Source organism: Glaciimonas sp. OK215 (assembly GCF_057787885.1).
In genome coordinates, this window is the sequence record NZ_CM173544.1 from 5,687,588 (window position 1) to 6,148,960 (window position 461,373).

General features: G+C 57.5%; 419 protein-coding genes, 5 tRNA genes, 3 rRNA genes, 5 pseudogenes and 1 riboswitch (2 of these 433 only partly in view). Of the genes and pseudogenes, 219 read left to right on the plus strand and 213 right to left on the minus strand.

Going from position 1 to position 461,373, the window contains the following annotated elements; genetic code table 11:
* Positions 1 to 1,254 carry the 5' portion of an aspartate ammonia-lyase gene (gene aspA / locus AC3CHX_RS26280; RefSeq protein WP_488630886.1) on the minus strand. Its footprint begins 162 nt before the window's first position, so only the first 1,254 of its 1,416 coding nucleotides appear in the window; the start codon lies at positions 1,252 to 1,254; the stop codon falls past the left edge of the window.
* A 266-nt stretch (positions 1,255 to 1,520) separates the two neighbouring features.
* Here aspA and AC3CHX_RS26285 point away from each other — a divergent pair, with 266 nt between their 5' ends.
* Positions 1,521 to 2,462 carry a LysR family transcriptional regulator gene (locus AC3CHX_RS26285; RefSeq protein WP_488630887.1) on the plus strand — a complete coding sequence of 314 codons (942 nt, stop codon included), beginning with the start codon at positions 1,521 to 1,523 and terminating at the stop codon, positions 2,460 to 2,462.
* A gap of 34 nt (positions 2,463 to 2,496) precedes the next feature.
* Here AC3CHX_RS26285 and AC3CHX_RS26290 read toward each other — a convergent pair whose 3' ends face one another.
* The 3 genes from AC3CHX_RS26290 to AC3CHX_RS26300 form a co-directional block, all read right to left on the minus strand.
* Positions 2,497 to 4,230, minus strand: coding sequence for a tannase/feruloyl esterase family alpha/beta hydrolase (locus AC3CHX_RS26290; protein WP_488644940.1), 1,734 nt, complete (start codon positions 4,228 to 4,230; stop codon positions 2,497 to 2,499).
* A gap of 153 nt (positions 4,231 to 4,383) precedes the next feature.
* Positions 4,384 to 4,707 (minus strand): ElaB/YgaM/YqjD family protein, encoded by a 324-nt coding sequence (locus AC3CHX_RS26295; RefSeq protein ID WP_488630888.1) that lies wholly within the window; start codon positions 4,705 to 4,707, stop codon positions 4,384 to 4,386.
* Between the two features lie 130 nt (positions 4,708 to 4,837).
* On the minus strand, positions 4,838 to 6,073 hold the full coding sequence (locus tag AC3CHX_RS26300) for a polyhydroxyalkanoate depolymerase (protein ID WP_488630889.1): 1,236 nt from the start codon (positions 6,071 to 6,073) through the stop codon (positions 4,838 to 4,840).
* 373 nt (positions 6,074 to 6,446) lie between these two features.
* Here AC3CHX_RS26300 and AC3CHX_RS26305 point away from each other — a divergent pair, with 373 nt between their 5' ends.
* Positions 6,447 to 7,100 carry a phosphoribosyltransferase gene (locus AC3CHX_RS26305; protein WP_488630890.1) on the plus strand — a complete coding sequence of 218 codons (654 nt, stop codon included), beginning with the start codon at positions 6,447 to 6,449 and terminating at the stop codon, positions 7,098 to 7,100.
* 47 nt (positions 7,101 to 7,147) lie between these two features.
* Entirely contained in the window at positions 7,148 to 7,570 is a 423-nt protein-coding gene (locus AC3CHX_RS26310) for a VOC family protein (RefSeq protein WP_488630891.1), read from the plus strand.
* Between the two features lie 121 nt (positions 7,571 to 7,691).
* Here AC3CHX_RS26310 and AC3CHX_RS26315 read toward each other — a convergent pair whose 3' ends face one another.
* The 3 genes from AC3CHX_RS26315 to AC3CHX_RS26325 all read right to left on the minus strand — a co-directional run bounded on the left by AC3CHX_RS26315 (position 7,692) and on the right by AC3CHX_RS26325 (position 9,904).
* A complete protein-coding gene (locus AC3CHX_RS26315; RefSeq protein WP_488630892.1) occupies positions 7,692 to 7,952 on the minus strand; it encodes a hypothetical protein in 261 nt (86 codons plus the stop codon).
* A gap of 96 nt (positions 7,953 to 8,048) precedes the next feature.
* A complete protein-coding gene (locus AC3CHX_RS26320; protein WP_488630893.1) occupies positions 8,049 to 8,852 on the minus strand; it encodes a class II aldolase/adducin family protein in 804 nt (267 codons plus the stop codon).
* 140 nt (positions 8,853 to 8,992) lie between these two features.
* Entirely contained in the window at positions 8,993 to 9,904 is a 912-nt protein-coding gene (locus AC3CHX_RS26325) for a LysR family transcriptional regulator (protein ID WP_488630894.1), read from the minus strand.
* Between the two features lie 137 nt (positions 9,905 to 10,041).
* Here AC3CHX_RS26325 and AC3CHX_RS26330 point away from each other — a divergent pair, with 137 nt between their 5' ends.
* From AC3CHX_RS26330 to AC3CHX_RS26350, 5 genes are all read left to right on the plus strand, one after another.
* Positions 10,042 to 10,839, plus strand: a complete 798-nt coding sequence (locus AC3CHX_RS26330) for an ABC transporter substrate-binding protein (protein WP_488630895.1) — start codon at positions 10,042 to 10,044, stop codon at positions 10,837 to 10,839.
* 51 nt (positions 10,840 to 10,890) lie between these two features.
* Positions 10,891 to 11,643: a ferredoxin reductase gene (locus AC3CHX_RS26335; protein WP_488630896.1), complete on the plus strand. Its 753-nt coding sequence runs from the start codon at positions 10,891 to 10,893 to the stop codon at positions 11,641 to 11,643.
* 99 nt (positions 11,644 to 11,742) lie between these two features.
* A complete protein-coding gene (locus AC3CHX_RS26340) occupies positions 11,743 to 12,432 on the plus strand; it encodes an ABC transporter permease (RefSeq protein WP_488630897.1) in 690 nt (229 codons plus the stop codon).
* A complete protein-coding gene (locus AC3CHX_RS26345) occupies positions 12,429 to 13,142 on the plus strand; it encodes an ABC transporter permease (protein WP_488630898.1) in 714 nt (237 codons plus the stop codon). Before AC3CHX_RS26340 ends, AC3CHX_RS26345 begins: the two co-directional genes overlap by 4 nt.
* 77 nt (positions 13,143 to 13,219) lie before the next feature.
* Positions 13,220 to 13,987 carry an ABC transporter ATP-binding protein gene (locus AC3CHX_RS26350; protein ID WP_488630899.1) on the plus strand — a complete coding sequence of 256 codons (768 nt, stop codon included), beginning with the start codon at positions 13,220 to 13,222 and terminating at the stop codon, positions 13,985 to 13,987.
* 77 nt (positions 13,988 to 14,064) lie between these two features.
* Here AC3CHX_RS26350 and cynR read toward each other — a convergent pair whose 3' ends face one another.
* Positions 14,065 to 14,949, minus strand: coding sequence for a transcriptional regulator CynR (cynR, locus tag AC3CHX_RS26355; RefSeq protein ID WP_488630900.1), 885 nt, complete (start codon positions 14,947 to 14,949; stop codon positions 14,065 to 14,067).
* 165 nt (positions 14,950 to 15,114) lie between these two features.
* Between cynR and AC3CHX_RS26360 the strand changes: the two genes are divergently transcribed.
* From AC3CHX_RS26360 to AC3CHX_RS26370, 3 genes are all read left to right on the plus strand, one after another.
* Complete coding sequence (locus AC3CHX_RS26360) at positions 15,115 to 15,723, plus strand: carbonic anhydrase (RefSeq protein WP_488644941.1); 609 nt, start codon at positions 15,115 to 15,117, stop codon at positions 15,721 to 15,723.
* 32 nt (positions 15,724 to 15,755) lie between these two features.
* A complete protein-coding gene (cynS, locus tag AC3CHX_RS26365) occupies positions 15,756 to 16,226 on the plus strand; it encodes a cyanase (RefSeq protein WP_488630901.1) in 471 nt (156 codons plus the stop codon).
* 224 nt (positions 16,227 to 16,450) lie between these two features.
* Entirely contained in the window at positions 16,451 to 17,638 is a 1,188-nt protein-coding gene (locus AC3CHX_RS26370) for a DUF2252 family protein (protein WP_488630902.1), read from the plus strand.
* Positions 17,639 to 17,671: 33 nt separating this feature from the next.
* Here AC3CHX_RS26370 and AC3CHX_RS26375 read toward each other — a convergent pair whose 3' ends face one another.
* Together AC3CHX_RS26375 and AC3CHX_RS26380 are read right to left on the minus strand one after the other, a co-directional pair.
* The gene (locus tag AC3CHX_RS26375; protein ID WP_488630903.1) at positions 17,672 to 18,127 is read right to left on the minus strand and encodes a cupin domain-containing protein; all 456 of its coding nucleotides are present in this window, start codon (positions 18,125 to 18,127) and stop codon (positions 17,672 to 17,674) included.
* 206 nt (positions 18,128 to 18,333) lie between these two features.
* Positions 18,334 to 19,572 carry a DUF2252 domain-containing protein gene (locus AC3CHX_RS26380; RefSeq protein WP_488630904.1) on the minus strand — a complete coding sequence of 413 codons (1,239 nt, stop codon included), beginning with the start codon at positions 19,570 to 19,572 and terminating at the stop codon, positions 18,334 to 18,336.
* Between the two features lie 349 nt (positions 19,573 to 19,921).
* Here AC3CHX_RS26380 and AC3CHX_RS26385 point away from each other — a divergent pair, with 349 nt between their 5' ends.
* The 10 genes from AC3CHX_RS26385 (at position 19,922) to AC3CHX_RS26430 (ending at position 26,849) form a co-directional block, all read left to right on the plus strand.
* Entirely contained in the window at positions 19,922 to 20,389 is a 468-nt protein-coding gene (locus AC3CHX_RS26385; protein WP_488630905.1) for a VOC family protein, read from the plus strand.
* 71 nt (positions 20,390 to 20,460) lie between these two features.
* A complete protein-coding gene (locus tag AC3CHX_RS26390) occupies positions 20,461 to 20,892 on the plus strand; it encodes a YciI family protein (RefSeq protein ID WP_488630906.1) in 432 nt (143 codons plus the stop codon).
* Between the two features lie 26 nt (positions 20,893 to 20,918).
* Complete coding sequence (locus AC3CHX_RS26395) at positions 20,919 to 21,725, plus strand: YciI family protein (RefSeq protein WP_488630907.1); 807 nt, start codon at positions 20,919 to 20,921, stop codon at positions 21,723 to 21,725.
* Positions 21,726 to 21,734: 9 nt separating this feature from the next.
* Entirely contained in the window at positions 21,735 to 23,027 is a 1,293-nt protein-coding gene (locus tag AC3CHX_RS26400; protein WP_488644942.1) for an RNA polymerase sigma factor, read from the plus strand.
* A gap of 65 nt (positions 23,028 to 23,092) precedes the next feature.
* Positions 23,093 to 23,569, plus strand: a complete 477-nt coding sequence (locus AC3CHX_RS26405; protein ID WP_488630908.1) for a MarR family winged helix-turn-helix transcriptional regulator — start codon at positions 23,093 to 23,095, stop codon at positions 23,567 to 23,569.
* 174 nt (positions 23,570 to 23,743) lie between these two features.
* The gene (locus tag AC3CHX_RS26410) at positions 23,744 to 24,082 is read left to right on the plus strand and encodes a nucleotidyltransferase domain-containing protein (protein ID WP_488630909.1); all 339 of its coding nucleotides are present in this window, start codon (positions 23,744 to 23,746) and stop codon (positions 24,080 to 24,082) included.
* A 14-nt stretch (positions 24,083 to 24,096) separates the two neighbouring features.
* The gene (locus tag AC3CHX_RS26415; protein WP_488630910.1) at positions 24,097 to 24,279 is read left to right on the plus strand and encodes a HEPN domain-containing protein; all 183 of its coding nucleotides are present in this window, start codon (positions 24,097 to 24,099) and stop codon (positions 24,277 to 24,279) included.
* A gap of 21 nt (positions 24,280 to 24,300) precedes the next feature.
* Positions 24,301 to 24,480: a hypothetical protein gene (locus AC3CHX_RS26420; RefSeq protein ID WP_488630911.1), complete on the plus strand. Its 180-nt coding sequence runs from the start codon at positions 24,301 to 24,303 to the stop codon at positions 24,478 to 24,480.
* Between the two features lie 154 nt (positions 24,481 to 24,634).
* Entirely contained in the window at positions 24,635 to 25,441 is an 807-nt protein-coding gene (locus tag AC3CHX_RS26425; RefSeq protein WP_488630912.1) for an FRG domain-containing protein, read from the plus strand.
* Between the two features lie 139 nt (positions 25,442 to 25,580).
* On the plus strand, positions 25,581 to 26,849 hold the full coding sequence (locus AC3CHX_RS26430) for a DEAD/DEAH box helicase (protein WP_488630913.1): 1,269 nt from the start codon (positions 25,581 to 25,583) through the stop codon (positions 26,847 to 26,849).
* 56 nt (positions 26,850 to 26,905) lie between these two features.
* Here AC3CHX_RS26430 and AC3CHX_RS26435 read toward each other — a convergent pair whose 3' ends face one another.
* Positions 26,906 to 28,048 (minus strand): NAD(P)/FAD-dependent oxidoreductase, encoded by a 1,143-nt coding sequence (locus tag AC3CHX_RS26435; RefSeq protein ID WP_488630914.1) that lies wholly within the window; start codon positions 28,046 to 28,048, stop codon positions 26,906 to 26,908.
* Positions 28,049 to 28,222: 174 nt separating this feature from the next.
* Between AC3CHX_RS26435 and AC3CHX_RS26440 the strand changes: the two genes are divergently transcribed.
* The 6 genes from AC3CHX_RS26440 to AC3CHX_RS26465 all read left to right on the plus strand — a co-directional run bounded on the left by AC3CHX_RS26440 (position 28,223) and on the right by AC3CHX_RS26465 (position 37,897).
* Positions 28,223 to 29,137 (plus strand): polysaccharide deacetylase family protein, encoded by a 915-nt coding sequence (locus AC3CHX_RS26440; RefSeq protein ID WP_488630915.1) that lies wholly within the window; start codon positions 28,223 to 28,225, stop codon positions 29,135 to 29,137.
* Positions 29,138 to 29,398: 261 nt separating this feature from the next.
* Positions 29,399 to 32,788 (plus strand): pyruvate carboxylase, encoded by a 3,390-nt coding sequence (locus AC3CHX_RS26445; protein ID WP_488644943.1) that lies wholly within the window; start codon positions 29,399 to 29,401, stop codon positions 32,786 to 32,788.
* A gap of 342 nt (positions 32,789 to 33,130) precedes the next feature.
* The gene (gene ggt / locus AC3CHX_RS26450) at positions 33,131 to 34,795 is read left to right on the plus strand and encodes a gamma-glutamyltransferase (protein ID WP_488644944.1); all 1,665 of its coding nucleotides are present in this window, start codon (positions 33,131 to 33,133) and stop codon (positions 34,793 to 34,795) included.
* Between the two features lie 245 nt (positions 34,796 to 35,040).
* Positions 35,041 to 35,367 (plus strand): barstar family protein, encoded by a 327-nt coding sequence (locus AC3CHX_RS26455; RefSeq protein ID WP_488630916.1) that lies wholly within the window; start codon positions 35,041 to 35,043, stop codon positions 35,365 to 35,367.
* Positions 35,368 to 35,468: 101 nt separating this feature from the next.
* The gene (locus AC3CHX_RS26460) at positions 35,469 to 37,139 is read left to right on the plus strand and encodes a sensor histidine kinase (RefSeq protein WP_488630917.1); all 1,671 of its coding nucleotides are present in this window, start codon (positions 35,469 to 35,471) and stop codon (positions 37,137 to 37,139) included.
* A gap of 11 nt (positions 37,140 to 37,150) precedes the next feature.
* Positions 37,151 to 37,897 (plus strand): LuxR C-terminal-related transcriptional regulator, encoded by a 747-nt coding sequence (locus AC3CHX_RS26465; protein ID WP_488630918.1) that lies wholly within the window; start codon positions 37,151 to 37,153, stop codon positions 37,895 to 37,897.
* A gap of 37 nt (positions 37,898 to 37,934) precedes the next feature.
* On the opposite strand, the gene AC3CHX_RS26470 is transcribed toward AC3CHX_RS26465, so the two are convergent.
* The 20 genes from AC3CHX_RS26470 to AC3CHX_RS26565 form a co-directional block, all read right to left on the minus strand.
* Positions 37,935 to 39,119 (minus strand): LytR C-terminal domain-containing protein, encoded by a 1,185-nt coding sequence (locus tag AC3CHX_RS26470; RefSeq protein WP_488630919.1) that lies wholly within the window; start codon positions 39,117 to 39,119, stop codon positions 37,935 to 37,937.
* A gap of 14 nt (positions 39,120 to 39,133) precedes the next feature.
* Entirely contained in the window at positions 39,134 to 40,078 is a 945-nt protein-coding gene (locus AC3CHX_RS26475; RefSeq protein ID WP_488630920.1) for a type II secretion system F family protein, read from the minus strand.
* A 36-nt stretch (positions 40,079 to 40,114) separates the two neighbouring features.
* On the minus strand, positions 40,115 to 41,092 hold the full coding sequence (locus AC3CHX_RS26480; RefSeq protein ID WP_488630921.1) for a type II secretion system F family protein: 978 nt from the start codon (positions 41,090 to 41,092) through the stop codon (positions 40,115 to 40,117).
* A 5-nt stretch (positions 41,093 to 41,097) separates the two neighbouring features.
* Positions 41,098 to 42,486 carry a TadA family conjugal transfer-associated ATPase gene (locus tag AC3CHX_RS26485; RefSeq protein ID WP_488630922.1) on the minus strand — a complete coding sequence of 463 codons (1,389 nt, stop codon included), beginning with the start codon at positions 42,484 to 42,486 and terminating at the stop codon, positions 41,098 to 41,100.
* Between the two features lie 42 nt (positions 42,487 to 42,528).
* Positions 42,529 to 43,692, minus strand: a complete 1,164-nt coding sequence (locus tag AC3CHX_RS26490; protein WP_488630923.1) for a CpaE/TadZ family protein — start codon at positions 43,690 to 43,692, stop codon at positions 42,529 to 42,531.
* A 30-nt stretch (positions 43,693 to 43,722) separates the two neighbouring features.
* Positions 43,723 to 44,235 carry a TadE/TadG family type IV pilus assembly protein gene (locus tag AC3CHX_RS26495; protein WP_488630924.1) on the minus strand — a complete coding sequence of 171 codons (513 nt, stop codon included), beginning with the start codon at positions 44,233 to 44,235 and terminating at the stop codon, positions 43,723 to 43,725.
* 9 nt (positions 44,236 to 44,244) lie between these two features.
* A complete protein-coding gene (locus AC3CHX_RS26500) occupies positions 44,245 to 44,727 on the minus strand; it encodes a TadE/TadG family type IV pilus assembly protein (RefSeq protein WP_488630925.1) in 483 nt (160 codons plus the stop codon).
* Positions 44,728 to 44,732: 5 nt separating this feature from the next.
* A complete protein-coding gene (locus tag AC3CHX_RS26505; protein WP_488630926.1) occupies positions 44,733 to 46,193 on the minus strand; it encodes a pilus assembly protein TadG-related protein in 1,461 nt (486 codons plus the stop codon).
* Between the two features lie 33 nt (positions 46,194 to 46,226).
* Positions 46,227 to 46,505 carry a pilus assembly protein gene (locus AC3CHX_RS26510; RefSeq protein ID WP_488630927.1) on the minus strand — a complete coding sequence of 93 codons (279 nt, stop codon included), beginning with the start codon at positions 46,503 to 46,505 and terminating at the stop codon, positions 46,227 to 46,229.
* Positions 46,506 to 46,515: 10 nt separating this feature from the next.
* Positions 46,516 to 48,087 carry a type II and III secretion system protein family protein gene (locus tag AC3CHX_RS26515; protein ID WP_488630928.1) on the minus strand — a complete coding sequence of 524 codons (1,572 nt, stop codon included), beginning with the start codon at positions 48,085 to 48,087 and terminating at the stop codon, positions 46,516 to 46,518.
* Positions 48,088 to 48,119: 32 nt separating this feature from the next.
* Positions 48,120 to 48,980, minus strand: coding sequence for a Flp pilus assembly protein CpaB (cpaB, locus tag AC3CHX_RS26520; protein ID WP_488630929.1), 861 nt, complete (start codon positions 48,978 to 48,980; stop codon positions 48,120 to 48,122).
* A gap of 108 nt (positions 48,981 to 49,088) precedes the next feature.
* Entirely contained in the window at positions 49,089 to 50,408 is a 1,320-nt protein-coding gene (locus AC3CHX_RS26525; RefSeq protein ID WP_488630930.1) for a P-loop NTPase family protein, read from the minus strand.
* Positions 50,409 to 50,439: 31 nt separating this feature from the next.
* Entirely contained in the window at positions 50,440 to 51,060 is a 621-nt protein-coding gene (locus AC3CHX_RS26530; protein WP_488630931.1) for a methyltransferase family protein, read from the minus strand.
* A gap of 37 nt (positions 51,061 to 51,097) precedes the next feature.
* Positions 51,098 to 51,679: an A24 family peptidase gene (locus tag AC3CHX_RS26535; RefSeq protein WP_488630932.1), complete on the minus strand. Its 582-nt coding sequence runs from the start codon at positions 51,677 to 51,679 to the stop codon at positions 51,098 to 51,100.
* Between the two features lie 271 nt (positions 51,680 to 51,950).
* Positions 51,951 to 52,124 carry a Flp family type IVb pilin gene (locus AC3CHX_RS26540; RefSeq protein ID WP_488630933.1) on the minus strand — a complete coding sequence of 58 codons (174 nt, stop codon included), beginning with the start codon at positions 52,122 to 52,124 and terminating at the stop codon, positions 51,951 to 51,953.
* A 129-nt stretch (positions 52,125 to 52,253) separates the two neighbouring features.
* Positions 52,254 to 52,424: a Flp family type IVb pilin gene (locus AC3CHX_RS26545; protein WP_488630934.1), complete on the minus strand. Its 171-nt coding sequence runs from the start codon at positions 52,422 to 52,424 to the stop codon at positions 52,254 to 52,256.
* Positions 52,425 to 52,589: 165 nt separating this feature from the next.
* Positions 52,590 to 52,736 (minus strand): Flp family type IVb pilin, encoded by a 147-nt coding sequence (locus tag AC3CHX_RS26550; RefSeq protein WP_488630935.1) that lies wholly within the window; start codon positions 52,734 to 52,736, stop codon positions 52,590 to 52,592.
* 359 nt (positions 52,737 to 53,095) lie between these two features.
* The gene (locus AC3CHX_RS26555; protein ID WP_488630936.1) at positions 53,096 to 54,349 is read right to left on the minus strand and encodes a 6-phosphofructokinase; all 1,254 of its coding nucleotides are present in this window, start codon (positions 54,347 to 54,349) and stop codon (positions 53,096 to 53,098) included.
* Between the two features lie 140 nt (positions 54,350 to 54,489).
* Complete coding sequence (locus AC3CHX_RS26560) at positions 54,490 to 55,674, minus strand: glycerophosphodiester phosphodiesterase family protein (RefSeq protein ID WP_488630937.1); 1,185 nt, start codon at positions 55,672 to 55,674, stop codon at positions 54,490 to 54,492.
* A gap of 163 nt (positions 55,675 to 55,837) precedes the next feature.
* Positions 55,838 to 56,665 (minus strand): AraC family transcriptional regulator, encoded by an 828-nt coding sequence (locus AC3CHX_RS26565; RefSeq protein ID WP_488630938.1) that lies wholly within the window; start codon positions 56,663 to 56,665, stop codon positions 55,838 to 55,840.
* A gap of 117 nt (positions 56,666 to 56,782) precedes the next feature.
* Between AC3CHX_RS26565 and trxA the strand changes: the two genes are divergently transcribed.
* The 4 genes from trxA to gorA all read left to right on the plus strand — a co-directional run bounded on the left by trxA (position 56,783) and on the right by gorA (position 59,367).
* Entirely contained in the window at positions 56,783 to 57,130 is a 348-nt protein-coding gene (trxA, locus tag AC3CHX_RS26570) for a thioredoxin (RefSeq protein ID WP_488630939.1), read from the plus strand.
* A 68-nt stretch (positions 57,131 to 57,198) separates the two neighbouring features.
* Positions 57,199 to 57,510, plus strand: coding sequence for a DUF4148 domain-containing protein (locus tag AC3CHX_RS26575; protein ID WP_488630940.1), 312 nt, complete (start codon positions 57,199 to 57,201; stop codon positions 57,508 to 57,510).
* 77 nt (positions 57,511 to 57,587) lie between these two features.
* The gene (locus tag AC3CHX_RS26580) at positions 57,588 to 57,893 is read left to right on the plus strand and encodes a DUF4148 domain-containing protein (RefSeq protein ID WP_488630941.1); all 306 of its coding nucleotides are present in this window, start codon (positions 57,588 to 57,590) and stop codon (positions 57,891 to 57,893) included.
* Positions 57,894 to 58,008: 115 nt separating this feature from the next.
* Entirely contained in the window at positions 58,009 to 59,367 is a 1,359-nt protein-coding gene (gene gorA, locus AC3CHX_RS26585; RefSeq protein ID WP_488630942.1) for a glutathione-disulfide reductase, read from the plus strand.
* 82 nt (positions 59,368 to 59,449) lie between these two features.
* On the opposite strand, the gene AC3CHX_RS26590 is transcribed toward gorA, so the two are convergent.
* Positions 59,450 to 59,962, minus strand: coding sequence for a hypothetical protein (locus AC3CHX_RS26590; RefSeq protein ID WP_488630943.1), 513 nt, complete (start codon positions 59,960 to 59,962; stop codon positions 59,450 to 59,452).
* A gap of 207 nt (positions 59,963 to 60,169) precedes the next feature.
* Positions 60,170 to 61,252, minus strand: coding sequence for a calcium:cation antiporter (locus tag AC3CHX_RS26595; RefSeq protein ID WP_488630944.1), 1,083 nt, complete (start codon positions 61,250 to 61,252; stop codon positions 60,170 to 60,172).
* 395 nt (positions 61,253 to 61,647) lie between these two features.
* Between AC3CHX_RS26595 and AC3CHX_RS26600 the strand changes: the two genes are divergently transcribed.
* Both AC3CHX_RS26600 and AC3CHX_RS26605 read left to right on the plus strand, forming a co-directional pair.
* Positions 61,648 to 62,895 (plus strand): aminotransferase class I/II-fold pyridoxal phosphate-dependent enzyme, encoded by a 1,248-nt coding sequence (locus tag AC3CHX_RS26600; protein WP_488630945.1) that lies wholly within the window; start codon positions 61,648 to 61,650, stop codon positions 62,893 to 62,895.
* 84 nt (positions 62,896 to 62,979) lie between these two features.
* On the plus strand, positions 62,980 to 64,470 hold the full coding sequence (locus AC3CHX_RS26605; protein WP_488630946.1) for a DHA2 family efflux MFS transporter permease subunit: 1,491 nt from the start codon (positions 62,980 to 62,982) through the stop codon (positions 64,468 to 64,470).
* Between the two features lie 49 nt (positions 64,471 to 64,519).
* Here AC3CHX_RS26605 and AC3CHX_RS26610 read toward each other — a convergent pair whose 3' ends face one another.
* The 3 genes from AC3CHX_RS26610 to AC3CHX_RS26620 all read right to left on the minus strand — a co-directional run bounded on the left by AC3CHX_RS26610 (position 64,520) and on the right by AC3CHX_RS26620 (position 67,281).
* Positions 64,520 to 64,918: a glutaredoxin domain-containing protein gene (locus AC3CHX_RS26610; protein WP_488630947.1), complete on the minus strand. Its 399-nt coding sequence runs from the start codon at positions 64,916 to 64,918 to the stop codon at positions 64,520 to 64,522.
* Between the two features lie 133 nt (positions 64,919 to 65,051).
* Entirely contained in the window at positions 65,052 to 66,233 is a 1,182-nt protein-coding gene (locus tag AC3CHX_RS26615; RefSeq protein WP_488630948.1) for a patatin-like phospholipase family protein, read from the minus strand.
* A 145-nt stretch (positions 66,234 to 66,378) separates the two neighbouring features.
* Positions 66,379 to 67,281 carry a LysR substrate-binding domain-containing protein gene (locus AC3CHX_RS26620; protein WP_488630949.1) on the minus strand — a complete coding sequence of 301 codons (903 nt, stop codon included), beginning with the start codon at positions 67,279 to 67,281 and terminating at the stop codon, positions 66,379 to 66,381.
* Positions 67,282 to 67,383: 102 nt separating this feature from the next.
* On the opposite strand from AC3CHX_RS26620, the gene AC3CHX_RS26625 reads away from it, so the two are divergent.
* A complete protein-coding gene (locus AC3CHX_RS26625) occupies positions 67,384 to 68,298 on the plus strand; it encodes a DMT family transporter (RefSeq protein ID WP_488644945.1) in 915 nt (304 codons plus the stop codon).
* Between the two features lie 56 nt (positions 68,299 to 68,354).
* On the opposite strand, the gene mctP is transcribed toward AC3CHX_RS26625, so the two are convergent.
* Both mctP and AC3CHX_RS26635 read right to left on the minus strand, forming a co-directional pair.
* Complete coding sequence (mctP, locus tag AC3CHX_RS26630; protein WP_488630950.1) at positions 68,355 to 69,866, minus strand: monocarboxylate uptake permease MctP; 1,512 nt, start codon at positions 69,864 to 69,866, stop codon at positions 68,355 to 68,357.
* Positions 69,866 to 70,045, minus strand: coding sequence for a DUF3311 domain-containing protein (locus AC3CHX_RS26635; protein WP_488630951.1), 180 nt, complete (start codon positions 70,043 to 70,045; stop codon positions 69,866 to 69,868). Before AC3CHX_RS26635 ends, mctP begins: the two co-directional genes overlap by 1 nt.
* 107 nt (positions 70,046 to 70,152) lie before the next feature.
* Between AC3CHX_RS26635 and AC3CHX_RS26640 the strand changes: the two genes are divergently transcribed.
* Positions 70,153 to 71,295, plus strand: coding sequence for a CapA family protein (locus AC3CHX_RS26640; RefSeq protein ID WP_488630952.1), 1,143 nt, complete (start codon positions 70,153 to 70,155; stop codon positions 71,293 to 71,295).
* A gap of 164 nt (positions 71,296 to 71,459) precedes the next feature.
* Positions 71,460 to 72,308 carry an aldo/keto reductase gene (locus tag AC3CHX_RS26645; protein WP_488630953.1) on the plus strand — a complete coding sequence of 283 codons (849 nt, stop codon included), beginning with the start codon at positions 71,460 to 71,462 and terminating at the stop codon, positions 72,306 to 72,308.
* Between the two features lie 125 nt (positions 72,309 to 72,433).
* Here the strand turns inward: AC3CHX_RS26645 and AC3CHX_RS26650 are convergent, their stop codons facing one another.
* Positions 72,434 to 73,273, minus strand: a complete 840-nt coding sequence (locus AC3CHX_RS26650) for a DUF899 family protein (protein ID WP_488630954.1) — start codon at positions 73,271 to 73,273, stop codon at positions 72,434 to 72,436.
* A gap of 43 nt (positions 73,274 to 73,316) precedes the next feature.
* Here AC3CHX_RS26650 and AC3CHX_RS26655 point away from each other — a divergent pair, with 43 nt between their 5' ends.
* Both AC3CHX_RS26655 and AC3CHX_RS26660 read left to right on the plus strand, forming a co-directional pair.
* Complete coding sequence (locus AC3CHX_RS26655) at positions 73,317 to 74,699, plus strand: FAD-containing oxidoreductase (RefSeq protein ID WP_488630955.1); 1,383 nt, start codon at positions 73,317 to 73,319, stop codon at positions 74,697 to 74,699.
* Positions 74,700 to 74,851: 152 nt separating this feature from the next.
* A complete protein-coding gene (locus AC3CHX_RS26660) occupies positions 74,852 to 75,601 on the plus strand; it encodes a Mut7-C RNAse domain-containing protein (RefSeq protein WP_488630956.1) in 750 nt (249 codons plus the stop codon).
* Positions 75,602 to 75,672: 71 nt separating this feature from the next.
* Here the strand turns inward: AC3CHX_RS26660 and AC3CHX_RS26665 are convergent, their stop codons facing one another.
* The 3 genes from AC3CHX_RS26665 to AC3CHX_RS26675 form a co-directional block, all read right to left on the minus strand.
* Entirely contained in the window at positions 75,673 to 76,116 is a 444-nt protein-coding gene (locus AC3CHX_RS26665) for a hypothetical protein (protein ID WP_488630957.1), read from the minus strand.
* Positions 76,117 to 76,280: 164 nt separating this feature from the next.
* Positions 76,281 to 77,282, minus strand: coding sequence for an aldo/keto reductase (locus AC3CHX_RS26670; RefSeq protein WP_488630958.1), 1,002 nt, complete (start codon positions 77,280 to 77,282; stop codon positions 76,281 to 76,283).
* Positions 77,245 to 77,700 (minus strand): MerR family transcriptional regulator, encoded by a 456-nt coding sequence (locus AC3CHX_RS26675; protein WP_488630959.1) that lies wholly within the window; start codon positions 77,698 to 77,700, stop codon positions 77,245 to 77,247. Before AC3CHX_RS26675 ends, AC3CHX_RS26670 begins: the two co-directional genes overlap by 38 nt.
* 157 nt (positions 77,701 to 77,857) lie before the next feature.
* Here AC3CHX_RS26675 and AC3CHX_RS26680 point away from each other — a divergent pair, with 157 nt between their 5' ends.
* The 5 genes from AC3CHX_RS26680 (at position 77,858) to AC3CHX_RS26700 (ending at position 81,730) form a co-directional block, all read left to right on the plus strand.
* Positions 77,858 to 78,388, plus strand: a complete 531-nt coding sequence (locus tag AC3CHX_RS26680; RefSeq protein ID WP_488630960.1) for a hypothetical protein — start codon at positions 77,858 to 77,860, stop codon at positions 78,386 to 78,388.
* A 358-nt stretch (positions 78,389 to 78,746) separates the two neighbouring features.
* The gene (locus AC3CHX_RS26685) at positions 78,747 to 79,025 is read left to right on the plus strand and encodes a DnaJ domain-containing protein (RefSeq protein ID WP_488630961.1); all 279 of its coding nucleotides are present in this window, start codon (positions 78,747 to 78,749) and stop codon (positions 79,023 to 79,025) included.
* Positions 79,022 to 79,561, plus strand: coding sequence for a hypothetical protein (locus AC3CHX_RS26690; RefSeq protein WP_488630962.1), 540 nt, complete (start codon positions 79,022 to 79,024; stop codon positions 79,559 to 79,561). The genes AC3CHX_RS26685 and AC3CHX_RS26690 overlap by 4 nt, the downstream gene beginning before the upstream one ends.
* 89 nt (positions 79,562 to 79,650) lie before the next feature.
* Entirely contained in the window at positions 79,651 to 80,361 is a 711-nt protein-coding gene (locus AC3CHX_RS26695; RefSeq protein ID WP_488630963.1) for a hypothetical protein, read from the plus strand.
* A 130-nt stretch (positions 80,362 to 80,491) separates the two neighbouring features.
* Positions 80,492 to 81,730 (plus strand): hypothetical protein, encoded by a 1,239-nt coding sequence (locus tag AC3CHX_RS26700; RefSeq protein WP_488630964.1) that lies wholly within the window; start codon positions 80,492 to 80,494, stop codon positions 81,728 to 81,730.
* A gap of 3 nt (positions 81,731 to 81,733) precedes the next feature.
* On the opposite strand, the gene AC3CHX_RS26705 is transcribed toward AC3CHX_RS26700, so the two are convergent.
* The 3 genes from AC3CHX_RS26705 to AC3CHX_RS26715 all read right to left on the minus strand — a co-directional run bounded on the left by AC3CHX_RS26705 (position 81,734) and on the right by AC3CHX_RS26715 (position 83,164).
* On the minus strand, positions 81,734 to 82,024 hold the full coding sequence (locus tag AC3CHX_RS26705; protein ID WP_488630965.1) for a 2Fe-2S iron-sulfur cluster-binding protein: 291 nt from the start codon (positions 82,022 to 82,024) through the stop codon (positions 81,734 to 81,736).
* A 36-nt stretch (positions 82,025 to 82,060) separates the two neighbouring features.
* Positions 82,061 to 82,192 (minus strand): hypothetical protein, encoded by a 132-nt coding sequence (locus tag AC3CHX_RS26710; RefSeq protein WP_488630966.1) that lies wholly within the window; start codon positions 82,190 to 82,192, stop codon positions 82,061 to 82,063.
* Positions 82,193 to 82,267: 75 nt separating this feature from the next.
* On the minus strand, positions 82,268 to 83,164 hold the full coding sequence (locus AC3CHX_RS26715; protein WP_488630967.1) for a LysR family transcriptional regulator: 897 nt from the start codon (positions 83,162 to 83,164) through the stop codon (positions 82,268 to 82,270).
* A 109-nt stretch (positions 83,165 to 83,273) separates the two neighbouring features.
* Between AC3CHX_RS26715 and AC3CHX_RS26720 the strand changes: the two genes are divergently transcribed.
* The 6 genes from AC3CHX_RS26720 (at position 83,274) to AC3CHX_RS26745 (ending at position 87,813) form a co-directional block, all read left to right on the plus strand.
* Complete coding sequence (locus tag AC3CHX_RS26720) at positions 83,274 to 84,128, plus strand: transporter substrate-binding domain-containing protein (protein WP_488630968.1); 855 nt, start codon at positions 83,274 to 83,276, stop codon at positions 84,126 to 84,128.
* 14 nt (positions 84,129 to 84,142) lie between these two features.
* Entirely contained in the window at positions 84,143 to 84,823 is a 681-nt protein-coding gene (locus tag AC3CHX_RS26725; protein WP_488644946.1) for an amino acid ABC transporter permease, read from the plus strand.
* On the plus strand, positions 84,813 to 85,475 hold the full coding sequence (locus AC3CHX_RS26730; protein ID WP_488630969.1) for an amino acid ABC transporter permease: 663 nt from the start codon (positions 84,813 to 84,815) through the stop codon (positions 85,473 to 85,475). Before AC3CHX_RS26725 ends, AC3CHX_RS26730 begins: the two co-directional genes overlap by 11 nt.
* A gap of 45 nt (positions 85,476 to 85,520) precedes the next feature.
* Positions 85,521 to 86,480: an agmatinase gene (locus AC3CHX_RS26735; RefSeq protein ID WP_488630970.1), complete on the plus strand. Its 960-nt coding sequence runs from the start codon at positions 85,521 to 85,523 to the stop codon at positions 86,478 to 86,480.
* A 55-nt stretch (positions 86,481 to 86,535) separates the two neighbouring features.
* Entirely contained in the window at positions 86,536 to 87,270 is a 735-nt protein-coding gene (locus AC3CHX_RS26740) for an amino acid ABC transporter ATP-binding protein (RefSeq protein WP_488630971.1), read from the plus strand.
* Between the two features lie 138 nt (positions 87,271 to 87,408).
* Positions 87,409 to 87,813, plus strand: a complete 405-nt coding sequence (locus AC3CHX_RS26745; RefSeq protein WP_488630972.1) for a hypothetical protein — start codon at positions 87,409 to 87,411, stop codon at positions 87,811 to 87,813.
* Between the two features lie 12 nt (positions 87,814 to 87,825).
* Here AC3CHX_RS26745 and AC3CHX_RS26750 read toward each other — a convergent pair whose 3' ends face one another.
* The 3 genes from AC3CHX_RS26750 to AC3CHX_RS26760 form a co-directional block, all read right to left on the minus strand.
* Complete coding sequence (locus tag AC3CHX_RS26750) at positions 87,826 to 88,035, minus strand: SlyX family protein (RefSeq protein ID WP_488630973.1); 210 nt, start codon at positions 88,033 to 88,035, stop codon at positions 87,826 to 87,828.
* A gap of 45 nt (positions 88,036 to 88,080) precedes the next feature.
* Positions 88,081 to 88,281, minus strand: coding sequence for a hypothetical protein (locus AC3CHX_RS26755; RefSeq protein ID WP_488630974.1), 201 nt, complete (start codon positions 88,279 to 88,281; stop codon positions 88,081 to 88,083).
* Positions 88,282 to 88,413: 132 nt separating this feature from the next.
* Positions 88,414 to 89,334 (minus strand): LysR family transcriptional regulator, encoded by a 921-nt coding sequence (locus AC3CHX_RS26760; RefSeq protein ID WP_488630975.1) that lies wholly within the window; start codon positions 89,332 to 89,334, stop codon positions 88,414 to 88,416.
* A gap of 128 nt (positions 89,335 to 89,462) precedes the next feature.
* Between AC3CHX_RS26760 and AC3CHX_RS26765 the strand changes: the two genes are divergently transcribed.
* The 3 genes from AC3CHX_RS26765 (at position 89,463) to AC3CHX_RS26775 (ending at position 91,057) form a co-directional block, all read left to right on the plus strand.
* Positions 89,463 to 90,329, plus strand: coding sequence for a pirin family protein (locus AC3CHX_RS26765; RefSeq protein WP_488630976.1), 867 nt, complete (start codon positions 89,463 to 89,465; stop codon positions 90,327 to 90,329).
* Positions 90,330 to 90,455: 126 nt separating this feature from the next.
* Complete coding sequence (locus tag AC3CHX_RS26770) at positions 90,456 to 90,662, plus strand: oxidoreductase-like domain-containing protein (RefSeq protein ID WP_488630977.1); 207 nt, start codon at positions 90,456 to 90,458, stop codon at positions 90,660 to 90,662.
* A gap of 32 nt (positions 90,663 to 90,694) precedes the next feature.
* Positions 90,695 to 91,057, plus strand: coding sequence for an aminoacyl-tRNA synthetase (locus AC3CHX_RS26775; RefSeq protein ID WP_488630978.1), 363 nt, complete (start codon positions 90,695 to 90,697; stop codon positions 91,055 to 91,057).
* 6 nt (positions 91,058 to 91,063) lie between these two features.
* Here the strand turns inward: AC3CHX_RS26775 and AC3CHX_RS26780 are convergent, their stop codons facing one another.
* The gene (locus tag AC3CHX_RS26780) at positions 91,064 to 92,203 is read right to left on the minus strand and encodes a metallophosphoesterase (protein ID WP_488630979.1); all 1,140 of its coding nucleotides are present in this window, start codon (positions 92,201 to 92,203) and stop codon (positions 91,064 to 91,066) included.
* A gap of 289 nt (positions 92,204 to 92,492) precedes the next feature.
* Here AC3CHX_RS26780 and AC3CHX_RS26785 point away from each other — a divergent pair, with 289 nt between their 5' ends.
* Entirely contained in the window at positions 92,493 to 92,792 is a 300-nt protein-coding gene (locus AC3CHX_RS26785; RefSeq protein ID WP_488630980.1) for a hypothetical protein, read from the plus strand.
* A gap of 28 nt (positions 92,793 to 92,820) precedes the next feature.
* Here AC3CHX_RS26785 and AC3CHX_RS26790 read toward each other — a convergent pair whose 3' ends face one another.
* Together AC3CHX_RS26790 and corA are read right to left on the minus strand one after the other, a co-directional pair.
* Positions 92,821 to 94,995, minus strand: a complete 2,175-nt coding sequence (locus AC3CHX_RS26790; protein ID WP_488630981.1) for a phosphocholine-specific phospholipase C — start codon at positions 94,993 to 94,995, stop codon at positions 92,821 to 92,823.
* Positions 94,996 to 95,049: 54 nt separating this feature from the next.
* Positions 95,050 to 96,030, minus strand: a complete 981-nt coding sequence (gene corA, locus AC3CHX_RS26795) for a magnesium/cobalt transporter CorA (protein WP_488630982.1) — start codon at positions 96,028 to 96,030, stop codon at positions 95,050 to 95,052.
* Between the two features lie 254 nt (positions 96,031 to 96,284).
* On the opposite strand from corA, the gene folE reads away from it, so the two are divergent.
* Together folE and AC3CHX_RS26805 are read left to right on the plus strand one after the other, a co-directional pair.
* Complete coding sequence (gene folE / locus AC3CHX_RS26800; RefSeq protein ID WP_488630983.1) at positions 96,285 to 96,992, plus strand: GTP cyclohydrolase I; 708 nt, start codon at positions 96,285 to 96,287, stop codon at positions 96,990 to 96,992.
* A 1-nt stretch (position 96,993) separates the two neighbouring features.
* Positions 96,994 to 97,422, plus strand: coding sequence for a BLUF domain-containing protein (locus tag AC3CHX_RS26805; RefSeq protein ID WP_488630984.1), 429 nt, complete (start codon positions 96,994 to 96,996; stop codon positions 97,420 to 97,422).
* 77 nt (positions 97,423 to 97,499) lie between these two features.
* Here AC3CHX_RS26805 and AC3CHX_RS26810 read toward each other — a convergent pair whose 3' ends face one another.
* The 4 genes from AC3CHX_RS26810 to AC3CHX_RS26825 form a co-directional block, all read right to left on the minus strand.
* On the minus strand, positions 97,500 to 98,396 hold the full coding sequence (locus AC3CHX_RS26810; RefSeq protein ID WP_488630985.1) for a TIGR01777 family oxidoreductase: 897 nt from the start codon (positions 98,394 to 98,396) through the stop codon (positions 97,500 to 97,502).
* A gap of 132 nt (positions 98,397 to 98,528) precedes the next feature.
* Positions 98,529 to 99,413, minus strand: a complete 885-nt coding sequence (locus tag AC3CHX_RS26815) for a cysteine hydrolase family protein (protein ID WP_488630986.1) — start codon at positions 99,411 to 99,413, stop codon at positions 98,529 to 98,531.
* Between the two features lie 55 nt (positions 99,414 to 99,468).
* Positions 99,469 to 100,077, minus strand: coding sequence for a 2OG-Fe(II) oxygenase (locus AC3CHX_RS26820; RefSeq protein ID WP_488630987.1), 609 nt, complete (start codon positions 100,075 to 100,077; stop codon positions 99,469 to 99,471).
* A gap of 91 nt (positions 100,078 to 100,168) precedes the next feature.
* A complete protein-coding gene (locus AC3CHX_RS26825; RefSeq protein ID WP_488630988.1) occupies positions 100,169 to 101,020 on the minus strand; it encodes a PA4780 family RIO1-like protein kinase in 852 nt (283 codons plus the stop codon).
* Between the two features lie 283 nt (positions 101,021 to 101,303).
* Between AC3CHX_RS26825 and AC3CHX_RS26830 the strand changes: the two genes are divergently transcribed.
* A complete protein-coding gene (locus AC3CHX_RS26830; protein ID WP_488630989.1) occupies positions 101,304 to 102,554 on the plus strand; it encodes an Hsp70 family protein in 1,251 nt (416 codons plus the stop codon).
* 44 nt (positions 102,555 to 102,598) lie between these two features.
* Here the strand turns inward: AC3CHX_RS26830 and AC3CHX_RS26835 are convergent, their stop codons facing one another.
* The 3 genes from AC3CHX_RS26835 to AC3CHX_RS26845 all read right to left on the minus strand — a co-directional run bounded on the left by AC3CHX_RS26835 (position 102,599) and on the right by AC3CHX_RS26845 (position 106,493).
* Positions 102,599 to 103,930 (minus strand): voltage-gated chloride channel family protein, encoded by a 1,332-nt coding sequence (locus AC3CHX_RS26835; RefSeq protein WP_488630990.1) that lies wholly within the window; start codon positions 103,928 to 103,930, stop codon positions 102,599 to 102,601.
* Positions 103,931 to 104,318: 388 nt separating this feature from the next.
* Positions 104,319 to 105,479, minus strand: coding sequence for a porin (locus tag AC3CHX_RS26840; RefSeq protein ID WP_488630991.1), 1,161 nt, complete (start codon positions 105,477 to 105,479; stop codon positions 104,319 to 104,321).
* Positions 105,480 to 106,001: 522 nt separating this feature from the next.
* Positions 106,002 to 106,493 carry an Lrp/AsnC ligand binding domain-containing protein gene (locus AC3CHX_RS26845; protein ID WP_488630992.1) on the minus strand — a complete coding sequence of 164 codons (492 nt, stop codon included), beginning with the start codon at positions 106,491 to 106,493 and terminating at the stop codon, positions 106,002 to 106,004.
* Positions 106,494 to 106,776: 283 nt separating this feature from the next.
* On the opposite strand from AC3CHX_RS26845, the gene AC3CHX_RS26850 reads away from it, so the two are divergent.
* Both AC3CHX_RS26850 and AC3CHX_RS26855 read left to right on the plus strand, forming a co-directional pair.
* Positions 106,777 to 108,063 (plus strand): D-amino acid dehydrogenase, encoded by a 1,287-nt coding sequence (locus tag AC3CHX_RS26850; protein WP_488630993.1) that lies wholly within the window; start codon positions 106,777 to 106,779, stop codon positions 108,061 to 108,063.
* A 212-nt stretch (positions 108,064 to 108,275) separates the two neighbouring features.
* On the plus strand, positions 108,276 to 109,514 hold the full coding sequence (locus tag AC3CHX_RS26855) for a M20/M25/M40 family metallo-hydrolase (RefSeq protein ID WP_488630994.1): 1,239 nt from the start codon (positions 108,276 to 108,278) through the stop codon (positions 109,512 to 109,514).
* Positions 109,515 to 109,529: 15 nt separating this feature from the next.
* On the opposite strand, the gene AC3CHX_RS26860 is transcribed toward AC3CHX_RS26855, so the two are convergent.
* On the minus strand, positions 109,530 to 111,587 hold the full coding sequence (locus AC3CHX_RS26860; protein ID WP_488630995.1) for a putative bifunctional diguanylate cyclase/phosphodiesterase: 2,058 nt from the start codon (positions 111,585 to 111,587) through the stop codon (positions 109,530 to 109,532).
* A gap of 367 nt (positions 111,588 to 111,954) precedes the next feature.
* On the opposite strand from AC3CHX_RS26860, the gene AC3CHX_RS26865 reads away from it, so the two are divergent.
* From AC3CHX_RS26865 to ettA, 3 genes are all read left to right on the plus strand, one after another.
* Complete coding sequence (locus tag AC3CHX_RS26865) at positions 111,955 to 112,173, plus strand: hypothetical protein (RefSeq protein ID WP_488630996.1); 219 nt, start codon at positions 111,955 to 111,957, stop codon at positions 112,171 to 112,173.
* Positions 112,174 to 112,233: 60 nt separating this feature from the next.
* Positions 112,234 to 113,118 carry an EamA family transporter RarD gene (gene rarD, locus AC3CHX_RS26870; RefSeq protein ID WP_488630997.1) on the plus strand — a complete coding sequence of 295 codons (885 nt, stop codon included), beginning with the start codon at positions 112,234 to 112,236 and terminating at the stop codon, positions 113,116 to 113,118.
* Between the two features lie 113 nt (positions 113,119 to 113,231).
* Positions 113,232 to 114,899 carry an energy-dependent translational throttle protein EttA gene (ettA, locus tag AC3CHX_RS26875; protein WP_488630998.1) on the plus strand — a complete coding sequence of 556 codons (1,668 nt, stop codon included), beginning with the start codon at positions 113,232 to 113,234 and terminating at the stop codon, positions 114,897 to 114,899.
* Between the two features lie 60 nt (positions 114,900 to 114,959).
* Here the strand turns inward: ettA and AC3CHX_RS26880 are convergent, their stop codons facing one another.
* Positions 114,960 to 115,886: a DMT family transporter gene (locus AC3CHX_RS26880; protein ID WP_488630999.1), complete on the minus strand. Its 927-nt coding sequence runs from the start codon at positions 115,884 to 115,886 to the stop codon at positions 114,960 to 114,962.
* A 127-nt stretch (positions 115,887 to 116,013) separates the two neighbouring features.
* On the opposite strand from AC3CHX_RS26880, the gene AC3CHX_RS26885 reads away from it, so the two are divergent.
* Positions 116,014 to 116,934, plus strand: coding sequence for a LysR family transcriptional regulator (locus AC3CHX_RS26885; RefSeq protein ID WP_488631000.1), 921 nt, complete (start codon positions 116,014 to 116,016; stop codon positions 116,932 to 116,934).
* Here the strand turns inward: AC3CHX_RS26885 and AC3CHX_RS26890 are convergent.
* On the minus strand, positions 116,891 to 117,805 hold the full coding sequence (locus AC3CHX_RS26890) for a LysR family transcriptional regulator ArgP (protein ID WP_488631001.1): 915 nt from the start codon (positions 117,803 to 117,805) through the stop codon (positions 116,891 to 116,893). The two genes, AC3CHX_RS26885 and AC3CHX_RS26890, sit on opposite strands and share 44 nt — an antisense overlap.
* A 100-nt stretch (positions 117,806 to 117,905) precedes the next feature.
* Here AC3CHX_RS26890 and AC3CHX_RS26895 point away from each other — a divergent pair, with 100 nt between their 5' ends.
* Positions 117,906 to 118,514 (plus strand): LysE/ArgO family amino acid transporter, encoded by a 609-nt coding sequence (locus tag AC3CHX_RS26895; protein WP_488631002.1) that lies wholly within the window; start codon positions 117,906 to 117,908, stop codon positions 118,512 to 118,514.
* A 277-nt stretch (positions 118,515 to 118,791) separates the two neighbouring features.
* A complete protein-coding gene (locus tag AC3CHX_RS26900; protein ID WP_488644947.1) occupies positions 118,792 to 119,853 on the plus strand; it encodes a type II asparaginase in 1,062 nt (353 codons plus the stop codon).
* Between the two features lie 95 nt (positions 119,854 to 119,948).
* Here AC3CHX_RS26900 and AC3CHX_RS26905 read toward each other — a convergent pair whose 3' ends face one another.
* Entirely contained in the window at positions 119,949 to 120,797 is an 849-nt protein-coding gene (locus AC3CHX_RS26905) for a mechanosensitive ion channel family protein (protein ID WP_488631003.1), read from the minus strand.
* 279 nt (positions 120,798 to 121,076) lie between these two features.
* On the opposite strand from AC3CHX_RS26905, the gene hisC reads away from it, so the two are divergent.
* The 5 genes from hisC (at position 121,077) to AC3CHX_RS26930 (ending at position 126,788) form a co-directional block, all read left to right on the plus strand.
* Positions 121,077 to 122,153: a histidinol-phosphate transaminase gene (gene hisC / locus AC3CHX_RS26910; RefSeq protein ID WP_488631004.1), complete on the plus strand. Its 1,077-nt coding sequence runs from the start codon at positions 121,077 to 121,079 to the stop codon at positions 122,151 to 122,153.
* A gap of 274 nt (positions 122,154 to 122,427) precedes the next feature.
* A complete protein-coding gene (locus tag AC3CHX_RS26915) occupies positions 122,428 to 123,588 on the plus strand; it encodes an MFS transporter (RefSeq protein ID WP_488631005.1) in 1,161 nt (386 codons plus the stop codon).
* A 112-nt stretch (positions 123,589 to 123,700) separates the two neighbouring features.
* Positions 123,701 to 124,444: a DUF4377 domain-containing protein gene (locus AC3CHX_RS26920; RefSeq protein ID WP_488631006.1), complete on the plus strand. Its 744-nt coding sequence runs from the start codon at positions 123,701 to 123,703 to the stop codon at positions 124,442 to 124,444.
* A gap of 44 nt (positions 124,445 to 124,488) precedes the next feature.
* Positions 124,489 to 125,187 carry an alpha/beta fold hydrolase gene (locus AC3CHX_RS26925; RefSeq protein ID WP_488631007.1) on the plus strand — a complete coding sequence of 233 codons (699 nt, stop codon included), beginning with the start codon at positions 124,489 to 124,491 and terminating at the stop codon, positions 125,185 to 125,187.
* Positions 125,188 to 125,405: 218 nt separating this feature from the next.
* Complete coding sequence (locus AC3CHX_RS26930; RefSeq protein ID WP_488631008.1) at positions 125,406 to 126,788, plus strand: Fic family protein; 1,383 nt, start codon at positions 125,406 to 125,408, stop codon at positions 126,786 to 126,788.
* Between the two features lie 240 nt (positions 126,789 to 127,028).
* Here the strand turns inward: AC3CHX_RS26930 and AC3CHX_RS26935 are convergent, their stop codons facing one another.
* From AC3CHX_RS26935 to AC3CHX_RS27050, 24 genes are all read right to left on the minus strand, one after another.
* Positions 127,029 to 127,988, minus strand: coding sequence for an NAD(P)H-dependent flavin oxidoreductase (locus tag AC3CHX_RS26935; protein WP_488631009.1), 960 nt, complete (start codon positions 127,986 to 127,988; stop codon positions 127,029 to 127,031).
* Positions 127,989 to 128,148: 160 nt separating this feature from the next.
* Complete coding sequence (locus AC3CHX_RS26940) at positions 128,149 to 129,075, minus strand: MBL fold metallo-hydrolase (protein WP_488631010.1); 927 nt, start codon at positions 129,073 to 129,075, stop codon at positions 128,149 to 128,151.
* Positions 129,072 to 129,320: a DUF1289 domain-containing protein gene (locus tag AC3CHX_RS26945; RefSeq protein ID WP_488631011.1), complete on the minus strand. Its 249-nt coding sequence runs from the start codon at positions 129,318 to 129,320 to the stop codon at positions 129,072 to 129,074. The genes AC3CHX_RS26940 and AC3CHX_RS26945 overlap by 4 nt, the downstream gene beginning before the upstream one ends.
* Positions 129,301 to 129,789: a YbaK/EbsC family protein gene (locus AC3CHX_RS26950; RefSeq protein ID WP_488631012.1), complete on the minus strand. Its 489-nt coding sequence runs from the start codon at positions 129,787 to 129,789 to the stop codon at positions 129,301 to 129,303. Before AC3CHX_RS26950 ends, AC3CHX_RS26945 begins: the two co-directional genes overlap by 20 nt.
* Before the next feature lie 21 nt (positions 129,790 to 129,810).
* Complete coding sequence (locus AC3CHX_RS26955) at positions 129,811 to 130,083, minus strand: hypothetical protein (protein WP_488631013.1); 273 nt, start codon at positions 130,081 to 130,083, stop codon at positions 129,811 to 129,813.
* A 102-nt stretch (positions 130,084 to 130,185) separates the two neighbouring features.
* Complete coding sequence (locus AC3CHX_RS26960) at positions 130,186 to 131,097, minus strand: hydroxymethylglutaryl-CoA lyase (protein WP_488631014.1); 912 nt, start codon at positions 131,095 to 131,097, stop codon at positions 130,186 to 130,188.
* A gap of 12 nt (positions 131,098 to 131,109) precedes the next feature.
* Positions 131,110 to 132,051, minus strand: coding sequence for a 2-hydroxyacid dehydrogenase (locus AC3CHX_RS26965; RefSeq protein ID WP_488631015.1), 942 nt, complete (start codon positions 132,049 to 132,051; stop codon positions 131,110 to 131,112).
* A 10-nt stretch (positions 132,052 to 132,061) separates the two neighbouring features.
* Positions 132,062 to 134,086 (minus strand): acetyl/propionyl/methylcrotonyl-CoA carboxylase subunit alpha, encoded by a 2,025-nt coding sequence (locus tag AC3CHX_RS26970; RefSeq protein WP_488631016.1) that lies wholly within the window; start codon positions 134,084 to 134,086, stop codon positions 132,062 to 132,064.
* A 127-nt stretch (positions 134,087 to 134,213) separates the two neighbouring features.
* Entirely contained in the window at positions 134,214 to 135,263 is a 1,050-nt protein-coding gene (gene bioB / locus AC3CHX_RS26975; protein ID WP_488631017.1) for a biotin synthase BioB, read from the minus strand.
* Between the two features lie 2 nt (positions 135,264 to 135,265).
* Positions 135,266 to 136,006: a dethiobiotin synthase gene (gene bioD, locus AC3CHX_RS26980; protein ID WP_488631018.1), complete on the minus strand. Its 741-nt coding sequence runs from the start codon at positions 136,004 to 136,006 to the stop codon at positions 135,266 to 135,268.
* Positions 135,999 to 137,366, minus strand: coding sequence for an adenosylmethionine--8-amino-7-oxononanoate transaminase (gene bioA / locus AC3CHX_RS26985; RefSeq protein ID WP_488631019.1), 1,368 nt, complete (start codon positions 137,364 to 137,366; stop codon positions 135,999 to 136,001). The genes bioD and bioA overlap by 8 nt, the downstream gene beginning before the upstream one ends.
* The gene (gene bioF, locus AC3CHX_RS26990; protein ID WP_488631020.1) at positions 137,363 to 138,580 is read right to left on the minus strand and encodes an 8-amino-7-oxononanoate synthase; all 1,218 of its coding nucleotides are present in this window, start codon (positions 138,578 to 138,580) and stop codon (positions 137,363 to 137,365) included. Before bioF ends, bioA begins: the two co-directional genes overlap by 4 nt.
* Positions 138,568 to 139,827 (minus strand): cytochrome P450, encoded by a 1,260-nt coding sequence (locus tag AC3CHX_RS26995; RefSeq protein ID WP_488631021.1) that lies wholly within the window; start codon positions 139,825 to 139,827, stop codon positions 138,568 to 138,570. The genes bioF and AC3CHX_RS26995 overlap by 13 nt, the downstream gene beginning before the upstream one ends.
* 81 nt (positions 139,828 to 139,908) lie before the next feature.
* On the minus strand, positions 139,909 to 140,703 hold the full coding sequence (locus tag AC3CHX_RS27000; protein WP_488631022.1) for an enoyl-CoA hydratase/isomerase family protein: 795 nt from the start codon (positions 140,701 to 140,703) through the stop codon (positions 139,909 to 139,911).
* Positions 140,700 to 141,212, minus strand: coding sequence for a DinB family protein (locus AC3CHX_RS27005; RefSeq protein WP_488631023.1), 513 nt, complete (start codon positions 141,210 to 141,212; stop codon positions 140,700 to 140,702). The genes AC3CHX_RS27000 and AC3CHX_RS27005 overlap by 4 nt, the downstream gene beginning before the upstream one ends.
* 811 nt (positions 141,213 to 142,023) lie before the next feature.
* The gene (locus AC3CHX_RS27010; RefSeq protein WP_488631024.1) at positions 142,024 to 143,646 is read right to left on the minus strand and encodes a carboxyl transferase domain-containing protein; all 1,623 of its coding nucleotides are present in this window, start codon (positions 143,644 to 143,646) and stop codon (positions 142,024 to 142,026) included.
* 93 nt (positions 143,647 to 143,739) lie between these two features.
* The gene (locus tag AC3CHX_RS27015; RefSeq protein WP_488631025.1) at positions 143,740 to 145,443 is read right to left on the minus strand and encodes an AMP-binding protein; all 1,704 of its coding nucleotides are present in this window, start codon (positions 145,441 to 145,443) and stop codon (positions 143,740 to 143,742) included.
* A gap of 107 nt (positions 145,444 to 145,550) precedes the next feature.
* Positions 145,551 to 145,985, minus strand: coding sequence for a YchJ family protein (locus tag AC3CHX_RS27020; RefSeq protein WP_488631026.1), 435 nt, complete (start codon positions 145,983 to 145,985; stop codon positions 145,551 to 145,553).
* Between the two features lie 13 nt (positions 145,986 to 145,998).
* A complete protein-coding gene (locus AC3CHX_RS27025) occupies positions 145,999 to 146,604 on the minus strand; it encodes a DsbA family protein (protein WP_488631027.1) in 606 nt (201 codons plus the stop codon).
* A 160-nt stretch (positions 146,605 to 146,764) separates the two neighbouring features.
* Positions 146,765 to 147,961, minus strand: coding sequence for an acetyl-CoA C-acetyltransferase (locus tag AC3CHX_RS27030; protein ID WP_488631028.1), 1,197 nt, complete (start codon positions 147,959 to 147,961; stop codon positions 146,765 to 146,767).
* Between the two features lie 56 nt (positions 147,962 to 148,017).
* On the minus strand, positions 148,018 to 149,832 hold the full coding sequence (gene aceK / locus AC3CHX_RS27035; RefSeq protein ID WP_488644948.1) for a bifunctional isocitrate dehydrogenase kinase/phosphatase: 1,815 nt from the start codon (positions 149,830 to 149,832) through the stop codon (positions 148,018 to 148,020).
* 2 nt (positions 149,833 to 149,834) lie between these two features.
* Complete coding sequence (locus AC3CHX_RS27040) at positions 149,835 to 150,776, minus strand: pyridoxal-phosphate dependent enzyme (protein WP_488631029.1); 942 nt, start codon at positions 150,774 to 150,776, stop codon at positions 149,835 to 149,837.
* A 15-nt stretch (positions 150,777 to 150,791) separates the two neighbouring features.
* A complete protein-coding gene (locus AC3CHX_RS27045; RefSeq protein ID WP_488631030.1) occupies positions 150,792 to 151,976 on the minus strand; it encodes an isovaleryl-CoA dehydrogenase in 1,185 nt (394 codons plus the stop codon).
* A 49-nt stretch (positions 151,977 to 152,025) separates the two neighbouring features.
* Entirely contained in the window at positions 152,026 to 152,445 is a 420-nt protein-coding gene (locus tag AC3CHX_RS27050) for a MerR family transcriptional regulator (protein WP_488631031.1), read from the minus strand.
* Positions 152,446 to 152,862: 417 nt separating this feature from the next.
* Between AC3CHX_RS27050 and AC3CHX_RS27055 the strand changes: the two genes are divergently transcribed.
* The 6 genes from AC3CHX_RS27055 (at position 152,863) to AC3CHX_RS27080 (ending at position 160,625) form a co-directional block, all read left to right on the plus strand.
* Positions 152,863 to 154,533, plus strand: a complete 1,671-nt coding sequence (locus tag AC3CHX_RS27055) for an ATP-binding protein (protein ID WP_488631032.1) — start codon at positions 152,863 to 152,865, stop codon at positions 154,531 to 154,533.
* Between the two features lie 115 nt (positions 154,534 to 154,648).
* Positions 154,649 to 154,882, plus strand: coding sequence for a hypothetical protein (locus AC3CHX_RS27060; RefSeq protein ID WP_488631033.1), 234 nt, complete (start codon positions 154,649 to 154,651; stop codon positions 154,880 to 154,882).
* Positions 154,883 to 155,091: 209 nt separating this feature from the next.
* Complete coding sequence (locus AC3CHX_RS27065; protein WP_488631034.1) at positions 155,092 to 157,596, plus strand: hypothetical protein; 2,505 nt, start codon at positions 155,092 to 155,094, stop codon at positions 157,594 to 157,596.
* Complete coding sequence (locus AC3CHX_RS27070) at positions 157,566 to 158,600, plus strand: NAD(P)/FAD-dependent oxidoreductase (RefSeq protein ID WP_488631035.1); 1,035 nt, start codon at positions 157,566 to 157,568, stop codon at positions 158,598 to 158,600. The genes AC3CHX_RS27065 and AC3CHX_RS27070 overlap by 31 nt, the downstream gene beginning before the upstream one ends.
* A gap of 97 nt (positions 158,601 to 158,697) precedes the next feature.
* The gene (locus AC3CHX_RS27075; protein WP_488631036.1) at positions 158,698 to 159,762 is read left to right on the plus strand and encodes an MBL fold metallo-hydrolase; all 1,065 of its coding nucleotides are present in this window, start codon (positions 158,698 to 158,700) and stop codon (positions 159,760 to 159,762) included.
* Positions 159,763 to 159,893: 131 nt separating this feature from the next.
* The gene (locus AC3CHX_RS27080) at positions 159,894 to 160,625 is read left to right on the plus strand and encodes a hypothetical protein (protein WP_488631037.1); all 732 of its coding nucleotides are present in this window, start codon (positions 159,894 to 159,896) and stop codon (positions 160,623 to 160,625) included.
* A gap of 13 nt (positions 160,626 to 160,638) precedes the next feature.
* On the opposite strand, the gene AC3CHX_RS27085 is transcribed toward AC3CHX_RS27080, so the two are convergent.
* From AC3CHX_RS27085 to argS, 6 genes are all read right to left on the minus strand, one after another.
* The gene (locus tag AC3CHX_RS27085; RefSeq protein ID WP_488631038.1) at positions 160,639 to 163,005 is read right to left on the minus strand and encodes a bifunctional diguanylate cyclase/phosphodiesterase; all 2,367 of its coding nucleotides are present in this window, start codon (positions 163,003 to 163,005) and stop codon (positions 160,639 to 160,641) included.
* Between the two features lie 11 nt (positions 163,006 to 163,016).
* Complete coding sequence (locus tag AC3CHX_RS27090) at positions 163,017 to 163,670, minus strand: methylamine utilization protein (protein WP_488631039.1); 654 nt, start codon at positions 163,668 to 163,670, stop codon at positions 163,017 to 163,019.
* A 191-nt stretch (positions 163,671 to 163,861) separates the two neighbouring features.
* Positions 163,862 to 164,644: an SDR family oxidoreductase gene (locus AC3CHX_RS27095; protein WP_488631040.1), complete on the minus strand. Its 783-nt coding sequence runs from the start codon at positions 164,642 to 164,644 to the stop codon at positions 163,862 to 163,864.
* Between the two features lie 99 nt (positions 164,645 to 164,743).
* Positions 164,744 to 165,460, minus strand: a complete 717-nt coding sequence (locus AC3CHX_RS27100) for a thiol:disulfide interchange protein DsbA/DsbL (protein ID WP_488631041.1) — start codon at positions 165,458 to 165,460, stop codon at positions 164,744 to 164,746.
* 106 nt (positions 165,461 to 165,566) lie between these two features.
* Positions 165,567 to 166,277 (minus strand): SPOR domain-containing protein, encoded by a 711-nt coding sequence (locus tag AC3CHX_RS27105; RefSeq protein ID WP_488631042.1) that lies wholly within the window; start codon positions 166,275 to 166,277, stop codon positions 165,567 to 165,569.
* Between the two features lie 70 nt (positions 166,278 to 166,347).
* Positions 166,348 to 168,108 carry an arginine--tRNA ligase gene (gene argS, locus AC3CHX_RS27110; RefSeq protein WP_488631043.1) on the minus strand — a complete coding sequence of 587 codons (1,761 nt, stop codon included), beginning with the start codon at positions 168,106 to 168,108 and terminating at the stop codon, positions 166,348 to 166,350.
* A gap of 369 nt (positions 168,109 to 168,477) precedes the next feature.
* Between argS and AC3CHX_RS27115 the strand changes: the two genes are divergently transcribed.
* Both AC3CHX_RS27115 and AC3CHX_RS27120 read left to right on the plus strand, forming a co-directional pair.
* A complete protein-coding gene (locus AC3CHX_RS27115; protein WP_488631044.1) occupies positions 168,478 to 169,947 on the plus strand; it encodes an ammonium transporter in 1,470 nt (489 codons plus the stop codon).
* Complete coding sequence (locus AC3CHX_RS27120; protein ID WP_488631045.1) at positions 169,947 to 170,336, plus strand: hypothetical protein; 390 nt, start codon at positions 169,947 to 169,949, stop codon at positions 170,334 to 170,336. Before AC3CHX_RS27115 ends, AC3CHX_RS27120 begins: the two co-directional genes overlap by 1 nt.
* Positions 170,337 to 170,416: 80 nt before the next feature.
* Here the strand turns inward: AC3CHX_RS27120 and AC3CHX_RS27125 are convergent, their stop codons facing one another.
* Entirely contained in the window at positions 170,417 to 171,310 is an 894-nt protein-coding gene (locus tag AC3CHX_RS27125) for a DMT family transporter (RefSeq protein WP_488631046.1), read from the minus strand.
* A gap of 304 nt (positions 171,311 to 171,614) precedes the next feature.
* On the opposite strand from AC3CHX_RS27125, the gene AC3CHX_RS27130 reads away from it, so the two are divergent.
* On the plus strand, positions 171,615 to 172,748 hold the full coding sequence (locus tag AC3CHX_RS27130; RefSeq protein WP_488631047.1) for an MGDG synthase family glycosyltransferase: 1,134 nt from the start codon (positions 171,615 to 171,617) through the stop codon (positions 172,746 to 172,748).
* Between the two features lie 44 nt (positions 172,749 to 172,792).
* Positions 172,793 to 173,257: a hypothetical protein gene (locus AC3CHX_RS27135; RefSeq protein WP_488631048.1), complete on the plus strand. Its 465-nt coding sequence runs from the start codon at positions 172,793 to 172,795 to the stop codon at positions 173,255 to 173,257.
* 61 nt (positions 173,258 to 173,318) lie between these two features.
* On the opposite strand, the gene AC3CHX_RS27140 is transcribed toward AC3CHX_RS27135, so the two are convergent.
* On the minus strand, positions 173,319 to 173,513 hold the full coding sequence (locus AC3CHX_RS27140) for a YbdD/YjiX family protein (protein WP_488631049.1): 195 nt from the start codon (positions 173,511 to 173,513) through the stop codon (positions 173,319 to 173,321).
* A 268-nt stretch (positions 173,514 to 173,781) separates the two neighbouring features.
* Positions 173,782 to 175,857 (minus strand): carbon starvation CstA family protein, encoded by a 2,076-nt coding sequence (locus tag AC3CHX_RS27145; RefSeq protein ID WP_488631050.1) that lies wholly within the window; start codon positions 175,855 to 175,857, stop codon positions 173,782 to 173,784.
* A gap of 257 nt (positions 175,858 to 176,114) precedes the next feature.
* On the opposite strand from AC3CHX_RS27145, the gene AC3CHX_RS27150 reads away from it, so the two are divergent.
* Together AC3CHX_RS27150 and AC3CHX_RS27155 are read left to right on the plus strand one after the other, a co-directional pair.
* Complete coding sequence (locus tag AC3CHX_RS27150; RefSeq protein WP_488631051.1) at positions 176,115 to 177,506, plus strand: cache domain-containing protein; 1,392 nt, start codon at positions 176,115 to 176,117, stop codon at positions 177,504 to 177,506.
* Complete coding sequence (locus tag AC3CHX_RS27155) at positions 177,499 to 178,146, plus strand: response regulator transcription factor (protein ID WP_488631052.1); 648 nt, start codon at positions 177,499 to 177,501, stop codon at positions 178,144 to 178,146. The genes AC3CHX_RS27150 and AC3CHX_RS27155 overlap by 8 nt, the downstream gene beginning before the upstream one ends.
* A gap of 63 nt (positions 178,147 to 178,209) precedes the next feature.
* Here AC3CHX_RS27155 and AC3CHX_RS27160 read toward each other — a convergent pair whose 3' ends face one another.
* Positions 178,210 to 178,494, minus strand: a complete 285-nt coding sequence (locus tag AC3CHX_RS27160) for a chorismate mutase (protein ID WP_488631053.1) — start codon at positions 178,492 to 178,494, stop codon at positions 178,210 to 178,212.
* 69 nt (positions 178,495 to 178,563) lie between these two features.
* The gene (locus AC3CHX_RS27165) at positions 178,564 to 179,043 is read right to left on the minus strand and encodes an SRPBCC family protein (RefSeq protein ID WP_488631054.1); all 480 of its coding nucleotides are present in this window, start codon (positions 179,041 to 179,043) and stop codon (positions 178,564 to 178,566) included.
* A gap of 123 nt (positions 179,044 to 179,166) precedes the next feature.
* Here AC3CHX_RS27165 and AC3CHX_RS27170 point away from each other — a divergent pair, with 123 nt between their 5' ends.
* The 3 genes from AC3CHX_RS27170 (at position 179,167) to AC3CHX_RS27180 (ending at position 182,735) form a co-directional block, all read left to right on the plus strand.
* Positions 179,167 to 181,230, plus strand: coding sequence for a UvrD-helicase domain-containing protein (locus AC3CHX_RS27170; RefSeq protein ID WP_488631055.1), 2,064 nt, complete (start codon positions 179,167 to 179,169; stop codon positions 181,228 to 181,230).
* Positions 181,231 to 181,337: 107 nt separating this feature from the next.
* Positions 181,338 to 181,625 (plus strand): DUF4404 family protein, encoded by a 288-nt coding sequence (locus AC3CHX_RS27175; protein ID WP_488631056.1) that lies wholly within the window; start codon positions 181,338 to 181,340, stop codon positions 181,623 to 181,625.
* A gap of 210 nt (positions 181,626 to 181,835) precedes the next feature.
* Positions 181,836 to 182,735 (plus strand): recombination-associated protein RdgC, encoded by a 900-nt coding sequence (locus tag AC3CHX_RS27180; protein ID WP_488631057.1) that lies wholly within the window; start codon positions 181,836 to 181,838, stop codon positions 182,733 to 182,735.
* A gap of 12 nt (positions 182,736 to 182,747) precedes the next feature.
* Here AC3CHX_RS27180 and AC3CHX_RS27185 read toward each other — a convergent pair whose 3' ends face one another.
* The 3 genes from AC3CHX_RS27185 to AC3CHX_RS27195 all read right to left on the minus strand — a co-directional run bounded on the left by AC3CHX_RS27185 (position 182,748) and on the right by AC3CHX_RS27195 (position 184,393).
* Positions 182,748 to 183,884 (minus strand): GGDEF domain-containing protein, encoded by a 1,137-nt coding sequence (locus AC3CHX_RS27185; RefSeq protein ID WP_488631058.1) that lies wholly within the window; start codon positions 183,882 to 183,884, stop codon positions 182,748 to 182,750.
* Between the two features lie 321 nt (positions 183,885 to 184,205).
* A tRNA-Asp gene (locus tag AC3CHX_RS27190) sits at positions 184,206 to 184,282 on the minus strand.
* Positions 184,283 to 184,317: 35 nt separating this feature from the next.
* Positions 184,318 to 184,393, minus strand: a tRNA-Val gene (locus AC3CHX_RS27195).
* 443 nt (positions 184,394 to 184,836) lie between these two features.
* Here AC3CHX_RS27195 and AC3CHX_RS27200 point away from each other — a divergent pair.
* From AC3CHX_RS27200 to AC3CHX_RS27220, 5 genes are all read left to right on the plus strand, one after another.
* On the plus strand, positions 184,837 to 185,382 hold the full coding sequence (locus AC3CHX_RS27200) for a peroxiredoxin (RefSeq protein WP_488631059.1): 546 nt from the start codon (positions 184,837 to 184,839) through the stop codon (positions 185,380 to 185,382).
* 10 nt (positions 185,383 to 185,392) lie between these two features.
* Positions 185,393 to 185,938: a carboxymuconolactone decarboxylase family protein gene (locus tag AC3CHX_RS27205; protein ID WP_488631060.1), complete on the plus strand. Its 546-nt coding sequence runs from the start codon at positions 185,393 to 185,395 to the stop codon at positions 185,936 to 185,938.
* A 198-nt stretch (positions 185,939 to 186,136) separates the two neighbouring features.
* On the plus strand, positions 186,137 to 186,556 hold the full coding sequence (locus AC3CHX_RS27210; protein ID WP_488644949.1) for a PACE efflux transporter: 420 nt from the start codon (positions 186,137 to 186,139) through the stop codon (positions 186,554 to 186,556).
* 72 nt (positions 186,557 to 186,628) lie between these two features.
* The gene (locus AC3CHX_RS27215) at positions 186,629 to 187,114 is read left to right on the plus strand and encodes an energy transducer TonB family protein (RefSeq protein WP_488631061.1); all 486 of its coding nucleotides are present in this window, start codon (positions 186,629 to 186,631) and stop codon (positions 187,112 to 187,114) included.
* Between the two features lie 377 nt (positions 187,115 to 187,491).
* Entirely contained in the window at positions 187,492 to 187,992 is a 501-nt protein-coding gene (locus AC3CHX_RS27220) for a hypothetical protein (RefSeq protein WP_488631062.1), read from the plus strand.
* On the opposite strand, the gene AC3CHX_RS27225 is transcribed toward AC3CHX_RS27220, so the two are convergent.
* On the minus strand, positions 187,989 to 188,225 hold the full coding sequence (locus AC3CHX_RS27225; protein ID WP_488631063.1) for a hypothetical protein: 237 nt from the start codon (positions 188,223 to 188,225) through the stop codon (positions 187,989 to 187,991). The genes AC3CHX_RS27220 and AC3CHX_RS27225 overlap by 4 nt on opposite strands.
* Positions 188,226 to 188,329: 104 nt before the next feature.
* Between AC3CHX_RS27225 and AC3CHX_RS27230 the strand changes: the two genes are divergently transcribed.
* The 4 genes from AC3CHX_RS27230 to AC3CHX_RS27245 all read left to right on the plus strand — a co-directional run bounded on the left by AC3CHX_RS27230 (position 188,330) and on the right by AC3CHX_RS27245 (position 190,193).
* Positions 188,330 to 188,632, plus strand: a complete 303-nt coding sequence (locus AC3CHX_RS27230; protein ID WP_488644950.1) for an ElaB/YgaM/YqjD family protein — start codon at positions 188,330 to 188,332, stop codon at positions 188,630 to 188,632.
* A 24-nt stretch (positions 188,633 to 188,656) separates the two neighbouring features.
* Positions 188,657 to 189,067 (plus strand): phage holin family protein, encoded by a 411-nt coding sequence (locus AC3CHX_RS27235; RefSeq protein ID WP_488631064.1) that lies wholly within the window; start codon positions 188,657 to 188,659, stop codon positions 189,065 to 189,067.
* 14 nt (positions 189,068 to 189,081) lie between these two features.
* On the plus strand, positions 189,082 to 189,456 hold the full coding sequence (locus tag AC3CHX_RS27240; RefSeq protein WP_488631065.1) for a hypothetical protein: 375 nt from the start codon (positions 189,082 to 189,084) through the stop codon (positions 189,454 to 189,456).
* 71 nt (positions 189,457 to 189,527) lie between these two features.
* Positions 189,528 to 190,193, plus strand: a complete 666-nt coding sequence (locus AC3CHX_RS27245) for a YiaD family glycine zipper/OmpA-like lipoprotein (RefSeq protein WP_488631066.1) — start codon at positions 189,528 to 189,530, stop codon at positions 190,191 to 190,193.
* 104 nt (positions 190,194 to 190,297) lie between these two features.
* Here AC3CHX_RS27245 and AC3CHX_RS27250 read toward each other — a convergent pair whose 3' ends face one another.
* Positions 190,298 to 190,870, minus strand: coding sequence for a c-type cytochrome (locus AC3CHX_RS27250; RefSeq protein ID WP_488631067.1), 573 nt, complete (start codon positions 190,868 to 190,870; stop codon positions 190,298 to 190,300).
* A gap of 194 nt (positions 190,871 to 191,064) precedes the next feature.
* Here AC3CHX_RS27250 and AC3CHX_RS27255 point away from each other — a divergent pair.
* Positions 191,065 to 191,140 (plus strand) — tRNA-Arg (locus AC3CHX_RS27255).
* A 257-nt stretch (positions 191,141 to 191,397) separates the two neighbouring features.
* On the opposite strand, the gene AC3CHX_RS27260 is transcribed toward AC3CHX_RS27255, so the two are convergent.
* The gene (locus AC3CHX_RS27260) at positions 191,398 to 191,679 is read right to left on the minus strand and encodes a hypothetical protein (RefSeq protein ID WP_488631068.1); all 282 of its coding nucleotides are present in this window, start codon (positions 191,677 to 191,679) and stop codon (positions 191,398 to 191,400) included.
* A 452-nt stretch (positions 191,680 to 192,131) separates the two neighbouring features.
* On the opposite strand from AC3CHX_RS27260, the gene AC3CHX_RS27265 reads away from it, so the two are divergent.
* The 4 genes from AC3CHX_RS27265 to AC3CHX_RS27280 all read left to right on the plus strand — a co-directional run bounded on the left by AC3CHX_RS27265 (position 192,132) and on the right by AC3CHX_RS27280 (position 204,454).
* Positions 192,132 to 192,632, plus strand: a complete 501-nt coding sequence (locus tag AC3CHX_RS27265) for a hypothetical protein (protein ID WP_488631069.1) — start codon at positions 192,132 to 192,134, stop codon at positions 192,630 to 192,632.
* A gap of 70 nt (positions 192,633 to 192,702) precedes the next feature.
* A complete protein-coding gene (locus tag AC3CHX_RS27270; RefSeq protein ID WP_488631070.1) occupies positions 192,703 to 195,345 on the plus strand; it encodes a beta strand repeat-containing protein in 2,643 nt (880 codons plus the stop codon).
* 131 nt (positions 195,346 to 195,476) lie between these two features.
* Entirely contained in the window at positions 195,477 to 201,473 is a 5,997-nt protein-coding gene (locus AC3CHX_RS27275) for an SdrD B-like domain-containing protein (protein ID WP_488631071.1), read from the plus strand.
* A gap of 89 nt (positions 201,474 to 201,562) precedes the next feature.
* Positions 201,563 to 204,454 (plus strand): beta strand repeat-containing protein, encoded by a 2,892-nt coding sequence (locus AC3CHX_RS27280; RefSeq protein ID WP_488631072.1) that lies wholly within the window; start codon positions 201,563 to 201,565, stop codon positions 204,452 to 204,454.
* Between the two features lie 554 nt (positions 204,455 to 205,008).
* Here AC3CHX_RS27280 and AC3CHX_RS27285 read toward each other — a convergent pair.
* The 6 genes from AC3CHX_RS27285 to AC3CHX_RS27310 form a co-directional block, all read right to left on the minus strand.
* Complete coding sequence (locus AC3CHX_RS27285) at positions 205,009 to 205,368, minus strand: hypothetical protein (RefSeq protein ID WP_488631073.1); 360 nt, start codon at positions 205,366 to 205,368, stop codon at positions 205,009 to 205,011.
* A 165-nt stretch (positions 205,369 to 205,533) separates the two neighbouring features.
* Positions 205,534 to 206,409, minus strand: coding sequence for a class I SAM-dependent methyltransferase (locus AC3CHX_RS27290; protein ID WP_488631074.1), 876 nt, complete (start codon positions 206,407 to 206,409; stop codon positions 205,534 to 205,536).
* 98 nt (positions 206,410 to 206,507) lie between these two features.
* Complete coding sequence (locus tag AC3CHX_RS27295; RefSeq protein ID WP_488631075.1) at positions 206,508 to 207,155, minus strand: response regulator; 648 nt, start codon at positions 207,153 to 207,155, stop codon at positions 206,508 to 206,510.
* Positions 207,156 to 207,337: 182 nt separating this feature from the next.
* The gene (locus AC3CHX_RS27300) at positions 207,338 to 209,377 is read right to left on the minus strand and encodes a primosomal protein N' (RefSeq protein WP_488631076.1); all 2,040 of its coding nucleotides are present in this window, start codon (positions 209,375 to 209,377) and stop codon (positions 207,338 to 207,340) included.
* Between the two features lie 858 nt (positions 209,378 to 210,235).
* The gene (gene hemE / locus AC3CHX_RS27305; protein ID WP_488631077.1) at positions 210,236 to 211,321 is read right to left on the minus strand and encodes a uroporphyrinogen decarboxylase; all 1,086 of its coding nucleotides are present in this window, start codon (positions 211,319 to 211,321) and stop codon (positions 210,236 to 210,238) included.
* Positions 211,322 to 211,445: 124 nt separating this feature from the next.
* A complete protein-coding gene (locus tag AC3CHX_RS27310) occupies positions 211,446 to 212,357 on the minus strand; it encodes a LysR family transcriptional regulator (RefSeq protein WP_488631078.1) in 912 nt (303 codons plus the stop codon).
* Positions 212,358 to 212,506: 149 nt separating this feature from the next.
* On the opposite strand from AC3CHX_RS27310, the gene speB reads away from it, so the two are divergent.
* The 4 genes from speB to AC3CHX_RS27330 all read left to right on the plus strand — a co-directional run bounded on the left by speB (position 212,507) and on the right by AC3CHX_RS27330 (position 217,999).
* Positions 212,507 to 213,460, plus strand: a complete 954-nt coding sequence (gene speB / locus AC3CHX_RS27315; RefSeq protein WP_488631079.1) for an agmatinase — start codon at positions 212,507 to 212,509, stop codon at positions 213,458 to 213,460.
* Between the two features lie 554 nt (positions 213,461 to 214,014).
* On the plus strand, positions 214,015 to 215,154 hold the full coding sequence (locus AC3CHX_RS27320) for a SagB family peptide dehydrogenase (protein WP_488631080.1): 1,140 nt from the start codon (positions 214,015 to 214,017) through the stop codon (positions 215,152 to 215,154).
* Positions 215,154 to 216,737, plus strand: a complete 1,584-nt coding sequence (locus tag AC3CHX_RS27325) for a carbamoyltransferase C-terminal domain-containing protein (protein ID WP_488631081.1) — start codon at positions 215,154 to 215,156, stop codon at positions 216,735 to 216,737. Before AC3CHX_RS27320 ends, AC3CHX_RS27325 begins: the two co-directional genes overlap by 1 nt.
* Positions 216,737 to 217,999, plus strand: coding sequence for an MFS transporter (locus AC3CHX_RS27330; RefSeq protein WP_488631082.1), 1,263 nt, complete (start codon positions 216,737 to 216,739; stop codon positions 217,997 to 217,999). The genes AC3CHX_RS27325 and AC3CHX_RS27330 overlap by 1 nt, the downstream gene beginning before the upstream one ends.
* Here the strand turns inward: AC3CHX_RS27330 and AC3CHX_RS27335 are convergent.
* The 11 genes from AC3CHX_RS27335 to AC3CHX_RS27385 form a co-directional block, all read right to left on the minus strand.
* On the minus strand, positions 217,993 to 218,718 hold the full coding sequence (locus AC3CHX_RS27335) for an amino acid ABC transporter ATP-binding protein (RefSeq protein ID WP_488631083.1): 726 nt from the start codon (positions 218,716 to 218,718) through the stop codon (positions 217,993 to 217,995). The two genes, AC3CHX_RS27330 and AC3CHX_RS27335, sit on opposite strands and share 7 nt — an antisense overlap.
* A 188-nt stretch (positions 218,719 to 218,906) precedes the next feature.
* Entirely contained in the window at positions 218,907 to 220,079 is a 1,173-nt protein-coding gene (locus AC3CHX_RS27340; protein WP_488631084.1) for a porin, read from the minus strand.
* Between the two features lie 113 nt (positions 220,080 to 220,192).
* On the minus strand, positions 220,193 to 221,659 hold the full coding sequence (locus AC3CHX_RS27345; RefSeq protein ID WP_488631085.1) for an aldehyde dehydrogenase family protein: 1,467 nt from the start codon (positions 221,657 to 221,659) through the stop codon (positions 220,193 to 220,195).
* A 5-nt stretch (positions 221,660 to 221,664) separates the two neighbouring features.
* A complete protein-coding gene (locus tag AC3CHX_RS27350; protein WP_488631086.1) occupies positions 221,665 to 223,350 on the minus strand; it encodes a 5-guanidino-2-oxopentanoate decarboxylase in 1,686 nt (561 codons plus the stop codon).
* A 9-nt stretch (positions 223,351 to 223,359) separates the two neighbouring features.
* The gene (locus AC3CHX_RS27355) at positions 223,360 to 224,016 is read right to left on the minus strand and encodes an amino acid ABC transporter permease (RefSeq protein ID WP_488631087.1); all 657 of its coding nucleotides are present in this window, start codon (positions 224,014 to 224,016) and stop codon (positions 223,360 to 223,362) included.
* A complete protein-coding gene (locus tag AC3CHX_RS27360) occupies positions 224,013 to 224,681 on the minus strand; it encodes an amino acid ABC transporter permease (protein ID WP_488631088.1) in 669 nt (222 codons plus the stop codon). Before AC3CHX_RS27360 ends, AC3CHX_RS27355 begins: the two co-directional genes overlap by 4 nt.
* A 47-nt stretch (positions 224,682 to 224,728) precedes the next feature.
* Entirely contained in the window at positions 224,729 to 225,481 is a 753-nt protein-coding gene (locus tag AC3CHX_RS27365; RefSeq protein WP_488644951.1) for a transporter substrate-binding domain-containing protein, read from the minus strand.
* A 136-nt stretch (positions 225,482 to 225,617) separates the two neighbouring features.
* Positions 225,618 to 226,718, minus strand: a complete 1,101-nt coding sequence (locus AC3CHX_RS27370) for an ABC transporter ATP-binding protein (RefSeq protein WP_488631089.1) — start codon at positions 226,716 to 226,718, stop codon at positions 225,618 to 225,620.
* A gap of 67 nt (positions 226,719 to 226,785) precedes the next feature.
* Positions 226,786 to 227,622 (minus strand): ABC transporter permease, encoded by an 837-nt coding sequence (locus tag AC3CHX_RS27375; RefSeq protein WP_488644952.1) that lies wholly within the window; start codon positions 227,620 to 227,622, stop codon positions 226,786 to 226,788.
* A 5-nt stretch (positions 227,623 to 227,627) separates the two neighbouring features.
* Entirely contained in the window at positions 227,628 to 228,485 is an 858-nt protein-coding gene (locus tag AC3CHX_RS27380) for an ABC transporter permease (RefSeq protein WP_488631090.1), read from the minus strand.
* Positions 228,486 to 228,490: 5 nt separating this feature from the next.
* Complete coding sequence (locus tag AC3CHX_RS27385) at positions 228,491 to 229,594, minus strand: extracellular solute-binding protein (RefSeq protein WP_488631091.1); 1,104 nt, start codon at positions 229,592 to 229,594, stop codon at positions 228,491 to 228,493.
* Positions 229,595 to 230,040: 446 nt separating this feature from the next.
* Between AC3CHX_RS27385 and AC3CHX_RS27390 the strand changes: the two genes are divergently transcribed.
* The 6 genes from AC3CHX_RS27390 to AC3CHX_RS27415 all read left to right on the plus strand — a co-directional run bounded on the left by AC3CHX_RS27390 (position 230,041) and on the right by AC3CHX_RS27415 (position 235,889).
* Entirely contained in the window at positions 230,041 to 230,922 is an 882-nt protein-coding gene (locus AC3CHX_RS27390) for a LysR substrate-binding domain-containing protein (RefSeq protein ID WP_488631092.1), read from the plus strand.
* Positions 230,923 to 231,203: 281 nt separating this feature from the next.
* On the plus strand, positions 231,204 to 232,634 hold the full coding sequence (locus AC3CHX_RS27395) for an FAD-binding oxidoreductase (RefSeq protein ID WP_488631093.1): 1,431 nt from the start codon (positions 231,204 to 231,206) through the stop codon (positions 232,632 to 232,634).
* A gap of 197 nt (positions 232,635 to 232,831) precedes the next feature.
* Complete coding sequence (locus AC3CHX_RS27400) at positions 232,832 to 233,620, plus strand: ABC transporter substrate-binding protein (RefSeq protein WP_488631094.1); 789 nt, start codon at positions 232,832 to 232,834, stop codon at positions 233,618 to 233,620.
* 75 nt (positions 233,621 to 233,695) lie between these two features.
* The gene (locus tag AC3CHX_RS27405; protein ID WP_488631095.1) at positions 233,696 to 234,388 is read left to right on the plus strand and encodes an ABC transporter permease; all 693 of its coding nucleotides are present in this window, start codon (positions 233,696 to 233,698) and stop codon (positions 234,386 to 234,388) included.
* Positions 234,389 to 234,397: 9 nt separating this feature from the next.
* A complete protein-coding gene (locus AC3CHX_RS27410; RefSeq protein WP_488631096.1) occupies positions 234,398 to 235,090 on the plus strand; it encodes an ABC transporter permease in 693 nt (230 codons plus the stop codon).
* A gap of 34 nt (positions 235,091 to 235,124) precedes the next feature.
* Positions 235,125 to 235,889: an ABC transporter ATP-binding protein gene (locus AC3CHX_RS27415; RefSeq protein WP_488631097.1), complete on the plus strand. Its 765-nt coding sequence runs from the start codon at positions 235,125 to 235,127 to the stop codon at positions 235,887 to 235,889.
* Positions 235,890 to 235,939: 50 nt separating this feature from the next.
* Here the strand turns inward: AC3CHX_RS27415 and AC3CHX_RS27420 are convergent, their stop codons facing one another.
* The 8 genes from AC3CHX_RS27420 to AC3CHX_RS27455 all read right to left on the minus strand — a co-directional run bounded on the left by AC3CHX_RS27420 (position 235,940) and on the right by AC3CHX_RS27455 (position 246,802).
* Positions 235,940 to 237,526, minus strand: a complete 1,587-nt coding sequence (locus AC3CHX_RS27420) for a zinc-binding metallopeptidase family protein (RefSeq protein ID WP_488631098.1) — start codon at positions 237,524 to 237,526, stop codon at positions 235,940 to 235,942.
* 143 nt (positions 237,527 to 237,669) lie between these two features.
* Positions 237,670 to 238,839 (minus strand): MFS transporter, encoded by a 1,170-nt coding sequence (locus AC3CHX_RS27425; RefSeq protein ID WP_488644953.1) that lies wholly within the window; start codon positions 238,837 to 238,839, stop codon positions 237,670 to 237,672.
* Between the two features lie 195 nt (positions 238,840 to 239,034).
* Complete coding sequence (gabD, locus tag AC3CHX_RS27430; protein WP_488631099.1) at positions 239,035 to 240,489, minus strand: NADP-dependent succinate-semialdehyde dehydrogenase; 1,455 nt, start codon at positions 240,487 to 240,489, stop codon at positions 239,035 to 239,037.
* A 92-nt stretch (positions 240,490 to 240,581) separates the two neighbouring features.
* A complete protein-coding gene (locus tag AC3CHX_RS27435; RefSeq protein WP_488644954.1) occupies positions 240,582 to 241,415 on the minus strand; it encodes an ABC transporter permease in 834 nt (277 codons plus the stop codon).
* A gap of 12 nt (positions 241,416 to 241,427) precedes the next feature.
* The gene (locus AC3CHX_RS27440) at positions 241,428 to 242,690 is read right to left on the minus strand and encodes an ABC transporter permease (RefSeq protein ID WP_488644955.1); all 1,263 of its coding nucleotides are present in this window, start codon (positions 242,688 to 242,690) and stop codon (positions 241,428 to 241,430) included.
* Between the two features lie 271 nt (positions 242,691 to 242,961).
* On the minus strand, positions 242,962 to 244,002 hold the full coding sequence (locus AC3CHX_RS27445) for an ABC transporter substrate-binding protein (RefSeq protein ID WP_488631100.1): 1,041 nt from the start codon (positions 244,000 to 244,002) through the stop codon (positions 242,962 to 242,964).
* A gap of 209 nt (positions 244,003 to 244,211) precedes the next feature.
* Entirely contained in the window at positions 244,212 to 245,342 is a 1,131-nt protein-coding gene (locus AC3CHX_RS27450; protein ID WP_488631101.1) for an ABC transporter ATP-binding protein, read from the minus strand.
* Positions 245,343 to 245,488: 146 nt separating this feature from the next.
* A complete protein-coding gene (locus tag AC3CHX_RS27455) occupies positions 245,489 to 246,802 on the minus strand; it encodes a 4-aminobutyrate--2-oxoglutarate transaminase (RefSeq protein ID WP_488631102.1) in 1,314 nt (437 codons plus the stop codon).
* Positions 246,803 to 246,911: 109 nt separating this feature from the next.
* Here AC3CHX_RS27455 and pdxR (AC3CHX_RS27460) point away from each other — a divergent pair, with 109 nt between their 5' ends.
* Together pdxR (AC3CHX_RS27460) and AC3CHX_RS27465 are read left to right on the plus strand one after the other, a co-directional pair.
* A complete protein-coding gene (gene pdxR, locus AC3CHX_RS27460) occupies positions 246,912 to 248,447 on the plus strand; it encodes a MocR-like pyridoxine biosynthesis transcription factor PdxR (RefSeq protein WP_488631103.1) in 1,536 nt (511 codons plus the stop codon).
* A gap of 67 nt (positions 248,448 to 248,514) precedes the next feature.
* Positions 248,515 to 249,300 carry a transporter substrate-binding domain-containing protein gene (locus tag AC3CHX_RS27465; RefSeq protein ID WP_488631104.1) on the plus strand — a complete coding sequence of 262 codons (786 nt, stop codon included), beginning with the start codon at positions 248,515 to 248,517 and terminating at the stop codon, positions 249,298 to 249,300.
* An 18-nt stretch (positions 249,301 to 249,318) separates the two neighbouring features.
* Here AC3CHX_RS27465 and AC3CHX_RS27470 read toward each other — a convergent pair whose 3' ends face one another.
* The 27 genes from AC3CHX_RS27470 to putA all read right to left on the minus strand — a co-directional run bounded on the left by AC3CHX_RS27470 (position 249,319) and on the right by putA (position 280,621).
* Positions 249,319 to 250,143, minus strand: coding sequence for an SGNH/GDSL hydrolase family protein (locus tag AC3CHX_RS27470; protein WP_488631105.1), 825 nt, complete (start codon positions 250,141 to 250,143; stop codon positions 249,319 to 249,321).
* 19 nt (positions 250,144 to 250,162) lie between these two features.
* A complete protein-coding gene (locus AC3CHX_RS27475; protein WP_488631106.1) occupies positions 250,163 to 250,969 on the minus strand; it encodes a PPK2 family polyphosphate kinase in 807 nt (268 codons plus the stop codon).
* A 192-nt stretch (positions 250,970 to 251,161) separates the two neighbouring features.
* Positions 251,162 to 251,602: a CoA-binding protein gene (locus AC3CHX_RS27480; RefSeq protein WP_488631107.1), complete on the minus strand. Its 441-nt coding sequence runs from the start codon at positions 251,600 to 251,602 to the stop codon at positions 251,162 to 251,164.
* Between the two features lie 232 nt (positions 251,603 to 251,834).
* Positions 251,835 to 252,260: a F0F1 ATP synthase subunit epsilon gene (locus tag AC3CHX_RS27485; RefSeq protein ID WP_488631108.1), complete on the minus strand. Its 426-nt coding sequence runs from the start codon at positions 252,258 to 252,260 to the stop codon at positions 251,835 to 251,837.
* 124 nt (positions 252,261 to 252,384) lie between these two features.
* A complete protein-coding gene (gene atpD / locus AC3CHX_RS27490) occupies positions 252,385 to 253,785 on the minus strand; it encodes a F0F1 ATP synthase subunit beta (protein ID WP_488631109.1) in 1,401 nt (466 codons plus the stop codon).
* A gap of 78 nt (positions 253,786 to 253,863) precedes the next feature.
* Entirely contained in the window at positions 253,864 to 254,736 is an 873-nt protein-coding gene (gene atpG, locus AC3CHX_RS27495) for a F0F1 ATP synthase subunit gamma (RefSeq protein WP_488631110.1), read from the minus strand.
* A gap of 29 nt (positions 254,737 to 254,765) precedes the next feature.
* Positions 254,766 to 256,307: a F0F1 ATP synthase subunit alpha gene (atpA, locus tag AC3CHX_RS27500; RefSeq protein ID WP_488631111.1), complete on the minus strand. Its 1,542-nt coding sequence runs from the start codon at positions 256,305 to 256,307 to the stop codon at positions 254,766 to 254,768.
* Positions 256,308 to 256,375: 68 nt separating this feature from the next.
* Positions 256,376 to 256,909: a F0F1 ATP synthase subunit delta gene (locus AC3CHX_RS27505; RefSeq protein WP_488631112.1), complete on the minus strand. Its 534-nt coding sequence runs from the start codon at positions 256,907 to 256,909 to the stop codon at positions 256,376 to 256,378.
* Positions 256,910 to 256,911: 2 nt separating this feature from the next.
* Positions 256,912 to 257,382 carry a F0F1 ATP synthase subunit B gene (locus AC3CHX_RS27510; RefSeq protein ID WP_488631113.1) on the minus strand — a complete coding sequence of 157 codons (471 nt, stop codon included), beginning with the start codon at positions 257,380 to 257,382 and terminating at the stop codon, positions 256,912 to 256,914.
* 69 nt (positions 257,383 to 257,451) lie between these two features.
* Positions 257,452 to 257,697, minus strand: a complete 246-nt coding sequence (gene atpE / locus AC3CHX_RS27515) for a F0F1 ATP synthase subunit C (RefSeq protein WP_011872763.1) — start codon at positions 257,695 to 257,697, stop codon at positions 257,452 to 257,454.
* A 111-nt stretch (positions 257,698 to 257,808) separates the two neighbouring features.
* A complete protein-coding gene (gene atpB / locus AC3CHX_RS27520; RefSeq protein WP_488631114.1) occupies positions 257,809 to 258,636 on the minus strand; it encodes a F0F1 ATP synthase subunit A in 828 nt (275 codons plus the stop codon).
* Positions 258,633 to 258,977 carry an ATP synthase subunit I gene (locus AC3CHX_RS27525; protein WP_488631115.1) on the minus strand — a complete coding sequence of 115 codons (345 nt, stop codon included), beginning with the start codon at positions 258,975 to 258,977 and terminating at the stop codon, positions 258,633 to 258,635. The genes atpB and AC3CHX_RS27525 overlap by 4 nt, the downstream gene beginning before the upstream one ends.
* 131 nt (positions 258,978 to 259,108) lie before the next feature.
* Positions 259,109 to 259,351: an RBBP9/YdeN family alpha/beta hydrolase gene (locus AC3CHX_RS27530; RefSeq protein ID WP_488631116.1), complete on the minus strand. Its 243-nt coding sequence runs from the start codon at positions 259,349 to 259,351 to the stop codon at positions 259,109 to 259,111.
* Between the two features lie 57 nt (positions 259,352 to 259,408).
* Positions 259,409 to 260,308 (minus strand): ParB/RepB/Spo0J family partition protein, encoded by a 900-nt coding sequence (locus AC3CHX_RS27535; protein ID WP_488631117.1) that lies wholly within the window; start codon positions 260,306 to 260,308, stop codon positions 259,409 to 259,411.
* Between the two features lie 33 nt (positions 260,309 to 260,341).
* Positions 260,342 to 261,112, minus strand: coding sequence for a ParA family protein (locus AC3CHX_RS27540; RefSeq protein WP_488631118.1), 771 nt, complete (start codon positions 261,110 to 261,112; stop codon positions 260,342 to 260,344).
* A 24-nt stretch (positions 261,113 to 261,136) separates the two neighbouring features.
* A complete protein-coding gene (gene leuE, locus AC3CHX_RS27545; protein WP_488631119.1) occupies positions 261,137 to 261,769 on the minus strand; it encodes a leucine efflux protein LeuE in 633 nt (210 codons plus the stop codon).
* Between the two features lie 53 nt (positions 261,770 to 261,822).
* Complete coding sequence (rsmG, locus tag AC3CHX_RS27550) at positions 261,823 to 262,491, minus strand: 16S rRNA (guanine(527)-N(7))-methyltransferase RsmG (RefSeq protein WP_488631120.1); 669 nt, start codon at positions 262,489 to 262,491, stop codon at positions 261,823 to 261,825.
* 173 nt (positions 262,492 to 262,664) lie between these two features.
* A complete protein-coding gene (mnmG, locus tag AC3CHX_RS27555) occupies positions 262,665 to 264,602 on the minus strand; it encodes a tRNA uridine-5-carboxymethylaminomethyl(34) synthesis enzyme MnmG (RefSeq protein ID WP_488631121.1) in 1,938 nt (645 codons plus the stop codon).
* A 268-nt stretch (positions 264,603 to 264,870) separates the two neighbouring features.
* Positions 264,871 to 265,644 (minus strand): sulfite exporter TauE/SafE family protein, encoded by a 774-nt coding sequence (locus AC3CHX_RS27560; protein ID WP_488631122.1) that lies wholly within the window; start codon positions 265,642 to 265,644, stop codon positions 264,871 to 264,873.
* A 341-nt stretch (positions 265,645 to 265,985) separates the two neighbouring features.
* The gene (locus AC3CHX_RS27565) at positions 265,986 to 266,960 is read right to left on the minus strand and encodes a branched-chain amino acid ABC transporter permease (protein ID WP_488631123.1); all 975 of its coding nucleotides are present in this window, start codon (positions 266,958 to 266,960) and stop codon (positions 265,986 to 265,988) included.
* Positions 266,961 to 266,975: 15 nt separating this feature from the next.
* Positions 266,976 to 267,860, minus strand: coding sequence for a branched-chain amino acid ABC transporter permease (locus tag AC3CHX_RS27570; protein WP_488631124.1), 885 nt, complete (start codon positions 267,858 to 267,860; stop codon positions 266,976 to 266,978).
* Between the two features lie 225 nt (positions 267,861 to 268,085).
* Entirely contained in the window at positions 268,086 to 269,300 is a 1,215-nt protein-coding gene (locus tag AC3CHX_RS27575) for an ABC transporter substrate-binding protein (protein ID WP_488631125.1), read from the minus strand.
* Positions 269,301 to 269,386: 86 nt separating this feature from the next.
* The gene (locus AC3CHX_RS27580) at positions 269,387 to 270,148 is read right to left on the minus strand and encodes an ABC transporter ATP-binding protein (RefSeq protein WP_488631126.1); all 762 of its coding nucleotides are present in this window, start codon (positions 270,146 to 270,148) and stop codon (positions 269,387 to 269,389) included.
* A complete protein-coding gene (locus AC3CHX_RS27585) occupies positions 270,148 to 270,918 on the minus strand; it encodes an ABC transporter ATP-binding protein (protein WP_488631127.1) in 771 nt (256 codons plus the stop codon). The genes AC3CHX_RS27580 and AC3CHX_RS27585 overlap by 1 nt, the downstream gene beginning before the upstream one ends.
* Before the next feature lie 170 nt (positions 270,919 to 271,088).
* Positions 271,089 to 272,714 (minus strand): GMC family oxidoreductase, encoded by a 1,626-nt coding sequence (locus AC3CHX_RS27590; RefSeq protein WP_488631128.1) that lies wholly within the window; start codon positions 272,712 to 272,714, stop codon positions 271,089 to 271,091.
* A 1,874-nt stretch (positions 272,715 to 274,588) separates the two neighbouring features.
* Positions 274,589 to 276,631: an AsmA family protein gene (locus AC3CHX_RS27595; protein WP_488631129.1), complete on the minus strand. Its 2,043-nt coding sequence runs from the start codon at positions 276,629 to 276,631 to the stop codon at positions 274,589 to 274,591.
* Between the two features lie 348 nt (positions 276,632 to 276,979).
* On the minus strand, positions 276,980 to 280,621 hold the full coding sequence (gene putA, locus AC3CHX_RS27600) for a trifunctional transcriptional regulator/proline dehydrogenase/L-glutamate gamma-semialdehyde dehydrogenase (RefSeq protein WP_488644956.1): 3,642 nt from the start codon (positions 280,619 to 280,621) through the stop codon (positions 276,980 to 276,982).
* 258 nt (positions 280,622 to 280,879) lie between these two features.
* Here putA and AC3CHX_RS27605 point away from each other — a divergent pair, with 258 nt between their 5' ends.
* From AC3CHX_RS27605 to AC3CHX_RS27620, 4 genes are all read left to right on the plus strand, one after another.
* The gene (locus tag AC3CHX_RS27605) at positions 280,880 to 281,338 is read left to right on the plus strand and encodes an Lrp/AsnC ligand binding domain-containing protein (protein ID WP_488631130.1); all 459 of its coding nucleotides are present in this window, start codon (positions 280,880 to 280,882) and stop codon (positions 281,336 to 281,338) included.
* Between the two features lie 331 nt (positions 281,339 to 281,669).
* Complete coding sequence (locus AC3CHX_RS27610) at positions 281,670 to 284,879, plus strand: efflux RND transporter permease subunit (RefSeq protein ID WP_488631131.1); 3,210 nt, start codon at positions 281,670 to 281,672, stop codon at positions 284,877 to 284,879.
* A gap of 1 nt (position 284,880) precedes the next feature.
* The gene (locus AC3CHX_RS27615) at positions 284,881 to 286,140 is read left to right on the plus strand and encodes an efflux RND transporter periplasmic adaptor subunit (protein ID WP_488631132.1); all 1,260 of its coding nucleotides are present in this window, start codon (positions 284,881 to 284,883) and stop codon (positions 286,138 to 286,140) included.
* The gene (locus AC3CHX_RS27620; protein ID WP_488631133.1) at positions 286,137 to 287,573 is read left to right on the plus strand and encodes an efflux transporter outer membrane subunit; all 1,437 of its coding nucleotides are present in this window, start codon (positions 286,137 to 286,139) and stop codon (positions 287,571 to 287,573) included. Before AC3CHX_RS27615 ends, AC3CHX_RS27620 begins: the two co-directional genes overlap by 4 nt.
* A 4-nt stretch (positions 287,574 to 287,577) precedes the next feature.
* Here AC3CHX_RS27620 and gntR read toward each other — a convergent pair whose 3' ends face one another.
* Positions 287,578 to 288,648: an HTH-type transcriptional regulator GntR gene (gntR, locus tag AC3CHX_RS27625; protein ID WP_488631134.1), complete on the minus strand. Its 1,071-nt coding sequence runs from the start codon at positions 288,646 to 288,648 to the stop codon at positions 287,578 to 287,580.
* Between the two features lie 527 nt (positions 288,649 to 289,175).
* Here gntR and gntK point away from each other — a divergent pair.
* Positions 289,176 to 290,768 (plus strand): gluconokinase, encoded by a 1,593-nt coding sequence (gene gntK, locus AC3CHX_RS27630; RefSeq protein WP_488631135.1) that lies wholly within the window; start codon positions 289,176 to 289,178, stop codon positions 290,766 to 290,768.
* 45 nt (positions 290,769 to 290,813) lie between these two features.
* On the opposite strand, the gene AC3CHX_RS27635 is transcribed toward gntK, so the two are convergent.
* Positions 290,814 to 291,209 (minus strand): VOC family protein, encoded by a 396-nt coding sequence (locus AC3CHX_RS27635; protein WP_488631136.1) that lies wholly within the window; start codon positions 291,207 to 291,209, stop codon positions 290,814 to 290,816.
* Positions 291,210 to 291,271: 62 nt separating this feature from the next.
* Positions 291,272 to 292,231: a LysR family transcriptional regulator gene (locus tag AC3CHX_RS27640; protein WP_488631137.1), complete on the minus strand. Its 960-nt coding sequence runs from the start codon at positions 292,229 to 292,231 to the stop codon at positions 291,272 to 291,274.
* A gap of 480 nt (positions 292,232 to 292,711) precedes the next feature.
* Here AC3CHX_RS27640 and AC3CHX_RS27645 point away from each other — a divergent pair, with 480 nt between their 5' ends.
* Together AC3CHX_RS27645 and AC3CHX_RS27650 are read left to right on the plus strand one after the other, a co-directional pair.
* The gene (locus AC3CHX_RS27645) at positions 292,712 to 293,020 is read left to right on the plus strand and encodes a hypothetical protein (RefSeq protein ID WP_488631138.1); all 309 of its coding nucleotides are present in this window, start codon (positions 292,712 to 292,714) and stop codon (positions 293,018 to 293,020) included.
* 13 nt (positions 293,021 to 293,033) lie between these two features.
* Positions 293,034 to 293,333: a DUF2798 domain-containing protein gene (locus AC3CHX_RS27650; protein ID WP_488631139.1), complete on the plus strand. Its 300-nt coding sequence runs from the start codon at positions 293,034 to 293,036 to the stop codon at positions 293,331 to 293,333.
* Positions 293,334 to 293,535: 202 nt separating this feature from the next.
* Here the strand turns inward: AC3CHX_RS27650 and AC3CHX_RS27655 are convergent, their stop codons facing one another.
* Complete coding sequence (locus tag AC3CHX_RS27655; RefSeq protein ID WP_488631140.1) at positions 293,536 to 295,392, minus strand: phosphoenolpyruvate carboxykinase (GTP); 1,857 nt, start codon at positions 295,390 to 295,392, stop codon at positions 293,536 to 293,538.
* A 404-nt stretch (positions 295,393 to 295,796) separates the two neighbouring features.
* Here AC3CHX_RS27655 and AC3CHX_RS27660 point away from each other — a divergent pair, with 404 nt between their 5' ends.
* Positions 295,797 to 296,804: a D-2-hydroxyacid dehydrogenase family protein gene (locus AC3CHX_RS27660; RefSeq protein ID WP_488631141.1), complete on the plus strand. Its 1,008-nt coding sequence runs from the start codon at positions 295,797 to 295,799 to the stop codon at positions 296,802 to 296,804.
* On the opposite strand, the gene AC3CHX_RS27665 is transcribed toward AC3CHX_RS27660, so the two are convergent.
* A complete protein-coding gene (locus AC3CHX_RS27665) occupies positions 296,770 to 297,543 on the minus strand; it encodes an L-asparaginase (protein WP_488631142.1) in 774 nt (257 codons plus the stop codon). The genes AC3CHX_RS27660 and AC3CHX_RS27665 overlap by 35 nt on opposite strands.
* A gap of 124 nt (positions 297,544 to 297,667) precedes the next feature.
* On the opposite strand from AC3CHX_RS27665, the gene AC3CHX_RS27670 reads away from it, so the two are divergent.
* From AC3CHX_RS27670 to AC3CHX_RS27690, 5 genes are read left to right on the plus strand one after another with little or no spacing between them, the layout of a single operon-like run.
* Positions 297,668 to 298,312, plus strand: coding sequence for a sorbitol dehydrogenase family protein (locus tag AC3CHX_RS27670; protein WP_488631143.1), 645 nt, complete (start codon positions 297,668 to 297,670; stop codon positions 298,310 to 298,312).
* A gap of 2 nt (positions 298,313 to 298,314) precedes the next feature.
* The gene (locus AC3CHX_RS27675; RefSeq protein ID WP_488631144.1) at positions 298,315 to 299,916 is read left to right on the plus strand and encodes a GMC family oxidoreductase; all 1,602 of its coding nucleotides are present in this window, start codon (positions 298,315 to 298,317) and stop codon (positions 299,914 to 299,916) included.
* On the plus strand, positions 299,913 to 301,388 hold the full coding sequence (locus AC3CHX_RS27680; RefSeq protein WP_488631145.1) for a c-type cytochrome: 1,476 nt from the start codon (positions 299,913 to 299,915) through the stop codon (positions 301,386 to 301,388). Before AC3CHX_RS27675 ends, AC3CHX_RS27680 begins: the two co-directional genes overlap by 4 nt.
* A 5-nt stretch (positions 301,389 to 301,393) precedes the next feature.
* On the plus strand, positions 301,394 to 301,879 hold the full coding sequence (locus tag AC3CHX_RS27685; protein WP_488631146.1) for an asparaginase domain-containing protein: 486 nt from the start codon (positions 301,394 to 301,396) through the stop codon (positions 301,877 to 301,879).
* 54 nt (positions 301,880 to 301,933) lie between these two features.
* Positions 301,934 to 302,383 (plus strand): YkgJ family cysteine cluster protein, encoded by a 450-nt coding sequence (locus AC3CHX_RS27690; RefSeq protein WP_488631147.1) that lies wholly within the window; start codon positions 301,934 to 301,936, stop codon positions 302,381 to 302,383.
* Between the two features lie 19 nt (positions 302,384 to 302,402).
* On the opposite strand, the gene AC3CHX_RS27695 is transcribed toward AC3CHX_RS27690, so the two are convergent.
* From AC3CHX_RS27695 to AC3CHX_RS27710, 4 genes are all read right to left on the minus strand, one after another.
* A complete protein-coding gene (locus AC3CHX_RS27695) occupies positions 302,403 to 303,470 on the minus strand; it encodes a porin (RefSeq protein WP_488631148.1) in 1,068 nt (355 codons plus the stop codon).
* 89 nt (positions 303,471 to 303,559) lie between these two features.
* Positions 303,560 to 304,636 (minus strand): ABC transporter ATP-binding protein, encoded by a 1,077-nt coding sequence (locus AC3CHX_RS27700; RefSeq protein WP_488631149.1) that lies wholly within the window; start codon positions 304,634 to 304,636, stop codon positions 303,560 to 303,562.
* Between the two features lie 24 nt (positions 304,637 to 304,660).
* Complete coding sequence (locus tag AC3CHX_RS27705) at positions 304,661 to 306,466, minus strand: ABC transporter permease (protein WP_488631150.1); 1,806 nt, start codon at positions 306,464 to 306,466, stop codon at positions 304,661 to 304,663.
* A gap of 172 nt (positions 306,467 to 306,638) precedes the next feature.
* Positions 306,639 to 307,742 carry an ABC transporter substrate-binding protein gene (locus AC3CHX_RS27710; protein WP_488631151.1) on the minus strand — a complete coding sequence of 368 codons (1,104 nt, stop codon included), beginning with the start codon at positions 307,740 to 307,742 and terminating at the stop codon, positions 306,639 to 306,641.
* A gap of 587 nt (positions 307,743 to 308,329) precedes the next feature.
* Here AC3CHX_RS27710 and AC3CHX_RS27715 point away from each other — a divergent pair.
* The 10 genes from AC3CHX_RS27715 (at position 308,330) to AC3CHX_RS27760 (ending at position 322,807) form a co-directional block, all read left to right on the plus strand.
* Positions 308,330 to 314,932, plus strand: coding sequence for a hemagglutinin repeat-containing protein (locus AC3CHX_RS27715; RefSeq protein WP_488631152.1), 6,603 nt, complete (start codon positions 308,330 to 308,332; stop codon positions 314,930 to 314,932).
* A gap of 210 nt (positions 314,933 to 315,142) precedes the next feature.
* On the plus strand, positions 315,143 to 315,571 hold the full coding sequence (locus AC3CHX_RS27720) for a hypothetical protein (RefSeq protein ID WP_488631153.1): 429 nt from the start codon (positions 315,143 to 315,145) through the stop codon (positions 315,569 to 315,571).
* Between the two features lie 214 nt (positions 315,572 to 315,785).
* On the plus strand, positions 315,786 to 316,169 hold the full coding sequence (locus AC3CHX_RS27725) for a hypothetical protein (protein ID WP_488631154.1): 384 nt from the start codon (positions 315,786 to 315,788) through the stop codon (positions 316,167 to 316,169).
* 213 nt (positions 316,170 to 316,382) lie between these two features.
* The gene (locus AC3CHX_RS27730) at positions 316,383 to 317,063 is read left to right on the plus strand and encodes a response regulator (protein ID WP_488631155.1); all 681 of its coding nucleotides are present in this window, start codon (positions 316,383 to 316,385) and stop codon (positions 317,061 to 317,063) included.
* A complete protein-coding gene (locus AC3CHX_RS27735) occupies positions 317,063 to 318,568 on the plus strand; it encodes a sensor histidine kinase N-terminal domain-containing protein (RefSeq protein ID WP_488631156.1) in 1,506 nt (501 codons plus the stop codon). Before AC3CHX_RS27730 ends, AC3CHX_RS27735 begins: the two co-directional genes overlap by 1 nt.
* A 106-nt stretch (positions 318,569 to 318,674) precedes the next feature.
* Positions 318,675 to 318,986 carry a metal-sensitive transcriptional regulator gene (locus AC3CHX_RS27740; RefSeq protein ID WP_488631157.1) on the plus strand — a complete coding sequence of 104 codons (312 nt, stop codon included), beginning with the start codon at positions 318,675 to 318,677 and terminating at the stop codon, positions 318,984 to 318,986.
* A gap of 257 nt (positions 318,987 to 319,243) precedes the next feature.
* The gene (gene pilV, locus AC3CHX_RS27745) at positions 319,244 to 319,792 is read left to right on the plus strand and encodes a type IV pilus modification protein PilV (protein WP_488631158.1); all 549 of its coding nucleotides are present in this window, start codon (positions 319,244 to 319,246) and stop codon (positions 319,790 to 319,792) included.
* Positions 319,793 to 319,812: 20 nt separating this feature from the next.
* On the plus strand, positions 319,813 to 320,355 hold the full coding sequence (locus tag AC3CHX_RS27750) for a pilus assembly PilX family protein (RefSeq protein ID WP_488631159.1): 543 nt from the start codon (positions 319,813 to 319,815) through the stop codon (positions 320,353 to 320,355).
* Between the two features lie 39 nt (positions 320,356 to 320,394).
* A complete protein-coding gene (locus AC3CHX_RS27755; RefSeq protein ID WP_488631160.1) occupies positions 320,395 to 322,317 on the plus strand; it encodes a pilus assembly protein in 1,923 nt (640 codons plus the stop codon).
* Positions 322,318 to 322,372: 55 nt separating this feature from the next.
* Positions 322,373 to 322,807 carry a type IV pilin protein gene (locus AC3CHX_RS27760; protein ID WP_488631161.1) on the plus strand — a complete coding sequence of 145 codons (435 nt, stop codon included), beginning with the start codon at positions 322,373 to 322,375 and terminating at the stop codon, positions 322,805 to 322,807.
* Between the two features lie 130 nt (positions 322,808 to 322,937).
* On the opposite strand, the gene AC3CHX_RS27765 is transcribed toward AC3CHX_RS27760, so the two are convergent.
* On the minus strand, positions 322,938 to 323,180 hold the full coding sequence (locus AC3CHX_RS27765; RefSeq protein WP_488631162.1) for a hypothetical protein: 243 nt from the start codon (positions 323,178 to 323,180) through the stop codon (positions 322,938 to 322,940).
* Positions 323,181 to 323,722: 542 nt separating this feature from the next.
* Between AC3CHX_RS27765 and AC3CHX_RS27770 the strand changes: the two genes are divergently transcribed.
* Complete coding sequence (locus AC3CHX_RS27770) at positions 323,723 to 323,923, plus strand: DUF1059 domain-containing protein (RefSeq protein WP_488631163.1); 201 nt, start codon at positions 323,723 to 323,725, stop codon at positions 323,921 to 323,923.
* 344 nt (positions 323,924 to 324,267) lie between these two features.
* Here AC3CHX_RS27770 and AC3CHX_RS27775 read toward each other — a convergent pair whose 3' ends face one another.
* Positions 324,268 to 324,930 carry a hypothetical protein gene (locus AC3CHX_RS27775; protein WP_488631164.1) on the minus strand — a complete coding sequence of 221 codons (663 nt, stop codon included), beginning with the start codon at positions 324,928 to 324,930 and terminating at the stop codon, positions 324,268 to 324,270.
* A 574-nt stretch (positions 324,931 to 325,504) separates the two neighbouring features.
* Between AC3CHX_RS27775 and AC3CHX_RS27780 the strand changes: the two genes are divergently transcribed.
* On the plus strand, positions 325,505 to 327,934 hold the full coding sequence (locus AC3CHX_RS27780; RefSeq protein ID WP_488631165.1) for a fused MFS/spermidine synthase: 2,430 nt from the start codon (positions 325,505 to 325,507) through the stop codon (positions 327,932 to 327,934).
* A 126-nt stretch (positions 327,935 to 328,060) separates the two neighbouring features.
* Here AC3CHX_RS27780 and AC3CHX_RS27785 read toward each other — a convergent pair whose 3' ends face one another.
* On the minus strand, positions 328,061 to 328,840 hold the full coding sequence (locus tag AC3CHX_RS27785) for a hypothetical protein (protein ID WP_488631166.1): 780 nt from the start codon (positions 328,838 to 328,840) through the stop codon (positions 328,061 to 328,063).
* Positions 328,841 to 328,910: 70 nt separating this feature from the next.
* Between AC3CHX_RS27785 and AC3CHX_RS27790 the strand changes: the two genes are divergently transcribed.
* Positions 328,911 to 330,161, plus strand: coding sequence for an IS256 family transposase (locus AC3CHX_RS27790; RefSeq protein WP_488629134.1), 1,251 nt, complete (start codon positions 328,911 to 328,913; stop codon positions 330,159 to 330,161).
* Positions 330,162 to 330,201: 40 nt separating this feature from the next.
* On the opposite strand, the gene AC3CHX_RS27795 is transcribed toward AC3CHX_RS27790, so the two are convergent.
* The 6 genes from AC3CHX_RS27795 to rpmH all read right to left on the minus strand — a co-directional run bounded on the left by AC3CHX_RS27795 (position 330,202) and on the right by rpmH (position 334,586).
* Positions 330,202 to 330,378 (minus strand): hypothetical protein, encoded by a 177-nt coding sequence (locus AC3CHX_RS27795; protein WP_488631167.1) that lies wholly within the window; start codon positions 330,376 to 330,378, stop codon positions 330,202 to 330,204.
* A 76-nt stretch (positions 330,379 to 330,454) separates the two neighbouring features.
* Positions 330,455 to 331,852, minus strand: coding sequence for a tRNA uridine-5-carboxymethylaminomethyl(34) synthesis GTPase MnmE (gene mnmE / locus AC3CHX_RS27800; protein WP_488631168.1), 1,398 nt, complete (start codon positions 331,850 to 331,852; stop codon positions 330,455 to 330,457).
* Positions 331,853 to 331,962: 110 nt separating this feature from the next.
* Positions 331,963 to 333,630: a membrane protein insertase YidC gene (gene yidC, locus AC3CHX_RS27805; RefSeq protein ID WP_488631169.1), complete on the minus strand. Its 1,668-nt coding sequence runs from the start codon at positions 333,628 to 333,630 to the stop codon at positions 331,963 to 331,965.
* A gap of 19 nt (positions 333,631 to 333,649) precedes the next feature.
* Entirely contained in the window at positions 333,650 to 333,931 is a 282-nt protein-coding gene (yidD, locus tag AC3CHX_RS27810) for a membrane protein insertion efficiency factor YidD (RefSeq protein WP_488631170.1), read from the minus strand.
* 95 nt (positions 333,932 to 334,026) lie between these two features.
* A complete protein-coding gene (locus AC3CHX_RS27815; protein ID WP_488631171.1) occupies positions 334,027 to 334,428 on the minus strand; it encodes a ribonuclease P protein component in 402 nt (133 codons plus the stop codon).
* 23 nt (positions 334,429 to 334,451) lie between these two features.
* On the minus strand, positions 334,452 to 334,586 hold the full coding sequence (gene rpmH / locus AC3CHX_RS27820; protein ID WP_061535510.1) for a 50S ribosomal protein L34: 135 nt from the start codon (positions 334,584 to 334,586) through the stop codon (positions 334,452 to 334,454).
* Positions 334,587 to 334,976: 390 nt separating this feature from the next.
* On the opposite strand from rpmH, the gene dnaA reads away from it, so the two are divergent.
* The 4 genes from dnaA (at position 334,977) to AC3CHX_RS27840 (ending at position 341,922) form a co-directional block, all read left to right on the plus strand.
* Positions 334,977 to 336,398 carry a chromosomal replication initiator protein DnaA gene (gene dnaA, locus AC3CHX_RS27825; protein WP_488631172.1) on the plus strand — a complete coding sequence of 474 codons (1,422 nt, stop codon included), beginning with the start codon at positions 334,977 to 334,979 and terminating at the stop codon, positions 336,396 to 336,398.
* A 326-nt stretch (positions 336,399 to 336,724) separates the two neighbouring features.
* Positions 336,725 to 337,831 (plus strand): DNA polymerase III subunit beta, encoded by a 1,107-nt coding sequence (gene dnaN, locus AC3CHX_RS27830; RefSeq protein WP_488631173.1) that lies wholly within the window; start codon positions 336,725 to 336,727, stop codon positions 337,829 to 337,831.
* Positions 337,832 to 338,002: 171 nt separating this feature from the next.
* Entirely contained in the window at positions 338,003 to 340,486 is a 2,484-nt protein-coding gene (gene gyrB, locus AC3CHX_RS27835) for a DNA topoisomerase (ATP-hydrolyzing) subunit B (RefSeq protein WP_488631174.1), read from the plus strand.
* A gap of 476 nt (positions 340,487 to 340,962) precedes the next feature.
* On the plus strand, positions 340,963 to 341,922 hold the full coding sequence (locus tag AC3CHX_RS27840; protein ID WP_488631175.1) for a restriction endonuclease: 960 nt from the start codon (positions 340,963 to 340,965) through the stop codon (positions 341,920 to 341,922).
* A 224-nt stretch (positions 341,923 to 342,146) separates the two neighbouring features.
* Here AC3CHX_RS27840 and AC3CHX_RS27845 read toward each other — a convergent pair whose 3' ends face one another.
* Positions 342,147 to 342,392, minus strand: coding sequence for a helix-turn-helix domain-containing protein (locus AC3CHX_RS27845; protein WP_488631176.1), 246 nt, complete (start codon positions 342,390 to 342,392; stop codon positions 342,147 to 342,149).
* 161 nt (positions 342,393 to 342,553) lie between these two features.
* Between AC3CHX_RS27845 and AC3CHX_RS27850 the strand changes: the two genes are divergently transcribed.
* The 6 genes and pseudogenes from AC3CHX_RS27850 to AC3CHX_RS27875 form a co-directional block, all read left to right on the plus strand.
* Entirely contained in the window at positions 342,554 to 342,814 is a 261-nt protein-coding gene (locus tag AC3CHX_RS27850) for a hypothetical protein (protein WP_488631177.1), read from the plus strand.
* 219 nt (positions 342,815 to 343,033) lie between these two features.
* Positions 343,034 to 343,537, plus strand: a complete 504-nt coding sequence (locus AC3CHX_RS27855; protein ID WP_488631178.1) for a hypothetical protein — start codon at positions 343,034 to 343,036, stop codon at positions 343,535 to 343,537.
* Between the two features lie 146 nt (positions 343,538 to 343,683).
* Positions 343,684 to 344,910 carry a helix-turn-helix domain-containing protein gene (locus AC3CHX_RS27860; protein WP_488644957.1) on the plus strand — a complete coding sequence of 409 codons (1,227 nt, stop codon included), beginning with the start codon at positions 343,684 to 343,686 and terminating at the stop codon, positions 344,908 to 344,910.
* Positions 344,911 to 344,956: 46 nt separating this feature from the next.
* On the plus strand, positions 344,957 to 345,643 hold the full coding sequence (locus tag AC3CHX_RS27865) for a Vgb family protein (RefSeq protein ID WP_488631179.1): 687 nt from the start codon (positions 344,957 to 344,959) through the stop codon (positions 345,641 to 345,643).
* A gap of 112 nt (positions 345,644 to 345,755) precedes the next feature.
* Positions 345,756 to 346,367, plus strand: a complete 612-nt coding sequence (gene gstA, locus AC3CHX_RS27870; protein WP_488631180.1) for a glutathione transferase GstA — start codon at positions 345,756 to 345,758, stop codon at positions 346,365 to 346,367.
* A gap of 20 nt (positions 346,368 to 346,387) precedes the next feature.
* A pseudogene (locus AC3CHX_RS27875) lies at positions 346,388 to 347,041 on the plus strand (DUF899 domain-containing protein); the annotation flags it as partial.
* A gap of 22 nt (positions 347,042 to 347,063) precedes the next feature.
* Here AC3CHX_RS27875 and AC3CHX_RS27880 read toward each other — a convergent pair.
* The 3 genes and pseudogenes from AC3CHX_RS27880 to AC3CHX_RS27890 all read right to left on the minus strand — a co-directional run.
* Positions 347,064 to 347,207: pseudogene (locus AC3CHX_RS27880) on the minus strand (integrase); the annotation flags it as partial.
* A gap of 53 nt (positions 347,208 to 347,260) precedes the next feature.
* Positions 347,261 to 349,465, minus strand: a complete 2,205-nt coding sequence (locus tag AC3CHX_RS27885) for an OsmC domain/YcaO domain-containing protein (RefSeq protein WP_488631181.1) — start codon at positions 349,463 to 349,465, stop codon at positions 347,261 to 347,263.
* Positions 349,466 to 350,019: 554 nt separating this feature from the next.
* Entirely contained in the window at positions 350,020 to 350,292 is a 273-nt protein-coding gene (locus AC3CHX_RS27890; protein ID WP_488631182.1) for a helix-turn-helix domain-containing protein, read from the minus strand.
* Positions 350,293 to 350,589: 297 nt separating this feature from the next.
* On the opposite strand from AC3CHX_RS27890, the pseudogene gyrB (AC3CHX_RS27895) reads away from it, so the two are divergent.
* Positions 350,590 to 350,905: pseudogene (gyrB, locus tag AC3CHX_RS27895) on the plus strand (DNA gyrase subunit B); the annotation flags it as partial.
* Positions 350,906 to 350,944: 39 nt separating this feature from the next.
* Here gyrB (AC3CHX_RS27895) and AC3CHX_RS27900 read toward each other — a convergent pair.
* Positions 350,945 to 351,799: a helix-turn-helix domain-containing protein gene (locus AC3CHX_RS27900; protein ID WP_488631183.1), complete on the minus strand. Its 855-nt coding sequence runs from the start codon at positions 351,797 to 351,799 to the stop codon at positions 350,945 to 350,947.
* A 206-nt stretch (positions 351,800 to 352,005) separates the two neighbouring features.
* On the opposite strand from AC3CHX_RS27900, the gene AC3CHX_RS27905 reads away from it, so the two are divergent.
* The 5 genes from AC3CHX_RS27905 (at position 352,006) to AC3CHX_RS27925 (ending at position 356,680) form a co-directional block, all read left to right on the plus strand.
* The gene (locus AC3CHX_RS27905) at positions 352,006 to 352,878 is read left to right on the plus strand and encodes a fumarylacetoacetate hydrolase family protein (protein ID WP_488631184.1); all 873 of its coding nucleotides are present in this window, start codon (positions 352,006 to 352,008) and stop codon (positions 352,876 to 352,878) included.
* 10 nt (positions 352,879 to 352,888) lie between these two features.
* Entirely contained in the window at positions 352,889 to 353,674 is a 786-nt protein-coding gene (locus AC3CHX_RS27910) for an alpha/beta fold hydrolase (RefSeq protein ID WP_488631185.1), read from the plus strand.
* A gap of 24 nt (positions 353,675 to 353,698) precedes the next feature.
* Positions 353,699 to 355,042: a metal-dependent hydrolase family protein gene (locus tag AC3CHX_RS27915; protein WP_488631186.1), complete on the plus strand. Its 1,344-nt coding sequence runs from the start codon at positions 353,699 to 353,701 to the stop codon at positions 355,040 to 355,042.
* Between the two features lie 277 nt (positions 355,043 to 355,319).
* Complete coding sequence (locus AC3CHX_RS27920; protein ID WP_488631187.1) at positions 355,320 to 356,096, plus strand: hypothetical protein; 777 nt, start codon at positions 355,320 to 355,322, stop codon at positions 356,094 to 356,096.
* A 443-nt stretch (positions 356,097 to 356,539) separates the two neighbouring features.
* A complete protein-coding gene (locus AC3CHX_RS27925; protein WP_488631188.1) occupies positions 356,540 to 356,680 on the plus strand; it encodes a hypothetical protein in 141 nt (46 codons plus the stop codon).
* 9 nt (positions 356,681 to 356,689) lie between these two features.
* Here the strand turns inward: AC3CHX_RS27925 and AC3CHX_RS27930 are convergent, their stop codons facing one another.
* The 4 genes from AC3CHX_RS27930 to AC3CHX_RS27945 all read right to left on the minus strand — a co-directional run bounded on the left by AC3CHX_RS27930 (position 356,690) and on the right by AC3CHX_RS27945 (position 359,091).
* Entirely contained in the window at positions 356,690 to 357,301 is a 612-nt protein-coding gene (locus AC3CHX_RS27930) for an FMN-dependent NADH-azoreductase (protein WP_488631189.1), read from the minus strand.
* Positions 357,298 to 357,750, minus strand: coding sequence for a GNAT family N-acetyltransferase (locus AC3CHX_RS27935; RefSeq protein ID WP_488631190.1), 453 nt, complete (start codon positions 357,748 to 357,750; stop codon positions 357,298 to 357,300). Before AC3CHX_RS27935 ends, AC3CHX_RS27930 begins: the two co-directional genes overlap by 4 nt.
* Positions 357,751 to 357,826: 76 nt before the next feature.
* Positions 357,827 to 358,582, minus strand: coding sequence for an SDR family oxidoreductase (locus AC3CHX_RS27940; RefSeq protein WP_488631191.1), 756 nt, complete (start codon positions 358,580 to 358,582; stop codon positions 357,827 to 357,829).
* Between the two features lie 71 nt (positions 358,583 to 358,653).
* Positions 358,654 to 359,091 carry a carboxymuconolactone decarboxylase family protein gene (locus AC3CHX_RS27945; protein ID WP_488631192.1) on the minus strand — a complete coding sequence of 146 codons (438 nt, stop codon included), beginning with the start codon at positions 359,089 to 359,091 and terminating at the stop codon, positions 358,654 to 358,656.
* A gap of 115 nt (positions 359,092 to 359,206) precedes the next feature.
* Between AC3CHX_RS27945 and pdxR (AC3CHX_RS27950) the strand changes: the two genes are divergently transcribed.
* Both pdxR (AC3CHX_RS27950) and AC3CHX_RS27955 read left to right on the plus strand, forming a co-directional pair.
* Positions 359,207 to 360,634: a MocR-like pyridoxine biosynthesis transcription factor PdxR gene (pdxR, locus tag AC3CHX_RS27950; RefSeq protein WP_488631193.1), complete on the plus strand. Its 1,428-nt coding sequence runs from the start codon at positions 359,207 to 359,209 to the stop codon at positions 360,632 to 360,634.
* A gap of 711 nt (positions 360,635 to 361,345) precedes the next feature.
* A complete protein-coding gene (locus AC3CHX_RS27955; RefSeq protein ID WP_488631194.1) occupies positions 361,346 to 362,005 on the plus strand; it encodes a glutathione S-transferase family protein in 660 nt (219 codons plus the stop codon).
* A 360-nt stretch (positions 362,006 to 362,365) separates the two neighbouring features.
* Here the strand turns inward: AC3CHX_RS27955 and AC3CHX_RS27960 are convergent, their stop codons facing one another.
* Complete coding sequence (locus tag AC3CHX_RS27960; protein WP_488644958.1) at positions 362,366 to 363,724, minus strand: amidase; 1,359 nt, start codon at positions 363,722 to 363,724, stop codon at positions 362,366 to 362,368.
* 917 nt (positions 363,725 to 364,641) lie between these two features.
* Here AC3CHX_RS27960 and AC3CHX_RS27965 point away from each other — a divergent pair.
* The 5 genes from AC3CHX_RS27965 (at position 364,642) to rrf (ending at position 369,915) form a co-directional block, all read left to right on the plus strand.
* Positions 364,642 to 366,174: ribosomal RNA gene (locus AC3CHX_RS27965) — 16S ribosomal RNA — on the plus strand.
* A gap of 125 nt (positions 366,175 to 366,299) precedes the next feature.
* Positions 366,300 to 366,376, plus strand: a tRNA-Ile gene (locus AC3CHX_RS27970).
* 8 nt (positions 366,377 to 366,384) lie between these two features.
* Positions 366,385 to 366,460, plus strand: a tRNA-Ala gene (locus AC3CHX_RS27975).
* A 293-nt stretch (positions 366,461 to 366,753) separates the two neighbouring features.
* Positions 366,754 to 369,629, plus strand: a 23S ribosomal RNA gene (locus tag AC3CHX_RS27980).
* Positions 369,630 to 369,802: 173 nt separating this feature from the next.
* A 5S ribosomal RNA gene (rrf, locus tag AC3CHX_RS27985) occupies positions 369,803 to 369,915 on the plus strand.
* Together the 16S, 23S and 5S rRNA genes with 2 tRNA genes alongside form the textbook arrangement of a ribosomal RNA operon.
* Positions 369,916 to 370,019: 104 nt before the next feature.
* Here the strand turns inward: rrf and AC3CHX_RS27990 are convergent.
* Positions 370,020 to 370,730: a hypothetical protein gene (locus AC3CHX_RS27990; RefSeq protein WP_488631195.1), complete on the minus strand. Its 711-nt coding sequence runs from the start codon at positions 370,728 to 370,730 to the stop codon at positions 370,020 to 370,022.
* 333 nt (positions 370,731 to 371,063) lie between these two features.
* Positions 371,064 to 371,570 (minus strand): outer membrane lipoprotein, encoded by a 507-nt coding sequence (locus AC3CHX_RS27995; protein ID WP_488631196.1) that lies wholly within the window; start codon positions 371,568 to 371,570, stop codon positions 371,064 to 371,066.
* Between the two features lie 362 nt (positions 371,571 to 371,932).
* On the opposite strand from AC3CHX_RS27995, the gene AC3CHX_RS28000 reads away from it, so the two are divergent.
* The 3 genes from AC3CHX_RS28000 (at position 371,933) to AC3CHX_RS28010 (ending at position 375,788) form a co-directional block, all read left to right on the plus strand.
* Positions 371,933 to 372,298 carry a hypothetical protein gene (locus AC3CHX_RS28000; protein WP_488631197.1) on the plus strand — a complete coding sequence of 122 codons (366 nt, stop codon included), beginning with the start codon at positions 371,933 to 371,935 and terminating at the stop codon, positions 372,296 to 372,298.
* A 131-nt stretch (positions 372,299 to 372,429) separates the two neighbouring features.
* A complete protein-coding gene (locus AC3CHX_RS28005) occupies positions 372,430 to 374,811 on the plus strand; it encodes a DUF6600 domain-containing protein (protein ID WP_488631198.1) in 2,382 nt (793 codons plus the stop codon).
* Positions 374,812 to 375,188: 377 nt separating this feature from the next.
* Positions 375,189 to 375,788, plus strand: coding sequence for a glycine zipper 2TM domain-containing protein (locus AC3CHX_RS28010; RefSeq protein ID WP_488631199.1), 600 nt, complete (start codon positions 375,189 to 375,191; stop codon positions 375,786 to 375,788).
* Between the two features lie 172 nt (positions 375,789 to 375,960).
* Here the strand turns inward: AC3CHX_RS28010 and AC3CHX_RS28015 are convergent, their stop codons facing one another.
* Positions 375,961 to 376,332 carry a hypothetical protein gene (locus AC3CHX_RS28015; RefSeq protein WP_488631200.1) on the minus strand — a complete coding sequence of 124 codons (372 nt, stop codon included), beginning with the start codon at positions 376,330 to 376,332 and terminating at the stop codon, positions 375,961 to 375,963.
* A gap of 105 nt (positions 376,333 to 376,437) precedes the next feature.
* Positions 376,438 to 376,656: a hypothetical protein gene (locus AC3CHX_RS28020; RefSeq protein WP_488631201.1), complete on the minus strand. Its 219-nt coding sequence runs from the start codon at positions 376,654 to 376,656 to the stop codon at positions 376,438 to 376,440.
* Between the two features lie 25 nt (positions 376,657 to 376,681).
* Here AC3CHX_RS28020 and AC3CHX_RS28025 point away from each other — a divergent pair, with 25 nt between their 5' ends.
* A complete protein-coding gene (locus tag AC3CHX_RS28025; protein WP_488631202.1) occupies positions 376,682 to 376,951 on the plus strand; it encodes a hypothetical protein in 270 nt (89 codons plus the stop codon).
* Between the two features lie 6 nt (positions 376,952 to 376,957).
* Here AC3CHX_RS28025 and AC3CHX_RS28030 read toward each other — a convergent pair whose 3' ends face one another.
* On the minus strand, positions 376,958 to 377,707 hold the full coding sequence (locus tag AC3CHX_RS28030; protein WP_488631203.1) for an MBL fold metallo-hydrolase: 750 nt from the start codon (positions 377,705 to 377,707) through the stop codon (positions 376,958 to 376,960).
* A gap of 253 nt (positions 377,708 to 377,960) precedes the next feature.
* Here AC3CHX_RS28030 and AC3CHX_RS28035 point away from each other — a divergent pair, with 253 nt between their 5' ends.
* From AC3CHX_RS28035 to AC3CHX_RS28065, 7 genes are all read left to right on the plus strand, one after another.
* Positions 377,961 to 378,395 (plus strand): hypothetical protein, encoded by a 435-nt coding sequence (locus AC3CHX_RS28035; RefSeq protein ID WP_488631204.1) that lies wholly within the window; start codon positions 377,961 to 377,963, stop codon positions 378,393 to 378,395.
* A gap of 105 nt (positions 378,396 to 378,500) precedes the next feature.
* Entirely contained in the window at positions 378,501 to 378,659 is a 159-nt protein-coding gene (locus AC3CHX_RS28040; protein ID WP_488631205.1) for a hypothetical protein, read from the plus strand.
* Positions 378,649 to 380,064 (plus strand): TolC family protein, encoded by a 1,416-nt coding sequence (locus tag AC3CHX_RS28045; protein ID WP_488631206.1) that lies wholly within the window; start codon positions 378,649 to 378,651, stop codon positions 380,062 to 380,064. The genes AC3CHX_RS28040 and AC3CHX_RS28045 overlap by 11 nt, the downstream gene beginning before the upstream one ends.
* A 12-nt stretch (positions 380,065 to 380,076) precedes the next feature.
* Positions 380,077 to 381,471 carry a multicopper oxidase family protein gene (locus tag AC3CHX_RS28050; protein ID WP_488631207.1) on the plus strand — a complete coding sequence of 465 codons (1,395 nt, stop codon included), beginning with the start codon at positions 380,077 to 380,079 and terminating at the stop codon, positions 381,469 to 381,471.
* Between the two features lie 28 nt (positions 381,472 to 381,499).
* Positions 381,500 to 382,021: a cupredoxin domain-containing protein gene (locus AC3CHX_RS28055; protein ID WP_488631208.1), complete on the plus strand. Its 522-nt coding sequence runs from the start codon at positions 381,500 to 381,502 to the stop codon at positions 382,019 to 382,021.
* Positions 382,022 to 382,139: 118 nt separating this feature from the next.
* Complete coding sequence (locus tag AC3CHX_RS28060) at positions 382,140 to 382,508, plus strand: copper-binding protein (protein ID WP_488631209.1); 369 nt, start codon at positions 382,140 to 382,142, stop codon at positions 382,506 to 382,508.
* Positions 382,509 to 382,717: 209 nt separating this feature from the next.
* Positions 382,718 to 383,266, plus strand: a complete 549-nt coding sequence (locus AC3CHX_RS28065; protein WP_488631210.1) for a phasin family protein — start codon at positions 382,718 to 382,720, stop codon at positions 383,264 to 383,266.
* Between the two features lie 275 nt (positions 383,267 to 383,541).
* Here the strand turns inward: AC3CHX_RS28065 and AC3CHX_RS28070 are convergent, their stop codons facing one another.
* The 3 genes from AC3CHX_RS28070 to AC3CHX_RS28080 form a co-directional block, all read right to left on the minus strand.
* A complete protein-coding gene (locus tag AC3CHX_RS28070; RefSeq protein ID WP_488631211.1) occupies positions 383,542 to 384,672 on the minus strand; it encodes a heavy metal-binding domain-containing protein in 1,131 nt (376 codons plus the stop codon).
* Between the two features lie 161 nt (positions 384,673 to 384,833).
* Positions 384,834 to 385,901: an extracellular catalytic domain type 2 short-chain-length polyhydroxyalkanoate depolymerase gene (locus AC3CHX_RS28075; RefSeq protein ID WP_488631212.1), complete on the minus strand. Its 1,068-nt coding sequence runs from the start codon at positions 385,899 to 385,901 to the stop codon at positions 384,834 to 384,836.
* Between the two features lie 185 nt (positions 385,902 to 386,086).
* On the minus strand, positions 386,087 to 386,857 hold the full coding sequence (locus AC3CHX_RS28080) for a ParA family protein (protein WP_488631213.1): 771 nt from the start codon (positions 386,855 to 386,857) through the stop codon (positions 386,087 to 386,089).
* A gap of 168 nt (positions 386,858 to 387,025) precedes the next feature.
* Here AC3CHX_RS28080 and AC3CHX_RS28085 point away from each other — a divergent pair, with 168 nt between their 5' ends.
* The 6 genes from AC3CHX_RS28085 to fic all read left to right on the plus strand — a co-directional run bounded on the left by AC3CHX_RS28085 (position 387,026) and on the right by fic (position 395,037).
* Complete coding sequence (locus AC3CHX_RS28085; RefSeq protein ID WP_488631214.1) at positions 387,026 to 388,198, plus strand: PQQ-dependent sugar dehydrogenase; 1,173 nt, start codon at positions 387,026 to 387,028, stop codon at positions 388,196 to 388,198.
* A 356-nt stretch (positions 388,199 to 388,554) separates the two neighbouring features.
* Positions 388,555 to 389,430: a transporter substrate-binding domain-containing protein gene (locus AC3CHX_RS28090; RefSeq protein ID WP_488631215.1), complete on the plus strand. Its 876-nt coding sequence runs from the start codon at positions 388,555 to 388,557 to the stop codon at positions 389,428 to 389,430.
* 228 nt (positions 389,431 to 389,658) lie between these two features.
* A complete protein-coding gene (locus AC3CHX_RS28095; RefSeq protein ID WP_488631216.1) occupies positions 389,659 to 390,318 on the plus strand; it encodes a response regulator in 660 nt (219 codons plus the stop codon).
* A complete protein-coding gene (locus tag AC3CHX_RS28100) occupies positions 390,315 to 391,631 on the plus strand; it encodes a sensor histidine kinase (protein ID WP_488631217.1) in 1,317 nt (438 codons plus the stop codon). The genes AC3CHX_RS28095 and AC3CHX_RS28100 overlap by 4 nt, the downstream gene beginning before the upstream one ends.
* Positions 391,632 to 391,807: 176 nt before the next feature.
* A complete protein-coding gene (locus AC3CHX_RS28105) occupies positions 391,808 to 393,286 on the plus strand; it encodes a DegQ family serine endoprotease (RefSeq protein ID WP_488631218.1) in 1,479 nt (492 codons plus the stop codon).
* 608 nt (positions 393,287 to 393,894) lie between these two features.
* The gene (gene fic, locus AC3CHX_RS28110; RefSeq protein ID WP_488631219.1) at positions 393,895 to 395,037 is read left to right on the plus strand and encodes a protein adenylyltransferase Fic; all 1,143 of its coding nucleotides are present in this window, start codon (positions 393,895 to 393,897) and stop codon (positions 395,035 to 395,037) included.
* 314 nt (positions 395,038 to 395,351) lie between these two features.
* On the opposite strand, the gene AC3CHX_RS28115 is transcribed toward fic, so the two are convergent.
* Positions 395,352 to 395,774: a carboxypeptidase-like regulatory domain-containing protein gene (locus AC3CHX_RS28115; protein ID WP_488631220.1), complete on the minus strand. Its 423-nt coding sequence runs from the start codon at positions 395,772 to 395,774 to the stop codon at positions 395,352 to 395,354.
* A 299-nt stretch (positions 395,775 to 396,073) separates the two neighbouring features.
* Here AC3CHX_RS28115 and AC3CHX_RS28120 point away from each other — a divergent pair, with 299 nt between their 5' ends.
* The 24 genes from AC3CHX_RS28120 to AC3CHX_RS28235 all read left to right on the plus strand — a co-directional run bounded on the left by AC3CHX_RS28120 (position 396,074) and on the right by AC3CHX_RS28235 (position 424,417).
* Positions 396,074 to 396,895 carry an isocitrate lyase/PEP mutase family protein gene (locus AC3CHX_RS28120; protein WP_488631221.1) on the plus strand — a complete coding sequence of 274 codons (822 nt, stop codon included), beginning with the start codon at positions 396,074 to 396,076 and terminating at the stop codon, positions 396,893 to 396,895.
* Positions 396,896 to 397,001: 106 nt separating this feature from the next.
* A riboswitch (cobalamin riboswitch) is annotated at positions 397,002 to 397,226 on the plus strand.
* 174 nt (positions 397,227 to 397,400) lie between these two features.
* Positions 397,401 to 397,598: a CbtB domain-containing protein gene (locus AC3CHX_RS28125; RefSeq protein ID WP_488631222.1), complete on the plus strand. Its 198-nt coding sequence runs from the start codon at positions 397,401 to 397,403 to the stop codon at positions 397,596 to 397,598.
* 12 nt (positions 397,599 to 397,610) lie between these two features.
* Positions 397,611 to 398,345: a CbtA family protein gene (locus AC3CHX_RS28130; RefSeq protein ID WP_488631223.1), complete on the plus strand. Its 735-nt coding sequence runs from the start codon at positions 397,611 to 397,613 to the stop codon at positions 398,343 to 398,345.
* 135 nt (positions 398,346 to 398,480) lie between these two features.
* The gene (locus tag AC3CHX_RS28135; RefSeq protein ID WP_488631224.1) at positions 398,481 to 398,819 is read left to right on the plus strand and encodes a (2Fe-2S) ferredoxin domain-containing protein; all 339 of its coding nucleotides are present in this window, start codon (positions 398,481 to 398,483) and stop codon (positions 398,817 to 398,819) included.
* Positions 398,812 to 402,930: a cobaltochelatase subunit CobN gene (locus AC3CHX_RS28140; RefSeq protein ID WP_488631225.1), complete on the plus strand. Its 4,119-nt coding sequence runs from the start codon at positions 398,812 to 398,814 to the stop codon at positions 402,928 to 402,930. Before AC3CHX_RS28135 ends, AC3CHX_RS28140 begins: the two co-directional genes overlap by 8 nt.
* A 19-nt stretch (positions 402,931 to 402,949) precedes the next feature.
* Positions 402,950 to 404,857 carry a magnesium chelatase subunit D family protein gene (locus AC3CHX_RS28145; protein WP_488631226.1) on the plus strand — a complete coding sequence of 636 codons (1,908 nt, stop codon included), beginning with the start codon at positions 402,950 to 402,952 and terminating at the stop codon, positions 404,855 to 404,857.
* A 43-nt stretch (positions 404,858 to 404,900) separates the two neighbouring features.
* A complete protein-coding gene (locus AC3CHX_RS28150) occupies positions 404,901 to 405,632 on the plus strand; it encodes a cobalt-precorrin-7 (C(5))-methyltransferase (protein ID WP_488644959.1) in 732 nt (243 codons plus the stop codon).
* Positions 405,629 to 407,221 (plus strand): precorrin-8X methylmutase, encoded by a 1,593-nt coding sequence (locus AC3CHX_RS28155; RefSeq protein ID WP_488631227.1) that lies wholly within the window; start codon positions 405,629 to 405,631, stop codon positions 407,219 to 407,221. Before AC3CHX_RS28150 ends, AC3CHX_RS28155 begins: the two co-directional genes overlap by 4 nt.
* Positions 407,208 to 408,380, plus strand: a complete 1,173-nt coding sequence (cbiD, locus tag AC3CHX_RS28160; protein WP_488631228.1) for a cobalt-precorrin-5B (C(1))-methyltransferase CbiD — start codon at positions 407,208 to 407,210, stop codon at positions 408,378 to 408,380. Before AC3CHX_RS28155 ends, cbiD begins: the two co-directional genes overlap by 14 nt.
* Positions 408,377 to 409,135, plus strand: a complete 759-nt coding sequence (gene cobI, locus AC3CHX_RS28165; protein WP_488631229.1) for a precorrin-2 C(20)-methyltransferase — start codon at positions 408,377 to 408,379, stop codon at positions 409,133 to 409,135. Before cbiD ends, cobI begins: the two co-directional genes overlap by 4 nt.
* Before the next feature lie 2 nt (positions 409,136 to 409,137).
* Positions 409,138 to 409,926, plus strand: a complete 789-nt coding sequence (gene cobM, locus AC3CHX_RS28170) for a precorrin-4 C(11)-methyltransferase (protein ID WP_488631230.1) — start codon at positions 409,138 to 409,140, stop codon at positions 409,924 to 409,926.
* Complete coding sequence (locus AC3CHX_RS28175; protein ID WP_488631231.1) at positions 409,919 to 410,719, plus strand: cobalamin biosynthesis protein; 801 nt, start codon at positions 409,919 to 409,921, stop codon at positions 410,717 to 410,719. Before cobM ends, AC3CHX_RS28175 begins: the two co-directional genes overlap by 8 nt.
* Complete coding sequence (gene cobJ / locus AC3CHX_RS28180; protein WP_488631232.1) at positions 410,716 to 412,275, plus strand: precorrin-3B C(17)-methyltransferase; 1,560 nt, start codon at positions 410,716 to 410,718, stop codon at positions 412,273 to 412,275. The genes AC3CHX_RS28175 and cobJ overlap by 4 nt, the downstream gene beginning before the upstream one ends.
* The gene (locus tag AC3CHX_RS28185) at positions 412,272 to 413,393 is read left to right on the plus strand and encodes a CobW family GTP-binding protein (RefSeq protein WP_488631233.1); all 1,122 of its coding nucleotides are present in this window, start codon (positions 412,272 to 412,274) and stop codon (positions 413,391 to 413,393) included. The genes cobJ and AC3CHX_RS28185 overlap by 4 nt, the downstream gene beginning before the upstream one ends.
* 20 nt (positions 413,394 to 413,413) lie before the next feature.
* Positions 413,414 to 414,016 (plus strand): cob(I)yrinic acid a,c-diamide adenosyltransferase, encoded by a 603-nt coding sequence (cobO, locus tag AC3CHX_RS28190; RefSeq protein WP_488631234.1) that lies wholly within the window; start codon positions 413,414 to 413,416, stop codon positions 414,014 to 414,016.
* 34 nt (positions 414,017 to 414,050) lie between these two features.
* The gene (locus AC3CHX_RS28195; protein ID WP_488631235.1) at positions 414,051 to 415,367 is read left to right on the plus strand and encodes a cobyrinic acid a,c-diamide synthase CobB; all 1,317 of its coding nucleotides are present in this window, start codon (positions 414,051 to 414,053) and stop codon (positions 415,365 to 415,367) included.
* Positions 415,364 to 416,050, plus strand: a complete 687-nt coding sequence (bluB, locus tag AC3CHX_RS28200) for a 5,6-dimethylbenzimidazole synthase (RefSeq protein WP_488631236.1) — start codon at positions 415,364 to 415,366, stop codon at positions 416,048 to 416,050. The genes AC3CHX_RS28195 and bluB overlap by 4 nt, the downstream gene beginning before the upstream one ends.
* Entirely contained in the window at positions 416,043 to 416,624 is a 582-nt protein-coding gene (cobU, locus tag AC3CHX_RS28205; RefSeq protein ID WP_488631237.1) for a bifunctional adenosylcobinamide kinase/adenosylcobinamide-phosphate guanylyltransferase, read from the plus strand. Before bluB ends, cobU begins: the two co-directional genes overlap by 8 nt.
* Positions 416,618 to 417,565, plus strand: coding sequence for an adenosylcobinamide-phosphate synthase CbiB (gene cbiB, locus AC3CHX_RS28210; RefSeq protein WP_488631238.1), 948 nt, complete (start codon positions 416,618 to 416,620; stop codon positions 417,563 to 417,565). Before cobU ends, cbiB begins: the two co-directional genes overlap by 7 nt.
* Before the next feature lie 2 nt (positions 417,566 to 417,567).
* Positions 417,568 to 418,602 carry a threonine-phosphate decarboxylase CobD gene (gene cobD / locus AC3CHX_RS28215; RefSeq protein ID WP_488631239.1) on the plus strand — a complete coding sequence of 345 codons (1,035 nt, stop codon included), beginning with the start codon at positions 417,568 to 417,570 and terminating at the stop codon, positions 418,600 to 418,602.
* Positions 418,599 to 420,041 carry a cobyric acid synthase gene (locus AC3CHX_RS28220; RefSeq protein ID WP_488631240.1) on the plus strand — a complete coding sequence of 481 codons (1,443 nt, stop codon included), beginning with the start codon at positions 418,599 to 418,601 and terminating at the stop codon, positions 420,039 to 420,041. Before cobD ends, AC3CHX_RS28220 begins: the two co-directional genes overlap by 4 nt.
* A gap of 45 nt (positions 420,042 to 420,086) precedes the next feature.
* Complete coding sequence (locus tag AC3CHX_RS28225) at positions 420,087 to 421,145, plus strand: HoxN/HupN/NixA family nickel/cobalt transporter (RefSeq protein ID WP_488631241.1); 1,059 nt, start codon at positions 420,087 to 420,089, stop codon at positions 421,143 to 421,145.
* Positions 421,146 to 421,332: 187 nt separating this feature from the next.
* Positions 421,333 to 423,639: a catecholate siderophore receptor Fiu gene (locus tag AC3CHX_RS28230; RefSeq protein WP_488631242.1), complete on the plus strand. Its 2,307-nt coding sequence runs from the start codon at positions 421,333 to 421,335 to the stop codon at positions 423,637 to 423,639.
* Positions 423,640 to 423,736: 97 nt separating this feature from the next.
* Positions 423,737 to 424,417 carry a Fe2+-dependent dioxygenase gene (locus tag AC3CHX_RS28235; RefSeq protein ID WP_488631243.1) on the plus strand — a complete coding sequence of 227 codons (681 nt, stop codon included), beginning with the start codon at positions 423,737 to 423,739 and terminating at the stop codon, positions 424,415 to 424,417.
* Between the two features lie 20 nt (positions 424,418 to 424,437).
* Here AC3CHX_RS28235 and AC3CHX_RS28240 read toward each other — a convergent pair whose 3' ends face one another.
* Positions 424,438 to 425,622, minus strand: coding sequence for an HPP family protein (locus tag AC3CHX_RS28240; protein ID WP_488631244.1), 1,185 nt, complete (start codon positions 425,620 to 425,622; stop codon positions 424,438 to 424,440).
* Between the two features lie 191 nt (positions 425,623 to 425,813).
* Between AC3CHX_RS28240 and AC3CHX_RS28245 the strand changes: the two genes are divergently transcribed.
* Positions 425,814 to 426,500: a uracil-DNA glycosylase family protein gene (locus tag AC3CHX_RS28245; protein ID WP_488631245.1), complete on the plus strand. Its 687-nt coding sequence runs from the start codon at positions 425,814 to 425,816 to the stop codon at positions 426,498 to 426,500.
* A 30-nt stretch (positions 426,501 to 426,530) separates the two neighbouring features.
* Here AC3CHX_RS28245 and AC3CHX_RS28250 read toward each other — a convergent pair whose 3' ends face one another.
* The 3 genes from AC3CHX_RS28250 to AC3CHX_RS28260 form a co-directional block, all read right to left on the minus strand.
* Positions 426,531 to 427,088, minus strand: a complete 558-nt coding sequence (locus tag AC3CHX_RS28250) for a DUF488 domain-containing protein (RefSeq protein WP_488631246.1) — start codon at positions 427,086 to 427,088, stop codon at positions 426,531 to 426,533.
* A gap of 111 nt (positions 427,089 to 427,199) precedes the next feature.
* Complete coding sequence (locus AC3CHX_RS28255) at positions 427,200 to 428,342, minus strand: branched-chain amino acid ABC transporter substrate-binding protein (RefSeq protein ID WP_488631247.1); 1,143 nt, start codon at positions 428,340 to 428,342, stop codon at positions 427,200 to 427,202.
* 100 nt (positions 428,343 to 428,442) lie between these two features.
* The gene (locus tag AC3CHX_RS28260) at positions 428,443 to 429,675 is read right to left on the minus strand and encodes an NAD(P)/FAD-dependent oxidoreductase (RefSeq protein ID WP_488631248.1); all 1,233 of its coding nucleotides are present in this window, start codon (positions 429,673 to 429,675) and stop codon (positions 428,443 to 428,445) included.
* 336 nt (positions 429,676 to 430,011) lie between these two features.
* Between AC3CHX_RS28260 and AC3CHX_RS28265 the strand changes: the two genes are divergently transcribed.
* Positions 430,012 to 431,418, plus strand: coding sequence for an aminotransferase-like domain-containing protein (locus AC3CHX_RS28265; protein WP_488631249.1), 1,407 nt, complete (start codon positions 430,012 to 430,014; stop codon positions 431,416 to 431,418).
* A gap of 138 nt (positions 431,419 to 431,556) precedes the next feature.
* Here AC3CHX_RS28265 and AC3CHX_RS28270 read toward each other — a convergent pair whose 3' ends face one another.
* Positions 431,557 to 432,258 carry an LrgB family protein gene (locus tag AC3CHX_RS28270; protein WP_488631250.1) on the minus strand — a complete coding sequence of 234 codons (702 nt, stop codon included), beginning with the start codon at positions 432,256 to 432,258 and terminating at the stop codon, positions 431,557 to 431,559.
* Positions 432,259 to 432,290: 32 nt separating this feature from the next.
* Positions 432,291 to 432,455: a CidA/LrgA family protein gene (locus tag AC3CHX_RS28275; RefSeq protein WP_488631251.1), complete on the minus strand. Its 165-nt coding sequence runs from the start codon at positions 432,453 to 432,455 to the stop codon at positions 432,291 to 432,293.
* A gap of 181 nt (positions 432,456 to 432,636) precedes the next feature.
* Between AC3CHX_RS28275 and AC3CHX_RS28280 the strand changes: the two genes are divergently transcribed.
* Positions 432,637 to 433,020, plus strand: a complete 384-nt coding sequence (locus AC3CHX_RS28280; RefSeq protein WP_488631252.1) for a LysR substrate-binding domain-containing protein — start codon at positions 432,637 to 432,639, stop codon at positions 433,018 to 433,020.
* Positions 433,021 to 433,056: 36 nt separating this feature from the next.
* On the opposite strand, the gene AC3CHX_RS28285 is transcribed toward AC3CHX_RS28280, so the two are convergent.
* Positions 433,057 to 433,935 carry a pirin family protein gene (locus tag AC3CHX_RS28285; RefSeq protein WP_488631253.1) on the minus strand — a complete coding sequence of 293 codons (879 nt, stop codon included), beginning with the start codon at positions 433,933 to 433,935 and terminating at the stop codon, positions 433,057 to 433,059.
* A 122-nt stretch (positions 433,936 to 434,057) separates the two neighbouring features.
* Here AC3CHX_RS28285 and AC3CHX_RS28290 point away from each other — a divergent pair.
* Positions 434,058 to 434,192, plus strand: a pseudogene (locus tag AC3CHX_RS28290) (IS481 family transposase); the annotation flags it as partial.
* A 42-nt stretch (positions 434,193 to 434,234) separates the two neighbouring features.
* Here the strand turns inward: AC3CHX_RS28290 and AC3CHX_RS28295 are convergent.
* The 4 genes from AC3CHX_RS28295 to AC3CHX_RS28310 form a co-directional block, all read right to left on the minus strand.
* A complete protein-coding gene (locus tag AC3CHX_RS28295) occupies positions 434,235 to 435,155 on the minus strand; it encodes a class I SAM-dependent methyltransferase (RefSeq protein WP_488631254.1) in 921 nt (306 codons plus the stop codon).
* Positions 435,156 to 435,164: 9 nt separating this feature from the next.
* Positions 435,165 to 435,893, minus strand: a complete 729-nt coding sequence (locus tag AC3CHX_RS28300; protein WP_488631255.1) for a methyltransferase domain-containing protein — start codon at positions 435,891 to 435,893, stop codon at positions 435,165 to 435,167.
* A 19-nt stretch (positions 435,894 to 435,912) separates the two neighbouring features.
* Entirely contained in the window at positions 435,913 to 436,998 is a 1,086-nt protein-coding gene (locus AC3CHX_RS28305) for an iron-containing redox enzyme family protein (protein ID WP_488631256.1), read from the minus strand.
* Positions 436,999 to 437,376: 378 nt separating this feature from the next.
* Positions 437,377 to 437,586, minus strand: a complete 210-nt coding sequence (locus tag AC3CHX_RS28310; RefSeq protein WP_488631257.1) for a hypothetical protein — start codon at positions 437,584 to 437,586, stop codon at positions 437,377 to 437,379.
* A gap of 330 nt (positions 437,587 to 437,916) precedes the next feature.
* Between AC3CHX_RS28310 and AC3CHX_RS28315 the strand changes: the two genes are divergently transcribed.
* The 7 genes from AC3CHX_RS28315 to AC3CHX_RS28345 all read left to right on the plus strand — a co-directional run bounded on the left by AC3CHX_RS28315 (position 437,917) and on the right by AC3CHX_RS28345 (position 445,095).
* Positions 437,917 to 438,915 (plus strand): iron-containing redox enzyme family protein, encoded by a 999-nt coding sequence (locus tag AC3CHX_RS28315; protein WP_488631258.1) that lies wholly within the window; start codon positions 437,917 to 437,919, stop codon positions 438,913 to 438,915.
* Between the two features lie 15 nt (positions 438,916 to 438,930).
* Positions 438,931 to 440,109, plus strand: coding sequence for an aminotransferase class V-fold PLP-dependent enzyme (locus AC3CHX_RS28320; RefSeq protein WP_488631259.1), 1,179 nt, complete (start codon positions 438,931 to 438,933; stop codon positions 440,107 to 440,109).
* A gap of 293 nt (positions 440,110 to 440,402) precedes the next feature.
* Positions 440,403 to 441,362 (plus strand): fatty acid desaturase, encoded by a 960-nt coding sequence (locus AC3CHX_RS28325; protein ID WP_488631260.1) that lies wholly within the window; start codon positions 440,403 to 440,405, stop codon positions 441,360 to 441,362.
* Positions 441,363 to 441,490: 128 nt separating this feature from the next.
* Entirely contained in the window at positions 441,491 to 442,318 is an 828-nt protein-coding gene (locus AC3CHX_RS28330; protein WP_488631261.1) for a phosphate/phosphite/phosphonate ABC transporter substrate-binding protein, read from the plus strand.
* Positions 442,319 to 442,344: 26 nt separating this feature from the next.
* Positions 442,345 to 443,400 carry an ABC transporter substrate-binding protein gene (locus tag AC3CHX_RS28335; RefSeq protein ID WP_488631262.1) on the plus strand — a complete coding sequence of 352 codons (1,056 nt, stop codon included), beginning with the start codon at positions 442,345 to 442,347 and terminating at the stop codon, positions 443,398 to 443,400.
* 1 nt (position 443,401) lies between these two features.
* Positions 443,402 to 444,283, plus strand: coding sequence for an ABC transporter permease (locus AC3CHX_RS28340; protein WP_488631263.1), 882 nt, complete (start codon positions 443,402 to 443,404; stop codon positions 444,281 to 444,283).
* On the plus strand, positions 444,280 to 445,095 hold the full coding sequence (locus AC3CHX_RS28345; protein WP_488631264.1) for a quaternary amine ABC transporter ATP-binding protein: 816 nt from the start codon (positions 444,280 to 444,282) through the stop codon (positions 445,093 to 445,095). Before AC3CHX_RS28340 ends, AC3CHX_RS28345 begins: the two co-directional genes overlap by 4 nt.
* Positions 445,096 to 445,497: 402 nt before the next feature.
* Here the strand turns inward: AC3CHX_RS28345 and AC3CHX_RS28350 are convergent, their stop codons facing one another.
* Positions 445,498 to 446,049 carry an acyl-homoserine-lactone synthase gene (locus tag AC3CHX_RS28350; RefSeq protein ID WP_488631265.1) on the minus strand — a complete coding sequence of 184 codons (552 nt, stop codon included), beginning with the start codon at positions 446,047 to 446,049 and terminating at the stop codon, positions 445,498 to 445,500.
* A gap of 118 nt (positions 446,050 to 446,167) precedes the next feature.
* The gene (locus AC3CHX_RS28355; RefSeq protein ID WP_488631266.1) at positions 446,168 to 446,698 is read right to left on the minus strand and encodes a DUF4902 domain-containing protein; all 531 of its coding nucleotides are present in this window, start codon (positions 446,696 to 446,698) and stop codon (positions 446,168 to 446,170) included.
* Between the two features lie 22 nt (positions 446,699 to 446,720).
* On the opposite strand from AC3CHX_RS28355, the gene AC3CHX_RS28360 reads away from it, so the two are divergent.
* Positions 446,721 to 447,431, plus strand: a complete 711-nt coding sequence (locus AC3CHX_RS28360; protein WP_488631267.1) for an autoinducer binding domain-containing protein — start codon at positions 446,721 to 446,723, stop codon at positions 447,429 to 447,431.
* Positions 447,432 to 447,447: 16 nt separating this feature from the next.
* On the opposite strand, the gene AC3CHX_RS28365 is transcribed toward AC3CHX_RS28360, so the two are convergent.
* From AC3CHX_RS28365 to AC3CHX_RS28375, 3 genes are all read right to left on the minus strand, one after another.
* Positions 447,448 to 448,119 (minus strand): GntR family transcriptional regulator, encoded by a 672-nt coding sequence (locus AC3CHX_RS28365; protein WP_488631268.1) that lies wholly within the window; start codon positions 448,117 to 448,119, stop codon positions 447,448 to 447,450.
* Positions 448,120 to 448,284: 165 nt separating this feature from the next.
* Complete coding sequence (locus AC3CHX_RS28370; protein ID WP_488631269.1) at positions 448,285 to 449,418, minus strand: branched-chain amino acid ABC transporter substrate-binding protein; 1,134 nt, start codon at positions 449,416 to 449,418, stop codon at positions 448,285 to 448,287.
* A gap of 121 nt (positions 449,419 to 449,539) precedes the next feature.
* Positions 449,540 to 450,463, minus strand: coding sequence for a dihydrodipicolinate synthase family protein (locus AC3CHX_RS28375; RefSeq protein ID WP_488631270.1), 924 nt, complete (start codon positions 450,461 to 450,463; stop codon positions 449,540 to 449,542).
* A 190-nt stretch (positions 450,464 to 450,653) separates the two neighbouring features.
* Between AC3CHX_RS28375 and AC3CHX_RS28380 the strand changes: the two genes are divergently transcribed.
* Positions 450,654 to 451,448 (plus strand): PAS domain-containing protein, encoded by a 795-nt coding sequence (locus AC3CHX_RS28380; RefSeq protein ID WP_488631271.1) that lies wholly within the window; start codon positions 450,654 to 450,656, stop codon positions 451,446 to 451,448.
* Between the two features lie 298 nt (positions 451,449 to 451,746).
* Here the strand turns inward: AC3CHX_RS28380 and tnpA are convergent.
* Positions 451,747 to 451,979: pseudogene (gene tnpA / locus AC3CHX_RS28385) on the minus strand (IS200/IS605 family transposase); the annotation flags it as partial.
* Positions 451,980 to 452,000: 21 nt separating this feature from the next.
* On the opposite strand from tnpA, the gene AC3CHX_RS28390 reads away from it, so the two are divergent.
* Positions 452,001 to 453,218 (plus strand): RNA-guided endonuclease InsQ/TnpB family protein, encoded by a 1,218-nt coding sequence (locus tag AC3CHX_RS28390; protein WP_488631272.1) that lies wholly within the window; start codon positions 452,001 to 452,003, stop codon positions 453,216 to 453,218.
* Between the two features lie 71 nt (positions 453,219 to 453,289).
* Here AC3CHX_RS28390 and AC3CHX_RS28395 read toward each other — a convergent pair whose 3' ends face one another.
* On the minus strand, positions 453,290 to 454,225 hold the full coding sequence (locus AC3CHX_RS28395; protein ID WP_488631273.1) for a 4-hydroxyproline epimerase: 936 nt from the start codon (positions 454,223 to 454,225) through the stop codon (positions 453,290 to 453,292).
* Positions 454,226 to 454,309: 84 nt separating this feature from the next.
* Positions 454,310 to 455,242 carry a transcriptional regulator GcvA gene (gcvA, locus tag AC3CHX_RS28400; protein WP_488631274.1) on the minus strand — a complete coding sequence of 311 codons (933 nt, stop codon included), beginning with the start codon at positions 455,240 to 455,242 and terminating at the stop codon, positions 454,310 to 454,312.
* Positions 455,243 to 455,327: 85 nt separating this feature from the next.
* Here gcvA and AC3CHX_RS28405 point away from each other — a divergent pair, with 85 nt between their 5' ends.
* The 5 genes from AC3CHX_RS28405 to AC3CHX_RS28425 all read left to right on the plus strand — a co-directional run bounded on the left by AC3CHX_RS28405 (position 455,328) and on the right by AC3CHX_RS28425 (position 459,931).
* Complete coding sequence (locus tag AC3CHX_RS28405; protein ID WP_488631275.1) at positions 455,328 to 456,650, plus strand: aspartate aminotransferase family protein; 1,323 nt, start codon at positions 455,328 to 455,330, stop codon at positions 456,648 to 456,650.
* Positions 456,651 to 456,684: 34 nt separating this feature from the next.
* Positions 456,685 to 457,596 carry an amino acid ABC transporter substrate-binding protein gene (locus tag AC3CHX_RS28410; RefSeq protein ID WP_488631276.1) on the plus strand — a complete coding sequence of 304 codons (912 nt, stop codon included), beginning with the start codon at positions 456,685 to 456,687 and terminating at the stop codon, positions 457,594 to 457,596.
* 68 nt (positions 457,597 to 457,664) lie between these two features.
* Positions 457,665 to 458,393 (plus strand): amino acid ABC transporter permease, encoded by a 729-nt coding sequence (locus AC3CHX_RS28415; protein WP_488631277.1) that lies wholly within the window; start codon positions 457,665 to 457,667, stop codon positions 458,391 to 458,393.
* Between the two features lie 8 nt (positions 458,394 to 458,401).
* Positions 458,402 to 459,130 carry an amino acid ABC transporter permease gene (locus AC3CHX_RS28420; RefSeq protein WP_488631278.1) on the plus strand — a complete coding sequence of 243 codons (729 nt, stop codon included), beginning with the start codon at positions 458,402 to 458,404 and terminating at the stop codon, positions 459,128 to 459,130.
* Positions 459,131 to 459,172: 42 nt separating this feature from the next.
* Positions 459,173 to 459,931, plus strand: coding sequence for an amino acid ABC transporter ATP-binding protein (locus AC3CHX_RS28425; protein WP_488631279.1), 759 nt, complete (start codon positions 459,173 to 459,175; stop codon positions 459,929 to 459,931).
* Positions 459,932 to 459,957: 26 nt separating this feature from the next.
* On the opposite strand, the gene AC3CHX_RS28430 is transcribed toward AC3CHX_RS28425, so the two are convergent.
* Together AC3CHX_RS28430 and AC3CHX_RS28435 are read right to left on the minus strand one after the other, a co-directional pair.
* On the minus strand, positions 459,958 to 460,926 hold the full coding sequence (locus AC3CHX_RS28430) for a 2-hydroxyacid dehydrogenase (RefSeq protein WP_488631280.1): 969 nt from the start codon (positions 460,924 to 460,926) through the stop codon (positions 459,958 to 459,960).
* 20 nt (positions 460,927 to 460,946) lie between these two features.
* Positions 460,947 to 461,373, minus strand: partial view of an MFS transporter gene (locus AC3CHX_RS28435; RefSeq protein WP_488631281.1) — the 3' end only. Its footprint extends 857 nt past the window's final position; only the last 427 of its 1,284 coding nucleotides appear in the window; the start codon falls outside the window, past its right edge; its stop codon occupies positions 460,947 to 460,949.

Genomic DNA, 461,373 nt, shown 5'->3' on the forward strand with positions numbered 1-461,373 from the left:
GTACGGGTTGAGTGCGGTCACAATGCCGATCGAGTTTTCTACCGAGGCGCGCAGGTGCTCCTTGTTGGCGGTGATGCCCTTGACGCAGCGCTCGGCCAGGGTCAGGCAACCGTTGCGCAGATGGCTCACGCTCTTGAACAGGCTGTGCGCGATGATCGGCTCAAAGGCGTTGAGCTGCAGTTGCCCGGCCTCGGCCGCGAAGCTGACGGTGATGTCGTTGCCGATGACCTCGAACGCAATCTGGTTCACCACCTCCGGAATGACCGGGTTGACCTTGCCCGGCATGATGCTGGAGCCGGCCTGCATGGCGGGCAGGTTGATCTCGCCGAAGCCGGCACGCGGACCGCTGGACAGCAGCCGCAAATCGTTGCAGGTCTTCGAGAGTTTGATCGCGACCCGCTTGAGCACGCCGGACAGTTGTACGAAAGCGCCGCAATCCTGGGTCGCTTCGATCAGGTTGGGCGCGGTGACCAGCGGAATGCCGGTGATCTCCTTGAGGCGCTTCAGGATCAGCGGCGCGTAATCGGGATGCGCGGTAATCCCGGTGCCGATGGCGGTGGCGCCCATGTTGATCTCGCAGATCAGCAGGGCGGCCTCGCGCAGCCGTTCCTCGTCTTCGCCGAGCATCACCGCGTAGGTGCTGAATTCCTGGCCAAGCGTCATCGGCACCGCATCCTGCAACTGCGTGCGGCCCATCTTGAGCACGTCCTTGAACTCTTCCGCCTTGGCTTCGAATGCGCCCCGCAACACAGCCATCGCATCCACCAAACCCAGGATGCCGAACCAGGTGGCGATCTTCAGGGCGGAGGGATAGACGTCGTTCGTGCTCTGGCCGATGTTGACCTGCTCGTTCGGATGCAGGTGTTGATACAGGCCCTTCTTGTGTCCCAGCAGTTCCAGGGCGCGGTTGGCGATCACCTCGTTGGCGTTCATGTTGGTGGAGGTGCCGGCGCCGCCCTGGATCACGTCGACCACGAACTGGTCGTGCAGCTTGCCGTCGAGCAGCTCCGCACAGGCCATGACGATGGCGTCGCAACGCACCTCGTCGAGCAGTCCGAGCTCTTGATTGGCGCGCGCTGCGGCCTGCTTGATGCAAGCCAGCGCCTTGATCAGTTCGGGGTAGATCGAGATCGGCGTGCCGGTGATCGGGAAGTTCTCCAGGGCGCGCAAAGTGTGCACGCCGTAGTAGACATCGGCAGGGACTTCGCGATCGCCCAGAAGATCGTGTTCGGTTCTGAATAGTCCGGTAGTCATCGTCATTTTCCTTGTGCAAGGTAAGGGAGGGGATGAGTACGAGCGTATAGAACAACTTCTGGCAGCGCGAACGGGATGCGGTTTTGTCATAACGGCACACGGTTTGAGCATACCCATCGCGGTCGATAGATTGCATGTTGCGAATTCGGAATAACGCGCCCCGAATTTTGCATAACGCGACGGGGTTTCGAGACCTGTCGCAGCACCGGGCGGGTGTACTATGTGCCATACACCACGCGTACTTTTAATGCTGATCCGACCGTCCTATGGAAACCAAATGGCTTGAAGATTTTCTGTGTCTGGCGGAGACGCGCAGCTTTTCCCGCGCTGCGGCGGACCGTCACATCACCCAGTCGGCGTTCAGCCGCCGCATCATGGCGCTGGAGGAATGGCTGGGCATGAGCCTGGTGGATCGCAGCGTGCATCCGCTGACCCTGACGTCGGCCGGCTGGCTGTTCCGCAAACTCGCCGCCGATCTGCTGCGCGACGTGTATGCGGCGCGCACACTGCTCAACGGCCATCAGCCGCTGGCCGACGCTACCAAGGTGGTCCAGTTCGCGGTCGCCCACACGCTGGTGTTCACCTTCTTCCCGAACTGGCTGAAACGTTTGCAAGACGGCTTCGGTCCCCTGACCGCGCGCGTACTCGCCGTGAATGTGCCGGAAGGCGTCCAGCAACTGGTCGATGACGACTGCGACATCCTGCTGGCCTATCACCATCAACAATTGCCGATTCTCCTCGACACCAACCGCTTTCCTTTCCTGTTGCTGGGCGTCGAGCGCATCCTGCCGTTCTCGGCACCGGACAAGCAGGGTCTCCCGATCTTTCGCCTGCCCGGCACGCGCGCCGATCCCTTGCCGCTGATGGCCTATTCGTCCGGTGCATTCCTGGGCAATGTGGTCGAAATGATGCTGCTCAACTCGCCTGTACCCTACAACCTGCGGCGCAGCTTCGAGACCCACATGTCCGAAGCGCTGAAGGCGATGGTGGTGGCCGGCCACGGCGTCGGCTGGCTGCCCGAGAGCTGCGTCATCGACGAGGTGCGGGAAGGCCGGCTGGTGATGGCCGGCCCCGCCGAGTGGGCTACCAACCTCGAAGTGCGCCTGTACCGGTCGTCGGCCAACACCAAGCCGGTTGTCAAAGAGCTGTGTTCCTTTATTAGCCGCGAACTGTCGAACTCACCGATGAGCTTCGGCACCGCGGCTTGAGAGCGCTGGTTCGGCATACCTGCGTTCGACGGTGTTATCGCGAGGCGCAGGTATAACTTTGCGCCAGGTTGATGTTGCCTGAGCCTTTGTACTTGGGCCATCCTGGGTAATCGCATAAGGGACGTGTACGGCCCGGTACGCCAGCGGTATCGGCTACGACCTGCTGCGGTGGGACGATTCCCTTTTCCACCCAGTTTTCAAGGGTGGTGAGCGAATCCCAAGCAGCATTGAACACACTGCTTGCCACATGGCCGTAGCCCGGAATCTCATAGAAGCGCATGAAATTGGCAACCTTGGCCGCACCCATGGTATTGCGGACGCGATCGTAGTATTGCTCAGTAGCTCTGGTGCTTACCAGCGCATCATGCGATCCATGCGCCATCAGGATCTTACCGCCTTTGTTCTGGAATGCCGACAGGTCGGTTTGGTTAATATCCTGGATGCCGCTCAGTTCGACAATCCGCGATTGCAACGCGCCGGGGTTCTGCGGATCCAGTTCCAGGGAATTGAAATTGGGATTGCGCGTCACAAAATACTTTATCCATTGGTCCCAGAAGGTGCTGCCGTATGGAGGACTGGTAGTTGCAGTGATCGGCGGCATCGGGTTTGCCGGCTGCTGCGTGCCCAATGATAGGGTGAGAACAGTTGGCTGTAGCGGGCTAGTCCCTGGAATGCCGAAATCCGTACCCCAGGTATTGAAACCCGGATACGTGGTTTCGCCGCTAGCCAATGGGTAATTCAGCACAAGCGGAGTATCGATAACATTGAAAGATGCGATCTGCGCGTCAGAAAGACAGGTATCGCCAGTGTCGGTACCATCGACGCAGCGTATTGGCACGCCGTTCAGGGTTGCCGTTGCAGGATTGAAGCGCTCGTTGCAGGCTTTCGCGTTGCTAATCAGGCCGTCGCTTACGCCATCGAGCATGTCGCATGCAGCAAGGGCCGCATCGTATAGCACCTTGCGCTTGGCCCGGTTAGGATAAGCGCCTGGCTGGGCGAGTTGTCGCGTGATCCGTCCGAATTGCAGATCCAAAGTGGCGGCATTCCAGGCCGGATACAGAACGATTGCACCATCAAAGTCTTGTGGCCATTTCTGCACCACAATCAAGGCTTCGCGGCCTCCTGTAGATCCGCCAGCGAAATAGGTTCTTTGAACGGTGTTGGCATAGCGAGTCTTGATAATTGCAATCGCTGTGTCGCGGGTTTTCTTTAAGGCATCCCCCGAAAAGTTTTTAAGTGCCTCTTCATTCACTCCGAACGTACCATCGCGGCTACCGTTCGCATTGGCCTGATGTCCGGAATCGCTGCCAAAGGTCGCATAGCCGCGCCCGAGCGGCACCTGCTTGTCTGTGGGGCCCGCTGGAACGTTACCGATGCCTTGAGCAATCGTTCCGTTGTATCCACCGCCTCCAAACATCATTGCCTTGCCGTTCCAATTCGCAGGCAGGTTTATCTGGAATTGGATTTTCGGCGCCTTTGTGTCAACGGGATTGATATTGCCAAGCACTTTGCAATATTCGCCGATTGCTGAAGACTCTGTTCCGCTCGCGGGAATGACTTGTGTGCCGGTAACTGAGGCTCCAGTGGTCGGTAAGCCAATTGATGCGGCGGGAATCGCCATGCCGTTCAACTGGTCGCAGGTCATGGCTGTTTGAATTGGCGGGAGAGGATTGTCATTGCGGACTGTCCCGCATCCAGTGAGGCCCAGGCCTGCGACTACAGCTACCGTCAAGAATGGCGCGGAAAATTTACTGGCGTGCATTTTCATCGATGCTTTCCAATATTTTAATTCTTGCCATTGTCGCATTTTTATAACACGGTAAGCCAGGACCCGGTCGGACTCAGGAATGCGTAGGATGCCTCATCATAGAAGGCTGGGATGCAATCCCAGCCTACATTTTTTATGTTTTTCGTCGATAAACTATTTGCTGCGGCCAATCACTACGCCTACCAGCAAGCCGATAGCAGCCGCAACGCTGACTGCTTTCCATGGATTGTCACCGACGTATTCATCGGTCACCTGCGCTGCATACTTACTCTTTGCGACCGCTTTTTGGGTGACTTTCGGCAGTTCCGATCTGGCTGTCTGCAACGTCGATTTCAATTTCTCGCGCGCCAGCTTGTAGCGGCCTTCACGGTTATCCTCTGTGGTGTCCAGCAAATTTTCAGCATCCTGGATAACAGCATTCAGGCCACCGGCCAGATTGTTGCGCGCTTCTTTTACGGATTCATTATTGATAGCCATGATTTACTTCTTTCAGGTGGGTGAACAAGTGGGAAAAAATGATGTTGTATTGCTCGCATAATGCATAGTCCAGCACCGCGCGATTACTTCCACGCCCTTATTGAATACGAAATCAAACATCCGCCAAAAATCAGGAATTTGCCTGGATAAACTCGCCAATTTTCGGACAAATCACTTCGCGCCAGCGACGGCCGGAGAAAATGCCGAAATGGCCGCAATCCGGCGCCACGAAATCCTGTTTCATCGCGTCCGGAATGCCGCTGCACAGCGCGTGCGCCGCTTGCGTCTGGCCGGGGCCGGAGATGTCGTCCAGCTCGCCTTCGACGGTAAACAGCGCAACGCTGGTGATGTCCTGCGGACGCACCAGCTTGCCGCCCACTTCCCAGGTGCCGCTCGGCAGGCGGTATTCCTGGAACACGGTCTGGATGGTTTCCAGATAATATTCGGCCGGCATATCGAGAACGGCATTGTATTCGTCATAGAACTTGCGGTGCCCGGCGGCCGATTCGTTATCGCCTTGCACCAGGTGTTGATAAAATTCCCGGTGGCTTTGTGCATGCCGGTCCGGGTTCATCGCCACGAAACCGGCGTGCTGCAGGAAGCCGGGATAGACCTTGCGCCCCTGCCCCGGATAGTTGCCCGGCACGCCGTAGATCACGGTGTTCTCAAACCAGGCATACGGTTTTTTCGTCGCCAGGTCGTTCACCTTGGTCGGCGATTTGCGCGGGTCGATCGGGCCGCCCATCATGGTCATTGTCTTGGGGAGTTGCGGATCGCCGGCGCTGGCCATCAGGGAAATTGCCGCCAGCACCGGCACCGTCGGCTGGCAGACCGAGATCACATGCAGGTCGGGGCCGAGCAGGCGGATGAAATCCTGCACATAGTAAATATAGTCGTGCAAGTGGAACGCACCGTCGGACAAGGGCACCATCCGGGCGTCGGTCCAGTCGGTAATGTAGACATCGTGGTGTGGCAGCAAACCGCGCACGGTATCGCGCAAGAGCGTGGCGTGGTGCCCGGACAGCGGCGCCACCAGCAAGACTTTCGGCTGTTGCAATGCGGCAGGCGCGCTATCGCTCAAGACCTTTTTGAAGTGAACCAAGGTACAAAAAGGCTTTTTGAGAACCACCTCCTCGGCGATCGCTACGGATTGTCCGTTGACGACGGCGGCGTCAATCTCGAATCGCGGTTTTTCGTAATCCTTGCCAAGCCGGTACATCAACTCGTACCCGGCCGCAATGCGCTGCGCAAACGGTGCGTGCGCCAGTGGCGAGAGCGAATTGGTCAATAATCTGGTGGACATTTCTGCCGCTTGTATCCATGGTCTCAGAAAAGAACGACTCAGTTCGTGCAATTGATACAGCATGGTGTCTCCTGTCAGGTTGTTCCGAGAATATGACTTGCCTCCATCTTCTTAGTTTTCTAGCAAGAAACTAATCGACAATCCAGCGCGGTCGGAACAATTAACAGCAAGGGACATGCCCGCTGCAGGCAACAGGGCGCATTCTTTCTAAGTACTTGTGTCAGCGAATATTTTATGGGAGGAAAATTGCGCCAACGGTCTTCGCGCGTCCCGAAATCGGGACAGACACGCTGATTTCAGTATGACTTTTCAGACCTTTGCTTGCCTTGCGGCAATACTTTCGAATACCTTGTGCGCCACTGACGGAAGGCTGACAATATGATGATCGGAACCCCGCATTACCGTTGAGACAGATCCCATCAGCAGCAGCGTCCGGATGCCAAGCAAAATGAAATCGCCATGCAGTTTTACCGACCGCGCAACGGCGGCAGTTGCACTCGCTGCAGCATTGCAGCGCTACCGTGGCCGCAATCCCTTGATTCTCGCGATACCGCGGGGCGCGGTGCCGATGGGAAGAATCATCGCCGGGCAGTTGGGCGGAGAGCTCGATGTGGTTCTGGTGCATAAGCTGAGCGACCCGTTTAATCCGGAATTTGCAATCGGTGCCATCGATGAAACCGGCTGGGCCTACCTGGCGCCCTACGCGGCGGACATACCGGATGCGACCGGCAGTTATCTTGCGCAGGAAAAACGCCATCAACTGGAAGTTCTGCAGCGCAGGCGGGTCCAATACACGCACTTGAAACAGCCGATCGATCCGGGCGGCCGGATCACGATTGTGATCGATGACGGCCTGGCGACCGGCGCCACCATGATCGCCGCCTTGCATGCCACGCGCGCAAAAAATCCCGCCAAACTGATCTGCGCGATACCGGTCGCGCCACCGGAAACCCTGGCTGTCATCAAGCCGCTGGCCGACGTCGTGGTCTGCCTGTGCGCACCCGACAATTTCATGGCCGTCGGACAGTTCTACGGCACGTTTCCGCAAGTCGACGATAGGGAAGTGATGCAGGCACTGGCCGCGCCCTGACTTGATTAACGCTGCATCCTGCAGGCCCGCAGGCAAAAGGAGTCGCCATGCATCCACGCATCAAAATCATCACGCTGGGCGTCAGCGATCTGGAGAAGTCGCTGGCCTTTTACCGCGACGGTCTGGGTTTGCCGACGGAAGGAATCATCGGCACCGAGTTTGAGGACGGCGCCGTCGCCTTCTTCAACCTGAACGACGATCTGATACTGGCGCTGTATCCGAAGATTGCGCTGGCCAAGGATGCAAAAATCCCGGTGAGTCCGCCGAGCCCGGCGGAATTCAGTATCGGCCACATCGTCAAATCCAGACAGGAAGTCGATGCTGTCATGCAGCAAGCAGAAACAGCGGGCGCCCGCGTCACCGACCCTGCGCACGAGCGCTTCTGGGGCGGGTACTCCGGGTACTTCCAGGATGTAGACGGCCACCTGTGGGAAATCGCCTGGAATCCCGCGTGGGAAGTGAAGGAATAGATGTCATAGCGCATCGTCGTTGGCGTGATCCGGCGCCGTATGTTAGTGGTGTGCGGCCACTTGGAAACTGACCCGGATGCCGCTGTCGGGCCGAGTCAGCCCCTCTGACAAAAGCCTCGCGTCAAAACGACGAGCACTGGAAGAAACCGTGATTCCCGAAACAGGTCGTCGTCGGGTAGCGTTCGACGTTGTTTTTCGTGTCCAGACGCAGCACGCAATCGCGCCACTGGTTGGATTCGGTTTTATATCCCAGCCGGTCACAGGCCGGGCCATAAACACGCATCATTTGATCGACATCGCGTTGCGCCTGAGCGGAGCGTTCGGCCTCGGTCGCGCAGCCGGCAAGCATGGCGGCCAGGACCAGGAACATGAGTGTGCGCATAACAGTCTCCTTCTTTTTCCGGTAACCGTTAGAGCCGTTCAGTGACCGCCAAGTTTTGCGCAAGGTGTAAGAAAATGTGTGCGCGGACTGGCCGGCTCATGCACAGTAATGCTTGCGCTGAGCTTCGACTATTTTTAAAGCCCCCTCCCAGGTTAACTGCACAATTCCCAATTCCTCATCTTTTTCAAATTGCTGCGCGACATGCTCGCAGATCTCCGGGATTGGGGAAATCAACTCTTCGCCCGTACTAAGAATCTGCATCTGGGCTTGGCATGCCCGCTCAAGCATGTAGATATTTTGAAAAGCTTCTGCCAGGGACTTGCCGCCAACGATGATGCCGTGGTTACGCAGGATCATGGCGTTTAGCTGGCCCAAAGAGGACACTAGTCTGGCACTCTCGGCCGCGTCATCTATGAGGCCGGCATAATCATGGTAAGCCAGGCGCTTATAAAATTTTAGTGCATGCTGGCAAATAGGCTGCAGTCCTCTTTTCTGAGTTGAGACTGCTATGCCGGCCGCAGTATGGGTGTGAATCACACAGTGAAGATCTTCTCGTGCGGCATGAATGGCGGAGTGAATGACGACACCAGGCGCATTGATACGATGCCCGGGATAGTGCTCATCTATTAATTCTCCTTGATAATTTACCTTGACCAGGTCGCTGGCCCGCATGTGCTCGAACAAAGCCCCATAGCGATTGATCAGGAAGATGTCTGGCGCATTCGGCAAACGCAGGGATATGTGCGTGTCGATCAAATCTGTCATGCGAAAATAAGCGAGCAGCCGATATAGCGCGGCCAACTCGCAGCGTGCTTTCCACTCTTCCAATGTCATGCTTTCAGGTTTATTTATCAGGAAGTTTTCGTCTGCTTCTGCCGTTAGTGGACTGGCCTGGTTCATGCTGCAATTCATTTTTCCGCTCCCGTAAAATTTGTGGCTGAGAGAGGATTCTGTTGGAAAATGTCCAACAAAAGAATCGCTGAAGGCAAAAAATCACTTCATCGTTTTATGAACTATCTTTCCCGTCGCTTCCGCCCCGCTTATTTGAGGTGGTTCTGACCGGATTGCCCCATCTGAATTTGCAGCAAGTCGAGAAACGCCTGGATCAACAGGTCGCGGGAGCGCGCTCTGCGCTGAACGAAACAGAACGGCGCTTGATAGCTAAAGGTCTCGGGCCTCAATGCCTGCAAGCGCGGGCTATTGACCCAGCTCTGCGCGTAGTGTCCGGGCAGGTAACCGATATAGCTGCCAGACAGAATCAGAATCAATTCCGCCTCCATGCTTTCGGCCGTGGCGCCGGCGTGCTTGAAGCCGTGTCGCGCCAGTTCCGCCTGACTCCAGTAGCCACGCCCGATCATGCGTTGCTGCGTGATGAGTTCGACTGGCGCATCCTTCAGGTCAAACAAGGGGTGCAGGTCACTGCAATACAACCAGTGCTGCTCGCGGTATAGCGGTCGATAAACGAGGCCGTTCATGCGGTGCGGAAAGGCGCCAATCGCCACGTCGAGCCGGTTTTCCAGAACGCCCATCTGCAGCTCGTGCGGGCCGTGTACCTGCAAATGGACATGCACGGCGGGGTACTCGCGACTGAATGCGCCGATGATCGATGCCAAAGGCAGCGCCGGGTCGCTGACCGTTGAGTCGAGTACGCCCAGGTTGAGTTTCCCGCGCAATTCCCCCTTCAATGCGGCGGCATAGTCTTCAAAACCCGCAAACTCCCCCAGTAGTCTCAGCGTCTCCTGATGGAACAACTGGCCCTTGCTGGTCAGGCTGAAGCCGCCGCGTCCGCGGTTGCACAAAGTCAGCCCCAGTTGGGCTTCCAGCTGCGACATATAGGTACTGATGGCTGAGGTGGACAGGTTCAGATCCTGCTGGGCGGCAGCAAACCCCTGGTGGCGCACCACGCTGACGAAGATGTTCAGCAGTTTCAGGTCGGTGAAGGGCGCAGGCATGGAATGACCTTGAGGCAGAAACGATGGGATAGATAGTTCAGGAAACGATGAAGTGATTTTTTACATTCAACGATTCTTTCCCGAGGAATTTTCCCACAAAATCCTCTCACTTCCACAAATTTCACAGGAGCAAAAAAATGAGAGTCAAGCTGAAGGTTCTGGTGGCACTGTCGGTACTCGCCGGGGTGTTCGCCGGAGTAGTCGTGCCGGCCCAGGCCGGGGAATGGAAGACGATCCGCTTCGGCCTGGAGGCCACGTATCCGCCGTACGAGTTCAAGACGGCCAATGGTGAACTGCAGGGATTCGACGTCGACCTGGGCAACGCGCTCTGTGCCGCGCTCAAGGCGCGCTGCGTATGGGTAGAGAACGAGTTCGACGGCTTGATCCCGGCGCTGCAGGCCAAGAAGTTCGATGCCGTCAATTCAGCGCTCAGCATCACCGAGAAGCGCAAGACGCAGATGGACTTCACCGATCCGCTCTATCTTGTGCCGAACCGCCTGGTCGCCAAGACCGGCAGCGCACTGCTACCGACCGCGGCCGCGCTGAAAGGCCGGCGGATCGGGGTATTGGGCGGCTCGATCCATGAGGAATACGCCAAGCACGACTGGGCCGGGCACGGGGTGGAGGTGGTTTCCTACCAGGATCAGGAGCAGATCTACGCCGACCTGATTGCAGGCCGACTGGATGCGACATTCGTAGACGCTGTATCCGCCGACAACGCCTTTATCAGGCAGGCGCGGGGCAAGGGCTTTGCCTTCGCCGGGCCGGCGGTCAAAGATCCGCTACTCGGCATCGGGCGGGGAATTGGCGTGCGCAAGCAGGACAAGGACCTGACCGCGGCGCTCAATCTGGCGCTGAAGCGCCTGAAGGCGGACGGCACCTATGATCGGCTGACGAAGAAATATTTTGGCGACGTGGATGTTTCTATCCACTGAATGCATGGCGGACCCCGGGCGACGTGATCGAATTGGAATAAGACGATGGACATGAAAACTCTTATCAAGGTCCGGGTAGAGGCCATTGTGGCCGAAACCGACCGCATCAAGCGTTTTATCCTGCGACCGGCAGAACGCGCGGAATTTCCGGACTTCGCCCCGGGCGATCACATATTCGTGGTCTTGCCGAACGGGCTGCGCCGTCCTTATTCCCTGTGTTCCGATCCATTCGATACCAGCCTTTGGGAGTTCGCGGTTTTGCGCAAGGAAGCGGGGTTGGGCGGTTCCGTTTGCCTGCATGATCGGATTCTGGCCGGCGACAGTTTGCTCGTGACGTATCCGCAACGCGGCCTGGGACTTAGCCGTAACACGGATAAGCACATCTTTGTCGCAGGCGGCATCGGTATCACGCCCTTCATCCCGATGGTCCATGCACTGGGTCGCGAGGGCCGGGCTTTCGAGTTGAACTATTGCGCACGGGCGCCTGAAGCAGCGACCTTTGATCGCGTCCTGTCAACCCTCTCTGCACATGGCGTCCTGCACCGTTGGTATGGGTCTGGCCACGGCGGCCACCTGGATCTTGTCGCCCGGTTTGCGGTGCCTGAACCGAACACGCATCTCTACTGCTGCGGCCCCGCAGGCATGATCGACGCTTTCCTGGCGGCAACCCGGGCCTGGCCGCCAGAGGCCGTGCATGTCGAACGATTCATTGGCCCGGAAGCGGAACAGGCCCGGCATGGGGACGCCTTCGACATCAAGGTCGCCTGGACCGGTGATCTTGAAGAACTTCAAGATCAACCTTAGCAATAAGTTGACCGTAGCATCATCGCCGGTAACACAACGGCTGCCCTCCCTTGCGCGAGTAGTTAACACGTGTGCGGGCCGCTTCAATAGGAGGATTTTATGTTGTTCGAAGGATATGGCTCGCTCATCGTGGCGGGCACATGGGTGACTGTCAAGCTTGCCGTGGCATCGCTTGCCGTGGCGGTTTTGATCGGGCTATGCGGTGCGCTGGCAAAGCTGTCTGCGAACCGCTTCGCCCGCCATGCAGCGGCTCTCTATACAACGCTGATTCGCGGCGTGCCCGATCTCGTATTGATGCTGCTGCTGTTCTATAGCCTCCAGATCTGGCTGAACCGTCTGACCGACTATCTGAACTGGACCCAGATGAATATCGACCCGTTCATCGCTGGCGTCACCACGCTGGGTTTCATCTACGGCGCGTACTTTACCGAGACATTTCGTGGCGCGTTCCTGGCCGTGCCACGCGGCCAGCTCGAAGCCGGACGCGCATACGGGATGTCCGAGAGCACCGTGTTTCGCCGGATCCTGTTCGCGCAGATGATGCGCTTCGCGCTACCTGGCATCGGGAATAACTGGCAGGTACTTGTCAAGGCCACGGCAGTGGTATCGATCATCGGCCTGGCCGACGTCGTCAAGGCTGCGCAAGACGCGGGGAAAAGTTCGTTTCACATGTTCACCTTCGTGCTGCTGGTCGCGCTGATCTATCTCATGTTGACCACCGTATCGACTCTCTTGCTGATGTGGCTTGAACGTCGTTATTCGATGGGCGTGCGGAGTGCCGAATTATGATGGATATCGTCAGCGAATACTGGAGGCCTTACCTGTTTTCGGACGGCTTTCACTTAGCGGGGCTCGTTGTCACGCTGTGGCTGTTGGTGGCGTCGATTGCCATTGGCTTCGTGTTAGCCCTACCGCTCGCAGTGGCGCGCGTGTCGTCGAACCGCTGGGTATCATGGCCGGTGTGGCTGTTCTCTTACCTGATACGCGGCACGCCGCTATACGTTCAGTTACTGCTGGTCTATACCGGCATGTATAGCCTCGATTTCGTGCGGTCGCACGACATATTAAGCAGCTTTTTCCGCGATGGCATGCATTGCACGGTATTCGCGTTCGCGCTAAATACTTGTGCGTACACGACCGAAATATTCGCAGGCGCGATCCGGGCCACGGCATACGGCGAGATCGAGGCGGCCCGCGCGTTCGGCATGTCGAAATTCACGCAATATCGACGCATCATCCTGCCATCGGCGCTGCGGCGGGCGTTGCCGGGCTACAGCAATGAGGTGATCCTGATGCTGCACGCAACCACCATCGCCTTCACTGCCACCGTGCCCGACCTGCTGAAGGTCGCCCGCGACGTGAATTCCGCCACCTATCAGCCGTTCCAGGCGTTCGGGCTGGCGGCGCTCTTGTATCTCACCGTATCGTTCGCATTGGTGTGGGCGTTCCGGCGGGCTGAACGGCGCTGGCTGGTGTTTTTGCAACCGCAGGGAAATTGAGTGCGATGAAGTAAGGAGGCAGCGCACCCGCATTCGGCTGCGCGCCGGCGCTACATGAAAAATGAAAAGGAATCGAAATGAACATGTTATGCGTGCAGGATCTGCACAAACGCTACGGCGACCATGCGGTCCTGAAGGGCGTGTCGATCGCGGCAAAGGCCGGCGACGTCATCAGCATTATCGGCGCAAGCGGGTCCGGCAAGAGCACTTTTTTGCGTTGCATCAATTTTCTCGAACAGCCGAACGCCGGCAAGATCATCGTCGACGGTCACGAGGTGTGCACTGTCGCCGACAAACGCGGCAATCTGCGGGCGGCCGACCCGAAGCAGTTGCGGCATGTGCGCAGCAAACTGTCGATGGTGTTCCAGCATTTCAACCTGTGGTCGCACCTGACCGTGCTCGAAAACATCATCGAGGCGCCCGTTCACGTCCTGAAGCTGCCGCGCGCCGAAGCCATCGAGCGCGCGCGCAACTACCTGGAAAAAGTCGGCCTTGCGCCGCAGATCGAGGGCAAGTATCCGGCCCATCTGTCAGGCGGCCAGCAGCAGCGGGTCGCGATTGCGCGGGGCCTGGCGATGCATCCGGAAGTGATGCTGTTCGACGAACCGACATCCGCGCTCGACCCGGAACTCGTCGGCGAGGTGTTGAAGGTGATGCAAAAACTTGCTGAGGAGGGACGTACGATGATCGTCGTGACGCACGAAATGCGCTTCGCACGGAATGTATCGAGTCAGGTGCTGTTCTTGCATCAGGGACGCACCGAGGAATCCGGCTCACCAGACGAGGTGTTCGGCAAACCCAAAAGCGAGCGCCTTCGACAATTCCTGTCCGGCAGCCTCAAATAGGCTCGTCCATGCCATGGGAACATCGGCGGGGTGAGCGCGAACGACTGTGACGGCCAGCTACCGGACGCATGGCAGACTCACTCAGCGCCAGTCATGTTTTCAGCTAATGCGGCAAAGGCCACGCAAGCCGCACTTTGATAAGCGCCCTTCCGGCGTAGCAGCGCAACGGTGCGATGCGGTAAGGCGGGCCTTAGCCGGACCTCCTGAAGCGCAGCGTTTTCACGTGTGATGGCATCGGGAAGTATCGTCGCAAGACTGCCACGACGGACAATCTCGACAATCGCATTGATGGTATTCGCTTCAATGACGATTTTTGGGGAAATCCCCTGCTTCTGAAGATACGCATCGACATAGGTCCGCGTTGCAAAATCAGCGGTTAACAGCGCCAGCGGTTCCCGTTCCAGGTCGCTGGGGGTGATCGCTGCCGAACGCTGCGCCAACGGGTGATCGACGCCGACCACAACGCTGAGCTTTTCAACAAATAGGGGATGGCAATCTATCTCTGCAGAGCGCACGTTACTGAAGGCAATACCAAGATCGACCTGGTCCGCGGCCAGTGCCGATTCGATGGTATCCAGGGGCATTTCAACGATGTGGAGAGCGATACCGGGATAGCGGGCGTTGAAACGCGCGATCAGCGGTCCTACCAGGTAAGACGTAAAGGTCGGCGTCGTTGCCAAACGGAGCGTGCCGCGCGTCAGGTCGCGCACATCATGGATGGCGCGCTCGCCCGCTTCCAGCTCTCTCAAGGCCCTGCGCGCATAGTCGATGTAGGCCTCGCCGGCATCGGTAGCGCGCACCGCTCTGCCGGTGCGATCCAGTAACTGCACTCCAAGCCCCTCTTCCAGCTGTCTGATCTGCTGCGACAGGGTTGGCTGCGAAACATGGAGCGCTTCGGCGGCACGCGTGAAATTGCGATGTTCTGCCACGGCGAGAAGGTAGCGGATATGGCGTAATAGCATGCTTGATAACTATAGGTATTTATTATGGAGTTGATTGTATATCGGTCTTGGACCCAATACCTGAATCGCTTCATCATGGCGTCATTGCTTCATCACACAAGGAGAAACGCCGTGAATTCCATCGTCGAAGGGGTCTTGAAATTTCAGCAGAATGCTTTCCCGGGAATGTCTGCCCTGTTCAAACAACTTGCCACCACCCAGAGCCCGAGCGCGCTGTTCATTACCTGTTCGGACAGTCGGGTCGTCCCTGAATTGCTGACGCAGCAAGATCCGGGCGATATCTTTGTGATTCGCAATGCGGGCAACATCGTCCCATCCTATAGCGCCGCGCCGGGCGGCGTGACCGCCTCGGTCGAGTATGCGGTCGCCGCGTTAGGCGTCACCGATATCGTGGTCTGCGGACATTCGGATTGCGGCGCCATGACGGCCATCGCCAGCTGCAAGTGCCTGGATCACATGCCCGCTGTGGCCGGCTGGTTGCGCCACGCGGACTCGGCCAAGGCAGTCAATGCAGCGCGCACCCACATCTCTCCTGCGGCGCGCGTGAGTTCGATGGTGCGCGAAAACGTCATTGCGCAACTGGCGAATATCAAGACCCATCCGTCGGTGGCGCTGGCGTTGGAACAAGGCCGGCTGAATCTGCATGGCTGGGTCTACGACATTGAAACAGGCGCCATTGTGGCGCTGGATGGCGCGAGCAATCGCTTCGTCTCATTGGCGGAATTTCCACACACTATTGCTACGCGTAGCGCTTTGGCCGTTCTGGCTGCTTGATCGTCTCACCCTCACTGAAAAAGGAAAATACCATGCAACAATCCAACGCTTATCAAGATCCCCGCCTTGCGCTCAGCGCCCGCGTGATCGCCGCCAAGGCGCTGAAGGACCTGTCCTGGAAGGAGCTCTCCACAGGTACCGGCCTCAGTATTGCGTATGTCACGGCTGCGCTATTGGGACAGCACGCGTTGCCGAAGGAAGCCGCTGCCATCGTGTGCGCACGCCTCGGGCTTGATGCCGTAGACGCAGCGCAGCTGCAAGCGATTCCAATGCGCGGCAGTATCGCCGGCGGCATTCCAACCGATCCGACCATCTACCGATTCTACGAGATGATCCAGATCTACGGCACTACCTTGAAGGCGCTGGTGCACGAAGAATTCGGCGATGGCATCATTAGCGCGATTAACTTCAAGCTGGATCTGAAAAAAGAAGAAGACCCGGAAGGCGGTTCGCGCGCGGTAATCACGCTGAATGGCAAATTCTTGCCAAACAAACCGTTCTAAGGAAGGCTCCCCGGCCCACGCGATTTTTTCCGCGTGGGCCGATTTTCGGCCAATCAGCCAACAGGCCTGTTTCAACAGTCCGCTGTATCGCAGCTTGTAATATGGACACTGGCTGACGGAAGCCGTTGTCGATCTATTGAATACGCCCGCATAATGGCGTCAGCACTGTCAGGCAACTCGGCAGCCCCCATGTGCGGCTTGATTTTTCGATCGGACTGCCATTCATGAAAATTCCCGCTCCCCACGCGCGCCAGGCAATACTGCTCGCACGCCGCAACCAGAAAATGGCGCGTTCACCGCACGCCTATGTACGTGGCAACACCGCCCGGTATTACGACTGGCTGCACAGCCAGCGCGGTCATGCCCTGCCGCATGGGCCTGCGATCTGGATTTGCGGCGACTGCCACCTTGGCAACCTCGGCCCGCTGGCCGACGCCGATGGACATATCGATGTGCAGATACGCGACTTCGATCAGACGCTGGTCGGCAATCCTGCGCATGATCTGGTCCGGCTCGGCCTGTCGCTCGCCGCCGCCGCACGCAGCTCGAACCTGCCAGGTGTCGTCACCGCACAGATGCTCGAACACCTGATGGAGGGTTACGAACTGGCCCTCGGCACCAGCGCAAAGCGCATCGCCATGCAGCAACCCGATTTGGTCAAGGTCGTCATGCGCGGCGCGGACAAGCGCTCATGGAAACAACTCGCCAGGGAACGGATTGTCAATACGCAGCCGAAAATTCCGCTGGGAAAGAATTTCTGGCCGCTGTCAGGATCCGAGAAAACCGGCATCGCGGCATTGTGTGAAACGCGGGAAATGCTGGCGCTGGTCACTGCACTGAAATCCCGCGATGACGATGCCAAGGTCGAGGTATTGGATGCAGCCTACTGGGTCAAAGGTTGCAGTTCCCTGGGGCTGCTACGCTACGCTGTGTTGTTAAGCGTGGACGGCGACGAGAATTGCCTTATCGACATCAAACAAGCCGTACATGCAGCGGCTCCCCGTTATCCGCACGTCAGCATGCCACGCGACAACGCCAGGCGTGTGGTGGAAGGCGCGCGCCAGATGTCGCCGGCGTTGGGCGAGCGCATGATCGCGCAACGTTTTCTGGAGCATGGCGTATTCATTCGGGAGCTATTGCCGCAGGACCTCAAACTGGAGATCGGCCAGCTGAGCACGGAAGAGGCGATTCGTATGGCGCGTTATCTGGCCTACGTGGTTGGCTGCGCACACGCCAGGCAAATGGATAACGGGACCCGTAACAGCTGGCGCCATGAATTGAAGCTAAACCGCAGCAAGACGCTCGCCACACCCGGTTGGTTATGGAACAGCGTGGTGCCGCTGATGGCCAGCCACGAGGCCGGCTATCTGGAACACTGCCGCAAATATGCGTTAGGGGTGAATGGCAATTGATGTATCCAACTCCTCGGAGCCCAAGTGCTTGCGCTACTTCTTGGCCTGTGGATCGTCCGCCGGATTCAGATAGTTGATGTCGAACGGACCATCCCCGTTAATTTGTACGACCGTCGCGGTTTTCGTGAATGCATAGTGGTGAACGCTTCCCGGCATGTGATGGAATCCGCCGACCTTCAGCACATGCGCCGATTTCTTGTCCACGGTATCGCTCATCCCCAGATATAGCGCGCCTGACAGTACGGTCAAATTCTCGTCCTTCGTATGAAAGTGCGGCGGCACGACATACCCCGCAGGAAACTTGACGCGGAACGCATAGGGGCCTTCTTTGGAGGGGTCGCCATACAACACCGCAAGCGTCGCGCCCTTTGGGACCGATGGTGGCGCAGCGCCCCATTTCAGATCTTGCGGGTTCAGCAACGTCGGCTCCTCGGCAAACGCTGTCATTGCCATCAAGAGCAACGCTGGAACCAGAAATATGTGCTTCATCGCAACCACCTCTTGTCAGTGATGATTCTTGGCCGAGCTTCGCGCGCGCGGAAATATCTACGCGCACGCTGCCCATCGCTATTACCCGTCGGCTAAAGACCGGTGCAATCCTTCGATCCCGCGTTGTTTCATAATAGGCATCGCCCTGCGGGATTGCAATCTCGTTAAACTTCACGCGGTCCATGAGCCAGGCCGGCCTAGGGCGTTCAGTCGGCGGCCGCTGCATGGCTGCTGCGCCACTCCGTGAAGGTTTTCCATTGCTGCTGCGTCGTCACGGTCATTGCCGTCGCCGCATCCAGCATCTCCGGCACCCAGTCGTCACGTTGGGCGAAGTCAATCAGCGCGTCAGCGCTGGCCGACCCCGAGCGGCCGGACGCGCGGAGTTGATCCCAGGCCAGGTTGCGCCCCATGGTGGCCACGACCTCCTTGAGCCGGTCCAGTTTCTTGCCCCATTCGCCTATGGCCACCCGGTCTTCCGAGGGTTGCAGTCCTTTCAGGATGCAGGGCAGTCCGGCGAGTGTCACCGGCTGGAGAAATGCGTGGTCTACCGCTTGCATCCGTTTCTGAACGGTGACCACCCGGCTGGCCTCGTCCGGCCAAGCCGGCTGCCGGATCCCAAGGCGGGCCAGGTGGGGCGCCAGCGCCGACGGCCTGGCTTCCTTGATGTCAAGCAGATAGTTGCCGTCCGGGGAGCCCTTACCCTCAACCAGCACCACAAAGCGTTCCACGCCAAGGCTGCCGGTGCCTGCGATGCGGCGGCCGACGTCGAGTACCTGGAAAAACCTTGGGTTCTGCTGTGTGGCGGCAAAGCGATCCATGAATTCGGTGACCGTCTGTTTCTGGGAATCAGAGGCTGGCAGCGCCTTGTCGCCATCCAATATCAGCCTGCGCCGCTGGCCTTTGCGGATCGTCCGCTTGTCCAGGAAGGCGGCGCGTTCGCGGCCTTGCAAGGTCGTCAACAGCGCATTCACGAGTCCGCTGCAGGTTTCCCGCTCAACCCAGAGAGGCTTGCCGATGACGAGCGCGCTGCGGTAGGCATCCAGGCAGCTTTGACTGACGGCCAACGCTTCGGCGCGGGTCGCATGGAGGACGTCGGCCCCGCACTGGATGCTGGTCAGCAGGCGCACCATGTCCCAGCTGGCGGGTGCCAGGGCGGCCTCATCGTAGTCATTGATGTCGAAATACACCAGCCGATTGTCGCCCTTGTAGCTGCCGAAGTTCTCGAAATGCAGATCGCCGCAACACCAGGTCAGAGGCGCCGCGCGGAACAGCGCTGTGTCCGGCAGCGCGCCGTAGAATAAATGACAGCTGCCGCGCAGGAAGATGAAGGCGTTCTGCGCCATCTTGGCGTACTTCATCGCCAGACGCTCGGCATCGCGGCCCGCGTTATTGCTATTTATGGCATCGATGATGGCGGAGGAGCGCTGAGAGGGGTGCTTGGTCATTTTGGCGATCCGATCAATAGGTGTCCGCAGCCAATCCTATACAAGCCGACGTCCTTTGGCTAGCTTGCCGGCGAGCAAATTCACCGGTTCCGGAGCTCTGGACACACCTCGCGAAAACGCTCATTATCCTAGCAGCCTGTTGCCCTCAGTGACCGGCGTACCAGGAAATACAATTGATTGAAGCCTGATCGGATGCTTGCGGAAAAGCAATCGCTTGCCATGACAGGCATATCCAAAAAAAAGTTTACTGACATTGTCGATTTGGCCGACGCTCGTTCGTCGTGTAGATAGAGCGTGAATTTACCCGGGGCAAGCCCGGCTCTGCACCACCAACCAAAAGGAGAACACCATGATCAAGTCACAAGTAAAACCTGTTCCAGAAGGAATGCGCACAGTGACGCCGCACCTGGTTTGTGCCGGCGCGGCCGAGGCCATTGAGTTTTACAAAAAGGCATTCGGTGCGGTGGAATCGGGACGCATGCCGGGTCCGCCGGGAAAACTGATCCATGCGCAGATCCGCATCGGCGATTCGGCGCTCATGCTGGTTGATGAATTTCCCGACTGGGGGTGCTTGGGACCGAAAGCGCTGAAAGGTTCGCCGGTCACGATCCACCTGTATGTCGACGATGCCGACGCGACCTTCGAACGTGCGGTCGCTGCCGGCGCGAAGGTCACGATGCCGCTGGAGGATATGTTCTGGGGCGATCGTTACGGCAAACTCGAAGACCCGTTTGGTCACCAGTGGTCGGTCGCCACGCACGTGCGCGACGTGAGTCCGGAGGAAATGCAACAGGCGGCGCAGAAAGCATGCGGCTAAACAATGAGTGGACTGTCCGACAGCTATCTGCGGATACCTGTCGGACACCGCAACCTTAAGGAGTCATTACCATGCGATTCATGTTATTGGTCAAAGCCAGCCAGGATTCAGAGGCCGGCGTGATGCCGAGCGAGCAACTGCTTACCGACATGGGGAAGTACAACGAAGAACTGGTAAAGGCCGGCGTACTGCTCGCGGGCGAAGGCTTGCATCCCAGTTCCAAGGGCGCGCGCGTCACGTTCTCCGGCAGCCAGCGGAGCGTGGTTGACGGCCCGTTCGCCGAGACCAAGGAGCTGGTCGCCGGCTTCTGGCTGATCCAGGTAAAGTCGAAGGAAGAGGCGATCGAATGGGTCAAGCGCTGTCCCAACCCAATGGCAGGGGAGTCCGAAATTGAAATCCGCCAGGTGTTCGAAGCGGAGGATTTCGGGGCCGCGCTCACGCCAGAACTGAGGGAGCAGGAGGAGCATCTGCGCGCTCGGGCAGCACAGCAACAGCAGCAGTAAACCCGAAACCACAAGGAGAGATGGCAATGCGATTCATGATCCTGCGCCGGGCCGACGCAAGCACGGAGGCGGGTGTGCTCCCGAGTGCAGACCTGTTGAACGCGATGGCGCGCTACCACAAGGAACTGGCGCAAGCCGGGGTGCTGCGTGCGAGTGAGGAATTGCATCCCAGCGCCAGGGGGGCGCGCATCGCATTTCCCGGCGCTCAGCCTGGCGTGACCGACGGGCCGTTCAGCGCGCCGCAAGAGCTGGTCGCCGGTTTCTCGATCATCGAGGTGAAGTCAAAGCAGGAAGCGATCGAATGGGCCAAACGCTGGCCGCTGGTCGACGGCAACGGCGAGGTCGAGCTCGAAATTCGCGAGACCGGATGCTCCGGCGGCGTGGCCGGATTCGACGAGCCGGAAACGGCCGCCGGCGCAAGCCAGAATCCGGAGGGGATCCGGTTCATGGTCCTGCTGAAGGCCGACAGAAATTTCGAGGCGGACGTTATTCCCGACCGCCAGCTGCTGGCCGCGATGGACAAGTACAACCAGGAAGGCGCGCAAGCCGGGGTAATACTGGCAGGCGAAGGATTGCAACCGAGCGCCAAGGGAGCGCGGGTCAAGTTCTCGGGAGGCAAACCGACCGTCATCGACGGCCCGTTCACCGAGGTCAAGGAATTGATCGCCGGCTTCTGGCTGATTCGGGTGAAGTCGAAACAGGCGGCCATCGAATGGGCCAGGCACTATCCGTATCCGCTCGGCCCGGAGGCAGAGGTCGAAATCCGCCAGGTGCTTGAGGCGCAGGACTGCGGCGCCGCGTTCACGTCTGAACTCAGGCAAGCACATCGCTGATTGCTCGCCGTGACGACGTCCGCTACCCATCGCGTGATCGAGGCGGTCTGGCGGATCGAATCCGCCAGGATCATCGGCGCGCTGGCGCGTATGCTGCGCGATGTCGGTCTGGCCGAGGAGCTCGCGCAAGATGCGCTGGTCAGCGCTATCGAGCGCTGGCCGCAGTCCGGCATTCCGGACAACCCGGGCGCCTGGCTGATGACCGTGGCCAGGAATCGTGCGCTCGACTTGCTCCGCCAAAGCAAGCTGCACCGCTGCAAGGAAGCAGAACTCACGCGTGAGATCGAGGCGCAGCTGGAGGCCGCCGCCCCGGATCTCGATGCTGCATTCGCCAATGACATCGACGACGACATCGGCGACGACCTGCTGCGTCTGGTGTTCATCGCCTGTCATCCGGTGCTCTCGCCCGAGGCGCGGGTGGCGCTCACGCTACGCCTGCTCGGCGGCCTGACCACCGATGAGATCGCCCGCGCCTACCTGGTGCCGGAGCCCACCGTGGCCCAGCGCATCGTCCGGGCCAAGCGCACCCTGGCCGAGGCCCGCGTCCCGTTCGAAATCCCCGGCGCAGACCAGCGCGCCAGCCGTCTGGCGTCAGTGCTCCAGGTGCTCTACCTGATCTTCAACGAAGGCTATTCGGCCACCGCCGGTGGCGACTGGATGCGCCCTGCGCTGTGCGAAGAGGCGTTGCGCCTCGGCCGTATCCTGGCCGAGCTGACGCCGCAGGAGCCGGAAGTCCACGGCCTCGTCGCGCTGATGGAAATCCAGGCCTCGCGCACACGGGCGCGGATCGGCCCGGCGGGGCAGCCGATCCTGCTGCTGGATCAAAACCGGGCGCGCTGGGACCAGCTCCTGATCCGGCGCGGTCTGGCCGCGCTAGCGCGCGCCGAGCAGCTTGGCGGCGCCTTCGGCCCGTACGCGTTGCAGGCCGCGATCGCCGCCTGTCACGCGCGCGCGCGTGCCGCCGCTGACACCGACTGGGCCCGCATCGCGGCACTCTACGACGCGCTCGCCCAACTCGCGCCGTCACCCGTGGTGGAGTTGAATCGTGCGGTCGCCATCGCGATGGCGTTCGGCCCGGCCGCGGGTCTCGAACTGGTCGATGCGCTGAACGCGGAGCCGGCACTCCAGGCCTACCATCTGTTGCCGAGCGTGCGCGGCGACCTGCTGGCCAAGCTCGGCCGCTTCGACGAGGCCCGCGTCGAATTCGAACGCGCGGCGGCGCTCACGCGCAACACCCGCGAGCGCGAACTGCTGCTGACGCGCGCACTGGCATGCGCGGGCGGCGCCATGCCGCCCGCGTGACGCAATTTGTGCGGCAATCTCAAGCCACGTTATACTGCCGTGTTCAAGTCCAATCGGTTCATCTCGTGTCCAACGACCCTCTAAAAAAACCTGACGTGCCGACAGAGGAATACGATTTCTCGGAACAGGTCGGCCATCTGTTGCGGCGCGCATACCAGCGTCATGTGGCCATTTTTCAGCAGACCATCCCCGACTCTCAGCTGACCGCAGCGCAATTTGTCGTGTTGTGTGCAGTACGCGACCGCGAACCGTGTTCGTTAAGCGACATCATCAAACCGACGGCAATTGATCAAGCCACGATCCGGGGCATCGTCGAGCGCCTGAAATTACGCGAATTGATCGCCGTCGCGCACGATCCCCAGGACCGGCGCAAGGTGCTGGTCACGGTGACGCCGACCGGACACGCGTTAATCGAACAAACGATTCCGTTCGCCCACCTGATTTCGGAGCGTACTTACGGCGGACTCAATCCGGCGGAACGGGTTGCCATCATGTATCTGTTGCGAAAAATGAGTCATTTCGATGGGAACGAGGCGGATTGACGGCGTTATAGTGATTTTGTAAAGAAATCGTAACTTGAATGGGCATCCGGATTTGGCTGTGTTTTTCCCATCCGGAACAGGCAAATGTTCAACGAGCCTAAAACCGGATTTCCGTGTTGCTAATACGACTCTGTTCAACTATGATAAATCCGGATTTCATTGTGGGAATTGCCCGTGAATCACATTGACCATGACACCGAGGAAGCCGTCCGCCGCTTCCTCGCCTTGATCGCCGACCGTTACGAGTTGGCCGGCGCGATTGTCTATGGCAGCCGGGCGCGCGGCACACACCGCCCGGACAGCGACGCCGATGTCGCGGTGCTGCTGCGGGGCGAACATCAAAGGATTCTGAGAACAGCGCTGGCAATGGCCGATGCCGCCTTCGACGTGCTGCTGGAAACCGGCGTCAACATCTCGCCGCTGCCAGTGTGGCTCGACGAATGGGAGCACCCTGAGAACTACTCCAATCCAGCCTTGCTTCACAACATCGCCAAAGAAGGGGTTCGACTGTGAAGGCGGACGATTTAATGGCAAAGGCCGCGCAGGCAGCCGCCTCGGCCAGGGTGCTACTTGATACGGGCGACGCCGATGGCGCATGCAATCGCGCCTACTACGCCATGTTCGACGCGGCTCGTGCCGCACTGCTGATAGCAGGCCGAGACCTTCGTTGCCGCCATGCGTGCCGAATTCATGCCGAGCAACTCCAATAACGACAACCGTGGGGTGAGACCATGAACAACGATATCTTTCTTTTCCTCCTTGCTGCGCTCGTCGTGCTGCCGGGATGGCTCATCGTGAGACTCGAACAGCGGCATCAACGTCCATTGTCGACCTTCAGAAAATCCGATATGGATGCCGCTTCAAGTTTGCGCCGAGGCACCGGCCGTGAGGCGATCAAGAAGAAACCGTAATACGAATTGCCGGTGTTCGAGTGGTCACTCGCCCGCCCGCCGAAGAACTACGGGGCGGACATATCCACACTGATCGCATTGCTGGAGTTCAGCAAGCTATGATCACTCAAGTACAGCCAAATCCGGATACCCTTTTGAATCGGGAGAGCTCTCGATGAGTCCAATCGCAATTTCAAGCTGGAATGAATTCGTCTCCCTGACCTCGGAACTTGACGGTTGGGCGTTCCGCGGCCAGCAAGATGCCGAATGGCCGCTGCAAAGTTCGCTGTCGCGCTATCTCGATGCCTTCATTCCCAACAAGGCCACCTGGCGCATGCGCGAAGAGCGGGCGATTCGCATCTTTCGCCGCAAAGCCCACAATTACCTGGATAAATCCACGGTGCTGGACGACGACCTGCGCTGCCTGGGATTGATGCAGCACCACGGCGCCCCGACGCGCCTCCTCGATTTTACGAAATCACCATTTGTCGCTGCGTTTTTTGCACTGGAAAGAGCGGTCACGGACGCCGCCGTTTTTGCCTTGAATACACCGGTTTTATGGGATGGCAACGCCACCCCCAAGGGAAAACCTGAATTGACCAGGGAAGCCATCGATCCGCGCAGAAAAGGGAACTTCGAGCGCTACTTCCTGCAGGACGACAACGAAATAATCTGGATCGGCGAGCCGTCTGAAATGGACAAGCGGCTGGTCGCCCAATCCGGCACCTTCGTCATGCCCGGCGTGCTGGATAAACCGCTGGACGAAATACTGAGCCAATATCCGTTCGAAAGCACGCTGATCAAAAAAATAGTCTTGCCGCAATCGATTCGACAGGAAGCGATGCGAGCGCTGTATCGGATGAACATCACGAATGCGACATTGTTCCCGGATCTGGACGGCCTGGCCAAGTCGATAGGGCTGGAACTGGAAGTCATCTGGCCGGGATTGATGGATGAATCCCTGAAACGGAATGGCTTTTAACGGCCTGCCTCCTGCCGTATACTTTGGCACGCTGTACTCAAACGCTCAATTCAAGCGACAATCGCGCATCTAATGAGTGTCGAACCACGCTGCATCGCCATTTTTCAGTCTCACCACCATCGAATCATTAAGGCCCCTCATGCCATTTTCCTCACTGGGTCTAGCTCCCTCCCTCATGCGTGCCGTTGGCGAAAGGGGCTATCTGACGCCAACGCCGATTCAGGCAGCGGCCATTCCGGCGATTTTGCGCGGCAATGATGTGTTAGGTTCGGCACAAACCGGCTCTGGCAAGACGGCGGCATTTGCTTTGCCGATTTTGCAACTATTGCAGGATGGGCGCAGCGAACGGCCGCGCCGGGTACGCGCACTGATTCTGGTTCCGACGCGTGAACTTGCGGTGCAGGTAGGCGACGCGATACGCAACCTTGGGCAATTTATTCCAGGGCCGCTGAAGATTGCTGCTTTGTTTGGCGGCGTATCGATCAACCCGCAAATGATGGAATTGCGCGGCGGGGCCGATATCGTGGTTACCACGCCCGGCCGCTTGCTGGACTTGCTCGACCATAACGCACTCAACATTTCGACGCTATCGATACTGGTGCTGGACGAGGCAGATCGCTTGCTGGACCTGGGCTTCGCCGACGAGATCGGGCGAATTCTGGCGCTGCTGCCGACGCTGCGCCAGAATTTATTTTTCTCGGCAACTTTCCCGCCGGCAGTGCAGTCGCTTGCTAACAAAATGCTGCACATGCCGACCCGCATTGCAGTGCAGCCGGCGCCGCTGGAGCAGCCGGCCATTTTGCAGCGCGCGATCGCGGTCGATCCGAAACGCCGGACCCAACTGCTGGTGCATCTGCTCAAAGAAAATGGCTGGAGTCGGGTGCTGGCTTTTGTCGCTACCAAATACGCTGCCGAGCACGTGGCTGAAAAACTGCACCGGGCCGGCATCAAAGCCGCCGCGTTCCACGGCGAGATCAGCCAGGGCGCACGCAGCCAGGTATTGGCGGATTTCAAGGCCGGTCAGCTGCAAGTGCTGGTGGCCACCGATGTCGCCGCGCGCGGCATCGATATTGCGCAACTGCCTGTCGTGTTGAACTACGACCTGCCGCGCTCGGCGGTTGACTACACGCATCGCATCGGCCGCACCGGTCGTGCCGGCGCAACCGGTGTCGCCGTCAGTTTCATCAGCGCCGACACGGAAGCGCATTTCCGTCTCATAGAAAAACGTCATCAGCTGCAGTGCCCGCGCGAACGGATCGCAGGCTTTGAACCTGTCGAAACCGGCGCGTCAGGTGCCGCATCGGCAGCCATGACGTCGGCAGAACCATCCAACGGCGGCATCAAAGGTAAGCGCAAGAGCAAAAAAGACAAGCTGCGCGAAGCGGCTGCACGCGGACCAGTAGATTAGCGGCGGAGGGCAGGGTTCGCCGACAGCGCAGCGCGATGGCTGTACGGCGCGCCGCGTCAAGCAAAGCGGGCCGGGCTGAGCGCCGCCGCGTCGACGCCAAAACCCACGATGCGTGCCGGCAGCGGAATGCCGCGCAGCAGGGCCGCATAGGCCTGACCTGCTGCGGGTGCGGTCTGAATCCCATACCCGCCCTGAGCGGCGGCCCAGAACAAACCCGGCACACGCGGATCGAAGCCACCGACGAATTCACCGTCGGCAACGAACGAACTCAGTCCGGCCCAGGCATGGCTGGGGCGCCGCACGCTCAATGTGGTGATGCTCTCGATACGGTCAATCGCGATGGCGATGTCCAGTTCCTCGGCTTGCACGTCCTGCGGCTCGACCGGATCGGCATTCGCCGGCGAACCGAGCAGCATCCCGGCCTCCGGCTTGATGTAGAACGACTCGTCGACGCACATCAGCAGCGGCCAGCGCGACGTATCGATTGCCACCGGCGGCTGGAAGAGGAAGGCCGAGCGGCGTTTCGGCACCAGGCCGATAGGATCGGCACCCGCCATCTTGCCGATCACGTCGGCCCACGCACCGGCGGCATTGATCAGCACCGGCGCATGGCAACAGCCGCGCGTCGTGCCCACATCCCAGACGTCGCCCGGGCGCGTCAGCGTTTGCACTTCGGCGTCACAGATCACGGTTCCGCCGCCGGCACGCATGCCGCGCAGAAAACCCTGATGCAACGCATCGACGTCGATATCGGCGGCATCGGCTTCGTACACTGCGCCGAGCACCTCGGAACGGCGCAGCACCGGCACGCGGCGGCACGCTTCGTCGGCATCCAGGCGCTCAACGTTGGCGGACGCCGATCGTACAATCGCTTCGTGGGTATTGAGTTGGGCGGCCTGACCCGTCAGCGCGAATGTCATCGCGCCGCGCGGCGTCAGCAGCGGGTGCTCGGAAAATCCGGCAGGCGGATGATCGAAGAAGCAGCGGCTGGCAGCCGTCAGTGCGCGCACCTGAGGCGGTCCGTAGCTTTCCATATACAGCGCCGCGGAACGGCCGGTGCTGTGATATCCGGGCTGCGACTCACGCTCAAGCACGATCACGCTGCCGAACGGCGCCAGCCAATAGGCAATCGAAGCACCGGCAATGCCGCCGCCGATGATGATGTAATCCGCACGCATGTCATTCAGGATGTTACCCATATCCCAATCTTTCAATCGTTGATATGCCGTTTCTAGGGTTACTGTACGCGCAACTGTAGTTGTTTGTAACTTCAGCTGATGCTGCGGGCCGGGGGACGTATCATTAGCGCCGTCTCTGCCCACTTTTCTCCTGTCTGCCGCCCTATGCCCTCGCTACCCGTTTCATCAAACGCCATGTTTTCCGCATCACGCCATATCAAAAAGATCATCTCCAGTTTGATCGTGATTGTCGTTACGATCAGTGCAGCAGGTTGCGCTATCGAACCGGTGCCGATGTCGCCTCAAACTGCCGAGCGCTTGAAATCCCAGCCGCCCATCCGGTTTCTGCTGACCTTCGACGACGGCCCGGCCAGACCACACAGTGACAATTCGACACTGTCCATCCTGGACACGCTGGCGCACAATCCGCAAGAACCCGGCATCAAAGCCCTGTTTTTTGTGCAAACCCGTTCGTCCGGTGCTGGCGAGACCGCCTTTGGGCGCAGCATATTGCGGCGTGAAACCGATGAAGGGCATTTGCTTGGTTTTCATACTGCCACCCCACGCCATGCCAACCATCGTTTCCTCAGTCCCGACATCTTCGAGCAATCGCTAAGCGATGGCATCGCCGACATTACCGCCATTCAGGGCGGCGCGCCGAAACTGGTGCGGCCCCCGTTCTGGAACTACGACCAGCGCACTTTTGGCGCTTACCAGCAGCATGGCATGCACATTTTGCTGACCGATCTGAGCGCGAATGACGGCAAGATATATGGCTTCAAGGCCAGCTGGAGAAGACGTTCCAACATGCTGCATCTGTTGACTGACGTGCGCGAGCGGATCGCCGCGGGCGAGTTGCCGGTGGTCGCTGGAAATATCCCGGTGGTAGTGACTTTTCACGATGTCAATAGCTACACCGCCGATCACATGGCGGAATATCTGCAAATCCTGATGGATTGCGCGCGCGCGGTCCAGCTGCCGACGGCAGCCAAGCCGTTTTACGACGATAAAGTCGAGCTGGAGCGCGCCGCCCTGGCAAGAACCGTCCGTGACGGCGCGCAAGCGGTGCGCTTGCCCGGGTTCTGGAACTGGCTATGGGCGTGGATATAGGCAAGCATTGTTGCGCGGGGAGGCAGCAACGGTTTACGATGGTTTAGCACATGGCTGGCGGAACGTCCGATCTGGCCAGATTCTGGTCGGAATCAGCAAATTTCACATTGCCCGAACTGCTTATCCTGATGGACAGTTCGTCCCGATACCTCACCGATTGTTCAACATGCCATCGCCTCTATCATGATTATTCCATTGCCTAACCCACGTCCCATCCGCAAACTGCTGGTCGCCAACCGATCCGAGATCTGCATCCGCGTGATGCGCGCCGCTGCCGAACTAGGTATTCGCACCGTCGCCATCTATGCCGCCGAAGACCGTTTCGCCCTGCACCGTTTCAAGGCCGACGAGAGTTATCTGGTGGGAGAAGGCAAGAAGCCGATCGCGGCCTATCTGGATATAGCCGACATCATCCGCATCGCCAGGGAAGCCAAGGTCGATGCGATTCATCCCGGTTACGGATTTTTGTCCGAGAACCCCGAATTCGCCGAAGCCTGCGCCAACAACGGCATCGCCTTTATCGGTCCATCGCCGACCGTCATGCGTACCCTTGGCAACAAAGTCGCGGCGCGCAATGCCGCCGTCGCCGCCGGGGTGCCGGTGATGCCGGCCACGACCGCCTTGCCGCATGATATTGACGCCGCGCAAGAACTGGCGGCCGCCGTCGGTTATCCGCTGATGCTGAAAGCCAGCTGGGGCGGCGGCGGACGCGGCATGCGCGTGATCGAAAGCGCCGCCGAACTGCCCGGCCAGCTGGAAATGGCGCGGCGCGAGGCCCTGGCCGCGTTCGGCAACGATGAAATGTATCTGGAGAAGCTGGTGCGGCGCGCGCGCCACGTCGAAGTCCAGATTCTGGGCGATACCCACGGCAACCTGGTGCACCTGTTCGAGCGCGACTGCTCGGTGCAACGGCGCAACCAGAAGGTGGTGGAACGCGCTCCCGCGCCGTATCTTGACGAAACCACGCGCACTGCGCTGTGTGACGCCGCGTTGCGCCTGGGCCGAGCCGTCAACTACACGCATGCCGGGACCGTCGAATTCCTGATGGATGCCGACACCGGCCAGTTCTACTTCATCGAAGTCAATCCGCGCATCCAGGTCGAACATACCGTCACCGAACAGGTGACCGGGATCGACATCGTCAAGGCCCAGATCCGGATCACGCAAGGCGCCGTGATTGGCGACCAGACGGCAGGCGTGCCCGCTCAGGCCGATATACGCCTCAACGGCCACGCGCTGCAATGCCGCGTCACCACCGAAGATCCGGAAAACAATTTCACCCCCGATTACGGCCGCCTGACCGCGTATCGCAGCGCCTCGGGTTTCGGCATCCGGCTCGATGGCGGCACCGCCTACTCCGGCGCGGTCATCACCCCGTACTACGATTCGCTGCTGGTCAAAGTTACCGCGTGGGCACCGACGTCCGACGAGGCGATTTCCAGGATGGATCGCGCCTTGCGCGAATTCCGCATCCGCGGCGTCTCGACCAACCTGCAGTTCCTCGAGAATGTCATCAACCACCCGCAGTTCAAGTCGGGCGAATGCATTACCCGCTTCATCGATAGCACGCCGGAACTGTTCCAGTTCGCCAAACGGCGTGACCGTGCCACCCGCATCTTGCGCTTCATCGGCGAGGTGGCGGTCAACGGCAATCCGGAGATGAAGGGACGGGTCCGCCCCAGCGGCATTCTGCCGCCGCCGCTGATCCCGAAGACCGACCGGCTGGCCCCGCTCGTGCCCGGCAGCCGCGACAAGCTGATCGCACTGGGTCCGGACAAGTTTGCCCAATGGATGAAGGAGCAGCCGCAGGTATTGCTGACCGACACCACCATGCGCGACGCCCATCAGTCGCTGTTTGCCACCCGCATGCGCACGGCCGACATGCTGGCGATCGCGCCGGCCTATGCGCGCACCCTGCCGAACCTGTTCTCGCTGGAATGCTGGGGCGGCGCGACCTTCGACGTGGCGCTGCGCTTCCTCAAGGAAGATCCCTGGGAGCGTCTGGCGCAACTCCGTCAGCGCGTGCCCAACATCCTGTTCCAGATGCTGCTGCGCGGCTCCAACGCGGTCGGCTACACCAACTATGCCGACAACGTGGTCCAGCACTTCGTTGCACAGGCCGCCAAGGGCGGGATCGACCTGTTCCGCGTGTTCGACTCGCTCAACTGGGTCGAGAACATGCGCGTCGCCATTGACGCCGTGCGCAGCTCCGGGGCGTTGTGCGAAGGCGCGATCTGCTACAGCGGCGATCTGCTGGATCCGAGTCGTGCCAAGTACGACCTCAAGTATTACGTGACGATGGCGAAAGAACTGGAGCGCGCCGGCGTCAACCTCCTGGCAATCAAGGACATGGCCGGCATCTGCAAGCCGCAAGCGGCGCGGATGCTGGTCAAGGCGCTAAAAGAAGAAGTCGGCCTGCCGCTGCATTTCCATACGCATGACACCAGCGGCATCGGTGCCGCCAGCGTGCTGGCAGCCATCGAAGCCGGTTGCGACGTGGTGGATGGGGCGATGGATGCGATGAGCGGCCTGACCTCGCAACCGAACCTCGGGGCCATTGCGGCGGCCCTGCGCGGCAGCGAACGCGATCCGCAACTGGACCCGGGCGCCCTGTTTGGCATCTCCCAATACTGGGAAGGCGTACGCCGTGCGTATGCGCCATTCGAAGCCGACATCCGCTCCGGCACCTCGGACGTGTACCGGCACGAGATGCCGGGCGGCCAATACACCAACCTGCGCGAACAGGCGCGCGCAATGGGACTGGCGCATCGCTGGACCGAAGTCTCGCAAGCGTATGCCGACGTCAACCAGCTGTTCGGGGACATCGTCAAAGTCACGCCGACCTCCAAGGTGGTGGGCGACATGGCCTTGTTCATGGTGGCCAATGACCTGAGCCCGGCCGATGTCAGCAATCCGGAAAAGGAAGTGGCGTTTCCGGACTCGGTGATTTCATTGTTCAAGGGCGAACTCGGGTTTCCGGCCGACGGCTTTCCGAAAGCGCTGGAACAGAAAGTCCTGAAAGGCGGCCAGCCGCTGGTCGGCCGTCCCGGCGCGCATTTGCCGCCAGTCGATCTGGACCTGGCGCGCATCGAAGCCGAAAAAGCCGTGGAGCGCAGCATCAGCGAGCAGGAGCTGTCGTCCTACCTGATGTATCCGAAAGTCTTCAAGGACTATGCCGAACATCGGCGGCATTACGGCAACGTCAGCGTGCTGCCGACGCCGGTGTTCTTCTATGGCTTGCAGGATGGGCAGGAAGTCTCGATCGACATCGATCAGGGCAAGACGCTGGTGGTGCGCCTGCAAGGCCAGACGGAAGTGACCGACGAGGGCCAGAGCAAGCTGTTCTTCGAACTCAACGGCCAGCCGCGCCTGATCCGCATCGATCGCGCCGGCGCCGTCAAGCTCGTCACCCACCTGCGCGCCGAGGATGGTAATCCAAAACACGTCGGCGCACCGATGCCGGGCATGGTGGTCACCGTCGCGGTCAAGCCCGGGCAGAAGGTGGAAAAAGGCGATCCGCTGGTCTCCATCGAAGCGATGAAGATGGAAACCATGATCCGCGCCGAGCGCAACGGGACGGTCGGCCACATCCATGTCAAACCGGGGGCGGTGATCAGTGCCAAGGACTTGCTGGTTGAGTTCATGGCCTGATAGTTATTCCCAGCGGACACGGCAGCGTGTCGTGTTCCGCGCATACGGCGTAGCCATAGTGGCTTTCCAGCAACAATGCCGGCTATGCCTACGCACTCCCCTGCACTTCAGCATCTTGCATACACACAACACTGGCGCAGCTGGCTACAATGGCGTAGCTGCCGGCCTGCCGACCAGAGTCCCAGGCTCCCGTCATCTACAGCTCTTACAACAGTGAATAAAAAGGGGAAATGTATGCGTTTGAAAAATTGGTTAAAGCCGCTGGCCGCATCAGCGCTCGCGCTGGCCTTGATCGGCAATCTTCACGCAGCTGGTGTGCCTGCGGTCGAGGCCAAAAACGGCATGGTGGTGACCTCGCAGCATCTGGCATCGCAGGTCGGCGTGGACATCCTGAAAATGGGCGGCAATGCAGTCGATGCGGCAGTCGCGGTCGGCTATGCGCAAGCGGTCGTCAATCCGTGCTGCGGGAATATCGGCGGCGGCGGATTCATGACGATCCATCTGGCCGACGGACGCGATACCTTTATCAACTTCCGTGAAAAAGCACCGGCCGCAGCCAGCGCCAATATGTACCTCGACGCGTCCGGCAAGGTCATAGGCGATGCCAGCCTGTACGGCTATCTGGCAGTCGGCATACCCGGCACGGTGCTCGGACTCGACACCGCACAGCGCAAATACGGCAAGCTGACCCGCGCCCAGGTCATGCAACCGGCGATCAAGCTGGCGCGCGACGGCTTCATCCTCAATCGCGGCGACACCGACATTCTCGACACTACCATCGAGCGTTTCAAAAAAGATCCGGAAGCCACCAGAATCTTCTTGCGCCGCGACGGCTCGCCGCTGCAGCCGGGCGACCGGCTGGTACAAAAGGATCTGGCGAAAACGCTGGAAGCCATCTCGCGCCACGGCCCCGACGCCTTCTATAAAGGTGCGATTCCAGCGGCGGTCGAACGTGCCTCCAAGAGCGGCCACGGAATTATTACCGCAGCGGATTTCGCCGACTACAAGATTAGCGAAAGCGCCCCGGTGTCGTGCAATTACCGCGGTTACGTATTCGTGTCGGCACCGCCGCCAAGCTCGGGCGGCGCCACCATGTGCCAGATCCTCAATACGCTTGAAGGCTATGACATGAAGGCGCTGGGTTTTCATTCTGCCGCCTCGATCCACGTGATGACCGAAGCCATGCGTCATGCCTACATGGACCGCAACACGTTTCTGGGCGATCCGGAATTCGTGAAAAATCCGCTTGAGCGCCTGTTGAGCAAACCTTACGCAGCGTCGATCCGCGAAAAGATCAGTGCCGACAAGGCAACCCCTTCGGCGGAAGTCCAGCCGGGCATGGCGCCGCATGAAAAACCGGAAACCACGCACTATTCGATCGTCGACAAGAACGGGAATGCAGTGTCCACCACCTATACCGTCAACGGCCGCTTCGGCGCTGTGGTGATTGCGCCGGGTACCGGCTTCTTCCTGAATGATGAAATGGATGACTTCACCGTCAAGATTGGCGTGAAAAATCTGTATGGCCTGGTACAAGGCGCCACCAATTCCATCGCCCCGGGCAAGCGGCCGCTGTCGTCGATGTCGCCGACCCTGGTGACCAAGGATGGCAAGACTTTCATGGTGCTCGGATCCCCAGGCGGCTCACGCATCATCACCATTACACTGGAAACGGCGTTGAATGTGATCGACTATGGCATGGCGCCGCAAGAGGCGGTAGACGCCCCGCGCATCCATCACCAGTGGCTGCCGGACGAGGTGTACTACGAAACCCGCGGCCTGTCGCCGGACACCTTGAAGATCTTGCATGACATGGGTTACAAAATGACCGAGCAAACGCCTTGGGGCGCCGCCGAACTGATCATGATAGGTTTGCCCGGCGCGGCCGGCGTGACCAGCGCGGCCAGTTCCGGTAACGATGCGGGCGTGTCGGGCAAGGTGCTTCCCGGCTTTTATTACGGTGCCAACGATGGCCGTCGGCCTTCCGGCGCGGCCACGGGGTATTAAACCATCCGGCCAGGTCGCAACGCTGACCTGAAGGAGATTGAAAAAAGGAGGCGCATGCGCTTCCTTTTTTCTATTCTGTGGCAAATAATGTCTAGGAGACTGTCGGCAAGGCTGGAATAAAGTTGCCTGGCAGACACAAATCACCAAAGTTGATTTAGCGACGGCGCCAGGCACACGTGGGTAAAATCGGTTTTATCACCGAACCCCACACCGCACCTCTTCCATGAAAAAGCGAGAATGACACCATGCCAACAGTACGCTTAGACGGCGCCGTCCTTACCAATTGGGATGCCTTTCATACCGAATCTCAAAAAGCCTTCGGCTTCCCCGACTTTTATGGGCGCAACATGAGCGCCTGGATTGATTGCCTGAGCTATTTGCGCGACGAGGACGGCATGAGTAAATTTCGTCTGAAGCCGAATGAAACCCTGACCATCGATGTATCGCATAGCGAACAACTGCGCCAGCAGGCGCCGGAAATCATGGAAGAACTTGAGTTTTGTGTCGGCGCCATCAACGAACGCTATGACGACTACGGCGAAAAACCGGCGTTGATATTGAAATTGAGCTAGTAGTCAGTCGAATAACACATTGTTGCATATTGGACACTTGAATCCGCCCTTGATGCGTGATATACACAATTCAATAAACATAAAAAATGGCTGGATACGTTGTGAACTATGACAGCGAAATAAGCTCACGGCTTGCAAGGGATGCCGCCGACGCAACAATGGTCGGCAGGATGCGGCTTGTGCTCTCCGCTTCGGCCTTATTAACAGTCTTTATCGACCCTCAAGGCATCAACGAGCCCACCAGTTTCGCCCGGCTCGTTTTTTGCGGTTATATCCTTCACAGCGTTGTCCTTTACATCCTTTCGCAGCTTGAACGGCCGTTCCTGCAAAGCAAGCTGATCCATTGGCTGGATGTTGGCTGGTATGCGCTCATCGTTTTCTTCACCGGCGGCAGCAACAGCTTTTTTTTCCTCTTCTTCTTCTTCGCAATCCTCACTGCGTCTTTTCGCTGGGGTTTCGAAGAAGGCGCGCGCGTCACCCTTGCTTCATCAGCGCTGTTCGTCGTCACCGGCCTGGTATCCGTGACGGAAGCCGAAATCGCCCGGCTGTTGTTGCGCACCACCTTCATTCTTGCGCTCGGCTACATGATCGCGTACTGGGGCGAATCCGACGTGGCGCAAAAGCGCCGGCTGGCATTGCTGCGCGATGTCAGCCAGTTGTCGAATCCGCGCTTCGGAGTTGATCGCACCATCGCCTCTGTCCTGGAACAGACGCGGACGTTTTTCAAGGCCAGCAGCTGCATTCTGGTGAAGTGGGACACTGAGGCCGCGACGTGGTCGCTGCGTACTGCAATGGAAGACCATGCAGGAAGAGCGATCTTTGCCGAGCCGATCAGCGCAGAAGCCGCGGTGCCGCTCATGGCTTTTTCGCAGGAGCAGATCGCCGTCTACAACAGCCCGCTCTTGCCGGCGCTGCCCCGCACCGGAGGAACCCGGACGCTGGACCCTGCACAAGTCAGATGGATCAAGCGCGTGGGCGAACCAGGCGAGAGTCTGGCCGAGCTGCTCGAAGCACGTTCCTTTATCAGCGCGCCTTTGGCGCTGAGAAAAGGCGAGGGCCGCATGTATGTCGTCTCCTCGAAAATCGGGTTCAGCAAAGCCGATGCACTGTTTTTGAGTCATATCGGAGCGCAGGCGTTTCCGGTCATTGAGAGCATCGAGCTTCTGGACCGGCTGGCTTCGGAAGCTGCCTTGCGGGAGCGCCAAAAGATTGCGCGGGATCTGCATGACACCACCATCCAGCCCTACATAGGCTTGAAACTCGGGTTAAGCGCCGTGCGCAATAAAGCTGCCGCCGATAATCCGCTGATCGACGATCTCGACAAATTAACGGCCATGGCAACGCAGGTGGTAGGCGATCTGCGCCGCTATGCCGGGACGTTTAACAACGGACAGGGGCTAAGCGAACCGGTGTTTCTGGTGGCCCTGCGCCGGCAAGCGGCACAAGCCAGGGAATTCTACGGAATCGATATCGCGGTCAGCACGGAGGGCGGGCTGGACATGAGCGATCGCCTGGCTGCGGAGGTGTTTCAGATGGTCAACGAGGGGTTGAGCAATATCCGCAAACACACCAGCGCGCGGCGCGGCTTCATCAAACTCAGGTGCGCAGACGGCAGGCTCCATATCCAGATCGAAAATGAATGCCTGGACGCGCAGCCAACCCCGTTCATGCCATGGTCGATTGCGGAACGGGCTGCCGCGCTGGGAGGGACGGCGCACGTAGAGAAAGGGGAGAACGGCGGTACAGCCGTACACATCGAAATACCGGCTTGAAAAGGGGAAAAATGATGCTGGCCGAAAAAACGATACGCGTGATGCTGGTCGACGATCACAAGACGATGCTGTGGGGATTGGCAAGATTGATCGAGGGTGAAAGCGCAAGGATGGAGGTAGTCGGGACGGCGGGCAGTTGCGACGAAGCACTGGCGCTGGTCGGCCAGCTGGTCCCCGATGTCATTTTGCTGGATCTCGACCTTGGCGGAGAATGTTCGCTCGATATTCTTCCCGCTCTCCTGGCGAACGGCGTATCGCGCGCATTGATTTTAACCGGCGCGCGTGACCATGCGACCCTGGATCTGGCGGTTGTTCGCGGCGCGCGCGGTGTGTTGTGCAAGGACGCATCGGCGGACATAGTCCTGAAGGCGATCGAAAAAGTGCATCAAGGCGAAATATGGATCGGCCATGAAATGCTCGGCAGGGTGTTCGGCGGCGTCGTGCATCCCATAGCAGCAAGCAAGCCCGACCCCGAAGCGGAAAAAATAGCGACGCTTACCGCCAAGGAAAGAAAAATTCTCGACATGGTGGTCGCAGGAAACGGCGCGTTGAATAAAACGCTGGCGCAAAAACTGTTCATATCGGAGCACACCTTGCGCAACCATTTGACTTCGATGTACCACAAGCTGGATGTCAGCAATCGGCTTGAGCTGTACGTGTATGCCATCAAACACCGGCTTGGAAGCCACCTTCCGGATGACAATTCAACGAACGCCGCCGTGCATCCCGCAATGCCGAGAGTGCATAAGCAGGTTTAGAAAGCGTGCTGCATGCGCATGCAATGATGCGACCCGATCAGTTCGCGTTCAATGCCAGACGCGACTCGGCGCCGGTTCCTTCAATCAGGGCCATAGTCGCGCCGGCGTCTTTGCCCAGCACCAGTCGCACATCGGAACGGCCGGATAAATTACTGGCGAGTACCACCACCGCATGGCCCTGCAGTGCGTTCTTCAACGCCTCGGCTGCCTGCTCGTAGCCAACCCGATACTGTATTTTCGTGGTCTGCTGCGTGTATGGAAGTTCATTGGTCAGCCGACTCACTGCGATGCCCTGCTGACCGAGCAGATGCCCTATCCGCTTGGCCATGCCGGTGATGCCGTTGCCGTTGGCGACTTCCACTCTGGATACTTTGGCAGCGCTCGCGACAAGCACCGCGGGAGCCGCAGGCGTGAATGGCACCGGCGCAAGCTGCCGTTGCGCGATGAGCGGCGCAATGGCGCTCTTCGGTTGCAGTTGATAGACGTTGGGCATGACTTGCACCAGCTCCATGCGGGTTTGCGGCATCGTGCGCTCGTATACCGGCGGCGCAACGATGGCGAAAGCGGCAGCCGCTGTTCCCGGTTCGGGGCCGGTCTGTTTTTGTGGCGGCAACAGCGCGTTTTCCGTTACAGCATCGGCTTGCATTCGATGCACAGTTGTCGCGTCGGATAACCCATCTTTCGGCGCGCTCGCAGCCGCCGCAAGCGCCTGCGAAATTTTTGCAAGCTCGCCCTGGGTCGCCACTGCCGCCTGCGCCAGTTTCAGATTATTGCGTGCCTGCTCGCTGGCTGAATCCAGCACCAGTGCGCGTTGCAGGGTAGTGATTGCTGTCTCGAAATCGCCCTGTAAATAGTAGACATAGCCGAGGTTGTTGTACGGGCGGGCGACCGCCGGGTAGTCGGCAACGAGTTGCAGCAGCATGGACTTCGCTTCGTCAAGCCTGCCTTGCCGGGCGAGGATCGCAGCGAGAGCGTTGCGCGGCTCCAGCGACTGGTCGGCGAGCGCGATCGAATGGGTATAGGCGGCGACGGCAAGATCGAGGTGGCCGCGTTCCTGCTGATATTTGCCGAGCTGGTAGTAGGTTGCCGCGCTTTGGTCGGACGAGTGGCTGATCCGCAGCAGCGGCTGCATCGCCATTGCCTGTTTGGTGGGCGCGGTCCCGCAGGCCTGCAGCAGGCAGGCGCCCAGGACGGAAGCGACGATCGGACGGAGTTTGCACATGATGGTTTTCCTTCTCAATTGGCGCCGCTAAAGGTGGGCAACAGCACGCGGTAAATCTGAATGAATGCCGGCCCCATCAGCACGACCAGCAAGGATGGGAAGATGAAAAATATCAGCGGAAACAGCAGCTTCAGCGCTATTTTTGCCGCCTGTTCCTCGGCGCGCTGGCGACGCTTGGTGCGCAACAGGTCCGATTGCACGCGCAGCGAATCGGCGATGCTGGTGCCGAAACGCTCCGACTGGATCAACATCGCTACCAGCGCGTCGACGTCTTCCACGCCGGTGCGCAGCGCCAGGTTGCGCAAGGCCTTTTCCTTGGAGCTGCCGGCGCGCAGCTCCAGCGTGACCAGGAGCAGTTCATCGCTCAGGACCGCGCTCTTCAGGCCGATCTCCGCGGCGACGCGGGCCAGCGCCGCATCCATGGCAAGCCCGGCCTCTACGCACACGGTCATCAGATCGAGGGCATCGGGAAAGCTCTCGAAGACTTCGCGCTGACGACGTGAGATCAGGTTCTTCAATAAAAGGTTAGGCAGGTAGTAGCCAATCGCCGCAGCGCTCAGCAGCCAGAACAGGAGCGCGTTGGTGCCGTACTTTGCGCTCGAGGTGCTCAGGACCAAAAACACCAGCAGCGGCAGGCCAACGGCCAGGGCGGTTTTGGCGGTAAAGAATATGGCCGGAGCGGAAGGATGGCGGAACCCGGCATTCATGAAGCGGGTCCGTAACAATGAATTTTCCCAGCCGTCCTTGGGGACCGAGAGTTTTGCCAGCGGGCCGGTCAGCTTGATGATGTGCGCCACCCATGGACTGGGTTCGCCACCGGCCGCCGCGGCCGACCGGCCGACTACGGCATCCAGGCGGTCCTGTACCGGGTTGCTTGCGAACAGGCGCAGCCCCAGCATGACGGCAGCGAACACGAGCAGGAAAATCAGCACTAAAAACCCAAGTTGAAAGGTGTTCATGACGCTTTCACTCCTGAAAAGTCTGGCTGGTTGATGTCACACCCGGATGCGGATGATCTTGCGCATGACGAAGATCCCGAACAGCATCATGACGCCGGCAGCGGCGAGCATCTTGCGGCCGCCGGGATCGGTGTACAGCACCTCGAGAAACTTGGGGTTGGTCAACTGGATCATCAGCGCTGCGCCGAATGGCAGCATCGACAGTATCCAGGCAGACAGCTTGCCCTCGGCCGACAGCACGCGCACCTGGCCCAGCAGCTTGAGCCGGTCCCGTATGATCGCGCTGATGCTGGTCAGCAGTTCGGACAGATTGCCGCCGGTTTCGCGCTGGATCAGCACGGCAATCACAAAGTAGCGCAGATCGGTGCTGGGCACGCGCGTTGCCAGGTTCATCAAGGCATCTTGCATGGAGATGCCGAAGTTCACCTCGTCGAAAGCCGCGCGGAATTCGCCCGCCAAAGGGTCGCTCATCTCGTCGCCGACCATCTTCAGCGCGGTCGGAAAGGCGTGGCCGGCGCGCAGGGCGCGACCCATCAGGTCCAGCGCATCGGGCAATTGCAGCTCGATGCGAATCAGACGCTTTCCCTTCGCTCGCTTTACGTAAAAATACGGCAGCATTGCGGCAACCCCGGCCAGCGGCAGCCGCAGCAGCCAGGGCACGGCAAAGTAACTGCCCGCAAAGAATGGCACCAGAAACGCCAGCAGGCTCATCGCGAACAGGTCGGCCACGCTCCAGGAGAGCCCCGATTGCTGCAGCAAACGGTCCACGACGCCGATGCGCGGAACCTGCAGCAGGATGCGCTGCAGGGCGGGGGTCTTGCTCAGCAGCCGTTCCTTGATGATGGAAATTTCCTGCTCGCCGCCGTGCCCGCCCGCCGACATCACGCGCAGGCGACGCGCGATGCGCTCGGCTTCAGGCCCCTTGGATGAGTTCCATGTGAGGTAAGCACCCTCGATAACGAGCACCACCGCGATGAAGATCAGCGTGCCGAAGATATAGTAGAGGTAGTCCATGGCGTCTAGTGATACTGCCGTGTAGGGTCGAACAATGTTTCGGATACGGCAATGCCAAAAGTGCGCAGCCGTTCGATGAAGCGCGGACGTACTCCGGTTGAGCAGAAATGCCCCAGCACCGCGCCGTTCTCTCCCAGTCCGGTCTGTTTGAAGGTAAAGATCTCCTGCATGGTGATCATCTCGCCCTCCATGCCGGTGATCTCCTGGATGGAGAGCACCTTGCGCTTGCCGTCGGTCAGCCGCGCCACCTGCACGACGACACTGATGGCCGAACTGATCTGCTGGCGCGTCGCCTTGGTCGGCAGGGTCGCCGCGGCCATGCTGACCATGTTCTCCAGCCGGGTGAGCGCGTCGCGCGGGGTGTTGGCATGAATGGTGGCCATCGATCCTTCATGCCCGGTATTCATGGCTTGCAGCATGTCCAGCGCCTCGCCGCCGCGCACCTCGCCCAGTATGATGCGGTCCGGCCGCATGCGCAGCGCGTTGCGCACCAGTGCCCGCTGCGTCACTTCGCCGTTGCCCTCGATGTTCGGCGGACGCGTCTCCAGCCGGATCACATGCGGCTGCTGCAGCTGCAGCTCGGCGGCATCCTCGACCGTGACGATGCGCTCAGCAGTGCTGATGAAACCGGAAATGACATTCAGCATGGTGGTCTTGCCGCTGCCGGTGCCGCCGGAGATCAGGATGTTGACCTTGGCTTTGCCCAACCCTTGCAGGATTTCCGCCATTTCAGCGGTGAGGCTCTTGTACTCGACCAGATCGGCCAGGCGCAGCGGCTCGGCGGCAAAGCGGCGAATCGACATGATCGGACCATCGATCGCAAGCGGTGGAATGATCGCGTTGACGCGGGAGCCGTCGGGCAGGCGCGCGTCCACCATCGGGCTCGACTCGTCAATGCGGCGGCCGACGCGCGAGACGATCTTGTCGATGATCTTCATCAGGTGGGCATCGTCGCTGAAGGTGACGTCGGTCAGTTCCAGTTTGCCGTGCCGTTCGACATACACCTGCTTGTAAGTGTTGACCAGTATGTCGGACACCGTGGGATCGGCCAGCAGCGTTTCCAGCGGGCCGAAACCGAGCATCTCGTTCTGGATGTCGCGGGTCAGGTTTTTTCGCTCGATATCGTTGATGACAACGACTTCCTCTTCCAGCAGGCGCTCGACCAGCATCCTGAGCTCATTGCGGATCTGCTCCTGGGACAGGCGCTGCATGCCTTCCAGGTCGACCCGGTCAAGCAGGGTTTGATGGACCCGGTGCTTCAGGTCCTGGTAGGCGCGATTATCAATGCCGCCCGGGCGCTGCGCGGCGAATGGTGGCTTGCCGTTGGCGTTGGCGCTGGCATTGCCGTTGCCGTTGCCCAAACGGTCCCTGATCGATATGTTCTCTGCTTTCATGGCGACATCTCCTGTGGCTGACTACTCCCTACATACCGCATATCAAGCGCGTTGAAAAACCCGCGAGAACCAGCCTTGCGATGCCTGGCTTGTATCTCCCGCCAACGACTTGGCAAACTCCTGCAGCGATTTTGAAATCGGGCTGGTCTTCGCCAGCTTCAATATCGGCACTCCCTGATTTACCGAAGCCGCCGCTGCCTCGTAGTGATTCGGAATGGTCCTGAAGACGCTGGCGCCGTAAGCGGCCTCCAGATCCTTCAGGCGGATTTCGCCGCTTTTTTCGTGGCGATTCACAACTAAATGAATCTTGTCTCTCGGGTAATCCAGCGAACGGAACGCGCCCAGCAGCCGCTTGCCATCGCGGATATACGGCAGCGTGGTCTGCAGGATCGGAAAGATCATGTCGGCCTGATCCAGCGCGCGAATGCTGACGGCGTCCAGGCTGCGGCCGACGTCGAGCAGGACGAAGTCGTATTGGCGCCGGGCCAGCTTGAGAAGCATCTCGACATGCTCCGGCTTGACGTCGTTCGCATGCGCCGGGTCGTCCGGAGAAGCCAGCACGCCATAGTTCGGCGTCACATTGAGCATGCTCGATGCCAGAAATGAAGGATCCAGCCTGTGTATTTGCTGCGCCACGTCGGCGAGGGTCGCCAGCGGCTTTTGATCGGAGACAAACAGCGACGCATCGCCGAACTGCAGATTCAGGTCGATCAGCGCCACGCGTTTGTTTTCCAGCGTCGCCAGCGCATAACCGAGGTTGGTGGCGAGGAAGGTCGCGCCGCTGCCGCCCTTGCAGGAAATGAATGCCAGCACACGGCCGTTGGCCTGGGATCGGCTGTCGAGCTTTTCTTCGATGCGCAAAATGGCTGGAAACAGGCTGTCGGCGCTCGCCGGAGACGGCAATACCTCGCGCACGCCGGCGCGCATGGCCTGGATCAGGAACTCGGGCGACTGCTGCCGGCACAGAAGAATGAACGCCATGCGCGGATACAGGTGGCTCAGGCGCTCCAGCCGTTCCAGATCGCCGCCCTCCACGGACGGCTGGTCGAGCACCAGCACATCCGGCGATGCGAGATCGGCGATGCCGGCCAGTTTTTCCAGCGTGCCGGAAACGGCGTCCACCTGATCGGACGGATTGCGCTCGCGCAGCAGTCTGACTATCTCCGCGAGGTGTTTGTCGTCTTTTGATACGGCTGCGATTTTCAATTTAGGTCCCCGAGCGTGATGTGATGGTGCTTAGCTAAGTTGGTATCCCAGGCTCTCAGCATGCATGGTGACGACAGATGCCGGCAGACCGATGCGCAGAAAATTGAACATGCCGACCATCGGGCTATAAGTCACGCCATCGATTGAAACGCGTACGCTGAAGATGCAACTGGCCGTTCGGGTAGCATCGCCGCAAGCGGATAGGTTATCGCCCGGGTCGGTTGGAAATGCCGTGACCACACTGCCGTTTTTAGCCAGGTATTCAATGGTGATATTGCTGCTCGTCACTTCGGCCCCCGCCGGTATCGATGTGCCGCCGAACAGTGCAAGCGTTTTAATGGTGTCCGTCTGATCGATCCAACGCACGACGGCTTCGCGCGCGCCGCGCCGGGTCACTTCCTGCATCGTGTTGTAGACAAAAAGCATTCGCCCGAAGTCAAGGATGGCAAACAGTATGGTGAAAAAGAGCAGCGAGACGAGCGCAAACTCAACTGCGGCAGCGCCGCGTTGACGATTGGGGAGCAATCGATGGAAGGTTCGCATTTGTTCCTCCTACAGCATGTACCGCATCGTTGTGTGCGGAGAGAGAGTGGCCGAGTATGACGAACTTGCCCCGATCAGGAACGGAATGAACTGACCGATGGTCATGGTGTAACCGACGATCTGGACCCGCACGCCACCCGGCGCTGTGCCGTCGGCGCAAGATGCATCCGCAAACGTAGCGTCGAGGCAGGTTACATCGACATTGGCGGTCACGAAATCCGGCACGCCCGCGCTCGTTACCGCATCCACCACAATTTGTTTCGCGGCCGGAACGCCCTGCGAGGCGATGGTTGCTTTGGCTGCGACTGTCATCGCCCGCGCCGCATCTCGTGTACTTTTCGTGAGCGCGTCGTAATACCAGAAAGCACGGCCGAATTCGAAAATACCGGCCAGGATGCTGATCAGCAAGGTAATGACCAAGGCGAACTCGACAACGGCGCCGCCATGCTGGTTTGCCGGACGCCTTCTTGAGGTGAATAGGTAAAGGATCATGTCGCTCACCGATATAGCTTGATTTCGGACGTCGGAACCGGCTCGATGAGCCCGGCAAATTCACCGTAAATAGATTTGGTCCCTCCCGTCAGGTTTGCTGCCGTCTGGAGGAAAAACCGCCCCAGTCCCTTTACCGGCAATGTCGCGCAAGACAAGCCGCCACCGCCGAGGCCGCTGCAATCGACGATCACGACGTTCATCAGACGACGGTAGCGCGTGCCGGGCGGGTGTACCGGCGGCGCCTGGAAATAATTGCCGGATATCTGGTCGTACGGCGCTGCCGGTGTTCCCACCGGGAACGGCGGGACCGCCGCCGCAGCGGGATACCCTATTGCATCTGCGGTCAAGCCAGGGTTATACAGGGTTGCCCAATCAGCTGGAACGAAGGGCGCTCCGGCCGTAAAGTTCGGTGCTGAACCAGTCCCGTGAACTGCGCGAGTATAGGACCACAAGACGCCGAAACCGGCTGCGGTTGGCGGGTTTGCCGGCCAGTTGAGCGGTTTATTCGTGGCTGCGTTAATACTGATCGACTGCTGAACCGGATCAGGATTCATCCAGGCAGCCGGCCGACCTGCCGGCGGAGACGCGGCGATGCCGTAGTCTTTTACGTTGGTATCTGGCGGAGCCGTCACCGGGTCGCACGCTGTGCCACCCGGAAAAGAGTCCATGCGGCTGTTGATTGCTTTTTCAATCGGTCCATACGAACCGCCGGTATTTGCATAAACCGTAGAGCCGCCGCCCACCGCAGAATTGCCCTGGCAAACGAACGGCGCGGTAAAGTTGGCGCTGGAGTGGCTCGGGTTGCAAGCTGTGGGTGGACTGTCCACGGGATTTAGCAGAATCGGAACACCACTTGCGCCCAATGGACCCAGGGATGGAATGTTGTAGGTAATCCCGCGGCGAAATCCCAATTCCATCAATTCGTTGGTAACCGGCATGACCGCCGTTGTGTGCAGCGGGTCTATGGCGCATACGCCCAGGGGTGTCACGTCCACGACAAACCGGCCCGCGACGGCAACACCCGATGTACTTACCGTATTGACGCCTGCAACCCGCATCAGATAAGTGTTGAGCACTTTCGACCCGGTATCGACTCTGATGAACGTCAAGCCTTGCGGGGCGGCCGTTGCGGCCGCTACACTAGACCAGGGGCCGTCCGGGCTTGCAGAAAACTCAATGTTCGACTGCGCAAGGGAAACGTTGGTGGAGAAATTGTATTTATTTTTCAGCGCTATTTTTTGTGCATCGCTGACCGCGTTGGTGATGCCGGCAGCACTTTCGTTGAGGTCCTTCGCCCCCGCAAGCGCCGCGCCATCGGCCGCATTTTGCAATTCCGCCTTGGCGATGTAAAGGTGCCCGAGATCCAGTACGACGCCGCCCATTGCCAACAAGACGACAATGGTTAATCCGAGCACGATGGCAATAGCGCCGTGTTCTTTGGGCAGCGTACGGTACGGTGATCTCATCGCAGTCTCCTGTTGTTCGTCGCAAGCTGGAACTCAGCGGCCGCCCACGCCAACGGTAAAGGCTCCTGGCTGCGGCTCGGGCGCTTTGTATGATTTCTGGTACACGTCATAAGCGCTCATGGCCGCCTTGCCATCCATTCCTGTGACGGGATCGGTATTGCGCGACGCCTCCGGATGCAGCGTTTGCTGCGACTTGACCAGATTCACGGCGTCGCCAAAATGGCTGTCCAGGTTCGGCGTCTGTGCGCAGCCTGCGACTGCGAGCAACGCCGCGCATAGCACGCCTGCGGTACGAAAGTGAGTGCGGTTCATGATTGCTCTCCTATTTGACGTCAAAGCCAGACGGCGGGGCCACCGGTTTCTTTTCTTCCGGCGCGGCCGAACCTTCCATTTTGCCCCCCAGGAAGAATTCGGCGCGGTTCGGCAGGACCAGCTGATCGGTCGGCAGCGGATAATCCGCCGGCAATGGCTTTACCAGGCGCGGTGTGACGATGAACACCAGTTCGGTCTTGTCGGTCTGGAAGCTGCTGCTGCGGAACAATGCGCCGAGGATGGGAATTTCACCCAGCATCGGAAAGGCGCTGATGTTCTGCGTAACGTTGTTTTTAATCAGTCCGGCAATGGCGAAGCTCTGGCCGTCGCGTAACTGCACCGTGGTCGATGCGCGCCGCGTGGTGATCAGCGGCACAACGGCAGTCAAACTCGTTCCGGGAGCCGAAATCGACGCTCCGGTCGTTGACAGTTCGGACACTTCCGGCGCCACTTTCAGATTGATGCGCCCGCCGTCCAGCACGGTTGGGGTGAAACGCAGGCCTACACCGAACTCTTCCTCTTGCAGCGTGATGGAGGTGACCCCCCCGGCGCCAGAGCTGGATTGCGGTACCGGGATGAAAATTTTGCCGCCGGCCAGAAAGCTGCCTTCCTGGCCGCTGATGGCCATGATGGTCGGCTCGGCCAGGATTTTTACCAGGCCGTGCTGGTTCTGCGCGTCGACGCCAAAGGTGTTGCCGTTGCTTTTGGTGAAATTCAATGCCCCGGGACTGCCGGTGAGGAAATTCGTCACCAGGCTGGCGGCCCAGCTGCCGCGGTGCAAGGCGGCGGAAAAATCCGCGCCAAGCTTGTCGAGAATGGTTTTATCGATCTCGGCCACTTTGACTTCCAGCATCACCTGCTGCGGCGCGGCGATAGTCAGCATGTTGACGACTTTGGTCGCATTCGACGGCTGGCCGCCCGCTGCACCGCCGGCGGCCGGCGCAGCGCCTCCCGGCCCTCCGTGCGCACTGCGCTGCGCGTAGGCGTTGGCCAGCGCCAGAACCTGATCGGCCTTGACCACATCGGAAACCTGTCCGGACAGGATCACGGTGTCCCCGGCGGTCGTGATCTTGATATCCTTTTCGTCGGCCAGCAGTTGCTCGAGCCGCGAGTGCAGCGCCGCGGTATCGACGCCGACGGCGATGTCGATGATGGTGGCATTATTGGCCCGGTTCCAGAGGATGAGATTGGTGGACCCGACCGATTTGCCGAGCATATACACCTCGCTCGGATTAAGCAGAATCACGTCGGCGATCGACGCGTCGCCTACCGACAGCCGGGTTGCCGGAGAGGGCAGGCGCATCAGCGTGGATTTCCCTTGCGAGAGATTGATCTGCGGCGCCAGTTCGACGTTGCCGGTAATCGGCGCCCTGAGTGGTACAACCGCTGGCTTGGGCTTGGCGGCCGCGCTTTGTTTTGCCGGTTTGGATGCGGCATTCGGCGGATTTTGCGCGGCAGCGGCAAGTACGCCGGCTTCCACTGCTGCCTGGCCATGCGCCAGTGATGCCGCCGTTGCCACGCCTGCCACAGCCAACGCCATGCGCAGTACCGCCGGTCTTGCCCCGCTGCAGAATGTGCTCATTAAAATTCTCCCTGGTTTTTTCTTGATTTTTCTTAAAACTGTTGGGTACTGCGGTCCAGCCCTTTAATAACCTCGACTTGCTCTCCAACGGCAGGCGCGCGCAGCATGGCCATGTGCTTCACCGCTGGCCTTGGCCTGGGCTTGGCCGCGGCTGCGGTCTTGACTTCCGGCACGGGGGCTGCCTTGACATCGAGCAGTGTGGACTTGGTCGCGCCGCCTGTGTTCACCGGTTCCGGATCGATCTGGTTCCTCAGCACCAGCGAGAGAGTGCCGACGCTGCGCGCCAGATCCAGTTTTTCCGCCTGATCCGGCGTGAGTTCGAGGGTCACGGCATTGACGACCTTGGGCTTGGTTTCGTCGCGGCTCGATTCCTGCGCTACGGCCAGTACCAGAATGCGCTCGAGCACGATCTTCGAAATGCTCTGGTCCTTGTTCGCATCGTTTTTCGCGCCTTCCCCCTGGGTATTGACCAGGATGTCGACGAAATTACCGGGCAAGGCAAACCCGGCGACGCCGACCACGTCGTTGACGCGCACGGTCATGGCGCGCTTGCCATCCGCGACCACCGCAGAAAGTCCACCGGTGGTGCCGGGCGGCGCAAGCTTGCTTTCCATGACCGGTTCGCCGCGCTGCATGCTGGTGCGTGCGACGCGCGTGTCGACCAGCTTGGCGTCGGTGAATGCGCCAGGCGGCATGGCGCTCGTCGGCCAGTCGACCATGCGCACCATTTCCGGACTCAGCCTGGCGCCGAGACTGATATCGACCTGTGCGACCGCCACCTTGTTGGTCGCGCCCGAAGCTTGAGCACTGATCCAGCGCGCAGCCACAACGACTGCCCCGGATGCGAGGACGACCGCAACGGCCATCATCATCAAAGCACGTGTATTTCTCATGTCTGATTCCCCCTGGTTGGCCCGACATTTGTATTTCAGGTCGGCCCTGTTAGTAGCGATCTGCTGCTGACGACTCCGGCACAGCTTCCTTCTTCTATAGCATCGGCGTCAGGAGCCGATGAAGTAGTTGTTCCACGCCCAATCCAGTACCTTTTCATCGAGACTCGCCGTCCTTCCTTCGTACAGCGCAAGATCGCGCACCTGCGCCAGGATGTCGCGCGGATAGCAGGCCAGCAGCGGACGCCCTTCCTTGTAATGGTGCTGGTGCAGCAGGTATTGGAAGGCATCGCCAGAATAGACTACTCCATATTCCTCGCACACCTGAGAAAATATGCGTTGATATTGCGGCTCCGCCAGCGGTCCGACGTGGATCTTGTAGCCAAGCCGCCGCAGGAAGGAGCCGTCGGCCAGTTGTTCCGGCGGGAAGTTGGAAGAAAACACGACGATCACGTCGAACGGCACCAGAAACTTGTAGCCGGTGTGCAGCGACAGATAATCGATATGCCGGTCCATCGGAACAATCCAGCGGTTCATCAACTCGGTCACAGAACACCGCTGGCGTCCCAGGTCGTCGATGATGAAGATGCCGTTGTTGGCCTTGAGATGCGGCGGCGCCTGATAGAAGCGTGTGCCCGGATCGAACTGCAGGTCGAGCAGGTCGAGCGTCAGCTCGCCGCCCGTCAGCACGGCCGGGCGCATGGCCCGCACCCAGCGGCCATCGAGCGGCATGCGCTTGTCGAACGCATCCGTTGGTTCTGCCGCAGCGTCAACCGGGCGATGCACGGCGGGGTCATAGATTTGCACGACCTCGCCGTCAACCATGATCGCATACGGCACCAATATATCGCCCTTCAACAATTCCACCAGACGCTCGGCCAGATAGGTTTTGCCGCTGCCTGCCGGGCCGTGGACAAGAATGGCCCTGCGTGAATTCATTGCTGCGCCGAGTTGATCGAGCACGATCGGGCTGACCACGATCCCGGCGAATGCGTTTGCCATGTCCGCGCGCACGACGCGCATCTGCGCCACGCTCTGCGCTTCCGCTTGCGCACGGTAAGCGGCAAGCGTTACCGGCGCGGGGCCGGCATACGCGTTGCGGCCCATGAATTCGGTCGCCCTGGTGCGGCCGGCATCGGTGAGGTTGTAGGTGAGATCGGCGTCGGTGCCACTGCCGCCGCGGCGGGTGACCTCGCACAGCTTTTCGGTGCGCATGAAGGTGATCAGCGGATCGAGTACGCTGACGGTCAGCTTGAGCTGCGCTGAAAGCTCGGTCAGCCGCACCTGGCCGCGCAGGAACAGCAGCTTGGCGACCAATTCGACCAGGAACAAAAACGGCAAACCGGTTTCCTCGACTGTGCGCGGCGCGCGCGGGATGGCTGTATCAGGAACCCCGATCCCGGTGACGCCCTCGTAATTTTCAGCAAACATGGTGGTACTCCCCTGGCTACGCTATGGACAGCTAGAAAATTGCGGGAATCACGCGATATCGAACCTGCCGCATGTATTCACGATATTGCGCGTCCATTGCGAGATGTTTTTCTTCTCTCAGGATGCGGACATACAGAAACCCCATCGTCATGACGTAGATCACAAAGTTCATCCATGTAGTGTTTGACAGGACGTACCCGGTGAATATCAACAGATAACTCGCATACAACGGATGGCGCACGACGCGATACATTCCCCTGGTCTTGAGTTCCCGTTGCGCGGCGACCAGCGCAAAGCTGCGATTGAGCGATAGCAAACCGAAAATCTGCAGCACGGTGCCGAACACAACAAGATTCGTGGCGGCCGGCAGGAGTCCCCATGATGCAGGAGAAAGAAGCAGAGCCGTGAAGGTTCCCGCTACGGCAAACAGCCAATCGAACGGATCCGCCGATACGCTCGCCGGTGCGCTGCGCATTACAAAAAAAACTGCGGTGAGCGTTTCCGAAACACACACCAGCAGGTACGCCCATTCCCCGCTGTGATGAAACGCAAGCACGTGGCGATAGGCAAACCATCCCCATAAGCCCGACATAAGAAGTCCGGTGCAAACGTGGATCATCTCCGAGTGCAGAAACCGCGGTGATTGCTTCATGTTTGACTCCTACCTGTTGCCGGATGGCCTTCATGGCTCACGAAAAAATGGCGTGGCCGTTGTGCGCCAGTAAAATTTGCACGACCGTGCCTGCCGCGATAGCCAGGGCATATGGCAGTTTGCCCGTGGCTGAGGCCGGCGGCGACTCCATCTGCGCGCCCTGGCCTGTGTGAAACATCATGAAGCGAATGTTCGCCAGCGTGCTGCGCAAGACTCCCTTCCACAAGGCCACCGCAAGCGCGAGGATGCCGCCGGCAAGGAAGGTCATCAGCACCGCGCCCAGAATTGAAGCAGGGCCAAGGAAAGCGCCGACCATTGCCATCAGCTTGACGTCGCCCGCCCCCATCGCTCGTAGCAGATAAAGCGGCAGCAGCGTGCCAAGCCCCATGCTGAACCCACCAAGCGCTCTCAGGAAACCGAAGCCCCCCGGCATGCTGCTGAACAGTCCCGATCCTTCTGGCAGAAAAGCGTTGAGCGCGAGACCGGTTAGCGTGCCGGCAAGCACGAGCTTGTTCGAGATGCGGCGGGTGCGAGCGTCGGTCCAGGATGCGGCCGCGAGCAGAAAACCGAGCCACACGGCGCAAAGGACGCTGATAGTGCCAGTGCCGATCTGTTCCATCTAATCCTCGCTTAAGTAAATCTGATTGCGATCTTCTGCGCCCAATAAGAAAGCTGTGCGCTCCCGGTAATGCCGTTCAGTTAAGAAAAATTTCAACTATCCGTTCGGACTGAGTAGCTGCGCCGCAGCGTATCGAAGGAGTGCCGACGTCTGTGCGCTTGCTTCGATACGCCCTGCAGGCTACTCAGCACGAACGTTTGTTTATCTGCACTAACTAAACAGCATTAGTGCGCTCGCGGTTCCTTGCCGGATCAGCTGGGGAGCGGCATGCTCACGCAGCAGCCGCAACAGCAAGGCTCACATTTGCATATAAGGCGCCTAAATTAATTCCCAGGGCTGCCACACTCACGACAATCGCTACTGCGATAAGCGAGGCCAGCAGGGCATACTCAATCGATGTGACAGCGGATTCGTCGCGCATGGCGCATAAGGCAGAGGCACGCATTTTTTCCTCGACTTGTGATAGGTTGGGTTGACGTTATCCGCACCAAATTTGTCTTTGTTGCCAGCTGGGTAAGGAAGGCCCAAACTGCGTATCGGCCAGTTTGGGTACCTTTCTTGACAGTGCCCTCAGTCAGACGGCGGTGGCCAAAGCAGTGCTAACGGCGCCGAAAACAAGCTGGAGATCTGTTCCGACCAGTTGCACTGAGCCGATGATTACCACGGCAATCAGCGCAGCGATCAAACCGTATTCGATAGCCGTCACGCCGTCTTCTTCGCGGATGAAGTTTTTGAGGAAGTTCATGATGTGTTCCTTTTAAAGTTGAGATAAGGTTCGCCAGATTTTTGCTGCAAGCACTGCTCAGTGGAGTGTTGACCGGAGTTGTAATTTTTTGGGTTACAGTTCCGGAAACCTTCCGCTACTTCACACCACCTATCCCATCGCCGTAGCGTGGAATTGGAACAAGCCTCACGTCCCCTTGCCCAACGCAAGTAGCGCAATGACGCACACTACAGCGATGAGCGCAGCCACTAGAGCGTATTCGGTAAACGAGACACCGGCCTCTTCCCTCAGGAAATGCACGAGGGAAGGTGGCGGATACGCGTCTGATCGCATACTTTTCTCCGAATAATTTCTTCATGGCCTTGTCCGGCTTGTCTCAGTCGGCAACAACTCCCGCGCTGATGACTGCACTATAGGCACGCCGCCGTTGCCATACATCGGACGAATGTCCTTTTTGTTCTAGTACGAATCGACCATTGTTGGTGGTGGCGAGCAGGACTTTTGTACCAGGAGCGAGTCGGGCTGCGGCTGTCGCCGTGCGAACAGGGCAGGCGATGAGATGGGAGATGCCAATAGGATGATCCGGTTTTGGCAAATTCAGGCTTGAGGGGGAACACAGTATCTATTCAGGGCGATCGCCCTGAATAGCGCAGCGTATCGAAGGGTACGCTGCTCGACTATCACAGCCGCAACTAGACCTTGAAAGCTTCCAGCTTCTTCGGCACGGCAAGGTTCTTCAGCGTCACATACTGCGGCAAACCGTTCTCGTATTTGGGATAGTCCTCGCCCTGAATCAGCGGCAGCAGATAGCGTTTGCATTTCTCGGTGATCCCATACCCATCCCGGCTGATGAAGTCCTTGGGCATGAACTTCTCGACGTTCGCCACGTCCTTCAGATCGGCCACGCCGATCCGGTATTTGTACGGCACGTCGGATAGGCGCTGAATGGTCGGCATCACGGCATTCCGGCCTTTCAGCGCCAGTTCCACTGCCGCCTGGCCCAGCTGGTAAGCCTGCCTGACATCGGTTTTGGAGGCGATATGGCGCGCTGCGCGCTGCAGGTAATCGGCCACCGCCCAGTGGAATTTATAACCAAGCGCCTCTTTGATGAGGTTGGCGACCACCGGCGCCGCTCCGCCCAGCTGGGCGTGGCCGAACGCATCCATGGTGCCCTGCTCTGCCAGAAACCTGCCGTCGGGATAATGGCAGCCTTCAGACACCACAACGGTGCAATAGCCGAATTTCTTGACATGTGCGTCCACCCTGGCGAGAAATTTCTTCTGGTCGAACACCACTTCCGGAAACAGGATCAGCACCGGAATATGCTGGTCGACCAGCAGCCCGGCGGCCGCAGCGATCCATCCGGCATGGCGTCCCATCACCTCGATCACAAAAACCTTGGTGGAAGTCTTGGCCATCGATTTCACATCGAACGATGCTTCCAGGGTCGATACGGCCACATATTTGGCGACCGAACCGAACCCGGGACAGCAGTCGGTAATGGGAAGGTCGTTGTCGATGGTCTTCGGCACATGGATCGCCTGCACCGGGTACCCGAGTGCCTCGGACAGCTGTGAAACCTTGAAGCAGGTATCGGCCGAATCGCCGCCGCCGTTGTAGAAGAAGTAGCCGATGTTATGCGCCTTGAACACCGCGATCAGGCGCTCGTATTCACGCTGATTGGCTTCCAGGCCTTTGAGTTTGTAGCGGCAGGAGCCGAACGCACCGGACGGGGTAAAGCGCAGCGCCGCAATGTCGGCCGCCGATTCCTTGCTGGTGTCGATCAGGTCTTCGGTGAGCGCGCCGATAATGCCGTTGCGACCGGCGTAGACCTTGCCGATCTTGTCCTTGTGCTTGCGCGCCGTTTCTATCAGTCCGCAGGCGGAAGCGTTGATGACGGCGGTGACGCCGCCGGATTGCGCGTAAAAGGCGTTCTTCTTGGCCATGGTTTTACCGTCCTCAAGGTTGTCGATGACTGCACATGACTAGTATTCCCACTTGCCTGATACTTTGCAATCGTTTCCAACAAGCGCGACATAATCGACGCTGCGCTAGCCGTCGATACGGGTCAGCCAACCGACTGCTATTACCTGGTCTCGTTTGCCTTCAGCCACTCTGTCAACGCGACCCGGCCAGTCGTGGAAAAATCCGTGAAGACGCCATCGATACCCAAATCGAAATACGCCTTGTATTCCGCTTTCGGGTCGCCGTGATAGGTTTTCGTCAGACGTGCAGCTTCGTCACGAAACGTAAACGGATGCACGAACAGGCCGAGCTTGTGCGCATCGGCGACCAGCGACGTTGGCGCCATATTCGCGGCCTGGTCCAAGCTCTTCACTGCGTTGCCGGCGGCGTCCACGCCTTGCGGCGGCAATATATACAGCTTCCATGGGCCGATGCCGTCGGCGTAGGTCTTGATTTCCGCCAGGCCCGCCGGCGTTACCATGGCCGCGAAAGTCCGCGGATCGTTGGCTTGCAGCCAGGAGAACGGCTTGGCGGTATCGGGTGAGCCATAGGTCATGACACCGGTTTTGAAGTCGGTGCCGTCGCCGTCGATCAATTGCACGACCTTGGTTTTCAGGCCCAGCTTGCGCATGTGCTTCAGGCTGACCGGCTCAAACGACTGTACGAAAACCGGTGCATCCGGGGTATTCCAGCCTTCTGCGTTGAGCATCGCCAGCAGCTTTTCTTCCAGCGGCACACCTAGCTGACGCTGATAAATCGGATTCTTGGTTTCAGGGTAAATATAGATCCTGCGCTTGGGATCTGCAGCCATGGCGTGCTTGGCGAGATCGATGATTTCCTGAAACGTCGCCATCGGATACAAACCGTCATATTGCTTGCTGCGCACGGCGATCGGCTGTTTCACCCGCAGCGTCTTCAGTTCGGCGGCGCTGAAATCACTGATGTACCACTCCGGTCCGGTGGCGACCCCGTCCACCATGCGCGATTTCTTCCGTGCTGCGAATTCCGGATGGCTGGCAACGTCGGTGGTATCGCTCAAAAACACGTTATGACAGGCAAACAGCACGCCGTCGCTGGACGATTGCAGATCCAGTTCGAGCGCATCGGTGCCCGCCGCTATCGCTGCCTGATAGCCGGCGATGACTTCTTCCGGATACAGGCCCGGCAAACCGCGATGTCCGACAATCAGGGGCGGATTGCCATCGAGCGTCTTGAAGTGGCTCGTCTGCAAGTTGCCATTGGTGCCGGCACATCCTGCGATGAAGAGCGTGGCGGCGATGAGTGAAGCGGTCAGTTGTCGTTTCATAGGTCCTCTGATAGGCGGCGTTTTTGCGAGATTTGCTGGAACCGAATTCGAAAAAGAAAAGCACGAAAAATCGATAGCGAAGTAAACCCGATTTATATGACCGGCTGATGACGCATGCAACGGCTATGGCGGCGCGCGTTGCCACGCTGCCGCTTGCCCGGAATCAGGCCAACGCGTGCTGCGCCAGCCATTCCGTCGGCGACGCCCCGATCCGCTGGCTGAACACGCGGGTGAACGCAGTCGGACTCATGTAGCCGACTGCGGGGGCCACCAGTTTCAGGGATTTACCCGCCTTGAGCAGCGCCTGGGCTACGCCGATGCGCCAGTCGGTCAGGTAATCGAGCGGCGTCATGCCGACTGTTTCGCGAAAGTGGACCGCAAACCGGGCTCTCGACATACCCGCCGACTCCGCCAGTTGCTCCAGCGACCAACTCTGCTCGGGGCGCTCGTGCATGGCGGTGATGGCTTTTGCCAGGCGCGGATCTGCCAGCCCTGCCAGGATCCCGCTGGCCATCAACCTGGTGCTCATCGCATGGCGCAGCAACAGGATCAGGAAGTATTCGGTGAGACGGTCGATGGCGGCCTGCCGGCCGCAATTCTGCGAAAAAGCTTCTGCAAACAGCAGCGCCAGCATCGGCTTCAACTCCGGGACCGACTCCAGCGGCACCACCATCGCCTCCGGCAAGGCCTTCATCACCGGGTTTTCCATGCCGCCGCCGAACTGGATGCTGGCGCACACCATTTCGGTGTTATCGCGCTCGTCGGCGTGCAGCCGATGCGCACTGGGCCGGGGGAAAAACAGTACCGACGGTTGATCGATCGTGATCGGCGCCTGGTGCGGGCGCGAGACCACCAGGCGGCCGCTCTTGATCAGATGGATATACCCGCTTCCCTCCGCCAAATCGATATCCGTGTTGCTGCATAGCGCGCCGGAATGAAACACTCGCGCGGAAGGGGCAAAGCGCTCGAACAACGGTGACAATCTATCCATTTTTTCCTCAATTCGATACTAACTGCAATCATCACAATACTATTGACGATAAATAGTATCACGTCCGATGGCATGATTCTACTCATGCACTCCGCACCTATTTGAAAGGAAAACCTCATGTCCGCTTTACCCGATCTGAAGGCCGATGCAGTACCTGCTTTCACCCAACACACATCCGGTATTTCACTGATTGATTTCTCGGCACCCTGGTGCGGCCCCTGCAAGGCGCTGGCGCCGACGCTGGATGCGCTTTCCGCGGAATTCGAAGGCCAGGTGCGGATGGCCAAGGTCAACATCGATGACGCCCCGGAACTGGCGCAAGCGCACGGCATACGCGGTGTACCGACGCTGATTTTGTTTGAAAACGGCAAACCCGTGTCACAGAAAGTCGGCTTGCAGAGCAAGGCCTCCTTGCAGGAATGGCTCAGCGAAGCCGTGCTGCAGCATCGGCAGCGCGCATCCTGACGGCCTGTTTGAAGCACTGATTTTGATTCTCCCTACCCACTATTCTTGTTAATACTGAAAGATTAAAAATGAACATCCAAAAATTGATTGTTACTACCGCCCTCGTCGTTACTGCTGCGGCTGCTGCCGGTTCCGCTCTGGCTGATGCCGTTTATCCGGTTGACGCACCGTTTGTCTCCACCAAAACCCGCGCCGAAGTCGTCGCGGAGTTGACCCAGGCTGGCGACCAGGCCCGTGTCAACTACAGCAATTCAGCTTCGCTCTATCCGGTACTGCAAGCCGCCGCCTCGACCAAAACCCGCGCTGAAGTGCGGTTGGAATTGGCTGCTGCCGAGGCCAATCACGAACTGGATAGCATCCGTCACGACGGCGGACGCTAATTTTGAGCTCCCCCTGCCCGGTAATCCAGCCAGGCAGGCACTATCCCGACATTATTGTTAATACTGAAAGATTAAAAATGAACATCCAAAAATTGATCGTTACTACCGCCCTTGTTGTTACTGCTGCGGCTGCTGCCGGTTCCGCTCTGGCTGATGCCGTTTATCCGGTTGACGCACCGTTTGTCTCCACCAAAACCCGCGCCGAAGTCGTCGCGGAGTTGCAACAGGCTCGCGATCAGGGTCTCCTGAGCTACAACGATGCGACCTATCCGGTGCTGCAAGCCGCCGCCTCGACCAAGACCCGTGCTGAAGTGCGGGCGGAATTGGCTGCCGCCGAGGCCAATCACGAACTGGGTAGCATCCCTTACAACCATGGTAGCTAAGACCGAGCAACGGGGGCGCGCAGGCCGCCTCCTAGGCGGTAACTTTCAAACCGTTTAAGATAACCGTCCTGGAGTTCAGCATGCAACCGGTCGGTCACGACTATGGAGAACCACAATGCCGTTTGATGTTGATCTGTTCGTGATCGGTGCCGGTTCCGGCGGTGTGCGCGCCGCGCGCTTTGCCGCCGGCTTCGGTGCCCGGGTTGCGGTGGCCGAGAGCCGGTATCTGGGCGGGACCTGCGTCAACGTCGGTTGCGTACCGAAAAAACTGCTGGTGTATGGCGCGCACTTCAGCGAGGATTTCGAGCAGGCCGGCGGCTTTGGCTGGCGCGCCGGCAAGCCGGAGTTCGACTGGGCCACACTGATCGCCAACAAGGATCGCGAAATTCATCGCCTGGGCGAGGTCTACCGCAAGCTGCTGGCAGGCAGTGGCGTTACCCTGCTCGAAGGCCACGCCCGGCTGATCGACGCCCACACGGTCGACGTCAACGGCCGGCGCTTGCGTGCCGCCAACATCCTGATCGCCAGCGGCAGCTGGCCGTACGTGCCGGACATCCCCGGCAAGGAACTGGCGATCACCTCCAATGAAGCATTTTTCCTGAAACAGCTGCCGCGCCGTGTTCTGATTGTGGGCGGCGGTTACATCGCCGTCGAATTCGCCTCCATCTTCCACGGACTGGGTGCGCAGACCACCCTGATGTATCGCGGTGCACTGTTGCTGCGGGGCTTTGACGGCAGCGTGCGGCAACATCTGCATGAGGAACTGCTGAAGAAGGGCCTGGCGCTGGAATACAACGCCGACATCGCCCGCATCGACCAACTGGACGACGCCAGCCTTGCGGTGACGCTGAAGGATGGCCGCGTGCTGGCAACCGATTGCGTGTTTTTCGCCACCGGCCGCCGCCCGATGCTGGACAATCTGGGTCTGGAGAACACCGCAGTCGAACTGGATCAGAAAGGCTTTATCAAGGTCGACGACGCATACCGCAGCACCGAACCATCGATCCTGGCGCTCGGCGATGTCATCGGCCGCGTACAACTGACGCCGGTGGCGCTGGCGGAAGGCATGGCGGTGGCGCGGCGCTTGTTCCGTCCGGAAGAATACCGTCCGGTCGACTACAAAATGATTCCAACCGCCGTCTTCAGCCTGCCCAACATCGGCACGGTCGGACTGACCGAGGAGGAGGCGCGCAGCGCCGGGCATAACGTCACCATCTTCGAAAGCCGCTTCCGCCCGATGAAGCTGAGCCTGGGGGAGTTTCAGGAGAAAACCCTGATGAAGCTGGTGGTGGACGCCGCTACCGACAAGGTGCTCGGCTGCCATATGGTGGGCCCGGAGGCCGGCGAAATCATCCAGGGCATTGCGGTCGCGCTGAAGGCCGGCGCCACCAAGCGCGTGTTCGACGACACCATCGGGATCCACCCGACTGCGGCGGAGGAATTCGTCACTTTACGGACACCGTTGCCGGGCTGACAAGGGCTTCGATGTCGGCGGCGTGAAATGCAAAGAGGCTCCCACTTGAGGAGCCTCTTCGCTTATCTTGGATCGCATTGCATCAGAAATGCAGTTTTATCACCTCGTCAAAGGCCACTTCCGCCGACTTGCCCTGCTTCATCAATGCGGTGATTTCCGCAGAGTATTCGCCGATGCTGGGTGGAAGCAGGTCGCGATGGAGCTTGAAATACTCGTACTTCTGGGAATCGATGACATCCTGCACTTTGACCGTTGCCGCACGGGTGCCGCCAGTGCTTCTGGTGCGGGTGGCGGCCGCTGCGCGCGTACCGACCCCGGCGATAGCGGCCTTGATTTGATCCAGCGTATATACCATGCTGCCGTTGCTGCCAACGAATTCGTCGGCGACCGGATGCAACAAGTGATTGTTGCTGTCGAATGCCATTTTTTTATCGGAACTGTTAATCACCTGATAATACGGACGCTGTCCGCCAGCGGTCAGTCCGAATTGCACGCGATCGCCATACGAGGCCATTTGTCCTGCAACATCATTCAGGTAGTCAACTGACAGAGTGTTAATCGTGCCGTCCCAGCGTTTGCTTCTTGTCGTCTTCAAAATACAATATATCCAATAATGATGGCCAAATCACATCACCGCAGGTGTTGATGCTTGCCGCTTTGCAACAAACTGCGCGTGATCCGTGCCGTGTATAGGTCAGGTCAGACCGACATTATCCCCCGACACGATTTATTCCGAACGGACTAGCGCAAAATATATTCGTGTTGTGCGCATGCATCGTGTTTCCGGGCGTCAAGGAATGGGTTACGGAACGATGGTGGTGAAAAGGTAGACCGCAAAAATCACCAAATGGACCGTCCCTTGCATCACGGTGGTACGGCCGGTGCCGAGCGACAACGTGGCGACGATGAAGGACAGCAGCAACAGCACGGTGGATTTTATGTCCAGGCCAAGGGACAGCGTCCAGCCGGTGCTGAGCGAGACGATCGCTACCGCTGGAATGGTCAACCCTATGCTGGCCAGCGCCGAGCCGAGCGCCAGGTTGAGACTGGTCTGAAGCCGGTTGGCGCGCGCGGCGCGTACCGCAGCCAGTCCTTCCGGCAACAGCACGACGGCGGCAATGATAATGCCGACCAGCGTCTTCGGCGCACCGACGCTTGCCACGGCGGTTTCCAGGGCCGGTGCCAGCGACTTCGCCAGCAGAACCACCGCTCCCAGGCAAACCAGCAAGAGGCCGCCGCTGATCCAGGCGACTTTGACGGAGGGCGGCGCCGCATGCGCTTCCTCATCGCTGACGGCTTCATCCGGCAGGAAGTAGTCGCGGTGCCGCACCGTCTGCACCAGCACGAAGGTCCCGTAGAGAACCAATGAGATAACGGCAATAAAGGCCAGTTGGCTGGAACTGTAGAACGGCCCCACAGCGCTCGATGTGTAGTTGGGCAATACCAGCGTCAGGACCGCAATCGCCGCCAGGGTGGCGAGCGAGGCACTCACGCCCAGCAAGCCGAAGGTTTGCTCCTTGTGCCGGCTGGCGCCTGCCAGCAGACAGATGCCGACGATGCCGTTGAGGATAATCATGATCGCAGCAAACACGGTGTCGCGTGCCAGCCCCATCGTTTCCGCACCGCCAGCCAGCATCAGCGAGACGATCAGCGCCACCTCAATCAGCGTCACCGCCAGCGCCAGCACCAGTGTGCCGTAGGGTTCGCCGATCCGATGGGCGACCACCTCGGCGTGATACACGGCAGCCAGCACGCCGCCGAGCAGGCCGACCACCAGCAATATTGAATAAGCAGCGCCGAGATGAAGACTCGCACCGGCAAGGAACAGCCAGCCGGCAATCGGAGCGACGATGGACCAAATGGGGAGGGAGGGGAAATTTTTCATGGGTCGATTGGACACGAGTCAGGCATTTTTGGCAAGTCAGCGCTGACCAGCGCAAGCTGGAATTCCTTTTTTTGAAACGCGTCCAGCATGGAGCCGAACGTAAGCAATCTCTCCCAAGGCTTGTTTCGCGTTCCTGGTCTAACGCTTTAGGGCAGTCGGACGTTTATTTAATTAGAGCGTCCTTAAATCTTTTCAGATAAATCACCCTCCTTTTTACGGGCACCTCCTATATACATGCACAGCATGTGATGCTTAACATCTTGACCAGATTCTATTTTTAATAAAACAGCCAACTGCTGACGTCCTTCACGGTCGATCTCATAGGGCAACAACCATACTTTAACCAAAGTAACTTTAATTTAAAAACCTGTAATTAACTTAGGGAAGGCTTACTCATGATCCATAATTTTGAATCTGGCAACGTAGTTGGACAAAAGCTATTTCGTAATAATGCAAAGATGATTGCAGCTTCTGAGATTGGTTATAGCATTGCGCAGGAACATAACATGATCGGAATTCGTGTTGTTGCCAACGGTGGTCAGAACCGGTTACGTGATATTTCGACTGGAAAGGAATTCGTAAATTTATGCTCCTGCTCTTATCTTGGGTTAAATAGCCATCCTGACGTGTTGCAAGGTGGGATTGATGCTTTGCAAAGCCAAGGCATTACCGGCCTTTCGATGGCAGAGTATCGGATTCGGTTAAGTGTGATGGAAGATTTAGAACAGCAATTGAGGGATCTTTTTAACGGGCCAGTATTACCAGCCATTTCATGCAGTACATTGACCGCAGGAATATTGCCACTGCTTGCCTCCGGGCATTTAACGGATGGTCAGCCAATGGTCATGGTGTTCGATAAGTTTGCGCATTTTTCAATGGCATTCATTAAACCAATCATCGCTGATGAAACACTGGTACTTACTTGTCCTCACAATGACATGATGTATTTGGAAGAAATCTGCAAGAAGTATTCCAGGGTGGCATATATCTGTGATGGCGTGTATTCGGTTGGCGGAGTAGCCGATCTTTCCGCACTTTTGTCACTTCAAGAGCGCTATGGTTTATTCCTTTACTTTGATGACTCTCACTCTCTTTCTGCCGAGGGTAAGAGCGGGGAGGGCCACATCCGGTCGCGGCTTAAGGAATTGAACGATAGAACGATTATCGTTGCCTCTATTGCCAAAGCATTTGGCAGTACCGGCGGTATTGCCATGCTTGGTTCGGAAAAACATTTCGAGTTCTTATATCGATCTGGACCTTTGGGATGGTCGCAAAGCTTGCGTACGGCTGCCATCGGAACCACTCTCGGCAGTATAAAAGTACATAAAAGTGCAGAGCTGAATAAACTGCAACGACAACTAAAACAAAACATTGCATTATTTGATGAGCAGATTAATACATTTCAGCGCGGCAATGGACTTAATATCAAGGTCGTAGAAGTTGGCGATCAGGGAAACGCCGTGCATTTGTCAAAAACCCTTTATGAGAGAGGATTCTATTGTTCACCTGTATTCTTTCCAATCGTAAGCAAAGATAGGGCGGGTATTCGACTCATGTTGCGCGGTGATCTGCCATCGGAAACTGTGCAGTCTTTTATTGACCAGCTTAAAGACGTATTGGCAGAGATGAATGTGCAGCATTGACGGCTGTCTTACGTGTTTTTATTATATAAATTTTCTACATGCTTGCAGCGAAAAATATCGATGTATGTTTTTTGAAAAGTCAAAATGGAACCTTGCTCTAAAAATGGCGTAACAGAAGTTAGCGGCAACAAATCGACTATGGCATGGCTTAGTTTCTTCGGAAGCGTCATTGCCGTTTTGATGAGCATTATGGACATTCAGATTACGAATGCGGCTATTGGTACAATTCAGGCGGCCATTCCATTTCCTTTGGAAAAAGGTTCCTGGCTTTCTTCATCTTATTTGATTGCAGAAATTGTTACCTTGCCGCTTTCGGGCTTACTTCTGAAAGCATTGGGAACAAAACGTTATGCTTTTACTTTTTGCATGATGTTCATGACTAGTTCGGTACTCTGCGCACACGCCTGGAATTTTTCCAGCCTGATTATTTTTCGCATTTTCCAAGGTGCCGCAGGTGGTGCGTTGATGGCTTTGGCCTATAACATCATCATTATCAAACTACCAGCATCGGAACACTCAAAGGCGAACACATTATTTGGCGCCACCGTTGCATTAGCTCCCACGATTGGTCCTATGATTGCTGGCGTAATGACGGAATCTTTCGGATGGCAATCATTGTTCTATATCAATCTTCCTATCGGTATACTTGCATTGTGTTTGATGATGACCGGATTGCGCGACGATATTAGCCGCTTCCAAGGAAAACTACGGATTGATTTTCTTGGCCTGATTACGATTTCGATTGGCCTGGGTTGCCTGCAAATCGTTCTTGAGGAAGGCCATAGTCAGGGATGGTTCGCGTCCAAGGGGATTTTTATTTTTTTTGCGACGGCACTGGTAGCACTAACAATATTTGTGGTGAATGAATTGCGCATCCGCGATCCATTGGTTAATCTTTTTCTCTTGAAAAACCATCAGTTATTGATTAGCTGCATTGCAAATTTACTGGCTGGAGCTGCTTTATTCGGCTGTTATTTCTTGATTCCTTATTTCCTGATCACACTAAAATCTTATTCTCCAATTCAGATCAGTAATATTATTTTTTTTGGTGGATTAGCACAACTGGCGGCGCTAGCATGCATGCCAATGATACTGAAGAGAATAAATATTTATGTATTGATAGCGGCAGGTAGTTCTCTCTTCGCGCTGAGTTCTATCACATGGAGTTATATTGCAACCAGTTTTCATTATGAATGGGTTGTGATTGCACAAATATTACGTGGCCTCGGCGGAACACTGATGTTGACACCACTAGGTATATTGGCAACAACGTCAATAAAAAAGACCGATGCTGCTTCTGCATCGATTTTGTTTAATGTATCTCGTACTCTTGGTGGTGCATTAGGGGTAGCCACATTGACGACACTGGTGAATTATCGACAAGAACATTATTACGCCATTTTTATACGAACGTATCAACATGCTTTGCCTGTCACATTTGATTCCTTGGTACACCAAAGTTATCAACTGGCGTTTCGGGATACGTTCCAGTTGATGTGTGTGATGCTGTTGATGACGGCATGTGTATTTGTCATTTTGCGTAGCAACGGCCTCTTCAACCGCAGTCAAAAATAACCCTACATCAATCCCATGGAAAGCAGCGACGAAAAGAACGTCGCCACGCTTAAGTTGGGTGGATTGCCTCCACGGCGAACTCGCCGGAGAGCATCCGAGCGAATTCCCCGTCATCGATCAGTCGCTGCAACTCGCTGGCCCCGCCTACCAGAACACCTTTCACGAACACCATCGGAAACGTGCTCCACCCGGTCCACATCTTGAGCGCGGTGCGGGGGCGCCACCCTCCCAGATAGCTGCCGTACTCCAGATACTTGTACGGCGTGCCAAGGGCATCCAGCGCCTTGCGCGCCTTGCGCGGAAACGGGTTTTGCGCCATCCCGACCACCACCACCGGATGGGCGGCGATTGCCGCCTGCACTTCCCGCACAATGCCGGCATTGCCGTTGGCAATTCTGTCGCGGATAGCTGGATGGATATGGACTTCATCGAGAATGCTGCGGCTCATGTCGGATTCCTTGGCTGGATAATTGCAGAAACGCAAATGTTGTAGGGTACGCGCAGCGACGAGATTTTGGAAGCCGCTCGCATGCCAGATGATCGACGACCGACGCCAGGACGTTGCCGGCATCGCGCAGGGGCTATTTCGGCTGTCCCTCAGCCGTCGCGGCCAGCGGTGTTACCGCGCCCGCCAGGGCGTCATGGATAATGATGCCTTCTATCGGATCCACCGGCCGGGTCCACGGCGCCAGATCCAGCATGCGCTGCGTATCGGCATAACCTGCCTGCCAGCGCGTGTGGATGCCGGCCGGCGTGAAGTCGATGTCCTTCATCTGGTCCTCGCTGGCGATACCCGAGGCGACGATTCTGGCGACGTGCATCGTGGTTTTGCAACCCCACCCGGCAAGCTCCTTGATTTCGGGAGAATTGCGCAGCTTCTCCGGCATCGCCTTCAGCATTTCGAGGATGATGTGCCGCAGGTGGTGAATCTGCTTCTGGCGTGCGATGTGGCTATTCGCGCGGCTCGCGTATTGAATGTCCTTTTCCCTGCCGGCGACTTGCCACAGCGATTCGGGCAGCGGGCCTTCCGGGTTCCAGACGTCCACGGCAAAGATCAGGGAATCGCGGCGCGGACGATCTTCCAGCACAGCCTCGATCGGGGTGTTCGAGTAGAGCCCGCCATCCCAGTAGAAATCATCATCGACGCGGATTGCCGGAAACGCCGGCGGCAACGCGCCTGACGCCATGATATGGTCCAGCGCGATGGCTTCTTTGCTGCTGTCGAAGTAGCGCATTTCGCCGCTGCTTATCTTGACCGCGCCAAGTGAAATACGTGTGTGCCGACCATTGATGTAGTCGAGATCCACCAGACTGGCGAGTGTCTGGCGCAGCGGTGCCGTCGTGTAATACGCTGCATGCTCGATGCCAACCAGGGCGTGCTGGCCAAACCAGGCTATCGGATTCGGGGTAAAGAACGATGGAATGCCTGCCGCCATCGTCATCAGATTCACCATGGCATTCCCGACCGACGGGAAACAGAATTCCGGCACATTGGCAGCGGCGTTCTGCTCGACACTGTTCCAGAATGTGTGCAGGCGTTCGAGCCGCTGCGCCGGCGGATTGCCTGCGATGAGAGCGCCATTGATGGCGCCGATCGAGGTCCCGATCACCCAGTCCGGTTCAATCCCCGCCTCATGCAGCGCCTGGTAGACGCCGGCCTGGTAGGCCCCCAGCGCACCGCCGCCTTGCAGTACCAGTACTACCTGGCCCGGAAGCGTCGCAGCGCTGCCGCGACGTGCGGTTTTTGTTGGTGATTTAGCCATTTTTCAGTCATCCTGAATGTGCCTGTTTTGCATTGTGGGCCCGTTCCGCTGAGGTGTGCAAGCAAATCCAGGAGGCGGCTGCGCTGCCGGCAGCGGATGATCGTGCCATGCAACATCGTCTCCACGGTAGGCCCTTGCGCCCGCATTAACCGATAACCGAGGGCTGCGCGTCCGCTTGTTGAATCAACCAGGTTTTAAGCGCCTGCACTGGCGCGCGAAGGATTGCTGCGCGAGGATGGATCAGGTAATACCCCATGGGTAAGGGCAAACGCAAGCCGAACAGCTCGATAAGCGTCCCGCCGGCCAGTTCGTCTTCGGTCAGCACGGCGCTGCTCAGCACCACGCCCTGCTCCCTTACGGCCGCGTCGATGGCAATCAGCGATTGATCGAAATGGATGCCCGGAATGGCGTTGATGCCGGCCTGCTCCAGCCCGCTGAAGTGCTGTAGCCAGGCCTCCCAGTGGGGGTGCAGCGTGTTGTGAAGCAGTGTGGCCCGCATCAGATCCTCGGGACGATCGAGTCCAATGCGCCTGGCGTAGCCCGGACTGGAATACACGCGGGCTTCGTCGGCATACAGCAGCTGTGCCGCTAGATCCGGATCGTTACCGTCGAAATAGCGGATCGCCAGGTCAATCGCATCGACTTCAAAATCCATCAGTGCGGTGGACGAACTCAGGTGCAGCGCTACTTCGGGATGACATTTAAGGAAATCCGCCATCCTGCGCGCAAACCACTTTGCCGCCAGGCTCGGCGGCATCGACAACCAGACGTCGTTTTTCTGGCTGAGTCGCAGCGCCCGGCTCGCCTGCGCGATCTGAGCCAACGCCGGCTGGATGCGCGCGTAATAGGCCAATCCGGCCGGCGTGGGCTGCACCTGGCGAATATGTCGGGTGAACAGCGCGATGCCTAGCCATTCTTCGAGCTTGCGGACCTGTTGCCCGATCGCGCCGGGCGTGACGTTGAGCTCGGCGGCTGCAAGAGAAAAACTACTCAGACGCATGGCAGACTCAAGCGCGACAAGGGATTTCAAAGGTGGCATGTCGTTCATGGCGTATTTTTTCTATCTCATCGAGGATAATTAATGATTTGTAACACGCCTGCTGCGGAGGGACAATCGACTATCGCTCAATATTATTCAAGGCTGCCTCACATGAAGAACTTCGCCTATCCCGCATTTGCCCTGCTTGGTCTGGTCTGGGGCACGAATTTCCTGTTCATGAAATGGGCCAGCGTCTGGATATCGCCGTCCCAGATCGTGTTCCTGCGCATTCTGTTCGGGTTTCTGCCCGTTCTGGCGTTCGCGCTGATGCGCCGCTCGCTAAGGTGGAGCCACTTCCGGCACACACATCACTTTTTGGTCATGTCCCTGTTGGCCACGGTTTTCTATTACTACGCTTTCGCAAAAGGCTCCTCCCTGCTACCGTCAAGCGTGGCCGGGATGCTGAGCGGCGCCATTCCGTTGTTTTCGTTCATCAGCGCGTGGGCGGTTCTGCGGCAGGAACCTGTCACTGCCCGGATGGCGGCGGGCATATGCGCCGGCTTCGTCGGCGTTTTGCTGATCGCCCGCCCCTGGGCAAGTGCCGCGAGCGTCAATTTCGAGGGTGTGCTGTACATGGTCGCCGGTTCGCTCAGCGTCGGCTGTTCGTTCGTCTATGCGCGCCGGTTCCTGTCCGATCTGGATATTTCGCCGGTGGCGCTGTCGACCTACCAGATCGGCGGGGCCTTGCTGATGATAGCGAGCGTCACCGACCTGCACGGCATCGGGCGCATCACTGCGGATTCCAGGGCGCTGGCCGGACTGGTACTCGGTCTCGGTCTGATGGGGACCGGGGTCGCCTACATTCTTTACTACTTTATCGTGCAACGCCTTGGTGCGTTCGCCGCCTCTGGCGTGACCTATATTCCGCCAGTCGTCGCGCTGCTGATCGGCTGGCTCCTGGCGCACGAGCCCCTGCGCTCGCTGGATCTGCTCGCCATGGCTTGCATCCTGGGCGGCGTGTATTTCCTGCAAAGCGGGAGAACGAGTGCCGGATTCCAGCGCAGGGGCAAAGCGCAACGCGCATAGACGTGCAGGTACAAAATGGACCTGGCCAGGCACTATGCACCCGCGTCTTCCTGAAATCAGCCTGCCGACCGGCGCAATGCCGGCACCTCCTGTAATGCGCCGCGCTTGCCCAGCACCAGTTGCACCACGACCGCCACCAGAATGTTCAAGACCAGCGCCAACAGGCCTGTGTACGCGGTGTAGCTGACAGCTCCCAGCACCAGCGTATGCACCGGCTTGATGCCGTCCGCAAACGCCAGCCAGCTGCCGCTGACTATGCCGGCCGCCCATCCGGCCAGCAAGGCAGGAGCGCGGAACCAGCTGAAAAACAGACCAAACACGACCGCCGGGAAGGTCTGCAGGATCCATACTCCGCCCAGCAATTGCAGATCGAGCGCAAACTTGGTCGGTACGAACAGGACGAAAACCAGCGCGCCTAACTTGACGACAAGCGATGCGATCTTCGCCACCTTCGCTTCGCCGGCCGGCGTCACGTCCGGATTCGCATACGGCTTCCAGAAATTGCGCGTGAACAGATTGGCAGCGCCAATCGACATGACGGCGGCCGGCACCAATGCGCCGATCGCAATCGCGGCGAAGGCAAATCCGGTGAACCAGCTCGGGAACAGCGCATTGAATAGCGCCGGCACCACGTCGTTATTGTTCTTGACCGTGATCCTGGCCGCATACGCCATGAAGCCCAGCAGCGCGATCAGGCCAAGCAGCACCGTGTATGCCGGCAGGAATACCGCGTTCTTGCGGATCGTATCGGCGCTTTTCGCAGCGAAGATACCAGTCAGCGTATGCGGGTACATGAAGGCTGCCAGGGCAGAACCGAAAGCCAGCGTGGCGAACGGCAGGATCTGCTGGGATTTGAGGGTCAGGCCGGTCGCTCCGCCCTTGACGGCAAACGCTTCGCTGGCCGATGCGAATACCGCGCCGTAGCCGCCCAGCTTCATCGGCACCAGCACGACCGCAACCAGCACGACGATGTAAATCATCAGGTCTTTAACGAAAGCGATCAAGGCCGGCGCGCGCAGTCCCGCTGAATAGGTGTACAGCGCCAGGATGATGAAGGCGGCGGTCAGCGGCAACTCTCCCGTCAGCCCGAGCGCCTGGATGACGACTTCCATGCCGATCAACTGCAGCGCGATATACGGCATGGTGGCGACCACGCCGGTCAGCGCAATGGCAAACTCCAGCGTGCGCGAACCGTAGCGCCCGTACACGACGTCGCCGGCGGTGACGTGCCCGGCGCGGTGGGCGCTATGCCAGAGTCTTGGCATGATGATGAAGACGACCGGGTATACCAGGATCGTATAGGGCAGCGCAAAGAATCCGTAAGCGCCGACTGCATACACCAGCGCGGGCACCGCAATCACGGTGTATGCGGTATAGAAGTCGCCGCCAACGAGAAACCAGGTGATCCAGGTGCCGAAGTTGCGCCCGCCCAGGCCCCATTCATCCAGGTGAGCGCCCGTGCCGGCTTTGCCGCTTTGCCAGCGCGACGCGCCGAATCCCAGCACCGTCACGAGCACGAAGAAAAACACGAAGACGGCGAGCGCCGTCCAGTTGATATGGCTTTCCATTATTCGACTCCTTTGCGTACGCCATGCCGATACACGATCCAGATTAACAGCGCGGTGACAGGCACCCAGGCAAACTGGTACCAGTAAAAGAACGGAAAGCCAAATAGCGTCGGCAGTTCGTGGTTATAGAAAGGAATCCATAACAAGCCAATGAAGGGCAAGACCAGCAAAATCCACATGAGATATCTCCTGAGAGTACCGTCAACTTGCGTAGTGCCAGATAATAATAATACTGCTTGATCAAGGCACCGTCATTGCCAAATGATCATTAACCATGGCGAAAATAATGCTGCAACGCATTGAAGCGCCGCAAAGCGGCGTGCAACCCGTCACGTTGTTCCTGTGTGGCGATGTCATGACCGGCCGGGGTATCGACCAGATACTGCCGCACCCGGGCAAACCGCATCTGTATGAGTCCTACATGCGCTCGGCGCTCGGCTATGTCGCGTTGGCTGAAGGCGCGGCCGGAGCAATCGCAAGGCCGGCGAATTTCGCCTATGTCTGGGGCGATGCGTTGGCCGCGTTCGCGCGCGCGCGACCGGCTGCGCGCATCGTCAATCTGGAGACCGCTGTTACCGCAAGCGAAGAAGCCTGGCCCGGGAAAGGCATCCACTATCGCATGCATCCCGCCAATGCGCCCTGCCTCACCGCCGCCGGCCTCGATTGCTGCGTGCTCGCCAACAACCACATGCTCGACTGGGGACGCAGCGGGCTGGCCGAGACGCTGGCGACGCTGCGGCAGGCCGGACTGCGCACGGCGGGGGCCGGATGCGACCAGGTTGAAGCCGCTGCGCCCGCGTCCATCGCGCTGGGCGGCTCCGGGCGGGTGCTGGTATTCGCCTTTGGCATGGAGAGCAGCGGCGTGCCGCCGGAATGGGCCGCAACCAAGAAGCGCTCCGGCGTCAACCTGCTGCGGGATTTGTCGGCGCATAGCGTCGCGGCCGTCGCCAAACAGGTGAGCGCACACAAGCGCAGCGGCGATATTGTGGTGCTGTCGATTCACTGGGGCGGCAACTGGGGCTACGAGATCTGCGCCGACCAACGGCGGTTCGCGCAGCGCCTGATCGCCAGCGCGGGCGTCGATGTCGTGCATGGCCACTCCGCACATCACGTGAAAGGCATCGAGGTCTACCAGGACAAACCCATCCTGTATGGCTGCGGCGATTTCCTGAACGACTACGAAGGTATCGGCGGTTATGAAGCCTATCGTCCGGATCTCGCACTGATGTACTTCCCGACGCTGGACGCAGCCAGCGGCAGGTTGCTGCGTTTTGCCATGACGCCGACCCAAACCCGCCACTTCCGCGTCAATCGTGCCCCGCAAGACGGCGTACGCTGGCTATGCGAAAGGCTGAACCGGGAGGGGAAGAAACTCGGCACCCGGGTCGCGCTGCAGCCGGACAATACGCTGTTGCTGCGGTGGAATTAGTCAGACCGGTTCCGCTGCAATTAACGCTGTCGGGCGCATGTCCCGACGCGCGCGGTTGAGGCTCCGCAGCATGCTAAGCGGGCCTGAAATACTGACCTATAATTCATGTGCAACATTCAATCCGGAATGGCTCGCGTACAACAGAAAACAGGCCTTGGCTGACAATGAAAACTTTGCTTTTACCATCGGGAAGGCCGATTCCCGTATTGGGACAGGGAACCTGGTACATGGGGGAAGACCCTGCGCAGAAACAGCGGGAGATCGGCGCGCTGCGACTGGGCATGGATCTCGGAATCAGCCTGATCGACACGGCGGAGATGTACGCCGAAGGGGGCGCCGAAGAAGTCGTGGGCGAGGCAATCCTGGGACACCGTGCCGAAGTATTTCTGGTCAGCAAGGTGTACCCGCACAACGCCGACCGGCGCGGCACACAGGCGGCCTGCGAGCGCAGCTTGCGGCGGCTAGGCACCGATCATCTCGATCTCTACCTGCTTCACTGGCCCGGCGCCGTTCCGCTCGCGGAAACGCTTGAGGCGTTCGAGTCGCTCAAGAAGGCAGGGAAAATACGCGATTTCGGCATCAGCAATTTCGACCGGAGCGGTATCCAGGAAGCGAGCGAACTGCCCGGCGGTAAACGGATCGCGGTCAACCAGGTGCTATACAACCTGATGCGGCGCGGCATCGAATGGGATCTGCTGCCCTGGTGCCGCGAGCACGCCATGCCCGTGATGGCGTACTCCCCACTCGAGTCAGCGCCGAGCGAGCAACGGCGCATGCTGGACAACCCGCGCTTGCAGTCGATCGCCACACGGCATGGGGCCAGCCCGGCACAGATCGCGTTGGCATGGCTGCTGCTGCAGGAATACGTCATCGCCATTCCCAAGGCCGTCGATCCTGCGCATGTGCGCGAGAACCGTGCGTCACTGGATATCATGCTCACGCCGCAAGATCTGACGGAACTCGACCAGGCATTCCCGCCGCCTCGCCGGGATACTCCGCTTGAGATGAGATAAGCCGCGCCGGTTTCGGCGGGTACAGACAATCCGGAAACGATCATCCAGGACGCTTTGTAAAGACGACTTGATGACAAGCTTTGCAGATTGCCTCACTATTCAAGTCCGCGCGATGAGGTGCCAAACTACTCCTTATTCAGATAGTTCTTTTCCAGGAATTCGGACCTGAAATTTTGTGGCGGAGTGGGAATGTCTGGCCGCCCCTCTGGCGTAAAGTCCATGAGATTCCAATACGGCCACACCGTGTCGACATGATTCGCCGACACTTCAGTTCCCCAGAAATGAAAAATCTTTCCCTCCTGCCTCCTGAATACATGCATCACTGGCCATTGCATATCATCAGAGTCTCCCTGGCATTTGTAATCTGCTTGATAGGCAGAGTCCGATCCGGAAACCAGCGCAATCTGCGACCATCCACGTTGTTTGGCCCACGCATTGATTTTATCGGCCGGGGCTTTGGCAATTGCGACAAACGCGGCGTCTTGAGCGACCTGATACCAGGTGCGATCAAACCCGTCGACCAGCGACGTACAGGAAGGACAGGGATTGTCCCAGTTCGGACCGTACATAAATGAGTAAAGCAGCAGGGTGTTTTTGTCTGCAAACAGCTCGGAGAATTTCACACTCTTCCCTACTTTCCCATCGTTGGCCCATTGGAAGACGTAGTCTTCTTTCAACTGCCCGCCGGGAGGGAGATTGCGGCGTCTTTCTGCCACGGATTTTACTTTGTCGACAAGCTCTTGTTCGTCTTTAAGCAATAAGTCACGCGCATCGCGATACTCCCGGCTTTCGTTTGGATACCGTAGTTCACTCATGTCCGTCTCCTCTTTGAAACCAGGATTCGAGTGTACTCCAGACGGCTGCTCGAGGCCGGCTCCGGCATATTGGCCGCGAAGCCTGACCGGCTGCAGTTTGCGATTGTCGAGTTGCACCGGTACTTTCCATAAATAGCGCATTTCAATCATTTATACTGCACTGATCGACGCGCCGCACACGGACGGAGGAATCATGCACCAGCGATACGATGCAATCGTCATTGGCACCGGGCAATCCGGCCCTTCCCTGGCGGTGCGGCTCGCGCAAGCCGGCCGCAAGACCGCCATCATCGAACGCAAGCGTTTCGGCGGCACCTGTGTGAATACCGGCTGCATACCGACCAAGACCCTGATCGCAAGTGCGCGCGTGGCCCACCTGGCGCGCCGCGCCGCCGAATTCGGCGTCATGCTCGACAGTCCGGTCCAGGTCGACATGGCGCGGGTCAAGGCGCGCAAGGATCTGATCGTCCGGCAATCCAATGAAGGCGTCGCCAACTGGCTCAAGAACACAGCCAATCTGACGGTGATCGAAGGACATGCCCGTTTTGAGAGTCCGCACACCATACGGGTCAATGGCGACCTGCTGGAAGCGGATGAAATCTTTATCAATGTCGGCGGACGCGCCTTGGTGCCCGCGCTGCCCGGACTGCAAGAAATTGCCTTCCTGACCAACTCCGGCATGATGGAGGTCGACTTCCTGCCGCAACATCTCCTGATTCTGGGCGGCAGCTACATCGGCCTGGAGTTCGCGCAAATGTATCGCCGCTTCGGCAGCGAGGTCACGGTGCTGGAAGCCGGACCGCGCCTGATCGGACGGGAAGACGAACAAGTGTCGGCAACGATCCGGGGCATCCTTGAGGGGGAAGGCATTCAGGTCAGGCTCGATGCCCGCATCGCGCGGGTCGCAAAACGCGGCGATGCGGTAGTCCTTACCCTGAATGACCACGCTACATTGCACGAAATCTCCGGCTCGCATCTGCTGCTGGCGGTCGGACGCGTCCCGAACACCGACGATCTCGGCCTCGACCAGGCCGGCATCCGGACCGATGAGCGCGGTTATATCGTGGTGGATGAGCAGCTTTGCAGCAGCGTACCGGGAATCTGGGCGCTGGGCGACGCCAACGGCCGGGGCGCATTTACCCATACGTCCTACAACGACTATGAAATCGTCGCGGCCAATCTGCTCGACCATGCAGCGCGCAGCGTCGCCGACCGTATCCCGGCGTATGCGCTGTTCATCGATCCGCCGCTGGGCAGGATCGGCATGACCGAGCGCGAAGTCCGCGCCAGCGGTCGCAAGGCACTGGTCGGCACGCTGAAGATGAGCGGAGTGGGCCGTGCGCGCGAACGCAGCGAAACGCAGGGATACATGAGCGTGCTGGTGGATGCGGAAACAAAAAGAATTCTTGGTGCCATGCTGCTCGGCATTGAAGGCGACGAAGTGGTCCATTCGATTCTTGACGTCATGTATGCCGACGCGCCATACACGGTGATCCAGCGTGCCATGCACATTCACCCGACTGTCTCGGAGCTGATTCCAACGCTATTCGGTGATTTGAAACCGTTGCCGCCGTGACCTATGTAAGACTTACGCAAAATTGTCCCAGCAACGAGTTTGTCAAAACCTGCCGACGAAGACAGTACGATTAGGTGGCTAGGAGGCGTAACGCTGATGGGGCGGTTTTGCGTAAGTCCTATTATGATTGTGGGTACGAATGAAAGCATGCCATGGTTACCGCAACATTTCGTTTCTACGAGGAACTGAATATGTTCCTGCCACCCGAACGGCGCAAACGCGCTTTCGACGCCGGGTACGCGCGTGCCGCCACCACCAAGCACATGATCGAGGCGCTCGGCGTGCCGCACACCGAGGTCGAACTGGTGCTGGTCAATGGCGAGTCGGTCGGTTTCGACCGGCTGCTGCAGGACGGCGACCGGGTTTCCGTCTACCCCAGGTTCGAAGCGCTTGATATCACCCCGCTGCTGCGCGTGCGCGACCGTCCGTTGCGCACCAGCCGCTTTATCGCCGACGTGCATCTGGGCGGCCTCGCCCATTTGCTGCGCATGGCCGGCTTCGACACGCTCTACGAGAATAATTTTCACGACAGCGCGATCGCCGCCATCGCGGAACAGGAGGAGCGGATCGTCCTCACGCGCGACCGTGAACTCCTCAAGCGCCGCATCATCACGCATGGCTGCTATGTGCGCGCGCTGAGGTCGACCCAGCAATTGAAGGAAATCTTCGAGCGGCTGGACCTGGCCCGCAGCGCGCGCCCCTTCACGCTATGCCTGCACTGCAACGCGCCTCTGCGCAGCATCGACAAGACCCTGGTGGAAGACCGCTTGCCGCCGAAGGTGCGCGCGCATTTCCAGCGCTTCAGCACCTGCGACCTGTGCCAGCGGGTGTTCTGGGAAGGATCGCATTGGCGCAGCATGCAGGCGTTGTTGGCCGAACTTATGCCCGATGCTGAGCCTTGACTTCCCTGCGCCTGCAAATACCCGCCTGCCTTCTCTTTTGCAGGGCGAGGAATCCGCGTAATAATCACTTTTCAAATGCCGAGTGCTTTGCCCAGTGCCGCTATTGCCCCATCAACATCGCCTTCCTGGCAATCGTAAGCAGCCAGTTGTCCCGCTCTGATGAGTGCAATGCCTTCCGGCGTTTTCGCCATCCTGTCCAGGACACTGAAAGTCATTGCGCCGTCCTGATGCGGCAAACCTGTGATTTCGACAAAAAATACCTCAAATGCGTCGTTGCATTCATCATCGGAAAGTCCGACTGCCGAACCGCAAAACTTAACGAACCCCTTGAAAAAAATCATGACGTCGTTAACTTTCTCATGGTACAACTCTTGCGATATCGCGTGGACAGACATTCCGAAAATAGTGGCGGCATACTCGGCGACTCTGGCGTAGTCTTTATTCTTCTTCGGTGCTCCCTCCAAACCTCGTAACAAAGCGCCCGCCAAATCACTCAACTCAGACTTTTCATTCATCTCATTCTCCTAAGAAATACATGCGTGTAGCGCATATCTGGCCGCTTCGACTTGGACCAAAAAGAGTCGCTTTCTTTTCAGAGCGTTGAAACCATATCACCGCAATAACAGTAGAGCAGCACGGTTGAGGATCGTCAAGGATCGTCCAGTTGAATTTCGACCGGTTATCCATTCAGCATTTTCATGCTTCCCTCTACGTAACGCGCGCCGCTTGCAGCACCGAATGGAAAGATCGCGTCGAGCTCTGCCAGGTCATTCTTACCGAGTTGCAGGCCGATAGCCTGCACGTTTTCCTCCAGATAGCTGCGGCGCTTGGTGCCGGGGATCGGAACGATGTCATTGCCTTGCGCCAGTACCCAGGCAAGTGCCAGTTGACCGGGCGTGCATCCGTTGCGTGCCGCGAGTTCTTTTACCTTGTCTACCAATGCCAGATTCTTGCTGAAGTTCTCACCTTGAAAGCGTGGGCTATGGCGGCGGTAATCATCCTCTGCAAATTGCTCCGGCCTGGTAATCGCGCCGGTCAAAAATCCCCGTCCCAACGGGCTATACGGGACAAAGCCGATGCCAAGCTTGCGACAGGTCGCAAGTACGCCTTGTTCGGGGTCGCGTGTCCAGAGAGAATATTCGCTTTGCAGTGCAGTGATGGGATGCGTCTTGTGTGCACGCTCCAGCGTTGCAGGCGATGCTTCGGACAGGCCGATGTAACGGATTTTTCCTGCTGCCACCAATGCCGCGAGCGCGCCGACCGTGTCTTCGATAGGCGTTTGCGGGTCGATACGATGTTGATAATACAGATCAATCGTTTCCACGCCGAGGCGTTTCAGGCTGCCTTCAACCGCATGTCGGATGTATGCCGGACTGCCATCGACACCGCGCGCATTGGGGTTGCTGCTATCGCGCACGATACCGAATTTGGTGGCGATGAAAACCTGGTCGCGCTTGCCCTTGATCGCTTTGGCGATGAGTTCTTCATTGATATAAGGGCCGTACATATCGGCGGTATCGAGGAAGTTGATGCCTAATTCGAGGGCGCGATGAATGGTGGCGATGGATTCGGCATCATCACGATTTGCGTAGAAATCGCTCATACCCATGCAACCGAGGCCGATGGCGGACACTGTCGGGCCATTAACGCCCAGTTGGCGTGTGCTTATGCGTGTGTTCATGTAAAGGTTCCTTAGCAAAAGATTGAGTGGCGGCGCTCGCATTCAATGTCGCTTGAATGTCGGCATACATGGCAATTTTCCTGTACATGACGGCGAGATTGGCTTGCAATTCTGCGAGCGTCGCTTCCAGTGACAGCGTGTGCTGTTCCAGCATCGCTTTCCGTTCCGACACACTTTCCCGTTGATTGCCGAGCCTGCGCAATTCGGCATAACGCAGCATTTTCCGGATTGGCAATCCAGTCGAGCGCAGCTTCAGCAAAAACTCGATCCACAGAATATCTTCCTCACGGTAGAGTCTGCGTTGATTGTTCTGGCGAGGTATGGCATCGATCAAACCAATGCGTTCGTAATACCGCAGCGTATGGACAGTCAGTCCGGTTGCTGCTGCAGCCTTTTGAATCGTCAGGGAAGTAGTCATGGGAATAAGTGTATTTGTTAGAGTGCGCTCGAAGTCAAGTGCACTTGATTACATTAATACACGGTGGCTTACTGATCAACCTAGTGCATATTTACTGGATTCGAACGAATTTCGACTAAGATACGTTCCCCAACCTTTAGCCGTGAGCGCCACCGTAATGACTGATATGCCGATCCCATCCGCAAAGATGTTCGATGATCCCGACCACGATGTCTGCGATGCCCACGATGCCATCATGCAAGAACCACGACTCTGGCGCGACGACGGCTGGACTGCGCGGGTCATCAAGAACGAGGACGATGAGGGCTGGGCGGTGGCGATGATCAAGGATGGCGAACCCGAACCGGCGTTGGTTGGTCCGTGGACCATGGGGCGCGACAAGAAGAACCCCAAGCCGCTGGACAGCGCCGCGTTCAACACCCTGGTCAAGACTGCTTCGGAAGTCCTGCGCCGGCACGAGCAACAGTTGCATGCGATGTTGCACAAGGAAGTCACAGTCGCCACGGCATCGGCCACACTCAGCGTCACACTGGACATCGTTCCCGACGACGATTTTCCGTATGCGCTGCTGAGCGCGCAGGATGAGGACGGCACCCGGCTGGCGCAGGTGCAGGTGGCGTCCACCTTCAAGCTGAGCAAGGGCAGTGCCGCCGCATGGATCGAGGCCGACTTCCGCAAGCCGGCCTGATGCCGAATCGGCAAGCAAAGTGTCTCAAATTCGCAACATAAAAATAAACAAACAACAATGAAACGCAAAAAACTTTCATCCATTTGACAGACTGGCTGAAATACGTTGTTGTTTGCTGACGAGTCTGCATAATTAGCTTGCCTCTGAGTCAACCGTCACCATATACGTCAAAGAAGGTGGTTCCTACGACATCGACTTACCCCTGGCAGTGGTGTATCCTCCTGCATCCGTTTCTGTAGACGATGCTGCAAATTAGCAACATTTTCTGAGCAGGTCATCAGAAATAGCAACGATCTCCCGATCGCCGTCATCAACGCGCGGATTCACCAAGATTCATCCAAAACGGGCCTAAGGACGTATGAAAGACTATTACGCCATTCTCGGCATAGACAGCAATGCGTCGAACAGCGCGATTAAAAACGCCTATCGCAAGAAGGCGTCGGAGTTTCACCCCGATAGAAATACGTCACCCGACGCACCTGCGCAATTTCGGCAAGTGCAGGAAGCCTACGACCTGCTATCGGATGCCACCAAGCGCAATGAATACGACGAAAACCGGCGCCGCAGTTTGCTGGAAAACCCGCTGGAAACAGCGCAACAAATCTGGACCACTTATATAAACAAGGTTTTGCAATGATGCTTTCCGCCTACTTTGAAGACTTGACCAAAGCCTATCAGGCCGAACTGGAAGACTTGCGCAGCGACTCCGAGGGTAACGACATCCTGAATTCCCGGCTGAAAAGCAAGCGCTCCCAGTTTGCCTTGATGATGCCGATGATCGACAGCGCCCCGGAAATGGTCTCGGTGGCTTTTCATGGCGGCGTGAGTTTCCCGAATCCGCATGCGATGGTCATGCTGTCGTCCAACGAGCCGGAGGAGTTTCCGGCGTGGGACCAAATTGCCGACATCGTGCAGTTTTCGCCCTGGGCGGAGAAACTGGCCGGCATTGCGCTCAAGGAGAGCGGCGGCGAGAACTTCCTGATTACAACGGTTTGCCTCGAATATCTGTACGAGAAAAGCAACGGTAATTATCACGGTGAGTACGCCAATCAATCCGGGATTGATGAGTCGGACGATAGCGTGGACGAAGTCGAACGGGACGAAGAGCGCGATTCCGACCTGGAAACAGAAGGCGCCGATTGGCTGGCGGAGCAAGGTTTTGATCGTCATTGATGAATAACCTTGCGCTCCTGCGTCAGTCGGCCGGTTGAGAACCGCACCCTTTCCCTATTTCTAATAGCCAATTTTTGACAAAGCAAGCCATGACAAACGCGCTCATAGTAAAAGCAGCCAGCCTGATCCGCGACGGTGATATCGCCGGTGCCGAATTCGCGCTGGTCAGCCTGGCCGAAACCGAAGGTGATTATGCCCTGGTCGCCGTGCTGGAAGAGATGCCGCCGAAAGACTTGCTGGCCGTGATCCGCGAATACGATACCTCGAAGGAATCGGTCGTCAACTTGCTGGTAACGCCGGAGCAATTCGCGCGCGCGGTGGTCATCGAAAAACTGTACGGCGACAACACCCATGTGCGTCTGCGCGGCATGGTGAATGCCGTGCTGTTTCGCGACGACACCAAAACCGGCGCCTTCATCGAGGCCATCGCCGAGCTCGATGGCGGCTATGAAGCATTCATCAATTACCTGGCCGACCGCGATGAGGAAGTCACGCACTTCGCCGAATTCGACACCTTCAACGTCAACTTTACGGAAGAACGCGATGCCGTCGAAAAATCCGAAGTGGCTGATCGCGATTGGAAAGAACTGACCTGGTTGCTGAAGCACGAGCACGAAGACATCTTTGAGCAAGTCTGGCCGACGCTGAAAAAGCGCAGCATAGAGCGCAAACGGCGCGAAGCCGAGCTGGAACGACTGGAACAACTCGAAGCCGAGCAGGAATACGACGAGGACCAACCGACGCCAGTAAAAGCGCCGGTCAAACCCGCGATCGATCCGTCCGAGGAATCGGCGCTGTAACGCTTCCGCTGCCGTAAGTGGCATTGACCGACTTCTGCGAAGCGCCGGCACACCGGCGCACCGGCAGAAAGCACTGCGCTTTTCCGCCCTGCCACTGCGCGTTCCACACTCTAATCCTATACGTCCAGCCATGTCCGATAACAACCGCACTATCGCCACTGTCGATAAGCGCCCTTTTTTTGAAAAGGCGCTCAGCTATGGCGTCCGGAACGGCATCATCGATCACGCGAAATGCCAGGCGATGATCGGCGACGGTGCGAAAGGATCGGTGCAGATCGCGAATTTTTTCGGCACCAGTCATCTGCACACCGACCTGGAGAATGCGCGCAAACGGATGGTGAATCTTATCAGCCTGTTCCTTGAAGAAACCTACAACGGCAATCTGGATAAAGCGGCGGAATCACTGCGCGACAATACCTTTCTGTCGCATTCGCGCGGTGGCAACGAGATGCTGAAGGCACTGCATGCGCTGCCGGACTGTTCGGTGTTCGGCGATGTAAAAAGCCAGGATCTGAAGGATTTCCAGGATGAGCGGACACTGGTCAAACCGTATTCGTTGAGCGCCTATCGCAAAGAACGCCAAACCCGCGAGGAGGATGCCAACACGCTGGCTGCCGCCACCTGGTTTGCCAAAAGCATGGAACTGCCGCGCTCGGCGCTCGAATTCACCAGCGCGGAAACGGTGATCCGCAGCGCCATCCTGGTGCGTGCCGCCGGTGCCGACAGCTTCCCTAACCGGAACGCTTTCGCCACGCTGCTTGGCACCGTCCAGACCCAGGCAACCGCTGCCGGCAAGCTGAAAATAGCCAAAAGCCTGTTTGATGATGTCCCTGAAGAATATCGAAAAATCAGCGACAAAATTCGCCGCGAGATTGAAAAGCATGATGCGCCGCTGATCTTGAACAGCGCCGTTGCGCTCGACGAATTGCGCAATACGGTCGAGTTGCGTTACTTCGTGCGCGAGAGCGGATTGGACGACGTCGATGAATTCGATACCCTGATGTCGCAGGCATGGCTCCAGGTCACCAACGGCAACGAAGATCCCTACTCGCGCCTGACGGCGTTTCTGTGTATCGCCTCCGGTGTGAAAATAAAAACCACCATTTCAGAAACGGAAGCGAAAGCCATCATTCGCCAGGTGCGTCAGCATGGCTTCAATAGCGCAGCGGTGGCGACATTCATCGCCACCTCGGCGCCATTTGAAATGAAAGAGAACTTATTGTCGCTGTGGGAGGATGAATTCCTGCCGGAAGCAGAGGCCTATTTGCTCGACGAAGACGATATCAAGTACGACAGCGCGATGAAGTTTTTAAAAGAGAACTGCAACGTCAAACTGAAACCGGCGAGCGTGCAAAAGAAAAAAGCCTAGGCATCATTTCAACGCCGCCAGCGGCACATCAATCACCAGATTTGATTCTGCATGGGCGACGCAAGGAAGAATATAGCCGTCGGATTTTTCATCTGCGCTCAGCCCCGGCCATGCAATGTCATATCTGACACGCCCGCTGACCATGCGACAGATGCAGGTGCGGCAAGTCCCGTTCCTGCACGAGCTTGGCAAAACGATGCCGGCGTTTCTGGCGGCTTCCAGCAATGGCACAGCATTAGTCGATTCAAATGCGTAGGCTTTGGGTTCGACGACTACCAGAAACACATCATTCATAAGGCGTATTCAGTAACGGAAATAAGAGAAGGGAATTTATTCCGGCCCGCCGGACGGCATTTGATACCATTCGCAATCAAGATCATGCTTCTGATAGTTGTCGTACGATAAATAACTGGACCCAACTATCATGATGGTCATGACGAAGCCGATGAGCATGTTTTTCATAATGTACCGCCGTCTCTTTGTGAGATAGATCAAAGATACGATACACCGTTTTACGCTGAAGACGCTGCCAGCCGCCTACCCGCCTCCACCTGATGCAGGCGGGCCGACATGCAACTCATCAAGGATATCGAGGAACAACTCGACGCGACGCGTCAGCGGGCGCGATGCTTCAGTGATCGCGCAAATCGTGTTGTGAAACGCCGGGCCCTCCGGCAGAGCCTCGAGTGCATAGCGCTGCGGTACCAAGCTCGCGTAATGCTCCGGGAGCAGGCCAGCGTATTTCCCGGTTGCCGCCAGTATTCCAATCGCTTCCAGGCCACCAGCATCGGGACCGCGTTCGAAGCCGTGATCGGCGAGCGTTTGCTCGACGAAGGGATGAGGGCGGTAGACCAGCGGAAGCTGGCTGCGGGATGCGCGCGCGGCCTGCAACACGACATAAACGCGATGAACTTCAACAAACAGGGTGCGGTAGTTGAACACGCGGTCCCTCTTATACATCCCACTTATAGCCACATCAACCCGGCGCTCGCGCAAGGCCTGACTGAGGTTTGCGAAGGTCATCACGATAATCTCCGGCTGCACACCTGGCGCGCGCCGTTTCAGCTCGGCCAGCGCTTCCGGGATTCGGGACCCATGGTGCGTAATCAGATGCTCGACCATGCCGATTGAAAGCGTGCCTGACAACACTCCTCGCACCGAGTCGATCTCTGGCCGTATGCGCTCCAGGTATTTGAGCGCGTTCGACGCCAGATCCAGAGCGACGACACCCGCAGAAGTTAGCTTGAATCCCGCTGGCCCTCGCTCGCACAGGCGCACGCCCAGCCGCTCCTCAACCTCTCGGATGTGTCGGCTGATCGATGCTTTCGACATGTTAAGCCGGTGCTCTGCCGCGGCGAATCCACCCGCCTGGGCGACGGTGCAGAAGATGCGCAGCGAGCGCAGATCACGCTCATTGAAGTCAAGTTGGCTCATGATTTAAAAGGTATCGATTTTTGAAACCATACCACTAAAAGAATCATTTTTCATCTACTTCCACGTCTACTAAACTTCATCTCACACCTACCTACTACAAGGAGACGACATGAACATCAAACTGAGTCGGCGCAGCACGATCAAGGCCGTCATCGCGACTGCGATCATCGCTTGCATGCCCGTCCTGGCGCTGGCCGAAGGCGGTACCTTGGCAGACATCAAAGCGCGCGGCCAACTGACAGTCGGTACTGAGGCTGCCTACGAGCCCTACGAGTTCGTGGAGAACGGTGTGGTCGTTGGTTACGGGCACGACATTCTCGAGCACATGGCGAATAAGCTGGGCGTAAAGCTGGTGCAGCTGAATCTGCCGTTCCAGGGCCTGCTGCCTGGGCTGTTGTCGCACAAGTTCGACTTTGTCGCCACCAGCGTCGGCATCACAGAAGAGCGCGCCAAGCGCTTCGCTTTCAGCCGTCCGGTCGGCATCGTGCATTCGATGTTCGTTATCAATTCGACCAACAAAACGATTACTAAGCCCGAAGATGCAGCTGGCAAGACAGTTGGTACGCAGATGGGTTCGTCGGCCCAGCCGATGATTCAGGAGTTTGAGCGTCAGCTGAAAGCGAAGTCCGGCAAGGGCTTTGCCGAGCTCAAGCTGTTTCAGGCATATCCCGACGTGAGCGTGGCGCTGAGCAATGGCACGCTGGACATCGGCGTGATTCCGTCGAACGTGTTGTCGGTGCAAAGTCGCCGCCAACCTGGGGCGTTTAAGACCATTGGCGAGGTTGGTGAGCCCAAACTGTTAGCTTGGGTCGCCAACCCGCAGGATCCTGCGGTCCGCACTTTCATCAACCAGACGCTGGAGGAAATGCGCGCCAGCGGCAAGTTGGCCGAGCTTCAGAAGAAGTGGTTCGGCGAAACGCTGAATCTACCGACCTCGGGATACCTCCCCAAAGGCGCACTCTGAGCGAGGCAATCATGATGATCGAGTTGTTCACCGCGCACGGCGCCCTCAAGCCGTTCTTCGACGGCGTCGTGCAGGGAGCCGGCATCACCCTCTACACGAGCAGTTGCGCGTTCGTGATCGGACTCGTGTTCGGGGTGATGCTGATGGTGGCACGGGTGGCCGGTGGGACGATCACGCGGTCCTTGGTTATCGTCTACGTCAGCGCGATGCGCGGCACGCCGCTGTTGATCCAGTTGCTGATCGCCTACTACGTATTGCCGGCTCTGCTGGGCATCAACATCTCGCCGATTGCGGCTGGTGTTCTGGCGCTGGCGCTCAACACGACGGCGTATGTCAGCGAGATCATGCGCGGTGCGCTTTCGACCATTCCGCGTGGTCAGGCTGCCTCGGCGCGTGCGCTGGGCATGCGGCCTTGGCAGGTCTGGCGTTATGTCCTGCTGCCGCAGATATTCCACCGTGCCGTGCCGCCACTCACTAATGAATACACGGTGTTGCTCAAGGCGTCGTCGCTGCTCTCAATCATTGCGGTCACAGAACTGGCGACCGTGGCGCGCAATGCCTCGCTACAGAGCGACTTGCCGCTGCAAGTGTTTGCAGCGACCGCGGCGGTCTATTTCGTCATGCTGTGGTGTGCCTCGTCTATATCGCGACGCATTGAGCGTCATTTTTCTGGATTGCTTCCCAATGTTCATTGATCTCGACATCGTCGAACGCGTAACGCCAGTATTGCTGCAAGGTTTGAAGGTCACGGCGACTGTCAGCGCCATCGGTATCCCGCTGGGCATTCTGGCGGGCACGATTGCCGCCTACATGGCCGACGCTAGGCAGAGACTATTGCGCGCAGTGGCGCTTGGCTACGTCGAAGTGGTACGTAACATACCGTTCCTGATATTGGTATACCTGTCTTTCTTCGGGCTACCCAAACTGGGTCTGCACGCGTCGGCGTTCTCCATCGCGATCGGCTCTACGGCGTTCTATACGGGCGGTTACTTTTGCGAAATCCTGCGCGCGGCGTTTCGCAGCGTTTCGAAGGGACAGGTGCGCGCAGCACTGTCGCTGGGTATGTCCGGCTGGAAGATCCAGCGCTACGTGGTGGTGCCGCAGATTTTCGGTTTCCTGATCCCGCCGACCGTCAGTCTGACGATCATGATGTTCAAGGATACGGCGGTGTTCTCCGTAATGAGCCTGCCGGAATTGACCTACCAGAGCAATCTGATGACCGCCGACACCTTTGCCTATCTCGAGGTGCTCGGCACCACCGCGCTGATCTACTGGGGATCTAGCGTGGTTCTGGATGCCTTCGGGCAAGTCATGGAGAAGCGCGTGCGCCGCTGGAGCCACCACTGACCCCTTTTTTTTACGACTTTACAGCTTCACAAATTGGAGAATTCGATGGAAAAACTAACTGTCGCCCCACGTACCGGGCATGCAACGCTACTTTATTCCGAGCTGGTGACCGACCTGGAAAACCTCCAGGCCGATATCGCGGTGCTCGGCATGCCGTTCGGCTCGGCCTATGGCGCCAGGTCCTTCACCAACGACCAGACCAACGCACCGCAGGCGATCCGCGACGTGACCGACCGCATCGTGCGCGCACCTGATCACTATGACTTCGACATCGACGGCCCGTTGCTCCAGGGGCGCTCCGACATCCGATTCGTCGATTGCGGCGACGTCATCCCCGACCTGAATAAGCCTGGCGATCATTATCGACGCGTCGAACTGGCGGTACGCCAGATCCTCAAGGGCGGCGGGCTACCGATCGTGCTCGGCGGCGATCACGGCGTCACCACGCCGGTGTTGCGCGCGTACAGTGAGACGGGGCCGATCACGCTGGTACATGTCGATGCTCACCTCGACTGGCGCGACGAGGTCAATGGCGTCAAAGAAGGTTTGTCCAGCCCCATCCGTCGTGCATCGGAAATGACGCATGTGACGCGCATCGTGCAGATCGGCCTGCGTGCGCAGGGCAGCGCGCGGCCGGAAGATCTCGAAACAGCCCGCCGCTACGGCGCGGAACTCATCACTGCGTACGAATTGCACGACGTGGGCATGGATGCAGTGCTGGCGCGCATTCCCGATGGTGGCAACTACTATCTGTCGTTCGACGCCGACGGCCTGGATCCGACGATTATGCCGGCGGTCGATGGCCCCGCACCGGGCGGCATGAACTTCGTGCAAGCCCGCAAACTGATCCACGGACTGGTGAAGAAGGGGCGCGTGGTCGGGATGGATATCGTTGAAATCCAGCCGTCCAAGGACAATGCCAGCAAGCTGACCTGTGTGACTGCCGGGCGGCTGATCGTCAATCTGATCGGCTCGGCAATCAGGGCCGGCTACTTCGACAAATGATGTCGACGCCGCCTCACGCCAGTTCACTACCATCATCTTTTGACCGGGACTCGCCATGATCGATATAAAAAACGTCTCGAAGTGGTACGGCAACTTCCAGGTGCTAACCGACTGCACGACCACTATCAAGAAGGGCGAGGTGGTGGTGGTCTGCGGCCCGTCCGGCTCGGGCAAGAGCACGCTGATCAAGACGGTGAACGCGCTCGAGCCCTTCCAGAAGGGCGACATCCGCATCGACGGCGTCAGCATCGCCGCCCGCAAGACCAATTTGGCCAAGCTGCGCTCGGGTGTGGGCATGGTATTTCAGCACTTCGAGTTATTCCCGCACCTGTCGGTCACCGAGAATCTGACGCTGGCGCAGGTCAAGGTGCTTGGCCGCAGCAACGACGATGCCAAGGTCCGCGGCCTGCAGATGCTCGACCGCGTCGGCCTGATGGCGCACAAGGACAAGTTTCCTGGGCAGCTCTCGGGCGGGCAGCAGCAACGCGTGGCGATCGCGCGTGCGCTGAGCATGGACCCGATCGTGATGCTATTCGACGAACCGACATCGGCGCTCGACCCGGAAATGGTCGGCGAAGTGCTTGACGTCATGGTACAGCTCGCCAACGAGGGCATGACCATGATGTGTGTTACGCACGAGATGGGCTTCGCCAAGAAAGTCAGTCATCGAATAATCTTCATGGATCATGGAAAAATTGTCGAGGACTGCGGGAAAGACGCGTTTTTCGGCAGCCCCGGCGCCCGCTCGCCTCGGGCAGGAGAATTCCTGTCGAGGATTTTGCAGCATTGATTCGTAAGCTGAGGCCGATCCGATCGCGCCCTGCCCTGTTTTCCTGACCTGATTTCCGTTTATCCATTAAAGTGACGGTTCTCGAATGTAAGCCAATACTTAAAAATCTTGAATATCAATCAACCACAAGGCAGCACCATGCAAGACGCCGATGTCAACCCGAGCGATACGCATCCCGAACGGCCATGGATCGCGTTGAATACGACCTACGACATCGAAGCATGGATAGACAGTTACAACCGCGATCTGCAGTACGCGATGAAAAAGACCAATGCGACCGGCTACGGGATCTGCTTTTTTCTGGAATTGGGTGGAGAAATTTTCTTGCACACCACCCAGGAAGGCGATGTCATGCTCGACGTCACGCCCGAGGCCGCATGGGTGGCGCCGGTGATCACTGCCGCAACCCAGGTTCAGGCACCGGGTTCGCAGATCTGGGCATTGCCCGGCGACACATTGACACAACTGATCCTGGGCTTGAGCAACCTGATCTCGTCCACCAGGATCGTGCTGGATCATCCATTCAAAGTGTCGAAATACTAACTTAGCAATTCATCAGTAATGTGGCGGCCGCTCATGCGCAGTCTGACCTTGCGCACTGTGCTCCCGCGCATCCTTGATCATGCGTGCCAATGCCGAGCATAGCGTTTCAAGCTGATCGATCTTTTGCTGCTGGCGATAGACCAGCTTGTTCAGCTCATCCAGCAAGTCTTCCTGACGCGCGACTTTTATCTCAATTTCGATGATGCGATCTTCTGGATTCACTTCTGCTTCTCCTGAGCAATTTGGCAGGCCAGATAGTAGCGCACCTCAATCGTTCAATGCCGCTTTGGCCGCCTGTTCCGGTGTCAGGCCATCATAAAACTGGTCGGTGAACCACTCAACCTGTTCTTCAATATGCTCCTGCGCCTGCTCCAGCGTTGCACCGCCCGCAACCAGGAATCCTTCTACCTCGATACACCAGTCGATCAGGGCCAGTGTTTCAGGATCCAGTTCGTTCTTTTTTGCCATTATCATTCCCCTTAAGCAACTTCGCATTCTTTTCCGTTCAGCACAAAGCATAAGCTAAGAGCACATGCTTTGCGAAGACAGACGGATGCGCAGAGGTCCATTTTGTTGGGCGCCAACAACGATGCTAATCGGTCAATCCAAGCGCTTTTCCGTCAATTTCAGTGCTTCGAATTCAACTGCCAAAAAGTCAATTAGCTGGCGCACTGAGGGCAGCAATCCGCGCCGCGAAGGAAACACCGCATGCACAATCCCGTTGCGCGGATGCCAGCGCGGCAACACCTCCACCAACGCCCCCTGTTCCAGGTCTTTACGCACCATCATGGCCGGGAGCTGCACCACGCCAACACCTTCCAGCGCGGCCAGGCGCAGTGCCGTCATATCGTCGGTGACCAGACGCGGCGCATGCGGCACCATGGCCGAAGCGCCCTCGGGTCCTTCAAGCGACCAGATATGCTCGCCCTGGGCCGGCCCGAGATCCAGGCTCGGCAAGTCGTTCAGATCCGCCGGCACCAAGGTTCCGGCGTAGCCTTCAAGCAGGCGCGGATGCGCCACCAGACGCTGGCTGCTCTCCCCCAGTACCCGCATGACCAGGCCGGTATCTTCAAATGGCGGGAAGCGCACCCGGACCGCAATGTCTATGCCTTCACGGACCACGTCCACGCGCCGGTTGGTACTCTCTAGGTGCAGCTGAACCCGTGGACAGCGTGCCATGAACTTCGCCAGCATCGCGCCGACCTGATACGAGAGCAAAGCGGTCGGACAACTCAAGCGCACGATGCCCTGCGGCTCCGACAGCGTCCGGTCTATCGCCTCCTGCGCAGCGCCGGCCTCGACCAGCATCGCCACGCAGTGCCGGTAGTACTCCTGGCCGATTTCGGTCACCGTGAAACGCCGCGTCGAGCGTTGAATCAGGCGTACCCCCAGGCGCTCCTCCAACAGCGCGATGCGGCGGCTGAGTTTTGACTTGGGTGCGCGTAGCGCCCGCCCCGCCGGTGCGAATCCGCCATGGTCGACCACCTGGACGAAGAAAAAGAGATCGTTTAGGTCTTGCATGAGACTCCCTCATCGTTCATCAAATGGAACTGTGATGGCAAATTATCCCCTCTACTCGTATTACTGTCCCGCTTGTATTATTAATTCCTTGGCAGAACCCTGAAAAAGCAAGCAAAAGGAGAAATACGATGAAAAAGATTCTCGGTGTCTACAGTGCTCCCCGGCCGCACTGGGTGGGTGACGGCTTTCCGGCACGTTCGCTGTTTTCCTTCGACACGCTGGGCGGTCACCTGAGCCCGTTCCTGCTACTCGATTACGCCGGACCGGCGCAATTTACACCAACCGAGGGACGGCGCGGCGTCGGCCAGCATCCGCACCGCGGGTTCGAGACGGTGACGATCGTCTACGAAGGCGAAGTCGAACACCGCGACTCCACCGGCAACGGCGGCGTTATCGGTCCCGGCGACGTCCAGTGGATGACTGCGGCATCCGGCATCCTGCACGAGGAATTCCACTCTGCCGAATTCAGCCGTAAAGGCGGTGCGCTGGAAATGGTGCAACTGTGGGTCAACCTGCCGGCCAAGGACAAAATGACTGCGCCTGGTTATCAAGGGATACTCAGTCAGAACATTCCGGTCGTGAATTTGCCAGACGATGCCGGTACGTTGCGCGTCATTGCCGGCGGCTTTGGCGGAGTACAAGGCCCAGCCCGCACCTTCACGCCGATCGAGGTGTGGGATATCCGTCTGCACCAGGGCGCCAGTACTACCCTGCCAATTCCGCCCGGCCATGCGGCGGCCGTGGTGGTCCTGCGCGGGACGGTGCTGGTCAACGGCAGTGAGGTGGCGCGCGAGGCACAGGTGGTCTTGCTGGACCGTGACGGCGATTCAGTGGTGCTGGAAGCAAACAACGACGCCAAGCTGTTACTGCTGAGCGGCGAGCCTATCAACGAGCCGGTGGTCGCGCACGGTCCGTTCGTGATGAACACCCGCGAAGAAATCGCTCAGGCGATGCAGGATTTCAACAGCGGCCGTTTTGGCGAGATACGGCATTGAGGATTGGTTTCCGGCACGCATAGAACGCGTACGGAAACCTCTGCCCCGCCGCTGCACAAGGAATAATACAATGCACGGTATAGCGCAGGATATCTTGCGGAAACCACTTAACGATTCTTCCTTGCCATGCCGCAACGCCCGAGCGACGCCGCCCCGGCTCCTGTCCCGCCAGTCCGGCCAGAGATGGATGACTGCTGCCGCAGCGGTTGCGACCCGTGTATATTCGATCTCTATGAGGACGCGATGGAGCACTATCGGGTTCAGCTGCAGGCTTGGGAAGCAAGAAGAACCGGAATGCGCGTCAAAACGCCTAAAAGTAGTTTGAAAAAATAGCAATTCATCACTTCACACACAGGGGATCTGCCATGCGGATGAGCGACGAAGAGTATTTCCGGAGTTGCGTTGCCAAAGAGCGACGTTTGGCCCAGCTGCTGGGTTATCAGAATATCGAGGAATGCTACGAGCGGGCCGGTACCTTACTGGTCAACACCGAGCCGCTGCCGCAGTGGACCCGTGACTGGAAGGCCTGCGGGCCGTTGATGGCCGAGTACCGCATCCCTATTCACTACGGCAAAGATCCCGCACATGAGCATGGCGACGCTGTCATCAGCGGCACAGTGAATGTGCCGCTTTCAGACCACCCGACCAAAGATCGCGCCATCATGTACGCGGTCGTGAAAGCGGTGATTGTGTTGCTGGAACATGCCGCCCACCATCATGCCAAATGATGGGCGTTAACGGGCCGGCACCAGTCGCAGAAGGGTGATTTCGGATGGTGCCCAGAGCCGTTTGGGCGGCCCCCAGTAACCGGTGCCGCGGCTGGTATACACCCAGAGATTGCGCAGCTTGTTCAGGCCGGCGGTATACGGTTGCTGCAAAGGAACAAAGAAATTCCACGGAAAGAACTGGCCGCCGTGCGTATGGCCTGACAATTGCAGATCGAAGCCCGCATCGGCCGCAGCCGCTGCCGAGCGCGGCTGATGCGCCAGCAGCAACTTCACGCCGACATCGGGCGCTGCCCCGGCCAGTGCCAGATGCGGATCGCTGCGGTGCGCTGCATCGAAATGATGCGCACCAAAGTCTGTGACGCCAGCCAGCAACATCGACGCACCCTGATGACGCAGCACCACGTGTTCATTCATCAACACGGTCAAGCCAAGCCGCCGCACTTCTGCGATCCAGGCGTCCGCGTTTGAGTAATATTCATGATTGCCGGTCACAAAATAGGCGCCATGCCGCGCTTCCAGGTTGGCCAGCGGCGCGGTGTGGGGCGCCAGCCGGCTGACGCTACCGTCGACCAGGTCGCCGGTCACCGCGATGAGATCGGCGCGCAAGCCATTCACGCGCTCGACAATGGCATTCAGGTAACCACGCTTGATGGTCGGGCCGACATGAATATCGCTGATCTGGGCAATGGTAAAACCATGCAAACCAGCCGGTAGTTGTCTGATGGGCACATCGACTTCGACCACTCGCGCCAGCCGCCTGGCATTGATAAAACCGATCAGCGTACCGGCTGCAGCCAACAGCGGCACTGCCGCTGCGGTAAAGGAAGCAACATGGTCGACACTAAGGCCCAACCATGGCGCTGCCAGCAGAACGATCTCGCGCAGCAGTGTCAGCATCAGCAGCGAGGAAAACATTCCCATCGCCAGCATACCGGCCCAGGCCAGCCGATCCGCCAGCGGCTGGCGCTTGATCACCGATGCCAGCAAGCCGGCGGGAATCAGCAGGAACGACAGCACTAGCCACAAGCCTCCCAGCCACTGCAGCAACGCTGCTACCGGCAGCGCCGGCAATACTCGCCAACCGATTAATACATGCAGAGCGGCAAGTATGCAAAGAACAAATGCAACAACCTTACGCGATGGCATAAAGATTCCAATACAGAACAGAGGGTGCTCGTGAAAAGTCACGGCTGGTTATATATTGGTACTGGAACGAGAGTTTCAATGGAGCGGGCCGGTTCTCTGCGGCGTCGAAGCCGGATCAACTCTGTGCAATGATGTCTTCCAGACATCGCTGGTCCCGCGGCCCAACAGTGGGGATGTTTAAGTCCGCTTTCGATCGTATCAACCGTATACGCGTTGGCGCTACATTGGCTATTGATAAAAAACCGCATCAATAGTATGGTCCGCGCCACTACACCTTCTTTGGAGCGACATGATGAATGAACAACCGAATGACCAACCGGCAACAAACTTTTTTTGGGATGACTGGAAACAGGAAGCGTTGGCAGCCGGTGTTGCCGCGCCGCTGGCGGAGTTGGGGTGCGAAGTACTGCGCCTGCATCGTCAAAATCGCTGGGGCGGGGATTTTTTGGGCACCTTTGAGGACGCGCCGCATATGCTGGCCATGTGCCTGGAAGACCCGGTCGAGACCGAGTTGTTTTTTATTGAAAACCTGCATCCTTACGACACCGCGCTGATCGCGGCGACCAAGGTTCGTCTTGGCTTGAAATAACAGCGCTCCCGGCAGCATCTCATTGCAATTAAGCGCTCGCACCAATTGCCAACCCGCCCATGGCCGGATCGCTGATTGAATCCCGGCCTGTTTCAACCCGGCCGGCAAAGCGTCGGGAATAGTCCGGCAACTCCGTCACCTTGACGCTGAAGTCATACCATTGCCCGCTATCGTCAAGCGGCCAGGCCGGTTCGGCCTCGCTGTCCGGCGCCACCCGAACGGTCAATCCGGCGTTGCTCCGGTAAGCGTTGCTGCTGACCACAAAGGTACAGTCGCTGCTGCCGCTGTTGTGCAGCCTGACGGAGAGCTTGCCGTTGGCGGCGTCGTAACAGACCTGGATTTCCGGCATTGCCGCTGTTGCACTGGCGCTGACCTTACCGGCGAACAGGCGATGAAAGCCGTTCGGTCCCAACACCCACAAATCGTAGCAGCCGGCGTCGTTGCCGGTGAGCCAGCTACCTGTCAGTTGCTTGCCGGCTTCCACCGTGTAGCGCCTTGGCACCTGGTCCAAGTGCCGACGATCATAGACATGGAACACGGCAGCGGCCGTCCCGGTATTCGAAAACACCAGATCGATCGAGGCCGTATCCGGCTTGACTTGGGCGCTGACATGCAGCGCGTACGGCAACGCGCGCGAAGGACGGGTGCCGCGCGCCTGCGTCGGCAGTTCAGGCAATGCCGGCGTCGGTGGCGTTGCGGTCGATGGCAGCGCATGCGCTCTGGCCGCTGCCGCTACCGTGTCCGGCAAGGTATTCAGAAAGGCGGCGCTATCCGGTCTTACAAAATCGAAGGCACTCGTCAGGTCACCGCACACCGCCCGCCGCCACGGCGAAATATTCGGCTCCATGACGCCGAAGCGTTGCTCGACAAAGCGTATCACCGAGGTATGGTCGAACACCTGCGAATTCACCCAGCCGCCTTTGCTCCACGGCGAAATGACATACAGCGGCACGCGTGGTCCCAAGCCATACGGCCTGTGCAGAAACACGTCGGCATCCAATCCCTCGTTACTCTTGCGCTGATGATATTCGGCGGCGGTATCGACGGTGGAGGCACCGGCCAGCAGCGCCTGAGCCGGGTCGGCATCCCAGGTCAGGTAAGTTGGCGCAGCCGGTGGCGGCACATGGTCGAAAAAGCCGTCGTTTTCATCAAACATCAGGAACAATGCCGTCTTGCTCCACACCTCGGGATTGGCAGTCAGCGCATCCAGCAGCGTCGCGGTATATTGCGCCCCTTGTGCCGGACTGGACGGGCCCGGATGTTCCGAGCCTTCTGCGCTGGCCACGATGAAAGATACCTGCGGCAAAGCAGCGGCGATAACATCCAGCTTGAGCTGATTCAGATCGCAGGTACTCAGGCCGCGCGCTGCCAAGGCCGGGTCCGCGCCGGGCACACCCGCATTGGCGTTGCGAAACTGCCTGAAGCCCGCCAGCGGATTGTCGGTAAAGTTATCGTTCATATCCTGATACACCTGCCAGCTGATGCCTGCTGCCTGCAGTCGTTCCGGATAAGTGGTCCAGACATAACCGCCGCTTGGATCGAAATTCAGATTGTCGTAGGCATTCCCGAGCACCGGGCCGTTGCCCAGCTTGAACGGATCGTTGCTGCCGCTCCAGGCGAACACACGATTCGGATTGCTGCCGCCCTGAAACGAAGAATGGTAGGCGTCGCAGATGGTGAACGCATTCGCCAGCGCAAACTGAAACGGAATATCGGCTTGGGTGAAATAACCCATCGAATGATTATTCTTGTAGCGTGGCCAGCGGTTCATGTTGCCGTTCGACCATGCATTCTGCGCGTCTGGCCAGGTGTGAGGCGTACCGGTTACCCGCATCGTGTCAAACGCCTGCTCGGTATTCAGGCGGAACGGTGCAATCACGCGCGGCGCGCCGGCATTGCTGTCGTTTAGCTGGTACCAGACGGTTTTTTTGACTGCATGCGCGTGGTCCGGCAGCGGTATCGGGAAGCGGTCGGCAAAACCGCGCACGCCTTGCATCGTTCCAAAGTAATGATCGAAGGAGCGGTTTTCCTGCATGAAAATGACGATATGTTCAACGTCCCTGATTGAGCCGGTGGCGTTGTTCGCCGGTATCGCCAATGCCTTTCTGATCGATGGCGGAAAGACAGCCAAAGTCACTGCGGCGCCAGTGACGCCTGCCGCCTTGCGCAGAAAATTGCGTCTGCTGTTAGGGCCTGTTGACATATATTTGGCGCTTTCAGCTGACGGTGTGCAAAGAATGCCGGATGATATGGCGCCCTATAACCAGCCTACGCGTGTCAGGCGGCGGTACAACACAACGCAACCGACCACGATACCGATCAATACAGCCGGATAGCCCCATTCCCAGTTCAGTTCGGGCATGACCTTGAAATTCATCCCATACAGACTGAACACCATGGTCGGCACCGCCAGAATCGCCCCCCAGCCGGCCAGCCTTTTCACTACTTCATTCTGGCGTATTGTCACCTGCGCCAACTCGACTTGCATCGCGGCGTTGATCATTTCGCGCATGCGGTCACTGGTATCCGTGACCATCCCCACATGATCCAGAATATCGCGATAGTAAATCCGGTTTTCCTTCGGAATAATTTCGCCGTGAAAGCGCAACAGCTGATTACAAATATCATGCAGCGGGACTGCTGCCGCACGCAACTTCAGCAATTCACTTTTAAGGCTATAAAATTCCTGCAGGCTATCTTTCTGTACGTCCGGATTGAACATTTTCTGTTCAAAATCGTTAAAGCGCGCCTCCAGGCTATCCATGATCGGCCGGTAGTGATCGACGACAAAATCGATGATCGAGTACAGCACATAGCCCGGTCCTTTCGCCAGGCGTTCCGGCGTTCCTTCACATTTTTCACGCACCTTTTTATAGCTGCTGGAAGCACCATGCCGGACCGTGACAATGAAATGCTGGCCCAGAAATATATGGGTTTCGCCAAACAGGATTTGATCCTGCACGAACTCGGCGGTATGCAGCACCACAAACAAGGTGTCGCCATATTCTTCCAGTTTCGGCCGCTGGTGGGCGCTTTGCGCATCTTCCACCGCCAGATCATGCAAACAAAATTCCTTTTGAACCTTGCGCATCAGCTCATGATCCGGCTCCAACAGGCCGACCCAGACAAAAGTATCCGGCTCAAGTAAAACATTGCTGATGTCGTCAATCGTGAAATCGCGAAATTTTTTACCGTGACAATAAGCAGAACAATTCACAATGGCGCTTTGGGCATTCATCTTACGCTCCTTACCTTCTTATCGGCATGTGCGGCGGCCGGCACCGGTATCGATCCGGCTTCGACCAGCGCGGGAATTCTTGCATTTGAAGCGAAGGGTTTCAAGACGCTTACTTTACCCCGAACTTATCAATAGCGCATCTTCCTCGCCCTGACGGCTTAACCCCGCGCCTGCCGGGCAAATCCGCTCGATGGATTTGGTATAGACTGAGCACCTGCGCACCATTCAGCCAAGAAATCACCTATCAAAAAATAATGCCAACAGATCACTCCCCAGAAACAAGCGACGAGCAGGTATCGGCGCGCATCCGTGCGCGCATCGAGGCCGCCGGCGTCCGCTTTCACGCTAACGACAATATTGCCTCGTTCATCAAGGATGGCGAGCTGGAAGCGTTGCAGGCCGAAGTGCAAGGCAAGTTATCCGATGTTCTGCAAAGCCTGGTGATTGACGTCGAGAGCGACCATAACACCCAGGACACTGCGCGCCGCGTCGCGAAAATGTACATTCAGGAAGTGTTTCGCGGCCGCTATCAAACGCCGCCGCCGGTCACCGAGTTCCCGAATGCGGAACAGTTGAACGAGCTGATGATCGTCGGCCCGGTCACCGTGCGCAGCGCCTGTTCGCATCATCTGTGCCCAATCATGGGCAAAGTCTGGATCGGCGTGATGCCCAACGAACACTCCAACCTGATCGGGCTGTCGAAATATGCGCGGCTGATCGAATGGGTCATGAGCCGGCCACAGATTCAGGAAGAAGCCGTGTCGCAAGTCGCGGAATTGCTGATGGAAAAACTCAAGCCGGACGGTCTCGCGATCGTGATGGAAGCCGATCACTTCTGCATGAGCTGGCGCGGGGTCAGGGATACCGACGCAAAAATGATCAATAGCGTTATGCGTGGCTCGTTCTTGAGCGACGCGAATTTACGGCGCGAATTTCTAGCGCTGATAACCAAGCGAGGATGACATGCTAGTCCGTCTGATTTACGCCAGTACCGCCAGCGAAGTGATCAATCACGATTTGATTGAAGAAATTCTTGAGGCGTCCCGTAAAAACAATACCGCCCATGGCATTACCGGCGTGCTCTGCTACAGCGACAATGTGTTCGTGCAGGCGCTGGAAGGCGGACGCGAGCAGATCAACATCTTATACGGACGCTTGCAGCAGGACCCGCGCCATACCAAGCTGACCTTGCTGGATTACTCTGAAATAGAAACACGCCTGTATCCAGGCTGGACCATGAGCAAAATTCGTCTGGACCGCGTCAATCTGTCGCTCTTGCTGAAATATTCCACTACCGCATCACTCAATCCGTATGCGGTGTCCGGTAACACCACGATGGCATTGCTGGAAGAGCTGGCCGCCACCGGTTGCTTCTCTTCGCGCGAGTCGTAGCTTAATTAGTGCTGCCAATTTCCTTCGCCCCGCCAGGAACGGTAAAAACAAGGCGCCCGCTGCAGGCGGCCTTGACCTCAACCAAGCAGGTCATACAACGCATCCTCAAGTTTTACATGCAAAAAACGATAACCCAATGCGGTTATCTTGACCGGCATCACCTTTTGTCCGCCTAGCAGCAAGTACGCCCGCTCTGCGAGCGCCAGCCGCATCAGCCAGGCGGGTGCGACGAAGAACGAGGGACGGTGCAGGGCGGTGGCCAGTTTGGCGGTGAAGGCGCGGTTGGTGACCGGTTCCGGCGCCGTCATGTTGAAAGGGCCGGTTGCATTGGCGTTGTGCAACAGCACGAGTACCATCGCCACGTAGTCGTCTATGTGGACCCAGCTCATCCACTGACTGCCATCTCCCAGCCGCGCGCCCAGGCCCAGCTTGAAAGGCAACAGCATTTTTCCCAATATGCCGCCGGAGCGATCCAGTACCAGGCCGGTTCGCAGCAGGCACACCCTGACATTCTGTGCCATGGCTTGTTGTGCCGCCTGTTCCCAGGCATGGCATAATTTCGCGCCGAAATCGGCAGCGCTTGGCGCCGACTCATCCAGCGCCCGCTGACCGCAATCGCCGTAGTAACCAACCGCCGAGCCGCTCAGCAGTACGTTCGGCTTGTGACGACTGGCTTCGATCCGCTTGACCAGGGTTTCGGTCAACGTCACGCGGCTACGCCATAACAGTTCTTTGCGTTGTTCGCTCCAGCGCGCATCGACAATCGGCTCGCCCGCCAGATTGATGACGGCGTCGAACACCTCGTCAATTCCCCATTCATCCAGCGATCCGAAGGCGCGCACGGCGCTGCCGCATTTCCCTTTGACCGATGCCGGCCGGCGACTCAGTACGGTTAGGTCATGGCCGGCCTTGAGTAGCACCGGGCACAGGTGCCGGCCAATCAGGCCGGTGCCTCCGGTCATCAGAATACGCATGCTGAGATGCTCCTATCCGGGTTGACAATCGACTTCAGACAGATGAATTGCACAATGAAATGGTTAAAACGATGACATCAGAATACTCTCTAATCGGGCTTACGCAAAAGCTGGGTTTTGCGTAAATCCTATCTAATTTTTCTTGTCACTCGCATTCGCCTGGAACTCCAGCAAGACTTGTTCGGCCCGCATCGCCTGTGCGCCTTGCGCCACCAGACGCCGTACGAAATCCAGGTATTCCGACTCGAAGCCGGTCACCGGACTCATGCAGTCGGTAATCAATATCAGCCTGGCGATATTTGCCGGGCCGACATGTTCGGCAATGTGTTCGGTCGTGGCTCTGACGCAATGGCTGCCCGCTTCGCCGGCGATGTAAATGCGGTCGGCCGGCGCCAGGCTGGCGAGAAAGGATTGATTCGCCAGCGTCGACGCGTCCTCGGGATCCGGCACATCAGCCTGCACCGCCGAATAATGCTCGGTCCAGGGATTGCTACCCTTGCCGATCTTGTTGACGCTGCGCAGCGTGGTTTCTTCCCACTGGTTGTAGGCGCGTCGAATCTCGGCATGCACGTTGTGCCCCCACGATCCGATCTCGCAATGTACCGGCCAGACCATCAGCCGATAACGACCTGCGGCTTCCAGTTGGTCCAGATAGGCGAGCACCCGCGGCAACGCGTTGGCAAGCCGCGGAAGATATTTTCCCGCGCGGACTTGCGCTGCTGAAATTTGCGTAAATGGCGCCACCGCGCCGCCTGCGGCATCGCGCCAGAAAGTCGGATGAGCGACGTCCAGACGATGGTGGGAATCGAGTGTCACACTGATGTCGCTGATGCCCGCAGCGCCACGCTCGATCAATTGCGCCAGACGCAGCATGTCGGCGTGCGCGCCCGGCACCGGCAACGCAGGGGCCAGCCTGGCGCCCGCTGGCTGCGCTGGATCAGGCGGCAAGTAAGCGCTTGGTAAATCACAAAAGTCATTTTGCGGATCGATGATCAGCAAGTGCAGAATGGCGCGCATCCGAGCTCCTTGGTAAAGCGGTGATCGATCCCAACACTCTGCAGACGACGGCTGCCTAACGACGCCGAAACCAGCCGGTCAGCGACAAGCGCTCACGCGTTGCCGACAAAACTTCATGCGGCATGTCAGCGGAAAGAAACAGCGCCAGACTGCCGGCCAGCGGCAAAATATCCTGTTGACGCCGATCCTCCGGATGCAGGCGCAAAGCGCCGCCATGTTCCGGCAACCAGTCCTGATTCAGATATATTACGGCCGATACGGTACGGCGGTCGTCGTCGCGAAAACGGTCTATATGCTTCTGATAGAAAGCCCCGGGGGGATACATGGCAAAGTGCGTTTCATACTCTTCCAACCCGAGATAAAGTGCCTGATTCAATTCCTGCCGGAGCGTCTCCATGATCCGCAAATAGCGATCGCAGGCAGATGATTCACCGGCTTCCAGCCATTGAATATGATCGCCGCGCACCTGTTCGCGTACCGCCTGGCCAGCGCCGCGGCCGACCCCGGCAGGCGCCAGCGCACCTTGGGCTGCGCGTGCACGGCACTCGGCGGCAAGTGCAAGAACCAGATCCGCGGGTAAAAACTCGGCTTGCTGCGACCAGCCGCGTGCGACCAGGTCGTCGGCGATGTGGTGCGGCTGCTGGTGGAAGGTAGGCGTAGGCATAGACATGATGCGGGGATTTTATCAGTATCTCGATTGCCGAATACCACCATCACCGCAATTGCCGGGCGGCAAGCAGACCGGGCCAGCGGCGTTAGAGCTCCGCCTCGTATTGCGCGCGGCGACGCTCTTCCTCTTCCTTGCGGGCAAGCGCAATTTCACGCACCACCGCAGCAACGTCGACGATCTTGTGATCGACGGCGATGCGGCCAGTCAGTGGCACCTCCGGATGCAACAGGCCCGCCAGATACAAGGCCCAGATTTCCTTGCCGTATTGGGTGCTCAGCAGTTGTGGCGCGAAGCGGCCAAAATAGGTCGCCAGATTATCAACATCACGCTCCAGCATGTCGGCCGCGCCGGTATTCCCGGCGGCATCCACCGCTTGCGGCAAATCGATAATCACCGGGCCATGTGCATCCACCAGAATGTTGTACTCCGACAGATCGCCGTGGATCACCCCGGCGCATAGCATCAGTACGACCTGACGCAGCAACATTGCATGAAATTCCAGCGCCTGCGTTTCGCTCATCTCTATATCGTTCAGGCGGGCGGCGGCGTTGCCGTCCGCATCGGTCACCAGTTCCATCAGCAGCACGCCTTCAAAGCACACAAACGGCTGCGGCACGCGCACCCCGGCGGCGGCCAGCCGGTACAGGGCGTCGACTTCGGCGTTCTGCCACACTTCTTCCTGCATCTTGCGGCCATAGCGGGTACCCTTTTCCATGGCCCGTGCCTGACGGCTATTCTTGACCTTGCGGCCTTCCTGATACGACGCGTTCTGGCGGAAGCTGCGCTGCTGCGCATCCTTGTATACCTTGGCGCAACGAATTTCCTCGCCACAGCGCACCACGTAAACAGTTGCCTCTTTACCACTCATCAGTTGGCGTATCACCTCGTCTACCAGGCCCTCTTCTACCAGCGGTTCGATTCTTTTCGGGGTTTTCATAGATAAATTGGTGGGCGATTTGGACAACGCATACTAAGGCATAAAGCGGCAAGTATGACGTAATACTGCCAAACGACTGGCAAGAGACCCCATTCGCGCCGATGGCGGGCTCAAATGTCGTGGCGGATGGCGCTGCGCATGTAAATTACCGCCCGCCGAACCCGCCCTAAAAACAACAAGCGACTGCTCCAGGAGCCTGCTGATTAAAAAAGTAGCTGCGCCGATCACGTCCGACTACGCTTTGCGCTATGATTACGCCCGTTTTTATATTTAAGGAATACCCATGTCGAATGCTTGCGGCGTAGATTTCGGCACGTCTAATTCCACCGTCGGCTGGAGTCGGCCCGGTCAGTCCGCTTTGCTGCAACTGGAAGATGACAAGGTCACCTTGCCGTCAGTGGTGTTCTACAACGCCGAAGATGAGGTGTTCAGTTTTGGACGCGCGGCGCTGGCCGGCTATCTGGCTGGCTATGAAGGTCGCTTGATGCGCTCCCTGAAAAGCCTGCTGGGATCGGCCCTGATTGATGGCCAGACCGAGGTGGGCGGCCGGGCGCTGCCTTTCCGTGCCCTGTTGGGGCAGTTCATCAGCGAACTTAAAAGCCGCTCGCAGCGGGCCGCCGGCCGGGAATTCGACAGCGTGGTGCTGGGTCGTCCAGTGTTCTTCGTCGACGACAATCGGGCCGCGGATCAGCGTGCGCAAGCGACGCTGGAGGAAATAGCCCGCGCCGCCGGTTTCAAACATATCGCCTTTCAGTACGAGCCGATTGCCGCCGCGTTCGACTATGAATCGACCATCGAACGTGAAGAACTGGTATTGATCGCAGACATCGGCGGCGGGACTTCCGACTTCTCGCTGGTGCGTTTGTCGCCTGCTCTGGCCAAACACCAGGATCGTCGCAACGACATTCTGGCAACCGGCGGCATACATATTGGCGGTACCGATTTTGATAAATACCTGAGTCTGTCGAGTGTGATGCCAATGCTGGGTCTGGGCAGCCGGCTGACGAATAATAGCGAGGTCCCGTCCAGCTATTATTTCAACCTGGCGACCTGGCACACCATTAACCTGATCTACACCCGCAAGATGGCGGAGCAACTGAAAGACGTGGCACGCGATGTGCGCGAACGCGACAAGTTCGATCGGCTACTTGATCTGGTCGAGCAACGTGCCGGCCACTGGCTGGCGATGAAGGTTGAAGAAGGCAAGATCGCACTATCGGACGCCGAGATGGTGGAACTGACGCTGGAAAAATTATCGACTAGCGAATCGATTCGACTCAACCGCGGCGAATTTAACAGCAGCATCTCGCATCTGGTGTCATCTGTGGAAGAGACAGTCGGCAAGCTGTTGCGCGATGCCGGTGTCAAAGCAAATGCGATCGATACGGTATTTTTTACCGGTGGCTCGAGTGGCGTCGGTTTGTTGCGTCGGCAAATTGCCGCCGTGGTGCCGACCGCAAAGGCGGTGGAAGGCGATCTGTTCGGCAGCATTGGCGCCGGGCTGGCGCTGGATGCGGTGCGCAAGTTCTCTTGATCGTCCGTAGCGCTTGGTGTGGGGCTGCGCCAGGCGTCACGCTTTTAGCCGCCTCTTTCTTCGGCGGCCTTATCCTTCTTCTCCGGCGATTTCTCCGGCGCGCCCCTGCGCAAACCCGGGATCGCCGACAACCGTATCCCCTCAGGCATCCGCAAGCGTTTGCCCTCGCCCACCCGCTGTGCATGATAAATCCCGGTATGGCCCGAAAACAAATAACTCACAACACAGGCCAGCGCGGCCAGTGTCCCGATCTCCGGCCCAAACAGCTCGATGGCCATGATGGTGGAAGCAATCGGCGTATTCGCGGCCCCCGCGAACACCGCGACAAAGCCCAGTCCGGCCAGCACCGGCAACGGTAACGCCAGCACATAACTCAACGCATTCCCCAACGTCGCGCCGATATAGAACAGCGGCGTCACTTCGCCGCCTTTAAAACCTGACGCGAGCGTCACCACCGTAAACATGATCTTTCCGAAAAAATCATACGCGGGCAATGGTTGCGAAAACGCCTCGACAATGGTGGGGATTCCCAGCCCCAGATACTTATCGGTCGCCAGCAAGGTGGCGGCAAGCGCCACCACCACGCCGCCAGCGAACGGCCGCAAGGGCGCATACGCGATCCAGCGTTTCAGCGTGCGCGACAGCCCATGTGTGGCTTGCGCGAACAGCATCCCGGTCAGACCGAAAACGATGCCGGCGACGATCGTCGCGCCAAACACCAGCAGACTGAGATGCGGCACAAACGGAACCGCATAGTGGGTGTGATACACCCCCAGCAAACCGGGTAGCTGGTCGGCGACGATGGCGCCAATGAAACACGGCAGAATCGCGTCATAGCGCAAGCGCCCGATCGCCAGTACCTCCAGCCCAAACACCGCACCGGCGAGCGGCGTCCCGAATACCGAAGCAAACCCGGCACTGATACCGGCCATCAGCAGGATGCGCCGATCTTCCTTGTCCAGTTTGCAGATGCGCGTCACGAAATCCGCCAGCGCGCCGCCCATCTGTACCGCCGTCCCTTCGCGACCGGCCGAACCACCAAACAGATGCGTCACGACGGTACCGATCAGAATCATCGGCGCCATGCGCTTCGGCACGATGCGTTGCGGGTCGTGGATTTCATCGATCAGCAGGTTGTTGCCACCCTCGACCGATTTGCCGAAGTGGTGATAGACCAATCCGACCGTCAGGCCCGCAAACGGCAACAGCCATAACAGCCAGGGGTGCGCGCTACGCGTGCTGGTCGCCCAATCGAGTGCAGCCAGCAATGCGGACGAGGCGGCGCCGGCCAGCACGCCGACAACCGAGGACAGCAGCAGCCAGCGGCCCAGATACAGCAGCATCGCAAATTGCTCGGGAATTTTATGGTGTTTCATCGTTTCCAGATTTGAAGGAGACAAACCTGGACCGCAGGAGGCTGCACTTTCATAACACAGGCCTGCAACTTCCCGGTCCGGGAACATTCAGGCATCATCAGCGGCGTAGTGCCTCGGGAGCAATGCCATCTCCGATATGCCTTGCATTCTGCCGCAAAGCGCCTGCTGTCGCAACAAGCGCCTTGGAACAGGCCGCGTTCATAAAAGAAGCTGGCGAGGTCGTTATCGATGCCGACCGGTCACATGGTTGGAGCAGCAGGTAAGAATAAAATCTTAAAAGCGCGAAGCTACGCCCCAAACAAAACGGGGCCAGAGTAAACACTCTGACCCCGCTCAATTCAATCCGCCATACAGCGAATCAAGTTATTACATCATCCAGCAGCAACTCTTAGAACTTGTGACGGATTGCTACGCGCACGGCAACTTGCTTTTCATTGTTGGAAATGTCGGAGGCACCAGGGATGTAGGCTTGATCAAGTGTCGATCCAGTCTGATCGCCACCAACTTTTTCGTAAACGGTTTGCGCATATACGTCAGTCCGCTTGGAGAAGCTGTAGTCCGCCATCAGACCAAAGGTCGACCATTTCGGTTTGGCAGTGCCAACCGTTGTGTCGTACTTGGCTTTCGTGTAGGTGTACATCGCACCGGCGTAAAACGCTGGCGAGAAGTCATACTTGGCATTGATTTCGTAGTTCTGGAACCTGAGCGAATTCAATGTGCCGACGGCTGGTGCAAACGAGCCAACGTAAGCATTCACGCCAGTTGGACTGGTCAGATTAGTACCGGTATACACGAACCCAAGCGTCGCCGGACCAAACGCGTAGTTGATACCCGCGCCGAAGATCTTTTGCTTGGCAGCCAGGAAGTTGGCATCGGTTGGCGTGATGGAACCGCTCGCAGTAGTACCGACACGACTCAGATTCATGTATCCCAGGCCAGCCGACAAGGGGCCGTTCGCGTAGCTCGCACCCAGACTGTAGGTACGGTTTTTAGTACTGTCGCCGGCTGTTTCGCCGAAGCCATACAAGCCGCCGAACTGGAAGCCGGCGATAGTCGGGCTGGTGTACTTGACCGAGTTATTGATGCGGAACGAGTTATCGGTGTTGTCGTTATCCAGCGGATGCGAGAACAGGTAACCGGCCCAGTTGCCGTTCGCGGTCATTGGCGCGAGGAAATCGACCACGGAGTCGTATTGACGACCCAGTGTGACGGCACCGGCAGTTTTGCTCGACAAACCGACCAAGGCCTGGCGTCCGAACATCAAACCGCCTTGACCCAGCTTGCCGGTATCTGCGGCAAAACCGTTTTCAAGCTGGAACACCGCGCTCAGGCCACCACCCAGGTCTTCGTTACCTTTGAAACCCAGGCGGCTGCCTTGTGCGTAGCCACTGTCCATTGACACCACACTTTTACCACCGGTGCTGGTGTGCACATTGTTGGTATAGTCCAGACCCAAATCGATCAGACCATAAATTGTGACGTTGGTTTGCGCTTGCGCCATGCCAGCAATACCACCCAACAAACCTGCAACCAGAATAGCTTTTTTCATGCATTACTCCCAAGGGTTGGAAAAATCTGTTTTTTTACGAATGCCGGTAGTAACCGCACAGTGATGCGCGCCTTACTACGACTTGCTCTTCTCAGCAATTACCGATCAACACTACGCCGGATAATTGATAGCAGTGGCCAGAATGCCACAACACAACATGCATGACTAGTTGCCTGGACTTAACCTGTTGTAGATCTGTCGCAATAGCTTAAAATTTGTCGCAAAACAGCTGATTCGTGCGGCAAAAAAACAACAGAAAAGCGCCAGACCAACCCGATTAAGCTAATTTGGCGACCTCGTCTTTACTTAAAACGACACTCAGAAAATCTCGGTGCTCAGTTTCACCACTCGCCAAATTCCACACCGGAATCTGCGCGGGCGCTGCTACCACCGACAATTGAGATACGGGCATTCAGGTTGAATCCCAGCGCGCGAATTTCTGTCCGAAGTTACCGATGACTACGCAAGCGGAACCGCACTGGAGGCCGCTGCAAGGCTGGTGCCACAGCTGTTGCAGCAGTGTCAGACGACCTCCAGCGACAGCGCCAGGGTCTCCTTGATTTCTTCCATCACGACATAACTTTTGGACTGCACCGCACCCGGTAATTGCAGCAGCATATCGCCCAGCAAGGTACGGTATTGCGCCATTTCACGGATGCGGGCCTTGATCAGATAATCAAAATCGCCGGAGACCAGATGGCACTCGAGCACTTCGGGAATGCGCAAGACTTCGCGCCGGAACTGTTCAAAGGTACCGGCCGATTTATGGTTGAGCGTGATCTCGACGAACACCAGCAGTTTTGCGCCTACCGCAGCCGGATTGATGCGCGCGTAATAACCGTCGATGACGCCATCGCGCTCCATCCGTTTCACCCGCTCGATACAGGGGGTGATGGACAGACCGACCTGTTCGCCCAACTCTTTCATCGACATGCGGCCGTCTTGTTGTAACAGGCGCAGGATGTGGCGGTCCAGTTTGTCCAGGGACCGGGTGGATTCTTTTTGGGTTCTCATATCAGGGCCTGTTGGTATATAAATTGGGTGTGCAAATGGCCGGCCTCGCAAGCGCAACCCAAGCTACCGTCGGCAGTCCGGAACAGCGAAAATCGCGCAGTTCAGCTACGTGGATTTTTAGCATTATTTCCTGAATTTCTATATTTATACAGTAACAAAAACTGGCAAATATTAAATAGCATAGCGCTAATTAACATAAATCGACAATTATTCATGTAATTGGTCTGAACACTCCGCTGTTGCCCCTAACAAGAGTGTTTTTTCAAGTATTCAGGAGATAGACATGCGGGTGCTTATTTTGGGCAGTGGTGTGGTCGGCGTGACGACTGCGTATTATTTGGCAAAGGCCGGACATGAGGTGACCGTGGTCGATCGTTTGCCGGGGCCCGCCGAGGAGACCAGTTTCGCCAACGCCGGCCAGATTTCTCCGGGTTATGCATCGCCTTGGGCGGCACCGGGAATTCCGTTGAAAGCACTCAAGTGGATGGTGCAGAAGCACGCGCCGCTGTCGATTACGCCGGATGGCACGCTGTTCCAGCTACGCTGGATGTGGCAGATGTTACGCAACTGCAATGCTGCAAGTTATGCGGTAAACAAAGAGCGCATGGTGCGGCTGGCGGAATACAGCCGCGACTGTTTCAAGGCGCTGCGCGCCGACACCGGGATCGCCTATGAGGGTCGGCAACTCGGCACCACGCAGGTATTCCGTACCGAACAACAGATGGCGGACGCCGCCAAAGACACGCAAGTCTTGAAAGATAGCGGCGTGCCGTTTGAGCTGCTGACGGCGGAAGAAATGGCGCGCGCGGAGCCGGCACTGGCAGCGGTCAAGCACAAACTGCACGGCGGCCTGCGCCTGCCAAACGATGAAACCGGCGATTGCCAGTTATTCACGACACGTCTGGCACAGATGGCGGAACAACTCGGCGTGAAATTCCGCTACAACCTTCAAATCGACGCGCTGACATTCTCCAATGGCGAAATCGCCGGCGTTCAGTGCGGCCACGAACATCTGCAAGCCGACAGCTACGTGGTCGCGCTGGGAACCTACTCGACCAATTTTTTACGGTCTGTCGTCGAGATTCCGGTGTATCCGCTCAAGGGTTACTCGATTACCGTGCCAATCACGAATGCCGCCGCCGCACCGGTGTCGACCATCCTCGACGAAACCTACAAAATCGCCATCACCCGCTTCGACAATCGGATCCGCGTCGGCGGCATGGCGGAAGTCGTCGGCTACAACAAAACCCTGAACCCGAAACGCCGCGCCACGCTGGAAATGGTCGTCAACGATCTGTTCCCAGGCGCCGGCGACACCAGCCGGGCCAGCTTCTGGGCCGGCCTGCGCCCAATGACACCGGACGGCACTCCGATTGTTGGAAAAACGGCGATTCGCAACCTGTTCCTCAACACTGGCCACGGCACACTAGGCTGGACCATGTCCTGTGGGTCGGCGGCTCTGCTGTCCGACCTGATATCCGGCAAATGCCCTGCGATTGCCGCCGATGATTTGAGCGTCAGCCGCTATGGCAGGAACGGAAGCCAGGCAGCGGCACACGCTTATGCCTGATTGCGCGCAAGCAATGACAGCAACACCGGATCGGCGCAACGCTTGATCCGGCGCGCATGGTGCATCACTAGGAGCCTGTCGGACTTGGTGATGCGCCGTGTCGCTACCAAACCCTATCTAAATTTCAGTCCGCATCCCACAAATCAAACCCAAGCGGCCGCAAAGACGTAGAATAATTCGAACTCACTCCCCGACGATCGGCCCCGACAATCATGGTCACACCACAATTCCCCACTCAGCTCTCTGCCTGGATCGATGACCACTTCGACGAAGAAATCGCGTTCCTCCAGAAAATCATCCGCATCCCCACCGACACGCCGCCCGGCAACAATGCTCCGCACGCCGACGCCGTAGCCGAATTGATGAGCGCCATGGGCTGGCAAGTCGAGAAGCACCCGGTGCCCGCCGCGACGGTGAAAGACTACGGCATGGAAAGCATCACCAACCTGATCGTGCGCCGACAATACACAGCGCCGGGGCCAACCGTCGCGCTCAATGCCCACGGCGACGTGGTACCGCCCGGCGATGGCTGGAGCAAACCGCCGTACGGCGGCGCAATCGAAGACGGCCGGATATATGGCCGCGCGAGCGCGGTGTCGAAATGCGATTTCGCCACTTATATCTTTGCCGTGCGGGCACTTGAAGCACTCGGCGTGCCGCTCAAGGGCGCGCTGGAATTGCACTTTACCTACGACGAAGAGTTCGGCGGCTTGCTCGGCCCGGGCTGGCTGCTGGAAAATCAGCTGACCAAACCCGATTACGTGATCGCGCCCGGATTCAGCTACAACATCGTCACCGCACACAATGCCTGTCTGCAATTTGAAGTCACCGTACACGGCAAAGCCACCCACGGCTCGGCACCGGACACCGGTCACGATGCCTTGCAGGCCGCCAGCGCGATTCTGCAAGCGATCTACGCCAAGCTGCCGGAACTGAAAACGATCACGTCGGCGATTCCCGGAATCACCCATCCCACCATGATCGTCGGTCGCATAGACGGCGGTACCAACACCAACGTGGTGCCGGGCAAGGTCGTACTGAAAATGGACCGCCGCATGATCCCGGAAGAAGATCCGACCCAGGTCGAAGCCGATGTGCGTGCGCTGATCGAGGGCGCAGTCGCTGGCTTGCCTGGGATCCACGTAGAGATCAAACGCCTGTTGCTGGCGCGTGCGTTACGTCCGCTGCCAGGCCACGAGCAATTGCTGAACAGCCTGCAGAAAAATGCCGAAGCCGTATTCGGCGAGTCGATCACCAGCAACGGCTCGGCGCTCTATACCGATGCCAGACTATATGGCGAACAAGGCATTCCGGTGGTGTTATACGGTGCCGGTCCACGCACCTTGGGCGAATCGAACGCCAAGCAAGCCGATGAAAATCTCGTGCTCGAGGATTTGCGCCGTGCGACCAAAGTGGTGGCGATGACCTTGCTGGATTTCCTGCAGGCTTGACGAGATGATGGCGCGTTAGCGCGCCAACATCTCCGTCATCACATCAGCCGGCACCGGCGCACTAAACAAAAACCCCTGATACTGGTCGCATCCGATCTGCCGCAAAAACTGCAACTGCTCAACCTCGGCAACCCCTTCCGCCACCACATTCAACTGCAGACTATGTGCCAGCGTCACAATCGCCCGCACAATCGCCCGGTCTTCCTGATTGGTCTGCAGGCCCTGCACAAAAGAACGATCGATCTTGATCTCGCTTAACGGAAAGCGCCGCAAATAACTCAAGCTCGAATAACCCGTACCGAAATCGTCAATCGAGACCCGCACACCCAGTTCCGTCAACTCACGCAGCACATCGATGGCGTTCTCCGGATTGCTCATCAACGTGCCTTCGGTCAGTTCCAGCACCAGTCCGGCTGCCGGCATCCGATGCTGCTCCAGCATGGCAACAATGCTCTCTACCAGATCGCGTTGCAAAAACTGATGCGCGGAAAGATTCACCGAAATCGACGTCCGCATCAAACCCATGTCTTGCCACTGAAGACTTTGCCGACACGCCGCTTCCATCACCCAGTTGCCGATGGCCACGATCAAGCCGCTTTCTTCCGCCAGCGGGATAAATCTGGACGGCGACACCAGTCCATATTCCGGATGCTGCCAGCGCAACAGCCCCTCTACGCCGACAATTTTTCCAGTCGCGATATCGACCTTGGGCTGGTAATACATGCGGAATTCATTTTTGCCCAGAGCTGGTCGCAAACCACTTTCCAGATCGACCCGGTCGCGATTCCGGGCGTGCATTTCCGGCGTGAAGAACTGGTAGTTATTCCGGCCATGCTGCTTCACATGCGACATCGCTGTATCGGCGTTTGCCAGCAGCGCTTCCGCCGTATCGCCATCGTTCGGGTAGACGCTGATGCCAATCGATAACGTCACGTGTACCTCATGCGACGGCACATGCAACGGCCGTCCCAACAGTTCAATCAGATTTTCGGCGATACGCCCGGCATCCGCAGTCTGCTCCAGCTCAGCGAGCACCACAAAATTATCGCCGCTCAGCCTGGCCAGCATGTCGCGTGGACGCAGCGTCTGACGTATCCGCAGCACAAAAGCATTCAGCACCTGGTCGCCGGCAGTACGTCCGAGCGCCTCATTGACCGTTTTCAGGCGGTCGATATTAATGTGCAGCACGGCAAATAGCGTGGAGGCTTCCTCTGCTTCGGCTATCGCTGCGGCGATTCTGTCGTTGAGCAACGAGCGATTCGGCAAACTGGTCAATACATCGTGGGTACCGAGATATTCAAGTTTGGAATGCACTGATTTGAGCGACGCTCTCAGCGCATCGGCATGGCGGCGACTACGAATATCGATAAACGACAACAGCAATACAAATGCCGACGTAACCAGCGTGAAGCCGGCCACCGAGAGCGCCAGCCAGTTGTGGTCCAGACCGTCGTTAAAGCTGCACAGCGAATTCGAGGCAAAGCGCGCCGCCGCCATCCCTGTGTAGTGCATGCCGGTAATCGCCAGACCCATGATCACTGCGGCCGCGAGACGCGTCAGATTGGTGTGCCAGGAATCGCCGCCACGCAAATGAAACGCCAGCCACAATGCGACTATCGCGCCCACTATCGCGACCGCAACCGAAGCCATGAACAGGGCCGGATCGTAACTTACCGGCGGCGCGATTTCGATCGCTTCCATGCCCAGATAGTGCATCGCTGACAGGCCCAGGCCGATGATGATGCCGCCGAAAACCAGACGCTGATGGCCCAGCCTGCTGCCCTTCACCAGAAATAGCGCAAAGCACGACAGCGCTATCGCAATCAGCCAGGAGAGTACGGTTTCCTCGACATCGTAGCTGATCTTGATCGGCAGATAAAACGCCAGCATGCCGATGAAATGCATGGCCCAGATCCCGGTCCCCATCGCCATGCCGCCGCCGATCAGCCAGGCCCGGGCTTGTCCGCCACGCGCGCGACTGACCCGTCCAGCCAGCTTCAGTGCCACATAAGAAGCAAGCACTGCGACCGCGAAGGACAGCAGCGCAAGTGCGGAGTTATAGGTTCCGTTCATCAAATCCAATAGTTAAACAGATCAACAGGCGGTGCTGGCGGAATGTGGTCTCACGATCATAATGGGAATATTTTTTAGATGGTTAACTTTTGTTGATCTGATCGCCGCCGCTATCACCGGCAAACTTGCGCTGCGGAACCATGCATGCGTCTGACGGCGGAAAATCGGTGAATGCCAGAAACGTTTGCCGCACACTAAGTGTGCGGCAAGCATCAAAAATCTTCGTCAGTCTTCGTGCGTAATACTCCGCGACCCGGTGACTCGACACGACATCATTTTCTTTCTACGGATCAACTGCCAACGCAGACATCCGCACAATTCAAAGTACTTCATGACAAACAATAATGTAACGGCAACCCAGGAAAAAATGCTGCCGGGCTGGCGCATCTTGCTTGGCACGCCAAAAGCCGTCGGCCCACTTTCGATTGACATGTACCTGCCGAGTTTCACAACCATTGCAAAAAATTTTGCGGTCGGCAGCAATCCTTTATCAACCCGAATGCATCGGCAATTGCCTTGTCGCAACAGGGCCGGCAAGCCATCCGTTTCAGACCCGCGAAAAACGTCGGCAACTTTTTTTGCGTAAAATACGCCTGCTTCCAGGCAGCGCCCGCCCCGTCCACCCTCTCCCAGTCAGCTCACCACCATGCAAGCAGGTATCTTCTACGCATTCGCCTCCTACGTCCTGTGGGGACTGTTCCCGGTTTACTTCAAAGCGTTGCAGGACATCCCGCCGGTCGACATTGTCATGCACCGCATGCTGTGGTCGTTCCTGTTCCTGATGCTGGTACTGGCCTTCCGCAAACAATGGGCGTGGATTGGCCCGGTGCTGCGCCAGCCGCTTGTCATCGCCGGCTTTGCTGCCAGCGCAGTGCTGCTGGCGGCCAACTGGGTGACCTACGTTTGGGCCGTCAACAACAATCACATCGTCGAAGCCAGTCTGGGTTATTTCATTAACCCGCTGGTCAGCGTCGCGCTGGGCTTTGTGTTTTTGCGCGAGCGCCCAAGATTCGTTCAATGGCTGTCGATTGCCATCGCGGCGAGTGCCGTCCTCTGGCTGACCTGGCAAAGCGGTCATCCGCCGTGGATTGCGCTGACGCTGGCGCTCTCTTTCGGCGGCTATGGTTTGCTGCGCAAAACGGCCAGCCTTGGCGCGTTGCCCGGTCTGGCGCTGGAGACCACGCTGGTGCTGCCATTGACGCTGGCCTATCTGGCCTTCACCACAGTGCAAGGCCACAACAGTTTCATCGCGGCATCGGTCTCATCCAGGTGGCTGCTGGCCGCCGCCGGCCCGATCACCTCGATTCCACTATTGCTGTTCGCCGCCGGCGCGCGCCGCATTCCGCTGTCGCTGCTCGGCCTGTTGCAATACATCACGCCGTCGCTGCAATTGATGCTAGGCGTCTGGCTGTACCACGAACTGCTGGATGGCACCATGCTGACCGGCTATTCCATCATCTGGGCCGCGCTGCTGCTGTATTCGGCGGAGGGCTTGTGGCGCGCCTGGGCCGATCGTGCGGCGACCGCCTGACGCCGCAACGCACTTCGGTTATGCTTGTCGGTCTGCGCTTGTTATCCGCGTTATTCCCACTTTTTTACCCGCTTATTTAGCTCTTTCTCCAACTTCAACCAGAAGACTCCATCATGGCGCAATACGTATACACAATGAACAAGGTCGGCAAGATCGTGCCGCCCAAACGACAGATTCTGAAAGACATCTCGCTGTCGTTTTTCCCCGGCGCCAAGATCGGCGTGCTGGGTCTGAATGGCTCCGGCAAATCGACCCTGCTGAAAATCATGGCCGGGATCGACACCGAGATTCAGGGCGAAGCGACGCCGATGCCCGGTTTGAACATCGGTTACCTGCCGCAGGAACCGCAACTCGATCCGGAGCAAACCGTGCGTCAGGCCGTTGAAAGCGGCCTCGGTGAAGCCTTCGAAGCACGCGCCAAGCTGGACGCGGTGTATGCCGCATACGCTGAGCCGGACGCCGACTTCGACGCGCTGGCGGCCGAGCAGGGCCGTCTGGAGGCGATCATATCGACTTCGGCCGGTGGCAATCTGGAACTGCAACTGGAGATGGCCGCCGACGCGCTGCGCCTGCCGCCATGGGATGCCAGGATCGGCGTCCTGTCCGGCGGTGAAAAGCGGCGTGTCGCGCTGTGCCGCTTGCTGCTGTCGAAGCCGGACATGTTGCTGCTCGATGAACCGACCAACCATCTGGACGCCGAATCGGTCGAGTGGCTGGAACAATTCCTGCAACGCTTCCCCGGTACCGTGGTCGGCATTACCCATGATCGCTACTTCCTCGACAACGCCGCCGAGTGGATACTGGAACTGGATCGCGGCCACGGTATTCCGTGGAAGGGCAATTACAGCTCTTGGCTGGAACAAAAAGGCGACCGTCTGAAACAGGAAGAAGCCACCGAATCGTCGCGCCAGAAAACCATCGCCAAGGAATTGGAATGGGTGCGCCAGAATCCCAAAGGCCGCCAGGCCAAGAGCAAGGCCCGTCTGGCACGCTTCAATGAATTGAGCGAACACGAATACCAAAAGCGTAACGAGACCCAGGAAATTTTCATTCCGGTGGCCGAGCGTCTGGGCAACGAAGTCGTCGAATTCAACAACGTCTCCAAATCCTTCGGCGACCGCCTGCTGATCGACAACCTCAGCTTCCGCGTGCCGGCAGGCGCGATTGTCGGCATCATCGGCCCTAACGGCGCCGGTAAATCGACGCTGTTCAAAATGCTCACCGGCAAGGAACAACCGGACAGCGGCGAAGTCGTGATCGGCCAGACCGCCCGCATCTCCATCGTCGATCAGAATCGCGATGCCCTGTCCAACAGCAAAACCGTGTTCGAAGACGTTTCCGGCGGCGCCGACATCCTCACCGTCGGCCGCTTCGAAATGCCATCGCGCGCCTATCTGGGCCGCTTCAACTTCAAAGGCGGCGACCAGCAAAAAATCGTCGGCAACCTGTCGGGTGGTGAACGCGGTCGTCTGCATCTGGCGAAAACGCTGCTGCAAGGCGGCAACGTATTGCTGCTCGATGAACCCTCCAACGACCTCGACGTGGAAACCCTGCGCGCGCTGGAAGATGCATTGCTGGAGTTCGCCGGCAGCGTGATGGTGATTTCCCATGATCGCTGGTTCCTGGATCGGATTGCGACCCATATCCTGGCATTCGAAAGCAATTCGCAAGTCACGTTCTTTGACGGCAACTATCAGGAATATGAAGCGGATAAACGCAAGCGTCTGGGTGAGGAAGGTGCCAAGCCTAAGCGGATCCGGTATAAACCAGTCACGCGTTAAGTTGCCCGGCAGGGCGGATGCGCGCAGCGTTATCCGCCCTGCGACATCCGGCCGACTGCCCTAGCTTATTGTTTGACTTCCCGCCGGCGCGGCTTTCAGAATCCGCGGCAAGGTCGCCCACAGCGTCGCCGCCACAATCAAGGCGCCGCCGATCCAGGACAAGGTGCTGAGTTGCTCCCCCAGCCAGAGCGCCGCAAACAGCGCGCCGAACAGCGGCTCGCTTCCCATCAGCAACGACACCCGGGTCGGGCTGCTGCGACGTACGGCGTAGGTCTGCGCGAAGAAGGCAAAGATCGTACAAAACAACACCAGATAAGCGGTGCTGCCCCAAAATGCCGACGCCCTCGGCCAGGCCGGCAATCCGCCTGGCAGGAAACATGCCGCGACGATCAGACTGCCAAAACCGACCACGCCGGACTGCACCGCAGTCAGCGTCAGCGTCGCCATTTTCCTGCCTGCCGTCAGGCGCTTGGTCAGGCACATCATCAGCGCTCTCAAGACTGCCGCCGCCAACATCAAACCGTCGCCGAGATTGAAGTTCAGGTTCGCGCCGTAGGTCAGCAACCAGGTCCCGGTCAATGAGATAAACGCCACCACAACAGCACTCACGGACGGCCGCTGGCCCATCACCAGCCATTCGACAAATGGCGTGAAGACAATGCAAAGACTGATTAAAAAGGCGGCGTTGGACGCTTGCGTCAGGGCGATGCCGAAGGTTTCGCACATAAAAACCGACAACAAAATCAGCCCCAGCGGCAGTCCGGCCCAGAATGCGGCGCGGCCCTCGGGCTGGGTCAACTGACGCAGCGATGGTAATAGCAGCACGAATGTGAGGCAGAAACGCAGCGCCAGAAAGCCGAGTACCGGATAAAACGCCAGCGCCTGCTTGGCGACGCCGTAACTGGTTCCCCATACTATAGCGACCAGCAGCAGCATCAGGTCGGCGATCCAGAGGGCTCTTAAAGAATGGGTGCTTGAAATTGACACGCGTTTGGCTCCAGCAGCGACGGCAAAAGTAAAATCGACTGGAAGCGATTATGTTTTATTCCGATAACTGCGATAATCCATTCATTCGGAACAATACTTGTACCGGTAGGGAATAAATTGCGCACGCATGGGAAATAATCGCTTCATCAAACTGATGCCCGATATGGCGGTGTTTGTCCGGGTGGTGGAAACCGGCAGCTTCTCGGCCGCCGCGCTGGAATTCGGCATGACGCCATCGGCGGTGAGCCGCCAGGTATCCCGACTGGAACAGGCGTTATCGGTCCGTCTTCTGGAGCGAACTACGCGCAAATTGCGCCTCAGCGAAGCTGGCGCCGAAGCTTATCAGGATTGTCTGAAAATGGTGGCGGCGGCCAGAGCGGCGCTTGACGTGGCCAACAAATTCGTCGCGCTGCCGCAAGGCCTGCTGCGGGTCAGCATGCCGAAAGCCTTCGGCAAGACCGTAGTCAGCCCGCTGATGCCGGCATTTTTACGGCAATACCCGGAAGTTGACGTGCAATTGATCTTGACTGATCGTCGGCTCGATCTGATAAACGACGATGTCGATCTGGCTGTTTACATCACCGACCGGCCGCCGGATGGGGTGGTCGCGCGCGCCTTAATGCAGATCGACCAGGTGTTGTGCGCAACGCCGGAATATCTGGCCGAACACGGCACGCCAGCCCATCCGCAAGAGCTGAGCCGGCACAATTGCATCTATCTGGGCGAAACCGCGGACGATGCCGAATGGCGCTTTCGGCGCGGCGCTGAAACCAGCGCCATCACAGTACACGGACGGTATATCGCCAATCACAGCGAAGTGCGCCTGGAAGGCGTGCTGCAGCATCTCGGCATCGGCTGCCTGCCTTATTTCACCGCGCATACTGCACTGGCGCAAGGGCGAGTGGTGCCGGTACTGGCCGACTGGGACTTCCTCGCGGCCTATCAGGGCACGGCGTTCATTCAATATCTGCCGAATCGTTATCTGGCACGCAAGATGCGCGTCTTTATCGATTATCTGGTGCTGCATCTGCAAGGTAGTTCAAACTAAGCCGCGCTGTCTTGATAATCTGCTCTGACAGCGCCTGCGTCAACGGCGTCTGGATATTCCACGCATGCCAGACCAGCGGAACCTCTATCCCATCGTCCGGCGTCAGATCCACCAGGTCCCCGGCCGCCAGCGCATGATCGATCTGTAACGTCGGCAACATGCCGTAGCCGAGGCCGCCGCGCACAAACTTCTCAAACGCTTCCGACGAGGCGATCGAATGATGCGGAAAGCCGGACTGCCACCCTAAGCGCCGATCCAGATAACGTGCATGCAGCGCATCTTTCTGGTTGAACACCACTGCCGGCGCCTGCGCCACTGCCGCTGAGGTAAAGCCGGCGCTGAACCAGCGTGCCGCAAACTCCGGCGACGCCGCACAGACATAGCGCTCCACACCCAGCGGCGTTGCGGTCGTGCCCGCCACCGGTTCGGTCGAACTGGTTACGCAGGCGAAGACGCTGCCTTCGCGCAGCAATTGCAGCGTGTGATCCTGATCGTCTATCAGTACCGTCAACTGGCATTGCGGCGGATTCAGTACCGGCGCGAGCGCATCCAGCAGCCAGGTCGCCAGGGTATCCGCATTCACCGCGATAGCGATATCCGGCAGGCTGCCGGGTTCACCGACGTCGATCTCCAGTGCCGCCTCCATCAGCTTGACCTGACGATAGTGGGCAATCAGCCGTTGCCCCAGCACCGTCGCAAACGGCGGTTGTGCGCGCACGATCAATAACTGGCCGGTCATGTCTTCCATGGTCCGTATCCGCTGCGATACCGCCGACTGGCTGATATGCAGCGCCAGCGCCGCCTTGTCGAAACTGCCCAGCGCCACGACCGCGTCGAGTGCCGCCAGACCGCGATAGTCCAGATTCTTCATGCCACCCCCCAACATAAGAATTACTTATTTATCAGTAGATACATTCATTGTACTTATATATTACCTCCCGGTACGCTGGCATCATTAATTAAGGAGAGCTATGGAAAGCGCAGCATTTATCAAAGGAATGGGGCTCGGCGGCGGGTTGATTATCGCTATCGGCGCACAAAACGCTTTCGTTTTGCGTCAGGGCCTGCAACGTCAGTATGTACTCACGTCGGCATTGATCTGCAGCCTGTGCGACGCCATGCTGATCGCGCTCGGCGTGGCCGGGGCTGGCGCCCTGATCGCCGACAATCCGGGTTTGTTCGCCTTCTCGAAATGGGGCGGCGCCGCATTTTTGGTCTGGTACGGCATCCGTTCCGCCCTGGCCGCATGGAAACCGGCGGCCCTTTCAAGCGCCGCCAAGCCGCTCGCGCCTCCGCCCCATGCGGCGGTCATCGCCAGTGCCCTGGCATTTAGCCTGCTCAATCCACACGCCTATCTAGACACCGTCGTATTGCTGGGATCGGTCGGCGGGCAAGAGATAGGCGTGGGCCGCGTACTGTTTGCCGCCGGCGCCATGCTGGCGTCGTTGCTCTGGTTTTTCGGGCTGGGATTCGGCGCACGTTTTGCCGCACCGGTATTTGCCAAACCGATCTCGTGGCGCGTGCTGGATGGCGCGATCGCGCTGGTGATGTGGACGATTGCGGCGTCGCTGCTGCTTTAGGGACTGTTTTCAACGACGCTGTCTCCATACACAGTTCCGCCTGATAGTTGATACCGCTTATGCATAGGTTTATGCATATATTGCATTAGATTTCTGCGTTCAACCTCCCTAGAGTGCGAATCCGTGACAGCGCTTACTATCGGCATCGTCGGCATGCGTTAACAAGTCACGCGATCGGCTTATCGCAATGTAAGTCGACTCATAACAATCACTATCCATCAGGAGACGTACGACCATGCACAAATTTCACTCTCGTTTTCAGCCTTGTCTGCAGCTGATGTTCGGCGCGCTGCTGTTGTCGGGTTCGTTGGCAAGCTCTTTGGCGCAAGCGCAAGACGCTCAGGCCAAACTCCCGAATGTGATGATCCTGGCGACCGGCGGCACGATCGCCGGCAGCGGCGCCACCAGCACCACGACAGTCGGCTATACCTCCGCCACCGTCGGCGTGGAAAAACTGATCGCGGCGGTACCGGAGCTGAAAAAAGTCGCCAATGTCAAAGGCGAACAGGTATTCCAGATCGCCAGCGAAAGCATGACCAACGACCACTGGCTGAAGCTGGCCAAGCGCGTCAATACCTTGCTGGCGCAACCGGATGTCGACGGCATCGTCATCACCCACGGCACCGACACCATCGAAGAAACCGCGTACTTTCTCGACCTCACCGTCAAGAGCCGCAAGCCGGTCGTGATCGTCGGCGCGATGCGTCCTTCGACCGCGATCTCCGCCGACGGCCCGATCAATTTGTACAATGCCGTACTGCTGGCCGGCAGCAAGGAAGCGATGGGCAAAGGCGTATTGGTAACATTGAACGACCAGATCAATGCTGCGCGCGAAGTGACCAAGACCAATACTTCAACCACCGACACCTTCAAGTCGCCCGAACTCGGCATGCTGGGCTACATTCAGGGCAACAAGCCGTACTTCTACCGGCAGTCGACGCGCAAGAATACGGTCGACACTGAATTCGATATCAGCAAGCTCGATGTGCTGCCAAAGGTCGACATCGTCTACGGCTACGCCGATATGAATAGCGTCGCCTTGGATGCCGACGTCGCCGCCGGCGCCAAGGGCATTATCCAGGCCGGCGTGGGCGATGGCAGTATCGCGGCGCAAATGAAAGCACCGCTGGTGGCGGCACGCAAGCAGGGCGTGATCATCGTCCGCGCCAGCCGCGTCGGCCAGGGCATTGTGGCGCGAAACGGTGAAGCCAATGACGATGAGCTGGACTTCGTGGTATCGGACACGCTGAATGCACAGAAAGCACGTATTTTGTTGATGCTGGCGCTGACCAAGACCAACAATACCAAGGACATCCAGCGGATGTTCTACACGTATTGATTCTGACAATGTGATGTGAAAAATGGTGGATCAGGCAATGCCTGCTCCACCATTTTTTTTGCTGTCGCTTGTTTAGCTTATGAAAAGCGGCGCGCCTATGAAACCGCCTGACTCACACTCTGCTCGCGCAGCAACTGACGCACTGGAAACGGGATCGAAAAGCCAATCGCATCCAGCGTCGGTTTCAGTTGCTGGCAAATATCCCAGCGCACCGCCCAATAGTCGGACGTCTTGACCCAAAACCGTATCTTCAGCATCACTGCGCTGTCCGCGTGATCACTCACGACCACCAGCGCTGCCGGGGTCTTAAGTACCCGCGGGTCGGCATTGATCAACTCGGTCAACGCGTGAATCGCAATCGCCGGATCATTTTTATAATCGATCCCGATCGGCAGATCCATACGACGCCGCTCGTGACGGCTATAGTTGGTCACCGCGCTGTTCCACAGCTGGTTGTTGGGCACAAACAGACATAGGCCATCGGCCTTGGTCAGCTTGGTAGCGAACAGCCCGATTTCATCCACCGTGCCTTCCACGCTGCTGTTTTCAATGTATTCACCGACCTGAAACGGCCGCAGGAACAACAGCATCATGCCCGCCGCAATGTTTTGCAGCGTGCCCTGCAACGCCAGGCCTATCGCCAGACTGGCCGCGCCGAGCACCGCGATAATACTCGCGGTCTGCACCCCAAACTGGCCCAGCACCGCAATCACTGTGATCAGGCGCACCAGCCACAGCAACACGCTGCGCAATACCGGCCGCAAGGTGGCATCGACGTTGGAGCGGATCAGCAGACGCTCGAACGCATTCGATAACTTGGATGAAAACCACCAGCCCAGCAGCAATATGATGATCGCCAGCAAGGCATTCACAGCGTAATGCAGCGACGACGTTATCAGGAAAGTCCAGAGCGAGGTTAGATGGTCGATGGCAAAAGTATTCAAGGGCAGACTCCTGTTTCTGTTACACACAAGCGGTTTGATCGCCGTTTGGCGGCCGGTATGTGGCCGGGCAACGGTTATCCAAGCGCTTCTGAAGTTGGGCAATTTTTAAGATGAGCGTTAGGTGTGCATTCGCGCAATTAGTTGCAGCATGTTAGCAGCTGGGACGCCAGGGCAAGCCTTGCGCGCCGGACACACGATCCAAAATTCGACAACAGGCGTGCGAACCTTGGCGGGTTTGCTACTATATCGGGTTACGCACCACCCACTTGAGCGATCCCCATGAGCAAATACTGGAGTCCCATCGTCAGTCGCCTGACACCTTACACCCCAGGCGAGCAGCCGAAGATCAGCAAGCTGATCAAACTCAATACCAACGAAAACCCGTACGGCCCGTCGCCGCTGGCAATCGAAGCGATCAAGCGCGAAGCCGCCGACACTTTGCGGCTGTATCCGAACCCGGACGCCGAACCACTCAAGCTCGCGATTGCCGAACAACATGCGCAACATGGCATCACCCGTGCACACGTGTTCGTCGGCAACGGTTCCGATGAAGTCCTGGCGCATGCATTCCAGGGACTGCTGCAACACGATGATCCGATTCTGTATCCGGACATTACTTACAGCTTTTACCCAACCTATTCCAGCCTGTATCAGATCGCCTACAAGACGATCCCCCTGGCTGACGACTTCACGATTCAGGTCGATGATTATCTGAGCGCAGGCAAGAACGGCGGCATCATTTTTCCGAATCCAAACGCACCCACCGGCTGCCTGCTGCCGTTGGCGGAAGTCGAACGACTGGTCGCCGCACAGCCGGACAGCACGGTGATTGTCGATGAGGCTTACATCGACTTCGGCGGCGACAGTGCGATTCCGCTGGTAGCGCGTTATCCAAATCTGCTGGTGGTGCAAACCCTGTCAAAGTCGCGCTCGCTGGCTGGCCTGCGGGTCGGCTTTGCCATCGGCCATCCGGATCTGATCGTTGCACTGGAACGCATCAAAAACAGTTTCAACTCCTATCCGCTGGATCGCATGGCGATTGTCGGCGCCACCGCCGCGATCCGGGATCAAGCCCATTTCGACCACACCCGCCAAGCCGTCATCAGCAGCCGCAACCGGCTGGTTGCCGGTCTGAGCGCACTCGGCTTTGAAGTATTGCCCTCCGCCGCCAACTTCGTCTTCGCCCGCCATCCGCAGCACGATGCGGCGCAAGTCTCCGCCGGATTGCGCAGCGACGGCATCATCGTCCGTCACTTCAACAGTCCGCGGATTGCACAATTTTTGCGCATTACGGTAGGAACGGATGCCGATTGCCAGGCGTTGCTGGATGCATTGCCCAGGCATTTGCAGAATTAACGCAGGTCGGATGCACCGATCGTTATCCGCCGGAGCCTGTCGGACTTGGGGAATCGAAGCGAAAAAATAGCTGGGCGAGGACAGATTTTGCCGGATTCGAAGTGTCAATAGCGAGCTATTGACCGAGAAGGCGGTGAAATATGGACCGTCCAGATATTTTTGCAGCCGATTACTCCCAAGTCCGACAGGCTCCTAGGCATGGTTTGAACCCGGACCGAATCGGTCTGCGACACCGCATGGCGTTGTTACAGAGCGATTCGCACACGCAATTTATATGTCGACAAGCCCTGATCAACTCACCGCTCCCGCCCTCTCCATCAGCCGCATGCGTCAAGCTGCGCTACCGCTGCTGTTCATCTTGCTGGGCGTGGTCTACGCGACCTGGGCCGCACGGATTCCGGCGGTGCGCGATGCCTTGCAACTTGACCCGGCCGAATTGAGCCTGGTCTTGCTGTGCGCAGGGATCGGCGCGGTTGGCTCGTTTCCGCTGGCAGCGTGGCTGACCGGCCATTACGGCGCCCGTCACAGCGCCTGGTATGCCGGGCTGGCTTTATTGCTGACCATGCCGGCGCTGGCGCTGGCGCCGAATATGGCATTGCTGATGGTCGCGATGACCAGCCTCGGCATTTGTTCCGGCTGTTTCGATGTCGCCATCAACGCGCTCGGCGCCGCAGCGGAAAAGATCGCCGGCCGCTCGATCATGTCGCTATTGCACGCGTGGTTTTGCGTTGGCACCTTGTCTGGCGCGTTAATCGGAAGCGGGCTGGCGGGTATCGGTATTTCGACCCTCTGGCACTTCGGCTTGCTGGCGCTGGTATGCGCGCTGCCGTTACGACTTTGCTACAACGCACTGCCAAACGATCGGCCGGAACCGATTGCCGGGAAAAAACATTTTGCCTTACCGCACGGCCCGCTGATTGCGCTCGGCGTCATCGGATTTTGCGGCGCCATTGTCGAAGGCTCGATTGCCGACTGGAGCGGGGTCTACATGAAAGACTGGCTGCAGGCTAGCGACGGTATCGCGCCGCTGGCTTTTGCGGCCTTCGCCGCGATGATGCTGGTCACCAGGCTGATAGGCGATCGCCTGAAGGAGCGTTTCGGCGCGCGCAAAGTCGTCACCGCCGGCGCCTTGACTGCCGGCATCGGCATTCTTGTCGCGCTGATCGCCGCCAATATTCCACTCTCCATCGTCGGCTTTGCGCTCACCGGCGTCGGCGTGGCTACCGTGTTCCCGTTCATGTTTAGTGCAGCCGGCCGCCATGGTTCAACCGCGTTGGCGGGTGTCGCCACCCTGAGTTATGGCGGCGGCCTGATTGGCCCGCCGATGATCGGCTTTCTGGCGCACGGCTTTGGCTTGCACGCGGCGCTGGCGCTGGTTGGGGTGCTGTGTCTTGCGGTTGCGCTGGCAGCCAGTCAGGCCAAATGGCTGGAGTGAGCGGCTGGGCAGGCAAGCACCCGGGAGGGAGTCCCGGTTTGTCGTTAGAATCGTTGTTACTGCTATAAAATACGCCGCTGAAAAAATAACCTGACAATGCTTCGGAGCCCACATGACGCCTACCCTCTCTTCCGCTTGCCGTTTGACGCTCATCCTCGCAGCGGGTGCGATGCTGGCAGCCTGTGCCGGCCCGGCGCCGGAAAAACCGGTGGCCGACGACCCTCAGCTCCTGTCATCGCGCTGGGAGCTCACCAGCTGGCCCAACCATGTGATTCCACACGGCGACACCGGCGAGCCGGTGATTCTGACTTTCAGCCACGAAAAAGGCCAGGGACGCGTCAGCGGTCGCGCCTGGTGCAACCAGTTTTCGGCGCCGTTCTCGATGCGCGCTCCAGGCCGGCTGACGATTGTTGAAGCGGTGACGACGCGCATGGCGTGCCCGGAACCTGCAATGCGTTTCGAGGCGGACTTCCTCGAAAAGCTGCAGGCAGTGAATAACTACAACATCACCGGCTCGGTACTGGAGATGCAGACCGTCGACGGCAAGACCATGACCTTCCACGCACGTGAAAAAGCCGGCGCCACCGCCCAGATAAAATTCGTCTACGTTGCCGCCGGCAAAGCGCCATGCAATGCCGGTACGATGAAGACAACCTGCTACCAAATCCGCGAAGACAAAAAAGCCCCCTGGCAGCTCTGGCACGGCGACATAGTCGGCTTCAAACCTGAACCCGGCATTGAATATCGTTTGCGCATACTGGAAGAGCGCAACCCGAATCCGCCGACCGACGCCAGCGCACTCAAATGGACGCTGGATCTGGTGGTAGAACAGGAACTGGTCAAATACCGCAAGTAAATTCCAATGGCTCCAATGGCAATCACATCACCGGGAAAATCCGCATGAAGCCGGATCTGTTGCTCTTACCGGGCTTCATGCTGGACGCCACTTTGTGGGATGACATGCATGCTGGCCTGGCACAGCTGGGCCATTTGCATTTTGGCGATCTGGGGCAGGACGATGCCATCGCGAAGATGGCGCTACGGGTGCTGGAAACAGCGCCGGATCGCTTCATCCTGATCGGTTTTTCGATGGGCGGTTATGTGGCGCAAGCCATCGCTCTGCAGGCACCGCATCGCGTAGTCGCACTGGCGCTGCTGAATACCTCGGCACGCCAGAACAGCAGTGACGAAGTCGCACGCAACCGGGCCCAGGTTGAATTGGCCAAACGCATGCCGTTCAAGGGCCTCACCACGCGCGCGCTGGCATCCTCGGTGCATCCCGAACGTGCCGGCGACCGGGGTTTGCTGGAGCGCCTGCAAGCCATGGCGCTAGGCAACGGCAAAGACGTCTTCATTCGCCAGTTATCGGCTTTGCGCAGCGATGGTTATGGCGATCTGCACAACATCGCTTGCCCGACGCTGATCGTTGCCAGCCGCAACGATCAGTTGCGCAGCGTGGACGAGGCACAACAAATGGCGCAGCGGATTGCGTCGTCCACGCTGGTGGTGATGGAAGACAGCGGTCACATGACGCCGCTCGAACGTCCGACCGAATTGCTGCACATCCTGTCGGACTGGATCGGCCGGCTCGGGCTATAGCGCAAGACGCAACGTATTCGATATTATGAGCAGATTTACGGTTTTGAGCAGAGTTTAAAGTCAACGGCGATGATTATGAGTCGATTTGATGAGAATCAACTCATAATATTGAAATTATGAGCGGACTTCGGTAGTATCGACTCAAAATTCAAGTTATGAGTCGAAACGCAACGAATCGCCTCAAGAATGCGCATACCACTACCCGCGGATACCCTGCCATGGCAAGAAAGCAATCAATCACCGACGACGATGTACTTCAGGCCATGACGAGCCTCTGGAATGCCGGTACTTTATCGACCACATCTCGTTTGCTCGCAGAGTGGCTGAACTCCAGCACGCAGACCATTAATCGCGTAATCGAACGTCTGGTATCGGCAAGCAAAGTCGAACGCGAAGGGCGCGGACGAGCGACACGTCTGCGGCTCGCAAATCCACCTACACGCGAGGTCGCGACCACGCCCATTGCGGGACAGCCTACCCCTCAGCCAGCCACAGCTATCTCTGCTAGCTTTGCCGAGCAGGCCGCTGCGCTGCGGGAGGCCTTGCGTCAACCGCTTGGAACCCGCCAGCCAGTCACCTACCGTCGGGATTTTGTCGATGACTACGTGCCAAATTCTACCTTCTTGTTGCCGTCCGGGTTGGCCGACGAGTTGGCGAACCTGGGGCGGATGAAGGGCCAGCAGCCAGCGGGAACATATGCAAGGAAGGTCTTGGAACCTTTGCTTATCGACCTTTCCTGGTCTTCTTCTCACCTTGAAGGTAACAACTACACCCGATTAGATACGGAGGAACTCTTCAAGAGTGGGATTGCCGGTGAGGACCTCGACGCAGTCATGCTGTTGAACCACAAGAACGCCATCGAGTTTCTCGTAGATGCAGTTCCGGAACAGGGGCTCAATGGCAGTGTCATTCGCAACTTGCACGCGCTGTTGATGCGAGACCTTTTGCCAGATAGCGACCAGCTTGGCGCCATCCGGCAGCGCGTGGTAAATATCAGCGACACCGTGTACCTGCCCTCGCAGGTCCCCTTGCTCCTCGAGGAAATGCTTGGGCATATCGTCGCGAAAGCTTGCCTGATAAAGAATCCCGTCGAAGCTGCGTTCTTTCTTTGGGTGAACCTTGCCTACTTGCAGCCGTTCGAAGACGGGAACAAGCGGGTAAGCCGCGTCAGTTCCAACATCCCCCTGATGCTCTACAACTGCGCCCCATTGTCCTTTATGGACGTGGACCGCCAAGCATATGCAGAGGCAATGCTTGGTGTGTACGAGAAACGCGACGTAACGCTCGCCATCAAGCTTTTTGATGTCACATATCGTCGCTCGACTGAAAAATATGCCGTGATTCTCGAGGCAATGGGGAAGCCGGACCCTGGGCGCCTTCGCTACAGGGAATCGCTCAATGATGCCATTTGCCTTGTCGTCCGTGAGCGAAAATCGCGCTCGGATGCGCTTCAAGAATTGCACCTCACCGCGGATAAGGCGCCGGGCTTTGAAGAGCTTCTGACAAACGAGCTGCAGAAGTTAGAGGAGTTCAACTGCGCACGCTATCGGTTGACGATGAATGCTACCAAGGACTGGATTGCTGCTGGACGGCCGTCTTGATAAGGGTTGGCCTCGGTGCCGGTCCTGAGCGAGCAGTGTAGCGGGTGAGCTACAGAAACGTTTCCTTATGGAAAGTACCAACCTCTTATTTTGAGGTGGTTCGAGTTGCTGCGTCGCAGCACTTTGTCGTAAATCTTTGAATTCCCGCCAGATTTCGTCCTTTGGGCCAACTGCTTATTAACACCCGCAAGTGATGACGGCGGCAAAAAAAGCGCCACCGTCAAAAATTCAGGCAAGTAGTTACAGCGCCAATCGTCGCCGCGCAGCCTGGTATTCCGTCTGCAGGCGATCCACCATCGCCGCTACCGTCGGCACGTCGTCCATCAATCCGACGCCCTGACCCGCACCCCAGATATCGCGCCAGGCCTTGGCGCCGCTTCCGCCCGAGCCAAAATTCATCTTGGATTTATCCGCTTCCGGCAAATTGTCCGGATCGAGGCCCGCATTGAGGATGGATTTTTTCAGGTAATTGCCGTGGATACCGGTGAACAGGTTAGTGTACACAACGTCGGCCGCGGACGATTCGACGATGGCCTGACGATACGCCTCATCGACATTCGCTTCCTTGGTCGCCAGCCAGCGCGAACCGATGTAGGCCAGATCGGCCCCCATCGCCTGCGCCGCCAGAATCGCGTCGCCGGTGGCAATCGCACCGGACAGCGCAATCGGACCGGAAAAGAATTTGCGGACTTCGCCGACCAGCGCGAACGGCGACAGCGGACCGGCATGGCCGCCCGCGCCAGAGGCCACCAGGATCAGGCCGTCCACGCCGGCTTCCAGCGCTTTTTCGGCATGCCGAATCGAAATCACGTCATGCAGCACGATGCCGCCATAGCTGTGGATCGCATCCATCATCTCTTTCGGCGGCGCGCGCAGACTGGAGATGATGATAGGCACCTGATGCTTGACGCACATTTCGACGTCGTGGGCCAGACGGTCGTTGGACTGATGGACGATCTGATTGACCGCGATCGGACCAACTCTGGCGGCGGGATGGGCGGCCTGGTAAGCCGCCAGTTCAGTTTGCAATTGTGTCAGCCAGACGTCCAGCTGCTCGGCCGGACGCGCATTCAATGCCGGAAACGCACCGACGATACCGGCCTTGCATTGCGCCGCAACCAGGGCCGGACCACTGGCGATAAACATCGGCGAACCAATGACGGGAAGGCTCAGGTTTTGCAACACGGCGGGCAGTGCCATAACGACCTCTTGAAATGGGATCAAAGAATTGATTATAGGGCGAAACACCGCATAAAAAAGTACGATCGTGCTAGATTTTATCTTCTAAACTGAATTCGCCAACCGGGTTGTCCTGCGGTCCGTGTAGTTTGCCATCTGCAGCCAGATGAAGATTGTTATTTCAATCGCAATTCAGCAACATCTCGCCATCCAGCCTGGCCGCACCGGCACGCACCAGTTGCGCCACCAGCCAGGCGGCCAGTTCGGCGTCGGAGCGTTGCAAATAGCGTTGATTGGTGGAGACCATCAACGGAATCGTTGCGGTCATGCTTGTCACTTCCGCCAGACTCAGCTGTTGCCGTTCCAGCAGCAAAAATTTCAGCAGGACCTTGAGCGCATGTTGCGCATTCCGGACCGGCTCGGCCGCCAGGTAGTCAAGCCGTGAGAAAGCGTTGGCAAGCGCGCCGGCAACATCGGTAAATGGCCGGCCATGTCCGGGAATCACCAGCGCCACGTCCAGGCCGGCAATCATTTCCAGCGTCGCCCGCGCTTCGGCAAAACCCGACTCGCCATCGAGTTCCGGAAAAATCACCCCAAACCCGTTTTCCCACAGCGCATCGGCGGAAATCAAGATCCGCTGTTGCGGGGAATAGAACATCAGCGCATGCGGATCGTGACCGGGGGCCGCCAGAACTTGCCAGCCGATATCGCCAAGCGTTATCCGGTCGCCGCCTTGCAAGGTCGCATCGCAGTCAAAGCGCGCGCATTGCTGCCCGGTGGCGCGGTAACTCAGCGCATCCTGATCCCAGGCGCGCACTTTGGCCGCCTCGGCCGCCGGAACAAAGGTGCGGCAGCGATACGTTTGTTGCAACGCGGCGTTGCCGCCGCAATGGTCGGAGTGGGTATGGGTATTGAGCAACCAGTCGAGCGCACGCCCCTGCAAAATTTGCGCTACCAGCGCCACGGTTTGCGGCGCGTGCGTCAGATAGCCGCTGTCGATCAAGGCGGTTTGCTCGCGCCCGAGAAACAGAATGTTGTTCGACGATAACCAGCCGCGTTGCAGTATGTGCATGGCCGGCGGCAACAACGCGCGCAAGGAGCCGCTCATTGGCGACCTGCCCGCTGGCGCCGTTGCGCAATAGCGCGCCAGATTGCCCGTTTCCGATCGTCAGCGGCATCCGGCCAGGCAGAAATTTCATCCAGCGTGCGAGCGCAGCCTTCACATAAGCCGCTGTCATTGTTCATCCGACATACGCTAATGCAAGGTGAACGGGTGATATCCGGTTCGTCCGGTTCGTCAACATCCTGATGAAAAGAGAAAGCGTCAGCCAACTCAGGCCCGCAATGCCACATCAGCAACCGGTGCTGCCGTCATGGCAACCAGTTGCTGCGGCGTCAGGTTGAAAACGGCATGCGGATGGCCGGCCGCGGCCCAGACGCTGTCGAGTTCCAGTAAATCCTGATCGATCAGCATGACGGTCTTGCCGACATGCCCGATCGGACAGACCCCGCCGATGGCATAACCGATGCGTTCCCTGACGAAGCGTGCATCGGCCTTGCCAAGGGCGCCGACAATGGCCGCCACCTTGCGCTCATCGACCCGGTTGCTGCCACTGGCCACCACCATCACGGCAGCGTCATCGCTGAGTCGCCGGAAGACGATCGACTTGGCAATTTCGGCGACGCTGCAACCCAGACCGGCGGCGGCCTCGGCCGAGGTCTTGCCGGTCTCCGGCAACATCACTACCAGCTTGTCATGGCCCAGCGCTGCCAGCAGATCGGCGACGCGTTGGGCGGTATCGGGAAGTTTGGTGTTTTCCATCGGGATATTGTTCGCTGTGTGTTATTCCGTTGCCAATGCCTTGGTCAGCAATTCCGCGACCAGTTCATTTACGCCGCATGCGCGCTGCTGCGCCAGGGCCTGCACCTGTTGCACCAGATCGCTATTGAGTTTGACGGCAAACGGTACCAGCCCCAGCGCCTGATCCAGTTTACGCTGCTCGCGCCGATCCAGCGCCACCGGTGCGACCTGACCGAAGGGGGCGGCGCTACCCGGCTGCTGCATCTGGCCGGTAATTTTCATTGCTTGCTTCTTTGCCAGACCGGACTTTTTCATGATTTCACTTCCTGATTAAATTAAGTTGGTCATTCTACGCAGTCGCGGCGCCTGCAAGCGGTTGTATTCAAAGTAAAGAGACGTCCAACCCGGCTGAGGTGCTCAGGTCGATGCCCGCTTGGCAGCAATCGCATTCCCGGCACGGCTGGCCGCCTTGCGCCCAAGATGCTGCGAGATGAATTGCCCGGCCGTCACTACCGCATCAAGATCAATGCCGGTGTCGATGCCAAGTCCCTGCATCAGATACAACACATCCTCGGTCGCAACGTTGCCGGTCGCGCCTTTGGCATACGGACAGCCGCCCAGACCGGCGACGGACGCGTGATAAATGGAAATCCCGACCTCGAGGCTGGCGTAGATATTCGCCAGTGCCTGACCGTAGGTATCATGGAAATGGCCCGACAGGCGCTCGATCGGGAATTCCTGCACCAGCCGTTGCATGACCGCTTTTACCTGGTTGGGGGTGGCGACCCCGATGGTGTCGGCGATATCGATCTCGTCGCAGCCGAGGTCGCGCAGGCGCTGCAAAACATCCACCACCGAATCTACGCCGACCTCGCCCTGATACGGACAACCGAAAGAGCAGCTGATGCTGCCGCGCAGGCGCTTGCCGGCCTGTTTGGCCGCCAGCGCGACGTCACGGAAGCGTTCGATCGATTCGGCAATCGAGCAATTGATATTCTTTTGCGAGAAGGCTTCGGATGCCGAACCGAAAATCACCATTTCATCGGCATCTGCCGCCAATGCCGCCGCCAGGCCCTGCATGTTGGGTACCAGCGCCGAATAAATGACGCCCGGCTTGCGGGTGATGCCCGCCATCACCTCGGCCGAAGTGGCCATCTGCGGCACCCATTTGGGCGACACAAACGAGGCTGCTTCGATGTTGACGAAACCGGCCGCCGTCAGTTGATTTACCAGCGCGATCTTGATCTCTGCAGGAATGGTTTCCGCTTCGTTTTGCAAGCCGTCGCGCGGACCGACTTCAACGATTTTGACTTTGCCTGGGAATGTCATCTCAAACTCCTTTTAATATCCGGTATTCCGGTCCACTATCCCACTCACCGCAGCGCCACGTTGCAACGCGCGTATCTTGTCGCTGATCTGCCGGATGGTATCCTTGTACACGGATACCGCTGCCACATGCGGCGTCATGCTGATGCGCGGCTCCTGCCAGAACGGATGCGCGGGCGGCAGCGGTTCCTGCGCAAAGACATCCAGGGTTGCCGCGGCCACCTGTCCGCTATTGATCATGGCCAGCAAATCGTCTTCCACCAGATGACCGCCGCGGGCAACATTGATGACGTACGCGCCAGTGCTGCCCTTCTGCAGTTTCTGCAGATTTTCGCGGTTCAGGATGCCATGGGTATCAGGCGTCAGCGGCAGTATGCAGACCAGCACCCGGGATGCCCGCAGGAATGCATCGAGTCCTTCCGCACCGGCATAACAGCGCATGCCGGGCACTTCTTTCCGGCTTCGGCTCCAGCCATTCAGCGGAAATTCAAAATGCCGCAATGCCTCGGCAATCCGCGTCCCGAGGACGCCGAGGCCAAGAATGCCGACACTGAAGTCCTGCTTTTCATTGCACGCCAATGGTAGCCACTGGGCGCGCGCGGTCTGCTGCTGATAGATGTCGAAGCGCCGGAAATAGCCGAGTACGGCGTGCGTCACATATTCCGCCATCTGGATCGCCATGCCACCGTCATCCACCCGGATCAGCGGCACATCCGCGGGGAGCGCGGCACCCAGCTGCAGAATCGCATCGACGCCGGCACCGAGGTTGAAAATGCCTTGCAGATCGCGGCGCCCCTGGAGCATGGCTGCCGGCGGTCGCCAGACCACGGCGTAATCGGCGGGTGCCGTATCGCCCTCTTGCCAGAACCGGCATTCCGCCTCGGGTAAAGCCGTAGCGAGATCCGTCAGCCAGCCGTCCATGCCACTGTCCGGCGGCGCATAAAACATGACCTTCATTGCATCACCCTCATTCCATCAGCTTTTCAACTACATCGAGTTTGAATGCCAGCAATTGTGCCGCTTCCGCGACCTGATCGCCGACCGCATACAACAGTTCTTCCACCAGGCCATCGGCCGGTGCCGCAATCGTATGCTCCATTTTCATGGCTTCCATGATCAGCAGCGGTGCGCCTTTTTTGACCTGATCGCCCTGCGTTACCAGTACCGCGACGATCTTGCCCGGCATCGGCGCGGTCAGGCGGCCGCCTTCGGTTTCGCTCTCGCCGGCATGGGCCAGCGGGTCGAGGTAACCCAGCGTATGCTGGCGGCCGCCGGTAAACACCTGAAACAGCTCGCCCTCGCGCACCACGGTGCCACGCACGTCGCGATCGCCGAGGCTGATTTCGTAGTCGCTCCCAATCTGCCGCAACAGCGTCATCCGACTGAAATGTTGCGCATGCTCCAGCAACCAACTGCCCGACTGATACAACACGGCAATGACAGTGGTCTTGCCGTCGTCGACAAACGTCAGCTGGCGTTGCAGATTACCGTTCAAACGCCAGCCGCCGGTATGCGTCCACGGATTGCCGAGACTGGCGGTGGCGCTGCGTTCGGCGGCCAGCAGTGCCGCCGTCGCCAGTGCCAGCACCGCCACATCGACCGGCTGGGCCGGCGGGAACAAAGCGTCTTGATGACGCTCGATCAAACCGGTATCCAGATCCGCCGTGGAAAAAGGCTGGCTGGCGATCAGCCGTTGCAAGAAGTTGATATTGCTGGCCAGACCGACAATCTGATATTGCGCCAGCGCACTTGCCATACTCACCAGCGCCTGCTGGCGATCCGGGGCCCAGACAATCAGCTTGGCGATCATCGGATCGTAAAACGGCGAGATGGCATCGCCTTCGCGGACCCCGGAATCGATCCGCACCACCGCCCCGGCTGACTGCGTCACCTCGAATTCACGCGCCGGCGGCGTGCGCATATGACGCAGGGTGCCGATCGACGGCAAAAATCCCTTGTCCGGATTCTCGGCATAAATCCGCGCTTCAAGCGCATGGCCGTGCAATCTCAGGTGGCCCTGCTGCATCGGCAGCGGTTCACCGGCCGCGACCCGCAATTGCCATTCGACCAGATCGATGCCGGTGATCATTTCCGTCACCGGATGCTCGACTTGCAGACGGGTATTCATTTCCATGAAATAAAACGAACCGTCTTGATTGGCGATAAATTCGACGGTGCCGGCACCGACATAAGCGACCGCCTTGGCAGCCGCAACCGCCGCCTCGCCCATGGCACTGCGGCGTTCCGCCGTCATGCCCGGCGCCGGTGCTTCTTCCAGCACTTTTTGATGACGGCGCTGCACCGAGCAGTCGCGTTCGAACAGGTAAACGCAGTCGCCATGGCTGTCGGCGAATACCTGGATCTCGATGTGCCGCGGCCGCGTCAGATATTTTTCGACCAGCACCTTGTCATCGCCGAAGCTATTGATGGCTTCGCGTTTGCAGGATGCCAATGCCGACTTGAAATCGGCACTTTGCTCGACAATGCGCATGCCCTTGCCGCCGCCGCCGGCACTGGCCTTGAGCAGCACCGGATAGCCGATCTTGTCGGCCTCTTGCTGCAGCAGATCGGGATCCTGATCGTCGCCGTGATAGCCGGGCACCAGCGGCACCCGGGCTTTTTCCATCAAGGCCTTGGCGGCGGACTTCGAGCCCATGGCAAAAATCGCGCTGGCCGGCGGGCCGATGAACACCAGCCCGGCCGCCGCGCAAGCCTGCGCAAATTGCGCGTTTTCCGACAGGAAACCGTAGCCCGGATGGATCGCCTGGGCACCGGTGGCTAATGCGACTTCGATAATCTTGTCGGCGCGCAGATAGCTTTCCCTGGCTGGCGCCGGACCGATCAGGACCGCCTCGTCGCAGACCGCGACATGCTTGGCGCCGGCATCCGCGTCCGAATACACCGCGACCGTCTTGACCCCCATGCGGCGTGCCGTGGCGGCAACCCGGCAGGCGATTTCACCGCGATTGGCGATCAGGATTTTAGTGAACATGGCTCCTCCATTTGTATTTGTTTTGTTTTGCTTAAAAACAATGACATCAAACTGCTGCGTCCATCAGCTTATGGCGATGGACGCGCGAAGATTGATCCGCGTCGTTTGACCGCGCCGTTTGACCGATTCAGGCCTGCGTCACTTCGCAACGCGCATCGATGGCGGTTGAGCGTGTGTGCATGCCCAGCTTGGCCAGCAAGGCGCGATCTTCTTCGACTTCCGGATTACCGGTGGTCAGCAATTTATCGCCGTAGAAAATCGAGTTGGCACCGGCCAGGAAACACAGCGCCTGGATCGCCTCGCCCATCTGGCGGCGACCGGCGGACAAGCGCACCCGCGCCTTCGGCATGGTGATCCGCGCCACCGCGATGGTACGCACGAACTCCAGCAGATCGAGTGCTTCGATCCCGTACAGCGGCGTGCCTTCGACCTGCACCAGATTGTTCACCGGCACCGATTCGGGATACGGCGTCATGTTGGCCAGTTGCGCCACCAGACCGGCACGTTGCAGGCGCGATTCACCCATGCCGACGATGCCGCCGCAGCAGACTTTGATGCCGACGCTGCGCACGCTGTCGATGGTGTCCAGACGGTTTTGATAATCGCGGGTGGTGATGATGTCGCCGTACAATTCCGGTGCGGTATCGAGGTTGTGATTGTAGTAATCGAGACCGGCCTGCTTGAGGCGCTCGGCCTGACCTTCGCCCAGCATGCCCAGCGTGGCGCAGGTTTCCAGGCCGAGGGCCTTGACTTCACGGACCATTTCTTCGACATGTTCCAGATCCCGGTCTTTCGGCTCGCGCCATGCCGCGCCCATGCAGAAGCGGGTAGCGCCATGCGCCTTGGCTTGACGTGCCGCTTCCAGCACGGTGTCCAGCGGCAGGATTTTTTGCGCGACCACGCCGGTGTCATAGCGCGCGGCCTGCGGGCAATAACCGCAATCTTCCGGGCAGCCGCCGGTCTTGATCGACAACAGCGTGGCCAGCTCGACTTCGGTCGGATCAAAATTTTCTCTATGCACTTGCTGGGCGCGGAACAACAAATCGTTGAACGGCAAATTGAACAGTTCCAGCACTTCTTCGACGCGCCACGCCGCATCGGCTAACGGTGTGGCTATTTGCTGGGCGATGCCAGGCTGGAAGGTCATTGGTTGGGATGAAGTCGGTTGCGAAGACATGGTCAGATTTCCTTTGTATTGAGGGAATTTGTTACACCGGCAGGCCAGCCCGGCAAACTTGAAAATTGGAGATAAGCGGCGGCGGCGGCGGCCAATTCCGCAGCGGGTGCAGACAACCGCGGCACCCGGCCCAGCAAGGGCGCATCGATGCGCGCTGCCAGCGCATCGACCGTGGCATTGCTGTTGAGCATGTCGGGATCGACGGTATTGACGACCCAGCCAGCCAGTGGCAAGCCGCGCGCAGCAATCGCTTCCACCGTCAGCAGAGCATGGCTGATGCAGCCGAGGCGCAGGCCAACCACCAGCAGCACCGGCAATCCCAGCTGCTGCGCCAGATCGGCCGTGTCTGTGGTGTCATTCAGCGGCACCCGAAAGCCACCCACGCCTTCGACCACCACCGCATCCGCCAGCGCCGCTATCTGCCGATAGCAAGCCAGAATATGCGGCAGTTCTATGGTCCGGCCTTCCAGCGCTGCGGCGATATGCGGTGCGGTCGGCTGGCGGTACAGATACGGCGTTGCCAGCGCGCTCGGCAATGCCACACTGGCTCGCGCCGCCAATGCATCGGCATCGTCGTTGTGCCAGACACCGTCGCGCAATTCGGCACCGGCGGCGACCGGTTTCATGGCGGCCGTGCGGACGCCGGTTTTGGTCAGCGCATGCAACAGGCTGCTGGCAATCAGTGTCTTGCCGATTTCGGTATCGGTGCCGGCCACAAAATAGGCACACGTTAATTTATTCATCGGCGATCACGCTTTCGAATACCGCGGCGGTGCGGGCCGCCAGCGTGTCGCATTCGGCATCGTCGAGGATGTACGGCGGCATCAGATAGACGGTGCGGCCTATCGGCCGCAGCAGCAATTCATTTTCCAGCGCCTTGCTAAAGAAGCGCCGCGAAAAAGTCGCTGCGACTGCCGGATCGTCTATCGCCGCATCAAACGCCCAGATCATGCCGCGCTGGCGGAAGTTGCGTACGCGCGCGTGCTGCGCCAGCGGTTGCAATGCAGCCGTTATCCGTTCTGCTTTCAAGCGGTTGGCATTCAGCACATCGTCTTGCTCGAAAATTTCCAGCGTTGCCAGCGCAGCGCGGCAGGCCAGCGGATTGCCGGTGTAGGAATGCGAGTGCAGAAAGCCGCGCGTGACGTCGGCATCGTAAAAGGTCTGATAGATGGCATCCGTGGTCATCACCAGCGACAGCGGCAGATAACCGCCGCTGATGCCTTTCGACAGACAGACGAAATCGGGCCAGACCGGTCCGGCTTCGGTCCCAATGGCAGTCGCCTGCTCGGACGCAAAAAATGTCCCGGTGCGACCGCAGCCGACCGCGATTTCATCAAAGATCAGATGCACCTGATAACGATCGCAGAGTGCGCGCACTTCCGCCAGATAGACCGGATCGTGCATCGCCATGCCGCTCGCGCATTGCACCAACGGCTCGATAATCACGGCGGCGATATGGCTGCCGCGTTGCTGCAACAACAATTCCAGCGAGTGGGCGGCGCGGCGCGCGACGTCGGCCGCGCTCTCGCCCTCATGCGCGGCGCGGGCATCGGGCGACATGACGACATGCGCCTGGCGCAACAGCGGTCCATAGGCATCGCGGAACAAGGCCACGTCGGTGACCGCCAGCGCACCGATGGTTTCGCCGTGGTAGCTGCCCTTCAGGCAGACGAATTCCTGCTTGGCGCTGTGGCCGGCATTGCGCCAGGAGTGGAAGCTCATCTTCAGCGCGATTTCCACCGCCGAGGCGCCGTCCGATGCATAGAAGCAATGCCCCAGCACGTTGCCGGTGCGCGCCGCCAGCTGTTCGGACAAACGAATCACCGGCTCATGCGTAAACCCCGCCAGCATCGCGTGTTCCAGCTTGTCCAGCTGGTCTTTCAACGCCGCGTTGATGCGCGGATTGGCATGCCCGAACAAATTCACCCACCACGAGCTGATGGCATCCAGATAACGCTTGCCATCGGCGTCATACAGCCAGGCGCCGCGGCCGTGGCTGACCGGGATCAGCGGCACGGTTTCATGCTGCTGCATCTGGGTGCAGGGATGCCAGACGCTTTGCAGGCTGCGTTTTACCCAATCGGATTGTGTGTTTTCTTTCAAAATGCTTCCTTGGCAGGCAGGGTGGCGGAGTCGATGCCGCTGCCCGCCCCGTATTTTTTCGCCGCTGCATGTAACGCGGCGATCAATTGATCGACTTGTTCCGTGGTATGCGCCGCCGACAAGGTCATGCGCAAACGCGCAGTTCCCTTGGGGACCGTCGGCGGCCGGATCGCCGGGACCCAGATGTTGCGCTCCAGCAAGTCGGCCATCAGGTCCAGCGCGAGTTGATTGTCGGCCACGACCAAGGCCTGGATCGCGGTCTCGGAAGGCAATAAAGGCCATGGCAGATCCGCCAGTCCTTCCCGCAATTGCCGGACCAGCTGACGCAGATGCTGCTGGCGCCAGTCTTCGGTTTGCAGCAAGTTCAGCGTGGCCAGCAGTGCGCTGGCCAGCAGCGGCGGGCTGGCGGTGGTGAACACATACGTGCGCGCCCGCTGCAACAGCCATTCGATCAGCGTCGCATCGCCGGCGACAAAGGCGCCCGCCACACCGGCCGCCTTGCCCAGCGTGCCCATGTATAGCACGCGCGGCGAGGCCAGTCCGAAATGCGCCAGACTGCCGCGTCCCTGCGGACCGAGCACACCGAAGCCGTGGGCATCGTCGACCAGCAGCCATGCATCGTATTTTTCACATAACGCCAACAGTTCAGGCAGTGGCGCGATATCGCCATCCATGCTGAATACGCCGTCGGTCACGATCAGCTTGCGCGGGCTGCTGCTTTTGGCCAGCTGTTGCGCCAGGCGCACCACATCGTTATGCGGATACACCCGGAATTCGGCACCGGAAAGACGCGCACCGTCGATCAGGCAAGCGTGATTCAGGCGGTCGGAAAGCACCATGTCGCCGGGGCCGACCAGCGCCGGAATGATCCCCAGATTCGCCATGTAGCCATTCGAAAAATACAGCGCCCGCGGCATGCCGACAAAAGCCGCCAGCGCCACTTCCAGCTCCTCGCACACGCTGCTATGGCCGCTGATCAGCGCCGATGCAGCGGCACCGACGCCGAAACGTTCAAGTCCGTCGCGCGCGGCGGCGATCAGCGCCGGATGATTCGCCAGCCCGAGATAATCGTTGTTGCAAAATGCCAGTGTTTGCCGGCCGTCTATCGTCAGCAGCGGGCCTTGCGGGCCGTCCACGATGCGGCGTTGGCGGAATAGTTTCTGCTCCTGCAACTGGAATAACTGCGCGCTGATTTCATCCATTAGATCAGGCATGCTGAATCTCCTGCGACGGCGCTGTCGTTGGCGCAGGCAAAGCGCAATGGCAATGCGTTGAGGCTGCGATACACGGCGTTGCGCCCCCATGACTGGGTAGCGCCAGCCAATGCCAATGCCGGCAGACGGCGTATCACGCTGCGCAGCGCAATCTCCGCCTCCAGATAGGTCAGCGTCGCGCCGATACAGACATGCGGGCCGTAGCCGAACGACAGGTGCGCGCCCTGATTGCGGCGGATATCCAGCACATCCGGGGCGCTGAATTTGGCGGGATCGCGATTCGCCGCGCCGATCAAGGGAATCACCAGATCCCCTTTTTTCATCCGCCGGCCATGCATCTCGACATCGACTTTCAGGCGGCGGCCGGTGTATTGCACCGGGCTGTCGAATCGCAACAACTCCTTCAATGCCGATGGCAACAGCGCCGGATCCTGTTGCAAGGCCTGCCATTGTTGCGGATGTTGCAGCAGCGCCAGCATGCCATTGCCGAGCAGGTTGCGGGTAGTCTCGTGCCCGGCAAACAGCAGCGTGCAGCATTGCGCCAGCAATTCCTTGGTCGTGATAATGCCGCCGCTCGCCTCCGCCAGTATCAGTTGGCTGATCAAATCGTCGCCGGGCCGCAACCGCCGCTGTGGCAGCAGTGCGCGGAAATATTCGTTCATCGCCACCAGGCTGGTTTGCGCACGGCGGGCAATCTCGATGGTCGGTGTCGGGCTGCCGATGAAGTCGGCGATATCGTCCGACCAGGCCACAAATTCGGCCCGGTCGGCGCCGTCTATGCCCAACATCGCGGCAATCACCAGCGCCGGCAAGGGCCGGGCGAAATCACGCATGAAATCGAACGTCGCGAAAGTCGTCCCAGTGCCGGCCGCAGTCACCTTATCCAGCAGGCGATCGACAAGCGTTTGAATCTGCGGCGCCAGCGACTGCAACGCCGCCGGTTTGAAACCGGCATTCATGACCTGGCGCAAGCGTGTGTGCTGGGGCGCATCGACAAACAGCAGCGAACGCGAAAATATGCGCTTGAATTCGCGCAGCTCGGTCATCGCCTCAGGGCCGCTACTATTCGCCCAGCCGCCGGCACGCCGTACCGAAAAGCGCGGATCGCGCAGCACGCTGGCGACATCGGCGTATTCGGTCAGGAGCCAGGCACCGCCGCAAAACTCTTCGTTCCAGTGCAGCGGCCCGGCCTGACGCAGCGCATGATAGGTCGGATAGGGGTTGCTTAAAAATCCATTATTTATCATCTGTTAACTTTTAAAACTGACAGGCCTGCGCCCGCCATACTGCAGGAGAACCGGGATTGTATATGTATCGCTGCAGCGGCATCAAAGCAGCCACGACGGTGAGCGTTTTTCCAGAAACGCGCGGACGCCTTCGCGGCCCTGGACGGAGGCGCGACTTTGAGCGATACCTTCGACCGTGGCGGCAATCAGCGCCGCGCTCAACGGCTGACCGGCAACCTCACGCACCAGGCGCTTGGCGTCGGTCACGGCATCCGGACTGGCTGCCAGCAAGGCTTTCAGCAACGTGCCGACGGTCTCATCCAGATCCGCGTCCGCCACCACTTCGTGGACTAGGCCGATCCGCTGTGCCACCCTGGCCGCAAAGCGCTCGGCGGTGATGAAATAGCGGCGCGCCGCCGACTCGCCTATCGCCTTGATGACATAAGGTGAAATGGTGGCCGGAATCAAGCCGATGCGGACTTCCGACAAACAAAAATGCGCCGCCTCCACCGCCACCACGATATCGCAGGCGGCAATCAAGCCCAGGCCGCCGGCATAACAATCGCCCTGCACGCGCGCAATCACCGGCTTCGGGCAGTGATAAATCGTCTGCAGCATTGCCGCCAGCTGGCCGGCATCGGCGCGATTCTGCTCCGGCGTGTAATCGGCCATCGCTTTCATCCAGTTCAGATCGCCGCCGGCGCAAAACGCCGCGCCGTTGGCCGCCAGCACGATCGCCCGGATTTCCGGGTCTGCACCCAGTTCGGTAAAGGCCCGGGTGATTTCTGCGATCGCGGTCTGATTGAAGGCGTTCCGGACTTCGGGACGATTCAAGGCGATAGTCGCGACATGCGCATTCTCGGGTGCGCGCTCGACTACGAGGGTTTGATAGGTCATTGTTTAATCTCCAATGGCAGTTCTTCACGCACCATATACATGAGATCCAGCTCCGGGCAGGCATGGCGCATACCGGTCAAGGCCGCGCTGAGCTGGCCGCGATGATGGGTGCCGTGATTGAATACATGCGCCAGCGTCGCGATGAATGGTGTGATCGCCGGTGCGCCGGACACCGTGTTGTAATGCAGATGCGTGTCAAAACGTTGTGCCTGCAAGCCGCTGAGGAAGTCGCTCCAGCGTCCGACCGCCGTGCGCAATGCGACGTCGAGCGCCGACCGCTCATGCACGGCCTCGGCATCCAGTGCCAGTTTCAGCGGCGCGCCATCGGTGAAACGCGCGTACCAATGCAGGTCACCGACCAGCATATGATTCAGCGTGCCGTGGATCGAGTGGAAAAACAGGCCGCTGTCACGGCGATAATCTTCCTCGCTGATGGTAGCGATCTGATCGAGTATTTTCTCCGTGGCCCAGACATGGTAGCGCGCTAGCAATTCGAAATAACTTTGCATTTTCTTTCGATTCTCTTATAAGTCGGCTGGGATGCAATCCCAGGATTTCGGTCGTCGTTAATTGAAACGGTCACTACTCCGTGGATGCTAGTCGGGGGTGGCCCGACAGCCAGTCACTTTTCTTGCTTCGCCAAGAAAAGTAACCAAAAGAAGGCGACGCAAAGCCGTTGCCTTCCCTTCGGTCAGGTTCCCAAATGGGTCGTCTGCCAGTCGGGTGGGGAAACAAACTCGCTGCGCTCAGACAAGTTTCCCCACAATTCCCGACTGACAGCCGCCCCATTTGGCAACGTCTCAATGCGGAATTCAAAAGCAACGTCAAAAGCCACAGCCTCTGCAGTGAACCGGGAACTGTGTTTGCAGGCAGCGCAGCGTGCCGAATTGCTGCGCCCTGCTGAACCCACCACGGAGCGCCGAGGGGTTGCTGTTGCTGTTGCTGTTGACGTTGCTTTTGATCTTCCGCATTGAGACGTTGCCAAATGAGACGACTGGCATTCGGATAAAGAGGGGAAACTTGTCTGAGCGCAGCGAGTTTGTTTTCCCTCCCGAATGCCAGTCGGCTCATTTGGGGACCCGACCGAAGGGAGGGCAGTGGCTTTGCGGTCGCCTTTCTTTGCTTACTTTCTTTGGCGAAGCAAAGAAAGTGAGCGGCCGCCGGGCCGCCCCCGGCTTGCTTCCACGGAGTAGCAACCGTTTCAATTAACGACGACCGAACTGAACGCCACAAATCGCACCGAAAAAACATAAGTCGCCTATATCTAATATCGCAAAAAACCGTTAACAATCAGTTACTAGCCATATATTGCTTAATATCCTACATCCTGAAAACCCCAAACCTGGTATCGGCAATCGGCGCGTTCAACGCCGCGCTCAAGCCGAGTCCCAGCACCATCCGCGTATCCGCCGGATCGATGACGCCGTCGTCCCACAAGCGTGCCGAGGCGTAATACGGATGGCCCTGATGGTCGTACTGGTCGCGAATCGGCGCCTTGAAGGCCTCTTCCTCATCGGCACTCCAGCTGCCGCCTTTGGCTTCGATACCGTCGCGTCTGACCGTGGCCAGCACGCCGGCCGCCTGATCGCCGCCCATCACCGAGATCCGCGCATTCGGCCACATCCACAGGAAGCGCGGCGAGAAAGCGCGGCCGCACATGCCGTAATTGCCGGCACCGAAACTGCCGCCTATGATCACGGTCAGCTTCGGCACCGAGGTGGTCGCGACCGCGGTCACCATCTTGGCGCCATTGCGTGCGATGCCTTCATTTTCATACTTGCGGCCGACCATGAAACCGGTAATGTTTTGCAGGAACACAAGGGGAATCTTGCGTTGCGAACACAGCTCGATGAAGTGCGTGCCTTTTAACGCCGCTTCCGAAAACAGAATCCCGTTGTTCGCGATGATGCCGACCGGCATGCCGTAGATGTGGGCGAAGCCGCAAATCAGCGTAGTGCCGTAACGCGCCTTGAATTCATCGAACTCGCTGCCGTCGACCACGCGGGCGATCACTTCACGGACGTCGAACGGCTTGCGCGTATCGAGCGGGATGACGCCGTACAACTCATGGGCCGGATATTTCGGTTCGACCACTTTACGCAATACGGGGCCTTCGGGTTTTTTGCGGTTCAGGTTGGACACAATAGTGCGTGCCAGCGCCAGCGCGTGCATATCGTTCTGCGCCAGATGATCGGCGACGCCGGACAGCCGGGTGTGCACATCGCCGCCGCCCAGATCTTCCGCGCTGACCACTTCGCCGGTCGCCGCCTTGACCAGCGGCGGCCCCGCCAGAAAGATCGTGCCCTGATTCTTGACGATGATGGACTCGTCGCTCATGGCCGGGACATAGGCACCGCCAGCGGTACAGGAACCCATGACGACCGCGATTTGCGGAATGCCTTTGGAGGACAAATTGGCCTGGTTGAAGAAGATGCGGCCGAAGTGATCGCGGTCCGGAAAGACCTCATCCTGATTCGGCAAATTGGCGCCGCCGCTATCCACCAGGTAAATGCACGGCAGATTGTTTTGCTCGGCGATTTCCTGCGCCCGCAAATGTTTTTTGACGGTCAGCGGATAGTAAGTGCCGCCTTTGACGGTGGCATCGTTACAGACAATCACGCATTCCTGTCCGGCGACCCGGCCGATCCCGGTGATGACCCCGGCTGCGGGGGCGGCGTCGCTGCCGTCCTTGTCTTTATAGATGTGGTACGCCGCCAGTTGCGAAAACTCCATGAATGGCGTACCCGGATCGAGCAGCATCTGCACCCGGTCCCGCGGCAGCAGTTTTCCGCGCGCGACGTGCTTCTTGCGCGCGGCATCGCCGCCGCCTTCGGCAATCTGCGCCACCTTCTGGCGCAAGTCGTCGACCAGCAGATTGAGCGCGCTGGCATTTTGCTGAAAGTCTTCGCTGCGTGTATTAAGTTTGCTTTCCAACTGGGGCATTTCAACGTCCTTTTAGTTTTTTGAACCGGCTACTGCTGCCGCATGCGCGCCTGGTAAGGCGGCATGCGCTACGTTCTTTTCCCTTTCAGGTACTCAGGCGGTGTTGACTTCGCTAATGTGAAGCTCGTCTTTCATCGCTTCGCGGATTTTGAATTTCTGTATTTTCCCGGTCACCGTCATGGGGAACGCATCGACAAAACGGATATACCGCGGCACCTTGTAATGGGCGATCTGAGCGCGGCAAAATGACCGCAAGGTTTCTTCATCGACGCTCTGGCCGGGCCGCAGAATCACCCACGCACACAATTCTTCGCCATATTTGACGTCGGGTACGCCGACCACCTGCACGTCCTGGACTGCCGGATGGCGGTACAGGAATTCTTCAATCTCGCGCGGATAAATATTTTCGCCGCCGCGGATCACCATGTCCTTGATGCGGCCGACGATGTTGACATAGCCTTCGCTATCCATCGTCGCCAGATCGCCGGTATGCATCCAGCCGTCGGCATCGATTGCCTCGCGGGTTTTCGGCTCGTCGTCCCAGTAGCCCTGCATCACCGAATAGCCGCGGGTGCAGAGTTCACCGGTGCTGCCGATCGGCACGATCTCTCCGGATTCGGCATCGATCATTTTCACTTCCAGATTCGGATGGACCTGGCCGACCGTCGAGACGCGTTTTTCCAGCGGCGTATCGGTCTGGCTCTGGCAACTGACCGGACTGGTTTCGGTCATGCCATAGGCAATCGTCACTTGCGCCATGTGCATGTCGCGCACCACCCGCTTCATCACCTCGATCGGGCAGGGTGAACCCGCCATGATGCCGGTGCGCAAGGTCGACAGATCGAATTCGGCAAAGCGCGGGTGGTCGAGTTCGGCGATAAACATCGTCGGCACGCCGTGCAGGCCGGTGCAGCGTTCGTCCTGCACTGCCTGCAAGACGGATAGCGCATCGAAACCATCGTTCGGATAGACAATCGTTGCGCCATGCGTCAGACAAGCCAGATTTCCCAGCACCATGCCGAAACAGTGATACAACGGGACCGGAATGCACAGCCGGTCTTGCGCCGTCAGGCGCATGGCTGCGCCAATGAAGAAGCCGTTGTTGAGGATATTCCGATGGGTCAGCGTCGCGCCTTTGGGGAAGCCGGTGGTGCCGCTGGTGAATTGGATGTTGATCGCATCCGTGGCTTGCAGCGTCGCGCCGATTTCGGCAACCTGCGGATCGTTGCTGTCGCCGCCGGCGATCAGGTCGGCAAAGCGCAGCATGCCCGGCACCGCCTGCGAACCAAGGTGAATGACGGTTTTCAAGGTCGGCAGGCGCGCCGCCTGCAACGCGCCTGGCGCGCAATCCGCCAGTTCCGGCGCCACGCTCTGCAGCATTTCCAGATAGTCGCTGGTCTTGAAACGCGTCATCGTGACCAGCGCCTTGCAGCCGACCTTGTTGAGTGCGTATTCAAGCTCGCTGACACGGTATGCCGGATTGATGTTGACCAATACGATGCCGACACGCGCAGTCGCCAGCTGCATCAGCAGCCACTCGCTGTTGTTGTGCGACCAGATACCAACCCGATCGCCGCGCTGCACTCCCGCCCTCAGCAATGCACTGGCCAGCCGCTGCGATTCCTGCTGCAGCTGACGATAGGTCAGGCGGATGTTCTGATGGCAAGCCACCAGCGCTTCATTGTCGGGAACGCGTTCCACCATCGCATCGAAAAATGCGGCGATGGTCTGTTCGATCAGCGCCGTATCCTGGCTGCCGACCGCCATACTCATGGTTAAATCGCTACTCGTTTGCATGATGTTTCGTCTCCTGTTGTTTGCCGCCGGCGTCGCTTTTTTACGGCGCGCCAAACGGATTCCAGCGGGTCACTATGGTTTTCTTATTTTTTGATTCAACCAGTTCCTTACTTGGTCCCTGGCTGTTCCGGAAAACTGCCGTCCACGTAAAACCAGCGGCGCACCATTTGCTGGTCATCTTCCGCCTGCTCTCTTACAAAATGACTTATTTCATGCAAACGATGGGCGCGGCCGGCTACCTTGTAGCGCGCAACAAACTCCACTGTTGCCTGCTCGCCTGCGGCCTGATGGCTGCGGACTTCCAGGCCCATCCAGCGCATGCCTGCATCATCGGCCGTAATGCCGCCCGCCGCCGGCCTGGTGCTGCGGTGCCAGGTCGCATACAGATACGCATCGTCATGCAAGGTGTATGCGGTGTAACGCGAACGCATCAATTCCAGCGCCGTCTGCGGCACCGCCTGCTGTCCGATGAAGCGACCGCAGCAGGCCCGAAACAGGCCGCCACCGCAAGGGCACAACGCTGCGTCAGCTGCTTTGTTCATTGCTACTGTCCATTTAAATCTTGCCGTATTTCAGCATCGCCTCGACCTGCTCGAAACGGTCAAATCCCCAAAACGATTCGCCGTCAACGATCACAAACGGCGAACCGAATACGCCACGCGCCATCGCCAGATCCACTTCCGCTTTCAACTGATTCTTGATCCCCAGGCTGTTGATGCCTTCGGCCATACCGGTAGTGTCGAAACCGTGCGTCCGGGCGATATCGAGGACATGCAAGGGTTCGGCGATATTCACGCCGTCGACGAACATGGCCTGGTAAATCAGCTTGGCGAACTTGATCGACTGATCGGCGCCATACCTGCTCTGGATCCACAACATCGCACGCGCGGCAACCTGGGTTGGCAATGGAAATGCCGGTGGCCGGTTATACGAAATGCCATGAAAGCGCGCACTACGGTCGAAATCGTGTAACGCGTATTTTCCCTTCATGGGCAACTCAGTCAGCGGTGCCGAGCCGGTGGTCTTGAAGACGGCTCCCAGCAAAATCGGATGCCACTCGACATCGCGACCGTATTTGGCTGCCAGCTCGTCAATCCGGGCGGCGGCAAAATAACCGTATGGGGAAGAAAAATCAAAGTAAAAATCGATCGCAGCGCTCATCTACAGGCCTTTTACAGATTGGAAACAACGTTAATTTTGTATTCAGTTCTGTCGTCCAATTAAACCGGGGTCAGATTTTCTCGCGTTCTTCGATTACGAAAAAACATGACCCCGGTTTTGTTCATGCCTATGCTATTCCAGCGTCGTGGCTACAACACGGTTATAGCAACTCCAGCGCGAGTGCCGTCGCTTCGCCGCCGCCGATGCACAGCGACGCCACGCCACGCTTGCCGCCGGTCGCTTTCAAGGCCCCGAGCAGGGTGACGATGATGCGGGCGCCGGAGGCGCCGATAGGATGGCCCAGAGCACATGCGCCGCCGTGCACGTTGACCTTTTCATGCGGAATATTGTGCTCCTTCATTGCCGCCATCGGTACCACTGCAAACGCTTCGTTGATCTCGAACAGATCGACATCGGCGCTGGTCCAGCCGGTTTTTTTGTAAAGCTTTTCAATCGCGCCTACCGGCGCGGTGGTAAACCACTCCGGCGTTTGCGAATGGCTGGCGTGCGCGACGATTCTGGCAAGCGGCGTGCAGCCGAGTTTCTTGGCAGTCGATTCACGCATCAGCACCAGCGCGGCGGCGCCGTCGTTGATTGAGGATGACGCTGCGGCAGTGATGGTGCCGTCTTTCTTGAAGGCCGGGCGCAGCGATGGGATTTTGTCGACTTTGGCTTTGGTCGGGCCTTCATCCTTGTCGATCACGACCTCGCCGGCGCGGCTGGACACCGTTACCGGAGCGATTTCCCACTTGAACAGGCCATCGGCTGCGGCCGCCTGTGCGCGCTTGACCGAGCTGATCGCAAAGTGGTCCTGCTGTTCACGCGTGAAATTGTATTTGGCCGCGCATTCTTCGCCGAAAGTACCCATCGAACGGCCGCCGCCATTCTCTCCTTTGGAATACGCATCTTCCAGACCGTCCAGCATCATGTGATCCAGGATCGTGCCGTGGCCGATCCGATAACCGCCGCGTGCCTTCGGTACCAGATACGGGGCGTTGGTCATCGACTCCATGCCGCCCGCCACCACCACCTCATTGGTCCCGGCCAGCAATGCATCATGGGCAAATATGGTGGCCTGCATCGCCGACCCGCAGACTTTGGATATCGTCGCCGCGTTGGTCGAAACGGGCAAGCCGGCCTTGATGGTGGCCTGGCGTGCCGGTGCCTGGCCCTGACCCGCCTGCAGCACGTTGCCGAACAATACGCCGTCGACTTGCTCTGGCTTCAGGCCGGCGCGCTCGACTGCCGCTTTGATCGCTACCGCACCCAGATCGCTGGCGGTCAACGACGAAAAATCGCCTTGAAATGCGCCCATTGGGGTACGCGCTGCACCGACGATAACAATTGAGTCACTCATGTTGCTTCTCCAGATAAAGACGGCTGACGCCGCCGGGTTGTGATCACTTACGTTAACTACTTAGCTTGCATCTGTTCCAAATCTTGCGGCGTTGCGGCCGCGGATTTTGCTGCGTTTCTAAACCGACATTCTTGCGGATAAGGAAAGACGTCGTCGAAATGGCCTTCCAGTATGTGCTGTTTGCGTTGCTGCCAATACTGTTGCGTCAATAAATCTGCGTGGTGTTTCAGAAAATATTTCCTGACGCTCGGGTTGCCCAACAGGAAAACCCCGAACTGCTCCGGGAACACGTCATTTTTGGCGATCGCGTACCACGGCTCGGCGGCCATTTCCTCTTCTTCATTGTGCGGTTCCGGAATCTTGCGGAAGTTGCACTCGGTGATGTATTCGATCTCATCATAATCATAAAAGACGACGCGATTGTGACGCGTCACGCCGAAATTCTTGTACAACATGTCGCCGGGGAAAATATTCGCCGCCACTAGCTCCTTGATCGCGTTGCCGTATTCGACTATGCCATGCTCAAGCGCCGCCTGATCGTCACTTTTTTCCGCATTGGACAGATAAATATTCAGCGGCACCATGCGGCGCTCGATATACAGATGCTTGATGATGATCTGGTCGCCGTCTTCTTCGACTACCGAGGGCGCTACCTGTTTGAGTTCCGCCAATAACTCATCGGCAAAGCGCGCACGCGGAAACGCTACGCTGGAATATTCCAGCGTGTCGGCCATACGGCCCACCCGATCATGGCATTTTACTAATAGGTATTTTTCCTTGACCAGTGCCTTCGTGGTTTCCTTGGGTGCCGGGAAATAGTCCTTGATCACTTTGAACACGTACGGAAACGACGGCAGCGCGAACACCAGCATCACCATCCCGCGGATCCCCGGTGCAATTTCAAAGCGATCCGACGAATGCCGCAGATGGCGCAAGAAATCCCGGTAAAACAATGCCTTGCCGAGTTTTTGCAAACCCAGAATGGTGTAAATCTCGCTGCGAGGCTTTTCCGGCATCAGAGTGCGCAAGAACTGCACGTAGGCCGATGGGACTTCCATGTCGACCATGAAATACGCGCGGGTGAACGAGAACAGGATGGCCAGCACCTTGCGCTCGAACAGCACCGCGTCCAGTACCAGTTGGCCGTTGCGGTTATGCAAGATCGGGATCACGAACGGATATTCGTTGCTGCCGTTGATGATCTTGCCGATCATGTAGGCGCCCTTGTTGCGATAGAACAGCGTCGACAACACCTGAATCTGGTGATTCGGCTCAAGCGCTGCGGCGCTGAAGGTTTGTTTGATGCGTTGCTCTGCCAGCGTGACGTCGCGCTCCAGGTCGGCGAACGGCCGTTGCAGCTGAAAGTTCGTGATGATGCGCTTCAGCGTGGCATGCATGCCGTCCCGCATCGGGTAATACACCCGAAAGGTCGGCAGCACGTCGTCGGTATCCAGATATTCCGTCGAGACCGCCGGCCGCACAAAAATGAAATCGTTATGAAAGTAGGTCCGATGCAATATGTTGCAGCAGACCGAATTGAAGAACGTTTCTGCCAGTTCCGGTTGCTTGTGATCGATCAACAAGCCGATGTAATGCAGTTTGACCTCGCGCCAGACGTCATCGGTGAGGTCTTCCTCGTCGTATTCGTCTTCCAGCGTGCGCACGCATTCGCGTACCCGCTGGTCATAAAATGCAATCCGTTCGCGGGCCTCGTCCTGAGCGGTTTTCCAGTCAGCGCTTTCGAAATGGCATTGCGCCGCCTGGCTGGCCTGGCGAAACAATCGGTAATGCTTGTCGAAGCCATCCAGTATCGTGCGCGCGGTATCGAAGGCGATCTGCGACGAGAGCAATTTGGGGAAAGCCGGCGTCATGCTCACAATAAAAACTTCTCCTTCCAGCCGAGCAGCGCTTCCAGACTGACGCCGATGCCGCCGCAGACCACAATCAGCGGTCGCTTGAACGGCGCCAGCACCGGCAATTGCTGATAGGCCACCGCCAGTGCCGCACCGCAGGCAGGCTCGACCAGTGTCCGCATGTCGTTCGCAAACGACACGCAGGCAGCAATCGCCTGGGCATCGCTGACCGTGACGCTATGCACTGTATGCCGGCGGGTCCAGTCAAATGCCGCCGCGGCGACCCGGGTCGCACCAAGCGAGGTGGCGATCGAGGTAATCGCGGGCAGCGCCGCCGGTTCGCCGGCTTGTACCGCAGCCTGCAACGATGCGGCACCGTCGGTTTCGACAGCAATCAACGGCACCTCTTGCATGCCGTTGCGATGCATGCCCTGTAGCACGCCGGACATCAGGCCGCCGCCGCCGACGGAGCAAATCACCACATCGAAATCGGTGCCCAGCGCCTTGGCCTGCGCCGCGGCTTCGTCGATCAGGGTGGCGTTGCCATCCCAGATATCGGCGTGATCGAACGGCGGAATATAGATTGCGCCCGCTTCCTGGCAAAGTTGCAAGGCATGCTGGTTGGCCCGATCCCAGACATTCCCATGCACAATCACCTCGGCGCCGATATCGCGTATGCGCTGAATCACTGCGGCGGCCGTCGTTTCCGGCACGACGACGGTGGTTCTGACGCCCAATGCGGCACCGGCAAACGCCGCAGCAAAACCGGCGTTGCCGCCGGACGGACAGACCAGGCGCGTGGCGCCGCCGGCCACCGCGCGCTGGCATAGCAGGCCGATCCCACGCAACTTGAAAGAGCCCGACGGCTGGCTGCTTTCCATTTTCAGCCAGACCTGTTTGTCCAGGGCTGCGGAGAGTTGCGGATGCGCCAGCAAGGCGGTTTGAATATGCAGAGAAGTCATGGTTGGATGTCGCTATCAGCAAGTCTCGGCAAATAATTCCCGGCCGATCAGCATACGACGGATCTCGCTGGTGCCGGCGCCGATTTCATACAATTTTGCGTCGCGCCACAGACGGCCGACCGGATATTCGTTGATGTAGCCGTTGCCGCCCAGCGCCTGAATCGCTTCACCCGCCATCCAGGTCGCTTTTTCGGCGGAATACAGAATCGCCCCGGCAGCATCTTTGCGCACGGCGCGCACCGCTTCCGGCGTGTTGGCGCGGTCGCAGGCCTGGCCGACTGCGTAGACATAGGCTTTGCAGGCCATCATGGTCGAATACATATCGGCCAGCTTGCCCTGCATCAATTGAAATTCGCCGATCGCCTGGCCGAACTGCTTGCGGTCATGCACGTATGGCACGACCACATCCATGCACGCCTGCATGATGCCGAGCGGGCCGCCCGACAATACGGCACGTTCGAAATCCAGACCGGACATCAGCACATTGACGCCTTTGCCAACGCTGCCGAGGACGTTTTCGGCCGGGATTTCACAATCCTGGAACACTAGTTCACCGGTGTGCGAACCGCGCATGCCGAGCTTGTCGAGTTTTTGCGCGACGCTAAAACCTTTGCATGTCTTTTCGACCAGAAAAGCGGTCATGCCACGCGCACCGGCGTCGATATCCGTCTTGGCGTACACCACTAGCACGTCGGCATCGGGGCCGTTGGTGATCCACATTTTGGTGCCGTTCAGGATCCAGCGGTCACCCTTCAACTCGGCTCGCAGCTTCATGCTGACCACATCGGAACCCGCGTTCGGTTCGGACATGGCGAGCGCACCGACGTGGTCGCCGGAAATCAATTTCGGCAAGTACTTGGCTTTTTGCTCCGCAGTGCCGTTACGGCTGATCTGGTTGACGCATAGATTCGAGTGCGCGCCATAGGAAAGGCCGACCGAAGCCGAAGCGCGCGAAATTTCTTCCATCGCGATGATATGCGCCAGATAGCCCATCCCGATGCCGCCGTATGCCTCGTCCGCGGTAATCCCGAGCAGGCCCAGACCGCCCATTTTCTTCCACAAATCCATCGGAAACTGATCGGTACGATCGATTTCCGCTGCGCGCGGCGCAATTTCGGCGGTCGCAAATTGCTGAATCGTTTCCCGCAGGGCGGCGATATCTTCGCCATGATCGAAACTCAAACCGGGTAAATGGACCATCTTGTCTCCTCCGTTTAATGAAATATCAACCAGGATAAGTTTTTGCTTTTCACACTGCCTTATCCGGGCTGACCTTTTGCTGACTGAACTGATCGGTTTTTAACAACCGCGTGCATTCGACTTCCTGTACCTGAATCTCTGCCAGCGTCAGTTCGATGTCCTCACGCTGCCGTTCCAGCAATTCGCGATGGCGCGCCAATACCGCCAGAAAGCGCTCCAGTTGCCCAGCGGAATCTTTCGGCGAATCGTACATATCGACCAGACTCTTGATTTCCAGCAACGTCAGTCCCAGCCGTTTGCCACGCAGCGTCAGCTTCAGGCGGGTGCGCTCACGCGCCGCGTAAACCCGATTCCGCCCGCCGGCGCCATCGCGCTTGGGACTCAGCAGGCCTTGATCTTCATAAAAACGGATCGCCCGTGGCGTAATGTCGAATTCGCGTGCAAGTTCGGTGATGGTATAGGTCGGCATATGCGGTGCGGCTTAGTTGGCTGAGTTACAAAACGACGGAGAAAGCATTGGCAAATGAATTTAAGGGCCTAAGTTATCCGCAGTTAACGTTAACGTCAACCATATTCTGGGCTGACTGGTCTGTGTTGCAGAAATAAATTGGTGACCGCGCGTAAAGTGACACAGAAGATGAGATTAGCGCCACGGTATGTTCCGGCCCTCGTGATCGCTAACCGGGACCTGCCCGAAACAACAACGTGACTGGCGTTTGACAGTTGTGGTTACGTCTAGGATACTTGGCTCCCGCGGTTGATTTCCCATCCGTACACCCTCTAATGCCCATTACTCTTCCCCAATTCGAATGCCATCTCTCATGGACGACCTCCTCACCGGTCACGCCCGCGTCACGCCGCTGCTCGATCCGACAGGCACTCCTGTATGACCCCACCACCTTTACCCCCGCGTGAATCCCTCACGGTCGAGTTCAAGAGCGACCGCAAGCGCCTATCGGACAATGATCTGGTGGAGGCGGTGATCTGCCTGGCCAACGCCGAGGGCGGCCAGTTGTGGCTGGGCGTGGAGGACGACGCCACGCCCACCGGGCTGCATACCGAGCATCTGCAACTTGCCGGTCTTGCGGGACTGGTTGCGGCGCGCACATCGCCGTCGCTGGCGGTCACGGTATTGCCGGTGACTCTGGGTGGCCTGACCGTTGCGTGCATCGTGGTACCCAAGGCACAAGGCGAGGTGGCCACCACCGGCGGCGTGTACCTGCGCCGGCGACTGAAAGCCGATGGCCAGCCTGAATGCGTGGCGATGCTGCCGCATGATCGCGCCAGCCGCGCCACCAGCTTCGGCTTGATGGATGCCTCGGCCCAGGCCGTGGCCGGCGCCAAGCTGACCGATCTGGACCCGCTGGAGCGCGAGCGCTTGCGCCAGAGCGTGCAGCAATATGGCGGCGACCGCGTGCTGCTGGAGCTTGACGACGAGGCGCTGGATGGCGCGCTTGGCCTTACCGCACGCCAGGGCGACGGCACGCGCGTGCCCACGCTGACCGGTCTGCTGCTGGTGGGCAGGGAACCGGCGCTGCGTGAGCTGGTACCTACGCATGAGTTCGCGTTCCAGGTACTGGCGCGTGAAGCGGTGGGCTTCAACGAGTTCCGCCGCTTTCCGCTGCTGAAGGCGCTGGACTGGCTGGAGACGAATTTCCGCCCCTATAACCCTGAACGCGAGATCCAGGTGGGCCTGTTCCGCGTACCGGTGCCCAAGGTGGATATGGGCGCCTTCCGCGAGGCCGTGGCTAACGCGCTGGTGCACCGCGACTACCACCGGTTGGGCGCTGTGCATGTGCGGATGGACGATGATGGCCTGACGATCAGCAACCCCGGCGGTTTGGTGGATGGTGTGACGCTGACGAATCTGCTGACCACCGAGCCGCGCCCGCGTAACCGCGCGCTGGCCGACGCGATGAAACGCATCGGCGTGGTCGAGCGCTCGGGTCGCGGGGTGGATACCATCTACCGCGGTATGTTGCGCTACGGGCGGCCCGAGCCCGACTACCGGCGCACCGATACGCAGAACGTGGTGCTGAGACTGGCTACTGTGGACGCGGATGAATCCTTCCTGCGGCTGGTGGTAGAGGAAGAAGGCCGACGCGGTGGCGCGCTGCCGATCGACAGCTTGATCGCGCTGGCTGCGCTGCGCGAAGCCAAGCGACTGACGGCTGACGAACTGGCGCTGCACATCCAGCGCGACGCCATCCAATCCAAGCGCACACTCGAAGCCTTGGTTGAAGTGGGCCTGATTCAGGCGCATGGCAGCACGCCACGTACTCGTAGCTTCACACTCACTCCAGCTCTTTACGGCACGGCACGCACCGATAAGGCGGCATACACGCGGCAAGCCGGTCTATCAGCGCTGCAGCATGAGCAGATGGTTCTCAGCTTCGTCCGCCAACATCGGCGGATCAAGCGAGCCGACGTGATGGAGCTGTGCCGGTTGAACGACGAGCAGGCGAAAATGCTGCTGCAGAAGTTGAAGGCGGCAGGCCAACTCAAGCAACACGGTGCAAGGGGTGGAGCTTACTACACAGCAACCGACGTGGTCTAAGCTGGTTTTTGGGGTGTTTTTGGACTTCTTTGGCGCGAAGCCAAACTGCTGACTCCTTATAAATCAATGACTTGGCAGTGTTTTGGAGAATTTTGGTGGTTTTTTGGAGGTGTCGATGGGTTGGGAATTGGATGAAGTCGAACGCCCGTTTGTCGAGCAACTGGTTGCCATGGGCTGGCGTTACATCGAGGGCGACCTGGACCAGCCAACCCGGACCGACCGCACCAGCTTCACCGAAGTGATGCAGGAGGCCATGCTGCGGCGCCAGCTCCACGCGCTAATCGCGAAGGACTCGGCCTCGCTGCCGTCGGCACGCGTGATTCGCAGCCTCGATCAAATCATCGAATGACGCAGAGGCCTTCTGCGAGCGATTTCAGCAAAAATCCCATATAAATTCAGAGAGTACTCCTATAGCCATGACAGGCTGAATCCTATCAATGCTGATAGGTAGTGCGCTGTTTTCATACAAAGTATTGTGAACTACGCTGACAAAAAATGAAAACAGGCATTCAAGCAAGGCCTGATCGAGCGTCAACATCAATCTGAGGAGCGTTGCTAATGAGTACACGTCGCGAGTTTCTCAAGACCGGTGCCGCCGGTCTTGGTGTGGCCCTTGCCGGCAGCTATGCGAATTTGACGATCGCGGCGCCCTCCCCGCCGCTGATTAATGCGGTCGAAGCGTTGTGCCGGCGTCTGGGCCCGGCGGGGTGGCGCGACATGTTGCTGGACGTGACCGGAGGGGGATTCGATATCCAGGCCGCCAATTTGAAGGCGGAACTTGTCAAGCCGCTGGGAATCGACCGTCGTTATCCCGGGTTCGGCGACTTTGGCGTTGCGGGCAACAAGGCTATCGAACCGGGGCAGCCGGACTACAGCCTGCTGTATCACGCGCTGGCGGCGCCGTCGGTGCTGACCGGCCGCAATGGTGTGCCGTTGAGTGCTTTTCCGACGCTGGCCGAGATCGACACGATCGAGAACTACATCTACGCGACCAGACAGGTGTCGCTGAGCGCCTTGCGCGCCAATTTCACACTGCCGGTAGGTATCGTGATGTTTGCCACGCAATACCGCAATGCGCCCATGGCGGTGGGCGGCAAGCATGCCCAGTTGTGCTTCGCGCGCGCCGGGATCGGCCGGATCGGCAATCTGGGCCCGCGCTACGATCCGCGCCTGCGCAGTTTCGTTGGCACGGACGACGCCAGGGTGTTTGATTTTCATGTCGTGCCGCGCCGTTTCTCGCCTTATCTGGCGGTACAACTGCCGGTGCGCGCAGGCGCCCCGACCTTCTTCGGGCCTCAGGATCGGCAGCCAATCGACGACGGGCGCCAGTTCTGGGTGCCGCTTCACAAGCTGTTCAACGGTCCGGAATGCCTCGCCGGCATGGACTTGCAAATCGCATTGAGCCGGGGCATGTTGAATGACGAACTGGCCAGTTTCCATCGTTTCCTGGACGCCAAGAACTTGCAAAACAACTGGACCGGACAGCATCTGGAGCAGTACCCGTTCGCGATCAGGGATGAGAGAATCGCGTCGCTGTCGTCGGACGGGGAATTCGGCCCCGGTGTGCTGGTGCCGCGGGCCACGCCCATGGTGGAAGAAGCCCGCTACCAGGGGGCGCGGCTGACCTTCCCGGTGGATGCCAGCTATTCCGGCGACCACACCAAGATGCAAATGTCGTCTCTGTTCGTGCTGCCCGACGGCGCGCCGCCCACCATCCCGCAATATCTGGCGGATGCCGAGCAATCGACCGCGCGCCCGGCGCCCGAATATATCAACATCCGCCATCGCGTCGTCAACGGCGAGATCGACAACCTCAACAACCGGCCGGACTTGATGCAGATCCTGGCCGGCGGCAACTTCAATGCGCAGCATTACATCGATTTCAGCGGCGACGGCTGGGTTGCAGCGGCCTGCCCCGAGTTGGTGAAGGCTGGCATCAGCATCTCCAAGCCGGCGTTCTGCATGGTCGGCTTGCCCGATTTCCTGCCCAAGGTGGGGCAGCGCGAATTGATGCTTTGGTGGACCAACGAGGTTCCCAAGGGATTGCGCGAGGCGCTCTGGGCCACGCCGCCGTTCGCCTTGTCGCAAACGCGGATTGCCGCGAATATCGAGCTGCCGATCGGCTTCAGTATCGATGACGACACCGTCAGCGCCATCGTTTCACAGCCCCAGGTTTTTGATGGCGCGACGATCAGCAGCACCGCGCAGATACCGAACGGCTTGCTGCGTTTCGACAAGGTCGGCCTGCCGGACGGTTCGCCCGGCCTGTTCGATCCCGGCTGGGACAGCAGCATGGGCGTGCGGGCAGGAAAGGACGGGAAGCTGCAGCGCTTTCTGGTGAGTCACGGGCTAGGCTCGCCCTTCATCGAAGACGCCAAGCTGTGCGCTGCGCTCGGCAGCTACTGGCCCGGCGTCGCGCCGGACGCCACCCGGCAATATGAGCCCGACAAGCAACTCAGCGGGATCTCCTATCCCTGGCCCACGGCGGTGCCGTTCACGGACGAGGAAATCGGCATGGTGCCGGTGGCGGAGGGGCCGCTCAAGGGAAATTTCCTGCCGTGGGACGGTGTGCCCGGGCCGCGCCGCAGCACCTACCAGGGCCGGCCGGTGATCGAATACGAGGATGAGCGGCGGGTCGATTACATCGATCTGCTGGGCCGGATGACCGCGGCATTGACATCGCGCATCGATATCCAGGACTACCAGGCACGCACCCTGTCCATGGCGGCCGTGTATTGGAGCCTCGGCATTCGCGGCAACCAGGGCAATGTGAACCAGGTGCTGCGCGACAAGGCCTCGTGGGCGGTCCTGTCGTTCCGGGTGATTCCGGCGAACGATCCGGAACTCGTGAAAATCGCCGCGCAGACAGGCGCGAGACTCGATCCGCGGCGGCACCACTATCGCTTCGAAGTGTTTCGCTGGGGGCAGCACTATCCCAACCCGGCGCGGCTGAGAAGCGTATTGGTGGATATCCAGGAAGAGGCCATGGCCTACTCCGACGGCAGGCAGGTCATACTCAAGCGCGGCGGCTCGTGGAAACTCGACACTACGATACCGACCTAGCCGTCATCGGCGGCGGGCCTGCGGGCAGCGCGACAGCGATTGCATGCGCCGCGCGCGGCCTGCGCGTGCGGGTGTTCGAGCGCGAGATATTCAGCGGCGAGCGCCCCGGCGAGACATTGCATCCGGGCATCGAGCCGCTGCTCGCGCAACTCGGCATCGACGGCGAGCGTCTCGCCGCCGTCATCGGTGCGCGCCACGAAGGCGTCTGGATCGATTGGAACGGCACGCGCCGCTTTGAACCGTTCGGTGGCGACGCACAGGGTCCGTGGCGCGGCTTTCAGGTGCGCCGCACGGCGTTCGATGCGATGCTGCTGGAGCGTGCCCGCGAGGCCGGGGCCGAGCTGCGCCAGCCCTGTGCGGTGTCAAGCCTGCTGATGCAGGGCAATACCGTCGCCGGTGTCATGACAGCCGACGGGCCCGTCACGGCCCGTATGGTCGTGGATGCAAGCGGCCGGGCGCAATGGCTTTGCAAGCAGCTGGAGATCGAGAGGCCGGCGCGCTCGCCGCGTTTGATTGCGCGCTACGGTTATGCTGACGGCGCCTATCCGGAGCGCAATACCGCCCCGCAAATGCTCGGCGACAATGGCGGCTGGCTATGGACCGCCATGGTATGGCCCGGCACTTATCAATGGACGCGGGTTCTGCTGGATGGCGACAAGATACCCGCCGACTGGATGCCCGAGGAGTTGCGCCACCTCACGCCCAAGGGCCCCTCGCGCGGCGCCGACGTCACCTGGCGCATCGCCAGTGCGGCGGCCCGCCCCGGCTGGTTCATGGTCGGCGACGCCGCCGCCGTGCTGGACCCGACCTCATCGCACGGCGTACTCAAAGCGCTGCTCTCCGGTATCACGGCGGCACACCTGATCGCCGCCGTCCTTGCCGGCACCGCCTCCGCCGCCGGAGCGGCCGAGGCCTATCATGATTGGCTTGCCGGCTGGTTCGCCAACGATGCGGCGCAGCTGGCCCGGTTCTACGGCGAACTTGGGGTCAAGGGGTTCGGGTAAGAAATGTTGCTGCGCGTCATCTATCGACGAGAGCCGGCTGTTCATGCCGTGACGTAGTATTCTTCGTTCATCGAATCGACTATTAAGGACGCCTTGAATGAATGCCCTCGAAGCCCAGCTGGACTATGCATTTGCCGACATTTTGCCGGTGACAGGACACACGTTTGAAGTTGCGCCCGGCGTGCGCTGGCTGCGCATGGGCCTGCCGTTTGCGCTTGACCATATCAATTTATGGTTGCTGGAAGACAGCATGGAAACCGCAAATGGCACGCAAAAAGGCTGGACCGTGGTCGATTGCGGGATTGCCAACGACGCCACCCGCAGCGCCTGGGAAAAAATCTTTGCGACCGAATTGAATGGCTTGCCGGTGCTGCGTGTGCTGGTCACGCATTGCCATCCTGACCATGTCGGTCTGGCCGACTGGATTTGTCAGCATTGGCAGGCGCCGCTGTGGATGAGCAGCGGCGAATATTTTTCGGCGCGCATGATGTCAGCCGCGTTGCCCGGCGCCGATGGCAGCGCCATGCTGCCGCATTTCGAGATGCACGGCATGCGGGACCCGGAAGTGATTGCCAAAGTGTCGCAACGCAAGTCGTATTATCCGAGCATGGTGCCGGCGGTCCCGCACGCTTATCACCGCTTGCATGATCGGCAAAGCTTCCGCATCGGCGCGCATGCCTGGCAGGTCATCACCGGCTTCGGCCACGCGCCGGAGCATGTGGCGTTACATTGCGCCGATCTGAATCTGCTGATTTCAGGCGACATGGTATTGCCACGGATTTCCACCAATGTGTCGGTATTCGCGATCGAGCCGGAATCCAATCCGGTGCAGCAATACCTCGATTCACTCGAGAAATTCCGCGATCTGCCAGCCGACACGCTGGTGCTGCCTTCGCACGGCAAGCCGTTCCGTGGCCTGCAGACACGCATCGACCAACTGGATCAGCATCACCGCGACAGACTGGCGGAAGTGCTTGAGGCATGCGCTGCGCCACAGTCCGCCAGCGATATCGTGCCGATCATGTTCCGCCGCCCGCTGGACGCGCACCAGATGACGTTTGCACTCGGCGAGGCGTTGGCGCACTTGCATAAATTGTGGTTTGAAGGGGTTCTCACGCGGCGGCTGGATGCGGACGGGGTCTACCGCTTTCAGGCGCATTAAATTTCTAGCTGCATCGCTGCGTCGCATGGTTTAATTTCTTTGTGGAAACAAATTTAGCTGGTAGAGTTACTTTCTGTTTCCGGCCGGTTCAACGGCGCGGATGTTTGCATTCGACGCCGCCATCATCTCCAATGAAAATCCTGCACCGGGCCTGCGCACTCCTTCTGACGATCGTTGCCGGCGCATCTTTTGCCGGTCCGGCCGACTACGTGTACCACAGCTACGACAATGCCGGGCAGCGCACCGTCGCCCTGAATGCCGGCAGCACCGCCATCGAAGACGCGCCGCGAGCCAGCGGCGCTTCTCTGGCGTTTGGGTATGGCATCAGCGCATCCTGGTTTTCAAATCTGTATGTCGAGTACGAGCGCGAAGATGGCAGCGGCACCAGGTTGGAGGGCTTGGAATGGCAGAATATTTTCAGGCTGACGCACGGTCAATACCCAGTCGATGTCGCCTTGTTTACCGAGTTGGCACGTCCGCAGGAACGCGATGAGGGTTATGCGCTGACCTTCGGCCCGCTGCTCGAGACCGAAATCGGCCGGACCCAGCTTAATTTCAACCTGCTGTTGTCGCGCTCATACCGCGCCACCGGTGACAATCCGATGAAGATGGGTTACCAGTGGCAAGTCAGGTATCACTGGAAACGGCTGTTTGAGCCGGGCCTGCAAGGATTCGGCGACATGGGGCAATGGAATCATTGGGACCCTAAGCGCGACCAATCGCACCGATTCGGTCCCGCGCTGTTCGGCACCTATGTGCTCGATGACCGCCGCGCCATCGAATATAACCTGGCGTACCTGTTCGAAACCACCAATGCACGGCAGCAAAACACCATAAGACTGCAGACGGTGCTTGAGTTCTGAGGGGATTAGCGATTCAGACCGCAGTGGCCGGCTGCGGCGCCTGGCAGTGCCGGATCCAGTCGAGCAATTGATCTGAGGGCATCGGCCGGCTGATGAAGTAGCCTTGCCCCTGTTCGCAGCCCATCGCGACCAGCAGCTGCAAGACCTCGACGCTTTCGATGCCTTCGGCAACCACGCGCAGCCCCATGTTATGTCCGAGGTCGATGGTTGAACGTGCGATCTTGCAATCGTCGGCATCGCGCGCCATGTTCTGAACGAAGGATTTGTCGATCTTCAGCTCGTCGACCGGTAGCCGCTTCAGGTAGGCCAGCGACGAGTAGCCGGTGCCGAAATCGTCAATCGACAGTTCGAAGCACATCGCGTGCAGTCTTTCCAGGGTTTGCTGGGCGCGCACCGGATCGTCCATGATCGAGCTCTCGGTGATTTCCAGGCAGAACGACGATGGCTGGACCTGGTGCCGCATCAGAATGTCGGCAAATTTTGCCGGCAATTCCGCATCGACCAGGTCACGGGTTGACAGATTGACCGACACTTTCAGATAGTGTTGATGCGTATTGAGTTCACTGCACAGCGCAGCCGATTGCTCCAGCACCCAGCGCGTCAGGGTGCGGATGAAGCCCGTTTTTTCGGCGAACGGGATGAAGTCATCGGGGCCGATGAAGCCGCGATCCGGATGCACCCAGCGGATCAGTGCCTCGACACCGACGACCTTGCCGCTGTCGAGCGTGATTTTGGGCTGCACGTACAGCCGGAATTCACCGTGATCGATGGCACGGCGCAGCTCGCTTAGCAGCGACAGGCTTTGCTGGCTGCCGTGGTCGATCGCCGGATCGTACACGACCGCACCGTCTTTGCGCTGTTTCGCTGCGTACATCGCGACTTCGGCGCGGCTGAGGATGGTTTCAGCGTCCTGGCCATGCTGCGGGAATCGGGCGATGCCGACACCGGCGCCCAGATCGACGGTCTGATCGTCGAGCGAGATCGGCGTCTCCAACGAACGCAGCATCTGGGCCGCGATGTCCTGCGCTTCGTCGAGGCGGATGTCCTGCAGCAGCACCGCGAATTCATCACCGCCAAGCCGGGCGAAGCGGTCCTTGTGCCGCCCCAGTTGCACCTTGAGCCGGCTTGCCACCTGATGCAACAGCGCATCGCCAAAGCTGTGGCCCAGCAGGTCGTTGACATGCTTGAAACGATCCAGATCCATCATGAGGACGGTGCAACTGCCGTTGCTATCCTTGGCCAGCCTGATGGCATCGTGCAGCAGACCGCTGAACTGAGCCCGGTTCGGCAGATTGGTCAACGTATCCCAGTAGGCCAATCGCCGGATTTCGAGCTCGCGGCTGGAGATGCGGTCACGCATGGTTTCAAACGATTTTGCCAGCGCACCGATCTCGTCGTCGCCCCGGATCGGGATCGCTGCACGGTAATCGCCGTCGCCTAGCTGGCGCGCGATGCGCGTCAACTGGCGCAGCGGACCGGTAATACGCCTCGCCATGACGATGCTGCCGATCACCGCCAGCACGATCCCCGCCGCCGTCAGGATCAGCAAGGTAAGCTGCAGCCGGCGATAGGGCGCAATCGCCTCACTGACTGAACGCTGCAAGACCGCGATCGCGGTCTGGCCCGACTCCCGGGTCAGCTGCAGTACCCGGGCGCTATACTCGCTGTCGGCGATTTTCAGGTCCGGCAACAAGGTCGAGCCGGTCGGCATCCCATGCAATTGGGCCGCCAGACTGGCGCTGTCGGTGGCAGTCAGCGTCGAGATGCCGGGCCGCCAGCCGCCAGCCGCGCCGCTGGTCAGGATCGCGACCTGCAGCGAGGATAGTTCGCGCATGTCGGCGATCAGCCGCTGGTCGATCGGAAACGCCATGACGACCCAGCCGATCACCACCGGCGCCTTGACCGGCACCACCACGATCTGATACGGATGATTGTCGACGATCCGGATATCGGTCGCGCTGCCGCTTCGTTCTGCGGTCTGGACCAGCGCCAGGATTGCGCGCTGCAGGTTGCCGGCCGGATTTTGCGTGGTGCTGGCCCGGATCCGGTGATCGGTGCCGACCAGCATCGTTAGTGCGGCACCGATGCGCGCGCCGTGATTGGCTAGCGCCGACGAGATGGTGGCCTGGTCATTGCTGCCAACCGCCTGGAGGAGACCGTAGTCGGCCGCCAGCAAACGTGCACCCTGGGTCAATTTTTGTGCGTTCAGATCGAGCAAGCGGCGAAACACGTGTTCGCCGATCACCAGTTCTTCATTGATCGAGGCGCGTGCATTTTTTTCCATGCCGCTGCGGATCGCGAAAAAACCGGCCAGCTGCACCGCCAGTATCAGGAACAGGAAAAGAGCGACGATCCGGCTTTCGAGGCTATGCAAACGCATGGGGGCGGCTCCTACGGCTTGATGCCCGAGGTGAAATTCGTTTCAAGATTCAGCTTGAAGCCGGTATTCAGGTCGGCATCCTTGGCCAGCGTGATCGCCTGCTCGGGTATTTCGGCGCCTTGCGGCGACTGATAGTACCAGGCCTTCAGGGTGTATTTGCCGGGCGGAAGCCCTTCCAGCGTCAGTTTGCCGGAGGCGTCGGTCTTGCCGAAATAGGGCGTATCGACCACCTGGATGTAGGCCACCATCTGGTCATGGATATTGCAGCCGACCACCACGGTGCCAGGCTTGTCGAATACGATTGGCTGTCGCGGCACGCCGGCATACAGTTTCAGTTCAAACGGTTTGGCCGGGGAGAATGAATAAGCATGATGGCGCACGGTGTCGTTATTGGGAAAAGAGATCGCGCTGCCGGTCTGGACCACGGTCACCAGCGGCAGGAATTTGCGCTGCCTTTGCTCGATCCGGGCGCCTTGCGGTGTCTTGTGCAAACTCACCCCCTCAGCCGGCTCGGCGTAGATCGCGACGTCCGGCAGCGCAGTTCCGGCCGCATCGGTGACCGCTGCGGTGATGGTGGCGGCATTGACCGGCCCCACACCCAGGATCGCAACCAAGAGCACTGCGACGTTGCTCATCGTCATCGGTAGAGCTTCAAAATTCTGCATGGAATCGTCCCCCGCAGTGCGCTGCATCGGCTCATAGTATCGCATTTCAGAACATTGCCTGATAGAACTATTGTATGGGAGAAGCGAGAACGCGGAAAAAATCATGCGCCAAGGCAAAAACTGTCAGTTCGGGGTGATTGACGTTAGCATTGACGATTATCACCGGCCAGCGTCAACTGCCGTTTCCAGGTTTAAGCCGGCTTGCGCGCCTTGTGCGGCGCCCGGGCGAACGCCAGGTCGTACAACCAGTTCGGCAATGTCCGCAACAATTTGGCCACCACGCCCATCTGCCAGGGAATCACCTGATAACTGCTGCCTCTGTTGATTGCGGCGCTGGCTTTGGCGGCGAAATCGGCGGCCGACATCAGAAACGGCATCCGGTAATGATTGATCTGCGTCATCGGGGTGTCGATATAACCGGGCACCAGCGTGACGACCTTGATACCGCTGGCGCGCAACTCAACCCGCAACGATTCGCAATAACTCATGACGGCTGCTTTCGAACCGCTGTAAGCGCCCGCCCCCGGCAAGCCACGGATGCCGGCAACGCTGCCGACGCCGACCAGCCGCAAGCCGCGCCGACCGGCTTGCGCCTGTTGCTTCATCCCCGCTATGAACGGACTGAAGGTGGCAACGGTGGCCAGCATATTGGTGGCAAACACGCGCTCGAACACTTCCTGATCCTCGGCATATTCGGTCAGCGTCCCCTGTGAAATGCCGGCGCTGGCAATCACCACATCAACGCCGTCGCCGGCAGCGATAAAATCGGCGGCGGCGGCGCGTAACGCCGTGTGATCGTTCACGTCCAAGACGTACAAGCGATGGCGCTCAGGATGCGGCAAGCGCTCCAGCAATTGTTGCAACAGCTGCCGACGGCGGCCAACCAATCCCAGCGCGGCACCTTGTGCGGCGTATTCTTGTGCCAGTGCTGCCCCGATGCCGCTGGAGGCACCGGTAATGAATATACGTTGCATCTGCATCCCAAGAAAAAAGCCCGTCCTCTACCGGTATGGAGGAGGAACGGACTATCTGAACAGCTGTCCGGCAACCTTTGGCTGCCGCACGCAACGCTTTTATTTTTTGCTGGCTTGCGCCGGCGGTGCAACACTTTTACTTTTTTCTGCAGCGGCTTTGACAATCAGCGCATCCAGCACTTGCAGTGTCGCAGCAAACAATGCCGGCTCTGAAGCATTGCCCATTGCACTGGAGACAATCGATGGCGCCGTGATGAAGCGGCCGTCGACGGCAATCATCGGCACGCCGTCGATCTTGTAAGCATTTTGCAGTTGCGCCGCGCGGGTCGCCTTGGCTTGCACGCCAAACGAGTTGTACACATCGGCGAACTTGGCTTTATCCAGACCTTGCTTGACAGCAAAATCGAGAATCGTCGCATCCGTATCCACGCGCTGACGCTGTGCATGAATCGCGCTGAATACTTTCTTGTGCAACGCAGGCACCTGGCCCAGAATTTCTAGCGTGTAGTACAGTTTTTGCTGCGGCAGGAAGCGCGGATCGAAAGCCACGGGCACGCGTTTGAAAACGATCTTGTCGCCTTGCTTGGCGACCCAGTCTTCCAGCGCCGGTTCGAGTGCACTGCAATGCGGGCAGCTATACCAGAAGAATTCGGTGACTTCGACTTTCTTGCCGGAATCGGTGGATTGCGGCGTGTCCAGAACCTTGTAATCCGTGCCGGCAACCGGATTCGCGGGAGAGGCGCCGGCCGAAGCTGCCACGAGACCGAGGCTCAGGCTAAGACCGACGATGGCAAATGCACGTTGAAAAAAACGCATAAAATTTCCTTATTCGGGTTAAATAGTTTGCCGAATGCCTGTTGCCAGGTATTCGGCCAAAGGGTTGCTGCCAAACCGCCGCCAAGTTTCACTGGCAGCCACACCATTATTTTGCTGAGCGCACTACCGCTGCGTTGATGCCGTTATCTGACAACTTGCTGCGCATCCGGTTCATTGTTTCGAGGCTGCTAAATGAACCGATACGGACCCGATACAACGAACCGTTGTCGGATAGGCGCTCGCTGATCCGCGCTTCGAAACCCAGCAAGGCTAGTTTGGCACGGGCGTTTTCAGCGTCGGTCTGGTCGCGGAAGGCACCGACTTGCAGGTAGTAAATCCAATGATCGTCCGCATTTTCCGCCTTGGGATTGGCGGCTTCGGCGGCGGCTTTCCTGGCCTTGTCCGGGCTTGACTTATCCACGATCGGCGCTTTGGCTTCGCGCTGCTTCTCCTCGATCTTCTGGCCGATCAGGTCAGGTTTTTTCTGAGCACTGGCCGGGGGAGCGGCCGGCAACTCCGGGGCCGGCGCCGGTGTCGACGGAACGGCTGCGGCCGGTGCTGGCGCGGTCGGCACCGGCTCCTTGATCTGTGCGCGGTTGCCGTACAGCGCCTTGTTAGGATCGGTAAGCTGTTGCGGCGTGGTGATCGCCTCGGGGGCCTTTTCGGCCTTGGGCGCCTTGTTGGTGAACGGTGTCGGCGTTTTGGTGATCATGATCGCCACGACCACCGCAATCGCCAGACCGACGATGAGGCCGAGAATCAGGCCGAGTAAGGTACCGCCAACTTGCTTGTTTTTGTATTTACCTGGTTTGCTCATACTTCCCAATTCCCCTCGTTACACACGTATTGATGCTCCTGGGCCGAACCGCGCCTGAATGCATGCCGGATTACGCCTCAACCTCAACCGGATCGCGCCGCATGCGGTTAGGCGCCGAGACACCGATCAGCGCCATGCCATTGCGCAGCACCTGGCGCGTTGCCACCATCAGCGCCAGCCGCGCCATCTTGAGCGCAGTGTCGTCCACCAGCACGCGCTCAGCATTGTAGTAGCTATGCAGTTCGCCGGCCAAATCACGCAGATAAAATGCGACCTGATGCGGACCGAGCTCTTCCAATGCGTGTTCCAGCATGTCCGGATAAGCCGCCAGCTTGGCCATCAACAAGGCCTCGCGCGGCGCAGTCAGCGGGCTCAGATCAACCGCACTCAGGGTCGACTCGTCACCGTCCCATTGCGCCAGCACCGAGCAGATCCGCGCATGCGCCATTTGTACGTAATACACCGGATTTTCATCCGATTGCGCCAGCGCCAGATCGACATCGAAGACGAATTCAGTGTCGGCTTTGCGCGAAATCAGGAAGAAACGGACGGCATCGCGGCCGCGCGTCAAATCGCGGGTGCCGTCTGCCGCCACGACATCGCCAGCCGACCACTCGATCAGGTCGCGCACGGTGACGTAGGATCCGGCACGTTTGGAGATTTTCACTTCCTCGCCATTCTTCATGACGGTCACCATCTTGTGCAGCACGTAATCCGGGTAACCTTGCGGAATACCCATGTTGACAGCTTGCAAACCGGCGCGCACGCGCGCGATGGTGCCGTGGTGGTCGCTGCCCTGGATGTTGATGACTTTGCCGAAACCGCGCTGCCATTTGACGATGTGATAAGCGACATCGGGGACAAAATAGGTGTAAGTACCGTCGGTCTTTTTCATCACGCGGTCTTTGTCGTCACCGTAGTCGGTGGTGCGCAACCACAGTGCGCCGTCCTCTTCGTAGGTCTTGCCTGCAGCGATCAGCGCCTCGACCGCGCTGTTGACCTTGCCATCCTTGTACAGCGACGATTCGAGATAGTAGTTGTCGAACTTGACGCCGAACGCCAGCAAGTCCAGATCCTGCTCACGCCGCAAGTAAGTGACCGCAAACTTGCGGATCGATTCGAAATCGTCCGGATCGCCGCTGGCGGTGGCCGGCTCGCCGTCGCTGGCTTCGACGGTCTTTTTAGCCAGAAAGTCGAGTGCGATGTCGGCGATGTAATCGCCGTTGTAGGCTGCTTCCGGCCAACCGGCATCGCCCGGCTTCAGGCCTTTGGCGCGCGCCTGGACTGAAGTTGCCAGCGTCGCGATCTGGACGCCGGCATCGTTGTAATAAAACTCACGGGTGACGTCAAAGCCCTGCACCTGAAACAGTGCCGACATCGCATCGCCCAGCGCACCCTGACGACCGTGACCGACATGCAGCGGGCCGGTCGGATTGGCGGAGACAAACTCGACCAGTACCTTCTTGCCGGCGCCACGCGTGCTCTTGCCGAACTCGGCACCTTGTTGCAACACCACTTTGACCACTTCCTGCTTGGCAGCGGCAGTCAGACGCAGGTTGATGAACCCCGGACCGGCAATTTCGGCGGCGGCGATCAAATTGCCTTGTGAAGTATTCGCCAGCACCGCTGCGACCAGCGTCTGCGCCAGTTCACGCGGATTCTTTTTCAGCGGTTTTGCCAGTTGCATGGCGATGTTGCAGGCGATATCGCCATGCGCCGGGTCGCGTGGACGCTCCAGCGTGACTGTCGGTTGCAGGTCGGTACCGGCAATAATCGGCTGCAACGCAGCCTCGAAAAGGTCGATGATCTGTTGTTTTTGTTGCGCAAGCATGAGATTTCTGTCCAGTGGTACGGCTAGCCGTCCGAAATGATGTGGATTATTTATGTGAATTAAAAAACAATTAACTCAGAACCTAAGTCGTTCGATTATACCGGCTTAGCGCCGGAATCCACCTCTGCCCGTGATTGACATTAGCCGTTGGCATGACAAACCCGGCGCGCGCTGCAAGCATTGAAAACTGCTGCGCGCAAATGCCCGGATTGGTGCGACGCACCAAGTTTGAGCGATCCGGGATGGCGCATCTGGAGCGCCCGGTGTGCTGTCTGCAAGTAGAACGCCGTGGCATAAATAATGCTTATAGTTATCGATCAGCAATGATTTTCATCTCACGACGGTTAATTGTCTACAAGGGAAATTTTTATGCGCGCAAACGCTGTATTGGCCCGGCTAATATTTGTTGGTTGTTTTGTTGGCCTGATTGTTCCGGTCGCTGCCCAACAAGCCAGTGTCCTGGTGACTGCAACGAGCGACGCAGCCACGGCAACAGCAAATACCGGTAAGCTGGAAAGTTCGCAGCCTTTACCACCGCTATCCCAAAATGTGCCGGTGGCATCGCAAGCATTGACGCCTGCAGTTGCTGGCGAACCTGCCATCACGAGGCCAACGCTGATCGATGTCGCGAAAATCAGCGCTGGCGACACGGCATGGATGTTGAGCGCTACGGCCTTGGTGCTGCTGATGACCATCCCCGGCTTAGCGTTATTTTATGCTGGCATGGTGCGCAAGAAAAATGTGCTGGGCACAATGGCCCACAGTTTTGCCACCACCTGTATTGTGACGATTTTATGGGTAGCCGTCGGCTACAGCCTGGCTTTTATGCCCGGTTCGCCGTTCATAGGCAGCCTGGATCGAGTCATGCTGCACGGAATGGCGTTTCTGAAAGACGCCGGCAAGGTAACGGTGCACCATGTTGCGCCGTCGATACCGGAAAGCGTATTCATGATGTTTCAGATGACGTTCGCGATCATTACCCCGGCGTTGGTTACCGGAGCAATTGCCGAACGCATGAAATTTTCAGCCTTGCTGTTGTTCATTGCCCTATGGTCGCTTTTTGTCTATGCGCCGGTGGCCCACTGGGTATGGGAGCCCGCCGGTTGGCTTGCAGCACGTGGCGTGCTCGATTTTGCGGGCGGCACCGTGGTGCATATCAACGCTGGCGTATCCGGCCTGGTTGCGGCGCTCATTCTCAAACCGCGTTCCGGCTTCGGCAAGGAATCCATGGCGCCGCACAATCTGGTATTGACAGTGATTGGCGCGTCGTTGCTTTGGGTGGGGTGGTTCGGGTTTAATGCCGGCTCCGCCGGTGCCGCGGATGGGCGCGCCGGAATGGCGATGCTGGTGACCCAGTTTGCAACGGCAGTCTCGGCCCTTGCCTGGATGCTCGCCGAATGGATCAGACGCGGCAAGCCCTCTGTCTTGGGACTGGTATCGGGTGCGGTGTCTGGATTGGTTGCCATTACCCCGGCATCGGGGTTCGTCGACGTCACCGGTGCTCTGGTGATCGGCGCGGTGGCTGGCGTGACTTGTTATTGGGGAGCCACGGTATTGAAATCAACATTCGGCTATGACGATTCACTGGATGTATTCGGGGTGCATGCCATCGGCGGCATCGTCGGCGCACTGCTTACCGGTGTGTTTGCGCTGAAAGCGATTGGTGGCGTGGAGGGAAGTGTCGCGGTGCAGGCGTTGGGGGTGTTAGTGACAGTCATTTATTCAGGTGTCATGACCTCCATTATTTTGGGCATCGTGTCGATGCTGGTTGGATTGCGGATTAAGCCGGATGAAGAGCATGAAGGTCTCGATCTCGCACAACATGGGGAGCAAGCATAATGCAAGCGAATCAGCAACCTGCAACAGCCACGCTGAACAACCAGGCGTTTTCACTGATGACCAGGCTGCACGTCATCCTGCGGCGACAAAACCAACGCATTACGGATATTGAGTATATGCAGGTAAGTCCAGTCTACTGCCGCCATGTTTTGGCATTGGCGACGCAATCACCACTCCCCGATTTACAGGAAATCGGTGCGAAGCTGGAAGCGTTCTATTTTGGTCAGGATGGTCTCTTTGTCCGCCCTTCTGAAAGGCCTTCGCTATTGATAGAGGATGCCGGCATCAGCGATGCGACGTCGCCAACTTCGGTGCTTCCATCACTACCTATAAAAAAAGCCAGTTTCGTGGAGCCGCCCGATGCTGCATACGTTGGGAGGTTACGCTGACGCTGATTGCAGGCCGCCACCCTCGTTCGCCGCCAGTTCTGCCTTGGGCTATAACTGGGGCGGCAAGCGCACCTGTCAGGTCAGTGCCGATTCACCATCACGATCCCCGCCAGCACCAGCCCCGCCCCCGCTGCAAACGGCAAACCCACCGGATCGTTGAGCAGCAACACGCCAAAACCGACGCCAAACAACGGCGTCAAAAACGAAAACACCGTCAGGCGCGATGCCAGATAGCGACGCAGCATCCAGAACCACGTCAGAAAACTGGCAAAAGCGATCACCACCGACTGAAACAGTAAGCTAAGCCAGGCAACGTCCGTCATCGGCCCGATGCTCGCTCTTCCCGTGGCGATGGCAAACACCCATAACAACAGCGCCCCGATCCCGAGTTGATACAGCAATGTCTTGCTGGGTGCGGCGGTCGACAAGCGGGTGGTCTTGACGACCAGCGTCGTCGCCGCCCAGAAGACCGCGCCCATTAATCCAAGTGCATCGCCCAGCAGACTGGCGGCGCTCGCTTCGCCCTCCAGAAAACCACCGGCAAACGCCATCACAATCCCACAAAACGCCGCCAGCACGCCTAACCACTGCGTCGGCCGCAGACGTTCGCCTGGCACCAGCCAGTGCAAAGCCAGTACCGTGAAAATCGGCGAACTGTAAAGAAACACCGAAATATGCGACGCAGTGGTGTAATTCAAGCCGATCGACACACACAGAAAATCACCGGCAAACAGCGCGCCGGCAGCCATTCCCGGCCAAAAAGTACCATCCCGCACCGAAAAGCCGGTCCCCCGCCACAGCATGAACAAGCCGACCAACAGCGCCGCAACGCCTGAGCGCAGCGCGATCTGCAACGTCGACGGCATGCTCGGCAACGCCATCTTGACCGCCACCTGCTGCAAACCCCAGCAAACGCACAGCAACAGCATCAAACTCATCGCAACGCCGTCTAGCGGTTTGTGGGTAGTGGACATATTGGTCTTTCAGAAATCGGGGGGATAGTTGCCGTGCGGAATTTTACGCCGCCGAAATTCATCGCAGTTGTCTGACTCCGGCGCCTATTCGAGCTTTTTCGACCGATCGTCGACAACCCGATTCTCTGTTTTTTCACATTCCTGACATATACCGCAGGTAAGCTCAAAGTCTAACTGACGCAAGAAACTCCACCGAGTCTGCAGCATACAAACCGATAGCCCGGAGTTCACCATAAATAGCACCACGTACGCCACCAAACAACGCAAGATATTGTTATTAAGCGTCTCTGCCGGCGCCGGTCACATGCGCGCCGCCGAAGCATTAAAAGCCTATGCTGCAGAATTCCCCGGTATCGAAACCGTGCATCTGGACGCGATGGCTTACGTTTCCGCCGGTTTCCGTGCGGTGTATACCGACTTTTATCTACACCTGGTCAATCGTCATCCTGCGGTATGGGGTTACGTTTACCAAAAAAGCGACAGCGCGCTGCCCAACGCACCGATGCAGAAACTGCGGCGGGCGATGGAACGCCTCAGCACCCGGACCTTGCGTACCGCCATCAACGCCTATGCGCCGGACGCCATCATTTGCACCCATTTTTTGCCGGCCGAAATGCTGGCGCGTGAAATCGGCAATCAGCGCCTAGTCTGTCCGGTGTGGGTGCAGGTGACCGATTTTGATCTGCACAGCATGTGGCTGCAGCCGCAGATGCAAGGCTATTTTGCCGCCAGCGAAGAAATCGCGTTCCGCATGCGCAGCAGAGGCGTGGCCCCCGCGTCGGCTCACGTTACCGGCATCCCGGTGATGCCGGCGTTCGCGCACGCGCTGGATCGGGCGCACTGCGCGGCGACCTTCGGACTGGATCCGCACCGGCCGATCATTTTGCTGATGTCAGGCGGTGCCGGTATCGGTGGGCTCGATAAGACGGTGCAAAGTCTGCTGACGATAGAGGGCAATTTTCAACTGGTGGCGCTGGCGGGTAATAATCCGGAATTGCTTAACAAGCTGCAGCAACTGGCCGCCAGGCATCCGGGTCGCCTGAGGGCGTTCGGATTTTCCAATCAGGTTGCGCAATTAATGGCATGCGCCGACCTGGTGATTACCAAACCCGGCGGCCTGACGTCTTCTGAATGTCTGGCGATGGGGGTGCCGATGCTCATCCATTCGCCGATCCCGGGACAGGAAGAGCGGAATGCCGATTATCTGCTGGAGCAAGGCGCGGCGCTGAAGGCGATTGATCTGACGGCGCTCACCTATCGCCTGCAAATCCTGTTGCAACATCCGCATCTGCTCGCCCAGTTACGCGAGCGCAGCCATGCGCTTGGCCGCCCGCATGCCGGCCGGGCGGTATTGCAAATCGTGTTACAGCAACTTGCCAGCCGCGCCGAACACCCGCTCAATCCGTCCTGTTTTCAAGTTCAACAACCATGCAACTGACGCAATCCCGCCGTTTGATAGGCATGCTGCTGTGGGCAATGCTCATGGCTTATTTTTTTGCCAATGTGGAAATCCAGATCGAAGGCGGCGCCGGCTGGGCCGCCAACTTGCCGACCTGGCGCATCGAGCATCACCGGCTACTCGACATCTTCTGGGGCGGCCGCGCCATGACCGGTTATCACGCCTGGGTATTCCCCTTCATCGGCCTGGTGTTTCACTACCCGATCTGGTTCAACGGACGCTGGGACTGGCGCGCCGAAGCCCGGATTCTGGCCTCGATCATGGTGTTCTGGATCACCGAAGACTGGCTGTGGTTCCTGATTAATCCGGCCTTCGGTCTGGGCCGCTTCAATCCGCTCGACGTGCCATGGCACAAACACTGGCTGGGGCCGGTGCCGGTCGATTATTGGCTGTTTTCAGCTGTGGCGCTGGTGCTGCTGTGGCTGGCGGAACGCAAGGCAGGCAGGCAATCAAGCGGTTCTGGACCGCAGGCTACCGCAAATTCCTGAAAGCGCGGATAAAAACGAAAGAAGCCGGCACACAGGCCGGCTTCTTTTATTTGTTGGCTGTTTAGCAGCAACGTCCAGTCCCGCCGCCATAGCGCGCTTCTTGCCGCTCCCGGAAAAACTCTGCGTAAGTCATCACAGTTTGATCCGGGTGCGTCTTTTCCATATGCGTCACGTAGGTGCTGTACTCGGGCATGCCCACCATCAAGCGCATGGTCTGACCGAGATAACGGCCTGCTTTGGCGATTTCATCCAGCATGGGCATTCCCTCGAAAAGTTAGCGGCAACTTAGCCTAGAAACGGTAGTTGGACCGGCACGAGTGTGCGTTTTTCCGGCTTTCTGGCTAGGCGCGACGACGCGGCAGACTGCATTCTGCAAGGAGGAGCAACGACGCCAGGGAGCCGGAAAAATGTGCAATCGTGTCGGTAGCGTGGTCACCATACAGGTGACCGTATTGATTGATGAAACAGCCAATTTGTTCAATCTCTTATAGGTAACTTGAAGCGGTCAACTGCCGTTTCTAGGCTTAGTTTGCACCAGGCAATACACCGGCTGGAAATGCTTCAAACGGTGTTTCCCGGGTGCTCGGCTTGTGGTTGGCGCGTGCCAGCAGAATGGAGCGGATGCCGAATACCAGCACGCTCAACACTACCGCGATGAAGAAGCCCGCCAGCGCCGCATCGATGTAGTCATTGAAGATAATCTGGCGCATCTGGTCTATCGATTTAGCCGGGGCGAGTATGTTGCCATCTACTAGCGCGGCCTTGTACTTGGCGGCATGCGCCAGGAAACCGACGCGTGGATTGTCATCGAACATTTTTTGCCAGCCGGCGGTCAGCGTGCAGATCAAAATCCAGACGGTTGGCAAAATCGTGACCCAGGCGAAACGCTCGCGCTTCATCTTGAACAGCACGCATGTACCGAGAATCAACGCAATCCCGGCCAGCATCTGATTCGCAATCCCGAACAGCGGCCACAAGGTGTTGATGCCGCCGAGCGGATCCACCACGCCCTGATACAGGAAGTAACCCCAGCCGGCCACGCACAGGCCGGTAGCCACCAGGCTCGCCGGCAAGGAATCCATGCGCCGCATCGACGGTACAAAAGTCCCCAGCAAATCCTGCAGCATGAACCGGCCGGCGCGGGTACCGGCGTCCACCGCCGTCAGAATAAACAGCGCCTCGAACAGGATCGCGAAGTGGTACCAGAATGCCATCATGGCCTGACCGCCGCCGACACGCGACAGGATGTGCGCCATACCGACCGCCAGCGTCGGCGCGCCACCGGCGCGCGAAATAATGCTGTGCTCGCCGACATCCCTGGCGACCTGCGTCAGCATTTCCGGGGTCACATGGAAACCCCATTGCGAGACCGTTGCCGCGGCCGATTGCACCGTGGTGCCGATCAGCGCCGCCGGGCTATTCATCACAAAATACACGCCGGGCTCAATACAGGATGCAGCGATCAGCGCCATGATGGCGACGAAGGATTCCATCAGCATCGCGCCATACCCTATGAAGCGCGCGTGGCGTTCATTTTCCAGCAATTTCGGGGTGGTGCCGGAGGCTATCAGCGCGTGGAAGCCGGACACCGCGCCGCAAGCAATGGTGATGAACAGGAACGGGAACAGGCTGCCGGACCAGACCGGGCCGGAGCCGTCCATGAAGCGGGTGAAGGCGGGCATTTTCAGTTCCGGTGCGACAAAGATGATGCCGAGTGCCAGGCCGAGAATGGTGCCGATTTTGAGAAAAGTCGACAAATAGTCGCGCGGCGCCAACAATAGCCAGACCGGCAACACCGAAGCGATGAAACCGTAGCCGATCAGCATCCAGGTCAATTCCTTGCCGGTGAAGGTGAACAGCGCGCTCAATACCGGATGATCGTGGACCGCCTGGCCGCCGAGCAGCGCGCCCATCAGCAAGACAAAGCCGATGATGGAAACCTCGCCGATGCGGCCCGGGCGAATGTAACGCGTATACACGCCCATGAACAACGCGATGGGAATCGTCGCGGCGACCGTGAACGTGCCCCATGGCGACTCGGCCAGCGCCTTGACCACGATCAGTGCCAGCACCGCCAGGATGATCAGCATGATCATGAAGGTGCCCAGCAAAGCGATCACGCCGGGAATCGGACCGAGTTCGGATTTGACCAGGTCGCCCAGCGAGCGGCCATCGCGCCGGGTGGAAATAAACAGCACGATGAAATCCTGCACCGCACCGGCAAACACCACGCCGGCCAATATCCACAACATGCCGGGCAAATACCCCATTTGCGCCGCGAGTACCGGGCCAACCAGCGGGCCGGCGCCGGCAATCGCGGCGAAATGATGACCGAACAATACGTTCTTGTTGGTCGGCACGTAGTCCAGGCCATCGTTGTATTTATACGCAGGCGTCATCCTGGCCGGATCCAGGCCCAGGACTTTTTCGGCAATAAAGAGGCTGTAAAAACGGTAGGCGATCAGATACACGCAGACTGACGCAATCACGATCCAGATGGCGCTGATGGATTCTCCGCGCTTCAGGCCGATGTAAGCAAACGCGAAAGCACCGAGCAGGGCCAGCGCAAACCAGCCCAATTTAGCTATAAGGCGATTCATTGTTCTCCTCCCAGACGGGAATAAGGTTGTGAAATATTATTGTTATTAGATCGTCAACGCGCCCATGCATACCGGTTGGCGGATGGGCTGGTCGCAGTATTTGACATATGTGGTGCGCTCACAAGCGCGGAACTACGTAAAACCGTTGCGTAGTACTACGTAGCTGGTGCACAAACGGTGCGAATACCGGTCTTTTTGGTGCAAAGCCGGGGGCTACTTTCTAGGAAGTTCGGTCCGGCAAGAGTAAAGTAGCGTCCATGAAACTCCGGCAAAAAATCATTTTTCTCGCCATCGCGCCCCTCATCCTGGCGCTATGCGCGATCGCCATCGCGGTCCGCCATCAGGCCATCGCGCTCGGCCACCAGCAACGCGCCTCGATCGAGGCGGCCTATCTGGCCAGCAAAGAAGCCGAACTGAAACACTATGTGGGGCTGGCAACGCGCTCGATTGCCCATCTGTACGACTCGGGCCGCAGCGATGAAGCGACACTGGGCGAGGCCAAAAACATTCTGGCAAAACTGGACTACGGCAATGACGGCTATTTCTTTGTGTATGACCAGCAAGGCAAGAACCTGATGCATCCGCGCCAGCCGGAGCTGGTAGGACAAAATCTGTGGGAGTTGAAAGATGCCAACGGCAATCTGACCGTTCAGCATCTGATCAATCGCGCCAACAACGGCGGCGGCTTCGAGCGCTACCTCTGGCAGAAACCGTCCAGCCGCAACATTGCGCCCAAGCTAAGTTACGTCGTAGCGCTGCCCAAATGGGGCTGGATCGTCGGCACCGGCCTGTATCTGGACGACATCGATGACGCGCTCAATAAAATCGACACCCAGGTCTCCGGAAATATCCGCAATACCATGCTGTGGATTGCCGGTATCGCGATTCTGAGTTCGATCGTGGTGGCGTTGTCGGGATTGGTCCTGAACATTTCGGAACATCGGGTCGCCGACGCCAAGCTGAAAGTGCTGGCGCAACGCGTGGTGCGTTCGCAAGAGGACGAGCGCGCGCGCTTGTCGCGCGACCTGCATGACGGCATCAGTCAATGGCTGGTATCGATCAAACTGCAAATCGAAGCCGGCATCATCAAGCTCGGCGGTAACGCTGAACAGGTGGCCTCAGCACGCAGCGCTTTTGAGCGCACCGCCGGCCAGTTGAATGACGTGCTGGGCGAGGTGCGGCGGATTTCGCATGATCTGCGCCCGGCGATTCTGGACGATCTGGGACTGGCGGCGGCACTCGACCACCTGGCGCACGAGTGGGAAGAACATGCCGGCATACCGATCGCCTTCGATGCCGCCGGCAACACCGATGGCATGCCGGATGTCGCCAATACCGTATTGTTCCGCATTGCGCAGGAAGCCCTGACCAACATCGCGCGCCATGCCAAAGCCAGTCAGATCACATTGCAACTGGACGGCACATTGCACGGCAATAAACAGCAAGTCAGCCTTACCGTGCGTGACAACGGCGTCGGCTTCGATGTCGATAAAATCGATGGCAATCCGCAGCGCGGCATTGGCTTGCGGAATATGGTCGAACGGCTGGAAGCAGTCGGCGGCCAGCTGAAACTCAGCTCTTCGGCGGCCGGCACCACCGTGCTGGCGACGATTTCCCGCGACGACTCTCATCTCCCCGATCATGTCTGAATCTATCCCGGCACCTGCGCCAGCAGCTACCCACATCATGCTGGTCGACGATCACCCGCTGGTGCGCGACGGCCTGCGGGCCCGACTGGAAGCGGTCGCCGGTTTTCAGGTGGTGGCCGAAGCCGGCTGCGCCGACGAAGCACTGCAACATGCGCGCACACGGCACATCGACCTGATCCTGATGGACATCAATCTGCGCAGCGGTGCCAACGGCATCGACCTGACCGCCCAGTTCCATGCGGCGTTTCCCGAAATCGCGATATTGATACTCAGCATGCACGATAAGGCCGAATATGTGATGCAGTCGATCCAGGCAGGCGCGCGCGGCTACGTCCTGAAAGACGCACCCGGACAAGATATTGTGCATGCCATCGAAACCGTGATTTCAGGCGGGATCTATTACAGTGCGGCGCTGGCAAAAACCTTGTCGCGGCCGATGCTGCCAGGATTCCTGCTGACGTCACGGGAGCGCCAGGTGCTGCAGCACATCGCGCATGGCGAATCCAACAAACAAATTGCCCGCGCACTGGATTTAAGCGTGCGTACCATCGAAACGCATCGCCTGAACATCAAGCGCAAGCTGGGAATCGATGGTCAGGCTGAGCTGATCAAGTTTGCGGTTGAGAATCATGTTCAGTGACAAATAAGCGATGTTACGCAGAGACGGCTGGATGCAATAAGCGCTGTAATTGCCAGCGTCAGCTCAAATCTCGCGGTGATTCTGCACCACCGTTTTCAGCAATGACTGAAACAGATTCTCGACAAAATCCGGATCGAGCCCGGAATCGGTCGCCAGCTTTCGCACTTTTTCAATCTGCAAACGTTCCCGTTCAGGATCCCTGGCTTCCAGCCCGGTTTCTTTTTTCAAGACACCGACCTGGGCGGTCAGTCCGAAGCGTTGGCCGAGCAGGCTCACCAACTGCGCATCGACAACATCAATCTGAGCGCGTAACTGTAATAACTGCGGGTTGGTTGTGGTATTTGACATGGCGACTCTCAAATTTTTTCTACAAACTTGTTATTTCAAAAGTGGCGATTAACTTGCCGGGCCGACGGCTCAGCCGAGCGCGCCGGCTTCGGCCAACTCACGAATCACGCGTATCGTGTCGATATCGGATTGCAAGTAGGCGGAACGACGAAATTCGTCGTACATCTCCTGGTCGCTGTCGGCGTCGTCTTCTGCTCCAGCGGCCTCGTCCGCATAGGAAAACCGCACGAACAATAGTTCCGGCTGCGGTTGTTCAATGGTCATGGTCAGGCTCGATCCGACGATGTCCTGTTGCGGCGGCACTTGATAACGTACCTGCAATTGCGGCAAATAACTGACGATGTCGCGAATCACCACTTTGCCATAACGCAATTCACGCGTCACCGACTCCATGGATTTTTCCAATAGCCGACACTCGTCCAGATGCTCGACGAACAGCATCGGCTGTTCGGCGCGCATGACCAGCCCGCGCCATAGCTGTTCGGAGGTCAAGGAGTCGATCAACGGATTGAGGGGATCGTTGATTTCGATCAGATGGGTAAATTTCATAAATAACTCGGTGGAAGTGAAAGCCGAAAGGCGGTAAACGAATTCTCCCATATTAAGCGGACTGGCAGCAGTCCGGACCCGGACTGTTAAAATAGCCGGCTTCGCTTCTTCCTGGTCCGCCGCATGTCGTCCACTCCCAATTTCGGTCTCAACGTCCCGCAACGCGAAGCCGTCAAATACATGGACGGCCCGTGCCTGGTGCTGGCCGGTGCCGGCTCGGGCAAAACCCGCGTGATCACGCAGAAAATCGCCCATTTGATCGAGGATTGCGGCTATGACCCGCGCCATATTGCCGCGCTGACGTTTACCAACAAGGCGGCAACCGAGATGCAGGAACGGATTGCCAAACTGCTAAAAGAGCCGAAGCATGCCAAACACATCACGGTCAGCACCTTTCACTCGCTGGGCGTCAAGATTTTGCGACAGGAAGCACGCGAACTGGGGCTGAAAGACCGCTTTTCGATCATGGACAGCGACGATTGCTTTTCCATCGTGCAAGATTTGGCGATCACCACCGACAAGCAGTTGATACGCCGGATTCAAACCGCGATGTCATTGTGGAAAAATGGTCTGGTCGATCCGGATCAAGCCCTTAAACAGGCGGTCACCGAGGACGAGGCACAGGCCGCGCGTATTTATTTGAGCTATGTCGCGACGCTGAAAGCCTATCAGGCGGTCGATTTCGATGATTTGATCCGGTTGCCGGTGGAACTGTTCCGCAGCAACGAGGCGGTGCGCGACAAGTGGCAGCGCCGCCTGCGTTATTTGCTGGTGGATGAATATCAGGATACCAACACCTGTCAGTACGAACTTGTCAAACTACTGGTTACCGGGGTCGGCAAAAAGCCGATGTTCACGGCGGTGGGCGATGACGATCAGGCAATTTACGCCTGGCGCGGCGCCACCATTGAGAATCTGAAAACCCTGCAGGTCGACTTCCCCGATCTGAAAGTCATCAAGCTGGAGCAGAATTACCGGTCCTCGACCCGTATTCTGCAAGCTGCCAACGCGGTGATCGGGAATAACCCTAAACTGTTTGAAAAATCGCTGTGGTCGGAACATGGTTTGGGCGATCCGATCAAGGTCATGGGCATGGCCGACGATGAGCAGGAAGCCGAACAAGTGGCCATCATGCTGTCCGCGCATCGCTTTGAACGCCGCGCCAAATTTGCCGATTACGCAATTCTGTATCGCGGCAATCATCAGGCCCGGATTTTTGAAAAAGCGCTGCGCCGCGAACGTATTCCGTATGTCATGTCAGGCGGCCAGAGCTTTTTTGATCGCGCCGAAATCAAGGACATCATCAGTTATCTGCGCCTGATTGCCAACGAAGACGACGATCCGGCCTTCATCCGCGCCATCACCACGCCGAAACGCGGCGTTGGCCAGGCCACGCTGGAAGTGCTGGGCACCGTCGCCGGGCAATGGCAATGCTCGCTGTTTGAAGCGGTTTTCAAAGGCGGTATCGAAGCCAAACTGACCGATCGGCAGTTGTATCCGCTCCGTGAATTCGGCAACTTCATCAATCAGCTGGAAGCCCGTGCGAGCCGGGTCGGTCCGGCCGGCAGCGGCGAAAATGCGGCGGCGGTGCTCGATGACATGATGAAGGAAATCAATTACGAAGCGTATCTGTACGACAGCGTCGACGATCGCCAGGCCCAAAACAGGTGGCAAAACGTGCTCGACTTCACCAACTGGCTGAAGGAAAAAGGCAATGGCGGCAAAGATGGCGCGGGCGAAGAAAAGAATTTGCTGGAACTGACGCAGATGGTGGCATTGATGTCGATGCTGGACGGCCGCGACGAAGAGCCTGATGCGGTCCGCATGTCAACGCTGCACGCCTCCAAAGGGCTGGAATATCCGCATGTCTTCCTGATCGGCGTAGAAGAAGGCATACTGCCGCACAAGGGCGATCCGGACGCGCCGATTGAAACCGTGGCAGCGCGTATCGAGGAAGAGCGGCGCCTGATGTACGTCGGCATCACCCGCGCCCAGCGCAGCCTGCACGTCAGCTGGTGCAAAAAGCGCAAGCGTGCCGGCGAAAGCGTGCATTGCGACATGTCGCGCTTCATCAAGGAAATGAAGCTCGATGAAGGCGACGCCGTACCGACCGAGGAAGAACAGATTACACCGCAAAACCGGCTGGCAAATTTGAAAGCGTTATTGCAGAAGCCACGAGCGGCGTGAGATGATGACTCATAAGATTTCAAAAAATGCAGATGACGAGCACGCGGAACTGATACCGGCCACGCGTTTCTAACCCAGTAACATTTCAGCAAATAAGAGAAATCATCATGACCATCGACAACCTCAAAGAATCACTGCAGCAACTGCACGCCACGCTGGACAGCGGCGCATCTGTCGATCCGGAAATCAAAGCGCTGCTGCAAACGCTGGATAACGATATTCAAAAATTACTGGCCAAGGATGCCAGCCCAACAACTGACGTCCCCGACAACGACTCCAGCAGCGACCTGGTCAAGCAGGCACAGAAAATCTCCGCGCGCCTGGCGATCCGCCATCCGCATCTGGAACCGGTATTTCGCGAAATCGCCGATACGCTCACCAACATGGGGATTTGAATAGCACATCGCTATTCTCCAATTTTCAGCAAGCGGGGCGGATGCGCATGGCGTTATCCGCCCCATCCGGTTTTTGCGCAGGCTTGGTACCGATTGAAAAGCGCCTGACGCTTCCCCCACTAATTTTCCTTGCGCCACCAAACCCACGGCAACGGGTTCGCCCAACGTTGCCATGTAAAATGGCGCCTCACTTTTTTCTAACGGCATACCATGTGGTTTAAAAATCTACAGATTTATCGCATTCCCGCCCCTTGGGCTATCTCCTCCGAACAACTGGAAGGTTTTCTGGCGAAGCAGGCCTTTGCCGAATGCAGCAGCCTGGAAATGCAAAGCCAGGGCTGGATTTCACCGCGCGACAACGGCATGCTGGTGCATACCGTCAATCGCCAGATGATGCTCGCGCTGGGCACGGAAAAAAAACTGCTGCCGGCCACCGTCATCAATCAGGTGACCAAGGCACGCGCCACTGAAATTGAAGAGCAGCAAGGCTTTGCGCCGGGTCGCAAGCAGCTTAAGGATCTCAAGGAACAGGTCACCGATGAACTGTTGCCACGCGCCTTCAGCATCCGCCGCACCACCTGGGTCTGGATCGATCCGGTCAATGGCTGGCTGGTGGTCGATGCTTCAAGCCCGGCCAAAGCGGAAGAAGTATTGAAGCTGCTGCTCGCTTCGGTCGACAAATTGCAGGTAGCAGGCTTGCGTACCGTGCATTCGCCGCTCACCTCGATGACCGACTGGCTGGCCGCGGACGAAGCGCCCAGCGGCTTTACAGTCGATCAGGACACCGAATTGCGCGCCACCGGCGAAGGCAAGGCCACCGTGCGCTACGTCCGTCACACGCTGGAAGCCGACGATGTCCGTCGCCACATCGCGGCCGGCAAACAGTGCACGCGCCTGGCGCTGACCTGGGCTGACCGGGTTTCGTTTGTATTGACCGAAGGACTCGCCATCAAGCGCATCGCGCCACTTGACGTGATCAAGGAAGAAAACGACGTGACCAGCAAAAACGACGACGAACGTTTTGATTCCGACCTGGTGCTGATGACCGGCGAGCTGAACAAACTGCTGGGCGACCTGGTGTTTGCATTGGGCGGCGAGCCTGCCGCCTGATCGGCGTACCGTTTAGTCAGCAGCGCTGATGGAAGTGTCAGTGCTGCTAACGCTATCATCCCAGTCAGTGTTGGCCACGACCCGGTTACGACCAGCCGATTTAGCTGCGTACAAAGCGATATCAGAACGCTGAAAAGCCGACTCAACCGTTTCTCCGACACGAAAATCGGTGACGCCAACCGACGCCGTCACGGCAATCCCGAGCCCGAATTTGCGCCAGTCAAAGCGCGCTGTCTCGGCACAAATCCGCTCCAGCGCGACCACCCCATCGCTGACTGTCGTGCCGGTCAGCACCAGTACGAATTCGTCACCGCCATAACGGGCAAAATGGTCGCTCAGGCGCATTTCATTGCGGACGATCTGGACAAAGGTTTTCAGGACTTCATCGCCCACGGCATGGCCAAAGCTATCGTTGACGGCCTTAAACCCATCCAGATCGAGCATGGCAATGCAGAACGGCGTGCCGCCACGCTGAAAACGCTTTTGTTCAACCGCGAGAATTTCACTCAGCGAACGGCGATTTTCCGTGTTCGTCAATTCATCGCGCGTTGCCAGTTCCTGCACACGCTGCATCGCCAGCAACAATGCGCGGTTTTTTGCTGACATGCGGTGACGGCTGCGTCCCAGAAAATCGGCGATGTGAGCGCAGCGCCCCAAGGTCAGGATGAACGACAGATACACTAACAACTGCGTACCCTGACTACCAACCGGCAGGCCAAGCTGAGGCCCGACCAGATAGAAAGCGCCTCCCAATGCCGACGCACCGATCAACCAACTCATCAGATAGCGGAAAGTGGGGAGGGCGACGACACCAAACGCGTACACCGTAAAGAGGTTGATCAAAAACAGATAGCCGACCGCGGGCGCCAGAACCATAAAACCGATTTGTCCGAATGCCGCCACCACCACCTGCACGAATGTCATGCCGGGATCTTTTAATGTGCGGTTGAAGCCGCCCTTGATCAACAGGTAGTAGCTGCCATTCACGACAAGCGCCATCGCGCCGTACATCAGCACGATGCCAACAGCAAGTAAATCAAGATGCGCAAATGCCGCCAGCAGTATGACGTCCAGCGCATAGCTAAACATCACCCAGCCCAGCATGCGGCAGGTTAGCGCATTAATTTTCTTTAGTCGTTGCGGTTCCATGACCTGACGATTGGTTGTACGTCTTTGTTTTTCTGATCCGGTCAGTGCCACTCAAGTACAGCTGACATCAACGACTTATTGCGGACAAGTGAATAAAACAGACAACAAGATTTTCCAGCATAACGACAATAGCGCGATGTTGCGATCCTGGCAAGCAAGACAGGATTAAAATTCGGCTGGCAATAATCGGGCGCAATGACTTGCAGGGCATGGCAAAACATGGCGCAGACGATCGGATCGACTGGATACGGATTTGAAATCCGGGTGAACGGCTGACAGGCGAAAAAAAAGACGCACTTGCGTGCGTCTTTTTTATGTTCTTGGCGGAGTGGACGGGACTCGAACCCGCGACCCCCGGCGTGACAGGCCGGTATTCTAACCAACTGAACTACCACTCCTAATACTGCATCTCTTTTACGACTGTTCGACCAACTGGTGGGTGCTGAGAGGCTCGAACTCCCGACCTACGCCTTGTAAGGGCGCCGCTCTACCAACTGAGCTAAGCACCCAAATGCTTATTCAGCCGAACTTCCGTGGCATCTGTCACAACGCCTAAGAGAGGCCGAATTATACATGAGTTTTTTTGTGCGTCTAGCATTTCGTAAAAAATTCTTTAACATTTCGAAAAACACGTTTTTGGCAGGTACCGGACAAACTGTCAGCGGCCAATAATCATCCCGGCTTTTCGTTCAGTACGACAAGACTGACATCGACGCATTCGCAATGACTCTGCTATTCTTTCGCACTGAATCGGAATTTCATTGCGGCGTTCAAAAATGAGAACGCGATTCACGCTGACGCTATTTTTGGTCAATGTCTGATGCGGTTTGGTCTGGGCGGTACGCCGCAGGGCTGAATGCCTTGTGACCAACCTATCGTCCCCATAGGAATATACAATTAAAGCTATTGCTTACTTGTGTACAATTAAATTTTACTATCGAAAGGAATCACGATGAAAACAATCGGACAATCACTCGCCCCATTTAAAGTCGAAGGCGTCAAGCCTGGCTTCAATCTGCCTGAAGAAAACGGCGTATCGGCATTTGAAACAATTACCGAAACATCTTTCCCCGGCAAATGGAAAGTCCTGTATTTCTATCCAAAAGACTTCACTTTCGTCTGCCCAACAGAAATCGTCGCTTACAACAAGCTGGCACGTGATTTCGAAGACCGCGATGCAGTTTTGCTGGGCGGTTCGTCGGACAACGAATTCGTCAAGCTGGCATGGCGTCGCGAGCACTCGGACCTGAGCAAACTGGGACACTGGCAGTTCGCCGATACTACCGGCGCACTGATCGACCAACTCGGTATCCGTCACGAAGCCGGCGTTGCGCTACGTGCAACCTTCATCATCGATCCGAATAACGTGATTCAACACGTCACCGTCAACAACCTCGACGTTGGCCGCAACCCAGAAGAAACCCTGCGTGTTCTGGACGCGCTGCAAACCGGCGAACTGTGTGCTTGCAACCGCGCTCCTGGCGGCGAAACTCTGTAAGGAATAAACAATGGATATGCTTCAACTGCGGGATGCCTTCCCATCGTATGCCAAGGATGTCTGGATTACCCTCGATGGTGCTTTGAACAAATCCGGCCTGACGCCGGAAGTCGCTGCCGGTGCAGCAATTGCTGCGGCAATTTCGGCCGGTAGTCCGGAGCTGGTTGAAGCATTCCAGGGTTTGACCTCGGAAATGGAAGCGACCGGTGCCAAAACCGCCGCTGCCATCATGGGTATGACGAACATCTGGTACAGCTACCTGCACCTGGCGGATGACGCCGAACTGAAAACCCAGCCGCCGCAAATCCGGATGCAGGGCTACGCCACACATGGTGGCGTCGAAAAGAAACATTTCGAGATCTACGCCTTGGCGGCATCGATCGTCGGCAAATGCCAAGGTTGCGTCGTTGGCCACATTGCGGAATTGAAAAAACTCGGCATCACGGCGGCTGAGTTGCGTGACATCGGCAAACTGGCGGCGGCGGTTAACGCCACTAGCAAAATTCTGAAGCTGAAGAAGGAATACAAAGAAGTAGAAAGTGCCGCAATCGGCTGACACGGCGGTTGTCGCAATGAGAGCCACCTGCCTAGCGCCGGTGGCTTTTTTCTTTGAGGGCGCGTGTGCGCCAGCCTTGCCGGCCAGACGACGCCGATAGCCGCGCAAATACCCGGCATGACATCCTCATGACGTTGCCCAGGTTGCGCTCGCTATACTGGCGACCGGTCACCAAAAACCAATTCATGGGAATTTACTATCTCTACATTATTCCGCCGCATCCTCCATGCCATTCTGTTTGAAGTCGGCGCACTGGTCATTCTGGTGCCGCTAGTGTCGTACGGACTGCATATGGAAATGTTTCACTTTGGCGCGCTGGCGCTGATCCTGGCGCTTTGTGCCATGGCCTGCAATATGTTCTATAACCACGTTTTTGAATGGTTCGAAACACGCTACGGCTGGATCCGCACCATCCCGGTCCGGATTGTCCACACGCTTGGTTTCGAGCTATGCTTCATGGTCGTAGCGCTACCGCTCACTGCCTGGTGGCTGGACGTCAGCCTGGTCAAGGCACTCATGCTGGACCTGGTGTTTTCCGTGTTTTTCATGCTGTACGCGTTTTGCTTTAACTGGATCTACGACATCGCCCGCCAGCGCCTGAATATGCGTATCGAGTAAACCAAGGCAGCCGCCAAGTGCTAATATTTAGCTGTGATTTTTGCTCAACAATTTCGATCTCTGGGGTGGGCCATGAAAATCAAGGCATCGGCTTTTCCGATTTGTATGATGGCACTCCTGCTGACCGGCTTAGCTGGTTGCGTCGGCAACCTTGTCAACAAAGTCGGGAATAACGCCCCGATAACCACAACAATTACTGGCACTTCAAGCGCCAAGACGCTGGATAGCTACAAACGCGATCTGGCGCAACGCATAGTTGAGGTCAACTCAACCAACGTCTTTGTCGGTCGCCCGCAAGCCTTGTTGCGCGCGGTGATCGTGTTGAAGTATTACGTCGATGCCGACGGAAAATTGCTGCGCACCGAGATCCTCCGCTCCAACAAAGATCGTGCGGCGGAAGCAGTGGCCTTGTCGGCAGTCAAAAGCGCGGCTCCTTTTCCCAAGCCGGAAAGCCATTTATTGCGCAGAGGACAGGTCGAAATTTCAGAAAGCTGGTTATTCAACAATGATGGACGGTTTCAATTACGCTCTCTTGCCGAAGCACAACTGGGTGAGTAGCGATCCGTTGATGCAACAATAACAGCCATCTTTATCGCTAGCGGGCAACATCCCGGGGTGACTTGCTTCTGCTACGCTTCTCGCCTACCATCGGACCTCGTCGCGGAATGTCACTGACAATGCCGGTATCTCTGCAGCAACAGGTCGATGCGTTCCGGCTGCGCTTTTTTTATTCGCTTATTTTTACGAGAAACAACAATGGAAGTTAAACCGCCAATCACCCTGTCCAGCTTCGACCTCGATCAGCCGGAAGCCAGCGGCGAACTCCATCTTTAACATTTCAGCGCATTTTTAGTTAGCGCTTTCACCTTGCAGGCAAGGTCGCTCGCCACTTGATGTGCACTGAGCGTCCGTCTCAACAATAATATTAGGTCATCATGTCAACCGCAGATTATCAGCGCCCGCCCAAACTTTACCGTTACTCCGAACGACAATGGCTGGAGCGCGCATTAACGCTCGGAGAATTCCGTTTGCGCCCCCCGGTCGAAAGCCTGCAAATTAATCATCTGCATAATTCCTCACGCGCTGCTTCGCAGTTGCTCACCTTAAGCATGAGCAGCATTTGCGACGATGCACTATATGATGAATTTGCGCATAGCGATTGCTGTCTGGTGATCAATGATCCGGAAGAATTCGGCGAGCGCATCCATCGCGCAGCGCAACGCGTGCTGCCAAGCTGGACCGGTATCGACGGCGCCATTTCTTATGGCAAGCAAAGTGTGCTGGGCGCAGCGTTCACGAAAAATCAGCGCAATGCCTCACAAAGGGAATGGCTGTTTGCCTGGCGCCCGACACAGCCGACGATGGCCTTACGTCCAATTGTTATCCAGATTGGTAATATCGAAGCAATTGCCGAGCTACGTACCAAGAATCATTAGCAAGGACTTACGCTCCGTCTATTCGGTGGTGCGCAGAGCGTGAACGCTTCCTCGACCAGCAACGCTTGAATATTGACGATCATGCGATCGAGGCCACGGGGCGTTTGCGCGATATCCAATATCGGCTGAAAACTTCTCATATCCGACCAGTTATTGCGTTCGGCTTGGAAATTTACGTCGTTGCCAAATAAATATTGCAACCAAATGCCGTTGTGCAGATCATATTGAGCCATCTTTGGGAATCCACAACGACAATAACGCGGAGTCGATGCCACGGCAGGCAGATTTTCAGAAATCTATTCGTTATACTGGTATTTTATTAGCAAGGAGTCCAATGATGCGTAAGTCCAGCATTAGAACCACCCGTGGCGACATCGGAACATTGGTGAAAGACGCGCAAGACTTGTTCCACGAAGCAGCGTTGAGCACCGGTGAAAAAGCAGAAGAGTTGCGCGTTAAAGGTTTGGAATTACTCGATGCCGCCGTCGTCAAGGCACAAAATGTGCACACTGCGGCGATCGAAACCGGCAAGGAATTTGCCGCCACCACCGACGACTACGTGCACGAAAATCCCTGGGGTGCTGTCGCAGTGTCGGCCACCATAGGCCTGCTGCTCGGCCTGATCATCTCCCGTAAATAATCGCAACGCAACCTTCAGGCTAGCATGGACCAACAACAATCCAAGCATTCCACTACAAAACATACTGCACCTCCGCAACCGAGCCTGATAACCGGCCTGGTCGGCACCGCCAAAAACATGTTTGCACTCGTGATCAGTCGCATTGAACTCGCCGCACTGGAGTTCTCTGAAATCGGCACGCATGTCGTCAAGCTGCTCCTGGTGTTTTCTCTCGGCATCCTCGCATTATTATTTGCATTGGCGTTCTGGAGTGGACTGGTGGTCGCTCTCACCTGGGATGCATTGGGCTGGAAAATACTGCTGATTCTGGCTGCGCTATTCACTCTGGTAGCCATCGGCATGGGCCTATATGTGCGCGCCATTTTATGCCAGGGCCGGATCGGCCTGCCTGAAACCATGAACGAACTGCGCCGGGATCGAGATGCGTTACTTTGACTACAAGGCCTGACATGACCCATCAATCCAATTTCGATCGGAAGCGTTCCCTGGCCGAACGCAAACTGCGTCTGCTGCAGGAAGGCGCGACATTTCGCGCTGAAATGATCAGGTGTCGCGATATGGTCAGATCCAGCATGAATGGGGGCCTGACCAAAAACCTGTTTGGGCGCGTTGCCGGCATTGCCTACTCAATGATTACCAAACATCCTGGCCTGTTCAAGGCATCCCGCCTGCAATCGCTAACGCCCTTGTTGGTGACCGGGGTGTCGTTGTTATCAAAGCGTTCTTTACGCAAATCACTGGTCGTTGGTAGCGTCCTGATTGCCGCCGTCGGCGCCGCCACATACTTTAGCGGTAAAAATAATAAAGCTGTGGATGAGGAATAATCGCACACCGCAGCGAGGGAGATGGTGCTGTACCCTTTGAAGACGATGCCTTAACTTATTAGGAAAACAAAATGAATAAATTCAAGCTTGGTACCGTGGCATTGGCTGTAACTTTGGCGACCGCCGGTTGCGCTAACATGTCCGATACTCAACGCGGCACTGCAACCGGTGCCGGTATTGGCGCTGGTGTCGGTGCGCTGCTTGGCGCGGTGACTGGTCCAGGCGGTGGCGGTCGTGCGCTCGGCGGCGCAGCGATTGGTGGCGCTATCGGTGCAGTTGCCGGGAATATCTGGTCCAACAAGATGGAAAAACAAAAGCAGGCGATGGAACAAGCTACCCAGGGAACTGGCGTGCAAGTCAGCCAGACTGCGGATAATCGTCTGAAACTGGCGATTCCAAGCGATGTTTCGTTCGATACCGGCCGCGCCAATATCAAATCCAACTTCCGTCCGATCCTTGAACGATTTTCTTCGACCCTGGCAGAGAATCCGGCAACCACTGTCACCATCATTGGCCACACCGATAATACCGGCAGCGATGCAGTCAACGATCCATTGTCGTTGCAACGTGCCGCAAGCACCCGTAACTATCTGACCGCACGCGGAATTGCGCCAAATCGTTTTGGCATCGAAGGTCGCGGTTCGCACGAGCCAGTAGCGTCCAACGATACCGATTTCAATCGTGCAAAAAACCGCCGTGTTGAAATTTACGTCGCTGAGCAGCAGCACCCGCAATAATGTAGTGTTGCAGAGTGACCGCTGCCTCTGCGTTGATACCAACAAAAAAGCCGACTCAACGAGTCGGCTTTTTTGATCCAAATTTACTGCGCTTGTTTCCAGTCTTATTTGGCTGAAGCTGCCGGGGCGGCGGTTGCACTCGCTGAAGTATTGGCCGATGCAGCTGGCGCTGGAATTGCCGGTTCCTTGAACTTGCCGCCAGACGCGTTAACCATGAAGACCACTGCTCGGGCAACCTCTACATCGTCCAGATCAGGATTACCGCCTTTGGCAGGCATCGCGCGCAAACCGTTGAGTGCGTAGCCAATCACTTTGTCTTCGCCATCGCCAAGACGTGGGCTCCAGGCACCGGCATCACCAAATTTAGGTGCGCCAGCGGCGCCAGTAGCATGACAGGCCGAGCAAGTCGACTTGTAGACTTCTTCGCCGGTCAGAAATACGCGCGGTGCATTGACATCTTTAAAAGTAAAACCGTCATCGGCGACCGGCTTCAATCGCGCCGCAATCGCTTCCGGTGTCTGACCTTCTGAACCAGCGCCGGCTTTCTGGGCATTGGTTACATATTGAACCAGCAATACGATACAAATGATCGGGACTAAAAAGCCCGCCAGAATAGCGACGATCAGTTGCTTTGGCGTCTTGATTGCGGATTGTTCTTCGTTGTGTGCGTCGCTCATGATTCCCTCAATGCAATTTTCAAAACCGGTGGGCAGATACTGATGCGCTTAAAAAGCCCGAACAGCGCACGATCCCTCGCCAAACCCTTGATTATAGTCGTAATAATCCCTATTTGGAACGACAAAGCAATACATTACATAGACGTGCACGCAGAAAAACGGTATCCTTCATGCCTCTTCGTTGTTGTTCTTATGCGGCTGTAGCTCAGTGGATAGAGTATTGGCCTCCGAAGCCAAGGGTCGCTGGTTCGATTCCAGCCAGCCGCACCAGTAAAATCAAGGCTCTCCGCCGGATTTCGGTAATTCGTGTTGCCCAAAATTAAGTCATTGCAAAAATTTGTCAAAATGACGTTCAATTGACACAAAATAATATTGGTATCCTATCCAAACGTGGCGAACAGCAAGGTAAGCGCGTTGTTCGTCAGGGCTTTTCTGCCCAAGTAAAAACTTTTAATACAAAATTTGTATGGCGATCCCATCGCCATACAGCCACTCGCTATCGTAAAAGATAGATCAATCTACTTGGATCACGCAGAAAACTCGCCCAAAATTAACAGCGGATATGCACAAACCCGCATGAATATGTAGGCATATTTTCCCGCTTGGTTTTCCCTACAACAAAAGACGATCTTCATCAGGCCGGTCTTCTCCGTCGCCTCAAACTCCGCAACCAGTAGCACAAATCCCTCGTAGTGGTCATGCACGCTTGAACTGCTGCCAGGGCCAACTGCGACCCCGCGCACTGTCTGGGCAGTTCCTTCAGTGCTCAAAAATATCTTGTTATAAAAGAATCCAGAATTGCGAATCACGGCTGATCGCTTATTACCACTATGACAATTCATTATTGTTAAAAATGAACTAATTAAATGTCAATCCCACGTTGTCGACGCGCCATGTGTTGTACGAAGACAACTATTAACAAAAATTCACAAACAAACATCTAATTGTTATGCGTCTGCCATCTTTTTTTTCAGCAAGCTTATGGATAATCGGCTGCCATGTAAAAAAAGAAATCCCCTTAACTTTTACGACCTCTCCGTGGCTTCTCTTCATCTGTAGTTTCACACGACGTTGTTCCTGTCAAAGCCGAGGCGAGAAGCTGGAGGGCGATGAAGGGCGCTGAGTGAAACCGCTGCTGGCTGTACGCGTGACTGACCTGACAACTACTTTTATTGTTGTCTTTGAGCAAACACAGTACCGCGCACGGCGATGCACCAGGATGGGGGTTGGCTGTGCAGGTAAACTTTGATTGTGAATGCTCATGAAACAGCTTTTTGTTCTTTGTATCGTCGCAGCCAGCCTGACCTTGAGCCAGGCTGCGTTGGCCCAGACCCCCAGCGTCACCTCCAAACTGACAGTTAGCCGGGTGGAGCTGGTCGATGGCAAAGCGGTGCTCAAGCCCGCTGCGCAGGCCAAGCCGGGTGATGTGGTGGAATACAGCGCAACCTACTCGAATGCGGGTAAAAGTGCCGTCGATCACCTTCAGGCAACGCTCCCCATACCCGTGGGCACCACCTTGCTGGCTGACAGCGCCAAACCGGGCAATGCCCAGGCATCCACAGACAACGTGAACTTTGCCCCCATGCCACTCATGCACAGCATCAAGCTGGCGGACGGCACAACCCGAAAAGAGCCGGTTGCGCTGGCCGATTACCGTGCGCTGCGCTGGGAGGTCGGCACCATCGCCTCAGGCAAGGACGCCGTGATCAGCCTACGCGTGCGCGTCAATCCGCCACTCGGATCTGGCGCGACAAAGCCCTGAATATCGTTTTTCACCCAACCCGCCGATTGAAGCAAAACCTTTTTTGAAATCACGAGAGGATTACCCCACTATGCGCGCCACCTATCCGAGCCTCCAAGTCGCCTTGCGGCCGCCCGGCTCCATCATCCACTGGCTTGTCGGTCTGGCCCTCGCGTTCTTGCTGGCACTTGCCGGCAACGCGGCGTTCGCCACCCCTCCCGCTGCTGGCACTTCCATCGGTAACCAGGCCTCCGCCAGCTACACCGACGGCTCGGGCGCCAGCCGGACCGTTACATCCAATACGGTGCAGACGGTGGTGCAGCAAGTCGCCAGCCTGACCTTGACGGCCAATGGCACCAAAACCGCGTCGGTGGGCAGTACCGTGTACTACCCGCATATCCTGACCAACAGCGGCAATGGCGCGGACACATTTGCACTGACTGCTGTGAACGCAGGCGGCGGCGCCTTCAACATGACCGGTATCACGATCTACGCCGACAACGGCTCGGGTCAGCCCACCGGCCCGGCAATCACCTCCAGCGGTGCGCTGGCGGCTGGCGCGACGTTCAAGTTCATCGTCGCCGCCACAGTGCCGGCCACGGCCACCTCGGGGCAAAGCAACAGCCTGACCGTAACAGGAGCCAGTAGTTTCACCCCTGCTCAAAGCGCCAGCAACACCGACACCACCACGGTCACTGCCAATGCGGTGATCAGCCTCACCAAGTCGATGAGCGCGAGTTCGGGTGCCGCAGGCAGCGGTCCCTACACCTATACCCTGACGTATACCAACACGGGTAACAGCACCGCGACCAGTGTCAAGGTCACGGATGCGATCCCGGCGGGGTTGACCGAGGTAGCCAATTCGGGCCTGTGGAGTGTCACCGGGGCGACCGCCCTGACCGATGCCAATCATATATATGGCTCGGCACCGAATCAAATCACCTACGACTACGGTGTCACCACCGCGGGTACGGTGACGGCGATCATCAGCAACGTGGCGCCCGGCCAATCCGGCACCATTAGCTTCAAGGTCAATGTAGCCGCCGCAACGTCCCCCGGAACGATCAACAACACCGCTTTGGTATCGTACAACGACGGCTCCGGCAGCACGGCCAATGGCGCGTCGAATGCCGTTCCGTTCAGCGTGACCCAAACCGCCAACGTGACGATCACGGGCGCCACCGTGGCCAGTGCCAATCCTGGTAGCACGGTCACCTTCCCCAACGTAGTCACCAATACCGGTAACGGCACCGACACGTTCAACATGAGCTTGTCGGCTGGAAACTTCCCGTCCGGCACCAGCTTCGTGCTGTACAAGAGTGACGGCGTCACCCCGCTGGTCGATACCAATGGCGATGGCATCGCGGATACCGGGCCGTTGGCTGCGGGTGCAAGCTACACCGTCGTGGTCAAGGCTGTGCTGCCGGCGAGCGCCTCGGGCACCGGTCCTTTCACCGTGAACAAGACTGCCACGTCGACAGTCGATTCGACCAAAGCTGCGGCTGCGGTCGATACACTGACGGCCGTGACATCCGCCTCGGTCGACGTGACCAACACCGCGCCGCTTGGCGTCGGCCCCGGCCCCGAAGGCTCAGCGGTGGTGACCAACGCCACCAACCCGGCCACTACCACCACCTTCGTAGTGGTGACCAAAAACACCGGCCCGATTCCTGACACCTACAACCTGGGCGCCAGCACGTCATCCATCTTCGCCAGTCAAACCCTGCCGGTCGGCTGGACGGTGAATTTCAAGGCCGACGGCGGTTCGGGCAACTGCTCCACTACCGGCGCCAGCATCACCAATACCGGCACGGTCAACATCGGCAGCAGCGCCACCGTCTGTGCGGTGGTTTCTGTGCCGGCGGGCTTCGCTGCAGGCACCGCCGATCTGTATTTCCGCGCCTTGTCACCGGCCACCGGTGCGCAGGATACCGTCCACGACGCAGTGACCGTGAACGCCGTGCGCTCGCTCACCTACACGCCGAACAATACCGGGCAAGTGTTCCCGGGCGGCGCGGTGGTATTCAGCCATACCCTGACCAACACCGGCAATGTGCTGGAAGGCAACGGTACGGTGTCTACCATCACCTTGCCTGCGACCAACTCGCAAGCCGGCTGGACCTCGGTCCAGTATTACGATGCCAACGGCAACGGCGTACTCGATAGCACCGACCCGGTGATTCCCGCGACAGGTTTGCAGGGCGTGTTGCCTGGCGGTCTGGCGCTGGGGCAATCCATCACCATTTTTGACAAGGTGATCGCACCTTCAGGTGTGGCGGCAGGCGTGGTCAACACCACCACTGCGACCGCGACCACGGCCAACGGCACCTATAGCAACAGCGCGCCGACTGCTGTTCCGGCAACCGACAGCATTACGGTGATCGCCGGCAATGTCACTCTAGTCAAAACCCAAGGTCTGGATCCGACCTGCTCGGGCACTCCGACCGGCGGCGTCTACAGCACGGCCACTCTCACTGCAGGTGCGGTGCCGGGGGCGTGTATCGACTACCAGATCACGGTACAGAACGTGGGTTCAGCGGATGCCACTGGCGTGACGGTCTCTGACGCCACCCCGGCGTATACCGCGCTGAGTACCGCGCCGGCCACCTCGGTGGGCGTGATCACGCCGCCGACACCCGCAGTCGGCGCGGCCGGCACCGTCACCGCCACGATCGGCACGCTGGCTCCGAGTCAGAGCGCCGTAGTTACCTTCGGCGTCAAGATTCAGCAGTAATCCTCAGGGGCCAGGCCCCTGGTGCAGGGAGGGCGCAAGCCCTCCCTGATGGCTGCGCATTGCAATTCCACAGTGCGCAGCCATCAGTTACGCATCCCGATTTCTTGCGTTCACAACTATGGCATCCGCGCATGACCCGTCTGTTCGCCTCCATCGCCCGCAACCTGAGCGCCTTCCTGGCGCTCTTGCTGCTGGCTGGCTGGGTACAGGCGACGCCGCCACCGGCGGGCAGCGCAGTGACCAACACTGCAACGGGTTCCTTCGTCGACAGCGCCACGGGCCTGAACGTCCGTCTCACCTCCAACACGGTGGCCACCATCGTGCAGCCGCTGGGGGCCGTACTGCTCACGAGCAATCAAAACGTTAGCAGCGCTCCCGGCACGCGCTTTACGCTGTCCCACCAGATCACCAACACCGGTAATGTCGGTACCACTTATGTGCTCAGCCTGAGTAGCGCAGGAGGCAGTTTCGTCCCCACTGGCCTGACGATTGTTCAAGATGTGAACGGTAACGGTGTGGCCGACCCGGGCGAGCCGGTACTTGCCAGCGGCGGCACCGTCACGCTGGCGCCCGGGGCGATCTTGAATGTGCTGGTAGTGGGCACGGTGCCGGCATCGGCCAGCGTCGGACAGGCCGCCCGGATTCTCGTCACCGCCACCGCCAGCCAGATCCGGAGGGGCATCAGCCAGAACCAAGCAGCCTCCTCCGCCAGCAATACAGACACCATCAACATCGTTAGCGGTCCGGCAGTCAGTGTTACCAAAAGCGCTTCCACCTCCACACCGGTGCGCGGCGGTGCGCTGGCGTATACCCTGACAGCCAGCAACACTGGCAATGGCCCTGCCGGTCCGGTTCTGATCACCGTCGACGGCGCCCAGGCCAGCTGGTTTGTGCTGCACGACCCGATCCCCGCCAACACGACCTTTGCCAGCCTGAGTTCCAGTACGCCCGGGGTGCAGCTGCTGTATCACCGTTTGGGCGATCCCGCCGGCAGTTATGTGACGGCGCTGCCGCCCCCTCCGAGCCCGGATGCCGTTGCCTGGGCCATCCCTAGCCTGGCTGGGCTGGGCACCCCGGCGGTTTCTAACGTGCTGGTCGGCAGTTTCAGCGTGACCGTAAACAGCAATGCCTCCGGCACGCTCACCAACACCGGCTATGCCGACTTCAGCACGCAAGGAGCGAACTTCACGGCGGCGTCCAATCAGGTGCAATTGCCGCTGTCCGCGCTGCCGCCCGCTATCACCTTTTACAGCAGCAATACCTACAGCACGCCGACGCAGCAGGCTGCGCTGGACGCACCGCTGTTTGTGCAGATCAATGCTGCGCAGTGCAATACCGCTCCGTCGACCATCCTTACCCATCCAGTCACGCTCACCAGCCAGTTGACGGGCGACTCCGAAACCTTCACGGCCACCGAAACCGCAGCGAATACCGGCATCTTCCGCATCCAGCCGAATGTCCCGACGGCAAACGCGGCAATCCATGTCGTGGCCTCGGGAGACGGCATTCTGGAGTTGCTGCGCAACGACCGCGTGACCGCCAGCATGGCTGGATGCGGCAGCAGCACGGTCACCACTACCGTGTTGATCGACCCCTCCGGCGTGGTGTTCGACAGCAAGAGCAATGCCGCGATTGCGGGCGCCACGGTGCAACTGATCGACACTACCGGCGCGGGCAACGGCGGCAATCCCGGCGGTCCGGCCAAGGTATTTCAAGCCGACGGCGTGACGTCCGCACCTAGCACGACGGTCACGGGGAGCGACGGCAGCTACAACTTCCCCTTCGTTCCCGCCAGCACCTACCGGCTGCTGGTCACGCCACCCAATGGCTATGCTTTTCCATCCAAGCTGCCGGCTGGCCTGCTGCCGGCCGGGCGCAGCATCAGCGTCACCGGCTCGTATGGCGGAATGTTCAGCGTGACCGGCAGCAGTGGGCCGGTGACGGTGGACGTCCCGCTGGACATCGGTGCGGCAGGCGGCTTGTTCATCCAGAAAATAGCGTCCAAATCCGTCGCCGAGGTGGGCGATTTTGTGAACTACAGCATCAACATCAATGCCAGCAGCATTACCGGCAGCGGCCTGACGGCTGCTGTGGTCAACGATAACCTGCCGGCGGGCTTTGCCTATGTCAAGGGCAGCGCGCGTCTGAACGGCGCGCCGCTGGCCGACCCCGTCGGCGGCGCGGGCCCGGCGCTGGTGTTCGGTATCGGCACCATCGCGTCCAGCAGCCAGCCCGTGCTCACCTACCGCGTGCGTATCGGCCCGGGCGGGGAATCGGGGAATGGCATCAACACCGCGCAGGTGGTCAGCGGGGTCACGCGCTCCAACCAGGCGACCGCCAAGGTGCAGGTCAGCGGTGGCGTGTTCTCCAACAAGGCTTATGTGTTCGGCAAGGTGTTTGCCGATTGCAATGCCAGCCGCGTCCAGGACCCGGGCGAGCCCGGCATTCCGGGCGTGCGCATCTTCCTCGATAACGGTATGTACGCCGTGACCGATAGCGAAGGCAAGTACAGCCTGTATGGACTCACCCCGCGCACCTATGTGGCCAAGGTCGACAATACGACAATGCCCAAGGGCGCGACCCTGGAAATTCTGGACAACCGCAACGCCGAAGACCCGGCCAGTCAATTTGTCGATCTGCAAAACGGCGAACTGCACAAAGCCGACTTCGCCGTCCTCGAATGCTCCCAGCAGGTCCGCGCACAGATTGGCGCGCGCCGCAAGGCGATGCAAAACCAGCCCACCGAAATCACCCAAGCCGCGACTGCGCACATCAACCTCCAGCCTGCCGCCGTGATCGACGCCCGCACATTGTTGTCGAGTGGCGTCATCGGTCAGCAGGCTGCGCCACGGTCCGGCGCGGTGGCGACGGCAAGCGCAGCACTGACCGCTGATACGCCAGTCGCACCGGCCGCACCAACCCCACCGGCCACGCTCGAAAGCCTGCTGCCCACATTGACCCCGCAAGTCGGTTTCATCGATCTGCACGACGGCCAGGTCATGCCTACCGATCAGACCCGGGTGCGTGTCAAAGGTCCGTTGGGCGCGCAATTGCGGCTCACGGTCAACGGGCGGGAACTCAGCCTCAAGCAGGTCGGCGAGCAGAGCGGTCTTGAAAGCCGGGGCGTCACCGCCTGGGACTATATCGGCGTCGACCTCAAGCCGGGCGACAACATCCTTGCCGTGGCGACAGTGGACGCCTTCGGCAACACCCGCGGCGCGACCGCCATCCACATCATCGCTCCGGGCAAGCTGGCGCAAATCAAGATCGAGGCACCGCTGCAAGCCAGCGCCGACGGCCAGACGCCGGTTGAAGTCACCGTGCAGTTGCTGGACGCTCAGGGCGTACCCATCACCTCGCGCACAGCGCTGACGCTCGAATCCAGCCAGGGCGAATGGCAGACGCCCGACCTCGACCTCAAGGAGCCCGGCACCCAGGTATTTGTCGAAGGCGGGGTCGGCCACTTTTCCCTGCAGCCACCGTCCAGCCCCGGCAAGGCAACGCTGCGCATCAGCAGCGGCGCGGTGCGGGCCGAATCCGAGCTCACCTTCCTGCCCAATCTGCGCCCTATGGTCGCCGTCGGCATCGTGGAAGGCTTGCTCGGTTTGCGCAATATCAACGCCAACGCCCTGGCGCAGACACAAAGCGGTGACACTTTCGAGCGCGAAATTCAAAGCGCGTCGCGCAGCTTTGCCAACGGCAAGGACAGCGCCGCGGCGCGTTCCTCGCTGTACCTCAAGGGCAAAGTCCTGGGTTCCAGCCTGCTGACCCTGGCCTATGATTCCGACAAGCCGAGCGACACCGCGCTGTTCCGCGACATTCAGCCCGACCAGTTCTACCCGGTCTACGGCGACTCCTCCGTGAAAGGCTACGACGCGCAATCCACCGGCAAGCTGTATGTGCGCCTCGACCATGGCACTTCCTACGGCCTCTACGGCGACTACAGTACCCAGAGCGATAACCCGGCCCGCGTGCTTACCCAGTACAGCCGCGCCCTGAACGGCGCCAAGACGCACATCGAGGAGGGAAGCCTGACCGTGGACGGCTTCGCCAGCTATACCGACTCGACGCAGGCGATCGACGAAATTCCGGCCAACGGCACTTCCGGCCCTTACCGGTTGAGCAAACTCAACGGGGTGATCAACAGCCAACAGGTGAACATCATCACCCGCGACCGCAACCAGCCGTCCATCGTCCTGACCGCCGTGCCGCTGACCCAGTTCACCGACTACGCTATCGAGCCCGTCACCGGCCAGATCCTGTTCAAGGCGCCGGTTCCCAGCCTGGACGCCAACCTCAACCCGATCACTATCCGCGTTACCTACGAGATCAGCTCCGGCGGTCCGCGCTTCTGGGTCGGCGGCATCGACCTGCGCGAAAAACTCAATGACGGCTTCACCTTGGGCGGCACCTATATACGCGATGCCAACCCCACCAACCAGCAAAGCCTGCGCGGTAGCAACTTCTTGTGGAATCTCACCCCCGACACCACCCTGGTCGGCGAGTTGGCGCAGTCGCAATCCGATCTGCTGGGGACCGGTGACGCGCGTCGCATCGAATTGCGCCACACTGACCCGCGGCTGCAGACCCGGGTGTATGCAGTGCAGACCGACCCCACTTTTAGCAACCCCAGCTCCACTTACACGGCAGGCGCGGCGGAATACGGTGCCAAGATCGGCTACGCCATTGACGACAAAAACCGTCTGGTGGTCGAGGCCCTGAAAACCACCACGTCGGGCGGCGTGATTCAGACGCCATCGAGCATTCCGCTGGCGGGCGCACCGACCAGCGTTGCCGGCGGGGCCTCGCGTGAAGGCGAGTCGATCGGCATCGAGCATAGCCTGCCGCTGAACGTCAAGCTCACCACCAGCCTGCGCCATGTCGACGCCAATGCGCAGCCGACTCAGCCGTTGGCGGCCGGCGCAGTACCGAACGCCTACACCAGCGCGCGCGCGCGGCTGGACAGCCCGGTACCCGGCGTGCCCAAGGCCAACGCCTTTGCACAATACGAGCAGGCGCTGGACGACGGCAACCGCAAGGCCACCACCATCGGCGCGACCTATCAAGTCGCGCCCGAGACCAAGCTCTACGCCACCCACCAAACCAGCAACAGTCTGAGCGGCGACTACGGCCTCAGCCCCAGCCAGCAGAACTACGCCACCGTAGGCGGCATCGACACCACCTACATGAAAGACGGTCAGCTGTTCAACGAATACCGGGTCGGCAACGGCATCGATGGCCGCAGTGCCGAAGCCGCCGTCGGCCTGCGCAATCTCTGGCATCTGGCCCCCGGTCTGGGCCTGAGCACCAGCATTCAGCAGGTGCATCCGATCTCTGGCGTGGTAAGCGACAAAGCTACCGCCCTGACCGGCGCGCTGGAATACACTGCCAACCCCGACTGGAAAGGCTCTACCCGCCTGGAGTGGAGCAAATCGGCCACCTCGCAAACCTGGTTGTCCTCCGTGGGTGTGGCCGCCAAGCTCAACCCGGATGTCACCTTTCTGACCCGCGGCAGCTACAACCAACAGACCAACGCCGTCGCAGCCAGCGGTGCGATACGCCTCAGCCAGGCACAGTTCGGCCTGGCTTACCGTCCGGCCGACAGCGATGCCTGGAATGCCCTGGCACGGGTGGAGGTCAAGCGCAACCGGAACAGCACCCTGGGTGTGGGCCAGAATATCGACGAAGCGGCGAACATTTTTTCCATGCACGCCAACTACCAACCCAACGCCGACTGGTTGCTCAACGGCCGCTATGGCGTCAAGTTGGCGACCGACTATAGCGGCGGCATCACCAGCAGCTACACCGCGCAAATCCTCGGCGGCCGCTCCACCTGGGATCTGAACAGCAAATGGGACGCCGGAGTGCAGTACTACATCGAATGCGGCGGCAATGGCGGGTCCAGCCGCCAGCAGGCGGTCGGCGCCGAGGTTGGTTACCTGGTGATGAAGAATCTGTGGCTGTCGGTGGGCTACAACGTCAAGGGCTTCACCGACCGCGACCTCGCTGGTGAGGACTATACCCAGCGCGGCTTCTATCTGCGGCTGCGCTTCAAGTTCGATGAAAACCTTTTCAAGCCGCGCAACAACGCCCAGCCGCTGCAGGCCAGCCCCGTGACAATGCAATGATGAACACATCTTCCATGACCCGACTCCCGTCCCAAGCTGGCACGCCTGTTCGCGCTCGCCTCGATCAATCACGGATTCAGGATTCAGTAATGATCTATTTTTTTAAAATTAGCTATTTTTCATATTTTTATAACGTCATTTGTTTTTTGAAAAACATTAAGACGCATTTAAGCATTTCAAAAAATCATGACACCAGAAAAAGCAGCGAGCGAAGAGGAATAGTTCAGGCGCTTGGTTTGTTGGTTTTGTTGCTGGGTTCTTCTTCGGTTTTGGCATTCACTACCGCGGCAATAAAAGATCTCTCATGCGTGGGCTTTCGCTCGGGCAACACCACTTGCACAGCTGGTGAATTCACTGTGGCCCCTGTTTTCAGCGCTGCGCCGAGTACGCCGGCTTTTTGCGTTGCAGGTAGCGCTTTCAATTTTAAAGTGGAGTTGGGACTTTCCGGTACTAATGCTCAACGCATGAATATCGGTTTTTTTGTGGGTCAGCAAGGTAACGATCCACGGGCTACCACAGCGGGCAACATTTGTTCAGTGGCAACATTTCCGAAAACGCCATCGCCTTGGAATGACGTTGACGGTGATAGCTGTGGTGATTTTCAAGCTGGCGGTGTGGCAACAACAACTATTGATGAAATTAAGGTTCTCTGTGCTGGAGATACTGCAACAGGTGAATTGACAATGCCTTATGTGGTTACGTACTGGCAAAATCAAAGCAGTGTCTGTACAGGACCCGCCGATGTCTCAAATGGCGCTCCTTCCAAATGTAATGCTGGCACAGCACGGATCAGTGGAATAATTCCTGTTAAGGTCGGCGCTTATGTTGATGTGACCAAAGCAACCTTGCCTGCGGGTAATACCGCGCAGTCTTTTACCTACACGGCAACTGGACCCGTTGGTTCTAAAGTAGCTGCATTGGTTGGTACCACTTATACACCTGACAATAGTTCAGGAAATCAGCCAACCAATACGGTGACTGTCTCTATCACAGGAGGTCAAACCGTACGCTTTTTCATTAATGCAACCACGGCTGGTCAAACGCTAACGATTACCGAAGCAGCAACAACAGGTTGGGAGTCTACAGCCAATGCGATTAATTGCTCATCTGTCACGGGTTCCCCTTCGATCACAACCAGCCTGGCAAATCGCAGTATTGCTGCCAATTTAAGTCTTGCCAATAGTGCAGCAAGCTGCACATTGACCAACAAACAAAGCGCAAGAATTACGCTGAATAAAACTGTCGGCGGACGCGTGAGCAGTGGGGATCAATTTACCGTGAATGCAAGCGGTGGCGGTACTTTGCAAGGAGCTGCATCAGCCACGACTTCCGGCACAGGCACAAGTGCAAGCACAACTTTTTACAGTAGCCCTGGAGCAGTATTGACTTTGGCGGACGTAGCTGCCGGCACCACTGCATTGAGCAATTACGCCACTGTCCTGACATGTACCAATGCCCTGTCCGGCACGACGGGCTATACGCTCAATTCCAGCTTGCCCAATAACGCAAGCACCACCAGCTCCAGCATTACACCCGTTGCGGGCGATGATATTACCTGTACTTATACCAATACGCCAAAGCCCAGGGTCAGTTTGAGCAAAACCATCAGCGCTGCGGGCGGCGGACGTGTTAACAGCACGGATCAGTTCATCCTGGCGATAACAGGAACCACTTCGGTGACCACGACGGGCGCCGGAACATCGGTAACATCGACTCCCGTATCGCTGGTTGGGACAGCGGGCACTGCGATAACCCTGTCGGAAACAGCGGCATCCACCACACCGGCAACGAATTTAGGCAATTACACGACTACCTACGCCTGCACCAACAGCGGGACAGGCGGCACGACCATTACTTCAGGCACAGGCACGAGTGTTAGTTTTACGCCAGTCAATAATGACGTTATTGCGTGTACTTTCACCAATACCCGAAAAAGCGCCACTTTAATTTTGAGAAAAACCTGGGTTGACGCAGTCAGCGGGGACACTGCGACCATAACCAGTTCCGGCCTCACCAATAACGCTACTTCAGGTCTTTCCACGAGTAGCGGAAATAACACGGGTACGGGCAGTGCAACAACTGTTTATGCCGGTGAAACAGGAACCGTCATTGAAACCTTGGGGGCAGGTACGAGCAGTGCCAATTACACCTCCAGCTTGTCTTGTAGCGGTAACACCACGCCACTTTCAGGAGTCAATTTGACGATTAATCCTGCCGATACCGCGATCATTTGTACCTTTAGCAACTTTGGCGTGCCGCCACCCAACAGGCTAGCCCCCAATGGCGCGCAGACGGCGAAGCCCGGCACGGTCGTGTTCTACGCGCATACTTTTTATGCCGGCAAAGGCGGGCAGGCCGCCTTCGCACTGACCAACGCCGCCATGCCCACCGGCTGGCCCTGGAGTCAGGTGCTTTACCGCGACAGCGACTGCAATGGGGCGCTTGATGCTGCGGAGCCGATTATCACCGCAGCCCTCACGCTCACAGCCGGGCAGACGGTTTGCCTTGTCGTCAAGCAGTTCGTTCCGGCAGGAATTGCGCCGGGGGCGCAGAACACGACCACGCTCAGCGCTACTTACACCACTGCCAGCGCAACTGTGTTGCTCACCGTCATTGATGTCACTACAGTGGGTGAGTCCAGTGCGCTGGCGTTGACCAAGCGCGTGAGCAACATCACGCAGGGTGGACCAGCCGGCACAACAGTCAATGCCAACCCGAACGATACCCTGCAGTACACACTAACGGCCGTGAATAACGGCAGCGTGCCGCTGTCCACGCTGGTCATCAACGACGCTACGCCGGCCTTCACCACCTATCTTTCGGCGGCTTGTCCGGTTGCATTGCCAGACGTGATTACTGCCTGCAACGTGAGCGTGCAGCCCGCCGTGGGCGCGCCGGGTACTGTGGAGTGGACCTTCACCGGTGTGCTGTCCCCCAGCGGGCAGCTGCCCGTGACCTATCAGGTCAAGGTCAATAACTAGTCGGCCCTGCAGAACCCCCGTCAACTCGCATGAATGCAAGTTTTTTGGTGACAGCCTGGTGTCAGATTGGGACCGAATGTGTAGCTCACTGTGCGAGCGCTCATCCCCCTCCAGCCCATCAACGCCATCGTGGCCCCCAAATGCACCTGAAGGCTCGCGCGGGCGAAACCGCGCCGCGGGCACGCCTCTGATCGCCGCCCAAGACGATCACTCGGCAGTGCTGGCCTGGCCCGGCTCCCGCCTCGCTGCCGACCGGGCTGACAGCCTGCAGCGTAAATACGCAGCCCGCGGTGGGCGGGCAGGGTAGCTTACAGTGGACGTTAACGGGGACGCTGGCCCCGGGCAGTCAAACCGCGTTGACTTTCCAGGTGCAAGTTGCGCAATGAGCACGAGGCAAGACCGCCTCAAAACAAGGTAGTGGTTTGTTAATGGATGGTTGCTTATAACAGGGCTTACGCAAAACGGCCCAGCAGCGTTGCGCCGCCTGGTCGTACTAATCTGACAAAGCCCCATCGGGCTCCATAATATTATCGCTTGGAACTCAGAACGGGCGCCTAAGCGCCATTCAGGTCCCGCCATTGGCGCGGGCCACCGTCACCATAGCGATCGTCGAAACGCTTTAATAAGGCTTCACGCACAGAGTCGGAAAGACTTGGGTACTTATCGCCCTGCTCGATCGCTGCATAATCTTCCCCGGCTTTGGCAAGGTCATCGGAAATGTGGAAACCGGCAACGAAATCCTGCTCCCATTGCTCGGTGACTTTCTGGATCAATGCTACACGCCCGGGATGACTCAGCAGGCCGAATTCGTCGGCACCCGCCTGAATTCTCTGCACCGTCTCGGTCAAGCCTTCTTCGGTCAATGGGGCTTTAGTGAACTCTTTCACTGCATGTGAGCCGCTTGCCTTCGTCATTTCGCTCTCCTTGGTTAGGTTGTACGATGGTAGACGCCCGCTGCTACGAAAAAATGTGATGCGATTCTGCGAGCGGTTATTGGGTGACGCCATATGTGACGTCCCTCTCGAGACGTCCCATCCTGCTAATACCGGTTCAAACTCTTGCGACGTCGGCGACTACGCCTACGCGTCAGGCGCAGTAAAAAATCGCGCCTGCATTTCTTCGAGACCAAGAGTGTGCAGCACTTCCCGCAAGCGTTCGGTAGGCCGTTTGCGTGGTAAATCCTTGTAGGTAGCGATGATTAATTCGTTTTTCATCGAATGTTCCCAACCTACCAATTCCGTCACGCTGACCTGATATCCGTGCGCTTCCAATTGAAGACACCGTAACACGTTAGTGATCTGGCTGCCGAATTCACGCGTATGCAGCGGATGCCGCCAAATTTCTGTAAGCGCTTCTTTGGTCAGGGATTTTCCCTTGTTTTTCTTCAATACCGATGCTACTTCTGCCTGACAGCATGGCACCAACACCATGAAACGGGCCTGCTTTTTCAAGCCGAACTGTATCGCATCATCAGTGGCGGTATTACATGCATGTAATGCCGTCACAACGTCAATACGTGCGGGAAGCAAAGCGGACTCAGTCGAATCGGCGACCGACAAGTTGAGAAACGACATGCCAGGGAATTCCAGCTTATGCGCCAACTCCTGCGATTTTTTGACGAGCTCTTCGCGCGTTTCAATGCCAAAAATATGCGAGCCATCGGTCAGCGTCTTGAAAAACAAGTCGTACAAAATAAAACCCAGATAGGATTTTCCGGCACCGTGATCGACCAGCTGGACGCCGGCGTGCTCTTGCTGGATTTCCTGCAATAAGGGTTCGATGAACTGATAAAGGTGATACACCTGCTTGAGCTTGCGACGACTGTCCTGATTCAGCTTGCCGTCACGGGTCAGGATATGCAGCTCCTTTAACAGTTCAATCGATTGGCCGGGCCGAATTTCGTGCTTGGACTGTGGCAGGCTGTTGGACGCGGCGTCTTGCTTGATGCTGTTCATTTGATTCTAACTTCCTGGCTGCCTGATGCGGCGATTCCTCCAAGTATAGCGACTTCAGTCGGTTTTTAGAGGATTTTGCCGGCATCAGCAAGGCGAAATCAGCTGGGAGGTGCCAATAAATTAATCTCGAGAGGTTCGATGCCGCCACGTGAGTAACGCCCAAGTTCAATGTCATTCTTCAGACCCATCTTTTTCATCGCCGCAGATTTTTGCAAACCAACCGTTTTGACGCTTTTGTTCAGGCGGGTGGCGATTTCATGCATGCTGTGGCCGTCTGCATACATTCTCAATACTTCGGTTTCCCGTGGTGTCGGCATTTTTCCCAGCGGGCCGGAACGCAAAATCTCGCGCACTGACGTGCCGATGTAGCGTGAATTACTTGAGGCGCCTTCAATCGCATCCCTGATTTCGGCAATTTCATCATTCATGTGCAACAAGCCGTCTACGCCGCATTTGATGATCTGATACAGCACGGCGGGCATCCTGTTCATGGTGAGGACAATCAAACACACATCCGGGTAACGTCGTCTGACGTACGACAGCAGGGAAAAGCCGTCGCACATGCGCTGCATCGGCATCGAAAAATCAGTTATCAAAACATCACATCTGGTATCCGCCAATCGGGCCACTAACTGATCGGTGGAAGTTGCGATAGCCGCAACTGAAAGATTTGGAACCCGGTCGATATACGCGCGCACACCAGCAATAATAACGGGATGCTCGTCGGCTAAAATAATCTTTCGCATGCCCCTCCCTAAAATAAAGTGATGAGGATCAAGGATCAAACGATCACCTCAATTCATATCAAATGGATACGATTTCCAATCGGGCTTCGTTTCCGCCTTAACGATCTGTTGTCATGGAAATCAGGTTAGGCGAATCGTGCGGCTCATGGCTGTAGGAAAATTCTTAAACTAACGCTCCAATTTCAAATATCAACCGGATCGACTTCCAGCGACCACTTGGCACGGGTCTTGATCGTCCGCAATACCGCCATCCAGTCGGTTAAGAATGCCTGCAATGCCGGACGCGATGGGCACTCAATCAGCAGCTGCGCGCGATCCACGTTGGCGACCCGGGTCATGGTCATCGGAATTGGATCGTTCATCGTAATGCCACCATGTTCGAGGCAGGTTGCCGCCTGTTGCAGGAAGTCGATGGCGGTTTCCAGTTCTTTGGCTTCAGCGCGCAACAGCGCCTGATAGATATACGGCGGTAAGTGCGCTTGCTGCCGCTCTTCCAGCAGCGCGCTGGCAAAGTGATCGTAATCGTGCGCGATCACTGCCGAATACAAGGGATGCTGTGGATAACGCGTCTGAATCAGCACTTCGCTGGCGCTACCGCCCTCCTTTTGTGCAGCACGGCCGGCGCGCCCGGCGACCTGCATCAGCTGCGCAAACAGACGCTCGCTGGCGCGATAATCGTGCGAAAACAGCGCGGTGTCGGGATTCAGGATGCCAACCAGCGTCAGATTTTTGAAGTCATGGCCTTTGGCCACCATCTGCGTGCCGATCAGAATATCGACCTCGCCCCGATGGACGCTGTCGAACGCCGTCTGGGCGCTGCCCTTGCGGCGCGTCGAGTCTGCATCAATGCGCAACACCCGCGCCTCCGGAAACATCGCCTGCAACCCTTCTTCCAGACGCTGCGTACCACGGCCCAGCGGTTGCAAATCGACATTCCCGCAGGTTGGGCAGGATTTGGGAATGCGCAATTCCAGGCTGCAATGATGACAACGCAGACGGCTTTCCGGCTTGTGCAACACCATGAACGACGTGCAACGCGTGCAGTTGCTGACCCAGCCGCAGGCATCACAGGCGATCACCGGCGCGTAACCGCGACGGTTCAGGAATAACAGCGATTGTTCACCGCGCTGTAAGCGCAGCTTCAGTGCGCTGATTAGCGTTGAAGTCAGCCCTTCGGTCGGCTTGTCATGCTCCATATTCACCAGTCGTACCACTGGCAACACCGCATTCCTGACCGCACGTTCCCGTAATTCAAGTTTGCGATAACGACCGGACTGCGCGTGGTGCCAGGTTTCCAGCGACGGTGTGGCCGAACCCAGGACGATAGGAATACCTAACTGGTGCGCGCGCCATACGGCCAGATCACGTGCCGAATAGCGCAGGCCTTCTTGCTGTTTGTAAGATGGGTCATGCTCTTCATCGATGACGATCAGCCTTAGGTGCGGCAGCGATGCCAGCACCGCGAGCCGGGTCCCCAGTATGATGCGCGCCTGCCCCAGATGCGCAGCCAGCCAGTGCCGCATGCGCTCGCCCTCGGCCAGACCGCTGTGCAAAGTTGCCACCATGACACCGGGGAAACGCGCGCGGATGTTGCCCTCCAGTTGCGGGGTCAGGTTGATTTCCGGTACCAGGATCAGAATTTGCGCAGGGTTGATTTCGTCGCCGCTATGCGCCAGAATTTTTGCAGCCGCCTGTAAATAGACCTCCGTTTTGCCACTGCCAGTGACGCCATACAATAAAGTCGGCACAAATCCGGTAGCGCCGGCGATGGCATCGGCAGCTTGTTGTTGCGATGGATTGAGTGGCGGTACGTCGATTGGCGTTGCGTCATGCGCCTCGCCGACTTGTTGCAGTTTTTTCAAGCCGCGATCAAGTGCAACCGTGGTTAGCGCACGCAGATTTTTTGGCAAGCCCGGCAACGTCACCTCACCCAACGGGCGCTGGTAATAATCGGCGGCGAATCGGCACAAGGCCAGCCACTGCGGCGATAGCGGCAGCAACTGATGACGCACTGCCTGAACATCTTTTAACTTGGCGGCCGGCACATCGCTGTGCTGACTGCTGCCGACGATCATGGCCACCACCTCGCGCCGGCCGAACGAGAGTTGTACAAGCTGCCCCGTTTGAGGGATAGGCTCCGCCTCATCGGTTGTCTGCCAACGATAGTCAAAGCTGCTGTCAAGGGGGGTGTCGAGGACGACCTGGAAGATGCATTGTTTCACGAAGTTAAAGTGAATCCTGAGGAAAGAGGCTAACTGTCGGTTTCATAAGCGCTTTTAAAGCTATCCACAGCTTCTGTGGATAACTTTGTGGATAACATCGACTTGACAGGCGGAAACGCACTATTTACGCGGGGCTCGATGAAATGCACAAATGAACGGCAAAAAATATCTTATTTAAAATCAATGACTTACAAAACACTTTGGTCACAAAAAATATATTTTATTATTTTTCTCCGAGCGCCACCGTAAAGTTAAATTTGTGCACAAGTCAAATTCTGATGCCCCAAAAAGGATCAGGCTTGAAGAAAAATTGCAAGTAGAAATCCTGCATAGTGAAATTCGATTGCACAGGGAAAATTGGCCTGACTGAAATGTTAATAACAAGAAATGTTAAACAGCCGATAATTGACATCCAGACCACCTGCCCCTTTACTTAAAGTAAAACATTAGGAAATGCCATAAGTGCAGGTTTCATAAGTACTTTTCAAATTGCCCACAAAGCCTGTGGATAACTTTGTGGGTAACCCCCTCCGGATACACGTTAGCGCCATATCTGACGCCAGTTCCAACATCTTGCCCAAAGTAAATGCAAAAAATAAATCGTTATAATTCAATGGCTTATAAAATTCAAAATGCAACAAATAATAACTATGGATATGAATAATTTCTGCATTGCAATGGATTTATATTGTGCATAACTGAAGCAACAAGGCCGGATTAGTATGCTAAGGAAAAGGCTGTTGGCAGTTCGGAACTCACCAAAGCAGTGCAATCAAGCCAGATGCGGCTTAGCGCCGCACCACCGCCTCATGAGCAAAGCAACATCATCAGCTTGGTATGCGGGACACTTCCGGCCTGTCAATCAACGCTACGCATCTTGCGGCTAATGTCGTGTACCGCTTCCACCATCACCGCAACCGCTTCGGGCGGGGTGAACTGGGAAATGCCATGACCGAGGTTGAATACATGGCCGTTGTCAGCCGTCGGCGCACCATAGGCCGCTAAAAGCCGCCCCACTTCGGCGCGAATCTGTTCCGGATTCGAGAACAACACCACCGGATCGAGATTGCCCTGCAGTGCCACCTTATGACCGACGCGCGCACGGGCCTCGGCCAGGTTGACGGTCCAGTCGAGTCCGACCGCATCGGCGCCAATATTCGCAATTTGCTCCAGCCACAAGCCGCCGCCTTTGGTGAATACGATTGCCGGAATTGGCACGCCATCCTTCTCACGCTTCAGTTGCCCCATTACCTGACGCATGTAATCCAGCGAAAAGTCCTGATATGCGCCGTCAGCCAGAGCGCCGCCCCAGGTATCGAAAATCATGACAGCCTGCGCGCCGGCGTCGATTTGCGCATTCAAATACGTTGCCACTGCCGCCGCGTTGGTGCTGAGGATGTGGTGCATCAGGTCCGGACGGTTGTACAACATGGTTTTGACCGTGCGGAAATCATCCGAACCGCCGCCCTCGACCATGTAGCATGCCAGCGTCCACGGGCTGCCGGAAAACCCGATGAGCGGCACGCGGCCATTCAACTCGGTACGGATTTGGGTGACTGCGTTGAAAACGTAGTCGAGACTGCCCAGATCTGGTGCGCGCAACGCCATCACCGCCTTTTCGTCGCGCAGCGGGCGCTCGAATTTCGGCCCTTCGCCGTCTGCAAAGTACAGTCCCAGCCCCATCGCGTCCGGTACCGTCAAAATGTCCGAAAACAGAATCGCCGCATCCAGCGGGAAGCGCTCCAGCGGCTGCAATGTGACTTCGGTAGCGTAATCCGGATTCTTGGCCAACCCCAGGAAAGACCCGGCGCGGGCCCGCGTTGCACGGTACTCAGGCAGATAGCGACCGGCCTGGCGCATCAGCCACAACGGGGTGTAATCAGTCGGCTGGCGCAGCAATGCGCGCAGGAAAGTATCGTTCTTGAGAGGAGCAAATTGGGACATGGCAGGCGATCCGAAGCTTTGGTGAATGCCGTATTATCTCATTCAAATCAAAGCCTGAGCCACCCATGCGCAGCGATCAAACCAAAGCGGCGGGTCTTGCACGAATAGAAGTAGAGTCCCGAACTCAGCCATCCTGATGCGCTGCCACCAGATCCTCCAGAAATGCCTGTAGCACCTCGCTGCGACTGGCTTGACGACGGATCACCATATGCAATGTGACATGATATTGAAGCAATGCCGGATTCAGCGCTGCCAGCAAACCTTGCTGTACCAGCGGCGCGGCAAAATGCGCGGGTAAAAACCCCAGATGTTGTCCCGACAAAATCAATACCGCGACCGCCTCCATGTTGTCAGCCAGCGCCGTCACCTGGCCCGGCGCCAGCGAACCGTCGGGGCCGTCCGCTTCCGGTAACGGATAACTGCGCCAGACCCAGTCATAAGCAGCCAGTTGCGCCGGGACCAGCATCCCGGCCTTTGCAAACAATGGATGCTCGGCAGCGCAATAGGCAACCTGATGCTCGGTATATAGCGCGACGTATTCCAGGCTAGGCAGTCGATGCCAGAAATAGCCGATCCCGGCATCCAGCCGGCCATTGGTGACCTCTTCCTCCAACTGCCCTGGCGCCAGCACCGCCAGCGACAGCGTAACCGCTTCGTCGCGCTGTCGAAAACGCGCGATCGCCTGACTCAAGCGCGCATTGGCGCTGATCGCGGCATGTCCAATCAATCCCAGCTTCAACTGGCCGACCAGCTTATGCCCCATCTGGCGCGCATCCAGACAAAAATGATCGACAGTCTGCAGCAAACCCCGGCTAGCCTGGACGAACTGGACACCCTTCGGCGTCAGCCGGAAACCGCCGCGGCCACGCTCGCACAGGCGAAACCCGAGCCTGGTTTCCAGCGTCGACAGCTGAGTGCTGATCGTTGATTGATTGACATTTAATGCGGTCTGCGCGGCAGAAATACCACCGGCATCGACCACTGACAGAAAAACCCGGATCAGGCGCAGATCGAGATCGGATAAGGTATTTAGCATGCTAGTCGCAGCGGTTTATTGGGCAGAGTGAATAACAACGATCTTACATCGAAAAATATCAATGTGAGTATTCCATTACACGCATTTTTATTGAAGTGTTTAGCGGCTACATTACTCTGACAAACACCCATCCCTTCCTGGAGCCTGTCATGTCAGAAACCCCTCACTATCAACCGCTAGGCGGCAACGATATGCCACGCTTTGGCGGTATCGCCACCATGATGCGGCTGCCGCACGTCACCAGCAGCGCCGAACTGGATGCCTGTTTTGTCGGCGTGCCGTTCGACCTCGGCACCTCGAACCGCTCCGGCGCCCGCTTCGGCCCGCGCCAGATTCGTACCGAGTCGGTATTGCTGCGTCCCTACAACATGGCGACCCGCGCGGCACCGTTTGACGCGCTGCAAATTGCCGACATCGGCGACGTCGCAATCAACCCGTACAACCTGATGGACTCGATCCGCCTGATCGAGAACGCCTATGACGGCATCGTCGCATCCGGCTGCAAACCGATCACCCTGGGCGGCGATCACACGATTGCGCTACCGATCCTGCGCGCCTTGCATCGCAAATACGGCAAGATCGGCCTGATCCACGTAGACGCGCACGCCGACGTCAACGACACGATGTTCGGCGAGAAAATCGCCCACGGCACACCGTTCCGCCGCGCCGTCGACGAAGGTTTGCTGGATTGCGATCGCGTCGTCCAAATCGGCCTGCGCGGTACTGGCTACACGGCCGAAGATTTCGACTGGTGCCGCGATCAGGGCTTCAAAGTGGTGCAGGTCGAAGAATGCTGGGGCAAGTCAATGACGCCATTGATGGAAGAGATTCGCACCCGCCTGGCCGGTGGCCCGGTGTACCTGAGTTTTGACATCGACGGCATCGATCCCGCCTATGCACCGGGCACCGGCACACCGGAGATCGCCGGTCTGACGGTCCCGCAGGCACTGGAAATTATTCGTGGCGCCTGGGGCCTGGACATTGTCGGTGCCGATATCGTGGAAGTCGCGCCGCCGTACGATGCACACGGTACGACCGCGTTGCTGGCGGCCAATCTGGCGTTTGAGATGTTGTGCGTGCTGCCGGGCGTGCCGCGACGTTGATAACACTTATTCGCCGGTCGCCTTCCCTCTCAGGGGAGGCGGGTCAGTTTGAAGGTAATGGGCTAGCACGACGTGGCTGATTTACTTACGGTTGCTAACTGTCATGCCCTGCATTTGAAATAGGCCCAGCCAGCATTTGACGCGATTTTGAGCCAGGAATAGCTGCATCAATCCGCCCTGCAAAGTTGCATTTATCCGCGCCGACCAACATACCATCGCGTTCGACCAGGATTAACTCCAACTGACACCGAGTCCGGAACTCCTTCGATAAGTTAAGTTTCTGGAGTATTTCTAGCATCCAATTGTTGTACTAGACTAATTATCACTCTTATCTTTGAGAGTGATATTTATCATAGGAGCAATAAAATGAAAAAAATCATTATTGAACCAGTGTTGAAAAATCAATCAAACGATGCGTACCTGCGACCAATGTACTTTGACCCGATTACCGCCCTTCGTCCCTGACAACAATCGTTCCTCAGAAAAGTGAAATTAGTGAATTTTTGTGATCTTACGAAGCAGATTTAGCCCCACAGCAAGAGGGGGAGCGACAAATGATCGCCCCCCTCTTAATTTGGAGAAAAAATTTGATGCAAAGTAACTCAAACAACGTTCATTGGCTCGATCATTGTCATTTCCTTAAAATTCATGACGGAAAATTAATTTTCTGGAACTACAAGTCTCACAGCCAATTTGAACTCGAACAAGAACACCTCGCAAGGCTGATTGAGTTCTCGACTGGGTCAGTACTGACCGACGCACCGGTTGACCAGGAAATCCAGGAAGCTGGGGTACTAACTGAGGAAAAAATAGCTTCTCAATGGGGTTGGGACTGGCTTTCTCACATTTTTCACTTTGGTACATGTCATCCATCGCCCCCAACGACTGGGAGTAACGAAGCGTTATCTTTGGAATATTCGCGCAGCTATATAGAGTTCTGCGAATCCTTGGCATTCAACGAGCCGGAAATCGAGGTAGTGAACGGTGGTCGCATCATAGAACTGCCAACGCCGGACTTGAGAAAGTTCCAGTCAATCTCTCTTTGGGATGCGCTGGCACGACGTCGCACCTGTCGCGATTTTGACCGGTCAAGCGTAGATCTGTCGGAAGTATCGAATCTGCTGTTCGCTACATTCGGCGATCAGAAGTCGCCGGATACTACATTGGTAAAGGGAATGAGAAATTTTGGTTTCCGGCGCACATCGCCTGCAGCTGGCGGGCTTCAATGCACGGAACCGTACTTGTGGGCCATCAATGTAGATGGCCTTGCCCCCGGTATTTACCACTATTTATCTTGTCGGCATCAACTTGAAGTCGTGACGGATGACGCTCCAGAACACCGGATTGGCACCTATATGTGCAACCAAAACTGGTCCAATGACATGGCGTTCGCCGTGTTAATGACATGCCGGCTCGACAAAATGTGGTGGAAATACTCACACTCGAGAGCTTACCGTCCAATGCTGATGGAAGTTGGTCACCTGTCGCAAACATTGAACCTCTGCATCACGGCCGCAGGCCTGCATCCGTGGATAACCGGGTATTTTCATGACAATGAACTTGCCACTTTATTGAAATGCGCCCCTGAGATCGAGCATCCGATACTTGTAGTTGGCGCAGGAAAGGGAACTGGCAGCTCTCTATCGAGAGTAGATCGGGCAATTTTTACCGCAAAGAGTAAAAGCGCAGAGTAATGGTCAAAAAATCGAAAAACAATTTAGGGATATTGGGTATTAAACCTGGTCACGATGGGGCGATTGCATACATCTCAAACGGAGAATTGAAGTTCTCCTTCGAGAGTGAAAAAGATAACGGGAACCGGTACGCGGAAATCAACGCTGAGACGTTTATGAAGGCTTTGTCTGCCTGCGAAAAAATTCCTGATGTAGTCGCTTCTGGTGGCTGGAGTGCTGGCGCGCGCCCTGCTGGAGATCCTATTGGGGCCGGTTACTGTGGGCTTGAATCCGGATCAGAGCGTCCCATGGAATTTATGGGAAAAACGATTTCCTCGTTCACATCAAGCCACGAACGCTCTCATATTCTTTGCGCATATGGTTTGTCCCCATTTAAACAAGGCATACCTTGTTATGCCGTTGTATGGGAGGGCCAGATCGGCGCATTCTATTTTGTGGATGAGCAAGTTACGATCACGAAATTGGATGACATCCTTATTGATCCCGGTATGCGCTATGCATTTCTTTACGCTTTGGCAGATCCATTATTCAAGATGGGCCGTGGAGCGATACGACTTAGCGATGCGGGCAAGTTGATGGCAATTACCAGCTACGCAACCGGTAAAAAAATTTGCAAAGAGGATGTTGTACTCATTGATCGCCTTCTTGATCCGGACCTCAAAGCTCAGGATCTGTGGAAGGAAGACTTTATGGATAACAGGTTTTATAACTGTGGAGTCACTGACCCTGACTTCGCAGAAGTTGCCAAGCTGTTTTCTGACCGTCTATATGCGCTCTACGAGTCCGCGGCCCGTTCTCTGGTTAAGGATAAGTACCCGCTTCTTATCGCGGGTGGGTGTGGTTTGAATTGCGAGTGGAATTCGCGCTGGATCAATAGCGATCTTTTCAGTAATGTATTTATTCCTCCATGCGCTAACGATAGTGGATCGGCAATCGGGACTGCCATTGACGCCATGCTCTATTGGACGGGAACGGCAAAGGTAAGCTGGTCTGTATATGCCGGTGAACTACCTGTAGCGGATATAGACTCTTGCCCTGGCTTTGTTGAGAGCCCATATGATGAGGCGCAAGTGGCTATGGCCCTAAAAGACAGCAAAGTGCTGGGCTGGATGAAGGGACGTTATGAAATAGGGCCGCGGGCGCTTGGTGCCAGATCTATTTTGGCTTCTCCTGCATCTGCCGAAATGATAAATCGCCTGAACGACATTAAGCGCCGGGAAGAATTCCGCCCCATTGCCCCTGTCTGCCTGGAAGAAGACATGGGAATATATTTTTCTCCCGCCACACCAAGTCCTTACATGCTCGAGTTCAGAAAGGTGATCTCTGAAGGGATACCGGCAGTTACACACGTAGACCGATCCGCTCGACCGCAGTCGGTGTCAACCCGTCAGAACAAATATCTGCACCAATTGTTGATGCGATTCCGGGAAATATCAGGCCTCTCTGTCTTGTGCAACACATCCCTCAATTTCAACGGTGGAGGTTGTTTGAACCGCCTAAGTGATCTGTACAAGTTTGGCATGCAACACGGACTTGATGGATTTGTATTTGAAGATAGGTTGTTCTTAAGAGGGAAGCCGTAATGGCGCCGAAAAATAAATCTATCGATGATATTCGGACCATAAGACATTTACTTGCAACGCAGACATTATCAGGACTCGCGCAGTGGATAGACATATTTCTGCTTTTCACCGTGCCGTCCTTCCTGTGGAAATCAAGTCCCGCAGAAATAGCTTTCCTGGCGGCTTGCTTCGGTCTCCCCAGTCTTTTTCTTGGCCCGTTTATTGGCGTCCTGTTAGATAGAGCAGATCCCGGAAAAGCGATGATGATCGCAGCCCTTTCCAGAACTGTACTGACCGCGATGATCGCTTTTGCGCCGGGGTTCCAGATTTTTGCAGTCCTGACGCTATTTAAAGGGTTGGCTAATTTGCTGTATTGGCCTGCCAGCGCAATTTTGACCAATCGAGTTGTTTGCGCACCGGTACGTGTAAAGTACTTTAGTAGCTTGAGTGCATTGGATCAAATAACAAAAATTGGCACTCCCTTGGTGGCTGGCACCCTGGCATTGACCATGAATTCACAACTGGTTTTTATTGTTTCCGCAGCCTTAACGTTAAGTTGTGCGGCCATGTTGCCATTTTTTGGGCGCGTGGGAACACGCATGCATTCTGTACATAAGCGATCCGTTAATGGCCTGCTAAAAGATCTTTTCTTTGGATTTCGGTCTATTAAGACCTTACCGAAAAGTCTCCTGTTTAGCATCGTTCTTGGCATAGGCATGTCCTTGGGATTGGCAATTTATGACCCTCATTTGGCAGCATTTCTCTCTTCAAAGGGATTTAATGCCGGCGTTTTCTCGATGGTCATGTCTGCAACAGGGGGAGGTGCTGTCGTTGGTGCGGCACTGATCCGTCTTATCTTCAATAAATCCTCTTCGATCAAGCTAATTCGTATTGGCGTGACAATGTTCTCGATTGCTGTTTCAAGTGCGGCCGTAGTCATAAACTTCGCCCCTGAACTGCTCGGACGCAGTACCTTGATTGTTCTATGGTTCCTAAACGGCTTAGGGTACGAGGTGTTCGCTATCGGATCCAGTGTCAACACGCAAAATCTGTGTCCACAAGCGCTACTTGGCCGCATCAGCACATCGGTGCGTAGTCTCCAAATGCTGGCCGTAGTGTCGGGGCCAAGTATCGGGGCTTGGCTGATCACGACTTATTCACGGACAGCACCATTCATCGTCTCTGCCATGTTAACTTTGTTTCTGTCAGGAATCGCAGTCACCTTTGGCCGATCATTGAAACGCGCAGTACCAGGAGGCGTTTTAAAAAACGAAAATCAGTGAATGATTTTCGCCAGGAAGTCACGCGCACGCTCAGAGCGCGGAGCACCGAAGAAGTCCTCTTTCTTGCAATCTTCAACGATCAGGCCCTGATCCATAAAGATCACGCGGTTGGCGACTTTCTTGGCGAAACCCATTTCGTGGGTCACGACCATCATGGTCATGCCTTCTTGCGCCAGGCCAACCATGACGTCCAGCACTTCGTTAATCATTTCAGGATCGAGCGCCGACGTCGGCTCATCGAACAACATCGCAATCGGGTCCATCGACAATGCGCGGGCAATCGCGACGCGCTGTTGCTGCCCACCGGACAATTGGCCCGGGAATTTATCTTTTTGCGCAATCAGGCCCACGCGATCCAGATACTTCAAACCCTTTTCAGTCGCTTCGTCGACGCTGCGCCCAAGTACCTTGATCTGGCCGATCGTCAGATTTTCACGAATCGACAGATGGGGGAACAGTTCAAAGTTCTGGAACACCATGCCGATGCGCGCGCGCAATGTCGACAGGTTGGTTTTTGGATCGCCGACCGAAATGCCGTCAACGGTGATATCGCCCCTCTGGAACGGCTCAAGACCGTTGACGGTTTTGATCAGCGTCGACTTGCCGGAACCGGAAGGACCGCACACCACCACCACATCGCCCTTGGCAACGCTGGTGGCGCAATCGGTCAACACCTGAAATTGACCGTACCATTTGCTGACGTTATTAAGTTTAATCATGACGTTTTATTTCCCTCTTAAAAAAGAGGAGTGTTAACTAAAAGAGCATTGATAAAAAATGCCCATTCAAGTACGAATGGGCAAAACTGGGGGTCTCCCAGGGACGTCTCGCTACTGCCGCTAATCGGCAAAATGACAGGATATTGCAGGTTGGCGCGCCGCGACAACCTGCAATATCCGAATGCTACTTAGAACTTGTGACGGATTGCTACACGCACGGCAACTTGCTTTTCATTGTTGGAAATGTCGCCGGCACCAGGGATGTAGGCTTGATCAAGTGTCGATCCAGTTTTGTCGCCACCAACTTTTTCGTAAACGGTTTGCGCATAAACGTCAGTCCGCTTGGAGAAGCTGTAATCCGCCATCAGACCAAACATCGACCATTTCGGTTTGGCAGTGCCAACCGATGTGTCGTACTTGGCTTTCGTGTAGGTGTACATCGCACCGACGTAAAACGCTGGCGAGAAGTCATACTTGGCATTGATTTCGTAGTTCTGGAACTTGAGCGAATTCAATGTGCCGATGGCTGGTGCAAACGAGCCAACGTAAGCATTGCCACCATCGGGATTGGTCAGATTGGTGCCGGTATACACCAGCCCAAGCGTCGCCGGACCAAACGCGTAGTTGATGCCGGCACCGAAGATTTTTTGCTTGCTGTTAACGCCTGTGAAGTTAGCGTCAGATGGCGTGATGGAACCATTGCCGGCACCAGTCGAACCCGGAGCACTCAGATTCATGTACGCCAGGCCGGCCGACAATGGGCCGTTAGCGTAGCTCGCACCCAGACTGTAAGTACGGTTCTGGGAAGTAGCGCCGGCTTTTTCGCCGAAGCCATACAAGCCGCCGAACTGGAAGCCGGCGATAGTCGGGCTGGCGTACTTGACCGAGTTATTGATGCGGAACGAGTTATCGGTGTTGTCGTTATCCAGTGGATGCGAGAACAGGTAACCGGCCCAGTTGCCATTCGCTGTCATTGGCGCGAGGAAATCGACCACGGAGTCGTATTGACGACCCAGAGTGACGGCACCGGCAGTTTTGCTCGACAAACCGACCAATGCCTGGCGTCCGAACATCAAACCGCCTTGACCCAGCTTGCCGGTATCTGCGGCAAAACCGTTTTCAATCTGGAACAAGGCGCTCAGGCCACCACCCAGGTCTTCGTTACCTTTGAAACCCAGGCGGCTGCCTTGTGCGTAGCCACTGTCCATTGAAACCAGATTTTTACCACCGGTGCTGGTGTGCACATTGTTGGTATAGTCCAGGCCCAAATCGATCAGGCCATAAATTGTGACGTTGGTTTGCGCTTGCGCCATACCAGCGATACCACTCAACAAACCTGCAACCAGAACAACTTTCTTCATGCATTACTCCCAAGGGTTAAAAAAATCTGTTTTTTTTATGAATACCGGCAGTAATGCCCACAACAGCGTGCGCATTGCTGCGGCTTGCTCTCCAAACCACTACCTACGCAAACTCAGCTACGCACCGCAGAAATCACATGCTTGATTTCCTGAAACGCGTGCAATCCCCACGGCCCCAGCTCGCGGCCGATGCTGCTTTTTTTCATGCCGCCCCACGAGGTTTGCGGAAAAATCACTTGCCCGCTATTCACCCAGACCAGCCCGACCTGGAGTGCCGCCGACACCCTGGCTGCGCGTTGTTCGTCGCCGGTCAATAGCGTTGCGACCAGGCCGAACTCGCTGTGATTGGCGCTGCGGATCGCATCGTCTTCGCCATCGAAGGTATTGATGCACAACACCGGCCCGAAGATTTCCTCGCACCAGATGGCGCTATCCAACGGCACATCGGTGAACACGGTAGGCGTCAGGAAATAGCCTTTTTCAAGGCCTGCCGGTCTGCCGCCGCCGGTTAACAACTGCGCGCCGCTCGCCAGCCCTTGTTGGATATAGTGCTGCACACGCTGATATTGCTGGGCGCTGGTAATCGGCCCCATCTGGGTTGCCGGCGCCAACGGATCGCCGACGACGATGGTTTCTATGCGTTGTTTGAGGCGCGCGATGAAATTTTCAGCGATGCTTTTTTCGATCAGCAAGCGCGACGTTGCCGAACACATCTGGCCGCAGTTGAAGAAGATGCCGCCGCACACGATATCGACCGCCTGTTCGATATCCGCATCGGCAAACACCAGCGCGGCCGACTTGCCGCCCAATTCAAGACTGATGCCTTTCAAGTCGTTCGCCGCGGCTTTCATCACGGCGCTGCCGACGGCGGTGCTGCCGGTGAACGAGACTTTGGCTAGCGCCGGGTGTGCCACCAGCGCGGCACCAACTTCGGTGCCGCTGCCTGTCACCAGATTAAAGACGCCCGCCGGCAACTTGATCTGATCGATGATGGCGGCCAGCGCCAGCTCCGGCAACGGCGTGATTTCCGATGGCTTGAGTACCACGGTGCAACCGGCGGCCAATGCCGGCGCGACTTTCCAGGCGGTGGTGACCATCGGGAAATTCCACGGCACGATCAATCCGACCACCCCGCACGGCTCGCGTCGCAAGGTGGCGCGATAGTCGGCAGTCGGCAGCGTCACTGGCTGATTCTGCTGCGCGTCCAGTTCTGCCGCCAGATCGGCGTAATAGTTGAAGGTGGCGATCACATCTTCGACATCGATCATGGCCTCGCTCAATGGCTTGCCATTGTTCGCCGTTTGCAATTGCGCCAACTGCTCGCGTTGCGCAGAAACACCCTGCGCAATCGCCCGCAAATATCCGGCGCGGGTCTGGCCTGAGGTAGCGGCCCACGCGGCTTGGGCGGCAACGGCGGCGGCGACTGCCGCATTCACATCGGCCGCGTTGGCCATCGCCACCTCGCCTAGCAACTCTTCCGTTGCCGGATTGATGATACTGGCCCGTTGATCGGACTGCGCGTTGCACCATTTGCCGCCGATGTAGATGTGCGGCTGGACTTGCTGTGTAGGATTTGACATGAATATTAAGCGTCCTGTTGATGCCACTCGGATTCCAGAATTTCAATCACCGTCGGTACCCTGGATTGCGTTGCCAGCTGTAACGCTGCGGCCAGTTCGGCATGGGTCGCGACATGCTTGGCGTGGCAGCCGAAGCCGCCTGCAATTGTGAGGAAATCCGGCGTGTAGATATCGACGCCGACCGGCGTGATATCCCGATTTTCCATATATTTCTTGATCTCGCCATAGCCCAGATTATTCCAGAGCAAGACGATCACCGGCACCTTGGCCTCGACCGCGCTCGCCAGTTCCGGCATGGTAAATTGCAGGCCGCCGTCACCAATCAGACAAATCACCGGCGTTTCGGCAGAGCCCAATTTGGCACCGATCGCTGCCGGCAAGGCATAGCCCAGCGTGCCATAACCGGTCGATGAATTAAACCAGGTGCGTGGCGTATCGGCGTCAAATGTAATGTTCCCGGCATACACCGGCTGAGTCGAATCGCCGACATACACCGCATTCGGCAACGTCGCAGCCACGGTCTGCAGGAAGCGCTGCTGCATCCGGGTCGGACGATCCAGTTCGGCATCGATTTTTCGACGCAAGACCGCCACGCGCGCGCCGCCCCAGTCGTCCACTTGCTCCGCTGCGGTGGACGGCAATTGCTGCAATAGCGCCTTGAGCGCCGCACCGGCATCGGACACCATGGCGATCGACGCCGGATAATTACGCGCGATCTGTTGTGCATCGATGTCGACCCGGATCAGTTTGCCGGGAATCCGGAAACCGCCGTCGAATACGGTGTCGTAATCTGTTTCGCCCAGCTCGGTGCCGATCGCCAACACCACGTCGGCCTCGCTCACCAGCGCGCGCGTGACGGCCGTGGATTGGGTCGAACCAAGCAATAACGGATGCTGCGCCGGTAACAAACCCTTGGCATTGATCGTCAATGCCGTTGGCGCCTGCAGGCGTTCGGCCAGTTGCAATAATTCGGCACCGGCATCGACGGCGCCGCCACCGGCCAGAATCAACGGCCGGCGTGCCTGCTGCAACAATGCGGCAGCTTGCAATATGCTGTGCTGATCCGGCCCCGGACGGGATGAACGGGTCGGCATCGCGGTCGAAATATGGTCGGCTGGCGCGACGATCACATCCAGTGGAATTTCAATATGTACCGGCCGTGGACGCGCGCTGTCAAACACCGCAAACGCCCGCGCCAATACCTGCGGCAAATCTTCGGCGCACATCAGCGTATGCGAGAACGCAGTGAATCCGGCGAACACATTGCGTTGCGATGGCAGCTCATGCAAATTGCCGTTGCCGTTGCCCAGTTGATGACGCGCATTGACACTGGAAATCACCAGCATCGGGATCGAATCGGCATACGCCTGCGCCATCGCGGTGGCGATGTTGGTCATGCCCGGGCCGGTGATGATGAAACAAACGCCGGGCTTGCCGCTGACGCGCGCATACCCGTCGGCCATGAAACCGGCGCCTTGCTCATGCCGCGGCGTGACATGGCGCAGGGTCGAAGCGGCGAGACCGCGATACAGCTCAACCGTATGCACGCCGGGGATCCCGAATACCAGCTTGACGCCATAGTTTTCGAGTAATTTCACCAGTACTTCGCCGCAGGTGGCGGTCCTGGATGCCGGCGCCGACGCTGCGCATGCTTCGGGCATATCAATGCGGGGATTTTCGAGAAGATTCATTTTATGTTTTCAACGAGAAGAGTTATTCCGATGCCGCTGCTCCAGCGCGCGCGCATACCAGGTCAAAGGGAAACACATGGCGAAATACAACAGCGCCACCATGCCGTAGATCGGGAAAGGGCGGAAGCTTGAATTGGTCAGCATATTGCCGGTTTTGGTCAGCTCAATGAGGCCAATGATAGAAGTCAGTGCCGTGCTTTTCACAACCTGCACCAGAAAACCGACGGTCGGCGCGATCGCAATCCGCAATGCCTGCGGCAAGACGATGTAGCGTAGCTGCTGGATATAGGTCATGCCCAGGCTGGCACCTGCATTCCATTGACCGCGTGCAATGGCGCTAACGCAGCCGCCCCATATTTCGACCAGATAAGCACTGGTATACAGCGTCAGCGTCACGCTCGCCGCGAGCCACGGCGAAACCTCGATGCCCATCAAGGGCAATCCGAAAAACACCATGAATAGCTGCATCAGCAACGGTGTTCCCTGAAAGATTTCGATATACCAATCGATGCCTTTCTCCAGCCACTTGTTGCCGGAAATACGCAATACCAGCAGCGCCAGGCCAAGCACGCCGCCGCCAACAAACGCAATCAGCGACAGCAACACCGTCCAGCGTGCCGCCAGCATCAGATTGCTGCCCATGTCCCACAAGGTAAATTCGTTCATCGCACCCGTCCTGCAAAAAGCCCGCGCGCCATCCGGTTCATCAGGCGTCGCAAGACGATCGCCAAGACCAGATAGATTGCGGTGATGATCAAATAAATTTCAAAAGAGCGGAAATTGCGCGACTGAATATAGTTGGCCGCATAGGTCAGATCGGTGACCGAAATCTGCGATACCACCGCCGAACCGAGCATCACGATCAGCACCTGGCAAGCCAGCGCCGGGAACACGGTGGCGATGGCTTGCGGCAACACGATTGAGCGAAACGCCTGACGCCGGGTCAGCCCTATCGCCAGCGCCGCCTGATACTGCCCATGCGAGACCGCTTCGATCCCGGCGCGCACGATTTCAATCGTGTACGCGCCCAGATTGATCGTCATCGCCAGCACCGCTGCCTGCATTTCAGTGATCTGAATACCCATGCTCGGCAGACCGAAAAACACAAAGAACAACTGGACGATAAACGGCGTATTCCGGATCAGCTCGACGTAACCGGCAATCACCGCACGGCTCCACTTGCCGCCCATCCACTGCAGCGCAGCGCCGCCAATGCCGATCAGCGCGCCCAGCAAGGTTGAGATCGCGGTCAAGCCGAGCGTGATCGCAATTCCTTTTAGCAACATGCCGGAATACTGTTGTAAATCGCTGAAATCCAAGACATAACTCATGACGGCCTCTGTGCTGATGTTGTCAGTGCTTATTCAATACGACGCGATCACAAATCGGCCGGCAGCGAAACCCGCAGCCACTTCTTCGAAATCTTGTCGAGACTGCCGTCTTTTTTAGCCTGGACGATGGCGTCGTTGACTTTCTTCATCAAGCGCGGCTCGTTCTTGTTTTGGCCGACATGATCCGGAGAGCTGAACAGTTGGAACTTTTGCTCCAGGCTGGTGGACGGATTTTTTGCCATGATGGTGGCGCCGACATCATTGCCGACCACCATCAACTGGGCCTGGCCGGAGAGGAAAGCGGAGATCGCGCCATTCGGATCATCGAAGCGCTTGATGGTGGCCGACGGCGGCGCAACCTTGGTGATGCTCAAATCTTCTAACGTACCGCGAGCGACGGAAATGGTTTTTCCGGCCAGATCGGCATCGGCTTTAACCGCCAGTTTTTTCCCGCCAAACACCGCCAGGTAATACGGCGCATAGGCATTGGAAAAATCGATCACTTTGTCGCGCTCGGGTGTTTGTCCAACCGATAGCAGCAAATCCACTTTGCGGCCGGCCAGATAGGCCATGCGGTTATCACCGGTAACCTGCACCAGTTCGACTTTGGCATTCAATGCCTTGCCGATGATGGCCGCCATGTCGATGTCATAGCCGATTGGTTTCATATCGGGGCCGATCGAACCGAACGGCGGGTAATCCATGAATACGCCGATTTTCACGGTGCCGGATTTGGCGATATTGTCGACGACGTCGGCCTGGCTGGGCGCGGCATGCAGCAACCCGGCACACAGCAGCATGGCGCTGCTGGCTTTGAAGAAACGGCGGGCGGAGTGAGTTAAGGCAAACATGGCAAAGTCCTTTTGAGTGAATTTGAGAGCGAGTGTGAAACGATTAAATTCCGAACAAAACGGTGAAAATTAAATAAACAATTTATTACTGACGCGGGCTGGCGTCGATCAACTTGCAGGAATGCGGCGGCAGTCGCGCCACCACCGGCATGCCGAGCATCAGGCCAGGCACATCGCGCGGACTGGCGGCGATGGTCAGTTCAAAGCCGCGGCAATTGATCGTGGCTTCCAGCGATGAACCGACGTCACGGATAAATGTGACTTCGCCTGGAATGCAGTTTTCTGCGGCGTGGTTTTGCTGATCCATTTGCAGGCACACATCTTCCGGGCGTATCAACAGCCGGATTTCCTGGCCTGCAGCAAAGCTGCGAGCGGGCTTGCCCGATGACCGCACCTGAATCTGCTGACCTCCGGCCAGTTGCACGCTATCCGGCCCGGCCGCTTGTGCCGGCAGAATATTTCCCAGGCCGATGAAATCAGCGACGAATTCATTCACCGGATCGCGATATACCTCAAGCGGCGTGCCGATCTGGGCAATCCGGCCATGCTCCATCACCACGATGACATCGGCCATCGTCATGGCTTCGCGCTGATCGTGGGTGACCATGATGGCGGTGATGCCGAGCCGTTGTTGCAGCTGACGGATCTCGACTTGCATCGCTTCGCGCAATTTGGCATCCAGTGCCGACAGCGGTTCATCCAGCAGCAGCAGCTTTGGTGCCGATGCAAGCGCCCGCGCAATCGCCACCCGCTGGCGCTGACCGCCCGACAACTGTGCCACCGGACGATGGGTCATGTGCTGCAACTGAATCAACTGCAGCAACTCGCCGACACGTTTTGCCTGCGCTGTCTTGTCCATGCCGCGCAGTTTCAGCGGATAAGCGATATTCGCAGCAACGGTCATGTGCGGAAACAAGGCCAGCGATTGAAACACCATGCCGAAATCGCGCTCGCAGGCAGGGACTTCCGTCAGATCGCGACCCGCCATGCTCATCCGTCCGCTGCTCGGTATTTCGAGTCCGGCGATCATGCGCAGCAAGGTGGTTTTGCCGCAGCCCGATGGCCCCAGAAAGCACACCAGCTTGCCTTCGGGAATGGTCAGGTTGATATTCTTGACGACTTGCGCGACGCCGTGTCCGGTGCCGAATTGTTTGCAAATATTCTCGATGACTAAACTATTGCTCATGGTGTTTCTCCGTGCATTATTTAAAGGTGTTCCATAGCGCGCTATCGGTCCGCGCTGTCAGTCCGACTTAAATCGCCACACCGTCATCGCCAACCAGTTTTTCCAGCAGCCAGATCAGGACAAAGTCGATCAGGACAATAAACACCGCAAACGAAAACACAGTCGGATCCAATGACGATACCGTGCGGCTGTACAACCAGACCGGCAACGTCATGCTGTTGATGTCGTACAGAAAAAAGGTCACGGTGAATTCATTGAACGAGACGATAAAGGCGAACAACATGCCGGCCAGTATCCCCGGACGCATCAGCGGAAACACGACATCGAACATCGCCCGCAACGGGCTGGCGCCCATCAGGAAAGCCGCTTCTTCATATTCCGGGCCGATACCGACCAGCGATGCGGAACAGTTTTTGACGGCGAACGGCAACGCCAGAATCACGTGCGCAATCACCAGACGGAACAAGCCCAGTTCAACCGGTAAATAGTTAAACACCAGCAGCAGCGAAATCCCCAACATCACCAGCGGATACACCATCGGCAGCGCGATGAATTGCTCGACGATGCTCTTGCCGGGAAAATCGAAGCGATGCAGCGCGTACGCCGCAGGAATCGAAATCGCCGCTGCGATGAACATGGTGGCGACTGCCACCATCAGGCTGGTACCGAGCGCCTGCCCCATCGACAACACATCGCTGCTGTCCGGCGAAACAAAGGTCTGCCAGGCCGAGCGATACCATTGCAGACTGTAGCCGGACGGCGGAAACGCCAGTGTGTCCGAGGCGCTGAAGGACATGACGATCATGGTCATGATCGGCAGCGCGGCCAGCAGCAGCACGGTAGTCGCCAGCACGCCGGTCAGGCGGGTCAGCTGACCGGGCAGGAGACGATTGGTGAAGGACATGACTTTCATTGCGCGCTCCCTGTGATGCGCTGTGAACGCTGGACTAATTTTTGCGAGAAAGCCATCACGGCCAATGTCGCCACCATCAATGCCACACCGGTGGCCGAAGCGCCCGACCAGTTCAGCAAGGGTGCGATCTGATCGCGCACCAGCACTGCCAGCATGTTGACGCGGCGTCCACCGAGCAACAGCGGTACCGCAAAGGCACTGGCGTTGTAAGCGAATACCAGCAAGGCGCCTGACAGAATGCCTGGCATCGCCATCGGCAACAGAATGTGCCGCATAATTTGCCAGCGGCTGGCGCCCAGGGTCGCAGCAGCTTCTTCATAGGTACTCGACACCGCTTTCATGGCGCTCGCCATCGGCAGCACAGCTAATGGAAAGGCGGTCTGTATCAGGCCCAGCAACACCCCGTTTTCGCGATACAACCATTGCAGCGGCCGTTGCACGATGCCAAGGGACAGCAAGGTATTGTTAAGTACCCCGGCCGGACCGAGAATGATCAGCCAGCCGTAGCTTTGCAGTAACAGATTGACCAGCAACGGCAATAACACACCGGTCAACAGCAGGCGCCGGGCCAGTTTCGATTTGGCGCGTGCCATCGCGATCGCTACCGGAATCGCCAGCAGCACTGCCGCCAGCGTGCTCTGGAACGCCAGCCGCATGGTCAACATGGCTGACTTCACGTAATACGGCTTGATCAGGTCGGCATAGCTGGCCAGCGAAAAACTGCGCCATTCGTCGCCGTTGGTGCCGACGCTCATGCGCAGCACTGCCAGCGCCGCCGCCGCCAGCACTGCCAGGAATAGCAGCACTGGCAACAGCAGCAGCCATGCCCGGGTATGGGAGTTGCGTGCCAGCATCACGATTACGCCGAAAACATTTCGGTATACCGACGGACCCACTCGCTCTGCACCACGGACAGTGCTTTGTCGTCATGGACCAATGCCTTGTCGGCAATGTGACGCGCACTCGGGACAAAACGGGCGCCGTCAGCCGACACGATGGCTTTCGAATTCACCGGACCATTGAGCACGTCGGCAGCCATTTTTCCTTGCACCACCGGATCCAGCGAGTGGTTGATGAAGGCATGAATCAGGTCCAGATCGCCCGGATGCGTTTTCGGAATCACTGTGTACATCAGCTGCGCCGCAAAACCTTCCTTCATGTCATAGGTGACGCCCATGTTGTATTCAGGCTTTTTGATCGCGACAGGGAAGAACGCCGGCGAATAAATACCACCCAGATCCAATGCCCCGGTACGGAATAGCTCGGCAACCTGATTCGGATTTTCGCCGAGTAACATGATGCGGTCCTTGAGTTGCGCCAGCTTCTTGAAGCCTGGCTCAATATTCTTTTGCGAGCCGCCCGACATTTGCGCCGCAATGATCGCCAGATCGACGGCTTCGACCCAGCTCGGCGGCGGCAGGAAAATGCGGCCGGCATATTTAGGGTCCCATAGCGCATCGTGGGAGGTCGGTGCGGCCTTCATGGTCTTGGTGTTGTAAATCAGGCCGTCGGTCCATAACAGGTAACCGACACCGAAGCCATTCGCGCCGCTGCGGTACTGCTGCGGCACATCCTTCAGATTCGGCAAGCGCGCCAGATCCGGTTGCATTAACAATCCGGCATCGCCCAGCCCGGAAGCGCCAACGCCCGCCAGGGTGATCACGTCATATTGCGGCTTGCTGCCGGCAGCCTTCAGCTTGGCCACCATGCCGGAAGTACCGTCGGCACGGTCGGCGATGATTTTGGCGCCGGTTTTGGCGGAGAAGCTGGCCGCGATATTGCGCAATGCCGCCAGTCCGGTATCGTCCGACCAGGTAAGGAAACGTAGCGTTTTGCCACTGAAGTTCTTTTCCTGGGCACGCACGTTCACAAATGGTGCGGCGATGGTCGATGCGGCGATGGATGCGCCGATTGTTTTAATGACCTGACGGCGTTTGATATTTTTGATAGTCGTATCTTGCATGGCTGACTCCTGCTTATTTGAGTGGAATACTGAGTGAAAACAACTTGGCAATCTCTTGATAATGAATAAATGTGTGATGCAGGACGCTGCAAACACACGCAAAGGCATTAGCTTTCCTAATGGCTTTGATGCAACAAACGGATGCTTTGGTATTCAGCTGAAGGCGCCAGACAAGTTAGTCGTCACGCGGGTTTCCCCTCGCAGGAGCGTGCGCAGGGTATGGTGGGCGGGTGTTACCGGAGCGGCCTTGGCCCAAGGCCGGTTAGATGTGTCTCGCATCTTGTTTCTCTCTAATATGAGGAAATTCATTGGTTGTGTCGTCTGTCACCGGGGTGGCCATCGCACGCTTTTATGGATCGTATTCTTATCGTTTACCAGGTGGCTTACAATCGAAATATAATCATGTAACCCATGCATATTGCTGATGGGTCGACTTGGAGCCACTGATGCGCAGATTGCCACCGCTGAATGCATTGCAAGTATTCGAAACCGTCGCCCGTCATCAAAACATCACGCGCGCCGCCGACCACCTGTGTCTGACCCAGGGAGCCGTCAGCCGTCAGATATTGATGCTGGAGGAGTACTACGGATTTCCGCTGTTTGTGCGGCATGCGCGCGGCCTGACCTTGACCGCCGAAGGCGAGTCATTGCTGCCGACGGTACGCGAAAGCTTTTCTCGCCTGGAGGATATTTCGAACCGCCTGACACGTCAGCGCACCGATCTGGCACTCAAGGTGCCAACCTGCGTGATGCGCTGGATTTATCCAAAAATCATGTCGTTTCAAGCCGAATACCCGGATATCCAGCTGCAAGTGACGACCGCCTTGCAGCACAACGTGGATTTTCAGCGCGAGTCGTTTGATGCGGCGATTGTATATGGCGCGCCATCCGGTAAAGGAACCCATTCGCTGTTGCTGTTTACCGAGCAGTTAACGCCCATGTGCGCGCCATCCATGCTCAAGGATAAGCCGCAACTGCAGCCGGAGGATTTGGCGCATCAGACCTTGTTGCATCCCACCCGCGATCATCGGGATTGGGAAATGTGGTTGCAGCATGCCGGCGTCAAGAATGTCGATGCGAATAGCGGTCAGAGTTTTGACACGCTGGATCTGGCCGTCAACGCGGCGGCGCAGGGATTCGGCATGGCGATCGGCGATTGCATGCTGGCCAGCGATGATCTGGAAATGCAGCGCCTGGTCAAGCCGTTCGACTGCGTCATGCCCGGCGAGAGCTACTATTTCGTGTACCCGGAAAGCGTCGCCAATCAAGAAAAAGTAGCCATCTTCCGGGCCTGGATCAGTCAATATTGTGGCGCTGGAACAAGCTAGGCGGCGCCTTTACCCACACCCAGAGCCTTCACACTGCGCGCGCTGAATGCCAGATGCCGCGCACCCTGGCCTTGAACGCGAACGCCCCAACCCAAATCACCCTTACAATTCCGCTCCTCCCCTGCCCCGCATGCCGCAAAAAGAGCATGATATTTTCACATGGCTACCATCAGAAATTTTCGATTGTTGCCAACCGGCACCGGCCAATACCATGTGGCAAGGCCCGGATTGACCGCAGCTGCGGTTGATGCGCTAAGTTGCTAGCTACATGGAGTGAAAATATGTCGGAACTGATTTCGACGCTGCGCGAGTTGGTGGGCGCAGCCGGTGTGCTCACAGGCGATGCCCTGGCCCAGCGCACGCATGGTTTTTGGGATGGCCGCCCGATTCAGGCGCAGGCACTGGTCTTGCCCCGCAGCACTGACGAAGTTGCCGCCATCCTGCGCCTGTGCAACGAACAGGGGCAAGCGCTCATCCCGATTGGCGGACTGACCAACCTGGTTGGTGCAACTAGCGGTGAAGGGCATGAAATACTTTTGTCGCTGGCCCGCATGCAGGGAATTGAAGCGCTGGATGCTGCCGGCCGCACCCTGACTGTGCAGGCGGGAGCGACGCTCGAAGCGGCACAGCTGGCAGCAGCGGCAGCCGACCTGATGGTGCCGGTGGATTTTGGCGCGCGCGGCTCCTGCACGATCGGCGGCATGATTGCGACCAACGCCGGCGGCAACCGCGTCCTCAAGTACGGCATGACCCGCGACATGGTGCTGGGGCTGGAAGCGGTGCTGGCCGATGGCAGCGTGATCGGCCGGCTAAGCGGCTTGACCAAGGATAATACCGGCTATCCGTTGCACCAATGGATGGTCGGTAGCGAAGGAACACTAGGCATCGTGACGCGTGCGGTGCTGCGGCTCCACCCGCAGCCGCAACAACGCCACACCGCATTCCTGGCGCTGAACGATTTTTCCGACGTATTGCATGTCCTCGATTATTTGCAACGTGCCGGCGGCGGCATGTTGTCCGCCTTTGAGTTGATGTGGGATGCGTTTTATCGGCTCAATACCGATCCGGAGCTAGGCTGTCGGCCGGTATTGCCGCACGGCTACCGCTATTACGCATTGATCGAAGTGGAGTGTTTTGATGTGACAGGTGATGCGCGTTTCGAGGCATTGATTGCCCATATCTGGGAGCAAAACTGGGTCGCCGATGGCGCGATCGCCAGTTCCGAGCGCGAACGCAATGCTATGTGGGATATCCGTGAAGGCAGCGAGGCTGAGCGACGCCGGTATGCGGCGACGGAATGCTTTGATGTCAGTTTGGCGCTGACGGCGATGCCCGCGTATGTCGAACGCATCACGCAACGATTGGCCGCCCTGGATCAGGTTTTACATGTCTTCGGGCATGTCGGGGACGGCAATTTGCATCTGCTGGTCGGCTATCAGGGAGACACCTTGTCGCATCCGGCGGCACAGCTGCGGAGTGCGGAAATTATCTATGGCGAACTGGCGGCAGTACAGGGCTCGATTTCAGCCGAACATGGTATCGGCACGCATAAAAAAGCCTGGCTGCACTACTCGCGATCAAAGGCGGACGTAGACGCAATGCGCGCCGTGAAAAATGCGCTTGATCCGCACGGCATTCTGAATCCCAACAAGATTTTTGATCTCGCCACTGAAGCCGCGGCTCCGGCACGCCAGATCAACGTTGCACCCTGATCGTCGGCGTAGTACCGTGTATTGGCGAGACCCGTGACCGTCGCCAGGCCCGTCTATGCGGGGTTGCAGTGTGCGTCTTTTCGCCATGCATAAAACTGATGCCTTTTATGAGAAATGATCGCTATCACGGCCAGGGGTAATCTGGAAAAATCACACTGCGACTTAATCCGATTTATTCTAAAAAAGTAGGAGACAACATGAAAAAGATCATTTCTTTATTGGTTTTGGCTGGCATATTGATTGCGCCGATGGCGCAGGCAAAAGAGTGGAAGGAAATCACGATTGCAACGGATGCCACGTATCCGCCGTTTGAATCGGTCGCTCCCGATGGCAGCGTGGTGGGTTTCGACATTGACCTGGCCAACGCGCTATGCGCTGAAATGAAGACCAAGTGCAAGATCGTGAATGCCGGTTGGGATGGCTTGATCCCCGGTCTGGTCGCGAAAAAATACGATGTGTTGATGACGTCCATGAACATCACTGACGAACGCAAGAAAGTCATCGACTTCACCAATAGTTATTACCGCATGCAGAATCGTTTTGTGGCCAGGAAGGGCGCTAACATCAAGATCAGCAAAGACGGCCTGAAAGGCAAAACCATCGCGGTGCAAACCGGCACGCCACAAGACAACTTCGTGACCGAGCAATTCGGTGACGTGGCAACGATCAAGCGCTATGTCGGCGCCGGCGAGCCGTATCTTGAATTGCTCAACGGTCGCGCCGACCTGCATTTCGGCTTCATCGTACAGGTGAATAACGGCTTCCTGAGCAAGGACGGCAACGACAAGAATTTCGAATTTACCGGCCCGACTTTCACCGGCAAAGACAACAGGAAACTCGGCGAAGGCGTCGCGATTGCCGTGCGCAAGCAGGACACGGATCTGCGCGACATGTTCAACAAAGGGCTGGTCGCCGTGAAGCAGAACGGCACGCTCAAGAAAATCAACGACAAATATTTTCCATTTGATCTTTCTGCCGATAAATAAAGGCTGATTGTTCGGCCCATGAGGCGGCTTATTAGCCGTCTCATGGGCTGCCATTTATTTATCGCGGGAGATTTGATGATACTGGAATACGTCATGACCGTCGTTGCCGCAGGCTGGGTGACGCTGCAAGTGGCACTTTTATCGCTGCTGTTTGCCGTCCTGCTGGGATTGCTGGGTGCGATTTGCAAATTGTCTGCCAACCGCTTTTTGGCGCGTGCGGCAGAAATGTATACCACGGTGATTCGCGGCATTCCCGATCTGGTCATGATGCTGCTGATTTTTTATGGCGGCCCGGCGGTGGTCAATCATGTCATCGAGATGGCCGGCTTCGATGCCAACTTCGACTTGAACCCGTTCGTCGCCGGCACGATGACCTTGGGCATCATATTCGGCGCCTACCTGACCGAAACTTTTCGCGGCGCCATCATGGGGATTCCCAAGGGGCAGATTGAAGCCGGCCTGGCATTCGGCATGACGAACATGCGCGTGTATCTCCGCATCGTTTTTCCGCAGATGGTCCGCTTGGCGATTCCCGGCTTTACCAATAACTGGCTGGTCTTGGTAAAAACCACGGCGCTGGTATCCATTATCGGCCTGGAAGACATCATGTTCAAAGCACGCGGTGCGGCGGAAGCCACGCGTCAACCGTTCACTTTTTATCTGGTGACTGCGCTGGTGTATCTGGCCATCACTACGGTATCCATGTTGTTATTGCGCTGGCTCGAAAAGAAATATTCGGCGGGCGTGATAAGAGCAAAATTTTCGTAGGGGCGCAGGATGAATTGGGATGTGATTCTCGAAAACCTGCCCATGTACGGCAAGGGCATATTGATTTCCCTGTTCCTGACGGCGGTCTCCGTTTTGTTCGGGCTTTTCCTGTCGGTTCCGCTGGCGGTCATGCGTACTTCACACAAGCGCTGGGTATACGGGCCGGTAGCGGCCTTTACGTTTGTCGTGCGCGGCACGCCCGCAATGGTGCAGCTGTTCATGATTTACTACGGTTTGTCGCAGTTTGAGACGGTACGGGCAAGTTTGTTGTGGCCGTGGTTTTCAAGCGCGACCTTTTGCGCCATTTTTGCTTTCGTGCTGAATACGACGGCGTATACCACCGAGATTTTCGCCGGCAGCCTGCGCAATATTCCATCCGGAGAAGTGGAAGCGGCGCAGAGTGTCGGCATGAATCAGTTCACCCTGTATCGGCGCATTCTGCTACCTTCAATGCTGCGCCGCGCGCTGCCGCAATACAGTAACGAAGTGATCATGATGCTGCATATGACGTCGCTGGCCAGCCTGGTCACGGTGCTCGACATCACCGGCACCGCGCGCTTTATCAATGCGCAGTTTTATCTGGCCTTCGAGCCCTTCATCACGGCAGGCGCCATCTATCTGGTGCTGACCCTGGTCCTGGTCAAAGGCTTCAGGATGGCCGAAGGAAAGTGGCTGGCGTATATACAGCCGCGCCAGGTTTAAACGTAACGCCTACAAAGAATAGCGCAGGGACAAAATGAGTCAGTTAATCGTTGAAAATTTATTCAAACGCTACGGTCAGCACGAGGTGCTCAAGGGCGTCTCGCTCAAAGCCGATAAAGGCGATGTGATCAGCATCATCGGTTCGAGCGGTTCCGGAAAAAGCACTTTTTTACGCTGTATCAATCTGCTGGAAAAGCCCACCGAAGGCCGGATTCTCGTCGATGACGTGCCGCTGGAGTTAAAGCGCGGCAAAGACGGGAATCTGGAAAGCGCCAACGCCAAGCAATTGCAGCTGGTGCGCTCCAAATTGGCGATGGTGTTCCAGAGTTTCAACCTGTGGGCCCATATGACGGTGCTTGAGAATGTGATCGAAGCGCCGGTGCACGTATTGGGCGTGCCGAAAGCCGAGGCGCTGGAGCGGGCCAAGGCTTATCTGGAAAAGGTCGGCCTCTTCGAGCGGCGCGATTATTATCCCGCCCATTTGTCCGGCGGCCAGCAACAACGCGCAGCGATAGCGCGGGCGCTGGCGATGGAGCCCGAGGTGATGTTGTTCGATGAGCCGACGTCGGCCCTGGACCCGGAACTGGTGGGAGAAGTGCTGCGCGTGATGCAGAACCTGGCGTCCGAAGGCCGCACCATGATTGTGGTGACGCATGAAATGGGCTTTGCCAGGAGCGTGTCGAACCACGTGATGTTTTTGCATCAGGGCTGCGTGGAAGAACAGGGTAATCCGAAACAGGTATTGACCAACCCGACCAGCGAACGTCTGCAGCAATTCCTCTCCGGTTCCCTGAAATAGCCGGACGACTGACTGCTGCCTGCGGTCGTGTTGTTGCACCTCAGTGACGATTATTCGTCGTCACGCCAAGGAATAGTCCACTCCTCGCCGCGTACCGTCGTAATGTATTCCGGCCAGCGATATTGATGCGGCACCTTGAAATCCTTGGGGAGCAACGGCGCCTGCCATGCGCTGCCGCCGATGCCGCCACCGGTGCGCTGCTGGAACTCGGCAGTCGCGGCTTGCAGTAATTCCGGTTTGGTCAACAGGTCGATCAAGGTCGCGCCGATGGTCCTGGCGGCCGACAGAATCATCGGATCGATGGTGGCAGGAATCCCTCCCAGGGCGTTCGCTACCCAGGCCGGATACACAACCCCCGCTGGCGCATCCAACATCGGCCGCGCGACATACAGGCGCACCGTCGGGCAATGCCAGGTGTAATCGGTGTAATCGTCCGAAGTCAGATATTTTTGCCAGGCGGGCATTTGCTTGCGCAATTCGCGCTCGCAATCTTCCGGATCGATCAGTGCTTCGGTGACTGCCAGGAAGGGCTTTTCCAGCGGCACATGACCGAGGTTCTGCTGAATTTCCCGAGCGACGGCGATCGCGTCGCCGCCCCACTTCGGCGGGCCCGCAAGCTGCATATTCTCGTAGGTGGCGCGCGCCATGACATGGTTGGGCAAACCGCCGCGCGATTTGGTGACCCAGGTTTTTTTCCACTTGCAAAAAGTGGCCTGGGCGGCGGCGGCGGCGTTGTTGTCCATCACCTGGCTGATGATGTCGGCCTGCTCAATGGAATCGGTGCGCAGCATGAAATCGATTTGCGAAACATGCGGCGTCAGATTGTCGGCGGTCGCCTGGCCGGCACACAGGATGGCCTCGTTAAAACTCCACAGCCCGGTCGCCGGCAACATCGAGCGCCGCAAACTTTCATTCAGGTTATAAAACAGGATCAGCGCATCGCTTGCACCCGGCGCCCTGGCGGCCAGATGGTTTTGCGGAATCGGGCTGAACTTGTCGGCGCCGATCCAGTTTTCCGGATCGTCGCAGGTAAAGGTGTAAATGTAGTTGTAGCCGACGCCGCAATGGGCGTCCCAGACCGTCGTGTTGCACAGCGGAAGCATATAGGTCGGATGGAAACTGACCGCCGCGTCCAGTGTGTCGTAATAACCTTTGGCGGCATGGATGGCCTTCGATGCGCGCAGTTTTTCAGCCGGTTCGCCGAATATCTTGAGCGTGCCCTGGATACCGAATTTCAGCATCGCGCTCTGGGCCGCCAGCGCGCCGCCCAGCGCACTGATGCCCAACGCCGAATGCGGATCGGTGTGGCCCGGCGCGTATTTCGACAAGCCTGTGCGCGGCTCTTTTTTGGTCGAAGCGGCCTGGCAATTACCGGGCACCGCATCATATTCGGCATAGGTGGCGATCGTCGGGCCATCGCCATGCTTAAAGGTCGCGACGAACGCCGTTGGCATTCCGGCGCTGCCGACTTCGACCTCGAAGCCGTATTCACGCAACTTATCCACATACCAGGCACTGGATTTGTATTCGCGAAATGCCGGTTCTGCATAGTGCCAGATGACTTGATGCCAGTCGGACAATTGTTGGGCATGATCGCTGACCCATGCGAATACGTTTTGTTTTTGTGCGGTGTTCATTGCGTGGTCTCCGAAAGATGGTTCGATGCGGGCGCAATACTTTTTTCACGTAGTTTGGAACACATTATGCTCTGCAACGAATATTAGTCAGAAAAGCGTGGATCTGCTCCGCAGCAAACAAGATCCGCTTCTCGCAATGCAGACTACTCGCCGGCGTTCAGCGCCAAGCCGCCTGCGCGGCCCATGGATGCCGACCACAGCGTCAGGCCCAGCGCCAGCAAGACCATCAGCACGCCAAGGTAAGGCAATACGGTCAACTGAAACCCGGCACCGATGGCGATACCGCCGAACCAGGCGCCGGTCGCATTGCCAAGATTGAAAGCGCCCTGATTCAGGGTGGCCGCCAGATTCGGGGCTGCGCTGGCACGATCGACCACCAGCGTCTGCAATGGCGGCACGATGGCGAAGGCCAGCACACCCCAGATGAAAATCGTTATCACCGCCGCAATCGGCGTATGCATGGTGACGGAAAATACCGTCAGCACGATCGCCAGTGCAATCAGAAAGGCAATCAGCGATGGCAGCAAGCGCCAGTCCGCCAATTTGCCGCCTAGCGCGCTGCCCACCGTCAACCCCACGCCGAACACCAGCAACACCAGCGTCACCGCATGCGGCATCAAACCGGTGACGTCTTCCAGGATCGGCGTGATGTAGGTAAATACCGAAAACAGACTGGCCGAGGCCAATGCGCTGATCGCCAGCACCAGCAACACCTGACGGTCGGCCAGCACGCGAAACTCCTGCAGCAGGCTGGTCTTTTGCATCGCGATCTGTTGCGGCAGCCAGGCCGCCAGCGCGATTGCCGCCAGCACCCCGATCGCCGTCACCGCCCAGAACGTCGAACGCCAGCCCAGCAACTGGCCCAACGCGGTGCCGAAAGGCACCCCCAGCACATTCGCCAATGTCAGTCCGGCAAACATCAGGGCAATCGCCTGCGCCCGCCGGTTCGGCGCGACCAGGCCGGCGGCCACCACCGAACCGATGCCGAAGAACGCGCCGTGACAAAATGCCGTCACCACCCGCGCCATCATCAACACGGCGTAATTCGGCGACAGTGCGCATAGCACGTTGCCGACGATGAACAATCCCATCAGGCTTAGCAAAGCAGTACGGCGCGGCATGTTAGCGGTAATAATTGCGACGATAGGTGCGCCGATGGTGACGCCCAGCGCGTACCCCGTGACCAGCATCCCGGCGGCCGGAATCGACACGCCCAGATCATGCGCCACATTCGGCAACAAACCCATGATGACGAACTCGGTGGTACCGATACCAAAAGCGGCGACGGCAAGGGCAAATAAGGGCAAGGACAGCATGTGGGGATCGATCCGGAAATGGCCTCGCAACAGTGATTGCAAGCGCCGCAGACACAAAATGGTGCAAAGCAGCATTATAGCAATGCAAAATGATTTCCGTTGGCCGCAAAAACAACACTTATTGCCGTCCCGATAAAGCAAAAGCGGGACCAGATTTCGGTCCCGCTTTTACGCTTATCTATTCCGCCGGAATCAGATTCCGCCCATGCACAAATACTTGATCACCTGATAATCCTCGATCCCGTATTTCGATCCTTCGCGCCCGAGGCCGGATTGCTTGACGCCGCCGAATGGCGCGACTTCATTCGAGATGATGCCGGTGTTGATGCCGACCATGCCACTCTCCAGACCTTCCGCCACGCGCCAGATGCGACCGATATCGCGCGAGTAGAAATAGCTGGCGAGCCCGAATTCGGTATCGTTGGCCATTTCGATGACTTCGTCGTCGGTCTTGAAGCGGAACAATGGCGCCATCGGGCCAAAAGTTTCTTCACGGGCAACCATCATCTCGGCGGTTACATCGGCCAGAACCGTCGGCTCAAAAAAGCTGTGGCCCAGGGAATGGCGCTTACCGCCAGCCAGCACGCGCGCACCCTTGCCGACTGCATCGGCAATATGCTGCTCGACTTTTTCGACCGCCTTCTGATCGATCAGCGGCCCCTGGGTAACGCCTTCTTGCTGGCCGTCGCCAACCTTCAGCTTGGCGACCGCGGCCACCAGTTTCTGCGCGAACGCATCGTAGACGCCATCTTGCACGTACAAGCGGTTGGCGCAGACACAGGTCTGTCCGGCATTCCGGTATTTGGAAGCCATCGCGCCCTCCACTGCCGCATCCAGATCGGCATCGTCAAACACGATAAACGGTGCGTTGCCGCCCAGTTCCAATGACAGTTTCTTGATGGTCTTCGCGCATTGTTCCATCAACAAGCGACCGACACCGGTGGAGCCGGTAAACGTCAGTTTGCGGACGATCGGGTTGCTGGTCATCTCAGCGCCGATTTCGCGGGCCGCACCGGTGACCACACTGAACACGCCGGCCGGCACGCCGGCACGCTCTGCCAGTACTGCCAACGCCAGCGCCGAGAACGGTGTCGATTCCGCCGGCTTCAACACCATCGGACAACCTGCGGCGAGCGCCGGACCGGCTTTACGGGTGATCATCGCCGCCGGGAAATTCCATGGCGTGATCGCAGCGCACACCCCGATCGGCTCTTTGATGACGACAATCCGGTTGTTCGGCGATGGCGACGGAATGGTATCGCCACCGGCGCGCTTGCCCTCTTCTGCAAACCATTCAATGAACGAAGCGGCGTAGGTGATTTCACCCTTGGCTTCGGCCAGCGGTTTGCCTTGTTCCGTGGTCATGATCAGCGCCAGGTCATCGGCATTGGCCAGTATCAGGTCATTCCATTTGCGCAATACCACGCTACGTTCTTTGGCGGTCTTGCGACGCCATTGTTTCCAGGCGTCGTTGGCAGCCGCAATCGCGCGCCTGGTTTCTGCGGCGCCCATCAGCGGCACAGTACCGATAGTCTCTCCGTTGGCCGGATTGGTTACCGGGTGCGTAGCGCCGCTGTCGGCGTCGCACCATACGCCATTGATATAAGCTTGCTGGCGAAATAAAGATGCATCTTTCAATTGCAACATGAGGAACTCCTGTAAGAAAATTTGAGGGCACGCATATCAGCACAGCATATGGTGGTGTCAGTGCGGCAGCGGTACTAAAACTCCCGGCTGCGTTATATTTTGGCCAACGCCTTGCTACGGCCGCGTATCCATTCCAGCGTCAGCAACAGGCAGGTCGAAAACACAATCAGAATAGTTGCCAGTGCGGCGATCGTCGGGCTGATATTTTCCTTGATGCCGGTAAACATCTGGCGCGGCAAAGTGGCCTGCCCCGGACCGGCAACAAATAGCACCACCACGACATCGTCGAACGAAGTGGCAAAGGCGAACAACGCACCCGAAATCAAGCCCGGCGCAATAACCGGCAGCGTGATGCGAAAGAACGTCGTCAGCGGATTGGCGCCCAGGCTCAGGCTGGCGCGCACCAGATTGTGATTGAATCCCTGCAGCGTTGCCAATACCGTCGTCACGACAAACGGTGCGCCCAGTGCCGCATGCGCCAGGATCAGGCCGGTGTAACTATCGGACAAGCCGATCGTTGCGAAGAACAGATAAACCCCGACCCCGGTCACCACCACCGGCACCACCATCGGCGAGATCAGCACCGCCATCAACAAACCCTTGCCGCGAAAATCCGCCTTGTTCAAGCCGACTGCCGCCAGCGTGCCAAGCACTGTCGCCAGCACGGTGGCGCAAGGCGCCACGATAAAACTGTTCTTGGCAGCGCTGATCCACTCATCCGAATGCACCAGATTGTGATACCAGCGCAACGAGTAACTGGGAATCGGATACACCAGGAACGTGCTATCGCTGAACGACAATGGGATGATCACCAGGATCGGCAGCAACAGGAACACCAGCACCAGCACATTGAACCCGCGCGAAAAGAAAAACCAGACACGCTCGGTGAACGAGAGATAGGGAGGGAATTGCGGAAATATCTTCATGATCATCATGGCTTAGGCCATGCTCACATCAATTTTGGTAAAGCGGCGATACACCGTATACAGCACCAGCGTGGCGGCAAACAGCAACGCACCGAGTGCGCAAGCCATGCCCCAGTTGATGGTGACGTTGGTGAAATAGGCGATGTAATAACTTACCATCTGCTCGTTCGGTCCGCCCAGCAATGCCGGCGTAATGTAGTAACCGACCGACAAAATAAATACCAGCAATGCACCCGCGCCAATCCCGGGATAGGTTTGCGGCACATATACACGCCAGAACGCGGCAAACGGATGACTGCCGAGCGATACCGCGGCGCGCAAATAGGTTGGCGGAATGGCTTTCATCACGCTATACAGCGGCAGAATCATGAACGGCAACAGGATGTGGGTCATGGCGATATACACGCCGATACGGTTGAACAGCAGTTCCAGCGGCCCCTGCGTCAAGCCGATTGCCATCAGCGCCTTGTTGACCAGCCCCTCCGATTGCAGCAAGACAATCCAGGCTGCGACCCGCACCAGCACCGAAGTCCAGAACGGGATCAGGACCAGGATCATGAACAGATTGGCGCGTCGTTCCGACATGGTGGATAACCAGTAGGCCAGCGGATAGCCGATCGCCACGCAGGCCAGCGTCACCACCAGGCTCATCCAGAAAGTACGCCCAAAAATCTTTTGATATACCGATGCGCTAGCGTCGACTTGTTCGATATGGCCGTAGGCATCCTGCTTCAGGTCGAGCGCCGCCAACAAGTAATACGGCGAATACGGCGCGCCGTTCTTGGCGATCGCCTGCCAGTAATCCAGTTCGCCCCATTGCGGATCGAGCTCGATCAGGGCCGGCTTGATTTGCGTGGCCGGCAAAGGCTGACCGTTGGCATCCTGCAGCGGCAATGCCCGCGCCGTTTTCATGATGATGGAACGGGCGCCGGAGATTTCCGAATTCAGGCGACGTGCCAGCCCTCCGGTCGCGCTATCCTGTTGCGCTTTCTGCAAATCGACCGCCAGCGCGGCATAGGCGGCATCCGGCGGCGCGCTCTTGCGATCCCAGCTAGCCAGCGCTGCGACGGTATGCGGGAGCGTCGTGGCAATTTCCGGATTCTCCACCGCGCGCTTGAGCAGCATGGCAATCGGCACCAGAAAGGTCAGCAGCAAAAAAATCGCCAGCGGCGCGATCAGCGCCAGCGCGGCAGTACGCTTGCGAAACATGGCCTGGCGCAACTCCCGCTTGAGCTGTATATTCGGCTGCGGCGGAGTAGAAGGCTGCGTCGTCATGGGAGGGACGCCGGCGCCGGATGCAATAGAAGTCATAGTGATCTGGTGTTACCAAAAAAGATGCCGCCACGATTTAGGCAATGGCAAAAAGGCGACCGAAACCTGGCGCGCGGTGGTAACAGGATGCCAGTCGCTTCCTCTGAAAACCACTCCCCCGCCACCTTTCCTCGAAGCTTAAACAGCTGCGTCACGCGCATCCCTTGCAAGGGATGGCTCTTGCCCTACTGGGCAAGAGCCGATAACAAAGTACGCGTTTGATACAAAAATCGAATTACTTGGCAGCCCACGCAGTGAAGCGTTGTTCCAATTCTTCACCGTGGTCGGTCCAGAACGACAAACTGAGTTGCAGCGCATCCTTGGCATTCGCCGCAGACGTCGGCAGGTTCGCCAGCGTTTTGGCATCCAGCATCTTCAGCGCTTTGTTGTTCACCGGACCGTAGGCAATGTTGCTGGCGTAATTTTTTTGCGATTCCGGGGTGCTGGCAAACGCGATGAATTTCTCGGACTGGTCCTTGTTCGGCGTTCCCTTTGGAATGACCCAGAAATCGAGCGTGTAAATACTGCCGGTCCAGCTCACCTTCAGGTTTTTGCCTTCGCGCTGTGCGGCGTCGATCCGGCCGTTGAACGCGGTCGACATCACGACGTCGCCGGCCACCAGGAATTGCGGCGGTTGTGCGCCCGCTTCCCACCATTGAATGTTCGGCTTGAGTTCATCCAGTTTCTTGAATGCGCGATCGACACCGGCCTTGGTGCCGAGCACCTTGTAGACGTCCTTAGGCGCCACGCCATCGGCCATCAGCGCAAATTCCAGCGTGTACTCGGCGCCCTTCTTCATGGCGCGCTTGCCAGGAAATTTCTTGACGTTCCAGAAATCGGCCCAATCCTTCGGCGCCACTTTCAGCTTGTCGGCATCGTAGGCCAGCACAGTCGACCAGACAAACGCGCCGATCCCGCATTCGTGAATTGCCGACGGCAGGAGGTCGGCTTTGTTGACCAGTTTTTTGACGTCGATTTTTTCCAGCAAGCCTTCTTCGCAAGCGCGACCGATATCACCGGCATCCACTTCCACTACGTCCCAGCTGACTTTCTTGGCTTCGACCATGGCTTTGATTTTGGCCAGTTCGCCATTGAATTCCACCACCGTAATCTTGTCGCCGGTGGCCTTGGCAAACGGTTCGATGTAAGCGACTTTTTGCGCGGCGCCGTTGGCCCCGCCGAAATTGACAATCGTCAGGTTAGCGGCCTGGGCCATGCCGATTGCAGCCAAAGACAAAACGATGCCGGTCAGAACAGGTTTGTATAACAATTTCATCACGTCTCCTGGTGGGTGCAAGTGTGGAAGTGCTGGTATTGCCAAATTCAAGGTATCTCAAAAAACCGTAGCTTCAGCTAACGCTGACCTTGCCCAAGGTCGGAGTAAGAAGCGCTGCCACACCAATCGTACGGCCGCGCGCCATCCCGTCCTTGCAGCCCGGAGATTGGCGCATTTGCCAATGCCCGCAGGCGGCTTTTAGAGATGCCTCAAACGAAAATACGCAAATGGTCGGGATTTATATCCAGTACCACTTGCGTTCCTTCTTGTAAGCCGGCCAAAGCCGGGTCGTTCAATGTGAGTTTGACGAAACAGTCTGCCTGTTGCGGAATGGCACAGCGCACGCGCACGTGATCGCCGAAATAGATCAGGCTGGTGACATTCGCACGCAGCGCACTCGCTCCGGCACTGTCCAACGGCAGCAGGCGTATGCGTTCTGGCCGGATGCAGGCGACTACCGCCTGATTGGCGCTGGCCTGGTTGGCATTGACGCCGGTCAGTAGCGCGCCGTGCGGCAAGCGCACCGTGCCGAGTGGTCCATCGGTCGATGCGACGATGCCGTTGAAGCGATTGTTATCGCCGATGAAACCGGCGACGAATTGATTTTCAGGATATTCGTACAAGCGGTCGACCACCGCCAGCTGCTGGATGATGCCCTGATCGAACACCGCGACCCGGTCCGACATCGTCAGTGCTTCGCTTTGATCGTGCGTCACATACACGAAGGTCACCCCGAGCCGTTTATGCAGCGCTTTCAGTTCGAGTTGCATGTGCTCGCGCAACTGTTTATCGAGCGCGCCCAGCGGCTCATCCATCAGCACCAGTTTCGGATCGAAGACCAGCGCCCGGCCCAATGCAATACGCTGTTGCTGACCGCCGGACAACTGGCCCGGATAGCGGTCGCCGAACTTGCCCATCTGGACCATATCGAGCGCCTTCTTGACCTTGTCGGCGCGCTCGCTGCCGTTAATGTTGCGCACCCGTAGCGGATAGGCGACGTTTTGCGCCACCGTCATATGCGGAAACAGCGCGTAGTTCTGAAACACCATGCCGATATTGCGCTTGTGCGGCGGTACTTTGTTGAGCAACTGGCCATCCAGCCGAATCTCGCCACCGGTCGGAAACTCAAATCCGGCCAGCATCATCAAACAGGTTGTCTTGCCGGAACCGGATGGCCCCAACAACGTCAGGAATTCGCCACGCTGGACATCCAGGTTGAGATTCTTGACCACCAGGTTTTCGCCGTCATAGGTTTTCTTGACGCCCGTAAACTGCACCAGCGTATCCGCACCGTTACCTGCGAAACCGTCTAGATGAGGGGCAAAATCTTCTTGCTTCAACTTGTTCTCCTGCCTACAGATGGAATGCCAACGGTGCGCCGCATTATTGGTATGATCATTTTTATAATTTTTCCCCATGCGATCGGGCTTGAGAACCCGATCTACCACCCGCCGCGCTGCCGCCTTGGCGGCACGCGGGCGGCGGTTCAGCCTGCCACTGCGCTGCGCATTGCGGCGTCGAGAATATCCAATGCTTCATCCATCAAGGCATCCTGAATGGTCAATGGATACAGAAAACGGATAGCGTTACTGTAGACCCCGCAGGTCAACAACAGCAAGCCTTTTTTAAGGGCCTCGGCTTGTACCCGCTTGGCAAAATCGGCATCCGCATCGTTGGTTCCCGGCTTCATGAACTCGACCGCCACCATTGCCCCAAAGCCGCGAATATCGGCGATCTGCGGGACCTCGGTACGGATCGTTTCGAGCCGCTGCTTGAGCTTTGCGCCGAGAACATTGGCGCGCTCCACCAGTTGCTCTTCTTCAATCACATCCAGCACCGCCAGCGCCGACGCCACCGCCAATGGATTCCCGGCATACGTACCGCCGAGACCGCCGGGTGCTGCCGCGTCCATAATTTCGGCACGCCCGCAGACCGCCGACAACGGCATGCCGCCAGCCAGGCTCTTGGCCATCGTCATCAGGTCAGGAATCACATCGTAATGCTCGATGGCAAACAACTTGCCGGTACGGGCAAACCCTGTTTGCACCTCGTCCACGATCAGCAAAATACCCAACTCGTCGCATAACTTGCGCAATGCCTGCATGAACGCGAGCGGCGCCGCATAAAAGCCGCCTTCGCCTTGCACCGGCTCCAGGATGATGGCTGCGACGCGCTTCGGATCGACATCCGACTTGAACAAGGTTTGCAATGCCGCCAGCGAATCTTCAGTGCTGACGCCATGCAGTTCCACCGGGAACGGCACGTGATAGACTTCGGCCGGGAATGGTCCGAAACCGACTTTGTACGGCACCACTTTACCGGTCAGCGCCATGCCCATCATGGTGCGGCCGTGGAAAGCGCCGGAAAAGGCGATCACGGCGCTGCGGCCGGTGGCAACCCGCGCAATCTTGACGGCGTTTTCCACTGCTTCAGCGCCGGTCGAAAAAAACGTGGTTTTCTTGGCGTGCGTGCCCGGTGTAATCGCGTTGATGCGTTCGGCCAGTTCGACGTAGCTTGCGTACGGCACAATTTGATACGCGGTATGAGTGAATTTTCCCAGTTGTTCCTGGATTGCGGCCACCAGTTTCGGGTGACGATGGCCAGTGTTCAATACGGCGATACCGGCGGCGAAGTCGATAAACCGACGGTTTTCAACATCCCATATTTCCGAATTCAATGCATGTGAAGCATAGAAATCGCACATGACGCCGACGCCGCGTGGCGTTGCAGCATTCTTGCGTTGGTGAAGTTCGGCGTTGGTGACTGGCTTCGCGGTGGCGTTCTGACCATCGTTTTTCATAGGGGAGCTCCGTAGTATGTGTTTTTCGCATTTTCTAATGCATCTCACATACTACGACTGTCGTGGACCTATAATATAGTGCCACTCTCAGTTTTCTAATGGAGCCACTTTGCGCATCGCCTCCCTCTCCGAATTTCTGCTGATGCGGATTGAGCGTCGTCCGGACGGCAGCTTGCTGCGTCCGCTCACCACGGCGAAATCCGGGTCCTCGAGCGCTGCTGCGCCCCTGAACCGCCAGATTTATCAGGCTATTCGCGAAGCCATCCTGTCACAGCTGCTGCCATCCGGTTTGCAACTGCCGTCGACGCGCGATCTCGCGCACGAACTGGCAATATCCCGCAATACCGTGACTTACGCCTATGAACAATTGATCGCTGAAGGTTATCTGGAGACCCGGGCAGGCTCCGGTACCTTCATCGCCGATACCACGCCGGATCAAATTCCCGGGGCGCGCTTGAACAAAGCGCCGCTGACCGATCCCAGCGGTCAATCGGAACTCTCCGCGCACGGCGCGCAATTGATTCAACAAGCGGGCGTCAACGATTTGCAATGGGGCGCATTCATGCCCGGCGTGCCGGACGTGACGCTGTTCCCGCACAAGATATGGAGCCGCCTGCAAAACAAGCACTGGCGGCGCGCGAGTGCGCATTTGTTGACCTACGGCGAAGCGGGCGGCTATATGCCGCTGCGCGAAGCGATCGCCGAATACCTGCGCATGGCGCGCTCGGTCAACTGTCATGCCAACCAGGTCATCATTACCACCGGCATCCACCAGTCGCTGGATATCGTTGTCAAATTGCTGGGCGAACATGGCGATAGCGCCTGGGTCGAAGACCCTTGTTACTGGGGTACCCGCAGCGTGCTCAACTCGCTTGGGATCAAGCCGGTCGCCATCCCGGTGGATGCCCAGGGCATGCGCATGCGCCTGGCCAACCTGCGTCAGCCACCGCGTTTTATCTGCACCACACCATCGCATCAATATCCGCTCGGGATGGTGATGAGCCTGTCGCGGCGGCGGATGTTGCTGGAATATGCGGCAAGCCGCAAAGTCTGGATTATCGAGGATGATTACGACAGCGAATTCCGCTACGGCAGTCGCCCGCTGGCGGCCTTGCAAGGGATGGATACGCATGGCCGCGTACTCTATATGGGGACCTTTAGCAAAACCATGTTTCCCAGTATGCGGATCGGCTTCATGGTAGTGCCGGAGTCACTGGCGGCGGCATTTGCCACCGGCGTGTCCGAACTATATCGCGGCAGTCAGGTGTTTTTGCAGGCGATCATGGCAGACTTCATGACCGAGGGCCACTTTGCATCGCACATCCGACGCATGCGCATGCTATATGCGGAGCGCCTGCAACTGCTACAGGATGCGATCGCACGCCACTTCGGCGATCGCATCACGCTGACCGGCGGCGAAGCCGGTTTGCATCTGGCGCTGGGCTTGCCGCCGGAATGCGATGACCTGGCCATCAGCCGTGCAGCGCGTGAGGCCGGTATCGTCGCCCGGCCGTTATCGCGGTATTACATGGATCCGGCCTCTGCACACAACGGCTTGTTGCTCGGCTACGCTTGCGTACCGAGCGAACAGATTCAACCTGCTTTCGATAAGCTGGCCGCAATTATCAAGGCGCACTGGAAGTAACTCGCAGTCTGCCCTTGCCGGGGATTTTTCCGGAGATCCCCGGCGAATAACAACCATCGGAGAATCCATGAATAAGCTGTTTTTTTGCGCACTGGCTGGCTGCGCGGCCGTATCGCTGTCAGCATCCGCGCTGGCAGGTAGCGAGACCTCGGCCTCCCGTCTCGACCAGGTCATCCAGTCCGGCAAACTGCGCGTCTGCATGACCGGCGACTACAAGCCGTTTACGTTCTATAAAGCCGACCAGACATTTGAGGGAATCGATGTCGATCTGGCGCAGTCGTTAGCCAAGGCGATCGGCGTTCAGGCGCAATTCGTCAAAACAAGCTGGTCAACCCTGACCAATGACTTCCTGGAAAAATGCGATATCGCGATGGGCGGCGTTTCCGTTACGTTTGATAGGCAGAAAAAAGTCTCGTTTTCAGTACCGCACATGGTCGATGGAAAAGCAGCAATCGCACGCTGCACCGATGTGGCGAAATTCCAATCACTGGCAGCCATCGACCAGCCAGGCACCCGCGCCATCGTCAATCCGGGCGGCACGAATGAGCGCTTTGCCAAGACCCACTACAAACAGGCCCAATTGATTGCGCATCCGGACAACCTCACCATCTTCGATCAGATCGTCACCGGCAAGGCCGATATCATGGTGACCGACGCCAGCGAGACGCTATGGCAGTCGAAACTGCACCCCGAACTGTGTGCGATCAATCCGGACAAGCCACTCCAATTTGCGGAAAAGGCCTTCATGCTACCGCGCGCTGATGTGCCCTTCAAGGAATTCGTCGATACCTGGATGCATCAGCTAAAGGCGACCGGCGACTACGATCAAATCTCGAATCACTGGCTTAAATAGTTTCAGAGAATGATCCGATTAACGCGGTTCAGTCACCGCTGGCGGCGCCTTCTTCTTGCGATATTTTAATAAGGGCGCCACCGCGGTCGCCAGCTGGCGTCCCCACATCGCGGCCCCGGCAGCCGACGGATGATAGCCATCCGAAGCCATCAGCGCCGGCTCCGTAAGGTTCTTTAGCATGGGGACCCGCGTCACATGCATCTGATGTGACAAATCGGCAACTACCTGTTGCGCCACAGTATCCAGTTCCCGCGCTTTCAGGCCCAGCACATAGCGCAGGGGTTGCGGCAACACTGGAAATAAATCGAGCGGCGGCACGCCGGTAACCACGATCAGCCGCGGAGACAAATGCAGTTGCAATTGCTGCAATAGATATTTCAGTTCAGCGCGATAGCGGCGACGGGATCGGAATGCGGTACTGTCATTCACACCAAACGCAAGCAGCACCACGTCAACATGTTGCGGCGCTGGTTTATCCATGATTTGCGGGAGCATGGTCTTGATGGCGCTATGCAGCGTCGCGCCATTCTTGCCTATCGCCTGCCACGCTACCGGCCGTCCCAAACGCGCCGCCAACGCATTCGCAAACTGACCGGTAATCGCTTCGTAATGGGTGGCCACGCCAACGCCCGCCACCGGTGATTCGCCGATTGTCAGCAACTGCAAAGGCGGCTGTCCAGGTTGCTGCGCGCCGGCAATCGCCTGCGGTCGTGTCATGCCGCTATTCGGCCCCACCGCCTGCGGCAGGCGCGGTGTCATCCTGCGTACACGCCGGCCTTGGATAAGCAGCCAGGGCAGTAACGACAATGCGAGTAATTCGGGTAACCATCGACGCACCTGCATTCTCCTTGAGGCGAACCACTTAAACTATTTTTACACCAGCCAATTCCGGATTGGCCGCCGGAGGTGTCAGTTTCAAATCCTGCAGCGTTTCCAGTACGATACTGGCAATCGCTAAATTACGGTGCGTCTTGGAATTGGCAGGAATCACATACCATGGCGCGTGGTCGGCATCGGTGGCCTGAATCGCCCGGGAAAACAAATCCTGATAGACGTCCCAATATTTTCGCTCCACCAGATCCTGTGGATCGAATTTCCAGTTTTTTTCGGGATCGTCGATGCGTTCTTGCAGGCGACTGGCCTGCTCATCCTTCGAGATATGCAGCAGAAACTTGATGATGGTGGTGCCGGTTTCGGCCAGCATCCGCTCAAAATCACAAATCTGGGCATAGCGCCGCGCGCATTCGTCTTCATCGATCCAGTCATGCACCCGCGTCACCAGGACGTCCTCATAGTGACTGCGGTTGAAAACCGTCATTTCGCCGGATCGCGGCACCTGTTGATGGACCCGCCACAAGTAGTCATGGGCTTTTTCGATCGCCGTCGGCGCCTTGAAACCGGCGATGTTGATCCCCTGCGGATTGACGCCGCAAAATACGTCTTTCACCGTGCCGTCCTTGCCGCTGGTATCCATCCCCTGCAACACCACCAGCAATTTGTGCTGTTGGCCGGCGTACAACAGATCTTGTTGCACGCCGATTGCCGTCGCCAATACGACTACCTGCGCTTTATCCTTAAGCTTGTCGCCGCTCGACAGCGGCTTTTTGCTCGCATCGGCATCCTTGATTTTGGCTTTTTTTGTGGCCCGGAACTGGCTCTGCGCTGACATGAGGAACTCCATTTATTGCTGCAACAATTTATTCCAGATCGCTGCTGCGACACAATGCAAGTCGATACGTTGCCGACAACCACACATTTCGCCCTTGCAATAGTTGTCGATTTTAGCTCAGCGGTATGCATGGTGGGCTGACCGTTTGCAAGAATTTGCAGATATCCGAATGCGATGGATGACGCGAGAAAATTACAGCACGCCGTGCAGGTCCCCTCGCGCATGTTCAATCTTGATGCAGAGATCCATCACGACCGTCAATCCGGCTTTAACAGCCTTGTCTGCCGCATCCTGGTTGACGATCCCAAGTTGCATCCAGACGCAGCTGGCGCCGATCATGATCGCTTCACCGACTATGGGTGGAATGTCATTCGCCTTGCGAAAGCAATTGACGATCTCGATTTTCAGATTATCCACGGCCAACACTTCAGCGGCTTGATACAGATCTTTGTAGCAATGCTCTCCCAGGATGTGAGTACCTACATGCATGGGATTGACCGGAATAATCCGATAGCCATGCTCTTGCATATAACGCGCAACACCATAACTTGGCCGCTCAGGTCTATTTGATAAACCGACGACCGCAATGATAGGCTTGTCCGATTGATTTTGTGTGGCGGATGGTGTTGGCATGGAGAATTTTCCTATCCAGGTTAGCGCGCTTCTTTACAGGAACTGGGAGTGATGCTGGTATCTTACTTGACTCTGTCCGACATTATTTCAATCATTCCAGAGTGCAACAGCACAATTTGAGCGCAGCTATAAGCGACTAAAAATCACCATATTCGAAGATAACAAAAAAGCAGCCGAAGCTGCTTTTTTGTTATCTTCTTTTCAAGGCGAAGTCATCATCCAAACTGCTGGATTAACGGCCTTTTGAACGCAATTTATGGATCGCTGCCAACTGCGCAATTGCCGCAGACAATTCCGCCTGCGCTTTTGCGTAATCGATTTTCGATTCCTGATTGGTCAACGCTTCTTCTGCCAGACGCTTGGCTTCAGTCGCTTTCGCCTCATCCAGATCGGCGCCGCGGATCGCGGTGTCGGCCAGGACCGTAACGTTATCCGGCTGCACTTCCAGCAAGCCACCAGCGACGAACACAAATTCGTCCTGTGCCTGACCTGGCACCTTGATGCGTACCGCACCCGGCTTGATGCGCGTGATCAACGGCGTGTGGCGAGGAAAAATCCCCAACTCGCCCGACTCACCCGGCAACGCGACGAATTCGGCTTCGCCGGAGAAGATCAGTTCTTCTGCCGAAACCACGTCAACGTGAATAGTGTTTGCCATGTTAGACCCTTATTTATCCATTCAATCAATTCTGTATAACGGCTGCATTGTGCGTTGCGGCGGTGCGGACACTAACCATTGGCAGTGCGTCCGCGCCGCTGTGATCACCCTGCAGCGCTACGCATTAATTGATCTTCTTGGCTTTCTCGATTGCTTCTTCGATCGTACCGACCATGTAGAACGCTTGTTCCGGCAGGTGATCGAGTTCGCCGCTAGCGATCATCTTGAAGCCCTTGATCGTGTCTTTCAGCGAAACGTATTTACCAGGCGAGCCGGTAAACACTTCTGCAACGTGGAATGGCTGCGACAGGAAACGTTGCATCTTACGTGCACGCGCTACCAGCAGTTTGTCTTCCGGTGCCAACTCGTCCATACCCAGAATCGCGATAATGTCGCGCAATTCCTTGTAGCGCTGCAGAGTACCCTGAACAGCGCGTGCTGTTTCGTAGTGCTCTTGACCAACGACTAATGGATCCAGCTGACGCGAGGTTGAATCGAGCGGATCGACCGCTGGATAAATACCCAGCGAAGCGATGTCGCGTGACAACACAACGGTGGAGTCCAAGTGAGCAAACGTGGTTGCCGGCGACGGGTCGGTCAAGTCATCGGCTGGAACATAAACCGCTTGAATCGAGGTAATCGAACCAGTCTTGGTCGATGTAATACGCTCTTGCAGACGGCCCATTTCTTCAGCCAGTGTAGGTTGATAACCCACAGCGGAAGGCATACGACCCAGCAGCGCCGAAACTTCAGTACCGGCCAGTGTGTAACGGTAAATGTTATCGACGAAGAACAGCACGTCTTTACCTTCGTCACGGAAGCCTTCGGCGATCGTCAGACCGGTCAAGGCAACGCGCAGACGGTTACCCGGCGGTTCATTCATCTGACCGTAGACCATCGCAACTTTGGAGTTCTCCGGATTTTCCAGATCAACCACTTTTGCGTCAGCCATTTCGTGATAGAAGTCGTTACCTTCACGAGTACGTTCGCCAACACCGGCAAACACCGACAAACCACTGTGCGCTTTAGCGATGTTGTTGATCAGTTCCATCATGTTGACGGTCTTGCCGACACCCGCACCGCCGAACAGACCGACTTTACCACCCTTGGCAAACGGGCAAACCAGGTCAATAACCTTGATACCTGTTTCCAGCAACTCTTGCGATGGCGACAGTTCGTCGTACGCAGGTGCTTTACGGTGGATGGAAGCGGTTGTTGCGTGGCTTACCGGACCGCATTCGTCGATTGGGTTACCCAATACGTCCATGATGCGGCCAAGTGTTGCCTTACCGGTAGGCACCATGATTGGCTTACCGGTGTTCTTGATCATCATGCCGCGACGCAGACCGTCGGAAGTACCCAGCGCAATAGTACGAACGATACCGTCGCCCAGTTGCTGTTGTACTTCTAGCGTCAGTTCCGAACCTTCCATCTTCAAGGCGTCGTAAATCTTAGGCATCGCGTCACGTGGAAATTCAACGTCCACAACAGCGCCGATACACTGAACGATTTTGCCATCAGCCATTTTCGTTCCTTCAATATATAAAATTAATTTCAGTTGAACGCAATTACGCGTTATGGTCGTTGAGAGCGCTTAAGTGCGCTACACCGCAGCCGCACCGGAAACGATTTCCGACAATTCCTTGGTAATCGCCGCCTGACGAGTCTTGTTGTACACCAGCTTCAACTCACCAATCACGTTACCGGCGTTGTCGCTTGCCGACTTCATTGCGACCATCCGCGCCGATTGTTCGGACGCCATGTTTTCCGCAACCGCCTGATAAATCAGCGTTTCCACATAGCGCAGCAGCAGATCATCGATCACGCTTTGCACATCCGGTTCATAGATGTAATCCCACGCAGGGGCGCCATCTTTTTCAGCCTCGATATGCCCGTTCGACAGCGGCAGCAATTTCAGCAGCGTCGGTTCCTGTCTCATCGTGTTGATGAACTTGGTATACACCAGGTAAACCGCGTCCAGACGACCTTCTTCGTAGGCGTCCAGCAATACCTTCACCGGGCCGATCAACTTGTCCAGATGCGGTGTATCACCGAGGTGCGTGACGTGCGATACGACTTTAGCGCCGACCCGGTTCAGAAAACCCAGGCCCTTGTTACCGATTGCGACTGCTTGAACCTTGTTACCCGCTGATTCCAGCTCACGCATCTTGCCGGTCAGCAGACGCAAGGAGTTGGTATTCATCCCGCCGCACAAACCTTTGTCGGTTGTGACGACAATGAAACCAACCGTCTTGGCGCTGTCCTGCTCGGTCATGAACGGATGCGTGTATTCCGGATTCGCTTGCGACAAGTTGGAAGCCATATTACGAATCTTTTCACTATAGGGACGTGCCGCCAGCATCCGCTCTTGCGCTTTGCGCATTTTGGATGCCGCGACCATTTCCATCGCCTTGGTGATCTTCTTCGTATTTTCTACGCTCTTGATCTTGCCGCGTATCTCTTTGCCTGTAGCCATGAGTTGTTACTCCTTATAGCCCCAGAAAATTAATGCGCGTAGGATTTTTTGAAATCAGCAACTGCAGCAGACAATGCGGCTTCAGCATCTTTGTCGAGTTGCTTGGTTTCTTCGATCTTTTTCAACAGCGGTGCGTGGCTGGTTTTCATGAATTCATGCAGAGCCGCTTCGAATGGCAGCAATTTCTTCACTTCAACATCATCCATGAAACCCTTGTTGACCGCGAACAATGTCACTGCCATCAGCGAGATCGGCAATGGCGAGTATTGTGCTTGCTTCAACAGTTCGGTCACACGTGCACCGCGATCCAGCTGTTTACGGGTTGCCGCGTCCAGATCGGAAGCAAACTGCGCAAACGCGGCCAATTCACGATACTGTGCCAAATCGGTACGAATACCGCCGGACAGGTTCTTGATAACCTTGGTCTGGGCAGCACCACCAACGCGCGATACCGAAATACCAGCGTTAATCGCAGGACGGATACCAGCGTTGAACAGCGAAGTTTCCAGGAAGATCTGACCGTCCGTGATCGAAATCACGTTGGTTGGAACGAAAGCGGAAACGTCACCGGCCTGGGTTTCAATGATAGGCAAAGCCGTCAATGAACCAGTCTTGCCCTTGACTTCACCTTTGGTGAACGCTTCGACGTAAGCAGGATTGACCCGTGCTGCACGCTCCAGCAAACGGCTGTGCAGGTAGAACACGTCGCCAGGGTATGCTTCACGACCTGGTGGACGACGCAGCAGCAGCGAGACCTGACGGTACGCAACAGCTTGCTTGGACAAATCGTCATACACGATCAATGCATCTTCACCGCGGTCACGGAAATATTCACCCATGGCGCAACCGGAGTAAGGCGACACGAATTGCATCGCTGCCGACTCGGAAGCCGACGCTGCAACAACGATGGTGTATTCCATCGCGCCGTGTGTTTCCAGCGAACGCACGATGTTTTTGATCGACGATGCTTTTTGACCGATCGCGACATAGATACATGTCACGTTTTGGCCTTTTTGATTGATGATGGCATCAATCGCTACCGCGGTCTTGCCGGTTTGGCGGTCACCAATGATCAATTCGCGTTGACCGCGGCCGATCGGCACCATCGAGTCAATCGACTTGATACCGGTTTGCATCGGCTCGGAAACGGATTGACGCGCAATCACGCCCGGTGCGATTTTTTCGATCGGTGCTGTCAACTTGGCGTTGACCGGACCTTTACCGTCAATTGGCTGACCCAGCGCATTGACGACACGACCGCGCAGCTCAGGACCGATAGGCACTTCCAGAATACGACCAGTACATTTCACTGTATCGCCTTCGGAGATGTGCTCGAAGTCGCCCAAAATAACGGCGCCGACGGAATCGCGTTCCAGGTTCAGGGCCAGACCGAATGTATTGCCTGGGAATTCCAGCATCTCACCTTGCATCACGTCAGACAGACCATGGATACGGCAGATACCGTCGGACACGGAAATAACCGTGCCTTGATTACGAATCTCAGCGGTATCGCCAAGGCCTTGAATCCGGCTCTTGATCAGTTCGCTGATTTCAGACGCGTTGAGTTGCATACTAACTCCTAAAAATTTTCTCTTTGGCTTACGCTAAGGACTCGGGCCACTCAGTTCGACGCAGTTGTTTAAGCCGTCAAAGCGACATGTAACTGTTGCAGCTTGGCGCGTACCGATGTGTCCAGCACTTCGTCGCCAACCACCACGCGCACTCCACCAATCAGCGTACTGTCCACTTTGACAGTAGGGTTGAGCTTGCGGCCGAATTTCTTTTCCAACGTGACCAGCAGTTCTTGCACTTGTGCTGCAGACAGTTCAAAGGCGCTGGTGATTTCAACATCGGCGGCACCTTCCTCGGCATTTTTCAGCGCAAGGAATTGCTCGGCGATTTCCGGCAGCGCTGTCAAACGACCATTGGCAACCAGCGTGCTGACAAAGTTTTTGGCTTCGGCAGTCAGCGGTGATTTCAACAGCGCAAGAAAGGTGTCAGCAACCTGCTGATGTGTCAATACGGGATTTTGCGCCAGCGCCTGAACATCCGGATGGGCAGCCACCTGTGCCATCTCAATGACCAGCTCAGACCACGCAGCCAAGTCTTGCGACTTGGCCACACGGAACAGCGCGTCTGCATAAGGGCGGGCAATCGTTGCGATTTCAGCCATGATTACAGCTCTGTTTTCAGTTGATTCAACAAGTCGGCGTGTGCCGCTGCATTGACTTCGCGCTTCAGGATCTGTTCGGCGCCTTTAACCGCCAGGGCCGCAACTTCGCCGCGCAAACCGTCACGCGCTTTGGTTACTTGCTGGTCCGCATCGGCTTTGGCAATCGCAATGATACGTGCAGCTTCATGGGAAGCTGTTTTTTTGGCTTCGTCGATAATCAGCTGAGCGCGCTTTTCAGCCTCGCCAATGCGCTTCTGGCCTTCTTCGCGCGCGCTTGCCATTTCTGCCAGTACCCGCTTTTCAGAGGCTGCCAGATCTGCCTTGCCGCGATCAGCGGCTGCTAAGCCGTCCGCAATCTTCTTGGTGCGCTCATCAAGCGCTTTCATCAACGGCGGCCACACGAATTTCATCGTGAAGCCGGCGAGGATAAAGAAGACCACGAACTGCGCAAACAATGTTGCATTTAAGTTCACGGTAATTTCCTTCTCAGAATAACGTGTGCTGAAATAATTTCAGCAAAATGAGAATCTGTGCCGCCCGAATTACTTAGCGATGAACGGATTTGCGAAAGCGAACAACATGGCGATACCAACACCGATCAGGAACGCAGCGTCGATCAAACCAGCCAGCAAGAACATCTTAGTTTGCAAAGTGTTCATCAATTCTGGCTGGCGTGCGGATGCCTCAAGATATTTACCGCCCATGATAGCGATACCGATACAAGCACCGATAGCACCCAGACCGATAATCAAACCGCAAGCCAAAGCAACAAAAGACAGATCCGTCATGACAATTCCTTCAAAGTTAAAGTTAATACAAAAGGCAAATCAAAAAATAAAACCACCAAACCTACCATTACTGATGCGGGTGCCGCTTAGTGCCGGCTTACATCCCCAACCTTAGTGTTTCTCGTGCGCCTGACCGATGTAGACCAGGGTCAGCATCATGAAAATAAACGCTTGCAACAACACGATCAGGACATGGAAAATCGCCCAGACCGAACCGGCAATCACGTGTCCGACGAAACCGAATGTGGTCGCAGCGGAACCCAGCAATGCAATCAACAGGAACAACAATTCGCCGGCATACATGTTGCCGAACAGTCGCATCCCTAACGACACGGTTTTTGCAGCGAATTCGATAAGATTCAATAACAGATTGAAAGGCGCTAACCAGATACCGAACGGTGCAGTCAGCAATTCATGCACAAAACCGCCGGCGCCCTTGATCTTGATGCTATAAAACAGCATCAGTGCCAGCACACCCAGTGCGATCCCCATCGTGCCGTTCAAATCGGCAGTCGGTACCACGCGGTGATGCGAAATCACGCCATCCAGTCCGACCAGCTTGAAGAAGGTGGCAAACATATCAACCGGCAGGAAGTCGAGCGAGTTCATCAACGCGACCCAGACAAACACGGTCAGTGCCAGCGGTGCGATGAAACTGCGGTCACCGTGGACGATTTCCTTGGACTGGTTTTCAACCATTTCGACCACCATCTCGACGAAAGCCTGAAAACGCCCCGGTACGCCAGGTGTGGCTTTACGCGCTGCCAGATACATCAGCAGGCAGCCGAGCACGCCGGCAAACACCGACCAAAAAATGGTATCGATGTTGATGATCGAAAAATCAATAATCTTGGATTGGTGACCTGTCGAAAGATGCCCAAGGTGATGGACAATATATTCTGAGGGGGTAAGTGGTGCGTCGAGTACAGCTGCAGTCATGATTGGCGTCTAAACAGTAAGATAAAGTAACTTTTCAGCACCACGATGAAGCTGACGATAAAAGCCAGCCAATTGATACCGTGGTACAACCATACAACTGCGCCCAAGAGCGCAACCGTCGTAGCAATTTTGACAAATTCGCCGATAAAAAATGATATCGGATCAGCGCCGCCAGGTTTGCGAGCGCTGAAAAAAAGACGGAGTGCAAACAATCCGTTAGGAACTGCGCAACAGATGCCGCCGAGCAGCGCAGAAATAAATCCGGACATGCCGCCCAATAACCCTGCCACACCTGCAACAACGACCGTGACGATAAATTGCAGGAGCACAATACGTAACATACAGATCCCAAATTGGGCAGAACCGGGCGTCCAGAAGAGTGCGCTTGCGGCAGTTTTAGAAGCCCGAGGATTATACGGTCAGCGTGTTGTTTTCGTCAAACTTTTGCAAGCGAATCATCAGCTTATGCGCGCTATACAACAGTTACGACGCCGCCAAGTTGCGCCAGCCATTGCCTTCCCTGGCGCCAATCGCCAAGACCGCTGGCAGCATTCACATGGCCATGTGCACCAATGTTGTGAAACGCTGCCTGCCAGTTGGCGGCAAAGGGCTGTGCTTTTGATTGTTCACACCCTGGATCGTCGGCAGAAGCGGCGACCGTGCTGCCGAACGGCAAGAGCATGCGTCGCATCGGCGCAAAACCATTCACGTTCACAATGGCAGGAAAATCAGCGCGCTCGACATTCGCCGGAAAACCGCCGTGACATCTTGATTATTCCGGCCCCTTCAGGCGAGTAATCAAACCGTCCAGCGTATCCAGATCGGAAAAGTCGATAATCAGCTGACCGCGATTTTTTGCACCGGTCTTGATCGTCACCAATGTCGCCAGTAAATCCGACAACTCTTCTTCCAGCCGTGCGATGTCGCGCGACTTTGCCTTATTTTTGTCGGCTGGACGGGTGACTGCATTCTGTTCGGCAGTGGTGCGCGTCACCAGCTTTTCCGCATCGCGCACCGACATCCGCTTCGCCACCACCTGATTCGCCAGCGTGATCTGGGTTGCGCCATCAACTGCCAGTAGTGCGCGCGCATGACCCATGTCGATATCGCCGGCCATCAACATGGTTTGTACCGGCTTGGCCAGGTTCAGCAGACGCAACAAATTTGATACCGCGCTACGTGAGCGGCCAACCGACAGCGCCGCTTTTTCATGGGTGAAATCGAAATCGGTAATCAGGCGATGGATACCCTGCGCCTCTTCCAGCGGATTCAGATCTTCGCGCTGGATATTTTCGATCAGGGCCATTGCTGCGGTGGTCTGGTCATCGACGTCCTTGACCAGCACCGGCACTTCGGTCAGACCGGCAATTTGTGCCGCGCGAAAACGTCGTTCACCGGCAATGATTTCATAGTGCTGGGCGCCGTTGTGCAATGCAATTGGCCGCACCAGGATCGGCTGCAGCAACCCTTGCTCCCGGATCGATGCCGCCAACTCGCTCAGGGCCCCTTCGTCCATGCGGGTACGCGGCTGATATTTACCGGCTTGCAACACCGTTACCTGCAACACCGATGGTGCGCCGGCGATGGTGGGTACCGCTTCAGTAATATCGGTCGAACCGCCTAACAACGCATCCAGACCGCGACCCAACCCTTTTGATTTTTTCGTAGCCATATTTATCTTTACATTGCCAGTTACAGTGTCTTGTCACATTGTCTTAATGCGTTCGACCATCTCGGCGCCAAACGCGATGTAGGCCTGCGCACCTTTGGAGGCAGGGTCAAAACTGACGCCGGGCATGCCATACGATGGCGCTTCCGCCAACCGCACGTTACGCGGGATCACGGTCTTGAAAACCTTATCGCCAAAGTGTTGCTCAAGTTCCGTCGACACCTGCTGCGACAGCGTCATGCGCGGATCGAACATGACGCGTAGCAAGCCGATGATTTTCAAATCGGTATTCAAATTTGCATGGACTTTCTTGATGGTGTTTACCAAATCCGACAAACCTTCGAGCGCATAGTATTCGCATTGCATCGGGATGATCACGCCATGCGCCGCACACAGGCCGTTCAAGGTCAGCAGCGATAGCGCCGGCGGGCAATCGATCAAAATAAAATCGTACTCATCGGCTATGCCGGTAAATGCATCTTTGAGACGCTTTTCGCGATTTTCAAGCTCGACCATTTCGACTTCGGCACCGGCCAATTCGCGATTCGCCGGCAGCACATCGAACTTGCCGGTCTCGGAGACAATCCGGACACTCGGGATATCCGACATGCCGAGTAATACTTCGTAGATCGATGCAGTCAGCGTCCCTTTGTTGATGCCGGCGCCCATCGTCGCATTCCCTTGCGGATCGAGATCGGCCAGCAATACACGCTGATTGAGTTGAGCCAGGCCAGCGGCCAGATTAACGGCGGTAGTGGTCTTGCCGACTCCGCCTTTTTGATTGGCGACGCAGAATATTTTTGCCATATGTTGATATTTTTATAGTGTGTGTTAGTTCGTCGTCAGTTTAATGCCAAAACCGATCAGGAAAATTCCCGCGGCTTTAGAGGCGAAAGCAGCGATGAGGCGGTGGCGCGCCAGATGTTTAGCGGCAGCATTTCCAACCAGCACAAGCAGACTACCGTAAAACAAGGCGCAGCTGGAGATGATTCCGGCCATGGTCAGAAAAGTGATGCTGCCGCGTTGCGACACCGGATCGATAAACAACGGGAAAAAGGCCATGTAAAAAATGATCGCCTTCGGATTGATCAAGGTCACAAAAAATCCGCGGCGCCAATCGGCAATATTCGAAAAAGGCACCGCGGCGCCGGCCCCCTCACCTTTTGTGCGCAGCAGTTTGAAGCCCAGGTACGCCAGATAAACGGCACCAAGATATTGCACGCCTTTGAACACGATCGGATTCGCGTGCAACAAAGCGGCAACCCCGATCGCCGCCAGAAACATCAGCACAGCGTCGCCCATCATGATCCCCGTCAACGTGACAAATCCGCTACGCAAGCCTTTCTTGCTGGCACTGGTCAAGACGCAAAATGTGCCGGGTCCGGGCAACATCAAGAACACCATCGTCGCCGCAATCAATTGCCAGACGTCGGTGATGCCTAGGGTGTGAAAAAATGTGCTCATGACATGCTCGCTCTTGTGTTGTGTTAATTAGCTTGCTGATATCAAAACCTGGATTACCGGGCTCGCCTGATGTAAATCAAATGGCGTTCCGCATCCAGGCCGGGAACGGCAATCGGCCGCACTTCAGTGACTTCCCATCCCACCGGCAAACGCGCCATTTCAGCGTCCGGCTGCACGCCTTTGAGCGCAATAAACCGGCCATCCTCAGCCAGTAAATGTGCCGACCAGTTGATGAAGTCGGACAGCTCGGCAAATGCGCGCGAGGTAATCACATCGAATTTATGCGGCACTTGCAACTGTTCGACACGGGCAGTGTATACGCTGACATTCTTCAGGCCGATTTCCGCCTTGACCTGGGTGAGAAATGCTGTTTTTTTATGCACGGTATCAATCATCGAGACGCGCATTTGCGGCGCCGCTGAGAGTGCCCAGATCGCCAGTACCATCCCGGGCAAGCCACCGCCTGCGCCGACATCCAGGACGTTCTGCGCGCCGGAAAACGCCGGGACCACCGCCAGTGAATCGAGCAAGTGATGCGTCATCATCTGCGCCGGTTCACGAATCGAGGTCAGGTTATAGGTCCGATTCCATTTCGCCAGCAAAGTCAGATAAGCCAACAATTGGCTCTGTTGCACTTCGTTCAGATCAATTCCCAATACCTGGGCACCATCGCGCAAGGCGGCGGCCAGCGAACCGTCCGCGCTGGTGTGTACTTGACTCATGCTGCTATTCCTTTGCTATCCCGGCAATGACCTTTGAGGTCGTTAACCATTCTCCAAAACCGGCTGCGGCGTCTGACGTTTGCGTCCTTGCCCAGCAACGCCTGGCTCCCGCCCGCTACCTTACCATCATGTATTTCGGCCATGCGCCGGCCCGTAAAATTGTAGCAACTACCTTAAGCAGCCTGATCGTTGCTGTCAGCGAGTTTGTCCAACTTTTTCATGCCACCTTTTTTGAGGTGTACCAGCAGCAACGACAACGCAGCCGGCGTCACACCGGCAATCCGGGAAGCCTGACCGAAAGTTTCGGGACGATGCTGATTCAATTTTTGTCGCACTTCCATCGACAGCGCCTGCACATCCAGATAATCCAGGTCGGCTGGCAATTTCAGGTTTTCGCTATGTTCATGGCGCTCTACTTCGCGCGCCTGACGGTCGATGTAACCGGCGTATTTGACCTGGATTTCCACCTGCTCCTTGACGGTCTCGTCTGGTACGCCCGGACCGCCGAGGTCCTGCCCGTCAATTCCCTTGAGCGTCATCAACTCATCGTAGGTGACATTCGGACGGCGCAACAAATCGGCCAGCGCATACTCGCGCTCAATTGCCTTTCCAACAACTCTTTCAGCTTCAGCATCCGACAACATGCGCGGGTTGACCCAAGTCGAGCGCAGACGCTCCATTTCAAGCGCCACTGCTTCGCGCTTTTTCTCGAACTGCGCCCATTGCGCATCGCCGACACAGCCCAGCTGCCGACCGATTTCCGTCAAGCGCAAGTCGGCGTTATCTTCGCGCAAACTAAGGCGATATTCGGCACGGCTGGTGAACATCCGGTACGGTTCCTGCACGCCCTGGGTAATCAAATCGTCGACCAGCACGCCCAGATAAGCCTCGTCGCGACGCGGGGTCCAGGCGTCACGTTCCTGTGTCTGCAAAGCCGCATTCAAGCCGGCCAGCATGCCTTGCGCAGCCGCCTCTTCGTAACCGGTGGTGCCATTGATCTGACCGGCAAAGTACAGACCGCCGATCAACTTGGTTTCCAGCGATGCCTTCAGGCCGCGCGGATCGAAATAGTCGTATTCGATCGCATAACCAGGACGCAAAATATGCGCATTTTCCAGACCGGCCATCGACCGCACCAGCGCCAGTTGCACATCAAACGGCAAACTGGTGGAGATGCCGTTTGGATAATATTCGTTGGTAGTCAGTCCTTCTGGCTCCAGGAATATCTGGTGCGAATCCTTACTGGCAAAACGATGAATCTTGTCTTCAATCGATGGACAATAACGCGGACCGACACCTTCAATGACACCGGTGTACATCGGGCTCCGATCGAGGCCGGCGCGAATGATGTCATGGGTCTGCAGATTGGTGTGCGTAATCCAGCACGGCAATTGTGCCGGATGCATTGCAGCGTTACCCATCACCGAAAATACGGGAGCCGGATCGAGATCACCCGGTTGCGGCTGCATGCCTGAGAAATCGATGGTGCGGCCATCAATCCGTGGCGGCGTGCCGGTCTTCAAGCGGCCTTGCGGCAGCTTCAATTCTTTCAGTCGCGCCGACAGCGAGATCGCCGGGGGGTCACCCGCCCTGCCCGCCGAGTAATTATTCAAGCCAACGTGAATTTTGCCGTCGAGGAATGTTCCTGCGGTCAAGACCACTGCACGACTAAGGAAGCGAATACCGACCTGTGTCACTGCACCAACCACACGGTCCCCCTCGACGATCAAATCGTCGACGGCCTGCTGGAACAGCCACAAGTTAGGTTGATTTTCGAGACGCGAGCGTATCGCCTGCTTGTACAGGATACGATCGGCCTGCGCACGAGTTGCGCGGACCGCCGGTCCTTTGGAAGAATTCAGAATCCGGAACTGGATACCGGCCTCGTCGGTAGCTATCGCCATCGCCCCACCCATTGCATCCACCTCTTTTACGAGATGGCCCTTGCCAATCCCACCTATCGATGGATTGCATGACATCTGACCCAGGGTCTCGATATTGTGCGTTAGCAGCAGGGTTCTTTGGCCCATGCGCGCAGAGGCAAGAGCAGCTTCGGTTCCGGCATGGCCGCCACCGACAACGATTACATCAAAATTTGTAGGAAAGAGCATAGTGCGCCTCGATGAGACGGTGAACAGAGGCGTGATTATAAATCCAATTCAGATCGACCGCCCGCTTGTCCGGCGCACTTGTGGTATCAGTGCAGCATTCACGATTCAAGTTTTCGGAAGTAACAAACTTACTATCAAGATATTTCGGCAGAAAATAGTTTCACGTGAAACATTCAAACTATTTTCTCGCGCTGCAAAGATTCTGCGCAAAAAAATGCTGGTTGTTTCACGTGAAACAACCAGCTTCAAAACAATCCGCTCAATAACCTTATTTCAAGAATGCATCGTAACTAGTCTTCAATATCAGTGCCGATACCACGACCAGGAATAATTTACGGACAAATCCACTGCCATGTTTGATTGCCAGACGCGTACCGACTAATGATCCCGCCACGTTACAGATCGCCATCAGTAAAGCAAGCTGCCAAAGAATGTGCCCGCTATAACCGAACCATAACAGCGCTGCAAGATTTGTCGCCACATTGATTATCTTCGATATTGCAGATGCCGCCAGAAAATCGAAGCCAAAAAATCGCACAAACAGGAAAATCAGGAAGCTACCTGTACCAGGGCCAAAAAAGCCATCATAAAAACCAATTCCGCCGCCAATCAACACGGCAATCAGTTTTTCTGTCGAACCGGTATGCAGCGGCGCGTGGATACTGCCGAAATCCTTTTTCTTAAACGTGTAAACCGCTACCGCTAATAAAATGAACGGTAAGGTCTTGCGGATAGCTTCGGTTGGAATATGCGTGACGGTATAGGCACCTAGAAATGCAAATAAAAACGCCGCGCCTGCCGCCGGTACCGCCGCACTCCACGCCACTCGCACCCGTCGGCCATAATTAACCGCTGCCGCGCTGGTGCCGAATATGCTCGCCAGTTTATTGGTGCCGAAGATGGTCGCCGGCGCGGTATTCGGCAGCATGGAAAATAATGCCGGGATCTGGATCAACCCTCCCCCACCCACCACCGCGTCTATCAATCCGGCCACGAAACCGGCCGCAGCCAGGAACGCATAATTGAATAAAAGATCAGGCATGCTGCCGCCCCCGCTGCACTGGGGAAATATTGAGGTACTGAATAAGAAATATCATCAGGGAAATATGGGATCAGGTTGAATATTGCGGTAGCGATTAATACACAATGCAATCGGGCCTCAATTCTACCTATTGCCGACACGTAATGCCGTATTAATCGGGCAAAGGAAATGGCGGTGTATTGTGCCTTGGCGACAGGCAATTAAATTGCCTTTTAGGTATTATTATTTATCGATAACGATTAGCCGGTACTAACCCAATGCAGAATGGATAAGAAAAAAAGCCCGCACAGGCAAACTGTACGGGCTTCCATTCACGCAATTACCTATCGGCCGCTATCCCCTCAGCTATCAGCCGCACGCCTTTTAAACAGCGCGCCAATCTCCCCTACAATCCCGCGCCGGAACGCCAGCACACAAACGATGAAAATAAACCCGGTAACAATGGTCACCGATTCGCCCAGGCTGTTAAACCATTCGATATGCGTGACTGCAGCCAGCCAGCCGCCAATGTCGCCCAGCTTGTTTTCGAGCACGATAATAATCACCGCGCCAACAATCGGCCCCGTAAGGGTGCCAAGGCCACCCACAAGCGTCATCAATACAACCAGGCCAGACATGGTCCAATGGGCGTCTGTGAGCGTCTCAAAGCCCAGTACCAACGCCTTGGTGGCACCGGCAAGACCGGACAGCGCCGCCGACAAGACAAACGCCAGCAATTTGTATCGATCGACGTCGTAGCCGAGTGAAATGGCGCGCGGTTCATTTTCCTTGATGGCCTTCAGCACCTGACCGAACGGCGAATTGATGGTGCGGACGATCAACGCAAATCCAAGCGCCGCAATTGCCAGCACGACGTAATACAAGGTCAGGTCATTTTCAAGACCGATCAGCCCCAGCAGCTTCCCGCGCGGCACGCCTTGCAAGCCATCCTCGCCGCCGGTAAACGGTGCTTGCAGGCAGACGAAATACGCCATCTGCGCCAGCGCCAGCGTGATCATCGTGAAATAAATCCCCTGGCGGCGAATCGCCAGGCTGCCCATTACCAGTCCAATCAGCGCACCGGCCAGCATGCCGAGTATCAGTCCCAGCTCGGTTGGCAAACCAAGCTTCGTCAATGTAAAACCGGCGACATAACCGGCGCCGCCAAAGAACGCTGCATGACCGAACGACAACAGGCCGGTGAAACCGATCAGCAAATTGAAAGCGCAGGCAAACAGCGCAAAACACAACACTTTCATCAAAAACACCGGATAGATGCCAAACGGCGCCGCCAATGCCGCGATCAATATCAAGCCATAGAGAATTTTTTTATTCATGCCGCTCACCTTTTTCTATTTCTCTTTACCGAACAAACCGGCTGGACGAATCATCAACACGATCGCCATCACAATGAAGACCACGGTGGCCGATGCTTCCGGATAAAACACCCGCGTCAATCCTTCGATCACACCCAGGGCCAACCCGGTCACGATGGAACCCATGATCGAACCCATGCCGCCGATCACCACAACCGCGAAGACGACGATAATCAGGTTGGAGCCCATCAGTGGCGAGACCTGGATCACGGGCGCCGCCAGCACCCCTGCAAAGGCCGCCAAAGCGACGCCGAAGCCGTAGGTCAAGGTGACCATCAACGGCACGTTGATACCGAACGCTTCGACCAGCTTCGGATTCTCGGTGCCGGCGCGCAGATACGCGCCGAGTTTGGTCTTCTCGATCACGAACCAGGTCGCAAAGCACACGATCAATGAAGCAAATACCACCCAGGCACGATAGTTCGGCAACATCATGAAGCCGACATCGGTAGCGCCGCCCAACAACTCCGGCACTGAATACGGCTGGCCGGAAACGCCATAGAACGAGCGAAAGATGCCTTCCACCATCAGCGTAATGCCGAAGGTCAGCAGCAGACCGTATAAATGGTCCAGTTTGTATAGCCAGCGCAGCATGGTTTTTTCGATGACGATACCGAACATGCCGACGACGAGCGGCGCCAGGATCAGCATCACCCAATAATTCAGATTGAAATACGTCAATCCGATCCAGGCGAGAAATGCGCCCATCATGTACAACGCGCCGTGGGCGAAATTGATCACGTTGAGCAGGCCGAAGATCACCGCGAGGCCCAGCGACAACATGGCGTAAAACGAACCGTTGACCAGCCCCAGCAACAGCTGGCTCATCAGGGCTTGGAAGGAAATGCCGAATAGTTCCATGGCAATGTCATCATAAAATCACTCGGAAAACCGTTCAGCGTCTTTCGGCGTCAATACCGCATGCGCGACCGGCGATGCCGGCCCCGTGCAGAAAGATGTTGAGCAGCTATAAAGTGATGAACCATCAAACAGCACGACGGCGCGTTAATCGCAGAATAATCGACGCGCCGTCAGTACCAGACCCGGGTACTTACGTCAGTTGCAATTATTTATGGCAGCCACACATTATTTCCAGGCCGCACATTTGGAATCAGCCTTCGCCATAAATGCTTTCTCCGCCGGAATAGTCTGGATCTTGTTCAGATAATCCCATGGATATTTGGACTCGGCGGGGGTCTTGACCTGATACAACGTCATCTCATGCACTACCCGGCCATCAGGACGCAGATAAGCATTCTTGGTGAACATATCGTTGAATTTGGTCTTGCGCAGCTGCGCCATCACTTTCTCGCCATCGTCGGTGCCGATCGTTTTCACCACATTCAGATATTGCGTGGCAGCTGAATAATCCGCGGCCTGCAGACTCGACGGTTCTTTTTTCATTTTTGAGAAATAACGCTTGGCCCACGCACGCGACGCATCGTCCTGATCCCAGTACCAGCTATCCGTCAAATACATGCCCTGTGTTTGCTTCAGCGTCAGCGAGTGAATGTCGTTGATAAACACCAGCAAGCCAGCCAGCTTGGCGGTCTTGGTAATGCCGAATTCATTCGCTGCCTTGATCGCATTGATCGTGTCGCCGCCAGCATTTGCCAAACCGATGATTTGTGCTTTCGATGCTTGCGCCTGCAGCAGGAACGAAGAGAAATCGGATGCATTCAACGGGTGTTTTACCGCCCCGAGAACGGTACCGCCCGAAGCCTTCACCACCGTCGTCGTGTCTTTTTCCAGCGAGGCGCCAAAAGCATAATCCGCAGTCAGAAAATACCAGCTCTTGCCGCCCTGCTTGACCACCTCCGAACCGGTGCCGTTAGCCAGCGCATAAGTGTCATACGCGTAGTGCACGGTGTAAGGCGTGCATTCTTCGTTAGTCAAACGGGTGCTGCCCGCGCCAATTTCGAAAAAGGGTTTCTTCTTTTCGGCAGCAATCTTTGCCATCGCCAAAGCGGTGCCGGAGTTGGTGCCGCCGATCAGTACATCCAGCCCTTGCTGGTCGAACCATTCGCGCGCTTTGCTCGATGCAATGTCGGCCTTGTTCTGATGATCCGCTACCAGTAATTCAATTTTCTTGCCCTTGATATTTCCGCCCATATCCGCAATCGCCATCTTGATCGCTTCCGCGCCGCCGGGGCCGTCGATGTCGGAATACACACTCGACATGTCGGTGATGAAACCGATCTTGATGGTGTCGCCGGAGATTTGTGCCGCTGCAGGTCCGGCCAGGCCAAACGCCAGCGTGCTGGAAACTGCGAGTGTCAGTGCCTTGAATCTGATAGTCATTAGCTTCTCCATTTTTTAAACCACTTTTAAATCACCAACGGAAGGTGTGCCGCTCACGTTCTAAACCCTGTCCTAAACCCTGCTTCCTAAACACCCAATAATGTATTCAACACCGGCATTTTTTGCTGTAGTTCCGAGGCGCCGAAAGTCTCCACAATCTGGCCATGTTCCATCACATAGAAGCGGTCCGCCAATGGCGCCGCAAAACGGAAATTCTGCTCAACCATGACGATGGTGTAGCCCTTCGCCTTGAGCATCATGATCATGCGTCCCAATGCCTGCACGATCACCGGCGCCAGGCCTTCCGAAATTTCATCGAGCAACAATAAGCGCGCACCGGTACGCAGGATCCGCGCCACTGCCAACATCTGTTGTTCACCACCGGACAAGCGGGTGCCCTGACTGTTTTTTCGCTCTTCCAGATTCGGAAACATGTCGTAGATTTCAGCAATCGACATACCTTTATCCGTCTTCGATACTGACGGTGGCAAGAGCAGATTTTCTTCAGTCGAAAGCGAAGAAAAAATGCCGCGCTCCTCGGGACAATAACCAACGCCCAGGTGCGCAATTTTATGCGTCGGCAAAGCAATGGCTTCGGTGCCGGCAATCCTGATCGAGCCTTTGCGGGTCCCGGTCAATCCCATGATCGCGCGCATGGTGGTCGTGCGGCCGGCGCCATTGCGGCCCAGCAGCGTCACCACTTCCCCCGCGTTCACGGTCAGATTCACGTCGTGCAAAATATGCGATTCGCCGTACCAGGCTTGTAGATTGCTGATGCTGAGTGCGGGTGTCACAACGCCTGACCCGGAAGACGTTGGCGCAGCAAGCGGAGAAATAACGGACGACATCAATGCGCTCCTTCCAGTACTGCCGATTCGGTGCCCATATAAGCTTCCATCACCTGCGGATTCGTTGCTACTTCTTCGTAGCGCCCTTCCGCCAACACCGCACCGCGTTGCAACACACTGATCTTGTCGCAAATGCCGGAGACCACACCCATGTTGTGTTCGACCATCAGAATGGTGCGGCCGGCCGATACTTTCTTGATCAGCGCCGTGACGCGATCGACATCTTCATGGCCCATGCCCTGCGTCGGTTCGTCCAGCAACATCAGTTCCGGCTCCATGCCAAGCGTGGTCGCGATTTCCAATGCACGTTTGCGGCCATACGGCAAATCGACGGTCAACGTGTCGGCAAACTCCGTCAAATCGACTTCCGCCAGCAGCGCCATCGCACGATCCCTTAATTGCGACAATGTGTTGCCGCTTTTCCAGAAATGGAAAGAAGTCCCGAGCGAGCGCTGTAAACCTATGCGGACATTTTCCATCGCCGTCAGATGCGGAAACACCGCAGAAATCTGGAATGACCGAATGATCCCCTGCCGTGCAATCTGCGCCGGCGCAGCAGAAGTGATGTCGCGGTTATTGAATAAAATCTGGCCCGAAGTCGGGACCAGAAATTTGGTCAGCAGATTGAAACAGGTCGTTTTACCAGCACCGTTAGGGCCGATCAACGCATGGATATGACCACGCTCAACCTGCAAATTGACGTTATTTACCGCCGTAAAGCCTTTGAACTCTTTCGTCAGGCTTCTTGTTTCCAAGATAATGTCGCTCATCCGGTCTCCTCATATTTTTGCTCTGTGCCGGGATGCCCCGGGCGCTAAATACTATTGGTTCGGTGTTATCACTTTTATAGTTTTTTACGGATACTACAGTTCACCTCCAGGCTGAGCAATACGTAGAAATACTATAGCCCGGCCCTGCTCCAGTCAGCGCGATCAGCCTGTCAAAGCGCTTTATCCAAAATGAATTTCGCCGCCATTTCAGCAATCATGATGGTCGGTGAATTGGTGTTGCCCGAGGTGATCGTCGGCATCACGGAGGCATCTACAACCCGTAGCCCGTTTACGCCAATTACGCGCAATTTACTATCAACTACGGCTAACGTATCGCCTACGCGACCCATCTTGCAAGTCCCGACCGGGTGAAAAATGGTCGTGCCGACTTCTCCTGCAGCACGAATCAATTCTTCCTCGGTTTGAAATTGCAAGCCCGGCTTGAACTCCTGCGGCGCATATTTTTGCAATGCCGGTGCGGCGGCGATCTTTCGCGTTAACACCACGGAATCGGCAGCAACCTTGCGATCGGCCGCCGTCGCCAGGTAATTCAACGTGATTTTCGGTGCGGCCAAAGGATCACCTGAAGCCAGACGAATATGACCACGCGACGTCGGCCGCAAATTGCAGACGCTGGCGGTGAAAGCTGGAAAATCGTGCAGCGGATCGCCAAATTTTTCCAGCGACAATGGCTGCACGTGATACTCAAGATTCGCCGTTTCCCGGGTCGGATCCGATTTGGCAAAGGCTCCCAATTGCGATGGTGCCATCGACATCGGACCACTGCGCGAGAGCATGTATTCCATGCCGATTTTCATTTTTCCCAACCAGTTATTCGACATCATGTTGAGTGTCTTTACCCCGTTCACTTTGAACGCCATGCGTATCTGCAAATGATCCTGCAGATTTTCGCCAACCCCCGGTGCTTCGTACAATACCGGAATCTGCTGCTGCTGTAAAAGTGCTGCCGGACCGATGCCGGAGAGCTGCAAAATATGCGGTGATCCGACCGCACCGGCACACAATAAAACTTCACGGGCGGCTTGTGCGGCCCACTCTTTTCCGCCACCGAAAAACTCAACGCCTTTGCATTGCAAGCCATCTTCGCCGGTTTCAATCTGCAGCCGTTTCACCTGGCAACCGGTCATGATTTCCAGATTACCGCGCGCAGCAGCCGTGCGCAAAAAAGCCTTTGAAGCATTCCAGCGAATACCGCGTTTTTGATTGACGTCAAAGTAGCCCACGCCTTCGTTATCGCCCCGATTGAAATCGTCGATTTTCGGAATCCCGGTTTCAGCCGCCGCATCGCGAAAAGCATCCAGAATTTTCCATGACAAGCGTTGTTTTTCGACACGCCATTCGCCGCCGGCGCCATGGAATTCGTTCGCACCGTTGTGGTGATCTTCACTTTTCTTAAATGCCGGCAGTACATTGTTCCAGCGCCAGCTATCGTCGCCGGTCAATGCCGCCCACTGATCGTAATCGCGGGCCTGACCGCGCATGTAAATCATGCCGTTAATGGATGAAGATCCACCCAACACCTTGCCGCGCGGATAAATCAAACTGCGATTATTCAGACCGGCATCCGGTTCGGTCCGATACAACCAATCGGTGCGTGGATTGTTGATGCAATACAGATAACCGACCGGAATATGAATCCAGATGTAATCGTCTTTGGCCCCGGCCTCGATCAGCAACACGTTAACCTTAGGGTCTCGCGTCAATCGGTTAGCTAATACACAACCTGCGGTTCCAGCGCCAACAATAACGTAGTCGTATTTACCTGCTGCTTCCATTTGTCTCTTTCTCTTTTTTCGTCAGCTTGTTGCCGGCTGTTTTTGTAAAAAGCGGTTGATGGTGTCGATATATCAACTTTCAATATTCTTTCCGGCAAACAACGCAGTTTGCTTGAGGATGCCGTTGACGAAAATTGCAATGACTTCCTCAGAAATACGCGCATCGACGTTGCCTGTGAATAACTTAATGTTTTTTTGATAAAAATTTCAGTTTGACCAAAGCCGTTGTTGCAAAACCTGTGCTGAGTCGAATGGAAGCAGTAGCGCTTATTTATCTACTTTGTTACTTACTAGAAACTTACCCGGCCTTAAATTCAGATAGAACATTCTGTTTTACGTTTCTTTGGTGAATTTAATTGCTTTATAGGCAATTTTATTTTGCTCGAAGTAAGGAGGAAGTATTCATTTTTAATGTTTTCTTGCTGCTAAAACAATGATCTTTCCGTCTTCAGGTCATCTGTATATTTAATTTAAAGGTTTATATATATAAATAGTAGTAGTAGTTAACGACCTGCTTTTCTGTGGATAACTATTTAATTTTCTTTAAAAACAATAGCTTACAATGATGATAAACGCTGAGTAAGGCTTGTATTTGTTAACCACAGTTGTTGGATAAAAATCTGGAAGTGAAAAACATCTCGGATATCCCCAACTAAGCAGCAGAGATATCCAGAGACTTATCCACAGGCTAAGAGTCAATTGGTGAAAATAGACGTCATGTTTGCTTTGAGAAGCTTCTTTTTTGAACTGCAAGCACGCATTCTTGAAGCAAGTAAAGTTGTATTTTTTACAGTATTTCCGGGGCAAACGGATTTTTCCGGTTTTAGGTTTACTTGTTTAAATATATGAATAGTAATAGTAGTTAACGACACCATTTTCTGTGGATAACACTAGATTCTTTTTTGTAAACATATGCTTACAGATTGGATAACAGTGCAGTAAACGCTGTATTAAAAAGGAATAGTTGTTGAACAGAAATCCGGATATGAAAAACAAGCTCGATTTCCACATCGAATGCACTGAATATCAACAGAGTTATCCACAAAATTGCTATTTGCATACCGAAATAACCATGCATGTGGCGTTTTTAGTAGAAAAATAGGCATTTATTTCATCGTTTGGCAGACTTCAACCGCTGGCACAACCGCTTAGTGTGTAAAAACAGGCGAGCTCCAGTCAGGTCAAACTTGATTTAGCGCAAATTTTTTAGTAAACAGGTCTTCAAAAACGCATGACATCCAGCGCAATGTCTTCACGCTGGTGCTTGGCATCCAGTCTCTTCAGTGTCGGGCGGTAAACGTCAGATCGACGTTCAGCCGTTTTTTACAGAATTCAGCTGCTTTTTTTAAAGATATCCAGGAAATCAGCGTTTTTAGGATTTTAGTTAACGATTTATAGATATAAATAGTAATAGTAGTTAACGACCATTCTTTCTGTGGATAACGCCAAAAAACTCCTTGTAAACAGATGTTTACAATTTGGATAAGGCTTGAGTAAACGCTGTATCGGAAAAGAATAGTTGTTGAACAAAAATTCAAACGCTGAAGAATCCGCAGATATCCCCACTGGAAGCAGCTGATATCCATAGGGTTATCCACATTTCCTGCTCAATGAGATCGCTTTGATGGCAAAAATATGCCGATCGCCATCCCGCGTTTTAGCCATGGAACAGGGGCTAAAACAGACCGGGCTATGCTGGAAAAACTGGCTTTAGGAGGATGTTCCGAACGGAAACAGGCAGGCTGGTACGACAAATTGCCTATGAAATCGCGGCCTGGGAAGAATGAATGCTCTCAGGAACTGCTGCCAACCAGGTCAGGCGTTGGCAGGTTGATTAAACGCTGCTAATTCGCCTTGGATCGCGCTGGAGACGTTTAATGCGTGCGTTGTGGCGCTCTGGCCTTGCTACGCGCAGTTTTGCCTGGTGGGGGCGCTGTCGGCTTCAGCCTGGCCTCGGCCAGCAAGCCGGCGCAATCGGCATGCTGCTCAGCACCGATGCTCATCAGAGGCAACAATGCGGCTACAGGCGCCAGGACACCGAGCGCAATCGCGCCACCAGCCTTTAATGCCAACACACCCTTATTCACCCCTACCTCAGGACTTTTAAAGCTGCCAGCGACGTATAACGGCGATCTGAGGGTAATGATGCGCAGGCCCTTGCTCTTTGGTCGGACATCCAGCGCGAGCAATTCCCTGGCCAGATCGATCTGGCCGCTGACATTGATGATGGCATCGTCGGTATCCAGCACGAAAGTGCGGGTCTGCATGACGCCATTGGTGATCGCAAAGTCGCTCGCCAGGCAATTCAGTTTTACCGGTTTGTCGCCGAAGAGTTTGGTAATTACCACGTTGGCGATGTTCAGGCCGGCGGCTTCGAGGATGAATTTACTCATGGTGCCCTGATTGATCAAGGCTTTCAGTTCGCCGTTGGACGTAGCGAGCAGAGTAGCCACCGAATTGCCGACGCCGGACAAAGCCGCGTCGCCATTGATTTCACCGAGACTGGCGCGAGACGATTCCAGGGTCGGGAACAGCTGCTTGATTTTCAGGTGGCGCGCCGACATTTTCATTTCCGCCTTGATGGTCTTGCCGCTAGCATCGAGTTTGATGGTCGAAACCAGATTCCCGCCGGCAACGCCGAAATTCAGCGGTGTCAGCGACAGCACGCTGTTGTTCAGGTGAACGTCGGCTACCAGATCCTGAATTGGCAATTCCTTCTGCCGAATAATCTTGCGGCCGGTAAATTTGACGTCGGCATCGATGCTGCCCCAGCGTTCGGTATGGAATTCTTCGTGCGGCAACGCCCTGTTGCCTGGCTGCACCGGGGCGACGCCGCGATTCGCCTTGCTCGCATTCGAGTCGGCCCCGATCAACGGCGCCAAATCTTCCAGTCGCAGCTGGTTTGACAGCACACTTCCCTGCAGCAGAGGCCGCGGTTTTTTAGCCACATATTCAAGCGTTCCGGACAAATCGCTGGAACCGACCCGGCCGCTGAATTTTTCATAGGTCCAGTCGCCACCGCCAGCTTGAATTTTTCCAATGAGCCGACCTTCCGTCGAGAACGGTGGTGTGGCCGGTAGCACGATACCGGTCAGCGGATACAAATCCGCCATACTGGCGCCGGACAGTTTCAGTCGCAGATCGAGTGCCGCCAGCGCGCTGGGCTTGGTCAAACTACCTTGAATTGCGATGGCCGTTTTGCCGACATGCACGCTGGCTTGCAGCGGATACGGGGTGCTCGAGTTCTGTAGCGATAGCACCGCGCCCGCTTTGCCGCTGCCGCTCACCGGCGCGTTGTTAAAACTGCCCGCAACGTTCCAGCCGATGCCGTAACCTTCCTTGGTGCTATCGCTCAGCGTATCGATGTTCGCCTTGATATCGAGCTTGTTGATGGGATCCAGTAGCCGCACAGTGGCTTTTGCCAGCACTATTTTTTGTAGTTCCAGTTGCCAGCTCGAGGGTGTGGAAGATTTGAAGGTCCAGTTGTTCTTGCCATCGGGAGAGCGTTCCAGCATCAGCGTCGGTGTGTCGAGCTGGAGTGTTGGCAGGACGATTTTTTTTGCCAGCAACTGCAGCGGACTCAAGGAAAAAGTCACTTGTCCGACCTCGACCATCTGCGCGCCGGTTTTGGCCCAGTCCGGATTGCCGAGCACAATATCGTGCGCCGCCAGTCGCGGCCATGGAACCAATTTGCGCCAGCCCGATTCTTCTGTTTGCGGTTTAAGCCAGGTCAACGACAAGTCGCCGCGGATGGCAAAAGGGCGACCGGCGGCTTCGCTGATCCGCTGGTTCAACCAGGGCCTGGCCCGATTCCAGTCGAACGTCAGCAAAAATACCAGACATAGCGCCAGCACGACTAGCAGGCTGCCAGCACACCAGGCCAGAATTTTTAAAGCGTGAAATCGGGGAGCGGTCATAGAAAGAAGTGGCGACTTGTGACATTAACGCATGGCTCAAGTTGAAAACGTTGAACTATGCGCAGTCGTCCAACGTGCGAGATGCAACCAGGGTTTCTAGGCGGTGCGGCTATTTTTTATCCTGTGTCTTTAAGCGTGATGGCAAGCGCCCCCGTATTTCAGCAGAGTAACACTGGCTTGAGGAAAAGTGGTCGTCAGTTGAGCTGCCAACCGCAGTTTGGATGACTGAAGATGGATGCCGCTCATCTGCCCTACTTTCTTAGCCAGTTGCGGACAAAAAAAATGGGCCATCGTCGTGAACGATGGCCCGTCTGACTGTACAGACTCGGAAATTTTCCGTTTTACAAACTACGCCTCCAACGTCATCAAACTGGCGTTACCGCCCGCTGCTGTGGTGTTTACGCATAAAGCGCGTTCGGCGACCAATCTCCAGAGTGGAATCGGCGCATATTCCGAGGTTTCCAGCAGCGGCACCAAAGCGCCATCCCGCGCCGCCAGCAGCGGATGCAGGCGCGCCAGTTCAGCACTATCGACCAGCGCCAGATGCAGTGCGATGGCGTCCTTATCGCTAGCGTTGACGACATTGCTGATCGTCTGAATGGTAACGCGCACCGCCTTTGGCAAGCCGCTTGGCATCAAGCCGGATGCCGCGGCTTCGATCACCGGCGTATTGCCGGTAGCGAGCACCGCAGCCAGCTGATTCAACATCGCACCGACCGTCGTCGCACTACATAACACCGCACCGCGCGGCGCGAACGACAAGGTATTCCGTTCTCCGGTCGGTCCCGGCAAGACCATCGAAGTCCCCAGCCAGCTCTGGTGGATATATTCCTGGCCGAGTGCGGCGATGCGTTGATGGCCGTGGGTTTTCGCCCAACTCAATAACGCCTGCAGCGCCGGTGTGCCTTCGGCAGCGGTTGCGCTGGCTTCATGTATCGTGTGTGCACCCAAGCTCACCAAGGGGTTCAGTTGCAGGCGTTTCAGATATAGCGGGCCGCCGGCTTTGGGTCCTGTGCCCGATTTACCTTCACCACCGAATGGCTGCACGCCAACTACCGCCCCGACGATATTTCGATTCACATAAATGTTGCCGACATGGGCGCGGCTTGAGATGAAATCGATGGTTTCATCGATACGTGAATGGACCCCGAGCGTTAATCCGTAACCGCTGGCGTTAATCGCATCGATCAGTTGCGGCAGTTCGGCACGCGTGTAGCGCAGCACGTGCAGCACCGGACCGAACACTTCGCGCTGCAATTCATCCAGCGCGCCGATTTCAATCAGCGTCGGTGCTACGAAAGTGCCGTTTTGTTGCGCAGCGGACAGCGGCAGTTGGAAGAAGTCTTTTGCCGTGCCTTTCATCTTCTCGATATGCGCTTGCAATTGTCCTTGCGCGTCGGCGTCGATGACCGGTCCGATATCGGTGATCAGGCGGTCCGGATTGCCGATGCGCAGTTCCTGCATCGCGCCTTTCAGCATGTGTATGGTGCGGTCGGCGATATCGTGTTGCAGGCACAGCACACGCAATGCCGAACAGCGTTGACCGGCACTGTCGAAAGCCGAGCTGAGCACGTCCACCACCACCTGTTCCGGGAGCGCGCTGGAATCAACGATTAACGCATTCTGACCGCCGGTTTCAGCGATGAACGGCAGGTCGACGCCTTCTTTTACCGCGCGTTCGGCGAGCGTCCGATTGATCAGTTGCGCGACTTCGGTTGAGCCGGTGAAAATCACGCCTTTGATGCGTGCGTCAGCCGTCAGGCTGGCGCCGACGGTATCGCCGCGGCCCGGCAAGAGTTGCAGCGCCGCGCGCGGAATGCCGGCCTGATGCAGCAGTTCTACTGCACGGCTGGCGATCAACGGCGTTTGCTCGGCCGGTTTGGCCAGCACCACATTTCCGGCTGCCAGCGAGGCGCTGATTTCGCCGACAAAAATCGCCAGCGGGAAATTCCATGGACTGATGCAAACCACCGGACCGAGCGCCAGCGCAGGTTGCGTATGCCGGATTTGTGCGGCGTAATAGCGCAAAAAATCGACCGCTTCGCGTACTTCCGCAATCCCGTTAGGCAGCGATTTCCCGGCTTCACGGACTGCCAGTGCGATGAATTCCAATTGATTTTCTTCGAACAAATCTGCAGCCCGCATCAGCATTTCGGCACGCTCCGCCGGCGGCAACGCTTGCCAGTCGAGCGCGTAGGCGGTGGCCGCCTGCAGCGCGTGCTCGACATCGTCGGCGCTGGCTTCGATGACGCTACCGACGACATCGCGATGATCGGCCGGATTCAAGATCGGTTGCGCCGCACTGCTGCCGGCAATCTGTAATGCCGCGATCAACGGCAGCGCTTGCCATTGGCGGCTGCCGAATTCCTTAAATGCCGTATCAATTGCGCGCAGCACATCTTCATTGCTGAGGTCGACACCGGCAGAATTCTTGCGCTCGACACCATACAGCGCGCGCGGAAGTGAGATGTTGGCATGCGGTTCGCCGCCGAGCTTGAGCGCGGCTTCCAGCGGATCGGCAATCAGTGTGTCGATCGACACGTTTTCGTCAACGATTTGATTGACGAACGAGGAATTTGCACCGTTTTCCAGCAAGCGTCGCACCAGGTAAGCGAGCAATGTCTGATGGGACCCGACCGGCGCATAAATCCGGCATGGCTTGTCCAGATTATCTTTTCCAACCACCTGGTCGTAGAGCGTTTCGCCCATGCCGTGCAGGCATTGGAATTCATAATCGGTGATGTTTTTTTCTTGCGCCCAGCTGTAAATCGTCGCCAGTGTTTGCGCGTTGTGGGTCGCAAATTGCGGATAGATGACATCGGTCGCTGCCAGCAATTTTTGCGCACATGCCAGGTATGAAACATCGGTGTAAACCTTGCGGGTATAGACCGGATAGCCGGGCATGCCGTCGACTTGCGCGCGCTTGATTTCGGCATCCCAATACGCTCCCTTGACCAGCCGCACCATAAATTTCTGACCGCTGCGGCGCGCCAGGTCGGTCAGATAGTCGATGACGAACGGGCAGCGTTTCTGATACCCCTGCACCACGTAACCGATACCTTGAAAACCGGCCAGATCCGGATCGAATGCCAACGCTTCCATCAAATCCAGCGACAGTTCCAGGCGGTCCGCTTCTTCGGCGTCGATATTCAAGCCGATGTCGTATTGCTTGGCCAGCAAAAGCAGCTGCTTCAGACGCGGCAATAGTTCGGTCAGGGTGCGTTGCTGCTGGGCGCGTGAATAGCGAGGATGCAGTGCGGATAATTTGACCGAGATGCCGGGACCGTCTTTAATTCCGCGACCCGCCGAGGCGCGGCCGATGGCGTGGATCGCGTCTTCATACGATTTGTAATACGCGGCGGCATCTTCTTCGGTCAATGCCGCTTCGCCCAGCATGTCGTAGGAATAGCGATAGCCGCGCTTTTCGTTGTCGCGGCTGTTGCTGAGCGCTTCGGCGATGGTTTGTCCGGTGACAAACTGATTTCCCAGCATGCGCATGGCAACATCGACGCCTTTGCGGATCAATGGCTCGCCACCCTTGCTGATCAGTTTGGTCAGGGCGGAACCGAGGCCGCGTTCGCTATTCGTGCTGACCAGTTTGCCGGTGATCAGCAGGCCCCAGGTTGCGGCATTGACGAACATGGATGGCGACTCGCCCAGATGACGGCCCCAGTCACCTTTGCTGATCTTGTCGGCGATCAGACGGTCGGCGGTTTGATGATCGGGAATCCGCAATAGCGCTTCGGCCAGACACATCAGCGCCACGCCCTCTTCCGACGACAGTGAAAATTCATGCATCAGCGCATCCACACCGGAGGCGCGGGTGCGCTTCTCGCGCACCGACTGCACCAGTTTGCGCGCCAGATCCCGGCTGGCCGCATGGGCGCTCGGGCTATCCTGCACTTGCGCCAGCAACCACTGCACGGCGAGCGTTTCATCACGGCGATAGGCGGCGGTGATCGCGGCACGCAACGGCGACGGATTGCGCATCACTTCCGCATGGAATTCGGTAAATGCGATCGTGCCCGATGATGAAGTCAGCGTGGATTGCGTCGGCATGGTGGTTGTCTCGAAATAGGTAAAAAAGCAATGAAACGAAATGGTGGGGGAAGAATTCCGCAAAGCTTGCGAATCGGTCGATTGTAGGCGTCATCACGATGGATTTATTCTGGTAATACAGGTGACTATCAAAATTTTGTTATTAATGAGAAAATTTCACCGAATAAAATTTTTCGGGAAGTAACCACCATGCTCGACAAGATCAGCAAAAAAATTCTGTCCGAATTACAAAACGACGGCCGTATCAGCAATGTCGATTTGTCGGCACGGGTGAATCTGTCGCCTGCGGCTTGCCTGGAGCGTGTGCGCAAATTGCAGGATGCCGGCTACATCATGCATTACACGGCCCAACTCAACCCGCAGTTGCTGGATGTGGCGCTGCTGGTATTCATCGAAGTGGTGCTGGACCGCACCACGCCGGAAGTCTTCGATGCCTTCAGCAAGAGCGTCCAGGTGATCCCGGAAGTTCTGGAATGCCACATGGTGGCTGGCGGTTTCGATTATCTGGTCAAGGCACGTGTCAAAGACATGAACGCCTATCGGGAATTTCTCGGCAAATCCCTGTTGCAACTGAAAGGCGTCCGTGAAACCCATACCTATGCGGTGATGGAAGAAGTCAAACACACCACCCGACTGCCGATTCGTTGATTGCGTATTCTTCCCTGGCGCATCGGTGCTTACGCATCACTGCTTAACTTCGCGCCCGCGAAGTTAATGCTATAAAGGCATCATTTATCGGTCGCTGAATCGGTAAAAGTCTCTCGACAAAAAAACCATCCATCGCGATAGATACGCCGTGCAATTGCCAGGCATCCCGCGTAAATTACGTGTGAGTTGTCAACGCCGTTAATCGACGCGGCAACCCTCGCGCAGCGCAGGCGGACGCGCAAAATATCGCGAAAAGACGCGAGCATATCTGTTTGCGAAAATTCGGCTACCATCTCAAAACGTCGTTCATCAATGCGGAAATTTACCTAAGATGTGGATTGTTCAAATTGCATTGCGGCGGCCTTACACGTTCATCGTGATGGCGTTATTGATTTTGCTGTCGACGCCGCTGGTCCTGACCAAGATGGCGACCGACATTTTCCCCGACATCAATATTCCGGTCATCAGCATCATCTGGAACTACGGCGGCCTGTCGGCCCAGGATATGGGGCAGCGCATCGCTGCAGCCAACGAGCGCAGCCTGACGACGACGGTCAACGACATCGAGCACATTGAATCGCAATCGCTGGCCGGCATCTCCATCATCAAGATTTTCTTTCAGCCGACTGCGAATATCCAGACGGCGATTGCGCAAGTGGTGGCGATCGAGCAGGCGCAAATACGCCAGTTGCCGCCCGGCATCACACCGCCGCTGATCATCAAATATTCAGCGTCCAGTATTCCCGTCATTCAGCTTGGGCTGTCCAGTCCGACCATGACCGAACAGGCGCTGTTCGATACCGCCGTCAATTTTCTGAGACCGCAGCTGATCACCATCCCCGGCGCGGCCATACCGTATCCTTACGGCGGCAAATCGCGCCTGGTGTCGGTCGATCTGGATACCCAGGCGATGTTGTCCAAAGGACTCACGCCGACCGATGTGGTGAATGCGGTCAATGCCCAAAACCTGGCCTTGCCGTCCGGCACCGCCAAGATCGGCAGCACCGAATTCAACGTCAGCCTGAATGGTTCGCCCGATTCGATCGCCGGCCTGAACAACCTCCCGGTGCTGGCCAAAAACGGCACCACCACCTATCTTTCCGAAGTCGCCCGGGTGCGCGACGGCTTTTCGCCGCAAACCAATATCGTGCGCCAGAACGGCCAGCGCGGCGTGCTGATTTCGGTATTGAAGAATGGCGGCTCGTCGACACTGGATATTGTCAGTACGCTACGTGCATTACTGCCGACCGCGTTGCAATCCCTGCCGCAAGACTTGAAAATCACCCCGCTGTTCGATCAGTCGCTGTTCGTCAAGGCGGCGATCAGCGGCGTGGTCCACGAGGCGCTGATCGCCGCCTGCCTGACCGCCGCGCTGATTCTGTTGTTCCTCGGCAACTGGCGCAGCACCTGCATCATTGCCGTGTCGATCCCGCTGTCCATCCTGGCGCTGTATGCATTGGGCGAAACCATCAACATCATGACATTGGGCGGGCTGGCGCTCGCGGTCGGGATATTGGTGGACGATGCCACCGTCACCATCGAGAACATCGAACGGCATTTGCATCAGGGTTCGGATTTGCATAAGGCGATCCTGGAAGGCGCCGGCGAAATTGCCATACCGGCGCTGGTCTCGACGCTGTGCATCTGTATCGTATTCGTGCCGATGTTTTTCCTGACCGGCGTGGCGCGCTACCTGTTCGTGCCGCTGGCCGAAGCGGTGGTGTTTGCCATGCTGGCGTCGTATGTGTTGTCGCGTACGCTGGTGCCGACCATGGTGATGCTGATGATGGATCAGGCACCAGCCGATCCGTCCGCCAAACCGAGCCTGCTGCAACGGACTTATCGCAAATTCGACGCCGCCTTTGAAAAGTTTCGCGGCGGCTACATCCTCATCCTGTCGACGCTGCTGACCCATCGCAAAACGTTCGGCGGCCTGTTCCTGGCATTTTGCGTGTTGTCCTGCGGCCTGGTATTCGGGCTGGGGCGCGACTTTTTCCCGAGTGTCGATTCCGGCCAGATCCGGCTGCACATGCGGGCGCCGACCGGTACCCGCATCGAAGAAACCGCGCGCCTGGCCGACCAGGTGGATAAGGTTATCCGCGAGATCGTACCGGCCAGGGAACTTGGCACCGTGCTCGACAATCTGGGCCTGCCGTACAGCGGCATCAACCTCTCGTACAGCAACGCCGGCACCATCGGCACACTGGATGGTGAAATCCAGATATCGCTGAACGAAGGCCATCGCCCGACCGCCATCTATATCGACCAACTGCGGCGGGAACTGCCACGGCGTTTTCCGGGCCTGGAATTTTTCTTCCAGCCGGCGGACATCGTCACCCAGATCCTTAACTTCGGTTTGCCGGCAGCGCTCGATGTGCAGATTGCCGGCGCCGATCTGCCCACCAATTACGCGTTTGCCAGCAAGCTGATGAAGCAAGTCAAGCAGATTCCGGGCGCGGTCGACGTCCATATCCAGCAAAAACTCAATCAGCCGACGCTGGCGCTGAACATGGACCGCAGCCAGATCAAGCAGCTCGGCCTGAACCCGGTCGACGTCGCCCAGAATTTGCTGGTGTCCTTGTCAGGCAGCTTCCAGACCGCCCCGGCGTTCTGGCTCAATCCTGCCAATGGCGTGGTCTACAGCATCGCCGTGCAAACGCCGCAATACCAGCTCAACGATCTCGACGCATTGCTGCGCACACCGGTCAGCGCAAACGCGGCGGCAGCCAATACGGGCAATGGCGTGGTACCGACCCAGCTCCTCAGCAATCTGGTCCAGGTGCGGCCCGCGCAACAGCTGGCGGACGTCTCGCATTACAACATCTCGCCGGTGATCGATCTCTACGTTAGCGTGGAAGGGCGCGATTTGGGCGGTGTTTCCAATCAGGTGGAAAAGCTGGTCGAGCAGTTACGGCCGAACCTGCCGCGTGGTACCCAGATCGTGATCCGCGGTCAGGTGGAAACCATGAGAACGTCGTTCATCGGCTTAGGCATCGGCCTGTTGATGGCGATCGTGCTGGTCTATCTGCTGATCGTCGTCAATTTCCAGTCCTGGGTCGACCCTTTCATCATCATCAGCGCGCTGCCGGCCGCGCTGGCGGGTATCGCCTGGATGCTGTTCCTGACCGGCACCACGCTCAGCGTACCGGCCTTGACCGGTGCCATCATGACCATGGGAGTGGCTACCGCCAACAGTATTCTGGTGATATCGTTTGCCCGCCAGCGCCTCAACGACGGCCTGCCGCCGCTGTCGGCAGCGCTGGAAGCCGGCGCAACCCGCATCCGGCCCGTGCTGATGACGGCGCTGGCGATGATCATCGGCATGATCCCGATGGCGATCGGTTTCGGCGAGGGCGCCGAGCAAAATGCACCGCTCGGGCGCGCGGTGATCGGCGGCTTGCTGTTTGCCACGGTCTCAACCCTGTTTTTCGTTCCTATCGTTTTTGCCGGGATTCACCGCGCTTTGGAGCACCGCAAGGAAGCCCGCTCGGCAAACCGGCCGCACCCAACATTGCCTGCTGTAGAAGAAGGGGATTCCTGATATGTCTGAAAAACGCCACGCCACGCTCGGTATCCATGGCGCGGAGCCGGACGCTCTCGCGCACGGCGACGCGTCTGCGCCGCATCATCCGCAGCGCGGCCCCATCCTGAGACGCGCCAAGCTCATCGGCGCCGGCATCCTGGCCTTGCTGCTGCTGGGGGCAATTGCGACCGTCGTGTTGCGCCTCGTCCACGCACGGGCACTAGCCGCATCGACCACCGAACAAGCCCGGCTTTACGTGACGACGATCAACGCCAGAACGGTCGACACGAGTGAGCCGCTGACCTTGCCCGGCACCTTGCAGGGGATCATTGAATCGCCGATTTATGCCCGCAGCAGCGGTTATGTATTGCGCTGGAATAAAGACATCGGTGCCCATGTCGGCAAAGGTGAATTGCTGGCCGAAATCGACACACCCGAAGTCGACCAGCAACTGTCGCAAGCCATTGCTGCGCGGCAACAGGCGGCGTCCAGCCTTGATCTGGCGAAGAGTTCGGCCGAGCGTTGGGAAGCGCTGCGCAAAAAAGATGCGGTAACGCAACAGGAACTGAACGAGCGCAGCAGTGCCTTCGTGCAAGCGCAAGCCAATCTTGCCGCCGCCGACGCGAATGTGCGGCGTCTGCAGAAGCTTGAAGATTTCAAGAAAGTGCTGGCGCCGTTTGCCGGCGTGGTGACACGCCGCAGCGTGAATGTCGGCGACCTGATCGACGCCGGTAACGGCGGTGCCGGGCGCGCGCTGTTCACGCTGGCGCAGGTCGATCCGCTGCGGGTGTATGTGTACGTGCCGCAAGCGTATGCACAACGTATCAAGATCGGCGATCCGGTCGGCATCACCCAAAGCGAACTGGCCGGTCAGGTATTCCGCGGCAGCGTAGCGCGCACCGCCGGCGCGATCGATGCCGCCACGCGCACCATGCAGATTGAAGTCAACCTGCCCAACCACGACAACAAGCTGCTGGCCGGTGCCTATGTGCAGGTTGCGCTGCCGGTCAGCGGTACGTCGAATGTCCTGCTGGTGCCGCCCAACGTGATTCTGTTCCGCCCCGAAGGTACCCGCATCGCGGTGGTCGACGGCAGCGGTCACGTCAAGCTCAACACCGTTATCATCGGCCGCGACCTCGGCAATTCACTGGAAATCCTCAGCGGCATCAGCGCCACCGACCAACTGGTGCTGAATCCGGCCGATTCGCTGGCCGACAACGATGTCGTGACGGTGGTGCAGCCGAAGCCGGCAGCACCTGCGAAGAAAGCCAGGTCATGAAACCAGCGCACCGCCTGGCACTGCTGAGTGCCGTCGCCTTGCTGGCAGGCTGCGCCAGCGGCCCGGATTACAAGAAGCCCGACATCAGCATGCCGGCGGCCTGGCAGTTCGCGACACCATTTCACCCAGGGACGCCGAATGACGGCGCGTTGAAGGGCGACTGGTGGGAGTTGTTTCAGGATGCGCAACTGAATCAGCTGGAACAGCAGGCACTGGCGCAAAATCAAACCCTGCGCATTGCGGCTGCGCATCTCGAGCAGGCCCGCGCGCAAGTTACGGTCAGCGCCGCCGGACTGTTTCCGCAAGTCGGCTTGCAAACCGGCGCCGCGCGCGAAAAAAGCTCGGCCAACCGGCCGCTGGCGGCCTACGGCACGCCCAATCAATCTACCGTGCAAAACAATTTCCAGCTCGGTTTTAGCGTCAATTATGAAGCCGACTTGTTCGGTCGCGTGCGCCGCACGGTTGAAGGCGCGCGTGCTTCCGCCGAGCAAGCCACAGCGGACTTTGAGAATGTGCGGCTGGTGCTGATGGCGGAACTGGCCACCGATTATTTCAACCTGCGCGAACTCGATGCTGAAATTGACGTCGTGCGCCAGGGGATCGGCTTGCAAGAGAAGGCATTCAACTTCATTACCGATCGGCACGATCTCGGGATCGCCTCCGGCCTGGACCTGGCGCAACAGCAGGCACTGCTCGACGCCAGCAAGACCCAGCTCGAGTTATTGCAAAATCAGCGCGCGCAATTCGAACACGCGCTGGCAACCATGACCGGCACGCCGGCCCCCGGTTTCACGCTGGTGGCGGCGGTGCTGACGTCGGTAGCGCCGCCGCTGCCGGTCGGTTTGCCGTCCGATGTGTTGCAGCGCCGCCCCGACGTGGCCTCCGCCGAACGCGCCATGGCCGCCGCGAATGCGAATATCGGCGTCGCCCGCGCGGCCTACTTCCCGACTATCCTGCTGCAGCCAAACGGCGGTTGGGACAGCAATCAAATCGGCAATTTGCTGAGCGCGCCCAGCCTGCTCTGGTCGCTCGGGGCCGCAGTCACGCAAACCCTGTTTGACGCCGGCAAAACCCGCGCCGGCGTCAAGATTGCCGAAGCCTCATACAGCGCTGCGGTGGCCGGCTACCGGCAAAGCGTATTGGTTGCCATGCAGGAAGTCGAAGACGGCATTGACGGCATGGCGATGCTCGGCCGCGCCGGCCAGCAGGCCGAAGCCGGCGTGCGCAGTTCGCAACGGGTGCTAGAACTCGCCAACGACCGCTACAGCGGCGGCCTCGCCACCTATCTCGACGTGATCATCGCGCAGCAAGCGCTGCTGGCCAATCAGCGCCAGGCAGTACAGATCCATGGCCAGCAAATGCTGACCGCGGTATTCCTGGTCAAGGCGCTGGGCGGCGGGTGGCAGGGAAATGCGATGCAGGCTTCCAGGTAACGAACTAGGTACTGCCCCGAATCGCCAGCTCAAAGCCAAGATCGATGCGCGATTTTTCTATCGGTTTACCTTTGAGTGTTTTCAGTAACAGCTCGGCCGCAATGTAGCCGATGTCATAGCGCGGTGTGACGATGGAGGTAATCGCCGGATTGGATTGCGCCGCCCACGGCAAGTCGTTAAAACCGGCAATCGCCATTTGAGTCGGTACCGCGATGCCGCGCCGCTGGCATTCAAACAGCACGCCGAGTGCCAGATCATCGTTACAGCAAAACACGGCGTCGCAATCTGGTGTCTGTTGCAGGATTTGGGAAAGTAATTGCGCCCCGAGTTCTATCGTCGACGGCACCGGCAGCAGCACTTCAAAATTCGGGTTGAGACCTGCTTCGCTCAAGCCTTTGCGAAAACCTTCGCGCCGTTTCATCATGCGCGGATCAAGTTGCGCGGCGATGAAGGCCGGGCGCTTGTAGCCGCGTTCAATCAGATGGCGGGCGACGCTGTAGCCGGCCTTTGTTTGGGAGAAACCGACGGTCAGATCGTTGCTGTTTTTACTCAGATCGAACATCCGTACGGCGGGAATATTATTGCTCGCCAGTTGCACCCGCACCGACTCTTGCTGTTCGATTCCCGTCAACAAAAAACCGTCCGGCGCATGTGCCATATAGGTCGAGATCAACTGGTTTTCTTTGTCCGCCGAGTAACGGCTTTCGCCAATCAGAAACTGGTAACCGGCCTGGCTCAGGCAATCGCGAATGCCGCTCAGCGTGTCGATGAAAACGGCATTGGTCAGAGACGGTACGATCACGCCGATAACCTGCGATTTGGCCGAAGCCAGCGTGCTCGCCGCCTGGTTTGGCACGTAACCCAGTTTTTTGACGACGGCGGTAATCCGATCGCGCGATTTTTGCTGCACCAGCTCCGGCGATTTCAGCGCACGCGAGACCGTCATCGGGCTGACGTTGGCGGCTTGTGCGACATCGGTAATCGTTACCCTGCCGGTGGCGCGGCCGCGGCGCGGCGGCGTGATTTTCGGTACGCTTGCAGCGATGCCGGGTTTTGCAGTTTGTCTTGCACTCATGGGGTCATTTTTTTACGGTTGCACGGGCTATCAGTGTCTCTTTATGCGCCACTTACAAGCATCTGTTTTTGCTTAATTCGCTGATTTGCGCCTACTGATATTTTTTTTTGGCTGCGGCCACGATATTACCTTCTTTCGGAAAGCGCTCTGCGTCTTTTTTAGGCCTTCCTGGATATGCAGGGGCGCGCTGGGCAGAGCGCAGCGATATCTGGCATTTACATCAATTTTGGCGCAAATATCAGTTTTTCATTTGTGCAGTCAGGTGTTGGCTATTCTTCATCAACCGAGCCAGCACCGCATAATTTCCAAGCACAAAAGATTTGACAGAAAAAAATCGATGCAGCTATGATGTGCGGATGGATGTTAGCGCTAACATAGATACTATCAAGCTAAATCCCGGGACCGCAGCTTTTGTTGGCAACAAGGAATAGAATCTGTTGCTAACAGTTGGCAGGACTTACAACTATGGTCGTGGCGCCAGCATCGCTGATGCTGCGAATCGTTTCATATAATTGCAAGGATGTCACATGTCAGACGAGTCTCCGCAGCGCGGTACGCAAGTGTCTCATCAGGAATACATGCTGGGTGTGGATATCGGCACCACCAGCACCAAGGCGGTGCTGTTCACGCTGACCGGCCGGGTCGTGGCGCAGCACGCGGTTGAGTATCCGTTGCTGTGCACGATAGCGGATATGGCGGAGCAGGACCCGTCACAAATTTACGCAGCCGTATTGACCACGATTCAACAGGCCGTCAGCCTGGCTCAGGCCCGCGCCGAGCAGGTTGTTCTGGTGTCTTTCAGTGCGGCGATGCATAGCGTGATCGCGATCGGCGAAGATGATCGGCCGCTGACCAATAGCATCACATGGGCCGACAATCGGGCCGGTGCGTGGGCTGACAAAATTCGTCATGAGATGGATGGCCACGCGATTTATTTGCGCACCGGGACCCCGATTCATCCGATGTCGCCGCTGTGTAAATTGATGTGGTTGCGGCACGCTCAGCCGGAGATTTTTTCACGCAGTGCGCGTTTTGTCGGCATCAAGGAATATGTATTTCACCGCATGTTCGGACAGTGGCTGGTCGATCATTCGATTGCTTCAGCCACCGGCATGTTCAATCTGCAGCAGCTGGATTGGGACAGCGGCGCGCTGGAACTGATCGGCGTCGCCGCTGCACAACTTTCGCAGCCGGTGCCGACAACTTACCAGCTAAGCGGATTGGCGCCGGCGCTGGCGCAGCAGCTCGGATTGTCGACGAGCACACCGTTTGTTGTCGGTGCCAATGACGGCGTGTTGTCCAACCTCGGTGTCAACGCGATTGCGCCGGGACAGGTCGCGGTCACCATCGGTACTTCAGGCGCGCTGCGCACAGTGGTCGACCGGCCGCTAACCGATCCTGCCGGCCGTACTTTTTGCTATGCACTGACTGAAAATCATTGGGTCGTCGGCGGACCGATCAACAATGGCGGCAGTATCTTGCGCTGGGTGCGCGACGAGTTGGCCACTGCGGAAGCGGCTGACGCCAGGCAGCGCGGCCTCGATCCTTATGATGCGTTAATGGGCATCGCCGGGCAGGTCAGTGCCGGTGCCGACGGTTTGCTGTTCCATCCTTATCTGGCGGGCGAACGGGCACCGTTATGGAATGCCGATGCGCGCGGTTCGTTCTTTGGACTGGCCATGCATCATGGCAAACCGCACATGATACGCGCGGCATTGGAAGGTGTGATTTTCAGCTTGTACAGCATTTTGCCGGCGCTCGAGGAATTGATCGGGCCAACCCGGCGCATGATGGCGACCGGCGGTTTTGCCCGCTCCGCGCTGTGGCGGCAAATGATGGCGGATATTTTTGAGCGCGAAGTGGTGGTGCCGGAAAGTGTCGAGTCATCCTGTCTCGGCGCTGCTGTATTGGGCCTGTATGCGCTGGGCCGGATTGCCTCGCTGGAGGCGATTGCCGATATGGTGGGATCGACCCATCATCATCAACCTGATCCGGAAAATGTGGCGATCTATCAGCAACTGTGGCCGATTTACGCGGCAATTCCGAAGCAGTTGGAAGCGCAGTATCGCGAACTGGCGCAGTTTCAGCGGCGGCTGTCAGCGTCGGATGCATCGAGATAATCCGCTGGCCTGAACATGCGGCATCTGCGGGCCGGCTTGCGCAACTTACTCCGCGCGGTGACAAACCGCCTCGACCCGGTTGCCAAACGGATCAATCAGAAATGCGCCGAAATAATGCGGATGGTAATGCGTTCGCAGGCCGGGCGCACCGTCATCGCTGCCGCCCTGCGCCAGACCCGCGTGGAAAAATGCGCTGACTTGCGCCCGGCTGGATGCCTTGAAACACCAATGGCGCTGCTGGTTGTAGTTGGCGTCTGGCGAGGGATAAATGGCGAGATAGGTATGCAGGTCCTCCTCGGCGCTGCAGCGTGCGCCGTAACCGATGGCGTCGACCAGGTCATACACTTTTTCGACGCCCAGGGCGCGCATGATTGCATCGTAAAACGGCCGGGCGATATCGAGGTCGGGAACCGCAATCGAGACGTGATCTAAAACAAACATATCGTACCTGTTATGTTGGGACTGGTTTTGCTCAGCCGGTTGAGTGCGCTTGCCGCCGCTCTCTATTCTTCGATGCTGATCTGGGTAAACCTGGCGTGCGCGGTATCCGCCAGATGGGCGCGTAACCACTTGTGTGCCGGGTTGCGGACATCGCGTTCGTGCCACAGCATGTCGACATGGACGGCGGGCGTCGCAAACGGCAGTTCGCGTGCCACCAGCACGTCGGTCATGCCGGTAGCGCCGATCAGATGGCGCGGCAGTACCGTCAACAGATCCGAGCTGGCGATGACGCTCCCGGCAGTAAAGTATTGATTCACGGTCAGCAGAATCCGCCGTTTGCGATTTATCGCGGCCAGCGTTTCGTCGATCAAGCCATGCGCACGGCCGGAAAAGCTGACCAGCAAATGGTGAGCGTCGCAGTAGTTTTCGAGGGTGAGCGGTGTTTGCGCCAGCGGGTGCTCCTTGCGCATCACGCAGACATATTTGCCGGTGTACAGACGCTCATGGTGGATAGGTGAGGCCGAAGTGGTCTGGCTACCGGCCAACTGCGCGGTGACGCCGGGGAAAAAGCCGATCGCCAGATCGACATCGCCGCGCATCAGCATTTGTCGTGGGTCGCGTGTGGTCAGCGGTACCATCCGGATATTCAGTTGCGGTGCTTCACGTTCGATGGTGCGGACCAATGCGGGAAGCCAGAGCGCAGCCGTGGCGTCAGCCATTGCCATTTGAAAAGTGGTGTGCGCGCGTGAGACATCGAAAGTTTCCGGCGTAATCGCGACTTCCAGATCGGTTAGCGCACGTCGTACCGATGGCCATAGTTCTTCGGCGTATTGGGTCGGCTTGACGCCGTGTGCGGTGCGGATCAGCAGCTCGTCGTTGAGAGAGTCGCGCAAGCGCTTTAACGCATTTGACACCGCCGGTTGCGTCATCGCCAGTCGGCTGGCGGCGCGGGTCAGGTTTTGCTCGGTCATTACTGCATCAAATACGCGCAGCAAATTCAAATCAAGCGTCAAAAAGCTCATGTTCAGACCATGGTTGGTTATGTGGAGTAAGCAGTGGCGATCGCGCTATTTTTTAATTGCTGCAACACATATAGGCAGATTTCCGGTATTCATGAAGTTTATAACTGTTATATAAAAAAGCAATAATAAATTTCACAAACAATTAACATACTGCGTTGCAGCATAGCAGGTATCAGAAAAGTAAGATGACGTCTGCCATTCCCTGCACTGACGCGCCCGCAGTGTCTCAATTAACAATTCAGACTAACGTTATCCGCTGTAAGTTCAACATCAGGGTTTTGAGCGCGGGATGGGGCCTCGCACCGGTCCCATTCGTGCCGTTGTGTCGGGACAATTGTTACATGGACCAAGAATAGCGTTACTGTCATCGGCATTATGCGCTCCAGGCATAACTGATATCCGAACTCACAATTGGATCAGCCCGGCTTGAGCGAATATACTGCAGTGCAACACACGAATACTATTCCCGACGCACATATCATGTCTCTCTTGTCCTTTGCCCTCCCCGCTGAAACGGCCCTGCCGTTTCTACTCTCCACCGCGACTGCCGCTGTGCGGCCGTTGCTGGGACTCGGTGCGACCGCGGCATTGGCCATGTACTTCAAACCGTTGTTGAGCGGCATTGTGCGTGCCGCATTATTGCTGATCAAGCCGCGTAAGTCGTTCGAACAACGGATAGCCCAGAGCCAGATTATCGGTCGCAAGCTGGCGCGTCGGATGGCGAACGATCAGGCCGGCAGTCAACCGAATCTGGCTGCGGAATTGCGTGGTCTGGCCGGCAGCGACTAGTTTGGAGGACGGCATGTATCAGTATTTATATTCAGATCAGGATCAACACCCCGCTTCAACGAACAAGCTGAACGTGTTGCGCAAGTCGCGCAGCCTGGCGTCCATGTTGCCGTCCTTTATGTTGTCCGCTGTGGTAACGTTAGCATTGACCGCGCTGATGCGTTTGATGTGGCTCGGTGTTGACCGACATTTTTTTAGCGCATGGATGGAAAGCTGGCTGACCTTGTGGCCAATCGCGTTTCCTATTATGTATTTGCTGAGTTCGCCTTTGCGTAAACTGGCTGCACGTATTTCACCGCAGGCGTCAGCTTGATGTACTAGCCCGCAGCACCACGAATGTCTCCTCCACCCTCCCCGGGTGGGTTCCCCCACCGGCGCTACGCTGCCCGTGGGGGTTTTTTTGCGCTCATCACCTGTGTGCCGGCAAATAAAAAAAGCGCAATCGGCTGTGAGCCATTGCGCTTTTTGGTTGCAGGATCAGCTCGCAGACTGTTCCCGGTGTCGTTTAAGAAAGATCAGTTCGCAAGGCGTTTTTCCAGCTTCGCCTTGACCTCTTCCAGTTCCTTCGGCAAGTGATGTTTCAGCTTTTCGAACAGCTCGGTATGGAGCTTGGTTTCCGCTTGCCACGCAGTATTGTCAATCGATGTAATCTGATCGAATTGCTGTTCACTGAAGTCGAGACCATCCCATTCCAGATCGCTAAACCGCGGCGTTGTGCCGAACAGATGTTCGACGCCACCGGCATTATTTTCCAGACGATCCAGCATCCATTTCAAGACCCGCATGTTGTCGCCGAAACCGGGCCAGACGAACTTGCCATCGGCATCGGTGCGGAACCAGTTGACGCAGAAGATCTTCGGCAGTTCGGCCTTTGATGCGGCAATCTTGCGGCCCATATTCAGCCAGTGCTGGAAATAGTCACTCATGTTGTAGCCGATGAATGGCAGCATCGCGAACGGATCGCGGCGCACGATGCCTTGCTGGCCGGCGGCGGCGGCGGTGGTCTCCGAACCCATGGTCGCAGCCATGTACACACCTTCGACCCAGTTGCGGGCTTCCGTAATGAGCGGCACGGTAGTCGAACGGCGGCCGCCGAAAATGAAGGCTGAAATCGGTACGCCGGCAGGATCGTCCCAAGCCGCATCGATCACTGGATTTTGTGTGGCAGCGACCGTAAAGCGGGCGTTTGGATGGGCCGCCTTGGCGCCGGTTTCCCGGGCGATGGCCGGGGTCCAGTCTTTACCTTGCCAGTCGATCAGATGCGCCGGGGCCTCCTTGCTGATGCCTTCCCACCAGACGTCGCCATCGTCAGTCAGTGCGACGTTGGTGAAGATGGTGTTGTCGCGCATCGATGCCATGCAGTTGAAGTTGGTTTTTTCGTTGGTGCCGGGCGCGACGCCAAAATAACCCGCTTCCGGATTGATCGCGTACAAGCGGCCATCTGCACCCGGCTTGATCCAGGCGATATCGTCGCCGATGGTGGTGACCTTCCAGCCTTCGAAACCGACTGGTGGAATCAGCATCGCAAAGTTGGTTTTGCCGCAGGCCGACGGGAATGCCGCTGCGACGTAGTGTTTTTTACCGGCGGGCGATTCGACGCCCAGAATCAACATGTGTTCGGCCAGCCAGCCGCCATCCCGGCCCATGGTGGAAGCGATGCGCAGTGCAAAGCATTTTTTGCCGAGCAAAGCGTTGCCGCCGTAGCCGGAACCGTAGGACCAGATCTCGCGCGTTTCCGGATAGTGAACGATGTACTTGGTCGGATTGCATGGCCAGGCAACGTCTTTCCGGCCATCTGTCAAAGGTGCGCCGACAGTATGTACGCACGGCACGAAGTCGCCATCGCTGCCCAGCACGTCATACACCGCTTTGCCCATGCGCGTCATGATGCGCATATTCACGGCAACGTATGGCGAGTCGGACAACTCAACGCCGATATGGGCAATCGAGGAGCCCAGCGGACCCATCGAGAACGGCACCACATACATCGTGCGGCCTTGCATGCAGCCATCGAACAAGCCGTTCAGGGTGCCGCGCATTTCGGCCGGATCGGTCCAGTTATTGGTCGGCCCCGCATCTTCCTTTTTTGCCGAGCAGATGAAGGTACGATCTTCGACGCGCGCCACGTCCGATGGATCGGAACACGCCAGATAACTGTTCGGGCGTTTGGCCTGATTCAGTTTTTTCATGGTGCCGACGGCGACCATTTCAGCGCACAGGCGGTCGTATTCTTCCTGCGAACCGTCGCACCAATAGACGTTGTCAGGCTTGGTCAGCACCGCGATTTCGCCGACCCAGTTAATCAGCTTTTGATGTTTGACGTACGCTGGTGGGTTGATGGCGCTGATGCCGGTGACGTGGGGATGATTCATGAAACTACCTCCGATATAGAAATCTTGTCTTGCCATGTGCCGGTACGGCTGGATCGCCGCCGGGCAATGCCGCCATCGAGAGCCTCGCGCCACGGCGGCCCGGTCGAAAGCTGCTTTGGTGTCGTCTTGTAAATAACGCTAATGCGTGCCCTGGCGCGCTGAAAATGGAATAATGTCCAGCGGCGCAACGCCCGTTCAAACGGCCATGGTGGGTGTTTGTCTTGCGTATGCCGCCAATCTTTTCGCTCGAATCCGGCCCCTGTTTGGTAGCAAGAAAGCACCGATTGTACACCCGCTTTGTAGTAAAAATAACCAACTTATGTAGTAAGGTATTCGTGGTTTTCCGTATGCCGTTGCTTTATTACGTGATGGTCGATTTAACGTCTTTATTCTCAGGAAATGATATGAAAATAGCCATACTCGATGACTACCAGGATGCCGTTCGACATCTCGACAGCTTTAAGTTATTGGATGGTCATGAGGTCAAAGTGTTCAACAATTCTGCACGCGGCAGTGGTCAGTTGGCGATTCGACTGGCGAGTTTTGAGGCGTTGGTCTTAATCCGTGAGCGCACTGCCTTGTCCAAAGGTTTGTTGCAAAAATTACCCAATCTGAAATTGATTTCACAGACCGGTAAAGTGAGTGGTCACGTTGATGTAGAGGCAGCAACTGCGTGTGGGATCGCCATTGTCGAGGGATCCGGCGATCCGACCGCGCCTGCCGAGTTGACCTGGGCATTGATCATGGCTGCAGCACGGCGGATTCCACAATATTTGCGTAATTTGCAGCAAGGCTTGTGGCAAACCGCATCGTCGCAGCCGCAGTACAACGGCCTTGGCATCGCGCTGAAAGGGCGTACCCTGGGGATCTGGGGTTACGGCAAAATCGGCCGCATGGTGGCCGGTTACGGAAAGGCATTCGGGATGCACGTGATGATCTGGGGCCGGGACGCCAGTCGCGCCGCAGCGGTGCAGGACGGCTATCTGGCGGCGGAGTCGAAACAACAATTTTTTGCCGAGGCCGATGTGCTGTCACTACATTTACGGTTGAACGATGCGACCCGCGGCATCGTCACGCCGGACGACCTGGCACTGATGAAACCGAGCGCGATTTTTGTCAACACCAGCCGTGCCGAACTGGTCGCGAGCGACGCCTTGTTGCCGGCATTGCAGCAAGGCCGTCCCGGTTTCGCCGCGCTCGATGTGTATGAATCGGAGCCGCTGAAACCGGACTCCCCTTTGCTCAGAATGGAGAACGTGCTGGCATCGCCGCATCTGGGCTATGTCGAACAAGACGGCTATGAATTGTATTTCCGCAGCGCGTTCCAAAACGTCGTGGATTTTGCCAACGGCACGCCGCAGAATGTATTGAATCCGGTTAGTCTTCAGCGCCCGCCGGCAAAATCAGCTTAGTGACTTTGGCAGGCGGCACGGCAAGTCTGGCGCCGTGCCACAACCCGGCCCAGCCCGGTGGCCACGGCAATGGCGGCCCGCTATATTCCGGCACCCCGCTGCGTACCGGAATCACCGGCAAGCTGTGGGGCATCGCAGCTGCCGTATGTGCGCCGCCGCCATTCGCATCCCAGCCAAGGCTGAAAGCATAATCCGTCAACAAGGCGTCGCAGACGCTGGTGAACCAGTTGCTGTGATCCTCATCGCGGCCCAGCGCCTGCGCCAGGCCATGCGGATCGAATTGCGCCAGTGCGCCGGCCAACTCGCTGACCGATGCGCCCGGCTTGTCGCCCCAGCCGAGTATCGGATTGAAGTTGTAATCGGCGCCCGAGCCATACCAGCCTTCGCGCCGCGGGCGCTCCAGCCAGCTGCGCCGGCCGCAAAACAAATGCCAGCGCCAATGCAAGCCGGAAGGTTTGGGCCAGCTGTACAGATACAGGCGCTGGTAACCGGCGCTATGCAACTCCCGCACCATGGCCATCAGGCGCGCATGCGGCATGCGGTCGGGCGGGGCGCGACGGAACAGAATCGGTTCACCGTTGGCATGTTGCAACTCATCCGAGGACAGATTCAAGTCGAGTGTCCGGACCTCGCTGCCGAAGCGGGCGGAGATCCATCCGGTCAGCAAATTGACCGAAACGATGACGCCATAACCGCGATAGCGATGAAAAATTACGGTGCCGGGGGCGATAGTTTTCATGAACTAAATTACACTACAGAAAATAGAAAATGATGTCATCTGGAGATTTTGACAAAAGTGCCAATGATTTTAAGGTTTCCGTCAGTATAATCATTTCACCCCCAAGGCAGAAAGGACTCGCAACATGGCGCAACGTCCGAATCACCTACTCGACCCACAGGCGAGCCCGAACGAAAATCCGCCGTCCAACTGTCAGTCAACGCTCCCGACCGTTTCAAATAATTCCGCTGTTCTCAAACGACGCGACCTGCTATTGCTCGCAGGAGCCTGTTTTGCGGTGCTGAGCACGCCGCGCTGGTTACAACCGGCGTCCGCCCAAACGACCGCCACGTCGCCTACGCCCAAGACAGCAACGGCGAACAGTCGGCAACAGAGCGATTTTTTTGCCTTATCGGCCTTGCTCACCGCCAATTCAAAGCTCAATCCGCGCACCAGCGCCCGCACCTACGCTGCCCTTAGTGCGCACGTGATTGAGTTTGAAAAAGAATCTGCTGATCTGTGGCAATTTTCCCAGGTCCATCAAATCAAAGACGTCGAGGCATTAAACGCTGCCGTCGCCGGCAATGCTGCTTTGAGCAAGGTGTTGCATCGCATCATCAGCGCCTGGTATCTGGGCGTGGTCGGCAACGATGTAGAGGGCAAGGTGATCGCTTTCGAGCAGGCCCTGATGTTTGATCCGGTGCGCGATGCCGTGGTAGTGCCGACGTATTGTCGCGCCGCTCCCGGCTATTGGGTGACGCAACCGGCAGTCTTGAAAGGGAGCGCGTAAGGATGGCTGAGAATCTGTCTGCGGATGTCGTGATTGTTGGTTCCGGTGTGGCCGGCGCGTTGGTCGCGCATCAACTGGCCAAGGCCGGCGTCTCGGTGCTGGTACTGGAAGCCGGACCAAGGCTGGAGCGCTGGCGCATAGTCGAGAACTATCGGAATACGCCGAGCAAAGATGATTTCATGACGCCCTACCCGTCGACCAAACATGCGCCGCATCCGGAATACACACCGGAAAATAATTACCTGATCCTGAAGGGATCGCATAAATACAATTCGCAATATATCCGTGCGGTAGGCGGTACTACCTGGCATTGGGCCGCCGCCGCCTGGCGCTTTTTGCCCAACGATTTCAAGATGAAAGACGTCTACGGCGTCGGGCGCAACTGGCCGATCAATTACGATGAGCTGGAGCCCTACTATTACCGCGCCGAAGTCGAGCTGGGCGTGTCCGGCCCCAACGACGGCACCGATCTCGGTTCGCCGCGCAAACAGCCGTATCCGATGGACCATTTGCCGCTCTCGTGGAACGACCAGCGCTTTAGCGCGGTAGTCAACGCACATGGTCATAAAGTCGTCTCGGAACCGGTGGCCCGCAACAGTCGCCCCTACGACTTGCGCCCGAACTGCTGCGGCAACAATAACTGCATGCCGATTTGCCCTATTGCGGCGATGTACAGCGGCATCATCCACGTCGAGAAAGCCGAAAAAGCCGGTGCCAGGGTGCTGCCGAATGCAGTGGTCTACCGGGTCGAAGTGGATGGCGGAAATCGTGTCACTGCAGTCCATTACAAGGATCCGGACGGCATCACGCATCGCGTCACCGGCAAGTATTTTGTGCTGGCGGCGAATGGCATCGAGATTCCGAAACTGATGCTGATTTCGACCGATGACAAGCATCCGAACGGCATCGGCAACAGCTCCGATCAGGTCGGCCGGAACCTGATGGATCATCCCGGCACCAGCGTTACCTTCCTCGCCAACGAAGACATGTGGCCAGGACGCGGACCGATAGAAATGACTTCGATCGTCGACATGCGCGACGGTCCTTTCCGTTCGAAATACGCAGGCAAAAAGCTGCATCTGAACAACATGGCGCGGACCGGTCATGCGGCGCAGACCGCGTTAAAGCAGGGCCTGGTCGGCAGCAAGCTGGATGCGGAAATCCGCCGTCGGGCGGCGCGTACCGTGAATATCAACAGCTTCCACGACATTTTGGCGAATCCGCAAAACCGGGTGCGCGCCAGTACCGAAAAGCGCGATGCGCTCGGGATTCCACAGCCGGAAATCACCTACGCGATCGGTGACTATGTGAAAAAAAGCGCGCTGTTGACGCATCGCACCTATGCCGACATCGCCCGCCTGTTCGGCGGCACCGAGGTGACATTCGATGATGATTTCAAGCCGAATAATCACATCATGGGGTCCACCATTATGGGCCGCGATCCACGCGATTCGGTGGTGGATGCCCATTGCCGTTCGCATGACCACGAGAACCTGTTCATCGCCAGCAGCGCGGTGATGCCGGTAGCGGGCACCGTGAACTGCACGCTGACCATCGCGGCGCTATCGCTGCGCATCGCCGATACGTTGAGGACGGTGCTATGAAGCCCGCGCGCTATTTGCGGTCGCTGGCGCTGGTCGTTGGGGTGACGCTGACAGCGCCGGCGGTCGTGTATGGAGCGGAAGCGGCTGATGCGGCAACGCTCGCGCCGCCGCCTGCCAATACCGAGCAGATCAAGCGCGGTGAATATCTGGCACGGGCCGCCGACTGTATCGCTTGCCACACGCTGGACAAGGCCAAGCCGTTCGCCGGCGGATATCCGTTGGCAACGCCATTCGGCACGATTTACGGCCCGAATATCACCCCGGACAACGAGACCGGCATCGGCACCTGGACCGACGAAGATTTCATCCGGGCGCTGCATCTGGGGATTGGCCAGCAGGGTGAGCATCTGTATCCGGCCTTCCCGTACACCGCGTTCACCAAGCTCTCGCGCGACGATGTGCTGGCGATCAAGGCCTATCTGTTCAGCCTGCCGGCCATTGCGCAAAAGACGCCGGAAAACAAGCTGCCGTTTCCGCTCAACCAGCGTATTGTGCTGGCCGGCTGGAAGCTGTTCAATTTCAAGCCGGGGCGCTGGCAAGCGGATCCCGGCAAAAGTGTCGAATGGAATCGCGGCGTGTATCTGGTCGAGGGGCTGGCGCACTGTCAGGAATGCCACACCCCGCGCAACATCACGATGGGTGTGAATCGCAAGCTGGCCTTTGGCGGCGCGCAACTGGGCGGCTGGAGCGCATATAACATCACGCCCGATAAGATCAGTGGGGTTGGCGGCTGGCAGGACCAGGAGCTGGTGGACTATCTGAAAACCGGCGTGGTGCCAGGTAAAGCCTCCGCCGGCGGCGGTATGGCCGAAGCCATCGAACATAGTCTCCAATACCTGACCGATCCTGATTTGAAGGCGATTGTCACTTACCTGCGCAGCGTTCCGGCGATCCATGACGAGGACGATCTGAAGCCGCGTTATGCATGGGGCTCGGCGTCACAGGATGATGCCGATTTGCGCGGCATCGCGCCGGTATCGAATAGCGTTGCCGCCTCGGGCGGAGCAGAACTGTTTAGCGGGAATTGCGCCAGCTGCCATGCAGCCAGCGGCGCCGGTGTCGTCGGTGGTTACTATCCGTCGTTGTTCAATAACAGCGCGGTCGGCGCGCGCGACCCGCGTAATCTCGTGATGGTGATCCTGAACGGCGTGCAGCGCAAGGGCAAGACCGAGGAAGCTTTCATGCCAGGCTTTGCCGCGCAGTTGAGCGACGCGCAGATTGCCGTGCTGAGCAATTACGTGCTGCAACGATACGGCAATTCGGCCGCGCCGACGGTGACGCTTGAGCACGTTAGAATGCAACGTCAAGGCGGCCCCACGTCCCCGCTGGTGTCTTTATTGCCTTGGGTCCTGGGAACGGCAGCGTTCGTGATATTGTTATTCGCTTACCTGTTTTCACGGCGCGGCGGCTGGAAGGCGGCACGCCGACAAATGTCTCCCCGCAATGATCAAATTAGCAAGAAAGGAAATTAATTCGTATGGCATTACGTATCCTCGCCACTGGCGGCACATTCGATAAACACTATGACGAAATCGCTGGCAAGCTTACTTTTGGCGCAAGCCATTTGGCGCAAGTGATAGAGCGCTCGCGCATCACCGCCCCCTTCGCGCTGGAGGAGTTGCCGCTGCTGGACTCGCTCGACATGCAAGACGTCGACCGCGGCCGGGTGCTGGCATCCTGCATCAACGCCGAGGAAGAGGCGATTGTGATTATCCACGGCACCGACACCATGCAGGACACCGCAGCCGTACTAGGAGCCGCCAACCTTGCCAAAGCGATCGTGGTGACCGGCGCAATGATCCCTTATGAGATTGCCAATTCGGATGCCTTATTCAACTTTGGCTTCGCCTGCGGTGTTGCCCAGGTCTTGCCGCATGGTGTGTATGTGGCGATGAACGGCAAGATATTCGGCTGGGACAAGGTACAGAAAAATCGTGTCGCAGGGGTTTTCGAAGCGCTTTGATGTGCGCCGCCGACACCGGTTTTCAATTTAATTTATTCGTCGAATCGACTATTCATGACTCATCCATGCCTGCGCTGCGGTGCTTGCTGCGCCCACTTTCGTGTCGCCTTTCATTGGCTGGAGGCGGATCCGACCGGTGGCGGCGTGGTACCCCCGGAATTCACCGTCAAGCTCGACCCGCATCGTGTGGTCATGCATGGTACCGAGGGGCCAAAACCGCGTTGCCTGTCGTTGCGTGGCGAGGTCGGGCGTGATGCCTCCTGCGGCATCTATGCACAGAGACCGTCGCCGTGTCACGATTTGCAACCGGCATGGGAAAACGGAGCAGCCAGTCCGCAATGCGACCGCGCCCGAATTGCGCATGGCCTGGCGCCATTGACGCCAGCCGACTGGCCTGCACCCGATCAAACCGGCATGCCGATTATTGCGGCAGCGCTGGCCGACGGCATTGTAGAAAACGCCGAACGTCATTGCGCCTCGGTCTGCGGGTTGCTGACGCTGTAGCCGCTGCTCGGTGTGCCGTTTAAAAGCGGTGTTGAATGCCGCCGCTGAGGCCGGTCTGGCTGCTGCCGAAACCAGCCTCGTCACGCGAGACGCCGACCAGCTGGTTGTTCCTGGCTTTGGCGTAAGCGGCGCTGGCGTACAGGCCGGTGCGTTTCGATAACGCATATTTTGCGCGCAGGGAATACATGATCGGGTCGGCATCGTTGCCGCTGGCGACGTTTTTGATGTTTTGCGCATAGATCTGACCGATCAGTGTCAGCGCCGGAGTTACGCGGTAGCTGGCGCCACCCCAGAACAGGTCGCTGCGCAGATCCGCAGTATTGGTGGCCAGCGTCTTTTTGTAATGGCGATAGCCCAGATTCAACTTCCAGTCTTCCGACAGCCGATACAAACCGGCAAAATGCATGCTGGCGGCCTTGTCGCAGGCATTCCCGAAAGCAGGATTGGCTACGCCATTCTTGCGATCGTAGGTTGCGGCGACGCTGAACGGGCCGGCGGCATACGCGATGCCGAGCGCGTACCTGGCATTATCGCCGGCATTCCCGGCGGCTTCTCCGAAGCCGTAAGTTGCGCCCAGTTTGACACCGCCGAAAGTGCCCTGGTATTTAATGACGTTGGCAACATTGCTGAGCATGCCGTCTTTGCGCTCGCCGCTGGCATTGCCTGCTGTGGCCCATGAGTATTGCGCAGAGTAACCCATCAGGTCGAACGGCAGAATGAAGTCATACGTGGTGGAGTAGGAACGTCCGGCGACGATACGGCCGAAGCCGCCTTCCAGACCGAGGTTGGCTTGACGGCCGAACAGCCGGCCCGGGCCGTCGAATTCACCGGTGTCGGCCTTGAAGCCGCCTTCCAGCCGGAACACTGCCTTCAGGCCGCCGCCCAGGTCTTCGCTGCCGCGCAAGCCGATGCGCGACGTATTCATTGCGCCTGAGCTGAGACGTACGACGCTGTCTTGTTTTGGGTTGGCGTTATTGCTGTACTGGATGCCGCTGTCGATCAGGCCGTAGACGCTGACGCTGGTTTGGGCGTAGCCGGTGGCCGCTAGCGCGGTGAGTGCGGCCGCAGTCAATAAATTTCTCTTCATCTTCATCTTCCTCTTCCCCTATTGTGTGAATTGATTTTCTTGCCGCCTGCAGCGGCAATGACGGGACCACAACAACGCTGAAACACAGGTTAAAACGCCCACAGTGCGTCCTGCGGCAATTGCAGCCAGTACGCGCCGGGTGGCAGACGCTCGCTGGCGTACGCACGCAGGCCGATGGTGTCTAGCGCATCGCCGTTCTTGAACAGGCATTCCCAGCGATCGCCCAGATACATGCAGGCCGACAGCGGCAACTGGATGGCGTTGTCGAGCGGCGCGCTGGAGATGCGGACCTGCTCGATGCGAATAATGCCGATCGCGTCGTGGCCGGTATTGACACCGCGTGCAGTGGCTTTGACGATGCCGCCGTCGACTTGCAACAGGGCCTGATTGCCCTCGCGTTGCAGCACCTTTGCAGGTAGCCGGTTATTGCTACCCATGAACTCGGCGGCGAACAAGGTGTCCGGGGTCTGATACATGGATTGCGGTGTGCCTTGCTGTTCGATCCTGCCGTTGTTGAGCAGCAGGATGCGGTCGGAAATCGCCATTGCCTCAGCCTGATCGTGCGTTACCATCAGCGCCGACAGGCCGAGCCGGACGATCAGTTCACGCAAAAAGGCGCGCGCCTCTTCGCGCAGCTTGGCATCCAGATTGGAGAGCGGCTCATCGAGCAGAATCACCGGCGGGTTGTACACCAGCGCCCGCGCAATCGCGACCCGCTGCTGCTGACCGCCCGACAGTTGATGCGGAAAGCGTTCACCCAGATGAGCGAGACCGAGTTGCCTCAGGACATCCTTGACGCGCTCGGCGCTGTCGCTTTTGCCTATTTTGCGCAGTTGCAAACCGTAGGCGACGTTGTTGAATACAGTCTTGTGCGGCCACAGTGCGTACGATTGAAACACCAGTCCCAGATTGCGTTCCTCGGCGGGCGTTTCGAATCTGCGGCTGCCATCGAATACGCTTCGTGCGCCGATCCGGATGACGCCGGATTTCGGTGCCTCCAGTCCCGCGACTGCACGCAGCAATGTGGTTTTACCGCTACCGGATGGACCTAACAACGCAACGACTTCGCCGCGTTGCAAATCCATCGAGACACCTTTCAGAATCTGGTTGGCACTAACACCGCTGCCATAGTCGAGGTACAGATTATTTACACTTAATTCGGGCATGATTGGCTTCCTGGGTGATGCGGTTTAATCGTGCAACCTGACGCCGAAGCGCAACGCAATGCCGATGCCGATGGCGACCAAAAGAATATTGATGAGCGAGAGGGCTGCCACCAGATCCACCGAGCCGGAGGCCCACAAGGAGACAATCAGCGCACCGATCACTTCTGTGCCCGGCGACAGCAGATACACCGCGGTTGAGTACTCGCGCTCAAAGATCAGGAACACCATCAGCCATGCGCCCAGCAAGCCGTAGCGCAGCAGTGGCAGCGTGATATGGCGGGTGACCTGAGCACGGCGCGCACCGACCGCGCGGGCCGCCTCCTCCAGTTCCGGTCCGATTTGCAGCAGTGCCGTGGTGATCAGGCGCATACCGTAGGCCAGCCACACCACCGAATACGCCAGCCAGACTGAAAAGATGGTCGAGCGCAGTTCACGCATGGCCGGAACTACGTTGTCGACCATCCAGCTGGCAAAGAAATTGTCATATTCCTTGAATACATCGTTCAGCGTCGACGGCACGAACAGGAATACCCACAAGAACGCCAGACCGGCCAGCAAGCCCGGTACCGCACGCGGGACCAGCACGCTGTAATCGAGAAAGCGGGTGATGCCGTCAGCCTTGCGATGCATGGCCAATGCGATGCAGCAGTAGCAGGCCACCGTAATGGCGCCGCCAATGGCACCGATCAAGACGGTATTCAGAATCCCGCGCAGCAGCGATGGCTGCTCAAATACATCGATGAAATGCTGTACCGTGAACGCGTCCTGCAGCGCTACGCCGTCACCCCAGTGCGAGACCAATGCCCGTAGCGCGATACCGGACAGCGGCACCACGATTGTGAAAATCAGCCACATGGCAATCAGTGCAAATGCAGGCCATTTCCAGCGGCCGAGCGGCAGCGCCTTCTGACGTGCGCCCTTGCCTCTGATCGACACATATTTGTTGGCGCAACGCAGCAGCCAGCGCTGCATCAGCACCAGCGGGAACGTCACGGCAACCAGGCAGGCCGCGACCGCCGCCATCAAATGGTAGGACGGCGTCCCGAGCTTGTTCGTCAGTTTGTACAAGTAGGTTGGCAGCACCAGATGGCCTTCCGGGTCGCCCAGCACCAGCACCAGGCCGAACACTTCGAAGCCAAGGAAAAACACCAGGACACCGGCATACGCCAGCGCCGGCATGATCATCGGCAGCGAGACATTCAGGGCGACTTGCAGCGGGGAGGCACCCGCCACGCGGGCAGCTTCTTCGACATCCGCACCGAGACTTTTGAGCGCCGCAGAGGCGTACAGATAGACGTGCGGCACGTGGGTCAGACCGGCGATGATGACGATGCTGGGAAATGCATAGACATTCCACGGATCGCCTTCAAAGCCGACATGGCTGAGCAGATTCCTGACCCAGACCGTGTAGAAGCCGACCGGCCCCATCGACACCACGTAACCGAAACCGATCACCATCGGCGAAACAAAAATCGGCACCAGTAGCAAAGGCGCGACCCAGCCGCGACCGGGCAGGTCGGTGCGGACCATCAGAAATGCCAGCATGCCGCCCAGCGGCACCGCAATACATGCGAGACCGCCGGCCAGCATCATGCCGTTGGCAAAAGCCTGGTGGAAATCAGGGTCGTCGAAGATGAAACGATATGATTCGAGGCTGAACACTTTGACTGGCGCAAAAAAAGGCGCCGATAAAAAGCTTTGATAGAAAATCAGTGTCAGCGGCAGGAATACCGCCAGTGCGGTCAGTGTCACCACCAGTCCGCGCGGCCAGTTCAGGCGCAATAACCAAGGGCGGCGCACGCGCGGGTCGGAACAAGAGAGAGTTTGCATGGCTTGTACAGTCCAGATCAGAATGCAGCTGAAAATGCTTGCGTTCGGCGACGGATTTCAAGAACGCAGGCGTAGCGCGGCCCGCTGTGATTGCCCTCATCAGGCACATCACAGCTGCTTGATTTCCAGAAATCGGCTATGCGTCAGCGGCCGGCAGCGCGAACCGGAGGTTTTACTTCTTGCCTGCCGCGGCTTTCCATTGCTTCAGAAAAGCCAGCCGTCTGGTTTGATCCAGGTATTCCAACAGCGACGGGCCAACTGGAATTGGCTTGAGCGCAGCGCCAAGTTGTCTGGTCAGTTCCGACAGCGTTGCGGGACCGGCCACGTCACTGCGGATGGCGAATAGCTCAGCTTGATTGGCGACGATGGTTTGTCCGCGTTTCGACAACAGATAATCGATCCACAATTTGGCCGCGTTGCCGTTCCGGGCCGACTTGTTGATGAAGGCCACCCGCGACATCACCAGGTTGTAGTCTTTGGTGAAAGCAACGCCCAGTGAAGGATCTTTCCTGGCGCGGCTGAGCGCATACGAACCGATCACGTTGTAGCCGATCAGATTTTCGCCCGACGAGATGCGTTCCAGCATGGTGCCGGTGGAAGACTGTACCCGTACCGCAACGTCCCCGAGCGCGGCGGCGAGTTCCCAGAACTTCGGATTGTCTTGTGCATCCCGGGTGATGAAGGAAAAGCCGACGCCGGATTTTTCAATGTCGTAAGTAGTGACTTTATTTCGATATTTGTCCGCTTTGGTGGTCAGCAGCCTGGTGAAATCAGCGTGTGAAGCCGGGACTTCATCGGCAGGGACCAGGCGCTTGTTATAAACGATCGCGATCGGCTCATACGTGGTGCCGTAGGCTGTGTCCTTAAAGTTGGCCCAGCCTGGAATGGCGCCGGCTTCCGGCGATTTGTAGACGGCACCGTAACCTTCGCTTACCAGCTTGACCTGCAGGTCCATCGAGGATGACCACAAGACATCGGCGGTAGCGCCGCCGGCGGCAGCTTCGGAGATAAAGCGGTTGTAGACTTCGGTCGAATTCATGTCGTTATATTCGACCTTCACGCCCGGGTATAGCGTGCTGAAATCCTTGATCAATGGCGCGACCGCTTTCGAATCGGTGGCGCTGTAGATGACCAGCCTGCCTTCTTTTTTTGCACCGTCAATGATCTTGCCGTAATCCGCCGGATAGCCCGCCGGCACTTGTGCCGACGCCCATCCGGCGAACCCCAGCGAGAGTGCTGCGATGAATATTGTCACGGATTTTTTTGCTGTAAACATGTGGGTTGTCTCCTCCAACTATCTATTCGTTGTCTTCGCATTTCTGTCGCAGCCGACCACGTGCAAGGCGGCCACAACAGAAATGGCACAGAGGTTTTTATATTTGGACGCATCATAGCGGCTCGAATCTTTCAATTTCCTTTCAGCAAAGGTCACATCGAAAGAGTTAAGGTTTTTCCTAAGAAGAATTCAACGGCGAGCCGTACCGTTTGGATCGCGGCGGAATGTCCAATAGCTGAATAGGCAAATGCAATCACGATGTCGGCGAGGGCCGAGTAAAACCGCAGATATCGCAGGCGCCGGCCAGCCGGCTTCACGCATTGCTATGCGCTGTTTGATGCTGCGATGCGGCGCTTGGGAACGCAGCGACCACTCGCTAAAGCTGGCGGGAAGCGTGAGCGCTAGACAATCAGCAGCTTTTTAAGAAATTAGCCTATATCAATCTACAGAATTGCTTTGTAGAGTTTCATCTTGGAGAAAATATAAATTCCGATTTTCGCGGCGAGGCCTCGGCAATCGGTTTTGGTTTGAACTATCGATATCAAGCAGTTCTCTCGCGACATCGATTTTTTCCTGGATTGAAACAAATGAACAAGGCAGCTTATCGCGTCATCTTGAATAAAAACCGCGGCATGTTGATGGCCGTCGCGGAGAACGTTTCCAGCCAGGGTAAAAGTGCAGGCAGCGCATCCGGCACGACCGGTTCAGCGCTGCTGCGCCTGGCGCATCTGAGCGTGTCAATCGCCGCGTTGTTCGGCGCCGTCACCGTGGTGCAGGCGCAAATCGTCGCCGACCCGAACGCAGGCGCCCAGCGTCCCACCATCGATCAAAGCGCCAACGGGCGGCCACTGGTGCAGATTGCCGCGCCGAACGCAGCGGGGCTGAGCCATAACCAGTACAACCAGTTCAATGTCGACCGAAACGGCGCGATCCTCAACAACGCCAGGACGATCAGCCAGACCCAGCTTGGCGGCTATGTAGACGGCAATGCCAATTTGACCAACGGCAGCGCCCGCATCATCCTCAACGAAGTGACTGGTACCGGGCGCAGTCAATTGAACGGCTATATCGAAGTCGCCGGCCGGCACGCTCAGGTAGTCGTCGCCAACCCGAACGGCATTTCCTGCAGCGGTTGCGGCTTCATCAATACCAGTCGCGGCGTGTTGACCACCGGCACGCCGGTATTCGGCGGCGACGGCAGCCTGAACGCGTTTCGCGTCCGCCGTGGCGATATCCAGGTCGGCGGGCTGAATGGGGCGAACACCGACCAGCTGGATTTGATCGCCCGCAGCGTGCGCGTCAACGGCGAACTGTGGGCGAATAATCTGCATGTCGTCAGCGGTGCGAATCAGGTCAATTACGCCGACCTCGGTGTACAAGTCATACAAGGTGAAGGCGACAAACCCACCGTCGGCATCGACGTCGCGCAACTGGGCGGGATGTATGCCAACAAGATCAGACTCATCGGCACCGCAGCCGGTGTCGGCGTTGCCAGCCTCGGCAATATCGCCGCGCAAGCGGGTGATGTCTCGATCGACAGTCACGGCAAAGTCACACTCAATGGCGACACCAGCGCCAGCGGCCGGATCGCCATTCGCAGCGACGATGCGGTCAGCAACAGCGGCACCCTGTACGGTAAACAAGCGGTGCAAATTAACAGCGCCGGACAAATCAGCAACAGTGGCATGATGGCCGCGCAAAACGATCTCACCCTGACCGCCGCAGGCATCCAGTCGAGCGGCACCTTGGCGGCCGGTAGCGATGCCAATGGCCAAGTCACTCAGGCAGGCAATCTGAATCTGAGCACCAGCGGCGCGATTACCGCCGCCGGACAAAACACCGCCGGCGGCAATCTCGCCATGAATGGTGCCAGCCTCAATCTCACCCATGCGCACACCAACGCTGCCGGCAGTACAACGCTGATCGCAAGCGCCGGTGACATCGACCACACCGGCGGCACGCTGCAAGCGGCAGGCAGCACGACCATCAATGCCAGCGGTGCGCTCACCAACAACCAAGGCACGCTCAGCGCGTCCCAGTTAACCAGCCATTCGGCCAGTCTGTCGAACAGCGGCGGCATGATTAACCAGTCCGGCAGCGGCGCCACCACCATCGCGACTACTGGCGCACTCGACAACCACAATGGTGCGATCACCGCCAATGCCCAACATCTCACCCTCCAGGCCGGCAGCCTGAGCAACGATGCCGGCAACATCCAGCACGCTGGAGCCGGCGCGCTGACGCTGAATAGCGGCGCGCTGAGCAACCTCGGCGGCAGCATCGCGACCAACGGCAGCGCTGCACTCAACTTCATCGGCAACCTGGACAACGCGCAAGGCACTGTACAAGCGGCAAAAGCTTTACAGATCAGCGCCGCCAACATCGACAACAGCGCCGGTCGCCTCACCGCACTGCATACCGACGGGCTCAGCCTGAACGCCAGCGGTCAACTGAGCAACACCGGCGGCAACATCGGCAGCGCTGCCGACCTGGATATCAACGCCGGCACCCTTGCGGGCGACGGCAACATCAGCGCCGGCCAGGATGCGAGCATTCAGCTGCAAGGCAATTACACCAACAGCGCCGGCAACCGGATCAGCGCCAATCGCGATCTGCGTGTGCGTACCAGCGGTGACCTGATCAACGCCGGCACTCTTGCATCCGTCCGCAACCTGACTCTGGCGGCGAATAACATCACCAACCAATACGGCGCACTCATCCATGCCGGCGGCGGCACTGCCCTGATCAACGCCAACAACGCGCTCTACAACATCGGCCGGATTTACGGCGACGACATCGCCATCGGTGCGCGCAGCGTGGTCAACGATGGCGTGTTGCATCCCGATGGCAGCACGCAGCAGGCCGGTGTCATCGCCGCGCGCAACACGCTGCAGATTGGCGCCCGACACATCACCAACCGCGAACATGCGTTACTCCAAAGCCTCGGCGACATGACCTTGGGCGGTGCGCTGGATGGCAACCATCAGGTCAGCGGCAGCGCCGCCGACATCCTCAATGCCTCCGCCACCATCGACGCCGGCGGCGCGTTGCGGCTGCACACCGCAGCATTGATGAATCAAAACAAGCACTTTACGACCGAACTGCAGGTCGACCCCGGTAAAACCAGGCGCGTCACCGAATACCGCTCCTGGATCGACGGCAGCTGGTACCGCCCGGACCAGGTCGCATGGGATGACAGCGGCGACGGCGGGATCGTGCTGGTGCTGCCGGGAAATGCGCGCTTCGAAAAATTCTACAAGCGCGACTACACCCAGACCGTTGCGCGCACCGTGGTCAAGACCAGCGATCCCGGAAAAATCACCGCGGGCGGCCACATGCTGCTGTCCGGCAGCGTCACCAACGACAAGAGCACAATGATTGCCGGCGGCACGATCAGCGGCAGCGCCGGCCCCGTCGACAACCTCGGCGCCAGCGGCGAAATCGTCACCACCAACAGCATGACCGCCGGAGAGAACTACTATCACTGGGTCGACGGCCACCCGCACCAAAACCACTATAAATACGACCACAACGGCGCCTCCTACGATGTCGCCCTGCCCGCGACCCCGCTGGCGTTACAGGTCTGGACCAAACAAGAGAACACCCGGCCGATCACCGGCCCCAATCAGGCCGTCGGCAACCACGTCGACAAGCACAACGACATCAGCGGCAACCATCAAACGATCGGCCATGCGGCATCCCCGCTACCCAATCTGACGCTGCCGAACAGTCAGCTATTCCAGTTGCGCCCCCGGCCCGGCCAGTCGTATCTGATCGAAACCGATCCGACCTTCACCAACTATCAACACTTTATTTCCAGCGACTACCTGCTAAGCCGTCTCGCACTCGATCCGCAGAAAGTCCACAAGCGCCTGGGCGACGGCTTCTATGAACAAAAGCTGATCAACGACCAGATCACGCAACTGACCGGCAAGCGTTTCCTCGGAAACTACGCCAGCAACGAAGAACAGTACAAGGCACTGATGGAGGCCGGCAGCGCCAGCGCCGCGCAATTCCAGCTCACCCCCGGCATTGCCCTGAGCGCCGCCCAAATGGCTGCGCTGACCTCGGACATTGTCTGGTTGGTCAACCAGGATGTGACCCTGCCGGACGGCAGCACCAGCAGCGTGCTGGTGCCGGTGGTGTATCTGACCCGTGCCAGCGCCGGCGATATCGCCCCGAGCGGCGCCCTGATCTCGGGCAAGGACATTGACCTGACGATTAACGGCAGCCTCGACAATGGCGGTACGCTGCAAGCGTCCAACAACCTGATCGTCCACGCCAGCGACATCGCCAACACGGGCGAACTCCACAGCACCGGCACCGACGGTCATACCATCCTGGCCGCGCAGAATGACGTGCTGAACAACGGCGGCAACGTCGCCGGGCACCGGGTCGGGATACTGGCCGGACGCGATGTGACGCTGGGTACCGAGGCGATAGCGGCCACCAGCGTGAATGGCACCAACACGGTATTGGGTCGGGGCGCCAGCGTGACCGCCGATAAATTGTCGGTCCAAGCGGGCCGTGACCTCAACCTGACGGCGGTGAACACCCACACCACCAACAACGTCGCCTACGACAGCCGGAATCACCTGAACGAAAGCCAGACGCAAGTTACTGGCAGCAGCATCCATACCGGCGGCAAGCTGGCCCTGATCGCCGCGCGGGATATCAACGCCACGGCCGCCTACGCCAATGCCGGCGGTCAACTGGCAGCAGTTGCCGGGCGCGACGTCAAGCTTGGCAGCGCCGAACAAAGCAGCAGCCTCGACCAGGCCATCCATACCACCTCGAAAGGCCTGCTGTCGTCATCGACCAGCAGCTCGCAGGCCAACGCCCACAGCACGACCACAGTCGGCAGCACCTTGTCGGGCGATGCGGTAATCGCCCAGGCAGGACGGGATATCGGCATCACCGGCAGCAATGTCGTGGGCACCCATGAAGTTGCATTGGCTGCAGGTAACAACGTGACCATCACCACGGCGCGCAACACCAGCGACCGCACTTTCTCCTCAGAAGAAAAAACCTCCGGCATGTTTAGCAGCGGCGGTATTGGCGTCACGATGGGATCGAAGCAACGACAAGATGCGCAGACCAACGCGCACATCACCCAAAACAGCAGCGCCATCGGCAGCACCGACGGCAATCTCGCCATCAGCGCAGGGAATCAATACACCCAAACCGGCAGCCAGGTCCTGGCGCCCAAGGGCGACATAGATATCGCAGCACAAAAAGTCAACATCACCGCAGCGACCGAGACCATGGCGGCGACGCAAGACCGTAAAGCCAAGCAAAGCGGCCTGACGGTCACATTGACGAACGCGCTGGTGTCGGCAGTACAGACTGCGCAGCAGATGAAGAAAGCCGCCAGCCAAACCAGCGACAAACGCATGCAAGCCTTGGCAGGGGCGACAACCGTCGCCGCCGGCGCCAACGCAGCAGATGCCATCGCGCAGGGGCAAGCCAGCGCAGTCAACGTCAGTATCGGTGTGGGCGGCAGCCAGAGCCAAAGCCATGCCACGCAAGGCAGCACGACTGCCAAGGGCAGCAACATCGCGGCTGGCGGCAACGTGCACATCAGCGCCAGCGGTGCCGGTAAAGACAGCAACCTCACCGTACAGGGTTCTGACATCAGCGCGGCGAACAACGCCACACTCAAAGCCGATGGCGACATACATTTATCGGCGGCACAAAATACCGCCGAACAGCACAGTACCAGTTCTTCCCAAAGCGGCAGCATCGGCATCGGCTTTTCGCTGGGCGGAACACAAAACGGTTTCACTCTGAATGCCGGCGTTTCCGGCAGTCGCGGCAATGCGGATGGTACCGATCTGGCTTACACAAACACGCATGTGACGGCGGGAAATCAATTGTCACTGGAATCCGGCGGCGACACCAACCTCAAAGGTGGCATCGCAAGTGGCAAGCAGGTAAATGCCAAGGTCGGCGGCAATCTCAACATTGAAAGCCTGCAAGACGCCAGCGTCTATGATTCCAAAGAAAAGAGCGCCGGCGTCGGTGTCAGTCTGTGCATTCCGCCGTTCTGTGCCGGCGCGAGCAGTGTCAGCGGGAATGTTAGCAAGACCGATATCCACAGCAACTACGCCAGCGTGACGGAACAATCCGGCATCAAGGCCGGGGACGGCGGTTTTATTGTGACCGTCAACGGCAATACCGATCTCAAGGGTGGCGTGATTGCCAGTACCGATAAAGCTGCAGAGGACGCCAAAAATAGTCTTACCACCGCGACCCTCACCTATGGCGCTATTCAAAACAAGTCCGATGCCGGCGCCAGCAGCATCGGTATTGGTTTAAGCAGCGACATGGCCGATCAAGGCAAATACGGTGCAAGCAAAGCAGTCATCGGCACCGCCCTGAACAATGGCAAGGCATCAGGTTCTTCATCAGGCACCACGCACAGCGCCATTAGTGCCGGAACAATCGCCATCACGGGCGAACAAAAGCAACGGGCATTGACGGGCAACAGCGCAGAACAAACGCTAGCAAATCTGAGCCGCGATACAGACAACGCGCATACGTCGGCGCAAAAATCAGATGTGCAAGCGATGGCACAAACAGCGCAAGCTGAACAGGCGATCAAGCAAGCCATTGTTGCAGAAGCGACCAAATTTACCGATGAGGCTTACCGTACCTCCTTCTTCAAAAAAGTGGATATGTATGAGGTGGTGCGAGGTGCTGATGGGAAAACAGTAAAGCGAAAGTTATCCGACGAAGAAAAACAGAATCTGCAGGCAGCTTCCGATGGAAAAGTGCACATCGCCAACAACGGCATCTTTAACGGTCCCGATGCCGCAACAAATTATGCCGACCAACACCGTACGGAAAGTGATGGACCACGCTACCTGATTCACTTTCCTCCGGCAGACAACGCCGTTTCAGAACTTCTGATTGCCGGCTACCAAAAGTTTCTGGAAAACGATTCCTGGGGATTGACCAACGCAACCCAAGAAACCAAGGGGTTAATGGAGCAATACGGAAAAGATGGCTTGCATATAAACGGTCACAGCCGTGGCGCGCTGACCATTGGCAACGCAATGGAATCAATACAAAAGCAAGCCGTTGCATCAGGTGCATTGAGCGGCACCACCGTGAATTTCTTTGGCCCCGCATACAATGCGGCGAAAGCGGACGATATCCTAAGCAACTTGCAAAACCGGATGCGGTGACGAGTCTCGATCAGAAAAATGACATGGTATTGAAACTGCAAAATCATATGGCTGATCCCGTTGGAAGGCTGATAGGTGGCAACCCATCTACTGGCGGGGCGATTCCTGATGGGAGTAGTGCTATAGGTGAGGCATTTAATGCATTAGGGGGTGTAAATACAGTTCATAACTGTTATGGAGCTGGCAACGTGCAGTGTGAGAAGTTTTGGAGTGATTCGCCAAACAAGAGCCCAATATTGCAGCCAGTTAGAAAATACTGAACTATTTTTATATGGAGAAAAAATGACGTTGAAAATTACCGCATTCGTTTTCATTATGCTCACTTTAACAGCTTGCTTTGGTAAAAAACCTTTTCAACCAGCACCGCCTGAATACAAGCAGTGGATTAAACCTGGGATTTCAGAAGAAAGCGTTAAACAGGAGATGCTGCAGTGTGGCTATCCGTATGCCTACGGATTTGGTAAAAACTATATACCTAACAATGCCGCTCTTGCACAACAATGTATGTTTAATAAAGGGTTCAAATATTCAGATGGCGATAAAGGCTTGTGCTCACTGAGCAGTAGAAAAAATATGCCTGCGTGCCAAGGACGTCAATGCTCTAGCAAGGACGAATCTGGATGCTCTCCTATTCGATAAATAGGCAACTCCTTCGAAAATTAATAACGAGAACAGTGCTTATGTTGCGAAATAACTTGTGGTTTTTATTGCTTGTGTTTTTCTTAAATTCTTGTACTTACAGACCGCGAAGTTCCTAATGACATCAACTTCAGAAAATTTCGGAAAATCGTACTTGAACATAACTCTTGCGCTTGAGCCGATCGGCTGCAGGCATAGCTAAAAGGAAAAACGTATGCCAGATTTTGAGCGACTGAACAGATGTCTTGAGCGACATGTCGCTGCTACGCCGGGACAAAGGGCTTTCGTGTGCGGCAAGCATGCAGGTGAAGATGCTGCGCGCTGGCAGGTCGCGAAGATTGCGGCCATCGTTGCTTTTGCGGCAATTTCGATCAGCGTCGTGAGCGGTTGCGTAACGATGTCTGGAACCTATGTGATTACAGCTCATGATGCTGCAGGCAATGCTCTGGCAACCAATATGCATCTTGTAGCACAGGGAACTCGAATCTATACCGTTCGCAATGCTCTATGTGCGAAGTATCCTAAATCAATCGTTGTCATCACCGATACGAAAACAGGGTCAGAGTTGAGCGACGAAAGCCCGTTTCAGTGTCGGTAAATCCCACGCTGAATGGGTCATTGCGCAAAATCAGGAAAAGCGGGTTGCATAAAATCCACCTGATGGAAAATGAAATATCGAGGAAACCTCATTACTCAAAGAGATAATTACAAAAACTCGATGCAACATTGGGTGAATGAACAGTAGCGGTTGGATGTTGTAGAAGCGCCATGTGGCAGACCCACTGGAGACCATCCCCCGGCCCCGAGGATCATGCGAATCTTATTGATTGAAGATCACGTCGAATTGTCGCGCTGGCTGGCCCAGGCGTTGCGGGATGCGCACTGGACGGTTGAGTGTGCGATGAACGGAGCGGATGCGGATAGCCTGTTGCATACACAGCAGTATGCGCTGGTGATTCTGGATTTGACGTTGCCGAAGATGGATGGACTGGACGTCCTGAAGCGGCTGCGCGCGCGCGGTAGCAATGTGCCGGTGATGATACTCACGGCACGCGGCGGTTTGCAGGATCGGGTGCAAGGATTGAATCTGGGTGCCGATGACTATCTGGCCAAGCCGTTTGAGCTGACTGAACTGGAGGCGCGGGTGAAGGCATTGTTGCGCCGTACGCAAGGCAATGAGGAGCTGGTGTATAGTTGCGGCGCATTACGCTTTGACACCGTCTCTCGCATGTTTACCTATGGAGCGTCCGTATTGGCGCTGACGCCGCGCGAGCATGCGGTGCTGGAAGCCTTGATCACGCGTGCGGGCCGGGTAGTGTCGAAAGAAAAGCTGTTCGATGAAGTGTTCTCATTGGCCGACGATGCCAAACCGGATGCGATTGAAATTTATATTCATCGTTTGCGCAAGAAATTGGCCGGCGCCCAATCGGGCCATGTCGCGATCACGACCTTGCGTGGACTAGGTTATCTGCTGGAGGCACGGGCAGAATAATGCATCCGCGCACACCAGCACCAGTTGCTGTCGGCGCAGCCGGAACATCGCCAGGTAGCTTGCGTGGCCAGTTATTGCGCTGGCTGCTGATTCCGCTGCTATTGCTGGTCGCAGTCGATGCACTATCGGTGTATCGGAATGCGCTCGATGTTGCCGATCAGGCATACGATCGGGCCTTGCTGGCATCGACGCGCGCGCTGGCGGAGCGAGTCTCGATCGTCGAAGGCAAGGTGGCCGCTGCCGTGCCGCATGTAGCGCTGGACAGTGTTGAGACTGACACGCGGGGACGCATTTATTACAAGGTGACGGGTACCAAAGGCGAATTCATCTCCGGCTATGAAGATTTGCCGGCACTGCCCGCCAACGTACCGCGTTCGGAAAATTATCCGGCGCCGGTGCGTTTTTATCACGCCACTTATCGTGGTCAGCCGGTCCGGATTGCCGCGCTTTATCAGCCTGTGCATGACGATTCGATGCGTGGCATCGCGCTGATTCAGGTGGGTGAAACGATGGACGCGCGCAGTGCACTTGCACGCCGGATTTTATTTGCTACTTTGTGGCGACAGGGATTGCTGGTGAGCGTAGCCGCCCTTTTGGTGTGCTTCGCAGTACGGATAGTGCTGCGCCCATTGATGCAACTGAAGCGTGCGGTAGAAGCGCGCGCCCCCACCGATTTGGCGGATTTCGATGCGGATCAGGTACACCGGGAAGTACGCCCGCTGGTCGCCGCATTGAATGGCTACATGGGGCGTCTGCACACCTTGCTTACCGGCCAGCGCCGCTTTGTCGCCGATGCGTCGCACCAGTTGCGCACACCGCTGACGGTGTTGAAGACACAGGCCGAACTGGCGCTGCGCGGGCTTGACCGTGATCCGCAAGATACCCGCGCATTACGCGAGATTGTGCAAAGCATGGCGGCCACCACCGATTCGACGGTGCATCTGGCGCAGCGGCTATTGACGCTGGCGTGCGCCGGGCATGGCGTGGCCGAAGGCGGCATGGCAGCGTTGTCGCTGACCGCAGCGACGCGTCGGGTCGGTCTGGAGCTGGCAGCGCAGGCGCTCGAGCAGCAACTCGGTCTGTCGTGCGATGCGGACGCAGACGTGCAGATCAACGCGAATCCGCTGCTGCTGCATGAAATGCTGACCAATTTGCTGGATAACGCGATTCGCTATACCCCCCCGAACGGCAAGATTACCTTACGTGTACGACGGGATGATCAGGCGCAGTGCGGTGTATTTGAAATCGAGGATAGTGGCAGCGGGATCCCTGCAGCAGATCGCGAGCGGGTTTTTTCGGCGTTCTACCGCGCTCCCTCGGCCCAACAATTAAATCCGGGCGGTGCCGGTTTGGGACTCTCGATCGTGCGTGAGGTTGCCGCCGTGCATCATGCGCCCATCGTGCTTTCAGTACCGTCGACGGGCGTTGGTTTGAATGTCAGTATTTCTTTTCCATTGTGTCTTTCAGGCCGGTCGAGGGAAGTGCAGCATGCCGCTTCAGAGTGACATTTTCCGGCGTTAAGCGGGTGGCGCACACAAGGCGTTGGTACGCCGCATATCCGCTGTATAGTACTCATTCTGTCGTTCGCGATTCAACTTCCAGAGGTGCATTTTGTCTGATACTCCTGCCAAAGTGGTGCAAGGTACGGCGCTGACAGAGCAACAGAAGAAAGAATTGTTACACCGCCTGGCGCGTGTCGAAGGACAACTTCGCGGCGTTCAAAAACTGGTCGCGAATGCCGCCGTGCCAGCCGATTGCGAAAGCGTTGCGCAACAGATGACCGCCGCCCGCAAGGCACTTGATCGTGCTTTTATCGTGCTGTTGACGGATGCAATGGTGACCCACATCGGCGCGGCGGCAAGCACCGAAGAGGCCAACGAATACGCAAGAAACCTGGCCGTGCTGCTGAACAAATTTGCCTGATTTTCGGGAACGGACCCAGCGCAATGTCGGCCTGGTCACGCTGCATCAGCATCAATGCATCGTAGAGCGCATGACACAACCGGCTCCTTGATTGCCTGCGTCAGTCCCGGCAGGAAATGCATCCTGTCAGCTGTCTTTCTTTCCCCTATCCGGTTGCCGGTTCAAGCGGATATCTTCATTTAAGTCTCTGTCCTATTGTCGCGACCACCCGCGATGACTATAATTTTTGAATGTACACATGTTCCGCACCAGCGATCTTGCACAAACAATCCGGCGCCGGCCTGATTGAAGTGCTGATCGCCATCATCATCACCGCCTTCGCATTAATCGGTTTGGCGGGATTGCAGATGGCGGCATTGAGATACCAAAAAGTAGCGCAGCAGCGCGCACTGGCCACCGCATACAGCGTCAATCTGGCTGAGCGTGTGCGAGCGAATATCGGCGGCGCACTGGATGGTTATTACAGCTCCGCTTTGCAGAATTATCCAGCCACTCCCGCCGCTGCGCCCGAGGCGCCGGCCTGTGCGATCGTTGCCGCTTGTACGCACGCTGAAGTAGCGGCGATCGATATCCACGAATGGCGCGCCGCGCTGAGCCGTGCAATGGCGGGTGGCTGGGGCGAGATTTCCGGATCCGTGAAAAATGGCTTCGTCGTCAGGGTGTATTTCAGAGAGCCGGGAAATCAGGATGGTGTGCAGCCGCACGCGAATGACGGTGCGCTGAGCAAAACCAATTGCCGCAAGGCTGCGCTGAATGCTGCAACCGATAAGGATGTGCGCTGTTTTTCGACGGTGTTCGTACCCTGACATTTTGCGAGGCCTCTGTGATGCGAATACGAGCAATAGGGATAGAAAAATTCATCACCCGGCAACCTGGCATCGCGTTGCCTGTCACACTGATTTTTTTGGTCGTGATGACGCTGATCGGCGTCGCAGCTATCCGCAACGTCACGCTGGAAGAAAAAATGTCGGGAAATTTGCGCAGTCGGCAACTCGCTTTTGAAGCGGCAGAACAAGTGCTGCGCTATTGCGAAGCATTGCTCCAGGCCATGCCGCAATCAAATCCGGCTGCCTATCCGCAGCTTGAAGCCGGTCCCATTACGGGCGATGCTCAGCGTGGGAAAAATCATTGGGAGTTGGCTGCCAACTGGCGTAGCGACGCGATCTCCATAGCGTTGCCGGCCAGCGTTGCCAGCAGTGCGGAGCTGGCGGAGGCGCCGCGTTGCATGATCGAAAAAATGGCAATGGCCGGCGACCGTGAATTTCAACTGAAACCAGCCGATCAGCTGCCGGCGTATCGCATCACCGCACGCGGCATCGGCACCGGCAGCAATGCTGCGGTAATCCTGCAAAGTTATTTGCGCTTGTGATGAAACCCAGCTTTAAGGCTAGCCAATGCGTGCAGAAAAATGATGCGGAATAGCGGCAAGTTATGCGGACTGCTGATCGGACTGTTGATCTTATCGCCCGCGATCGGCCAGATATCGCAACTTCCATTGGTGCCGGCAGCGTTATCTTCAGCACTGATCTATGACAATAGCGCGCTGAGCGACGCATCGATCGCGTACCGGGCGGGTTTTACTGCCGACGTATGGAGCGGCCACTTAAAGGCGTATCGGGTTGCTCCGGATGGGAGTGTCGGGGCGCAGTTATGGGATGCGGCAGATCATCTTCCCGACTGGACGGTGCGGAATATCGTTACCTGGAATCCGGAGTCCGGCGCTGCTGTCGAATTTCACTGGCCGGCTTTATCGGAGACACAAAAAGACGCTTTAGCGTCGCAGGACATTCTGGAATATCTGAGGGGAAATGCTGCGTTGCAGGCGGCGCAAGGGACAGGAAATTTACGTGACCGCGGCAGCCGGCTTGGCGACATCGTCAACTCTTTGCCGCTGCATGTCAAAAACACCGATTTCGGCTATCAGTCGTTGCCGGCCGCGCACGGCGGTGGCGCCAGCTATCAGGATTATGTGCGTGCGAAGAGTTCGCGCACGGCGATGTTGTATGTCGGTGCGAATGATGGCATGTTGCATGCGTTCGATGCCAAAACGGGAGTCGAGAAATTTGCGTTCATCCCGCATGCGGTGTTTTCGAACTTGAAAGCGCTGAGCGATTTCGGCTATCAGCACCGCTATTTTGTCGATGGCCGGCTGACTGAGGGCGACGCCTATCTGACGATGGGAAATGCCGCAACGCCGGCATGGAAAACAATCGTGCTTGGCGCAACCGGTGCCGGTGCCAGGAGCGTCTTTGCGCTGGATGTCAGCACGCCCGATGCGCTGGGAGTGAAAAATGTATTGTGGGAGCGCAGCGGCGAAGCGCCGGGTGGCGCGGCCAATGATAACGATATGGGGCATCTGCTGGGTGAGGCCGCATTAGTCAGGTTGCGCAACGGTCAGTGGGCGGCATTGTATGGCAACGGCTACGACAGCGAGAGCAGAAAAGCCGCGCTCTATCTGGTGAATGCTGCAGATGGCTCCCTGATCAGGAAAATCCATACTGATCCGGCTGAAGCCACTGCGCCAAATGGTTTATCGACGCCCGCCCTGCTCTTCAATTCCCAAAGAGAAGTCATCGCTGCCTATGCCGGTGATTTACGCGGAAATCTATGGAAATTCGATCTTGGCGACAGCAATCCCATGGCCTGGCGGGTGGCCTATGGCGGCCAGCCATTGTTTGTCGCCAGCGATGGCGACGGCCAGGTCCAGCCGATCGTCCAGCAGCCGGTCATGGGGCGGCATCCCAAGGGCGGTCGCATGCTGATGTTTGGCACCGGGAAGTTATTCGAGGTCGGTGATCCTGCGACTATTCAGGTGCAGACCATTTACGGCATTTGGGAGAAGCCGGATGGCGCAATGCATGTCGGCGGGCGCCATCAATTGCAGTTGCAAACCCTTACGGCAGTCGAGGGCGGCCGCAGCATCAGCAAAAATGCCATCGACTGGACCAGTCGGCGTGGCTGGTATTTTGATTTGCCGGACCGTGGCGAACGGGCGCTAGGCAAACCGCAGATTATCGATGGCCTGCTGGTGATCCTGACGTATGCGCCGGGTGCGGATTCCGGATCGGCAAACGCGCCGTCTTCGCAGCTGATGGTGTTTGATTACACCTCCGGCAGCGCTGCAACACAAGCGATATTTCCGGCCTTGCCGCCGAATCAGATTTCGATCCGTGTACCGCCTTCGATTTCGTCTCCAGTGCCGATTTCTCTGCCATCCGGCCGGCGTCGCTTAGTGATTCACGGATTGGATGGCAAAGCAAAAATCATCGATATCGCTGTAGCACCCAGATTGCCGTTCAGGACCTGGCATCAACTCCCGATGCCGTATTAGTCTTGAACTGAGGTGGCGCTTTAACAAACTGATAAATTCAACACAGGTGCTCAAAATGCGATGCAAAAATTTTCGGCGGCAGGCGGGATTCACGCTAATTGAAATACTTATCGTGGTGGCGATCGTCGGCATTCTGAGCGCAATCGCGCTACCGAGTTACAGCGAATACGTCAGACGCAGCGACCGCTCGGAAGCGCGTACGATCATGCTCGAAGCGGCCAACTGGATGGAAAGGCGTTATACCGTGCATCACAGTTATCTCAGCGCCGACGGCGGCATACCGGCCCTACCGCCCGGCATGCGCCAGTCACCCAAAACCGGCACTGCGAAATATGTTATCGGCCTGATGGCGGAAACCGGCGTGACGACTTATAAACTCCAGGCAATACCGCAAAGGGACGACAAGTGTGGCACGTTTGTGCTGGATCAAAGCGGCGCACGCAGCTTGCGCGATAGCGACGCCGGTGTTGAAGAATGTTGGGGACGATGAACCTCCACCCGGGCAGCGATGGCACTATGCGGCGGATGCAGGCGACCCGGCTCCGGATGTCTACGCAAACCGGCCAAACGCAATGGTTTGGCCGATTTCGAGGGATTGAAACTCGTGAAATATCGGGGATTTATTGGCTGGTTGCCGGCGCAGCGGCTTTAGCTGCCGCTTTCTGTTCTGCCGCCTTTTTATTGGCCATGTGTCGACCGACTACACACCCGCCTACCGCGCCCGCAACGGCATGGTGGCCTGCATAATGACCGGCTACTGCACCGACGGCAGCACCTTTTATGCAGCCTTTGGCGTTTGCGATACCTGAGGCTGTGGTGAGAGCGATTGCACACGACAGCGCGACAACAAATTTGGCGTTCATTTTTTCGTTTCCTTTTCTATTGATATTGGCCACTGGCCAGCAAGCCGTTAACGCGCGACCTACCCGGGTCGGTTGACACTGGCGGCACTTGGCATTACCGGTTGGCAATGTCGGTAAACGCTTGCGCGGTTGCAATATGGCGGCTGGCGGGTAGCGATTTTCCGCTTTTTTTTGCCGGATAAATTATCAGTCGCGCGTGTCGAGCGCCCTTTTACGGTCAAGTTTTTCGGTGCAAAAAGCACTCATGAAATAAGCTGTATCTGGGGGACTCCGGCGCGGCCGAATGAATTAATGATATGAACAAACTCGGCGTTGACAAACCTGTTTTTGATTCCTAATGTTTAATTTCGGGGGAGCGCGCCGAGGGTCGTTTGCAGACGCTGAATTTGCGGTTTCAGTCAGTTCCGTCGCGCCACCGAGATGCCGTTCAACTTGGTATTGGGCAAGCCCCTGGCGGGTGACTTGCGCCATAAGTGCCGTCAGCGGCAACCAGCTGTGTGGTTCGCTGCGGCAATCTGATTGCAGCTATTAAGGAGCTCACAATGTCACGTAAATACATCGACTGCCGCGAATATCCCAGCGATAGCAACTGTTCAGTGGCAATCTCCGCAGACACCGACGACGAATTGTTGGCGGCGGCAGTTCAGCATGCGGTAAGCGTCCACGGGCATCAAGACACACCGGAATTGCGGAGCCAGCTTGGACAGCTATTCAAGGAGGGTACACCACCGTTGACACTCTGACGGGGATGCCGCTGGCTGGCGCATGAAATTTTGAAGCGACGTCAGGTCGCAAGCCGTTTGCTGTCTGTCCCGCTTCCGATCTGAAATCGTTCGCAAGGAGCGCTGTTGACGACGCGCAACGGAATGCTTTTGGTTTCCTGTTCGGGCCTCCAGACCCCCGGGCGGGACCATGCACACAGACGCAGATTGGAACAGCGCTCTGTCGGGCTGTTTTCTATTTGCAGGTAGTCGGCCGTGCATCAGGGTCGTCGCATCGGAAGCTGTTGATGGTCATGCAGCCCGCCAGTAGAGAACACAACACGAAAATAGCTAATGCTGCCTTCATAGACCCCCCGTATCTGACCTCAGTCCAACCGCCGGCACTGCCGCATTTCGCACTTGAACAGCGCCTGCCGGGCATTCTGACAGCTAACCTGGTATGTCTCAACAGCCGCTGTTTTGGCGATCAGCGTGGCACTGGCAGTCGGCACGCAGCCGGACTGTCGCGCCAGGCGCTCGACTTGCGCGGACATCTCGCCGCCCTTGACGCCGCTCGATTGCGCCGGGTGGTCAGGCGGCGGCGGCAGCGCTACGATCTCCTCGGATGGGCCGAGAGACTCGGTGACTGGCACCGGACCGCTGATTGTTTTCTTATCCAGCTCCGCCTTGATGCCGGCCACAATCTTCCGCCTCCAGTCTGGCCCGGTAAGCGGGCCCTTCGACCTGCTCTGCACTTCAATAGCGTAGGAGGGCGCATTGCGTCCGGCCGGTGTGATGAACACTCCCACGACCTCGCCCCGGGGCATGAGTCCGGCGCTGCTCTGCGCGCGAATTTGGCCTTGGGCTTTGCTTTCTTCGACTATCGTGAGATTGCGCGCGACACTGTGGACGGCGGCTGTCCAGACTTCATCATACGTACGTGCTTTGACGGTCAAGCTGCTGCCGCCCGCGCCGGGTTGCAAACTATCTACCGTTGCGCAGCCAGCCAGCAGGAATAGTGCGAAACAGGCCGCAAAAAGTTTTTGCATTTTCTGCCCCAGGAAAGAGCGCTTTCTGTATCGTCCAGTAGCGCGTCGGAGATCGGCAATGTGCCCATGAATCAGTGCCGGCGTTGGGTTAAGTCTAGGTCATCAAAGGGGAGATGGCTATTGCCAACTGGACAACGTTGGCTGGTAACAAACAATTGGCGGGCATGACAACGTTCAAGGCGCCGGTTTACAATTCAGGCGCAATCGGTATGGCTGCGCACAAGCAATCGCAGATATTGCGATGAAGCGGGTTTTAGCGCTACGGGATGCCATACTGTAGCGATTGAATAACGATGGCCAAAAAATGCCGCTATTGTTCTGGGAAGCATGGTGTTGCCCAGTGGATGCAATCCCGGTTCCAGGAACAGATGACGGAAATCACAATATGGATGGACGCGCCTTTGATTAGCAGACTTCTCTTGAAGGCTAAATCTGCCCCAGCTTACGCATTGCTATGGTCCGTGACAGCGCTCTTGTTCATCGAGGAAGATGCGGCAATGCTGGCGTTTATGTTTTGTTAGGTAGTTAACACCCCGATCCGTACCCTATTCAACAAGTGAAGCGCGAACTTCCTATGGCGGCAAACCTGACCCCACGATTGACGCGCCGGATGGGCCTGATGTTTTTCGCCTCCGGTGCGGCGGCGCTGGTGTATCAGGTGCTGTTCGCCAAGGAACTGGCATTGGTGTTCGGCAGCACCGCCACTGCCACCTTTACCGTACTGGCCACCTTTCTGGGCGGTATGGCGATCGGTTCGCTGATCGGCGGCGCGCTGGCCGCCCGTGTCGTGCGCCCGGTCGTGGCCTACGCCTTGGTTGAACTGGCCATCGGGGCCTTCTGCGTGGCCACGCCGGCACTGTTTGCGGCGATTCAGGGAGCCTATGTATTTCTCGCCGCCGACCTCGCTCCGGCGGCGCCCGCCTTGCTGGTGCTGCGCGTGGCGCTGGGGGCCGGCGTGCTGCTGGTACCCACGGTCTTGATGGGCATCACGCTGCCGCTGCTGGCGCAAGCGTTGAACCCGCTCGGCGACCGGCTGGGGAAGGCCGTGGCCTGGCTATACGCTTGCAATACGGCAGGCGCTGCACTGGGCGCGCTGCTCGCCAGTTATGCCGTGATTCCGTTATTTGGCGTACATGCCACCACCTTGATTGCAGCGCTGTTGAATCTGCTGGTGGCAGTGGGCGCGCTGGCACTTGCCAAAAGGCTGGGAGTCGCCTCTCGTGCCGCGCTCGGGGTCAACCCGGCGGCTGGTGGCGGAATGCGTTCGCCAGCCGATAGCGGCGGTGCGCGCGTGCTCGCGGGCGCCTGGCTGGCCCTCGGCCTGGGCGGGATGCTGTCGCTGGGGCTGGAAGTGGTGTACGTGCACCTGCTGTCCATCGTCGCCGGCAACAGCGTGTATGCCTTTGGCCTGATGCTGGCGACCTTCCTGGTGGGCCTGGCCATCGGTGGCGAAGGCGGGCGACGGCTGATCGGGCGCGCCGGAATTGACCGCGCTGCATGGCTGGCAGTCACGCAGTTGGCGTTGGCGGCGACGGTGGCGCTGGGCGCTTGGGGCTGGGACATGATTCCGGCTTATTTCGCCGGGTTTGGCGGTTTTCCGCTGGTTACCTCATTCGGTGCGCGCGAGGCGGTACGCGGCCTGGTTTGCGCGCTGGTGATGATTCCGCCGACGCTGTGCATCGGCGCCAGTTACACGCTGGCAATGGACCTGGCCACCACGGCCACCGCGCGGCGCGGCATCACTATGCTGGGTCTGAGCGCGGCGCTCAACACGCTTGGCAACATTGCCGGCGTGTTGTTGTTCGGCTTTGTTCTGCTGCCCTGGCTGGGCGGGCTGGCGGCGGGCAAGGTCGTGGCGGCGAGTGCACTGGCAGTGGCTGCCGTGGTGACCGCCGCCGCCGTCAAGAACAGCACGCGCTGGCGCTTGGCTGCGGCGCTGGCGGGTGGGATAGCGCTGGTGGCCGCGAGCCCAACACGGCTGGACTACGACATGCTGAGTGGCGGCGCGAATGTGTACTTCATGGTGCAAAAATGGGGAACCGTGGTCGACCATGCCGAAAGCATCGATGGCGGCTTGACGATGGTGACGCGTCAGCCCAGGGATGGCGGCGTGGTGACTACCTTGCTCACCAATGGCAAATTTCAGGGCAACGATGCGAAGCTGGGCGAAGTCCAGGCGCAGATTGGCTTTGCGGCATTACCTTTGTTGCACCAGGAGCGGCGCGAGAATGCCCTTGTCATCGGGTATGGGACCGGCGCCACCAGCCGCGTGCTGCACGATGCAGGCTTTGCCCACATCGACATTGCCGAACTCAGCCGTGACGTGGTGGCACTGGCCGACACCTACTTTTCAGGGATCAACCGCAAGGTATCGCAGCAGCCCGGGGTGCAGACCCAGATTACCGACGGCCGCAACTTGCTGCTGCTGACGCGGCGGAAATATGACCTGATCAGCATCGAGATCACCTCCATCTGGTTCGCCGGTGCGGCATCGCTTTACAACCGCGAGTTCTACCAGTTGGCGCGCGCCAAGTTGCGTCCCGACGGCGTACTGCAACAGTGGGTGCAACTGCACCACATGGCCGCAACCGACCTTTCGACCATCATTGCCACGTTGCGGGCCGAGTTTTCCTATGTGTCGCTGTACGTGGTGGGTGGCCAGGGGATTTTGATCGCCACCAACGATGCTGCCCACGCCCAACCTGCGCCTGCCGTCGTGGCCGCCCTCGATGCTGCGCCGCAACTGCAGCCGGTGCGCGAATTGGCCGGACGCAGCTTCGCCAACATCGGCGGCGACCTGTTGCTGGCGCCGCCGCAAGTGGACGCACTGCTCGACCGCGCGGGCTTGAACCGCGCACTGTGGATTTCCACCGACAACAACCTGAAGCTGGAGTACCACACCCCCAAGGCCAACGCCAACCCGCCTGATCGATCGTTCGAAATCAACATGGGGCTGCTGCGGTTGGCGCAAAAGAATGCGGCGATAAGCCGTTCAGGGCCTTGATGCGGGGTATTGAGGGCAGATGCAGTTTCTGGATTTTGAGTACGCAAAGCTAAATGTATGTGATCTTGTGTGCTCAAAACGCGATGTTGGTAACGTAGGACGACCGTTTATTTTCCGATACAAAAGCTAGGCTGAACTCTCCGGCGCAACATCCTCCAGTACCAAAAATTTGATATTGAGTGTGGTGTACTCCGATGATCGCAAAACGAAGCAATCACCCTCGATTGGGTAGAATCTCTTAGGGTCGTATAGCTGAGGCGAAGAGTCGAACTCGGAGCGGTCATCTTTAATGTTGCGGCGGGCAGCATTCGAAAGGACGATCCGATCCAGTTCGCCTTTATCGGTGAGTTCATAGTCTTCTAATAGCCCGGTATAAAGATAGGAAACATCTTTGAACGGTACGATGGCCGACACGACGACAGCGTCGGGGGCTTTATCTGTAACGTCGATGCCGCTGAACAGGTAATACCAAGGTGCAGGAGGTCGTATCTGCCGATAGAGGGGAAAAGACGGGTGGTCAAAACGGAAATAAGAGACAGCGAAACGCCATATACCGGCAAAAACCGCGGCCAGTATATTTGTCGCTATAAAAAAGCAGAGTGGTTCGAATGGCTGAGCATCCAGCCGATGATAGATAGGGGCAAGAAGTGTCTCTGCACCGTTCGACGTACCTCCAACGAGTAACCGAACCATTCCACCTAAGTGGAATAAATAACCACCCCAATAGGTTGCGGCAGCAATAACTGCCGAGTTCACAACTAGTGCTACGGTGGTTGCCATAAGCACAGTTGAGCTAAATGGTGTTAAGTCGGCAGCGCGGACCTCACGCGCCTGATAGAACCGATGGAAGACGAAACCCGGTGATAAAAGAAGAAACAGAAAGACCGCAGGGAATGCGATATTCAAGGCTTAGGAGGGTGTATTTAGTTTTGTGTAAACGGTCATTTGGCAGGACACTGCCACCATAGAGGAAAAAATGACCTACGTAAAACGCAGCAAACGGGCCAAGCCCGATCCTGAACTGGTCAAGCTGGCGGACAGCCTGCTTGCCAACTACAAAAAACCTGAAGACCTGATTGGCGAAAATGGCTTGCTCAAGCAATTGACCAAGATGTTGGTCGAGCGTGCGCTGGAGGTCGAGATGACGGACCATCTCGGTCACGGCAAAAGCGACGCGGTGATCAACGACACGGCCAACACTCGCAACGGCCACAGCAGTAAGACGCTCAAAGGCGATTTCGGCGCACTCCCGCTCGATATTCCCCGCGATCGTCAAGGCGCGTTTGAACCGCAAATCGTCAGCAAGCATCAGACCCGCTGGACCGGCTTCGACGACAAGATCATCTCCCTGTATGCCCGTGGCCTGACGGTCAGGGAGATCCAGAGCCACCTTGAAGAGATTTATGGTGCCGAAGTATCGCCAAGCCTAATATCGTCCGTCACAGACGCTGTGAGCGAGGATGTGAAGGTCTGGCAGGCCCGGCCGCTCGATGCCTTGTATCCGATTCTGTATCTCGACTGCATCCACGTCAAAGTGCGCGACACAGGGGCTGTCCGAAACAAGGCCGTCTACCTGGCCATCGGCGTGAACATGGAGGGCCACAAGGAAGTGCTGGGCCTGTGGATCGCTCAGACCGAGGGTGCCAAATTCTGGTTGCAAGTGGTGACCGAGTTGAAGAACCGTGGCGTGCAAGACATCTTCATTGCCTGCGTCGATGGGTTGAAAGGCTTCCCTGACGCCATCGAGGCGGTCTATCCGAAAGCAGCTGTTCAGCTATGCATCGTTCACATGGTGCGTAACAGCCTGAACTTCGTTCCCTGGAAAGTGCAGAAGGAAGTGGCTACCGATCTGAAGCGAATCTACAGTGCGGCGACCGTCGATGAAGCCGAACTCATGCTCACCGAATTTGAGTCAAAGTGGGACAAGGACTACCAGTCGATCAGCCTGTCCTGGCGGCGAAATTGGGCTCGGATCACGCCGTTCTTCGACTACCCGCCGGAAATCCGCAAGGTCATTTACACCACCAACGCCATTGAATCCATTAATATGAGCCTGCGGAAAGTCATCAAAACCCGCAGTTCATTCCCAACTGATGAGGCTGTCAGCAAGCTGTTTTATCTGGCACTCAACAACATCAGCAAGAAGTGGACGATGCCCTTGCGGGACTGGAAAGGAGCACTCAACCGCTTCACAATTCAGTTTGAAGAACGGATGACGCCGAATTAAACGAAATTCCGTTTACACAAAATCCCGCACACCCTCAGGCTTAGCCTTGAGTTGGAACCAGCCTGGCCCTGAACTTGCGTTCTTGGCCTCGATTGTCGGCGACCTTGATCTCGCGAGGTTCATTGAGCTTGGCCGTTGCGATAAACACGCGTAGCGCTTCTGCTCCCTTGGGGTCTTTTTGTAGGGCTCGGACTTTGTCGGTCATAAGTACTTTCATGGCGCTCTCCTCAATGGCTACTTGCATAGAATACCTTATAACGTCGTACCAACGTTTGGCGTCGTAGGGCGATCCCTTATTTGCCAATACAAAACCGCGAAAAAATCACCCCCAGCAAATCATCCGGCGTAAACGCGCCGGTAATGCTGTTCAGTTTGTCCTGCGCCAGCCGCAGCTCTTCGGCAAATAAATCCAGTGCCTGATCATTGATGCGATTGTCGATGGCGGCATGTTCTGCGGCGATCTGCAGATGGTCGCGGGCGGCCTTGAGTGCGATCAGGTGGCGTTCGCGCGCCAGGTAGCGTGACTCGCCGGTTTGCTGCCAGCCGGCGATACGCAGCAGTTCTGTGCGCAGCAAGTCGATGCCGAGATGATCTGTGGCGGAGATATAGATGTGGGTCGCATCACCCATGACGTCGACCGCCGGGCGGTGGCCGGACTGGTCGATCTTGTTCCAGATGCGGATGACCGGAGCGTTGTCGGGAAAGCGCGCGACGATCCTTTCGTCCGCCAGCGCCGGACCATGATTGGCATCCAGCATGTGCAGGATGACGTCGGCTTTGGCAACTGCAGCCCAGGTGCGTTCGATCCCGATGCGCTCGACTTCGTCGCTGGCGTCTTCGGTATCGCGGATACCGGCAGTGTCGATGATGTTGAGCGGAATGCCTTCGAGCTGGATGGTTTCCGTCACTTTATCGCGGGTGGTGCCGGCGATGGGCGTGACGATGGCGACATCCGACCCGGCCAGTGCATTGAGCAACGATGATTTACCGACGTTGGGCTTGCCAGCCAGCACGATATTCAGGCCATCACGCAGCAATGCGCCTTGCGCGGCCTGACTGAAGACGTTATCGAGGGTGGTGCGAATTTTTTCCAGTTGGCCGCGGGCATCGGATTTTTCGAGAAAATCGATTTCTTCTTCGGGGAAATCCAGCGTCGCTTCGACCAGCATGCGCAGGTTGATGACCTGTTCGACCAGGGCATGAATGACTTTGGAGAATGCGCCCGAGAGCGATTCCGATGCCGACTTGGCGGCGGCTTCGGTCGATGCTTCGATCAGGTCGGCGACGGCTTCGGCCTGAGCCAGATCGAGCTTGTCGTTGAGGAAGGCGCGTTGCGTGAACTCGCCCGGCTCTGCCATGCGCAGATCGATTTCGCGGCCGGCCTCGAGACAGCGCGCCAGCAGCATTTGCAGTACCACCGGGCCACCGTGGCCCTGCAACTCGAGCACGTCCTCGCCAGTGTACGAATGCGGGGCCTTGAAATAAATCGCCAGGCCCTGATCGATGATGCTGCCGTCAGTATTTTTGAACGATAGATAAGTGGCGTGGCGCGGAATCAGTTTGGCTTCATCCAGACCGCAGACCGCTTGAATGACAGCGCCGAGATGTTTACCGGAGAGACGAACCACGCCGATGCCGCCGCGGCCGGGCGCAGTGGCGATTGCTGCGATAGGGGAAGAATCGAAGGACATGAATGGATTTTACGATTGTTATTTACTTACGGAAACGAAAGGAAACAAAAAAGCCCGTGAATCTTTGGTTCACGGGCTTTTTTACGACAGTCGGCATGCAGAGCCTGTGTTTATTTCGTACTTTCCATCTTCTTGGTAATCACCCATTGCTGCGCAATCGACAGCACGTTGTTGGTGATCCAGTACAGGACCAGGCCGGATGGGAAGAAGAAGAACATGACTGAGAAAATCAGCGGCATGAACATCATTACCTTGGCTTGCATCGGATCTGGCGGTTTCGGGTTCAGCTTGGTCTGGACGAACATGGAAATCGCCATCACCACCGGCAAGATGTAGAACGGATCCGGTGCCGCCAGATCGTGAATCCAGCCCAGCCACGGCGCGTTACGCATTTCAACGCTGGCCAGCAAGACCCAGTACAGGGAAATGAAGACCGGGATCTGAATCACGATCGGCAGACAGCCGCCGAGCGGATTGATCTTCTCGGTTTTGTACAGCTGCATCATTTCCTGGTTCATCTTTTGCGGCTCGCCTTTGTGGCGCTCGCGAATCGACGTCATCTTCGGCGTGACTTTTTTCATCTTCGCCATGCTGCGATAGCTGGCCGCCGACAGTGGGAAGAACAGCAGCTTGATCATGATCGTCAGCGCGATGATGGTCCAGCCCCAGTTGCCGACGACTTTGTGGATTTGCGTCATCAACCAGAAAATGGGTTTGGCGATGATGGTCAGCCAGCCATAGTCCTTGACCAGTTCGAGACCAGGCGCGGTGGCTTCGAGCACAGTTGATTCTTCCGGACCCGAGAACAGACGCGCATCCATGGTGACGCTGGCGCCGGGAGCAATCGTGCCGAGTGGCAGGATATTGCCGACCGCATACAGGTTGGTAGCGACTTTCTTGGTGAAGATTTCGCGCGGCGCCTTGTCTTGCGGAATGAAGGCCGAGACAAAATAGTGCTGCATGATCGCGAACCAGCCGTCGTTGGACTTGGTGGCGTGTTCGGCTTTATTGCTCTCGACCTTGTCGAAAGCGAATTTTTGGAACTTGTTCGCTTCGGTGTAGACCGCGGCACCGGTGAAAGTGTTGACGAAGCGTTGTTCGCCTTCCGGTTTGTTGCCGTCGCGCACCAGTTGCAGATACAGCGAAGGCGAGACCGGTGCGTCGCTTTCGTTGGTGACCGTGTGCTTCACGTCAATCACGTAATCGCCGCGTTTGAAGGTGAAGGTCTTGGTCAGCTTGACGCCGCTCTGGGTCGACTCCAGCACCAGTTGTACCTGGTTGCCTTGGTCCAGCGTGCGGGCGCCCGGCAACGCGACAAAAGTTGACTTGTGATTAGGGAAGTTGCCGCCGATCAAGCCGCTGTCGGCCAGATAAGTACGAGTAGCGCTGGAGTCGAACAGCACCAGGTTCTTGGTTGGATCAACCGTGTCCCGCTGATTCAACAATTCGAGACGCTTCAACTGACCGCCAATCGTGTCAATGTCGGCTTTGACGACGTCGGTGGTGATGGTGACGGTTTCGCCTTTGGCCGCAGTTGCCGTATCGGGGACTGCACTGGCTGGAGCCGCAGTTCCGGCAGCGCCGGCAGCTTGCGGTACATCGCTGCTGGTTGCGCCGGCGGCAACGGCAGGGGCAGCGCCGGCAACAACGGCAGGTGCGGTTGGGGTCGCGCTCGGGAAAAACATCGACGCGTTGCCATTATGTCGTTGCCAGTTATCCCAAAGGAATAGCAGCGACAGTGAAAATACAACCCACAGGACGGTACGTTTGATATCCATAAGAGTAGTTCTCTATGATTCAGGAGTGGCTGCAACCGCATGATCGATCAGCGGAAGTTGCAGAGGGTTTGGCAGAGGATGCAGACGGGGATGGTGGTACTGGATCAAGCCCACCGGCATGCCAGGGATGACATTTGCCGAGACGATGCGCGGCCAGCATGCAGCCCTTCAAGGCACCATGTGTACGGATTGCTTCAGCAGCATAGTCGGAACAGCTGGGATAAAAACGACAATTCTGGCCCAGAAACGGGCTTATTCCCAATTTGTAGCAGCGCAACAGGAACAGTAAAGTCGCTTTCATGATTGCTTTCCGCATCTCTTTCCGTATCTTTTTCCGTATCTTTTTCCGCATCTTTTTCTTGTGTCGCCCAAGACGCTCATCGCATGCCCGTCTTGTTACTTGCCGGCCACAACACGTTGTGATGCGAACAATTGCATCAATTCGCTACGCAGTTCCCGTTTCAGACGTGCGGTCGTGGCTGGACCTGCCTTGGTGTTTACCGGTTTCGATAAACGCACAATGCAGTCGATGGGCGGCAAAGACGTCAGACGAAACAATTCACGCGTAACCCGTTTGACGGTGTTACGCGTGACAGCTCGCGGAGCCAGTCGTTTTGCTGCGACCACGCCTAAGCGCGCCTGGGCATCAGGCAAGGGATTGACACGTGTATACAGAACAAAATGGGCTGTCCGGTAAACTGGGCGCAAACGAAAAACGGATGAAAATTCATCCGTTTTAACGATGCGCCGTTCACGTGGATAGCTCAGTTTCGAACTCTCTGAACGGTCGCCTGTCACGCAAGCTGCGCCGGGTGTACGGCTTAAGCTGCCAGACGTTTGCGGCCTTTGGCGCGACGTGCATTCAGCACAGCGCGACCACCGCGGGTTGCCATACGTGCACGGAAGCCGTGGGTACGCTTACGGCGCACAACGGAAGGTTGGTAAGTACGTTTCATTATGGTCTCGCTAATCAGCAGAAATAAATCGGATCTTCACACTTTGCGCGTTGCCTGCCGTTCGATCTGGTCCGAACCGAATAGTGTGTCTAATACAGCGTCGGAGCAGCCAATTCGAGCAGTCAAGATTGCAATCTCGCAATTCAACGGACAGTGAACCTTGAATTAGAACGCATTTTCTGCTTGTCTGTCAATCACTTAGCGCATTTTTGATGGATGGTTGTTGTACCCGGCAAGCGGGCAATAAAACGCCGTGCCTGTGGATAACTTTCGTCAGCAAGGGTAGAATAGCGGCTTATTGTGGCATGCGCTCCCGCCATTAAGAGATCCCGAAAGGTCCCGCCCGGAGCGCAACGATCTTCCTTCCACATCCTTTCACTTAGACGATTCATGGAAAATTTCTGGCAGAGTTGCTCCGCCCAGCTGGAGCAGGAGTTGACGCCTCAACAATTTAGTGCGTGGATAAAACCGCTGTCCCCAATTGATTATGAGGACGGCCGGCTACGCATTGCAGCACCGAATCGGTTTAAGCTGGATTGGGTAAAAACGCAATTCGCCAGCCGTATTACGACCTTGGCATCGCAATATTGGGAAGCGCCGATAGATGTGCAGTTCATGCTCGACCCGCGCACCAATATTGCGCGCAAGCCAAGTGTCTCGAATATGCCGGTGGCATTGGATGGCGCGCATCCGAATGCGGGGCCGGCATCCGGCAATGGCGGCGCGGTTAACCACTTCGATCGCATGCCGGAAGCGCAGGCCGAGTCGAGCGCCGTGACCGCCCGGCGGGACCAATCGCGTATTAATACTGCGTTAAGTTTCGACAGTTTTGTGACCGGTAAAGCCAACCAGTTAGCCCGCGCCGCAGCGATTCAGGTGGCGAACAATCCCGGCGTTTCGTATAACCCGCTGTTCTTGTATGGCGGTGTCGGTCTCGGCAAAACACATTTGATCCATGCCATCGGCAATCAGCTTCTGGCGGATAATCCTTCCTCCAAAATCCGCTACATCCACGCAGAACAGTACGTTCGCGACGTAGTGACCGCTTACCAGCGCAAGGGATTCGACGACTTCAAACGGTATTATCATTCGCTCGATTTATTGCTGATTGATGATATTCAATTCTTTGGCGGCAAGAGTCGGACCCAGGAAGAATTCTTTTACGCATTCGAAGCATTGATTGCCGCAAAGAAACAAATCATTATCACCAGCGATACCTATCCCAAGGAAATCACCGGTATGGACGACCGCCTGATTTCGCGTTTCGATTCCGGTCTGACGGTGGCGATTGAGCCGCCTGAACTCGAAATGCGGGTCGCCATTCTGCTTAAAAAAGCGGCATCCGAAGGAGTGACTTTCTCCGACGACGTGGCCTTTTTTGTCGCCAAACATCTGCGTTCCAACGTCCGTGAACTGGAAGGCGCGCTGCGCAAGATCCTGGCGTACTCGCGTTTTCACGGCAAAGACATCACAATTGACATCGTCAAGGATGCCCTGAAAGACTTGTTATCTGTGCAAAACCGCCAGATTTCGGTCGAAAACATCCAGAAAACGGTGGCGGATTTCTTCAATATCAAGGTCGCCGACATGTATTCGAAGAAACGGCCTGCGAATATTGCGCGGCCGCGCCAGATTGCGATGTATCTGGCAAAAGAACTCACCCAAAAAAGTTTGCCTGAAATTGGCGAACTGTTCGGTGGCCGTGACCATACGACGGTGTTGCATGCAGTCCGCAAGATCGCCGGTGACCGGACCAAAAATCCGGAATGCAATCACGAGCTGCACGTGCTGGAACAGACCCTGAAAGGTTAATCTTGCAAATACGGCAAGCATGGCTCAGGTCAGTCCTGCGGTGCTTGCCAGCCTGTGGATAACCTTTGATGGGCGTGATTCCGGCGACGCTGCAAGTGTGGTTTTTTTGTGCAGTGCGAGATTGCGACAAGTGCATGCCGGCTACCCGCCAGCGCCCCGGAATCGGTGAAAAAAACGGTAAAAAATCAGTAAATCGCCGGTACATTTGTTGCTTATGTCATTTGCAGGCAGCCGAATTCAGTTACATTTATAGACTGGTTCAAGGAAGCGTGGAATGGTTAAAATGAAGCGATGTTTGTTGAATTTTAGATAATAAGGATATAGCTATGCAATTGGTCAAAACCCACCGAGATACCCTTCTCCGGCCACTGCAGATCGTGAGCGGTATTGTCGAGCGTCGGCACACATTGCCGATTCTGGCCAATATCCTCATACGCAAGGACGGCGAAAAGGTCTCTTTCCTGTCGACCGACATTGAAGTGCAAATTACCACCAACGCAAATGTCGGCAGCGGCGCTGAAGTCGCAGCGACCACCGTCGCTGCGCGTAAATTGCTCGACATTCTGCGCGCGCTGCCGGAATCCGGCGAAGTATCGCTGACGCTGAGCAACAAGCGCATGACGGTGCAATCCGGCAAATCGCGTTTCGCACTGCAAACCCTGGCCGCCGAAGAGTTCCCGACGGTGGCCCAGGCCGAGCAGTACAACGCCACTGTCACGCTGCCGCAAAAGACCCTGAAGCATTTGTTCAACATGGTCCATTTTTCGATGGCGCAACAGGACATCCGTTATTACCTGAACGGCCTGCTGCTGGTGCTGGATGGCAACAACGTCATCGCCGTCGCCACCGACGGCCACCGCCTGGCATTTTGCCAGGTCGCCACCGAGCAAGAGTTCGCGCGCCAGGAAGTCATCATTCCGCGCAAGACCATTATCGAACTGCAACGCTTGCTGGAAGAAACCGACGAGCCGGTCCAGCTGGAAATCGCCAACAACCAGGTCAAGCTGTCGTTCGCCGATATTGAGCTGATCTCGAAACTGGTAGAAGGCAAGTTCCCCGATTACACCCGTGTGGTGCCGAAGGGTTACAAGAACGACTTCACCATCGGCCGCGACCGTCTGCTGCGCTCGTTGCAACGCGCCGCGATCATGACCAGCGACAAGTTCAAGGGCGTGCGCTGGGTCGTCACCCCGGGCAGCCTGAAAATCAGCTCGACCAATGCCGATCAGGAAGAAGCGATTGAAGAACTCGAAATCGATTACGGCGGCGACAGCGTCGACATCGGTTTCAACGTCACCTATTTGCTCGACGTGCTGAACAATCTGAAAGGTGACAACGTCAATATCGCCCTCGGCGATGCCAATTCGTCGGCGCTGATCACCGTGCCGGAAAATACCGACTTTAAATACGTCGTCATGCCGATGCGTATTTGATTTTCCCCATCGGGAAATCACTCTTAAGCCGTACCAAGTCGTTAAAAAATCGTCAAAGCAGTTATGTCGTGACTTGGGGGCTTCGGCCCCTTTGCCACATTTAAGAAATCCGCAAGCTGCGGGTTCAGTTTTGGATTCATGTTTTTGTAGCAGTCTTTTCAGAAGGTAGCCATGTCATCAATCCCTCAAGACAACACCAACCTGCCGCCACCAAATGCGTACGGCGCGTCCTCAATCCAGATCCTCGAAGGTCTGGAAGCAGTACGAAAACGTCCGGGGATGTACATCGGCGACACTTCAGACGGCACCGGCCTGCACCATCTGGTATTCGAAGTCCTGGATAACTCCATTGATGAATCGTTAGCCGGTCATTGCACCGAAATCAACGTCACCATTCATTCCGACAACTCGATTTCCGTCACCGACAACGGCCGTGGCGTGCCGACCGGCATCAAGTTCGACGACAAGCACGAGCCTAAGCGCAGCGCCGCGGAAATCGTCATGACCGAGTTGCACGCGGGCGGCAAGTTCGACCAGAACTCATACAAAGTCTCCGGCGGTTTGCACGGCGTCGGTGTGTCTTGCGTGAATGGTTTGTCGAAGCTGTTGAAGCTGACCATCCGTCGCGATGGCAAAGTCCATTTCATGGAATTCGTCCGTGGCGTGCCGCAAAATCGCGACATCGAAACCATCGACGGCGTCCTCGTATCGCCGATCAAAGTCATCGGCGACACCGACAAGCGCGGCACCGAAGTCCACTTCTGGGCCGACGAAGAAATTTTCACGCACGTCGAATTCCACTACGAAATTCTGGCCAAGCGCATCCGCGAATTGTCCTTCCTGAATAACGGCGTGCGCATCAAGCTGACCGATCAGCGCACCGGCAAGGAAGAACTCTTTGCGTTCGAAGGCGGCACCCGCGGTTTCGTTGAATACATCAACAAAAACAAGAGCGTATTGCACCCGACGATTTTCCAGGCCACCGGCGAAAAAGAAGGCGTCACGGTCGACGTCTCGATGCAATGGAACGACGCCTACAACGAGCAGGTGCTGTGCTTCACCAATAACATCCCGCAACGCGATGGCGGCACCCACCTGACCGGTCTGCGCGCCGCCATGACGCGGGTGCTGAACAAGTACATCGAAGAACACGATTTCGCCAAGAAAGCCAAAGTCGAAACCAGCGGCGACGACATGCGCGAAGGTCTGACCTGCGTGTTGTCGGTCAAGGTACCGGAGCCGAAATTCAGCTCGCAAACCAAAGACAAGCTGGTCTCCAGCGAAGTCCGTTTGCCGGTAGAGGAAATCGTCGCCAGAACCCTCAACGACTACCTGCAGGAAAAGCCGAACGACGCCAAAATCATTTGCGGCAAAATCGTCGAAGCGGCCCGCGCCCGCGATGCCGCGCGCAAAGCGCGTGAACTGACACGGCGCAAAGGCGTGATGGACGGCCTCGGCCTGTCCTCCAAACTGGCCGATTGCCAGGAAAAAGATCCGGCGCTGTGCGAACTCTACATCGTCGAGGGTGACTCCGCGGGCGGTTCGGCCAAGCAAGGACGCGACCGTAAATTCCAGGCGATTCTGCCACTGCGCGGCAAGGTGCTGAACGTCGAAAAAGCGCGCTTCGAAAAAATGCTGTCGTCGGAACAGATCACCACGCTGATCGCGACCTTGGGCACCAGCATCGGCCCGGACGAATTCAACGCCGACAAACTGCGCTATCACCGCATCATCATCATGACCGATGCGGACGTCGACGGCGCCCACATCCGCACCCTGCTGCTGACGCTGTTCTATCGCCAGATGCCGCAACTGGTCGAGCGCGGCCACATCTACATCGCCCAGCCGCCGCTGTACAAGGTCAAGCACGGCAAAGACGAACGCTACCTGAAAGACGACGTCGAAGAAGTCCAGTACATGATGCAGGTCGCGCTGAACGACGCCTCACTGATCCCAAGCCAGGGCACCGATCCGATCAGCGGCCCGGCACTCACGGAACTCGTGCGTCAATACAACACCGCCAACGCCATCATCACGCGCCTGACCCGCGCAATCGACGGCGCCGCCCTGACCGCGATCATGACAGGCGTCACGCTCGAACTCGACACCGCCGAAAATGCCGAACGGTCCGCACAGGCACTCACCAAAGAAATCGGCGATCCGGCCGTCAACGTCATCGTCAAATCCGATGAGCTGACCGAGAAACATCAGCTGCGCATTCAGCGGATGTATCACGGCAATATCAAAGCCAGCATCATCGACAGCGACTTCGTCACCAGCTCCGACTACAAAGTCCTCTGCAACGCCGCCGCCACCTTCAAAGGCCTCATCGGCCCCGGCGCGATGGTCCGTCGCGGCACAGGCGAAAAGGTCAAGGAATTCGCCATCACCGATTTCCACCAGGCCATGGCCTGGCTACGCGACGAAGCCGAACGCGGCGTCAGCAAACAGCGCTACAAAGGACTGGGCGAAATGAACCCAAGCCAACTATGGGAAACCACCATGGACCCCACCGTGCGCCGCTTGTTGAAAGTACAGATCGACGACGCGATTGCTGCGGATCAGATCTTCATGACCTTGATGGGCGATGACGTTGAACCGCGTCGGGCGTTTATTGAGTTGAATGCGCTGCAGGCTGGGAATATTGATGTTTGATTTGTTGGGTGTCACGGGAAGTGAAATCTGTGCCAAGTTAATGAAAAATCCGTGGCACAGATAGTGAAAAAAAACCAACCGACAAGGTTGGTTTTTTTTCGCCCAAATTATCCGTCAAATTAGATACCAAGCAGGATGACTGCTCGCCGCATTGCGATTCCCGTAACGGTTATCTCGTGCCTGCAAGTCCGGCATAGGAACAGTCAGGTGATGCACAGGCGACGGTCGATGGCGGCAGTAAACAGGTGGGGCGGACGTAATCATGCCCGTGTAAGCAAATTTTTAATTTCCCTCAAGAATGGTAGTAAGCTATACAACTATGCACCTTCATGAGGCACGAAAGATACGCAAGATTCATTTAGCTACCATTTATATTCATAAAATATTTTCCACGTCGCTTAAAAGATTTGGATCCGAAATCCCTTGTCAATTCGGGTCGGAATGCATTGATTTATGTTAGGCCTCACAAGACACACATGCATCGTAAACTTCCTGTCCTCGTCGCCGCCAATCTAACGCTTGATGAATGGCTGACATATGTCACTACGTCTGAATACAAGCGCAAGCATGAACTGGCCGACTACGAATTCCCGACTGGTCGTCATCGTGATGAGTTCTTGGATTCGGTAGACAGCTACACGGAGTCTACGATCAAGACAGTACTCCGTTGCCTCTTGATCAGCGGCGGAACTATGGGAGTAGATGAGACAACTCGACGGTGGACTCGATCTCTACCAGATGCCGAACTAATCAAGCTGACTTCAGATCACGAATTCATCCGCCGTTTAGTGGAGCCCCCGTTTCTACCGTGGGACGGTATAACCTGGATTCTTAATCTACTGCCGGATTACCCAGGCAAAGCTCTTAACGCGCTGAGCGCGTATTTCACGGCGCACTGCCAGTTTTTACCGGACGGTCGCGCTCGTGGGCTCTCAGACGCCGAGGCGATCATTCGGCGCCGTTACATTCACCGTGAAAACCCTCGTGAAGCTTTACTTGCGCTCCGTCCTGACGAGTTTGAATATTTGATAGGCGCGCTATACAAAAAGCTCGGCTACCACGTAGTGGTAACGCAAAGATCACGGGATGGAGGGGTTGACATTGAAGCACGCAGAAATGACGCCGGAGGCCGCGCTCTTGTATTGATTCAGTGCAAACGATACGAAGACGTGGTTCGCGTCGCGGCGGTCCGCGAGCTCATGGGTGTAGTCTCGCGAAGACAGGCAAACAAGGGGGTAATTGTGGCCACTTGTACCTTCACCGGTCCTGCAAAACAGGAGGCCCACTCAACCGCCATGATCGAACTGCTCGATTTCCCGGCACTCAACAAGCTTTTCAATCAGCATTTTGGCGCGAAGTGGCCGGATCACATGATCCATGAAATTCGGCGACTTCAAGTCGATACTGCAAAGCTAGTTACGAAAAGTGGTACCTAACCACTCAGTCAACCTGACTCGCCTTCGGCTCGCCGATTATCTTAAACGTTTACAGTCCGACTCTTGAAAATTGCTATGACTGCAGTGGACCCTAATGTCGTCAATTGCTCGCAAAACTGATGACCGCTTTCAGTCTGAGGTCTACCTGTCGCAACGAACTGCATATTGTCGTCTCCGGCCAACGCAAACACAGCCTAATTTGGATGCGCATATTTACCAACTGATTATTGCGGTTGCAATAGCTTATAGGTAGGTACACCCAGCGCACGTGCAATACGTTCGATATTGTCCAGCGAGACGTTCCGAGCCTGCCTCTCCACATGCGCAATAAAGGTCCGATGCAGCCCTGCCTCAAAAGCCAACATCTCCTGCGACCAGCCCATTTCAGCACGCAATCGGATCATATTTCCCGCAAGAACTCCCCGAGCCGTTGGCTCTGTTTTAAGGGCAGTTTGTGAAATAAGCGGCATAAGCCTTGAGTTTCACAAATTGATGCTTTTAAGTCAGCCGCGTTTAAGTCACAATATACATCGGGCCGCTTCGCTATTTCAAATGCGAACCGCAAAAAGTACCGACCAAAAGTGTTCGGCTCGTCAGAAATATCTATTAATCAATGAAAACACAAAAATTCATGGAAAAAATTAACGTTTTTATAAATCCGATGATGATGGCCATGACCGTTCTAACCGGATGCGCGACAGGTAATACATCAATTGCTACCGAATCGACCACAACTATTCAACAGAAAATTATTAGGGGAAAAACGACCAAGGCTGAGGTGCGCGCCGCTTTTGGTGGATCGTCTGAAACCGGGATCAACGAAGGAAAGGAATTCTGGGTTAGCAAATGGCACAGACGAGTGGCAAGAGCTATATTCCGTTCGCTAGCCTAGTGACCAGTACCAGTGGCATTAGCGGAAAATACCTACGGGTTTCATTTGATAAAAAAGGCGTCGTTGAAAGTTACGACATGACAGAAACAAAGGGTTGAGTTCTTTTTTATAAAATTTGGGCAAGCGAAGCGCGTCAGCCCGGAGGGTACCGTCGTGGAGGTTGTGGTCAGGTCGGGACGGTGCGGTAATCAACCCGGCCCGATAACAGGAGAAAGGAACATGCGAAGCACGTTCAAAGCAGAATACGAGAAAGAAACCCTGCCCGACGACGCCATCAAACTGACTTTCAAGGAGGGGCCCATCGAGGCCCACCAAATCTCCCTGTTTACTGCCGTCGTCATGGGGTATCTATTTATCTTGCTCTGGGTATGGCTGTTGATTGCAGCAGGACTGGTGTGGGTTCTCGGTGAGAAAAGCACTGCGTGCCTGACCAGTCTTGTAGTGGTGGCAGCCGGCGTATTGTTGTTGCGGAAAAAGTTGGCCGGCAAGAGCGCCGACATCATCCTTAAAAAGGAAGGCATCGTGTTTGGCGGCAAGCAATTGGCCTTTAAAGATGTCTCAAAGTTTGGCATCACGACCGAAGCGGTATCCGGGCAACTGTATACCGGCACCGCGTATATTTATGCGCACGCGGGTGGCCGGGAGATCCGCATTACCAGGCACATGAAACCGGCGCTGGCGCAGGCCCTGCTTGACGAGATCAAGCGCGATAGGGCTTCATAGAACGGGGGACGGTTTTACTTACCAAAGAAATCGGCGTTCCGGCCGTCAACGTCATCGTCAAATCCGATGAGCTGACAGAGAAACATCAGCTGCGTATTCAGCGGATGTACCGCGGCAACATCAGCGCAGCGGTGTATCCTGTCGCCATGGATTCCCTGATAGCCGCCTCCGCTCGCGCCCTCGCCGCCGGCGACGCGCTCGGCGCCCTCAAGCGGGTCGCCCTGCGCGACGACCCGCCGGCGCTGGCCTTGCGCGGCATCGCCATGGCTCAGCTTGGCGAGCACCCGCGCGCCCGTGAGCTGCTGCGGCGCGCCGCCCGCGGCTTCGGCGCCCATGAGGAGGTGGCGCGCGCTCGTTGTGTCGTCGCCGAGGCCGAGGTGGCGCTGGCCGTGCGCGACCTCGGCAGCTCGCCGCGCTCGCTGGCGGCGGCCTTGGCCACGCTCGAGGCGCACGCCGATCACGCCAACGCGCTGCAGGCGCGACTCATCGCGGCGCGCAGGCTGTTGCTGCTTGGCCGTCTCGACGAAGCCGAAGCGGCACTGACACAACTCGATGCGCGTGGCCTGCCGCCGTCGCTGGCGGCGGTGGCCGAGCTGACTGCGGCGGAGCTGGCGTTGCGCTCGCTGCGCATCGCCCCGGCGCGGGCGGCGCTGGCCCGTGCGCACGAGGCAGCCGGTCGCGCGCGTGTGCCGGCGCTGCTGGCCGAGGTGGCGGAGGCGCTGGCCGCGCTCGGTCGTCCCGCCGCCCGGCGCCTCTTCGCCGGCGGCGAGCAGGCGCTGCGTCTCGACGAGGTAGCAGCGCTGCTGGCTTCCGATGCGCTGGTCGTCGATGCCTGCCGTCGCGGGCTGGGTGCCGGCGCTGGTAGCACTTGGCAGCCGCTGGCGCGGCGGCCGGTGCTGTTCGCCCTGGTGCGCGCGCTGGCCGAGGCGTGGCCTGGCGGTGTCGACCGGGAAGCTTTGATTGCGGCTGCATTCAACACGCGCCACCCCGACGAGACACATCGGGCGCGCCTGCGGGTCGAGATCGGCCGCCTGCGTGCGCTCGTCACAGAACTGGCGCAGATCGAAGCCACCACACGGGGCTTTGTTCTCAAGCCGCTCGGCGAGCGCGCCGTGGTCGTGCTGGCGCCGCCCATCGACGGCGACCAGGCATCGCTGGCGGCGCTGCTTGCCGACGGCGCAGCCTGGTCGACCTCAGCCCTGGCGCTGGCCCTGGGGGCCAGCCAGCGCACCGTCCAGCGCGCGCTGGCCGAGCTGGAGGCCGCCGGACGGGTGCGCTCCATAGGGCGGGCACGGACGCAGCGCTGGCTGTCGCCGCCGCTGGCGGGATTCACGACAATTTTGTTACTCCCCGCCGCGCTCCAGATGGAATAGAGTTGTCTTACGGCGCCGGTCCGAGGCGCGCCACAAGGAGACAGCGATGACCCGCAAAGCCAGTCAAACCAGCAAAGACAGACCCCAGGCAGCAGCCCGTGCGGCCGAGATCGTGCGCGAATACGGCCCCTTCGCCGGCGCCGACAAAGTGGCCGGCGTGACCCACGACGGCCAGCGCGTCTGGGCCGCCACCGGTGCCAGGCTGATCGCCTTCGATCCCGAGAGCGGCGAGCCCACCCGCACGCTCGACCGCGCCTGCGACGCCGGCACCGCCTTCGACGGCACCTACCTGTACCAGATCGCCGAGCAGCGCATCGACAAGATCGATCCCGCCAACGGCAACGTGGTGGCATCGATCCCGGCGCCCGGCAACGGCTACGACTCGGGACTCACCTGGGCCGAGGGCAGCCTGTGGGTGGGCCAGTACCGCGACCGCAAGATCCATCAGATCGATCCGGCCACCGGCACCATCATCCGCTCCATCGAGTCCAACCGATTCGTCACCGGCGTGACCTGGGTCGACGGCGAGCTGTGGCACGGCACATGGGAAGGCGACGAGAGCGAAATCCGCCGCATCGATCCGCAGAGCGGCGCCGTGCTAGAGCGGCTGGAGATGCCGCGCGGCGCCGGCGTCAGCGGGCTTGAGTCCGACGGCGCAGACCTGTTTTACTGCGGCGGCGGAGGGAGCGGCAAGGTACGTGCCGTGCGGCGTCCGAAAGGCGCCGGGTCGTGATCGCCGTAGGAGCGCGTCGAGAAGGACTACATCGTTGACGCAGCCGAGGGCCGTCGCACGCCGATCTCATTCAAGCACTGTCCTGATCACCCCCAATCCAAGGAGCAAGACCATGAAGCTGTACTACATTCCGTCCGCCTGTTCGTTTTCGCCGCACATTGTTGCCAACGAGCTTGGCCTGTCAATCGAACTGGTGAAGGTCGACAGCAAGACCAAACGCACCGAACACGGCGAAGATTTTCTCGCCATCAATCCCAAAGGCTATGTGCCCGTACTGCAACTGGACGACGGCAGTGTGCTGACGGAAGGCCCAGCCGTCGTGCAATATCTCGCCGACCTGAAACCTGAAGCGCAGCTGGCGCCCGCCAACGGCAGCTTGGCACGCTACCGCCTGCAGGAGATGCTGGGCTACATCAATTCAGAGCTGCACCAAAGTTACATGCCGTTGTTCAACCCGGCGAGCAGTGACGACGTGCGCACCGAGCGTATGGCCCATCTGCATAAGCATTATGGGCTGATCGAAGCCGCGCTTGGCCGCACGCCATTTCTGCTGGGCGAGCAGTTCAGCATCACGGATGCCTATCTGTTTGTGGTTACGCGGTGGTCGGCGTTCGTGAAACTCGACCTGTCGCCGTTCCCGAACCTGCTAGCGTTCCAGGAACGCATCGCTGCCCGCCCTGCTGTGCAAGCGGCGATGCACCGCGAAGAACTGGCAAGCGCCTGAACCCTTTGCCATCAGCCAAGGAGCACTTCATGTTCGGCCCGGGGTGGGAGCAAGGTTGCCCGAGTTGCTCGTTCATGGCGGACCACAGCGACGGCATGAACGTGCACCTGGCGCATCGCGACATCACGCTGGTGGCCATTTCGCGCGCGCCGCTGGCCGACATCGAGCGCTTTCGGCAGCGCATCCGCTGGCAGTTCCAGTGGGTGTCCTCGCATGACAGCGATTTCAACCACGACTTCGGCGTCAGCTTCACGCCGGAAGAGCAGGCCAAGGGCGAGATCTACTACAACTACGGCATGCAGTCCTTCCCGACCAAGGAGGCGCCCGGCGTCAGCGTGTTCTACAAGGACGACGCGGGCAAAGTCTTCCACACCTACTCGACCTACGGCCGCAGCGTGGAGGTCATGATGGGCGCGTACAACCTGATGGACCTCACGCCCAAGGGCCGCGACGAGCACGACGTGCCCTACAAAATGGAGTGGGTGCGCCACCACGACCGCTACGAGCCGGCGCCGATCCAGCGCCGCGTTGAAGGTGATGCTTGGCCGCGCACGGTCTTGGCGAGGCGCGCCGAAAGCAGACACTGGCGACAGTCTGCAATTGGCCGATTGTACGCGTTCAGCATCGCGGCAGAAAGCGGCCATACGGCTTCGCGCGAAACGACGGCCGTATGACCGGCATGGACAGCGCTTGCTGGATCTCGGTCTGTTCTGAAATTTCCAGAGCATCATCTACTTCAATGCCCAGGTAACGCACTGTGCTTTCCAGTTTCGTGTGGCCTAGCAAAAGCTCGACGGCACGTAGATTTTTTGTCCGCCTGTAGATCAATGTCGCTTTGGTATCGAACGCTGGGGGATGAACGGCATCAGCGCATCCAGCCATGACTCGTAACCCTAACTGGCTGTAGCCGCCACATTGGCCCGAGCCTTATGCATTTTTTTGTAGCTGTCGATCAGGCGCTGGTGCCTATCGAGACCCTCCAGTTTCATACTCGTTGGCGTTAACCCGAAAAAGCGCACGCTGCCGTCCACTGACCCCATTACCGCGTCCATCCGAGCGTTGCCAAACATCCGGCGGAAATTGACCACGTAATCGTCCAGTTCCAAGTCGTCATTCAGCAGCACCTCTAGCACCACATTCAAGGTCTGATAAAACAATCCGCGCTCGACCGTGTTGTCGTTGTACTGCAGGAAGGCTCCCACCAGCTCTTGCGCCGCATCAAATTGCTGTAAGGCGAGATGAATCAGCAGCTTCAACTCGAGAACTGTTAGTTGCCCCCAGTCCGTATTCTCGTCAAATTCGATACCGATCAATGTGGCGATGTCGGAATATTCATCGAGCTCACTGTTATCCAAACGCTCAAGCAGCGCTTCCAGGCTGGCATCGTCCAGACGATGCAGATTCAAAATATCGGCGCGGAACAACAGCGCCTTGTTGGTGTTATCCCAGATCAAATCTTCTATCGGGTAAACTTCCGAATAACCGGGCACCAAAATCCGGCAGGCTACGGCGCCTAAATTGTCATACGCCGCCATGTACACTTCTTTGCCCATGTCTTCGAGAATACCGAACAAGGTCGCGGCTTCCTCGGCATTGGAGTTTTCACCCTGGCCAGAAAAATCCCATTCGACAAAATTGAAAGCCGCTTTGGCACTGAAAAAGCGCCATGACACAATACCGCTGGAATCGATGAAGTGTTCGACAAAGTTATTTGGCTCAATCACGGCTTCACTTGCAAAGGTGGGCCGAGGTAATTCGTTCAGGCCTTCAAAACTGCGACCCTGTAGCAATTCCGTCAGACTACGCTCCAGCGCCACCTCCAAGCTTGGGTGCGCGCCGAACGAGGCAAACACACCGCCTGTCCGCGGGTTCATCAAGGTGACGCACATCACTGGGTACACCCCTCCCAGCGACGCATCCTTCACCAGCACCGGGAAGCCCTGCTCTTCCAACCCCTGAATGCCGGCCAGAATGCCAGGGTATTTCGCCAGCACTTCCTGCGGCACATCAGGCAATGCGATTTCACCTTCCAGAATTTCGCGTTTTACCGCCCGTTCGAAAATTTCCGACAGGCATTGCACTTGCGCTTCGACCAGCGTGTTACCGGCACTCATGCCATTGCTGACGTATAGGTTTTCGACCAGGTTGGACGGAAAATACACCACCTCGCCGTCCGACTGTCGCACATACGGCAGCGAACAGATACCGCGCTGCACATTGCCGGAGTTGGTGTCGACCAGATGCGAGCCACATAACTCGCCGTCGGGATTGTAAATTTGCAGACAGTACTCATCCAGAATTTCAGCCGGCAGCGCATCTTTAGGGCCAGGCTTAAACCAGCGCTCGTTCGGGTAATGTACAAACGCCGCGTTGGCGATGTCTTCGCCCCAAAACGTGCCGGCGTAGAAATGGTTGCAATTCAGTCGCTCGATATACTCTCCCAACGCCGATGCCAACGCGCTTTCTTTGGTCGCTCCCTTGCCATTGGTAAAACACATCGGCGAGTGCGCATCGCGGATATGCAGCGACCACACATTGGGAACAATATTGCGCCACGAAGCGATTTCAATCTTGATGCCCAAGGTCGCCAAAACGCCCGACATATTGGCGATGGTTTGCTCCAACGGCAGATCCTTGCCCGCAATATAGGTGCTGACGTCAGAAGCCGGCTTCAACGTCAGCAACGACTGAGCATCGGCATCTAAGTTCTCTACCTCTTCAATGACAAACTCGGGTCCGGCTTGCACCACTTTTTTCACCGTACAACGTTCGATGGAGCGCAAAATACCTCGGCGGTCTACTTCCGAGATATCCGACGGCAACTCAACCTGAATCTTGAAAATCTGCTGGTACCGGTTTTCCGGATCAACAATATTATTCTGTGACAGGCGGATATTTTCGGTAGGAATATTGCGAGTTACGCAATACAACTTCACAAAGTAAGCTGCGCACAAGGCCGATGAGGCCAGAAAATAATCGAAGGGACCAGGCGCCGAGCCATCGCCCTTATAACGGATAGGCTGGTCGGCCACTACCGTGAAGTCATCGAACTTGGCTTCAAGACGTAGCTTATCGAGAAAGTTGACCTTAATTTCCATGGGGGAATTCTAAAAATGATGTAGCCGCTATTATCCGTCGCCACGCCGGTACCGTGCAATGTATCGATGATTTCCTCAAACGCTGCCGCATACGGATAATTTGACAGGCGAACGCCATGGCGCAGTACATGGTTGGAACCGGCGAGCTTAACAGGGTATTGAAAAAGCACGCGGATATCCACCCGACAACGACACATTGGGCTTCCCTTCAGATAATCGTTCTTGACCACGCTCCTAGCGATATTTCGAAACAATTCTCGTATGTTGTTGGAGTGGAAAGATGGAATTAAGCTTGTGCCACAAGAGTGGCTGGAGTTTATCTGCCGGAAGCGATGCTGGCACGCTGGGCAAGCGGGGTCATCCTGGGCATGTAGGTGACGCTGACCGACACCGGGCCTGGCGACGCGCTACACTCAACTGACCGTCCTCAATGCCGAAGTGCTCGGTATCATGTCCCATTGACAGCCACTTTTTAGCACACACCGCACAAAACACATCGGATAAATCAACTTTCCGGGGCCACGTTCTTTCCCGGACACTGGCTAGTAACGGTTCTATCCTCTGCTTGCCTTGGGAGAACGCAAGCGGAGATATTCGGTCTCTGTTTCGCGAACCAGATCGGCAGAAGAAATTTCCAACGCACCTGCAATTCCGATCAACGTTGTGATCGTGGGTTGTCGTACGCCGCGTTCAAGACGCGATATAAACGTTCGATCTACACCCGCCCGAAAGGCAAGCTCTTCTTGCGAGATATCAGCTTCTAAACGATATCGTCGCAAAACGTCGCCAAAAATCAGCCCAATGTTGGATATTTGTGAATTCGCCATGCAGCAAATTTCGTTTTAATGTAGCCTATAGTCCACGGCCTATGGGCAGGTATCATTACACATTAATTCTCTGGATATTCATTTAGAAAAGGGGAGAAATGAAAAATAAAGAGGCAAAACAGAAAGCGATCTCGTTTGTGGGTCGTCAACCGACCTGATAACAAGGGAGCGGACTATGCGAAGCACGTTCAAAGCAGAATACGAGAAAGAAACCCTGCCTGACGACGCCATCAAACTGACTTTCAGGGAAGGGCCCCGTCGAGGCACATCAAGCAGCCCTGTTCATTCGGTGATCCCGCCGTCAACGTCATCGTCAAATCCGATGAGCTGACAGAGAAACATCAGCTGCGCATTCAGCGGATGTACCACGGCAACATCAAAGTCAGCATCATCGACAGCGACTTCGTCACCAGCTCCGACTATAAAGTCCTGTGCAACGCCGCCGCCACCTTCAAAGGCCTCATCGGCCCCGGCGCGATGGTCCGTCGCGGCAGCGGCGAAAAGGTCAAGAAATTCGCCATCACCGATTTCCACCAGGCCATGGCGGCTGCGCGACGAAGCCGAACGCGGCGTCAGCAAACAGCGCTACAAAGGACTGGGCGAAATGAACCCCAGGCCGCGCACATAGTGCAAACCACGTTGGCAGGTGTAGTCAGAGAGAAAGGCCCGTAACCGTGGCAGGAAAATTGCCGGTGGCTGCGCGACGGAAAGTCGATGGTGATACCCCTGTATGTTCCTTGAAAAATCGGGAAAAGTTGCCTGGCGCTGAAAATCCCAGATCTAAAGCGACCCAGGTCAGCGGCGCCCCTTCCGTGATCAAACGTCGCATAGCTTCCTCGACGCGCACTGCACTCCAAAAAACTTGAGGGGTAGTGTTCAGTTGATCTCGGAACAGAGTAAAAAAATGGGCGCGAGAAAGGCCAACTTTCAGGGCAATTTCCTCGACAGTGATCTTTTCCGCAACGTTTTCGCGCATGATTGCAATAGCCGCCCGGAGCCGATGATCCAGCGTGGGCATGCCTAGTCCTTTTTGAGCAGCCGGGCCGGAACCAGCAGTTGCATCGATAGCCGCAGTAATGAGCTTCTCCACTTCTTCATTCATCAATGACGTTGCTCTTTGAGGTGACAGGATCAAGTCCAGTACCCTCCAGCACGCCTGACGAAGAGCAAGATCGATCGGAATACGAGGGGAAGAAAATACGAAAGACTGCCCCGTTTCTTTCCTCCGCTGATTTAACCACTGACGCGAAATCATAAACACCAAAAAGACGGCGGGGCCTTTGCCGTCCAGCAACGTCATGTCATGCGACTGGTAAGCGTTAGTAGCCAGTCCTACATCTTGACCGTACTGCACTAGTTCATCGCCAATCTGTGCTTGAGCGCGTGTTCCCCCCAACCAGAAAGCAATTTGGGATTCTGAATGAGAATGGGGCACGAGGTCAGCCCGTGATTCCAACACGATGGCCTGCCCGAATGCTCCCTCGTAGAAAGCGTATGCCTCTGCCATTTTTGTCTCCTTGCCCCTAGGTTCGGGGCTTATTCTTGCCGCTTACCAATCTTAGTCTCTTTTTGTTTTTTTTTGAAAAAATCAGACTCTGCGATACGTAGCCAGATAGCACGATAAGCGCAGTGTGCGCTTCGTTTTTACACTCCGTACATGGTCGACAAAGCCAGTGATTGGCACAGGGCCAAAACTACATGGAGGAGTACGAAATGCGAATTGCTACTTATCAATTAAATGGCCAGCGTTATGTTGGAATTGTCTCAGCGGACGGGACTCAAGTTACACCGTTAACTTTGACGAAAGAACAGGCCGCCAAGGGTGCCCAAGCTGTTATTGATTCTCTGGTTGAAGGCAACAAATTGCCACCTTCGAACGGTCCGGTTGTCGCGATTAACGAAGTCCAGCTTGAGGCGCCGTTGCCGGTCCCACGTCGCAATCTGTGGTGCGTGGGACGAAACTACCACGCTCATGCCCAGGAACTTCAGGCATCGGTTTTCAAGGACAACGATGCGAATCCGGAGTCATGGCCCATTGTTTTCACCAAGGTGCCCGAATGCGTAGTCGGTCCGTACGATGATGTGAAAGTGCCTGCCAGCAATATCTCTGAGCAAATTGACTATGAAGCCGAACTGGCGGTTGTCATCGGCAAAGGCGGCAAGAACATCAGCCGTGGCGACGCCATGCAGCATGTCTTCGGCTATACGGTCGTCAATGATGTCACGGCGCGTGATGTACAAATGCGCCATCAGCAGTGGGATATGGGCAAGTCCTTCGATACCTTCTGCCCGATGGGCCCTTGGCTTGTAACGGCCGATGAACTCGACGGCACCAAGACCCGCGTACGGTGCTGGGTCAACGGAGAATTGCGCCAGGACGGCCCTACGGAAAACCTGATCTTCGACATTCCCACCCTGATTGAAACGGTCTCGCGCGGTATCACGCTATATCCAGGAGACATAATCGCCACTGGAACCCCCGCAGGTGTAGGTCTTGGCATGAAGCCACCACGCTTTTTGAAGGCCGGTGACGTGGTGCGCATCGAGATTGACGGTCTGGGCGTCATTGAGAACAAGTTCGCTTGAGGGCACTGCGATGACGACACAATTTATCGAAAATCTTGCAGTTGAGGTCGAAGGTGACGGCGTGCCAATCGTCTGCGTGCATGGGCTAGGCGGCACCAGCAATACCTGGACGCCTCTCATGTCCGCAATGCAAGGTCATCGGATCATCCGCATTGATCTGCCAGGTAGTGGTCGCTCAGCCGAGGCTCCCGGTGAACTCAGCATCGAACGTCTGTGCGAGGCCGTGCTGAAAGTATGCCGTGGGCTGGACGTCGCTAAAGCACATTTTGTGGGCCATTCAATGGGCACGATCGTCTGCCAGCACATTGCGACGAATAACCCAGAGCAGGTACTCAGTCTCGCGCTGTTCGGCCCCTTGATCTGCCCCCCAGATATCGGTCGGCCAGCGATCCTTGCCCGCGCTGACAAGGCTGCTACGGGTGGCCCGGCAGCCATGCAGGAAATTGCCGACGCCATCGTGGCAGGGGCGACCAGCAAGGAGACTAAGGAACAGCAGCCAGCGGTTGTCGCACTGGTACGGGAAAGCGTAATGCATCAGCCCCCTGAAGGTTATGCGCAAAGTTGCAAGGCCCTGGCTGGTGCACAAGGGGCTGCGCTTGAGGAGATTTCTGTCCCCACGCTACTAGTGACGGGAGACCAAGACGGTGTTGCAGCACCGGCCGCAGTAACTGCAATGAAGGAACGGATTACTGGTAGCCACATGGTCGTGTTGGATGGATGCGGTCACTGGACAACGTTCGAGAAACCAAGCGAGTGCGTGCGGGAACTCAAAAGCTTCTATCAATCTGCAAATTAAATCCTGATACAGGAGGAGACACAAATGGAAAAGACTTTATTTACCGACGTCATGATTTTTGACGGCAGCGGTGACGACGTATTTAAGGGCGAAGTCCTTGTCGAAGGCAATCGCATCATTGAAGTTTCTCGTTCGCGCAGTCCGCTGAACGTTGAATCTGCACGCATCATCAATGGAAAGGGCAAGTTCCTGATGCCCGGCATGACCGAAGCACACACGCACTTTTCGTGGAACGACCAACCTTCGCTGTCGGCCATCCAGATGATGCCCCCTGAGGAGCACATCCTGTGGTGTGTCCGTGTGGCAAAGCGCTACCTGGAAATGGGCTGGACTTCCGCGATTGGTGCGGCAGCCGCTAAACCGAGGCTGGACGTCGTGCTGCGTAATGCAATCAATGCTGGAGAATTTCCAGGGCCGCGTTACCTTGCAGGCAGTCAGGAAATTACGACGGTCGGAGCACTGGGTGACAATACGCTCCCCCATTTGCCTTTTGAAGAATTGAGCTTCGGCAGTGTATGCAGCGGACCTGAGGAAATTCGCCGCTCGGCGCGCACGTTTATCAAGTACGGAGTAGACCACCTGAAGATCAACTTGTCCGGCGAATATATTGCCGGCCTGCCAGCAGAAATGTCGCCTTTCTCAGAAGAGGAGGTCGCGATGCTGGCCAGCGAGGCAAAGCGTTATGGCAAGCGCATGGCGGCACATGCGCGGTCAAGCGAGTCCGTCAAGATGTGCGTACGCCACGGTATCGAAATGGTGTATCACGCCAGCTTTGCAGATGAAGAAGCACTCGATATGCTGGAGGCGAACAAGGAGAAGCACTTTGTCGCTCCCGGCATTGGATGGCTAATTCGTACATCTTTCAATGCGTCCGAGTACGGCATTACGCCAGAACTGGCTGCAACGATGGGGTATAAGCGCGAACTGGAAATCGCATCCGATTCGCTGCGCAAAATGCACAAACGAGGCATTCGTATCCTGCCAGGCGGAGATTATGGCTTTGCCTGGATGCCGCACGGCACCAATGCTAACGATCTTCAATACTTCGTCGACTATATCGGCATGACACCAACGGAGGCACTGCTCTCCGCAACAAAACTGGGCGGAGAGATCATGCAGCGTCCAGATGAGTTGGGTCAGGTGCGTCCTGGTTTCCTTGCTGACATTGCACTGGTAGATGGCAATCCTCTCGAAGATCTCAGTATCCTCACCGACCCGGTAAAAATTGCACTTGTGATGAAGGATGGCGTGATCTACAAGGAGTGCAAGGACGTTCGTCCGCCGACCGCTGCACTGCATCTTGCCGATGAAGAGCGTGCAATGGTCGACGGCGGGGTCAAGAAAGCACTTCAGGCTGAACTGCATTAAGCCTGCGCTGATGGGCGCAATGTAATCGCTGCGCCCATTTGCTTCCTATACCAAATAAAAACCTGTCGACACTTGGTCCGAGAGCCTTTCCTGAGGCTTGCTCGGAGGAAGGGGACGTCCATGGAATACCACAACGCTTCCATGCGCCTACTCGTATCGGAAATGAAATCCCGCTACTCACTTTGATCGCTATCTCATGCCATTTATGAGTGTGAACCGGTCTGCGAGTGGCAAATAGTGGTCTTTCACTGCATTAAAAAATAGAGGAGAACATATTTTGCAAAAAAGACAAATAGTACAGCTTGCCATAGTATTTGTAGCAGTTGCAGCCTGCGCCGAAGCGGCTGTAGCAGCCGATTTCCAAGTGGCGAACTTCAACGCGCTGTATACCACAGAATCTAAAGCTGACCCGGTTCTCGGTACCGGAACCGACAATGAACGCCTAAAGACCTATCAGTTTGAGTATTTCGCTGGATTCAAGTACGGAGACGTCTATGTCGACGCTGAGGTTTTCAGTGGTGACAACGTCGGTGGGGCTGCTGCCGGCTCGTTCGGTAGCAAAACGAGTACCCAGAACCTGCTTGTTTTTAACCCCCGACTGAGCCTAGGCAAGATCACTGGGACGCCGCTGGAATTTGGCCCTATTACTGACATATCCTTGATCGCTCGATACGAGCGTGCCAGTTATGCTGACTTCCGTTCCTATAATCACGGCGTTTCCCTTAATTTTAAAGTGCCAGGGTTTTCCTATTTTGAATCGGGCCTCTTGTATCGGAATACGAACTTCTACCATGGCAAGCTCCTATGGCGGTCAGTGCTCATGTCCGATCCTTTTCCGATCGCCGGCCAGAGATTCCGATTCAACTTGCTGTCGCTTGTTAATGGAACTGGGGTGAACGGCACTGAAACGTTCTTGCGACCGGAATTGCTATGGGAAATCGACTCGAAAGGAACGTTCCAAGCAGGGTTACGGTATGAAATGCATCGCTACAAGATCAATTCGGATACCTATATGCGCAATTCCCCGACCGTGATGTTGAAGTGGAATCTGTAGTCACGATAGGTAATATATCGTTAGGGCTCTGTCGAAGGCATAGGAATGTAAGTTCACACACTCTTGGTTGGATCGTTTGCGACTGGGCTGCTTGAAACGTATGTGCCTTCGTGCCTCATCGTTTCTTGAAAGGCTATAGGTTTTTTGCGCGGCTGCCATTGCCAGTTCAACACTCGACATTGTCTCTCCCTGCTTGAATGCCGAGTTCTTTCTGTGACAAACCAGCAGCAGTTCGGGCTTCTTTGAGGCGGCGTCCCCATATTTCATTGGCATTGCTCATTGTGTAGTTCTCGGCACTTATAAGAACTACGATAATCGTAACTATTTGGCATCATAGATACTACGCATGTCGTAGTATTTGTATGTCAGTTGGGAACGCTAATTCATCCTGGCATCACATCGGCGGAAGGTCTTAAAATAATCCGTACAGGCTGGTATGTTATGTGACAGGTGCCACCGGACAAGCGCACACCGCGCTGGATATCGCCAATACCGTGTATACCACCGGTATCACCAGCGATTCCACCGACCAATTCGTGGATTGCCAATTGCATCCGACCATCTGCGGTTTGTACACCTGCTGAATCCCTTGCCTATCGGCATGCAATGGCCAAGGACAATTTCTCAGACAATTGCTGACGTGCTTCATGCACTGCCTGTGCCACTGCTTCCGTGCCGAAGACCAGTCCTTGCAGCGGGAAGAAATGCACATCGTTGATGCCGATTGATGCCAACGCATAGCGCAAGTACGGTGTCAGGAAATCAGCCTGTTTCGCGCGTTCTCCCACATGAAAACCGCCAGAGCTGACCAGTACAAAGGTCGCGCGGTCTTTCAGCAGTCCGACCTTGCCTTGCGGCGTCGCGTGGAAACTGCGATTGATGCGGATCACATGATCGATCCACAGTTTGAGCGCGGCGGGCACGGTGAAGTTGTGCATCGGTGTGACGATGAACAGCATGTCGTGTTGTTCCAGCTCGACGATCAGGCGTTCCGACCATTCGAATTCTTTCGCATCGGGTGTCTTTTGTGAAGTGACGGCCATTGCGTAAGCGCGGTCGATTGGCGGAATGGGCGACTCCACCAGATCGCGTTCTGTGATCTGCACGTTGGCTATTCCCAACGCGGCAATCGCTTCCGTTGCAAGGCGATAACCGTGGCTCACGTCACTGTGCGGGCCGCTGTTCAATAGCAAAATTCGCGTCATGTCGTTGATTCCTGTGTAAGCGGTTCGACGAAATGCATGCCCTTTGCAAGCAGCCCCTGCCGGAAGTAAAAGCGCTGCGCAAGCGCCATGTGCAATCCGGTATCCAGCACAAAATGTTTGCAGTGCAGCGCGACGGCTTGTTGCCGTGCTGCTTGCAATAGACATTCGCCGAACCCGGAGCGATGCAACGAGGCTGTTACCACCAGATCATCGACGTAAATGAAACGGCCGTACAGCAAATTGTCTTGCAGTCGATAGCCGGCAAGTCCGACGATTGCGCCATCGCGCCATGCCGCAAGCAACCGATACCCTTGCGTGCGTTGCTGCGCGATCAATGCGTTGTATGTTGCGCGATCGCTCAGATGCGGTCGCAATTCCTTCATCACCGAGAACGACGCATCCAGATCGGCGTCGCTTTCGATGTGTTTGATCTCTACCTGAGACGGCATGCATTTCTCCAAAAAGTTAGCGCCGCTCTATCGTTGTGCTGACAGAGCGAGGGCGAATCGGTATTCACGTTCCAGTTTATCGAGCCGATTGCGACTTGCTGAGCCACGCGGCAAAGCCTGTGGCGCCGAGGCGCGCGCCGCCGGTTGGCGTCAGCGATTGATCGTTGAGTTGCGCGCCGTAGTACGCTGCATTGGCATCCGGTACGACGATGCGTTTGTCGTCGAGGGCACTCAGGTAGCGCTTCATCAAATCGGCGAGTCCGACTTTCTCCGGGCCGGCTGCATCGAATGTACCGTTGATCGGTTGCGCCAGTGCTGTGTCCGATACGATCGCGGCGATGTCGTCCGATGAAATCGGTTGCACATGCGCCGGCGACAGACGAATCTCGTTGCCGACCGTGCCGGATTGTGCAATGCCGCCGAGGAATTCGAAGAACTGCGTGGAGCGCACGATGGTGTACGGCACCTTCGATGCCTTGATCAGATTTTCCTGCGCCATCTTGGCGCGGAAATAGCCGCTGCCCTGCATGCGTTCGGTGCCGACAACGGACAGCGCGATGTGATGTTTGACGCCGGCGGCTTCTTCCGCAGCGAGCAGATTGCGGCCGGATGTTTCAAAGAATTCGAGCACGGCGTTGTCTTCGAACGAAGGCGAGTTGCTCAAATCGATGACGACTTGCGCGCCTTTGACTGCGCCGGCTAATCCCTCGCCGGTCATGGTGTTGATGCCGGTGCTTGGCGAGCCGACCACGATGTCGTAACCGAGTTGACGAAGGTTAATGACGACTTTCGCGCCGATCAGACCGCTGCCGCCGATGATGAGGATTTTCATACCATACCTTTCAAGGTGTGCCCATTAATGGGCGACGGACTTGCGTATTAAACTACTGAAGGTGCCGGCGATTACGCCGGCATCTTGCGGAACGCGATGGAAAAGCGATTCCAGCTGTTGATCGACGTGATGAGTAATGTCAGTTCAACCAGTTCGGCATCGGTGAAATGTGGGCGAACTGCATCCCACACTGCATCCGGGACGTGGTTTTGCGAGACCAGCGTGAGGGATTCTGTCCATTCCAGTGCGGCGCGCTCGCGTTCGCTGAAGAACGGTGTTTCGCGCCAGGCAGCGACGGTAGCCATGCGGCGTTCTGATTCGCCGGCTTTGCGTGCGTCGGTCACATGCATGTCGAGGCAGAATGCGCAGCCGTTGATTTGCGATGCACGCAGGCGGACCAGCTCCTTGAGCAGGATGTCCAGTGTGCCTTTGTCGATGTGCTTTTCAACACCGATCATTGCCTTGATGGCGTCTTTGTCGGCGGTATAGAAGTCGAGTCGAGGTTGCATTTGAAGCTCCTTGATTAGGTAAATCGGGGTGAAAAAATTGGCGTTTCCTTGATGTGTAGTATGCGAATATCATGGCCATGTTAGAAGGGCCAAGAAATGCAAAAAGGACTAGTCCATGAAAACCGCCAAGCCTGACCTGAATCTGCGCATCGATCGCGCGCTGGAATTGCCTATGTACCTGCAGATATGCCAGCGTTTCAAGACGGCGATCGAGCAGGGGAGCCTGCATGCGGGCGATCGCGTACCAGCAGTACGGGCGCTGGCGACCGAACTGAATCTTGCGCGCGGTACGGTGGAAATGGCTTATCGCATCCTGACGGACGAGGGATATCTGCAGGTCAGGGGCGCGGCCGGCACAGTGGTATCGCCGTCTTTGCCGCAGCCAGCTGTCCTCAAAGCGCAAGTAGTAATGGCCGGACAAGCGCATGCAGCCACCGCCGATCACGACGGCAAGGCACCGAAGCCGTTGCAGATGGGTTTGCCTGCGCTCGATGCATTTCCGCGCAAGGTGTGGAACCGGCTGGTCGGGCATCGCTTGCGCGGCAGCGAACCGGCGCGGCTGGGCTATCCCGACCCTGCCGGTTATGAACGATTGCGTGAAAGGATTGCGACTTACCTGGGCGTGTCGCGCGGCGTGACTTGTCTGCCGGAACAGGTGTTCATCACGACCGGCTTGCGCAACACGCTGGAACTGACATTAAGCAGTCTTTCCACTGTCGGCGATGCGTTCTGGTTCGAAGATCCCGGCTATATTCTTGCGCGCCCGTTTCTGCAGAATGCCGCAGTCAAGCTGATACCGGTGCCGGTCGATGAAAATGGATTGATGGTCGAAGAAGGCAAGCGTCTCAGTCCGTATGCAAAATTCGCGATGGTCACGCCGTCGCATCAAAGTCCGCTCGGCGTGACGCTATCGCTAGAACGCCGGATGGCGCTTTTGGAATGGGCCAGCAATGCCGGCAGCTGGATTATCGAAGACGATTACGATAGCGAGTTTCGCTATCAGGGGAGGCCGCTGCCGGCGCTGAAAAGCATGGATCGCAATGATCGCGTCATTTACAGCGGCACCTTCAGCAAGGCGATGTTTCCGGGGCTAAGGCTGGCTTATTTCGTCGCACCTGTCAGTGCGGTTGCTCGCTTTCAGGCAGTCTGCTACAACCTGAACGCAGGTTGCCCATACTTGTTTCAGGCAGGTGTTGCCGACTTTATCGCCGAAGGTCACTTCTCACGACATCTGAAAAAAATGCGCCTGTTGTACGCAGACCGTCGCGCGGTGACGTCGCGCGTTTTTCAGGAAATATTGGGCGATCGCATACGGATCGATTTGCAACCGGGAGGCTTGCATATACTGGCGAAGCTGGCGGATCACGAAGACGATGTCATGTTGGCGGGCCATGCGCGGACTGCAGGTTTGGCCCTGCACCCTTTGTCACGCTGGTACATCAATGCAAAGCCGCAGCAGGGATTGTTGCTGGGTTTTGCTAATGTTATCGATGAGAAGGATGCGATACGTCTGGCGCTGAAACTCAAACAAGCATTGACATAGCGTCGCGCTCGTACCTGAAACTGATCTGCGATTACTGTCTGGCGCAAATTCCCCGAGCACTTCCGTGAATGTCTTTCGAGTTTCACGAAAGCAATCCTTGAAGCTGTGCCGAAAGATTATTATCTGGTGTTGCGAGATAGGTATGTCTGTAATTATTCTTGCGATCCTTGATACATTAATCTAGGAAAATGAAGAGCTATGACTGGACCCGGGCTCCGGTATGGCAGAAAGCGGTCATGCGGCCGTCGTTTCACGCGAAGACGTATGGCTGCTTTCTGCCGCAATGCTGAACGCGTACAATCGGCCATGAGCTGACGGTCAGACTCCAAAAAAATCGCATCTGCAACGACTGGTCGCCTCTGATACCGGTCAGTCGAATCTCAAAAAATCAATAGACCTATGACTGCTTGACCCGCGGACAGGACCGTGACGGCGCAATGTTGGCGGCAGAAAATGTTTTGCAATTTCCTGGCCGGGATTCAAAAAGCGATTGATCAAAATCGATCGAGGTTCTGTGTGAAAACGCTGATTTTCAGTTGAGTTCAGATCGTCTGAGCTCAATTGTTCTCGGATGAGTTTGCGATCCAAAGATCTACGCTATCCTGCCTGGCACTCATTGACGAAGCAATCCTTACGGTACCCCGATTCGCTGGGGGAGGTGCTATATTTGCACATCATCAGACTATGCCATTCGCCAACAAGGAAACTGTTATGCTCAAATTACACGGTTTTGCCGTCAGCAATTACTTCAACATGGTGCATCTGGCGTTGCTCGAAAAGGGCGTGAAATTTGAAATCGTCACCGTCTATCCTGACAGCAGCCCCGAGTTTCTCGCGCATAGTCCGCGCGGCAAGGTGCCATTCCTGCAAACCGAGCACGGCTACATCAACGAGACCAGCGCGATTCTCGATTATCTCGAAGAAAGCCAGGGTGGGCGGGCGCTGCTGCCCGCCGAGCAGTTTGCACGCGCCCAAGTGCGCACCTTGATGAGGGAGATCGAACTATATATCGAATTGCCGGCGCGCCTGTGCTTTGGCGAAGCGTTTTTCGGCGGCACGGTGCCGGAGGCCATCAAGGCCAAAGCCGAGGTTGAGTTACGCGCCGGTTTCGCCACCCTCAAGCGACACGCCAGGTTCGCTCCCTACGTCGCCGGCGACAGCTTCACGTTGGCCGATATCTATTTTCTCTACAGTGTCGGTCTCGCCGCCCAGGTCGCGCAAAAGTTGTTTCAGTTCGACCCGCTGGAAGACATACCGCGAGCGCGCGCCTTGCAGCAACAGCTCGCAGAAAATCCGAACGTGCAGCAAATCGCCGCCGAGCGCGAGCGTGCGATGCCGGCATTCATTGCGTATGTGCAGGCGAAACGGTAAGGTCAATGGAGAATCGGTTTTGCCTTGTTTTGCACAACAACAAAAAATCTCGCAACACTGCAACTTCTCCAAAAAATCAGAAGTAACATTTGGTTCAGTTTTTGAAAACCGAAAGTCCGTTCTTAAATTTGTTTTGGCGACCACAGAGCGCGTTCAGGGTCCTGTCTGAAGGTTTTGCAGTCAGTCGATTGAAAACCGGCTACGTCGGCTTACCCGTAATTCCGGACCGTGGGCCGAATTGGCGCTACTACCGCTTCACGCCCTGAGGCAGTCCGTGTCGCAGCGCGATGCCATCGAAAAGTTTCCCGGTCGTCCATTCGCCTTCACCCAGTATCTTGATGCCTGTGCCGTGCGAAAACGTCAGCTTCGACGCGGCGCAACAACTGCCTCTATCGAGCGTCCTACCGCGAGGATGCGGTGATCGGTATTTTGAATACCTGCGATCATAAGCCCGACCGGCGCGTCTCCCGTTTGATGGCATGGCACCGACAGCGCACAGCCGTCGAACAGGTTGACCACCGACGGGTTACGTAGCATCCGTCCGTTGATGCGATAGTAACTTTCATCGTCTTTAATCACGTCGGCGATCGGTGGTGCGATGTCAGGCGTCGTCGGCATCAGCATCGCGTCGTAGCCTGCCGCTGCCTGATTGATTGAGCGGATGAATTCGCGCCGAAGCGTCAGCAATTGAACATAATCGGGCGCACTGATGGTCTCCCCAGTCTTGATGCGAGCCAATACTCGCGGATCGTATTTGTCGGCGCCGTCTTTAATATATTTCCGGTGCCAGGCATAGGCCTCCGACGCTGTGATCATGCCACGCGGGTTGATGTTCGGTGCCTGCGCAAATTCGGCCATCGGTAATTCAATGATGCTTGCTCCTGCCGCCGATAGCCGCGCCAATGCGATCGAGAACGCGCGTGCTACAGGTTCGGATAAATCATTTTGGAAAAAAGTCTTTGGCACCGCGAAACGCAATCCGCGTAGTGCAGGCGCATCAGGCACCCGCACTGTTTCCGCGGCGAGTACCGCATCGAGCAGCGTGCAGTCTGCCACGCTCCAGGCGATCGGACCGGCGGAATCCAAAGAGGTCGATAGAGGCATCACTCCTGCGAGCGGCACGCGGCGTTGTGTCGGTTTGAAACCGACCAGGCCGTTGAGCGCCGCCGGAATGCGCAACGAGCCACCGGTATCGGTACCGATAGCGCCGGCAGCCATGCCGTCAGCTACCGAAATCCCGCCGCCCGATGTCGAGCCGCCAGGAATGCGGCCGGTAGCACGATCATAGATGTTCTTCGGTGTACCGTAATGCGGGTTGATGCCAAGACCTGTGTAGGCAAATTCGACCGTATTGGTCCGCCCAATGATGACTGCACCGGCTTTGCGCAGTCTGGCCACTACAGTCGAATCACTCAGTGCTGCGGGCTGGCCAACCAGAACTTTGGAACCGCCCAAGGTAGTTTGCCCCGCCTCGTCGAATAGGTCTTTGATCGAAATCGGAATGCCTGCAATCGGCGAGGCAATAATTCCCCTGCGACGTTGCGCGTCGATCTCGCTCGCAACCGCGCGGGCCTGCTCTGCATAAACGGTCAGGAAAGCACGCGCGCCTTCACCGTGTGGATCGCCGATAGCGGCAAGCGCTTCTTCCACTAGCTGGCGGCTACTCAGCGAGCCTGCCGCAAGTCGCCGCGACATTTCCATCATTGACAATTGCCCCATGGCAGCGCCGCTAGTAGTCCGCGCGAAAACGCGTGGCACTACCGCACTGAGTCCTGCAAGGGCTGCATACCCGCCAGTTTTCTGTAAGAAATTGCGGCGTTGATTATCCATTTGTGTCTCCTTTTAGATTTATAGAACGAGATTCGTAGATTCTCGTCATTTCACTTATAAGCACATGCTGTGCCAATCCAACATGAAATGATAAGCACATGAAAAATATCGCTTTTCCACGGTTTGATGAACTGGCACAAGCAACGAAATGGATGGAAATCCGCACCGCAGCGGGCGGGTAGTCCGAGAAAAGTGACGAGATATAAAATTGCTCTTCACGTAGCCGCCGAGTTGCGCGATTTTTTCAAGGGAACGCGAGAGGCCTTTTGAAATGAGAATTCCTGCGGCTTTTATTGTGCGTCAACCATGCCCAGTTGATTGATCTGAAAACTCGCAACGAGCAGTGATTAATTTGTGATTTTTGATGGGCGGGAAAAAATATATGGGCCTTTGCAAAAAAGCTCTTGCAAGCCAGGCGTGCCCTTGCTATAGTTCGCCTCCCCGCTGAAGACGACGCCGGAAATAACGGTTTCTTCAAGGCGGATGATGCTGATAGAGGACGTTAAAACGATCCTGTATTTTCATCTCTCTGCTGCCGACAAACAAAACGATTTGTCGGTGCTGCGAACACTACGGTGTGACGCAAAGCAGGGGAAGTTCTTTAACAATTAACAGCCGATAAGTGTGGGCGTTTAATGGAAGTGCAGCGTGAATTGCTTCGGCGGTTTGCGTAAAACTTAAAACATTAAATGTTCACAAAAGAAGAAAATAGGATGCTTCGCAAGGTCAAACTTGGGGAGCGCCTGTCAGTATTTTGAGTGAGCGATAGCAGCGATGCTAGGCAGCAATGCCACAAAACAGAGATTAAACTGAAGAGTTTGATCCTGGCTCAGATTGAACGCTGGCGGCATGCCTTACACATGCAAGTCGAACGGTAACAGGGAGCTTGCTCCGCTGACGAGTGGCGAACGGGTGAGTAATATATCGGAACGTGCCTTTGAGTGGGGGATAACTAGTCGAAAGATTAGCTAATACCGCATACGATCTACGGATGAAAGTGGGGGATTCGCAAGAACCTCATGCTCATAGAGCGGCCGATATCTGATTAGCTAGTTGGTGAGGTAAAGGCTCACCAAGGCATCGATCAGTAGCTGGTCTGAGAGGACGACCAGCCACACTGGGACTGAGACACGGCCCAGACTCCTACGGGAGGCAGCAGTGGGGAATTTTGGACAATGGGCGCAAGCCTGATCCAGCAATGCCGCGTGAGTGAAGAAGGCCTTCGGGTTGTAAAGCTCTTTTGTCAGGGAAGAAACGGTTCTGGTTAATACCTGGGGCTAATGACGGTACCTGAAGAATAAGCACCGGCTAACTACGTGCCAGCAGCCGCGGTAATACGTAGGGTGCAAGCGTTAATCGGAATTACTGGGCGTAAAGCGTGCGCAGGCGGTTGTGTAAGACAGGTGTGAAATCCCCGGGCTTAACCTGGGAATGGCATTTGTGACTGCACGGCTAGAGTGTGTCAGAGGGGGGTAGAATTCCACGTGTAGCAGTGAAATGCGTAGAGATGTGGAGGAATACCGATGGCGAAGGCAGCCCCCTGGGATAACACTGACGCTCATGCACGAAAGCGTGGGGAGCAAACAGGATTAGATACCCTGGTAGTCCACGCCCTAAACGATGTCTACTAGTTGTCGGGTCTTAATTGACTTGGTAACGCAGCTAACGCGTGAAGTAGACCGCCTGGGGAGTACGGTCGCAAGATTAAAACTCAAAGGAATTGACGGGGACCCGCACAAGCGGTGGATGATGTGGATTAATTCGATGCAACGCGAAAAACCTTACCTACCCTTGACATGGCTGGAATCCTTCAGAGATGAGGGAGTGCTCGAAAGAGAACCAGTACACAGGTGCTGCATGGCTGTCGTCAGCTCGTGTCGTGAGATGTTGGGTTAAGTCCCGCAACGAGCGCAACCCTTGTCATTAGTTGCTACGAAAGGGCACTCTAATGAGACTGCCGGTGACAAACCGGAGGAAGGTGGGGATGACGTCAAGTCCTCATGGCCCTTATGGGTAGGGCTTCACACGTCATACAATGGTACATACAGAGGGCCGCCAACCCGCGAGGGGGAGCTAATCCCAGAAAGTGTATCGTAGTCCGGATTGTAGTCTGCAACTCGACTACATGAAGTTGGAATCGCTAGTAATCGCGGATCAGCATGTCGCGGTGAATACGTTCCCGGGTCTTGTACACACCGCCCGTCACACCATGGGAGCGGGTTTCACCAGAAGTAGGTAGCCTAACCGCAAGGAGGGCGCTTACCACGGTGGGATTCGTGACTGGGGTGAAGTCGTAACAAGGTAGCCGTATCGGAAGGTGCGGCTGGATCACCTCCTTTCTAGAGTTTGTACGGACATTAAGCGTCCACACTTATCGGTGTGTTAATAAAGAAGAACAGTTATTAGGTGCGCTGTTTGTGAGCGGAAGATGCTGACGGACTGCCTGCTGATTACTGATCCAAACGGGTCTGTAGCTCAGTTGGTTAGAGCACCGTGTTGATAACGCGGGGGTCGTTGGTTCGAGCCCAACCAGACCCACCACAAGTTTCGGGGGCTTAGCTCAGCTGGGAGAGCACCTGCTTTGCAAGCAGGGGGTCATCGGTTCGATCCCGTTAGCCTCCACCAAAAATCAAACCTAAGTCGAACGCGCGAGCGTTTGGATTTAGGTTTGATCTTTTCAAGATCATTGGCTGTTTTGTTCTTTAACAATCTAGAAGAAGTAAAGATTCGTCCATGATGCGACAGCATTGTGGATGGGTATGATTGTATCAAATCAAAAAGTATGTAAAGAGTTCTCAAAAGAGCATGCGTTAAGCATGCGATGCGAAAACACTTTGGATACGGCAAACGCTAAACTCATAGAAATACCTCTATAACCGCTTTTTGTCTGTGAACGCAGGCAGAAGCTAACGTTATAGGGACAAGTGAATAAGTGCACATGGTGGATGCCTTGGCGATTACAGGCGATGAAGGACGTAGTAGCTTGCGATAAGCTGCGGGGAGCGAGCAAACACGCATTGATCCGCAGATTTCCGAATGGGGAAACCCACCCTTTTAGGGTATTGCATACTGAATACATAGGTATGCAAGGCGAACGTGGCGAACTGAAACATCTAAGTAGCTACAGGAAAAGAAATCAACCGAGATTCCCAAAGTAGTGGCGAGCGAAATGGGAACAGCCTGCAAGATTTAGCATCAGCGATAATGGAACACCCTGGAAATGGTGGCCATAGAGGGTGATAGCCCCTTACATGAAATCGGTGGTGTGGAACTAAGTTTGCGACAAGTAGGGCGGGACACGTGTAATCCTGTCTGAACATGGGGGGACCATCCTCCAAGGCTAAATACTCGTAATCGACCGATAGTGAACCAGTACCGTGAGGGAAAGGCGAAAAGAACCCCGGAAGGGGAGTGAAATAGATCCTGAAACCGTGTGCATACAAACAGTAGGAGCGGACTTGTTCCGTGACTGCGTACCTTTTGTATAATGGGTCAGCGACTTACATTCAGTGGCAAGCTTAACCGTATAGGGAAGGCGTAGAGAAATCGAGTCCGAATAGGGCGTTCAGTCGCTGGGTGTAGACCCGAAACCAAGTGATCTACTCATGGCCAGGATGAAGGTGCGGTAACACGCACTGGAGGTCCGAACCCACTAATGTTGAAAAATTAGGGGATGAGCTGTGGGTAGGGGTGAAAGGCTAAACAAACTTGGAAATAGCTGGTTCTCTCCGAAAACTATTTAGGTAGTGCCTCAAGTATCACCATCGGGGGTAGAGCACTGTTATGGCTAGGGGGTCATTGCGACTTACCAACCCATTGCAAACTCCGAATACCGATGAGTGCGAGCTTGGGAGACAGACGCCGGGTGCTAACGTCCGACGTCAAGAGGGAAACAACCCAGACCGCCAGCTAAGGTCCCAAAGATTGGCTAAGTGGCAAACGAAGTGGGAAGGCTAAAACAGTCAGGAGGTTGGCTTAGAAGCAGCCATCCTTTAAAGAAAGCGTAATAGCTCACTGATCGAGTCGTCCTGCGCGGAAGATGTAACGGGGCTAAGCCAGTCACCGAAGCTGCGGATATCAATTTATTGATATGGTAGGAGAGCGTTCTGTAAGCCTGCGAAGGTGTCTTGTAAAGGATGCTGGAGGTATCAGAAGTGCGAATGCTGACATGAGTAGCGATAATGGGGGTGAAAAGCCTCCACGCCGTAAGCCCAAGGTTTCCTGTTCAACGTTCATCGGAGCAGGGTGAGTCGGCCCCTAAGGCGAGGCAGAGATGCGTAGCTGATGGGAAGCAGGTTAATATTCCTGCACCGTCGTGTGATGCGATGGGGGGACGGATCGCGGAAGGTTGTCCGACTGTTGGAATAGTCGGTTTTTGGCTCAGAGAAGGCTGTTAGGCAAATCCGGCAGCGTAATTCAAGGGGTTGAGACGAGTGAACTTGTTCACGAAGCAATCGGAAGTGGTTCCAAGAAAAGCCTCTAAGCTTCAGTCACACGAGACCGTACCGCAAACCGACACAGGTGGGCGAGATGAGTATTCTAAGGCGCTTGAGAGAACTCGGGAGAAGGAACTCGGCAAATTTGTACCGTAACTTCGGGATAAGGTACGCCCCGGTAGCTTGATTGGCTTGCGCCATGAGGGTGAAAGGGCTGCAATAAAAAGGTGGCTGCGACTGTTTAATAAAAACACAGCACTATGCAAACACGAAAGTGGACGTATATGGTGTGACTCCTGCCCGGTGCTGGAAGATTAAATGATGGGGTGCAAGCTCTTGATTGAAGTCCCAGTAAACGGCGGCCGTAACTATAACGGTCCTAAGGTAGCGAAATTCCTTGTCGGGTAAGTTCCGACCTGCACGAATGGAGTAACGATGGCCACACTGTCTCCTCCCGAGACTCAGCGAAGTTGAAATGTTTGTGATGATGCAATCTACCCGCGGCTAGACGGAAAGACCCCATGAACCTTTACTGTAGCTTTGCATTGAATTTTGAACCAATCTGTGTAGGATAGGTGGGAGGCTTTGAAGCGTGAACGCTAGTTTGCGTGGAGCCAACCTTGAAATACCACCCTGGTTTGTTTGAGATTCTAACCTTGGTCCGTTATCCGGATCGGGGACAGTGCATGGTAGGCAGTTTGACTGGGGCGGTCTCCTCCCAAAGTGTAACGGAGGAGTTCGAAGGTACGCTAGGTACGGTCGGACATCGTGCTAATAGTGCAATGGCATAAGCGTGCTTAACTGCGAGACTGACAAGTCGAGCAGGTACGAAAGTAGGACATAGTGATCCGGTGGTTCTGTATGGAAGGGCCATCGCTCAACGGATAAAAGGTACTCTGGGGATAACAGGCTGATTCCTCCCAAGAGTTCATATCGACGGGGGAGTTTGGCACCTCGATGTCGGCTCATCACATCCTGGGGCTGTAGCCGGTCCCAAGGGTATGGCTGTTCGCCATTTAAAGTGGTACGTGAGCTGGGTTTAAAACGTCGTGAGACAGTTTGGTCCCTATCTGCCGTGGGCGTTGGAAATTTGAAGGGGGCTGCTCCTAGTACGAGAGGACCGGAGTGGACGAACCTCTGGTGTACCGGTTGTCACGCCAGTGGCATTGCCGGGTAGCTAAGTTCGGAAGAGATAACCGCTGAAAGCATCTAAGCGGGAAACTTGCCTTGAGATGATATTTCCCGGGAACTAGATTCCCCTAAAGGGTCGTTCGAGACCAGGACGTTGATAGGCTGGGTGTGGAAGCGTAGTAATACGTTAAGCTAACCAGTACTAATTGCCCGTGAGGCTTGTCCCTATAACCTTAGCAGGTTATATGGTGAGCTTATTTGTTTGCCAGAAATGTGCAATCATACCCAGTGCTGCAGGCACCTGATCAATCAGGTCTCTGCAGTACAAAAAACATACTTTACTTCTTCCGGATTGCGTTGCTTGTTGCCCTATCGGGAACAAACAACACTACAGTTTATGCCTGATGACCATAGCGAGTTGGTACCACCCCTTCCCATCCCGAACAGGACCGTGAAACGACTTTGCGCCGATGATAGTGCTGCAACCAGTGTGAAAGTAGGTCATCGTCAGGCTCTTATTAGAAAACCCTCCCCGAGCAATCGGGGAGGGTTTTTGCTTTGGGGCAGCGCTTCCTGCCAGGGGCTGGTGGAATATCTTCGTGGCCGCCGCTGGCGTCCTATTTACCCAGTAGCGCCAGAGAATGGTTCCATTCCGTAGCCCATGCGTACAGAAAATCATGCGTATTAAAAGCTCTTTTCAGATGCGACATTGGTACCCGATACACATCATTTAATCCCAGCGCCAATGTGACAGGATTCCACACGGCCTTGTTTTTTGCCTTTTTGGTACTGCCTTTAACCCTTGCTCCCTCATCGCCGAATATGCCACCGCCACTGGCAAGGGCCTGTTCCAAATCAATTTTTACCAGACCGCCAAATGCCATCAACACCTGCTCTTTGTTGATGCCAATCTGTGATTCCTGTGCCACCTCAATTTTGACTGGTTCGGGCTCGGCCTCGCGTTTGAGTTTGCTTGCCAGGCGTTCCAGATCCTTTTTCAGAAAACGTAACTCATGCAAAGCTCTTCGAAAGCCCGGGGGCTTGAGTTGCGTCACTATCTTATAGGCGTCTTTCGTGATCGTAATAAGTACATCCTCGCTTCCGGCAGCAAGGCGTTGGGTGTCGCCTTCGAAAAAAATCGGCGCCGGGTAACCACCGTTCGCGTCACCGAACAGCGCAGGATAGTCGGCGTCATAGTCCAGCCAAACGTAAGGGGTCAAGCCGTTCTCTATCATGCGCGCCAATGCCCATGGCGTACCGGTTTGCTGCGCAAGCCAGTGGCAAGCCTGCGCCGTTGTTGCCCGAAACGGTAATTCGATGATCGTCATTTTTCTTTCTTTCACATGCCAAAATCAAATTGCTGGCATTAAACAGATCCGGCTTTGCGCTTTGCCTTTCCTTCAGTGCTGCATTCGTGCCTGATGCTTCAACCAATGCCATTGGTTTGGCTGGGCCTGCTGGACGCTAATTGCAGGAGGTTGTCCATCATATGCCAAACCTGAAGGAACGCCTTCGCCGCATTGATCCCGCGATCGATAATGCGCGAGCGCTCATCGTCGCCGATCGCGTCGGTGCGGCGCAGGCGGGAAGCGCAAGGGTGCTGTCACCGCTGCGGGAGATCGCTTCTCGACGGATGGTCGTGCGGTTGTGTTCGTCTTGCCTTAATAACGTTCTACGCGATCGCCGTCAATGCGGACACGATTTCCAACTCGCAGGTCGCCAACGCTTTCTTGCGTGTAAGTTTGATAGCCTCCGTGGTCCAACCGTACGGCTATTTGATACACGTTGCGCGTCTGTGTATTGTTGCGTTGTTCAATCTGGTTGCCGAGCATGGCACCGCCCACTGCGCCAGCGACGGTCGCAACGGTTCTTCCCCGACCGCCCCCGACCTGAGTCCCGAGGAGTCCGCCGACAACTCCGCCGAGCACCGTGCCGACCACGTTATTTCCGCTACTGCTGCCGTCGTTCGCCTGCACCACTTGAATCGAGTCGACGACTCCGTACACGCGGGAATAGGATGGCGACGATGCAGGATATGGCTGTGAAGGCTGTGAAATAGCCGGATAAGGTTGCGCAGCTGCAGGGGCGTAATAATTCGGAACTGCGCATCCACTGACGAGGGCGGCGGCAGCAATCATCGTGGCAGCTATTGCGTATTGTTTGTTCATACTGTTTTCTATTGGTTGGACTTGGTTATTGGGAAGCAATTCTAAAAGCCATACTCGCGGATCGGCGATTCATTAATCATCATCGTTATCATGGCACCCACGGCGCTCACGACGACTCTCCTAAAATGATGTTTGCATTTAACGTCTACCCGGAGAAGTAGTTAGCAACGAAGCGGTAACGATTGCAACGAGTTGTATCAACAACGACGCAATAGTGTCGCTACTGATCGCACAGCTCAAAAACCGGATAAACCGTAAGACTTGTAACGAGGTAATGCAATCAGGTTGAGAAAATTGGAAGTGGCCTATATTGAATTCGTGACGCGGGTGTATTAGCGCCTCAAATTTAATAGGACCTCATCATGGCTAGCAAAAAAATATTTTCTGCACTGCTTATCGTTGGCGTGCTCGCTTCGTCGGTATCGACTGCTGCCCTCGCAGACGACCATCGCAATCATGATCGCGGAAACGGCGTCGCTGTTGCAGCCGGAATTCTCGGTGCAGTGGTGATTGGATCGCTGATTGCCAACTCGCAGCCGGTGTATGCGGCGCCGCAGCCGCAGTATTACCAGCCGGAGCCGTATTACCCGCCGGAGCAGCAGGTTTATTATCAGCCGCAGCCGCAATATTACGGCGCTCAGCCAGCCGTCTACGTTGATGGAGCGTATCGTGAACGGCACGCATATCGCTGGCATCGCCGCGATGACGACGAATATTACTCACACTGACAGGGTGGGCGTGGTCAACGAGTCTCTACCGGACAACGTTAGAAGATGTAACATCATCAGTGATGCGCATGCCGGGCGTCGTCGTGCTGCAACATAACTCTGCACATCGGATCCTTCGAAAGGAGCCAGCCATGAAAGCAAATCGGGTCATACTCACATGTCTGCTATTCATGGCGGGTGCGCTGTTCGGCACAGCGGTGCTCGCCGATCCGCCCGGGCGTGTCGGGCGATTGTCTTATATATCCGGACCGGTCTCGTTCGCGCCTGCCGGGCTCGATAATGATTGGTCGCTGGCGGAAATTAACCGACCGGTCACCACGGGCGATCATCTATGGTCGGACCAAGGCGGACGAGCTGAAGTCCATATCGGTTCCACCGCCATACGCCTGGGGACGCGCACCAACGTCGACATATTGAATCTGGACGGCAGGACGACGCAGTTGCGCATAGTCCAGGGCACACTCAATGTCCGGGTGCGGCACGTCGCGCGCGATGGCTTGTTCGAAATTGATACGCCCAGCGCCGCCGTGCTCGTGCAGCGACCGGGCAATTACCGCATCGACGTCGATCCCAATGGGCAGCAGACCACAGTCAGTGTGCGTTTCGGCGAAGCCAACGTGAGTGGACCGGACGCGAACTTCCTGCTCTACGACGACCAGCAGGCTACGCTCTTCAACGACTCCCCCGATTACGAGCTGACGCGGCTGCCGCCCCTGGACAGCTTCGATCGCTTCTGGCTGGCGCGCGATCAACGCGAGGATCGCGTTCGTTCGTTGGACTATGTTCCGGACGATATGACGGGCTATGAAGACCTCGACACCTACGGTTCGTGGGCCACAGTTCCGACATATGGCACAGTGTGGTTTCCCTCGCGCGTCGCCGTGGACTGGGCGCCTTACCGCGACGGACGCTGGATGTGGGTCGAGCCCTGGGGCTGGACCTGGGTCGATAGCGCGCCGTGGGGCTTCGCGCCATTCCACTACGGACGTTGGGCCTTTATACGGGGACGCTGGGGCTGGTGTCCGGGAGACAGGCAGGCGCGTCCGGTCTATGCTCCTGCGCTGGTAGCGTTCGTCGGCGGCTCTGGTGCCAGCACCTCGATTTCAATCGCCAGCGGACCGGTAGTGGGCTGGTTCCCGTTGGGTTACCACGAAGCATATGTGCCGTGGTATGCGGTGTCGCCAACTTACGTGCGCCAAGTCAACGGGGCGAACGTGACCAACGTCACCAAGCTTACGAACACCACCAATGTGACCAACGTCACCAACATCAATTATGTGAACCGAAATGTTCCTTCCGCCATGACAGCGGTGTCCGGCACGGTGTTCACGCAATCCAGAATGGTTGCGCCGTCGCGGCTGAAAACGGCGGCCGTGCAAGAACTGGCGCGTGCCCCGGTCATCCACGGCGGTGCGCCGATCGCACCGGCCCGGCAGAGCCTGAGCGCGGGGCCGGTCACCGTGCGGCCACCGGCAACGGTGACCAGTCGTCCGGTCGTCGCTGTCAATGCGCCTCCCCCGCGTCCGGCTTCCTTCGCGCTGCGTCAAGCGGAAATTGCGAAGCAACCAGACAAGCCGTTTCAGGTCAGGCCGCTTGCGCCCGCTGCCGCGCCGGGTGGCATAGCGCCGTCGATCGCCGGTGCGCAAGCGCCGGTGCGAATGATCCAGCCGCCGCACGCGGGTAATCCGCAGCCTGCCGTGCAATCTAACGCGGGACGTCAGCCGGAAGGCCGCGCCATGCCTCAGACTGGACAAATGCCGGGCCAGGCTCCGGCCAGCGTGCCATCGCGACTGCCTGAAGCCGCACCACCCAAGAGCTCGGCAGGGACGCCAGCAAACGTGCTGCATCCGCCGCTGCTCCGCGAAGGACAAGTCCGTCCTGGCGCGCCGGGCGCGGTCCCGCGTCCGCCCGAGCCACGTGGCGCGCAAGCGGAAGAACGCGCTCGTTCGGCTGTGACGCCGGGTCAGCCGCCGGCAATGAAGGCCCCTGAAGTACCACGCGTGCCGCAAGCCGAGCAGCGTGTGCAGCCGGGCGTAACGCCGGTCCCGCCGCAACCCGGGCGGCCAATTGAAGTACCGCGTCCGCCGCGGACCGAGGAGCGCCCGCAGGCGATGGGGCAACCTGTACAGCCGCCGGCAGTGAAGGCCCCCGAAGTACCACGCGTGCCGCAAGCCGAGCAGCGTGTGCAGCCGAGCGTAACGCCGGTCCCGCCGCAACCCGGGCGACCAATTGAAGCACCGCGTCCGCCCCAAGCGGAAGAGCGTGTTCGTCCTGGGCCACCGCTTGCGCCACAACCGGCGCAGAACGTGCCGCAGCCGCGTCCCCGTGAGGAAGTGCGGCCGCCTCAGCCGCAACGTCCTGTGCCGCCGCCTCAGCCGCCGCGTCCGGAAGTACGGCAAGGGCCACCTCCGCAGGGGGTGCCTGCGCCGCCGCCGCCTCGCGAACAGGGCAAGCCGCCCGAGCAACGCCGTCAGCTTGAGAATGACAAAGAGAAGAAAGAAGGAAATCACTGAACGGAGTGTGCTCACGCCACGGCGACACAGCAATGTGCCGCCGTTTTGTTGTTTGAGGTTCGCAGCGGCGCGCCCGGCATTTCACTAATCGGTCATGGGCGGCGTTCGCGCAGAGGTTGCCGTGCTCGCCACGGCAATTGCAATTGGGCGCATCACCGCTGCCGTGCGCGCCTCCACACCCAGTCGCTGGAGCTTTAAAGATCCTTCGATCCGCTCGCGCTGATGTAAACATTCCACGAAACGCTGGACCGGTTCCCCAAATATTAGGTTAAACGTTGCCGCGTTTCAATTCGAAACACCTGATACACAATCCCGATGTGTAAGAGGCCGACACGTTAGTAGAATAATTTCATTGTCAACGTTCTCTGGAGAATCAAATGGAAGTCAGCCAATCAACACCGCGTATGCACCCATTAGTCGCTGGCGCGGCCGTGTCTGTTATCTTGGCGAGCCTGCTTGGCGCCGCCGCGATTGCGGGCATTCTCCCGAGTTCTCACGGTAACGTCGTTGGAGCGCCAGCGCCAGTGGCAACCGCTGCCGCACCGCTGGCAATGACGACTCCCGGCACGCCCGTCGCACCGGCAACAGGCGCACCGGTATTGGTTCAGACAGCCAGCGGCTATCAATACATGCAGCCGGTTGCCTCACCTGCGGTGGCGGGATATCCGGTGGAGCCGACGCGAACTACTACACAACAAAAAACGGTAGTCCACCATGTCTATCGTCATCATGATGCATCGTATGCACAGGCTGACCGGACACCGCAATACCAAGCGCCGCAAGAGCAATCTCGCCCGGTGGCACAAGCGAGTCCGGTGTCACAAATGAGCCCGTTGGGGATAGCCACCGGCGCGGTAATTGGCGGACTTCTGGGACATCAGGTGGGTGGCGGAAACGGCCGTACGCTGGCGACGGTTGCAGGTGTGGTTGGTGGAGGATATTTAGGTAATACAGTGGCCAGAAACTACGGCTACTAATTAAGCGGTGCGGGCGGTAAGGCGGGATCACGAGTTGTGTCACGCCCTGCTGATTTTCGGGAACCGCAGAACCGCTTTGTCACCGACGTGACCTGGGTCGACGGCGAGCTGTGGCGGACACTGCACCAGTTGCGCAATGAAGCAAGGCGCTTGCCCGAATTTATTTCAGTAGCTATTTCTCCTGTGCTCCGTGCTTTAGGAAATATGCGGTTTTTCCTCCATCAGAGGAAGAAAACTTCGTACCGTGAATGTCGTCTGATACACCATCAACTTCAATTTCCTTTCCGTCTTTCAGGAACACGAATGACATCGAGCATTCACTATCTTCATCCGATTCCGTGGCGACAGACCTGAGCGTCCTCGCTTGTTCTGGTGGTAGCTTACTCAAAAGAAACTGTCGAGCTGCGGAAGTTTGCTGACATTTACCACTTGCCCAAGACAAGTAGATCAATAAGCAGGAGACAAAGAGAAATACAGCCAAAAGGGACCAACCTACGAACTTCACGATTTCTATTGCTTTTTTTGACATAACAGGCCATTGCATTTTATTTTCCAATCAACCGTCAATGGCGACTTTTGGCCGGTACAGGCATTGATAAATGGCCGTTTACGATTCAGGTATAGCGCTGGAACAACTCTACACCTTCGCTCACCACAGCCCTTCTTTGAAATACTTATCATAAGGTACAAATAATTGTTCGAAGGTTCCCATCGTCGGGACATAAACATATCCCAGCACAATCAACATTCCCTTTAAGAGCAAATGCAACTGCTCCCAATAAAATGCCGCCATGGATGCGCCCGATACCCATAATATAAAAAAACCCAGCAATCTTAAGCGATAGCGAAGATATTCTGATCGGGACATTTTCGGCGCCTTCCTGAAAGTGGTGGTGCCGGTCTCCTCGGCGGGCATACTGACGGTGGTCATTTTCACGCTGACCCTGGTGATGCAGGAGTTCATCTATGCCCTGACCTTCATCACCGGTTCGTCGCAATACACGGTGAGCGTCGGCGTGCCGGCTTTCCTGGTGCGCGGCGACGTGTATTTCTGGGGATCGCTGATGGGCGCCTGCCTGATCGTGAGCGTGCCGATCGCGGTGCTTTACAACTTCTTCTTGGACCGCTTCGTCGCCGGGTTCACGGTGGGCGCGGTGAAGTGAAAGCCGCTAGCCCTGCGGGCTTACGGTCATGTGCCGGCAATACTTTTCAAGCTCCTCTGGCAGACCGGTCGGACAAACGCCGCATTGCTTGTTTCCTGGCACGGCGTAATCAATGAACTTCGGATAGGACAGATTCAGATTTGCCATGATGTGTCTGAATTCTTCCAGAGTGCGCTCCGCACCAAGCCGAGGGTTGCGTTTCTTCTCCTGCGCTATCGAGGAAACGCGTCGGCCCTGATAGTCGTGCGCCGGGTAGACCAGGACGTCATCCGGCAAAGTGAACAGCTTCTCGCGAACGCTTTTGTATAAAGCATCTGCATCGCCATTCTGGAAATCCGTCCGGCCGCAACCCTCAATCAGGAGTGCATCGCCGGTAAATACCCTGTCCCCCAACAGATAGGAGAAATGGCCGTCGGTGTGGCCAGGCGTGTGCAAGGGGGCAAGCGTAATGCCGCCAACCTGAAATGGTTTGCCTTCTTCGATGCCGATGTCGCTGCACGGCAGCCGGTCATATGCCGGTGCGGCAATTTTGCTTCCGACTGCTGTCTTCAGGTGCAGCGCCGCGGTAATGTGGTCTGCATGAATGTGGGTGTCGAGGCTATAGGCGAGAGTGAGGCCAAGCCGTTTAATCTCTGCCAGGTCACGCTCCATCGCATTCACCACAGGGTCGATTAGCACCGCCTGGCCGGTTTCCTCGCACCCGAGGAGATAGGTGTAGGTGCTGGACAATGGCTCAAACAATTGGCGAATAATCATAAAACCTCCTTTACAAATATTAGCGTAGTTCCGCATTGAATCAAGTTCACTATTCGCGACCACACATCATTGCCAGGGAAACGGACTTTGCTGTGGTTCTCAGGCTTGGCCACAGCCTTGTTTCTTTTGTTCAACAGACGAATTGCAGGCGTCAGCCGGGAGCCGCCATCAGTGAAATATTGTCGCATCTGTTCTTGACCTTCCCCGTTAGGGAAGCTTTAGACTGCGCATCAGACCTATATTCGCCGCTCACATGAACCGCACGTTCAAGACGTTATTGTTATGGCTGTTAATAGCCGCGCTGCCCATTCAGGGGTTGGCTGCTGCTATGCAGGCGTCTTGCGGCCCGGCACACCATACTGCGTTAGCAATTTCTGCGATAACAGATGCGCATCCTCATGCCGGCAAGACAACCTACAGCCATGCTGGGCAAGATGCGGTGACACATCATGCCGCATCCGATTCGCCGGTTGCGGCAGACCATTCATCCGGCACCCCGCATAAGCATCAAAGCGCCTTCTGCAGTGCCTGCGCGGCATGCTGCGTTGCTGCCGTCGCGCTGCCCTCGGCTGCCATCCACACCCCGGTTTACAGCAATTCCGGGCCGGTCGTTATTTCCCCGTCTCCCCTGGTCAACGGCTTCATCCCGGCTGGCCTGGAACGTCCTCCCAAACGTATTTCCGCTTAATCGACGTACAGGGTTAAGTGCGCCGAACGGCATCCGTTCGTCTGCTTAATCCTCGTGCCACGCCGCGTGTATTCACACGCATGTTGTATCGATTTCGAGGAAATCATGTCGTTTTCAACCTGCATTCCGGTTGCCGCGCTGGCATTGCTGGCGCTCGCGGCTAGCGCGCAACCAACACATCAAGAGCTGGACCGCGCCGCTGCGAACGCTTCCGTTCCGGCCATGACTGCCATCACAGCAAAGGAAAATAACCATGCGCTCTGAACAACCAGCGCTACGCTTTACACCGCTCTTCATCGGATTGTCGGCATTCGTCTTGTCCGGATGTGCGACTTTCTCCAACGACGGCGGGCTCGACGCCGTGTCGGCAATGACCAGGCAGCGCACCGGCCAGTCCGTCCAGCGCGAAAAGTCGACGGACACCGAGTCAACCCGGACGGCGCTGTCGCAACTCACGGCGCAGCCGCTGATGCCGGACACGGCGGTCCGCATCGCCTTTTTGAACAACCAGGGGCTACAGGCTGCGCTGGATGACCTGGGCGTCTCGGAAGCCGAGCTGGTACAGGCCGGCCGCTTGCGCAATCCAGGGTTTTCCTTCGGACGTATGCGCGCTGGTGACGAGCTTGAAATCGACCGCAGCATCATGTTCAACCTGGTCGGACTGCTGACCATTCCAATGCGAAGCGATATCGAAGGCCGCCGCTTTGAGCAGGCCAAGCTGCAGGCCGCGTCGCAAGCAGTCCAGCTGGCTGCAGACACCCGCAAAGCGTACTTCAACGCGGTAGCGGCACAGCAAACGGCCCGCTACATGGAGCAAGTCGCGGCCGCTGCGGAAGCCGGCGCCGAGCTGGCGCGCCAGCTTGCCAAGGTCGGCAACTGGAGCCGGCTGGACCAGGCCCGTGAACAGGTGTTTTACGCGGATGCCACGGCGCAACTGGCCCGGGCGCGTCATGAAGCCACCGCGACGCGTGAGCAGCTGACGCGGCACATGGGCCTGTGGGGCGGCGATACGGCGTTCAAACTGCCCGAGCGTTTGCCGGACTTGCCCCAAGCGCCCAACGAGATTGCCGATATCGAGTCGCAAGCGATGACCCAGCGCCTTGATGTACAAATGGCCAGGCGCGATGCCGAAGCGACCGCCAAGGCCTTGGGGCTCACCAGAGCGACCGGGTTTATCAACGTCTTCGATGCGGGCTACGCCAACAAGAGCGTGACTGGCAAGCCGCGGGAAAACGGCTACGAAATATCGTTTGAATCGCCCATATTCGATTGGGGCGGCGCGCGTGTGGCCAAGGCCGAAGCCACCTACATGCAGGCGGTCCACCGCACGGCTGACACGGCGGTGCGGGCGCGTTCGGAAGCGCGCGAAGCCTATTCCGCCTATCGCACCACGTATGACCTGGCCAGACACTACGGGCAAGAGGTCGTCCCGCTGCGCAAGAAGATTTCGGATGAAGTGCTGCTGCGCTACAACGGCATGCTGGCCAGTGTCTTCGAACTGTTGGCGGACGCCCGCGACCAGGTGGGCAGCGTCAATACGGCAATCGAGGCGCAGCGCGACTTCTGGCTAGCCGAAACCGATTTGCAGGCTGCAATCAATGGCAATGGCGCAGCCTCTGCACCAATGCGCGCGCGTGCGTCCGGCGCAGCCGCCTCCCAGGAACACTAAAAAGGAATCGCAATGGTTTCACGTCGAAATTTTTTCACAGGCGCGGCCGCGATGGTCGGCGCAGGACTTGTCAGCCGAGCCGGTGCGGCATCGTTGCCGGAAGCGGTAACGATGAGCGCTGCGGCCACCCAGGCACCGCAGATGCCGCCGAACGGACGCCCGTATCACCCGGTCGTCACACTCAACGGCTGGTCGCTGCCATGGCGCATGAAGAATGGCGTCAAAGAATTCCATCTGGTCGCCGAGCCGGTGGTGCGCGAGCTGGCGCCCGGGATGAAGGCGAATCTGTGGGGCTATAACGGCCAGTCGCCCGGCCCGACCATTGAAGTCGTCGAAGGCGACCGGGTGCGCATCTTCGTCACCAACAGGCTGCCGGAACATACCAGCATCCATTGGCATGGGCAGCGCCTGCCAAACGGCATGGACGGCGTCACCGGCCTCACGCAGCCTGGTATCTTGCCGGGCAAGACGTTCGTCTACGAATTTGTCGCCAGGCGGCCCGGTACGTTCATGTACCACCCGCATGCGGATGAGATGGTGCAAATGGCGATGGGCATGATGGGCTTTTGGGTGACGCATCCGAAGAACCCCGATTTCATGGCGGTTGACCGGGACTTCGTGTTTTTGCTGAACAACTACGACATTGACCCTGGCAGCTATACGCCGAAGGTGAATACGATGCTGGACTTCAATCTGTTCACCTTTAACAGTCGCGTGTTCCCGGGCATCGACCCGATGGTCGTGCGCCAGAACGACAAGGTGCGCATCCGTGTCGGCAATCTGACGATGACGAACCACCCTATTCATTTGCATGGGCACGAGTTCGAAGTAACCGGCACCGACGGCGGCTGGACACGCCCTGAGTCCCGCTGGCCGGAAGTCAGCGCCGATGTCGCCGTCGGTCAGATGCGCGCCATCGAGTTTGTTGCGACCGATTTGGGAGATTGGGCGTTTCACTGCCATAAGGCCCATCACACGATGAATGCCATGGGCCACAACGTGCCGACCATGATCGGCGTCGACCACCGTGGAGTGGCCGAGAAAATCAACAAATTGGTCCCCGACTATATGGTCATGGGCGAACGCGGCGGTTCGATGGGCGATATGGAGATGCCGCTACCGGACAACACGTTGCCGATGATGACTGGGCAAGGTCCATTTGGCGGGGTCGAGATGGGTGGGATGTTCACTGTCGTCAAGGTGCGCAAGAACCAGAAGCCGGGCGACTACAAGGACCCGGGTTGGTACCGGCACCCGGCCGCTACCGTCGCATACGAGTGGAAAGGCGACCCGCCCGACACGGCACGCAGCAGTTCCGCGGGCGGCCAGTCGATGCCGGCGGCAAATCCGCCCGGGAATGTCGAAATGCATGTACGGAAGCCCTCCGGGCACAACCACCGCGATTAATCACCCGCCAACTTACTAAAGGAATCATATGAAACAGCAAGCAACCCTGACTTCTCGCCTGGCTCTCGCAGTATTGGCAACTTCCCTGTCCATCGCCGGGCCGGCGCTACTGGCGCACGGCGATGGACACGCCAGGAAAGACAAGGCGGCGACGCCTGTTTCCACCGAAGAGCACGCGTTCGGCACGGCGGGAGACCCGAAACATGTTGACCGGACGATTGCCGTCGACTTGAACGACACCATGCGCTTTAATCCGTCAGAAATCAAAGTCAAACAAGGCGAGACCATCAAGTTCATCGTGCGCAACAAAGGTCAGGCTCAGCATGAAATCGTGCTCGGCACGATGGCGGAATTGAAGGCGCATGGCGAACTGATGAAGAAAAATCCGGAGATGGAGCACGATGAGCCGTACATGACGCACGTAAAACCAGGGGACAAGGAAGAAATGGTCTGGCAGTTCACCAACGCAGGCGAGTTCAACTACGGCTGCCTGGCACCGGGTCATTTTGAAGCCGGCATGATTGGCAAAATCAAAGTCGTGAAAGGATAAGCCGCTGACACGTTGTGCTCTTTTAGGGGCAATGCCCTATGACGCCTTTCTGGTTCAGGCCGACGGGCGTCATGCGGCATACAAGCATTACAACCGAAACCAAGCGAAAGAAAACACCATGAATGCGATATCAACACTTACTTTGGCAGTAATCCTCGCGTTGTCTTCGGCATCCTTTGCCCTGGCCGACACTGCACAGCTGGCTTCCGAATCCGCGCAGACAGAGGAATCGAGCGGCGCGCGCCAGGCAACAGAAACGGCGGCATCGATGTCGGAGGGCGAAATCAAGAAAGTCGACAAGGAAGCCGGGAAAATCACCATCAAGCATGGCCCGCTTACGAACCTCGATATGCCAGCGATGACCATGGTCTTTCGCGTGCAAGCCCCGGCGATGCTTGATCAGGTAAAGCCAGGCGACAAAGTCAGGTTTGTCGCCGACAAAATGGCCGGTGCATTTACCGTAATCCAGCTTGAAAGCGCGCGCTAGCGCTTATTTGATCTGTGGCAGGTAGCGTGCCTGCAAGTCACAGGTAAGACGCTGGCTATGAACCTGTCGGATGCCAACCACAGGCCCGTTACCGACACCTAAAAAAAACCTGGCGATTTTTAAATCTTCGCGTAGAATACGAATTGTTGCAGCGCACCATTTCCTCGGAGGCCTGCATAACCTCATTATTGCCCCTTCAGGAGAATCTCATGTTTTCGAATCTAGATAAATTTTCATCCGCAACCAAAGCCCTGTTTGAATCCCAATTCGCAACGTTCAATGCGCTGGCCAGCAAAGCGGTTGAGGGTGGAGAAAAGGCGATTGCGTTGAACATCGCTGCCGCTAAAGCGTACGCAGAAGAATCCGGCGTTGCCGCCCAGCAATTGTTTGCCGCAAAAGACCCGCAAGCATTTTTCGCGCTGATCGCTTCACAAGCAAAGCTGAACGCTGACAAAGCGACTTCATATGGCACTCACCTGACTGAAATCGTTTCCAGCGTCAAGGCTGACTTCACGAAAGCCGCTGAAGCGCAAATCGCCGATTCGAAAATCAAGGTCACAGCGTTGGTGGAAGAAGTCGTCAAGCATGCGCCTGCCGGTTCTGAAAATGCGGTGGCAATGCTGAAGTCGGTCGTCAGCAATGCAAATGCCGGTTACGAGCAACTCACCAAAACCACCAAACAAGCCGTTGCTTCGGTGGAAGCGCATGTCGCCAAAACCACGGACCAGTTGTCGCAAGCTGTAAAAAAAGCCGCCTAAGAGTAGCAAGGCAGCCACGAGTTTCACGGGCCGCATTTGCGGCCCGCTGCATTTTTCCTGCCGGCGCAGCGTGTTATTCACCATTACGATATCTCTTATATCGAATAAAAATTGGCAATATATGCGGCAATGCAGCATAGTGCATTTGTCTCCTCCAACTTCTTCAAGGAATTGGATTCAGCCCGCTTTTACCAGCGGGCTTTTTTTTCGCCGCAATTCTTGAAAACCCAGAGGATGTTGTTGCGCAAAGTCGGTCATTGGTTCCTGAATAGCCATCAACCGCCGGCGCGTGTCGATTGCAGGTCAAAGCCGCCGTCACCACTTAACCATGTGTCCTTATCCCGGATAATCGCCTGGCAAGGAAGAGCGGGGGTGAAGACACTGAAGTCGGGCAACTTGCGAACGGCGGTTCCTATCGCGACAACCTCGACCAGGCCGGAGCCGAGTTCGACAATGTACGTTTTGGTCCCGACCACTTCTTCCGCGCCGGCAGCCGCTGCATCAGCCTTCAAGCGGTCGAACACGTTCTCGCGCGCGTCATAGATCAAAGTGGTCAAGTCGCTGATCTCGCCTTTGACAAATCCTTTGAACATGGCCTTCAACCCGCCGATAGCGCCGAGCGAGTAGACCGACGTGGAAATCAAGAGCTTGACCGGTGCGTAACCCAAGCTTGTCATCGACCATAACTCTTCACCGGTCAAGTCGCAGGTAACCGGCGACGTGCTGCACTCAGCGGGCAGGCTGGGGTGCATGGCCGCAGTGCCGGTCATGTACATCTCATGCATTCCACTCAATCTCATGACGTGCGTCCTCACTCCGACAACGGCGTTGGCACCGGCCTTCCTTGCCTGAGCGACGAGGCGGTCAAGCGCGTGATGACGGGTTTTGTTGAAAATGTCGCTGAATTCCTTGATTTCGCCCCGCACCAGCGTCTTTAAAGCGCCGGAGATTCCACCCACCGCGCCCACCGAGTAGGCAATATTTCCAAAGGCAAACTGGATCGGCTCGTACCCGGCATCCATGTGGCAATACAGTTCCTGTGCATCGCCGGCACTCGTGAACCGCTTCATTTCACCGTTCCCGACTACCCCTGATCCGACAAACAGGAACTCGGAATTCCCTGCAAGCCCGCGCAGTTCCGACGTGACGCCCACGACGCCATGGACCCCTTCGCGGATTGCTTCGTCGACCATCCGTTCAAATGCCGCTTCGCGTCCGGCATGGATCATGTCGGTTACGGCCGGAATCTCACCGCCAATGACCCCACGGAAGGCGGAACCGAGACTACCGAGGATGCCCATCGACTGGACGCTGTTGCCGACCAAAATGCCGGTGGGCCGGAGTCCTTTCAAATGCATGCAATAGATTTCATTACCGGACAAACCAGTCAACGTGGGTTGCAACATATCTTCGGGATTCCTTGCGAATTGTTGGTGGTGTTTTTCACCGTGAGTGAGGCCCTGCACGATCGTCATCACTGCCGTCGAAGAATTGGTAGCGCCAAATTCTGTCTGCTGCCGCTACATGAGAGTCAGCCCGATGGCGCCGGGCTAACGGAAAAATGTCGTTATTGCCGGGGTTGACTCAAACGATCCAGCATCGCTTTGACTGCCGCCATTTGCGGTGCCTGCTGGCTATAGAAATTGGGTGCGAACTGATTCGGGCTGGAGTAGCCCCAGAAGTCCCAGCATCCTTTGGGATTGTAGGGAATAAGGCTGCTGGCCTGAACCTGCGGATACAACACGATGATGTTGTTGCTGTCGGCCAGTTCGTTATAGCCGGTGGTGCTGTAAAAAAGATTGCCGATCTTGGTGGCGCCCTGCTCGCATCCGTGAAACGCCACATGCACCTTGCAAGTCTCGGTTTCGCAGGATTTCGGAATGTAGGCGTAGCCGGCATCGCCCATGCTGGAGATCGGGGACTGCACGAATTCGTTCTGATCGAACTGGATGATTTGCCCGCTGAGTTTGACAGCGGGCGGCTTCAGCTTGCCGTAGATATAGGACAAGATGTTTTGCGATTGGGTGAAGTGGCAGTCGTTGATATACGGCGCTGAGGTTTTCGGACAGGCAACGTCCTGATTATTGTTGGTGATAATGGCATGACCGGCAGCGACATTGTGTACGTATTGGATGTTTTTCGAGGGTACGCCGGCCAGCTTGTAAAAGGCTGCGGTCTGGTTCACCACCGACGTCGTCACTGTTTGGTCATCCTTGCCGCTGAACAAATAGACCTTTTGCGTCTTCAGATTGGCGGGATTGTCGATCAATCCGGCTTGGGCGAATATTTTGGCCGATGACAGCAAGGCTGCGGCATTCGGCGCAAAGCCCGGAAGCGGATTCATGCAGATGGTTGCGGCATTCACCAAAAAAGGCGTGAACGGTGACGAGCCGGCGCAATAGAACGGGCCGCCGGCAATAATCCCGGCGCCGACCAGCGTGCTGGAAAATGCGACCTGAAATTGCGCCGCCATAAATGCGCCGGACGACAGGCCGGACACCGAGGTCTGACCCAGATTGACCTGGTAAGAAGGAAGCTTGACCGCATTTTGCGCAAACGTTGCGCCGGAAAAAATACCAAGGATCGCAAATAGCCCGACGATCCGACACAACGAAGCGATAAATCGATGTTTCATAAGAACCTCCCCAAAGGTTGCCGAAAATCAACAAGTGCTGCAATGCACAATACCGGACTGATATTTTGTCGTCAACGGTTTTAACCGGTTAAATTGGACGGTAAAGTACCAATTCAACAACAGACATTCAAGCAGCAGGGGAGGAAGCGCGTCGGTATAAGGCCGGCCGGTTTTGCGTTCGATTCTCAGGCCGATTGCAATTCCTGATATAGCGCAATAAATTCATGGCTTAACTTGTGACGCGCATCCAGATGAATCATCGGCAGCCCCTGTTCGTGCGATTCGCGAATCCTGATGGAGCTGGAGAGTTTGCTGTCCAGCACCGGCAGGCCCTCGGCGAGGAGCTCGTTGACCACACGCAGCGGCAGGCTGGCGCGCGGCTGGAACTGATTCACGACAATCCCCTCGACCGCCAGCGCCGGATTGTGGTCGGCCCTGATCTCTGCCACATTGTTAAGCAGCGTGTAAAGCGCCTGGCGTGAGAAATCGTCGCAGTCGAACGGAATCAGGCAACAGTCGGCGGCGATCAGCGCGGACTGGGTAAAGAAGTTATAGGCGGGCGGCGTATCGATGATGATTTCGTCAAATTCTTTCGCCAATTCAACCAGGGTATCGCGCAGTTTATAGATCTTGTGGCGCGATTCGAGCTTGGATTGCAGATCGCCGATTGCCGGGTGCGACGGAATCAGTGCGAGGTTCTCGAAACGGGTTGCGTGCACGTAGCTGTTCGCCGCCTTGGGGAAAATCACGAAATCCAGGGTCTGTTGAAAGTAGTCGGCCAAAGTGGGAGTCGCCTCCTTGGCCGCGTCGCCCATCAGATAACGGCTGGAATTGCACTGCGGATCGATGTCGATCAACAGCGTCTTTTTGCCTTGGTGCGCCGCGATGGCGGCGAGGTTGACCGCGATGGTTGATTTCCCGACGCCGCCCTTTTGATTGAAGATGACACGTTTCATGTTACATCCCGTTGAAGTGATTGTTCTGTTGAGGATTTTAGCTGATTGCTGCACTGCAAAACATTATTCAGTGTTGCTTATTTGCTGACGGTTATCGCAGCGACGCTTGACCGGCGTGTGCTATCCGGTCAAGGTAGCTTTAGTCTTCCGATACAGCGGGATGGGAGTATGCCGATGCGCTACGCAATGATCGTCACAAGGCAATGCAAACGCCGCTTCCCGGCACTCGGGTTTATTCTGCTCGGGCTGCTCGGGTTGCTCTGCAATGTGACTGCGGCCGCCAATCTGATGCTTGACCGGCTGCGCCTGCCGCCCGGGTTTCATATCGAGCTGCTGACCGACGCCGTCCCGAATGCGCGCGAGATGGCGCTGGGTCGCTATGCAGACGGACGCGGGGTGCTGTACGTCGGCAGCATGGGTGCCGGCAAGGTCTATGCAGTTGAGCTGGAACAGGGGCGGGCCGGCGCGGTACACGCCATTGCAGCGGGTTTGAACATGCCGGTAGGCGTGGCTTACCGCGATGGCCGGTTGTATGTATCGGCGGTGTCGCGGATTCTGCGTCTGGATGGCATCGACGATCGGCTGTCCAATCCGCCTGCACCCGTTGTGGTCAGCGCTCGCTTCCCCGGCGCCACCCATCACGGCTGGAAGTTCATCGCCTTCGGGCCGGACGGCTGGCTGTATGTGCCGGTCGGCGCGCCTTGCAACATCTGCAATCCGGACCCGCGCTTCGCCAACATCCAGCGCATGAAACCTGACGGCAGCGCAGCGGAAGTTGTAGCGCGCGGGGTACGCAACTCAGTCGGCTTCGACTGGAGCCCGACCGACCATTCGCTGTGGTTCACCGACAATGGGCGGGACATGATGGGCGACGACATGCCGAGCGACGAGCTCAATCACATCACAAAGACCGGTCAGCATTTCGGCTTTCCGTATTGCCATCAGGGCGATACGCCGGACCCGGAATTTGCGGCTGGCCGCCAATGCGACGAATTCGTGCCGCCGGTGGTCAAGCTGGGGCCGCACGTCGCGTCCCTCGGCATGCGCTTCTACACCGGCAAACAATTTCCCGAGGCCTATCGGAACAACGCATTCATTGCCGAACACGGCTCATGGAACCGCAGCAAAAAAATCGGTTACCGGGTGGTCAGGGTGGTGTTTGATAGCCAGGGTCGGGTGGTCCGCCACGAACCCTTTGTCGAAGGCTGGCTGCAAACGGACGGCAGCGGCAAGGAACTGGTGTGGGGACGTCCGGTTGACGTGCTGGTCATGCCCGACGGATCCCTGCTCATCAGTGACGACTTCGCCGGAGCGATTTACCGCGTGCATTATGCGCCCTGATCTCCGGAAAGGGACAACATTTTACATCCAATTATTGTATGTAAAATATGAATTCAATAGTAGAATTCAAAAAATAAACGCCAAGACAATCATGCAATCCAGCAGGATTCTCAGTGTCATTCACTGGTTCGCATTGATCCCGAATTGCATGGCGATGACCTGAAGGAGATTTGAGGAAGTGTTGGCTTATAGCAATGAAGATAGCGATACAATCTTTGCACTTGCGCAAGTGGGCGCAGGTCAGCGCAAGTGCCGCGCTTTGTTCGAGTCGCCCGACCGGACCGGCGCAGGAGTTGGAACATCCCGTGCAGTACCAGCCGCTCAGTCGGTAATCCAAAAAACCAGAAAAGAAATCCATGTTGCCGATACCCGATCACAGTACCATCATCGCCCGCACCAACCGCATGCACGGATTGGTTAAAACCGTTCGAAGTTTACCTCGGCAACTTGCCTTGGCAGCAACAGTGCTGTTTGCCGTGGGGACGGCCTGCGCGGCGCCGGCGAGCAGTTCGGCACAGCCCGCAGAGCACGATCAACTCGCGCAAATCCAGGCGCGTCACGTCCTGCGGGTGGCGGTGCCCAAAGATTTCCCCCCGTTCGGGTATATGAAAGGGGTCGCACCCGTAGGCTACGATATATCGGTCGCACGGATGCTGGGGATCGAGTTGGGGCTGCCGGTTGAACTGGTTCCGGTTGCCAGCGCCGAGCGCATTCCGCTATTGCAAAGCGGCAAAGTTGATCTGATCATCGCCAGCCTTGGGAAAACCCCCGAGCGCGAGGGCTTGATCGACTTTTCGATTGCCTACGCACCGCTGTATCTGGGCGTGTTCGGACGCAGTGGCTCCGCTGCCGATTTGTCGGGACGCCGTGTCGCCGTACTGCGCGGCAGTCTGGAGGACACCGAGCTGCGCAAAGCGGCGCCGCACGCGTCGCCGGTCGAGTTCGACAGTACCAAGGAGATCGTTCAGGCTTACGTCGACAAGAAGATCGACTACATTGCCGTCGGCAGCCCGGTCATCGAGACCATCGACGACTTGCAAACACGGGACCAGACAAAGTTGCTGATTACGCTCAAGGACAGCCCCTGCTACATCGGAATTCGCAAGGGCGAACAGCGACTTCTTGACCGCGTCAATAAGACCTTGCTGGATACCAGCCGGTCCGGGGTAATGACCCTCAACGCGTTGACTTGGTTCAAGGCGACGTTGCCCAAGGATTTTTTCAAAAGATGAAGTGGCGCAATACGATCCAGGCAGCGATCAGCGCCCTGGCGGCGGAATAGGGATCGGATCGCTCGCATTGACGCCGCAGATATGACCTCGAACGTGCATCCCGGGGCAGCCCGGGAAGATCTTAAGAATCACTTAATCCTTTAACGCTAAACTGATGTCATCGTTGGTTTGTTCCGGTTAGCTAGCTGCAACGGCGAGCTAACCGGATTTGCTGAAGGACCTGGCGCCATGCGTTTGTTATTGGTCGAAGATGATCTGATGGTAGGTGAAGCGGTGCGCAAGGGTTTGCGGCTGGACGGCTTTGCGGTCGATTGGGTGCAGGATGGGCGGGCGGCGGAAATCGCGCTGGAGCAGGAGGACTACGCGTTGCTGCTGCTCGATCTGGGCTTGCCGAAAAAAAATGGACTGGAAGTGCTGAAGTCGGTGCGCGCGCGTGGCAACCGGATTCCGGCGCTGATCCTGACCGCGCGCGATGCCGTAGCGGACCGGGTCGCCGGCCTGGATGCCGGCGCCGACGATTATTTGATCAAGCCATTTGACCTCGAAGAGTTGGCGGCGCGCATACGCGCCTTGTTGCGACGACAATCCGGGCGCGCCGATCCATTGATCGCGCTTGGCCGGTTGACCTTGAATCCAGCCACCCATGAAGTGCTGCTGCAAGGTCGGCAGATCAATCTGTCCGCGCGTGAATTTGCATTGCTGCGCGCGTTTCTGGACCGGCCCGGAGCGGTGCTGTCGCGTGCCCAGCTGGAAGAAAAACTGTACGGCTGGGACGATACTATCGAGAGCAACGCAGTGGAAGTCCACATCCACGCCCTGCGTAAAAAGCTGGGCAGCGATTTTATCAGGAACGTGCGCGGCATCGGCTATATGGTGGTGGCCAAATGACGTCGATTCGACGCAATCTGCTGCTATGGCTGGCGCTCGGTTTGACCGGGGCGATCCTGATTGCGGGTGTTGCGCTGTATTTCCAGGCGCGCAGCGAAGCCAACGAAGTGTTCGACTATCAAATGAAACAGATCGTGGCATCGTTGCCGCGCCAGGCTTTTGCGCCGATCGAGCCGGGCGCTGACGTTGCGCCGGACGTTGCGCCGGATTTGGGTGAAGACATCCTGATCCAGATCTGGGACAACACCGGTGTCGTGATTTATCACTCGCATGCGCGCGCCACATTGCCGCAGCAGGCCGAACTCGGGTTTACCGATATCCGGCAAAACAACGGCCTCTGGCGTGTGTATAGCGCGCAAATCGGGAATACCGTGGTGCAGGTGGCGCAGCCCCAAAGCGCGCGCCGGGCGGTCGCCGCGCATGTGGCGATCAGAACCGTCGCGCCGTTGCTGCTGCTGGTCCCCTTGCTGGGGATGTTGATCTGGGTGGTGGTCGGACGCGGGCTGGCGCCGATCAAGCGGGCTGCGGCTGAAGTCCAGACCCGCGACATCCATACGCTGGCGGCGATTGAGGACGGCGGCTTGCCGCGCGAGATTCGACCGCTGACGCAGGCTTTGAACGATTTGCTGGCGCGCCTGGGAACCGCGATCGACGCGCAACGTGCGTTTGTCGCCGATGCCGCCCATGAACTGCGGACGCCATTGACGGCATTGCGGCTCCAGGTACAACTTGCCGAACGCGCGACCAATGACGCCGAGCGGCAAGCCTCTTTCACTGATCTGAAACAGGGACTGGAGCGCGCCACGCACCTGTTGCAGCAGTTGCTGACCCTGGCACGCCAGGAGCCGGGCGCTTTCGCGCAGCCGCATGCCGCCGTCGACCTGACGGCATTGCTGCGTAGCGTCGTCACCGATTTCTCTATTGCCGCAGAGGCCCGGGAGATTGACCTTGGGATCACGGCTGCGCCGCCGGTCAGCGTGGTTGGCAACGCCGATGCTTTGCACGTGCTCTTCAACAACCTGATCGAGAATGCGCTGCGTCATACGCCCGGGCATGGCAGCGTCGATGTGGCCATCGCGTCCGACGCCGGCGCGGTGACGGTAACGGTCCAGGATAGCGGCCCCGGAATACCGGAGGAGGACCTGCCGCGGGTGTTCGATCGTTTTTATCGCGTGCCCAGCACGCAGGCGCAATTCCATGGAAGCGGTCTGGGCCTGGCAATCGTCAAGCAAATCGCCGCTGCCCATCGAGCGACGGTGAGCCTGAGCAATACCGGACATGGGCTATGCGCCAGTGTGCGATTCACGCTTTGATGGCAGGGCGGGTATCTTTTACTTTCCTGATGGTTCTTAAGTCTGGGTTAATTTTTCGAATTTATGCTGTGTTCCATCAGGCGTTTCATTTCCGCATCAGTCGTCCACTTATCAAAGCGGCTGGCTGAACAGGCGATGAAACGGCATGGGCCTATCCATTTTCAAAGGAGAGCAGCATGAATCGCCAGACTTTTTCCCGGAGTGCGATTGCAGTCGCCGTGTCGGTGGCGGTTGCGGGCATATACATGCATTCCAACGGCGCCGCCACAGGCATGCCGGATGCCAACGCGGCGGCCATCGTTGCGGCTGCAGCGCCGGTTGCCGCTAGCACAACGGCGGTGGCAACCGATTTCTCCTCGATTGTCGAACGTGCGGGCCCGGCCGTGGTTAACATCAGCGTCACCGGCAAGGCCAAGGCCAGCGCGACCGCGGACATCGAGGGTGGTCTAGCCCAGCTCGATCCGAACGACCCGTTTTCCGAATTTTTCAAGCGCTTCGGTCCCCAATTACGGACGCCGCGCGGGCCGCAGATCATGCGTGGCCAGGGGTCCGGCTTCATCATCAGTGCCGACGGACTGATTCTGACCAATGCGCATGTGGTCGACGGCGCCCAGGAAGTCACGGTCAAATTAACCGATCGCCGCGAGTTCGAGGCCAAGGTGCTAGGCGCCGACCAGCAGAGCGATATTGCCGTGATCCGGATTGCCGCGAAAAATCTGCCGACGGTGCAAATCGGCAACCCGGCCCTGATCAGGGTTGGTGAGCCGGTATTGGCCATCGGGTCGCCCTACGGTTTTGAAAACACCGCCACAGCGGGGATCGTCAGCGCCAAATCGCGCTCATTGCCGGAAGATACTTACGTGCCGTTTATCCAGACCGACGCTGCTGTCAATCCAGGGAATTCGGGCGGGCCCCTGTTTAATATCAAGGGGCAGGTGATCGGCATCAATTCGCAAATATACAGTCAGACCGGCGGCTATCAGGGGCTATCGTTTGCGATTCCGATTGATGTCGCCATGAAGGTCGAGCAGCAACTGGTGCAGCACGGAAAAGTAACGCGTAGTCATCTCGGCGTCAGCGTACAGGAGGTCAATCAGGCGTTGGCCGCTTCATTCGGCTTGCCGAAAGCCGAAGGGGCATTGGTCGGCTCGGTGGAAAAGGGCAGCCCGGCCGAGAAAGGCGGATTGCAAACCGGCGATGTGATCCTGCGCTTCAATGGACAGCCAATCAGCCGCTCGGCCGATTTGCCGGAACTGGTGGCCGAGGCCAAGCCAGGCACCACCGCCAGCATCGACGTGATCCGCCATGGCGCGCAAAAAACACTGGCGGTCAGGCTCAGCGAAATGCCCGCCAGCCAAGCCGCCGGCAACGACAGCGCGGCCGGTTCGCCAGGACGGCTTGGGTTGTCGGTGCGGCCGCTCAATCAGGACGAACGGCAACAGGCCGGCGTGCGCGGTGGGCTGGTGGTGGAAGATGCCTCCGGACCCGCTACTGTGGCGGGGATCCAGAGCGGCGATGTGATCTTGTCGTTTAACGGTACGCCCGTGAGCAGCGTGGAGCAATTGCGTCAGCTGGTCGATAAGGCAGGAAAGAATGTCGCATTGCTGGTGCAACGCGCTGGAGAGAAAATCTTTATCCCGCTTATCCTGGGCTGAAGCGGGCAGGGGCATATCCTACCGCTTGGTTCCTGGAGCCAAGCGGCCTCTGTTTTCAAGTCCGAAGCAATACATAATGAAAACAAATACTTAGCGTACTTTCTGCTCCGCAATTGGCAAAGCGACCTTGTTGGAAAGCCTTGTGCTGCCTACCCCGTTCGGTTTTTGCGGAGTGAAATTGTGCAAACTCAGATTGCGAGTAATGCTCCCCTGCAAGATTTTTTGAGCGTCAGCCAAGAGGCTTCTTCAAAAAGAGGGAATGGATCGTCGAGCAATTGAATATTCCGCTGGAGGAGATGTTTAGAAGTGGAATTCATATCACCAGTATTCGCGAGGCAATGATTCCCTCCGGCTCGAAATGTCGCTGATTAGGAAAGGAAACGACATATATTCATCATATGTCGCTATGGAGTAGCATTGCACATGATGCTTTTTTTTACGAAAAACACCTTACCTTTCGCAGAAAACATTTCCTGTCGGCATCTTTCCAATACCGCCCTCACAAGCAAATGTGTCGCCAAAACTTAGTTTTAGCGACACATTTGTTTGACATGTCGCCGCTGACGACATATTCTCAACATATGTCGCAATAACCAGCTTAAAAGAACATGACAAAACCCGTCTCTGCTTGGCAACCTGATCAACCTTACAACGAACTTCCTCAGTTGCCGCCGATGGCCGAGCTGGAAACCAAATTAGTTTTGAAGCGATGTATTGCAGCACGTGTCGCGCTTGCAGAGCTCAAACAAGCTGCAGAGTTGATTCCCAATCAGACAATGTTGGTGAATATCATACCGCTGCTGGAGTCCAAAGATAGCTCGGCGATCGAGGGTATTGTCACAACAACTGACCTGATTTTTAAGCATGCTCAGGGAAGTGATACCCAGGTGGACGGCGCGACGAAAGAAGCATTGCGCTATCGAACCGCGCTTCGCGCCGGTTTTGTTTCGATACAAGAAAGGCCACTTTCTACCGCTACTGCAATTGAAATCTGTTGCACCTTGAAAGGCGCTGATATGAATATTCGGCGGGTTCCCGGGACGCAACTGGCCAATCATCAGACTGGCGAGGTGATTTATACACCGCCAGTCGGTGAGGATAATCTGCGCAATTTGTTGGGCAATTGGGAGAAATTTCTCCATAACGAAGTCGACATCGATCCTCTGGTACGAATGGCCGTAGGACATTACCAGTTCGAAGCGATTCACCCTTTCGGGGACGGTAACGGTCGTACCGGTCGGGTACTCAATATCCTGTATCTTATTCATGAAGAACTACTCACTCTGCCGATCTTGTACCTGAGTCGATACATTACTGCGAACAAGGCAGACTACTATCGCCTTCTGCTGGGTGTGACGAGAGATGGCGCCTGGGAGCCCTGGATCATGTATATGCTCCAAGCGGTCGAAGAAACATCAAAATGGACGACAGCAAAAATTTCTGCCATTCGCGACTTGGCAGATGTCACGGTGGAATATGTAAAAAACCAACTCCCCAAGATCTATACGCGCGAATTGGTTGATGTCATTTTCGAACAACCCTACTGCCGGATCGCGAATCTAGTCGATAAAAATATCGCGCAGCGCCAAGCTGCGTCGCGATATTTGAAGGACTTGGTGATGATCGGCGTGTTGCGAGAAATTGAAGTTGGTAAGGAGAAAATATTTATCCATCCAAAACTCATGAGATTGGTCACTCAGGACAACAATATAATTGTTCCTTACGCTGATCACCTTCAGCCGGCAAACTAGCGTTCATTGTCTTCGGCCCCAATAGCTGAGTATCCGCATCAACATTGCCATCAGGTCAGATCAAAATTACCTCTCGGGCAATAATGTTGCGTTGGATGCCGCATTTGGCCCCTTGTTTATGAGCTTGACCTCTAGATCCAGTTCCTGTTCGAACTTGACGTAGCTCTCGTGCATTGGCCCCATAAGATCAAAGGTTTGTCGACGTGGTATTCGGAGGAAACTCTAATGCGTAATATCGAATTGGTGCTGGCTGCAGGACTTGAACCCGCCACCCCCTGATTACAAGTCTGGAATCCGGGATCCACAATCGCTGCTCAGGCATCCCATTCAAAAATCAGACGTTGGTGCGCCCCGGTCTTTACGGTCACTTCGCGCATCTTGGTTTGGCCATTTTTTTGCGCTTCAACACGGTACTGGCCATTCGGTAGTTGGGCCAGCAAAAATGGGCCGTTGGAGACGGTTTCGAAGATCTGCTTGCCGTGCTTATCCGTCACCTTGACGTGCACATCGGCTGTAAATTCATCCCGAGGTGCGGCTTTAACGACGAATTCGAGTTCAACAGGATATTTGTTTGCTTCCTGCTGGATGGCCGTCGCTTCGTCTTGTCCAATCCCGCCGGAAAGATAAGTCGCGACGCCCGCAGTGGTAGCGGCAGGTAGTTCCTGGCTCGCATCGGCGGCAAACACTACGGGCGCTGCCAGCAATCCGGACAGGGCAAGGAGCATGCTCTTTTTCATGATGATTTCTCCAAAATAAAAACATGTTGCCCGGTGTAGGTGGGGTCGATTTCAGGAAATTGTGTCAACAGGTTCGGTCAGGATCCACCAGGATAAAAATCCTGGCCGGGCTTGATGACGGCCAGGTCCCTTTGCGGGGCCGGGTCAGGAACCTTGGATTTGAATGCTCATGCATTCAATCTAGCGTCAAAAAATTAAGGCAGGCTTAAGATCACTGCGGATGCACGGAATTTTTCTGTGCATACGCATCCAGATCGTCTAGAGTTGGGAACAATGCAATTCAACATACAAGGAGCCACATGCAGACGCAATTCGAAAAAGGCAGTGCTTTTCGTGCATTGCATCAAGCGGATGCCGCATTCATTATCCCCAACCCCTGGGATATCGGGACGGCGCGCCTGCTCAGTCATTTGGGCTTTCAGGCTTTGGCGACCACCAGTGCCGGCTATGCGTTTTCTCTCGGTCAGCGCGATGGTTCGGTGGGCCGCGGCAAGATGCTCGCCCATATCGCCGAGATTGTGTCGGCGACTGCGTTACCGGTTAGCGCCGACCTTGAAAACGGCTTTAGCGACAGTCCCGAAACGGTGGCGGAGACCATTCGGCTTGCTGCGGCGACGGGATTGGTGGGCGGTTCCATCGAAGACGCAACCGGCCGTCATGACGATCCAATTTACACACATGAATTCGCAGTCGAGCGGATTCGCGCCGCTGCCGAGGCCGCCCGCGCATTGCCGTTTCCGTTCATGCTGACGGCGCGAGCAGAGAATTTCCTGGTCGGCCGCCAGGATCTGAGCGATACCATCCGGCGCCTGCAAGCCTATCAGGAAGCCGGAGCCGACGTTCTGTATGCGCCCGGCCTGTTGAGCAAAGAGGATATTGCGGCAGTGGTCAGTTCGGTAGACCGGCCGGTGAATATCCTGATGGGGTTGCAAGGCGTGCAACTGAGCCTTGCTGAACTTTCAGCGCTCGGCGTCAAGCGTGTCAGCGTCGGCGGCTCGCTTGCCCGCACCGCGCTGGGCGCCTTTCTGCGCGCGGCGCAGGAGCTGCGTGAACACGGCACATTTACCTATGCCGGCGGGGCGGTGAGTCATCGGGATATCAGCGCGATGTTTCCCGAGTGAAACAGATAGTTTATCCGGCAACATCGGCGTGTCGCTTGACATCCCGTATGCCGGATATCCGGGCCAGCTTCGGCTTGCAAGTTGATAAGCCTCAACCTATACTCCGCGAGTAGCAATAGCTTTAGGTGTTTTGCGCACAGTCGTGCGTAAAATTAAACGGGAAGTCGGTGCATGTTCAGGCATTATTCCGACGCTGCCCCCGCAACGGTAAGCGAGTAAAAAGTTTGCAGTACGCCACTGTGCAATGCATGGGAAGGCGCGAACTTTTGGAGTCTCTGAAGAGAGATTCCGGCTCGTGAGCCCGGATACCGGCCTGAAGCGTTTATGCAGTTTGTATCGCGGCGGGCGATTCAGATGGATTGCCTTGCTGTGCACCGTCTTGTATTCCCCCTCGCTTTTTGCCGCATCCGTTGCTGCACCTCTATGCCACCCTGGTCGCCCCACGCTTTCGGCGTGATGCAGTGCCAGTCATATTGTTGTAAAAATTGTAAAAGGGAGATCGCACATGTCAACATTCTCAACTGGTCTGGCCGGTCATATCGATGCGGCAGCGCCCACCACCTGGAAAGACCGCATTGTTCCGGCTTTGCTGAGCGCCGTTGCGGGTCTGGTGCTGGTCTATGCGATGGGTTTCTCGCACAGTGTCGAACTGCACAATGCCGCCCACGACGGCCGTCATTCGGCCGGTTTCCCGTGTCATTGAGCCGGGGCCGACGTGGGTAACTTATCGATAGTCAAACGCTTCCTGCCGGCAGTGCTGCTCACCGGATTGTTCGCCGGATTGCTGCTGACCGGCGTGCAGAAGATCCAGGTAACGCCGATCATCGCCCAGGCTGAAGTCTACGAAGAAGCGGCCGCGCATGCCGCATTGACGTTGCCTGCGTTGCAACAGCACACGCATGAGCACGAGCATATGCAGGCGGATGCCCAGGCCGAGCCGGAGTGGGAGCCGGCCAACGGCACCGAACGTACGCTCTACACTGCGATGGCGAATATCACGATGGCAGTCGGCTTTGCCCTGTTGCTGGGCGCAGCCATCCTGCTGCGCGGCGGCGTCAGCGGCTGGCGTGAGGGTTTGCTGTGGGGCGTTGCCGGTTATCTGGTGGTATTCGTGGCGCCTGCGCTTGGCCTCGCGCCGGAAGTGCCGGGCACGCAAGCCGCGCCATTGCTGGAGCGTCAACTCTGGTGGAGCGCTACCGCCGGCTTGACCGCCGTGGCATTGGCGCTGCTGGTGTTTGGACGCCACTGGACGCTGAAACTGCTGGCCGTGCTGCTGCTTTTGGCGCCCCATCTGGTTGGCGCACCGCAACCGCAGATACATGGCGGCGCGGCGCCCGCCGAGCTGGCACGGGCATTCGTCTATGCGACCGCCATTGCCAACGCCCTGTTCTGGCTGGCGCTGGGTGGCGCGTTTGGTTTTCTGTATAAAAAATTGGCGTCCGCCGCCTGATAAAACCGGTGTTGCGGCGTTCAGGGCCGGTATTTTGCGTAAAATTGCAGCCGGCCCTGAACGCCGCTCTTCATCGTCGTAAGTCCTTTCACCGAAATCACCGCATCAGCAGTTGCAGTTCCCGAAGAAAAGCTTATGAGAACCCACTCCCGACACATCCTGATGTGTACCGGCCCGCGTTGTACCGAAGACGGGGTGCGGGCCGAAGCCATGTTCGGCATCCTTGGCGAGGCCATCGATGCGCGCCCTGAGTTGCGCGTCAAGCGCACCCGCACCCATTGCATGGTTGCCTGCAAGAACCAGGGGCCGCTGGCGGTGGTGTATCCCGAAGGCATCTGGTATCGCTGCGAAGACGCCGACGCGATACAGCGCATCGTTACCGAACATCTCGAAAACGGCCGCGAGGTCACCGATCTGGTTTTTCATCGGCTCGGCCGCGGCGACGTGACGCCACAGGAAGAAACCGATGTCTGATCAGCAAGCCCATCCACCGCATCCGCAGATTGCACTGCTGACCCACACCGCGAACGATCTGACGGTACTGCACAGCGCCATCGGCCAGTTGCCGCAGGACTTTGCGGCGGTCGCCGGGATTAACCTGCAGACCCTGGAAAACGAGCGCCAGATTGCGGATCTGTTGAGTGGCCAGCTGGCTGCGGCGCGCATCATCATCTTGCGGGTGCTGGGGCGACTGGGCGGGGTGCCGGGTTTCAGCGAGCTGTTGCGCCATGCGCGGCAGCAAGGCTGTTATCTGATCGCCATCAGCGGCACCGGCGAACCCGATCCGGAACTGGCGGCGGTGTCGACCGTGTCCTCCACCGTAGCCGAGCAGGTGCTGGCCTATTTCCAGGCCGGCGGCAGCGTCAACCTGGCGCAACTGCTGCGTTATCTTTCGGACCATTTGATGCTGACCGGGTTTGGCTACCTGCCGGCCCAGCCGTTGCCGAATCACGGCATCTATCATCCCGACCTGGCGCAGGGCGCCACCAGCGCCGACTGGCTGGCCGAGCACGCCGCGCAGAACAAGAGCGAGCGGCCGGGTGTCGGCATCGTGTTCTATCGCGCGCACTGGATGAGCGGCAACACGCGCTTTATCGATGCGCTGATCGCGGCGCTGGAGCAACGCGGCATGAATGTGCTGCCGGTGTTTACCTCCTCGTTGCGCAGCGGAGCCGATGCCGCCAGCACCCTGCCGACCGCGCTGCGCTATTTCAGCGACGGCAGCAAGACCTTGATCGACGTGCTGATCAATACCACCGCGTTTGCGATGGGCGAGATCACGCCGGGCGCAGCGACCCCGGCCGGCTGGTCGGTCGCGGTGCTGGAACAGTTGAATGTGCCGGTGCTGCAAGCGATCACCAGCGGCATGACGCAGGATCAGTGGCAGCAATCTGCGCGCGGCATGAACCCGCTCGATGCGGCGATGAACGTCGTCCTGCCCGAATTTGACGGCCGCATCATCAGCGTGCCGGTGTCGTTCAAGACCAGGGCCGGCAACGCTGCCGGCCAGATGATGGAATATACGCCGCTGCCGGACCGGGTGGCCCGGGTGGCGGGACTGGCGCAACGGTTTGCGCGCCTGCGGCACACGCCGAATGCCGACAAGCGCGTGGCGTTTGTGTTCACCAACTCCAACAGCAAGGCCGCGCAAATCGGGAATGCGGTCGGCCTCGATGCGCCCGCCTCGCTGATGTCCATCCTGCGTGCCATGCAGGCCAACGGCTACCGGATTGGCGAACTGCCTGACAGCGGCAGCGCACTGATTCATGCGCTGATCGATCGCTGCTCTTACGACAATACCTACCTGAGCGCGGAACAACTGAGCAACGCCGTCGGCCGCGTGCCGGCAACGCAATATGCAGAGTGGCTGGCGGATCTGCCGCCGGACATGCAGGCGCGCATGATCGCCCAATGGGGGGCCGCACCGGGCGCGGCCTACGTGCACGACGAGCATGTCGTGCTGGCCGGCATCGAGCTGGGAAATACCTTTGTCGCGCTGCAGCCGCCGCGCGGCTATGGGATGGATCCGGATGCCATTTATCATCAGCCGGATCTGCCGCCGACGCACCACTACTACGCGCTGTATCGCTGGCTGCGCGACACCTGGCGCGCCGACGCCATTGTCCACGTCGGCAAGCACGGCACGCTGGAATGGCTGCCGGGCAAAGGTGTGGGGCTGTCCGAAAACTGCTTTCCCGATGCCCTGCTGGCCGACATGCCGCTGTTCTACCCGTTCATCATCAACGATCCGGGCGAGGGCGCACAGGCCAAGCGCCGCGCGCATGCGGTGGTGGTGGACCACCTGACGCCGCCGATGACCACCGCCGATACCTACGGCGCACTGGCACAGCTGACGCAATTGGTGGACGAGTACTATCAGGTCGAAGTGCTGGACCCGAGCAAGCTGCCGTTGCTGCAGCAGCAAATCTGGGAACTGGTGAAACAGACGAATCTGGACAGTGATTTGCAGGCCAGACTGTTGCATCACGATCATGATCATGAGCACGAACATGGCCACAGTCATGGACATGCCGGTCACGACCATCATGATCACGAACATGAGCACAGCCATGAAGAAGAATTCCCCGCAGCACTGAGCACGCTGGACGGCGCCGGCGTCGCGCATCTGATCGAGGATCTGGACGGTTATCTGTGCGAACTGGGCGCAGCCCAGATCCGCGACGGCTTGCACATTCTGGGGGAGCGCCCCGCCGATCATCAGCTGGTGGATATGCTGGTGTCGCTGGTACGCCTGCCGAATCAGGATATACCCGGGCTGCAGGCAGAAGTCGCCAGGCTGTTCGGCCTGAACATGGACCTGCTCCTCGACCACAAGGGGCGCCGCCTGAACGCCGATCCGGCACTGGCGAGACTGGCGCAGTGCGCGATTGTGACCCGCGCCGATGCGCTGGATGCGATTGATGTTCTGTGCCGGCAATTGTTTGAGGCGCTGCAGGCGCAAGACTTTGCCGCCGCCGCCATTCCAATCGTGCTGGAGCAGATGTTCGGCGGCATCGGCAGTAGCGTTGCCGTCAACCCGCCGTTGTTGCAGCCTGCAAGCACAACGCGCCGTGTGAGCGTGCTGTCTCAGGCCAAAAAACTGCAAGGTAAAAGCGGCATGGTGCGACCGCTTGCAGGACTAGCGGCAAGTCCGGCGTCGCAAGCGATCGTGCCGCCGCCAGCCGAACGCTTCGCGCCGTTACGCCGGGTCCTCGACTTCGCCTGTACCAATCTCGTGCCGAATCTGGCGCGCGCCACCGACGAAATCGATAATTTGCTGAATGGCCTTGACGGCGGCTACGTACCCGCCGGTCCGAGCGGTTCGCCGACGCGCGGCATGGCGCACATCCTGCCGACCGGGCGGAATTTCTACTCGGTCGATCCGCGCAGCGTGCCATCGCAATCGGCCTGGCGCGTGGGGCAGCAACTCGCCAATGAAGTGCTGACGCGGCATCTGCGCGAAACCGGCGCGTATCCGGAAAGTGTCGCCATCAGCATCTGGGGCACGAGCGCGATGCGCACCCACGGCGACGATGTGGCGCAGATTCTGGCGCTGCTCGGCGTGCGGCCGGTATGGCGTCCGGAAAACCGCCAGCTGACCGGCGTCGAAGTCGTCCCGCTGGAACAACTCAAGCGCCCGCGCATCGATGTCACCACCCGTATCAGCGGCTTCTTCCGCGATGCGTTCCCGCAGCTGATCGATCTGATTGACGACGCCGTCAACGCCGTGCTGATACTGGATGAACCGCTGACGCAGAATTTCGTCCGCAAACATTATCTGAGCGAGCTGGGCGACTGGGTTGGCAAGGGCATTGCGGAGGAGGAAGCCAAACGGCGGGCCGCGTATCGGATCTTTGGCGCCAAGCCCGGCAGTTATGGCGCCGGTATTTTGCCGTTGATCCAGGAAAAAAACTGGCAGGCCGATGCCGACTTCGCCGAGGCCTACGTCAACTGGGGCGGCTATGCCTATGGCCGCGCCGCCCAGGGGATTGACGAGCGCGCTGCGTTCCGCGTGCGTCTGTCCGGCGTGCAGGTCGCCCTGCACAATCAGGACAACCGCGAACACGACATCTTCGACAGCGACGACTACCTGCAATTCCACGGCGGCATGATCGCCACCATCCGCGCCCTTACCGGCACCCAGCCCAAGCATTATTTCGGCGACAGCCATGATCCGGCGCGCGCCCAGGTGCGCGACCTGAAGGAAGAAACCTTGCGTGTGTTCCGCGCGCGCGTGGTCAATCCGAAATGGCTGGCCAGCATCCAGCGGCATGGCTACAAAGGCGGACTGGAACTGACCGCGACCGTCGATTATCTGTTCGGCTACGATGCGACCGCGCAGGTCATGGAGGACTGGATGTACGAGCAGGTCGCCAGCACTTACGCCTTCGATCAGGAGATGCAGCAATTTCTGCAAGAAGCCAATCCGTGGGCGCAAAATGCGATCGCCGAACGGCTGCTGGAAGCCGCCAGCCGCGGCATGTGGAGCGCGCCCAAACCGGAGACGCTGGAGGCGCTGCGGGAACTGTTTCTGCGCAGCGAAACCTTGCTTGAGGCGCGCGGTGAAACGCCGCGTGCCGGCTAGGCCATCGGATAACAACGACATGACCACTATGACTTTTCCATTTTCCGCGATCGTCGACCAGCCGCAACTGAAGACCGCGCTGTTGCTGTGCGCGATCGATCCGACCCTCGGCGGCGTACTGATCCGCGGCGACAAAGGGACCGCCAAAAGTACCGCGGCGCGGGCGCTCCCCGAGATTCTGCCGACGATACAGCGGACCGCCGGTTGCGCCTTCAACTGCGGTCCCGATGAGCCGTGCGGCCTGTGCGATGCCTGCACCGATCCGGCGCGCACAGTCACGTCGGCCAACGTCCCTTTTGTGACCTTGCCGCTGGGCGCTACCGAAGACCGGGTGCTGGGCACGCTCGACTTGCAACGCGCGCTGCAAGGCGCGGCACGGACCTTTCAACCCGGCCTGCTGGCCTCGGCCCATCGCGGCATTCTCTACATCGATGAGGTCAACCTGCTGGCCGACCATCTGGTCGATGTGTTGCTGGATGTGGCGGCCATGGGCGTGAATTCGGTGCAGCGTGAAGGCCTCTCGGTGGCGCACCCGGCGCGCCTGACGCTGATCGGCACCATGAATCTGGAAGAAGGCGATTTGCGGCCTCAGCTGCTGGACCGCTTCGGCCTGATGGTGGAAGTCACGGCCCCGCGCGAGAAAACCGTGCGCGCCGAAGTGGTCCGCCGCCGGATCAGGTTCGAGGCCGATCCGGACGCCTATGCGGCACTCTGGTCGGGAGCGCAGGATGCGTTGCGGCAGCAACTGCGCGCGGCGCAACAACTGCTGCCGACGGTGCTGCTGGACGACGCGCTGCTGGACCTGATCAGCCATCTGTGCTGTGAATTCGAGGTCGCCAGCCTGCGTGCCGACATCGTCATGCACAAGGCCGCACGCGCCCTGGCGGCACTCGAAGGACGAAGTAGCGTGACGCCAGACGACGTTCGTGGTGCGGCCCAGCTTGTACTCCCGCATCGCCGTCGCCGCAAGCCGTTCGAGCAGCCCGGTCTGGATCAGGACAAGCTCGATGAGCTGATGCAGCAGGCTTCTCCGCCGCCGTCAGAGCTGGCGCAAACCGGCGAATCAGAGGCGTCGGACCAGGCTGAACCGAGCGCGGAGAATGCCGAAGCTCAGCAGCAGGTATTTTCGATCGCCGCCGCCGCCAAGGCACGCCACATCTCGGTGGCGAGCATTCACGCCAACGGCGCCAATATGGTCGCGGGCCGGCGCAGCGATGCAGCAGATGCCGTGCGTGGAAGAGTTGTGCGCAGCGTTCCCGATCCACACCCGGGCAGTCTGGCCATTGCCGCCACCTTGCGCAGCGCCGCGCTGCGCGATCCGGCCAATTTTCAAGTGACCAGCGCCGATTTGCAGCAGCAGATACGGGTCGGAAAAGCCGCCAACCTGATCTTGTTTGTGGTCGATGCCTCCGGTTCAATGGCGGCGCAGCGCCGCATGGAGGCGGTCAAGGGCGCGGTGCTGACGTTGTTGACGGATGCCTATCAGCGGCGCGATGAAGTCGCCGTCATCGCATTCCGGGGCGAAGCTGCCCATCTGTTGCTGGCGCCAACGCGTGGCGTCGATCTGGCTGAACAGGGTTTGCGCGAGCTGCCGACCGGCGGCCGGACGCCGCTGCCGCATGCCTTGCAGCTGGCCTTCGAGACCCTGCAACGCCATGCGCCACACGGCGCCGCGCCATTGCTGGTGATTCTCAGCGACGGCAAGGCCAACGTCGGATTGACTGCGGGGAGCGATCCGTGGCGCGAGACGCTCGACATGGCTGGCCAGCTGGCCGGCACGCCGGCCTTGGTGCTGGATACCGAAAACGGTTATCTGCGACTGGGCCGGGCGGCGCAGCTGGCCGAGGCGCTGGGGGCCGAATGCCTGACGCTGGAGCAACTCAGCGCGGAGAGCCTGGCGCTGACGATCCGGGCCCGTATGCAGTGACACAGCGGCAAGCATAGGCAACGCTTCAACAATGTTTTAAATTATTCAGCGCAATAGAAAGTCCAAAATGATCATCTGTATCGGCGCCGGTCCCGGCGACATTGGTTACCTCACGCAGCGCGGCGCGGAATTGATTCGCGCGGCTGACGTCGTGGCGGGGTTTGACGCAGTCGTCAACGTCGTCCAAAGCATCATTCCAGCGACTGCCGAAGTCGTGTTGATGAATTACCGCGATCAGGTCGCCCAGCTGGATCTGGTGGCCAGGGCCCATCATGAAGGCAAGCGCTGCGTGGTGGTGTTCATGGGGGATATTCACTTTAGCGGTTTTCAATACCTGGAGCGGGTCGAGCGCGCCTGCGGCCATCCGGTCGAGACCTTGCCCGGGATTTCGTCGGCGCAGATCCTGGCCTCGCGTGCCAAGGTCTGCTTTGACGAAACCACGTTCATTACCTTCCATCGCCGCGGCGACCTGACGCCGTTCAAGCGGCATCTGGTGCATGTACTCAACGATGCGCGCAATGCCATCGTGATTCCCTGTCCCTGGGATGCCGCGCGCTCGTTCATGCCGCCGCATATCGCGGCCTATCTGCTGGAGCAGGGGGTTGCTCCGGATCATCCGACCGAAGTCTGGGAAAACCTGACGCGCGCCGAGGCCGAATGGCACGGCACGCTGGCGGAATGCGCGCATAAGGAGTTTAGCGACATGAGCATCATGTTGATACGGACGCTGGCACCGATGGCTAGCCAGATCGAAGCGGCAGCGGAGGTCAAGTGAATCCGTCGAACCTGCCTTCCCCGCTGCCGGATTACGGCATCGTGATTGCCGGTCACGGCAGCCGCGACCCGGACGCCGTGCGTGAATTCGAGGCGCTGGTCGAGCTGGTCCGTGCGCGTGTGCCGCAACAGGTGGTCACGCATGGCTATCTGGAATTTTCCAGTCCGACCATCAGCCAGGCCGTCAGCGCCAATCTGGCCGCCGGCAGCAAACAGCTAGCGGTCGTGCCCGCGGTGCTGCTGGCCGCGCGTCACGCCAAGAACGACATGCCGGCCGAGGTGCTGGCAATGGCACGCGAACATCCCGCCATCGATTTTCATTTCGGCGCAGCGCTGAATCTGCATCCTCAACTATTGCAATTGGCGCAGGAACGCATCGTCGCCGCCGAAGCCGCATCGCCGCACACCATCCGCCGCGCCGACACCTGCCTGGTACTGGTCGGGCGCGGCACCAGCGATCCCGATGCGAATGGCGAAGTCGCCAAACTTGCGCGCATGCTGGAAGAAGGCATGGGTTTCGGCAGTGCCGTGGTGTGCTATTCGGGGACTGCCAGGCCGCTGGTCGCGGATGGCTTGCGCGCCGCTGCCCAGCTGGGTTTCGCACGCCTGCTGGTGCTCCCGTTCTTCCTGTTCGACGGCGTCCTGGTGAAACGGATTTATGCCGCCGCCGACGATCTGCAGCAGCGCGAGGCCGGGCTGGAAATCATCAAAGCCGGTTATTTCGGGGCGCACCCGCACGTGGCCGACGTCATCATCGAACGGGCGCGCGAGGCGGTGGCCGGGCGCGCCGATATGAACTGCACATTGTGCAAATATCGGGTGCAGATCGTCGGCTTCGAAGAGCAGGTCGGCGAACCGCAGCGCGCCCATCACATAGCGGTGCGCGGCTTGCTGGAAAAAGAGGCGGCGGCAAATTCAACTGAAACCCCGGCCACGCGGATACTGCCCTACGAACCGCATCCGATTGAAGCCGAGAGTTTCCGCATCATCGCCGCCGGGCGCGACTGGTCGGTATTTCCCGCCGCGCATCTGACGGTGCTGCAACGCCTGGTGCACACCAGCGGCGATTTTCATGCGGTCGACGATATTTATCTGTCGCCGGGCGCAGTCGAAACCGGCATCCGCGCCCTGCTGCGCTGCAAGCGCATCGTCACCGATGTGACCATGGTGCAAACCGGTTTGAAACGCGCCTTGCTGGAGCAGCTTGGCATCGAAACCTGGTGCGGCGTGCATGATCGCGAGACCCATCTGATGTCCGGCGCGCAAGGCATCACGCGTTCGGCTGCCGGCATGCGGCGCGCTTTTGAAAAGTTCGGCAATGACATCGTGCTGGCGATCGGCGATGCGCCCACCGCCATCATGGAAGCCACGCGCCTGATTCGCGAACACGGCTGGCGGCCGCAGCTGGTGATCGGCCTGCCGGTCGGGTTTGTCGGGACCCGCGAAAGCAAGGACGATCTGCGCCGCTGCCTGCAAGTGCCGCGGATTACCAACAGCGGCACGCGCGGCGGATCGCCATGGGCCGCGAGCGTGGTCAACGGGCTCATGATCGACGCGCAAAACCAGCTTGCCGGGTATGTGCCCGCCTGACATACACATCGAGCCTGAGCGCGCCGAGTACGATCTCTGCGTGCTGGCACCGAACGGCCTGCGGCGCGGGCGCACGACCGGCAGTTGCGCAACGGCGGCAGTGACGGCGGCCTTGCGGCTGTTGCTGCATGCCGAACAGGTGCAGGAAGCGGAAGTGCTGTTGCCGGACGGCGTGCATTATCTGGTGGTGCCGATCATGCGCGTGTGCTGGCAGGGACCGGCTGTGGCACTTACAGTTCGTGCGGAAGTATTGAAGGACGGCGGCGACGATCCCGACAGCACACACGGCGCGACCATCTTTGCCGAAGTCCGCCGGAATGCGCTTGGCGTAGTCCGGTTTTTTGCCGGCGCGGGTGTCGGCACCGCGACCCAGCCCGGCTTGCGGGTGGCGGTGGGCGAGCCGGCCATTAACCCGGTGCCGCGCAACATGATGCGGCAGGCCGTGGCCGCACAACTGCAAGGCGCTGCCGATCCTGGGTTCGATCTGACCATAGGCTGCGAAAATGGCGCCGAGATCGCCCGCAAGACGTTCAATCCGCGTCTGGGCATAGTCGGCGGCATTTCGATTCTGGGGACCTCCGGGATCGTCGAACCGATGTCGATGGCGTCGTGGATCGCGTCGATTGAAGTGTATGTGCGGGTGGCGCTCGCGGGCGATGCCGACAGCGTGGCGTATCTGCCGGGCAAGATCGGGCGCGAGTTTGCCAGGGACGTGCTGGGGCTGCCGGACAAGCGTTCGGTGCAGATCGCCAATTTTCTGGGCGACTCGCTGGACTTCACCCAGACCGCACTGGCAGAGCAGGGCCGCCGCTTGCCGCTGTTATGGCTGGCCGGACATCCGGGCAAGCTGGCCAAGGTGCTGGATGGCGTATGGGATACCCATTCCAGCAAAAGCAACATGGCCATGGGCGCTGTGGCGAGGGTGGCGGCGCAGCGCGGTTATCCCGCGGCGCTGGTAGAAAAAATGGCGAACGCGAATACAGTGGAGGCGGCAATGGAACAATTGAAGAACGAAATGAATGCAGGCGATGCGCAAGCACTTTGGACTGACATCGAACAACGGATCGCGGCGCTGGCACAGGCACGGGTGCCGGCGGTGGACCGGGTGGAAGTCCGCCTGTTTGATTTGCATGGTAATTCGCTGGGACAGAACGCATGACTGATATCAAAACAACTGACGGCGTCGGCACCTTCTGGGGCGTTGGCGTCGGCCCGGGGCCGGCCGGTTATTTGCCGCTGGCGGCGCTGGCGGCCTTGCAGCAAGCCGACCTGATTTACGCACCACGGGCGCGCAGCGCCGACACGTCGGTGGCGCTGCAATGTCTGGCCGGGATTGATCTGGGACTGACACCGGGATCGGAACGCCTGCGCGAAATCGCATTCAACATGGACCCGGATCGCAGCGTGCTGAGCGAACATTACGCGCAGCTGGCGGATGCCATCGCCATCGAACTGGCGGCGGGCCGGAATGTGGCTTACCTGACCATCGGCGACACCATGACCTATTCGACTTACGGGTATGTGCTCGCCGCTTTGCTGACGCGGCTGCCGCAATTGCCGCACCGCACCTTCCCCGGCATCACCAGCTATGCCGCAGCCGCAGCGGCGCTCGACTGGCCGCTGGGCGAAGGCAAGGAGCGCACGCTGATTTTGCCGTGTCCCGAAGATGCCGCGGAGCTGCGCCGGGAGATTGAAAGCCATGACGTCGTGGTGCTGATGAAGGTCGGTGCGCGCCTGCCGTGGGTGCTGGCCTTGCTGCGCGAAATGGGGATCGCCGAACACTGCGCCTTTGCCCGCCGCATCGGCCTCGCCGGCGAGCTGCTGGCGGCCGACGTGACGACGCTGTCGGCCACCGAAGCGATGGGTTACCTGGCGACGCTGCTGATACGCAAAACACCAAGAGAGAAAAGATAAGCATGAAGGTTTATTTCATCGGCGCCGGTCCCGGCGCACCCGACCTGATCACATTGCGCGGCGCCAATCTGCTGGGACGCGTGGGCATGGTGCTGTACGCAGGCTCGCTGGTGCCGACCGCGATGCTGCAGCACTGCCGTGCGGATGCCGAGCTGATCGACACCGCCACGCTGGATCTGGAACAGCAACAGGCCTGCTACCTGCGGGCGCAGCAAAGCGATTGCGATGTGGCGCGTCTGCATTCAGGCGACCCGGCCATTTACGGCGCCACTGCCGAACAGATGCGGCGCCTGGAAGCGCTGGGCATCGCCTATGAAATCGTGCCGGGTGTGTCGTCGTTTACCGCCGCGGCCGCGATGGTACAAGCCGAACTGACCAAGCCGGAAGTATCGCAAACCGTGATCCTGACGCGCGTCTCCGGCCGCGCCTCTGCGGTGCCGGAGGCGGAAGCGATCGCCAGGCTGGCCGAACACCGTGCCACGATGTGCATTTTCCTGTCCGGTCCGCATCTGAAAAAGATCGTCACCGATCTGCGCCTGCATTATCCCGGCGAAACGCCGGTCAAGCTGGTGTATCGCGCCACCTGGCCGGAACAGAAGATCTATGAAGGCACGCTGGCAACCGTACTGGCCGAGACCAAGCGCGGCAGCTGGAACCTGACCACGATGATGCTGGTGGGAGCGGCGCTGGAGCGCGGGCAGCAGGTCGAGTCCAGTCTGTACTCGAAGGAATTCACGCATCTGTTCCGGGTCGTGAAGAAGGTGAAAAAAAAGCAGGTTGCCTGTGAATAAGCCAACCGATTTGTCATTGGGAATCTGGCTGGTGCGCGCCGAGGCCGAGGCGCTGGGTGCGTTGCTGCAATCCCGGCTGGGCGGCACTTGCTATCGGCCATGGCTGACCGCTATAGATAGTCCGACGGCAAGCCAGAAACAGCAGTTCGGGCTGAACTATCGGCAGCACCGTCAGTGGCTGCTGCTGGGGGCCACCGGCATCGCCGTGCGCTTTCTGGAAGGCTTGCCACAGGACAAACACAGCGATCCGGCACTGGTCGCGATGGATGAAGCCGGACGTTTCGCGATAGCGCTGCTGGCTGGACACGAAGGCGGCGCCAATCAGCTGGCCTACCGGGCGGCGGCGGCGATCGGCGCGGTGCCGGTGATCACCACCGCGACCGAGGCGCTCAAACCGCTGGTACTCGGGATCGGCTGCCGCAAGGGCGTGTCCGCCGAGCAGATCGGCGCCGCCGTGCTGGCCGCGCTGGGAGAGAGGAATCTGGCTGAAGTAAGAGAGATCGCTACCGTCGACCTGAAGGCCGACGAGCCGGGCTTGCTGGCATTTTGCCGGCAGCATGCGCTGCCCTTGCGCGTGTTTTCCCACGCGACGGTCGCGGCCCGGCCCTGGGTCTCGCAACCGTCTGCATGGGTCCGTCAGAACGTCGGACTGGATGGCGTGTGCGAGCCTTGTGCGCTGATCGCCTCGCCGCGCGGTGCGCTGATCGTGCCGAAGACGGCGGTCAATGGCGTGGCGGTGGCGATAGTGGAAGATATGTTGAATACAACGAATGTGCAGGAGCAGGAAATATGAGTGGCGTATTGAATCTGGTATCGGTCGGACCCGGCTTTGCCGACCTGATCGTACCGCGTGCCGAAAAGGCATTGCGCGAGAGCAGCGTGATCGTGGCCTATGAATTGTATCTGCGCTGGATCGCGCCCTGGATCGCCGGCAAGGAAATCCACACCCCGCCGCTGACCCAGGAGCGCGAGCGCGCGTTGCTGGCGATCGAGAAGGCCCGCGCCGGCGCCACGGTGGCGCTGATTTCGAGCGGCGACATCGGCATCTATGCGATGGCGGCACTGGCCTATGACGAAATCCGCGAAGACGATACTTTCAGCGTCAATGTCATCCCCGGAATAACGTCCGCGAACGCCTGCGCATCGTTGTTGGGCTCGCCGCTGTCGCATGACTTCGCCACGCTGAGTTTGTCGGACTTGCTGTGTCCGTGGGACTGGATCGAGCAGCGCGCCCGCCACATTGCGCAGGCCGATCTGGCTTGTGTGCTGTACAACGTGCAGAGCGCAGGCCGTCAGGAAGGCGTGTACCGGATCCTGAATCTGATGCTGGAGTCGAAGTCCCCCGGGACACTGTGCGGCGTCGTCAAGAATGCGTATCGGCCCGGGCAGGAAGTCGCCATCTATCGCCTGGAACAGTTGCCCACGCTGAAGTTCGACATGCTGACCACGATCGTCATCGGCAATCGCTTCACCCAGCGCAAGCGCGATCAGATGTTTACGCCGCGCGGGTACAACGACTGGCATGCGCCGGAGACGGCCGCGCTGCTCGCCACCGATAGCAGCGCGGACTTCCCGGAACAGGCGACCTGGGTGTTTTCCGGCACCGGCGACGGCAACGCGCTGGCAAAGATGCTGGCGGCCGATGGCAAGCCGGTAGTGGTTTCCGCCGCGACCGAATACGGTGGCGCAGTCGCCCTGCAGGATTGTCCGGGCCTGAGCGTCTGGGCCGGACGCCAGGGCGTGGAAGCGCGGCGCCAGGCGCTGGTAAGAAGCCGCGCCCGGGTATTGGTGGATGCCACGCATCCGTATGCCAACATCATCTCCGAACAGCTCATGGGCCTGTCGCAGGAATTGGGGATTCCCTATGTCCGCTATGAACGGCCGAGCGCGATGGCGACTGGCGGTAGCCAGATGTGCGCCAGCATGGCCGAAGCCGCCGAACGCGCGATGGCGAGCGGCAAGCGGATTTTTCTGGCGACCGGCTCCAAGGATCTGGGCAGCTTTTTGCAGACGCCCAACGCCAATGCATATCAATGGTTCGCCCGCGTCACCCCTGAACCGGAATTCATCCAGCGCGCGCTGGATCTCGGCCTGCCGCGCAGCCATTTATGCGCGATGCAGGGACCGTTTTCGAAGGACTTCAATCAGGCCTTGTGGCGCGACTGGAACATCGACTGCATCGTCACCAAGGATTCCGGCGCTGCCGGCGGCTATCAGGCCAAGGCGGATGCCGCCGCCGCACTAGGCATTCCGATGCTGGTGGTGCAGCGCCCGCCGATGAATTATCCGCTGGTGGTGTCGACCTTCGACGCGGTGCGGGCGCAACTCCGGCAGTGGGCGTCGGCATGATGCAGCCGATACCGGTCACCATCGTCACCGGCTTTCTCGGCTCCGGAAAAACCACGCTGCTGAGCGGCCTGGTCCAGCGCCGTCAGAGCCGCCGGCTGGCGTTGCTGATCAACGAATTCGGCGAAGTGGCCGTCGATGGCGCGCTGCTGCGCGATGTTGCCGCCGGGCATGATCACATCCGGATCCACGACTTCCCGCACGGCCTGATCGCGTATGGCGACGATGCGCACTTCATCCCGGCCATGCTGGCGATTGCCGCGCGCCGCGCCAGCGTCGATCACGTGCTGATCGAAACGTCCGGCCTGGCGTTGCCGACCGCAGTGATGGAATTGCTGCAGGGGCCGGAGCTGGTGGCTGCGTTCGTGCTGGATGCGACGCTGGCGGTGGTCGATACGCCGCTGTTGCTGGCCGATGCATTTGAACCCGGCGCGGATGCGGCGGCGACCTCGATTGCCAGCTTGTTTGAGCAGCAGCTGGAATATGCCGATGTGGTGGTGCTCAACAAGATCGACGCGCTGGACGACGACGCGCTGTTGCTGGCGGAAGCGCGGGTGCGCGAGCGCGCCCCGAATGTGCGTTTCCTGGAATTGGCCTATCAAGCCCGGCTCGACATCCGTCTGGCGCTGGGCCTGCGCCTGCATCAGGCCAAAGAACTGGCGCACAACCATACTTATGTACCGGTGTATTCGCCGGCGGCGCGCATGCCGGGACCGGATGCCGCCGTGTTGCCGGATCAAAACCGGCTGAACGGTCACGCGCATTCCGGTCTGGCCGCCCACAGCCACGGCCTCGCCACCCACAAACACTTTCACGAGCAAGACCCGGGCTGGATGTCGTTCACCCTGCGCAGCGCCGGCCGGCAATCGGTCGAGCGGCTGAAAACGGCGCTGACGGAAGTCGCCCGCGCAGCGCCCGTATTGCGCTGCAAAGGCTTTATCGGCAGCAGCGATGCGGCGCATGCCGTGCTGCTGCAAGGCGTGCGCACCCGCGTCAGCGCCAGCGTCGATCAGGGCAAGCCGGCGGCGCGCCAATCCGAGCTGGTGTTTATCGGCTATCACCTGCGCCGCGCGCAAGTGGCGGCCATGCTGTCCGACCTGAGCGGAACGCTCTGGAAATAATCCCAAAAATGGAGATCGACATGAAAACCGACGAAGCATCACACAAACGCATGACCCAGCGCCATAAAGAAGGCTTCGAGAAAAAGAAAGCCGCCGCGCAAAAGGAAAAAGGCCTGCTGATCGTCAACACCGGCACCGGCAAGGGAAAATCGACGGCGGCGTTCGGCATGGGCATGCGGATACTCGGGCATGGCATGAAACTGGGCGTGGTGCAGTTCATCAAGGGCGCACTTGAGAGTGCCGAGCGCAACATTCTGGGTAGCCATGAAAACTGCGATTTTCATGTGGTCGGCGCAGGCTATACCTGGGACACGCAGGACCGCAACGCCGACATGCAAACCGCCGCCACCGGCTGGGCCGAAGCGCTGCGGATGATCCAGGATCCTTCCTACGACATGGTGATTCTGGACGAACTGAATATCGTGCTGCGCTATCAGTATCTGGAATTGGCGGAAGTGCTGCAGGCCTTTGCCGGCCGCCGCGAGATGTTGCACATTGTGGTCACCGGTCGTCACGCTCCAGATGCGTTGATCGAGGCCGCCGATCTGGTGACCGAATTCCGCCCTCTCAAGCACCCGTATCAGACGCAGGGGATCAAGGCGCAAAAAGGCGTCGAGTTCTGAGCATGTTTCAACAGATTGAAGAGTGAGCAGACTAATGCCTGAGCCCCGCCACGTACCCGCGCTGTTCATCAGCGCCCCCGCATCGCATCACGGAAAAACAACCGTGACGGCGGCGCTGGCGCGGCATCACGCCGCGCGCGGAATGCGGGTGCGGGTGTTCAAGAGCGGGCCCGATTTCCTCGACCCGATGCTGTTGGCGCGTGCCGCCGGTGGCGAGCATCCGGCCTATCAGCTGGACTTGTGGCTGGCGGGTGCCGAGGCCTGCCGCCAGATGGTGTATGACGCTGCCCAGGATGCCGATCTGATCCTGATCGAGGGCGTGATGGGTTTGTTCGATGGTCAACCGAGCAGCGCCGATCTGGCCGCCCTGCTCGGCGTGCCGGTGCTGGCGGTGATCGATGCCGGCGGCATGGCACAGACCTTCGGCGCGTTGGCGTATGGGCTGGCGCATTACCGCCCGGGTTTGCCGTTTGCCGGCGTGCTGGCCAATTCGGTGGCGAGCACACGCCATGCCGAGATGCTGCAGGAAGGCCTGCGGCCCGGTTTCAACATCCGCTACTTCGGCGCCCTGCCGCGCGCTGCGCAATACGCGCTGCCGGAGCGTCATCTGGGATTGGTGCAGGCAGCGGAAGTGAGCGATCTGGACGCCCGTATCGATCAGGCCGCTGCAGCCATCGGGCAAACCGGACTGACGCAACTGCCCGCCACCGTGGCCTTTCAGACTAGCCAGGGCCCGGCGCTGCCACCGCCGCCGCAGTTACTTTCCGGTGTCAGGATAGGCGTCGCCCGGGATGCCGCATTCTCTTTTCTGTATCCTGCCAATCTGGATTGCCTGCGGGCGCTGGGCGCAGAACTGCATTTCTTCTCGCCGCTCAGCGCCAGCGCCTTGCCCGAAGTCGATAGCCTGTATTTGCCCGGCGGTTATCCCGAGCTGCATCTGCAAACATTGCAGGACAACCAGCCCATGAAGGCCGCGCTGCTGCAGCACCATGCACGCAACAAGCCGATCTTCGCCGAATGCGGCGGCATGCTGTATCTGCTGGAATCGCTGACCGATAAAGCCGGGCAGCGCGCCGCCATGAGCGGCCTGTTGCCCGGCCATGCGGTCATGCAAACGCGCCTGCAGGGCTTGGGATACCAGTCTGCGCCGCTGCCGGGCGGCGTACTGCGGGCGCATACTTTTCATCATTCGCTGATCGACACCGGGATGACGCCGATTGCCAGCGGCGAGCGGCTCTACAACACCTCCGCCGGAGAAAAAATATTTCAGCGGGGCCGTATCACGGCCAGTTATCTGCATTGCTATTTCCCCTCCAATCCCACCGCAGCCGCCCGGCTGTTCCTGCCATGAACCGATTCAATGATGCCGAGATTGCGGCCGTCTACAAGGCGATTGCAGAACGGCGCGATATGCGCCACTTTTTGCCGGAGCCGCTTGATCCTGCCCTGTTGCAGCGTCTGCTGCAGGCCGCGCACCTGGCGCCCAGTGTCGGCTTCATGCAGCCCTGGCGTTTCATCCGCATCACCGATGCGGCCTTGCGGCTGAAAATTCATGCGCTGGTTGAACAGGAGCGCGTCGAGACCGCACGCGCGCTGGAGCAACGCGAAGACGAATTCATGCGCCTCAAGGTCGAGGGCGTGCGCGAGTGCGGCGAGTTGCTGGTGGTGGCATTGATGGGGCGTCGCGACCGCCATGTATTCGGGCGCCGCACGCTGCCGGAGATGGACCTCAGTTCGGTCTCCTGTGCAATTCAGAATATCTGGCTGGCGGCGCGCGCCGAAGGGATCGGCATGGGCTGGGTGTCGTTGTTCGATCCGGCGGCGTTAAGCAGCCTTCTGCAGATCCCGGCAGATGCCAAACCGGTGGCAATCCTCTGCCTCGGTCATGTCGCCGCGTTCTATCCGCGGCCGATGCTGGAACAGGAAGGGTGGGCCAGCCGCCAGCGCCTGCAGGATCTGGTTTCCGAGAACGGCTGGCGTGACGATATCGAGGTAGCGACCAAGCTGCCCCCTGAGGACAACCATCATGGATAGCAAAACTGAGGGCAAGACCATACGCACGCTGGTGCTGGGCGGCGCCCGCTCCGGCAAAAGCAGCCATGCAGAGCGGCTTGCCGCAGCGACGCAACGCGAAGTGATTTACATCGCCACGGCCGCCGAGGGCGATAGCGAAATGCAGGCGCGCATAGCGTTGCACCGGGCGCAACGCCCTGCCGGCTGGCAGACCGTGGAGCAGCCGCTGATGCTTGGCGCCGCCATTGCCGAATGGAGTGCGCCGGATCGAGTGCTGTTGATCGATTGCCTGACGGTGTGGTTATCGAATCTGCTGTTTTCAGAGGAAAAAAATTATCCGGAGATCGGCAAGATTATCCCGCCGCAACTGTTCCATCAACAGCGTGCAGCATTCCTGCACGCGCTGGCCGACGCAGCGGGCGACGTCATCATGGTCTCGAATGAGGTCGGGATGGGGATCGTGCCGTATGGTGCGATATCGCGCTGGTTTGTCGATGAGGCGGGGCGGCTGAACCAGGCCGTGGCCGCCGGCTGCGAACGCGCCGTATTCGTCGCCGCCGGTTTGCCGCTGATGCTGAAAGACACGACATGCTGAGCGGCCTGAGCATGACGGCGATCGCCTTGCTGGCGCTGGCCGGGGTGGCGCTGGACCTGTTGCTGGGCGAGACGCGGCGCTGGCATCCGCTGGTCGGTTTCGGGCGGCTCGCCGGCTTGCTGGAGCGGCGCCTGAATCGGCCACCGCCTGTCCGGCAAATCGGGCGCGGCGCACTGGCATGGATGCTGGCGGTGCTGCCGCCGGTGCTGGCAACCGCGCTGGCCTTGCACGCCCTGCCGGCCATGGCCGCGCTGACCGCACATGCGGTCTTGCTGTATTTCTGCATCGGTTTGCGCAGTTTGCGCGACCACACGGTGCCGATTGCGCAGGCCATCGCTGCCGGCGATTTGCCTGCGGCTCGTCATCTGACCTCCCGCATCGTCAGTCGCGATACCGCACACGCCAAGCCGGCCGATTTGTCCAAGGCCGCGGTGGAGTCCTTGCTGGAAAACGGCAACGATGCCGTGTTCGGCACGCTGTTCTGGTTTGTCGTCGCCGGCGGAGCGGGCGCGTTGCTGTTCCGGCTGGTGAATACCCTGGATGCGATGTGGGGCTACCGGACCGCCCGCTACAACCTGTTCGGGCGGGTCGCCGCACGTGTTGACGACGCGCTTAACTGGATACCGGCAAGACTGACTGCCTGGTCGTATGCGCTGCTGGGCCAGACCCGTCTGGCGCTCCAATGCTGGCGCGCGCAGGCACCCACCTGGCCGAGTCCGAACGCCGGCCCGGTGATGTCCGCCGGTGCCGGTGCGCTGGGCCTGGCGTTGGGCGGGGCGGCCAGCTACGACGGCGTGCTCGAAATCCGGCCGCCGCTTGGCAGCGGCACCGAGGCCTGCGCCGCCGACATCCAGCGTGCATGGCAACTGGTGCTGCGCAGCGCGCTGTTATGGCTGATGCTGCTGTCGGTTTGCGCAATTATTATTTATGTCAAAGGATAAACATGCTTGAGCACGGCGGCAATCTGCACGCGGCCATCGCCCGCTTCGGGCGGCCGCGCAGCGAGTGGCTTGACCTCTCCACCGGGATCAACCCGCAGCCGTACCCGGTCCCGGCTCTGGCGGCGGATGCGTGGCATCGCTTGCCCGAAGATCACAGCGGGCTGGCAGTTGCAGCAGCGCGGTATTACGGGGCGCCTGCGATGCTGTCGGTGGCCGGCACGCAGGCGGCGATCCAGGCTTTGCCATGCCTGCGCCCGCTGGCCCGGGTGGCGGTGGCGGCACCGGCGTATGCGGAGCATGCGCATTGCTGGGCCCGCGTGGGCCATGCGGTGCGCGAGGTTGCTTATGCGGAGCTGGCATTTGCGGTGGCCGACTGCGACGTCATGGTGGTGTGCAATCCGAATAATCCGACCGGTGCGCGCGTTGCGGTCGCGCTGTTGCTGGAATGGGCCGGGCAGCTTGCCGCGCGTGGCGGCTGGCTGATCGTCGATGAGGCTTTCGCCGACACCACGCCGGCGCTGAGCGTCGCGCCATGGGCCGATAGGCCGGGTCTGATCGTCCTCCGTTCGGTGGGAAAATTCTTTGGCCTGGCAGGCTTGCGCCTGGGCTTTGTGGCGGCAGAAAAGGCGCTGTTATCCAGACTCGCCGACCAATTGGGACCATGGTCGGTGAGCGGCCCGGCGCAGGCGATCGGGCATGCCGCGCTGACCGATGTGAACTGGCAACAGATGATGCGCCAGCAGTTGCTGCAGCAAGGGCAGCGCCTGCACGCGCTGTTGGCGCAGAACAATATCGGCAGCAGCGGCAGCGCGCTGTACCAGTGGTGGGCCGAACCGCGTGCCGAAGCATTCCTGCAGCACATGGCGGCACGGGCGATCTGGGTCAGGTTATTTACCCGCGGTGCAGGCGGCATCCGGCTTGGTTTGCCGCCGGATGAAACCGGCTGGCAGCGCCTGCAACAGGCCTTGGCCGAATGGCACGGCGATGCGCCCGAGAAGCTGGATGAAGTGCGTAGCCGCAGACTGGATAGCCAATGAATTTCCCCTACAAGACCTTGATGATCCAGGGCACCACGTCGGACGCCGGGAAGACTACGCTGGTCGCGGCGCTGTGTCGTTTGCTGGCGCGCCGGGGCGTAAAAGTGGTGCCTTTCAAGCCGCAGAACATGGCAAATAACAGCGCCGTGACGGTCGACGGCGGTGAAATCGGCCGTGGTCAGGCCTTGCAGGCGCTGGCGGCGGGACTGCAAGCGCACAGCGACATGAATCCGATTTTGCTGAAGCCTTCCAGCGACATCGGCGCGCAGGTCGTGGTCCATGGCCAGGTGCGGGCCGACATGAACGCGCGTGATTATCACCAATATAAAACCACCGCGATGCAGGCTGTGCTGGCGTCGTATCAACGGCTGGCCGTGCAGTACGACGCCATCATCGTCGAAGGTGCCGGCAGCCCGGCCGAGATCAACTTGCGGGCACGCGACATCGCCAACATGGGGTTTGCCGAGGCGGTCGACTGCGCGGTCGTTCTGGTCGCCGATATCGATCGCGGCGGCGTGTTCGCCCACATCGTCGGCACGCTCGATTGCCTGTCCGAAAGCGAACGCGCGCGCGTGATCGGTTTCGTCATCAACCGCTTTCGCGGCGACATCGGTTTGCTGCAGGGCGGACTGGACTGGCTGGAGCAGCGCACCGGCAAGCCGGTACTGGCAGTGCTGCCGTATTTGCACGGCCTGACGCTGGACGCGGAAGATGCCATTCAATCCGAACAAAACGGCCGGGGCGCGTTTCGGGTAGTCGTGCCGCTATTCCCGCGCATCAGCAATCACACCGACTTCGACGCGCTGCGCGCGCATCCGCAGGTCGACCTGCGCTTTATCGGTAGCGGCCAGCCGATTCCCGGCGCGGACCTGATCATCCTGCCGGGCAGCAAAAATACGCGTGGCGACCTGGTGTGGCTGAAGGCGCAAGGATGGCCGGAGGCCTTGCAGCGGCATCTGCGCTATGGCGGCAAGGTGATCGGCATCTGCGGCGGCTTCCAGATGCTCGGCAACAGCGTGGCTGACCTGCATGGCGTGGAAGGGGCTGCGGGCGTTGCCGATGGCCTGGGATTGCTCGACATGGCGACTGACATGACGCGCGACAAGCGGCTGGCCCAGGTCAGCGGGCGCTGTGCCTTTGCCGACGCCGGCGTGAGCGGATATGAGATTCATATGGGGACCTCATCCGGTGCGGCGCTGGAGCGGCCGGCGTTTTACATCGATGGGCGCGCAGAGGGCGCGCGCTCGCCCGATGAGCAGGTGCTGGGAAGCTACCTGCATGGCATGTTCGATACGCCCGCGGCCTTGCGCGCACTGCTGGCATGGGCGGGATTGGCGGATGCTGTTGCGGTCGATCTGACCCGGTTGCGCGAAGCCAGTATCGACCGGATCGCCGATGCCGCTTTGCCGTTGCTGCAGGCTTTGGAAAAGATGGGTTAGTCGGCGGATAGCGGCTAGTTTTTAGAAATTAAATAAATTAAATCGATGCTCACAACTTTGAAGACTGTCTTTAGCAGGATCGACAGCAAGTTACGCGCCAAAATTTTTGGCATCTACGGTTTCTTGCTGGCGTTCAATATTCTGGCGTGGGCATGGGCCGTGATCGCTTTTCATGGCCATCCGATCTTGCTCGGCAGCGCATTTCTGGCCTACAGTTTCGGCTTGCGTCATGCGGTGGATGCGGACCACATCGCTGCCATTGACAACGTCACGCGCAAATTAATGCAGGATGGCCAGCGTCCCGTCGCGGTCGGCTTGTTTTTTTCATTGGGGCATTCAACCGTCGTTCTGCTGGCATCGATTGCGATTGCAGCGACGGCGTCGGCGCTGACCGGCCGGATGGAAGAATTCAAGCTGATCGGCGGCATCGTCGGCACGCTGGTCTCGGCCTTCTTCCTGATCTTGATCGGCGTCCTGAATCTGCTGGTGTTTCGCGCGATTTACAAGGTCTTCCGGCACGTCCGCCAAGGCGGAGCTTACGTCGAGGAAGATGTTGATCTTCTGTTGAATGGCAGAGGTTTGCTGGCAAGAATATTTCGCCCGATGTTTGCCTTGATTACCCGTAGCCGGCATATGTATCCGCTGGGTTTTCTGTTTGGTCTGGGATTCGATACGGCCACGGAAATCGGCCTGTTGGGCATTTCAGCCACCCAGGCATCGAATGGCGTTCCGATCTGGTCGATCATGGTTTTCCCGGTGTTGTTTACTGCCGCAATGTCGCTGGTCGATACGCTGGATAGCACGCTGATGCTGGGGGTTTATGGCTGGGCCTTCGTCAAACCTGTGCGCAAACTGTATTACAACATGACGCTGACGCTGGTGTCCGTGATCGTCGCCCTGGCGATCGGCAGTCTCGAGGTGCTTGGCCTGATTGGCGAAAAAATGGCCCTGGAAGGAAAGTTCTGGAATGCCATCGGTTCCGTAACGGAAAATTTCGGCAACCTCGGTTACGCCATCATCGGGTTTTTCATTCTCAGCTGGATCGCGTCGATTTTTTTCTATCGGTGGCGCGGCTACGATCATCTTGAACCGACGCGATCATGATTTCCTATTCTTACAACTAACACTTATGGATTAATAGGAATGATTCCTGTTACCATTTGTTGTAACTTAAAACGAGTTCGATCTTTCCTTCCGATCTTTCCTTCATATCTAGCCAGCAAAATCGTGCGCAGCAATCGTCTGTGTGCCTGAGTCGCCAGCCAGTTCCATCAGCACCAGGAGCCGGTCAATGACACACATCAAAAGTCGCAAGCATGCGCAATCCCGTTTCAATCCTACGATGGCCGCGGCATTGGCGACCGCGTTAATCGTTCCTGCCATCGGTCACGCAGAAGAGAAGACGTTGCCGCGTATCAATGTCACCGCGCCGCAAGAAAATGCGTACAAGGCGGAACAGGCTTCTTCGCCGAAATATACCCAGCCCCTGGTGGATACCCCGCAAACCATCACCGTCATCAAAAAGGAATTAATCGACCAGCAAGGCGCAACGACCCTGACTGAAGCGCTGCGCAACACGCCGGGCGTCGGGACCTTTTTCCTCGGAGAAAACGGCAGTACCAACACCGGCGATGCGCTCTACATGCGCGGCTTCGATAGTTCCAGCAGCATCTTCGTCGACAACGTGCGCGACCTGGGATCGGTCTCGCGCGACATGTTCAACATTTCCCAGGTGGAGGTGCTGAAAGGGCCGGCCGGCACCGACAACGGCCGCGGGTCGCCGACCGGATCCTTCAATCTGGTTACCATCCAACCTGACCTGGTGGACGGGTTTTTATCGTCGCTGACCGTCGGCAGCGGCAGTCAAAAACGCGTCACTGCAGACTGGAACAAGGTCATCGACAAAGCGAACGGCATGGCATTCCGTCTCGACCTGGTGAAGCAGGACAGCGGCGCGCCGGGACGCCGTGAAGTGGAAAACAAGCGTTACGGCATCGCCCCGTCATTCGTCTACGGCTTGAACAGCCCCACCCGCATTTATCTGGATTATCTGCATGTCGACCAGGACAATGTGCCTGATGGCGGCGTGCCGACCATCGGTCTGCCCGGCTACACGAGTCCGGACCCGGCGCGCCCGTTTATCACAGGTGCAGCACGGGTCGACCCGAAGAATTTCTACGGCTTGAAAACGGACTTCGACAAGGTCAGATCGGACATGCTGACAGCCAGAGTCGAACACGATTTCTCCCCGGAGATCAAGTTGCAGAATACGACGCGCTACGCAAAAACAGCACAGGATTATTTGCTGACATCTTTCATGGGAAGCAAGACAGGCTTGCTGACGCCGGTCGCATCGGATCCGTCGACCTGGACGCTGGAACGCAGTATTCCGACGCGCAAAGATCAGACCAATGAAATGCTGACGAATCAGACCAATATCACGGCAAAATTTGCGACCGGCGGGATGACGCATACGATGGTCGGCGGCGTCGAATTTACGCAAGAAAAGCAGGCGACCATTGGGTACCTGGAAACAGGCGATTTACCCGCTGCAAACTTGTACAATCCCAATCCGGATGCCGCCACGCCCGGGTTCAGCCTGACCAGGAACGGCACTGGCACCGATGGCAAAACCGACACCGCGTCGGCCTATCTGTTCGATACGCTCAAGCTCAACCAGCAGTGGCAAATCAGCGGCGGCTTGCGTGTCGATCACTACAAGACCGATTTCGCAGATAGCTTCTTCTGCGGATCGAGGAGACGCCCGACCTGTGCTTCGCTTGGACTGGCTGCAAATGAAATGTCGACGGCGCACGTGAACAGTTCCGGCAATCTGTTCAACTGGAAATTGGCTGCCGTCTACAAGCCGACCGACTATAGCAGCGTGTATGCGCTGTACGCGACGTCGCAGCAACCACCGGGAGGCGCCAATTTCTCCCTGAGCGCCGCCAGCAACAGCAGCAGTCCGGAAGGCAATGCGGGAAATCCGGCATACGCGCCGCAAAGAACCAGGACCGCCGAAATCGGGACGAAGTGGGATCTGCTGAATAAAAGGCTGGCACTCACCGCGGCCGTTTTTCGTACGCAAGTCGAGAATGATGTGGAGAAAGATCCGACCAGCGGGGAATACTTCCAGACCGGCAAAAAACAGGTTCAGGGTATCGAACTCGGTGTGACCGGCGACATCACCAGGGCATGGGCAGTCAGCGCAGGCTACACCATCATGAACACCGAGGTGATCAGTGGCGCGACCACCACGGCGAGCGGCGAAAACAATCTGGCCTACACGCCGAAACAGGCATTTACCTCGTGGACCACCTACAAAACGCCGTCCGGCTGGACGATCGGCGCCGGTGCGCGCTTCGTCGACGCATTGTTAAGAGGAGTAGACAGTGCGGTTGGTACGCCTAAGTATGCCAACTCTTATTGGGTATTCGATGCGATGGCCGCTTATAAGGTGAACAAAAATCTGGACTTGCAACTGAATCTTTATAACCTGGCGGACAAGGCTTATGTTGCCGCGATCAACAAGAGCGGGTATCGCTATACGCCGGGCACGCCACGCGCGGTGGCGTTGACTGCCAATCTCAGGTTTTGAAGATGGCTAAAGATGCCACGGGAGGAGTAAACAGCAGCCCACGGACGGGTTTTATTGCGCCCCTGACCGGAGGGTTTTTGCGTTAGGGAGAATAAGCATGATGCTACACGTACCGGATGTTCTGTCGCGTGACGAAGTCAGGAAGATCCGGCAGAAGCTGGAGCAGGCGGATTGGATCGACGGCGCAGCCACGGTCGGAGATCAGGGGGCGCGCGTCAAAAAGAACCGGCAGTTATCGGAGTCCTCACCGCTCGGCATCGCGTTGGGCAAGATCATTCTGCAGGCAATTGCCAGGAGCCCGCTGTTTTTCTCCGCAGCGTTACCGCAACGCACCGTTCCTCCGCTGTTCAATTCCTACGCAGGCGGCGAACATTACGGTTTGCATGTCGATGGCGCAATCAGGGGCATGCCGACAACGCACATGAATTTGCGCACGGATATTTCATCCACGCTGTTTTTGTCCGATCCGGACGAATACGGAGGCGGTGAATTGGTGGTGGTCGACACCTACGGCACCCACGAAGTAAAGTTGCCCGCAGGCGACCTGATCCTGTATCCGGCGACCAGCCTCCATCGCGTCGAGCCGGTAAGCCGCGGCGTACGGATATGCTCCTTTTTCTGGACGCAAAGCATGATCCGGGACGACTGGCGGCGCAACATGCTGTTTGAACTGGACCAGAACATCAGTAGCCTGAGAGCCAGGCTCGGGGATTGCGAAGAAGTCGTCGCGCTTACCGGTCATTATCACAACCTGTTGCGGCAATGGGCGGACGTATAGGCTGTTTCCATGAGATTTGTTTAGAAGACCGTCTCGGCAGACTTACGCCTTCTGGCCGTACTGTCTTCGTCGGGTCGTTCCAGCTGCGAGCGGAACAAGGCAGCGACCAGATCCGATTGCGTGACCATTCCAACGATATGCCGTTGTGCATCGATCACCGGCAAATGATGCAGGCCCCCGTCCGAGAAACGGCTGACCAGTTCCACGATGGGCTGTTCGGGGCGCGCGCTGATGACATGGCGTGTCATGACATCTTTGACGCACAACGCCCCGTTGCGTACGGGCGCCGTGATGAGTGCATCCGGTCCGTGGCGGTTGACGAAGAAATCATGCAATGAAACGATGCCGACCAGTTCTCCATGCGCGTCGACTACCGGCAGCGCCTTGACCTTGTGCTGCGCCAGCAGGACCCAGGCCTGATCCAGCCGCGTGGTCGGCTGAGCGGATACCACATCCCTGGCCATGATGTCGGCGCAACGGATATCCCCGAAGCGGCGGCGGTGCGCGTGGAGTTCTGCCTGCACCAGGATTTCCTCAAGGTCATCCGGATTGATATCCAGCAACTGGCCCCTTTCCTTCAAAACCTGTTCCAGATCGGCGTGGTTGAATCCGACTCGCTCGCTCGGCAGCAGGTCTTTGGTGAGATGTCGATTGCTGTGGTCTAGCGCGCGATGCGGATAGTTGCGGTGCAGCAAGTTGTTGAATAGCAAGGCAACCAGCAACAACGCCACCGAATTCACGGCGACCGGTAACAGGACAAAGTGAAATCCCATTGCCTTGATCGCCGGGCCGCCCAACACGGCAGTCAGCGCCACCGCGCCGCTGGGCGGATGAATGCAGCGGAACGTAAACATGGCGCCGATGGCCAGGGCTGCGGCAACGCCGGCGGCAAGACCCGGGTTATCTATCCAGCGGGCGCACATGACGCCGATCAACGCAGAAAAAAGATTGCCGCCAATCAGCGCCCAGGGCTGGGCCAGGGGACTGGATGGCACGGCGAACAGGAGCACGGCCGAGGCGCCCATTGGCGCGATGAACCAGATGTTGAAGCCGCCCAGGCTTACCCGGCAAATCCATTCGGCAAAAAACAATCCGACCAGGGCGCCAAGGCAGCCGTAAAACTTTTCGCGCTTGCTGGCGACGATCGGCATTGGCACGAATGCACGTAGCCAGTCCCTGGCATGATTCAAGTTAAGAGATTCCATCACACGGCTTATTCAGTCCGGATTGCTTGTGCATCCGTACGTATCTGTATTTAGTCAAAGGCAGAAATATATCATATTGCGATATATTTGAGGCTGACCGCTGCTTTTTGGGTTTGACGACGCCGCAGCGAAAATACCGCCACGCAACCTTTGCGTTACACGCTTATGCACAGAAATGGACGAGGAAAATCATGATTGAACGGAACAACGTCAGGACTGCGGCCGCGCTTTGCGTTTCAGATCCGGCCCGCCCGGCCATTCCAATACGAGAGGCGGCGGTGACTTCGCCCGCAGCCGGCTACGCCACCCTGGAAGCGCTGCTGGATGCCGTGCGCGCTTGCCGGGCCTGCGAGGCGCAGCTGCCGCTTGGTCCGCGTCCGCTGCTGCGCGCCGCGGAAACGGCGCGCATTCTGATCGTGGGACAGGCACCCGGCCTGCGCGTGCACACGACCGGCATTCCGTGGGATGACCCGAGCGGGGAACGTCTGCGCAGCTGGATGGGCGTGGACAAGGATGTTTTCTACGATGCGTCGCAGATCGCCATCATTCCGATGGGGTATTGTTATCCGGGGCGCGGCAATGGCGGTGATCTGCCGCCACGTCGCGAGTGCGCCGAATTGTGGCTGGACCAGCTGCTGGCCAGGTTGCCGCAGATTCAATTGACGCTGCTGATCGGTCAGTATGCGCAGCGCCGGTTTCTGGGGCCGCGCTGCAAGTCGTCGCTGACGGAGACGGTCAGAGCCTGGACTGAGTACGGACCAGAATACATTCCGCTACCTCACCCATCGCCGCGTAATCAACCCTGGTTCAAGCGCCATCCCTGGTTTCAGCAACAACTGGTACCGGCGCTGTCCAAACGCATTCATGCCATGAAATAATGGGCCGTCCATGCGCTGAACCAAATCTAATCATGCAGCGGGCGCGTCAGCCTGCGGCGGATAAGTAATCTGAAGACCGTCCACCCGCGCCCATGGCGTCAATACATGGACTTTGCGGCCACCTGCACCGATGATGTCTTCCACCTCTATCCCGCGCACAGTGAGCGCATCGGCGATCAGGGACCGGTGGCAACGCCACGGCACCGCTTCCGCACACATCAATGCGCAACGCTGCAGCCGCGAGAGCGCGACCACCTGCTCGACGCCGGCGGCGAATTCCGCAGTTTGCATGTAATCGGCATAGCCGCGGAACGACAAATTGCGCCAGCCTGCGTTGGGAGAGCCCGCATGCGTATGACGCAGCCCTCCCAGCCCTGGCAGATGGCTGTAGCGGATGCCGACTGCACGTAAGCAATCCGGTAGCGCATCCTGGTTGAACTGCGGATTGTGGCGCGAACGCGGCATGCTACGCACATCAAGAAGATGGGTGACATGGTTGCTGCGCAGCAAGCTGATGAATTCATCCAGCGGACGATTCGAATGTCCAATTGTGCATATCAGCGCTTCGGCTGGTTCTGGCGGCATCATTTACCCTGGCGACAACCGTGGATGGTTGAATAATACAGCCGATCGTTTAACCGATCGGCTGAAAAGCCAAGTAAAAAATTCAAGATAGAAGTCCGGTGTCTCCACTCGAAATCAATAAGTCTTCACAGGAACCGGGGTGCCATTTTTGAAGTCATAGACGGTTACCGGCGAATGCTTCAAATCCCTGTTGTTGTCGAATTCATAGGTTCCTGCAATACCTTTGTAGCTGACGGTAGCCATGGCCGGAGCAAACTTTTTCGGGTCTACCGAATTGGCTTTTTTCATCGCCTCGGCAACTACCATCACGCCGTCATAGAACGAGATCGAATACATCAACGGCTTCAGGCTGAAGCGTTTTTCATAGCGTGCGGAAAAGTCCTTTCCGAGTGGATTCTGGTCAAGAATGATCCCGCCGACCGTGCACAGCACTTTCTCATCCACCGCATCGCCGCCGAGTTTTCCCATCTCGGCATTGCAGATGCCGTCGCCCCCCATCAGGTACACATTCAATCCCAATTGCTTCATCTGGCGCTTCATTCCAGAGCCCTGGTTGTACATGCCGCCATAAAATATACCGTCGGGCTTCTTGCTCTTGATGGAAGTAATGATGGCGTTGAAATCGGTGGCCTTGTCATTGGTGTAATCGCGTCCGACGATTTCAATGCCGTTGGCTTTGGCCTTCTTGATAAACTCGTCTGCAACGCCGACGCCATAGGCGCTGCGATCATCGATCACCGCCACTCTTTTCAGCGAAATTTCCTTTGCTGCGTAAGTGCCCATCGTGCCGCCCAGGGCATTGTCGGTCGGCGTCACCCTGAACACATAGGGGTAACCTTGCGTGGTTATTTTCGGATTGGAGGCGATCACAGCGAGCACTATTTGCGCATCGTTGTACACTTTCGAAGCAGGCATCGCGACGCCGGAGTTGTAGGGGCCGATCACCGCCTTGACGCCTGCATCAACCAGCTTCTGGGCGACCTGTACGCCGATTTTCGGATCGGCCGCATCGTCTTCGCTGAGTAGCTCGAACTTGACTTTTGACCCGCCGATCACCAGTCCTTGCTGGTTGAGCTTATCAATCGCCATTTGCGCACCGTTTTCGTTGTCCTTCCCGATCGGAGCCTGCGCGCCCGATAACGGACTGGTCAAACCGATTTTGACGACTTGTTCTCCGGCGCCGAAACACAGCGCCGGCATGAGCACCGCTGTGAGGCCAAGGCTTGTCAGTGCTTGTTGAAAATATTGCTTTTTCATTACCATCTCCTGGTCAGTTTTTGAGATAACAAATCCTATTCAAGCCACTGCATTTCTTAAATTCAGATCTGTATTTTGGAACCACTTACATTTACTGCCTTCAGTTAAAACGGTCTGGCGCATACGGCGCCAGGTTAAACGGCGACGCCCGCCCGGCGACCAGGTCTGCGACCACGGCGCCGCTCAGCCCACCCAGCGTCAGGCCGATATGCTGGTGGCCAAACGCATAGATGACGCGTGCGGATGCGCGCGAACGCCCCATCACCGGGAGGCCGTCGGGTAAGCTCGGTCGAAAACCGAGCCACGACTCGGTCGGTGTGGTCAGCGCCGGGAGTGCCCGTTTCGACGAAAACTGCAGCAATTCCAGCAATCCCTGATGTTTGTGCGGATTCAAACCGGCCAGTTCAACCGTCCCCGCCACGCGTATGCCTTGTTGCATCGGCGTCATGTAGAAGCCCCGCTCGGCCCAGCCGACCGGGCGCGAGATCAAGCCGGTGGTGCCGGGATACATGATGTGATAGCCCCGTTCGGTATCCAGCGGAATGCGGTCGCCGCACTGGCTGGCGAAAGGGCGCGAATGGGCGCCGGCGCAGACCGCGACATAATCGTGGGCCGCGCTGCCTGCGGCAGTTTCCAGCAGCACGCCATTGGCTTGTGGTTTGAGGGTATGCACGGCGCTGCTCTCCATGCGCAATCCCGACTGCATCAACCAGGCTTGCAGGGCTTTCAGAAAAGCCGCGGGATCAGACAAAAACCACGAACCGGGAAACAGCACACCACGTTCAAAAAGCGGACTCAACTGTGGTTCGAGTTGCTGGACTTCTGCGCGGCTGACGATGTTGAAGTCGACGCCAAGCGAGCGCCGCAACGCCAAGGTTGGCTCCGATGCACGGAAGGCGGCTTCCCCGGAATACAGATACAGACATTCGCTGCGACGAATGAACTGCTCAAGGTCCGCCTGCTCGATCATTTCACGATAGCCGTCGTGGGCACGGCCCAGCAGTACCGATAACGCCGTGGCAGAAGCGGTATAGCGCCGCTTGGTCGAGCTCAACAGGAAACGCGCCAGCCATGGCGTCAATTGCGGCAAATAACCCCAGCGCAGGCGAAACGGACTGTCGGCCGAAAGCAGGAAGCGCGGCAGATCGCGAAATACCGATGGGTTGTTCACCGGGATGCACGCATAGTTGGCGAAGGTACCCGCATTCCCATACGACGCACCACCGGCGGCACCGGCTGGATCGTAAATGGTGACCAGATGACCATCCCGCATCAGCCAATACGCTGCGGACAGCCCAATAAAGCCGGCGCCGAGAACTGCTACTTTTGCCATAACGTGCTCACCGGTGGATGAAGGTCAGAGTTAAACGGATACCTCGACTGCGATGCGGCGGTAATTCGGCGTCAGATTTGACTCTGCAACGACCGCCCTCAGCATGTTCCGCTCTGTTTGATACAAATAATTTTAGTACCCACACAAAAATTTACAATACTATATTCACATAAGTTTTGTGTGGCTACAAGATAATTTTTCTTGACTCTTCCGGCGCTCACAAACTATTGCATAACGGCAATAAAACCGATGATTTCCCGAGCAAGCCCCGAACGAGACTGCGTTACAATGCGGGTGTTTGTACGATTCAAATTATTTTTGTATGGAGCTATTCTCTTGCCCAAGCACGAAGACAGTCATTTTGAACCGCCCCCGCGTAGGGCTGGACTGGCCAAAACGTTTACCTATCAGGAGCTGGCCACCAAGCTGGAAGCCGATATCCGCAGCGGCGTCTATCCGCCGGGTAGTTGCTTGCCTGCGCAGCGGCAGCTGGCCGAAGAAATGGGTATCAACGTCTCGACCGTATCGCGTAGTTATCGCGAGTTGCAGTTGAGCGGCCTGGTGATCGGCAGCAAGCGGCGCGGCTCGATGGTGACCGGTGGCGCAATGCCGCATGTGGCGGAAGCACGTCCTTCCCATTCCAACGGGATTGACCTGACCGTGAACCGCCCGGCGACGCGCGATTTTCTTAACCAGTTGGCGCTGACCATGGCCGCTTTGCCGAACGACCCGCGCTTCATCGAATTGCAGGAATACCAGCCGCCGCAAGGCCCGCTCTGGGCCAGGGTCGCGGGCGCAAAATGGATGGCGGCGCCCGGCTATGCACCGGATCCGGACAATGTTGTAGTGACCAGTGGCGCGCAACATGGGCTGTATGCGGTGATGAATAGCTTGATGGGGATAGACGGCGTCATACTGGCCGATCGATTGACCTATTACGGTTTGAAGGCGCTGGCACCGGTGTTCCATTTTGAGATCGTTGGCGTGCTCAGCGATGCTCAGGGCATGTTGCCGGAAGTGCTTGAGCACGAGTGTGCAACGCGCAAGGTGAAGGCAATCTTTACCGTACCGAATTTCCAGAATCCGACTGTCGTCACCATGAGCCTTGAGCGCCGCGCCGCGCTGGTGGAAATTGCGCGCCGCCACGACGTCCAGATCATCGAGGACGACGTCTACGGTCCGTTGGTCGATCAGCGTCTGCCGACGCTGGCGAGCCTGTGCCCTGAGCGCACGTATCACATTTCATCGACCTCAAAACTGCTGGCCCCCGGCTTGCGCCTCGGCTTTCTGGCGACGCCGCCGCACCGCGCCGCGATTGCCGCCGAAGCGGTGCGCACCACCGCCTGGATGCCGGCACCAATTTCGATGCTGATCGCCTCGCAGTGGATCGAGAATGGCATCACTACGCAACTGCTGGCAGCGCAACGCAAAGAACTGAAATATCGCCACGACCTGGCGCGTGGCCTGCTCGAAGGCGCGCAGATCAGCAGCGACCCCGCATGTATGTTCATCTGGCTGATTTTGCCCGCCCCCTGGCGCGCCGATGACTTCGCGGCGAACGCACAGGCGCGCGGTGTCAGCGTGATGCCGGCTTCAGCATTTGCAGTCGGCCGTTCGGAAAGTGAGCACGGCGTACGCATCAATCTGTCCAGCGCGGCGTCGCGAGAAGATTTGGTGGTGGCGTTGAGGATCCTGGCGGAGACGCTGAACGATCGCCCGCGGGCGCTTTACGGCAATGCCTGACTAGGCCAGCGCTGCATCGGCGTGCTCGCTACGCATCCTCCCGTCCGGGCGCCGAATACGTTCCTGGACCATCTTCTCTCCTCTGTTTTTCAAATACGCATTGCGGTGTTTTGGAATAGCGCAGTTTTTTCGAACAGCTCAGTACAGCAACGCCGGCACCAGCGGCGCAATCGTCACGGTCAGGACCCCGGACAGCACCACGGCAAGACTGGCTACCACGCCTTCCTGTTCACCGCCACTGCGCGCCTGCGCCGACCCAAAGGTATGCGCCGCCGAGCCCCACAACATGCCGCGTGCCAGCGTACTGCGAATCGGTAGCGAGGCCAGGATGAGGTCGCCGAGCAGGATGCCGATCAGGCCCGTAGCCATCACGAACAGCACCGTCAGATCGGGCACGCCGCCGATCCGTTGCGAGGCGGTGATGGCCATCGGTGTGGTCACCGAGCGCGCTGCCAGACTCTTTTGCTGCATGGTCGACAGCGATAGCGCATGCGCCAGCCAGATGGAGCTGGTAACGGCAACGACGGTACTGGTGATCGTCCCCGTCAGCAGTGAAGCCCAGTGCCCGCGCACCACCGCACGGTTATCGTAGATCGGTATCGCGAATGCGATGGTGGCGGGCCCTGACAGCCACAGCAGCCAGCGGGTGTCGGCAAAATAGGTGGTGTACGGAATCTTTGTCAGCAACAGAAAGGCGATCAGCGGCGCTGCCGCTGCAATCACCGGCGTCAGCCACGCTCTACGCCAGCGGCGGTGCGCGACTTTCGCGCAGAGGTAGGAAAACATGGTCAATGCCAGACCGGCGGCGGCCCACATCTCGATATGCGACGGCATCTTCATTTGCCGGCACGCCGCTCGGACTGCCGCAGTTCCTATCGAAATACCAGATCGACGACAGTGCCGACGGTGATCATGACCAATAGCGTACTGACCACGATCACGATGCCGATCCGCCAGCCCGACTGTCGCAGCAAGGTCGGATAATTCACAATCGCTACCACGGCCGGTATGAAAAACAGCATCATCTCCGCCAGCAACCACCCCGCTCAAGGCGATGATTTGCAACAGCGTCCGGTGCCAGCCGGTCAGGCTGTATCGAGAGCGATCAGGAGGTGAAGCAGCAGGCATGGATGGATCCGGAAACATGATTTCACGAGTGTACGGCGAGATGTTGCGGCCACGCATGACATATACTTATCGGCTTCATTCAATAAAGATATGTCAGGACTGGACGATGGACGCCCGCGCTTTACGCTACTCGCTCTGGGCGATGTCCCGCTGGTACTCTTCAACGACGACTTTGCCACCACCGCTGCGATCCGCGCGGCCTTCCGCCAGGCTGGCTTGAAACCGACCATCTCGACCCAGAGCGCCCAATGGGATTTTCTGTTGGCGATGGTCGCGGCCGGACTTGGCGTAGCGCTGTTGCCCGAGTCTTTATGCCGCCGTCTCGATCCGGGCGCGCTGGTTGCCATACGCGTGATTGCGCCGGAGATTCAGTGGCAGGTCGCCCATATCTGGCAGCAGGATGGGCATCTGTCCCATGCGGCCCGCGCGTGGCTCGACATCTGCGAAGAAATGCTGCCAGCGATCTCGATGTGATGTTCAACACCGGGGCCGCATCTTGGTTTGGCGAATTTAGCGCTCAGGCAACGGAATGAACTCGGTTTCGCCCGGGACGCTCGGGAAGAAATCCTGCTGCTGGTTGGCCCACGCGGTTTTAGCCGTTTCGATACGTTCTTTGGTGCTGGCGACGAAGTTCCACCAGAGGAAGCGCGGGCCATCGAGCGGCTCGCCGCCTAACAGCATCAGGGATGTGTCGCTTTCTGCGGCCAGCTCGACGGTGTTCCCCGCTTCAAGCACAATCAGCGTGCCCTGCTCTACCGTTTCGCCATCGACGGTCAGCGCGCCGCTGACGACATACACAGCGCGTTCTGCATAGTCTGGCGCCAGCGCCAGGCGCGCACCGGCAGTCAGCTGACCTGCCACATATAGCGTGCCGCTGTGGGTTCTGACCGGAGACGTCTGGCCAAACGCTCGTCCTACCAGCACATGCAACTCTGCGCCATCCAGCCGAACAAGCGGAAGATCGGCCGCCGGATAGTGCCAGAATCCCGGGTCCGCGTCTTCGTCCTGTTGCGGCAGCGCTACCCACATTTGCAAGCCTTGCACCGTGACACCTTGCCGACGAATGTCTTCCGGCACCCGTTCCGAGTGCGCGATGCCGCGTCCCGACGTCATCCAGTTGATATCGCCCGGCGTGATGCGCTGCACGCTGCCCAGGCTGTCGCGATGCACCATTGCGCCGGAAAACAGATAGGTCACGGTCGCCAGTCCGATATGCGGATGCGGCCGCACATCGCCGCCGGTGCCTTCTTCAGAAAAAGTGACCGGCCCCATATGGTCGAAAAAAACAAAGGGGCCGACTGTTCGCACCGCCGCGGCCGGCAACAAGCGCCTGACGGGAAAGCCGATGTCGCGTACCTGCGCGTGAACGATGTGGCGGATGCTAGTCATGGTGTGCTCCTGTTGGTTTTACTGACCGCGGACCTGAAGCGAGAATAGTGTATCCGGATGGGCCTTTTGAAACGGTCTTTATTGTAATCGGGATGGCCCCGGCACGCGTTCCGTCGCAAGATTTGCAAAATGGCTTGGATGAATGGCCGCCGTATTAAAACAACGGCCGCACGCATCAAGGCAAGGTGTGTTGTGGGCAAGCTTTGATTGATGGAAAGAAGCCATGGCACGATAAGGTCATCGCACCGAACAACTGAATTTGACCCGACAGTCGGCAACGTCAAATCAGGTCGCGACTATTACGCAATCGACCACAGCTTGAAGTCATCATGAATCTTGTCGATTGATGCGATTTTTTCTGCGGTGATGAATGCCTGAAATTCTTCAGGTCCGGGTTGAAGGCCTGCGCGTCCAAGACCGAAAACACTTTGTGGGCGGCTTGGACCGCACAGCTCCTGATCGGTGATGAGGACAGGATCCCAGCCGTATTTGCGCATGAATAGTGCGATTGATGTCGCCGTAAGGTAGCGCCTGTGATTGTGGCTGCAGCGCCCGACTTGACGCGCCTGCGCCAAGCCTCTTCCCTCCAGCAGCAGCAGAGCATCCGGTGCTGCTGCCTGTCGGCAAATCGACATGACCTTGTTGGGATCAAATACGTGTTCAATTGAACCTGTAATGACAATCAGATCATAGCTTTGCGGTTCAAGCGCCATATCTTCGGCGCGTTGCACGACAATAGGCGCCTTCAAATTTTCAATGCCATACCGGACGTAACCGATGTCGGGATCCGTGCCGAATCCTTCCCACCCGTTCCTTAAGAAGGCATCCATGATGCCGCCTGCGGAGCATCCCACATCAAGCATCCTTCCACGACGCGGCAAAAATGGAGACAAACTTTTGAACAAATATTCGCCCCGCACAATCTGGTCTTGAATAAATGATTGACTTGGCGCACTCGTTCCGGAAAGGACGCGCCGATAATGGCTGTTGTAATAAATATCGTAAAACGCAGCATTGAATCTTGGATTCTGGAATAGAAAGCCGCAGTCATTGCAGGCCACCACATTCAGTGCGACATACGTGTCCGGCTGAATTTCTACGGAATCACGTATGACAGTGAACATGCTATTGCCGCAAATTTCGCAAGGCACATTCGCCGCACGGTAATCCCTGCTCATGCCAATATGATCAAGGTAGTCCTGCAAAGAGAGTGTCGGCATATGGGCCCGTCATTTTATGGCGAGAAATCCTTCGAAGCAGATGTACTTGAAGATGGACATGACATCCACAAAGCCTGCGCGACGAAGCATATCGAGATTGCCGTTTGTAGAAAACGGTTCGAGGACACCCTTGATACTGCTGGCTTTTTCCAGAATTTCCTTCGGCGTATACCCGTTCTCTAATTTGAAATCAATATAGAGCGAACTCGCGATATCCTGAAAACGTGCATCCGGCGCTCTCACCTTTTCGAACATCAAAAATGCGCCGCCCCAATTCAGCGCTTTGAATATTCTGTCAATCAGATCTTGACGCCGGCGCGGCGAAATGAACTGGACCGTATAGTAAGCGACGATAAAATCGCACGGCTGATAATCGACCTCGCAGGCATCTCCCACAACGTATTCAATATTTTCGCAGCCGTTATTGCGTGCGTGTTCTTCGCGCGCGTAGCGAATCATGTCGTCTTCAACATCCAGCCCGATCCAGCGGCTGCTGATCGGATGTCGTTGGGCCAGACTATTCACCAGGGTGCCGGTCGAACAGCCGATTTCGTAGGAGACAGAATCTTTTTTAACGAAGTAGTCGCTTATTTGTTCAACCAGTTTATGGCCCGCCTCATAATGTGGGACGGATTTTGCAATATGTGCCGCAAATTTGTTGGGCGTCTCACCGCCAAAACTCCATCCTGCCCGCGTTGCTGAGATTCCGTCCCCGGCCGAGAGTAGTGTCTGTGTCATTTTGCAACTCGCAGATGAATTACAACGCTGAAAAGGTAACGGCCTGGCGCGGGAAATACTTTCCGGCCAAGTCGCCGTAGTACATCTTTATCTCTTTGCTTTGAAGTTCGAAGGCATGTTTAAGGTCATGAAGTTTATCCACGATCTTATTCAGGATCGCCACGTCAGTGACCTGAAACAGCTTGATATTTTCAGACAGCAACTGACTGTGGCCAAGCGCGGCGTCAATCATTTGATGCTGAAAATAGGGTGCCATCGCCTTCTCAGGCAAACCATAGCGAGACTCAATCCTGGATTGAAAGTCATTTAGTCCCGAAGCAGGCATGTCCTGTGCTTCGACCACTGCGGCCACCAGTAATACCGAGGCAGGTTCCAATTCAAACAGTTCGCGCAACAGAAAGCCGATCAGCCGCGTCGACACCAGCGGTCGGCTTTCAAGTACCTCAACTTCGGAAAGACCGAGATTCAAGAGCGTTTGCAGCACGAAACTTTCGTGACCGGTTTCTTCGCTCACATATCGATTCAAAACATCCCTTAGCTCGCCAGCGGCTTGCATTGCGCCGCAGTCAATGGCTTTTGGAAAGTCCCGCACGTAGTGGTACATCTCGAGCAACCATCCAACCAGAACGGTTTTTGGAAGGTCATTGTCGAGCAATTCATTTGCAACAAATTCTCTGCTCAGTTCGCGGCTCCAGATTGCGCTGATACGCTGAAGCTTGTCCCTGATCTCTTCTAACGGCGCAATCCGTTGTTCAGATAGCGCCTTGCCTGGAAGCGTAATTCCCGCCTCCGCCAAGGCAAGTATTGTTGACAGCACATCGGACGAGGGCACACCGCTGCGCTTCTCAATTTCAGCGAGTGAGTTATACCCGGTGCAATGACTGCGAATTTGCATAAACGAAAGGGCGTCGCTGGTAGGCACTTCGTACTCACATTCAAGAGTTTCGACAAAAGAATGCGGGGATTCAACCTGGATTGTCCAAAGATTTTCGCGCAGGCGCGGGAAATTGAACAGGGCATTGACTAAGTGGAAATTCGCATTGCCCGCATGATCTGGTGTAGCGTCGTGATGCGTCTCATCAATACTTTCAGGAGTCATGGCCATTTGTCAGTTCTCGTTGCGCGTTGTTTTTCAGATGAACCATCGGTCCGATCCATCCAATCGTGAAAGCTCGCGCGATTGATGCATTGGTCGCGCGAGTGGGCTTATTTACCCATTAACCGCATAGAAAAATGTGCTTCCTTGCGTCGACCGGCGCATCGCGGCCTTCGGTTTTCCGAAAAATCATCGTTGCTTGTTGAGAACTCCGTAATGATTCCAGTACGGCGCTCACCGCCTTTTCGGCTTCATGACTGGACAAGCCAGTTTGTTTTCCTACCGCCGCAACCAATTGTTTCGTATCCATTGTCTTCCTTCCCAGGTAAAGATTGATGGGGCTATCGCCCCTGTTTTATGCAGACGGGATCTGCGGGGCCGGCTGCTTTAGCCACACATTGTGATGAACGCGGCTTGCGCGGTTGGCGCGTTACTTGCTGCGACCTTCTTCACCGCGATTTTCAAATTTGCACCGCCCACAATCAATACATCTCGATCATCGCCTGTTCGGGCATCTTCATGTTTCAGCGAGTCCACTTCCTTGACATTGACCTTTGTACCGCGCGGCACTAGTACCGTTAATGGTTCCTTTTGCATATGTCCTCCGTGAGAATGGATGAATCAAGGCGTACTGGAAATGCCGAAGGATTTCCAGCAACACCGGCAGCCTCAATACGTTCAAGGCGATTAAATCCTGCGATATATTTTTTGCAGTGTCACCCTATGAATATTGATAGGTTGCGAGTTGCGGTTTTTCTGCTACTTTTCTCAGCATCTGCCATGCCGTGAATGCTGCTGTGCCCGTTGTTGCAAAAGCAATATTGGTAGAAGGCAGGGACAAGAAGAGAGCAGGTTCGGTCGCATGGCGTCTCCGGCAATATGCGAACGGCAGGCTATATCCAGATAAGGCGAGGATAGGTAGCGCACATGCAGATTACTGATAAACCGAGATTGAGACACTGCACGCTGGTTGCAACGGCAAGCCAGGAAACGCTGGCGATGATCGTTGGGAAAGAACACTACGAACTGACAGCGGAAAATGGAACGCGAGAGAACTTCTTGAAGTTCAAACGTTACCTTGATGGCAGACATACGCTTTCCGATATCTCACAGCGTTCGGGTGTGGCCCTTGAGAATGTGGAGAAAATCGCCGCCCAGTTTGATGCGCTTGGCCTGCTGCGAGTCGAGGCGTCGACAGAAACGATCTCCACGCATGATTTTTTGCGAAAAATCGATCAGAGCACAATGATGTGGCGGCGACAAATCGGATATCACCGTTTGTTTGGACTGCTGGAGCGTGGGGAGGCGGAGCATGACCTGATTGCCGGCTTCTTACTAGAGACCTATCATTTTGTGCGTATGGCGGCGAAGCACATCAGTACCGCCATAGCCCACTGCAACGAACTCCACGTGACCGAACTATTGAGCGAATATCTGGCCGACGAGTATCGACACCACAGATTGATCGAGGACTCTGTCGCTGCAATGGGAATTCCACGCGAGCAGATTGAAAATGCCCACCCGGTGATCGGTACCCTGTCCCTGGTGAACATGCTTTGTGAAATCGGAAGAACATCGACTCTTGGATATCTGTGCTGTTTGAATCTGATTGAAGCGCGGCCGCAGGAAGAATTTGGGGCGCGCGCTGCGTGGGCAACTATTGCACAGAAAGCCGGTATCGATGGCAAGGTATTTGACGGCTTGGTGCGTCATATGCAAATTGACGTCAAGGTCGGACATGCGGACTTGCTCGCGACGGCGCTCAGTAAAAAAGACGCTGTTATTACGCGCGATGCGCACCTGGCCATCAATCAGATGCATGACTTAAAACATGCATTCGACCAATTTCATGACCAGATCATTCAGTACTATACGGATATCTCAAACTATGTCCCGCGATTGACCGTTGATTATTTTTCGCTTTAATCAGCCGTTAGTCTGATGCCAACACAACGCGCTCCTGTTGACCCTGCGGACCCGGTTTTTTGGGCCGGCATTCGTGCGCAATACGTGCTCGACCCACATTTCATTAATCTCGAAAATGGCTACTTCAGCATCCAGGCGAAGCCGGTATTCGACGCATTTCAGCGCTACAACGCGCTGCTCAACCTTGAGGGCACCTATTTCCTGCGCATGAAGTTCCAGGCCCGGCTGCATGCAGTGATGACGGCGTTGTCCAAGTTCACGGGCGCGGCGCCCTGCGAGCTGGTGTTGACCCGGAATACGACCGAGGCGATGAATATCCTGATTCAGGGCTATGCATTCCAAGCGGGGGACGAAGTCATTCTCGGTGCAGACGATTATCCGAGCGTGATTGAGACATTCGACATGCTGCGGCGACGCAGAGCCATCAGGCTAACCCGTGTCCGGTTACCGCTTGACCCGAAAAGCGATGAGGAAATCGTAGCGTTGTATGAGGGAGCGATCACATCCCGTACCCGGATTCTGTTACTCACACACCTGATCCACACCACGGGCCAGATTCTCCCGGTGGCGAAGATTGCGCAGATGGCGCATGCCCGTGGCGTCGACGTACTGGTAGATGCAGCGCATTCGTTTGCGCATATCGCATGGCAGTTCCCTGACCTCCATGCTGATTTTGCCGCAGTCAATTTGCACAAGTGGCTTGGTGCCCCGCTGGGCACAGGTTTGCTCTATATCCGCAAGGAGCGTATCGCCGACATTGCGCCGTTGTTCGGCGATACCACTTATCCAGTGGACGATATCCGAAAACTCGCGCATTTTGGCAGCATGCCTCCAGCCGCGATCTTGGCAATCGAAGATGCGATCGCGTTTCACCATCGGATCGGAGGCCGCAACAAGGAGACGCGCCTGCGCTATTTGAAGGACTACTGGATCGGGCGGGTGCGGCATCTGCCGCGCGTCGTATTACTGACGCCGGGCGATTCCGAGCGCGCCTGCGCAATTGCTGCCTTTCGTGTCGAAGGGATAGCGGCACAGAAGGTGGTGGATTATCTGTTTGAGCAGCATCGGATCTATACCGTGGCGCGCACGATAGACGGTGAAGACGGTGTGCGCGTCACACCGCATGTATATACCTCGATCGATGATTTGGACAAATTGGTTGACGCCTTGAAGCAGGTGTCAAATGGGATATAAAAATTGGTTGATGTAAAAGTTTTCCTGAATTTTGGGGTACGGCCAGCTTGCGATCTTTCCTGCAGAACAAATCTAGGCAGGCACTTCGGCATTCGATACCTTACGCCGAAAGGGTGTCACCGGTCATCTGTCAGTGTCGCCGCACGTTGCCAAAGCGCATCTCTGATCGGAAAGCTCGAAAATTGCATAACGATGCTATTTTTTATTCGTTATTTGCAGCATAAGCACCATGCTATCGTTGCACGCGGTCCTGCTTCAGGGGCGCGCTGGAACGAGATAAGGCGAATAGCGGCATGGCGGAATATTTGAACGATGGGCAACGGCAGCGGATCGCAGAGTATCTGACCAGCCGGACCGTACGCACGGAGTGGCCGACCTGGTTGCTGGTGCTGGCGATTTATGGCGGATGGTTTGCCACCTTGCGGTTCCGGGCGCATTTGACCTTGCTGCCGAGCACGCTGTTGCTGGTCGGCTTTTGCGTCTGGTTCATGTCCCTGCAGCACGAAATCATGCATGGTCATCCGACCCGCTATCTTTGGCTAAATAAACTGCTGGCGTATGCGCCGCTGGCGGTCTGGTATCCGTACACGCTGTATCGCGCAAGCCATTTGCGGCATCACAACGATACCGACCTTACCTTGCCCGGACTGGATCCCGAAACCCATTATGTCGACGCCGCTGTCTGGTGTGATAGCGGCCGCGTCGCGCGCATGCTGTATCGATTTCGCAAAACCTTCTGGGGCCGCATGTTGATCGGGCCGTTGATGGCGATCACACATACTTGGGGGACTGCGCTGCGGCAACCTCTGCGCGGTGAATTTCGTCAGTTGCCAATGTGGTTGACCCACGTTATCTTGCTGGTCGGAATGCTGTACGGGATACAGCATTACGCCGACATTGTATGGTGGTACTACCTCTTGTGTATCGCCTATCCGGCCATGTCGGTAGCGATGGTTCGTTCATATTTCGAACATCGGGCGGCCATCGACTGCAAGCATCGGATTGTCATCAATGAGGCGGGTTGGCCGATGCGACTCCTTTTTTTGAATAACAATTACCACTTGGTGCATCACGATTTGCCGAGTCTGCCGTGGTATCTGATTGCGCGCGTGTATCGCGCTGATCGTGCCGACTATTTAGCGCGTTGCGGCGATTTCCACGTGCACGGTTATAGTGAGCTGATGCGCGACTATGGGTTCACGCCAATCGACGATCCGTTGCATCCTCTCACCACCGTCCGTTACGCGATATAGCGGACTTACGCAAAACCGCCCCAGCAGCGTTACGCTTCCTAGCCGTACTTCGCACTGTCTGCGTCGGCAGGTTTTGCCAAACTCGTTGCTGGAACAATTTTGCGTAAGTCCTAAAAGGATCAGTGAAAATGAAGCATTGGAAAGCGGCACTGCCGATGTATAACATCGGCCCCAAATTGACCGAAGATTACGTGCGATTCCTGCACAGCGTCATCGCAGCGCTGCATGCGCGCGGCTGGACCGATGAGATCGAACTGGTCCGCGATATCGATGATCTGGAGAGTTTCTGGCTGCGTCCGGATCTGCTATTGAGTCAAACCTGCGGCTATCCGTTGACCACCTCTTTGCGCGATCGGGTGCGCTTACTCGGTACGCCGACCTACGACCTGCCGGGTCGTAGCGGAGCTGCCTATCGGAGTGTGATTGTGGTACGGGCCGAGTCACAACAAGCACAGCAGCGAGGGCAAGCGCTCACATTGGCGGATTTCAGCGGTTGTGTCGGCGTCATCAACCAGTTAAATTCCCATAGCGGCATGAATGCATTGCGGCATGCCGTGGCGCCGTTTGCACGCGCTGGCTGTTTTTTTGATAAGGTGCGCTTATCGGGATCGCATCTGGCGAGCCTGGCGATGTTGCAAAGCGGTGCGGCGGATCTGGCGGCGATCGACTGTGTGACGTTCGCCTATGCCAGCGAATATTTTCCCGGGAAAGTTGCCGGTCTACGCGTATTGCAGACTAGTGTTGCTGCGCCCGGCCTTCCGCTGATCGCGTCGCTGCAGTTGGATCAGGCACAGTCGGGATTGTTGGTTGAGGTGCTGGAGACGATCTGCAATGACGCGCAGATAGCCGGACCGCTGCATATAACAGGATTGGCACGCAGCACGTGGCAAGACTATCAAATTATTGTGACGATGGAGCAACAAGCTTTGGCGCTAGGCTATCCGCGGGTAGCATAGTCATTTCAATCATAACGGCAGAGGCAATGATGAAAACCGACCAAATTCAGCGTATCCAGCGCCTTGTGGCTGCTGCAGTATTGATGAGTGGCTGCCTGCTTGCCAGCCAGGCCGCGCCGGCGGCGGAATCGCCCTGGTGCGCCAGCGGCAAGACCGTCAAGTTTGCCGGACTCAATTGGGAAAGCGGCTCAGTCCTGACCGAGGTGATGCGCACGGTCATGGAAAAGGGCTACGGTTGCAAGACCGATAGCATTCCCGGCAATACGGTAGCGATGGAACTGGCGCTGTCGAAGAACGACATACAGGTGCTGGCCGAGGAATGGGTAGGCCGCAGCGACGCCTGGAACGAGGCTGCCAAGGCCGGCAAAGTCATCCCGCTCGGGAACGTGATCGTGGGTGCCAGCGAAGGCTGGTATGTGCCGGAGTACGTGATCAAGGGCGATGCCGGTCGCGGCATCAAGCCGATGGCGCCGGCACTCAAATCGGTCGCCGATCTGCCGAAGTACAAAACCTTGTTCAAGGACATGGAAGAACCGTCCAAAGGCCGCTTCCTGAATTGCCCGACCGGCTGGACTTGCGAAGGCGTCAACAGTCAGAAATTGAAGGCCTACAAGCTGACCGACAGCTACGTGAATTTCCGTCCCGGTACCGGACCGGCGCTGGATGCCGCGATTACTTCCGACTATCAGCGCGGCAAGCCGCTGCTGTTCTATTACTGGGCACCGACTGCGCTGATGGGGAAATTCAAATTCGTGAAGTTGCAAGAGCCGGCTTTTAACGACGCCTGCTTCAAGACGCTGGCAAATAAGGATCATCCCGATCCCTGCGGTTCGGCGGCGCCGGAGGCCGTGATACAAGCCGGCGTTTCCAAGGCTTTCAAGGATGCCGACCCGGTGCTGAGCGCGTTCCTGTCCAGGTTCAACATTCCGCTCGATCTGCTCAACAAATCGCTGGCCGACATGGCCGACCAGAAACTTGCGGCGCAGCAGGTGGCGCAAATCTTCCTCAAACAGCATCCGGAAGTCTGGAAAAAATGGGTTCCTGCCGATGTCGCGGCCAAGATCAGTGCCGGTTTGAAGTGACATGTTCCTTTCGCTATCGCTAAAGCAGACCATTAACCGCGGCGTCGAGTGGCTGGTCGCCCACTATGGCGATGGCTTGCATGCGATCAGCGACGCGGTACTGACCTGGGTGCTGGTGCCGCTGGAAACGGCGTTGCGCGCAGCGCCGAGCTGGGGCGTGCTGCTGGTGGTGGGTTTGCTGGCATGGCACGCAACCCGGCGTCTGCTCATCAGTTTGCTGCTGGTCGCCTTGCTGTACCTGATCGGCTCATTCGGTCTGTGGGACAAACTGATGCAAACGCTGGCGCTGATGCTGGTCTCGACCGCGCTCACGCTGCTGCTGGGCATCCCGCTTGGTATCTGGATGTCGCGCAGCGCCTGGCTGCGCAAGCTGCTGCTGCCGGTGCTGGACGTGATGCAGACCCTGCCGACCTTCGTGTATCTGATCCCGGTCCTGATGTTGTTCGGCCTGGGCAAAGTACCGGCGATTTTCGCGACCGTGGTGTATGCGTTGCCGCCGCTGATTCGCCTGACCGATCTCGGTATCCGGCAGGTCGATCCCGACCTGACCGAAGCCGCCTGGTCGTTCGGGACCAGCAAGTGGCAATTGCTGACAGGCGTGCAATTGCCGCTGGCGCGTCCGAGCATTATGGCGGGGATTAATCAGGCCATCATGATGGCGCTTGGGATGGTGGTCATCGCCTCGATGATCGGTGCGCGCGGGCTCGGCGAAGACGTGCTGCAAGGCATCCAGACGCTGGATACCGGCACCGGCCTGCAAGCAGGTATCGCCATCGTCATTCTCGCCATCGTGATTGACCGGATCAGCCAGGCCTACGGTTTGACGCGACGCCAGCGCAGCGCTCTGAAGCAGCCCCAGACAAAAGAGCAGACCCTCAAATGATAAAAATCGAAGCGCGCCAGATAGTCAAAATCTTCGGTCCGCAAGAGCAGGCGGCGCTAATGCAGTTGCGCAACGGCAAAACCAAGACGGAAATCCTGCAACAGAACAATTGCAATGTCGGTCTGGATCATGTGAGCCTGCAAATCGCTGCCGGCCAGATCTTTGTCATCATGGGTTTGTCCGGTTCCGGAAAATCCACCCTGGTGCGGCATTTCAACCGCCTTATCGATCCCACGGCTGGTGAAATATTAATCGACGGCCAGAATATTCTGACGCTGGATGCGGCCGGCTTGCGCAATCTGCGGCGCCGCCGCATCAGCATGGTGTTCCAGAGTTTTGGTCTGTTGCCACACCAGAGCGTGCTGGAGAACACCGCCTATGGCTTGCTGGTGCGCGGCGATGACCGCGCCGCCAGTCAGGTCGTCGCACGTGACTGGATAGATCGGGTTGGACTGGCCGGTTACGAGAATAACTACCCGGATGAACTCTCCGGCGGCATGCGCCAGCGGGTCGGCCTGGCACGGGCGCTGGCACTGGATACCGATATCGTGCTGATGGATGAAGCTTTCAGCGCGCTTGATCCGCTGATTCGCAGCGAGATGCAAGAGCAGCTGCTGGCATTGCAGGCGACGCTGCAGAAGACGATCGTGTTTATCACCCATGACCTGGATGAAGCATTGCGCCTCGGTAACCGGATTGCCATTTTGCGTGACGGCAAACTGGTGCAGGAAGGTACGCCGACCGATATCCTGAAGAATCCTGCTGACGATTATGTGCGGCGTTTCGTGGAAAAGCGGGAGACGGTCAACTGAGCGCCGACGTCATTTTGTTGGAATGCCGTGCATGGCCGCCCCGGGCAGCACATAGCCGGGCGCGGCAGACTGATTGCCGTATTGCGCGTCAGAAGCCACTGTTCCAGACCCGGGCTGCGCGCTTCAGCGCCGGGATCACCCGGTAACCGCTTTTGCGATAGAAACGATATAGATTGAATAGGGCTCTCATGCTGACGCTCGCTCAGTAAGGCAATACCGACATCGTTGCAATTAAAATCATATAAGTCGCCCTGTTGCAGGGGGACGTATTGCCGGCCCCGATGGCCATTGGCGATTGTGAAAAAAAGGCCCCCAGGAAGGGGGCCAAAGGAGACGTCCGTTGTAAGTGCTGCAGACGTCTTCACTATGTCACCTCGCCAGCAACATTCAGGATTCGTGTCGTTAAATTTCAATCCAACACGCAAAAATAGGGTGACCGTCGATGATCATCGGCGGCCCTGCTCTATGGGCATCAAAGCCGGCCCTTCGTAACAGCCGCTCCACCCCGATCGGGGATACGGTAATGAGTCGCTTCGCACCATGTGCGGCAGCGCAGGCAATTGAGTCCTGGAGTAATTTGATGGCAATCGACGAGGAAAACTGCCCCAATGCAGAGGTGGTCTGGGCATTGAAATCCAGCGCAGAAAAGCGCGATAGTTCCCACACGTCGGCCGTGCACGGGGGCGCTAAACCATTCAGCAATTGTGGAAACACCTCGCCTAGCAGATAAGGCCGATCGGTGGGCAGCAGACGTGCGCAGCCATTCACATTTCCCTGATCGTCTTGCGCTACGAGATACACGGTATCGGCGCGATCAAACTGATCACGTTCTATACCGTTTTGGGTTTTGAGTTCCCACCCAAGTGTTTCGACGAACACTTTGTGCCGATAGCTCGAAACCTTATCGAATAGGTCCCCTGAGAACCCCCCTGTCACGCCAGAAATAACGTTCATTACCCCGCCCCTAAAACATGTCAAATCATGTTAAATTCCCGCAGGCAAATTTTGTCTGATTGAGGTGGGGCAGGTAACTGTCAGAGTTGACAGTACCGAAATGTCCGGTGCTGTGGTTTTACCGGGCGCAGACCATGCTGATGTGATCGCGGGCGTGCGCTTGCCAGTTCAGCTTGTCTATGAATACTTCAAGCATTGCACTGGTTTTTGCCGGGCCCAGATCGGTTTGATGAATATCTTGCAGCATCAGATTGCTGCGGGGTGGGTTGATGCGGTGTAAGCGGATCCGGTTGAGTGCGGTGTCCAGCTGCCAGTCCCAGCCGATGGTAATGCCCGGGACAGTGCTGCTGACCCATTCGGTGTAACCGCTGATGGTCGTCAGTAGCGCGCCTTCCGAACTGGTCGCAGGCGTATCTTCATCCAGACCGGTGATCAAATGGTGCAAGTCGACATTCCGCATTTCAGAGAACGATAACCGTATATAGCCGTCGTTCGATACTCGCAGCAGCTTTTCAGTTGCCGGCGCATCTGCTTGAGAGGATGAGAGTATGGGTCGACTCATGTCTTGAGTGGGCGTAGTTGAATAGGTGGCAGCGGCGGGGTAAGGAACATGGTACTTCAGTTCGCGCTTGCTTGATATTGTCAACATTGACAGGTTTTCCGGGGTACACATGGGCGGTTGGCAAGAAGAGCAGATTCAATCCTTACTGAGCGCCAAGACGGGCGCCGGTTTTTTTGCGGTATTGACACAGGCAGCCCATCAGCTTGGGTTTGATTATTGCGCCTACGGCATGCGCATGCCTTTGCCGGTTTCGAAGCCCAAGCTGATCATGCTGAACAACTATTCACCAAGTTGGCAACGGCGTTATGCGAATGAAAATTATCTTGGCGTAGATCCGACCGTGGCGCACGGCATGCGTTCAACCATGCTGCTGGTCTGGTCCGAAGACGTGTTCACGGCGTGCCGGCCATTCTGGGAGGATGCGCGCGGGCACGGCCTGCATGTCGGCCTGGCACAATCCTGCTACGACGCCCGGGGCATCGGCGGCTTGCTCAGTCTGGCCCGCTCGAATGATCCGCTGTCCGCCCAGGAACTGCTGCATATTCAGTTGAAAATGGCCTGGCTGGTACAGGTCGCACACGAAGGATTGTCGCGCTTGTTGGTGCCGATGTATTTGCCCGAGGCCGAGGTTGCTTTGACACTGCGCGAAACCGAAGTGATGCGCTGGACCGCCGATGGCAGGACATCCAGCGAAGTCAGCGAGATCATGCGTATTTCGGAGCGTACAGTGAATTTTCATGTCAACAATGTGTTGAAAAAACTGAACGCAACGAATAAAACCGCCGCAGCGATCAAGGCGGCTGTACTTGGATTGCTGTAATTCTCGGCAACAGCGCCTAACCGTCAATGACCTTGCGCGCAAACAGCTCCAGATAATCCATCAGCGCATCCGCACCCAGCACTGCTGCATCGGCGTCGCCTTCGGTGATTGCCTGCGCAAACATCAGGTGGCATTTGGCCGCTTCCAGAATATCGCCTTCGTGCTGGAACGCATACCAGAAGCGGCGGCATTTGATGATCAATGGAATGACGGCGGCGACGGCCGAAGGATTGCGGCAGGCTTCGTGGTTGACATGGTCGAGGGCCTGATCGGCCAGCATGTAAGCTTGTAAATCGCCCTTCTTCGCCGCCGCCGCCATTTTTTGCGCACACGCCTGCATATCCTTGCGTTGCTGCGGCGATGCGCGCCGTGCTGAACTGGCGGCAATCAGCCGCTCCAGTACGCGGCGGGTTTCAATCAGCGTCAGATGTCCGGCGGCTTCGATGTCGCTGACGAACAAGCCGCGCCGTGGCAACTGCATGATCAAGCCATTCGATGACATCCGCACCAGCGCTTCGCGCAACGGTGTGCGGCCCATGCCGGTGGCCGCGATCAGGTCGGCTTCAACAATCGGTGCGCCGGGTTTTAACTGCAGCGTCACAATCATGCTCTCGAGCGCGTCGTAGGCAACGTCGGCTGCACGCAATTTTTGCAGCAGTGGTTTGCCGCGTAATTCGGTTTGCGTCATGAGATTTTCTTACTCCACGTACGATAGTGTTATGAGGGGGATTTTGGCCGTCATCTTACCTTGTAGTGACGCTCGGGCTCTATTGTTGCCGCTGCATGAAAAATTGGCGTAGCACAGGTGCCGACCCGCGCCACGCCAATTCGCGTAAGTCCCTTCGCCTAACAATCAGTAGCTGACCAATGGCGCCGGGAGGCCGTTCTTGAAAGTGAAGACGGTGACGGGAGCCTGTTTCATGTTGCCGTTTTCATCAAAAGAATAGGTCCCGGAGAGCGCTTTGTAAGTCATCTTGTGCATCTCTTCAGCGACTTTTGTCGGGTCCGTTCCGCCGGTTTTCTGCATGGCGTCAGCCATCATCAGCACCGCATCGTGAAACGCTGCGGCATACACGTCAGGGTCCTGGTTAAAGCGCTTTTTGTAGGTCGCCTTGAATGTCGGACCATTGGCGAGCTTGTCGAGAATCGTGCCACCCTGTGCGCACAAAACATTTTCACCCACTGCATCGCCGCCCAGGTGGCCCATTTCCGGACTGCAGAGCGTATCGCCGCCGAGCAGCTTGGCGTTGACACCGAGCTGTTTCATCTGACGCGCCATCGGCGCGCCCTGTGGCGCATAGCCGCCGAAGAAAATGCCGTCGATATTCCTGGCTTTCAGGCTCGTCAGGATGGTCGCAAAATCGGTTGCCTTATCCGTGGTGTATTCGCGTGAGACGATCTCGATCCCGGACAGTCTGGCCTGCTTGAAGAATTCGTCGGCGATGCCCTGGCCATAGGCCGTACGGTCATCAATCACGCCGACTTTTTTCAGCTTGAGTTCCTTGGCGCCGTAAATCGCCATCTTGGAGCCGATCTGCGAATCGCTGGCAACAATCCGGAACACATTCTTATAGCCGCCTAGCGTCACTTTCGGATTGGTACCGACCGTGGCCATGACCACATTGGCTTCGTTATAAGCACGCGACGCCGGAATCGCAACGCCGGAGTTATACGGGCCAACCACAAATTTGACGCCGGCATCGATCAGCTTTTGCGCCACATTGACACCGGCACGCGGGTCGGCCTGGTCATCTTCGGAGATCAGTTCGAACTTGAGTTTTTTACCGCCGACGGTAATCGGTTTTGCGTTCAATTCTTCAACGGCCAGCCGCGCGCCATTCTCATTGTCCTTGCCTGAGAATGCCTGGGCGCCTGAAAGCGGGCCGCTGTGCCCGATTTTGACAAGCTGCTCCTGAGCAGATGCAAGACTCGCCAGAGACAATAAAACCAACCCTGCAAGGGGGACTGTTTTTTTTATGAACTGCATGTTTCTCTCCTCTGTTGAATTGAAAAATCAAGCTACCGAAAAACTGTTCGCAACATCCGATCCGCCATGCGCTGATCCCGCTGCCGATAAATGCGACGTCAATAATCCACCAACGTGTTGCTTACTGCAACAGGCTTAAATCGGGGCGGGTATCGAGTGCCTTCTGTACGATGTGCGCAACGCGTTCACGTTCCGCGCCGACCAACGGCTGCCGTGGACGACGTACGAACTCATTGCCGACGCCGGCCATTGCTTCAACCAATTTCAGGTTCTGGACCAGTTTGTTCGAGACATCCAGGTGCAGCAGCGGCATAAACCATTGATATAGTTTGAGTGCCTCGTCCCAGCGCTTGGCTTTCATCAGGTTGTACAGCGTGACGGTTTCTTTTGGAAACGCCACCACCAGCCCGGCCAGCAAGCCATCGGCGCCGAGCGCCAGACCTTCGTATGATAAATCATCGACGCCCATGAACAGTTGATAACGGGTGCCGACCGTGTTGCGCAAATCGGTAATGCGGCGAATATTGTCGGTCGACTCCTTGATCGCCACCAGCCATTCGCAATCGGCCAGATCCTTGAAGTCATCCGGTGTCAGATCCACCTTGTAGGCGACCGGATTGTTGTAGACCATGACAGGCAACTGCGCCGCGTTGGCGATGGTGCGCAAATTGTCCTTGGCTTCGCGGGCATCCGCAGCATACAAAACCGATGGCATTACCATCAAGCCCTGAACCCCCAGCTCAGCGGCTTTTTCCGCGAATCGGCAGGCGTTGAGCGTGCGCGTTTCGGAGACGTTGGCCAGGACCGGGACCCGTCCGTTTGCCACTGCCAGTGCGGTTTTGGTCACTTCCAGTTTTTCGTCGAAGGACAGCGTGCTGGCTTCGCCCAGCGAACCGACGGTCACCAGACCGTGTACGCCGCTCTCGATCTGGAAGGCGAAATGGCGTTCCATCTCCGCATGGTCCAGATCTTCGTTGTTTTTGAATTTGGTGGTTACTGCCGGAAACACGCCTTGCCATTTAACTGAGGATATCGCTGTAGTCATCGCCTTGTTCCTTTAATTGAGGTACGCGAATTGAGGTCTGCAACTCGCAGGAATTGATATTAATATGCTTTAAATATATTTACAATATATTTAAATGCTGCGCTGCATACACCTAAAATGGGCGGACGAATCAGCGCGCAATATCGGCATACTCACTTGCATCCCATAGGCCCGGCACGGTACAACATCAATGACAACCAATGCCCCAGACTCCATTACAGAAGCGGCCGGCGGTGCCGAGGTGGATCGCGACCGCCAGCTGCTGGCGGCGTTGATCGACAATGTATTTTTCTGCGAACCGCTGTTTGATGCCCTGCCGGACGTGGTGTTTTTTGTGAAGGATGAACAAGGCCGTTATGTGCTGGTCAATCGCACGCTGGTCAGCCGCTGCGGCTTGCGCGACAAATCACAGTTGCTGGGGCGGAATGCGGGGGAAGTATTTTCCGCGTCGTTTGGCATGCCGTATCTGGCGCAGGATAAAACCGTGCTGGCAAGCGGCATCGAGATCCACGAACAACTTGAATTGCACCTGTATCCAAACCGGGATGCCGGCTGGTGCCTGACGCATAAATTGCCGTTGCGCGACAAGCACAACAGGATTGTCGGTCTCGCCGGCATTTCACGCGATTTGCAAATGCCCGACAAGAACCATCCGGTCTATCGCCGTGTCGCCGCCGCGGTCGGCTTCATGCAAAGCAACTACAGCCAGTCGTTTCAGATCGCCGATCTGGCGCGCATCGCCGATTTGTCCATCTCCCAGGTGGAGCGCTATTTTCACAGGATCTTTTATCTGACGCCGCGTCAGATGATGATCAAAATCCGGCTGGACTGCGCCGCCAGGATGCTCGCCGGCAGTCATAACATTACCGATATTGCGGCGGCCTGCGGCTATCAGGATCACAGTGCATTTACCCGCCAGTTCAAGGCGACCGCAGGGGTGACGCCGAGCGAGTACCGCAGCATGCTGGCGCAACGGGAAAAGTAGCTGCAACGAGCGCTTGTCATCACTCTTGCGCAACCAGGGTATCCAGCGCAGCGAGCGTGCTTATGCGCGCCGGCGACAACGGCAGTCGCACCGAATCCTGGGTCCATCCATACAAAAAATCCGTAGCGCCACCGTACACCCTGCCCTGGCAAGGTCCTATGCCGCAACGCGTCTGCAGTTTGGCGCTGCGCCAACCGGTGTGCCGGCATCCGGCAGCTGACGCAGTTCCGGGCGCAGTGCAAACGCACCGGCCAGACGCTGCGCAAAGCGTTGCCAGTGTTTGCGTGCGGCCGCATTTGGAAGCGGAAACCTTTGGCAGGTAGTTCACCAGCAGGTGCACATGGTCATGTTCACCATCGAACTCCACCAATTCCGCTTCAAAGTCCGCGCAGACGCTGAGAAATATTTGGCGCAGGTCGTCAAGAATCTCTTTTGTGAAGACTTCGCGGCGGTATTTCGTCACAAAGACCAAATGCACACGTATAGGCAAAACACTTACCTTCCGTGGCGCAGAGCGTTGTCATTGCTCATACGCAAAGCGATAATCGCTCCATGCAACGCCTACAAGCCTACAAATACGAACTGATGCCAGATGGCGAGCAAGGGCGCAATATGCGCCGCTTCGCCGGGGCGTGCCGGTTCGTCTTCAACAAGGCACTGGCGATGCAAAAAGAGAACCACGAGGTGGGTAACAAGTTCATTGGCTACGTGGCAATGGCGAAGCACTTGACCGACTGGCGCAATGGCCTTGACACGCCTTGGCTTAAGGACGCGCCCTGTCACCCTTTGCAACATGCCTTGAAGGACTTGGAGAAGGCCTACAAGAATTTCTTCGCCAAGCGTGCTGACTTCCCGCGCTTCAAGCGCAAGGGCAGCGGCGATGCTTTCCGCTATCCCGATCCGAAACAGATCAAGCTCGATCAGGCCAACAATCGCCTCTTTCTTCCCAAGTTGGGCTGGCTGCGTTACCGCAACAGCCGGGATGTTCTCGGCGAACTGCGCAACGTCACCGTGAGCCGGTCGGGCGGCAAGTGGTTCGTGTCGATTCAGACGCAACGTGAAGTCGAGCGAGCTCTGCCCACGGCGACTACTGCTATCGGCATCGATGTCGGCATTGCCCGATTTGCCACAATGAGCGACGCGAGCCTCATCGCGCCACTCAACAGCCTCAAGAAACATCAGCAACGCCTGGCTCGTTACCAGCGCCGCATGCGCCGCAAGGTCAAGTTCAGCAGCAACTGGAAGAAGGCGAAAGCCAAAGTCCAGCAGATTCACAGCCGTATCGCCAACGCCCGCAAAGACTTCCTGCACAAAGCCACAGCAACGATCAGCCAAAACCACGCGCTCGTATGCATTGAGGATTTGCAGGTACGGAACATGTCCAGGTCATCCAGGGGCAATAGCGAACAGCCCGGCAAGATGGTGCGCCAGAAGTCCGGCCTGAACCGCGCCATTCTCGACCAAGGATGGGGTGAGTTCAGGCGGCAGCTCGATTACAAGGTGTCGTGGAACGGCGGCATGCTGCTGGCCGTGCCGCCGCACAATACCAGTCAGACGTGCCCGTGCTGCGGCCATGTATCGAAAGACAATCGGCAGACTCAGGCGAAATTCCTGTGTGTCGAGTGCGGCTATGAAAATCACGCCGATGTTGTCGGCGCGATCAACGTTTTAGAGCGGGGATACCGCTTGTTAGTCTGTGGAGAACCGGCGCAGTCAGGCCGTTCTGCGAAGCAGGAACCCACCGAAGCGACTCAAGCAGATTTTGCCTGAGCGCCGTAGGAATCCTCTTCCGTCAGGGAGAGGAGGATGTCAAGAGGATATCTGCGCGCGCATCCATCGGTTTAGCGTATTCCCCAAACGAAGGGATCGCTGTCATCGAGTATCAGCATGGCTTCCGCATTGACGTAGGCGTGACCGCGGATGCTCGGCAGGATTTGCGCGCCGTGGCGGCGATAGGATGCTTCGAAGACGCTGCCGATGATGCTTTCCTGACGCCAGATGTCGCCTTCAGCCAGCTTGTTATCGGCCGCCAGACAAGCAAGCTTGGCGCTGGTGCCGGTACCGCACGGCGAGCGGTCGTAGGCCTTGCCGGGACATAACACGAAGTTGCGGCTGTCGATATTGGCAGTCGCCGACGGCGCAAATAGTTCGACATGATCGATGACCGCAGCGTTGGCACCGGTGATGCCGGCGCGCGCCAGTCCTTGTCTTACGCGCCATGCAAACTCGGTCAGTGCGTCGATGTTGGCCGCTTGCAAGTCCAGGCCGTGATCGGATACCAGGAAAAACCAGTTGCCGCCCCAGGCGACATCACCGGTCACCGGCCCATGTCCTTCAATCTCAACCGTGACCTTGGTACGGGTGCGATAGGCGGCGACGTTATGCACGGTGACGCTGCCGTCGGTGTGCAGTTCGGTGTCGACGATGCCGACCGGCGTTTCGATCCGGTGCGCGCCGGCCTCGATGCGACCAAGGTAAGCCAGCGAGGCGATGAAGCCCATCATGCCGTGACCGCACATGCCCAGATAGCCGACATTGTTGAAGAAAATCACGCCGGCTTTGCAGGATGGATCGTGTGCTTCGCAGTACAGCGCACCGACGATAACGTCGGAGCCGCGCGGTTCGCAGACGGTGGCTGAGCGGATATGGTCATGCGCGCTCTGGAATGTTTTCAGGCGTTCGGAGAGCGGACCGCTGCCCAACTCCGGGCCACCGGAGAGAATCAGACGTGTCGGTTCGCCGCCGGTATGGGAGTCGATGATGGAGATTTTTTGCATGGATTCAGCATAGAAGATGCCGCGGCTGCCGTCTTGACTGGATGAGGCGGGAAAGATGACGATTTCGGCATAGTGATGCTGGCTTCAGACAGTTTTTATCGTCAGATTGGCCGCATCAATCGCCGCCCGCAACCATTTCTCAAACGTCGCGATCTGTGGACCGTTTCTGAATCCGGTTGATCTCACCAGAAAATAGGACGTCGCCTCGACGCTGAAGTCAGGATTGTCGAAAGGGGCAACGAGTCGCCCGTCGCGCAGCTCATCGGCTGCCAGGATCTCGCTTTCAAGTACCACGCCAAGACCATCGACCGCAGCCTCGATGGCCATTGTGGATCGATCGAGCCACAGTTCGTTACTCGGTCGGAGCTCCGGCATGCCGACGCGTCGCAAATATTCGGACCAGGTAAGCCCATTCGATGAATGGATCAAGGTCGCACGCAACAGGTCTTGCGGCGTCCGAAGGGCGAGCGCGGCGGCCAGGACGGGGCTGCACAAAGGGCGCAGGTGCTCCACCAGCAACGGCTCGACATGCAGTTTTGTCGCGGGCGGACGGCCATAGGCGATGGCGATGTCAAATCGATTCGCATCCAGATCATCGTGATCGGACAGTGTCGATAGCCGGATCCTGACGTCCGGGTTGGCGCGCAGAAATTCAGGAAGCCGCGGCTGCAGCCACTTGGCAGCAAAACTCGGTCCGGACGCTATCACGAGATGGCCCCGTTGCGACTGAGGGGCGACGAGACCGGTGGCATCCGCGATAACACCGAACGCACGCTCGATCTCTTTTGCATAAGTACGTCCCGCACCCGTCAGGATCGCCCGCCCGGCATGACGCTGAAACAATTGCACGCCCAGAAACTCCTCGAGTTGCTGAATCTGGTGGCTGACCGCCGACGGCGTCACCGCGAGTTCTTCTGCACCGTGTGCAAAGCTGCCCAGACGCGATGCGGCCTCAAAGGCAAGGAGAGCCTTCAGCGGCGGCAGTCTGGATTTATCGGTGCGACTAGGTGAATTCATTTGATGGGGTGCTTAGTTATTTGCGTTGGCGCTGATCTGACCGCGTAATTATGATAGCTCTCATCGACAGTCAACGGAGAAAACGATGAAAGAAGGACTTCTGCAAGCATCCAAGGATTTTCTGGTCAGGTATGGCGGTGACGCCTTCCCGAACCTGTTCACGTCGGCCAAGGGGACCATCGTCAAGGATAGCAACGGTCGCGAATACCTGGACTTCACTTCGGGTCAGATGTGCGCCACGATCGGGCACAACCATCCCGCGATCGTCGAAGCCGTCCATCGGGCCGGCGAGAAGGCATTCCACATGTTCAGCGGCATGATCCCCGAGGTCGTCGCCGAACTGGCCCAGACGCTTGCACGTGACTGGCTGCCCGGCGACATCAAGAAGACGATATTCATCAATACCGGCTCCGAGGCCACGGAAGTCGCGCTCCGTATGGCCAAGATGTACACGGATGGCTACGAGGTTCTGGCCCTGGGCGGGTCGTGGCACGGCATCACCGGAGGCGCCAGCACCGTCTCCTTCGCAAGTGACCGCAAGGGCTACGGCGTGCCGGCGCCGGGCGTCTTCTTGATTCCCGAGCCGAATGCCTACCGCCCCTACATCGAATGTGCGACGCCGGAAGAGTCGGCGCTGGCAAACCTGAACCTTGCCCTCAAGATGTTCGACATGCAGTCGGCCGGCCGCGGTGCTGCGATTATTATCGAACCTATCATTAGCGCCGGTGGTGTGCTGGTGCCACCGAAATCGTTCATGCAGGCGCTGCGCAAGGCTGCGGATGACCGTGGAATGCTGCTTATTTTTGACGAAGCCCAAACGGCTTTCGGTCGAATAGGGACAAAGACCGGTTCTGAATTCTTCGGCGTGGTACCCGACATCATGACGATGTCAAAGACGCTCGGTGGCGGCCTGCCGCTGGCCGCTGTCTCGACCACGGCGAAGATCGAGGAAGCCCTTCACGAGAAGCATTTCACCTTCTATACCAGCCACGTCTCTGACCCGCTGACGGCGGAAGTGGGCCTTGCGGTGCTGAAGGTGATCACCGAAGAGCATCTGGTTGCCCGCGCGAATGAAATGGGTGCCTATCTGCGCAGCCGGTTTGAGGAATTGCAGCAACGCTATGAAGTCATTGGCGACATACGCGGTGCCGGTCTTCTGCTCGGTGTTGAACTGGTTACCGACCGTAAATCACGCAACCCGGCGCACGAACTCGGCGCGTTGACGACCAGGAAATGTTTCGAGAACGGCCTGAGCATGAATATTCGCCGCCGGCCTGAACGCGGCTCAGTCTGGCGCATCGCTCCTCCGCTGACCGTGTCGACCGACGAGATCGATCGCGCAGTCGAGATTCTCGAGAAGGCGTTGCGCGAAAGTCTCGATGAAACGGCGCTTGCCAAGGCTGCCTGAAGGCTTGGAACGGAATCAATTAGAGGAGAAGATCATGAAGCATACTGCTGCACGATGTCTGATGTTGTTGATCGCGGCCGCTACCGGCTTGGTTGGTATTGCCACCACGGCGCAAGCAGAAAGTCGGACTCTCGAAAAAATCCGTTCCGCTGGCACGCTGACGTTGGGGTACCGCGAATCGTCGATCCCGTTCTCCTTTCTGGGAGCGGGTCAGAAGCCGGTCGGTTTGTCGCTCGACCTGTGTGCGGCGATCGCGGAAAAGGTCAAATCCGAGCTCAAGCTGCCCAAGCTGAATGTGGCCTATCTGGCGGTGAATGCAGCGAACCGAATCATTCTCCTGCAAAACGGGACGATCGACATCGAGTGCGGCAGCACGACGAACACGCTGGAGCGCCAGAAGCAGGTCGGGTTTTCGATCCCTACATTTGTCGGCCAGCCAACCTGGCTGACCATGGCATCCTCCGGAATCACCGAAGAAAAGGGCCTGAAAGGCAAGACGGTCGTGATCACGCAGGGTTCGCTCAACCTCGGTTTAGGTGTGCAGATCAATATTGAAAACAAGCTCGGTGTGACGATTCTTCAAACCAAAGATCATGCCGAATCCATTCTCATGCTGCGTACCGGGCGCGCTTCAGCCTGGTTTGAAGACAACATTCTGGAAGCCGGTTTGGTAGCCGGGTCCCCCGACCCCAAAGCCTTTCGCTATCTGCCGAGCACAAACGGCCATCTTTACTACTACGGTTTGATGATTCCGAGAGAGGATCTGGAATTCAAGGCCTTGGTCGATGGCGTTCTAAAAGCGCAAATGGCGTCCGGCCAGTTCTCGAAGATCTACGACAAGTGGTTTACCCACCCGATTCCGCCGCACGACCAAAATCTCGCGCTGCCGATGAGTACGGCCCTCAAGGAACGGGTGGCAGCGCCGGGCGACGTTCTTGCGCCCTGAGCAGCACGCTCGCGTCTTCAACATGAACGGCGCCCGCTCGAGGCGTCTTCTCAGTAAAGGGGTATGCAATGCAAGTTCTCTTTGAGCGCACGGTAGACGGCAGCACCTACCTTAGCTGGTTGATGTCCGGCCTGTACTGGACGCTGTTCCTGTGGTCTGTCTCGGGCGTGCTGGCATTCGCGATTGGCATTGCCGTCGGCGCGGCACGCACCGCGCATAGTCTTCCGCTCCGCTTTGCCGCCCGACTGTATGTCCAGATATTTCGCAATGTTCCGCTTTTGGTGCAGGCTTTCCTCTGGTACTTCGTGCTGCCGGAAGTTGTCCCCCAGGCTTGGGGAGATGCGATCAAACAGGTCGCTCCACCGTGGGCCAGTTTTTACCCCGCAATCGCCGCGCTGAGTCTGTACACGGCATCGCGTATCGCGGAGCAAGTCCGTGCCGGCATCAACGCCTTGCCGGAAGGTCAGCGCAAGGCAGCCCACGCGCTCGGCATGTCGCCCCTTCAGACCTACCTGCTGATCTTGTTGCCGCAGGCATTGCGCATCACCATTCCGACGCTGACAACTGAAGCGCTGGCGCTACTCAAGAACACATCGGTTGCACTGACTATCGGCTTGCTTGAGATAACCGCTCAGGCTCAGCAAATGAACGAGTACACATTCAAAACGGTTGCAGCATTTGGGAGCGCAACAGTGCTTTACCTGCTTATCGCGCTCGTGATGCACCAGATTGCCTATCTGATCGAGCGCATGTCCCGCGTGCCCGGATTGCGCACTAATAGCAAGTCTTCCAAGTAGGTGACACCATGGCTTTCGATTTCAGCGCGGTAGCGCAAGCAACTCCGTATCTACTTCAGGGTCTGTTGTTCACTGTCGAACTGACCGTCGTTGCCTTGAGCGGTGGCATCCTGATCGGTACGTTCATGGCGGTGATTCGGCACATGGGCGTGCCGGTTGCAGGCGAGGCCGTGCGCGTGTACGTCACGCTGATGCGATCTATTCCATTAATCATGGTTTTGTTCTGGTTTTTCTTCCTCGTCCCGCTGCTGCTTGGCCATTTGACGCCAACCGGCCACTCGGTGCCGCTCGGTCCAAAATTCACGGCGTTTATTACGTTCACGCTTTTTGAATCTGCTTACTTTGCGGAAATTGTGCGTGCCGGCCTGAAATCTATCGATAAAGGGCAATACGAAGGCGCGCGGGCGCTTGGACTGTCGAACTGGACGATGTATCGCAGCGTGGTTGTGCCCCAGGTTCTCAGGGCCACCGCGCCCATCATCGTGTCGCAGATAATCATTTTGTTTCAGGACACGTCACTTGTTTACGTCCTTTCCCTGACAGACTTCCTTGGCGCGGCGGCGAAGATTGCACAGCGGGATTCGAAACTGGTGGAGTTCTATTCGACCGTCGCGTTTGTGTATCTCATCATTTGCTCGCTTGGATCTGAAATGTCCGAACGTCTGCGGAGGAAGCAGGGTCAACGCCCGATTGCGGGCAGATTCAGCCGTGCGAGACGCATTCTCGGGGTTGCATAAACCGTTGTTGATATTCAAGGTATGGTCATGGAGGATGTATTGATGTCTTGTAATGAAATTCTTCGTATCGACGCGCTCGAACAGAGTTATGGCACGCATGCGGTCTTGAAAGGGATTGACCTGCGCGTGAAGCGGGGAGAGCGCATCGTTATCTGCGGCCCTTCGGGTTCAGGCAAGTCAACGTTGATACGATGTATCAATGGACTTGAGCCGTTTCAGTCCGGAACGATTCGGGTCACGGACTTGCATAGCGGCGAGCGGCTTGAGCATCTCAAAGACATTCGGCGCGAGGTGGGAATGGTCTTTCAAAGTTTCAATCTGTTTCCGCATTTATCTGTCGCCGAAAACTGTATGCTGGCGCCCGTCAAAGTACGGGGCGTGAAAAAGGCTGAAGCACGTGACAGGGCTTTGCACTATCTGGAAAAAGTCCGGGTGCGCGATCAAGCCGGGAAGTATCCCGCGCAGCTATCGGGAGGGCAGCAGCAACGCGTCGCGATCGCTCGGGCGTTGTGCATGCAGCCGTCTGTCATGCTATTCGATGAACCGACCTCTGCGCTGGACCCGGAGGTTGTGCAGGAAGTGCTTGAGACGATGGTGGGCCTGGCGCACGATGGCATGACGATGCTGTGCGTGACGCATGAGATGGGTTTCGCCCGCGAGGTCGCTGATCGGGTGATCTTTATCGATGGCGGGAAGATCGTTGAAGAGGCAGCGCCCGCGCAGTTCTTCGACGCTCCTCAGCATGCACGCACGCGGGCATTTCTTGGTCGCGTGCTGCGCGGGCAGCCAGAGGCGGCATAACGTTTTCAAGCCGTAGTGCGTTTCTATTACAGCTTTGGATTGATGGCATTCACAGAGTGCTTCCCATCCAGCGTATCAATCAGGTTCTGCGCCGCGCAGATTGCCATGCCGTGGCGGGTCTCGTGTGTGGCTGACCCGATGTGCGGGAGCGCGACGACGTTTTTCATGCGTAATAGCGGCGAGTCCGGCGCTAACGGTTCACGCTCGAATACATCCAGTCCGGCGCCGCGTAGCCGGCCGTTTTCGAGCGCGGCAATCAAGGCCGTTTCATCGATAATGCTGCCGCGTGAAATATTGATCAGGATCGCGTGGGATGGCATCAGCGCCAGTTCGCGGCTGCCGATCATGCCTAGCGTTTGCGGGGTCAACGGGACTGTGACGCAAACGAAATCGGAGCTCTTCAGCAAATCGCCGAGGGTGGCGAACTGCGCGCCGCAGGTTTTTTCAGCGGCCGGGTTGGGTGAGCGGTTGGCGTACAGCACGCGCATGCCAAAACCCAGCGCCGCCCGCCGTGCTACCGCGCCTCCGATGCGGCCCATGCCGATGATGCCTAGCGTTTTCCCGTGCACATCGGTGCCAAAACAATCTGTGCCTATGCTGTGTGTCCATTTACCGGCGCGGACGTAATCCGCCATTTCGACCACCCGTCGCGCCGTCGCCAGAATCAGCGCGAAGCCGGTGTCGGCAGTGGTTTCGGTGAGGACGTCGGGCGTGTTCAGCAGAACGATGCCGCGCCGGGTCAGATCGCTCGCATCGAACTGATCGATGCCGACCGAGATGGTGGCAATCGCTTTGAGTTGCGGTGCCGCGTCGAGGATCGCGCCGTCGATTTTTACGCTGGCGCCTATCATGCCTTCGGCCGTCGCCAGCGCGGCGATGAAGGCGGCGCGATTGGCGTCATTCACGCCGTCGAATTGCAGCACCTGGAAGCGTGCCTGCAGCATGGCCAGCACATCTTCCGAGACTTTTTTGTAGAGCACGATGTTGGGTTGCATAGCTGAAGTCTCCTGTGTGTTTAGCGTGCCGCCGCTTGCAAACGTACCGGCGCGGTGTCCGGCACCGGCGGCTTCACCCACAGCGTCAGCAGCACCGACATCAGCAAACCGCCGGCCATGAACAAATACGATGCCATCGGGCTGCCGGTTGCGCCATTCAGATAGCCCACTACATACGATCCCAGGAAAGAGCCGAGCGCGCCCATGCTGTTGATCAGCGCCATCGCGCCACCGGCGACGTTCTTCGGCAGCAACTCCGGCACGATTGCAAAGAATGGTCCGTACGGAGCGTACATGGCGGCGCCGGCGATCACCAGCAAGGTATACGACCACCAGAAATGACCGGTGCCGATCAGGAACGAGCCCAGGAAAGCGACCGCTGCGATGAGTAGCGCAGGCCAGACGAACAGCTTGCGATTCTGCAGTTTGTCCGAGGCCCATGACGAC

Bases quoted from the DNA above. Each gene is read 5' to 3' on its own strand.
- AC3CHX_RS26285 (WP_488630887.1), top strand. From the start codon at position 1,521: ATGGAAACCAAATGGCTTGAAGATTTTCTGTGTCTGGCGGAGACGCGC.
- AC3CHX_RS26290 (WP_488644940.1), bottom strand. From the start codon at position 4,230: ATGAAAATGCACGCCAGTAAATTTTCCGCGCCATTCTTGACGGTAGCT.
- AC3CHX_RS26295 (WP_488630888.1), bottom strand. From the start codon at position 4,707: ATGGCTATCAATAATGAATCCGTAAAAGAAGCGCGCAACAATCTGGCC.
- AC3CHX_RS26300 (WP_488630889.1), bottom strand. From the start codon at position 6,073: ATGCTGTATCAATTGCACGAACTGAGTCGTTCTTTTCTGAGACCATGG.
- AC3CHX_RS26305 (WP_488630890.1), top strand. From the start codon at position 6,447: ATGCCAAGCAAAATGAAATCGCCATGCAGTTTTACCGACCGCGCAACG.
- AC3CHX_RS26310 (WP_488630891.1), top strand. From the start codon at position 7,148: ATGCATCCACGCATCAAAATCATCACGCTGGGCGTCAGCGATCTGGAG.
- AC3CHX_RS26315 (WP_488630892.1), bottom strand. From the start codon at position 7,952: ATGCGCACACTCATGTTCCTGGTCCTGGCCGCCATGCTTGCCGGCTGC.
- AC3CHX_RS26320 (WP_488630893.1), bottom strand. From the start codon at position 8,852: ATGAACCAGGCCAGTCCACTAACGGCAGAAGCAGACGAAAACTTCCTG.
- AC3CHX_RS26325 (WP_488630894.1), bottom strand. From the start codon at position 9,904: ATGCCTGCGCCCTTCACCGACCTGAAACTGCTGAACATCTTCGTCAGC.
- AC3CHX_RS26330 (WP_488630895.1), top strand. From the start codon at position 10,042: ATGAGAGTCAAGCTGAAGGTTCTGGTGGCACTGTCGGTACTCGCCGGG.
- AC3CHX_RS26335 (WP_488630896.1), top strand. From the start codon at position 10,891: ATGAAAACTCTTATCAAGGTCCGGGTAGAGGCCATTGTGGCCGAAACC.
- AC3CHX_RS26340 (WP_488630897.1), top strand. From the start codon at position 11,743: ATGTTGTTCGAAGGATATGGCTCGCTCATCGTGGCGGGCACATGGGTG.
- AC3CHX_RS26345 (WP_488630898.1), top strand. From the start codon at position 12,429: ATGATGGATATCGTCAGCGAATACTGGAGGCCTTACCTGTTTTCGGAC.
- AC3CHX_RS26350 (WP_488630899.1), top strand. From the start codon at position 13,220: ATGAACATGTTATGCGTGCAGGATCTGCACAAACGCTACGGCGACCAT.
- cynR (WP_488630900.1), bottom strand. From the start codon at position 14,949: ATGCTATTACGCCATATCCGCTACCTTCTCGCCGTGGCAGAACATCGC.
- AC3CHX_RS26360 (WP_488644941.1), top strand. From the start codon at position 15,115: ATGTCTGCCCTGTTCAAACAACTTGCCACCACCCAGAGCCCGAGCGCG.
- cynS (WP_488630901.1), top strand. From the start codon at position 15,756: ATGCAACAATCCAACGCTTATCAAGATCCCCGCCTTGCGCTCAGCGCC.
- AC3CHX_RS26370 (WP_488630902.1), top strand. From the start codon at position 16,451: ATGAAAATTCCCGCTCCCCACGCGCGCCAGGCAATACTGCTCGCACGC.
- AC3CHX_RS26375 (WP_488630903.1), bottom strand. From the start codon at position 18,127: ATGAAGCACATATTTCTGGTTCCAGCGTTGCTCTTGATGGCAATGACA.
- AC3CHX_RS26380 (WP_488630904.1), bottom strand. From the start codon at position 19,572: ATGACCAAGCACCCCTCTCAGCGCTCCTCCGCCATCATCGATGCCATA.
- AC3CHX_RS26385 (WP_488630905.1), top strand. From the start codon at position 19,922: ATGATCAAGTCACAAGTAAAACCTGTTCCAGAAGGAATGCGCACAGTG.
- AC3CHX_RS26390 (WP_488630906.1), top strand. From the start codon at position 20,461: ATGCGATTCATGTTATTGGTCAAAGCCAGCCAGGATTCAGAGGCCGGC.
- AC3CHX_RS26395 (WP_488630907.1), top strand. From the start codon at position 20,919: ATGCGATTCATGATCCTGCGCCGGGCCGACGCAAGCACGGAGGCGGGT.
- AC3CHX_RS26415 (WP_488630910.1), top strand. From the start codon at position 24,097: ATGGCAAAGGCCGCGCAGGCAGCCGCCTCGGCCAGGGTGCTACTTGAT.
- AC3CHX_RS26420 (WP_488630911.1), top strand. From the start codon at position 24,301: ATGAACAACGATATCTTTCTTTTCCTCCTTGCTGCGCTCGTCGTGCTG.
- AC3CHX_RS26425 (WP_488630912.1), top strand. From the start codon at position 24,635: ATGAGTCCAATCGCAATTTCAAGCTGGAATGAATTCGTCTCCCTGACC.
- AC3CHX_RS26430 (WP_488630913.1), top strand. From the start codon at position 25,581: ATGCCATTTTCCTCACTGGGTCTAGCTCCCTCCCTCATGCGTGCCGTT.
- AC3CHX_RS26435 (WP_488630914.1), bottom strand. From the start codon at position 28,048: ATGGGTAACATCCTGAATGACATGCGTGCGGATTACATCATCATCGGC.
- AC3CHX_RS26440 (WP_488630915.1), top strand. From the start codon at position 28,223: ATGTTTTCCGCATCACGCCATATCAAAAAGATCATCTCCAGTTTGATC.
- AC3CHX_RS26445 (WP_488644943.1), top strand. From the start codon at position 29,399: ATGCGCGCCGCTGCCGAACTAGGTATTCGCACCGTCGCCATCTATGCC.
- ggt (WP_488644944.1), top strand. From the start codon at position 33,131: ATGGTGGTGACCTCGCAGCATCTGGCATCGCAGGTCGGCGTGGACATC.
- AC3CHX_RS26455 (WP_488630916.1), top strand. From the start codon at position 35,041: ATGCCAACAGTACGCTTAGACGGCGCCGTCCTTACCAATTGGGATGCC.
- AC3CHX_RS26465 (WP_488630918.1), top strand. From the start codon at position 37,151: ATGATGCTGGCCGAAAAAACGATACGCGTGATGCTGGTCGACGATCAC.
- AC3CHX_RS26470 (WP_488630919.1), bottom strand. From the start codon at position 39,119: ATGTGCAAACTCCGTCCGATCGTCGCTTCCGTCCTGGGCGCCTGCCTG.
- AC3CHX_RS26475 (WP_488630920.1), bottom strand. From the start codon at position 40,078: ATGAACACCTTTCAACTTGGGTTTTTAGTGCTGATTTTCCTGCTCGTG.
- AC3CHX_RS26480 (WP_488630921.1), bottom strand. From the start codon at position 41,092: ATGGACTACCTCTACTATATCTTCGGCACGCTGATCTTCATCGCGGTG.
- AC3CHX_RS26485 (WP_488630922.1), bottom strand. From the start codon at position 42,486: ATGAAAGCAGAGAACATATCGATCAGGGACCGTTTGGGCAACGGCAAC.
- AC3CHX_RS26495 (WP_488630924.1), bottom strand. From the start codon at position 44,235: ATGCGAACCTTCCATCGATTGCTCCCCAATCGTCAACGCGGCGCTGCC.
- AC3CHX_RS26500 (WP_488630925.1), bottom strand. From the start codon at position 44,727: ATGATCCTTTACCTATTCACCTCAAGAAGGCGTCCGGCAAACCAGCAT.
- AC3CHX_RS26505 (WP_488630926.1), bottom strand. From the start codon at position 46,193: ATGAGATCACCGTACCGTACGCTGCCCAAAGAACACGGCGCTATTGCC.
- AC3CHX_RS26510 (WP_488630927.1), bottom strand. From the start codon at position 46,505: ATGAACCGCACTCACTTTCGTACCGCAGGCGTGCTATGCGCGGCGTTG.
- AC3CHX_RS26515 (WP_488630928.1), bottom strand. From the start codon at position 48,087: ATGAGCACATTCTGCAGCGGGGCAAGACCGGCGGTACTGCGCATGGCG.
- cpaB (WP_488630929.1), bottom strand. From the start codon at position 48,980: ATGAGAAATACACGTGCTTTGATGATGATGGCCGTTGCGGTCGTCCTC.
- AC3CHX_RS26525 (WP_488630930.1), bottom strand. From the start codon at position 50,408: ATGTTTGCTGAAAATTACGAGGGCGTCACCGGGATCGGGGTTCCTGAT.
- AC3CHX_RS26530 (WP_488630931.1), bottom strand. From the start codon at position 51,060: ATGAAGCAATCACCGCGGTTTCTGCACTCGGAGATGATCCACGTTTGC.
- AC3CHX_RS26535 (WP_488630932.1), bottom strand. From the start codon at position 51,679: ATGGAACAGATCGGCACTGGCACTATCAGCGTCCTTTGCGCCGTGTGG.
- AC3CHX_RS26540 (WP_488630933.1), bottom strand. From the start codon at position 52,124: ATGCGTGCCTCTGCCTTATGCGCCATGCGCGACGAATCCGCTGTCACA.
- AC3CHX_RS26545 (WP_488630934.1), bottom strand. From the start codon at position 52,424: ATGAACTTCCTCAAAAACTTCATCCGCGAAGAAGACGGCGTGACGGCT.
- AC3CHX_RS26550 (WP_488630935.1), bottom strand. From the start codon at position 52,736: ATGCGATCAGACGCGTATCCGCCACCTTCCCTCGTGCATTTCCTGAGG.
- AC3CHX_RS26555 (WP_488630936.1), bottom strand. From the start codon at position 54,349: ATGGCCAAGAAGAACGCCTTTTACGCGCAATCCGGCGGCGTCACCGCC.
- AC3CHX_RS26560 (WP_488630937.1), bottom strand. From the start codon at position 55,674: ATGAAACGACAACTGACCGCTTCACTCATCGCCGCCACGCTCTTCATC.
- AC3CHX_RS26565 (WP_488630938.1), bottom strand. From the start codon at position 56,665: ATGGATAGATTGTCACCGTTGTTCGAGCGCTTTGCCCCTTCCGCGCGA.
- trxA (WP_488630939.1), top strand. From the start codon at position 56,783: ATGTCCGCTTTACCCGATCTGAAGGCCGATGCAGTACCTGCTTTCACC.
- AC3CHX_RS26575 (WP_488630940.1), top strand. From the start codon at position 57,199: ATGAACATCCAAAAATTGATTGTTACTACCGCCCTCGTCGTTACTGCT.
- AC3CHX_RS26580 (WP_488630941.1), top strand. From the start codon at position 57,588: ATGAACATCCAAAAATTGATCGTTACTACCGCCCTTGTTGTTACTGCT.
- gorA (WP_488630942.1), top strand. From the start codon at position 58,009: ATGCCGTTTGATGTTGATCTGTTCGTGATCGGTGCCGGTTCCGGCGGT.
- AC3CHX_RS26595 (WP_488630944.1), bottom strand. From the start codon at position 61,252: ATGAAAAATTTCCCCTCCCTCCCCATTTGGTCCATCGTCGCTCCGATT.
- AC3CHX_RS26600 (WP_488630945.1), top strand. From the start codon at position 61,648: ATGATCCATAATTTTGAATCTGGCAACGTAGTTGGACAAAAGCTATTT.
- AC3CHX_RS26605 (WP_488630946.1), top strand. From the start codon at position 62,980: ATGGAACCTTGCTCTAAAAATGGCGTAACAGAAGTTAGCGGCAACAAA.
- AC3CHX_RS26610 (WP_488630947.1), bottom strand. From the start codon at position 64,918: ATGAGCCGCAGCATTCTCGATGAAGTCCATATCCATCCAGCTATCCGC.
- AC3CHX_RS26615 (WP_488630948.1), bottom strand. From the start codon at position 66,233: ATGGCTAAATCACCAACAAAAACCGCACGTCGCGGCAGCGCTGCGACG.
- AC3CHX_RS26620 (WP_488630949.1), bottom strand. From the start codon at position 67,281: ATGAACGACATGCCACCTTTGAAATCCCTTGTCGCGCTTGAGTCTGCC.
- AC3CHX_RS26625 (WP_488644945.1), top strand. From the start codon at position 67,384: ATGAAGAACTTCGCCTATCCCGCATTTGCCCTGCTTGGTCTGGTCTGG.
- mctP (WP_488630950.1), bottom strand. From the start codon at position 69,866: ATGGAAAGCCATATCAACTGGACGGCGCTCGCCGTCTTCGTGTTTTTC.
- AC3CHX_RS26635 (WP_488630951.1), bottom strand. From the start codon at position 70,045: ATGTGGATTTTGCTGGTCTTGCCCTTCATTGGCTTGTTATGGATTCCT.
- AC3CHX_RS26640 (WP_488630952.1), top strand. From the start codon at position 70,153: ATGCTGCAACGCATTGAAGCGCCGCAAAGCGGCGTGCAACCCGTCACG.
- AC3CHX_RS26645 (WP_488630953.1), top strand. From the start codon at position 71,460: ATGAAAACTTTGCTTTTACCATCGGGAAGGCCGATTCCCGTATTGGGA.
- AC3CHX_RS26650 (WP_488630954.1), bottom strand. From the start codon at position 73,273: ATGATTGAAATGCGCTATTTATGGAAAGTACCGGTGCAACTCGACAAT.
- AC3CHX_RS26655 (WP_488630955.1), top strand. From the start codon at position 73,317: ATGCACCAGCGATACGATGCAATCGTCATTGGCACCGGGCAATCCGGC.
- AC3CHX_RS26660 (WP_488630956.1), top strand. From the start codon at position 74,852: ATGGTTACCGCAACATTTCGTTTCTACGAGGAACTGAATATGTTCCTG.
- AC3CHX_RS26665 (WP_488630957.1), bottom strand. From the start codon at position 76,116: ATGAATGAAAAGTCTGAGTTGAGTGATTTGGCGGGCGCTTTGTTACGA.
- AC3CHX_RS26670 (WP_488630958.1), bottom strand. From the start codon at position 77,282: ATGAACACACGCATAAGCACACGCCAACTGGGCGTTAATGGCCCGACA.
- AC3CHX_RS26675 (WP_488630959.1), bottom strand. From the start codon at position 77,700: ATGACTACTTCCCTGACGATTCAAAAGGCTGCAGCAGCAACCGGACTG.
- AC3CHX_RS26680 (WP_488630960.1), top strand. From the start codon at position 77,858: ATGACTGATATGCCGATCCCATCCGCAAAGATGTTCGATGATCCCGAC.
- AC3CHX_RS26685 (WP_488630961.1), top strand. From the start codon at position 78,747: ATGAAAGACTATTACGCCATTCTCGGCATAGACAGCAATGCGTCGAAC.
- AC3CHX_RS26690 (WP_488630962.1), top strand. From the start codon at position 79,022: ATGATGCTTTCCGCCTACTTTGAAGACTTGACCAAAGCCTATCAGGCC.
- AC3CHX_RS26695 (WP_488630963.1), top strand. From the start codon at position 79,651: ATGACAAACGCGCTCATAGTAAAAGCAGCCAGCCTGATCCGCGACGGT.
- AC3CHX_RS26700 (WP_488630964.1), top strand. From the start codon at position 80,492: ATGTCCGATAACAACCGCACTATCGCCACTGTCGATAAGCGCCCTTTT.
- AC3CHX_RS26705 (WP_488630965.1), bottom strand. From the start codon at position 82,024: ATGAATGATGTGTTTCTGGTAGTCGTCGAACCCAAAGCCTACGCATTT.
- AC3CHX_RS26710 (WP_488630966.1), bottom strand. From the start codon at position 82,192: ATGAAAAACATGCTCATCGGCTTCGTCATGACCATCATGATAGTTGGG.
- AC3CHX_RS26715 (WP_488630967.1), bottom strand. From the start codon at position 83,164: ATGAGCCAACTTGACTTCAATGAGCGTGATCTGCGCTCGCTGCGCATC.
- AC3CHX_RS26720 (WP_488630968.1), top strand. From the start codon at position 83,274: ATGAACATCAAACTGAGTCGGCGCAGCACGATCAAGGCCGTCATCGCG.
- AC3CHX_RS26725 (WP_488644946.1), top strand. From the start codon at position 84,143: ATGATCGAGTTGTTCACCGCGCACGGCGCCCTCAAGCCGTTCTTCGAC.
- AC3CHX_RS26730 (WP_488630969.1), top strand. From the start codon at position 84,813: ATGTTCATTGATCTCGACATCGTCGAACGCGTAACGCCAGTATTGCTG.
- AC3CHX_RS26735 (WP_488630970.1), top strand. From the start codon at position 85,521: ATGGAAAAACTAACTGTCGCCCCACGTACCGGGCATGCAACGCTACTT.
- AC3CHX_RS26740 (WP_488630971.1), top strand. From the start codon at position 86,536: ATGATCGATATAAAAAACGTCTCGAAGTGGTACGGCAACTTCCAGGTG.
- AC3CHX_RS26745 (WP_488630972.1), top strand. From the start codon at position 87,409: ATGCAAGACGCCGATGTCAACCCGAGCGATACGCATCCCGAACGGCCA.
- AC3CHX_RS26755 (WP_488630974.1), bottom strand. From the start codon at position 88,281: ATGGCAAAAAAGAACGAACTGGATCCTGAAACACTGGCCCTGATCGAC.
- AC3CHX_RS26760 (WP_488630975.1), bottom strand. From the start codon at position 89,334: ATGCAAGACCTAAACGATCTCTTTTTCTTCGTCCAGGTGGTCGACCAT.
- AC3CHX_RS26765 (WP_488630976.1), top strand. From the start codon at position 89,463: ATGAAAAAGATTCTCGGTGTCTACAGTGCTCCCCGGCCGCACTGGGTG.
- AC3CHX_RS26770 (WP_488630977.1), top strand. From the start codon at position 90,456: ATGCCGCAACGCCCGAGCGACGCCGCCCCGGCTCCTGTCCCGCCAGTC.
- AC3CHX_RS26775 (WP_488630978.1), top strand. From the start codon at position 90,695: ATGCGGATGAGCGACGAAGAGTATTTCCGGAGTTGCGTTGCCAAAGAG.
- AC3CHX_RS26780 (WP_488630979.1), bottom strand. From the start codon at position 92,203: ATGCCATCGCGTAAGGTTGTTGCATTTGTTCTTTGCATACTTGCCGCT.
- AC3CHX_RS26785 (WP_488630980.1), top strand. From the start codon at position 92,493: ATGATGAATGAACAACCGAATGACCAACCGGCAACAAACTTTTTTTGG.
- AC3CHX_RS26790 (WP_488630981.1), bottom strand. From the start codon at position 94,995: ATGTCAACAGGCCCTAACAGCAGACGCAATTTTCTGCGCAAGGCGGCA.
- corA (WP_488630982.1), bottom strand. From the start codon at position 96,030: ATGAATGCCCAAAGCGCCATTGTGAATTGTTCTGCTTATTGTCACGGT.
- folE (WP_488630983.1), top strand. From the start codon at position 96,285: ATGCCAACAGATCACTCCCCAGAAACAAGCGACGAGCAGGTATCGGCG.
- AC3CHX_RS26805 (WP_488630984.1), top strand. From the start codon at position 96,994: ATGCTAGTCCGTCTGATTTACGCCAGTACCGCCAGCGAAGTGATCAAT.
- AC3CHX_RS26810 (WP_488630985.1), bottom strand. From the start codon at position 98,396: ATGCGTATTCTGATGACCGGAGGCACCGGCCTGATTGGCCGGCACCTG.
- AC3CHX_RS26815 (WP_488630986.1), bottom strand. From the start codon at position 99,413: ATGCGCGCCATTCTGCACTTGCTGATCATCGATCCGCAAAATGACTTT.
- AC3CHX_RS26820 (WP_488630987.1), bottom strand. From the start codon at position 100,077: ATGCCTACGCCTACCTTCCACCAGCAGCCGCACCACATCGCCGACGAC.
- AC3CHX_RS26825 (WP_488630988.1), bottom strand. From the start codon at position 101,020: ATGAAAACCCCGAAAAGAATCGAACCGCTGGTAGAAGAGGGCCTGGTA.
- AC3CHX_RS26830 (WP_488630989.1), top strand. From the start codon at position 101,304: ATGTCGAATGCTTGCGGCGTAGATTTCGGCACGTCTAATTCCACCGTC.
- AC3CHX_RS26835 (WP_488630990.1), bottom strand. From the start codon at position 103,930: ATGAAACACCATAAAATTCCCGAGCAATTTGCGATGCTGCTGTATCTG.
- AC3CHX_RS26840 (WP_488630991.1), bottom strand. From the start codon at position 105,479: ATGAAAAAAGCTATTCTGGTTGCAGGTTTGTTGGGTGGTATTGCTGGC.
- AC3CHX_RS26845 (WP_488630992.1), bottom strand. From the start codon at position 106,493: ATGAGAACCCAAAAAGAATCCACCCGGTCCCTGGACAAACTGGACCGC.
- AC3CHX_RS26850 (WP_488630993.1), top strand. From the start codon at position 106,777: ATGCGGGTGCTTATTTTGGGCAGTGGTGTGGTCGGCGTGACGACTGCG.
- AC3CHX_RS26855 (WP_488630994.1), top strand. From the start codon at position 108,276: ATGGTCACACCACAATTCCCCACTCAGCTCTCTGCCTGGATCGATGAC.
- AC3CHX_RS26860 (WP_488630995.1), bottom strand. From the start codon at position 111,587: ATGAACGGAACCTATAACTCCGCACTTGCGCTGCTGTCCTTCGCGGTC.
- AC3CHX_RS26865 (WP_488630996.1), top strand. From the start codon at position 111,955: ATGCTGCCGGGCTGGCGCATCTTGCTTGGCACGCCAAAAGCCGTCGGC.
- rarD (WP_488630997.1), top strand. From the start codon at position 112,234: ATGCAAGCAGGTATCTTCTACGCATTCGCCTCCTACGTCCTGTGGGGA.
- ettA (WP_488630998.1), top strand. From the start codon at position 113,232: ATGGCGCAATACGTATACACAATGAACAAGGTCGGCAAGATCGTGCCG.
- AC3CHX_RS26885 (WP_488631000.1), top strand. From the start codon at position 116,014: ATGGGAAATAATCGCTTCATCAAACTGATGCCCGATATGGCGGTGTTT.
- AC3CHX_RS26890 (WP_488631001.1), bottom strand. From the start codon at position 117,805: ATGAAGAATCTGGACTATCGCGGTCTGGCGGCACTCGACGCGGTCGTG.
- AC3CHX_RS26895 (WP_488631002.1), top strand. From the start codon at position 117,906: ATGGAAAGCGCAGCATTTATCAAAGGAATGGGGCTCGGCGGCGGGTTG.
- AC3CHX_RS26900 (WP_488644947.1), top strand. From the start codon at position 118,792: ATGTTCGGCGCGCTGCTGTTGTCGGGTTCGTTGGCAAGCTCTTTGGCG.
- hisC (WP_488631004.1), top strand. From the start codon at position 121,077: ATGAGCAAATACTGGAGTCCCATCGTCAGTCGCCTGACACCTTACACC.
- AC3CHX_RS26915 (WP_488631005.1), top strand. From the start codon at position 122,428: ATGTCGACAAGCCCTGATCAACTCACCGCTCCCGCCCTCTCCATCAGC.
- AC3CHX_RS26920 (WP_488631006.1), top strand. From the start codon at position 123,701: ATGACGCCTACCCTCTCTTCCGCTTGCCGTTTGACGCTCATCCTCGCA.
- AC3CHX_RS26925 (WP_488631007.1), top strand. From the start codon at position 124,489: ATGAAGCCGGATCTGTTGCTCTTACCGGGCTTCATGCTGGACGCCACT.
- AC3CHX_RS26930 (WP_488631008.1), top strand. From the start codon at position 125,406: ATGGCAAGAAAGCAATCAATCACCGACGACGATGTACTTCAGGCCATG.
- AC3CHX_RS26935 (WP_488631009.1), bottom strand. From the start codon at position 127,988: ATGGCACTGCCCGCCGTGTTGCAAAACCTGAGCCTTCCCGTCATTGGT.
- AC3CHX_RS26940 (WP_488631010.1), bottom strand. From the start codon at position 129,075: ATGAGCGGCTCCTTGCGCGCGTTGTTGCCGCCGGCCATGCACATACTG.
- AC3CHX_RS26945 (WP_488631011.1), bottom strand. From the start codon at position 129,320: ATGTGGCATTGCGGGCCTGAGTTGGCTGACGCTTTCTCTTTTCATCAG.
- AC3CHX_RS26950 (WP_488631012.1), bottom strand. From the start codon at position 129,789: ATGGAAAACACCAAACTTCCCGATACCGCCCAACGCGTCGCCGATCTG.
- AC3CHX_RS26955 (WP_488631013.1), bottom strand. From the start codon at position 130,083: ATGAAAAAGTCCGGTCTGGCAAAGAAGCAAGCAATGAAAATTACCGGC.
- AC3CHX_RS26960 (WP_488631014.1), bottom strand. From the start codon at position 131,097: ATGACATTCCCAGGCAAAGTCAAAATCGTTGAAGTCGGTCCGCGCGAC.
- AC3CHX_RS26965 (WP_488631015.1), bottom strand. From the start codon at position 132,051: ATGAAGGTCATGTTTTATGCGCCGCCGGACAGTGGCATGGACGGCTGG.
- AC3CHX_RS26970 (WP_488631016.1), bottom strand. From the start codon at position 134,086: ATGTTCACTAAAATCCTGATCGCCAATCGCGGTGAAATCGCCTGCCGG.
- bioB (WP_488631017.1), bottom strand. From the start codon at position 135,263: ATGTCTTCGCAACCGACTTCATCCCAACCAATGACCTTCCAGCCTGGC.
- bioD (WP_488631018.1), bottom strand. From the start codon at position 136,006: ATGAATAAATTAACGTGTGCCTATTTTGTGGCCGGCACCGATACCGAA.
- bioF (WP_488631020.1), bottom strand. From the start codon at position 138,580: ATGCCTGATCTAATGGATGAAATCAGCGCGCAGTTATTCCAGTTGCAG.
- AC3CHX_RS26995 (WP_488631021.1), bottom strand. From the start codon at position 139,827: ATGATAAATAATGGATTTTTAAGCAACCCCTATCCGACCTATCATGCG.
- AC3CHX_RS27000 (WP_488631022.1), bottom strand. From the start codon at position 140,703: ATGACCTATCAAACCCTCGTAGTCGAGCGCGCACCCGAGAATGCGCAT.
- AC3CHX_RS27005 (WP_488631023.1), bottom strand. From the start codon at position 141,212: ATGCAAAGTTATTTCGAATTGCTAGCGCGCTACCATGTCTGGGCCACG.
- AC3CHX_RS27010 (WP_488631024.1), bottom strand. From the start codon at position 143,646: ATGCCCCAGTTGGAAAGCAAACTTAATACACGCAGCGAAGACTTTCAG.
- AC3CHX_RS27015 (WP_488631025.1), bottom strand. From the start codon at position 145,443: ATGCAAACGAGTAGCGATTTAACCATGAGTATGGCGGTCGGCAGCCAG.
- AC3CHX_RS27020 (WP_488631026.1), bottom strand. From the start codon at position 145,985: ATGAACAAAGCAGCTGACGCAGCGTTGTGCCCTTGCGGTGGCGGCCTG.
- AC3CHX_RS27025 (WP_488631027.1), bottom strand. From the start codon at position 146,604: ATGAGCGCTGCGATCGATTTTTACTTTGATTTTTCTTCCCCATACGGT.
- AC3CHX_RS27030 (WP_488631028.1), bottom strand. From the start codon at position 147,961: ATGAGTGACTCAATTGTTATCGTCGGTGCAGCGCGTACCCCAATGGGC.
- aceK (WP_488644948.1), bottom strand. From the start codon at position 149,832: ATGACGCCGGCTTTCCCCAAATTGCTCTCGTCGCAGATCGCCTTCGAT.
- AC3CHX_RS27040 (WP_488631029.1), bottom strand. From the start codon at position 150,776: ATGACTTCTCTGCATATTCAAACCGCCTTGCTGGCGCATCCGCAACTC.
- AC3CHX_RS27045 (WP_488631030.1), bottom strand. From the start codon at position 151,976: ATGGTCCATTTACCCGGTTTGAGTTTCGATCATGGCGAAGATATCGCC.
- AC3CHX_RS27050 (WP_488631031.1), bottom strand. From the start codon at position 152,445: ATGCCGACCTATACCATCACCGAACTTGCACGCGAATTCGACATTACG.
- AC3CHX_RS27055 (WP_488631032.1), top strand. From the start codon at position 152,863: ATGACCCCACCACCTTTACCCCCGCGTGAATCCCTCACGGTCGAGTTC.
- AC3CHX_RS27060 (WP_488631033.1), top strand. From the start codon at position 154,649: ATGGGTTGGGAATTGGATGAAGTCGAACGCCCGTTTGTCGAGCAACTG.
- AC3CHX_RS27065 (WP_488631034.1), top strand. From the start codon at position 155,092: ATGAGTACACGTCGCGAGTTTCTCAAGACCGGTGCCGCCGGTCTTGGT.
- AC3CHX_RS27075 (WP_488631036.1), top strand. From the start codon at position 158,698: ATGAATGCCCTCGAAGCCCAGCTGGACTATGCATTTGCCGACATTTTG.
- AC3CHX_RS27080 (WP_488631037.1), top strand. From the start codon at position 159,894: ATGAAAATCCTGCACCGGGCCTGCGCACTCCTTCTGACGATCGTTGCC.
- AC3CHX_RS27085 (WP_488631038.1), bottom strand. From the start codon at position 163,005: ATGCGTTTGCATAGCCTCGAAAGCCGGATCGTCGCTCTTTTCCTGTTC.
- AC3CHX_RS27090 (WP_488631039.1), bottom strand. From the start codon at position 163,670: ATGCAGAATTTTGAAGCTCTACCGATGACGATGAGCAACGTCGCAGTG.
- AC3CHX_RS27095 (WP_488631040.1), bottom strand. From the start codon at position 164,644: ATGCAACGTATATTCATTACCGGTGCCTCCAGCGGCATCGGGGCAGCA.
- AC3CHX_RS27100 (WP_488631041.1), bottom strand. From the start codon at position 165,460: ATGCGTTTTTTTCAACGTGCATTTGCCATCGTCGGTCTTAGCCTGAGC.
- AC3CHX_RS27105 (WP_488631042.1), bottom strand. From the start codon at position 166,277: ATGAGCAAACCAGGTAAATACAAAAACAAGCAAGTTGGCGGTACCTTA.
- argS (WP_488631043.1), bottom strand. From the start codon at position 168,108: ATGCTTGCGCAACAAAAACAACAGATCATCGACCTTTTCGAGGCTGCG.
- AC3CHX_RS27115 (WP_488631044.1), top strand. From the start codon at position 168,478: ATGCGCGCAAACGCTGTATTGGCCCGGCTAATATTTGTTGGTTGTTTT.
- AC3CHX_RS27120 (WP_488631045.1), top strand. From the start codon at position 169,947: ATGCAAGCGAATCAGCAACCTGCAACAGCCACGCTGAACAACCAGGCG.
- AC3CHX_RS27125 (WP_488631046.1), bottom strand. From the start codon at position 171,310: ATGTCCACTACCCACAAACCGCTAGACGGCGTTGCGATGAGTTTGATG.
- AC3CHX_RS27130 (WP_488631047.1), top strand. From the start codon at position 171,615: ATGCGCGCCGCCGAAGCATTAAAAGCCTATGCTGCAGAATTCCCCGGT.
- AC3CHX_RS27135 (WP_488631048.1), top strand. From the start codon at position 172,793: ATGGCTTATTTTTTTGCCAATGTGGAAATCCAGATCGAAGGCGGCGCC.
- AC3CHX_RS27140 (WP_488631049.1), bottom strand. From the start codon at position 173,513: ATGCTGGATGAAATCGCCAAAGCAGGCCGTTATCTCGGTCAGACCATG.
- AC3CHX_RS27145 (WP_488631050.1), bottom strand. From the start codon at position 175,857: ATGAATCGCCTTATAGCTAAATTGGGCTGGTTTGCGCTGGCCCTGCTC.
- AC3CHX_RS27150 (WP_488631051.1), top strand. From the start codon at position 176,115: ATGAAACTCCGGCAAAAAATCATTTTTCTCGCCATCGCGCCCCTCATC.
- AC3CHX_RS27155 (WP_488631052.1), top strand. From the start codon at position 177,499: ATGTCTGAATCTATCCCGGCACCTGCGCCAGCAGCTACCCACATCATG.
- AC3CHX_RS27160 (WP_488631053.1), bottom strand. From the start codon at position 178,494: ATGTCAAATACCACAACCAACCCGCAGTTATTACAGTTACGCGCTCAG.
- AC3CHX_RS27165 (WP_488631054.1), bottom strand. From the start codon at position 179,043: ATGAAATTTACCCATCTGATCGAAATCAACGATCCCCTCAATCCGTTG.
- AC3CHX_RS27170 (WP_488631055.1), top strand. From the start codon at position 179,167: ATGTCGTCCACTCCCAATTTCGGTCTCAACGTCCCGCAACGCGAAGCC.
- AC3CHX_RS27175 (WP_488631056.1), top strand. From the start codon at position 181,338: ATGACCATCGACAACCTCAAAGAATCACTGCAGCAACTGCACGCCACG.
- AC3CHX_RS27180 (WP_488631057.1), top strand. From the start codon at position 181,836: ATGTGGTTTAAAAATCTACAGATTTATCGCATTCCCGCCCCTTGGGCT.
- AC3CHX_RS27185 (WP_488631058.1), bottom strand. From the start codon at position 183,884: ATGGAACCGCAACGACTAAAGAAAATTAATGCGCTAACCTGCCGCATG.
- AC3CHX_RS27200 (WP_488631059.1), top strand. From the start codon at position 184,837: ATGAAAACAATCGGACAATCACTCGCCCCATTTAAAGTCGAAGGCGTC.
- AC3CHX_RS27205 (WP_488631060.1), top strand. From the start codon at position 185,393: ATGGATATGCTTCAACTGCGGGATGCCTTCCCATCGTATGCCAAGGAT.
- AC3CHX_RS27215 (WP_488631061.1), top strand. From the start codon at position 186,629: ATGAAAATCAAGGCATCGGCTTTTCCGATTTGTATGATGGCACTCCTG.
- AC3CHX_RS27220 (WP_488631062.1), top strand. From the start codon at position 187,492: ATGTCAACCGCAGATTATCAGCGCCCGCCCAAACTTTACCGTTACTCC.
- AC3CHX_RS27225 (WP_488631063.1), bottom strand. From the start codon at position 188,225: ATGGCTCAATATGATCTGCACAACGGCATTTGGTTGCAATATTTATTT.
- AC3CHX_RS27230 (WP_488644950.1), top strand. From the start codon at position 188,330: ATGCGTAAGTCCAGCATTAGAACCACCCGTGGCGACATCGGAACATTG.
- AC3CHX_RS27235 (WP_488631064.1), top strand. From the start codon at position 188,657: ATGGACCAACAACAATCCAAGCATTCCACTACAAAACATACTGCACCT.
- AC3CHX_RS27240 (WP_488631065.1), top strand. From the start codon at position 189,082: ATGACCCATCAATCCAATTTCGATCGGAAGCGTTCCCTGGCCGAACGC.
- AC3CHX_RS27245 (WP_488631066.1), top strand. From the start codon at position 189,528: ATGAATAAATTCAAGCTTGGTACCGTGGCATTGGCTGTAACTTTGGCG.
- AC3CHX_RS27250 (WP_488631067.1), bottom strand. From the start codon at position 190,870: ATGAGCGACGCACACAACGAAGAACAATCCGCAATCAAGACGCCAAAG.
- AC3CHX_RS27265 (WP_488631069.1), top strand. From the start codon at position 192,132: ATGAAACAGCTTTTTGTTCTTTGTATCGTCGCAGCCAGCCTGACCTTG.
- AC3CHX_RS27270 (WP_488631070.1), top strand. From the start codon at position 192,703: ATGCGCGCCACCTATCCGAGCCTCCAAGTCGCCTTGCGGCCGCCCGGC.
- AC3CHX_RS27275 (WP_488631071.1), top strand. From the start codon at position 195,477: ATGACCCGTCTGTTCGCCTCCATCGCCCGCAACCTGAGCGCCTTCCTG.
- AC3CHX_RS27280 (WP_488631072.1), top strand. From the start codon at position 201,563: ATGATCTATTTTTTTAAAATTAGCTATTTTTCATATTTTTATAACGTC.
- AC3CHX_RS27285 (WP_488631073.1), bottom strand. From the start codon at position 205,368: ATGACGAAGGCAAGCGGCTCACATGCAGTGAAAGAGTTCACTAAAGCC.
- AC3CHX_RS27290 (WP_488631074.1), bottom strand. From the start codon at position 206,409: ATGAACAGCATCAAGCAAGACGCCGCGTCCAACAGCCTGCCACAGTCC.
- AC3CHX_RS27295 (WP_488631075.1), bottom strand. From the start codon at position 207,155: ATGCGAAAGATTATTTTAGCCGACGAGCATCCCGTTATTATTGCTGGT.
- hemE (WP_488631077.1), bottom strand. From the start codon at position 211,321: ATGTCCCAATTTGCTCCTCTCAAGAACGATACTTTCCTGCGCGCATTG.
- AC3CHX_RS27310 (WP_488631078.1), bottom strand. From the start codon at position 212,357: ATGCTAAATACCTTATCCGATCTCGATCTGCGCCTGATCCGGGTTTTT.
- speB (WP_488631079.1), top strand. From the start codon at position 212,507: ATGTCAGAAACCCCTCACTATCAACCGCTAGGCGGCAACGATATGCCA.
- AC3CHX_RS27320 (WP_488631080.1), top strand. From the start codon at position 214,015: ATGATCGCCCCCCTCTTAATTTGGAGAAAAAATTTGATGCAAAGTAAC.
- AC3CHX_RS27325 (WP_488631081.1), top strand. From the start codon at position 215,154: ATGGTCAAAAAATCGAAAAACAATTTAGGGATATTGGGTATTAAACCT.
- AC3CHX_RS27330 (WP_488631082.1), top strand. From the start codon at position 216,737: ATGGCGCCGAAAAATAAATCTATCGATGATATTCGGACCATAAGACAT.
- AC3CHX_RS27335 (WP_488631083.1), bottom strand. From the start codon at position 218,718: ATGATTAAACTTAATAACGTCAGCAAATGGTACGGTCAATTTCAGGTG.
- AC3CHX_RS27340 (WP_488631084.1), bottom strand. From the start codon at position 220,079: ATGAAGAAAGTTGTTCTGGTTGCAGGTTTGTTGAGTGGTATCGCTGGT.
- AC3CHX_RS27345 (WP_488631085.1), bottom strand. From the start codon at position 221,659: ATGTCAAATCCTACACAGCAAGTCCAGCCGCACATCTACATCGGCGGC.
- AC3CHX_RS27350 (WP_488631086.1), bottom strand. From the start codon at position 223,350: ATGAATCTTCTCGAAAATCCCCGCATTGATATGCCCGAAGCATGCGCA.
- AC3CHX_RS27355 (WP_488631087.1), bottom strand. From the start codon at position 224,016: ATGAACGAATTTACCTTGTGGGACATGGGCAGCAATCTGATGCTGGCG.
- AC3CHX_RS27360 (WP_488631088.1), bottom strand. From the start codon at position 224,681: ATGAGTTATGTCTTGGATTTCAGCGATTTACAACAGTATTCCGGCATG.
- AC3CHX_RS27365 (WP_488644951.1), bottom strand. From the start codon at position 225,481: ATGCTGCTGTGTGCCGGGTTGCTGCATGCCGCGCCCAGCCAGGCCGAC.
- AC3CHX_RS27370 (WP_488631089.1), bottom strand. From the start codon at position 226,718: ATGAGCAATAGTTTAGTCATCGAGAATATTTGCAAACAATTCGGCACC.
- AC3CHX_RS27375 (WP_488644952.1), bottom strand. From the start codon at position 227,622: ATGTCCTTCACCAATCGTCTCCTGCCCGGTCAGCTGACCCGCCTGACC.
- AC3CHX_RS27380 (WP_488631090.1), bottom strand. From the start codon at position 228,485: ATGCTGGCACGCAACTCCCATACCCGGGCATGGCTGCTGCTGTTGCCA.
- AC3CHX_RS27385 (WP_488631091.1), bottom strand. From the start codon at position 229,594: ATGCAAGATACGACTATCAAAAATATCAAACGCCGTCAGGTCATTAAA.
- AC3CHX_RS27390 (WP_488631092.1), top strand. From the start codon at position 230,041: ATGCGCAGATTGCCACCGCTGAATGCATTGCAAGTATTCGAAACCGTC.
- AC3CHX_RS27395 (WP_488631093.1), top strand. From the start codon at position 231,204: ATGTCGGAACTGATTTCGACGCTGCGCGAGTTGGTGGGCGCAGCCGGT.
- AC3CHX_RS27400 (WP_488631094.1), top strand. From the start codon at position 232,832: ATGAAAAAGATCATTTCTTTATTGGTTTTGGCTGGCATATTGATTGCG.
- AC3CHX_RS27405 (WP_488631095.1), top strand. From the start codon at position 233,696: ATGATACTGGAATACGTCATGACCGTCGTTGCCGCAGGCTGGGTGACG.
- AC3CHX_RS27410 (WP_488631096.1), top strand. From the start codon at position 234,398: ATGAATTGGGATGTGATTCTCGAAAACCTGCCCATGTACGGCAAGGGC.
- AC3CHX_RS27415 (WP_488631097.1), top strand. From the start codon at position 235,125: ATGAGTCAGTTAATCGTTGAAAATTTATTCAAACGCTACGGTCAGCAC.
- AC3CHX_RS27420 (WP_488631098.1), bottom strand. From the start codon at position 237,526: ATGAACACCGCACAAAAACAAAACGTATTCGCATGGGTCAGCGATCAT.
- gabD (WP_488631099.1), bottom strand. From the start codon at position 240,489: ATGTTGCAATTGAAAGATGCATCTTTATTTCGCCAGCAAGCTTATATC.
- AC3CHX_RS27435 (WP_488644954.1), bottom strand. From the start codon at position 241,415: ATGAAGATATTTCCGCAATTCCCTCCCTATCTCTCGTTCACCGAGCGT.
- AC3CHX_RS27440 (WP_488644955.1), bottom strand. From the start codon at position 242,690: ATGACGACGCAGCCTTCTACTCCGCCGCAGCCGAATATACAGCTCAAG.
- AC3CHX_RS27445 (WP_488631100.1), bottom strand. From the start codon at position 244,002: ATGAAATTGTTATACAAACCTGTTCTGACCGGCATCGTTTTGTCTTTG.
- AC3CHX_RS27455 (WP_488631102.1), bottom strand. From the start codon at position 246,802: ATGAAAAACGATGGTCAGAACGCCACCGCGAAGCCAGTCACCAACGCC.
- AC3CHX_RS27465 (WP_488631104.1), top strand. From the start codon at position 248,515: ATGAATAAGCTGTTTTTTTGCGCACTGGCTGGCTGCGCGGCCGTATCG.
- AC3CHX_RS27470 (WP_488631105.1), bottom strand. From the start codon at position 250,143: ATGCAGGTGCGTCGATGGTTACCCGAATTACTCGCATTGTCGTTACTG.
- AC3CHX_RS27475 (WP_488631106.1), bottom strand. From the start codon at position 250,969: ATGTCAGCGCAGAGCCAGTTCCGGGCCACAAAAAAAGCCAAAATCAAG.
- AC3CHX_RS27480 (WP_488631107.1), bottom strand. From the start codon at position 251,602: ATGCCAACACCATCCGCCACACAAAATCAATCGGACAAGCCTATCATT.
- AC3CHX_RS27485 (WP_488631108.1), bottom strand. From the start codon at position 252,260: ATGGCAAACACTATTCACGTTGACGTGGTTTCGGCAGAAGAACTGATC.
- atpD (WP_488631109.1), bottom strand. From the start codon at position 253,785: ATGGCTGATGGCAAAATCGTTCAGTGTATCGGCGCTGTTGTGGACGTT.
- atpG (WP_488631110.1), bottom strand. From the start codon at position 254,736: ATGGCTACAGGCAAAGAGATACGCGGCAAGATCAAGAGCGTAGAAAAT.
- atpA (WP_488631111.1), bottom strand. From the start codon at position 256,307: ATGCAACTCAACGCGTCTGAAATCAGCGAACTGATCAAGAGCCGGATT.
- AC3CHX_RS27505 (WP_488631112.1), bottom strand. From the start codon at position 256,909: ATGGCTGAAATCGCAACGATTGCCCGCCCTTATGCAGACGCGCTGTTC.
- atpE (WP_011872763.1), bottom strand. From the start codon at position 257,697: ATGACGGATCTGTCTTTTGTTGCTTTGGCTTGCGGTTTGATTATCGGT.
- atpB (WP_488631114.1), bottom strand. From the start codon at position 258,636: ATGACTGCAGCTGTACTCGACGCACCACTTACCCCCTCAGAATATATT.
- AC3CHX_RS27525 (WP_488631115.1), bottom strand. From the start codon at position 258,977: ATGTTACGTATTGTGCTCCTGCAATTTATCGTCACGGTCGTTGTTGCA.
- AC3CHX_RS27535 (WP_488631117.1), bottom strand. From the start codon at position 260,308: ATGGCTACGAAAAAATCAAAAGGGTTGGGTCGCGGTCTGGATGCGTTG.
- AC3CHX_RS27540 (WP_488631118.1), bottom strand. From the start codon at position 261,112: ATGGCAAAAATATTCTGCGTCGCCAATCAAAAAGGCGGAGTCGGCAAG.
- leuE (WP_488631119.1), bottom strand. From the start codon at position 261,769: ATGAGCACATTTTTTCACACCCTAGGCATCACCGACGTCTGGCAATTG.
- rsmG (WP_488631120.1), bottom strand. From the start codon at position 262,491: ATGAGTCAAGTACACACCAGCGCGGACGGTTCGCTGGCCGCCGCCTTG.
- mnmG (WP_488631121.1), bottom strand. From the start codon at position 264,602: ATGCTCTTTCCTACAAATTTTGATGTAATCGTTGTCGGTGGCGGCCAT.
- AC3CHX_RS27560 (WP_488631122.1), bottom strand. From the start codon at position 265,644: ATGCCTGATCTTTTATTCAATTATGCGTTCCTGGCTGCGGCCGGTTTC.
- AC3CHX_RS27565 (WP_488631123.1), bottom strand. From the start codon at position 266,960: ATGAATAAAAAAATTCTCTATGGCTTGATATTGATCGCGGCATTGGCG.
- AC3CHX_RS27570 (WP_488631124.1), bottom strand. From the start codon at position 267,860: ATGGAACTATTCGGCATTTCCTTCCAAGCCCTGATGAGCCAGCTGTTG.
- AC3CHX_RS27575 (WP_488631125.1), bottom strand. From the start codon at position 269,300: ATGACTATCAGATTCAAGGCACTGACACTCGCAGTTTCCAGCACGCTG.
- AC3CHX_RS27580 (WP_488631126.1), bottom strand. From the start codon at position 270,148: ATGTCGTCCGTTATTTCTCCGCTTGCTGCGCCAACGTCTTCCGGGTCA.
- AC3CHX_RS27585 (WP_488631127.1), bottom strand. From the start codon at position 270,918: ATGAGCGACATTATCTTGGAAACAAGAAGCCTGACGAAAGAGTTCAAA.
- AC3CHX_RS27590 (WP_488631128.1), bottom strand. From the start codon at position 272,714: ATGGAAGCAGCAGGTAAATACGACTACGTTATTGTTGGCGCTGGAACC.
- AC3CHX_RS27595 (WP_488631129.1), bottom strand. From the start codon at position 276,631: ATGACCGCTCCCCGATTTCACGCTTTAAAAATTCTGGCCTGGTGTGCT.
- putA (WP_488644956.1), bottom strand. From the start codon at position 280,621: ATGCGCAATCCGTCGCCGTTGCGTGCCGCGATCACCGCCGCCTATCGC.
- AC3CHX_RS27605 (WP_488631130.1), top strand. From the start codon at position 280,880: ATGCTCGACAAGATCAGCAAAAAAATTCTGTCCGAATTACAAAACGAC.
- AC3CHX_RS27610 (WP_488631131.1), top strand. From the start codon at position 281,670: ATGTGGATTGTTCAAATTGCATTGCGGCGGCCTTACACGTTCATCGTG.
- AC3CHX_RS27615 (WP_488631132.1), top strand. From the start codon at position 284,881: ATGTCTGAAAAACGCCACGCCACGCTCGGTATCCATGGCGCGGAGCCG.
- AC3CHX_RS27620 (WP_488631133.1), top strand. From the start codon at position 286,137: ATGAAACCAGCGCACCGCCTGGCACTGCTGAGTGCCGTCGCCTTGCTG.
- gntR (WP_488631134.1), bottom strand. From the start codon at position 288,648: ATGAGTGCAAGACAAACTGCAAAACCCGGCATCGCTGCAAGCGTACCG.
- gntK (WP_488631135.1), top strand. From the start codon at position 289,176: ATGTCAGACGAGTCTCCGCAGCGCGGTACGCAAGTGTCTCATCAGGAA.
- AC3CHX_RS27635 (WP_488631136.1), bottom strand. From the start codon at position 291,209: ATGTTTGTTTTAGATCACGTCTCGATTGCGGTTCCCGACCTCGATATC.
- AC3CHX_RS27640 (WP_488631137.1), bottom strand. From the start codon at position 292,231: ATGAGCTTTTTGACGCTTGATTTGAATTTGCTGCGCGTATTTGATGCA.
- AC3CHX_RS27645 (WP_488631138.1), top strand. From the start codon at position 292,712: ATGTCTCTCTTGTCCTTTGCCCTCCCCGCTGAAACGGCCCTGCCGTTT.
- AC3CHX_RS27650 (WP_488631139.1), top strand. From the start codon at position 293,034: ATGTATCAGTATTTATATTCAGATCAGGATCAACACCCCGCTTCAACG.
- AC3CHX_RS27655 (WP_488631140.1), bottom strand. From the start codon at position 295,392: ATGAATCATCCCCACGTCACCGGCATCAGCGCCATCAACCCACCAGCG.
- AC3CHX_RS27660 (WP_488631141.1), top strand. From the start codon at position 295,797: ATGAAAATAGCCATACTCGATGACTACCAGGATGCCGTTCGACATCTC.
- AC3CHX_RS27665 (WP_488631142.1), bottom strand. From the start codon at position 297,543: ATGAAAACTATCGCCCCCGGCACCGTAATTTTTCATCGCTATCGCGGT.
- AC3CHX_RS27670 (WP_488631143.1), top strand. From the start codon at position 297,668: ATGGCGCAACGTCCGAATCACCTACTCGACCCACAGGCGAGCCCGAAC.
- AC3CHX_RS27675 (WP_488631144.1), top strand. From the start codon at position 298,315: ATGGCTGAGAATCTGTCTGCGGATGTCGTGATTGTTGGTTCCGGTGTG.
- AC3CHX_RS27680 (WP_488631145.1), top strand. From the start codon at position 299,913: ATGAAGCCCGCGCGCTATTTGCGGTCGCTGGCGCTGGTCGTTGGGGTG.
- AC3CHX_RS27685 (WP_488631146.1), top strand. From the start codon at position 301,394: ATGGCATTACGTATCCTCGCCACTGGCGGCACATTCGATAAACACTAT.
- AC3CHX_RS27690 (WP_488631147.1), top strand. From the start codon at position 301,934: ATGACTCATCCATGCCTGCGCTGCGGTGCTTGCTGCGCCCACTTTCGT.
- AC3CHX_RS27695 (WP_488631148.1), bottom strand. From the start codon at position 303,470: ATGAAGAGAAATTTATTGACTGCGGCCGCACTCACCGCGCTAGCGGCC.
- AC3CHX_RS27700 (WP_488631149.1), bottom strand. From the start codon at position 304,636: ATGCCCGAATTAAGTGTAAATAATCTGTACCTCGACTATGGCAGCGGT.
- AC3CHX_RS27705 (WP_488631150.1), bottom strand. From the start codon at position 306,466: ATGCAAACTCTCTCTTGTTCCGACCCGCGCGTGCGCCGCCCTTGGTTA.
- AC3CHX_RS27710 (WP_488631151.1), bottom strand. From the start codon at position 307,742: ATGTTTACAGCAAAAAAATCCGTGACAATATTCATCGCAGCACTCTCG.
- AC3CHX_RS27715 (WP_488631152.1), top strand. From the start codon at position 308,330: ATGAACAAGGCAGCTTATCGCGTCATCTTGAATAAAAACCGCGGCATG.
- AC3CHX_RS27725 (WP_488631154.1), top strand. From the start codon at position 315,786: ATGCCAGATTTTGAGCGACTGAACAGATGTCTTGAGCGACATGTCGCT.
- AC3CHX_RS27730 (WP_488631155.1), top strand. From the start codon at position 316,383: ATGCGAATCTTATTGATTGAAGATCACGTCGAATTGTCGCGCTGGCTG.
- AC3CHX_RS27735 (WP_488631156.1), top strand. From the start codon at position 317,063: ATGCATCCGCGCACACCAGCACCAGTTGCTGTCGGCGCAGCCGGAACA.
- AC3CHX_RS27750 (WP_488631159.1), top strand. From the start codon at position 319,813: ATGCGAATACGAGCAATAGGGATAGAAAAATTCATCACCCGGCAACCT.
- AC3CHX_RS27755 (WP_488631160.1), top strand. From the start codon at position 320,395: ATGATGCGGAATAGCGGCAAGTTATGCGGACTGCTGATCGGACTGTTG.
- AC3CHX_RS27760 (WP_488631161.1), top strand. From the start codon at position 322,373: ATGCGATGCAAAAATTTTCGGCGGCAGGCGGGATTCACGCTAATTGAA.
- AC3CHX_RS27765 (WP_488631162.1), bottom strand. From the start codon at position 323,180: ATGAACGCCAAATTTGTTGTCGCGCTGTCGTGTGCAATCGCTCTCACC.
- AC3CHX_RS27770 (WP_488631163.1), top strand. From the start codon at position 323,723: ATGTCACGTAAATACATCGACTGCCGCGAATATCCCAGCGATAGCAAC.
- AC3CHX_RS27775 (WP_488631164.1), bottom strand. From the start codon at position 324,930: ATGCAAAAACTTTTTGCGGCCTGTTTCGCACTATTCCTGCTGGCTGGC.
- AC3CHX_RS27780 (WP_488631165.1), top strand. From the start codon at position 325,505: ATGGCGGCAAACCTGACCCCACGATTGACGCGCCGGATGGGCCTGATG.
- AC3CHX_RS27790 (WP_488629134.1), top strand. From the start codon at position 328,911: ATGACCTACGTAAAACGCAGCAAACGGGCCAAGCCCGATCCTGAACTG.
- AC3CHX_RS27795 (WP_488631167.1), bottom strand. From the start codon at position 330,378: ATGAAAGTACTTATGACCGACAAAGTCCGAGCCCTACAAAAAGACCCC.
- mnmE (WP_488631168.1), bottom strand. From the start codon at position 331,852: ATGTCCTTCGATTCTTCCCCTATCGCAGCAATCGCCACTGCGCCCGGC.
- yidC (WP_488631169.1), bottom strand. From the start codon at position 333,630: ATGGATATCAAACGTACCGTCCTGTGGGTTGTATTTTCACTGTCGCTG.
- yidD (WP_488631170.1), bottom strand. From the start codon at position 333,931: ATGAAAGCGACTTTACTGTTCCTGTTGCGCTGCTACAAATTGGGAATA.
- rpmH (WP_061535510.1), bottom strand. From the start codon at position 334,586: ATGAAACGTACTTACCAACCTTCCGTTGTGCGCCGTAAGCGTACCCAC.
- dnaA (WP_488631172.1), top strand. From the start codon at position 334,977: ATGGAAAATTTCTGGCAGAGTTGCTCCGCCCAGCTGGAGCAGGAGTTG.
- dnaN (WP_488631173.1), top strand. From the start codon at position 336,725: ATGCAATTGGTCAAAACCCACCGAGATACCCTTCTCCGGCCACTGCAG.
- gyrB (WP_488631174.1), top strand. From the start codon at position 338,003: ATGTCATCAATCCCTCAAGACAACACCAACCTGCCGCCACCAAATGCG.
- AC3CHX_RS27840 (WP_488631175.1), top strand. From the start codon at position 340,963: ATGCATCGTAAACTTCCTGTCCTCGTCGCCGCCAATCTAACGCTTGAT.
- AC3CHX_RS27845 (WP_488631176.1), bottom strand. From the start codon at position 342,392: ATGCCGCTTATTTCACAAACTGCCCTTAAAACAGAGCCAACGGCTCGG.
- AC3CHX_RS27850 (WP_488631177.1), top strand. From the start codon at position 342,554: ATGGAAAAAATTAACGTTTTTATAAATCCGATGATGATGGCCATGACC.
- AC3CHX_RS27855 (WP_488631178.1), top strand. From the start codon at position 343,034: ATGCGAAGCACGTTCAAAGCAGAATACGAGAAAGAAACCCTGCCCGAC.
- AC3CHX_RS27860 (WP_488644957.1), top strand. From the start codon at position 343,684: ATGGATTCCCTGATAGCCGCCTCCGCTCGCGCCCTCGCCGCCGGCGAC.
- AC3CHX_RS27865 (WP_488631179.1), top strand. From the start codon at position 344,957: ATGACCCGCAAAGCCAGTCAAACCAGCAAAGACAGACCCCAGGCAGCA.
- gstA (WP_488631180.1), top strand. From the start codon at position 345,756: ATGAAGCTGTACTACATTCCGTCCGCCTGTTCGTTTTCGCCGCACATT.
- AC3CHX_RS27885 (WP_488631181.1), bottom strand. From the start codon at position 349,465: ATGGAAATTAAGGTCAACTTTCTCGATAAGCTACGTCTTGAAGCCAAG.
- AC3CHX_RS27890 (WP_488631182.1), bottom strand. From the start codon at position 350,292: ATGGCGAATTCACAAATATCCAACATTGGGCTGATTTTTGGCGACGTT.
- AC3CHX_RS27900 (WP_488631183.1), bottom strand. From the start codon at position 351,799: ATGGCAGAGGCATACGCTTTCTACGAGGGAGCATTCGGGCAGGCCATC.
- AC3CHX_RS27905 (WP_488631184.1), top strand. From the start codon at position 352,006: ATGCGAATTGCTACTTATCAATTAAATGGCCAGCGTTATGTTGGAATT.
- AC3CHX_RS27910 (WP_488631185.1), top strand. From the start codon at position 352,889: ATGACGACACAATTTATCGAAAATCTTGCAGTTGAGGTCGAAGGTGAC.
- AC3CHX_RS27915 (WP_488631186.1), top strand. From the start codon at position 353,699: ATGGAAAAGACTTTATTTACCGACGTCATGATTTTTGACGGCAGCGGT.
- AC3CHX_RS27930 (WP_488631189.1), bottom strand. From the start codon at position 357,301: ATGACGCGAATTTTGCTATTGAACAGCGGCCCGCACAGTGACGTGAGC.
- AC3CHX_RS27935 (WP_488631190.1), bottom strand. From the start codon at position 357,750: ATGCCGTCTCAGGTAGAGATCAAACACATCGAAAGCGACGCCGATCTG.
- AC3CHX_RS27940 (WP_488631191.1), bottom strand. From the start codon at position 358,582: ATGAAAATCCTCATCATCGGCGGCAGCGGTCTGATCGGCGCGAAAGTC.
- AC3CHX_RS27945 (WP_488631192.1), bottom strand. From the start codon at position 359,091: ATGCAACCTCGACTCGACTTCTATACCGCCGACAAAGACGCCATCAAG.
- pdxR (WP_488631193.1), top strand. From the start codon at position 359,207: ATGAAAACCGCCAAGCCTGACCTGAATCTGCGCATCGATCGCGCGCTG.
- AC3CHX_RS27955 (WP_488631194.1), top strand. From the start codon at position 361,346: ATGCTCAAATTACACGGTTTTGCCGTCAGCAATTACTTCAACATGGTG.
- AC3CHX_RS27960 (WP_488644958.1), bottom strand. From the start codon at position 363,724: ATGGGGCAATTGTCAATGATGGAAATGTCGCGGCGACTTGCGGCAGGC.
- AC3CHX_RS27990 (WP_488631195.1), bottom strand. From the start codon at position 370,730: ATGACGATCATCGAATTACCGTTTCGGGCAACAACGGCGCAGGCTTGC.
- AC3CHX_RS27995 (WP_488631196.1), bottom strand. From the start codon at position 371,570: ATGAACAAACAATACGCAATAGCTGCCACGATGATTGCTGCCGCCGCC.
- AC3CHX_RS28000 (WP_488631197.1), top strand. From the start codon at position 371,933: ATGGCTAGCAAAAAAATATTTTCTGCACTGCTTATCGTTGGCGTGCTC.
- AC3CHX_RS28005 (WP_488631198.1), top strand. From the start codon at position 372,430: ATGAAAGCAAATCGGGTCATACTCACATGTCTGCTATTCATGGCGGGT.
- AC3CHX_RS28010 (WP_488631199.1), top strand. From the start codon at position 375,189: ATGGAAGTCAGCCAATCAACACCGCGTATGCACCCATTAGTCGCTGGC.
- AC3CHX_RS28015 (WP_488631200.1), bottom strand. From the start codon at position 376,332: ATGCAATGGCCTGTTATGTCAAAAAAAGCAATAGAAATCGTGAAGTTC.
- AC3CHX_RS28020 (WP_488631201.1), bottom strand. From the start codon at position 376,656: ATGTCCCGATCAGAATATCTTCGCTATCGCTTAAGATTGCTGGGTTTT.
- AC3CHX_RS28030 (WP_488631203.1), bottom strand. From the start codon at position 377,707: ATGATTATTCGCCAATTGTTTGAGCCATTGTCCAGCACCTACACCTAT.
- AC3CHX_RS28035 (WP_488631204.1), top strand. From the start codon at position 377,961: ATGAACCGCACGTTCAAGACGTTATTGTTATGGCTGTTAATAGCCGCG.
- AC3CHX_RS28040 (WP_488631205.1), top strand. From the start codon at position 378,501: ATGTCGTTTTCAACCTGCATTCCGGTTGCCGCGCTGGCATTGCTGGCG.
- AC3CHX_RS28045 (WP_488631206.1), top strand. From the start codon at position 378,649: ATGCGCTCTGAACAACCAGCGCTACGCTTTACACCGCTCTTCATCGGA.
- AC3CHX_RS28050 (WP_488631207.1), top strand. From the start codon at position 380,077: ATGGTTTCACGTCGAAATTTTTTCACAGGCGCGGCCGCGATGGTCGGC.
- AC3CHX_RS28055 (WP_488631208.1), top strand. From the start codon at position 381,500: ATGAAACAGCAAGCAACCCTGACTTCTCGCCTGGCTCTCGCAGTATTG.
- AC3CHX_RS28060 (WP_488631209.1), top strand. From the start codon at position 382,140: ATGAATGCGATATCAACACTTACTTTGGCAGTAATCCTCGCGTTGTCT.
- AC3CHX_RS28065 (WP_488631210.1), top strand. From the start codon at position 382,718: ATGTTTTCGAATCTAGATAAATTTTCATCCGCAACCAAAGCCCTGTTT.
- AC3CHX_RS28070 (WP_488631211.1), bottom strand. From the start codon at position 384,672: ATGTTGCAACCCACGTTGACTGGTTTGTCCGGTAATGAAATCTATTGC.
- AC3CHX_RS28075 (WP_488631212.1), bottom strand. From the start codon at position 385,901: ATGAAACATCGATTTATCGCTTCGTTGTGTCGGATCGTCGGGCTATTT.
- AC3CHX_RS28080 (WP_488631213.1), bottom strand. From the start codon at position 386,857: ATGAAACGTGTCATCTTCAATCAAAAGGGCGGCGTCGGGAAATCAACC.
- AC3CHX_RS28085 (WP_488631214.1), top strand. From the start codon at position 387,026: ATGCCGATGCGCTACGCAATGATCGTCACAAGGCAATGCAAACGCCGC.
- AC3CHX_RS28090 (WP_488631215.1), top strand. From the start codon at position 388,555: ATGTTGCCGATACCCGATCACAGTACCATCATCGCCCGCACCAACCGC.
- AC3CHX_RS28095 (WP_488631216.1), top strand. From the start codon at position 389,659: ATGCGTTTGTTATTGGTCGAAGATGATCTGATGGTAGGTGAAGCGGTG.
- AC3CHX_RS28100 (WP_488631217.1), top strand. From the start codon at position 390,315: ATGACGTCGATTCGACGCAATCTGCTGCTATGGCTGGCGCTCGGTTTG.
- AC3CHX_RS28105 (WP_488631218.1), top strand. From the start codon at position 391,808: ATGAATCGCCAGACTTTTTCCCGGAGTGCGATTGCAGTCGCCGTGTCG.
- fic (WP_488631219.1), top strand. From the start codon at position 393,895: ATGACAAAACCCGTCTCTGCTTGGCAACCTGATCAACCTTACAACGAA.
- AC3CHX_RS28115 (WP_488631220.1), bottom strand. From the start codon at position 395,774: ATGAAAAAGAGCATGCTCCTTGCCCTGTCCGGATTGCTGGCAGCGCCC.
- AC3CHX_RS28120 (WP_488631221.1), top strand. From the start codon at position 396,074: ATGCAGACGCAATTCGAAAAAGGCAGTGCTTTTCGTGCATTGCATCAA.
- AC3CHX_RS28125 (WP_488631222.1), top strand. From the start codon at position 397,401: ATGTCAACATTCTCAACTGGTCTGGCCGGTCATATCGATGCGGCAGCG.
- AC3CHX_RS28135 (WP_488631224.1), top strand. From the start codon at position 398,481: ATGAGAACCCACTCCCGACACATCCTGATGTGTACCGGCCCGCGTTGT.
- AC3CHX_RS28140 (WP_488631225.1), top strand. From the start codon at position 398,812: ATGTCTGATCAGCAAGCCCATCCACCGCATCCGCAGATTGCACTGCTG.
- AC3CHX_RS28145 (WP_488631226.1), top strand. From the start codon at position 402,950: ATGACCACTATGACTTTTCCATTTTCCGCGATCGTCGACCAGCCGCAA.
- cbiD (WP_488631228.1), top strand. From the start codon at position 407,208: ATGTGCCCGCCTGACATACACATCGAGCCTGAGCGCGCCGAGTACGAT.
- cobI (WP_488631229.1), top strand. From the start codon at position 408,377: ATGACTGATATCAAAACAACTGACGGCGTCGGCACCTTCTGGGGCGTT.
- cobM (WP_488631230.1), top strand. From the start codon at position 409,138: ATGAAGGTTTATTTCATCGGCGCCGGTCCCGGCGCACCCGACCTGATC.
- cobJ (WP_488631232.1), top strand. From the start codon at position 410,716: ATGAGTGGCGTATTGAATCTGGTATCGGTCGGACCCGGCTTTGCCGAC.
- AC3CHX_RS28185 (WP_488631233.1), top strand. From the start codon at position 412,272: ATGATGCAGCCGATACCGGTCACCATCGTCACCGGCTTTCTCGGCTCC.
- cobO (WP_488631234.1), top strand. From the start codon at position 413,414: ATGAAAACCGACGAAGCATCACACAAACGCATGACCCAGCGCCATAAA.
- AC3CHX_RS28195 (WP_488631235.1), top strand. From the start codon at position 414,051: ATGCCTGAGCCCCGCCACGTACCCGCGCTGTTCATCAGCGCCCCCGCA.
- bluB (WP_488631236.1), top strand. From the start codon at position 415,364: ATGAACCGATTCAATGATGCCGAGATTGCGGCCGTCTACAAGGCGATT.
- cobU (WP_488631237.1), top strand. From the start codon at position 416,043: ATGGATAGCAAAACTGAGGGCAAGACCATACGCACGCTGGTGCTGGGC.
- cbiB (WP_488631238.1), top strand. From the start codon at position 416,618: ATGCTGAGCGGCCTGAGCATGACGGCGATCGCCTTGCTGGCGCTGGCC.
- cobD (WP_488631239.1), top strand. From the start codon at position 417,568: ATGCTTGAGCACGGCGGCAATCTGCACGCGGCCATCGCCCGCTTCGGG.
- AC3CHX_RS28220 (WP_488631240.1), top strand. From the start codon at position 418,599: ATGAATTTCCCCTACAAGACCTTGATGATCCAGGGCACCACGTCGGAC.
- AC3CHX_RS28225 (WP_488631241.1), top strand. From the start codon at position 420,087: ATGCTCACAACTTTGAAGACTGTCTTTAGCAGGATCGACAGCAAGTTA.
- AC3CHX_RS28230 (WP_488631242.1), top strand. From the start codon at position 421,333: ATGACACACATCAAAAGTCGCAAGCATGCGCAATCCCGTTTCAATCCT.
- AC3CHX_RS28235 (WP_488631243.1), top strand. From the start codon at position 423,737: ATGATGCTACACGTACCGGATGTTCTGTCGCGTGACGAAGTCAGGAAG.
- AC3CHX_RS28240 (WP_488631244.1), bottom strand. From the start codon at position 425,622: ATGGAATCTCTTAACTTGAATCATGCCAGGGACTGGCTACGTGCATTC.
- AC3CHX_RS28245 (WP_488631245.1), top strand. From the start codon at position 425,814: ATGATTGAACGGAACAACGTCAGGACTGCGGCCGCGCTTTGCGTTTCA.
- AC3CHX_RS28250 (WP_488631246.1), bottom strand. From the start codon at position 427,088: ATGATGCCGCCAGAACCAGCCGAAGCGCTGATATGCACAATTGGACAT.
- AC3CHX_RS28255 (WP_488631247.1), bottom strand. From the start codon at position 428,342: ATGAAAAAGCAATATTTTCAACAAGCACTGACAAGCCTTGGCCTCACA.
- AC3CHX_RS28260 (WP_488631248.1), bottom strand. From the start codon at position 429,675: ATGGCAAAAGTAGCAGTTCTCGGCGCCGGCTTTATTGGGCTGTCCGCA.
- AC3CHX_RS28270 (WP_488631250.1), bottom strand. From the start codon at position 432,258: ATGAAGATGCCGTCGCATATCGAGATGTGGGCCGCCGCCGGTCTGGCA.
- AC3CHX_RS28280 (WP_488631252.1), top strand. From the start codon at position 432,637: ATGTCAGGACTGGACGATGGACGCCCGCGCTTTACGCTACTCGCTCTG.
- AC3CHX_RS28285 (WP_488631253.1), bottom strand. From the start codon at position 433,935: ATGACTAGCATCCGCCACATCGTTCACGCGCAGGTACGCGACATCGGC.
- AC3CHX_RS28295 (WP_488631254.1), bottom strand. From the start codon at position 435,155: ATGCCGACACTCTCTTTGCAGGACTACCTTGATCATATTGGCATGAGC.
- AC3CHX_RS28300 (WP_488631255.1), bottom strand. From the start codon at position 435,893: ATGACACAGACACTACTCTCGGCCGGGGACGGAATCTCAGCAACGCGG.
- AC3CHX_RS28305 (WP_488631256.1), bottom strand. From the start codon at position 436,998: ATGGCCATGACTCCTGAAAGTATTGATGAGACGCATCACGACGCTACA.
- AC3CHX_RS28310 (WP_488631257.1), bottom strand. From the start codon at position 437,586: ATGCAAAAGGAACCATTAACGGTACTAGTGCCGCGCGGTACAAAGGTC.
- AC3CHX_RS28315 (WP_488631258.1), top strand. From the start codon at position 437,917: ATGCAGATTACTGATAAACCGAGATTGAGACACTGCACGCTGGTTGCA.
- AC3CHX_RS28320 (WP_488631259.1), top strand. From the start codon at position 438,931: ATGCCAACACAACGCGCTCCTGTTGACCCTGCGGACCCGGTTTTTTGG.
- AC3CHX_RS28325 (WP_488631260.1), top strand. From the start codon at position 440,403: ATGGCGGAATATTTGAACGATGGGCAACGGCAGCGGATCGCAGAGTAT.
- AC3CHX_RS28330 (WP_488631261.1), top strand. From the start codon at position 441,491: ATGAAGCATTGGAAAGCGGCACTGCCGATGTATAACATCGGCCCCAAA.
- AC3CHX_RS28335 (WP_488631262.1), top strand. From the start codon at position 442,345: ATGATGAAAACCGACCAAATTCAGCGTATCCAGCGCCTTGTGGCTGCT.
- AC3CHX_RS28340 (WP_488631263.1), top strand. From the start codon at position 443,402: ATGTTCCTTTCGCTATCGCTAAAGCAGACCATTAACCGCGGCGTCGAG.
- AC3CHX_RS28345 (WP_488631264.1), top strand. From the start codon at position 444,280: ATGATAAAAATCGAAGCGCGCCAGATAGTCAAAATCTTCGGTCCGCAA.
- AC3CHX_RS28350 (WP_488631265.1), bottom strand. From the start codon at position 446,049: ATGAACGTTATTTCTGGCGTGACAGGGGGGTTCTCAGGGGACCTATTC.
- AC3CHX_RS28355 (WP_488631266.1), bottom strand. From the start codon at position 446,698: ATGTTGACAATATCAAGCAAGCGCGAACTGAAGTACCATGTTCCTTAC.
- AC3CHX_RS28360 (WP_488631267.1), top strand. From the start codon at position 446,721: ATGGGCGGTTGGCAAGAAGAGCAGATTCAATCCTTACTGAGCGCCAAG.
- AC3CHX_RS28365 (WP_488631268.1), bottom strand. From the start codon at position 448,119: ATGACGCAAACCGAATTACGCGGCAAACCACTGCTGCAAAAATTGCGT.
- AC3CHX_RS28370 (WP_488631269.1), bottom strand. From the start codon at position 449,418: ATGCAGTTCATAAAAAAAACAGTCCCCCTTGCAGGGTTGGTTTTATTG.
- AC3CHX_RS28375 (WP_488631270.1), bottom strand. From the start codon at position 450,463: ATGACTACAGCGATATCCTCAGTTAAATGGCAAGGCGTGTTTCCGGCA.
- AC3CHX_RS28380 (WP_488631271.1), top strand. From the start codon at position 450,654: ATGACAACCAATGCCCCAGACTCCATTACAGAAGCGGCCGGCGGTGCC.
- AC3CHX_RS28390 (WP_488631272.1), top strand. From the start codon at position 452,001: ATGCAACGCCTACAAGCCTACAAATACGAACTGATGCCAGATGGCGAG.
- AC3CHX_RS28395 (WP_488631273.1), bottom strand. From the start codon at position 454,225: ATGCAAAAAATCTCCATCATCGACTCCCATACCGGCGGCGAACCGACA.
- gcvA (WP_488631274.1), bottom strand. From the start codon at position 455,242: ATGAATTCACCTAGTCGCACCGATAAATCCAGACTGCCGCCGCTGAAG.
- AC3CHX_RS28405 (WP_488631275.1), top strand. From the start codon at position 455,328: ATGAAAGAAGGACTTCTGCAAGCATCCAAGGATTTTCTGGTCAGGTAT.
- AC3CHX_RS28410 (WP_488631276.1), top strand. From the start codon at position 456,685: ATGAAGCATACTGCTGCACGATGTCTGATGTTGTTGATCGCGGCCGCT.
- AC3CHX_RS28415 (WP_488631277.1), top strand. From the start codon at position 457,665: ATGCAAGTTCTCTTTGAGCGCACGGTAGACGGCAGCACCTACCTTAGC.
- AC3CHX_RS28420 (WP_488631278.1), top strand. From the start codon at position 458,402: ATGGCTTTCGATTTCAGCGCGGTAGCGCAAGCAACTCCGTATCTACTT.
- AC3CHX_RS28425 (WP_488631279.1), top strand. From the start codon at position 459,173: ATGTCTTGTAATGAAATTCTTCGTATCGACGCGCTCGAACAGAGTTAT.
- AC3CHX_RS28430 (WP_488631280.1), bottom strand. From the start codon at position 460,926: ATGCAACCCAACATCGTGCTCTACAAAAAAGTCTCGGAAGATGTGCTG.